Source organism: Paenibacillus sp. P13VS (genome assembly GCF_015143645.1).
In the GTDB taxonomy this organism is placed as follows: domain Bacteria; phylum Bacillota; class Bacilli; order Paenibacillales; family Paenibacillaceae; genus Paenibacillus; species Paenibacillus xylanilyticus_A.
Genome location: NZ_WYEV01000002.1, coordinates 461,371 through 873,987 on the forward strand (window position 1 = coordinate 461,371; position 412,617 = coordinate 873,987).

The window sequence follows — 412,617 nt, forward strand, 5'->3', positions numbered from 1 at the left end:
ATAGTAAGAAAAGAATGGGGCGGAGTCTGTAAAGCCGCAAGTGGAATCTACAATTCCCTACATTAGAACTTGCAAGCGAGGTGAATACCATTGGGGATATGAAATTGTTTCGGATTGGCGAACTTGCCAAGACTGCTGGTGTGAGTGAACGGACGATTGATTACTACACGAAGCTTGGTTTGATCGCTCCTGAAGAGCGGACAGAAAAAAACTATCGTCTATATAGTAATGAAACTTTAACCAGACTCGAACGTATTGTACAGATGAAACAAGAGAAATATAGTCTCGACGAGATTAAGCAATCTCTTGAGAAGTGGAGTCTGGTTAGCACAGAAGAGCAGGTTGCCAGCAAACTGACAACGCTTGAACTCCATGTTCAACAACTTGAGCGAGAGGTCAATGAACTCAAACCGCTGCTTGGCGAGATGAAACCTGTACAAGCACGTAAAATGATGGCAGGCCTACTCACGAAAAGTGCCGGTACGATGGAAGCCTTGAAAATCTTGCTTGAGAACACCATGATGTAGCTTATTATTAGAAAGCGGAGGAATGAATATGAGTTTTAATAACGGTATGTTCGTTTTGATTATTATCGCCTTCTTGCTCTCCTTGTGGGCGCAATTTCGCGTTAAGAGTACATTCAACCGTTGGTCGGGAGTCCAAAACCTGAATGGCATGACGGGGTATGATGCAGCTCGTCATATGCTGGATGCTAACGGTCTGCACGATGTTCCAATTGAACCCGTGCGCGGGGCCCTCTCCGATCACTACGATCCGATAAACCGGGTTGTACGATTGTCCGAACCTGTATATTATGAAAATTCAATATCAGCTGTTTCCGTTGCCTGTCACGAGGTCGGCCATGCCATCCAGCACAAGGAAAGCTATCCGATGCTCGTACTTCGTCACCGGATCTTCCCGATTGTGAACTTTGCATCCGGAATTGCACCTTTTCTACTCATTGCAGGATTCATCTTCAGCGCAATGAACCTTGTTGGTCTCGGTATCATCTTCTTCTCCGTTACCGTTGCGTTCCAGCTCATCACGTTGCCAGTAGAGTTCAATGCCAGCAATCGGGCTCGTGAAATCATGGTTTCTGAAGGTTACATTCGAAATGAAGAAGAAAAAGGCGTGGCCAAGGTTTTGAACGCTGCAGCGTTAACATATGTGGCAGCTGCACTGATCTCCCTGCTTGAATTGATCCGTTACATCGGAATTTTCAACAGCCGCGACTAATCAAACCTAATAGAAACAAAAAAAACAATACCCCACCGTTTACTCGGATGGGGTATTGTTTTGCTGTAAACCGAAATAGTTAAGTAAAAACGAACGAAATGACTGTGCTACAAGGGGCAATTTGTCATCCGCCCGATGGATTAAACCAATGGTCCGTGTTACTTTGGGATGTGAAATGGCCACATGTGCCGGTTGTAGTGGATTGGTCTGGAAAAGTGCCATTTCTGGCAGCAGACTCACTCCCATGCCCGCTGCTACCAACCCGCGGATGGTATCCGTCTCTTCACCTTCAAAAGCAATCTTCGGCGTAAACCCTGCTTCCAGGCAAGCATGCCAGACGATTGGACGCAATGAGTACCCTTTGCTGAACAGAACAAATTTATCATCTTTGAGCTGTTCAAGTGCAATTTCCTCTTCTCCTGCAAGCGGGTGATTCGGAGGAAGAATGGCATGTAATTCTTCGGTTAGCACGATATCACCTGCAACCTGATCATGCTTTTCCGGAAAAGGTGATATGAAAGCCAGATCCACCTCAGCAGACAGCACGTCACGAATGAGTGTCGGGAACATGCCCTGCTTAAATCTGAATTTGACATTGGGATAACGCTGACGAAATGCGGCTACGACCGAAGGAATCAGATGAATACCCAGACTATGAGGAAAACCAATACGAATTTCACCATGTTCCGGATCCAAAAACTCATGAACTTCCCCGACTGCTTTGTCCAGATCCTTTAAAATCCCTTCAACACGCTTGCAGAAGAGCTGACCTACTGCCGTCAACTGCAGATTCCTCCCCTTTTGCATGAAGAGGTCAACACCCAGCTCTTCTTCCAGCTGATGAATCTGACGACTCACTGCTGACTGTGCGACATGCAGCTCTTCGGCTGCTTGGGTCACATGCTCCTTCTGTGCCACTTTCAAAAAGTAATGCAACTGTCTTAATTCCACTCGCCTGACATCTCCATTCTGCTATACCCTTCTTAGACCTGCCTTCATTCCGTCCTCAGATCATTACACCCATACGTGTTTATTGCTTTCTGAATTTCCTCGGCCGCCACAATCGGATAAGAAGTCCGTAAATAAAGAATCCACCCAACAATCCACCCAAATGAGCCATCCAGTTGATGCCCGACATGGCAAATGAGAAAATAATACCGAATGCAAGCAGTGTATACAACGTTTTGCGTGATGCTTCATCCATCATCATCCGCTGGAACAGAGCAACATACAGAAACGCACCATAAATCCCGTAAATAGCTCCTGATGCACCTACAGAGATGGTTGTTTCTCCTGCAGAGTTATACCAGGCAAGCGCCAAAACGTTACCCAAAACCCCGCTGCCCAGATATAATAAGCCATATCTTACCGATCCGAGCAAGCGCTCCATCGGAGGTGCGAATACAACCAGCGCAAAGCTGTTAAAAAGCAAATGACTGAAACCCGCATGAAGAAAAATGGACGAAAAATATCTCCACCATTCTCCCGAGAAAAGCTCATGGTTCGTCAAAGCACCAAATCTTAGCAATGTCATTGTATTCGTCGATCCACCATTGGCAGCAAGTATTATAAACATCACGACATTGGCAACCAACAAAATTGACGTCAGCGGGAAAAATTTCAAATAACTTCTCCAATTTTCATACCGAATAAATATCATACGTTATCCCTTTCACTCCACCCTATTCAGATCTTCCTTCACTTCGTATCCATTATCATAATTGCACGCCCGAATTGGACAATGCCTTTCATAAAAGATTATAATGGATTTTGGCACGGATCACCAATTTAAGGAGGAACATTATTATGGCACAAGAACGCACAGGCGCAGCCACATTCAAAGGCAACCCTATTACATTGATCGGACCCGAATTGAAAGTGGGCGATCAAGCTCCCGATTTTACATTGAGCAAAAATCTGCTTGAAGATGCATCCCTGAAAGACTTCGCAGGCAAAATCAAACTAATCAGCGTCGTTCCTTCACTGGATACTGGAGTATGCGATGCCCAAACTCGCCGCTTCAACGTTGAAGCCGGAGACCTTGGCGACAATGTTGTCGTTTTGACGGTAAGCGTCGACCTTCCATTCGCACAGGAACGCTGGTGCGGAGCTGCCGGTGTAGACCGCGTTGTAACATTGTCCGATTACAAAACACGCTCTTTCGGCGAAAACTACGGTGTTCTGATCAAGGAATTCCAATTGGACATGCGTTCCATCTTCGTAGTGGATACCGAAGACCGGATTACATATGTGGAATATCTGCCTGAGATGACAGAATCCCCTAACTTCGAGCAAGCCATCGCCGCAGTAAAAGCTTTGCTGTAAAAGGACTCCACGTTCAGAACAAAAGCGAGGAAGGTTCACCTTCTCTCGCTTTTTGTTTTACCATCCATCTATTTCAATCGTTTGCCTTATATTTGGCGAGCTTCTTATCGAGCACAGAAAACAGATTCATGATCGTTCGATAATTGGAACCCATATCTCCAAGCGAACCACGTGAAGCTGAATACATATCTACTGCACTTCGAACCGGACTTACCGAAATAACTGAAACCGTAATATCCATGGTCCGCCCAAACGTCGTGCGTTTCTCCAGAATAATCTCTCCGACCGAAGGAACCTCGTGAAGCACCTTATAACCCGGAATCTTTTTCAATGTTGAAGAAACCTCTTCCCAGGCTCTTTCTTTGGATAAATTATAATACCGTGTTTTTAATTTGGGATCCTTGGCTCGATCGCTGGTCCCCTCCATACTGCGGATGATACCGACGAGCGTTCTCTTTAAGGTCAAGACCCTTCCTCCTTTGAATGTAACCGTTCCATTTATGTATTCTAGTGTAACATTGTTCAGGTAGTAACAAAAGGGCGTACCGCGCTTTTAACGCAAATACACTGGTCAAAATATAAAAGTTCAAATAAAAAACACCCTGAGCTTCCTGGATTAGAGGAAAGAGTCAGGGTGCTGTACTTGTAAAATGGAACCCGCCATGCCGTCCGGCTACATTGTCTTATGAACCTGCTTAGCAGGTGGGTGACCGCAATAATGTATTATTTGAAGTCCCCATGTCGTATAGACAGGGCGTTTCAGCAACATTCTGTGTAGATCTCCCGAAGACATCATCATTGGTTCAAAACAACGAATAACCGAAACGTACATCGCAGGATGTACAGTTATTATATCCCTAACCGCGTAAAAAGTAAATGGTGACGCCTCATGTTTTATTTTTGCAGATTTTCGTTTTTCACGTCAGAGGCTTCAAGATCACCGATTTTATCTACTCCATCATCATTTTGCGCCGCTTCTTCCTCTTCCTTCTTCTGCTGCATTTTCTCCATCTGCTCCTGCATTTTCATGAAGGTTGCGTAGAAGTTAAAGAATGCAAACCAGGCAATGATACTGATAATAAAGAAGACAAACAATACCGGATACCGGAATCCAATGTAAAACAATAGTCCGCTTCCGAGCAATGTGGAGAACACACGAAACGGTCTGATCAGAGTCAAAAGTACTGCATTCTTAATAATGAGTCCGATTGACATATGATAGTGTACAACCATCGAAAAAAAGTTAAACAAGGATACAAACAAAAGCAACAGCAGCACAAGCATGATAATTCCCACTAGCTGCATATTGCGGAACTGTGTCATGTATACCGTGTAATCTAGATACATGATGGCAAACAGCACCGTATAAAATATACCTCCGATTAAGCTTTGTTTGTAGTTCTCTTTGTAGCCTACAAAGAATGTACGGAAGATCGGCACATCCGTGTCACCCATATTCCATTTACGAACGACCGTAAACAGGGCCGATGTTGCCGGAAATAGTGTAAGCGGTGCCACAATAGCTATAGCCCAGTTCATTTGCAATGATTCATTTGCGAGGTTCTGCTGCATAACGAGCAGTTTCATAATCAAGAAAAACAAGAACGGAGACGAACAAATAGCCCACAACAGATTGGTTGCGGCCAGTCTCGTAATCCACTCTGTAAGCCGATAGATCCCACCCATAGCTCCTTTAAATTCCAAACATTTCTCCTCCTCCGCAGCCTTGCGTATAACCTGAAGTCTAATATTAATATACCTTATTATTGATAGGAAAAGCCAGTACTTCCCGAAAACAGATCAGCAACCCTGCTTGTTAAGGGTTCTAAAGCTAAAAGGGTTCATACAAATTGAGACATAAAAAAAATGGAGCAGTTGCCTGCCCCATTTCTTAAATCAGTCTTGCATATTATTCAAAAGAAGAATCTTTCGCAGGACGACGTCCTTCGTTGTTGCTTGGACGTGGTTTGCGGTCACGGTTGTAACCACCTTCTCTGCTTCCACCGCCACTGCTGTTGCGATCGCGGTTATATCCGCCGCGTCCGCCACCACTGCTGTTACGATCACGGTTGTAGCCGCCACCGCTGCGGTTGCCGCTGTAGCCGGATGGCTTACGTCCGCCAGAGCGAACATCCGGTTTACGACGTTTTGCACGGATCGGATCTTCTGGAGTCAGATCAACTTGAGCGTCTTTTTTGTCGCCTGTCAGGAGCTTCAGGGAAGCTGACAACAGTTGAACAGAATCATACTGCTCAAGCAATTGGATAGCGATACCTTTGTATTCATTCAGTTCGCCACTTTGTACGATTTCGAGCAAACGCTCAGCTGTCAAACGTTGTTTTCCTTCTACTGCTTCAGCCAGGGTTGGCAGAGGCTTACGAGGGATACGGTGACGTGTTACACGCTCTATAAAGTGCAGGTGGTCGATCTCACGCGGTGTAACGAAAGACCATGCAGCACCCTCTTTACCAGCACGACCTGTACGGCCGATACGGTGAACGTAGCTTTCCGGATCTTGCGGAAGGTCAAAGTTCACAACGTGTGTTACGCCGGATACGTCGAGACCACGTGCAGCCACGTCTGTTGCTACGAGTACATCAATGCTTCCATCACGGAATTTACGCATTACCGTATCACGTTGGTTCTGGGACAGGTCACCATGGAGACCGTCAGCAGAATATCCACGTTTTTGCAGAGCTTCAGCCAATTCGTCAACACGACGTTTTGTACGACCGAATACGATTGCCAGTTCTGGAGATTCCATATCAAGCAAACGGCTAAGCGCTTCGAATTTTTGACGCTCTGGCACTTCAATGTACGCTTGGTCAATCAAAGGTGCGCTAACTTGTTTAGGGATAACGGACACGTGCTCAGGATTAGTCAGGAATTGCTGAGCCAATTTTTGAATGTTAGGAGGCATTGTTGCTGAGAAGAGCATCGTTTGACGATCAGCTGGGACTTGTTTCAGGATGGATTGGATATCCTCCATGAAGCCCATGTCGAGCATTTCATCTGCTTCATCCAATACAACAGTTTGTACATCTTCAAGTTTAATCGTTTTGCGGTTGATGTGATCCAGGAGACGTCCAGGTGTACCGATGATAATCTGTGGTTTTCTTTTCAGTGCACGGATTTGACGAACGATATCTTGTCCTCCGTAAATTGGCAGGGAGCGCAAACCTTTGAAGCGGGTAAGTTTTTCGATCTCTTCGGCAACTTGGATCGCAAGTTCACGTGTAGGTGCCATGATGAGGGCGCGGATTTTTTCGTCACTTTTGGAGATTTTGCTGATCAGCGGGATACCGAATGCAGCTGTTTTACCAGTACCTGTTTGAGCTTGGCCGATCAAATCCTTGCCTTCAAGCGCAATAGGGATCGATTTGGATTGAATTGGCGTCGCCTCTTCAAACCCGAGTTCGGTGATGGCTTGCAGCACCAATGGTTCTAAATTGAAATCTGAGAAATTTGTCAAAATTATTCATACTCCTTCTATAGGGTGGACATGGTGGACAATCCACTTTGTTGTCTGTATTCTTAAGTAGCGTTAATATTTATAGGGTATCCCATCTGCACGAATTATTTTCACCAATGACCATAATTCATGAATGGGTCCCCAACATAAGACTAAAACTACATACATGTGTTTGAAACATTTCAAATTTTATCGTTCCAATTGGAAAAAGTTCCCTACTCAAGAATATCCACAAATCATTATATCACAAAACAATTCAAGATTACCAGCAATCTGGTTTTAAATATAAATGAGGTGATTAAATTGCCCAAAATAATATGGCACTCTTTGGTGATCATATTGGGTGCTGCAGCAATTGCCTGTGGCTTCAACTGGTTTTTGGTTCCCCATCAGCTGTTAAGCGGCGGGGTATCCGGTATTTCCATGCTTCTTGGTTATTTTACAAGCCTGAATCTTAGTATAATGTACTTTGTTCTCAACATTCCTCTGCTAGTCGCAGGTTGGTTTATTCTTGGACGACGATTTATTATATTAAGCATCGTGTCGGTAGCTGCCACATCCTGGTTTATCGGGTTGCTGCCTGTTTTTGTCGTGGCAACAGACCCTCTGCTCAGCTGTGTGTTTGGCGGCGTGCTCGTAGGTCTTGGTACAGGCATCTCCTTCCGTGTTGGCGGTTCTACAGGAGGACTCGACATTGTGGGTTCCATTTTCACGCGTTACCGGGATTTCCCCATCGGTACCGTTATGGCGGGCATGAATGGGGCTATTATTATGCTCGCTGGTTATTTGAACAATGACTGGAATATTGCTCTCGCCTCCATGGTTTCGATCTATATTACCGGTAAGGTGCTTGATCTGATCCATATCAGCCATGTTAAGGTGACATTGTACATTATCACCAACGAGACGGAAGCGATGTTGAAGAAATTGCTGGTTCGTCCCCGTGGTGTCACCAAGATCAAAACTCAGGGAGCATACACCGACATTGAAAAGGACATGTTAATGACAGTGACTACTCGTTATGAGCTGGTTGAGATTAAACGCATCATCAAGGAAACCGATCCAAATGCGTTCGTTAATATCGTTGAGACAGTCGGTGTCATGGGTTCTTTCCGCCGAAGTTGAGACACATGTACGGTTAACAATTTATATAATTGTGGTATAATAATTGTGCACGGCTCCTAAATATGATGTATAGCAGGATCTGCCCTTCACTTTCACAGGCCATATGCTTTTCCGATTCGCGCCGAATGACTTACCATTTTGGAATTCGAGTAGGAAAGGGTGATTATTGTGGATATGGAAACGGTAAAACTGTTTGAAATCGTCAACAGATGGTGCCCGGAAATGCTCCCTTTCTTGAAACCGAATGAGCTCGATTCACTTATTGTTCTCCGGGATGGGCTGGGCATTCTGGAGCAGGGAGACGCAATGGAAATCATTCAGTACAGTATTTGTGAGCATCAGAACGACATCTACATTCAATAATATTTTTTTGATTGATCACGCCGCTTCTTGGGAGGTTATCCTCGCAGGAAGCGGTTTTCATTTTTTCCGAAATGTTTCATCACTTGGTTAATATGGTTAAAAGCCCAGAGGCTTTGTTATATAATTCAATCATGGAATGTACATAAAGGGAGTGGGAATAAAATGAACACGTTTTGGGCTTTACTGGCCATGGCCTTGGGGAGCTTCAGTGGAGCAACGGCAACAGCCGATCAGGGTAACCAGCAGCTTCAATCGTTAACCAATAGTTTTAACACCGCCATTATTCAATCCCAAAAGGACCAAGTCGTCATTGATGCGGATAATCCGCCTGCCAAAATTGACCCTCAGCCGGATGCTCCAGTTGTCAAAGGAATTTATGTTACAGCTTACAGTGCCGGAGGAGCCCGGATGAAGGAGCTGCTCGATCTGATTGACAACACAGAGCTTAACTCCATGGTCATTGATATCAAGGACGACCTCGGATACATAACCTACCCTACTGAGAACCAATCGCTACAGAAAATGGGCAAATCCCAACCGTTTATCCGGGATATTGACGCCTTGATGAAACGACTGCAAAAACATGAGGTCTACCCGATTGCACGGGTCGTTGTATTCAAAGATACGATTCTTGCCAAAAAAAATCCGGAGCTTTCCTTCCGAAACAAGGATGGATCGGTATGGGCCAATGGCAAAGGCGACAGTTTCGTGAATCCTTACAGCAAGGAAGTTTGGGACTATAATATTGAAATCGCCAAGGAAGCCGCCAAGCTTGGATTCAAGGAAATTCAATTTGACTATGTGCGTTTCCCAGAAGGTTTCGAGAACCGTGCGGATATATTAAAATACACCAAAACCGACAAATCACGGGTCGATGTTGTTGCGGAATTTGTTCAATACGCCCGCAAGGAGCTCGCGCCTCTGGGTGTCCGGGTTTCCGTTGATATTTTCGGCTATGCAGCCTCAGTACCCGCTGCAGAAGGAATCGGTCAGGACTTTGTTAAAATCTCCGAAAATGTGGACGTGATCTCACCGATGGTCTATCCAAGTCACTACTCTACCGGATGGTATGGCGTAAAGGATCCTGACAAGGACCCTTACACAACGATCAAAGGCTCCATGGAGGATACACATAAGAAACTCGACCCAACCAAGGATCTCAAGCCGGTAATCCGCCCTTGGATACAGGACTTTACGGCCAGCTGGCTCGGCAGTGGACACTACATCAAATACGGCAAAAAGCAGGTTGAAGACCAGATTCGTGCAATGAAAGACATGGATGTGGATGAGTATCTGCTCTGGAATGCATCCAATCGTTATACTTCAGGTGTGAACTATAAATGAAGCACTCTTCCCCTACCTATCATCTCCCCGTTCCGCTCACGCGGATCGGGGTTTTATTATGTTGCCACGTAATTCCGGCCTTTCCCTGTTCAAATTCAGCAAAATCCACTACAATGAATAGCTGTTGTATATAGTTTGATGATCATTCTTATATGAATAGCGAGGCACTTCAAGTGAACATGACAACCACCCGTTTTTCGCAAAAAGTAAAGCAATTCCTGATCATATTTCTACCGATATTCACAACACAAATTGCGCTGTCTGCCATGTCTTTCTTCGACACCAATATGTCAGGCAAGTTTTCCCCAGCGGATCTGGCTGGTGTAGCTATTGGTACGAGTCTGTGGATGCCGGTACAAACCGGGCTTAGCGGTATTCTAATCGGAATCACCCCCGTGGTATCCCACCTGCTGGGTTCCAAGCGCAATGATCAGATCGGCCACAGTGTGATCCAGGCACTCTATCTGGGCATCGCGGTGAGCCTAGCCGTTTTGGCCATTGGAGCCGTAGTACTTACTCCCATTCTCAATGGGATGCCCCTGGAGCCACGGGTTGCCCGGGTAGCTCTTTATTTCTTGAGCGCACTGGCTTTTGGCATCATTCCACTGTTCGGATATACCGTGCTGCGCAGTTTCATGGATGCACTTGGACAGACACGAATAACCATGTTCATTACGTTAGTGTCTCTTCCGGTTAATATTTTGCTGAATTATCTGCTCATCTTTGGACGTTGGGGCTTCCCCCAGCTCGGAGGTGTGGGTGCAGGGGTTGCTACCGCGTGTACATACTGGATCATTTTTTTGATCAGCATCTTCTTTGTTCACCGGATTGAACCCTTCGCCCAGTATGGCGTGTTCCGCCGTCTCTCCGGCATATCACTGGGCAAATGGAAAGAATTGCTGAAAATTGGGGTACCCATCGGGTTCGCTACTTTTTTTGAAACGTCAATCTTTGCAGCTGTCACATTAATGATGAGCCGATTTGATACCATCACGATTGCTGCGCATCAGGCTGCTCTTAATTTCGCCTCTACGCTGTACATGCTGCCAGTGAGCATATGTATGGCCCTCACCATTCTGGTCGGTTATGAGGCGGGTGCAGGACGTTTGAAAGATGCCAAACAGTACAGCTTGCTCGGCATCGGCGGAGCTATTGTACTCTCGCTGCTCACTGCAGTCGTATTGCTCGTGTTCGGGGAACAAATTGCAGGGCTGTATTCAAACGAGCAAGAGGTCATTGCGTTGACTCAGCATTTCCTGATCTACGCCATCTTCTTTCAAATTTCAGATGCCATTGCAACACCGACTCAGGGTGCTCTTCGGGGATACAAGGACGTTAATCCTGCACTGATCATTACGTTTGTGGCTTATTGGATCATTGGTCTTCCAGTGGGATACATTACAGCTACATATACAGCGCTTGGCGCTTTTGGATACTGGATCGGCTTGATTGCTGGGCTCGCGGTCGGTGCTGCAGCACTTCTATGGAGGCTATTCCTGGTTCAGCGAAAAGCGGCCGTCCGCATGATCGAGCAATCCCGATAAACCGATCGAAAGAACATAAACAGATCATCATGTTGATTCATACAAAAAAAGAGCACAGCCCGTGTAGACGGCGCTGTGCTCTTTGGCTTGTTGTTTATTGAGATAAACGTTGTGCAAGCTCGTAGGTGTTCATATCGAAATCCTTTTTGGTGTTAACGACTTTATCGATGTCTGTCAGAACAAGCTCACCTTTTATAATGCCACATCCCTTGTCGGTCTCTCCCGCGATCAGGCTGCGCACAGCAAAGTCTCCCAGACGGCTGGCAAGGTTACGGTCAAACGGAGTCGGCGTACCACCACGTTGAATGTGACCCAGTACTGTTACACGCGGCTCATATGTCGGGCAGCGTTCCATCAGTTCTTTGGCTACATCTTCACCCTTGCCAACACCTTCGGCAACGATAATGATACTGTGGCGTTTGCCATGTGCGAAGTTGGCTTTCATCCGGTCTGCCACTTCATCCATGTCAAATGGAACCTCAGGCACCAGAATCGTTTCTGCACCCGAAGCCAGTCCGGCATGAAGCGCAATATCACCACAGTGGCGGCCCATAACTTCAACGATGGAAGAACGTTCGTGGGAAGACATGGTATCACGCAGTTTGTTGACTGCATCTACCACCACGCTTACGGCTGTATCGAATCCGATCGTGTAATCCGTAAACGAGATATCGTTGTCGATGGTTCCCGGAAGACCCATTGTATTGATACCGAGTTTACTCAGTTTGTTAGCACCATTGTAAGAGCCGTCCCCACCGATTACAACCAGACCATCGATGCCGCGTGCACGCAGGATGTCAGCTCCCTTTTGCTGACCTTCGGCAGTATAGAACTCTTTGCAACGGGCGGATTGCAGAACTGTTCCGCCGCGCTGAATGATGTCACCTACACTACGCAGATCCATTGGGAATATATCGTTGTTCAACAGACCTTGGTACCCGCGTTGAACACCGTATACTTCGAGACCGTGGAACAATCCGCTGCGAACCACCGCACGAACAGCCGCGTTCATTCCTTGTGAGTCACCACCGCTCGTTAAAACTGCGATTTTTTTTACTGCTGTCATGATGTTTCTTCCTCCTCTAGTTTCACTTCAGGCTTCCGCAACAAAGCGCCTGACTTACATATGCTTGCGAATCCAGCGACTGAAGATAAAGAAAAAAACTCTGGTCATTGGACTCTTCTTCATCAAACGCTTGGATATGGCGCGAACTTCCTGCTGTTCGCTGACTTTGGGATCAGACAGGTAAATGGCAAGCAGTCCTTCGATAATCATCCGGTGAAAAGCACTTCCCGGAATATTCTGCACATCACTGCGGGCCATCTCCACAATAAAAGCAATGCGGTCTAGCATCGTCTCCACATTTTCGTAATAATTGCAGAAGTTGAGATCTCCACCGATACGATCTTCATCCTGATCGATTAAATAATCGAGCATAATGTGCAATGCGCATACATGCGGAAAATAGGCAGTATGGATTGAGGCCGCCTGCTCTTCAGTCAGCTGATCATCACTCGCAGCCAGAAACAGCATGAATACGCCCAGCGTAGAGCCGGTAGCGGCGGCAAATTCGTTCCAACGGAACTGAGGTGTACGGTGGCGATGCTCTGCCCACCACTCAAGCAGTGCCGTTTCTCTCAGTTCCGGTTTGATGTGCTTATATACCTGCAGGTCCGTGTATAGGCCTGCCAGATCCTGAATTTGAGGCTTGGCGGACGCATATCCAGGCAGCTGACGTGTGAGCTCCTGACATGTCGTCACCAGATTCCGTAAGTATCCACCGTCGTCCTGCTCCTCACGGAGCGCATAATAATTGATCGGTGTTGCTTCGGGATCTACCGCATCAAGCATGGATTGATGGAGAAGCCGAAAATCATTCGGGTCCATCGATGTGCTGCGGTCGCACAGATTGTCCAAATAATCACTAATGGTTTGATAAGAAACGATGAGCGGAATCAAGATATGCCTCTGCGGCATATCGGGCAAAGCATAAACCGTTCCACCTTCACAGTGAAACTGTTTGTCATTGAGACTAGCCAGAGCCTGATTGCGCAATTCCTCATTCGGAATTTTCTCAGCTTTAGCTCTCCACTCAGCCAGTTCTTTCCGCGTTTCCGGAATGGTGTACTTGTACACCCTTCTCATCAATTCCAGCGGTCCCCGCGGATATTGATGTCGACTTTGATTAGATTGGCTCAAAATAAATGTGCCTCCACTTGGTTGAATACGTATTAGAGCGATTTTTAACCAATCCCATTATAATATGAACCCCTTAATTGTACAAATGATCTACCGCATAATCACGGGAAAAAATCGCTTCCGCCAACTAGCCTTTGTGATATACTAACAATATTTCATCCATCAAAGGAGTCGTTGACATGATGTCAAGTGAGCCTCTCTCGTGGAGACGGTTATTTGCTTTTTTTGTACCGCTCGGCATATCCGCCTCATTGGTTACCATTTCTCACGTAATTATTAATAGTACACTCGCCAGATCCGCCCATCCGGAGACGGTCATTGCCAGCTACGCTATTGCAGGCAGCCTGCTGACCCTTACGGAACGCCCCTCCACACTGCTGCGGCAAACCTGTTCTGCGCTGGTACGGGACCGCCTGTCCTTTCAGGCCCTCACTTTCGTCACCAAAATATTTCTTGCCTGCGTACTGCTGATCGGATTCCTTATCGTATACTCTCCCATTGGTACAGTGGTTTTCAAATATCTGTTCGGCGTGAGTCCCGATTTATTGTCCAAAGTAATCGATGTCTACGAAATCCTGATGTACGTCAGTATCTTCTCGGTCATTCGCAATATCTATCAAGGCATTATCATTACGAATAATCGGACCAAGTGGCTGACGATAGGCATGTTATTCCGTCTTGGAGGCATGTATGGCCTATCCTTGTATTTCATCTATACAGACAGTATTAACAGTGGTCGTGTAGGCGCTATCATTTTTGCGGCAGGTATGATGATTGAAGCACTCGTCAGTTTTCTTGAGGGAAACAGCATCAAGCGGAGCATGCCAGCCAAGCTGGAGGATCATCCTGTCGAAAACAAAGGAGACGTTTTCCGCTTCTACAAACCGCTGCTGTTATCCAGTTTTGTCGCCTTGTTCATCGGACCTGTCATTAATATCGTCCTTGGCAAAACGACAGGTATTGCGCTGGCCATCTCTTCTTTTGCCGTAGCCAGCAGTTTGATGCAGCTCATGTTAAGCTTTTTCACCTATATCCATCAAATTGTGCTTAATTTCTATGAGATTGATGCCAAACTGGTGAAAAAATTCGCACTGGTAACCGGATTTATTCCGTTTGCCATGACAGCAGCCATAGCCTATACACCTCTAGGTCCATGGGTACTGGAAAATGTAATGAGCGTTCAAGGAAACCTGCTGCAGCAAAGTTTATGGACGCTGCGGGCCTTTGTGCTATTTCCGCTGATTTCGCCTTTTCTTGATTTCAGCAATGGGCTAATCCTGCTGCGGGGACAGACCAAAACGATGTTCCGCTCCCAGTCAGCCAATGCCATCTGTACCGTGATCGTCCTGCTCATTCTGGTTAGTATCTTCCCGGCTTGGAACGGCATGATTGGTGCGGTCGCCCAGTCACTCGGTCTGTTGGCAGAACTGATCATTGTATGGCTTGTCATCCGGCGCACGCAGAAGGAACCTTCGATGTCTGCTCCACCGTCCCGCAAGTCATCTTCACTTAAAGGCTAAATACTGAAATGTAATAAAGAATGGAGTCTCTCAACATGAAATTAAGTCACAACGCTCGCCCGGATCAAAACTGGCTGCGAGCACTTATGTTTACAATCTTCGGTTCGACCGTGCTCGTCGTATCCTATCTCCAGCTCTACTTCAGTCATCTGGGATTCAGCCGGGCCGAGATTGGCTACTTGTACGGTATCGGTCCACTTGTCTCCGTATTCTCCAATATGTTCTGGAGTATGGCCAGTGACCGCTACAAAACGGTTCGCAAAGTCATGATCATTCTGCTCGGCGGACAATTAATTACAGGCGTCATGCTCGCCAATGCAACGTCCTTTGGCCAAGTATTTATCCTGGTGACGTTATTTTACTTTTTCTACTACCCGGTCTACCCGCTTGCCGATACAATGGCGATTACCACTGCAAGCAAATACGGTCGGAATTTCACGTCCATTCGAGTTTTCGGCTCCATTGGCTATGCTTTTTTTGCATTAAGCATTGGTTATTTTCTTGGTTCTTTTGGACCCGGTTGGACGATGTGGGTGTGTGTTACACTTGCGACCATTACACTTCTGATCGGTTTCCGGTTGCAGGATCAGAATGAACCCTCTGGAAGCAGCAGCAAAATGGATCTCTCCGGGCTCTGGGCAATCCTGAAACGCAGAGATGTGCTGAGCTTTTTCGGATGTGTCTTCCTGCTCGCATTAGGGCATCGGATGAACGAAGCTTTTCTCACCATCACGCTGAAGGATCTCGGTGCCAGTGAAGGCCTGATCGGCTGGTCGCTGCTCATCTCTTCCGTGAGCGAGATTCCTATATTCCTGCTGCTCAGCAAGTATGGCAATCGGTATAAGGAGCTTCCGTTACTCACCTTTGCTGCACTTATGTATACCCTTCGTTTATTTCTGATGTCTGTATCGGATACACCAGCGGCTGTTGTCGCCATTCAAACCATGCATAGCGTCACCTTTGGCATTTTCTACGTAACAGCGGTCCGCTATATTACCCGCCTTGTACCCGATGCGTATCGTGCGACAGGTATGGCTATGTTCACCATCGTATGGTCAAGTGCCTCAGGTCTGCTGAGCGGAACCTTTGGCGGGTTGATATTGGATCATGCAGGCAGACAGGTCTTCTACCTTACGGCCATGGCCTTCTCACTCGCTGCACTTCTTGGTTTCATCCTGAAGCTGTTATCCAGTATGACCAAACGTGCATAATGAGCACACCTTGCTCTCTTTTTATAAAATGTTTTTATAAAATAAACACAAAAAAGCACAGTCTCCGTAGGGGGACTGTGCTTGGGTTCTTTATATTCAGCTAGAAGCCAATCATTTATAAGAAATCCGTTGAACGGAAAAATCTTACAATTTAATTACGTTAGCTGCTTGAGGACCACGGTTTCCATCAGTGATTTCGAATTCTACCGCTTGACCTTCTTCCAATGTTTTAAAGCCGTCGCCTTGGATTGCGGAGAAATGTACGAATACGTCCTCGCCGCCTTCAACTGAAATAAAGCCATAGCCTTTTTCTGCGTTAAACCATTTAACTGTACCTTTCAAATGAACAACCTCCTAAAAATATCGCCATCTATGGCGAATACCCTCATTATACTGTATGACTTTCCACTTTGCAATTTATCTTTTCAATAAATGCGGAAAAAATTTGCTTTGAAACGTAGGGTACGGTATCATTTTACCAAAACCGTAAGTTTGGAGACTATCTATGATTAAAAAACATGAAATATACAAAAGAGACAAGTGGAATATGATGACGGTAGAAGTACAAGGCAAATACCTCGTACTCCGTGAAATTTCAGAGGAATGGGGCGAAGAATGCCACACGTTTCTCAGTCGCCCTGCATTGATGCACTGGGCTGAGCGCCGTTTTCCAAAAGCCGATTTCGAGAACCGCGAGGATGAATGGCGTCAGCTGATGGCTGCTTTCAAAGAGGTGTAATGAATGACGCTTGACTCAAGCAATGTTGTCATCTTCATTATCCTTGCCTTTTCACTGGGAGTTGTGCTTATTCTGGGACGCAGTTCCATCCCGGATCGGCTGCGACGGGGAATGGCCCTTATAGCCACGCTGCTGATTTGTTTTGCTTTTTTCCTGATCGTCTATTTCCTAGCCAATATGGGAGCCTAGTGTTCTCAAATATTTCAACAGGCCCAAGGCCATACTATACCGAACTGCTCGTATAGTCAGGAGGAAGGCCGTTGAAATATCGAAAATCACTGTTTGTCATACTAGTACTCAGTCTGATTCCTTCGTCTCTCTCCGCACAAGCGAGCGAGACGAGAGCAGATTGGTCTATACATCAACTTCATCAAAGGAGGATTCCCATGAGTCAATTATTGAAACGTTCCGAGGTGCCAACTGAACATACGTGGAAACTCGAAGATTTGTTCGCCGATCAGAAAGCCTGGGATCAGGAATACGAAGAAGTAACGTCTCTGACCAAGAAAGCCTCCGAGTTTCAAGGTAAGCTGAACAAGCCGGAATCGCTTAAGGCATGTTTTGAACTCGAAGATGAGGTAAGTCTCAAAATTGAACGCCTTTTTGTGTATGCACGTATGCACCAAGATGAAGACACAGCTAATCCTACATACCAAAACCTGTCCCAAAAAGCACAAAAGCTGAGTGTGCGTGTCGGAGAAGCTCTTTCCTTTGTCACACCAGAAATCCTCTCTCTGCCGGATGATCAGCTGGATGCATTCATTGCAGATGAGAAACTGTCTGCATTCAAGTTCACACTGGAAGAGATGAAACGTGAGAAGGCGCATGTCTTGAGCAAAACGGAAGAAGCCCTGCTTGCACAGGTGGGCAACTTGTCCCAAGCGCCGCAAACCATCTTCAGCATGCTGAATAATGCCGATCTCAAGTTCCCGAAAATTAAGGATGAACACGGCAACGATGTGGAGCTTACCCACGGAAGCTACATTCAATTCCTGGAGAACCCTAATCGCGAAGTTCGCGAACGTGCCTTCAAAGCCGTGTATGAAACGTACGCCAAACAGAAGAACACGATTGCTGCAGCCCTGAATGCCAATGTCACCAAAAACATGTTCTATGCGAATGTCCGGAAGTACCCTTCCGTAATGGAAATGTCACTATACGGTGACAACATTCCAACAGAGGTTTACACCAACCTGGTGGACACCATTCATGAAAGCCTCCCGCTGCTGCACCGTTATATGGATCTGCGCAAAAAATTGCTCGGTGTGGATCAATTGCATATGTATGACTTGTTCGCTCCTCTGGTTGATGAGTATAAAATGGACATCACTTATGAGGAAGCAAAACAGACCGTCAAAGATGGCCTGAAGCCGCTGGGCGAGGATTATGCAAATACATTGCAGGCTGGATATGATGACCGCTGGATTGACGTATATGAGAACGAAAACAAACGTTCAGGTGCTTACAGCTGGGGTGCTTACGGCACACACCCATATGTCCTGCTTAACCATAAAGACAATCTGAACAGCATGTTTACACTGGCACATGAAATGGGTCATGCTCTGCATTCCTATTATTCGGATACTACCCTTCCGTATCGGGATGCACAGTACACCATCTTCCTGGCAGAGGTTGCATCCACAACCAATGAGGCATTGCTGATGGATTACCTGCTTAACAAATCCACGGATCCGAAGGAAAAACTGTATCTGTTGACCTATTATGCAGATCAATTCCGTACAACGGTGTTCCGTCAAACGATGTTTGCCGAATTTGAGAAAATCATTCATGAGCGTGCTGAACAGGGCGAGGCCCTTACACCGCAGCTCCTGTCTGAAATTTATTACGACCTTAACGTCCAATACCATGGAAACAGCATGGCTGTGGATAAGGATATTGAGATGGAATGGGCACGTATCCCCCATTTCTACAACAGCTTCTACGTTTATAAATATGCAACGGGCTTCTCTGCTGCAACGAGCTTCTCCAAACAGATTCTCGAAGAAGGTCAGCCTGCGGTAGACCGTTATCTTGGCTTCCTCAAGAGTGGTGGAAGTGACTACTCCATCAATATTCTAAAAAAAGCAGGCGTGGATATGTCTTCTCCACAGCCAATTCGCGAAGCCATGAGTGTCTTCAAAGAATTGATTGAACAGATGGAACAATTGACTAAATAAAGTTGTCTCTCTGTTACACGCAACCTGCATCCCTTGCCCATTTCGGGCAAGGGATTTTATAATCAAGCCAGATGCACAGCGCCTTCTTTGGGGTAATGCATTCGTATTCCTGAATTGTTCAACAAGGAGGCACCACCATGAAAATGCAATGGACCCTCATCGCAGGTCTTGTTTTTGCACTTCTTACCGGAATCTTCGCTGTTATTAATGTGGATTCCGTGCAGGTTAACCTGCTGTTTAACACGGTTCAAATCCCTCTGATTTTGCTGATTCTGGGCTGTACCCTGATTGGCGGAATCATCGTTGGTTCCTATGGCATCTTCCGTCAGTATCGATTGCAGCGTGAGAACAAGCAATTGAAATTGCGTGTAACCGAACTGGAGAACACGGCTTCGAGCTATTCTTCACTAGGTTCCACCGCATCGATGGGAGCCTTCGAATCAACTGAAACGGATCGCATGGCTGAGACGGATTCCATCCAGAGTCAGCAGCGCAAAGGAAATTCTGCAGATTCGTTGTAAGAAGAACAAGCAGCCTGCTGGCATAAGGAATGGATGTCCCATTCGACCAGACAGGCTGTATTCTTGTTCGGGAACACTGATTATGAGGAGGAACTCTATATGAATTTTACAATTAATGAATCCTACGTCCTGGATCTTCTGAAAAGGCTGCTGGATACTCCGAGTCCAAGTGGCTACACACACCACATTATCGAAATGATCCGGGAAGAAGCCCAATCATTGAATATTTCGTTTGAATTAAATAACAAAGGCGGAGCGGTACTCACTTTGCCTGGGCAGGATGCCTCCAAGACCATTGGACTCAGTGCACATGTGGATACGCTTGGAGCGATGGTACGTTCCATCACTTCTTACGGTACACTCAAGCTAACCTCTGTGGGTGGATTCACCATGCACAGTATCGAAAATGAGTATTGCACGATCCACACACGTGATGGCAAAACATATACCGGTACGATTCTCTCCCTGCACCCTTCGGTTCATGTCTACCCTGATGCCCGCACCTTTGAGCGTAAGGAAAGCCATATGGAAGTTCGTATTGATGAAGTAGTTTCATCCAAGGAAGATGTTCTTAAACTCGGTATCGGCGTCGGTGACTTTATTTCATTCGATGCACGTGCAGTGATTACGCCAAGCGGATATATCAAGTCACGTCATCTGGATGACAAAGCCAGTGTGGCTGCCCTTTTCGGCATTCTGGAATCTGCTCATCGGGAAGGCTGGAAGCCTCTACATAACGTCTCTCTGCTTATTTCGAACTACGAAGAAGTTGGACATGGCGCCTCGTATATCCCGTCCGAGATCAGTGAATTGATCGCCGTAGATATGGGGGCAATGGGGGACGATCTCAGCTGTAAAGAAACGGATGTATCCATCTGTGCCAAAGATTCTTCAGGTCCATATGACTATGACATGACGAGTCGTCTGATTGAACTTGCCAAACAAGCCAATCTCGATTATGTCGTTGATATTTATCCACAATACGGATCAGATGGCAGTGCTGCCTTGCGAGGTGGAAACAACATTCGTGCTGCACTGATTGGTCCTGGTGTACATGCGTCCCATTCGATGGAACGCACGCACAAGGATGCCGTTGTGAATACAGCCAGACTGCTCGCTTCATACATCACAACCAAGTAATCACTCTCTGTATACTTCAGGAGTATAGGAAGATGCCAGTAACAGCTCACATCGCTGTCTGGCATCTTTTTTTACCCTATCATGTTCTCCTAACTGGACATCCACCTTAATCAGCCTGCTCCACATACTGACGATATTGCTGCTCGATTTGCGTTACTTGCCTCTCATGATCACGAATTTCATTTTTTAACACATGCAATGTACGACGGACGGTAAGACGGCCCTCTTCCACCTGGGATTCGGCTTTTCGGATTTTGTCCTGCACCATCCAGTCCACGAAGAGATTGTCGAAGAAGTAATCTGCAAAGGATAATAATCCCCCAAGCTCCAGGTCAGCGTGTACCGCCATTTTCACATCTTCAAGCTCCTTCTGGAATCGCTTTAAATGTCTTCCCGCTTCCGTTAAGGCAGATTGAGCGTCATCCATACGACCGCGTTTGATATGAGTGGATATCATACCTCCGCCCATCATATCGTATATTCCCCAATTCCCTGCAGACTTGAGCGCATCCCCTGCACGGCCTAGTGTACTTAGCAGGCGTTCCCCTTCGCGGTCTGCCTCCTTAAGTTCCTTCATTTCTCCGCGTAAATGCTCCAGATCCTCCGCCAATTGCCTAAGTTCATCGTGACTCGCCAGCAGTTGATTTTCCTTTTTACCCCACAGCACCTTGTAATCATTTTCCCAAAATCGATATTTACTTTGCTCATCCAGTTCGCGCTGCACTTCTTTCTTCTGCTCGTGAATGTCTTGTAACATTTGGCATGCGGTATCATACTCAGCCTTACTCTCCATTAATTCGATTTCTTCCTTCTCCAGCTTCTCCTGCTTTTTACCAATCAAGTTATAGAAAAATGCAGATAAGGTCATGCCATTCAGCCGGTCCACATCATTCTGATCCTTCTGGAGATGCTCCAGGCGCCGCTGTACTTTCGCCTTCCACTCAGCTTCTTCCTGGTTCAACTTCTCCAGGCGATTGTTCCATTTCTCGTAAATTCTCCCCTTTTCCTTGAGCACAGCCAGTTGTTCATTCCATTCTTTATACATAAATGTGGTGTTCTCTCCTTTCACTGGAATTATTTCCTTACTACTTACAACGTAATGGATATGGCTAACGTTTCATATAAAAAAAATCGCCACCCTTCAAAACAAGGCGTTAAACCCTATTTTAAACGATGACGATTTGTACTTTTCGATTAGGATTTGCTTTTCTCAATCTGCTCTGCAAGCTCATTCAGGAACGTCCAACGTTCCATCAGTTCTTCCAGATGACGATCTGCTTCAGCCTGCTCTGCCATGAGTTCCTGCAAACGCGCTGAATCACTGAAGGATTCCTCCATCGCCGTGTTGATCCGCGCAAGGTTAGCCTCGGCTTTCTCAATATTCTCGTCGATCTGATCATACTCCCGTTGTTCCTTGAAGCTAAACTTCAGCTTCGGCTTGGCTGTAGATGCAGCAGGCTTAACCTCATCTGTTTTTGCTTTTTTCGCTGCTGACCCAGTATCACTCACCTGAGAAGCTCCAGGTGCATTCTTCAGCATCCATTCGGCATACTCACTGTAGTCGCCAACATGTACCCGGATAGCTCCGTTGCCCTCGAAGGCTAGCACTTTATCCACTGTACGGTCCAGGAAATAGCGATCATGGGAGACAACGAAAACAACACCCGGGAAGTCATCCAGGTAATCTTCGAGTACCGCCAGCGTCTGAATATCCAGATCGTTCGTTGGCTCATCCAGCAGCAATACATTGGGCGCAGCCATCAATATACGCAGCAGATATAGACGACGTTTCTCCCCACCTGACAGACGGGATATTGGCGTCCACTGCGACGCAGGAGTAAAGAGAAACCGTTCCAGCATCTGGGCTGCCGTGATCAGGGATCCATCTGCCGTCCGCACATTCTCGGCCACTTCCTTTATATATTCAATAACACGCAGAGATTCATTCATCTCCTGATGCTCTTGCGTGAAATAGCCCAGATTAACGGTTGGACCGAGAACGACTTCTCCAGCATCCGGTTCCAGTTTACCTGAGATCAGCTGCAGCAGAGTCGATTTACCACTGCCATTCGGACCCACAATACCTACCCGGTCACCAGGCACAGCGATATAGTTCAGGTCCTCAATTAATTTCCGTCCACCTGCAGATTTGGATAAGTGCTCAATCTCAAGAATCTTCTTGCCCAAACGAGTAGAGCCTACCGAAACCTCCAAAGAGCCAGAACGATTCGGCCCCTGTTGATCCTTTAACTGTTCGAAACGGTCAATTCTTGCTTTTTGTTTCGTAGTCCGCGCCTTGGCCCCGCGACGGATCCAGGCAAGCTCTGTACGCAGCAGGTTTTGCCGTTTTTGCTCCGAGGCTGATTCGCGCTCTTCCCGCTCAGCCTTGAGCTCAAGGAAGCGGGTGTAGTTTGCTTCATAACGGAACAAACGTCCATGGTCCAGCTCCAGCATCACATTCGCCACACGATCCAGGAAGTAGCGATCATGCGTAATCATGAGGAGTGCACCGCGACGTTTTTGCAGATATTGCTCCAGCCAAACAACAGAATCATTATCGATATGGTTCGTCGGCTCATCCAGAATAAGAAGCTCACAGGGGTGAATTAGCGCAGACGCTAGAGCCACCCTCTTGCGTTGTCCTCCGGACAAGGTTCCCATTAGTGCGTCAAATTGACGAATACCCAGTTTGGACAGAATGCTTTTGGCTTCACTTTCCATCTGCCAGGTCTGAAGCTGCTCCATCTGTTGATTCAGACGCAACAACCGCTCTTGCAAGGCAGGATCGGATGGATTCAATTCGAGCAGTTCCATCGTCTCCGTGTATTCACGCACTGTTCTCATCTCTGGGCTATCGCCCTCAAATACTTGCTGCAGTACGGTATTGTCAGGGTTAAATTCAGGATTCTGTGCCAAAAACTGAATACGGACATCATTTCCGATAGCAATCTGTCCCTCATCAGCCGGTTCCATGCCTGCAATTACACGCAGAAACGTGGACTTTCCCGTTCCGTTTACGCCAACCACGCCGATCTTATCCTGATCGCCCATGCCAAACGAGGCGTCCTTGAACAATATTTTTTCGCCATAGCTTTTTGAAATTTGCTCTACCGTCATTATGTTCATTGCTCGTTACCCACTTCTCTGTAAATTGAGATTCAAGAGTCTCTTGATTCCATGCTCATGATGAACCTTATACTTGTAAAAAAGAACGACAACCGTCCAGAAATAGTGCCGCTGCAAAAGCAATCCGTTTATTCAGATCTTCCTCATTGAACTCCGGATTCAGCATAATATCCATCTTCAATCGATCCAAAATCCCGATATAAGCTTCTGCCAAAAGCACAGGCTCAGGTACACTTGCACTTTTCAGCACCTCACACACCATGCTCATATACTCATTCATAAAGGCCTTCATGAATTTCATTAGATCCGGATCGTTATTAGGTGCCATAAAAAACAGCTTTGTATGATTGCGCCGCTCGTAATAATAAGTCAGGTGTGTCTTGGCAATTGCGCCAAGCTTCTCACCTGTATTCTTCTGAGATTTCAAGGCGTAATCGAGCCTGCTGATAAAACTGTTACAGTCCCGCTTGGAAACTGCGACGAATAGTTGTTCCTTGCTCTTGAAATATAAATAAATGGTGCCTTTTGCAATGCCAGCTTCTTCAGCAATATCGGACATTTTCGTCTCATAAAATCCTTTTGATCCAAAAATACCATAAGCCGCATCCAAAATAGCCTCCGACTTGTCTCCCTGCACAGTGCTCACTTGCACTCCCTCCCTACAGCGCCAAAATAATACCCAAACCGATAGCCACACATCCGCCGATCACCGAACTCAGCACGTTAACCAGATCGTTGCTCATCCATGTCCAGCCTCGTGCGCGAACGGTCTTGTGACCACAGTGTTCACTGACCTCAACTTCTCGGCCGCATACAGTACAGCGATACATCAACTGGACTGTTGCTCCAAGGTAGGAATCGGCAAATGCTCCAGCCAGTCCACCTACAAGCCCAACACACGTCCAGCTTAGAAATCCGAGCGTTTCAAAGTCTGCGATCCAAGAAAAGATAAATGCCCCTGCTCCAATCAATGCACCGCCTATTGCCGCAGCTGTTGTCCCAAGTAACGACACACCACCGGAAGCGCCTGGGGTCAGCACCTTCCAGCTCACCACGGAACGTGGTGGCTTACGGCTCAGGCTTCCGAGTTCGGTAGCCCAGGTATCAGAGGTTACGGTTGCCATTACACCAATGAAAGCATAGATCCAGGCCGGGTGTGGGAATATCCAGTATACCAAACATAGAAGCATGCCCATTCCGCCGTTGGCAAACACTTGCCCGGCATCCCGATTGCCTGTCTTGGCATACAATTTCTCCAGCTCCTGCTTGCGTTCCTTACGATACTTGGACAACAGGGTTGAAGTTATGAAAAACAACAGCAGTGTGCCAAACCAAAACAGGTTGCCTGCCCCGTAATAGATCGTTCCCATCAACACAGCTGCCAAGCAACCGGACAGGGTTAGCGACTTCTTCGCGTAGGCTGCACCCGCCACAATAAAAGCGCATACGGCGCCGATAATCCAGTCCATAATCTCTCCTGCATGTGGCAGCATCTATGGTCCACATGACGTTTATGTTATTTTTGAAATTCAATTATACCACGGTTTGAGCCCAATGCCGAAACTCCCGTTGCAGGCATGACAAAAACCTGATCCGGCAGCTTAGAAAGCTGCGAACCAGGTCTGCTGGAGGAAATATAATGGATCGAAACTGCCCTTTTACAAAAGTCATCGCGTCGTCCGCTCCGTACAGTGTCAGCCTCGCTTGACCCCGCCAATGACGCCATACCGATACAATACACGGCGACCAAACCAGTTGAACAAACGATCCGTGAGAAAACCCATGAACCCCAAGGAGATGAGACCAACAAAAATCCAGTCCGTCCGGAAAAATAGCCGTGAATTCCAGATCAGATAGCCTACACCTTCATTGGAAGCAATCATCTCTGCACCGATAATGGCCATATAGGAAGTTCCCATCGCCAATCGAATACCTGTGAAAATGTATGGGGTCGTAGCTGGGACAACTACATGCAGTAAAATCTGCCACTCATTCGCGCCCATACTGCGGGCTGAACGAATCTTATCCTCTTCAATGGACAGGACACCCGTCAGTGTATTGAGTACAACAATAAAAAATGTCGCATACATGATTAGAGCAATCTTGGACTGTTCCCCAATGCCGAACCAAACCAGGAACAATGTAATGAAAGCAATCGGCGGGATAAATCGAATAAAATTAAGAAAGGGCTCGGCAAACAGACGGATGATGTGTACCTTGCCGATAAGCAGCCCTACCGGAATGGCAATGACACTTCCCAGCACCCAACCGGCCAGTACACGTGTGAAGCTGATCCCGATATACTGCATGAGTGTGCCGTCCGCAATTAATTCGCGAGCACCCTGCACAGTATCCCATGGACCAGGAATCACGTCCGGCCCGTAGAGCAATGCACCAAGCTGCCATATCAGAATGACTGTAACCCACAATATCGGTACAGACACCCACTTTTTCTCCAACCATTTCATGGTCCAGATCACCTCAGTTATTCTTCAAAATGGCTTTGAATCTGATCGTACAGGCTATTGAATTCAGCCGAAGCAATATTTCTCGGATAAGACTGAACGTTATGGTAAATATTCGTTATGTTCGACGAAGGCCCCACTGACATAATTCCGATCCGTTCACCGAGCAATAGAGCCTCCTGGATGTCATGGGTGACAAAAATAACGGTCTTATGAGTTTCCCTCCAAATATTCACCAGTTCCTTCTGCATGACTCTTCGAGTCATGGCATCCAGCGCACCGAAGGGTTCATCCATGAGCAGAATTGCCGAGTCATTGGCGAGCACCCGTGCCAGTTGGACCCGCTGCTTCATGCCTCCAGACAGCTCCTTCGGATACTTCCCTTCATGTCCTCCCAATCCCACGAGCTGAATGTAACGGTCCGAAATCGTACGGCGTTCAGACTTGGGCACCTTGGACATCCGAAGTCCGAATTCAACATTTTCCCTTACGGTAAGCCACGGAAAGAGTGAGGAATCCGCCTGTTGGAACACCATTGCACGATCCCTTCCGGGTCTGTCAATCTCCTTGTTATTCACTTTAAGCTGCCCGCCCGACTTGGAGATAAAACCCGCGATCATATTAAGTAACGTTGATTTTCCGCAGCCGCTGGGACCAAGCAGAACGAAGAATTCGCCGCCCCTGATCACCAGATCAACATCCTTGATAATGTAATGCACTTCTCCATTGGTTGGAGCGTTGTAGGTCTTTCGAAGCTGTTCAATATGAATCGTGTGACGATCTGCGGGTAAGGACATAAGGACACCTCCAGTACGTTTTGGATTATTCGGTATAAGTAACTTTATCCGGCAATGCCTGTTTCAGAAGTTCCAGATTTAACTTGCCTTTGAGATCAAAATCCTGCTCAATGATTCCGTTATCCACCATGTATTGCTTCTGTCCCGCCAAACTATCATAAGCTTCCTGGGTGAAGCCAACGACCCACGGATTGATGGGAAGATCCTTCAATGTTGCTTCCTTGGGTTGTTTTGTCTCCTTGTACATTAGATCCGCCACCTCATCAGGATGAGCTTGGGCATATGTTGAAGCTTGATCCAGCGCCACAAGAAATCCCTTTACCGTTTCCGGATTCGCTTCAATGAACTCATTGCTTGCAACCAACCCCATGCCAAGCCTTACCGGAGTCTGGGACATATCTGTCAGCTGATGGAAGCCTTCGAGCGTATCGAACTTGTCGGTTAATGCAGATCCGATAACCCAAGTGGCATCCAGTTCCCCTTGCTTCAATGCAATATAGGACTCATCGAAGGCCCCTTGCCCAATCTGCTTCACATCACCAAGCGCAAGCCCCTGATCCTTCAAATACTCATCCCACAGGTAAGGAAGGAATGTTCCGCGAATAAAGCTTACGCTCTTGCCCTTCAAGTCTGCACCCGTCTGGATCTCATCCTTGGCATACAGCTTCCATGCAGCTGCTGCTTCATCCGTTGTCTGACCTGCAGAAGCGATGATCGAATAATCCCCTTTGGCCAGAGCGTTCAACACCGGGAAGTCAGCACCGTAGGCAATGTCGACCTGTTTGATAAACAGTGCATTCACGCCTTCAGCCGGAGAACCAAACGTGATGCTCTCTGCATCAATGCCTTGGCTTCCAAAGAACCCTTTGGCAATGGCTACCCTGAACGTCGGGTTAGTGCTTGTATCCGCTATGCGGATCTTTACCTTGGCGGCACTACCTTCGGAGCCGCCCTTTGCTTCGGACACTGTTCCGTTTGAAGAACATCCGGAGATGATAAAAGTTATGGAAAGGAGCAATAAGAATGCTCCCTTTAAAATGGCTGTTTTTTTCACAACATGCACCCCGTTCAATCAATTTATTCTCGGCTACCGTTAACTGCCTTGTTTTCCCTCATCGGATGTCGCTACGCAAGCGGCCCCTTCAACAAACGGCAGCGTTGTCTCTACATTGACTACCGAGTCAGAGCCTTTGGCTGCTGCTCCCGGCACTCTGTAGACCGATACATCAATGGCTTCGATTGCAACCTCTTCCGGCTTCTCCAGTTGTGGAACCCATTGATATGGAACCCGGTATGAACGGTAAACCATATTGGTATTACGCCCATCCTTGTATGGGGAAATATACTCCCACACCAGCTCATGCTCTGCTGTAACTTCAAACAATCGGCCATTGGACCCTTCGGTGATCAACGTGTTACCGTTAGGCAAGCGTTGGGCTGAGCTTATATATGGGCTGTAGAATTTATACGAATCGGTCGGAACGGAAAAGCCAGCTTCCGCAGAGGTATATTGCCACACAATCTCCAGTGTCAACGGGTCAATCTCAAGCACGCGCGAATGATCACGGACCGCGTGTTTCAAGCCATATGGAGAAGCCGGATTCGGAAGACCATAACCTGCCCATCCTCCATTATCAAACACCAGCAGATTGCCCTCGCCCGGCAGTCCTTGAGGAATGATATGCGCATGATGCTGTCCGATAATGGTGCCGATATGCTTCGCTTCAGGAGAGGAATAATCCGGGCCAAGTTTCCAAACAATTTTGCCGCTCTGTCTGTCCGTAATGGCAATAATGTTGGCTTCTCTGGCATCCCATATAATGTTATCCGGGTTAAAGCGCTCGTCTCCCGCTTCATAGAACCGGTTAGGCCCAACATAGGAAGCCGAGTTAATATGCAGCCAATCACCTACACCCCCGCCAAGGTGACCAAATGAACGCGTATTCGGGTCACGATACAATACATTGCGTGCTGCCTCGTCAAAGCCCAGTTCTTCAAAATGCTCGTTCGGAAGCCATTCCCACAACACATTGCCTTCCCAATCCACTTCAATAATGGCATCATCAAGCAAAGGTTTATCCGAGATTTGCGGATTGCTTACGTTTTTGTGCGCCAGGATCAGTGTCTTGCCACCCTGTGTTTTCGGAGCAAGGCCAGGAGCATAATACCCTACCGGGTTGCCCTCACGCTGATAATCATGGTGCTGGCGGGCGTACCACAATGGTTCGTATCCTGGATCTTCAATATGTTCGTAGCTATTGTATTTCCACACGATGTTGCCATCCCAGTCCACCTGAACCAGGTCCACATTATCCTGAATACCGAACTTTGGATCTCTTCTGCCCGTGCTTCCCAGCACATAACCTCCAGGAAAAATCTTGGCCGGAAATCCGAGCAGTCCTTTCCAGAGGTGAACTTCCTTACCGTTCATATCAATTAATACAACGCCTTCTTCACCTGCCTGGTACACGGTGTAACCACCCCAAGCCTTTTCCGGATTATACAGCGTTGCTCCTGTTGGATAAATTGTTGAGTGTCCCATCGTTCTCATCTCTCCCTTGGATTGTTAGATTTCATTCACTACAGTTCAAGCATTAATAACTGAGATAGTTGTTCTTTCCGGAATTCCCCTTTCGCTTCTGTTCAAGGTCGTTGTCCACAGACGGATCTGTCTCATCTCTCGTGTTGCTCTCGGCAAGCTCCAGCAGTGTATCTGAGAACCCTTCCAGATTCGCGATCACCCGCTCATACAATTGGCTTTGCTGTTCCAGTTCCGCAGTGGTGAATCCCTCAAACAGAAGCGTGATACATCGGGCACCGATATTGCTATTGCGGGCATACATCTCCCGACCTTTGGCAGTTATATCGAGCAGGACGGTACGGCGATCGTCTTCCTTGCGTCTGCGGATCGTTAATCCCTTTTTCTCCAGCTTATCAGTCAGTGCAGTAATGGCACCGGAAGTGAAATCCAATTGATCGGCCAGGTCGCCAAGCCGCTGTTCTCCTTCACGAATGATTTTGTGCAGGATGAGCATACCCGGCAGGCTAATGCCTTCCACCGTTATACGATCCCGCTCCTTGACGAATCGTCTGACCATCTTGCGAAACAGCCAATCCGTTTTCTCCAACGCATCCCAATCTCTCTCGTTCATCTCATTTCCTCCTATCCAGCCGAAACGTTAGCAAGTACGCAAAAAGGCTCCCGAAGACATTCCATATGGAGTAGTCCCGGGAGCCTTTGGTGGTCCAATCAGCTCGCATCCGTATTCAAATTTATTTCACTGTTCATTTAATGAGTGTTAAAATAATTGAGTTCATCATATAACCTACTAACCCAACCTGTCAAGTAAGAATTAAAAGTTATTTATTCTTTTTTGCCTGTTAGAATTTTTTATGCCATTTTAAGTTTCACTTCAGCTTCTCCGGTTAAACTAATCTCAGATCAAAACAACAAGATTAAGCTACGATTCCCTTCGTACTTAAATAGAGAAGCGAGGATGACAGGAATGAATATAAAACGTGTAATGTTTGTGGGTACGATGATTGTGACCATGTCTTTTGCAGGAACCGCCTGGAGCAAATCAGCCATTTCGCCGATCCCGTTAACGGAGTGGTCCATCGTAAGTCTAAATACCAAAGATGATAACAAGGATGAGCTGCTGACTGCACTGAATCACTCCTCCGAGGAAGATCTGTATCAGGATCTGTACGCAGGCAAATCACTCAAAACCATTGCAGACGAAAATGATGGAGACTTCAGTCAGGTCGTGGCTTTGCAGGTCAACCAACTCAGGCAGCAGCTGGATGATCGTCTGGCAAGCGGAAGTATCACCCAAGAGCAATATGAGGCACAACATGCGGAAATCGAACAAATTGTTCTGGATAGCGCCAGTACCTCTTACGAGTGGGCCTAATCGCTTACAGATGGTGTTCCTTTATCTTCTATAATCACGTCAAAAAGGAGCGGTTTCCCGCCCCTGAATGGATGACTGTATAATTATAATTCATACGAAACTTAAAAAATTATTTCGCAGCTGCAATGGTACATTTTCCAACGGATTGACCATCCCAGGCGAGCTCAAGCACATCTCCCTCTACGGTTGGCCCCACACCCTCCGGTGTCCCAGTGAAGATGATATCACCTGCGCCAAGGCCATAGTGATGTCCTACATAATCCACAATGTGTTGAAGATCAAAAATCATGTTGCGTATGTTGCCTCGCTGCACTTCAACACCATTTTTGGTCAGCGTAAAGTCTTTTTCAAGCAAAGCTTCCGTACCGGAAAAGGCCTGAAAACCGCTTACAGGTGCGGAATTTTTGAATCCTTTGGCCGCAGTCCACGGGTGGCCTTTCTTCTTGATGACCGACTGTACATCACGCAGCGTAAAATCGATGCCAAATGCGTACGATTCGATCAAATCCTCTACAGCAACCCCTGGTTCATAATTCTCGCCGATTTGAACGACCAGTTCAGCTTCATAGTGAACCTCCCCACGGGAAGCAGGCAATTCAATTGCCTCTCCGTTCATGGGTACAACCGCATGCGAAGGCTTCATGAAGATCATCGGTTCATCCGGAACTGCGTTACCCAGCTCTTCCGCATGAAGTTTATAATTGCGTCCTACACAGTATACGTTACGAATCGTTGAGAGCATCGAAATACGACCACCTTTATTGGATTAATTAGCGAATATGGACCCTAACCTTTAAGCCCGGTTGCTCGACTTTTGCAATGCCTGATCCCAAGCGTCAGGACGATTCGTGCACAGCATGAGTTCAGGATCAATTGCAGCGAGGCGTTTCATAATGATCTTATCATCTACGGTCCAGGCCATGACCTGAATGCCATCGTTTTTCATTTCTCGCATCAGTGATTTGTCCACGTTGGTATAACCGATCGATAGGAATCCACATTGCAGCTGACGAAGTCTCGCTAATAGATCACCCGGACGAGCATCAATGATGAGACCTGTCGTGATTTCAGGTGCGATTTTTTTAGATTCAGCCAGCGCAGCAGGTTCAAAGGAAGTGAAAACGACTTCGGCCTGCATGTTTCTTTTGCGTACTTCCTCAATAACGGCTGCCGGCAAGCCCGGATACATGTCTCCTTGCGTTTTCAGCTCAATATTCAGACGTACTTTGCCCTTGCAGCTATCCAACACTTCGCTGAGAGCCGGTACGCGTTCCCCCGCATATGCCTTGGACTTCCAGCTCCCTGCATCCAGCTTCTGAATGTCAGACCAGTTCGTCTCCCGTACAAGCCCTTCTCCATTCGTCGTCCGGTTGAACGAAAAGTCATGGATGACTACAGGCACGCCGTCCCGGGACAATTGCACATCCAGTTCGATCCAAGTTACATAAGGCTGCTCCATGGCCAGCTGAAAAGCTGCCATCGTATTCTCAGGTGCTGTGGAAGAAAATCCACGGTGTGCTACACATAGGTTACTCATGTATTCCCACTCCTTAGATGTATTCATTCTTGTATCAGCTTGTTGAAGCTACTCCATTTGTGTCAAACCGAATGCCTGGTGAGAGCTTAGTCATCTGCTCCAATAACAGCTTATTGGCCTCACCTAACATTGGTATGGCTTGACCAAGCCCTGCCTCATATGGAATGACCTTCATGCTGCACTTCGCTTCCGCGCTGCATTCTGCCTGAAAAACAGCTGTTTTCCAGGTTTCTTCCGTCGTTGATTTCGAAAAAATAAAATTGCCTGTGCTATATGCGATCCACTTGCCCTTATAATACTCTACTCCTTGAAGCACGTGAGGATGCCCACCAATGACGAGATCAGCCCCAGCATCCACAAATTCATGTGCCAGTCTGGTCTGATCATCATTGGGTGTACTGACTCGCTCTTCTCCCCAATGTGCTACCACGATTACAAGATCCGCCTTCTGACGAGCTTCTTGAATCGCGTTTACCGCCCCTGTAGAATCATAGGTTTCTGCAACACCGGCGCGATTCCCTTCCGCTTTCCAGGTCGGTTCCGGCACAACCCGGCTGAAGCCAAGCAGTGCGATCTTGATGCCTTTCCGTTCCAGATAGGCAGGCGCATAAGCCTCGTTCCTGTTCATCCCGGCCCCAGTATGCGCAATACCATACTCCTGAAGATAGGTTAGCGTGTCGACGAGCCCTTCAACACCTTGGTCCAAAATGTGATTGTTGGCCAGATTTACTGCGTCAAATCCCGCAGCAGCCATCGCTGCCAATGCTTTTGGCGAAGATTTGTAAACATATGTTTTGTTCTCAGCAGCTGACCCGCCCAGAGTGACGGGTGTCTCCAGGTTGCCTACAGTCAGATCATCATTCTTGAACAGGCTGCCAAGCTTGGCATAAGGGTAATCGTAGCCATTCTTCTCCAGCAGTTCGGCCACCTTGCCAGAGAACTGAATATCACCAACAAAATTAATGGTTACATTCTTCCCTGATCCTGTAGGCTGTGGAACCGTTGTTTGGGCTCCGGAACTTTCATTGCTCTTCGGATTTGATGGTTTGGCTGTTCCCGTCCCTTTTTGCCCTTCTTCGGACCCTTGATCAGACTCCTTACCGCCTGACTCCGTAGTTTCACCGCCGGATGAAACGCTCTCATCTTCAGCAGTTTCTGACTCCGGACTGGTTACTTCCATAGAATCTTGTTCTGCATCCGAATCTGCCCCTGACTCCGCTTCAGGCGAATTCAGCTCATCGCCACCTTTGGCATCCTCCTGATCCTCAGGTTGTTGCTCTTTTACTACAGCTTCATTTGTTGCCGGCTCCGCTTGCTGCTTCTGCACCTCTGCTGCGTAATATATGCCTACCCCTCCGATTGCAGCAATCAGAAACAGATTGATCATCCAGATAATACGTCTGCGTGCACGTTTTTCTTTTTTCTTTTGATTACTTCGATTTGATCTTGGGGGATACATAGGCAGCTCCTCTTCTTCTACAGCAATCCTTTATCATTATATCAGGCATATCCTGGATTTCCATCATTCAATTCACTTGTAAATAAATATCCTGCATGAAAAAAAGCTGCCTCTCCTACAGAATGAATTCATTCCGCAGGAGAGGCAGCCTTATAGTGATTGCATTAATGCACAGCCAGCTTCTGAACTGCCTGAAGCGACATTTCTTTTGCCTGTTTGATACAGTCCGGCAAACCTACGCCTTCATAACCAGCACCTGCAATGTAGACACCCGGCAGCTTACTGCCAAGTTCCTCACGCAGTGCGGCAATATGCTGAAGGTGGCCTACGGGATACTGTGGCATCGATTTGCGTAGGCGGGTAATCTCCGAGAAGATCGGAACGGCCTCTACACCCATCGTTTCCCGCAGATCCTTGAGCACCAGAGCTGTCAGTGCATCATCGGGAAGTTCAACATTTTGCTCGTCACCCGAGCGGCCGACATAACAACGCAGCAGCACTTTGTCATCCGGACTGGTGTGCAGCCATTTGGTCGATGTCCAGGTACAGGCTGTAATATTCCGCCCTTCCTTGCGTGGAACGAGGAAGCCTGAACCATCAAATACATGTTCAATATCCTTTTTCTCAAAAGCAAGAACCACATTGGCTACGGATACGTAATTAATTGCATCCAGCGCAGAGGTGTCCACATGCGGTTTGAGCAGTTCGGATGCCACATACGTCGGGACTGTAACAATCACGTCATCGGCTTCAATACGTTCCCCGTTATTGAGCTGCACACTGTACCTCGTTTGACCACCTTGCTGAACATCCAATGAGAGAACAGACGTATTCAGGCGTTGGTCCACATCCTGCATATCGTGAACCAAGGCATGAACAAGACTCTGAAGTCCTTGGCGAAAATTCAAGAACGCGCTTTTCTTCGTTCCCGTATGTGTCTCCGCAGGTTTACGACCTGTCATCATGCCGCGGATCAGACTACCATAATCCCGTTCCACTTCACCGAATTGCGGGAATGTTGCCTGAAGACTCAGACGACGCATATCCCCGGCATAAATACCGGCAAGCAGTGGCTCGGTCAGGTTTTCAAGCACCTCCGGACCGAGACGCCGTTCAATCATGTAACCGAGGGATTCATCTTCCGCGCTACGGCGCGGTGGAATAAAGAAATCCATCAACGCCCGCAGCTTGCCAGCCGGAGAAACCAGGCCACTTCTCAGAAACGGCTTCAACTCTGTTGGTATTCCGAGCACAAGTCCAGCAGGCATGGGATGAAGCTTGCCCCGCTGCATAATATACGTTTTTTTGGATTCCGGATTCTGGCTTACCAGTTCATGATCCATTTCCAATTCCTTGGCAAGATCAATCATGGCCGTTTTGCGGGCCAGGAATGAATCGGGTCCTTTCTCAATGACAAATCCATCCCGGTGCAGCGTCTCAATCATTCCACCCATGGACGAACTTTTTTCAATCAGTGTAATTTGCGGTTCAATCCCGGCTTCCCGGTAATGCTTCCGAATATAAAATGCCGCGCTGAGGCCGGTCAGGCCTCCACCAACGACAACAACACGACGTTTCTGGTCTTCCATTACACATCCGACCCTTGCTGCCACTGGCTTATGATAACGTCGCTTAACGTTTCCATATAGAGAGGATCGCTGTTGAGCGAATCGATCCGCATTAAGCGCATGTCAATCTCCTTGGCAATCGCTTTGGCCTCAATATCCAGATCATAGAGTACTTCAAGATGATCAGAGACGAATCCAATAGGTGCAACCAGCACATCCTCAACCTGTTCGCGGGACAGTTCCTGCAGTGTGTCCAAAATATCCGGACCAAGCCACGGCTCAGCGGTACGTCCAGCGCTTTGCCATGTAAATTGCCAATTGCTGATACCAACACGTGATGCAATGACTTCGGAGGTTTCAAGCAGTTGCTGCGGATAAGGATCTCCCAGACTTACGATCCGCTCAGGCAAGCTGTGTGCACTGAACAAGACTCGTACATCACCACGCTTCGCACCAGCCTCTTCGAATTCATCCAGCTTGGCACTGACACGGGAAGAGAGAGCCTGGATCAGCTTAGGATGCAGGTGGTAACTCTCAACAAATGTCATTTGAATTCCCAGTTCCTCTGCTTTTTCACGAGCTCGCTTGATGTAGCTGCCCACACTCATTGTGGAATAGTGAGGAGCAAGTACAACACCGATTGCTGTCTGAATTCCGTCCTTCGCCATCTGTTCCACACCATCTTCAATAAATGGATGAGCATGCTTCAGACCTTGATAACAACGGAACTCAACTCCGTTCGTACGTTCATCCTGGCTCAGCGTCTCCTGCAGGGCCTTAACCTGATTATCGGTATTTTCACGAAGCGGGAAAACGCCCCCAACGATAGCCTCATACCGATCCGTCAGTTCCTTCAGTTGTTCCGGCTCAGGCGGACGTCCTCTACGAATATGTGTGTAGTACGCTTCAATACTTTCCATATTTTCAGGTGTGCCATAAGACATCACCAGTACACCTACGGTATTAGTCATTGCTAACCGTCACCCCCGTCTTCAAAACTTCTGCAGAATATTCATGAATATATGCCGTAAGTTCTCTCAATTTCTCAAGAGAAGCTTCCGGGAACAAGCCATGTCCCAGATTAAAAATATAACCTGGCTCCTTGATACCTTCATCAATAATGACTTTTGCCTGCTGCTTAATCAAATCCATCGGTGCTGTCAGCACATAGGGATCCAGATTGCCTTGTACGGCAAATTTGCCACCCAGTCTCTTGCGGCCTTCTGTGATGGAAACTCTCCAGTCCAGACCGATTACATTGGCTTGCAGATCCGTCAGAGTCGGTAGCAGTTCACCGGAGGCCACACCAGGGAAATAGATTTTCGGTACATTCAAATCCGATAATTCGGTAAAGATACGGGTAATCGTCGGCAACACATACGTTTTGAAATCATTTGGAGAAAGGGCTCCAACCCAGCTGTCGAATAGCTGAAAAGCCTTGCCTCCATTAGCAATGTGTGCACGGACATATGTAATTACCATATCACCTAGTTTTTGCATGAGCTTATGCCATACTTCAGGCTCGCTGTACATCATGGTTTTGGTCCGAATGTAGCCCTTGGAAGGACGACCCTCGATCAGATAACTGGCAATGGTAAACGGTGCGCCCGCAAATGTGATGAGGGGAACATCCAATTCCTTGTCCAGAATCCGAATGGTTTCCAAAATATGTGACAGGTCCCCCTCGACATCAATCGGACGCAGACGATCCACATCTGCCGCCGAACGTATAGGGTTATCAATAACGGGACCAATATTTTTTACAATATCAAAATCAATGCCCAAAGACGCAACCGGATTCATAATATCGGAGTACAAAATAGCCGCATCCACACCGAGTTTACGTACCGGCATGAGTGTAACTTCAGCTGCTAGCTCTGGCCTGCGGCAAATTTCGAGCAAAGAGTACTTTTCTTTAATTTTACGATATTCAGGATCATAACGCCCAGCCTGACGCATGTACCACACAGGAACACGGTCTACTTGCTGCTTGAAGCTGGCTCGAATCAAACGATCATTATAGCTCATGTAAGAAGCCTCCAATAGTTTTTGGACTCATAACTCTCATTATGCCCTTTTTGAAGAGCTGTAACAACCACGTGCCGCTCTGTTCCGATGACAATACTATGACATTCCTTACATCGAATCATCCATATGCCAATTATGGTATAATGAAAGAATGGTGTTTTTTCCACGAATTACAGAAAGGAAGTGAAAGCACTTTGAAAACTTGGAAAGTAAACCTCATCGTGCTTTGGTTTGGACAGTTTCTGGTCAATTCGGGCATGACCATGATTACGCCTTTTTTATCCCTATACCTTGCCAAGGATTTAGGCGTCGTCGGTGAGCACGAGATTGGCATATGGGCGGGATTTATATTTGCTGCCAATTTCCTCACTTCATTTTTGTTCCAGCCCTTGTGGGGCAAACTATCCGATAAGTATGGACGTAAAATTATGCTGCTGCGCTCCGGATTCGGGATGGCGATTGTGATCGCGCTCATGGGGTTTGCCCAAAATCCGTGGCAGCTCCTCTTGTTGCGTTTGCTCAACGGTACCATCTCCGGTTTTAATCCGGCAGCCGTTTCCCTGATCTCGGGAACAACGCCCAAGGATCGCATGGGTTTCGCCATGGGGATAAGTCAGTCCGGACAGGTAGCCGGAACGATTCTCGGTCCGCTGATCGGCGGTTTGCTCGCAGATGCCGTTGGCTTCCGGCCCATATTCTACATTACAGGCGGCCTCATCTTTGCTGCATCACTGCTGGCCATGTTCCTTGTTCGGGAAAAATTCGACCGCAAGGAAGCGGCCAAACTGCCGGAACAATCCGTATTGTCCGGACTGAAGGAATTAAACAAGTCACCACAGCTGCCCGCATTGTTTGCTGTAACGTTCCTGCTGCAGTTTGCGATGATTAGTCCCATGTCACTCTTGCCGCTGTATGTACAGAAGCTGCATGCATCGGATGTAAATGTGGCATTCTGGGCCGGTCTTGTCGGTGCTGTCACCGGACTATCCAACATGGCCATGTCTCCCATACTCGGCAAGCTCAGTGATCGTATTGGCGCACATAAGGTACTGACCTTCTCTCTTATAGGCACGGGACTGCTGCTAATACCACAAGCCTTCGTACAATCGGTATGGCAGCTCATTTTGGTACGTTTCGCCATGGGTGTATTTATGGGTGGTTTGCTGCCTAGCGTCAACGCCTTGATTCGAGCCTACACCCCAGATGGCATGATCAGTCGTGCATTCAGTTTCAATACGAGTACGCTCGCTCTCGGGAATATGCTCGGAGCCGTAATCGGCGGTTTTATGGCAGGATTTATCGGCATTGAGGGATTGTTTATCGTATCTGGCGGACTCCTGTTAATCAATATGGTATGGGTTCGATTCAAACTATACAAAAAGCCTGCTCTCGTCAGGGAATCCTGAGCAGGACATCCCTTCACTTGGAACACATCACCAAAAGCCGCATTCATTGCCCTAGGGACAAAGAATGCGGCTTTTTTCGTTATCACTTTGTTAAGACTGCTTAACGTGCTCAAATAGAATAGGGTATTCCTTCACACCAAATACGAACGCACTCTGGATTGGCTGCAGTGTCGTTCCCGGAACAAGCTTGATATCCTGCATCTGCTGCAGCATGGTGTGGAGTACAACTCTCGCCTCCAGACGGGCTAACGGGGCTCCCAGGCAAAAGTGAATGCCAAATCCAAATCCCATGTGCCGGTTCGGTTTGCGATCCTCGACAAATTGTTCTGCATCGCCGAAAACTTCGCTATCCCGATTTGCCGAACCCACCCACGAAATAACCTGAGTTCCCTCCTGAATGGTCTGCCCGTTCAATTCAACCGTTTCTTTGGCTACGCGTCCAATCGCAACAATCGGCGGGTAGTAACGCAGCGTCTCCTCAACAGCTGATGCAACGTGCTCAGGATGTTCACGCAGCCGCTGCTGCAGCTCGGGTTGTTCAGCAAGAATGCGAACCGCATTGGTAATCAGATTGGTCGTTGTTTCATTACCTGCTGCAAGCAGCAAAATGCAAAAACCAACCAGTTCCTCCTCGCTCAGCTTCTTCCCTTCAATCTCTGCTGCCAGCAGCAAAGAGATCAAATCATCCTGCGGCTCTTGCCTGCGTTCTTCCATAATGGCTGTAAAATAGATGGCCAGTTCCTGTTGATTTCGTTTTTTCTCTTCCATAAGCTCCTGGAAAGCTTCATCACTGTCATCGCGTGCCCCCTTAACCAAGGCATCCGACCATACTTTAAACTTCTGCCGGTCTTTTGCAGGGACTCCCAGGAGTTCCGCAATGACGATAACAGGCAGCGGAGTCGCCAGATCATCGACCAGGTTCATTTGACCTTGGGACAACCGGGGAGTGATTAATTCATCGGCAATCTCCTGAATGCGCGGAGCAAGCGCTTCTATGGCCTTCGGTGTGAATGCCTGATTAACCAAGTCCCTTAACTGCTTGTGTTTGGGCGGATCCGTTGTAAGCATACTGGTGTTTGCACGATCACGTGCGGAAGAAAACAACTTGGGATTTTTCAGTACGTACTGCACATCTTCATAACGAAAGATATCCCAGCATTCACGGTGCTCATCGTATCGGACTGGAGTATTCTCACGAAGTTCGGCGTACACCTGGAAGGGAGATAGCTGCTGCTCTACTCCTTCCAGTTCCCGGATCGGAATATAATTGGCATACTTTCTGGGTGCTCGGTTCATCGTCATTCCTCCAATCGCTAATATATATTTATTTACATATGAAACACCATATATTATAGACTTTACTGTAAGGCCATACAAATATTTGGCAATAATTGAGCCTCTTCTCCTAGGGGATGCCATTTATATCCTACGAACCTCATTTTTCAATCAGGATAAAAGTCTTATATGTCATTTTAATTAACATAAAATCCCCTGTTGAGCTTCACCTCTCCTTTCATTTCTACTTTTAGCAGTTTATATTTATTCATTTAACCTTATAAATAGTAGTTTTACTCTGAATATCTGTCGATTTAACCTTATAATCTCTGTTTTTCTACTATTGTCATATTAGTTAACATCAAATACAATCATCTCAATTCATTTACATAGTCTTCTGAACAAACATCACATGTTACTAACCTGAAGGAGAGTGCAAATTATGAGTAAACATTCAAATCTTCGTCCCTGGGCTGTATGGAGTACTGCTGCTCTAACCGCTCTGACCATCTCTTTGTCCCCGGTCGGAACCTATGCCGCTCAAGCAGCTACGGTTGAAGTGAGCGGAACAACAAGTGCGGTGCAGTCCACTTCAACTACTACTCCAGCACGGAATACGTCCATTCCGGCCTTGCCTCAATCCTCCAAACAATCTGCATTACCTAATGTACTTGTCATTGGAACAGGCGGAACGATTGCAGGTCAATCCGAGGATGCGACCAGCTTCCAAAATTACAAGGCAGGCACACTCCCCATTGAAGAAATGGTTGATGCGCTTCCCGACAAACAGAAGATAGCAGATGTTAGCACACTTCAATTCGGCAACTCAGGTTCTGGTTCATATACAATGGCAGATCTATACGATCTATCCCTTACCGTAGATAAGGCGCTTGCGCAGTATGACAGTGTCGTGGTTACGACAGGTACGGATACCATGGAGGAGATCGCTTATTTCCTTGACATGACGGTGCAGAGCGATAAGCCTGTGGTTATTACCGGCTCCATGCGACCATGGACCGTTATCGGTTCAGATGCCCAAGCGAACCTGTACAATGCCATCAAACTTGCGGGCAGCGGCCGTACTACCTCGTTCGGAACGGTATTGATGCTGAACGATACGATTCAGCTTGCACGTGGTGTAACCAAAACGAATGACTATCGTACGGATACATTTGAGACACCAATGCTCGGTGCTGTTGGTTACATCGATGAAGAGAATATCCGAATCTACCGCGCTCCGGCACGTGCACTAAAACCTGAAGGCACAGCCAAGCCGGCATTCGATCTGAGCAAGATTACGAAGGCTGATCTGGCGAAAGTTGAAATTGCCATCTCCTATCAGGAAGCTGGCGGGGAAGCGATCGAAGGTTTCGTACGCGGCGGAGCCAAAGGGATCGTAACCTCCGGTACCGGAGCAGGCGGTATTTCCAGAGCAATGGGACAAGCCCGTACAAAAGCCATTGAAGAGGGCGTCATCTTCGTAACCACGACCCGTACAGGATCAGGAAGCGTATATGGTGGCGGCAACGGCGTCATTGCCGGGGACAACCTCAGCCCTCAACAGGCACGTATTTTGCTCATGCTCGGCCTGTCATTCAGTGATGATTTTGACACCATCAAAAAATGGTTTGAAACATATGGTACACCTGAAGTTTAATAGTTATCATACCGTTATCTAATTTTATAAAATGACAAAAAGAGATGAACCCGGGCCCTGTGATCAGGGATGTGTTCATCTCTTTTTTTGCGTTTTCAGAATGTGTGTATTACTTTTCCACTTTTACTTCACCCAAGCCAGCGCCAAGCCATCATAATCCGGCAGCATGGTGGTGACAAGGCGCGGGTCACTCGCTATCTGCTCATTGAAACGACGCACAGCAAGCACAGCAGGACCCTGCTTGTCCGGATTCAGCGTACGACCACGCAGGAAACAATTATCGCCTACAATGACAGCACCCGGCCGGGCCAGCTTAATGGCATAATCGAGATACACCGGATAATTCTCCTTATCTGCGTCAATAAAGAAGAAATCGAATGTGCGACCTTCCTGTTCCAATTGCTTCAGGCTGTCTGCCGCCGGGCCAATGCGATACTCTACCTTTTCGCCGAAGCCACCCTCCTCCAGATGCCCACGAGCCATCGCTGCGTATTCTTCTTTCAATTCCAGCGACGTCAGAGTTCCCCCTTCCCTCATGCCGCGAGCAAGGCAAATTCCGCTGTAACCGCCCAATACGCCGATTTCCATCACAGCCTCTGCCTTTGATGTCTTGGCGAGAAACGTAAGCAAACGGCCATAAGCCGGTGCAACCGACACCTCCGGCATGTTGTTTGAACGGATGGCCTCTTTTACCTTTAATAACAGCTCATCCTCTTGAAATAATTGATTTACATATTCGTCAGGGGTAAGATTCACCACGTATATCCTCCTTGGACACTTGGACTGCTTTCCTTATGGATGCCAATGTTCTATAATGAATGTTTGTTATCAACACAGGCGGTTAGACTACAGTATCACCTGCTTCTTAGCGAGCTAGCGCTCACCGCATTTCTCATTGTAAGTTTTTTCACGGAATGCGGCAAGGCCGCACCGTTACTATACAGCTGGATGAAGGCATCGCCCTCTTCCGCTTGAAATGGAGTTGAAATGAAACACATGGCTCAATTGCAATTAATTGCGACCTCAGCAATGGGACTTGAGGCTGTTGTAGCTCGGGAATTGAAACAGCTGGGGTATGAGGATGTTACGGTCGAGAACGGCCGGGTTGTATTTACTGGAGATTATATTGATATTTGCCGCTGTAACTTGTGGCTGAGAAGTTCTGACCGTGTCCTTATCAAGATGGGTGAATTCCCAGCAACCACATTTGACGAATTGTTTGAAGGTACCAAGGCACTCCCTTGGGAAGAATGGATCCCTGCGAACGGCGAATTCCCTGTCGAAGGCCGCTCCCACAAATCCCAACTGAGCAGCGTTCCTGCCTCTCAGGGTATCGTGAAAAAAGCGATCGTTGAGAAGCTGAAGCTGACGCATAACACCGAATGGTTCCCCGAGAACGGAGCTCGTTATGTCATTGAAGTGATTTTGCTGAATGACCGCGCCCTGCTTACACTCGACACGACTGGACCAGGACTTCACAAACGGGGTTATCGTAAACTCGTGACTGAGGCTCCGCTGAAAGAAACACTCGCTGCAGCGCTTATCCAGCTCAGCCGTTGGAACGTATCCCGCCCCTTCTATGATCCGTGCTGCGGTTCGGGCACCATGCTGATTGAAGCAGCCATGATCGGGTGGAACATCGCACCGGGACTGCGCCGCTCCTTCAACTCCGAGAATTGGGATGTCATCCCTAAAGAACTGTGGGAACAGGCTCGTGAGGAGGCATTTGATGCGGTTCGTGACGACGTTCCATTGCAGATTTCGGGTAGTGATATTGACCCTGAAGCGATCGAGGTAGCGCAGGCAGCGATCAAGAGTGCGGGATTTGCGAAGGATATTGAAGTCAGCGTACTGCCTGCACACCGGGCAAGACCTCAAGGGCAGTATGGTGTAATTATCACCAATCCGCCATATGGTGAACGCCTGAGCGAAGAGAAGGACGTCTTGAAGCTGATCCGCTCCTTAGGCCGCAGTTATCTCGAGATGCCGACTTGGTCCTTTTTTGCCATCACTTCAACCAAATCCTTCGAAGAAGCTTTTGGCCGTAAAGCGGATAAACGCCGCAAACTGTTTAACGGACGCATTGAGACCCAGTACTATCAGTACTTGGGACCATTACCTCCGCGGAATTCATCACCGAAACAGTAAGGATACGATGTAAAGAGAACGCTCCTGCCTTCATGGCTGGGGCGTTTTTTTGTACGGTTATGCAACCAACGATCTGCATGAAGCACATCTGCTAGGGGCATAGTTGAAATGCCATGAAGGAGAGCTATAATGAATGGAGCCCTGTTTTTACATTCCGTTAACATTAAATGAACAAAACACTGCAACTGGGAGGGAACCTAGATGGTCATCTCACAGCCTACACGCAGCATGACGCCGCGTAGGCTTCTTAATCATCCGCTTACGTTATATCTCATTTTTCTAGTGCTGATGCTGCTGAAACTCATGTGGCTTCATCACAACCTGCATGCCTATAACATCACCATGGGTCTTCTGGATAAAGTCATTGCGATTGGCTCTTTGCTGCTCCTGTCCTTCTGGACCTGGTGGTTGCCTAGACGGGGCATGATCTTATCTCTTGTCGTGCTCAATCTGCTCCTCACAGCGCTGATCTATGCCGATATGGTTTATTATCGATACTTTCAGGACTTTCTAACGATCCCTGTGTTAATGCAGGCCAGACAAGTTGACGCTCTGGGTGACAGCATTGCTACGCTCATACACGCCAGTGACTTGTGGTTCTTCGCAGACTGGCTTGCCATCATTCCGTATGGGGCCATCCTGCTATTCAGCAGGCGAAATCGTATCTCCCATTTGTCTACAACCAGTAACAGGTTGGAGGATTACTCCCATTACCGCGGCAAGAAAAGAGGCATGCGCAGACTCACTGCAGGCGGCATCGCCTTGGTGCTTGGACTATGTCTTGCGGTGGGGCCAATCTATTTTTACAGTAAAACGTGGGCCAAAGGGCTGTTCGACAATAATTGGTGGAACGTCTCCATGTACAACGTGACTGGGCTTCTCGCTTTCCATGGATATGATCTGTACAACTATGCAAAAGACCATATCGGTTCCGGCCCTGAAGCCGATCCTGCAGATGTCGAGCAAGCCAAATCCTTTTTTGCTGACAGACAGAATAACGCTTCTAGTGAAAATGCCCTGTTTGGCAAGTACAAGGATAGTAATCTCATCATCGTTCAAGGAGAAGCCTTCATGAATTTCATGATCGGGCAAAGTATCGGTGGTCAGGAAATCACGCCGCATTTTAACGAACTGATGAAGGAAAGCCAATATTACAGTCATTTTTATCACCAAACAGGTCAGGGCAGAACATCGGATGCCGATTTTGGAGCCAATATCTCACTCCACCCACTGCCTGTAGGATCAGCATTTGTTCGTTACGCTGACCACGCGTATGATTCTTTGCCTTCAATACTGAAGGACAATGGTTACAGCACCAATGTATTTCATGCGTACGAGAGCGGATTTTGGAACCGTTATACGATGTATCAGAACATGAACTATGACAAATTTTACAGCAAAAATGATTTTGAACAGGATGATCCGCTGGGCTGGTCCTTGTCCGATGAGTCTTTTTTCCGACAATCCGTTCAGAAGATGGACAGCGAGGTGACCGAGCCGTTCTATTCCTTCCTCATCACACTCAGCAGTCATCATCCATACGCACTTCCGCAGGATAAACAGCAGCTGGATGTAGGTGAGTTCGAGGGCACGATGTTTGGTGATTATCTGCAATCCGTTCATTATGTAGATTCCGCACTGGGCAGTATGGTGGAGGATCTGAAGAACCGGGGATTATGGGATAAAACCATCTTCATGTTCTATGGGGATCACGATAATTCGATCAAAGAACAAGCCCAGTATGAGCAGTTCCTTGGACGCTCCCTGAATGAACTGGATATGGAACAAATCATGAATGAGGTCCCGCTGCTGGTTCATCTGCCGGACGGAGCCGAGGCAGGAACCATAGACCAACCTGCTGGACAACTGGATATCACTCCATCGGCGCTTCATTTGCTCGGCATCCCAGATGAATATTATCACATGGGGAATGACATCTATGACGGATCAACCCGAACCGTTGTATTGCGAAGCGGTGCATTCACTGACGGTTCTGTATTTTATATCCCTTCAGACGATTATATTTACGAGAACGGTTCATGTTATGATCTGTCCACCCGCAACAAGACAAACATCAGTGCGTGCAATTCAGGACATGATGAAGCTTCGAAGAGATTGCATGTGTCCGATACCGTCATAACGTATGACCTGATCCGGCAATTCCGTGAAGAAAACAGCGCAGAACCTGCTTCCTAGATAAAGCTAATGCCAATGTCGTCGTATCTAGTTTTCAATTAAAGGAGAAACATAAAATCATGACAATTCAATCAGAACCCTTATCCATTGAACAAAAATTATATGATGAAGCAGCGAATTTTGTGAAGCATCGCTACCCTCAGGGTTGGGGTGGCGCAGCAGTAGTTTATACCGCAGCGGGTTCGCTGTTAATCAGCGTTGCTCCAGAAGTGATCAATGATGCCACACACCTGTGCATGGAGACGGGCGCCTACCTCGAAGCACATAAACTAAACGAGAGAGTTACTCACTCCATCTGCGTGGCACGAGATGACGAACATTCGGAATTCAAAGTTCTCACTCCTTGCGGGGTGTGTCAGGAACGTTTATTTTTCTGGGGTGAAGATGTCAAAGCCGCTGTATATGACCCGGATGGAAGGTTAATTTATAAAAGACTGGACGAAATCCAGCCTTACCACTGGTCCCAGGCATACCGGGATAAATAATGATATAGTTCTGCTTCTTTACGTATTTCAAGTATTCAGGTACTTTCGAATCGAAGACTTCAATCATAATTTACTACAAAAGTGTTAAGCGTGCAGCCCACTGCATGTTTAACACTTCTTTTTTGGGACCAGCCCGAGACCTGCCTTGCGTTATTTAGAAAGTCGCTTTATAATTGTAACTAAAATAGTTTCATTTATATGGAGGTTTAAAAAGAATGATTATTGAAATATGGTCCGACTTTATGTGTCCTTTCTGTTATATTGGCAAACGCCGTTTGGAAAATGTATTGGCTCAGTTCCCACACCGTGATGAAGTGAAGCTGCAATTCAAAAGCTTCGAGCTGGATTCTCATGCTGAACTGAACAGCGGCAAAACGAACGCGGAATATCTGGCTGCCAAATACAATATGAGCGTGGAACAGGCAAAGGGCATGAATGCTCAAATGAATGCCAATGCCCGTACGGCCGGATTGGAATATAACATTGATGAGATGATTCCAACCAACTCGTTCTCCGCTCACCGCCTGACCCACTGGGCAGATACACAAGGCAAAATGCTTGAACTCAGCGAGCGTTTGTTCAAGGCCATTTTCATAGAAGGCAAACATGCTGGTGACACGGATGTACTGATTCAACTGGCCGAGGAAGTGGGTCTCGATCGCAGCACCGCTGCCGAGGTGTTGGCCAGCAATCAATTCGCGGAGCAGGTTCGTGCAGATCAGGCTGAAGGCGAGCAATTAGGCATTCGCGGCGTGCCATTCTTCGTATTCGACCGAAAATTCGCGGTATCAGGCGCGCAGCCGGACGACGTGTTCCGGGATGCCATTCAGAAGGCGTGGGATGAACGCTCCCCTTTCACCATGGTTGAATCCAGCACAGCTAACGCAGATGCCGGCGGTGTATGCACTGATGATGGATGCGAAGTACCGCAATCCGATAAACCATCCAAATAACAGAAAAGCAGCAGGAGCAAGGGCAAACCCTTGAACCTGCTGCTTTTTTTCAACTTAAATCCAGTTAATCCTTACGTAAAAATTCATCCATATAAAATAAATAAAAAGTCCGACCTGCCTGACGCAGACCGAACCCTATTTATAACCTCATTTAAAGCAGAAGCCCTACGCACATGATCAGACCGCAGAGCACAGACGATTGCTGGGAAGCTCCCATAAGCGGCAGATACGTCTCGGACGGATTAACTTTGCCCAGTGATTTGTAAACCTTGTACATGGGGATAACGGAAATAATCGCGACAAGACCATAAACGGGCAATGCATGGAACACCACACTTACGATCAAAAGGACATAAGCAAGGATCGTCATCAGCTTGGATAGGCGAAGCGCTCGCTCTTCCCCCCACATGACAACCAGCGTCTTCTTGCCAATTTCACGATCCGCACGCCAGTGCAGAAAATGATGGTTAAACAGCAGCATGGTGGTCAGCATGCCAACCGGCAAGGACAGCAGCAGCGGCGCAAGCGCAAACTCTCCTGTCTGTACATAGTAGGCCCCCAAAACCGGCAGGATACCAAAGGAAACAAATATCCCGATCTCACTATAGCCTTTTCCGCGATAGCCAAATTTAATTGGTGGCGCAACATAGAAATAAGCGATCAAAGCACCGATCAGTGCAATAGCCAGGATCGGCCAACCGCTGACAATCGTTAGAATGAGACCACAAGCCCCAGCCAGCACAAGGAATCCCCAGGTAATAGCCGCAAATTTCTTCTCGGTCATGGTTCCCGAAGTCAAGAACCCGGAGTGCGTCGAAATCGCGCCTTCGGTCTCCGTTGCTTGGGTATCGGTACCGTTCCGATAATCCCATAGATCGTTTACCATATTGGAAAAAATATGAGCGGAAACCGCGCCTACCAGCGTCAGCAAAAACAAAAGAAAACTAAATTCTTTCTGCATGGCGTAGGCGGAGATGGTGCCTAGTATTACTGGAACAACCATTACCGTTACGGAATACAGTCGGGTCATATTTTTAAATAAAGCCCAATTACTCATGATGTATATATGCCTCCTATGATGCTAAATCTTTAACACTTTGTGACGACGTTCACATAATATTAGATTATACACCAAATTGACATTGTTGTGATAGGAAATTTTTGTTCGTTATACCACTGAATCTTCGGTTACTTGCGTTAAAAGCTTTCCTTTATCAGAAGCCTCACTTGGGCAGCATCCTTCGAATCCAAATCGGGCAGCAAGGATGAAAGGGAGAAAAGGCCCTCTCCTTCTTGAAGAGGACCTTTTAGTTTATATCTAGGTGTATGAATCAGATATTCCTTATACCTTCACTCAATCCCAAAAGAGTTGATCCGGATGCGGCCCGGTTCTCTTATCAGAATCCAAGGCATCAATCGATCTAAGTTCATCCGGCGTTAACTCAAAATCAAAAATGTCTGCATTCTCACGAATCCGTTCGGGTGTAACGGACTTCGGTATGGTCACAATCTGATTTTGAATATCCCATCGCAAAATGATCTGTGCCGGTGTCTTTCCATATTTTTGGGCAAGGCCCTTTAACGTGGATTCATTGTTCAGCTTACCTCGCATGATCGGGCTCCAGGCTTCAAGCTGAATTCCCTGTTCCCCGCAGAAATCCTGCAGTTCCTGCTGAATCAGACCTGGATGCAGTTCCACCTGATTGACCGCAGGTACCGTTCCACCTTCATCTATGATTTCGCGCAAATGATGGATTTGGAAATTGCTCACACCAATCGCCCGTACGCTTCCTTCGCTATATAGACGTTCGAATGCTCTCCACGTCTCCTTGTACTGGTCTCTTCCCGGCCAGTGAATTAAGTATAGATCTATGACATTCAATCCCAGTGCCTTCTGACTGGCCTCAAATGCTCTGAGCGTTGAATCAAAACCCTGATCCTCATTCCAGAGCTTGGTGGTCACGAACAGCTCATTGCGGGCAATCCCACTGCTTGCTATGGCTTGTCCCACTTCTTCTTCATTCCCGTAGACAGATGCCGTATCAATACTGCGATATCCTACTTCCAATGCAGTCTCAACCGCTTGCTGCACTTCCTTACCCTTTGCTCTATATGTTCCAAATCCTAGCCAAGGCATCGTTACCCCATTATTCAGAATCGTGCAATCTGTAATATGTTTGGTCATCCTGTACCTCCCGTATGGAATTTGGCTGCTCAAGGTTTATTAACCTTCTGACAGAAATTTAAGCGTTTCCTTCTCTTCCTGTATAGCGACCGATTTCCGGGAGATTCTTGAAAAGGCAGCATGAGAATAAGAACCCGCAACGCTCTATGGCATGCGGGTTCTGTTGTGACAGGAACAGCTATTGATTCCCTTGCCCGTTCTGACTCTGGATGGAGTTCAATCTTCTCTTTTCCTCAGAGAACATCTCTTCTGCCAGCTCAACACCCTGTCCTCCGAGCGAACGTTCAGCCTGAAGCATCGCCTGCTCCGTATGCGCGAGTCGGCGCTCGGCTTGTTCAATGGTCTGCTCTGTTGGATGTGACATGGCCTGAGATACGGCAAAATGAAGTTTGTTCACTGCATTCTGCGCCTGAGATACAGTCGTATTCGCTTGCAAACTGGAATCATAACGCTTCGGCATGAGTATTCCTCCTTGGGATCATGTTCCTGTTACCCCTTTAGGATGGATGATGAGGTCCTGCCTTATTCTTCTTTTGCATAAACAATTTATGAATGTCAGGTCGTGACTCCATTTGAACCTTCATAATCCCTATGGTTGTAACCTTCTCCTAACTCACTGCGTTTATCTTATAGATGACTTTTTAGAAGAAAGAGGTGGTTGTTTGAAAAACCTGAGGATTCCGGTCATCCTGTTGACTTTGTTATTGATAACCAGTGGTTGTGCCTCTGCAACGTATGAAATAACGGGTTATACAAGTTCCTCCATTATTGCCGATATTCCAGTTCCGACGAATGCCAAATCATTAAAAGTCACGACAGATTCAGCAAACCCCAATATCAAAATAAGTGAAATGTATGAATTGAAACATATCGGAGGTGAACAAGGCCTGTATACGCCTGCTGATTATTTTCAGAAATTACACGATGAAGGGTGGGTAGAGTTGGAGGAGAACCGAATGGGACATGTTCATTTCCTCAAAAAAAACGAGACGGTAGTCGCTATCGAAATACGTGAGGATACCTTTGAAATTCATGAAATGAAAAAAGACGCTCCCCTGTAACTCTCCCTACGTGTTCTTGGAACATTGAAAATACCACCAAGTTATCTCTGTGCACAAAAAAAGAGAGGCATCAGCCTCTCTTTTACTTCACGAATTTCGCAACTTTTGCCAGTACTTCTTCTTCTGTCGGCGCACTAATGTACCGACCGTTGATAAACACAAAAGCACGCTTCGCACACGGACCACAGTACGATTTGCACCCAATCTTGATCTCCGTATCCGGAGCCATTTTCTCCAGCTTGGGTACAATCGACTTCAGTCTGATATGATTACACTTTTCGCATACGCGGATATCGTTAGCCATGAGTTCCCCTTCTTCGCGGCCTTAGTGGTCGCCGTGGTTGCCTTTGGAAGGGTTCGTGATGACAAATCCTTCTTGTGGAAGGTACAGGTAGTCAATTTTAACACCATCCAGAAGCGGTTGATCATTCTCAAGAATAACATCGATCTCTTTGTCCGTAGATACTACGGTATCGTTTTCTTTTGGCGTGTCCAGATCAAGACCGTAGTGAGCGTGGTCACCGTGAGCATGCGTGATAACTACACGAAGTTTTTTTCCTTCGTTTTCAGGCTTGTCCAGCTCCAATTTCAATACTTTGGCAGCATTACGAGTAATTTTGCAGTTCATTTCGACTTCATCTCCTATATTGTAATTGCTGGTTCCAACAATTTCAGCATTTCTAAACTCCAGCATCTATTGTAAAGAAAGTTACTCCGCTTCGCAATAACATTGATGCAAAATCAAAGGTAAACCGTATCAATTCACCTTATGACTCCTTTAGGCGCGTGAGGGCAGCACCGGATATTTACGCTCCGCACGGCTGACAAACCAGTTCATCAGCAGCAAAGTAACACCAATATCATCGATAGGCATAAATGGCATGACATCGGGTAGAACCCAATACAGTATGACCGGGATGATGAACAGCAGTTTCTCATGCAAAGGGATCTGCGGAGCCCGCAACAGGCGGGGCAGTCTCTTGAACACTTCAGTCCATCGTTTGAACGACAGCAGTCTTCTCCACTTCATGTGAACCCCTCCATATTCTTCATGAGCCAATGAAGGCACATGATCGTATTCCACTCATTACCCTTTTAAGAATGGTATGATAACCCAAAAAAGACGGGACGCTTTCACAGCGCCCGTATGTTTTATACGAAATAAGATGCTAGAAGTTTCATGACAGGACTTCGGTTCCGGTCTCCCCATCTGACAGCAGCTCAGCCAGCAGCAGACCTACCTCGACGCAGATATCATCAAACTGTTCAACAGGTAATGGGTTAACGCCAAGTCCGACTTCCACCGTGAAGCCCGGCTTCCGAAACTGTTGAATGAACCAGTCCTTGTATCCCGCATCGCTTCCACCTAATTTAACGGCTTTGTAACCCGAGGCCCGTGCCAACCTGCGCGATAACGGCGCACTCTCTCGGGGCTCTAAATCACGGTAATTCCAATAGATCTCTTGCCCCTGACTGTGCAGGGAAACGACAGCAGCGAAGTTGTGTTGTTCTGTCCACTCCGCAAGTGCCTTTGCTTCTGGCTCTGATAACGGTGCCTTGCCCGCATAATCTCGGGGACCTGGTGATGTAATGCCTCTCCGCGCTGCCTCTTCCTCCCAGTGAGCCGGAAATTGATCGTTCAGATCAACCCCTCTAATATTGGCTTTCCAATGGGTAAAATGCGGACGACCGGCATTCCATGCAAGCAGCTGCTTGGCATGTGGATGTCTATTCACTACACCCTCCTGGACGAGCTCCACTCCATCGGGATTGACCATAGGCACGACCCACAACGTCGTTTCCTGCATCCAACGCTCTGTCCTGAATTGTTGCCAAGGCACGCTGTCAGTGTATGCCCCCGCATATTCTTCAACAAAACGCATGATTACCGCACTCGTAAGCCATTCATTGGCATGAACGGACGCATTAACGTGAATATGGCGAGGTCCTTCGCCGATCTTTACGTAAGGTATAGCCTTCCCCATGACGCTTGCACCGATTGTACCTGTGGAAATGAACGGATATTGCTTCTCAAGCAAAGCGACATCCCGGGTCAATTCACGGTAACCGTATTCACCCTGTAACCTGACAATAGTTTTGCCATTTGAATCCGGAATATGAATGCATCGCCCACACCAATCCTCAACGTTCGCAAACTCAGGATTGGCGTCACGCAGCTCTTTTTCATTCAGGCCAAAACGTTCTGCGATCCACCCCACGTTTTCCCCAGGCTGAACAGCATATCTGCGACCGGTTCCCGGCAGGATTCGCAGCATCTGTCCAGCAAGCAAGTAGGGCTGTGCCGCTGCCTCCGGGTTCAGGGCAGCCAGCAACGCCCTCGTCATGTGGTGCGCAGAAGCAATGCGGGATAAGGTATCCCCTGACTGAACAATAATCCACTGAAGCTCCATGGTGTCTCCTTTCCCGGCGGGAGAACGCAGTTCTCCCCGTCCTATGCTCTTATTGTGCTACCCTAATATGTATGCGAACCCGGTTGTCCGTCATGTGACATGAATCACGCGAGCCTTTTCCAAGCGCGGTTCTTCGTATAAATAAAAAACCGGAGCGCAAGGGCTCCGGAATGACTGATGAGTGCAGTGGGTTAAGCTTCAACCTCAACTCCAATATGAATGGGTATTACTGCTATGTTACGTTAATCGGGTGACCTGCCACACGACAGGTGTTTTCGAGATCTGTTCTCCCAACCACTGGCGGGTAATATTCTGGAACATGCGTGGGTCTCCCGTACAGAAAAATTGATGCACCGGTGTCTCATCCCCACTTGCCAGCTTTCGTTTATCATACAAAATCGTACTGATTTCCCTCGCCGTCTCATCTGCCGAACTGATCAATTTCACTTCCTGTCCCATGACTTCCTGGATCGTTTCCATGAGAAATGGATAGTGGGTACAACCCAAAATGAGACAGTCAATTGGCTGTTGTTTGATCTGACCCAACGACTGCTCCACCGCAAGTGTTGTTTGTTCGGAACGGAATTCACCCTGCTCTACCAGAGGCACCAATGCGGGGCAAGCCTGACTGACGACATCAATATAGGGGGACAACTGCTTAAGTGCCGAAGTATATGCACCACTTCCTATCGTTCCCACTGTACCGATTACGCCAATGCGCCCTGTTCGAGTAGCCGTAATGGCAGCACGCGCCCCGGGATGGATAACCCCAATGACAGGCACATTCACCTTCGCCCGAATATAGTCAAGGGCTGCTGCCGTGGCTGTGTTACAGGCGATAACGATAACCTTCGGATCGAACTGGATCAAGAAATCAACGATTTGTTCCGTAAATTGTTTAACTTGTTCGGACGAACGGGGTCCGTACGGTGTCCGGGCAGTATCTCCAAAATAAATGATCTTTTCCCGCGGGAGCTGACGCATCACTTCCTTGGCGACGGTCAATCCCCCTACACCGGAGTCTAATATAGCGATTGCTTGCTGCACGAACACACCGCTTCCTTCTTCATTGAATTGGTTCTGATAACGATTTGGGTTCCAGAGCTTTCTTCCTACCGTATGATTATTCTGGCAAAAAGGTACCTACATCTTACCCGATTTCATCTCAGGGTTCAAATAAAACCCCGCACGCTGCGGCTTCCACAGCATTGTCGCACACAAACAAGCAGGCTCCCCTCATTCTTCGAGGAAAGCCTGCCTATCGCCCAGCAATGCTTCAGATATTATCTTTCGAATCATCTGCAGGCAGCTTTGCAACAACATTAATGCCAGACTCATTTTCATCTTTGTTCTCAGAAGAGTCTACAGACGAATCCGAGTCGGTAATAACAGCAGATACGCGTAATTCCTTTCCTTCAGCGCAGTTCCGCCAGGATTGGATATCCTGAATGACAACGTCTGCCGTTTCTTTTACTTTGGATACGATCTGTGAGCTTTGTTCGCCCACCTTAACGGCCAGTTCCTGACCTTTTTCGGTGACCTGACGCGCACCTTCCGAAATATCCTGACGCAGCTCACGTCCGGATTTTGGCGCCAACAGCAGCGCTGTTACAGAACCCACTACCGAACCGATCAATGCTCCCCACAACAAACTTTTGTTTGAATCCTTCACGTTGCATCTCTCCCTTTACCTTAATGAAGTACCGGATACCAAGCAACAATACATCTTGATGCTTACTGATCCGGGCGAATGCCTACTCTGTTGATGCAGTATAAGCAGCAAGGGCTTGACCTGACACTCCAGATAGCAAAAACTTTTTAAACCACGTATTGCGCATTAGAATGTCAGCATTAATGATGCCGAGATGATTCGAGCGGCTGTGCAGCATGTGCATCTCCCGGATCAAGATCAATGACATAACGGCCAGGCGCAATCAGCGCAGCCTGATGCTCACAGCGCCAGCGTCTTCCTCCAGAAGAGCCCAGTGTCTGTCCGTCCTGCAGAACATCACCCTGATCGAATATGTAATAGGCCGCCCCAAGCAATGTCTGGGCTACCGTATCCGGATCCAGTCCCGTAAAGTGACACTGCACATCGGGAACACCGAGCGCGGACAACCCAACGGTATCCATAACCAGCTCACGCTGTTCTTCCGTTCCACCTGCCTGATACATGCGGACATTCATTGCTCCATAGAGATGTTCTTCCCGCTTCTGTGACTGAATGTAAGCCTCCGGCTCGACCAGCTTGTCACTGCCGTACCAATACATTCCTTCACAAGGCAGAACTTCAATGACTGCCTGGAGCGTATACTGGAACAATTCCAGACGCTGTTTGCGAGACATGGCTGCAGAGAACATATCATGAAGACGGATCGAATACTGCGCTGACTTGACGGCATCTCCTGCTTCCGGCCAGTGCCATGCTTGCTGCACCGCCCCAGCGAAGCGGGAACGATCCTTGATCTCGTTCACAGGAAGCATGCAGGTCTGTGCAGGTATATTCCCTTCCTCAAATGAAACCGGATGATCCATATGATAGAAAACAAGCATATCCAGGTTGTGTACTGAAGGTTCACTTTTCCCGATCTCCGTATCGGTTTCATCCGTCTTATTCTGTGAGGAGCGTTGATCATTGACCTGCTTCACAGCCAGACGGACTTGTCCGGTATAACGGGTAAGTGCATTCTGCAACCGCATCCGATCTATTTTAGGTTGCTCTCGAAATAACAGCTCCACCATATAAACAGGGTGAAATCCTGAAGGAATATCATTCGCTTCATTTTTCTCTATTTCATCTTGCCTTTCATTTGTCATGCTGGTTCCCCTCATTCTTTACTCTGTCCCTCGGTCTGACCTTGCTGAAATGGACCAAGTTCTTTTTCCACATAGATACTAACCTGCTCAGCAAACTGTTCCAGAATAGATGGTACCTCTGTGCTTAACGGGTGCAATTCTCCCCGCTCCCAGCTGAAGTAATCCTGTACCAGCGGCTTGCGCAGCGACACGAGACGCTTCAGCACCTCGTAAGTCGAAACGTCAAATACCTTCTCTTCGTGATTGATTTCAATAATGTCATCATAACTGCTTGCATCCCGCATAATGAAACCATCAATAAGATAACTTCCCACATCCGTTACAATCTCAATAGCCAAATGAAGACAGCGTTCCTGGACCAGACCAAGCATAAGACTGCCATCCCAAGCCTGCGCTGCCCGGCGGAGCCCTTCGGCTACTTCCGGCACAGCAGCAAGCCTGCGGGCAATCTGTTCTCTGTTTACGTAATACAATGCAGTCACTTCCCGTTCAGTGAATTATCGATTCCGTTTTCCTCTTCGCTTAAGCCAGAATAGCATCACCGGACAAGCGATCAAAAACACGATAAAAATATATAAAAACTCCATAACGTCTCTTAAATCGCTCATGCCCAGTCTCCTTTAACAACTGCAGAATGAAATGATTAAATTAGAACTCGTAATCCACTGCAACAGACTGTTCTCTGACCTCGTTCATGTACTTGATGACTTCCTGATGAAGCGGGTGGACCTGGTAGGCCTGCAGATCTTCCAGTGATGCAAATTCGGCTGTCAATGAGATGTCGAAAGATCTGTCAGAGCGAAGCACATCCACGCCAACTTCCAATGAGATCAGGACATCAATTTTGCCTTGCAGGTTGCGAAGAACGTTAGCAGCAGCCTCAATGGTTTCTGGAGAACGATCTTTCATTTTAAAAAGAACAATATGTTTAATCATTGAACAAGCACCCCGTTTGCATATATTAGTGGAAATGAATGAATTTTCGTGTAACCAAAATATATCATAACGTTAGTTATTGCGAAAGGATACTTGTAAACGTTCTCTAAACGATAAAAGAATGCTATGCTGAACTGTTCTTTTTTGTATTATCTTCATCCTGTGCAGGATTTGTCTCTTCTGAAAGGGTTTTCGAATCAGCTTCAGGTGCTTTTACTTGCGGCTTGGCCCACTCCCGATCCGAAAGGTCTTCCTGTTTCTTCAGCACGGCAATGGCTTGTCTGAGCTTATCAGGCAGCGGAAGACCAATTCTGGCATAGTTTTCAGTAATGGAAATTAACTCGTTAACCAAGTAGAAGTAGATGGCTCCTCCCTTGATAATGTCTGTTCCCATAAGCAGATCAATACGGTGAGCAAGAAGGATAACGGTCAGCATTAGCCCCTTGCGGGCAAGTCCCCAGAACCCGATGTTGCTATTTAACCCTGTTCCCGACCTCACCGCTGCAGCGAGACCCGTAACATAATCCACAGCCATCGCAATGACAAGCAGACTCAGCAATTCATCCCAAACGCCAAAAGCAAACGTTACGAACGCTCCGGAAATTGCAGCAAAGGTATTTACGGCTGGACTCACGTTTTCACCCCTCTCTCTGAATTGATCATTATACAAAATATGTTAGAGTTAGAGATTTTGACAGACCAATCGCCCGGTTCAAGTTGCGGATTTTATTTTCGGATTTGTGCACATCATTCCGGGATAATGATTAGTACTGCCCTAATTTTTTGGTGGATTTTAGGTAATAACCCGCATCATATCAACTAAAATCAGAGAAAAGTATAAAAGTCCTATAAATAGTATTTAAGACCTAATTTATTGGTTTCCACGTTCTCTTTGATCCCTGAAATTTAGTGAAACATTGTAATCTAGGAATATACTAGGAAATGAATTGCACATACCCTAGTCCATAATTCCCTCCTTTAACATTCTCATAGGATTGGGCCCAATCCAAACCAGTGCACCCGGCACTTGAAAGTACCCCGGTTCTTATTGTAGTATTTGGTTAAAAAAATCGGAGGAAATATGCCTAATCAACCAGAACAACATTCCATCCAGGCGTGGTCTCTGATCAACCGTAAATACTTGGGAAAAGGCGTCCGTGTTAAACGATTCCGTAAACCGACACGCTGTCAAATCCGAAACCGCGTTCTTCTAGCCGTGCTGATGGCCAATGATATCAAGTTGTCCCAGCTTGCCGAAGATCTATCCATCTCATCACGCAGCGTGAGCGCGTGGGTGTATGAGGGGCGGATACCCGGCAGTACCAATTTGGACAAAGCGTGCCAATTGCTTGGCTACCCGCGTCACATCCTCTTCAATGAAGAAGTTGTACGCAAAAGCCCGGTCATTTGTCAGCCCGAGCCTTCCCGTTTCATGAAGCGTACGGTGACCCGATCTCCGGTTAGCAACCGTATTCTGACAGGCTTGTGTATGGTCCATGATTTGTCGGTGACAGATGTCAGCCACTGGATCGGGGTTCATCCCGGCACTTTCCGCAAATGGCTGCATCAGGGAACGCTGCCTTCTGCCGCGTTTCAGGAACAAGCGGAACAATTTTTCCGCATCCCGAAAACCATCCTGTTCGCAGATGTCATCCTGAAAGACCGACGCAACAACTAAATAAGCGAACAGACAAAAGGCTCTGTTCTTCCCACAAGGGAGGACAGAGCCTTTTTAAATGAAACATACCTCTTGATACACCTGTGACGTACGTCCCCTTCACTTTCGCCCAAGAACTTGTTCGAACTTATAATAAACAACTGTATGATTTGTACGTACAAATCAGAGGAAAATGCAGTGCCATTCCGGATCATTTTATCCGTTGTACAGGTTGGTTTTATTTTAAACGACGTTCAAAGTTTCATTAATATATTTGAGTCCGGTATATCGATCTCTAAGTGTGTGTGCCGTTGCAAATGCATGTTCCACCATATCCGGTGTAACCCCAAGCTGATCTGTTGTGGTCGGCCCCCCAACCTGCTCAAGCCATGCCGTAAGCTGTGACGCATCAGGTAAAGCAGCATACACATCAAAAACAGGTTCTCGGGACAGCCTTGCAAGTTCCTTGTATCGCTCTGTAAGAAGCGCACAAGCTACCCCAACTTTGGCCCCATGCAGAACAGGTTTCCGGCCCGCTGCCATCAATTCCATTTCCCAACGATGAGAAATGTGATGCTCACCGCCGGATGCCGGACGGGAATGATCAATAATTAACATGGAGGCACCTGAGATGATTAGCGCATCCATCAATGCGGTTATACCTTCAGCTCTTCCTTCGGCGATGGCTTGAACATTGTCGATGCAGGCCGTCAGCGCTTCTTCCGTCATCCGGTAAGCAACCGGACAGAACGGCTCTCCGCCCAGATCACGCGATACAATCCAATCTGCCAGAGACGTATATTTGCCTAACATATCACCGAAGCCCGCTGCCGTCATTGCCTGGGGAGCCTGCTGGGTAATGTCAATATCCGCAAAGATCGCTTCGGGCGGAACAGCTTGAAACGTCTGCTTGATGCCGCTTACAATGAGCGGAGCTCCTGCTGAAGTGAACCCATCAACCGATGCCGCTGTTGGGACAGACAGAAATGGCTTGTTCATTTTGGCACACACAAATCGCACCAGATCATGTATGGTCCCCGATCCCACTGCGATGATGGCCTGAGTCATTTGTTTTACACCAAGCAGTACCTGCACAATCGCAGCCTCATCGGCAATGATATCCCCCGCGCTGTTCTCAGGCATCTGGAATTCATCTGCTATGAGCCCCGCATCCTGCAGGCTTTTTACCACCTCATATCCCGCCACCGGACCTGTCCGGCCATCATATACCACAGTAACCTGGTTATAGCTCTGTTCCAACAGGTACCCCGGCAATCTACGAATTGCACCATGCTCCAAAAAGACCTGCATTTGTACCAGCCGATGATCATGTCCACAGGTACACTGCTGTGCTTCTGCATTCCAAGCTGCAATGCGTTCGTTCATATTCATGTGTTCGTAACCTCCCGTTTCTAAGTTCATGCATATTTGCACTGGAAAAGCCACACAATGAGTATAGGAAAAATTTCAATGATTTTCCTGTTCACACTTTACTTCTTGTACCCGCATTTTGCAAATGTTTTGACAAACTATTTGAAGCAGGTGATCCCATGCAGCTCGGCAAAGATACAGGCTTATCTCTCGGTTTTCTTGCAGGAACGACCCTGGGCAGCGGGATTGCGTTTTTGTTCCAATTGCAGGCGTATGAAGTGGTCGGCAGCGTTTCCTTTTTCGGCATCATTGGTGCCTTGTCCGGACTATGGACAGCGATTTTCTTACGCCAGCGCCGGCGTCAACACTAACAACTGAACCAAGAAGACACCTAATCAAAGCTAGTTTTTAGGCATTTCAATTCGTAGAAAAATAAAAAAAGGTTCGAGAGATTGCAAAAGCAATCTTCGAACCTTTTTCTCTTCGATGCGGTCGAGAGGACTCGAACCTCCACGGGGGGTTAGCCCACACGGACCTGAACCGTGCGCGTCTGCCAATTCCGCCACGACCGCATAATATGTATCTTCTCATCCTTGATGAAAAGCAACCGGTTAATCCATTTCTCGTTTCACCGTAATTAAGAGTATACAGGCTCTGGAAGAAGAATGCAATACTTTTTTTATTATATGAAATAGATAGGACATATGTCCTTTTATAGAAATTAAAAACCTCCTATCGTTAGCACCAGATATCATTGAAGAAGGAGAATGGTTATGACTCAAATGAATCTTTGTTTTATCGGTGCCGGATTTCACGCAACGACCAATATCTACCCTTCTGCTGTAGAAGCAGGGGCTACCATCCAGGCCATCTCCACTCGCAGTATCGAACGTTCTCAAGCCGCTTTGCTGCGATACGGCAGCACAGGATCAGCATATGATAACGCAGCTCTCATGCTGCAAAACGAAGACTGTAACAACGTTGTTGTGGTGGCTCAACCTGAGGATCAAACGTCTCTCGCCTTGCAATGCATCAAGGCAGGCAAGAATGTCTATGTTGACAAACCCCTTGGCTGGACTGCCAGAGAAGCTGCAGAAATTGCTGATGCGGCCGAAAAGGCTGGCGTTGTACTAATGGTAGGATTTATGAAACGCTATGCGCCTATATATATGAAATTAAAGGAACTGATTGATGGTGGTTCAATGGGTAGAACGCGTTCGTTTCAGATGAAATTTACGGTTGACAGTACTCCATTTTGCAAGAACGAAGAACAGTTTATGAAGCTCGCTGCCATTCACATGGTCGATCTGATGCGTTTCCTCTTCGGCGAGGTACAGCACGTGACGGGTACCACAGTCAAGGATGGAGAACATATTAATCAGAGCATCTCCCTGAAATTTGATAATGGTATTGTGGGCAGTGCTTACTTCGCAGGCATGAGTGCATGGTCACGCGAAAGCGAAAGCGTACTGGTTACATTCGATCACGGTTTTGCGTCAGCAGAAGAAATGAATACACTTACCGTCCATCACTCTCGCACTTCGGACAGCCTCCCCTGGAAGGCTCTTGAAGAGCAGGATACGGTCTATACGCCTTCCAACTCTCCCATGTCTGGCGCATACCGTGATCTCTACCTTCGTGGATTTGTAGGTGAGATGGCGCATTTCATGTCATGCTGCCACAATCATTCGCTTCCGCATTCGAGCGGCAAGGATAATGTCGGAACGATGGCCCTGTGTGATACCATCTTGTCTTCACTGGTCTAACAACAAAATCTTGCTGTATACCCTGAATCTTACATCAACCCGTTGTTTCGTATAACGAAACCGGGTTTTTTTACTGTACATTTCACCTTTTCATTCATCCGATATCGAGGGTTTATAATCCGAATCAGACATGGTATGCTTTGAAGAGAACATACACACATTTTAAGTACGTAGTGCTTAAATTGATACTATACACATAGCTGACGGAGGTGCAGATCGATGAAAAAAATCTCAACCGAGACATGTCCCAAACCCTATGGCTGCGCCGTAGAAGTTACACTTAGCGTTATTGGAGGCAAATGGAAAGGAGCCATTCTGTATCACTTGTTTTCGGGTTCCTTACGCTTCAATGAACTCCGAAAGTTATTTCCCGACATTACGCAGCGAATGCTCACCTTGCAATTAAGAGAATTGGAAAGCAGCGGGATTGTACACCGGGAAATCTACCCTCAAGTTCCACCCAAAGTGGAATACTCACTTACGCCATTTGGGGAAACGCTCCGTCCGATCATATTCAGCATGCGGGACTGGGGAGAAACCTATACAAATGAAGTCGTCCAAGCCAAGTCACAGGAAGTATAGTGAACGCAATAAAAGCTGATTCCTTCTCATAAGGGATCAGCTTTTTTATCGTGTATTTCATAGGCGATCTTCCCGGCCTGTTTATGACCTATCTACGGTCTGAATGGTCACGGTACGATTGCGCCCTTCTTCCTTCGCCTGATACAGAGCTGTGTCCGCGAGATGGAACAGCTCCGTCGCTGAAGATGAATGCAGCGGATATTCGGCAACCCCTGCCGATATCGTCACGGAGCGATCAATCGGCATGATACTCTCCTCAACCGTGACACGGATAAATTCGGCAATCTGATAGGCGGTCTCAGCTCCGGTGTGCCGCAGCAGCACGACAAACTCTTCCCCGCCGAAGCGGGAACTCACATCCTGCGGCCGAACAGCCAACCTGATCAGACCTGCAATATGCTTCAGGACCTCGTCTCCAGCGTGATGCCCGAACGTATCGTTAATGGATTTGAAGCGGTCGATATCCAGAACAATAATCGAGAATGGCGTCTGTTCATCAATCCATTGCTGGATGACTTCTTCAAATGTCCTGCGATTCGTCATGCCTGTCAGCACATCCGTTCTGGCATCATAGGTAAGCTGGTCGGTTTGCTTGCGAAAATTCATCAATGCACCCAAAACCGTGCGGGTTAGCAAATCGGCCTCCCTGTTCCAATGTGGTTTCATGGTTGGCAGGTCCACTTTACCCTGATCCACCTGATTAACCAGATCGGCCAGATAGACAAATGGACTCGCCAGTTTCCGCGCTACCCGAATGACAATCAGGGTCAGGAGGAGAAACGGAACGGAAGTATACAGCAATAACATGCGAATATGCTCATTCAACTGATCGTACACCGTCTGAGTTGGAGATACGACCACGACGCCCCAATCGGTAGCAGGCACCTTCTGATACCCGGCAAGCGAATCTATGCCAGCCAGATTTTTATACTGCTCCTTACCTGTTTGATCATTCAGCAGCTTTTGTACAACTTCATTTTTACTGATGTCCTCACCAATTCTTTTGGTGTCTGGATGAAATAGAAGCGTGCCCTTGACATCGACAATAAAAAAATATGAACCATTGCTTGTCCTCAGCTGACTTCCAAAAGAGAGGTTCAGGATATTATTCTCCTGCAGATAGATATTACCGCCAATAGTCCCCTTAAATTGTCCAGCTGCATCGAAGATCGGTTCACTGACAAAAACATTTCTGCGCTTCGTCCTTGGGGTCTGATAGGCTTCGGAAATATAGGGCGCCTTAAGCTCCATCGCTTTTTTGGCTGCCTCAGATGAAACATGCGCCCCGACGGATAAACCCGAATACGGCGACATGCTGCGTATCACACCCTTCTCATCCACAAGGGCTACAGAGTTAAAATAATTGCTGCTGCGTTGGATCAATTCCAGCGTCGAATCCAACTTTTCCGTATCTGAATAGTCCATCTGCGGAAAATAGTCTGCAGCATATTTCAAGCTGCTCTGCATGGACTGAAATAGCGAATCCAGTGTCTGACTCATTTGAGCTGCGCTTGAATAATTAAGAGACAAGGTATTGTCAATGAGAGACTGCTTCTGCGTTGTGTAAGACGAAATAAACATGATTGTTAAGGTCATCAGCACCGAAATGGTGACCAGCCCACTGAGCAAGGCGGGAAGGCTAATTTTTTTGTAGGTTCTCGCTTTTCTTCGCCATCTGGATGCTTTGTTCTTTGCGATCATTAGTGCTTTCCCCCGGATTTTCATGAAAAGGCATATTCTCACTATTCTATACGAAAGTTGTTATGAATGTATTAATTTTGTATGAATATTTTACAGTTTCTTCAATTAAAATTGACAACTCCATGACAAGCTTTATAAATCAGGCGTCTGTCTTCTTCTCCAGAATCAAAGCTCGTCCTCGATGATGTATCCTTCCCCAGGCTCCTGTTCCACAAACCCAGCCATAGATCGCGATTGGAAGTCAATAGGAGCATCGCTTCCCACCAGAATTCGATTCTGTATCTCATCCTGCGTTTCCGTAGGCAGTGCAAATGAACGTGTGTAATCAAACTGGACAGCCATCGTTGCATATATCGCGTTTACAAGTCTGTCATTGCCCGCACGCCCAAATACATTCAACAGTATGCTTCCACCAGACTGCAGCTTGCTTTGAGCCATCGTGAAGAAAGATCTGGAGGTAAACTGCTTCGGCGTTCCTTCTGCGGTAAATGCATCGATAATAATATAATCAAATGTTCCAGGCGGTTCCTGCTGCAGCAGCTCCCGGCCATCTCCCACCATGACTTCACTGCCCTTATACCCAAATAGCGTCTTGCTTAATTCAACCACTTCCTCGTCCAGCTCAGCGATCTTCACCTGGCGGTTTGACAGATAAGTCGAGAGCGTACCAATTCCGTGCCCCACTACAAAAACCTTTTCGTATTCAGGCGTGTTCCGCTCCATGAGATGAACCATTGCCCTTGGGTATTCAAGCAGCATTCGTGAAGGCTCATCGAGATCCATGGCTCCCTGAACAGCCTCGTTCGAAAACTCCAAAACCCGGAAATGTCCCTTTTCCCCATAAAGCCTGGTTGTATCATATACGGTTAACGCATGCTGCTCACTCATATTCCGATATAAAACTCTCACGAGCTGTACTCCTCTCAAGTTCCATCCATTACATGCAAATAAACTATTTTTCATTATAACAATTCTGTATCGCCGTACTCCATAAAAATGAGAAAAAAACCGTTCACGGTTACCCGGAAACGGTTTGGAATGGCTTGAGATAAGCCCACAAATTTTTAAATAGTGACCAACCCGAATGCGGGATTGGGCAGGTTCGCACATTTTTAGGAAAATTCCAACCTGTCTGTACAGTCAGGACCCTATGGCCTCATGCAAAGCTTTGACATATTCCACGCCCAGATTGGAAAGAGAGGTGCTTTTGTGGCTGATCCAGCCCACGTTGATCGATTCCTCGCACTCCAGCGGAACAGGAATGATCTCATTTCCGTTCAAATCAGCGCTGAGAACACCTGTTGAAATGGTATACCCATTCAGACCAATCAGTAGGTTAAACAAGGTTGCCCGGTCGTTGACCTGGATGCTCTTGGGATGGGATAACGTACTGAGAATCTCTTCGGAAAAATGAAAAGAGTTGTACTCCCCTTGGTCAAATGACAGGTAAGGATAGTCCTTCAGCTGCTCAATCGCCACGGATGCTTGCTTCGCCAGAGGGTTTTTCACGCTGATGAAGATGTGCGGTTTGGCTACAAAAAGGCTTGTGAACACCAGACCAGCATCCTTTAACAATTTGTTAATGACCTTCGCATTGAACTCGTTCAAATACAGAATCCCTATTTCACTTCGCAGGCTCTTAACATCCTGGATAATTTCATATGTCTTCGTTTCCCGCAGGGCCAGCTCATATTCATCTTGACCATACTGCTGTACCAGACGTACAAAGGCATTCACGGCAAACGCGTAATGCTGGGTGGATACCGAGAAATGCTGTGGAGAAGGCTTGGCATTCAAATATCGATTCTCCAGCAATTCTGCCTGCTCCACGACCTGCCGGGCATAACTCAGAAATTCCACGCCTTCTTTGGACAGCGAGATTCCCTTGTTTGTACGTTCAAAAATGGTAATGCGCATCTCTTGTTCCAAGTCACGAATCGCGTTCGAAAGGCTCGGCTGGGAAATAAATAGCCGTTTGGCCGCTTCATTCATGGAGCCACGCGTGGCAACTTCAATCACATATTTTAATTGCTGCAGAGTCAACGTGTTATTCCTCTTTTCGTATAGTTGGTTCTATTATATACCAAAAGAGTATTCGCCTTAAACGAGAGTTGCTGTTGGTCTGACGACAATTTCGTTGACATCCACCTCAGCAGGTTGGCTAATGGCATACAAGATGCTCTGGGCAATGGCCGATGCTGGGATGGACACACGCCGATAATCCTTCATGAACTCGCGCGCTCCGACATCCGTGATCGTGTCGGCAAGCTCCGATTCGGTTACCCCTGGAGAAACAAGTGTTACCCGAATATCTCCACCCACTTCCAGACGTAAACCCTCCGTGATCGCACGGACTGCATATTTGGTCGCACAATAGACGGATGCTGTCGGTGTTACGGCATAGGCACCAATGGAAGCGATGTTGATAAATTGGCCAGCACCCTGCTTTCTCATGACAGGTAACCCAGCGGCAATCCCGTGTAAAACTCCACGAATATTGACATCAATCATTCGATTCCATTCATCCACTTTTAAGGCTTCAAGAGGAGACAAAGGCATCAAACCTGCATTGTTGACAACGACATCCAGACGACCGTAGCGGGTAAGCGCCAGGTCCACAATGCTCTGCATTTCTTCCAGCTGGGTGACATCAAGTGCCTGAACCTCCACGGAGCCTCCCTCAGAACGAATGGAAGATGCAAGTGCCTGCAAACGCTCGACGCGTCTAGCCCCAATAACCACGTGAGCCCCTTGCTGTGCCAGCAATCGAGCCGTTGCTTCTCCAATTCCGCTGCTAGCCCCTGTAACGACAACGACTTTTCCTTTTACATCAAACATGTGAAATCCTCTCCTTTATTATTGGTTATTGATGTTTGTTTCTCTGTACAAAACCATGCCTGCGTGATATAAGATACCTTCTACAAAGTCTCCATCCGCTGTAAAACCCGTATCATCCACATATTCAATATGATTTCCTTCCACGACATAACGTCCTTGATACGCACTTTCCCTTTGACCTCTGGCTTCATCATATCGACCATTCGTGAGCAGTTCATGCCGGATATAACCATCCTTTGTCACCCACATGCCAACATAAGGGTGTGCATGTTCCTCTCTGTTACGTGATGAATTGTATTCCATTTTCCAACCTCCTTGCTGTTTTTCAAAAGCTCAATTGCATATCCTTATTATGGAGGAGATTATCGCTCACCAGATAGAAGATTCCCCCAACAATCTTGCCTATTCCTCCAGAACCTTCTAGAATAAAATAAACCGATTCGAATAAAGGAGGATGAAACCATGGTTTCATCACTACATATGGATAACGATGTGACTCGTCAGATGCAGGAAATGGCTCAACTTATCAGGCGTTTTATCCCAAGTGACGGAATTCATGCTACGGCTATCCCTTCGCTTTCTTTGATTCGTGCTTCGGAAATATCGCAGCCCATCTATTCTGTTCATCAACCTGCTCTCTGCATTGTCGCTCAAGGATCCAAGTTAGTCGTACTCGGACGAGAGAGTTACACCTACGACCGGACACAATATCTAGTCGCATCAGTAAACTTGCCTATTTCAGGACAGGTGGTTCAAGCTACTGCAGAGAAGCCGTATCTATGTGTGCGACTTGATTTTGACTCTAACCAGATTTTTGATCTGATACAGAGTCCAGCTGCGATGCAATCCAAACCGGACAACTCAACCCAGCGTGGGTTATTTGTCAGTTCTATCAAGGTCCCGCTTCTTGAAGCCATCATCCGACTGGTTCGATTGCTCGACACACCTGAAGATATTCCAATACTCGCTCCCATGTTTATTCGTGAAATCTTATATCGAATTATTCAAGATGAACATGGACACTCGATCAAACAATTTGCTGTTCAAAACAGCCACGCCCAGCACATCGCCAAGGTGATCGAAGTCATCCAATCCGAATATGACAAACCGCTGCGCGTGGATCAGCTTGCCGCCATGGTTAATATGAGTTCCTCATCACTTCACTACCATTTCAAAGCCATCACTGCCATGAGCCCCATACAATTTCAAAAACAAATCCGGCTGCAGGAAGCCAGAAATATGCTCATTGCCGGTTCAACGGATGCTGCCGATGCCGCATTTCAGGTTGGATACGAGAGCCCTTCCCAATTCAGCAGGGAATATGCGCGAATGTATGGCCTGCCACCAAAAAGCGATATCCAACGTCTTCGTCATACACTTCAAATGGAGTATTAATCGCAATCAAAAAGAACCCACGTCTGGACGACGTGGGTTCTCGGGTGTAATGAATGTTATTGGGATGTTGCTCATCAGGAAAACATGTTCTTTTTTTCAAAAGCCGACATCTGATTCTCTCCGGTTATAGGACACTCGTCAGGAAACAAGCTCCGCTTATTCAGCTTCTCATCGATAAAATCAACGACCTGCTGCAGCGAGGCAATCTGCGCTTCTATTTTCGTTCGATGGCTCACCAGCATCTCACGTTCTTCCGGGAATTCATCCAGATTCGAATCCATCGACATGTGCAGGTAAGGCTTCATATCCTCCAGAGACATACCTGTCTTTTTCAGACAAGAAATGAGTTTCATGGTTCGAATATCCTCTTGACGGTATACACGGTGCCTGTTCGCCTTCCGATCTGCCCGCGGCAGAAGCTGAATCTTCTCATAATATCGAATCGTATCTTCCGATAACCCTGCCTTCTCCGCTGTTTCCTTAATGGAATATCGTGCCTCATTACTCATCCGCCTCAGCCTCCTTTGCCCTCATACCTTCATCTTACAACTTGGAGTCAGCTCCAAGTCAAGCCAAATTCAGCCCTGCAACCAATCAACATAAACGTTCAAAATTCATTTGATCCAACTGCTTGACTTGGAGTCGACTCCAAATTATAGAATGAGCGCAGCACACAGATTCGTTCTGTAATTCCCAATATAATGGAGGTAACTATGAATAAACCAAACAAACTACACACCGCGCTGATTACGGGATCAAGCTCAGGAATTGGCCTCGAGCTGACCCGCACGTTATTGGCTGAAGGATGGCAGGTCATCGGCCTCAACCGTTCACCTTTTCCGGCAGAGCAAGACGATATTCAACGTGCATTACGTTCAGGTCAGCTGCAATTGGTTCAGGCTAACCTGACCAACTACGAAAGTCTTAAAATCGCGCTCGATCAGATTAAACTCCAATTGGATACGATTGATGTCCTGTTTAATAACGCAGGGGGCAGTGCGGCAGAGCTTCGTTTTTCTGACCAAGGGCATGAAATGCACTTTGAACTTCAAACCATCGTTCCTTATATCATTTATATGGAGTTATATAACCTTATACGCAGGAGCACCTTCAAGACCGTTGTTAATACTTCAACAAGTGCATTCAGTATGGTCCGACAGTTCAACCTGGACATTTTGGAACGTCCAACTGAATTCAAGAAGCTATTTGGTCCATATGCCACCTCGAAGCTCGGCCTCTCCTTATGGACACGCGAGGCGGCTGAGGCGGCGAAGTCCGATGGCATTCGTCTTCTGAGCGTAGATCCTGGAGGTAACAATACTTTACGCGGCAGCAAAAAATCCGGTTTGCCCTTTTACATCAAGCCTGTCATGAAACTGTTCTTCCCTCCTCCAAGTCACGGTGCTTCGTTACTGTATAGAGCTGCATTCTCACAGACCAATCACGAATCAGGTACGTTCCTGATTAAAAATAAACCGACTGAACTTCGTTTCAAAGAGCAAGGTCCCTTCATTTTGAAGCGGGTACATGAAATTTATGAGCAAGAGTTTCTATGTTCAACCCCTGCAGGAAGTGGAAATCAAAAAAGCGAGTAACAACTGGAAAGACTGTATTTTGGCAAGTAACATTCTCCCCGTGTCACCACGGGGTTCTGAAATGGCACAGGCCAGAAGCATCCTCCTTCATGTCTTAGGACTCTGCGGAACATACAAACCATGGATCCCTTCTATTCCCCCTGTCTTTCATAATATCCAGGCCCTGCTTCATACATGTATGAATGACGACCAGGTCTGCATCAGCATGATCTGAACTGGAGGGATAAGCGAATGACAAAAGGATCACAACCTAACGGTAAACCAACCTTTGTTCCACAACCAATCCGAAGAGACGGGGCAGGCGGGCCTGATTTGGGTCCACGCGATGTCATGAGAGACCTTGAAAATCCGGATATGCTGGTTCCACCTGCAACGGATGCAGGGCTGCTCCCCAATCTGAAAATGTCCTTTTCCGATACACATATGCAGTTAAACCATGGCGGATGGTCACGCGAGATTACCGTACGCGATCTGCCCATAGCCACGACTCTGGCTGGGGTCAACATGAGTTTAACTCCAGGCGGCGTACGGGAACTCCACTGGCACCAGCAATCCGAGTGGGCTTATATGATCTGGGGAACGGCAAGAATCACATCTGTGGATCAGGAGGGCCGAAATTTTATCGCTGATGTCGGACCAGGAGATCTATGGTTCTTTCCCAAAGGTCTGCCCCATTCCATTCAAGGACTGGAAGAGGGCTGTGAGTTTTTGCTTGTTTTTGATGACGGCTCCTTCTCCGATCTCAACACGTTATCCATTTCAGACTGGTTCGCGCACACCCCTGCAGAGGTATTGTCTGTCAATTTCGGAGTACCCGAATCTGCATTTCAGTCCAGGCCGACAGATCAGGTTTATATTTTTCAGGATCAGGTTCCAGGTTCACTCGCGAGTCAGGAGATTCCTTCACCTTATGGTACAGTCCCCTTTTCATTCAAACATCGCCTGCTCGCTCAGGAGCCCCTTATAACGCCTGGAGGAAGTGTACGCATCGTGGATTCCACCAACTTCCCTATCTCCACAACCGTTGCTGCTGCACTGGTCGAGATTAAGCCTGGTGGCATGCGTGAATTACACTGGCATCCGAATGCGGATGAATGGCAGTATTACCTTACGGGACAAGGAAGAATGACGGTGTTCGGCGGCAATGGTACAGCACGCACATTCAACTACAGAGCCGGAGATGTAGGGTATGTTCCTGTGGCCATGGGACACTATGTTCAAAACACGGGCAGCGATACCTTATGGTTTTTGGAAATCTTCCGAAGTGACCGTTTTGAAGATATCTCATTAAACCAATGGATGGCACTTACACCTCGTGAACTTGTCCGCGACAATCTGAACGCGCCAACGGAGCTGCTTGATGCCCTGCGCAAAGTGAAATGGCCTGTCGTTTAATTTCATATGTACCTCTATCAAATGGTCCCAAACGGGGTAATTCTCAGAGAACTACTATACGATAGGAGGAATATGATGATGAGAGCCGTTACTTTTCAAGGGACCAAGGATATTCAGGTAAAGCAGGTTGAAGATCCAAGACTGCAACAAAAGGATGACATTATCGTTCGTATTACTTCTACAGCCATATGTGGATCAGATCTTCATATTTATCAGGGAGCATTACCCGCTGAAAAGGATTATGTCATCGGTCATGAACCGATGGGGATCGTGGAGGAAGTCGGTCCTGAAGTGACACGCGTAAAAAAGGGGGACCGTGTGGTCCTGCCTTTTAACATTTCTTGTGGCGAATGCTTCTATTGCAGCCACGACATGGAAAGCCAATGTGACAATTCCAACGGCAACCCGGATATTCATACCGGTGGTTATTTCGGATTTACGGAACGGTATGGCAATCACCCTGGTGGTCAGGCGGAATTCCTGCGTGTGCCTTACGGTAATTTCATGCCGTTTGTGATTCCGGAATCCTGTGAATTGGAAGACGAAGCCTTGCTGTTTCTATCCGATGTTCTTCCTACCGCATACTGGAGTGTCGAAAATGCCGGCGTTAAACCTGGAGATACGGTAACCGTACTCGGCAGTGGGCCCATTGGCTTGATGACCCAGAAGTTTGCCTGGATGAAAGGCGCGAAGCGGGTTATCGCTGTTGACCGCCTTCCATATCGCCTCGACAAAGCCAAGCGCATGAATGACGTGGAAACCTTCAATTTCGAAAATTATGATGATATGGGCGCACATATCCGCGAGATTACAGGTGGCGGTACCGACGTGGTCATCGACTGTGTCGGCATGGACGGTAAAAAATCCACTTTGGAGGAAATCGGACAGAAGCTGAAGCTTCACGGCGGTGCCCTGAGTGCCATTGAAATTGGCATGAAAGCCGTACGCAAATTCGGTACATTCCAGCTTACAGGTGTGTACGGTTCGTCCTACAACATGTTCCCACTGGGCAGTATGTTTGAACGCAACATCAATCTTAAAATGGGACAGGCTCCTGTCATCCACTATATGCCGGAATTGTTCCGCAAGATTACAGCAGGTGAATTCGATCCGACCGAGATTGTTTCCCATCGCATTGCGCTGGAAAATGCCAGTGAGGCGTATCGAATCTTCAACGATCATGAAGACGAATGTACCAAAGTTGTGCTGAAACCTTAATGTAGGAGAATGAGCACAATAATAAGGCAGATGCCCTTGTACAGGTCATCTGCCTTTTGTGTTGTTTATTCTTATGCCATACTGGATGAAAATAGTTACTTGTTGAATCTATTGAACTATCTCGCTTTTGAGGCCTGAATGAGTACACTCTCTCCCCCGAAGCTTAACAGCTTATTCGGTACTGCCTCTTCAAACCGGAAGAACTTTTTAATGACCGAAGGTGCACAGAGCATGCTTGCTTCAAGTTCCCGTCCATCTGCTTCCGGCAGTCCGGCACGCTTGCACCAATCTTCAAAGAGGAAGGTTTTCTCAAAGGAAACCATCGCTTCCACGCGATATTCCGCCACTTCCATCATTCGAATCCACTCCGACTTGCGCCACGCACGAACATGACTGGGATCGCGGCGCTTCTCAACTTCATTGTAGAATTGATCATATTCATCACGCTCTGGTGCCACGTTATCTATCAGCAGCAGTCTTCCGCCTGGTTTCGTTACCCGGAACGCCTCCGTTAGAAAAGAAAAAACATCGGGAAAATGGTGCGCAGCGATCCGGCAGGTGACGATATCGAAGACATCATCTTCGAAGGGTAAATGCTCCGCATCTCCCGGTACCAAATTCACGTTCTGATGACCGCTCTCCCTAATAAAGCGTTCAGCTACCTGGAGCATCTCCTCTGTCAAATCCAAAGCCGTTACCTGCTTAACAAGAGGGGCCAGTGCACACGCAACGTGCCCTCCTCCCGTTGCTATATCAAGTACATGCATATCAGGACTTGCCCCAGATGAAGCCACGAGCACATCCAAATCCTTGCCTTTGGCATGCAGGGGACTGGTCACATACTTCTCGGCATTTTTGCCGAATTGCTGCTGCACTTTTCCTTTCATTCCGTCATGAGTCATACTGCTTCCTCCTAGCTAATGTTCCAATAGATGAAACATCGTTTCAAAAGTTAAATTATTGTAACTATTTTAGCACAGATCAGGGCCAAGCGAAAATAAAAAGCATTCCCTGAATGAAGCCACTCAGGAAATGCCTTAATATTGTTACATGAGAACACTGCTTATTTTACAACCGTGGGTGACTTTTTCCACAATCCCAATATCAGACCCGAGATTACTGCACCAATCGCAACGGCGAGCAGGAACAACAGAGCATGGTTAGCCAGTGCTGCTACGAAAATTCCTCCGTGCGGAGCCGGTACGTTAATGCTCCAGAGTTGTGTCAGTCCGCCTGCAACGGCCGAACCAATGATACAGGATGTCAGTACACGCAGCGGGTCTGCCGCAGCGAATGGAATGGCACCTTCAGTAATGAAGGACAATCCGAGTACATAGTTCGTTAAGCCGGATTTGCGTTCTTGTTCCGTGAATTTGGACTTAAAGAACGTGGAAGCCAGAGCGATGGCCAGAGGTGGCACCATCCCGCCTGCCATTACGGCAGCCATCCAGGCTCCATCCGTGTTGCCGCTTGATGTGAATACACCAATGGCAAATGTATAAGCTGCTTTGTTGAACGGTCCACCCATATCAATGGACATCATGCCGCCAAGCAGCAATCCAAGCAATACCGCATTTCCTGTTCCGAGATTTCCAAGTGCATCTACAAGCCACGTGTTAAGCGAGCCAAAGATCGGATCGAAGACATAATAACTGATTGCACCAACAATGAGCAGTCCGAGTACAGGATACAGCAGAATGGGTTTCAGACCATCAATGGCTTTTGGCAAGCCTCTGAGCAGCTTACGCAAACCGATAACAACATAACCAGCAAGGAAACCGGCTGCAAGTCCGCCAAGGAAACCGGCATTGGAGTTCACGGCCATCAATCCACCAACCATACCAGGCATCAGGGCTGGACGGTCACCAATACTCATTGCGATAAATCCGGCCAGTACCGGGATGAGGAAGTGGAATGCACCCGTTCCGCCGCCAATCGTCTGCAGCAGCTGGAAGAGAGGATTATCCTCGCCCGCAAGCTGTTCGATCAGGAACGAAATCGCAAGGAGGATTCCTCCACCCACGACAAACGGAAGCATGTGTGAAATCCCGTTCATCAGATCCTTGTAGATCTTGCTGCCTACGCTCATTTTGTTCGCACTCGCTCCGTCTTCCTTCACATTGCCGCCGCCTTCGCTGCGATAGATCGGAGCATCTCCATTCACCGCTTTGCGAATGAGCTCTTCAGACTTACGAATTCCGTCGCTTACCGGTCTTTGCAGTACCGGCTTGCCGTTAAACCGGGCCATCTCCACATTTTTATCTGCCGCGATGATAACCCCTTTGGCACGAGCAATCTCATCTGCGGTCAAAACGTTCTGCGCTCCCTCGGAGCCATTAGTTTCTACGCGGATATTAATGCCCATTTCCTGAGCTTTTTTCTTGAGTGCATCCTCAGCCATGAAGGTATGTGCAATTCCCGTTGGACATGCTGTAACAGCTACGACGAAATCTTCGGAATTCTCATTACCTACAATGGTGCCAGGAGTTTGCTGCGGTGCAGCACCTGCTTCGCTTGCGGCTTTTGCAGCCTTTTCGGCTTTCGCTTTCTCCTTGGCAGCTTCTTTCTCCGCTGCTTCCTCCTGCTTCGCATCAAATAATGCACTTACTTCTGCAGGCGTATCCGCACTCATCAGCTGAGCAATGAAATCGCTATCAATCAGCAGCCTGGAAAGAGCAGCGAGTGTGCGAAGATGAGTATTACCTGCACCTTCAGGAGCAGCAATCATGAAAAAGATATGAGCCGGCTCATCATCAAGCGCTGCAAAATCCAATCCATTTTTGCTTTTTGCAAATACTACGGTTGGTTCGTTCACTGCAGATGTCTTCGCATGGGGCATGGCAATACCGCCGCCAATTCCTGTGCTGGACTCCGCTTCCCTTTTATAGATCATTTCCTTAAACAGAACTGGATCATTAATGCGTCCACTTTTGTTCAGACTTGCAATGAGTTCATCAATTGCTTCATCTTTGGTTGTGGCTTGCAGGTCCATGATCATCGTTTCCTGGATCATCAGGTCTGTTATTCTCATCTGTTACACTCCCCTTGAGTTCAGTCGGCCTGAGCTTGTCAGGCCGACTTTATAAATTACAATTAGCTTGCCTCTGAAATAATGATTTACAATTTGGTGATGGTAACCTCGCCTCGAAGCTGTTCAATGAATTCACGTGTAGCAAGATCATCCGAGAAAGCCGTTGCACTTCCGGAAGCGACTCCTGTACGGAAGGCTTCAAGGATGTCACCATGTAATACATAAGTGCCTACGAATCCTCCGATCATGGAATCTCCAGCCCCAACCGAATTTTTCACCTTGCCTTTTGGCACACTTGCGTGGTACACATCCGATCCCGTAATCAACAGGGCTCCATCTCCAGCCATGGAGATTAATACTTGCTTGGCCCCTGCTTCCAGAAGCTTGCGACCGTACAAGACCAGCTCTTCCCGAGTTTCGATAGTAACCCCGAAAAGTTCAGCGAGCTCGTGATGATTCGGCTTCACCAGCAATGGCTTATGCACAAGAGCTTCCATTAACGCTGGGCCAGTGGTATCAATGACGAACTCTGCACCCGTCTGCTTGCAGACCTGAATGAGACGATCATAAAAATCAGTTCCCAGAGATGGCGGAATGCTACCCGATAGAACGACGATATCTCCCTTTTGCAGCGAGGATAGTTTCTGCAGCAGTTGTGCTGCTTCTTCTTCGCGAATGGCTGGGCCAAGACCGTTAATCTCTGTCTCGTCTCCATGCTTCAACTTGATATTGATCCGCGTATCATCCGCTATGGTCACAAAATCAGTCTGTATCTGATCTTCCTGCAGCTTGTCATTAATGAAACGACCTGTGAATCCGCCAAGGAATCCAATCGCGGTGTTACCTGCTCCCAGCTGATTCAGCACACGTGATACATTGATGCCTTTACCACCTGGAAGCTTCAAATCCCGATTCATGCGATTCAATCCGCCGAGCTTCAGGTCATCCACTTCCACGATGTAATCAATGGAAGGATTAAGTGTTATCGTATATATCATTATTATCCCTCAATTATTTTAGTTTTCTGCTCTATTACGGCTCGCCAGTGCTCTGGCATCTGCTCGGTAATCAGATCTGCCTCCTCCAGCTCAAACAACTTGGCAAACGTAATTTCACCGATCTTGCTGGAATCTGCCAGCACGTAAGATTTCCCGGACAATTGATGCGCCCTTCTCTTAATCAAGGCTTCCTCCGGGTCAGGAGTCGTATACCCCATCTCGGGATCCACACCGTTGGTTCCAAGAAAACATTTATCAAAACGGAAGTTGTCCATATTTTGTAATGCTATACTTCCGATGACGGCTTTGGTATGGATTTTCATCATGCCACCAAGCAAATAACTTCGAATCCGCTTGCTAACGAGCGCTTCCACATGGGATAGACCGTTGGTCACCACGGTTACGTCCTTGGCTTCAATATAGGGAATCATGGCCAGCGTCGTCGTACCTGCATCCAGATAGATACAATCGCCATTTTCGATCTCCTGTGCAGCCAAACGAGCAATCGTCACTTTTTGTTGAATGTTTTTGGATGTTTTCTCTTCTATGCCTGGCTCGAGCGTCTTTTCGTTCATCAGTGCTGCCCCGCCATGAATGCGTTTCAGCATCTGACGGCTCTCCAAGTCAATTAAATCGCGTCTTATCGTTGATTCGGAAGCACCAAGCACGTCGACAAGTTCCTGTAATTTTACTATCCCTTGTTGATGTAAGCGCTCTATAATTGCAGCATATCGTTCTTCAGTCAGCATCTTCATTCCTCCAACTGCTTCTATAGTAACATAAATTCCGCAAAAAACAATCATTTTCGTTCAAAATAATTTATAAACCTTCAGAAACTTGCATCTTTCGACTTTTGCACTCCATTATCTCCCATAATATTAACTAAAACGTTCACAATCATCCAATACCAAAATCCTATATCTGTGTTCCTGTATCTCAGCAGGTCTATCCATTGCCTATTTACATCAAAAAAATCCTGCAGTCGTTCATCGCATGCAGGATCATCTCAGGCATTACTGGTTTATTCCCGGTTTGGGTTTAAGCCATTTTCCTTCTTCATTTATAAACGCACCCTTGAAACGCCCCATTTCGAGCTGTTCAATCAGCTTCTGCTCATCGGTAGCCAGAATCTCAGCGAGCTGTTCAGAGGTGTAATAATCATTGGGGTCATATTCCAACCAGAGTGGAACCGCCGTATCATACAATTCCTTAATCATATTCTCAAACGATTGTCTTCCCAGATCCTCCATATCCTTATAAAACTGCAGAGGATGAGATACCATATTTCGAAAAGACTTGTTCTCCAGGTTCATCCAAAGTGTATTACAAGCCTGTACGCTCATATAATTCTGCTCAACATCGAAGAACTGAATATCTTCAATCTTCATGTATTTCTCCTGAAACGCAACAATCTTGATTATGGGTACACCCCGCTTACGTGAAGCTTTCTTCAAATGAGCTCTAAACTGTTCGTAGGTCATTTCTTTCATCCACTTACACCTGCCCTTTACATGTTCCATTCGACATTTTACAACAAAACCATGCAGAGTGTAAGTTCTCCAATAAAATAAACAAACCGCACAGCAGAAACTCACTGTACGGTTTGTAATGTGGCTAGCATAAGGCTGGTTCAGCTGGGAACGCTGCTTTTTACCCAGGATGCTGTGAACTCCCGCTCATCGTAATCAAAAAATTGCTGTAAGATCGTCTCCCGATCATCCAAGAACAGCTGGTCTGCTATGGCTGACACCAGTTTAGGAACTGCGCTTTTGGTACCCGAGATGGCAGAAGCGGACAGACCACAGCTTGCAAGGGCAGAGTAATTGAAGACAAACAGCCCATGCAGCTGTGACTCGCCTGCTTCACTTCGGCTCGTCATCGCAAATCCGGAAGTAAGGAAGGGATGTGCATCCAGCAGCTCATTGCGCTGCTCAGCCGGCGCTTCATAACAATCCGCCCAACGAGCAATATGACTTTCCACCAGTTTGAGTTCCGGTCGCAATGCGGGATCACTTAGCAGCCCCGTACTAATCACCAGAAAATCAAAAGCAAATTTCCCCTTGGCTGTCGTCACTACGGCTCCATCCTCGTTTGCTTCCACACCGAGCCAGGGGGAATTCAAATGCAGTTCAAAGCCCGGCCAGGCTGCTGCCCGGTTGAAGGTATCATTGGTTGGAGGTTGATTATATTGAAAAAAGTGTGAAATTACCGCGTATTTATCAGCTGCCCCTAATGCATGAAAACGTTCAATCATCCCGGATTGCTCCATCTGGCGTATGGGATTGACACTTGGAAGTTGTGCTCGCCGCACAAACACATGTGCTTCAGCAACTCCTGCAGCAAGCGCAAAACTTGCATTATCAAATGCGGAAGCTCCTCCCCCTAATACGGCAATTCTTTTGCCGCGCAACCGCTCAAAATCAATAGCCTCAGATGTATGAGCATACAGTTCTCTCGGCAGTCGTTCTGCAATCATGGGAGGTACGTGCCATTCTCCCCCTCCCTGTATGCCGGTAGCCAGCACGACCTTTCGCGCCAGCAGCGTGCCGCCATCGACACCGGAACCCTCCACATGAAGTCGGTGAAGCCCCTCAGATGCGGGTTCGATCAATTTTAGCTTTACTTCATTGATTACAGGCAGATTCAGCACGTCTCGATACCACCGCAAATAATTCATCCAATCTCCGCGTGGAATCTTGTCCACCGCTTCCCAGCCTTCCAGTCCAAACTGAGCCTCCCACCAGGAACGAAAGGTTAGGGATGGAATACCCAGATCAATGGAGGTCAGATGTTTAGGGGTACGTAGAGTCGTCATACGGGCATATGTTTCCCATGGGCCTTCCAGTCCGGCTTTATTTTCGTCAATAACCAAAATGTTAGAAATCCGCTCACGCAGCAAGCCAAAAGCAGCTCCCAGGCCGCTCTGTCCTCCTCCTACAATAATCACGTCATATACATGACCCTCAGCATGTTCCGTGGAACGCACCCAATTTGCACCGCCATAGGCCAAATATGCGAGATCTTCTTTTACTCGTTGATTCAAAGCTTCCAGGCTCATGATCCCCAACCCTTTCAAGGTACATAATCGATTTTGATTCAATCCCAGCCATACGTTAAGTTGATGTCATATTAAACTCATTTTTCAGTGCTATCACTACATCTACGACACTTATATTAGCGTTAGTATATGGGTTACCATTACTTTTTTGAATATGACGGAAGCTTTATTGTCATCCAATCTAAAAATAGCTAACATGCTTGTTGACCGTTACGAAATACACCCTCTAATACATGTTGTCCGCTTCTGAAAGTTGGATGTCATCGTTATGACCAAGGCGTACAACTATAAAAAAAGACCCGGATAATGCTTCCGGATCTGTCTGTCATTCATAAGCAGTATTCATTTATCGCTTTTGTTAGTGATCAATCAATAACTAAACATTAAAAAATGCAATTTACTTTTTCTGAAGCTGTGCAATAGTTTCAGCAATTCCTTCTGCGAAAGGCGTCGCCTGCACAGGACCAATGCTGCGTTCATACTTCTGCCTGCTTAAAACGAGAGGCTCCTTGGTTAAGTATAACATCTCTACGACTTCCTTCATGACCGGAACCCCCAGCCCAATCAGGGACAGTCCTATTTTCCCAAGCGCCATGACTGGTTTCGTTACACCCGCCGCCCGCTGTGCGATCCTAACGATCTCTTTGCCTGCAATAATGCCAGCACCAGGTATGTTCCAGTTCTGATTGTATGTGTTCTCCCTGCTTGCCAGTTCCACTACCATAACCGCTGCATCGGGCAGATAGATATATTCCCGTGGTGTTTCCATATTGCCGATGAAAAAAGCCATTTTTCCCTTTGCGATGGATTCAAGTGTTGATCCCAGATAAGAGGCTTCATTCGCGGTCGGGCCATAATAATCAGGCAAACGTACAATCATGACTTGCGCTCTGGACCACCTGCTGCTGAATAACATCTGCTCGTAGGCGAGTCTTGTTTTTCCTTTGCGGGTATGCGGCTGCTTCGGATGTTCTTCCGTTACTTCGTTCATTTGCCTTCTCCCGTAGGGGTAGATCCCATCAATAACCACCACTTTCAGACTCAGCTGTTCAGCTGCCTTCATAACGGATTCACCCAGTGGCAGGAGTCTGCTCTCCATCTCATGGTAAGGCACGTTGGCACAGTGGAACATCACATCCGCATTCCGGGAAGCAGCGACGATTTCATTCGGGTTAAATGCATCACCCACAGCCAGCTGAAGATGACCGGGGAAACCCAGCTTAGCAGCAAGCTGTTCCAATTTCTGCCATGAACGTCCATAGGCAACCGTTGTGATCCCCCGCTTAATCAATTCCTGTGTAATGGCAGCACCCGTTCCGCCTGTTGCACCAATAACAATTGCCTTTTTCATCTTCATACATCCTCTCACTCATTTAGTTATTGATCAATTACTTACAACTCCTGAACTCAATATAACGCATATTTAGTGATTGATCAATAACTAATTTTGAAAAAGGGCATTTACCCTTCCTATCTTTCTTTGAGTTCAGGCATATCCAGTGCTATCGAGACATTGCACAACATGCCGATCGCCAGGAAAACCAACGTTCTTTGCTTCGCTTCGGCAATGCCGGCATGGCTAAAAGCATTCAGAACCATGGTTCTCACTTCGCTAAACCCTTTCTGCATCGCCTGACGAATCACATCCTCCTGAATAGTCTGAGCTTGCATCTGAAGCAGGATTTCGCTATGGTGCGATTCCAGAATTTTCTCGTATGCTTCTATCAATTCGCGCTCCAGTTGATCCGATGCTGCTGTCTCTACAACCTGTCGAAATGAATCAATGACTCGCGCCCATGATACTTCCAGTGCAGATAGCAGCAGGGCTTCCTTCGTTTTGAAAAAACGAAAAATATAAGGCTGGGAAATCTGCGCCCTTTCAGCCACTTGTGCTGTCGTTGCGCGGTAATATCCGATTTCTGCAAATACGTCAATTGCCGCTGAGATAATGTCGTTCCGCCGATTAACTGAAGCCGTTGTATCTTTGGCCATGTCGTTTCACCTCTAACTGTAGTAATTAATTGATCAATAGCTTGAAGTATATAGGATAACACCCGTCTTTGTAAAATATAGCCCTTTTCTACTCAAAAGTTCTTCATTTTTATAGTTGATAGCTATTCTGACTTAAATATAAGCTCAATATTTATGACTATAACAGGACATCCTACTGCATAGCGTGATTACGAAGGACTCCGATTGATGTGCATATTTTTTCATATTATTTTGGGTTGCAAAATAAAAAGAGGCATGATATATTAATTGAGCAGTCAATGATTGACATGTCAATTGTTGAGGCATCCATCATTTTTTTCAACACTGGCATCGTCGTAAAAAGGCCACAATCGGATTGTGTGAACATAAGCCGCTGTTCATGTCCAGATTCACCCGGGAGGTCTAGTCATGACACGTAACGTTTCAAAGGAAGAGCAGATCATCAATCTGCTGAATGCACTTGGCAACAAAGTCAGCCCGAAGTTCGAGCGGTGCACAGGAATCAGTTCATCTCGCTTTGAGATTCTGTATGAATTGGATCAGGTCGATGAGATCAACCAATCGATGCTGCAAAAAATCATCAATATTGACAGTGCTGCCATCACCCGCCATTTGAAGCAGCTCGAAGCAGACGGCATGGTGACCAGACGCAAAAATCCGGAAGACAACCGGGTTACCTTTGTTCGTCTGACCGATGATGGCCGGAAACATATTGAGGGTTACAAAGTAGAAAAGAAAAATTTTATTCATCAGATTCTGCATGATTTCAGTGAAGATGAAATCCAGGATCTTGCAAGTTATCTGGAACGCATGCAGAACAATTTTTGATACCATATATATAGAGGAGAGATCCACTGAATGAGTAGCTTTCAAAGTACATTTCAAAAAACGAACGATTTTAACGAGATCACTTACGGCCGTCGTTCCGTTAAACTGTATGATCCAGAGGTAAAAATCAGCCGTGAAGAGATGACCGAAATTCTGGCCGAAGCTTCTCGTGCCCCATCCTCCATCAACCTGCAGCCTTGGCGCTTCCTGGTTGTGGACACCGCTGAAGGTAAAGAGAAGCTTGCTCCTCTTGCCAGATTCAATCAAAATCAGGTGTTGACTTCTTCTGCAGTTATCGGTGTATTTGTTGACATGAACAACATCGAATATATGGAAGAAATCTTCGGCAAAGCGGTAGAGCTTGGTTATATGCCACAAGAAGTAAAAGATATGCAGCTGGCTAAAGTAATGCCTTATTACAAGGCTATGCCAGAATCTGCTCTTCGCGATGTCAACCTGATTGATGCTGGTCTGGTATCCATGCAATTGATGCTGGTTGCCCGTGCTCACGGTTATGATACAAACCCGATTGGCGGTTACGAAAAAGATCAAATCGCTGAAGCGTTCGGTATGGACAAAGAACGCTATCAACCGGTTATGCTGATCTCCATGGGTAAATCAGCCAAAGAGGGCCATCCATCCTACCGTCTGCCCGTTGATACGATTACAACTTGGGCATAATTGATATATCACACTTTTCATTGAACCGCGTCACTCTTAACTATTGGCAACAATCAAACAATTTATATACATTACGGAGGTAAACACACATGATTATTATTCACGCACACCTGTCCATTAAACCAGATCAAGAGCAAGCATTCCTCGCAGCAGCCAAAGAACTCGTTGCAGCAACTCGCAATGAAGAAGGCAACATCAGCTACAATCTGAACAAAAGCACTGAGCAAGAGCATCAGTATGTCATGATCGAATTGTGGAAAGACGAAGCCGCTACAGCAGCTCACAACACAAGTGCTCATTTCCAAGGATTTGTTCAACAAGCAGCAGCATTCATGGCTGCACCGATGAACGTTGAAGTATTTGCTGGCGAAGCCGTTAAACACTAAAATAAGATTCGCATCGGGTCATTATTTGAGGGTTATCAGCTTAAGCTCCTTTGTGGCCTAACAAACAATAAGAAGCCGTCTCCAAAGTCATTTGATTTTGGGGACGGCTTTTTGTCTTGGAAAAGACGAATGTATGGATCATGCTCCTAAGGTTGCCGTGTACGTATTGATCTGAATTCAGATTGGAATTCATTGCAAAGAAAGGGCAAATGGGACCATGTTCTGGGCAACTTCAAACTCTCTATGTGTTGATCCAATTTTGTTCATATTCGCTTCAAATAACCATACTTTGCATAACGGGTCGATTCCTACATCAATCCCTAATTCACATATTCGTTCCGAGATATTGGCGGCAATACAATCGGCCATTCTCAATCCGATCCGTTGAAGTGTGGCAAACATCGCTTCTTGCTTATCCGGATACTCATGCCGAGAGAGCCAGTCCCAGGTCGTAAACACACGCAGAGATCCCGGATGATTGACTACCTTCTGATCACTTTGTGTGGACAAAAAGGGATTTACGGATAGGAATGACCATGCTCCTTCTCCGTTACGAACAAGATGAAGCCTTAGATGGAAGGGCAGGCCAGTCTGCGTTTCACTTCGGATAAACGTTTGCATAAGGTGACTGTTCTTAGCTGCGATCATCGTGATCAATTCGGTAAATTCCTTCTCACTCATTAGGCGGATATGCTCGTGATCCTTAACGGTGTAACCACCTTCTTCCCGCTGAACAATGAGTATGTCTTCGCCATACGACCCTAAAGAAGGCTTGATGACAGAGGTACCATGCATGTCTATAAAAGCCAGAACCTCGTCGCTAAGTTTCACCTCTTGATAAGGAATAAGATGCTCCGATAGCTCCGGATCCATTTGTATCATTTCATATATGTTTTTCTTGCTGAAGGAACCCCCTTTTCGTTCATCCGTGAAAGGTACATGTCTCAAGGCAGCATAGACGTTATCAAAATTCGCATTCCCACGCTCCTTCAGCCGGTCGTAAACCACATTCGGAAAAGGACAGTACCTTGCTTCCCACTCTCCATTCTGGTAGACGTATCCTTTAATAAACCGCCATTCCGCGTGAACGTCTGTTGGACCAAAATAATAGAACTCTGCATCATTCCACTTCGCTGCGTAAGCGCAGGCCGCTGCGAGCGGTTTGTCTGCAGGGTCAGCTGTCAGCATAGCCACAACGGGATTCGGCACCATCCGTCCTGCTCTGGCTACATATTGGGCATATTCCAGCGCATTTGCGGCGCGCTCTCGTTCATGAAACCTCGTTTGAGGACTTATATTTGCTTCCAGGAACAATAACTTACCACCAGGTTCCACAATAAAATCCATGCCAAGCTCATCAATCAGAAAGGGATACGAATGATTGATTTCCTCTGCCATACGAATCGACAGCTGTTCCATTTCCCGAATCTTCAGATCAGCATCGCCCGAGAGCTGCTGCTGCAGCTCATTTCTTGTATCCCCGGTACGGCCGCCTTTGCTTAAATTGCTAATGACGGAATTCGGAGCCCCGATTCTTGGGTACACCTTGGTTGGCACCCACCCTCCTGTACCATTGCGCTGAATATGTACTCGGAAGTCCACTACCTCCTGCAGTTCATTCATTGAAGGCACGTAGGGCTGCATAATACATGGACCTTGTGCCAGAACATCCTGCTGCACATGCTGCTCCAGAGCAGAATAGTTCAGCTGACGCTCTGTAGCATGCTGACGGCATATGTAATTCTGATCCTCTTTCTTCAAAGTAAAAATGGAATTACCTCTACAGCCCTGATTAGGCTTCACTATAATTTCGCTATGCTCATCCAAAAATGCCAGCAGCCCGTTGAGATCTAGCAGCCGCTCGGTTGGCACCATATGTTCTTGGAAGTGAGTCTCCAGTTTCTGCTGAATCTCGTACTTGCCGTGGATCAGAAATGTCGTAAAGGGAACTCTGCGGCGCAGCCAGTTCTCATTCTCAGGTCTGCTCTCAACCGGATCAGGTGCTTCATTCAAAATAACATCCGGCAGAGGCACCTTTTTCTCCATCCAGGAATCCCCTACCTGAAATTTCCCCTTGATGCTTTCCTGCTCCATATCGATGCTGCTCGCGTCAAAGAAAAATACGTCCACGCCCTGTCTCCAGCCCTCCCCAACGATCGCGCTGGTACGTCTCTCGGGCAGCGTCTGCAGAGGGTCGTTTTTGCCATATACACCGATTAACAACGAACCACCTCATATCCCAAAAATTCTAACGTCGATTATACAGGGCAGAGTTGAACATATTCTGAACATAGAAAAGGCGATCATCCACTTCGGTGAATGATCGCCTTAAATATATATCTTAGAGGTGGCTCCCTCTTCTAAATAGTTGTGCTGTTTCCCTCTGTTTTCCAATTAAATACTCGTTAATAAGGACAACTGTAGGCGCAAACTTTTTTTGTCTACCTTATCCACAGCAGTTCTAGGCAGTGAATCGAGAATGTAGATCCTTGTTGGCCATTTATATCGGGCTAGCCTAGATTTGCAGAACACCCACAATTGTTCCAGCTTAGACTCTCCCCGTCACGTAGAACGATGCAAGCTACAAGTTCCTCCACTTCAATGGGGAGAGGGACTCCGATTACCGCAACCTCCTTAACCTGTGCATGACTCGCTAATACTTGTTCCACTTCAGGACAGAACACATTGGAACCGTTGATAATGACCATATCCTTAAGACGGTCTAAAACATACAGATATCCCTCACCATCAAGACAACCAACATCCCCGGTGTGAATCCATCCATTCTCTTTGATTTCATTTGTGGTCTCTGGTTGACGCCAGTACCCCAACATCGTTTGGGCTCCACGAACTACAATTTCACCAGACTCATTTTCTGCTGCATCTTGTCCATCTTGCGTAACGATCCGTACCTGAAAAGCTTTTCCTCCTTGTGCAGCCAGGTCTTTAGGACGGCCAACTGATCGTATAACCATTAGATTATCCATATGATGTGCAGGTAATAATCGACTAATTGCCATACCACATTCTGCTTGGGAGTAGTTGTTGACGATTAATGCCTCTGTAAAATGTTCAACCGCTTTCTTCAAAGTATCTGGTGATATGACTGATCCGCCACACCCAATGACTTTAAGACTTGGCAAATCCCTACCCGTAGCGATTACCTCATTGATCAGGTCACGCAGCATTTGCCCGACCGTGCTTAGGTGCGAGATTTGTTCTCGATCCACTATATCAACGATATGCTGGATATTCACCGGATACTCATCAAGAAAGACCAGACAGCCACCAGCTGCCATAGTCGCCCATAGTTGGAATTGGCCAACAAGGTGTGAAAGATTAAGTACCAGCACTCGGCGATCTTTATCATATCCAAACCCCTTACTAGGCGTAAATTGGTTCCAAGCAGACATACCACGATGAGAATGCATTACTCCCTTGGGTCTGCCCGTTGTTCCTCCTGTATAAATCAATACAGCGATATCATCCAATTGACGGTCAATAGTTTCAGAAGGAATAGGTGCTAGATCCTGATGTATAATAGCTGTCATCGAATTAGAACACTCTTCAGTAGAATAAAGGATTGGTGGTTTCGAGAGAAGTTTTACAGCGGAATAAGCTGCATCAGCAGAATAATTATCATGAACTAGAAATCTGGGTTCAGCGTCTTCAAGAATTGCTGTAATCTCTGGGACACTTAGTAACGGCGAAATTGCTGTTGGTATCGCACCCACTTCTACGGCTGCATAAATGCATACAACCAGTTGAGGATCTGGATTACCGAGAAAAGCAAGACGATCTCCAGGCCGAAGACCATTCGCGTAGAAGGCACGTCCAAGTTTTTCAACCAGATGATGAAGCTCACCATATGTGATCGTATGACCATGCCGCCTAAGTGCAGGAGCATTAGAAAACAAATGTGCTGCCATAGGTAATCGTTCGTATAGAAACATGATACCTCCATTTAATCGGGTATGAGTACTAGGATTAAGGAAATCATATCATATTTCTGGAAATACTAAACATAACGTTTTTCAATGAGTCTCATCAGCTTACCTGATAATGTTTTAACTCTCACTAGTCTTGTTAATCAATAAAACGGCAACCTGTTGTGGTTACCGTCTATTAGTGTTAGCTGTAATGTAAATTTCAGATATTTTGTTTGATTGTTCAAACGGATTAGAACTCATCTCTAGGTGCAAAACGGAATTTAGTCGCTTGTTCGTAAGCGTAAGCTAATCGAAAAAGGATCGGCTCACTGTAGGCGGTTCCGACAAACGTAATCCCCTGAGGACCTTTGGTCGTATAGCCATCTTCACCAGCAATACCTGTGTCGATGCACTCACCCGGAACGGTAATTACAGGGTACCCCGCGCGTGCAGACACATCGAGTCCTTCTTCATTGCCCAGGAATATCAGCGCATCTAACTGATGCTCACGAATTGCATGGTCGATGCCTTGGTCCCGGGAAAGCAGACGATTATGCCGCAAGCTCTCTGCGTACACCGGTTCAGACAAGGTACCACTTGTTACGTTCGACCAGATTAGCAAATCCTGTCCATATTTAAGTGCAACACTACTATTTTCCTCATTATATGCGATAAGCTCATCTAACGATTTAACATAAGCATCTGGACCCGCTTGAGCTAAATAATCATTTAATACTTTTTTAAATTCATGTCGCATCACATCCCAATCCCACTTCGCGCTTTCGCAAGGTAATGACACCGGGTCAATGATGATCGCTCCCTGTTCTCTGCATACATTGATAGCTCGTTCGATAACAGCTGCTCGCGCTTCATCCAGATGCTGATAGTAGAAGCGCGGTACGCCAATTCTTGCGCCTCGCAGGCCATTCACATCCAGAAAGGACGTATAATCCGTATAGGCTTTCCGTTCATTGTCATGCATCGCCGCATCATTCGGATCCACAGCGATTATTGTACTGAGCAAAATTGCAGCGTCCTTAACGGAACGTGTCATCGGACCCGCTGAATCTTGGCTGGACGTAAGCGGAATAATCCCTGTACGACTGACCAGACCGATGGTTGGTTTAAGGCCGACAAGGCAATTTTGCGAGGCAGGACTAATAATTGAACCCGATGTTTCTGTGCCCAAGGCAGCAGTACACAGATTGGCGGCGACGGCTGCTGCAGAGCCTGAACTTGATCCCCCAACGAACAACTCTCCAGGACCGTAAGGATTCAACGTCTGTCCGCCCCTTGAGCTGTATCCGGACAACATGGTATTCGACATGAAATTTGCCCATTCCGTCATGTTTGCCTTTCCCAGGAATATGGCTCCGGCCGCTCTTAACTGTGCAGCCACCATAGAATCTGACTTTGCAATATGTTCTGCTAACGCAACCGAACCCGCACTGGTATGCATGTGATCTCCTGTATCGATATTATCCTTGAGCAGGATGGGGATACCATGAAGTGGTCCACGAACTCCCTGTTCCCTCCGTTCCGCGTCAAGCGCAATGGCTTGCTCTATCGCGTCCGGATTGACTTCAATTACCGAATTCAGCTTAGGGTCAATTCTCGTGATCCGATCCAAATACCAACGAACGCAGACCTCCGATGATAACGTTCCGGACTCCATCGCCGACTGTAATGAAACGATGTCCGTCTCTAGTAGAAGTTCATCTAATGTTCTATCCATCTAATAGTCTCCCCTTTTGTCCAACTACTACTAATGGTTCGACGAAGCTGGCCGTTGTCCTCTAGCCTCATAGAATAGGAAATGGTTTATTTTCCTAAACTAAATCCTTTTCCATGATAATCCCTCCCCTAATGGATATAAAGTTATGATATATTTTTAAGGAGAAGTTTTTTTAAGGGAGAATGGTTATGGTTAAACTTTCGCTTTTTGCAATTACCAAGACAATTGAGTGCTTACCACCAAGAATTGTCGATCATCTATACATGTATGTATACAAGGAAACGACCAGCACCTCAAAAGAGACGTGGCTGTTTGAGCTGATCAAGGAACTCTTAATCCAGAATTTTGGATTTGATACGCCTCATTTGGAAGATCATGTTGAGATTCGGGATAAAAACTATCGCAAAAGACAACAGAGCAAAAAGTATTGGCTCAAGAAATTTAAAGAGGAACTGGATTCGGTGCCAAACAATCCGGTTCTGATTGAGATTAGCTCTTGGAAACTTGCGCTGGAACAAATGAAAGCATCGAATGCGGGGCTGGATATCGTTGCTGAATCCGAAAGATTGATTGGTGTAAAGGACCTGAATGATTTACCCGCTTTACGCTTGCAACAGATTAGTGAGTGGGCAACCACCAGCTCCACCTACCTCACGGACTATCGTTACTTGTCGAGTAAAAAAACCAATCAGATCAAAAAGGCCATCGACACCGATCTGCACTTTATTGTGGCTGATATTATTGATAAACACGATCTAACCAATGCAGTGGATGTGCAGCCTCATGGCCTGATCGAAGATGTCGTTTTTGCGGAAAAATCAACAAACCTGAAGATCCGAATGGAATTGGACGAAATCACCAACAAACAAACCTATTTTGATGATTATGAGATCAGTGACAATGAGTTCCTGCGCACCATTATCAAGGTTGAGGATGGAGATTTCCTGCTCGCGGATAAGAGCCTTACGAAATCACTGGATGGTACGGATCGGGATATTATTTTCTATGTCCTTTCCCAAAAGGATGAATCCTTTTACACGGATCGGACGATCACGGTTGATATATCCAAGCTGGTCAGCAAAGCTTATAATTCTTCTGGGGTTAAAAACTACGTTGAGATTGAGAAAAGATTGCGTAAAATCAGGTCGTTTGGTTTCCAGGCCGTGATTAAGAAAAAGTCTGAAAAAGCAAGATCGGGTTCTGCCGACTGGTCCATATTTGACTCGGTTGTCATCAACTCCAATCCCAATGGCAGACGTTATGCCGAAATAGTCATTGGTACGTACTTCCACCAGCAATACATTAATCAACAGACCGTCAAAATCTATAGAGACAGCCTCAACTCAATCGAAGGAAACATCTCTAAAATTTTGGTCCATGCATTACAGAAGGAGCGTCTGGAGCGGTATGTACAAGGGAACCAATTCATCGATATCTTCCCGCTCAGCTATTTCTTGCGTAAAGTCCGAATGGACAAAAGAAAAACGGAACAAAACATGAAAAAGATCCAGGACGCACTTGAGGAGTTCAAAAGCCTGAATTTCCTGATTGCCGATTATAAAAGGCTTCATTCCTCTTTTGAGATCTCGTTTATTCCATTAACACACACGGAAATGCATGACTTTTTCGATCAAGCTGAGCCGCCTATTCAGCTAACCTTTCCTATACAGACTGAACTTATTGGAGAATGAACCTCATTCTCCTATTTTTTTTGCTTATATAGGTTTTCCTGCAGCCCCATCTACCCTGATGATTAGAAATGTTAACTTTTTGTAGTGCTGCTTGATTGAATTATTATTACTCATTTCTCGTACTGACATTATATTATTACTTTTTTTTCGTACTTCATTTCGTAATAAAAATAAATATCCCACTGCAGCGCCATTCGTGCGATTCGACTCCATTATTTTATTACGAAAACAACGTACCTGATTTCATTTTCTTACTTTTTATTCGTACTTTAATTGATTATTCACAATATATAAAGCACTGAAAAGACAGTCTCATTTTTATTACGAAAAACTCGTACTTGGATGCGCTGTTTCAAGCTTGACGCTATAGGGTACCGACCTAAATATTAACGCAATTCTCACTTATTTTTCGTACTTTCTAATAATTATTACTCAAAACTCGTACCTTAATAAAATTATTACCAATTCCACGTACTAAAAAGACCAAAAAAAAGTTCTAGTGGTGTCGAGTACAACCTAAATGCAAGCTTGTAGCCCTATTTTTAATTTTCTAACTTTTTTCTCGTACTATATGTATGGTCGTCAAATTACGTTTCGTTCTTCATTTCTATTTTTATTACGCATTTCTCGTACTTTTCATGGTGTTCCCAATTAAATAGACGGATGCTATAATCTATTTATAGTAAATGGAAAGCTAATAAACATCTCTGTTAAAATAAAAAAAAAGAACCCAACGATATCGTTCTAATAAGTGGATAGTTTGGCGACTGGCACTTATTAAAACCACGAAAAGTCGGGGTCTTGGTCTTGCTTCTTTTTTGATGTGTTCATTATAGCATGTCTTCTAAAAAAACAAAAGCCAAAACCCTTATTTTCCATACCCATTTTTACAGTTGGGAGTTAAGGAGAGGCGCAGATGAAACACCATCCTGATCTATTCGATGCACAGACCCTACATCATGATACTCGTTTGCTTTTCAAACTTAAACTCCTGCTGGGTACCGTTTGCGCATATGGCGGAGAAGTTCCTCTTTCTCAGACCGAACTCGCTAAACGAATGGGTACCTCCACTTATCGAATCCGAATTCTTCTCCACAAGTTAGAACACGAGGGCATTATTCACTACAATAACGCTGGTACATTGTTCTTTGACCGTTATATCTTTGTACGTGATCAAGCGGAAGTCTCACAGGAAACGCTCTATGCCAAAAATTTTGCCTTCTTTACATGCGATGAGTTTTTGTCTGAGGACCGAAATGTTCAACGCTTTGTGCTTCATTACGTTGGCAAAGAACTTATCTATATTCCAGGCAATTTCCGCTGGGGTTACATCAATGATCTTTATGGGCCAACTGGACTTCTTAATATACGTACGCCAAAAGAAGCGATCACGATTCTTAAGAAGGCTTCCAAATATCTGAAGATCAAAATACATACGGAAAACTTCCAAGTACTGAACGTTCACTCCAAATGGATTGACATGGGTGAAATCTATTCTGAAGGTGCTGAGCTGTGGGTGACCAAACAGCTGATGAAGCATCGTTTTTGTTGTGACTTTATATCCCGGAAAGCGGTTTGGCAAATAGCAAAAGTCATGGAAGATTACTATGCGAAATTTGGATATGAGTATGCAACTGAGATTTTCGACCATGCCCTCTTTAGCATTCAAAATTATAAAAGACGGTCACAGACCTTCTTTAACATGATCTACAGGGAAGATTCATCCTATATTGTAAATGATGAAAAGAACGAACTGAATGAGATCAGTGCTTATTTTCGGTCCGTTATGGAATCCGCCGAGTTAAACTATGCGGTACAACTATCTGTAGAGCTTGAGCAGATCAAGCAGAAGAAACACATGGCTGAGACCAACCTCTCTGCCAATGATGAGATCTCCATGCTCAATCAAGAACTAATGGAAGCAGCGCATAGCCAACAAGTTAAAGTGTGGGACAAACTTCGTCTCATCCATTCGTGCTGGCTTAATCGTTTCAGACAACATCCGGAATGGTTTATCCAGCATTATTACCGGATCAGAACTCTTCCAGCTCCAATCCTGGAGATCAAAATGGAAATTGAGAAGTATATGAATGGACAAAAAAATACTCGATCTCAAGCGCACATCGTCTAATTACTATAGGGTTAGATTTATTTGTGCATCCATATGATCTATTTCAGTCTAACTTGTGTTGCAGTGGTTCTACGAAAAAGTAGAATGACTGCTATTTGTTTTTTCTACTTTACCGTTATTGTAAGCTTATCGTTGGATTTAGTAAGATTTGCACTTTCAATAGCCGAATAGAAGTCATCTCATAACTTCCTGTGAATCCCAATTTCGCCACTAAAGCTGTGGATAACGTTTTATCTCATGTGGTTTTGTAGCATAGGTAATGTTTATATTGATTTTGTTCATTTGGATGCATAGATCATTTATGGGTATTTCAATTCATGTCGTGTTGGTTGGGCGTTTCCTGATGTGTACCTTACCGTTATCATTTTGCATAAAAATAAGGGCTTTCCATATCTAAATTTATCCAGATACAGAAACCCTTATGGATCAAGCCTTTTGAGACACTTTTGTTGCTTGTAAAAAGGTATTAATGAAAGGTGTTAATCTATGGTTTTAAAAAATGGTGTTGACCTAAGATATTGAACTAAGGTGTTGATGAAGGGTATTGAAAGGCTTTGGAACATCTCCATCTTCAAAATATAGAAAACAACATTGAACAGAGTGAACTCCTCTCGCTCCCCTAACTAGAGTAGAACCTTACTCGATATTATCCGCTGTTATTCCATCCTTCAACGTACTTTCCCACCATATCGATGTATCTCCTCTGACAAGCTGTGGGATTAACTTACGGAAGGGATAAGGCTGCAAATGATGCGCAGACAGCTCATACACAGACGCCCAATAGAATTCAATATGAGACTCGAGAGATACAGGAGGTTGTAACACATCCAGTTCAGGGACTTTCACTCTGAAAACCTGGTTCATTTCGCAATGGAGCTCCTTATTTTTCTCCCACCGATGCTCTACGGAGCCTAAATATCCATCGATGTAACATGACAGCCCCAGTTCCTCTTCGATTTCTCTTTTTAGGGCATCCGGTGCGCTTTCACCAAATTCAATGTGACCTCCTGGCAAGAACGTATTTTGATGACCAATGGCATGGGCGAGCAGAACCTGATCCTGACTGATTATAATTCCTCTAGCCAGATGATGAAATTTCGAAGTTATGACCTTCACCCCCTTATTTAATTGGTATCCAGATTTGTGGCGCATGATGAGGACCTGCATAAACCTCTAATTCGGGTGTCCCGGCATGCTCATAATGATTGGATGGGAACCATTCGGAAACAATCTGTTTCCATAGATTCTGCAAGCTCTCAGGCAGAGGCCCTTTTACTTCAAATACACTCCATTTGGAAGCAGGGATGGTGAGAGAGGACAAACCTTCTGGTATCTCACCATGATAAGCTGTACCAATCCAGTACTCCATTTGCTTCCCCTTGATCTCGGTCTGATCTACACAGACTCCAAGTAATCCTTGAATAGCTCCATTATTCAATGCTATTAAACGATCTTCTGTTCCGTTCGCATAGGCATCTTCCCACATGTTAGGGATTTCCCGTAAATTCTCTCCATCTGCATAAGAGTACGCTTGCTTAATTCCAACTAACGTAAATTCAGCCTGTTCAACAATTTTATAATCCATCGGTTCCGCTCCTTTTAAACTTACTTGAATAGCCAAGCGATTATACGATTTAACTGAGGTGCTGCTTTTTCGTACCTCACTTGGTGCAACCCCATGCTGTCTGCGAAAAGCTTTGGAGAAAGATTCAGGAGTGTCATACCCGTATTTGTAAGCCAGATCAATAATTTTCTGTTCACTCTGTACAAGTTCATGTGCTGCCAGTGTTAATCGTCTCCGCCGTATATACTCGAATACGGTAACATCTGTTAATAGCGTAAACGTACGTTGAAAATAAAAAGGCGAGATATGAGCCTGTGCTGCGATCTGCTCTATTGTTACATTTTCGAGTAGATGTTCTTCGATATACTGTATAGCCTTCTGCAACGATTCAATCCAGTTCATACGGTTGACCACTCCTTGATTTCTATAATAGAGGAATACTTGTTTTGCGGCCTGTCATTATTTGCTTTGATCTGTCCGGTCCGAGTCTTTTATGGTAACTGTTAATCTGTTCAACTCATGAGCAATCAACCATAATGGATTATCTTAGCATGTTCTTTATCGAGAGACAGGATAAAAAAAGTGAATCATTTTCGGCGCTCACTTGTCTATTATATATCCCAACAAGAAAGGAGCAGCGGAAGTGACCGAGCACGAACTCTTCTATTCTTACAACAAAGATGTATATCGTACCTGCTTGTATATGCTCAAAAACATTCAGGATGCCGAGGATGTATGCCATGATGTGTTTGTAACTGTGTTTCGGCAGGACTGGAGAAATGTTACACATCTCAAGGCCTGGATTATGCGAATCGCCATGAATCATTGCCTCAACGTCATTCGTAAGAACAAAGTCAAAAATGACAAACAAGACCATCTGCAGAAGCAGCATGAACACGAGGCTCTTACTAGAGATTCAGTCGATGGGATGGTTGTGGCTAAGTTATCCTTCGCTGAATTGGAACAGCAATTACGCCAATTGCCTGACAAGCTGCGAAGTGTTGTAACCCTGCGGTACATTGGTGAACTATCTGTTGCGGAAATCTCGGAAATCCTCAATATACGTCAGGGTACCGTTCGATCCAGATTGCACAAGGCTCTTAAATTGATGCGAAAGAAACTGGAGTATTACGAGAAGGTTAACATGAGAGGAGAGAACCGTTTTGAATACAGTAGAATCCAAAGTTAAGAATCACATGAAACATTCAGACCACATTGAATATCCGGATTTTGATAAGATGTTTAACAGCATACAGATGGACGAGCTTCGGGTAGCAGATCAGCTCAAGGAAAGATCGCAGCGCGGTAAGACGAAAGTTGCTATTGTCCTCGGTGTATCTGTAGCGGTAATGGCTACCCCGGTATATGCGGCCTTTCAATATGATTGGAGTGATGTCCTCTCCCATAAGTCCGGAATTGAGTCAGCTCTCCAAGCGGGATATGGTCAGTCTATTGAACAAAGCGTCACAGCTCACGGAGTCACCTTAACGGTGCATAACGCTTTTGTGGATGATAACCGAACCGTCCTTCTCTATACGATCAAACCCGGCATGGAAACAGACGGAGCAGAAATCAGATATGATCAGATCGTTTTGAAAGACAGTGAGGGTAAGCCTATTGAAGGACACTATTATCAACAATGGAACGAAGAGCAAGGTGTGTATCAGGGATACTTCGAAACGGACTGGGTGATGTCTGAGAACCAATCCAATCTACAATTCTCCATTACAGGTGTTCGATATTTGCAAGACATTCAGGAGGACATTACACTTGATCCCAAGGACACTAATACTCAGAAAATTAATATACAAAAGGACGGAATCGAAACGGTAGAAGTACAATCCTTCCGGCACACGGAAGATCAAATCATGATTCGTTCCAACGTGACTTTTACAGATACGGCGTTGAAGGAACAGACTTGGGCCAGAATCACAGCTTACGATCCAAATGGGAACATGCTTAAGGAAACCGAAAACCCAGTCTTCGGTACCGAAGGTGCAACCGGAGCATACTCCAGCACGCAAATATTTAACGAACAGCAGTTCAAAGAGAGAGCAGATCATTTCACCTTCACATATACACATGAGAAAGAGCGAACAGATGGAATCTGGAACGTCGAACTCTCCTTGTCTAAACAGCAGATGGAAACAGGTTCAGTTAAGAAAGAGACGGATATTCCACTGCAGTCATTGGATGGAGAGGCTAAAATCAGTGGAGTAGTGGTGACACCAACCCAGATTCGTTTAACTATTGATCACCAAGAAGACTACTACAGACTGCCTTATCGGACGTATCAGTTGGAAGTGGGCGGCAAAGTGTTAGAAGGATACGTTTCTCACGAAGGCACGTTGAATCCCAACCAGACCGAACTGCGATTTGAGCAGTCCGACTCGTCTCTCATGGATGTTAGTTCTGTGGCGAACAAACCGATTACCTTCATTGCGAAGGACCGAGTTGATGAGCACGCTGGTGACCAGACGTCTATTCGTCTAACGAACATTTCGACTCAGCCACAAACGGTAACAAGGGAGTACGAAGGGTTCCTCATCAACTGGACTTATTATCTCAAGGATGGGAACCTGTACGTTGGGTCGTCCAGCCCTGAGTCTACATTTGGCGGGATCAACCAAACGTATTTCCTTGATGCGGGAGAAAAGCAATATCTAACGCCGCTGTATTTCAACGATAGTGATAATAAACATACAGAAGTATTTCAAGATTTTAAGGGTAAAGACATTGATCTTTATGTATCGAACTATACAACGAAGAAGCCGGATGGAGATTTACGAATTCCACTTCATAGCACTAAATAGTAACCAAACCTTAACCAAGATGAAAAACGATTGCGCAGAAAAATGCCCTTGTTCAAGGGCATTTTTCTTATTCCTATTCTAAGCTGGTTAATTTAACAAAAAGGGAATTTCCCTTCAAGTTAAATACCTTGAAAGAAAATCCCCTTTGGTTAGAGCACAATCCATACAAGCTGAACTGAGTGATACATGTACATCGATAACCCTAGAATTTAATCGCTGCCCGGATCAATTTTAATGAGTTTGCGCGGTTCCTGTTCCTTCTCACCATACCAAACCAGTACATCGGCGAACAGATCCATAATGCGAATAAAACTCTCCTTGTCGGCTGTTGAAATTTGGTCAGCATGCTTAAAGATATCGTCAAAGCAAAGCTCACGGACAAATTCAGTGTACTTTGCATATACTTCGCGCCCTTTCGCCGAAGGTTTGACATAAATATCTTTGCGGTTACCGCTTAAATGATATTTTTCGAGCAATCCTTTTTCCGTCAGATTCTTCACATTTTTGGAAAATGTACTGCGGCTAACGCCCAAACGTGCGGCCATCTCTGACATTTTCTCCTCCTTATCCTCTGCTTCCAGAATATATTCCAGGGTCTGGATCTGAGAGGCGGAGAACATCATGTCCGTACCATAGCTTCGCTGCAGCTTATAGGTGTTCGAATATGCATTACCGTACTTGATAATTTTCTCAATCAGCGTCCGATGGTCGCCCATCCAATCTAATTTCATGAGTAATCCCTTTCATATATAGATTCTCTTTCCTTTACTCTACTGAAATTAGATATGTTTTTCAATCCATGTAATAGCTTCTTCTATGACTTCATGTCTAGTCGGTTCATTAAATATTTCATGCATGAGATGTGCATAGATCTTCAATGTTTTGTCAGTGGAGGCAATGTCACCGTAGAATTCACGTGAATCCAGTTCGCTCACCAGCCCATCGTTTGCTCCATGCAGAACGAGCACCGGGTCCACAAACTGCTTGGCATGTTCTTTTAACCATGCTACGCCGTTCCCCAGGCTATTAAAAAGATCCACAGAAATTTGTTTTTCTACCAGTGGGTCACTTGCGTAAGCGGATACAACCTCAGGGTCACTGCATACGCCACTGCCAAGCTCGTTCGGGAAATACGTCCCTGTAGGAAGATCAAGCGGCAGCTCACCAGCAACCTTCGTATTGTAACGGGTAAGTGCTCCTGATAAAACAATACCTTTGACCTTGCCTGGATATTTCGTGCCAAATGATGAGGTTGCAAATCCGCCCATGCTATGTCCAATGACGAATACGGGGAGGTCACTGCTCTCTTGCAAGGCCCTCTCAACTACGACATTCACATCCTCGATGAGTTGGTGAAAATCACTGTAGAATGTACGCTTTCCTTCAGATCTCGCATGACCACGATGGTCGAATCGATATACGTTACAACCTCGTTTGTTTAAATGCATCGTCAACTCATCATAACGCCCGGCATGCTCGCACAACCCATGAACAATGACCACGGCTGCCTTAGCCTCTTCGACTGTATCCTTGCTGAAATAAAGCTCTGTTCCGTCAAATGATTTAATCGTTGTCTCACGGTGGTTCATATTCATCCCATCCTTGTCATGTTGCTCAAGCATCAAGGAGATCACATCATTGAGCTTTGAGCACATTTAGTTAGCTTTGTCATATCCACTATACAATGAAATTTAGTGTCCTATGAAGATTATATTGTTTCTTACAGAAACAATATAACATCAGTCTTGTGTTATTGTCCATCAAATTTTTAAGCGTTTACATAAAAAATGAAAAGGGATTAATGCACTGAGAGGAGCCATTATCAATTTGTCTCCGCCCCGTTTTTTTAATGCCTTTCGACTCAAGTTTAAAATGCGATCATATTTGAAATAAAACAATATGAGCATTTTGGCTACAAACACGGGTAAAAGAAATCCATAAAAAGAAAAAAACCTCTTGGTATCCAAGAGGTTTTCGAGTATGGAGCCTAGGGGGATCGAACCCCTGACCTCATCGCTGCCAGCGATGCGCTCTCCCACGTAGTTCAGAAACACTACCATTACCAGCGTTTGATAGGAACTGTACAATATCAAGTCTAAACTTAATATCAATACCATCGCGCATTACAGTTATCACATCTATTATACTTCTTAACATGGTTTTCTTCTTCTCATCACTCGCCTCTTTGAATATATCTCCCCACATACCAATACTCTCCGACAGTTCCTTTATATCATTTAGTTCCGATTTTTTTGTCTGTAAATCAATTTCGAGTTTCCGTACCTCTGAATCTATGAGTGCTAATTCGTTTTGCTTTTGTTCTATTAATTCATTAAGCATTTCTGGCTTAAAGGCACTCTTTCCTAAGATACTTTTTGAAATCTCAGATTTCAGAGCGTTAATTTCTTCATAGCATGATTCTAGCTCTTTGTTTTTCACACTTACTGCCTGTTTGATATAATCAAATTCTTCTTGATTATAGTCTTTTGCGTATTCTCGATAATCCAATTTTCTTAAGTAGGACAGATAATTTTCCACTTCCTCTAAAACTGTATCCTCAATTTTACTTTGTGCATACATTGTTTGACCTGCGCACTCAACTTTTTTTAATGCCTTCCCACTACATCTGTATACTGCTCTTTTCCACTTTTGAACGTCTCCATTGGCAAGAGTGTATTTTTTACTATTGTATGTAGTTGTTAATGGTGATCCACAATAACCACATCGTATCATTCCAACAAACAACAATGGACTTTTCGTGCTATTAACTCTTGAATAAGAGTGATTCTTAATATTGTCTACTGACCTAGAACTTCTAAAGGTTTGAACATAATCAAAATCATCTTCTGGAATAATGACTAGATGAGTTTGACACTGTTCAGGCAATGTCCACTCGCTTTTATCCTTGGTGACAAAAACACCTCCTTTAGACTTTCTTTTGCCGTATGCGGGGTAACCCTTATATGTAGGATTTCTTAATATGAAATTTAAAGCTCCTGTGTTCCATTTTGATCCGGTTGAAGTTTTGATTCCTCTTTCATTTAAGTACTGTGAAATTCTATTACTTCCGTATCCTTCGTCTTTTACTAGATTAAATATCTGTTTTACAACTACTGCTTGGGTATCATCTATTTCTAGCTTCATCAGTTCTTTGCCTTTTTTGTTTAATAGGCCAGATTTCACTAACTTATAACCGAAAGGAGCTGTGCCTCCTCTAAATACTCCATCCTCAGCCATCTGTGCATGTTTTTCATCCACACGAAGGGAAGTTTTTCTCGATTCATTGTTGGACTGCCAAAATCTCAAAAAGTTAGTAATGTCATGACTCTCATCTTTAAATTCTTGTTGTCCTTCTTTAACTGACCATACTTCTACTCCCTGAGTTGTAAACCATTTGATTAACATAGGCGTTTCGAAAGTTCTTCTACCAAGTCTATCAAACATGAAACACAGTAAAATATCATAATGTCCATTTTCAGCATCGTATTTAGCTCTTTGAATTTCATCACGATCATCATTAGAAGTTTTGTATCCAGAGACACCTTTTTCTACATATTCTTTTACTAGTGTCCAACCTTTTGAGTCAATAAAATCTGTGCATGCTCTTCTTTGCATTGGTATATCATTTCCGTCCAATTGACCCTTCGTTGAGACCCTGTAAAATGTTGCTACGCGTAGACTACCTGCCATAAATGTTTCCTCCCATCACTCTTATGTACACCCACAATTACACAATACTCTTATGGGTGAGTAAACAAATATTGACTCTATTAGCTTGCCGTGATATATTATCTCTTGTGTTAAACAAGGGGCGTTAGTTCAGTGGGAGAACGCTTCGCTGGCAGCGAAGAGGTCAGGGGTTCGACCCCCCTACGCTCCATAAAGTTAAAGACCGGGACTGACCCCATAGAGTGAGACAAATTAAAACACCTTCAAGAGAATGCAGCCATATTGTAAGATATGGAAACAACCTTGGAGGTGTTTTTGCATTGGCAACAAAAGTAAGCAATCCGTTAGAAGTGAAATGAAAGCCATTGAAATGAGATTGGCTGGTATTCCTGTGAAAGAAGTCATGGAGCAATTAACATACGAAATAACACGCAATTGAAAAGTTACCGGATTTACCATGCACCGTGCTTCATAGCGACCAAGCAGCGTGTATACTTCATAAGCGTATCAAGAAACTTTAAAGGGAAAAGGCATTACCATATGCATGTCCCGCAAGGGTACGCCCGCTGATAATGCCCCCATTGAATCGTTTCATTCCACGCTAAATTCTGAAACGTCCTATCTCGGATCGTTAACCAGTACAACGACAGCCCATCGTCGTAAAGGTTGTTCGAGACTACATGACTTACCATAACTCAATTTGCATTCAAACAAAACTAAATAACCAGTCGCCGGTTCATTTCCGGCAACGGGCTACCTTGAAAAGTGTTTTGATCCCTGTCTCACAAACAGGAGTCAGTCCCAATTCTAACGTTAAGCATGTATTTGGTACTTCTTATTGATGAATCTTGGTAGTGTTTCAAGAAAACGTGGTCACCCAGTTGAGCTAAGGCCCCACATTATATATGTACTTCTCCGCTTCAGCGAAATTCCACAGGCGACTCCTATATCATATCTAGAACGCAAAGTGTTTGGAGAAGAACAACCTCTGTACAGACAAGAACACTTATAATTACAAGCCCAGACTGCTCTTCTCCCTTAATCCACTTCTTTAATCGTCGAGATCCTCTTTGGACAACAACGATTTCAGTTCTTTCATAAACATATTGATGTCTTTGAATTGGCGATACACGGAAGCGAACCGCACATAGGCCACTTCATCAACCGGGAACAACTGCTCCATCAACAGCTCGCCAATCTGGCGGCTTTCTACCTCAGCCTCAGCAGTATTGCGCAGTGACTTCTCTACTTCGGAAACCATCATCTCCAGAGTCTCTACAGAAACAGGACGTTTCTCACAAGCCCGGATAAGACCACGGAGAATTTTGTCGCGACTAAACTCTTCACGGCTGCCATCTTTCTTGATGACGATCAGCGGTGTCTCTTCAACCATTTCAAACGTTGTAAAACGGCGACTGCACTGTTCGCACTCACGACGACGGCGGATGGATTTTGATTCATTAGCAGGCCTAGAATCCAGCACTTTTGTACCCAGATAGGCGCAATAAGGACATTTCAACTCAGATCACTTCCCATGTTTTTCTTTTACCATAAATTCCCTGTAACTTCTAGTTATGAAAATCGCATTGGAGACACATAATACTTTTACCAACCGCGAGGAGGTGAACAGCAATGGCCCAAAACAGCAACGGTAACTCCAACAACTTGGTAGTAACTCGCGCTTCCGCAGCACTGGAGCAAATGAAATATGAAGTTGCTCAAGAACTCGGAATCAGCATCCCACAAGACGGATACCAAGGTAACATGACTTCTTACGAGAACGGTTCGATCGGTGGATACATCACGAAACGTCTGGTAACAATTGCAGAACAGCAATTGGCAGGTCAATACCAATAATATCTGCTTTGTAATACGTTAGACAGAGGAGCATGGAGCGACCGGTGAATAACCGGCCTGCTCTGTGCTTCTACTATTAATAAGATATACGATATCAAAATTCAATTTAAACCGATTGACTTTAGACTACGCATAATCCAATATCAGCCATTAGAACGTATTATAGATCTTTACATACTGATTATAATAATAAATGACGCGTTGTACATAGTGCCGGGTTTCACCAAAAGGAATATCCTTGACTGTCTCGAATGAGCCGTCCCAGACACCATCTCTGATCCATCCACTTACTTTGCCTGGTCCGGCATTGTAAGCGGCAATCATGGCCGTCTCATTGCCGTCAAACTGTTCTGAGAGGTTACGCAGGTACCATGTCCCAAGCTGAATGTTCCTGCCCGGTTCATGCTTCAGCTCCTCTAGCGAGGTCCCGGGAATTTTGGCCTGCTCCATGATCCAGTTGGCCGTATCCGGCATCAGCTGCATCAGCCCGATGGCACCTCTTCTGGATTCCTTGCTTGTCTTGAAATTGGTTTCCACCTTGATGATGGAAGCGATAAGGAAAGGGTCCACCTCATAGCTCTGAGACTGCGCACGAATCTCTTCCTTGTAATGAATCGGATAAAACCACGCCATCCAGTTTGTATTCAGGAACAGCACCAATACAAATGATACAAACATCAACAGCAGTACCCGTTTCTTGCGCAATAACTTCATATCAGACCCTTATGATGCAAAAATGAAATAACCTGCTGCTCCGTCTCCGACCATAAGCCGCTGTTGTCAATGACCACGTCAGCACGCTGCTTCTTATGTTCAATATCCATCTGTGCATTAATACGGGCATCAGCTTGTTCCTCTGTCATGCCATCCCGGCTCATCAGCCGCTCCCGCTGCACGGATCTTGGAACGTAAACAACGACAACCTCATCAAATCCTTTTTCCAGACCGGATTCAAACAATAAAGGAATATCCGATACCACAAGCTTGTCCGGATAGGCCTCTTCATATGCAGCAGCACGCTCCCGCATCTCCTGGCGAATAGCCGGATGTGTTATTGCCTCGAGGGCTTTACGCTCATCGGGATTTTGAAACACAATGCTGCCCAGCTTTTTCCGGTCCAGTGTCCCGTCTTCATTTAATATGGCTTGTCCAAACCGCTGAACAGCGGCAGCCAAAACAGGATGCCCGGGCATCATGACCTCCCGGGCAATCACGTCTGCATCAATCAGCAGCGCTCCCTTACTGGCAAGAAGGGCGGAAACACTGCTCTTTCCCGTTGCGATCCCGCCGGTTAAGCCAATATTCATCGTTTCACCTCATAACAGCTTCATTATTCCCATTATCATCAGTAACAACGCAGGAAGTACGGACAGTCTTCTCATCCAGCGCAGCGCTGAAAAGCGTAATCCGACTTTCATGCCTATTAACAGAAATGCGCCACTGAACAGCGCGATGACAAGTGCAGTCCACAATGTGGGGAAACCGAGCAAAGCAGCTCCGAGCCCTGCACCGAAGGCATCCAGTGACAACGCGATTCCAAGCCACATCGCCTCCTGGGTAGATATGCTTCCCGAATTGTCCATATCCGCCTTGGAAGGACTGCGTAATATTTGAATGACAACACCTAATTTCCGCAGTTCCAGTGTAAATACCATGCGTTCCAGCGATCCGCCGGATGCAGATGGTTCAAGATCAAGTGCCAGCACTTGATTTCTGCCTTTGACCGGCGCTGCATCGATTACTTGCCCTTCATCTCCGACTGCTTCCGTTCCCTCTTCCGATTCGAGGCGATCCTTCCCCTGCTTACGGATCAACTGTATTAATGACCACGCACCGATGGCAATCAGAATAACCGCACCAACGAACGAAGCCATATCAGGAGATACAACATGGGATAACAGAACTCCCACCTGCATGGACAACGCAATGACCAACCCCGAACAAATGGAGATGACAGCAATGGATAACAGCGGGATCTTCGTCCTGCGCAGCCCGTATGTAATCCCGACACCAAAACCATCTAAACTAAGCGCCAAAGCAAGCGCCAGCAATGAAATAAAATGATGCAGCACCCCGGATTCCTCCCCTGTGCGGGAACTCGTTTCCACCTACCGTTACAGGTAGGTATTCGCCCGCTTATTTCTGCCATATCAGTATATGGAGGGAGTAATCCATGGGTGCTACGTTTTAATCATTTCGTTCATTCCGGTACAAATTGAAACCGTAAACGTGTAAACGACAATTTCAATTGGTATCTTCTTTGGGTTACTTTAGTGGTTGACATTTCGGACAGTAATGCGTCCCGCGACCGCCAACAACGCTTTTCTCAATCAATGTACCACAAGTTGTACAAGGCTCGGATTTGCGACCATAGATTTTCAGTTGATGCTGAAACATGCCCATCTCACCTTGTCCATTAACATACGATTTGATGGAGGATCCGCCCGCATTCACGGCATCCTGCAGCGTAGCTACAATAGCCTCGTGCAGCACCTTCAATTGGGCTTCAGTCAGCGTCTTGGCAATGGTTTCGGGGTGAATGCCTGCGCGAAAAAGGGCTTCGTCCACATAAATATTCCCGATGCCAACGACATATGCCTGATTTAACAATACAGCCTTGATTTTGGTTGTCCGTTTACCAACCGCCTCACGAAATGCGGCCACGGTAAATGCCGGATCCAGCGGCTCAAGGCCAAGCTTCAACAAAGGTTTGGATACGAGCTCTTCGCCCGCTGCAAACAAATGCATGGTTCCAAACTGACGTACGTCCTTGTATCTCAATTCCGTACCATCCGTGAAGTGAAAGATAACATGGGTATGCTTCTCTACTTCTTCGTGCTGCTCGTATACGCCGTATCGACCTTCCATCCGCAGATGGGAGACCAGTACCAGCCCGTCCAATAAAATTCGTAAAAACTTCCCTCTGCGCTCCACTCCGATGATGGTGTGTCCTGCGAGTTCCAGTGCAAATGCATCTATATCGTCCGGCCGCTGAATGATGCGCGGCAAGTTAACGGTTACGCGTTCAATGGTCTTACCTACAACAAGCTGATTCAATGTTCTTCTGACTGTTTCGACTTCCGGTAATTCCGGCATGATGTTCTCACCTCCCCTATATTATAACGGAAGTTGAGCTTCAGCGGGACCCCTTCTTATGTCGAATCCTTGTGAGGAAATGTTTGTAAATAAACGGAAATACAAACCGTTTGTTATTTGGCTTCGTACCAGTTTTCCCCAAAACTGACTTCTGCCTTGAGTGGTACCGAGAGTTCCAATGCTTTTTCCATAACGGAAGGCACCAATTCCTTCATTAACTCAAGCTCATCCGCAGGGACTTCAAATACAAGTTCGTCATGTACCTGAAGCAGCATGCGGCTCTTCAATTGGCGTTCACGCAGCGCTTCATCCATCTGCACCATGGCAAGCTTGATAATATCAGCGGCTGTCCCCTGGATCGGGGTATTCATTGCTGTACGCTCAGCGAAGGAACGCAGATTAAAATTGCTTGCATTGATCTCAGGCAGGTAGCGGCGGCGTTCCAGCAGCGTTTTGACAAAGCCATCCTGGCGTGCTTCCTTCACAATGTCGTCCATATATCGACGAACGCCCTGGAACACTTCAAAGTATTGATCGATAAACTGGGCTGCCTCTTTACGGGTAATGTTCAGATTCTGGGATAACCCGTAGTCGCTAATGCCATACACGATTCCGAAGTTAACAGCCTTGGCTGAACGACGCATGTCGCTGTCCACCTCTTCAGCCTTCACTCCGAATACGTCAGAAGCTGTTTTGGTATGAATATCCATATCATGAACAAAAGCTTCCTTGAGCCGTTCGTCATCCGAAATATGGGCGAGTACACGCAATTCAATCTGGGAATAGTCGGCCGCCAAAATGGACCAGCCTGGCTCGGAAGGAACAAACACCTTACGGATTTTGCGTCCTTCTTCCAGACGGATCGGAATGTTCTGCAAGTTCGGGAACTGACTGCTGAGACGCCCTGTCGCAGCGATCGTCTGCCGGTAATACGTATGGACCTTGCCGTCCCGATCCGAAATTTCCTTGAGGAGACCCTCTACATAGGTGGACTGCAGCTTCGCAAGCTGACGATATTGAAGGATCAGCTGTACGACGTCATGATACGGAGCCAGCTTCTCCAGTACTTCTGCATCGGTGGAATAACCAGTCTTGGTTTTCTTCACCACAGGAAGGCCGAGCTTGTCGAATAAAATCTCACCGAGCTGTTTGGGGGAATTCAGATTGAATTCCGTACCGGAAAGTCGATAAATCTCCGCCATCAGCCTGCTGATCTGTTCCTCGAACTCACGGCCCAAGGCCTGTAGGTCTGCCGTATTGGCTTTGATCCCCTGTTTCTCCATGTCTGCCAGAATACGTGATAACGGCATCTCCAAATCGTGAAAGAGCGCGTTCATCTCATCATTCTCAAGTGCCTGCTCCTGAAGAGGAATAATGGCAGCCACGGCAGCTGCCTTACGGCACAGGAAATCGCCAAGAATTTCTACATCAGGCACCTTGTATCTTGCACCTTTGCCCATAACCGTGTCGTCTTCAGCCAGGGAGGGCAAGCCATACTTCGAAGTCAAGCCGCTAATGGTCTGATTGGATTCCGTCGGGTCAAGCAAGTAGGCAGCAAGCTGCACATCGAAGGATGCTCCAGCGAATTCAAGGCCATGCGCGTGCAGAGCCAGATCAACGCGGTGCAGATCATAACCACGTTTGGGCTTGTCCGGATTACCAAGCCATTCTCGCACCTTAGCCGCAGCTTCAGCGTTTAATACTTCCGGTGACAGGAAGATATACGTTTCACCAGATCCAATCGCTACCCCAATCAATCTCGCTTGATGCGGATTATCACCATGGGTTTCCACGTGGATTACATCAATGGATTCTAGGGAGCCAAAGAGATCACCAATCGTTTCTTCTGTAGCGATCGTGGATTCCACTTCGGCAGCCGGTACCGCTTCAGCTGCAGAGCCTGCACTCCCACTGAATGACAAGCGTTCAAGCAAGGATTTGAATTCAAGCTTGGCCAGTGCTGGCCCCGCCTGTTCTTCTTTTAACCCGGCGAACTGCATGTCATCCCAGGTTTGCTCCAGTGGCACTTCGCGGTGAATGGTTGCCAGCTGTTTGCTCATCCGGGCATCTTCGGCATGTGCCTCAATCTTCTCTTTCATTTTCCCTTTCAATTCATCTGTGCCGCTCAATACTTCCTCGACAGAACCGAATTGATGCAGAAGTTTCAAGGCGGTCTTCTCTCCAACTCCCGGAATACCCGGAATATTATCCGACGCATCCCCCATCAGGCCTTTGAGATCGATGATTTGGAGTGGCGTCAAACCATACCGTTCCTTAATTTGAGCAGGGTCATACAATTCGATTTCGGTTACCCCTTTGCGCGTGAGACCGATATGTACATGTTCGGAGGCAAGTTGCAGCATATCCTTGTCACCCGATACAACCAGTACCTGTCTTCCAGCCTCGTCTGCGCGTTTGGTTAACGTTCCGATGATATCGTCCGCTTCAAACCCGGCCAGCTCAAACTGGGCAATACCCAGTCCTTGCAGCAATTCTTTGAGTAATGGAAACTGTTCCGACAGCTCAGGTGGTGTTTTTTCGCGGCCACCCTTATACTCCTGATATCCTTCGTGACGGAAAGTGACCTTACCGGCATCAAATGCCACCATAACATGGGTCGGCTTATGCTCTTCGAGCAATCGGAGAAGCATCGTGGTGAAGCCATACACCGCATTGGTATGCAGCCCTTTCGAATTCGTCAGAGGAGGCATTGCAAAAAATGCCCGGTAAATAATGCTATTTCCATCTATGAGAATAAACTTTTCCATTCCAGCACCTCACGTATCGTATGGTCAAACCCTCAAGTACATCTACTCTCATGATAACATACACACCTGTTACTACAAAAAAGATTGGGCATCTTTTTACACATTCCATCCAGCAAAAAAAGAACTCTCTCCACAGACAGCCTGTCGCTCGCAGGCCGCCGGGAGAAAGTCCCTTGTTTTTGCAGCAAATCGTCCCCAATTCCAATGATTTGCTGTTAATGATTATTGGTTCAAATCCGGACGTTTACCTGTTACCAGATAAACCGTACTTTCCCCAATGTTGGTTGCATGATCACCTATGCGTTCAATATACCGTCCTACCAACATGAGCAGCATGGCTTGAGAAGCCTGAGTTGGATGAGAGGTCATGAAACTGTATAGATCGCCAATCATATGACTGTACAGCTGGTCAACCTGGTCATCCGTTTGTGCCATTTTGTAAGCCAGATCCGTATTTTCCTTCAGGAATGACTCGATGGATTCATCAATCATCTCTTTGACGATTTCCGCCATACGCGGGATATCCACCAGTGGCTTAATCAGCTCCTGGCCTTCCATACGAAGCGTAACCTTGGCAACGTCCAAGGCGAGATCGCCCATACGCTCGAGGTCACTTGAGATTTTGAACGCCACAATAATACGGCGCAGATCCTTCGCGACTGGCTGCTGGGTAATAATCAGCTTGGAGCCCAGTTCCATGATTTTGTCTTCCAGCGCATTCAGATTCGCATCATTCTTGATGATGACCTGAGCTTTCTCAGCATCCAATGTCCGTAAACTCTCGATGGCACCATCCAATGCCGTTCCTACATGCTCACCCATTTGCCGAAGCAAAATGCGAAGCTCTTCAAGCTCCTGATCAAATTCTTTTCTGCGAATCATAGGTTTCCATGTCCCCCTTGTCCATCATCTCCGGATACGCCGGGTTCGTTCGAATTCAGCTTGCTTAACCGAACCGTCCGGATATATAATCCTCGGTTCGGGAATCCTGGGGCGTGGAGAACAGCGTTTCTGTATCAGCGGCCTCCACAACTTCACCATTCAGGAAAAATACAGTCTTACCCGATACGCGGGCAGCCTGATGCATGTTATGGGTTACCATGACGATGGTGTACTTGTTGTGCAGTTCCTTGACCAGTTCCTCGATCTTTAATGTCGAGATGGGGTCCAGGGCCGAAGTGGCTTCATCCATCAGCAATACATCAGGCTGTACCGCGAGGGCTCGTGCAATACAGAGACGCTGCTGCTGACCGCCGGACAGACTAAGTGCCGATTTCTTGAGTACATCCTTGACTTCATCCCACAATGCAGCGTGTACAAGACTTTGCTCAACCAGCTGGTCCAGCTCCGCCTTCTGGGTAACGCCGTGCAAACGTGGGCCATATGCGACATTATCATAGATTGATTTTGGAAAAGGATTGGGCTGCTGAAACACCATGCCTACTCGTTTGCGCAGCGTTTCAACTTCGATTTCATTACTGTAGATATCCGATCCATCGAGAAGAACTTGTCCCTCGACACGTACTCCCGGAATCATGTCATTCATCCGGTTTAATGTACGGAGCAACGTGGATTTACCACAACCTGACGGTCCGATGAATGCCGTTACGGTCCGTTCTGGCAGGTCCATTGATATATTTTTAAGCGCATGATGCGTATCATAGTACAAATTAAGTCCTTCAATGTGAATGAGTTCCTTCATGGATGTTCACTTCTCCTTCGCTGGAGGGACAAACCAAGCTCCCTTTACGTTGAGGCCGAGGCCTGATCAATAACTTTCAGTTTCTCGGTCATCCTTAATATCCTACCTTCTCATTGTAAAAAGAGTATCACTTTCATGTTAACGGAATGTAAAAAAGACATCCTTCACAAGCCATGACCTTGCCCGTTACGATCATAGATGGTAAATGATGTCTATCTTTGTTTACAATTCTCCTCCGGAAATCATAGACTCCAGTTTTTTTCGGATATAATCCGCCACTTCTCCAGTCTGCTTGCCTTCCTCTGCAATGTTGGCAGCAATATGCAGCATACCTTGCACGGCGGAGTTTAAACGATTGAAAGCTGCACTTCCCTCGGTAACATGTACGGAGCTGTCGTCAATTTCAGCAGCACTCGCGCGGACCAGTTCAACGGTTTGTCTGGTTAATTCACCGATTCCTTCGAGTAAGGAGGACATATCTCCCGCTACTCCACGTGTTTGTTTGGCTAAGGCCCGAATTTCACTGGCAACAACCTGGAAGCCTTGCCCATACTCGCCAGCGTGAGCTGCCTCAATGGAAGCATTCATCGCAAGCAATGCACTCTGATCGGCCAGAGAACGAATGGAATGTGCCATGCCTGCTCCGGTTTCGATGGAGATCAGCATATCATTCGCATGCTGGCGCTGGCCTCCCATGTGCTGAAGTACGCGGTTATACGAATCCTCAACCTGCATAAGACTGCTTGCGCCCTGTTCAGACAATTGAATTATCTGTTTCGCATCGTCTCCTGTCTTTCCAGCGGATTGAACCAGCTTCGTAATCGACTCATGAATTCGGGATATTTCTTTCTGGCTCTCGGTAATGGTGTGAACGCGCTCTTCTCCAGCTTCGTGCTGCATCCTTCTGGAAAGGGACATGAGATCACGCATGGTTAATACGCCAAGCAGCCTGTTCTCCTCCGTTACAATGATGCAATCATAGAAATGCTCCTCACTTCTTGACAAGGCTACATCAATCACTTCTGGCGCATCAGCTCGTACATCCACGACTACCGGAGATGAATCAGCAACATGTGATATGGACTTGCGATAAAACAAGTCCGGGGCGAAACGCCCATTCAGTATTCGATACAAGGTTTCCCGCATCAATAACCCCAGCGGGCGATTCTCATCATCACCTAATATCACACATGGATATTTCTGTTCCTGACTCAGTATGCTGGCAGCCTCTCCACAGGTGGTATGCAACCCCACCATGGGAACCTGACGGCAGTATTCTCGGATGGATACCTGGTTGTTAAGGGTTACTTCTGTAAGATCATCCTGAGTTAAACGAATCGAGTCATCCTCATGCTTATATGTATCTTCTACGGATAGATCAGGCTTCTCTTCGAGCAACATGGGCATAAATGCGCAATCTCCTTTACGTATGAGCTCTGTCCTGAGATGGGTTATGTAGGTCCTAAGAATCACTCGGACAAGTTCATGCTACTCCCTCTATGTAAAGGAAAATAAAGGTTTATGTAAATTGGACGTAAAATAAAACTCCCCGATCATTACGAACTTGAATGATGGGGAGTTTTTCTTTTTACAACCAGTTTATAACCTACACCTCGAATGGAATCAATGTGTACGGATTCCGGATCCAGCTCCAGCTTTTTACGTAATGAACTGACATGGACGTCAACGGTGCGCTGGCCTCCAATATAATCGAAGCCCCAGACCGCATTCATCAGGTCATCACGGGTAAGTACAACGCCTGGCTTCTTGGCCAAATACAGCAAAACTTCGAATTCTTTGGGACGCAGACTTATCGATTGTCCACCCAGCGTCACTTCATACTTCAGTGGATAGATCTCAAGTTCGCCCAGTACAATTCGTGAACCATCCTTGTCCTCTGGCTGCGGCAGGTCATCACCACTTGAATATCTTCTTAATACGGCGTCCACTCTGGCAAGCAGTTCCGAAACGCCAAAGGGCTTCGTGATATAGTCGTCAGCTCCGGATTTTAGACCCTGTACCACCTCGGCTTCACCGTTCTTCGCCGTAAGGATGATGACAGGTGTAGTTACACCCTGAACTCTTAATTTGTTCAGAATATCCAGACCGTTCATTCCGGGCAGCATCAGATCCAGCAGGATCAAATCAAAGTCCTGCGAAACTGCACGATCGTATCCTGAAGATCCATGATCCTCAGCGGTAACGTCATAACCTTCCTGTGTCAGGTTGTACGTAAGTAATCTCGATAATGTAGGTTCATCTTCAATAACTAGCAAACGCTGTGCCATGATACCCCTTCTCTCCTTATAGGTTGTCTGTTGCCACAACACTTTTATATCATAGCATTTATTTGTTAACTCTGTGTAAAGCAATGTATTCGATTTTACAATTCACTTCTTCAGGCCTAGATTTCTTCATCCTGTATCAGGGGAAGGATTACCTTGAACATTGTACCCATGCCAAGTTCACTCTCAACCGATAACTTGCCGTGGTGCAGCTCAACCAGATGTTTCACAATGGATAACCCAAGCCCCGTACCACCAGAGTTGCGTGATCTTCCTTTGTCTACCCGGTAGAAACGTTCAAAAATTCTCGGCAGGTCCTTCTTCGGAATACCAATTCCGGTGTCCGATACGGCAAATACCACCTGTTCCTCGGCTTCACCATGCTCGACCGTCACCTGTAATTTGACACGTCCACCCTCAGGGGTGTAGTTAATCCCGTTCGAGAGCAGGTTAATGAAGATCTGTTTCATTTTATCCTCGTCGGCCTCGATATACAGCTCCTCAGGCACAAACATCTGCAGTCGAATCTGCTTCTTCTCTGCCACTTTGGATAGTGTACCCAGAACCATCTCGAAGAACGAATGCACATGTACAGGAGAACATTGCAGCGGTGCCCGCTTGGATTCGATCTTGGATAACTCCAGAATATCCCCGATTAACCGATTTAATCGATCGCCTTCGTCATAGATGATCTGCAAGAATGACCGTTCCGTCTCTTTGTCCTGTACTCCCCCGCTGAGCAGCGTCTCAGCAAACCCTTTGACCGCGGCCACAGGAGTCTTCAATTCATGGGAAACATTCGCAACGAACTCACTGCGCATCGACTCCAGTCTGCGTATCGCCGTAACATCCTGCAAAAGGAACAGCATCCCGCGGTATCCGCCATCATCTTCAGTCATCGGAACACCATCAATACGAATCAGGCGTTCCTCGGGGTTAAAAATACTTACCTCCTCATGCATCCGGTCCTGAACAGCTACACTTTCTTCTATCGTCCGCGTTAATTCATAATGTTTCTTCAATTCAATATAGGGTTTACCTGTCACGCGTTCGGATTCAATATCCAGCATACGCTCTGCTTCCCGGTTTACCAGTGCAATCGATTGGGACGCATCAATCATGACAATGCCGCCTGCCATGTTAGCCAGGACACTCTGAAGTAATGCCTCATTATCACGAATCGTCTTAAGCTGTGTCTGTAGGCTGTCAGCCATTCCGTTAATCGCCAGCCCAAGCTGTCCAATTTCGTCTCTTCGTGTTACCTTTACCCGTGCATCATACTCCAGTTTGGTAATCCGATGAGCTACCTTTGTTATGTGTTCGATCGGTGAGGTTAATCCCCGAGCAACCCGGTAACTGACCAGAGCCACAATCAGGAATAACAGTCCCAAGGCTACAAACATGATTAACCAGCCGCGCTGTAACCCCTGGTCCACAGCAGCCAAACTCATCGATAACCGAATGTAACCATCGAATTCTCCGCCTGGCACTTCGACCATGTCACTTTGATCCGAGTTCACGGGCAGAGCGACATATAACATATCTTCTCCCAGCGTCTCACTAAATCGGATGGATTGGCCATAACCATCGCTGACTGCACCCTTAATTTCTTCCCGGTCCAGGTGATTATCCATTGTAACGGGATCACTCTCTGAATCTCCAATGACCGTTCCATCCCGATTAATAAACGTTACCCTGGAGTCGGTAAGCTTCTCCAGCTCGCCTGCCCGATCCGAATAGTACTTTCTTGTTTCTGCCGAGTTTGGATCAGTCGCATCATGGAAAGGGAACGTTGCCTTGAGCAAGTTGATTTCACGAACCATCGTTTGCTCCAGTGCCGTGGTGTGTGTTGTTTTAAAAACTCTGCCCATCGTATACCCAGCCACAATGACGGATACACCGATCAATATCATCATGATGATGGAAAGGCGAACTCGAAACGGTTTCATTAATCTCTTCCTTTTTTAGTTAATCTCAATTATAGGTCAGTTCATTCTATCCGATCGCCACGTGTACCTGGCATTGAAACGACCAGGAACTCTACTTCATTTGCACTTGTATTTTGCATCTGATGAGGCACACCTGGAGGAATCTCCAATCCTTCATGTGGCTCAAGTGTATACTCCACGCCATCTAGCTCCATACACCCCACTCCGCTCAGAATAAAAAAGAATTGGCGGCTTACGTTATGGTAATGACGTATTTCAGCTGTTCCTGCTGGCATGCGCTCATGAATAATGCTTAACCCCTCGTTCTGCACGAGATGCCATCCATCACATTGTGCACCCCATATGTAATGTGCTGCGTTTTGTTTGCTAATCTTCATGTTGTATCCTCCAGGTAGGTATGTTCCGTCTATCATATCACAGTTGCCTTTGGGACAGATTCGTTTCTAATTGAAACCAGAACCGACATGAAGTACGTTTACTGTACGAAGTCCAAGAGAACATGTATCAAGAATATCATGTAACTATCATTTCTGATCCTGACTTTTGTAAACATCGCACAGAAATTTGGGATCATTGTCAAAACAAAAAAGACATACCGCCAGCAGCAGCTGAACGATACGTCTTAGATATGTGATTGAAAATACTAACTCGAACTGAGCTTCAGATTATCCGTTAACGACTTCGCCACCGTTGATGTGGATGACTTGTCCACTCACATAGGAGGAATCATCCGAAGCGAGATATACATATGCAGGAGCCAGCTCATCCGGTTGACCAGGACGTTTCATCGGCTGCGTAGCGCCGAACTCGCTCACCTTTTTCTCATCAAATGTCGATGGAATCAGAGGTGTCCAGATTGGGCCTGGAGCTACCGCATTTACACGAATGCCTTTCTCAATAACATTCATGGACAAGGAACGTGTGAAGGACGTGATCGCTCCTTTGGTGGACGAATAATCGAGCAGAGTCGGGCTACCTCGATAGGCTGTGATCGACGTCGTGTTGATAATTGTGCTGCCTTGCTTCAGATGTGGCAGGGCAGCCTGCGTGATATAAAACATCCCGAAGATGTTGGTGCGGAACGTCCGCTCCAGCTGTTCAGGCGTAATATCCTCCAGATTCTGCTGTGGGTGCTGCTCGGCCGCATTGTTAACCACAATATCCAGCTTGCCCAGCTGCTCCACCGTCTGTTGAACAGCTTTCTTGGCAAAGGAATCATCACCAATGTCTCCGGCAATCAGGATACACTTGCGTCCTTCCTGCTCCACTTGACGTTTGGTTTCTTCTGCATCCTGGTGCTCGCTCAGGTATACGATGGCTACATCCGCGCCCTCTTTGGCATACGTAACGGCAACGGCACGTCCGATTCCACTGTCACCTCCGGTAATAAGGGCAACTTTGTCCAATAATTTGTCAGCCGCCTTATACTGCGGTTTTTCGAACTCCGGCTTAGGGTGCATCTCCGATTCAATTCCGGGACGCTGGTCCTGATGTTGTGCTGGCATCGTTTTTTGCGTTTGTGTATTGGTTGACATTTCACATTCTCCTCTCAAAATGAATGGCTGTAAACTTCTCATTCTGTAGGATGGCATGAACAGTACAGATTATTCCTGCTGCAGCTGACATCATCCAAAACTCACTTCTGCTGTCTCGATACTTACTTACCCTCTCTTTTGGAGGTCAAACAGAAAATAGGATGAATAATAGATTGCACCAAATTTCGTTTATTTTTTGAAAATGACCTGTTTCATGACGCAAATTGTATTCCTATGCCGCTTGGGCTGAGGTACAATGTACAGTATACAAATGTGATTTTAATACCTTATACCCGGTATATATCCTGCGTTCGATCAAGCATCTCAAATAACAGATTCTCAATCTGACATGGAGCCAAATAATGGAATCGCACATTAACGCTTATATATCCCTTGTCACCACTTCAGCCGTCCTGAATGTTTTTTTGTGTGTATACACCTATTTTAGGAGAGCAGAAATTTCAAGAGCCAACGTATTTATGCTCTATACGGCTGCGTTATCCGTTTATACCTTTGGTTATGCCATTGAACTCGCCAGCAATACACTGGAACAAATGAAATTCTGGACGGTAGTGGAGTACATGGGCATGCCTTTCTCCGCCTCCCTCGGCTTGATCCTGATGATCCAGTACACAGGCAAGTCACTATCGAAAAAAGCAACGGCAGCGCTGTTCGTCATTCCGACGATTACGCTCTTCATGGTTGCAACCAATGACTACCACCATTTATTCTACAAAAAGGTATGGCTTCGAACAGATAGTTCTGTTCCCTTAATGGATATTGCCGCTGGCCAATGGTATGTTGTTCACGGAGCATTTACCTTTTCCTGTCTGTTATGTGCATGTCTGATCCTGATTGCGCAATGGAAACACACCAAGAAAATGTATCGACTTCAGCTGCTTACATTGATTACTTCCCAACTGATACCGATGACGGGTGCCTTTCTTTATTTAATGGGACTGACGCCAGGAGGAATGGATCCTGTACCGGTACTCATGTGTGTCACTTCATCCATGTACATCTGGGCAATCCTGTCTTCTCGTCTATTAACGATTGTCCCTATCGCCAAAGACAGCATCTTTGAGAGCATGCGCGAAGGCGTTATTGTTCTGGATAGTTCGAATCGTCTGGTCGATTACAACAAAGCACTGCGCGAGATGCTGCCTGAACTGGAGACAAGCATGGTTGGACAGCCGTTGAATGATATCTGGCTTTCACTGGCCGGCGAGACTTTTCCCGTGGAATACGGAAGGGAAGGCCTGCAGACAGATCTCTATTGGCAGTTACATGGGCAGACAGTCTGTTATCAGGTCAGAACATCATATGTGTATAACAAAAACGGAGAGACCGTTGGAAGCCTGATCATGCTGATTGATATTACGGAGCAGCGATTTCTGCAAGAACAATTGAAGCAGCTCGCTTACTTCGACGGTTTGACCAAAATATACAATCGAACGCAGTTCCTGCACAAAGGCCGTGAAATTCTGAACGAGGCACAGCTTAGCCATCAGCCAGCCTCTTTTATACTATTTGATATCGATCATTTCAAACGGATCAACGACACTTATGGACACGAAGTTGGGGATCAGGCCCTTGTTCATGTCGTCTCGGTTTGTAATCGTTATTTGAACTCTGAGATGGTGTTCGCCAGGTATGGCGGAGAGGAATTTGTCATTGCCCTACCGAATGCTACTCTTCAGGATGGAAAGCAGCTCGCCGAGCAGCTACGTGTCGCTTTGCTGAATGACCCTCTTCATGTGGAAGGAAGTCTTGTGCCTATTACTTCAAGCTTTGGGGTGGCCCAGTATAGCAGTGAAACGGATTCACTTGAATCCTTGCTTCGGGATGCCGATAGTGCATTATACGAGTCTAAACGAAATGGACGCAATGCTGTATTTGCTCATTCAGTCAACCTTGCCTAAATCCAATATAATAAGCAAATAAAAATAGACAGCCCCATGGGTTGTCTATTTTTGATACTAACATGATTACCCTGCCTGCTTGTCTACCCGCATTTAATGCAAGCGTTTTAGATTCTGGCTAACAGGCTGTATTGAACAATAGTCTTGCAGATCACTCGTTAGATGATCGTGCGATCAACCATAAGATAAACCATAATGAGCAAGAGGACAGCCAGTATTGTACTGAACATACGAATCTTGCCCTGCTCCGGGCTCACATCACGGTTGCTTTTCACACCTTCTGCTGCGAGGCGCAGCGGTTTACCCATAATACCACCAATGGCAGCAATGGCAAGCAATAAAACAACAACGACACCCATCCACAGGTGGGAATACTCACCCTTCGTCATCAGGTATCCCCCTGTGAGAAGCTGGATAACCAACCCGTACTGGGCGATGCGGTTCAAGGAACGAACCGATGCAAATGCGCCTTCCTGTGCCGCAGCATTCAGCGTACGGATCTTACCAACAACGAACGGCAAGATTAGATAGAACCCCATGGATAGCGCTCCGACGATATGGAGCAAATACATAATCATTGTCAAAATTTCCATCCTCCTCAACATTTTGAGTGTGCTATACATCACATCTCATTATACTGGGGAACTTATCCAAAGAAAAGAAAACCTCCGGGTTTTCCGGAGGTTTTCTCACTTTTTATGTTCAAGAAGTTTTCAAACTTATATGGTTACGACTGAAATGACGTTTCGAACAGAATCCGCAGATTTGTCGAGTCCTGCCTTTTCTTCAGGTGTGAGCTCGAGTTCAAATACTTTCTCAATCCCGTTACCACCCAGAATGGTTGGCACACCGAGGAACAAGTCATTATAACCATACTCGCCTTCCAAGTAAGCAATCACTGGGATGATCCGTTTTTTGTCCTTCAAAATGGCTTCGGTCATCTGAACCAGTGAAGCTGCCGGGGCATAATAGGCACTTCCGTTACCCAGCAGATTGACAATTTCGCCGCCACCAACACGTGTGCGTTGTACGATGGATTCAATGCGGTCTGCCGGAATCAATGTATCGATTGGAATACCACCAACACTTGAATAACGAACAAGTGGTACCATGTCGTCTCCGTGGCCACCAAGAACGAAACCACGAACATCCTCAACGGATACATTTAGCTCCTGCGCAATGAATGTGCAATAACGCGCTGTATCCAGGACACCGGATTGGCCGATAACTCGGTTTTTAGGAAATCCTAGTGTTTTATATGCAGCATAAGTCATCGCATCTACCGGGTTACTCAGAATAATGACGATGGAATCAGGGCAATATTTTTTCACATTTTCACACACGGACTTCACGATTCCAGCGTTGGTATTGACCAGATCATCACGGCTCATTCCCGGCTTGCGGGCAATACCTGCAGTGATAATTACAATGTCTGAACCTGACGCATCTTCGTAGTTTGAAGTTCCGACGATATTGCTGTCAAAGCCTTGAACAGGGCTCGCTTCCAGCATATCGAGTGCTTTACCTTTAGTCGGGTTTTCCAATTGAGGAATATCAACCAGCACAACGTCTCCAAGCTCTTTTTGGGCAAGCATAAGAGCTGTTGTTGCTCCGGTAAATCCGGCACCGACTACTGTGATTTTCTTGCGCTGAATAGTCATGCCTCTCAACTCCCCTTACAGGTTTTTAATGATTTGATCAGCGAATTCAGAGCATTTAACTTCAGTAGCACCATCCATCAGACGTGCGAAGTCATACGTTACAGTTTTGTTGTTGATGGAAGTTTCCATACCTTTGTAGATCAGGTTTGCTGCTTCTTGCCATCCCAGGTGCTCAAGCAACATAACACCGGACAAGATAACGGAACCAGGGTTCACGACGTCTTTGTCCGCATATTTAGGTGCAGTACCGTGTGTAGCTTCGAAGATCGCATGGCCTGTTACATAGTTGATGTTCGCTCCTGGAGCGATACCGATACCACCAACTTGTGCAGCAAGTGCGTCAGACAGGTAGTCCCCGTTCAGGTTCAATGTAGCAATAACATCAAATTCGCCTGGACGAGTCAATACTTGTTGCAGAGCGATGTCGGCAATCGCATCTTTTACGATGATTTTACCCGCATCTTCAGCTGCTTTTTGAGCTGCATTGGCTGCATCTGTACCTTCTTTTTCCTTGATGATATCGTATTGTGCCCAAGTGAACACTTTATCGCCGAACTCTTCCTCAGCGACTTCATAACCCCAGTTTTTGAAGGCACCTTCAGTAAATTTCATGATGTTACCTTTGTGTACCAATGTCACGCTCTTACGGTTGTGATCAATTGCATATTGAACCGCTGCACGTACCAGACGTTTGGAACCTTCGGAGGAAACTGGCTTGATACCGATACCTGAAGTTTCAGGGAAACGGATTTTGTTAACGCCCATTTCCTGTTGCAGGAACTGAATCACTTTTTTCACTTCATCGGAACCTTCAGCATACTCGATACCTGCGTAGATATCTTCTGTATTTTCACGGAAAATGACCATGTCTACCAGTTCAGGACGTTTAACCGGGGAAGGCACTCCGTCGAAATAGCGTACAGGACGCAGGCAAGTGTACAGGTCAAGCTCTTGACGCAATGCTACGTTCAGGGAGCGAATTCCGCCACCGATTGGCGTCGTCAGAGGTCCTTTGATAGCTACGATATACTCACGAATGGCTTCGAGCGTATCATTCGGCAACCACTCACCGTATGTATTGAATGCTTTCTCACCAGCAAACACTTCATACCATGCAATTTTTTTGCTGCCATCATATGCTTTTTCAACAGCTGCATCCAATACACGCTTGGAAGCTTTCCAGATGTCGCGGCCTGTACCGTCACCTTCGATAAAAGGAATGATCGGGTTATTAGGCACTTGCAGTGTTCCGTTATCAATCTGAATTTTTTCCCCTTCAGTTGGATGAGCGAATTTTTCTAATTTCATAATCATAATTCCTCCTTGAGTGTTGGTATAATTCCGGTATCATGATACCGCTTGTCGTATCGAAGGAAGGGTCTTGATGTCTGACCAGACTTGCTGGCAGTTTTCGGGACCCTTCACCCCATCCAGTTTATTATACTGGTTTTCCGTCTATTAGCGAAGCTCAACTGAAATGTAACGCTGATCCGTTGGACCTGTATATTCTGCACGCGGACGAATAATGCGGTTATCCGCAAGCTGCTCCAGAATATGAGCTGTCCATCCGGATACCCGGCTGATGGCAAAGATCGGCGTGAACAGTTCCTGTTCGATACCCAGCTGGGTATACACGGAAGCGGAATAGAAATCCACGTTCGGTTTCAACCCTTTTTGCCCAGTAACCAGCTCTTCAATCTTCACAGACATCTCATAAAGGCGGGTGTCATTGTTCAAGCTGCCCAGCTCTTTGGACATCTTCTGCAGATGTTTGGCACGTGGATCACCATTTTTGTATACACGGTGTCCGAAGCCCATGATTTTCTCACGATTGTTCAGCTTCTCCTGAATCGCTGCTTCCAGACGATCCGGCGTGCCGATCTCATTCAACATTTTCATAACGGCTTCGTTCGCACCACCATGCAGGGGTCCCTTCAGTGCGCCAATAGCGGAAGTTACGCCTGAATAAATGTCGGAGAGCGTAGCTACGGTTACCCGTGCTGCAAACGTCGAAGCATTCAGTTCATGATCCGCGTGCAGAACCAGAGCCTGATCCAGCGCTTTAACTGCCGTATCGGAAGGTTCTTCACCGGTCATCATGTACAGGAAATTCTCAGCGATGGAAGCGCCTTCTTTAGGAGCCACAGGCTCTTTTCCCTGACGGATGCGGGCGATGGCTGCCACGATGGTTGGCAATTGAGCTTGCAACTTGACCGCTTTATTTTCATTAGCTTCAGCTGTCATCTCGTCAGCCTGCTCATCATACAGTCCCAGAGCGGATACTGCAGAACGCAGTGCTGCCATGGTACTCATGTTTTTCGGATACAATCGGATTTGTGCAATCAACTCGCTCGGAATCGGCGCGTAATCGCTCAGGCTTTTACGAAGGGATTTCAATTCATCCGTATTGGGCAATTTGCCGAACCACAGCAAATAAGCAACTTCTTCAAAGCTTGCATGTTCAGCCAAATCGTCAATATTGTAGCCACGGTATGTAAGTACACCGTCTACAATGGAACTGATCGAAGAGGTTGTTGCAACGATGCCTTCCAGACCTTTGGTAGCTGTCATATTACATCTCTCCTTTAATAAACGAAATCAAGAAACCACAAAGCATGATGAAGCTCTTAGAAAAGCATAATAATTGGTGTTGAAAACATTTACAATTCATTAAATAGTAAAACCGTCAAAATTCGGGTTTCTTATCTGTCAATCGGTATTTCCTTATAACATCATACTGGATTTTGTCGGTTATGTGAACATCACCAAAGGCCATTCGCACATCAAACTTCTTTATCACGCCTATAAATCATTTTTGAAAGCCTTTACAAAAACAAGGTTGACATTTTATCCTATTTCTATAATTCTGTGCGCCTGCGCGATGAATATTGCTATATATCCGTGTGTTCTGGCATACTCTAGGCAAAAGAAAATAAATGCTCTTTGGCAGGCCAAACAAACGTTTCAAAACGCTGCAATTGCTCTATATTAACTAGATAGCTTCTATGCTGATCGAAATTGTTAGAAGGAGACGTGACGTTTGGACAGAATTATTATGAAACGCCTGCTGCGCGGCTTGTGGGTCATTATTGCGACCGTTCTGATCGCCTTTGCCATATACTTGCTGTTCCCGCTTCTATACCCCTTTGTCATCGCATGGATTATTGCTTATGCGATGAATCCGCTGGTGAAGCTGCTTCAGGACAAAGCCCGCTTTCCACGCTGGTTAGCTGTGACCCTTTCATTGATCGTCTATTTCGGGGCAATCGTTGTGATTCTTTCCGCAGCAGTAACCCGGATGGTAAAAGAAGTGATATCACTCACCACGAGTTTTGACCTGCATGTGGACGAGATCAAGGAAACCTTTGTCCGCTGGACCCAAAACGATACGATTCAGAACCTGATCGGACAGATTAATGAATTTTATAAGGAAAATCCTAACTACCAGGAAACGATCAACAGCAATATCAGCAAAACAACCGAAACGGTAGGTACGGCTGTCAGCGATCTGGTTACCGGATTTTTCAATATGATTTTGGGTCTGCTGACCTCGCTTCCCAACATGGGAGCGGTATTAATTGTCGTTCTGCTCTCCACGTTCTTTATTAGCAAAAGCTGGACCCGCCACGGCATTACAGTTTCGGGATGGGTGCCTTCTTCAATACGCAAACCGATTACGGACATATGGAACGACTTAAAGAAAGCATTGTTCGGCTACGCTCGTGCTCAGTTGATCATGATTTCCATAACTGCGGTATTTGTCATGATTGGATTGCTCATCTTACAGGTGAAGTCTGCTTTCACCATTGCATTGCTAATCGGCCTTGTTGATCTACTACCTTATCTTGGCGTTGGATTGGTCATGGTTCCATGGGCAGCATACCTGTTTATGAACGGTGACCTCTATCTGGGGATTGGTATTTCAGTCGTTTATCTGATCGTACTGATTGCGAGACAGATCATTGAGCCAAAGGTGCTGGCAAGCAGTGTAGGTCTGGACCCACTAGCGACACTGGTGGGCATGTTTGTTGGATTGAAGCTCTTTGGCGTACTCGGCCTGATCATCGGTCCAGTCAGCTTGGTCATCCTTGATGCCTTCAATCGTGCGAATGTGCTGCGCGACCTGAGAACGTACATCATCAATGGCCGGGTCCGATAGATTTTGTATATTTTTTAATACATCAAAAAGGCTCCTTCTGCAGGAAAGATCTGCGCGAAGGAGCCTTTAATAATGAATCAACACCATATTAGCGACGGCGGTAGAATGTGATGCTGCCGTTTTTCATTTTTTTCTCAAGCCAACCCAGGAAAAATAAGCGGTACACAGCACGTGTTAACGGAAATACAAGGGTAAATCCGATGATATCCGTAACAAACCCCGGAATCAACAGCAAGAAACCACCCACAAAAATAAAAAGTCCGTCTACCATTTTCCGTCCAGGCACTTTACCGCGTTCCATCTCGGTTTTGGCATCGACGAGTACTTTTCGCCCTTCAAACTGCAGCATCGCTATACCAATCAAGGACGTGAGAATCATGAGAAGCAAGGTCTTCCCGGCTCCGATCCAGTCACTCATCAGAATGAATCCAAACAGTTCAATAACCGGAACGAATAATAATATAGCCCACATCCATTTTCGCATTACCAATTACTCCTTTCCTGAGAGCCACACTTTCTCCAGTGCGCTGTAGAGCTCAGGGGCGGCTTTATCCAGTCTTACCGGCTTCCAATCTCCATTCACCCACACATGCTGGGTAGAGCCTGTTACCAGTCGTTCTCCCGGAAGCGATTCATCAGAAGCCCATACCTGCTCTCCAATGCCGAATTGTACAGCAAGGTCTTCGGTCATGCGTCTAACGTCGTACTCATAATTTAATCGCAGACCACTAAATGCAACAATTCGGGTGAATATCATAACCTCATCATCATACTTTGCAGGCTTATGATACTTCACATCCAGTCCAGTTACGGGAAGCAGTAGCCCCTGTTCCTCCATTTTACGATATGTATACCCCATTTGGCGAATCATCTCGGTTCGACCGATTTCAAACCAATTCAAATAGTTGGCGTGATAGACCACACCCATCTGATCACTCTCTTGATAGCGCACACGCAGACGTGCCGCATACCAGTTTCCATGGTGCTGTTCTTGCATGTTACCCGCCTCCTTGGGTCTACCCTTTATACGTATTTATTCCGTGAAAAGTCTCATAAAGATGGAAAAAAGCAACGGGACAAATGCCCCATTGCTTCATTCCTGTTTTGATCCATCTAAAACTTAATCGTTCAATTAAGCGTTATTTGGAATTTGGCTTACTTTGATCAAGTTGGTAGAACCGGAGCGACCCAGAGGTACACCCGCAGTGATGACAACCAGATCACCTTCTTTGACGATTCCGGATTTCAAACCGCCTTCGATTGCATTTTCAAACAAGGAATCCGTTGAGTCACAACGTCTGCCTTTCACCGGTGTTACACCCCAAGCCAGTGCAAGACGACGGGAAGTTCTATCTTCCGTAGTCACAGCAATGATTGGAGCTTCAGGACGGTATTTGGAAACCATACGAGCCGTATGGCCAGATTCAGTCGAAGTGATGATCGCTTTTGCGTTCAGATCTTGAGCGGACAGCGCAACGGATTGGCTGATTGCCTCTGTAACGGTTGTTTGTTGTGCAACACGTTGTTTCAGATACAGCTCTTGATAAGGCAGAGCGGACTCTGCTTTTTCAGCGATACGGGACATTGTCAGAACGGATTCAACCGGGTATTTACCCGCAGCTGTCTCACCAGACAACATGATTGCATCTGTTCCGTCGAAGATCGCATTCGCAACGTCACTTGCTTCTGCACGAGTTGGACGTGGGTTGCGCTGCATGGAATCCAGCATTTGTGTAGCTGTAATAACCGGTTTGCCTGCAACATTACATTTTTCGATCATGCGTTTTTGTACCAATGGTACTTCTTCCGCAGGAATTTCCACACCAAGGTCACCACGAGCTACCATCAAACCATCAGACACTTCAAGGATCTCATCCAGGTTGTCTACGCCTTGTTGGTTCTCAATTTTGGAGATAATTTGGATATGTCCAGCATTGTGTTTCTCAAGCAGTTCACGAATCTCAAGCACGTCACTTGCTTTACGAACAAAAGAAGCCGCGATGAAATCGATACCTTGCTCGATACCAAATACGATATCGTTCGCATCTTTTTCAGTGATACCCGGCAGAGAAATGGCAACGCCTGGAACGTTAACACCTTTTTTGCTTTTGATCGTTCCGCCGTTCACGATACGGCATTTGATCTCAGTGCCTTGCACTTCCACCACAGTCAGTCCGATCAGACCGTCGTCGATCAGAATTGTAGATCCCGGCTCAACATCATTTGGAAGATCTGCATACGTAATGGAAAGACGTTCTTTGGTTCCCAGAATTTCTTCTGTTGTCAAAGTGATGTACTCGTCCTGAACCAGTTCAATCGGTTCAACTTCGAGTTTACCTGTCCGAATTTCCGGTCCTTTGGTGTCCAGCAGGATTGCTACGGTTTTGTTCAACTCTTCGCATGCTTGGCGAATCGCTTTGATCCGTCCGCCGTGCTCATCGAAATCACCGTGGGAGAAGTTCAGACGGGCCACGTTCATACCGGCCATAATCAGTTTTTTGGTGTTCTCCAGTGATTCACTGGATGGACCGATTGTACATACAATTTTCGTTTTGCGCATTTTGGGTTTCCTCCGATTTTAAAAGGTCTCTCTGTATATGTCTTTTTTCTTTTTCCAACTATTAAATTTACTATACTTTCGTTCTTTTGTATAGGAAATTCGTCACATCATTCTGCATTTCCCGACAAATTATTCACTGCATCCACTCGAACGGGCTCTTCCGGAGCTTCTACTGGGGCCGGTTGCGTTGGAGATTCGAACGTAACCGATCCGATTTTGCGGAATTTCTCGTACCTATCCAGCTTCAGCTGATCCCCGCTCCAGCCTTTCATCTCTTCCAGATGACGAACAAGAGCTTCGCTGATCGCTGCTGCAGCACCTTCATAATCCCGATGCGCACCACCACGTGGTTCAGGAACAATTTCCTCGATAACTTCCATCTCCAGTAGATCTTTGGCTGTGATCTTCATCGCTTCCGCTGCCTGATCTGCCTTGGACGCATCCTTCCACAGGATGGACGCTGCACCATTCGGAGAGATCGCTGAATAAATGGCATGCTCCAGCATGAGTACACGATTGCCTACAGCCAAGGCGAGTGCGCCGCCGCTTCCACCCTCGCCGATAACCACAACAATTACAGGCACCGTGAGCTTCGCCATTTCAATCAGGTTACGGGCGATGGCTTCCGATTGACCTCTCTCTTCTGCAGTATTACCCGGATAGGCTCCTTTAGTATCAACAAATGTAATAATTGGACGGCCAAATTTGTTCGCCTGTTTCATCAGCCGCAGTCCTTTGCGGAAACCTTCCGGATGCGCGCTCCCGAAAAAGCGGGCGATATTATCCTTCGTATCTTTCCCCCGCTGTTGTCCGATGACGGTTACCGTTCTTCCATTCAGTTTCGCAAGGCCGCCAACGACGGCCAGATCGTCGCCAAACATCCGATCACCATGAAGCTCGATAAAATCGGTAAAAATCAGCTGGATCAGGTCAAGTGCAGTTGGACGCTGTTGATGACGCGCCAGATGCATTTTCTGAGCTGCGGTTATGCCGGAATAAATCTCTTCTTCAAGTCTATGATAACGTTCCTCCAGGCGGGCGATTTCATCGGTGAAATCAATGCCCTTCTCCTGTCCAAACTGAACAAGCTCCTCAATCTTTTTGCGCATCTCAACCAGAGGCGCTTCATATGGCAACTCACCCGCCATTTAGACCCCTCCTTTTTCGCTGTGCATATCCAGAAGCTTGGCAAGGGTCGTACGAAGTTCCTTCCGGTGAATCACCAAGTCCAACTGACCATGCTGCATATTAAATTCTGCCGTCTGGAAATCCTCAGGCAGCTTCTGACGAATGGTTTGCTCAATAACAATTCGGCCGGCAAAGCCAAATACGGCACCTGGTTCAGCGATGTTGATATCGCCCAGACTGGCGAAACTCGCTGATACCCCACCTGTGGTCGGGTCCGTGATGACCGAAATATAAAGTCCTCCCTGCTCATCCAAACGAGCCAGTGCCGCACTTGTTTTGGCCATCTGCATCAAGCTGAGGATACTCTCCTGCATCCGCGCTCCACCAGAGGTCGAGAAAATAATCAGGGGCAAGTTTTTCTCCGTTGCGTGCTCTACAGCACGAGTAATTTTCTCCCCTACAACAGAACCCATGCTGCCTGTGAAGAAATCAAAACTCATGACAGCAACAACCACAGGTAAACCTTCAATGGTTCCTTCTCCTGTAATTACAGCTTCCTTCAGTCCTGATTTTAGACGCTGCTGCTCCAGCTTGCTGCTGTATCCCGGAAAACCAAGCGGATCCACGGAAACCATGTCGGCATCCAGCTCAACAAAGCCTTGCTCGTCCAAAACCATGGCAATACGCTCCATGGCATTCAGGCGCATGTGATAGCCGCAAGCAGGACATACTTTCAGGTTTTTCTCCAATTCCTTGCTATATTGAATCGTGCCGCATTTGCTGCACTTGTTCATAAGTCCTTCAGGGATTTCACGCTTTGGACGTTCTACGACTTCCTGGCCTTCGCCACGAACCGCACGCTCGGAAGGTATGGTAGCGTACTTCCGTTTTTTCTGGAATATATCTTTGAACACAACTACACCTCTCCAGCCGTTGATTTGATAGCCGCACCCTGCAGTACATCGCGAAAAGCGACTTCTACAGAGGTACTGCGGTGAACCGTTTACGACCCACACGCTGCAATGGGCCTTGTCCAGGCATTCACAACAAAAAAATCCGCCGGCATAAGGCAAGAATCAGTGGCTTCTATCAGCACGATTGATGTTACCTGTATTACCGAAAGATTGTTGCGCGAAATACTTGAACTTGTCTCGGTAGGGTCTCCGGGAGCAGCCTGGTCAGTCCATAGCCTAACAAAAAAAGAAGGAAGGACAGCAGCATACAATACATGCAAGTCGATTCCTCTCTCCGCTTGCGCGGTCAGCCCCTTATGTACCGATGGTACTTTCTTCTTCGCCAAGGCACCTCTGATGTTGAATCAAATCAGGAATGCAGAATTGAATTCAGCACTTCCTGGACCTCTTCCAATTCCCCAGAAGGGACGCGAATCTCAAATTGCTGCTTGGATAAACTGATGGGACGGGTCTGTACCAGAAAACCTTCTTCCGAAAGCTTGGTCTTAATCTTGTCCGCAACCTTTGCTGTCGGTGCAATGTAAATCACCGTCCACATGCCATGTCCGCCCCCTAAGCTAATGTTCAGAGCCCGTATATTGGACTAATGATACCATACCTCCGTTTTTTTCTGCAAGGAAGGGTTCAGGACCTTAGGGGAGAAAACGGGATCTTGGGGGACATTTGTCCCACTAGGATAACCGATATGCTTAACACTTCGTCTGATATTTTGGCAAGGGATATAAGACGTTCAGGTTCTCCAGGGCAGCGCCTGCCGCCCTGAATGTCCTGCAGCTAGGGAGGAAATGATTAATCGGTAGGGTATTTTTTAGCATTGAGATTTTTGTGGGCAATACGTGCGGAAGCCGCGGCGGCCAGACCGGCGACCAGATCATCCAGGAAGACATGAATGCCTGATCCATCTTCATTCAGATCGTGAATGACGCCTATTTTTTCTTTATCCAGGTAACCAAAACTGGTTAAACCAATCATGCCATATACATGGGTAATGCCAAGGGCCAGAGTCTCGTCCACTCCATACAGGGATTCATCCGCTTCCATAATGGCCTGCAGCGGCTGGGGCAAGAGACGTTTTTCAGCCAGTTCATCCAGAGCAATGCCCGTATACAGCGTATACTGAACCTCTCTTTTTTGCAGTACCGATTTCACACTTGTTACACAATCATCCATCGTCAGTTCCGGGTGGTACCCTTTTTGCAGACGATATACAATTTCAGCGATTGCATCAATCTGTACACCCCGCCGGGCCAGCATAGCTTCTACGATTTCATATGACATATCTCGACCTCCCGCATCGCTCCCCCGAGGACCGCGAGGTCCTTCGGTGTTCTCAAGTGTATGCGGCTACCCAGCAAAACGTTCATAAAAAAACACAAATGGACTTCTATCTGGAGTTAAACAGGGCCCCCAGGCAGCAGTCTCAGTTGGTTTGGATAAACAAAAGAACCCGTCCGGTATAACCAGACAGGTTCCTCCTTGGGCGATGGGCGCAGCCGAGGCCATTACTTGATTTTAACTGTACCCTCGCCCAGCATCTGTTCCATCTCGGAGAACAGTGTAGGGGACGGTTTAATCCGGTAAGCATCGCTTAACGCGAGCAGCTTCTGCTGCTGCTCATAGAAAAGTACCGTTGCAACTGGACCCGGATGCTGCTGGAGCAGCTGCTTCAAACGTGTCAGCAATTCCGGTTTCTCAGACTGTGGAGTGATCTTCACGAACACCCGCTGCTGTGCGGCCTGAGACCGGCGAATCTGCTCGGATCCACTGGCAGAGACGGTGCTGCCAGGCGACGATACAGACGTCCCCTCAGCCTTGCCTGCGCCTTCCTCTCGGTGCGCTGCTGGCAGCCCTCCTCCTGTGCTGCTGCGTACCGCTCCAGCTGCTGATCCAGCCCCCGCACCGGCTGGCTGCCTTGCCTGTGCCGCCGGGCGCGAAGAACTGCCGCTGCCGGGCTTCCCGCGCCGTTCGCGGCTGCGCAGCTGCTGTTCCAGTGCCGCCTGTGTGAGCGGCGCCACTTCCTCAGCCAGCAGCTTAAACCCTTCGTCCTGCTGCTGCACTTTGGCACGCACGACGAGCAGTTCGCCTTTCCCGACATGCTGCTGGCTCCGCCGCCATACTTCGGGAAAGAGAACCACTTCGCATCGTTCAATCTGGTCTTCCAGCTCCATGAACGCCATGGCCTTGCCCTGTTTCGTCGTGATCGACTTCACGGACACCACCATCCCGGCAGCGACGGCCATCGTATCGTCGGCCGCTTCGGTCAGCTCCATAATCCGGTCTGCCCCGCTCGATTCGAGCACATCTTCATAATCATCAAGCGGATGACCGGAGAGATACAGACCCAACAATTCCCGTTCAAGCTCCAGCTGCTGAGTGGCCGAATAAGCAGGGATCTGTGGGTATTCAATCTCCCAGTTTGGTGTCTCAACAAAATCAAACAGCTGAATCTGCAGATCCTCGCGCTCCTTGCGCCACTTCAAAGCAGCTTCCACCGTCTCGTCCAGCATCGCGAGCAGTTGAGCACGGTGTCCCGGCAAAGTGTCAAAGGCCCCCGCCTGAATCAGCGATTCAATGACACGTTTGTTGCAGACACGCAGATCAACACGGCGACAAAAATCGAGCAAACTGTCGAATGGGCGCTCCTTGCGGACAAGCATGATACTCTCCATGGCTTGGGTGCCGACATTCTTCACAGCAGCCAGTCCAAAACGGATAGAGCCGGATGCAAATACCTCAGCTTGATTTTGATCCACTCCGCTGGTCAAACCTGTTTCATCCCGATCTACATGTTTTATCGCCGACGCTTCACTACCGTTTCCAGATAACCCCTCTTGTTTCAGGTCTTCAGGCATCACGGTCGAGGCTTGCCAGCCATATGAATCATCACCTTCTTCGGGCATTGGGCCCGGGTCATCCGGCAATGGTGCATCGCCATATTCTTCCTGACCGGGATGATCATACATTTGATTTTCGGTGTTGTTTCCATTGTCCATTTCGGACCTGTCAGTCAGATTGTTCTCCGGTTTGCCGGGTTCGGCAAAGACTGGAGTAAACAGAATGCCGCTCTCGTTGACGTCAGGCGGCAGGACCTCAATTCCCATGCGACGACATTCCACGACGTATTCTGCAACCTTGCGGTGACTGCCCATTACAGCGGTCAGCATGGAAGCCATAAAATGAACCGGGTAATGAGCCTTCAGATATGCGGTCTGGAACGCCAGTACACCATACGCCGCGGCGTGGGCACGCGGGAAACCATAGTTGGCAAACTTCACGATCATGTCATAGACCAAGTCCGCTTCTTCCTCGCTGTAGCCTTGTTTGAGACTGCCCTGAACGAAATGTCCACGTTCCAGATCGAGCACTTCCCGTTTCTTCTTGGACACGGCTCTGCGCAGCAAGTCTGCTTCCCCCAGCGAGAATCCCGCCATGCGTGAAGCAATCTGCATGATCTGTTCCTGATAGACAATGATGCCATACGTATCCTTAAGAATGGATTCCAGATCGGCATGGGGATAATCGACCTCAATCTGTCCATGCTTGCCCTGAATATACTTGGAGATGAACTCCATTGGACCCGGACGATACAAAGCGAGAACGGAGATGATGTCTTCAAATACCGTCGGCTTCAGATCCTTCAGCACACGGCGCATGCCCGCCGACTCCAGCTGGAATATGCTCATCGTATCGCCACGGCCAAGCATCTCATACGTCTTAGCATCATCATCCGCGATATAGCGGAAATCCGGAACTTGGCCTTCTTCCCCGATCCAACGCAGACAGCGTTCAATAATGGAAAGGGTCCGCAGTCCGAGAAAGTCCATCTTGAGCAGCCCAATTGACTCCAGATTTTCCATCGAGTATTGGGTTAGTGCAGTGCCCTCGCTTCCTTCCTGAAGCGGAACGGCATCGGTCAGGGGATCACGTGATATAACGACCCCGGCAGCATGCGTGGAGGCATGGCGCGGCATGCCTTCCACCTTCATGGCCATGTCCAGCAGTTCACGGGTTTTCGGCTTCGTTTCATATAAAGCCTTCAGTTCAGGCGTTGCTTCCATGGCACGCCGGATGTTGATCCCGAGCTGGGCAGGAATGAGCTTCGCCGCCTTATCCACCTCGCCATAAGGTACATTTAACGCCCGGCCAACGTCCCTTACTGCTGCACGTGCAGCCATTGTACCAAAGGTAATAATCTGTGCCACATGTGCTTTTCCGTATTTGTCTGCGACATAATCAATAACCTCATCCCGCCGCTCATCGCTGAAATCGATATCGATATCGGGCATAGATATACGTTCCGGATTCAGAAAGCGTTCAAAGAGTAGGTTGTATTTCATCGGATCAACATCAGTAATATGCAGTGTATAGGCAACAAGGCTTCCCGCCGAGGAACCCCGCCCTGGGCCAGTAACGATCCCTTGTCTATGGGCATAAGCGATAAAATCCCATACGATTAGGAAGTAATCCGAGAATCCCATACTGTCTATTACCTGAAGTTCATAGTTCAATCGCTGCTCCAAGTCGGAACGAAGGGCCGAATCCGTCCAGCGTTCTGAGCCGGCATATCGCTCCTCCATGCCTTTTTCACAGAGCTCTCTCAGATATTGAGAAGGACTCTGTCCCTCAGGCAGCGGTCTGTATTCAGGCAAGATGGACTTGCCAAATTCCAGCTGCAGTTCACAGGATTCGGCAATACGAACCGTATTCTTCAGCGCTTCTTCCACATGAGGGAACAAGCGGGCCATCTCCTGCTCACTTTTCAAATACAGCTGATTGGTACCAATCCGAAGACGACTCTCATCATCAACGGTTTTCCCGGTTCCGATACATATGAGCACATCCTGAAGTTCAGCGTCCGCTTCGGACAGGTAATGCACATCATTGGTTGCCACAAGCGGAATATCCAGTTCTTCGGCTAGACGAATCAATTGGGGATTGACTCTTTTCTGCTCGGCGAGGCCGTGATCCTGAAGCTCCAGATAGAAATCAGGACCAAAAATATGTTTATAACGAAGCGCAGCCCGCCGGGCCTCTTCTTCCCGTCCATGCAGCAAATGCTGAGGCACTTCTCCACCCAGACAAGCACTCAGGCAGATAATGCCCTCGTGATGAGCAGCCAAACTCTCCATATCAATACGTGGCTTGTAATGAAAACCTTCCAAATGCCCAATAGAGCATAATTTCATCAGGTTGCGGTAACCTGTCATGTTCTTCGCCAGCAAGATCAAGTGGTGAATGGGCTGATCCTTGCGGCTGCCCCGCTCCTTGCGGGACCCTGCGGTCATGTATGCCTCACAACCGATAATCGGCTTAATGCCTCGTTCGATACAGGCTTTATAAAAGGGAACAGCGCCGTACATGACGCCGTGATCGGTCAATGCGAGTGTGGTCATTCCAAGATCTGCGGCCTGGTTCACGAGATCCGGAATACGCGCAGCACCGTCCAGCAAACTATATTCACTATGAACGTGCAAATGCACAAAAGAACTCATGTTCGTTACTTCCTTTCGCCGCGGATAGCTGCAGCATCTGTCTTCAGAGCCCAGCTGCTGCCTATCTTTCTTCTATATGAATACAATAACTGAATAAAATTTCAGCACGTACAACCGTACTTTATTATTCTATTTTATCATATCGTCCGGGGGCACGCCCATACAATAAGAGTACAAGCCGCTCCCCCTGTTTCGGGCCACTGACAGGAGGTGCGCTGCTGGGTCTGAAAGGGGTGTTAGCGGGTGAGCACATTTTTATCCAAAGCCATTCTTGATTTCTTTATTGCGTTTGGCATTGTGCTGGGCGGCGCGATGATCGGAGGAATTGGTGCTGTTATCTCTCTCCAGCCTCCGACTCAGACGATGCTTGATATTTCCGGCAAAATCAAGATATGGGCGCTTGCAGCCGCAGTTGGGGGCACCATCGATCCGATGCGTGTCATTGAGAGCAACGTTCTCGACGGCAATCTGTCGCCAGCGGTGAAGCAAATTTTGTATCTGATCTCGGCCTTTATGGGCGCTCATATGGGAACCGAACTCGTAAAATGGGTATGCGGCGGAGGGCGGGGTTAATATGGCACCGGGACTGAGCCCATGAGGGTTCCGCCTTTTTCACGCTACCGCCCGCTTATGCGCATGACAGCCGTGTTTGTCCTGGGAATGATCGTGGGAAGCGCTGTATACAACGGTGTATTTCACCTGAGTTATAACAAACTCTGGCTAACCAATCAGGAGTTGCAGCTCCAGCTGCATCAGAATGAGGAGGATATCAAAACGCTGAAAAAATACAGTAAACGGCAAACCGTCATTAAGGAAATTAAGGTGCGCGCTGAAGAGTCTGACAAAGGTCCGGACGAAGCATCTCTCAAAATCATGCTGCAGAAGCTGGGGGACGAGCTTGAGGTTCTTCGCGGTCGTGATGTGTTTAATATCGATGAGTACAGCAAAATGACACGCATCATGTTGAATCAGAAAGTATACACGGTAAGGGAAAAACAATATACGGTCCAAGTCAAAACCATGCTCGTTATGGAAGGCGTACTTCAGGTTTGGGTACAAATTCGGATGCACGTTCCGGCTTAACCACTGGGAAGCAGGCTAGAAAAAACTGCCCTTGTCCCTGGCTCGCGTGGTACAATAAGGGCAGTAAATGCTTTCCAGAAAAGGAGCTGCTCATTCGTGTTGATTGATGTTCTCAAGTATGTCCTGATTGCCATTTTCGCTCTAGCCATGGTCTGCTCGGCGCTGAACAGCATTCGTTCGTACCGGGCCGCGAATGCCGCTGACGCTGGCCTTTACCGTTCATGGACCAATATCTGGATGGGTGGCATGCTGATTGTATTGTCCATAATCCTCATGTTTGTCTTCACTGGATCGAGCCTGTCTATTGTTGTGGAAGCGCTCTTTCTAATTATCGGTGCTTACAATCTGTTCGCCGGTTTGCGCAACCGCAGCTACTTTGCCCGTCTACGGGAGCACAGCGGAAATCAGTCAGGCCGTGCGTCCAGGCAATCTGTTTAATGCACGCAGTTATACCTTATCTGCAGCGAAAAGAGGATATTCCACTCATCGATACATGTCTGAATGCCGGCTGTGAACAGCAGTTCGACATGACAATAGTGGGGGATATCCTCTTCGTTATATAAGGGAGCAGTGATTCACTAATCACCTGAACTAGCCATGATCAATGGATTGCAGCGTCATGACCGCTTTGCATACGACATTTCCTTCACGGGTAATGACAATGTCCATTTTGCAGGTTCGGCGGCTCGTCTCCAGAATGACGGGTCGAACCAAAATCTGATCCTCAATCTGCACCGGATGCACAAAATACGTCGTCACATTATCCACGACATAATCGTTACCCGTAACATCCCAGGCAGCCCGGCGTCCTGCCTGCGTCATGACGTTCAGCAGCACCCCTTCAGAGATCGTGCCCAGGTCTGTCGCCATCTGCGGAATAATGAAACCATGAAACATTAACTCATTCTGTTCTCCGCGTTCCTCGGCAAACCCGTTCCAGATCAGATGATCGAAGGTCTCGCCGAGCTGCGGCTGCTTCTGCGCGTCGCGCATGGCCTGCAGTACTTCCTTCCGCGTTATGGAGGCAATCAGCTTCCGATTGCGATCCACAATGGGCAGAAAATCAATGCCTTCCCAAGTCATGATCTGCGCGGCAGAAGCCAGTGAGGTTTGCAGCGAGGCCGTAACCGGACGGCGCACGACGCATTTCTCAATGCTCTGGTCTTCCAGAAGTTCGCTCACATCCTTCAGGCTGACAATGCCGATAACCCGATTCCATTCGTCAACTACCGGGAAGCGATGATCTCCCGTTTCGGCAACCAGCTTGTGGAAATCAGCGGCAGAGCTGGTGACCTTGAGCACTTGAAGACGGGGCTTCTGACCGATAATATCCTCCACAAGCATGATTTTTTTCTTGATCAATCGGTCAAAGATGGCTCGGTTAATCATGGAAGCCACGGTGAATGTATCATGTCTGGAAGAAATAATCGGCAGTCCCAGTTCATCAGCCAGCAATCTGACTTCACGACTTGTGCCGAAACCGCCGGTGATGAGTACACCCGCTCCCTGCTCAAGTGCAAGCGAATGGGCATTATCCCGGTTACCTACAATCAGGAGACTTCCTGCATCTATATAGCGGGCCATGGCCTGCTCTTTCATCGCACCAATGACATACTTATGAAGCGGTTTGGCCAAGCCATCACTGCCTCCGAGCACATGACCTTCCACAATGGTGACCACATCGGCAAAGGTCAGCTGTTCTGACATGCCGCGCGGCCTCTTTTCAATCCGTACCGTTCCAATTCGTTCTTTGGTTACCACCAGCCCGAAGTTCTCTGCTTCCTTGACTGCCCGATAAGCGGTCCCTTCACTTACGCCAAGCTCTCTTGCCAGGCCACGGACCGATATTTTACTGCCGACTTTTAACTGTTCGATATGCTGCAGCAGCTGTTCATGCTTCGTCACGTTCTCTTCCTGCCCGTCCATCTGTACCACCCCCGAAGATGCATCTGTACTATTCTGTATCTATTATAACACGCTCCGAGGAAAATAACCCCATTCCCCCGCACTTCGTTTATCAACGCAAAAAGACCGATTACCCTTCGGATTGAAGGATGATCGGTCTTCGGATTCTGTCCTGATGCCTTGATGCAAGGCTTATACAGATTTGCTCTGCTCCTGCTTGTCCACCAGCTTCATCTCCCACTGCCGCAGCTTGGCCCGGCGAACAGCTTCCAGTGCACGCTTCTTCTCTTCATCTACACCAAGAATGAAATGAAGGTGCGCACCAATGATTAATAGGGAGAACAGCACCCATACGATGCCAAAAATATTAACCCAGTCCATTCCACCAGCGAAGGAAATACGCGGCAGCGCGATAACCAGCATTGACAGAGCGATAAGCAGATAGATCACATGTTTTGCCTTTTTCAACCTTTTCACCATACACAGCTCCTTCGTTCTTGATCGACTCTATATGTCTAGTCTATGAACCGGAACTGTGCAATATGAAAGATTCAGACAAATAACCTGTATAACGTCTTACGCCTCAGCTCCGCCATACAGATGGCCCAGGCTGTCAGCAATAATTTTGTTCACATCTTCAATGATTACGCTCAGACGGCGCTCCGCATCGAATAGGCGACGGATGTTGAGATTCAGGCTCAGTACCTCAAACAGCTTCTCCATTTTCTCCATCTCGTCCGGTGCCGGCATGTCGCCGCTCATCATGCGCTGCTGCAATTCCATTTGTTGATCACGGAAGCTGTCCAGCATGCGTTTCGCCTCCGGATCAGCTTCGATCAGCTTCATCGCGGACGTAATTTCTTCCACCTCGCTGCTTTCTCTCAGTGCTTTGGCCAGATCGTTGGCTCTGTCATAAATATTCACTATTATTCCTCCTCAATTTGGATTGTTCTGCTGCTATTCAATCATTCCCTCATTTTTCTCGTCGCAACGTTCACCCGTGTTTATACACGCATTTCTCTTCTCTCAAACAATGGCTGACCCAGACAGGTCATCGATTCCGATGTCAAATCAATTGCATTTAATCCAAATGGGTCAATCACCAAGGGGTATATGTCCTCATATGATGAAGCACATGCCATGTTCAGATGCCGTTCAACTTCGAGATCAGACATCAAGTTGCCGCCCGGAAGGAGATCCGTGATGTCCACTAAAAAAGTAACGATTCAGGTTACCGGCTCGGGCATCCTGCAGGACGACGTCATCATGCTGGGCGAAGGGGTGCTCAAGGCCCTTAAAATCCCTTCGGGAAGGCCGCTTCAGCTTCAATTCGGCTCTTACCGCCGTGAAGTCACCGTTATTCCGGTTCCGAGATACGACGGCCTTCGCATCAATCAGACGGTAGCCAGCAAGACCGGCCTGGTTCCCCGTTCGGTCCTGAGTGTATCCTATCGTTCAGCCAGCCGTACGCTGCGCCTTGGACCCTTCATCAGTGTGCTGGTAAGCCAGGATTATCCCGATCAGCCCGATCGGCCCTTTGGCTCCATCACGATGTTCTGTCATGAGCTGGTGAAGGCCTGCCGTAAGCAGGGCGCCTATGTATCCTTTTTCACACCAGAGGATATCGGAGCGGTAACGGGTCATATTCAGGGCTGGGTGTATGATGACGGCTGGAAAAAGACGGTTCTGCCCATTGCAGACGTCGTCAATAACAGGCTGACATCCCGTAAGCTTGAGAACAAACCTAGCGTACAGCATTTCATGAAAGAAGTAAAATCTCTCTACGGCACACAAACCTTTAATGAAAAGTTCCTGGACAAAAATGAAGTGTTTGATGCCTTGAAGTCCATTACAACGCTCAAAAGGATCCTGCCGGAGTCTCATTTGCTGAAGTCCTCTGCCACGCTCAAAACGATGTGCACCCGGTATCCGGTTGTATTTCTCAAGCCTGTGCGAGGTTCGCTTGGCAAAGGAATCATCCGGGTCTCCCGTCAAATTGACGGAAGTTTCCTTACACTCGCAACCAGTGTTGGAGGTACCCGCAAACAAACGTATACTTCTCTGGATAAACTCTATGCCAGTCTGTCCGGAAAAATGAAAACGACGCGATACCAGATTCAGCAAGGGCTGTCTCTCATTGATAACAGCGGCAGGCCCGTTGACTTCCGTGCCCTCGTACAAAAAAACAGATCAGGCAAATGGAGTGTTACATCCATCGTAGCCCGCATTGCCGGAGGCAGCCATTATGTATCGAATCTAGCCCGCGGCGGAAGCCTCAGTACCGTTAAGGATGCCGTGGCCAAAACCCAGCTTCCCGCATCAGCCAAAGCCTCAGCTTATGCCAATCTTCATACGGCAGCGCTCGACATTGCCAAGGGAATTGAGCATGCGATTCCGGCCCATTTCGGTGAACTTGGTATTGATCTTGCGATGGATACCACTGGTCGTGTCTGGCTGCTCGAGGTTAATTCAAAACCGTCCAAGAATGACAATACGCCACTGAGCGAGAGTAAAATCCGGCCCTCTGTCAAAGCCATGCTGGAATACTCCACGTATCTGGCCGGATTCTGAAGAGCGATCCATTACAGGAGGTGCATTCCGATGCTATCATCGCCGCAAACATCAACCATAGCCATCCTGGTCCGTGGTGCAGAGGGATCACCACCGTTCTCGGATGAACTCTTTTGCCGTCGTCTCAGTTTGGAGAGTTATCGCTATAACTTGAATATCATCGTGCTGCCCATATCTGCTGATAGAGATAACCCTTTACCAGAAAAAGGATACATTTACCGTAACGGACAATGGAAAACAGCTCCTGTTCACGGGGTACAGCTGCTCATGGATCGGTGCCTGCTGCCACTTCCAAGACGATGGAGACAGCAGCTTCATGAACTTGCTCTATCGGGCAGCGGGCACATCAGACCTTACTGGTCTATTTCCCTCCCGGGTAAATGGAAGGTCCACCGGGCACTGTCTCGGGAAAAACAGCTGAGCAGACTTCTCGTCCCCACCCTACTCCTTCAACCTCATGCTGCATGGGAGCAGTGGCTGAAACGGTGGCCCAAGGGACTTTTCTTCAAGCCTGTTTCAGGAACCCATGGCAAGGAAACATTTCGTCTCACCCAGGAAAATGATACCCCCACATGGGTCATTGAAGGCAGAGATCAGGACAATGAACGTTATCAGCGCAGATTTTATACACGTCATGCGCTCTCAACCTGGCTTGAATCCAAGATTTCCAGTCGCCGGATGATCATGCAGCCATATCTGGACCTGAGTCATCATGGGCATCCATTCGACATCCGTGCCCTGGTGCAAAAAAACAAACACGGCCGCTGGACCCTGACAGGATGCATGGTTCGCGAGGGTGCCGAGGGCTCCCTTACCTCCAATTTGCATGGCGGAGGAAAGGCCTATCCCGCTCACTCTTATCTCATGGATCGATACGGGAGTATGCGTGCCAATACCATTTTAGAAGGGATCGACCATGCTGCTGCTCTAATCCCTCCCTTGCTGGAGGGTCAATTCGGCAGACTTGCTGAATTGGGACTGGATTTTGGAGCAGATTCGACAGGTCGTCTCTGGCTGCTGGAGGTCAATTCGAAGCCAGGGCGCTCTTCATTCGCAGAGGCAGGTGACCGACACATGCAGACACTGACTTACACCCAGCCGCTTGCCTATGCTCGTTATTTGCTGCAACAACATGTTCTCACGGACGTCGTTCGTCCAATGAAAATGCCGAATACATCCAGCACAGCTGGCCTGAAACCCATCCCGATTCAAGGCGGCTAGGCCCGCAGCGCCCGCTTGCCATGGAGCCGAAGGATTTTTTTCAGGATAGGAGGATAAATCATGAGTTTGACCTTTTGCAATCTGCATTTTACGCAGCAACCGGATAAAGTGGTTTATGTATCCAACGCACTAATGAAAAGTCTGAATCTATCCGGCAAAAAAACGATACATCTGCGGTTTGGGCGAGACCGGGTGCCTGCAACCATCAAACCGATCAAGAAGGCAGGGAAACACCTCTATCTCGCCTCGGGCATACGCAATCTGATGAACGTTCCCAAGCGGGGCAGCATCTATCTGCGCAACCTGCAAAATGATGAAGTCCAGCTCGGTCCACTGATTGGCGTATTGTCCGATGGACCTGGAACGAGCTCGAATCCATTTGGCTCCCGCACCGGGTTCATCAAGCAATTGCTCCGGGAAGGCGGCCGCAAATCCTATATCTATGCGTTTACTCCAAGAGATATTAACTGGCAGAATGAAACGGTATCCGGTTTTTTTCTGAACGAAAACGGAAGCTTTGTACGGAAAACGGTCCCTTTGCCAGACGTCGTGTACAACAGGTTACCCAGCCGTCGTTCCGATTTCTCGCCTGCCATCAATCAACTGAGGGAACGGTTTGTCCGTCGTAAGATCCCATTTTTCAACTGGAGCTTTTTCAATAAATCGGACATCTACAAGCTGCTCGAGAATGATCCTGAAGCAGGTAGGTACATTCCAGAATCAATCACCAATCCGACTGTCGAACAAATGAGAGAAATGCTGGAGCGACACCAGTTTGTATATTATAAGCCCACAGCTGGAAGTCTCGGTAACGGAATCTACCGCTTGACCTATTCGCCCAAACGCGGATATTTCGCGCGTTATCGCAAAAAAGGCGGCAATGCCCTGCTTCGCTTCGGCTCCTTCAATGGCCTAATGCGCATGCTTCAGGGCAGACATGGAAAACAGCTGCGAGGCTATGTCGTACAGCAGGGAATCCGGCTCATTGAGATCGATGAGTGTCCGATTGATTTTCGCTTCCACATGCACAAAAACGGGAGCAATCAATGGGTCGTCGTCGGTATCGGTGCCAAAAAGGCTGGTCGGGGCAGCGTGACTACCCACATCAAAAATGGCGGCTCCCTGATGACCCCTGAACAGGCGCTTAGCCGTAACTTCGGCGAACGTGCGGGAGAAGTGCTGCAGCAGGCCAAATCCGTCGCTATTACACTGGCCCAGGCGATTGAAACCCAGCACCAGCATCTGATTGGTGAGATTGGCTTTGATCTGGGCATTGATCAGGAGGAACATGTATGGATGTTCGAAGCGAACGCCAAACCCGGGCGCTCCATCTTCCGTCACCCTTCACTCCGGGTGGAGGGAAAATCATCGGTGGAGCACATTTTGGAACACTGCCTGTATTTGAGCAAATTCCGGAAGAGGGACGGCATTTGATGAGCCTTCATGATGATTTCAAACCTGTCATTGCCGTGTTGACCATGCACGACGACCACCGGGGATTCAGGGGAAACCATCAAAATTTTCTGGACATTATACAGACAGGCGAAAACATGGGTTATCAGGTGTATATCGTAACGGTAAGAGATTTGAACGTGAACGGGCCTACGGTTAAGGGCTATACGTACAACAAAGGGAGCGGAAAGTGGACTTCACAGTCCTTCCCTCTCCCTCATGTGCTGTACAATCGCATTCCCTATCGGGAAGATGAGCGAAAGCCCTCCGTTCAGCGGAAAATTGAGGAATGCATGCAAGCGGGGATCGAGCTGTATAATCCGTTTTTCTTCAATAAATGGGATCTGTTCGAATGGCTGAAGAAGTCCAAATCCACCCAGCATCTGATCCCTCATACACGCCGGATGCGAAGTGCTACTACGCTGGGTACGGTGCTGCGGGCTTTTCCCTATCTCTATCTGAAGCCGGAGAGCGGAAAAGCGGGAAAAGGCATCATGATGCTGAAGTTTCAGGAAAAGGAACGTCTGCCGTTCCGGCTCCGAATACAAAGTTCCCGTAAGAGTACCACGTATAAGGCAGCATCACTTGCGAAGTTATGGTCTCGCATTCGCCGGGAAACCGGGCATACACCTTATATCATGCAGCAAGGAATCGAGCTTGCCTCATCCCGCAAACGCCCCTTCGATCTGCGCGTTCTGGTACAGAAGAATGGCAAAGGACAGTGGAGTGTAACAGGGGTGGGTGCCAGACTGGCGGGTTCGCGAAGCATTACAACCCACGTTCCACGCGGAGGCAGCGTTGAAGATCCCGAGAAGCTCCTTACCGAACTGTTCGGGGAAGAAACAACAACTGCACTAATGAAAAAGGTCAGATCGACATCATTAACGATTGCCCGTCAGGTTGAACGAGGCTCTGGCCATACGCTTGGGGAGATGTCTATGGACCTTGGCATCGATGACCTTGGAGAAATCTGGTTCTTCGAAGCCAATGCGAAACCGATGAAATTTGATGAACCCCAGATTCGTAAAAAGTCATTGGAACGTATTTTCCAATATAGCGCATACCTGGCTCGCCAATCCAAACGATAATGGAAAGGAATAACAGCTAAAGAAGGTGATTGTTTGTGTCCTCACCTGTTCTAGGCATTATGACGTTGTACTTAAACGAACATCGCGCCTTGGAAGAACGGAGCATCTACCGCAGAATGATCCTTGAAGGACGCAAGCGGGGACTCGACATTTACGTGTTCACACCTGCGGATGTACATCCCGGTGGCAAACAGATCGAGGCGATGGTCTTCCATTCGGATAAGGGATGGTCCAGGGAATGGCGTCCATTTCCGGACATGATCTTCGACCGCTGCCGTATACAGCGAAATCGCAGATTCCAGCAGCTGCTCGCCTTTCGCGAGAAATACGGGCACATGCTTTTCCTAAACCGGCCGCTTCGCAATAAATGGACCATACATCAGACCCTCTCGGCAAGATCCGCCTTTCGTGAACATTTGCCGGAGACCGTTCTGTTCCAGGATATGTCTGATGTCAATCGAATGCTTAAAGCTTCTTCGCTAATCTATTTGAAGCCCATAAACGGAACAGGCGGACGTGGAATCCTGCGGATCGAACGCAACAGTAGCGAAGCCAATATGGTCCTGGTCCAGGGACGTGATCAGAAACGGCGTATCATTACCCCGCGTAAAGTCCATTTATCAAGGCTCGGTTCTCTGCTTCAGCATTGGAACATGAAAGATAAATATCTGGTTCAGGAAGGTATTCAGCTCCAGCTTCCCAATGGTCGTGTACACGATTATCGCATGCTCGTACAGAAAAATGGCGAGGGAGAATGGGAGCTGACCGGCTGTGCTGGGCGTATGGGAGCTGAGAAAAGTGTAACATCGAATCTGCATGGCGGCGGTCAGGCCGTTCCCATGAACCGATTGATGAAACAATGGATCACCGATGAGGAGCTGAGGGATGAGATTAATGCCACGGCCGAGAAACTCGGCATTTCAGTGGCCTCATTCCTGGAAGATACGTACGGTGATCTGTGTGAGCTTGCTCTGGACTTGGCGATTGACAAGGATGGCCGCATCTTCCTGCTTGAAGTGAATCCCAAACCGGCACGAGAGGTTTTTGCACGGATTGGTGAGCGGAATATCTATTACAAAGCAATTACTCAGCCACTGGAGTATGCTCTATGGGTGTACCGCAACCGGACAGCTAGTACGCCGAACAAGGTGAAAGTAACCAAACCGGTAACCGGTAAGTCCACCGCAGCCCGAAGGTCCAGGAAATCAAGATTAAAGTAGTTACTTTACTATGGATCTGGGCCTTCAAGCATCTTAAATCGATATTCATGTCATCTCAAAGAGCCTTTATCTCCGCCTCGCCCGTTTAACAGGGCTTCGGAGATAAAGGCTTCTTCCGGTTTCGAACGCTGATATGGTCAGTTCAAGATGTAGTCTTGCTATTCAGCTTCTCTGTATAGACGAGTAAGCTCGGTAAAGTCAGAGATTAATACATCTGATCCAGCAAGTTCTTCGTCACGACCGAAGCCGGCATATGCACAGCCAATGACCGTCTGCCCATTCATTTTTCCTGCTTCAACGTCGGACGAGCGGTCTCCTACCATCCAGGCATCCTGAATCCGGTGTTTTTCAAGCAGTATCTGCACCAGGTTTACCTTGGAAGGTGTCTTATATTGCCCTGCACTGTATACACCTTCGAATAAAGGCATAATCTCGTGTGCAAACGCAACCCCTTTGACATAGTCCTCCAGTCCATTACTCGCAACAAACAAACGAACACCTTGTTCCTTGAGGGCTTGAAGCGTCTCTTTTACATGCGGGTAAAGCTGGGAACTACCCTGGTCAAGACCCTCAATTTCCAATTGAAGCAGCAATTCATCTGCACGACGGTGTGCCGCTTCAGAGGCTTCCGGCATGACCACTTTCCATATATCCTCGAGCAGCATACCCAAGCTTCCCAGCATCCGTTCCTCGGGAGGTGTCTCCCCTTCGAAATGTCCTTCGGCACGCAGTGTATCAAAAAGCTTTTGGTAAGCAGGCAACAGCAAGGTTTCTGTCTGGAACAACGTTCCATCCATATCAAAAATCATCGCTTCCGGTTTTCGCAATACAGTCTCTTTACTCATTTCTAGGATTCGTTCCTTTCGGATTGAAATATGTAATCAGCATCATACCCTTTCCATGATAAACAAAAACGTTTGGCAGTGTAAACCGAACACTGTAAAAGGTTTATTCGGTCATGTCTTATTTATCGATACAAACCATATACAAAATATAAACAAACTATGTATACAAACTTACTTTCATAACGTATAATACTGAAAAATAGTTCTTAAGACTCCTGATCCATAAGTCCTGTAAGTTGCTTTTTTCAAGTTTTTTCGACAAATACATATAACCAAAAGAGAGGAAAAGGAATCATGAAGAAAAAGAGAATTTTCAAAATTTTTTATAAAATCGGGCTGGGTTACCTGCTCGTATTGGCGGTACTGGCTGGAAGCATTCTACTGATTCAGAACAGTATTGGTCAGCTTCAGGAAGAGCTGGATTATCTCGTTGATCATGACATGAAAGTGCATGCCTTGACGTATGAATTGGAGAAAAACATGGTGGATATGGAGACCGGACAGCGTGGTTACGTGATCACTGGACAGGAAAGTTACCTGGATCCATACATAGAGGGAAAAGAAAAGCTAGTCGAGCTCAAGGAGCAGCTAGCGGGCCTTATCTCTGACAACCCGGCTCAATTGACATTATTGCAAGATATACATCGTTCCATGAATGACTGGATTCAAGTGGCCGGAGAGCCGGTTGTCTCCCTGCGTCAGGCTAATGATCTGGATTCCGTCCGTCAGTTTTTTGCAACAGATCCAGGCAAAGCAGATATGGACGAGATCCGCAGTTCCCTGATTACTTTCCGGAACAATGAACTGGCTCTGACAGAATCACGTACAGAGGCATTAAAACAGAAAAACACGATCCTGAACTGGGAACTCTACGGAGCCCTAATCCTTGTTGCCCTTATTTCCATCTTTGCGGCATTGATTTTGTCCCGTGCCATTGTCAAAAACATTCGTACTGTTACCCATGCGCTGAATGACATCGGTTCCTCCAATGGTGACCTGACCCTGCGCATCGCCACCCCGATGAGGGATGAGACAAGAGAACTCGCCGAGTCTGCGAATACGATGCTTTTTGGTTTGCAGCAAATGATGCTGGACATCCAGCGCAACGCAACAGTTCTCAGCACCGCATCGGATCGTATGGATAAAGGTGTGGCGGACAGCCACCTGGCCAGTAAAGAAGTAGCTACAGCCATGGAACGAGTAGCTGAAGGAGCAGATGAGCAGGTTGCTCTTACACAAACGATGGTCGCTGTAATTCAACAATCCCAGACCGGGCTCAGCCGGGTGGCCGCATCTGCTGCAGACGTGGCTGAACGGGCGGTACGCACCGAATCCATCGCCACCGATGGGCAGCAGCGTATTGACAATGCAGTTGGCAAAATGGGAGTTATTGAGCAATCCTTCCTCTCTGTGCAGGAAGCCATTAATGATATTTCCAAGATGTCCGATCAAGTTATCAACATTGCGGATGCCATGTCAGGGATCGCGAGACAAACCAATCTGCTCGCATTAAATGCCGGAATTGAGGCAGCACGTGCAGGAGAAAACGGACGAGGCTTCGCGGTTGTCGCAGCTGAGATTCGCAATCTTGCAGACCAAAGCGCCACATCAGCCAAGGAAATAACAAGCATATTGGAAACCGTGGTCGCAGGTGTTCATAGCACAGTGGATGTTGTGGACGAGAGCACGGCTCATGTTAACGAGGGACTGCGAACCATCGAGGACGCAGGCCATGCCTTCGCCAATATCACACAACATATACATGAACTCAGCGGTCAAATGATGGATGTATCCGCGGTGGTTGAAGAGATCACTTCGGGCAGTGAGGCTGTCATGAATTCCATTAACGAAGTATCGATCGTTGTGGAAGATACTGCATCTGCTACGGAGGAAGTATCCGCCATGACCGAAGAACAGCTTGCCTCCCTGCAGGAAATGAGTGACACTTCCAAACAGCTGAATCAAATGTCCGATGCACTCGACGAACTGGTAAAACGATTCAAGCTGGCTTAACCGTGTAAATACAGCAGCTAAAACAAAAAGAGCAGCTTCCTTAAGGAAGCTGCTTCTTTTTTTATATTTTAATTCTGCAAATTATAAATTAGTTACACTTACTGTTGCTTTCAGCATTTGACTAAGGCAGCAACACAACCAACTAGCGGCTGATCTGGATCGTGTTCCCCTCCGGATTACGCAGAGCTTCCAACACCAATTGGGCACGGTATCCGTCGTTAAAATCATAGATTTTTGCCGGCTGTCCCTGAATACGAGCGATTACATGCTTGAGAACTGGCAGCTCTCCCATCGATTCATCTACCTCTACAGGTGCAAGCGGCTGGCCAACTGGCCCCATCATCAGTTCTTCCCAGTTTTCCAGAGCGATCGTGCCTTCAGTTCCGTAAACGACCATGGATACTCGTTCCTTACCTGCAAAATGAGCAATTCCATTAAGCTGAATACGGATTCCATCCTCCAGCTTCATTACCGCCTGTACCTCATGTTCACATTCTTCGGCATTATCGGGGTACTGGACCTCGCTGCTTACCTCTGTAATTGGGCCAAACACATGCTGTATCATATGGATCCAGTGGATGCCCACCTCAAGGATAAAGCCCCCCTGCTCACGGCTTGAAATCCATGAATTCTGCTGCCATGCACGCGGCCACTGAGGGAATTGCAAAATCAGCTCTATTTTGCGAATCGCACCTATGCTGCGCTGCTCCACCAGTTCCTGCAGCTTCAATACAGAAGGTTCGTGAGGCATGGAGAAATGAATGGCATGGACTACCCCCGCCTGCTCTGCGGCCTCAAGCATTTCTCTCGCCTCTTCTGTACTGTTCGCCAGCGGTTTCTCGCAAAACACATGGATCTTCCGCTTTAAGGCCTCCATGACGACAGGATAATGAAATTTAGGCGGTACAGCAATGTACAATAGGTCAATTTCATGTTCATCCAGCAGCTGCATGTAGTCGCTGTATGCGCTAATTTCCGCATGGGATTCAGCAAAGTTCCTAAGCGATTCATCGTGTGCCTCACATACGGCTGCAAGCTCAATACTTCCATTCAGTTCGGCTTGCTTCGCCTGTTGAATCATATGTAAACCCATCTTTCCTAACCCGATCACAGCCATTTTCAATCGTGTCATTATGTCTCCTCCAATCTGATTTCCATTATAACAGAAGTTAAATGGGGTCCGTTTACTTGCGTTAACATGCAAAGAAAAGCATCTAGCTTCATGCTTATGATCAATTAAAGGTTACGTCTATATCTGACTTCTTCATTTTACATATAATGTAAATCACTCTCATTAGGACATTGGTTGCAGGAATATATAACCATTACATTTTCCTTTATCCTTTAAGCAGTTAAGCGTTACCAACTTAAGAATCAGGTACTTTTGCTTATAAAAATAAGTTGACAAAAAACCACATTAAAAGATAACCTTCGTATTAACAAGGATATATTTCCTTTTACAACCTTAGACAACCACTTGCATTCGAAAAAAATTGGATTATACCCTATGGGTCTTAAAACCTATTTTATGAAGCGAGGTGTCCCGCATGAAAACCGTTGCGGACTATTTGGCAGAAACGCTGCAGAAGCTTGGTGTTACTCATGTCTTTGGTATTATTGGAAAATCGATATGCCCTGCTGTTCTGAAGATGGTGGACCACGGCCTTGAGTTCATTCCAGGTCGCCACGAATCCAGTTCAGGATTCGCAGCAGCTGGTTATGCTCTCCAAACCGGAAGGCTGGGTGTTGCATTCGCCACTTCAGGTCCGGGTGGAACCAATCTTTTAACCGCTGCAGCTCATGCCAAAGCCAATAACCTTCCGGTGTTATTTATTACCGGGCATCAATCCATTCAGGAATTAGGCATTCCACAGTGCCAGGACTCTTCCTCCTATCTGGCCGATCTCGCAGAGATGTTCAAACCCGCTACGTTATTCAGCAAATTGGTGGAGCGTGGCGACCACTTCGGTACATTGCTCAATCATGCCCTCTCCATTGCACTTGGCCCGAACAAAGGTCCGGTTCATCTTTGTCTACCCTTTGACGTTCAGACCGAGCTGCTTGCTGAATGCCGAATTGTCATGCCTGAACCCGAGCCTCTAATTAGCATCTCTAACCTTAATCGAATTCTTCCCCTTCTTCACAAGTCCAGTCACCCATTAATTATCGCAGGCAAAGGCGTCAATCGAGCCAGAGCTCATGATGAGCTATTGCAGTTAGCAGAACAATTCCAAATTCCTGTCATCACGACGCCGGGTGGGAAAGGTGCTATCGCCTGGAACCATCCGTTATATCATGGACCTTGTGGTGTCGGGGGCTTCCCCCATGCCGATGAATTGCTCAACCAGAGTGACCTCTATATCGTACTTGGGTCGCGGCTGAGTGATATGACGATCTGCAATCTCAAACCGGACAATCATCCTGCACATCTCATTCAGTTCGATTCGGATCCTGCCTTTGTCGGCAAAATACTCCACTCACAAACCTTACATATTACTGGCGATCTAAAAGACAATCTGCAGTTTCTGCTTGGTACCCTGACCGAATATGAAGCTCCTAAGAGAGAGTCCACGGCAGTAGACTATACGGTCCCCCTGCCAACGCTACCTAACCTCTCCCTTGCATCCATTTTGGATGAATTGAGCGATATGCTGCCGTATGATCATACCTTATTTGTTGATGACGGAAGTCACGGCTTTCATGCTGTTCAGCGTTATAAAGTGAAAAAACCTGGCAGTTTTGTATTTGACGCATACTTCGCCTGTATGGGGAATGCCATTGGTATGGCGATCGGAGCCAAGGCAGCAGCACCAGACGAGACGATCGTCTGTATTACAGGCGACGGATGCTTCATGATGCTCGGAGCCGAGATCAATGCCGCTGTATGCCACAATCTGCCGGTCATCTTCATCGTAGTGAATAATAAACAGCTGGATATGGCGCTCAAAGGCATGCAAAAAACAACAGGTCGAATCGACGGGACCTTGTTCGAAGTGCCTATGGATGCGTCGAAGTTTGCTGAAGCTCTCGGAGCAGCCGCATTTCGGGCAGAAACACATGGCGAGTTCACCGCTGCAATCAAGGCAGCACAAGAACTGAAACAAGTCGCAGTAATCGAGCTGTTGACGGATCGCGATGAGATTCCGCCTACAGCCCATCGTACCGTGAATTTGTGAACTAGGAGGAGCAAAAATGAGTGAGCAGATTGTTCAAGGGCTGGAGCGTTTCGCGAATCTTTCTGGGGAGTACGGAGCCAAAGCCTTGGCCCCCATCAAGGAACATTTTCCCGAGCTGGCAGAATTCATTATGGGTACAGCTTACGGTGACATTTTCCAACGTACCAGCATTTCGGATCAATGGAAAGAAGTTGCCGTTATATCCTCACTGATTACACAAGGGCAGTTTGAACAACTGGGTGTTCATTATGTTATGGCACTTCGTGTTGGAGTAACTGTGGAGGAGCTCAAAGGAATTCTGCTGCATTTGGCACCTTGTGTAGGGGCGCCGCGTATTATTAGTGCATTTAACGTCCTACTTTCAACGCTAGATGAAATCCAATAATTAACTATTCTACATTTTTATACACGATTCGACTTTATTCTTGATCTCATTACATCTACGCCTTTATAATATGGGTAAATTATCCTCGATCTCAGCTTACATCGTAGAAGCCAGTAACGGTGGCGATAACACCTTGTCCCTGGTAGCAGGATAGCCTAACTCATTTATAAGGAGAGAGACAATTATGGGAAGCTTTATACTCAAGACTGACGTTCCAAACAAGGTGCTTAACATTGAACTGGAGGGATCTTTCTCTCAAGAAGATGGATTGCGTTCCATCTCGGCTTATCAGGATACGATTGCTCCCATTGACCCAACGGAATATGAACTGCGTATCGACTGCAAAAAGCTGAATGTCACCGCTCCGGAAATTGTACCTCTGCTGGAAGGCTGCCTGGCTCTATTCAAAAAGGACGGCTTCAAAAAGGTTGTACTCACACTCGAAAATAATGCCATTTTGAAAATGCAGTTGTCCAGGCTTGGACGTGCTGTCGGACTGGACAACCTCGAAATTGTATCTACCGTTACCACCTAATAAATCAGGCGGACAAGTTGTGGATCCACCCATCCGCTCAAGAGGAGAATGAAGATGGCCGGAATTCGTATTGTGGATATGGATATTTATCATCCAGCACACCAGGTGGACAATGACTTTTACATTGAACATTTTGATGCGAGAGGGGTAGATATTCGGGGATTGTTAAAAGCGCTTGGGCGTGATAAGCGTTACAAAATTAACAACGATGACGAGAACTCACTAAGCATGGCTTATGAGGCAGCCAGTAACCTTTTGGAAAAGACCGGACTGACCGGGGCGGATATCGACCTGATTGCCTATGCAAGTCAAACGCCGGAATACATCTTCCCTACGAATTCCTTGATGATTCATCGTTTAATTAATGGTGCATCCCATACCATCTGTATCGACAGCAACGCCAACTGTGCCGGAATGACGGCAGCCTTTGAACAGGTGAGCCGGCAGATGCTGGGCAATCCCCGAATTCGAAGAGCACTGATTATCGGTTCAGATTATGTAGCCCCGCACGCGAGTCCAGATGATCCTGTCTACTATGCCAATTTTGGCGATGCGGCAGCGGCTGTCATCATCGAACGCGACGAACAGGCCACCGGCTTCATTGATTCCATATACCAAACGGATACCTGTGTGTACGGTAATTCCCTCTTTCCTGCAGAAGGCCTGGCGAAATTGGGTCAGACCGGGGTGGATGCAGGAGCTTTTCATGTCAAATTCACACCGTTCGATGATTCGATCTGCGTTGATGCTGCTTCTGAATCTATTCTCACATTGTTAAGACGCAACGAGATTGCAGCAGATCAGATCAAAGCAGCCTGCTTCTCCCAGTTATCCATCGGTAATATTCGAGCGGTATCAGAGAACATTGGGATCGCAAATGATGTTGCCGTCTACATTGGAGACGAATTCGGCTATACCTCAACCAGCAGTCCCTTCATTGCTCTGCATCGGGCCATAACCTCCGGTCAGGTCGAACGTGGTGATAAAGTGTTGTTCTGGACGGTCGGAGCCGGGTGGCAAAATGTTGCCATGGTGGTCGAATACTAAGCTGGTTTCACTTATACGAAAAGAAGGATGTCCTTTTTCACTTCAAGGGACATCCTTCTTTTACAAGGTAGGTTGCATGATTAGAAGATCTTCTTGGTTTCCCGATCATCCTTCAGGATCTCGACCGCCTCACGGAAACGAAGCGAATGCACAATCTCCCGTTCCCGCAGGAACTTCAGGCTATCCTGGAGATCCACATCATCCGTCAGATCAATTAACCATTGATATGTAGCCCTAGCCTTCTCCTCCGCAGCGATATCTTCATACAGATCTGCAATAGGGTCACCCTTTGCTTGGATGTAGGTTGCAGTGAAAGGTACGCCCGCTGCATTGCTGTAAAAGAGTGCCTTGTCGTGATTCACATAGTGAGCATCCAGGCCTGCCTTCTCCAGCTGTTCAATGGTTGCATCCTTGGTAAGTTTGTAGATCATGGTTGCGATCATCTCCAGATGGGAAAATTCCTCTGTAGCGATGTCATTCAACAGACCGATAATTTTGTCCGGAATGGTATAACGCTGATTCATATACCGAAGGGCTGCAGCCAGTTCCCCGTCTGCTCCACCATACTGTTCCATCAGCAATTTGGCCATATGAGGATCACATTTACTTACCCTAACAGGATATTGCAGCTTTTTCTCGTATACCCACATCTTGCACGATTCCCCCTTCAAAAATACCAAATGAATGTCATCCGATTCGGATCGTTCATACGTTCACTTCCCGGGATCCCGATTCTGGTTTCCGGAAAACCCGGGTACGGCATACTTTCGCAATCAACTCAAACGTTCATTACACCTGCCACGGCCAGGGGGCCTCTAACCACTGCCAAGGATATTTGGAGAACGCATGCCCAAAGTTCATGAGCGGTCCATACAGCTGCTGAAATTCATGGGCTACCCTCATCCGCTCCTGGCTAAACTTGTTATACTGTTCAATACTTTGATAGTCACCCGGGTGAGTATCCAGATACAGATTCAGCTCCACCAACACAAAATCCAAGGCTTGCAGTTCCTCCAGCAACTCATAATATCTGGCGTCACACGCTTTTGCTGCTTCAGGCTCCATCTGCTCCTACCTCCCTCCCTTTTGTTTTTTTGGATGTATAAGGACTGTATAGCGCAGGCCACAATGTTCCGAGTCTCAGCGCTTCTGCCGGACTGTATTGGGGCCAGCCCATCGGCTGGAAAGGAATAAATAACTGCGGAGGAACAAGGTAGGTTTTAATTTCAATCGGTTTACATGGATCAAAAGGCCCCACAAAAGGTGCATATGCGCGAAGCTGTGGATCAATCATTTTCAAACTCCTCCCTTCACTGAATTCGGTCACTCGTCGATAGGCGACTACAACCCTTGCTTTTCCCGTCTATTATCCATATGTCATCATTGTTAAGTTCATCCCAATTCAGCTGAAACAACTCACGGAATTTCTCACGCCTTCTTTTAAACAAAAAAAAGACCCTTGGTTCCTCCCCGCGGGAAGTGTTCCAAAGGTCACATTCATTTCAATATGGTAGTGCATTTCACTACTTGTCCGATTCGGGATCGTCCTGAGCCTCATTCAAAGCAGCAGCCTCTTGTTCAGAGACTGGGCTCCTATACACCTTGACTCGGGTAATTCGTAATCGGGTGGATTCCTCCACTTCAAAAACATAGCCGTTCTGCTCCCGTGTTTTACCTTTGGCTGGGCTGCCTTCAAGCTCTTTGAACAACCAACCGCCAATGGTATCTACTTCTTCGTCATCAATGATGGCCCCGGTCCATTCATGAACCTCTTCAATGAGGGATCGTCCATCTATGGAGAAGGAATCACCGCTGCGTTCCATATGAGGTCGCTCATCCTCGAACTCATCGTATAGATCCCCTACGATCTCCTCCAGAATTTCCTCCGCCGTCAATAATCCGGCGGTGCCGCCGTATTCGTCAACAACAAGGGTCATCTGGGAATGCTTTTTCTGCATCAGTTGAAGGACATGGCTGATTTCCATGGATTCCGGAACGTTCAAGATAGGCCGCACAAGTGAAGCCAGGTCCTGCTGCTGTTCCGGGGCTGCCAATAGCAGATCCGTAATATGGATAAATCCGATAATTTCGTCTTTATCCTCAACGGCAACAGGATAACGGGAATGCTTCGTTGCATTAATAATCTTCAGGTTCTCTTCCAGGGGCAGATGGGTATACAGACAATCCATATCTGTACGTGGTAGCATGACTTCACGAGCAAGCATATCGGAGAAATCAAAGATGTTATCCATCAGTTTGATTTCATCTTTGTCAATGACGCCACTCTTCGCACTCTGCTTCATCAAGATTCGGAGTTCATCTTCAGAATGGGCTTCTCCTTCACTCGCAGGCTCTATCCCTGCCAGTCGCAGCAGTGCATTGGCCGATGCATTGAGAATCCAGATGAATGGAAAAAAGATTTTGTAGAACAGCAGAAGTGGTGCGGACAATAGCAGAGCCACGCCATCAGTTTTTTGAATAGCAAGCGACTTCGGTGCAAGTTCCCCAAGTACAATATGCAGAAACGTAATAATACAGAAACCGACGATAACAGAAACGGTAGAGATCAGCCCTGTATCCGCCACGCCCAGTTTGAACATCAGCGGCTCTACCAGTAATTCGGAAATGGCGGGTTCACCGAGCCAGCCAAGCCCCAGGGATGTCAGGGTAATGCCGAACTGGGTTGCCGACAAGTAAGCGTCCAGTTTTCCATTCACCTTTAAAGCATACCCGGCCAGCCGATTTCCCTCGCTCTGCAATTGAGTCAACCGGGTCTGTCTGACTTTAACCAGAGAAAATTCCGCTGCAACAAATACACCATTCAAGAATACGAGCAGAAAAACGCAAACCAAATTGAACACCAGCTGCCCGAGATGAAATTCGGTATGAATATCCAAGTCGACACTCCCCTTTTTCTATCTATTTCAGGAATATACCTGGAATATCAGCGCCTAATCAGCGCGTAATTGCTTTTCTGGATTTGAAATCCACACCTTTATAATACATGTCCGCCACCAGCAGGTTAGGGCCGCAGCAGGACGCAGCATCACAGTGACAGTTAACGGTCTGATTAAGCGGATGCTCCGCTGACCATTCATGGAACACATCATCCAGCTTCCGATCCCGAATGTTGCCAAAGGCAGGGATGTCAGCAAAATCCGTAACGTACACATTGCCTGTAAACATGTTGACGTTAACGCGATTACGGCCATCCGGATCATTGCGTACGGTCACATTAGGCTCACTGTACAGGCGATTGATCAATTCCCGATCCTGATCGGCCGCACTGCAAGCAAAGAATGGAAGTGTTCCGAACAACATCCACATATCTTTGTCGCGCACATCCAGCAAGCGATGAATAGCTGCTCGCATATGGTCCAGAGACAAGACAGGTAATGTGGAAGCAAAATTTGAGTTATACATCGGATGTACTTCATGACGTACACAGCCCATCTCCCGAATCAGTTGATGGATTCCCTCCAACTTATCATGAGTACGGAAATTAATCATGGATTCAGCCGAGATAAACATGCCTGCTTCACTCAGTTTGCGCGAATTCTCTATCATTTTCTCATACATTTTCACCGCTACTTCACGCTTGACAGGTCTGCCGCTGTTGGCAAAACCGACTTGATGGAAATCATCAGCATTCAGGTAGTTGAATGAGATGTGCATCACATCAAGGTATGGCAGCAGTTTCTCGTAACGACTGAGATCCAGCGTCAGGTTGGAGTTGATCTGTGATCTTATGCCGCGCTCCTTGGCATATTTCAGCAGCGGGATGATCATTTCATCCACTGTCTTTTGACTGAAGCTCGGCTCACCACCTGTCAAACTGATGGTCTGCAGATGCTCCACTTCGTCCAGCCGCTTCAGCATTAGAGGCAGTGGCAGTGCGGGAGCTTCACGCATCGTGAGCATATCCCCTACAGCACAGTGCTCACATCTCATATTGCACAGATGAGTCACGGTCATTTCAACACTGGTTAACACGTGGCGTCCATATGTACGCAAAGAGCCGATCGGATCCCATGGATCATTAGTCGGCGATAAAGGCATCGGTTCAACCGATCCTGAGTTTAGCATGGTCATTGTTCTTCACCTTATTCCTTTTATTAACCTAAAAAGTTTTATTTACATCATACTTTGGCATGATCTTTTTGGAGCTATCTTTTATCATAGCACAATTTTGAACGCTTCGGCATGAAGTGCTCTGTCCATTACATGACAAAAACGCCCATACAACTCCAGGGCCAACCCGGCCCGGATATTGCTATGAGCGCAGTCTCCCTGCTGGCAATAACTTAACAGTGATCAAGAAAATTCATCACAGGAAGGAGTTGGAGGCACGCCCTCATCGCCTTCTACACCAGTAATCATAACCGATAGGGCTGTGGACAGATCTATTTCGTAAGGAGCCTTTAACGTCTGTCCATCCGCATCCTTTAACACCCGAATCCGGGGCCGCTGCGGGATACGTGAATCGATGGATGCAACGACGCCGACTTCCCCCGTGCTCAGCGTCACAGATAGACCTACGGGATAAATTGCCACACAGTCACGGAATTTCTCCAGCATACGCTGTTCATACAACGAGCCAGATCCCGTATATAATACTTCCACTGCCTGGTGAGGGAGCAATGACTTCCGGTATACGCGATTACTCGTCATCGCGTCATACGAGTCAGCCAGTGCAATCCACTTGGCATACTCATGAATTTGAGGACCCTTGAGGCCAAACGGATAGCCACTACCGTCGATTCGCTCATGGTGCTGCAGGGCGCAATGCGCTGCCAGCAGCGGTATGCCTGGTTCATCTTTTAAAATCCGATGTCCATATGTAGTATGCTGCTGAATGATTTTAAATTCCTCATCCGTCAATTTCGCTGGTTTATGCAAAACAACTGGATCAATCTGTGTCTTTCCTATATCATGCAGCAGGGCACCCAGTCCAATTTCCATCAGCTGCTGTCTGGAATACCCTGAGGCGACGCCCAAAACCAGTGTGTACACACATACGTTCAAGGAGTGGTTGTACAGAGCAAGATCACTGGAGTTCATATCCATCAGCATGATCATTGCTTCCTTTTGACCACCGATGTCCTCCAGAATGGTATTCATCAGACCACTCAGCGCTTTGCCAAAATGCGGTATCCGGCTTTTGGTCTTCATACCTGACATACTCTGAAACTGCTGCTTGATTTCTACCAGTGCCCTGCGTCTGGTTTCCTCCTGAAGCATATCGGGAACGATGATATCCTCTGTCGCTGCTTCCTTAATATATACGTAACCTACGCCGAGGTCTTTTAGACGTCCAATCAACCGCTCGGTCAGTTCCACATCTTCACTAAGCAGAACCAAACCCTCTTCGCTATAAATCCGTTTCCCCAGCTTCATGCCAGGCTGCAATAGGTTTATATGTACCAAACGCACAGCCTATCCTCTCCCGCTCCGTAGATGTAATTTCCACTAGCCGCCGCTTCAGCAGAAGGCAAGTACTCGTCAATTTCTTTCATGCCAGCGGGATCGCAGGCTATCATCCAACGCCCCTGGTCTTTTTAATTCGATCTCCAGCAGATCCCGTATAAATTCAGGAAGTCGATATGCGATCTCGGTTCCCCGGGCTAACGAAGGGTATCCCACATTGAATGTGAACATGTCTAATGTCCCGACCACATATTCCTGTTCATCACCCATAGGCTTACCATCGACATATAATGCATTGATCTTTTGATATGGGGGACCCGCAGGATCATACTCCATCTCCATACCATCCACACACAGCGTACCAAGTATCTTCCCGCGAAATCCAAATCCGATGATGGGCTTATCCGCATATTCCTGAAGCAAAGACTGTTCCAGGGCTTCACGAATCTCTCTGCCTTTCAGCCTTATTGTACAAGCATTGATCGGAGAAGGACATAGGGAATGCAGCATTCCCTTGCTGATGTCCCCTTGCGGAAGTTCACCCAGGAGTTGACCAGCGTTAACCAGTGACAGCTCAGCTCCCGTGAAGTGCCTTACTGCCTGCGCGAGCAGCGATGCGAATGGTGATTCCTTCTCATATTTTATCGGAAGAGTTCGGTCAATCATTACAGCTGTCTGTCCAAGAGCACGCTCTGCCTCCGCGCGATGTGCGGCGATAGCCAGTGCAACCTTCTCATCCAGCATCTGATCCTTCAATGGAAAACAGCCACTACTAACCAGTCTGGGCTTGCTTGCATCGCTATCCCGCTCAAGTACAACTTTACCGAGCCACTGACCGAATTTTCCGGCTGCTCCCAGTACTGCATTGCCAATGACCAGAGGTTCCTCGATCACATGGTGTGTGTGTCCGCCAAGAATAACGTCAATGCCCTCAATCTGCTCCGCGAGTTTCCGGTCCGTTGATAGACCCAGATGGGAGAGTATGATGACAATATCCACATTAGGGCGCAGCGCCTCAACTTGCTCACGCAGTGTTTCCACAGGGTCAAGCAGCTTCCATCCCAGCAAATCGTAAAAAGCAGTAAACGGTGCAGTAGCTCCGAGCAAACCTATCCGAAATGGACCTTTGTCCACAATAAGGGATGAGTTCATCCATACTGGAGGCTGACCACTGGCCTCTTCCACAACATTTCCGCACACGACAGGACACAGTAGTCCCGAATAGGATTGTGCAAGCTGTTCCGGTGTAAATGTCAGTCCCTCGTTATTGCCAATCGTTACGGCATCATACCCCGTCAAATTCATCACATCGACGTTGGCTCCCCCAAGTGTGCCCTCTGTCTCTACGGCCATACGATCCATATGATCTCCGATATCCAGAACTAGAACGTTTTCGCTACGTTCTCTCTCTTGTTCAATCATGGCGGCGATAGAGCTCATGGAACCAAAATGACTATGGATGTCATTGGTGTGCAGAATGATTAACGTTTGTTTTTCCTTGGTGCTCATCACACCGCCTCCTCTCGTCCTTGCCTAACGTACATTCCTCTAATAGATAAGCATAACATTTTCCGCGTCGTTATGATATATTGAAAGGGTTTAGAGATAAAAAAGAGGTGACGCATAAGCATGATATTAACCATACAGCTGTTTGCAGGTATTGCTGAACGTCTGGGCACGTCCCTGCTTGAATATGAATATACGGAAAGTCCTTTGACCGCAGCTCTTCTCAAAGAAAGCCTGGCACTCGCCTATCCAGAGGCTGCTTCACAGATTCGAAGTTCCTTTCTGGCGGTGAACCAGGAGTACGCTCCTGCCGATACGATGATTAAGCCCGAAGATGAACTTGCCTTAATTCCCCCCGTTTCAGGAGGTGACGGTACTGGAGGGTCCGAGGATGAGCATAGGTCTTCACTCTCCGAACATCGTACTCCGGACGGTATGTTTATGATTACGAAGTCCCCCCTGTCCGTGGAAGAAACAACAGCTCTGGTCATTACCGCAAACCACGGGGCAGCACTGACTTTTGTAGGTACTACGCGTGAAATGACAGGGGAACAGCGAACGGTCCATCTGGAATATGAAGCTTATGTACCGATGGCGCTTTCTCAGATGGCTAACATCGGAAGTGAAATCTCCGAGCGCTGGCCAGGTGTCAGATGTGCAATCAGCCACCGAATCGGTCAGGTTGACGTTGCAGAGATTAGTGTTATTATTGCCGTCTCCTCGCCTCACCGCAGTGATTGTTATGACGCCAGTCGCTACGCTATTGAAAGACTCAAACAAACGGTCCCGATCTGGAAAAAGGAAATATGGGACGATGGTTCCGAGTGGAAGGGACATCAACTGGGACCCTGGAACCCCTTGGACAATTTATAAATAGTCATTCCACCTCTTGCAAGGCTAATTAAATTAGTAAATAAGTCGTTGTCAACCCATTTTTTTCTTGTTATTATAAGCATATATGTCGATATAAGTCGAGGAAAAGGTGGTTTATACGTGAGAGTGCATGTTACTGATCTTAAACCTGGTGATCTGTTAAAAAATGATGTATACAACAGTTCAGGTCTCCACATGCTGATGAAAGGTTCCTTACTCAGCGAAGACGATATTACCAAATTGCTGCAACATGGAATCGATTACGCAGATGTAGAACATACAACATCCAACCTACACTCTGATACGCAAACCATGCCTTCCGATCAGACCCGTCTGTTAACTACCTTGTTTGACGATACGATCAAAGGTACCGAATCTCTGTTTCAGCAAGCGATGGAGAAAGGGTTTATTGACGAAGCTCAGGTCGATGAAATTTTGATTAACCTGACAACTCAACTGGAGAAACAGAAGGATGTCGTTTCCCTACTACTTATGCTTGACGGCGATAATGATTATACCTACAACCATTCATTGCAAGTGGGAATGCTCGCGTTTTATATTGCTGGCTGGATGGGCTACAATCCTGAAGAATGCCTGACCGTAGCCAAAGCAGGTTATCTGCACGATATTGGAAAATCCAAGATTTCTCCTGAAATGCTACATAAACCGGGAAAACTAACCCCGGAAGAATTCGAAGAAATGAAGAAACATACGTTATACGGATATGAGATTGTTAAAGAGTCCACGCAGGATGAGATTTTGGCTACGGTCGCCCTTCAGCATCATGAGCGGGAAGACGGAAGCGGCTACCCTCATGGACTGAAAGGGAATGACATTCATCCATATGCCCGTATTACGGCCGTAGCTGACGTTTACAGCGCGATGACGACCAACCGGGTATATCAGACCAAGCAGGAGTTAATCTCCGTGCTGTGCGAGCTGTACAGCCTGAGCTTTGGCCAACTCAACGGAGAAGCTACCCAGGAGCTCATCAAACACATGCTGCCCAATTTTATAGGAAAAAGGGTACTGCTCACCTCGGGGGAAACGGGCATTATCGTCATGAATAACCCTGCAGACTATTTCCGTCCGCTTGTTCAGACATCCACAGCCTTTATTGATTTAGCGAAAGAAAGAGATATCGCCATCGTCGAAATTTATATTCAATAGCTCCATGGTTTCGCAGCAGCACGTAGAAAAATGAATAATTACGAAGAATTACAATACAGGAACTTATTTTATGAAAGTAAAAAGGGAAACCGAATTTTCGGCTTCCCTTTTGCTTTATTCAGGTTTGATACGCGTATTACACGCAGAATGCTTTAGTGATGATAACCAACAGAATGAACAATACCAAGATTGCGCCTACCGATGTGAATGGGTTGTATCCACCGATGCCGCCAACATTGCCACCACAGCCATATCCTACCTCGCTCATGTGATTGCCTCCTCTTCATCAGGTATACCCTAACATATGATCTTGCAGAGGAAGCGAACCGGGCGAAATGGCAATATTCGATAAATGGTTTTTTGCCTGCTTCAGGTACGAATCTTCGTTTACAGCACGCTGGCCCTTATTGTTTTCCCGAATCGAGCGAGACCTGAATTCCTTTTTCCTTACGATACATAATAACCAGCAGTCTCCAGAAGTCATAACTGCCTGTGTCCGTCTGGATATAAGGACGATAGTAATGATAAGCTTCAGCTGCCCAAGGCGGACAGGGCATGTTGGATAGATTCTTCTGCTGCGCGATCCAGGACGCCTGAGCTTCCAGTGTCTTTTCCATCGCTTCAAAAGCTTTCTTCTCTTCACTTGTCATCGGCAGAGCCTCCTGCTCTTCAGATGTGAAACCGAATTCCGATTGCAAATATGCTTCCGGCTCAACCACTCCATCTACACTGGCTGTATACCCGTAAGAAGGCGTGCTCGTTTTACGAATTTCATAATGGACATGGGGTCCTGTACTCTGACCTGTACTCCCTTGGTTGCCCAAGAGTTGACCACGCTTCACCCGCTGACCTAAGCTAACCGCAATTCGCGACAGATGGGCGTAACAATGCAGATACCCACGATGATCCTGTACAGCAACTGTAAGCCCATAACCGCCGAATCCGGAGCCCGTAGCTCCTTCTGCGGCAAATCGTACGGTTCCTTCCATAAAGGCGTATACAGGGCCATTCCAGGGTTCTGTGACGAGGTCAATTCCCCGATGGAACGTTTGTCCACCATGAATTGGATGAAGGCGATAACCAAACGAACTTGTAATGCGATATCCTACAAAAGGATTGAAGCTCATAGATTCACCATCCTTTTCTATCAATAGATGCAGCAATCTATGAAATCGCTTGTGCTGTTGAACCTATTTTATGCGAAAAACAGCGATTCAACCATCCGGTTTTCTGCCATACAAGTCTCTTTTTTCATATCAATCGGATTATTTTCGTGCACAAAAAAACAAGGACCGGAGGAAACCTCCGGTCCTTGTGCATGCAGCAATTAACCAATGCTGCCTTCCATTTCGAATTTGATCAATCTGTTCATTTCTACCGCATATTCCATTGGCAATTCTTTCGTGAACGGCTCAATGAAGCCCATGATGATCATTTGTGTTGCTTCAGCTTCGGTCAGACCACGGCTCATCAGATAGAAGAGTTGGTCCTCAGATACTTTCGATACCGTAGCTTCATGCTCCAGCATAATGTTATCATTCATGATTTCATTATAAGGAATGGTATCCGATGTGGACTCATTATCCAGAATGAGCGTATCACATTTGATATTGGACTTGGCACCTTCTGCTTGACGACCAAAGGAAGCCAGACCACGGTAGGTTACTTTACCACCATGCTTACTGATGGATTTGGATACAATCGTTGAAGTCGTGTCTGGAGCCAAGTGGATCATTTTCGCACCTGCATCCTGATGCTGATTTTTACCAGCTACAGCGATGGAAAGTACGGAACCTTTTGCTCCACGGCCTTTCAGTACAACGGCTGGATATTTCATTGTCAGTTTGGATCCGATGTTACCATCAACCCATTCCATTGTTGCGTTCTCTTCAGCAACTGCACGTTTGGTTACCAGGTTGTAGATGTTGGGTGCCCAGTTTTGAATCGTAGTGTAACGAACACGGGCATTTTTCTTACAGATGATCTCAACCACGGCACTGTGGAGTGAGTTCGTGCTGTAAATTGGAGCTGTACAGCCTTCAACATAGTGAACGAAGCTGTCTTCGTCCGCAATGATAAGCGTACGCTCGAATTGTCCCATATTCTCGGAGTTAATCCGGAAATAGGCTTGCAGAGGCACTTCACACTTAACGCCCTTAGGCACATAAATGAAGCTTCCTCCGGACCATACGGCACTGTTCAGTGCTGCGAATTTGTTGTCCGCTGGCGGAATTACCGTAGCGAAGTATTCACGAAGGATTTCCGGGTGCTCTCTAAGAGCCGTATCGGTATCCATGAAGATTACGCCTTGGTCTTCCAGTTCTTTTTGCATGTTGTGGTATACAACCTCAGATTCGTACTGAGCGGATACACCTGCAAGGAACTTTTGCTCGGCTTCAGGAATACCCAGTTTATCAAAGGTTTCCTTGATTTCGGAAGGAACCTCTTCCCATGTTTTACCTTGCTTTTCAGAAGGACGAACATAGTACTGGATATCGTTGAAATCCAGCTCATCGAGATCTCCGCCCCATTTTGGCATTGGCATTTTCTCGAACTGTTTCAGAGCTTTCAAGCGGAACTCGAGCATCCACTCTGGTTCGTTTTTAATCCGGGAAATTTCGGTAACGACTTCTGCAGTCAGACCTTTACCGGTTTGAAAGATGGATTTGTGCTCATCGCGAAAACCATATTTATACTCTTCCATTTCAGGTGCTTTTTTAGCCATCTTGCTCTACCTCCCTATCGTTATTGTACATTGTCCTCTTCGTCAATCCCTTTGCGTAATGCATTCCAGGCCAGAGTGGCACATTTGATGCGTGCAGGGAACTTGTTCACACCGGATAGGGCTTCGAGATCTTCATAATCGTCGAAATCGACTTCTTCCCCTTTCATCAGTGAGGAAAAACGGTCAGCCAGATCGAGCGCCTGTTCCATCGATTTGCCTTTGACAGCATCGGTCATCATGGACGCCGACGACATGCTGATGGAGCAGCCTTCTCCCGTATACTTGGCTTCCTGAACGATTCCGTCTTTCAGTAAAAGCTGCAATGAAATCCGGTCGCCGCACGTAGGATTGTTCAAATTCACCGTGACAGCGTCATTATCAAATGTTCCGCGATTACGCGGGTTTTTGTAATGGTCCATTATAACACGCCGGTACAGATCATCAAGTTGCATCGCCAAAATACTCCTTTGTCTGAATTAAGGCGCTGATAAACCGGTCCACATCTTGTTCATTATTATATAGATAGAAGCTGGCACGAGCTGTTGAGCTGACTTGCAGCCAGCGCATAAGCGGCTGGCAGCAGTGGTGTCCGGCACGAATGGCTACACCACTTGCATCCAGTACAGTTGCCACATCATGTGGATGTACATCCCCCAGGTTGAAGGTGACCACACCAACATGACGCTGCGCTGGACCATAGATGGTCAGCCCGTCAATCTCTGCCATACGTTCTGTTGCATAAGCTGCCAATACACTTTCATGATGGGCAATCTCATCCATGCCAATCTGCTCCAGAAAATCAATGGCTGCACCCAGACCTACCGCACCTGCGATAATAGGGGTTCCGCCTTCGAATTTCCACGGAAGCTCTTTCCAATTGGATTCATAGAGACCAACATCATCAATCATTTCACCGCCGAACTCAACCGGTTCCATGGACTCCAGCAGCGCCTTTTTGCCGTAAAGTGCACCGATTCCGGTTGGTCCGCACATTTTGTGACCAGACAATGCATAGAAATCACAGTCGAGATCCTGTACGTCCACCTTCATATGCGGAGTGCTCTGTGCGCCATCAACAACGATGACAGCGCCATTGCGGTGTGCAATTTCAGCAATTTGTTTTACCGGATGAATTACACCCATGACATTGGATACATAAGCGATTGCTACAATTTTTGTTTTGTTCGTAATCGTCTTCTCCACATCTGCCAAATCGATATTGCCATCCGGCTGAAGCGGAATGTATTTCAATGTTGCGCCTGTCTCCTTGGCAACCTGCTGCCAAGGAATCAGGTTGCTGTGATGTTCCATCGGTGTAATAACGATCTCGTCGCCTTCTTTGCAGACAGACCGGCCGTAGGACGAAGCCACCAAATTGAGGGCTGTTGTTGTCCCACGGGTGAAAATGATCTCCTGTGTACGCCGTGCATTGATAAACTTGGCGACCTTCTCACGTGCACCTTCATAGGCATCCGTAGCCCGGCTTCCAAGTGTATGCACACCGCGATGCACATTGGAGTTCTCAAATTCATAATAATGCTTAATCGCATCGATAACGGCCAGCGGCTTCTGGGAAGTCGCTGCGTTATCTAAATATACGAGCGGGTGTCCGTTAATTTCCTGGTGGAGGATCGGGAACTGCTCGCGGATGGACGGATTCATTGTCCCAATTTCCGTTCAATAAGGGACTGCAATTGGGTACGCAGTGCTTCCAGAGGAATATCCGCCACCACCGGAGCCAGGAAGCCGTAGATAATCAGACGTTCAGCATCCGTACGGTTAATCCCGCGAGACATCAAGTAATGGATCTGTTCAGCATTGACTTGACCTACGGAAGCCGCGTGACCTGCTGTAACATCGTCCTCGTCGATCAGAAGGATTGGGTTGGCATCCCCGCGTGCTTTCGGGCTCAGCATCAGTACTTTCTCTGTTTGCTGACCGTCTGCTTTGGTTGCACCTTTCTCAATCTTCGTGATTCCGTTGATAATGGCAGAAGCTTCTTCACGCATAACTGCGCGAGTAATCATTTGGCTCGGCGTGTTTTTGCCGAAGTGACGAGCTTCTGTAGTGTAGTTGATTTTTTGGGATCCGGAACCAACAGCGATGACTTTCGAATCCGAGCTGGAGCCATTGCCTTTCAGCACGGACATCGTGTTGCTGGCTGTATCGCCGTTGTTCATTTCACCAACGATCCACTCGATTGTTCCATCGTTCTCAACCACTGCACGGCGGAAGGAAACGTCAGTAACATTCGTAGACAGCTGATGAACAGACGCGAAACGTACTTTTGCACCGGATTTTACGAAGACTTCCACGACACCGTTATGGAAAACAGGTGCGGACAGATCGCCGGAAACATAGTTGTCAACGTAAGTTACAGAGCTGTTCGCTTCAGCAACAACGAGGACATGAGGTGCAAATGTAGCAGCTGCATCATCTGTGAGCAAAACAGCTTGGAGCGGAATTTCAATTTCCACATTCTTAGGAACATACAGGAACACTCCACCGTTCCAGAGAGCCGCATGCAGAGCAGCAAGGGAATGCTCATCTGCCTTCACAGCTGTGTTCAGGTAAGGTTTTACCAGATCACCATGCTCGCGAACCGCAGTAGCCAGATCCGTGAAAATAACGCCTTTGGCTGCCAGATCAGCAGATACCTTGGAGTATACTGTGCTGGAATTGCGCTGGATAACCAGACTGCCTTCAGCTTGATCCTGAACGAGATCTTTAATCGAAGCAGGTACTTCTTCCAGAGAAGAAATAGCTTCACTTGCTTTATATGTGCCATATTCGCTGACATTCCAGCGTTCGATTTTCTGTTTTTCCAGTTTCGGAAGCGCAAGACCACTTGCAAGCTTAAGGGCTTCAAGCCGCTGCTCGGTCAACCAGCCGGGTTCGTTGTTACTTTCCGACAAGGCGCGAAGCGCTTCAGATTCAACCGGAAGAATTGTTTGTGTAGTCATTGATTATCCTCCTCCGTTTTGTCTTTACGCTTCTTGGCCTACAGTTTCATCCGTGATTCCCAGCTCTTCCTTAACCCAGTCATATCCTTCTGCTTCCAGACGGTGAGCCAGTTCAGGTCCGCCAGATTTCACGATACGACCTTGCATCATAACGTGCACATAATCAGGTGTGATGTAGTTCAACAAACGCTGATAGTGAGTGATGATAAGGAATCCGCGATCTTCGCTCTTCATTGCATTTACACCATTTGCTACAATTTTCAGAGCGTCGATATCCAGACCGGAGTCGATCTCATCAAGAACTACGATTTTTGGATCAAGCAGCATCATTTGCAGAATCTCGTTACGTTTTTTCTCACCACCGGAGAAACCTTCGTTCAGGTAACGGTGTGCAAACTCTGGATTCATGTCGAGCTCTTTCATTTTGCCTTCCATTTGACGAATGAACTTGATCAGGGAGATCTCGTTACCTTCGCCGCGACGTGCGTTAATTGCACTGCGCAGGAAGTCGGAGTTCGTTACGCCTGCGATTTCGCTCGGATATTGCATAGCTAGGAATAGACCTGCACGCGCACGCTCATCTACTGCCATGTCCAGTACATCTTCACCATCAAGGGTTACTGTACCGTCTGTTACTTCATATTTAGGGTGACCCATCAGAGCCGAAGCCAATGTGGATTTACCTGTTCCGTTCGGACCCATGATTGCGTGGATTTCTCCACCTTTCATTTCCAGGTTAATGCCTTTCAGGATTTCTTTACCTTCGATCGTCGCTTTCAGACCTTCAATGACGAAATTCGTAGCCATGTGTATTGTTTCCCTCCATTGATTAAATTGATGTTTGCTGTCGAAAACGAAAAAGCGCCTATTAAATATCTGAACAGGGCTTCCCCTGAATTTCTACAAGTACCGCAATTTCCAAAGCAATAATCACTTTAGAATAATTCTAAACTGATTCTCATTGATTATCAAGTCATTTCCGAGAACACTTGTCCTCTCAGGAAACATGATTCTACCTGATTCTATAATAAAAGCGGGTTTGAATCAAATGAGAAACCGTTATTTCTTCCAACTCACAGTGAGAAAAATCACTGTAATTCATTATTTCATTCCATATTAATCTGCCAAAAAGGGCTTATCCATAATCTGGACAAGCCCTTTCTTATTTCATTTTATATTTTGGGCACATCGTTAATCTTCTGTACCTGTTCGTCAAAATCCGCAACATCCACCACCGGCGTCATTTCGCGCGGCACCGGACCATTCGGAATGGAAATCCAGGAACGGCACCCATTATATTCGGGCAGCACCGGTATTTCCATCGGTTCATTCAAACGGTACACACGGAGTATCAATACATGTAACGGATCTTTCCGTTTCCACTTCAAGCGGTCTTCGGCAAAATCCGATGTCCACATATGAAAGTCATGAAGTCGATCCAGCATTTCCTGATCTCGGATCTCCAAATCCTGTATCACTTCGGCATAGGCAGTGATGCGGATTGTCGAAGCTTCGGGCACCCATTCGGCCAGTGATTCTTCAACATACGAATGATCAGAGGACTTAATCAGTTCTTTACGCTGATGTTCATAAGTCGGATACAGATAAAATGCCGGACTTTTCAGCTCAAAATGTCTGGTTTCCTCCACAATACCGCCTTTGCGCATCACCAGAATCTGGCGACCGTTTTCCAGCGCTTTAATTGCGGAAGCCCACTCTTTTAATGCCGGTATCGTTGTGCCTAACATGCGGATCTCCTCCCGTAATCTGTCTTGTCAGCAGTATAGACGCTTTGTCTGTTCCTGACAACAGCTTAAGATCAAGGGTTTGGGAAGTGCTCCTTATAGAAGACATTAACTGTATTACGCGGCTCTATAGCTGTGGCTTAACCCAAGAAGGAACGCAGCATCCACATGTGTTTCTCCAGATCGGCTTTGAAACCGGTCAGCATGTCGGATGTCGGCTGGTCTTCTGCAGCTTCCGCTACTTCGATACCTTCCTGGTACTCATTGGATAGCGTAGCAAAGTCCTCAATCAGGTTTTGCACCATTGTTTTTGCATCTTCGCCACCTGCAGCTTCCTGGATGGAAGCGAGCTCCAGATACTCTTTCATGGTAGCAGCAGGGCTGCCTTTCAGCGTAAGAATACGCTCAGCGATTTCATCCATTTGTACAGTAACTTCATTATAGAACTCTTCAAATTTCACATGCAGCGTGAAAAAGTTTGGTCCTTTTACATACCAGTGATAGTTATGGATTTTGACGTACAGGACGTTCAGGTTAGCTACCTGACGATTAAGTACTTGTTCTACTGATTTCGCTTGATCTGTTTTGTTTTTTGTAGCCATGTGAATCCCATCCTTTATTATAAAATTAGTCCATTATGTAGGATTGACAGTTGAATCTGTCTTACATAACAGAGAGTTAAACAGTTCGTCACCGCTGCTTAGCGGCTGGCCTGTAGGCGGTAATTTGTGAACCGTCCGGCCTATTTGTTTTTACCCTGGCACACCAGCTTCGAAACAAGTCCAACAAGGCTTGCCTTAAAAAAAGGGTACAAAAAACGGGTTAATTCCGATATACTGACTTATACCAAGCAAAGAAGTGGGTTTTCCTGTTTCTTCATATATATGGAGGTGGCATCCTTGTCTCAATATCACCCGTTAACCCCCCAAGAAGCAATCGAACTGGCCAAAACCTTACCGGGTCCTTTTACGGCAGATGCAAATCTGGAATGCCGTGAGATCGGAGACGGTAATCTGAATTTGGTTTTCCATATCACGGATCAGAACTCCGATAAAAGTATCATTATCAAACAGGCCCTTCCTTATGCGAAAGTCGTTGGCGAATCTTGGCCTCTTTCCCTGGTTCGTGCCCGCATTGAACGCGAAATTCTCCAGGAAGAGTATCGTCTCTGCCCAGGGATGGTGCCAGAAGTGTACCACTATGATGATGATCTCGCGTTAACGGTTATGGAAGATCTCAGTGATCATGTAATTATGCGCAAAGGCCTCATTGAAGGTGTCACATACCCTCTCTTCGCACAGCATATCGGAGAATTCATGGCAAGAACGCTTTTCTTCACATCCGATCTCGGCATGAATCAACAGCTGAAGAAGGAAAAGCAGGGTCGATTCGTGAATCCGGATCAGTGTAAAATCACGGAGGATCTGATCTTTGACGAACCATACCGGATCGCTGAGAAAAACAATTATGAAGCTTCCATTGAGGACGAGGCTGAAGCCCTTCGCACAGATGGAGCATTGCATCTGGAAGTGGCCCTGCTTCGGGAAAAATTCCTCACCCATGGACAAGCTCTGCTTCATGGTGACCTTCATACAGGAAGTATTTTTGTCACACCGGAATCGACCAAAGTTATTGATCCCGAGTTTGCCTATTATGGTCCGATGGGATTCGACGTGGGTGCCGTACTCGCCAACCTGCTTCTGAACTATGCTTCTCTGCCAGGATGGATCCAGGATGAAAACGCACTGCGTGACCGTGAAACGCTGCTGCTTGATATGGTCCGTGATGTATGGAATGAATTTGAGACCCGCTTCCGTGCTTTATGGGAGTCTGATCTCGTCGATCCAATGGCGAAAGCCCCGGGATATCAAGACCTTTATGTTCAACAATTGTTCAGGGATTCCATTGGCTTCGCGGGTGCGAAAATGGTACGCCGCATCGTCGGCCTTGCCCACGTGGCAGATATTGATACGATTCAGGATGCTACAGAACGTGAACGTGCTCAGCGTAAAGCACTTGCTATTGGTAAAACGTTAATCAAGAACAATCGCCGACTAAACACCATTGGTGAAGTGCTGGACCTTGTGTCCACAGCCATCTCCTCAATCAAAGTTTAAACTTAGGAACGGAGGAACATCCATGACAACCCCTGAACATCAGCCTCTGTCCTCCCTCAACTGGAAACAGGACAAGCTTGAAATGCTTGATCAACGCCTTTTGCCCGAAACGATTCTGATGCTTAAGCTATACACGCCTGAAGAAGTGTGGGAAGCCATTCACTCCATGAAAGTCCGCGGTGCTCCAGCTATTGGAATCGCTGCTGCCTTCGGTGTCGTATTGGGGGCTAAAGCTTACGATGGACTTTTCATTCAAGGCTGGCTTGATCATGTAAAATCCACTTGTGCCCATCTGGCCACTTCACGCCCAACAGCGGTGAATCTGTTCTGGGCACTCGATCGAATGATGCAAAAGGCAAGTGATCTGGCCGAAGCTGGAACAAGCATCGAAGACAGCAATGCTGCACTCGAAGCAGAAGCACTCTTAATTCAAAAAGAAGATGAAGAGGTTTGCCGGATGATCGGAGAACATGCCCTTCCACTCTTCGAAGATGGTATGGGTGTGCTCACGCACTGCAACGCCGGTGGACTTGCCACAGCCAAATACGGCACGGCAACGGCGCCAATGTATCTCGCTCAGGAACGTGGCATTCAACTGAAAGTATTTGCTGACGAAACTCGTCCTGTCCTCCAAGGCGCACGTTTGACGGCTTTCGAACTGCAGCAAGCGGGTATCGATGTTACCCTTCTGTGTGACAATATGGCAGGTATGGTGATGTCCAAAGGTTGGATACAAGCCGTTATCGTTGGTACAGACCGCGTCGCGGCAAACGGTGATGTGGCGAATAAAATCGGAACATACAGCGTAGCGGTACTTGCCAAAGCGCACAATATTCCGTTTTATGTGGCCAGCCCGCTGTCCACCATTGACTTGTCCACACCTTCCGGGGATCTCATCCCAATTGAGGAGCGTTCTGCCGAGGAAGTAACCGAAGGCTTTGGCAAGCGTACAGCACCACAAGGGGTGAAAGTATTTAACCCTGCATTTGATGTAACGCCTAATGAGTATGTAACAGCAATTATTACGGAAAAAGGTGTCGTGCGTGCTCCGTTCAAAGAAAACCTGGCTGCCTTGTTTGCCAAGGAAGAAGTATAAAGTCGCATCTGACTTAGATGCTGGTGATGCGCATAAAAAAAGGGGCCATAGAGCCCCTTTTTACTTTTTCTTATAAAACATTGCATAACTCAGTCCTGTCGCATCAGCACTGTTTCGAAGCTACCTCAGCTGCTCACTTCATTTCATCGGACGTTGTCCCGAATCAGATCATCTTCAGCAATGCCTCTACACCTGTCATCCCAACCGTTATGCCCATCGCTTCAGCTTCGGTTGTGACGGACTCCATTGGCGCGTGCAGCAGCTGATCCAGCGTTCTCACACCAACCGCTCGAGCTGCAATAATCTTGCGATCCCCAAGCTTTTCGTTAAGTAATCCGACATCAAGTGCTCCACACATGATATATCCTTTGGATGTGTTGATTGTCAATAACGTTGTTTTGGGTAACTTCACTTCCACCCCAACCAGCACATGCTCTCCAACTACAATCGGCTCCATGCTCACCATAATCTCACGATCCACCTCCTATTCCCGCAGGTCAGGATAATTGTATGCCCCATTCCGATTCTCGGTGTGGACACCTGCGGAAAACAAACTAAAAGGCTTAAAATTGTCCCTTCAAATTTAAATTGGGTTATTTAGGATTCATACTAAATTTCTCACCACATCCCATAAAATTAAATAGATGCAGAATATGTATCCAGCCATATGAAAACTGTTTCAGCCCCGCAGTATTGCTTGTTATTTTCTGCGCCTCTAGTACTATGATTATTGCCACATTAATGATATAGTGATGAAGCGTATTTATCGACTGACATATCTACAAACGGGGCTGGGATGAATGAAGGAAACCTTATCCAACGGAGAAGAAGTTGGCTTTTTATTTAATGTCGACATTCTTATCAAAAGCCGCTCGAATGCCTTGGCGCTACAGTCCCTGTTGGAGCTCATGAACAAAGAGGAACAAATTGCGGACTTTCGCATTCAATCTGGCTTAGAGCTTGGCAAGATTATTGAAGCAACGATCCAGTCCAGAAAAGATTCGATCACCTCCCTTCACCACGAACGGAAAAAATCTCAATTGAGCGGACTGAAAACAGCTCCATCGAATCAATTAACTAATTCATCAAACTCGGCAAAACCACAAGACCAAAAGGAAACGGTTTCTTCTCAGAATTCAGCTGCACCAGAGTCGGCCAGTTCTTCTCTGGGAAATTCCTTTGATGAATGGATTGATACCCTCATTAAGGAAAACCGGCTTACACGAATTGTGGTCAACAACAAGAACGGCAAACATCAGAGTATTCCATGCCGCATTTTGAATTTTGATCGGGATAACAGCATTGTAAGTGTCTACCATGTAGATGAAAAACAGGTCTACTCATTCCGAACGAATGAAATTGACGAGTTTTTGTAGATCCATTACGAACACAAACCAAAAAAGCAGCTTACGTGGAAATTTCACATCATTCCTCGTAAGCTGCTTTTTCCATTCTCACGTAAGCCGAATCCTACTTCTCGCGGACAATTGACCAGTTTGGTAATCACCCAAGTTAGGAGCGCTCTTTCCCTCGTTGCCACACATCTAAGGCAAATAACAGCCATCCAGCAATAAAAGCAACTCCACCAATAGGTGTAATGGCACCTAAAACTTTGATGCCCGTAATACTAAGTACATATAAGCTGCCGGAGAACACAATAATACCGATAAACAATAGACGCGCTGCCCATTTTAGCTTGGAGGACACCCCAAGTTGACCAGCTGTTAACCCAACAATCAACAGGGCCACCGCATGAATCATGTGATACTGCACTCCGGTTTCATATACGGCAATGGCATCTGCGCCGATTTTTTCCTTAAGCATATGGGCACCGAACGCACCAATCGCTACAGACAGCATTGTCATTACGGCTCCAACGGTCATCCATACTCGTTGCATTTTCACTTCTCTCCCCTTATGTCATGTCACACTAATGTTTATTTTAGCGAATCTCTGAGCTGTTTACCAGTTCAGTGGGATGTTATGAGCTTCCGTACATATGGCGTTGAGATGTGGAACGAAAGGTTGGTCTGATGGGGCATAAAGTAAAGAGAAACCTTGATTTTTGTCGGTAGTTGTGGAAAAGTAAAAGGGTCTGTACTCCTGTAACCATCAGGAGAATCACCATGCTTAAATAAGGTTAATAACAATCAATAACGAGTAGGGAGGGATATGATATTCATGGAACATCAAAATACGTATGAACAAGCCGGCAGCAATGATCCTTTTGCGACCAATCCGGCAGATCCAGCAGATCCCGTACTGAACAGAACGAAACATTCAGGTCCGGGTATCGCAAGTTTTGTCATTGGACTGGTAGCACTCTTGGGGTTTATTTTGACCTTCTTCCTCGCCACCATTGCACTCAGCAGTGCTCTTGGTACGATAACACAACCTGTGCAGGTTGAGGAAATTGCTTTGCATCCAGCTGTATTGATGGCATCCCTGTTTATCCTGGTATGCCTTGTTCTAAATCTGGCCGGTCTTATTCTCGGAGTCATTGGCCTTGTGCTTAAAAATCGTAAAAAGGTATTTCCCATTATCGGTACAATCCTTAACGGTATCATGATCCTTACATTTGCAGGACTCATTCTGGCAGGCATTTATATGACGTAAAACAACCAGACCACAACCATTTAGCCAAATTCTCGTATCCAAAGGAGATCGACATGTCAAGAATCAAAATTTTTGCAGATAGCACGAGTGATCTGAATCCAGACTGGATTAAGACTCACGATATTGGGATTATTCCGTTGTACGTTGTATTCGGTGATGAATCCCTGAAGGATGGTGTTGAGATCACACCTGAACGGCTGTATGAGCGGGTTAGCAAAGACGGACGACTGCCCAAAACAGCTGCTCCATCCCCTGCTGATTTCATGACGGCTTTTCAACCATACATAGAACAAGGGGACGACATCTTGTATATCAGTTTGTCATCTGAGCTTTCATCCACTTATCAAAACGCACTGCTGGCAAGTTCAGAGTTTCCCGAAGGCCGTATCTCTGTTGTGGACTCACTTAATCTTTCCTCCGGCATTGGACTGCTTGTGATGAAGGCAGTGTATGCTGCGCAGAAAGGTCAGAGCCTGAAAGAAATCACTCATTTGGTTGAAGCAGTGAAGCCCAATGTACGGACCGAATTTGTCATTGATACTTTGGAGTATCTGCACAAGGGTGGACGCTGTTCAGGCATGCAAAACCTGATCGGAAGCCTTCTCAAGATTCGCCCCGTCATTCGCGTAACAGATGGCAAGATGTCACCAGCCTACAAAGTCCGTGGAAAAAGGGAAAAGGCGCTGGATCAAATGCTGCAAAATACACTCAACGAAAAGCACCAGATTGACACAGACCTCATCATTGTTGTACATACCATGGCTGAAGAGGATGCACTCGAGCTGCAGAAATCCCTGCAGGAACAAACGGGTGGACGGGTAGAATTAACGACAGCAGGATGTGTAATCTGCAGCCATTGCGGACCCAAAACAACAGGTATCATCTATAACACGGTTTTGTAAAAAACAATACACGTTGACGTTGGTTAAACAACGATAACCAGCGCATAAAGGGCATCCTGGCTGCACACAGCCAAGGATGCCCTTTTACATTACTCTTATACTAATAACTTTTTGTTTTCAAGTCATTCAAGCTCTTGAATGCATATCCTTGTTTCCGTGCTTCATCTATGATCGAGCCCAGTGCCTCTGTGTTATCTTTGGAGACGGAATGCAGGAGAATAACAGCCCCAGGATGTAACTGTTTGAGCACCTGTTGTCGTGCATAGTCAGCTCCGCGCTGTACATTGACATCCCAGTCCTTGTAAGCCAGTGACCAGAATACATTGATATACCCCTGAGCATGGCTCTCCGCCAGCGTACGGTTATTGAAAATACCACGAGGCGGACGCAAAAAAGTGGCTTGCTGGCCGGTTAAACGATTCACTTCGGCCTTCACCTGTTCAAGCTCTGTTTTCAGCTTTTCGTTGGATACCCGAGTCATATCCGGATGGCTCCAGGAATGGTTGCCCACAATATGTCCCTCAGCAGCCATGCGCTTAACCAGTTCCGGCTGATCCTTCAGATAATGACCAGTGACGAAAAATGCAGCAGGAACTTTCTTATCACGCAGCACATCCAGAATGGCAGGTGTAAATCCGTTCTCATATCCGTTATCAAACGTAAGATACAACTCTTTTTGTTTGGTATCCCCCAAAAAGATCGCTTCGTTGTTTTCCAGGATCGACTTAAAACCTTCCTGGTCAATAGAGGGCAGCTGCCCGTTTTGGCTTCTCTTGAAGCCAAAGTGATATGCTCCGGTAACGGGCGATGCTTCGGTGTGCACCGGAAAAATGCTGAACGCCGATAAGGCAGTCAACAGCATATATAAAACCAGTCGCTTCATTTTCAACCGCTCCTGTTCCTGAATAATGGGTTGTCGCTTCCTATCACGAGCCCCTTCAGGTAATATGCCACAGAAACAGCGAATGTATGTACCTTTTCCATGACACATGCCATGACCGCATTAGAATCGTTTGTTGCTTTGTTCGGGTTGATGCAGCAGCTCAATTAATGTTTGCGGCTTACCGCTGGAGGACAACCATTCCCTGACCGTTTCGATCGCCTTCGTTTGTCCGTCACCACGATCACGCCAGGTCAGCAGTTCGATCACCTTAATAATAAGTGCTGACATGCTGTCGTAATCCATCTCTGACCGATCTGCACGCATCTTATGATATAACGCCTCTTGCTCCCAATCGAGCAATATTTCTTCACCAATCGTTGGTTTCATCAAGGTGTAAGCCCTATTACACCCGGAGCATCGTACGGTCGTTACCTGTTGTGAAGCAAAACTCACATGGATGTCATGCTCACAGTCCGCACATTGAAAGCTGACCTGTATGTTCTGTATTTTTTCGTTCATAGTGCTCTTCCTCCTGCTATGGGTGTACTACTTCTATACCCGAAAATGATGAAGTTCACGCTAAACCTCAGATCATTAAAAATAGTGCTATATTCTTGTAAATATGTTAAAATATATTACATATCATGCGTTGGAGAGGCGGATTTTCCATGTCGAAGGAAGAGCGCAATATTACTTGGCAGCAATCGAGTTTAAGCAGGCATGCACGGGAATTACATAACGGCCATCGCAGCCGTGCGTTGTGGTTTACCGGATTATCCGGTGCTGGTAAATCCTCACTTGCATTTGCCTTAGAACAGCATCTGCATGTTCGAGGTGTTCGCTGTTATGTACTTGATGGAGACAATGTGCGTCATGGACTCAATCGCGATCTTGGTTTTACATCGGAAGATCGACAAGAGAATTTACGCCGCATTGGTGAAGTGGCCAAATTGATGGTAGACGCCGGATTACTCGTTCTTTCAGCCTTTATTTCTCCTCATGCACAGGATCGGGAAATGGTCAGACAATTATTTGAGCCTGAAGATTTTATTGAAATTTATGTGCAGTGTTCCATCGAAGAATGTGAAAGGCGCGATCCAAAAGGGTTGTACAAAAAAGCTCGCAGCGGGGATATCCCTCATTTTACCGGAATCTCGGCACCATATGATGTTCCAGAGGATCCTTCACTGATTATTGATACGGAACAACTGCCTTTGGACGAAGCCGTTCAAAAGATTGTGCAGTACCTGGAATTGACAGGTGCACTTCAGCTTCCCCTCGCTCCCACTACCAGTCAAATTTAATCCGAATACGTATAGGTTCAGGTTATGGACCCGTTATAAACAAAAGGCACAGTGATGATCCTGTGCCTTTTTTGGAATGTGCGTGAGTATGATCTTTTCCATCTTTTACTGGCCTACAACACCGGCCTGCATATTCAACAACTTGCTGAATGTTCCTACCGGGTCAGTGGATAATTGTTGGTACCCTCCCTGCTGGATCACCCGGCCTTCCTCCAGTACAATCACCCGATCCGCGGTGCGAATCGTGGACAATCGATGGGCAATGACAATAATGGTAACATGTCCTTTGAGTCGTTCAAGCGCCTCATGGATGTGCTGCTCATTCTCACTATCCAGCGCACTTGTGGCCTCATCCAATATGAGTACAGACGGATTGCGCAGCATCGCTCTTGCCAGTACCAGACGCTGACGTTCCCCTCCGGATAAACGAATCCCACGATCTCCAATCATTGTATCCAATCCGTGAGGAAGTTTGCGGACAAATGCTGCAGAGGAGGAAAACTGCAAGGCTTGCCACATCTGTTCCTCACTTGCATCTGGGTCAACCAGTCGCAGATTCTCACGAATGCTGGTATGGAACAGAAATGGATCCTGGGACACATATCCGATTGAACTTCTCCACGCCAATAACTGCTCCTCAGACAGTGGAACACCATCGATGAGAATTTGCCCACTTTCTGGACGGACCAGCCCCATAATCAGATCAATTAAGGTACTCTTTCCAGCACCTGATTTACCCACAATAGCTGTCATCCCCTTCGCAGGAATGGATGCAGTAACATGTTCGAGCGAATAAGTTGAACTGCCCTCATAGCGGTAATTGACATTTATACATTCGATGGATCGCATCAGTTCAAGTGGCTGAATCGCATGATTGTCTTTTTCGATATTCCGGTTTGGAGCCTCTGTATCTGTGGTGGAACGACTAATTTCACGACTTAAATTGGTTTCGGCCTGCAGCTTTCTGACGAGCTGAAAGGCGGGCAGCATTGAGCTAATATATTCCAGATTGGACTGAATGGATGTAAACCTGGGCCACAGCCGGGAGAAAATGAGAATGATCAGCAGTAAACTCGCCGGAGGTACAGCAAGAACATGCAGTGACAGGTAGATGAAGGCGGCAATAATAACAGCAGAGGATACGCGATGAATGAGCTGTGTTCCACTGTTCAACTGGCTGAATTGAATGACATTTCGCTCGATGCGTTTGCATATTTTTTCAAACCATCCGATATGCGACTCCTCAAGCATGTTGCTCTTGATATCCTTGATCCCGTTAAAATGCTCTGTAATACCATTATAATAGTGCTGGGATAGCTCGGATGTCTGATCACCGATCTGTTTGGCCCGCTGCACGAACTTCTTGAGCACGAAGAACAACAGAAGTCCAAAGACCAGTACAATCGCAGTTAACTTCGCGGATAGCCAAAAAGCGAGCCCAATCTGAATTGCTGTAAAAATCAAGGACGCCGCCATTTGCAGGATCAGATTCGTGCCTTGACTGACTCGGGCAAGTTCTGTCGTTAATATATGGTTAAAATCGGATTTTCGTTTTTGGAGAAAAAAAGACCATTTGGCCATAATGATGGCCCGGTACGTTTCCTGTCGCAAAGTTCTTATAAATTGCTGTTGAATTCGGGTATTTCGAATAGTTTGCATACGTTGGAGCCAGGCCTGTCCGGAGAGGATAACCACGAAAATGCTCAATATCAATACTAATTGACTGTTGTCGGAAAGCCGACCTAACCATTCGGACAGCCAGGATAACTGTAAACCGGTGGTACCCATCTCAAAAATACCGATCAAACTTAACATCGGGACAAGCATATAAATGCCAATTCCCTCCATCAAACTAATGCAGATCATGCCTAGTAAGTTCCAATAGAGAACGGGTCCTGTTACCTCACGAAGCTTGCGCATATAAAATCGAAGTTCTGAAATCATTCGTTAACCCCTTTCCGTCATCGCGTTCCTTTTCATTCGCCGCCAGAACCAGAGGAAAGGACGTAACGGAAAATACAAAAAGTGCAAAGAGCGTGGAAGCGGCATTTGTTCCACATCCCAGGTACTTGGATATAATCGTTCAATGAAGAAAAACATCTTCTGTCTGGTACTTCTCAGTGCAAACAGATAGGAGCGGTAACTACGTAAATTCGCCGGCGTGTCCAGCATATCATTCATAAATAAAACCCCATGCTTAGCCAGCCGTTCTCCTGCTCGTTCTTGAGAGAACATTAAGCTGCGATAATCAGCATCCAGTGGTGTGTTCATCAGCACGGATACAAGGCGAAGCGCTTGTGCACCAATAACGAGCCGCCCTTCAGCTTTCAGGCGTCTGGTTAACAGGTTTACATCTATAGGCATGCTGCGAATCATCTGATCGATGTCCATGAGCCAGCGCAGTCTGAACCAGCCATGTCGGGCGCCGTGAGTTACCAGATATGCCCATAAGTCTTCTCTTTCCAGCATGCGGATCGGGGTTTGCGTGTACGTACTGAATCGACTGCGCTGCCACAGCAGCTCAAAGTCCGTTTCTTTTCCGGAATCCGGATTAAGGCGCCAGTGGATTTCCACTTGCGTTTTCTTGAGAGGATGCTTGTAACAGATATGATGCTCCCGCCACTTCCAGCTCTGCACCGTAGGGCGCCGTTTGCCTTCCTTGGATACATAACCGAGCCTTTCCAGAATCTGTTCGGCAGAATCCACATCATCAAAAGGAATAAGAATGTCCAAATCCTTGGATGTTCTTAAGGATACATCTCCGTAGAGATCGTGGGCGAGTGCTGGTCCTTTTAACGTAATACTTCGAATTCCCTGTTCATTAAAAGCTCCGCAGACCTGTTCCATCTCCGCGGTCAGATGCAGCATGCGAAACGTATTCGCCGTATATTCCTGCCTTAAACTCTCCACAACAGACACAGGAATGAAAGGAGATTCTAATGTTTTGAGTTTCATATATAGGACCGAATACAATCTGTGATGATAGACAAGTCTTAGAAAGAGCTTCCAGTCTATTCCTTCGGTTATAGCTTTGATTGCTTCCGGAGCAAGTGCGTGCAGCTCATCTCTCATGATTATCAAAATGAGCTTGAGCTCCTGTGGAAACCCTTTTGTATAGTCATCAAATTCAGGATTCATAGACAATTTCTCCAGTTCCCTTCTCCGGACAACGCTTGCCAAACACGCCGACAACCGTATATTGGTCCATAGTATCTGCTCCGGTTACGATAATCTTCCCACTTCGCAGCCAGGCATGAGCCATCATTTGTCCTTGCTTATTACGTGCAGTTCCCATGTACAGCGTACTCTCTATTTTGCGGCGTTCCAGCATCTTCATTGCAGCGATCGCCATGACTAGACAGCGGCTTTCCCATAATGTGTACTTGCTCGCCAGCAAAATGGCCTTGGAAACATGTCTAATCGCTATAATCTGATTTCGATTCAATCCGTTCATCGAGGTTTCATATTGTGCTGTTCCGAGCCCAGGGGCAATTTTGGCAAAAGGTCTGGCTTTGAGGATTCGTGCCCACCCCAAATGAATATAAGCCTCCCATACCATAAGCCTGACTTCACGGGGCAATGAACGATAAGCTTTGATTTTGCGTAACATCGTCTTAATCCTCGTGAACAACGTCGATTAATCCCTCACGGGACATGTGCTCAAGAAACGGAATGACTTGCGCATGACAAGTATCTGCATCAATCTCGTATTCTGAAGCAAGAACATCAACCAAGCCCGCGATTGTCCGTTCCTGAGACAGCAGTTCCCAGATGCGCCCGCCAGTACTGCCCAGATTGTAGTACTTTCCACTTTGGATACTCATCATGACCTTTTCTCCGCCCATATCACTGACAAGATTGCCTTCCTTCTGCTTCACACGATCTTTCCAATCGAATTGTTTTGTACTTTTCATTGTTCTGTGTGCACCCCTTTACGTACATGATCTGTGATCCGTTCAACCATCTCAAATGCAGTAAAATCAGAACCGGACCTCGTCAATCTACCAATTTCTACGCTCGCTGATAATCTGGAAACAGTCTCGAACAGCCACTGTGCAAGGCCTTGCCTTGCGACAAGAGTACTTCGGAAGGTATGTGTACACAGCAGGTGAAGTCTTTCCAATCCGTGAACCTGCGTCAATTGAATAGGCTTCCTTACGTCATCCGGTTTGGGATTCAGCTCGAAAATGCCGGCAAGCGGGACAGATCTCTCATGAAAATAATGCTGAACCGGTATCGCATACTTCGTTATCTCGGCATGCACGGTGGCATAATTCTCTTCTTTCATGCCAAACCCATCCAGGCTGGGCTGCCACAGCTTCTGCTGCGGATACCCTGGAGATACAATAGCTCTTCCTCCGGCATCCCAGGTTAGTGCAACGACGTCATCGGTCAAAAGCGGATACCCCCGTGAAGCCAGAGCCGCTGATAAAGTGGATTTCCCAGCACCTGAGTGCCCCACAAATGCATAAGCCCAGCCATCAATAACTACAGCACTTCCGTGTAGTGGAAGGATGCCCCGCTGCATCATGATGACGGCCATGCAAGTACCTAGAATAAACAATCGGACCTTTTTTTCATCAGCGTCCTGCTTAGGGTTAACGATAATTCTGCGTCCTTGCTCAATCAGGAAGATGCCTGCATCTTCAATTCGAAAAAAAAGACTGCCGTCACGAGATACGAAATTTTCATTCCCCACATCCCACGCTTCCCAAAGCGTGGTTAAATCGGCAGACTGGATATGTACGTCAATATCACCAGCATCCTGACTACTGTTCTGCACGATCTGGAGTTCTGGCATTTGAAATTGGCTTAGCCAACGCAATCCATATGCTTCATACTGCACAGGCAACAATGAATGACTCCTCCTTAGCAATGCTGAATGTAAAAAAGCCCTTATATTCATAGGAATCAAATATAAGGGCGGAGGCGAAAAGATAATCTTGTCTTTCCGCCCTTTAAGTATGATAGCTCTTCGTAAAACTTAATAACTTAGGAAGTTGGATCGTAGAGATCAGCATCGTGATCGGAGATCCAGTCGATTTGTCTGAATCCAGTTCCAGCCATAGTTTGGTTTACTTCCAACACTTCCAGTGCAGGTGCTTGCCATTCTTTCTTTTCCATTGTTGTCACCTCCTTTCAAGAGTTTACAATGCTGCCTAGTATGTAAATCTAACGTTCAAAATTTGCGGATGAAGCGATATACGATCAGGCTGTGCATCATCAAACGCATATCGGGGTGAGAAGCAAGTTCAGGCCGCGGCTGCGGAATGTTTTTAAGCGCCAATTGTATCCGGTCGGTGTTTAATATGCCGGCTACACGACTATCAGAACATAGCGTCTGCACTTCTGCGGTAAAAGCACCCCAATCAGGGATCATCCGGTGCAGCCAATCCGCGGGCTGTATGCCGCGAACACGTTGGTTGAGTCTCACCTTATCAGGCAATTCAGGTGAAGTTGCACGCCGGATCAGGGAGCGATCTGTTCCCTTGCTGACATACTGTTCGATGGGCACCGACAGGCAAAACTGTATGACGCGGGCATCACTGGTGGGGTCACGCTCCCATGCCCGGTAACGCAAGGAACATTTGGTAGCTACTGCTCCATTCTTGTTTGCTATGGCCAGATTGTTGAATTTCTCGGCTCTTACTTTCAGCGCATCTGCTCTAGCGCCTCCCTGAAGCTTAACCAGTGATCCGAGTCGCTCCAGCACCCCGGTTCTGCTCGCAAATTCCGGATGTATAAGTTGGCTCGTCGCGACATTGGCAGCCCCCTTCGAGGCAGTATGGAAACGTTCCGGGTAGGCTTTTTGTGCGGTAATACGAGCAATTCTGGAAAATTTCATGCCGGTTCGCTGGGAATATTGCCTCATCTCCTGCAGCATGCGTAGCCAGCGGCCGCGTTTCATCAGACTGGCGTAATAGTCCAGTGCAGGCCCCCAGGAAATGGTGAAATTCCCCCTGGCTCCTGTAAGGAGCACACCTGCATCCTGCTGGCTTGCCTTTTCGTAAAACCCTCGGATCCAGAACGAATTTTCGAAATACTTATAAGGCATTTCCATCATGTCCAGCCAGGTATCGATCTCACTAAAAGGACTTCTGCCCTCAAAATCAAGATAGTTCTCCGATATATTCCCGATATGATCCACTGTGGAGCGAATGAAAGGTCGTTCATCAGCCAGCAGCGTTTTGGAAGTATAATCCGTGAAATCAGACACAGGCACGTAACTGTACGCATTCAGCCTCTTCCCCTGACTGCGCAGGGAGCCAGAAGCAAAGCCGACAACAGCACCGGAATCCAACCCACCGCTTAATGCAGCTGCTACCTGCCGATGGGTTCGTAAGCGGGCACTGACCGCCTGAGTGAATACATCGCGGAATGCTTCAACGTATTCCCCATCGGATTTGAGAAGCAGCGGCTCTACTTCGTCCCAGCGATGATACTGCTTCAGTTCCACTTGGAGATTGGCTGCTCGGAAGACCAGGGTATGAGCGGGAGGTAACTGGTTCACTCCACAATAAGCCGTCATGTGAATATCTGCCGAGCCATGCATTTCGGGGATGGCCAGAAATTCGGATAACCAGGTCTCATTCAAATCCTTGGTGACTCCGTCCAGATCAAGCAAAGGGCCAATCAGTGTGCAAAATGAGAAACGTTTGCCGTCATGCCGATAATACAACGTCCTCATGCCCGTGATATCCCTCGCTGCAAACAATGTCCGCTTACGGTCATCCCAGATTGCAAAAGCAAAGTCACCAATCAGCTTGCTGGCTGCCTGTTCACCCCATTGCTGATAGGCTCGCAAGATCAGTTCACTGTCCGAGAGGACGGACAACTGGCTTCTGGAGATGAATAACTGATCAGCGAGTTGCTCCCGGTTATCCAAAATAGCATCCGCGGTTATCGTGAGACCACTGACCTCATCAACCAAAGGCAGCTTCTCATGGACTGACTCGGGTGTGATCCACTGAGCATGACAACTCAGGAATGCCTGGTTCCCTTTCCAAACCCCGGTTGTATCTGCCGGAATATGTCCCAGGCTCGCGTACAGACGCCAGCTATCTTCCCAAAACGCTTCCTGACCATCGGTATGAACAATTCCCGCTATGGCACTCATGACTTTCCTCCCCGAAGGATCTTGCGCTGGGATGCCCACGCACTGATTTGATGACCAAATGGAATCCAGGATTTAATTCGCTGAAGCTTGCTATGAGCAGATGCCAGCTGCCTCTTCAATCGTTCCTGCTCACTGTATCCTCGCTCCAAGCGGTTATCTGCTGCACGAAGTGCTGCTTCCAATTGTCTGATTGTGGCAAGCGCAGCCAAGGTTGGATCTGTATCGGATTCCGTACGGTGGGCTGCTCCGTGCATCTCATCACTCGCCGTACTTATGGATGGGGATCCCTGTATGCTGTAATGCGGTTGCCATCTGCAACCCGTTGCTTCCATAAACTGATGGCCAAGTCGTTCAATGACTTCCTGATCCGGGGCTGCTTCATAACGAACTCCTGTCCATTGTTCCGCCTCTTGCAGCTGTTCAGAGTAACCCATACGATGGAACACGTCTGCCCCCAGAACACGGCAATATGTTTCGACTTCAGTTGTGTTTAGTATACTTTTCCAGTTGTTAACAGAATTTTTGTGTGCTTCTTGATGCGTGGACAAGAACGGGTCTCCGACCCCCATACTGTAGAACATGTTGGATTTCGAACTGTTTACATGAAGTCCATATTGCTCCATGCCCTCTTCATATCCAACGCCGAGAAACTCACACAACTTTTCAACTTCTTCTTTAGGCTTGGAGACCAGCTGTTCATAACGAAGCTCATGTGCATTTGCATGCTTTACTGCAAAATAATCATTTAAGCGAAGCAAGCCGAGCGTAAGATCAACGGCTTTCATATTCAGATGCGGGCTTTTTAGACTGCTGACCAGATCAAACCCTTCTCCTTGGTTACGATTAACTTTCTTGTAGGAAGCAGCGATGGAGAGTGGATTACGCTGAAGGTGGATACGCTTGGACTCTGGAAAAAGTCGATCCAGCCATTCGAGCATATAGTAATAACGCGGAGATTTATCGACAACGAAATCTGCTGCATTCCCCTGCAGAAATCCGTTATATATTTCAAGGGCAAAGCTCCTGCATGCCTTTTCATATACATCATCTGAGACCATGGAACTATAAAATTGACGAATAATGGGGCTTCCTCCGTAAGGACGAGCATCTGCTTTCGACAGATCCACCAGATTCATCAGAAACCACATTTCCTGGGTTGCAAATATGCGGCTGTGGTTCTGCAGCATGACGGTGGATAGTGAGCTTCCACTACGAGGGACACAGAGCAATAAGACAAGTCCGTTACCTTGAACATCTACCACCGGCATCCCCTCCTCTGTCCGAATATAATGAGCATGCAGTTGGTCATCGAATTCTCATCCTTTTTTCTGAAGAAACAGAAGATGTACAAATCCAATTCTATGATGTTTCGACATCTTTCAGATACGTTGTGTATTCATAGTTTTACTCTATGATACAAAATGTATCATGTCAATCTTTTATTTTCACTTTTTCATAATTTCCTTTTCCGTTCACTCTTCACCCTCCACCGACAACCCAGCACTCCATACTTATTCCACTGTCCCTACGAAATATGACTGTGCACAAACATGAAAAAACTCCGAATCTGTTTCTGATAAACAGTTCCGGAGCAGCTATTTTTTTATTATTTCTTTTCAAAAAAAGGTTCTGTTTTATTGATCCACTATGCCTTAGCGTTCACTCCAGGAGAAGGGGCAATGGATTCCAAAATACGGTTGTCTTCCCGATCTGCCTCAAGTGCGTCGTTCATGCCTTGCTTCACCTTAACTGTCATTAGAACAGCCATGCCTGCAAGGAAGAAAAAGAGCAGGGAAAGAATGCCCCACCTGCTTGAACCTGTAATCTGGCCCACCCAGCCAAAAACAAACGGACCAAAAATGGATGAAAATTTGCCGGTGATGTTAACAAAGCCAAAATACTCCCCTGTTCTGCCTGAGGGCATCAGGTTGCTAAACAATGAACGGGCAGTCGATTGACTGATACCTTGCACTACACCAACGAGACCGGCAAGCAAGTAGAAATGGATGGCTTCTGTCATGAAATATCCCAGGATGACAATAAACACATAGATGGACAGACTCAACATCAATATCTGCTTCGCTCCCCATCGCTGTGCCCATGCGCCAAGCAGCAAGGTGCATGGGAAACCGATAAATTGGGTGAGCAGCAGCGCAAGCATCAGATCCGCTGTCCCGATGCCAATACTTGTGCCATAGATCGTCGCCATTAGAATGATCGTATTGATCCCGTCATTAAAAAACCAAAAAGCCACCAGCATTCGAATCAGCTGGGGAAAACGAAGCATTTGGCGAAAGGTTTGGCGCAATCTTCGTATTCCTACTTCTGCGTACCCCTTCCACGATCCAGGCATATCCGGTGCCGCAGGGCGGCGGGGAGCATGACGAAATAGCGGAATGGAGAATAACAGCCACCAGAGCGCTACAGAGATAAAGGCAAGTCGGGTACCTGCCAGCGTACTTCCCATCCCGAACCAACCAGGCTGCTGAATCATGAGCATGTTGACTGCCAGCAGTAATCCACCGCCAATGTAACCATACGCATACCCTTTGGATGAAATCATATCCCTGCGTTCCGCAGACACCAGATCAGGCAGCATTGCATCATAGAAAGTATTCCCGCCAGCAAATCCAATGGTCGAGATCACAAGCAAGGCGGAGGCCAGCAGCCAGTCCCCTTCTCCAACCGTACTGAAGCCAAGTGTTGCAATCATGCCCGTGATAGCAAAGACGCGTAGAAAATCCCCTTTGCGGCCAGACAGATCCGACAACGCTCCCAGCAGCGGGGTTAACAAGGCCACACATAACATCCCGATCGAGTGCGTATAGGCCAGATATGATGCTGCTGTGCCTTCATCCAGTGTTGCCGCAGCTACCGAAGCATAGAAGACCGGAAGAACGGCGGCCAGTACTGTGGTCGCGTATGCAGAATTGGCCCAGTCGTACATAATCCAAGCTTTAACGGCCCGTTTATCCAAGTAGAATCCTTCCTTTTCATGCATTCCTGAGAGAATGCCAATTCAATGCCTGTCCCTATTTTAAAGGAAGTTTGTCATACTTGTTCATCGTTTCTGTAAAAAGTTCGAGCTGCATCAGGCATTTTGAGCGGTGTTCCAAATTGCGGTCGCGTAAATTGTATCATTTTATCTCCACTCGCATCACATATCGTCACCGCCGGTGAATATACTTAATTACCGACAGGCCAAACTGTGCCGCGTAATCAATGGGGGGTGCCTACATGTCAAATTCACACCAGCCTTACTCGTTCGTCGTATCCCGGGAAGATTGGTCGCTTCACCGCAAAGGGTACCAGGACCAGCAGCGCCATCAGCAAAAGGTTAAGGATGTCATTAAGCAAAATCTGCCGGATCTGATTACGGAAGAAAACATTATCATGTCCGATGGACAACAAATCATCAAGGTACCGATCCGCAGTCTGGATGAGTACCGTTTTGTGTATAACTACCAAAAGCAAAAACATGTCGGTCAAGGCGACGGTGACAGTCAGGTCGGAGATGTCATCGGTCGTGATCCTGCCTCACAAAAACCGGGCAAAGGCGAAAAAGCCGGAGATCAGCCTGGTCATGATATCGTAGAAGCCGAAGTCAGCATCGAAGAATTGGAAGATATGCTGTTCTCTGAACTTGAGCTTCCGGATCTGAAGCAGAAAGACAAGGATCAGATTGAAACACATACCGTGGTATTCAATGATATCCGCAAAAAAGGCATGCAGTCCAACATTGACAAGAAACGGACCATTCTTGAAAACCTCCGGCGCAATGCCACAACCGGGAATCCGGGTATTCATCATATCAGTCCGGATGATCTGCGTTACAAGACATGGGAAGACAAAATTATTCCGCAGTCCAACGCCGTCATCATTGCCATGATGGATACTTCCGGGTCCATGGGTTCTTTTGAAAAGTACTGCGCTCGCAGCTTCTTCTTCTGGATGACCCGTTTTCTTCGCCGCCAGTACGAGAAGGTTGAAATTGTATTTCTGGCCCATCACACCGAAGCCAAAGAAGTAACGGAAGAAGAATTTTTCACACGCGGCGAGAGCGGAGGAACGATCTGCTCCTCTGTATATATGAAGGCTCTTGATATTATCGATCGGCGTTACCCTCCTTCCAGCTACAACATCTATCCGTTTCATTTCTCAGATGGGGATAACCTCACCTCGGATAACGAACGCTGCGTGAAACTGATTGGTGAGCTAATGAAGCGCAGCAACATGTTTGGATATGGAGAGGTCAATCAATATAACCGCAGCAGTACATTAATGTCGGCTTATCGACATATTAAGATGGATCAGTTTATGTACTATGTGATCAAAGAAAAAGGCGAAGTGTACAAAGCTTTGCGCAGCTTTTTCCAGAAACGGGAAGGAGGCAGCGTAAGATGACAGATGAAATCCGCGACCTAGAATACGCCATTGCCGAGATTATGGAGATTGCCGATGGATTCGGCCTGGATTATTATCCGATGCGTTATGAGATCTGCCCGTCAGACATCATCTATACCTTCGGAGCCTACGGGATGCCAACCCGGTTCAGTCACTGGAGCTTTGGGAAAACCTTTCACAAAATGAAGATGCAGTATGATTTTGGCCTCAGTAAAATTTATGAGCTTGTCATTAACTCCAACCCTTGCTATGCCTTCCTGCTGGATGGCAATTCCCTGATTCAGAACAAATTGATCGTGGCCCACGTGCTCGCACACTGTGATTTCTTCAAAAACAATGCCCGTTTCTCCAAATCGAACCGCAATATGGTCGAAAGCATGGCCGCCACGGCGGACCGGATCAGCAACTACGAAATGGAGTACGGAACCGAAGCTGTTGAGTCATTCATCGATGCCGTGATCGCCATTCAGGAACATGTAGATCCTCAACTCATCAAACCCCGTCATTTGGACAAACAACGTTATATGGAGATGAAAATGCGGGAGCAGCGTGGTGAAAAGGCCCCACGTCCAGAAGGACGATATGACGACTTATGGTCGCTTGATGATATGCAGAAAGAGGAAGCCCCATCCGAAGGAATTCAGGTTCATCACTTCCCGCCCGAGCCGGAAAAGGACATCATGTGGTTTATTCAGGAGTTCTCGGAAGTGCTGACGGATTGGCAGCGGGATATCATGAGTATGATGCGTGAAGAGATGCTGTACTTCTGGCCTCAGATGGAAACCAAGATCATGAACGAAGGCTGGGCTTCCTACTGGCATCAACGCATTGTACGCGAGCTCGACCTGAGTAGTGAAGACACGATCGAATTTGCCAAGCTGAATTCTTCCGTGGTTCAGCCCTCCAAACAAAGTTTGAATCCGTATTATCTGGGGCTGAAAATCTTTGAAGATATTGAACGCCGCTGGGATCACCCCTCCAGGGAAGAGCAGGAGCGCTTTGGCCGCAAACCCGGTCAGGGCCGTGCCAAAATGTTTGAGGTTCGCGAATTCGATTCCGACACCTCCTTCATCCGAAATTACATGACGAAGCAGCTGACTGAAGATCTGGATCTCTATGTATTCGAGAAAAAAGGCCCGGACTGGAAAATCACCGACAAGTCCTGGGAAAACATACGCGATCAACTTGTATTCTCTCGTATTAACGGAGGCTCTCCGTATCTGGTCGTTCAGGATGCCGATTACCTGCGGACTGGTGAACTTGTGCTGAAGCATCAGTATGAAGGGATTGAGCTGGACCTGAAGTATATGGAGCGCACCCTCCCTTATCTGTACCGGCTCTGGGGGCGAACGGTCCATCTGGAAACCCGGGTTGAGGATAAACCGATCTGGTTTACCTATGACGGCAAGAAGCACCATAGGAAATTTATGTAAGTTTCTTCTATATAAATGCGTACCCAAAAAAAGCGGCAAGTCCCTGGCAGATGGCGGGGACTTGCCGCTTGGCATGTCTGAACAAATTTACTTATCCAAGAACGATGGGATTTCCCGGCAGGCGCAGCGGAACAAAGAAATCATGCTCCACTTCACTTGCTGGCAGAGGACGGCTGAAGTAGTATCCCTGAATTTCCCGGCAGTCATTCTGCATCAGGATATCGAGTTGTCCTTTGGTCTCAATGCCTTCGGCAATAACGTCCATCTTCAGATTCTGTGCCATGGTGATAATCGTCGCTACAATGGCCTGGTCACTCTGATTCTCGGTGATGTCTGTAACAAACGAACGGTCAATCTTCAGCTTATGAATCGGAAAATGCTTCAGGTAACTCAGCGAGCTGTATCCTGTACCGAAATCATCCAGGCTTATCTTGACTCCGAGGGAAGTAAGCTGATTCAGTATGCCCGTTGAGACTGAAGCATCCATCATCATGCTTTCCGTAATTTCAAGTTCCAGGTAGCGAGCTTCCAGCCCTGTTTCCTCCAGAGCAAGCTGAACCTGCTCCACGAGGTTGGACTGATGAAATTGCTGGCTGGACAGGTTTACCGATACCGGAATCAACGGACCGCCGCTAGCATGCCATTCTTTCATCTGCCTGCAAGCTTCCCGCAGCGTCCAGTTCCCAATGTCATAAATGATACCCGTTTCCTCTGCAATGGGAATGAACACGTTTGGTGACAAAATCCCCTTGTGTGGATGCTTCCAGCGAATCAGGGCTTCCACACCGATCATCCGGCTATCTGCTGTGCGAATCTGCGGCTGGTAATACAGGAGCAATTCATTGCGTTCGAGCGCTTTGCGCAGGTATCCCTCCAGCTCAATACGCTCATACAATTCCGAATCAAGTTGTGTAGTATAAAACTGAAATCCGTTTTTGCCATTTTTTTTGACTTCATACATGGCTGTGTCCGCATGCTTCAACAGGGTATCCACTTCCGTTCCATGCTCCGGGTACATGGCAATACCGATACTTGCTGTAACGTAAAAATCATTCTCTTTTAACCGGTACGGCAATTGGATGGCTTCAACAATTTGTTCCGCCAGGCTCGTTACACGCTCCTCATTCCCCTGTTCATTCATGACGACCAGTGTGAATTCGTCACCACCCATTCGGGCCAGCATCACGTTACCCATCCCTTTAGGATCGGATGCACGGATTGCCTTAAGAATTCGGTCGCTGACTTCCCTAAGAAAAACATCTCCAATGGAATGGCCCAGCGAATCATTGATCATTTTGAAACGGTCAATATCCATCACCATCACGGCAAACGCATGATTGGATATTTCGGAAGCTGCAATTGTTTCAGCCAGCACCTCATCCAGTTTACGTCTGTTCGGCAGGCCAGTAAGCGGATCATGTGTGGCCTGATGACGAATCATCTCCTGAGCCTGCTTCTCCTCGGTAATATCCTTGATTAGAATATGGCTGCCAACATCGGTACCTTCGATCAAAACAGGTACAACGCTAATGCTTAAATCCAGATGCTGCCCATCCATCCCTTTCATACTTGCCGTATAATAACGCTGTTCAAGGCTTGCACCCGATAAATCCACACTTTGAAGCTCATCGGAACTCCAGTGGATATCAATATGCTTCGATATTTCATCCAGAGAGCGATGAATGACTAATCGCTCCGGATATCCAGTAATCCGCGTAACTGCAGCATTTAATCCTTTGACAATTCCCTCATTGTTTACCGATATAATGGCGTCTGAATGGTTCTCATACAGAGCTTGATACCACTGCTCATTTTCACGAATTCGTTGATCCTTTATGGACATTCGTTGATTGATATATATGCCAAAGAGTGTCAGTCCAAGGGTAAGGAACGTACCTGCTGCAACCAGGTATGCCAGTAGCCCCGGTTCAATCTGCATCATGGAATTTACCATCTGGGCATGCGAATGCTGATGAAATTGCGCAGCGGACATCCCTGTGTAATGCATACCTGTGATTCCCAGCCCCATAATGAGCCCACTGCCCAATTTGTAAACCCAAGTGAACCGTGTCCGGTGCTGGCTCAAATAAAACATAAGCCATAGTGCTGCAAAGGAGGCACCTGCTGCGATGAGTACAGAAGCAAGCACGATATCTGCCTCATAACTGATTGGAACCGACATGGCAGCCATACCCACATAATGCATACTGGTGATACCAGCAGTCATGAGCAGACCGGCAGCAACAATCTGGCGCACATTGCCCGATTTCCGGCCTGCAATGTGTAACGCAATCCCTGATGCAGCAACTGCGAGCAGAACGGACAGAACAACTTTGTCCATGGAATAGGAGACATGCATGGGAAGAACAAAAGCCAGCATGCCCACAAAATGCATGGACCAGATGCCAAGTCCCATGGACATGGCACCGCTGGCAAGCCATACCCTTCTGGATATTCCTTTCGCCAAGCTTACCCGGCCAGCAAGGTCAAGTGCAGCATATGATGCTAGAGCAGCAATAATGTAAGATAAAACAACCAGTTCCAAGTTATACGTTCCATGTAGATGTTCCACTCTGTCTTTCCTTTCAACCGGGAAGTATCTTGTATGTAGGCATAATGTAAAAAAGAAGGCAGTGCACTGTCCGGGTGACAGGCACTCCCTTCGTTTCATTTAGACTCGTGACCACCAGCTTCCACAGCACAGCAGCCATACATCAGAAACCCGTTAATAGTGATGTATATAGTCTAAACGTCCTAGTGACGAAAATCAACACTTATTTCCAGTATTAAGGAACATGAATATACGTTGTTAAACTTTAAAAAATGAAGCGATTTTAACATGAAGATTCCTTACGGCATCTATGTATTCTGCTCTCGTTTTACATGCCCAATAAGCACAGCCATCAGCTGTGCTTAATTCGTGGAGTGTTACCCTTTTGCAGGTGCAGTGGTCTGCCGGACAACCAGATTGGAAGGCTCCGTAATTACCGGCGGTGAATAATCGGGATTTTCAATCATTGCAATCAGATACTCAATCGACTTGATGCCGATCGAATAGATGTTTTGATTAATCGTGGTTAACCCCGGCTTAAATACCTGAGCGTAATACGTATTGTCAAAGCCAACGACTGAAATGTCTTCAGGTACGCTTAGACCGTGTTTCTCAATCTCATGAATCGCACCGAATGCGGCCATGTCTGAAGCGCAGACGATCCCTGTTGGTTGATCCTTCAATGCCAGCAATCGCCGTGCAGCCTTACCCCCCTCTTCAAAGGAGTAATCACATACTTCCAGATACACGGTTGAATACGGAATACCGCACTCACGTAATCCTTCACGGTAGCCTTCCAACCGAAGATTGGCTACGGCGGGGCCAAGTGTACCCGAGATATAGGCAATCTTGCGATGACCCAACTCATGCAGATGCTTAACACTCATTGCAATCGCATTGGAGTTATCCGTAGTAATATATCCGGCACGTTTGCCAAACAAATCCGTGTCAATAAACATGGTCGGAATCTCGGCTTGAACCAATTCCTCGATACTTTTGTTGTCTCTTCCTTCTCCGAACACAACAACGCCATCCACATTTCGGCTGCGGCAATGTTTGATAAACGAGTATCCCGGATCGTCGAACCGTGTGGACAAACGGACCAGATCATAACCGCTATTCTCCAGTGCTGTCTTGATCCCTTCCAGCAATTCCGAAACAAATGGATTGGTAAAAGGAACTGTGAGCAGCACCCCTACCGTCCATGAACGGCGTTTTACAAGTCCGCGTGCCACTACATTCGGTTGATATTTCAATAGTTCAATGGCTATATTGACTTTTTTGCGAGTTTTGTCACTTACATCGGGATAATCGTTCAGCACTTTGGAAACGGTTGCAACAGATACGCCCGCTTCTTTGGCCACATCATGGATAGAAGCCACCTGATCACCTCAACCTCTTTCAAATCCCCTGTCTCCGGCTGCATTTACTATGACATTCGGCAGGTTTGTCTACCCATTATAGCTTAAAACAGCCAGAAACGGTATCGCAGGATCTTGGGTTGCTAACAGCCTATTCTTGCCTGTCCAGTTTTCTCAGATCCAGTGCGAGTTTTTCCATCGTGGTTGCAAATACCGCAAGTTCCTCCGAACGTGAAGCTTGGCGTCTCGCTCCTTGAGATGTGTGCTGCGACTCTTGCTGTACACTTCCAAGCTTCCTCATAATCTGTTCAAGATTGGCCTGGATCTTTCCCTGCGCCTCACGGGAATTGGCGGCAAGCTTCCGGACTTCACTTGCAACAACCTCGAACCCCCGGCCAAATTCACCTGCATGTGCAGCTTCAATGGCTGCATTCAAGCCGACCAGATGACTTTGCTCCGAAATTTCACGAATGAGTTCTCCCATCTTGCCGATCTGATGGATCTCATCTGTTAAGGCCTCCAGCAATTCATGGGCTTGATCCTGCGAGGCAGCGGTTTCTCTCGCGACGTCCGAAATAGCCTGGGCATTCTCGTTCAATTCACAGATCATTCCCGTAAGTTGCTGAGTAATCTGCGTAATGGCCGTCAAAGTATGCTCTTGTTCTGCAGCAAGCTGGTGCAGCTTTTCCTTTTCCTTCTTCTCATAAGCTTCAAGGACAAGCTGGGCGTCGAGATTAAACATTTTGCTCAGCGCCTGAATCACACGATGCCAGGAATCAGGGATGACTTGCTGAAAGATGCTTGTTGCAATATCGAGATAAACCATATATGTCCCCAGATAATAATCTTCAGATAACCCAATGCGTGAATGTACCAATCCAATCGCAATACGTTGTTCAATATATGCCTCATCTACTATGCCATCCGTCATGGACAGCCAGTACATTTGCTGCGTTTCTTTCAGCCGTTCAATGGAAGAAAACCGTGTAATCATCTCTGCGAGTTCAGGATAACCTCCGACATGATTATAGAAGTGATCCACCACGTCATGTACAACCTTCTGAAATACCGGCCTGTGGTCGGCAAGCAATTGCAGATCCCCTCTGGTGAGTCCAATATAATCGAGTTGCTTTTGTCTTGCTGCAGTAATACTCATAACTAGTTCCGTCAACTCCTTAATAACTACTAAAAAACACCAATTTGTAAAATTACTGTACCGATTATAGACTAAATGACCTAAATTTACATATACCATTAGAACTAATTTGTCATGAATTTGACTTCTGGTGTCAGTTTTTTCGTAAATTCCATCCACTGTTCATGCAAAAAGACTCCTTCACCTGCCGTGAAGGAGCCTCACAGCAGGCATCAGGAGCCTGATCCGGAATGGTGTTGAACCTGTTAGCGATTCAGGAGACTGCCTACATAACGCAGCAATTCATTTGCGCTGGCTGCCGTATATCCATGTTCTTCAATTAGGCGTTTGATAACCTCGTTCATCCGTTTCAATTGTGTAGCATCTGGTGTTTTGGTTGAAGTTGTAATCTTGACGATGTCTTTCAGGTCTGCGAACAGCTTCTTCTCAATCGCTTCCCGCAGTCGGTCGTGGCTGCTGTATTCAAACTTGCGCTCTTTGCGGGAATATGCTGAAATTCGGATCAGAATCTCTTCCCGGAATGCTTTTTTCGCATTTTCGGATATGCCGATCTGCTCCTCAATCGAACGCATTAAGCGCTCATCCGGATCCATCTCCTCATCGGTTAACGGATCACGGATTTTGGACCAGTTGCAGAAGGCCTCGATGTTATCGAGGTAATTTTCGAACAGCGTTTTGGCAGACTCTTCAAACGAATACACAAATGCTTTTTGCACTTCCTTTTTGGCCAGTTCATCATATTCTTTACGCGCCAGGGCAATAAAGTTCAGGTAGCGCTCGCGTTCTTCTTTGGTAATGGAAGCATGCTGATCCAGACCGTCCTTGATTGCCCGCAAAATATCCAACGCGTTAATGCACTGAAGGTTTTGCTTAATCAAAGCACTGGATATCCGGTTGATGACATAACGTGGGTCGATGCCGGACATACCCTCATCCAGATACTCATTTTGCATTTCACGCAGATCGGCTTCCTTGTAACCCTCCACTTCCTCACCATCATACATCCGCATCTTTTTGACGAGATCCATGCCTTGTTTTTTCGTTTCCTTCAGGCGGGTAAGTATGGAGAAAATGGCTGCAGTCCGCAGCGCGTGCGGTGCAATATGAACATGTTTCATGTCACTTTGCTGAATGAGCTTTCCATAAATCTTCTCTTCTTCGGAGACCTTCAGATTATATGGAATAGGCATCACGATCATCCGGGATTGCAGGGCTTCATTCTTTTTATTCGAAATAAACGATTTGTACTCAGACTCATTGGTATGAGCAACGATCATCTCATCGGCACTGATCAAGGCAAACCGGCCTGCTTTGAAATTGCCCTCCTGCGTGAGCGATAAGAGGTTCCACAGAAACTTTTCATCACATTTCAACATCTCCTGGAACTCCATCAATCCACGATTCGCCTTGTTTAACTCCCCGTCAAAACGATACGCACGCGGGTCGGATTCGGAACCAAACTCGGTAATGGTCGAGAAGTCGATACTGCCCGTGAGATCTGCGATATCCTGGGACTTCGGATCGGACGGACTGAATGTCCCGATCCCTATTCGGTTGTCCTCGGAGATGATAACCCGTTCAACCTTGACGCGGCTGATATCCCCGCCATATTCGGTGCGAAGTCTCATTTGGCAGGAAGGGCACAGGTTGCCCTCAATACGGACACCAATCTCTTTTTCCACTTCGGGACGAAGCTCCAGAGGGATTAAGTGCAGGGGTTCCTCATGCATCGGGCATCCTTCAATGGCGTAAACGGCACCCTTTTCCGTCCGCGAGAACTGTTCAAGACCGCGCTTCAGCAAAGTGACGAGTGTCGACTTCCCTCCACTTACCGGACCCATAAGGAGCAAGATCCGCTTCCGTACATCCAGACGGCGTGCTGCTGAATGGAAATATTCCTCAACCAGCTTCTCAATGGAGCGATCCAGTCCAAAAATCTCCTGTTCAAAAAACTTATACCGTTTATGCCCCCCGACTTCCTCCACGCCAAACGATTCAATCATCTGATACACTCGTGCGTGAGCCGTCATTGCCGGAGTCGGGTCCTCTCTCAGCAGAGCAATATAATCTTCAAATGTTCCATTCCAAGACAAACGGTCACTCTCTGCCCGATATTCCGCAACGCGTTCAAAAATATTCATGCTTGGTACCTCCCATGGCTCCTTTAGTGTGATTGTCAACCATTCCGAATGGTATGAAGAAATCAATAGAATTGCAGCTCCTGCTTGAATACCAATCTGCGGTCCGGATTAGTCCCGCCACCCTCTGTCCAAACGTCTTGTATTGTTGTGAAAAGTGTATTACATACCTATGCGGCAAATCGGATAAGTTGACCTCTTTTTTTCAATTCATAATTCATAATTTCAGCTTTTCCCTGTTCTATCAGACATCTTGTGCCCTCAGAAAAAAATGCACGGTTATGATATAATTAAGGTTCTAAATTCAGGAAACCGGACAACGTCCCGCCATGGACAACTTCTTGGGAAAGGAGGAGGAATGATGGCAGTACAATACGAGACCGAGTTATATTCGCCACTCAAAGCCTTTTTTGAAAAACAGGGATTCCTGATCAAGGCTGAAGTCAGACATTGCGACCTCGTCGGAGTCAGATCTGATCAAGACGAGCCCCTTATTGTGGAGATGAAAAAAACCTTCAATCTTTCGCTGCTGCTTCAGGGGATGCAGAGGCTAAAACTCAGTCCATTCGTTTATCTGGCTGTAGAGCGCAATCGGAGCAAGCGCGGGGCTGTTAACCAGCGCTGGAGCGAACTCACAGCACTGTGCCACCAGCTTGGGCTTGGCCTGATTACGGTGACGTTCTATAAGACCAAGTCACCATTCATTGATGTGCTGTGTGAGCCTGCGGCATTGAACCGTACAAACCGGATTCCTTCCCGTAAAGGTGGGGTAAGACGTCAACGGCTGCTGAGGGAATTCGAAGAACGCAGCGGAGACTATAACACGGGCGGCAGTACCCGCAGGCAGCTGGTAACCGCATACCGGGAGAAGGCGCTGCGTGTCGCCTCTGCCCTGCGAACCCAAGGTGAAGCTTCTCCTGCCGTACTCGCAAGAGAAACCGGAGTCGGATCGGCTGCAGCCATTTTGCAGAAAAATTACTATGGGTGGTTCGAACGATTGTCTCGCGGTAAATACGTACTTACGATCAAAGGGGCACAAGCCCTGACCGAGCATTCTCATATGCTGGAAGACCATGATACGTTGGAGCATGATTTAATGGTGCCAGGGAGTCTGGACTCCTCCGAGGATTTTATTGTGGAAGAGCTAGGAAAAATTGCGGAGGCAACTCAGCAGTATCGGGTACTCCAAGACGCAGCTTCTGGCCAATTGTCCAAAAATAAATAAACAGTTAAATAAATCAAGATCAATGTTTCAGCAATCATGATGCATACAAAAGAGCCTGTCATCTCGGAGGAGATGACAGGCTCTTTCTAAATAATTCTATATCATAGCGATTAGAAGCTTGCTGCTACTTCAGTTGCCAATTTCAGGCCAGCATCCACGATCTCTTGGGAACGATCAGGTGAAGCGTTGTGACCTTCAACGATAACGAGCTCAGGGTTTTGGATACCCCAGAAGTTCAGTACGTTTGTTACATATTTTACGGACATTTCAGCAGATGCCATTGGCTCAACGGAGTAAACGCCGCCACGTGCATTCAGCAATGCCACTTTTTTGTCGCCAACCAAACCTACAGGGCCTTCAGCTGTGTATTTGAACATTTTGCCAGCTTGGCTCAGGTAGGAAATGTAGTTTACCAGTGGTGCAGGAACAGTGAAGTTCCACAGTGGGAATGCAAATACTACTTTGTCAGCTGCCAGGAATTGATCTTGCAATTGTGCTGCGAGTGCAGCAGCTTGCTGCTCTTCAGCAGTTGCTTCGATACCGTTAGCTGCTTTATATCCACCTGTAATTACAGTGTTACCGTAGTAAGGGATATCTGTATTGTAGAGATCCAACTCAGTGATGGTGTCACCTGGGTGAGATTCTTTGTATGCGCTCAAAAATGCATCGTACAATTTTACGCTGACTGCTTGATCCGCAGGACGGTCGTTTGCTTTTACAAATAGAATGTTGGACATGTTCGTTCCCCCGTTAATTAAAATATATGAGTGTTTCTCCTGAAATCGCGTTGAATACAACATATATAAAGAAAACAACAACTCATTAATACATATTATATATAAAAATGTTAGTGGATGCAATAAGGTAATTACTTTGGGTTATGAACTCTTTTTATTTGTTCAACAAAATTTCATCTATTTACTTAGGAATTGCAGATCTCACTTTCTTTTGAAGAAAGCCCACTCTCGCTCTCTGTATCATGCTGCTAATTGCGAGCAGTGAATTCTGAGATGGCTTCACTGATCAGGTTCATGCCCAGCAGCAGCTCGTCGCGTCCAGGATGACTGAAATTCAATCGAATGTGGCGGTGATCCTGGACACCCGTGGAGCAGAGAGAACCTGGCAGAAAGGACACACCTTTGGAAAGTGCCACTTTGAGCAGTGCTCCGCTATCCAACCCCTCGGGAAGTTGAATCCACAGATACATGCCTCCTTTGGGAATGGTATATTGAACCCCTTTCCATCCAGGCCTTTTGAGCAGCTCAAGCATCAGCTTAAGTCTGATTTTGTACTCCCGGTTTAGCATGGAGAGATGGTCACTCCATTTAAATGGAGACTGGGCGAGCAGCTGATATAATAACCGCTGATTCATTGGACTGGACTGTCCATCTGCAATCCGCTTGACTGAAGCCATGGCTTGTATCAAGGCAGGATGTCCTGCGGCCCAGCCCGTGCGCAGTGCAGGTGCAACCGTTTTGCTGAACGAACCAATATATAGTACATGCCCGCCTTGATCAGCAGTATCTAGCGCAAATAACGAAGGAAACCTGCGATAGAAGTCTGCCGTCTCCAGACCGTCGAAGTGGAGCTCTCCATACGAGTCATCCTCAACAAGCAAAACCCCGTAACGAGAGCACAGATCAAGCACAGCCTCTCTCCGTTCCATGGACCACAGCACGCCCGTCGGATTCGAGAAGCTTGGCGCAGCAAAAAGCAGCTTCGGTCTAAGCTGCTGCATGTGGTGCTCCAATAGATCTGGCAATATGCCGTCTGAATCGCCAAGGACAGGCACAATTTTGGCCCCTTGCATTTCCAAAACTTCAAGACAACCCGGAGAGGTAGGGTGTTCTACCAATACGGAATCCCCTGGCTCCAGCAGCAGACGCATCACCAAATCAATTGCCTGCTGGGTTCCTGTGGTTAATAAAATCTGTTCTGGCACTGTACGTATGTCTTTTCGGATATTCCAGTCGGTGTCCAGCCACTCTCTCAGAGGCCTGTAGCCTGCTGGCTCACCATACTGAAGAGCAGATGGCCCAGAACTGAATACAGATACGGCTGCTTCTTCCAGCAGCTTGAACGGAAATAATTCCTCTGCAGGTAACTCTTCGGCCAGCGAAATGAAATAATCCCGGCCAGACATTTCACGAATATCCCGGAGTGGTGAAGACAACAGCCTGTTTGTACGGGAGGCGAAGAAATATTTCATCGGTCCGTTCCCCTTTCATCAATTCCGAACTGTGCTCGCAGTCCACAACCACTTCAACCTATTCCTGCTGAGCGCCGAATATGACGATTGGACCCGCCTCCTGATTCAAATCCTGCACCTTTATAAATGAAGAACGGTTATCAGGATAGCGTCTTGGCCTGTCTCGCATATAAGGCATAGCGTTCAATAGCTTGTGCGCGGCTGCTTACATCCAGCTTCACATAGATTTTGCGCAGATAGTTATCAATGGAACGTCGGCTGACGTTAATCTCACTGGCTATTTTATCATAGGTTACGCCCTGAACAATTCTTTCCATGATAAAAGTTTCGGTTTCTGTCAGTTCCACCAGAAATTCTTCTCCCGGAGAGTCAGTCGGCTGAGCCCATTCCGTGCTTGTAAGCCAGGAAATTGGAATGGATACGCATCCCTCCCGCAGCCCGGAGATAAGGTGAATCAGCTGGCTAGGGGAAGCCTGCTTCGACAGCATGCCGCTTGCACCAAGACCCATAAGATGACGAAACAACTTCACATTGTCTTCATCAGTCAAAATAATAACATGACTATGCACGGATGCATTCTTCATCTGAGTAATATATGGATCTGCTTGCCCTTCAGGAAGCCGATAGTCCATCAAAATAAGATCGGGTTGATGTATCTTCACCAATTCTAGTCCTTCTGTACCTGTTGAGGTCATTCCCCGTACAAGTAAATCCTGCTGCTCTTCCAATATCAATTTGGTACCCAGCATGCTGGTGGGGTGGATATCTACGATGACCACCTGCCATACTTTTTTCATGATTGTTCCCCCTGGTTATGTATTGGACAAATACTTTTCTACTTTTTTGCCTTGATTCTATCACCATACTTGCGACAGTCCACGTATAGAAGAAGCAAAGTCGAATGATGTCGAAATATGATGAATAAATGGATGAACAGCCATACAACTGCTTTATTTCACCAAAACTGCATCATGACATTGCAATATATATGCCTCACTCATGCAAAATATAGTATAATTTTCCTGTATCTCTAGCTAAAAAGGTCGAAAACCCTGCCCAAAGTTCCTACTTATTGCATCTATAAGAAATTGTATCCTAGGACTTCCATCCGATGCAATCTCTTTTTATCCTATTACTTAAAGAATTTCATTTTTGCGTAATCAATAGTGGCATGATAGAATGAGGATTGGTATTTTTTAAACTATTTATAACCAGGAGTGATGATATGAAACCTTCTGCTCAACCTTCTGACATCCATCACACCCGGAGCGCCAAAGGCAAGGCCGGATCTTCAGTCAAGCTTTTTCTGGTCATGTGGATTGTTCTCATTGCACTGGGAGTTGTGGGAACCTACTACTATAGTAACCATCTTCAGAAGCAGATGCTTAGTCAGATTCAGGCCCATAATCAGCAGCAGATTGCCGCGCTAAAAGCGGACTATGAAAATCAGCTAACAACGATATCGAAGGAAGTAGCCGACCTGCAGGGACAAGTTCAATCCTTCAACGAGCTGCTGACGTTTACTAAGGATAATGCAAGCGACAAAACGGATAACAGCAATAAATTGTACACCCAGCTGAGCGAAGTCAAAAAGCAACTGGAAACCCTCCAGAAAAAGATGGACCTGCTCAAATGATTACACCCGTAAAACAGGTTAATCGTTTTTTTATGCTTGCACTTGCTCCTTTTATTGGATTGATCATCTGTTTGCTGCTGTTTCGCCCCCCGCTTGAACCCGGGGATTTGATTCATTCCGGACTGTCAGAGGAAACGATTACTCCCCAGACCCAGGCTATACGCCAGGAGCTTGCTGGGGCCAAGGAAGCTGCCGTTCAAACTTCTTCTTCTATTAAAAGAACGACAGAGCTGTATAATCGTACGACCAGTACGATGTCTACCATTGTTCAATCGGCGTCGGTACAAGCCGCACGTCCAGAAACGATATACAACCAGCGTATTTCGTCCAAGCTCGGCGTTCCCATTGAACGGGTTAACAGTGACCGGCTTACGATTGAACTCTATCGAGTGAACCCTGGCACATATAAGGGTTACGCAATGAAAGTTAAACTGAAGGACCCTACGGCCATGAAAATGGCCATGAGCAGTGAACCTGGAAAGGCCGAGACAACCATGCAGGCCGTTAAGCGAAATGGCGCAATCGCCGGAATTAATGCAGGCGGATTCGCGGATAGCGGTGGCAAACGATACCCGCTCAGCACAACGGTCATGGACGGTAAATATGTGAACGGCTTCCAAGCCAGTTTCAAGGATCTGTTTTTTGTAGGACTTAACGATACGGGCAAACTGGTAGGCGGCAAATTTTTTGATAAAAACTCCCTGGACCGCCTCAAACCACAGTTCGGTGCAACTTTTGTACCTGTCCTGCTTCAGAATGGCAAGAAAACAGCCATTCCTGCTAAGTGGAAGGTTTCGCCCAAGAGGGCTCCACGTACCGTAATTGGCAATTACAAGGATGATCAGCTGCTTATTATCGTCGTGGATGGATATAACGAAAGCGGAAGCTCTGGTGCGACTCTAGAAGAGCTTCAGGGTCGTCTATACAAACTTGGCGTAGTGGATGCCTACAATCTGGATGGCGGCGGCTCCTCCTCGCTAATCCTGAACAATCGGGTTGTGAACAATCCATCAGACGGCAATCTCAGACCTGTACCTACTCACTTTTTATTTTACAAATGATTCTGTATAGGCATTCCTTTTCTTCCTTTATTGGTTATAATAGAAGAAAGTGCTAAATGTACAGGAGGTGGCAAGTGTATGTCGTTCTCATTGACATTCTGGATTATTGCAATTGTACTTGCTTTGTTCATGACAGGCATTTTCACTGCAGCCTACAACAACGACAAAACCAAGGGCCTTTAATGGCCAAGCCTCTCCTTGTGAGAGGCTTTTTTATTGTGTTCATATACCAAGAGACAAGGCTTAAAAGAATGCTGTAATTCTTCTAAGCCTTGTCTCTCGGGGTACAGCACTGACATCGTTGAAGCTATTTGTGATGATACAACTGACGTAGTCATCCTCTCGCATCAAGAGCTAACCACCCGTTCATGGCGAATAGGCAATGGGATATCTTGTGGAACCTGTCTGCAAACTGAACCACCCTCCACCAATGTAACGTAGATTCGTTCATGATCCACCGGTTCTCCGGCAATAATTTTGATTAACTGCTCCGCTGCAAGGGAACCCCATTTCCTTTTGGAATAGTCAATGGTGACCAGCCTTGGTTGAACATATTTGCTCAGTTCAATGTTGTCAAAACCGATGACATCAATATCCCGGCCAATCTGCAGCTCACTTTCGGCCAAGCGATTACACAGACCAATAGCCATCTCGTCATTGAGACAGAATACCGCAGCCGGTCTCGTATACTCTTGAATAATTAACTCAGCGGCCTGCTCTCCGCCACTTTTCTCAAAGTCTCCTACAATCTCGATCCATTCCACATTTGCTTCCCGCTCGGTTACTTGTCTTACCGCTTTCATCCGTTGTGCCGAGTCAAATGAACCCTCCGGACCAGTTACGACATATATCTTCGTATGTCCCTGCTCGATCAGATGTTCCATCGCCAGTGTAGCTCCTGCCTTGTTATCCAGCAGTACCTGATTGATATTCGGATGATGAAGCTCTCGGTCCAGAACGACAATTTTATGTCCCCGATCGGCATATTGCAGCAGCTCCTCGCTGGCAAACGTATGATCGAGTATAACCGCCCCATCAATCATTCGCTCCGGAAGCATCCGGTGGGACTGTTTGCCACTGCAGACAATCAAGTCATAGCCCTGAGCGTTGCAAACTGTCTTCATTCCACTAAGCAAATCCCCGTATACATCTCCGCTAAAGTCTGTCAGAAATACACCGAGAATTTTGGACTCCCTTTTCTTCAACGTACGAGCGGCAGCGTTCGGAACATAGTTCAGCTCTTTGGCAATGGCCAAAATTTTGGAGCTGGTCTCATCTGTCACTTTATTGCTGCCATTCAGCGCATAAGACACGGTGGAGATTGAAACCCCCGCCTTTTTGGCGATATCCTTGATACTGACCACAATCTTCGCTCCCCTGTTATTTCATCAGGCCCTCCGGGCTGGAGGACCTGACTTCTTGAATAGTTGGTAAACGGACTAACCCTTATCTGATACACTCCGGTTACAGAATCATCTTTCGATCCCTGTTACCCCAGTGTTCTTCTACCATTTTTAGCTGTAAATCTCGATCACGTTACCTTCGGCCAGACCTTGCTCAAGGGTTGTACGCGAAATACGCAGTCCCCCCTGACGATAAGGCTGCTGCAGTCTCGTCGTCTCCAGTTCCTTGCCGTTCAGCAGCACACGTTGTACCGTTTCTCCACCAAGATGATAGACAAAGGTCACATTCTTTCCGTTATATTGGAAATCAAAGTGCAGGCCGTCCAGACTTGCCGGAAGGATGGGATCAATGACGAGATCCTCTTCCTCTTGACGAATGCCCAGTGCGTTCGAGATCAGTTGGTTCATGTAAATCCCTGGTCCGCTGGAATAGATTCTCCAGCCGCCTTTTACCTGAACCTCACCTGTGCGAAGCTTATCGAACTGCTCCTGCGCATCGTAGCGGTTGTTAAATTTACCATCAGAACTGCTGAAGTAAGCATTGCTCTGGCGGAGATCCGCATTAGGCACGACTTGCTGAATACCCACAGGATTGATGATGCCAAGGCCGTTCCATACTTCCTCGGGATTACCAAGTTTCGCCATGGCTTCAATGTAGCGAATATGTGCATGCACATATTGCAGACCAACTTCACGACCGAAGTTGGACGCCTGTTCAGCACGTTTGAAATGAGTGCTTACCCCTCCATCGTATTGGGCTGGGCGGTTCATAAGCCGCACGCCGTCCGGGCAGAACAATTTTTCCTTAATCAAACGATAGTGAGACGCTGCTTGTTCTGGCTCCAGAAGCTCCGCAATCATGCTGCGTGTCATCGGCAGCAGACGGTACTGAATGCCAGTCTCGCTGTCATCCGGATGCAGCATCCGCTTGGCTTGCTCTGGATCTTCCATATATACGAAACCAGGAATAACGTCGGTATCCAGCATATATTTGTTGAAGTCCTTTTTCACCCCTGCAGCCATGCTGCTTAATTCTGCCGCTAGTTCCGGCTTCACAGGCACAAGTGCTCTGGATAGCTGGCTCAGTGTTTGATACGTAAGGGCAACGGTCCAGCTGCTGACCATATACTGTTTCAGTTGGGCATTCGCGGGTTGAAGTGTATCATCCCAGTCTCCATCACCATACGAGGAAAGGAATGTATCGTGCAGGAAGTGGCTGCGGATATATTCGAGCTCTTTCTGCGCATGTTCCAGCACCGATGCTTTCTCTTCACTAAAATGGAAACCATGTTTAACGGTGTAAGGAACCTCTTCATCCAGAATGGAGTAATCCTTGGTTGCAATCAGGTAGTCACTCAGTACTTTAAGCGGCCATACAATGATATCCCCATGGCTCTCTTCCTGCTGAATTTTGAAGTAACGGTCAAACATGAACCATTGCGGCCAGTTGCCGTCATCCTCATACTGGTGCGAATACACCATTTTCAAAATATCGCGGACCTGTTCATATTTCTGCGTAGCCATAAAGTATTCGACCGGCCCCTGACATACATCCCGTGTACCCCAAGCTGCGCCGCCATATTGCTCCAAACCGTGCGGAACGGAGTAATGGACCAGCATATTATGGGTATACCACCATGCAAGCGCATTGACCTTGAACAGCTCTTCTGCATTCGGCTTCCCAGGACGCGACAGATGGAACCCATTCATGACTTTCGCATAAAAGGCACGATAAGCATCGACTTCCTCCTCGAAGCTGCGTGTAGACAACACCACACTCTCTCCTTCAAGCAGGCCTTGAATGGTCATTGTCCATTCAGCCGTACTCCCCAGCTGCAAGGTGAAAATGGATCCGTCACCCGAATTCACACCACTCGCCAGTCGGGTCTCATCGCCAACTTTGACTCCTGCTCCGCTCACAGACATGCGATATTCCAGATTCGGGTATTCCTTAGCGCTGAGGCTGTCCGTATTCGCCTTAATGCGAAGTTCACCGTTCTGTTCGGTGACACGGGCAGGCAATTCATACTCATTCACATTCATGGTGATCTGATTGGTGATCAGGTAGCGATAAGCGATTCCTTTTTCCGATTTCACATGCAAACGTATTTCAGGAGTATCCAGTGTTGTATAGTTCGTGACAATCAGCGTGTCCTGATCCGTTTTGTAATACCAGCGCACATAGTTGAAGCCCATCTCGAAGAGAGACGGCATGGTGAGCAGATGGAAGATTCCGTCCATCTCTACGTAGATCCGCTGACCGGAGGATTTCGCGATATTCAGCGCACTGCGGGCATTGCTCATCATTTTGTTAAAGTTCGTATTGCCCACAACGATGTGTGAGTTAAAAATACCGTACATGTAGGAAGTCGTCGTAATTACATTCTCGCCCAGTTTCACATTGTTTCCGCTCATCAAAATATGACCATGCGGACGCTCCACGCGCATTTCCTTTTCCTTGAGGACGATATGCTCATAAGTGTCTGTGAAAAATGCCAACAGTTCGCCATTGGCACGTTCTTCCTGTTGTCTGGTTGAAGCCGGGAAAAGGGCATTCACTTCGTCATCAGACATAGCCAAAGTACGAAGCGGCTCACCCAGAGTCGGGTTCAAGGAAACTTTAGGCAAAGCGTTGGCAGAGCTAGCTTCAGCAGCTCCGTTCCCTGTACTTTTCGCTTCATATTCGTTCCAGGCTTGCTCCACAACATCCTTATACTCCAGTTCCTTAATGGCTGCCGCATGATTCGCCTGGAACAGGCCATAGAATACAAAGCGGGCTTCGCCATTCAAAACCACAGTTTCTGACTGAAGGGCTGTATATGCAAATTCATATTGATATACTTCATTTGCGAGCGAGGGTTTAAGCAGGCTTTCCGGAATATTCGTTTCCTTGTAGCTTAAGCCAAAGAATTGGAATCCATCGGTTGAATACCCCGTAGCACGAGTTAGAGATCCCTGCTGCACATAAGGAAATACCCCGCCCTGCGGTTGATTTTGCCTGGATGCTACGACATACCCCCATTTGTCATCCTCAAATACGGCATGATCGATATATTGCGAAAGATAGGCTTCATTGCTTCGTACCGCTCCGGGGTCAGCTATGCCAATGTCTTGGCCGTAGATGACATCCACTTTTTCCCCGTGGCCGTTAACCGTTACATCCCAGAACCAGACTCCCCGAGCTGACGGTGCAAAAACAACCTGATAAGTCACACCTTCTGCATTTCCTGCCCACACCAGTCGGTCTCCGTCGTGATGAACCTGGCTCTCGGAATGGATGCCGAGCATTGGGACATAACGAATACTGGATTCGTCATGAAAACGCAAATAGAGATTATTCATGGACCCGTCTACCGGGCTTGTCATTAATTGATTGATCATGGCCTGTCCACTTACTGCCTGGAACAGATCACCGCTCTCCCAGAATGTGAAGTTCAGCTCGCCAGCTTGAATGTTGATTTGCGATCTAGTCATCGTATTCATGTATCTATCCATATCCTCCTATCCTGCCTTCTTCCCCTGCCAAGCAGCATGAAGAAGGCAGTGCAGCTTCACTGCATTTTTATGCTAAAATCCAATCACTCACTTGCCATAACTCGCATTCATTAAACCAACTTGAACGTGCTTTCCAGCGTATCGCGGCTGTTAGGACCGACAAAAATCTGGAATGTGCCTTTGTCACTGCGATAAGACAGATCGGAATGATGATAGCGAAGTTGTTCCTCATTTAACGTAAATGTAGCCGTACCACTCTCGCCAGGCTCAAGTGCGAGTTTCGTATAGCCCTTCAGCTCACGCATTGGACGTACTACCTCACCTGTTACATCACGCACATAGAGCTGAACCGTCTCCACACCTGCGCGCTGTCCGGTATTCGTTACACGAATCTGGATGCTGATCGGTTGATCAGCAGTCATCTCCTGGCTGGACACTTCCAGATCACCATATTCGAATGTGGTATATGACAAGCCATAACCAAATGGAAGCAGTGGATCGTTCGGGCTATCAATGTACTTGGAAACATAACGTTCTTCCGTTTTCTCCGGGTTCAGAGGGCGTCCTGTATTGAAGTGGTTATAATACACCGGGATCTGACCGACGGACTGCGGGAATGACATCGTCAAACGTGCCGATGGATTCACTACGCCTGTGAGAACATCTGCAATTGCTGCTCCGCCTTCACTACCAGGGAACCACGCTTCAAGAACGGCATCAGATTCTTCAAACACACCGTGCAGATCCAAAGGACGACCATTAAAAATCACGCTAGCTATCGGTTTACCTGTCGTCTTCAACTGTTTGATGAGTTCAAGCTGAGCTGCTGGCAGACGAATATCGGTACGCGAACCACCTTCACCGCTCATTTCAGAATCTTCACCCAGAGCCAGAACGATAAGGTCTGCTTTGCTCGCCGTTTCCATGGCTTCAGCGATTTGTTCGGAGGTAATCGTATGAACGCCACTTCCTTGGGCCATGTGAACCTGTCCATGCTGCAGACGGTCCTGCAGTGCCGTTCCCAGCTTGACAGCATCCGCCTTCACGCCTTCACAAGACCACCAGCCGAGAATGTCTTCACTCTGGGCAAAAGGCCCGATCAATGCGATATTCGCTTCCGGCTGAAGCGGAAGTACACTGTTATCATTTTTCAGCAAAACAGCCGATTTGGTTGCCAGCTCGTAGGATACCTGACGATGTTCCTTCGAGAATACAATCTCACTCTCGCGTTCCGGGTCAGCGGCACGGAGTGGATTGTCGAACAATCCCAGTTTTTCTTTGAGCTGCAGAATACGGAGTACAGCTTCATCGATAAGCTTCTCTTCCACTTCACCGCTCTGGATCAGCTCAGGCAGATGATTAACATAACAAGGGGTCATCATCTCGATATCCACGCCTGCGCGAATGGCACGGTATGCCGCTTCACGATCATCTTCAGCTGCACCATGCGCAATCATCTCGCGGATGGAAGCCCAATCTGAGATCAATACACCATCGAAGCCCCATTCGTCACGTAAAATGTCACGCATCAACTTTTCATTACCGCTTGCTGGGATGCCATCGACTGTATTGAACGAAGCCATCACCATTTCGACACCTGCATCCAGGGCTGCTTTGTATGCTGGCAAATAATACTCACGCAGATTGCGCTCGGACATATCTACCGTGTTATAGTCACGTCCGCCTTCAGCAGCACCATATGCTGCAAAGTGTTTAACGCAAGCAGCGAGACGATCTGGCTCATCTTTCAAACTGTCGCCCTGATACCCACGTACAAAAGCAGCCGAGAACAGGCTGTTGAGGTACGGATCTTCGCCTGTCGTTTCCATCACGCGGCCCCAGCGTGGGTCACGTACCAGATCCACCATTGGTGAAAATGTTACATGCAAGCCGGATACTGCGGATTCGCGGGCTGCAATCTCTGCACTTTTCTCAGCCAAATCCGTATCCCATGAACACCCAATCGCCAATGGAATCGGGAAAATCGTTTTAAAACCATGCACGACATCCGCCATAAACAACAGTGGAATACCGAGACGGCTTTTTTTCAGATAGGCTTGTTGTACATCAATAATGGCCTGTGCGCCTGACAAGCCCAGGATGGAGCCACTGGCAACGACAGATTGCTCTGTAATCCCCATTTCTTCCATCGGTCCAGTAATCTGGCCTTGGGCATCTGTCCCTTCGTAAAAATTGGCGGTCAATTGAAGAAGCTGCGCCGTTTTCTCCTCCAGCGTCATCTGTTTGACCAGGTCAAGCAACTGCTCATTATTCATATCCGTTATCCTCCACTACATACTGTTGAAATAAAGAACCCGGCTGCGTTCGGGGAGAGACCGCGCACCGGGTTCAGAATGTTACTTCAGATTGTTCAGCTCATCCAGAACTGGTTGAACCAGTGACATTTTGCTGTTCACCCATTCTTTCCAGTTGGCTTCCAGATCGCCACTTTTCAGAATCAGGTTGGCATACTCGTTTTGGTATTCAAATGTAGCCTGGTTTTTCGCTTTGGAATCATACAATTGAACATCCCAATCGTAGGTAGCGAGTGCACCGCCCTCAGTTCCGAGTTTCGCTTTATCTTGGAAGTGTTTAACCGCTCTGTCACGATATTCTTGCTTGATCGCCGGGTTAATCATGCTGAAATCATCACCCAGCAGGTACAAACCTTCGAAACGGCTTGGATATTTATCTTCCAGCGTAGTACCTTCAGGCAACAGGCTTACCAATTCGTTGTTCTCGCCATATTTCCAGTCTTTGTCTTTGAAGCCCATGTTCAGAAGCAGTTGTCCTTCTTCACTGATGGAGTAGTCCATCAGATCCATGATACGCTCGAATTTCTCATCGCTGATATCCGGGGAGAAGATCGTCGCGGACCAGTAGTTTACTTGCTCCAGGTTACGATACTTGCCATCGTCGCCTACAACGATCGCTGTGTGAACCAGCTCATCGCTATCAACACCGAGGTTTTTCTTCATTTGAGTATCCATATCTTGTCTGTAAGATGCCAGACCGCCAAGGCTTGTCACAGCAGCTACACCGTTAACTCTGAAATTGTCGCTGCCTTCGCTGTTTTTCCAAGTATAGAACTCAGGGTTAAGCAGGCCTTTTTGATAAGCTTCTTGCATCAGTTTCAAACCTGTAAGCGTTTCAGGATCTGCAGGACCCCAGTGATATTTGCCATCTTCACCTTTGTAGAAAGCAGATTCCACACGAGCATGCTCGCTGTTGGCAACAACGATGTTTGTCAATGCATCATCAGCGTTGTAGGACAAAGGAACAAGTTTGTTTCCAACTTTACCTGGATCCTTGTCTTTAACCAGTTGTGCGTACTCCATCAGTTCGGAAGTTGTATAAGCATCTTTCAATTCGAACCCAACGGCTTCTGCCCAGTCTTTACGCAGTGCAATGACACCAATTTGGTTCACCAGCGGATCTGCCGGTTTGTTTTCAAAATATACAGGTCTAGGCAGAATGTACGTACCGCCTTTCAATTCTTCCAGCTTCTCTCCAAGGCCAGTCAGCTTGTAAGCTGCCGCCACGTTAGGCCAGCGCTCTTTCCAGTCATCCGGGAATTTGTAGAGCAAACCTTGGTCGATGTAGTTCATGGCATCGCCGTGAACATAGTTCCAGCTGGCTACGTCAGGAAGGTCACCGGAGTTGATCCACAGACGAAGCTTCTCGCCCCATGAATCCCACTCTACGAAGTTGTAATCCCAAGAGATATTGAATTTGTCCATCCAGTATTTGTGGAACTCATTATCCATTTGGCCATCTTTCAGTTGAATCGTACTTGCTACGGAAATATCCAGCTTATCTTTGTAGTTTCCGTTTTCGTCTTTCTCGTTACTTCCCGAAGCACCTTCGCTTGAACAAGCGGTCACCATCAGCATGACTACACTAAGGGTGATGGCAAAGAGTGATCGTACAGATAGCTTCTTCTTCGTTTTCATGTTTTACCCCCATGGTTTTGTTAGAATTTTTGACTCAAAATCCTATGTGTATAATCAGGTCTTGATAGCCCCTGTTAATACCCCTTTGGCAAAATGCTTTTGCAGCATCGGGAAGAAGCACATAATTGGAACCATTGTGACAAATACGGCTGCCATCTTCATCCCTGTGGAGAATTTGGATGCGGCTCCGGCTGCATCCACGCTGGATGCGTTGGAAGCATTCGTCTGAGATTCGACGATAATGGTCCGCAGTACGTTTTGCAGTGGTAACTGATCCGCCTTTCGCAGGAAGATCATTGCATCATACCAGCTGTTCCAATATGCCACGCCGTAGAACAGCGTGATGGTAGCAATGATTGGTGTAGCCAGCGGAAGAACGACGGAGAACAGTATTCTCCACTCCCCTGCACCATCCAGTCGAGCTGACTCCATTAAGGATTCCGGCAGTGTGTAGAAGTAGTTCATCATCAGGATCATGTTAAATGCACTGAAGCTTCCCGCCAGAATAACGGACCATAGCGATCCCGTCAGATGAAGAGATTTCATGATCAGGTAGAGTGGTACGATACCACCATTGAAGATCATGGTGAACAGCACTAGGAAAAAGATAAATTTCTTAAATGGAAATTTGCTGCGACTTAGTCCATACGCCATGCTCGTAGTCAGGAACATACTGAGAGGCAAGCCAATCACCAGCAGGATCAATGTATTTTTGTACCCCGTCAGGATGCTTCCGTCAGCGAACAGCGCCTTATAGGAATCAAAGGTGAATTCTTTTGGGAACATTAGCATTGGATTGTCCGCATACTCTTTTTGAGTGGCGAACGAGATCATGATGACATTCCAGAACGGAATCAGAATCATCAGGGCAAGCACAAGTAAGATGGCGAAGATAACGTAATCCAGAAGCGTCATTCGTTCTGTACCAATCTTCGATTTTTTGTTAGCTTTCTTGCTCATTACATTTTTCCTCCTTTCTTATCGGAACAATCCATCTCCGCCAAGCAGCTTCGCAAATCTGTCAGCAAGGAGCAGCAAGACCATATTCACGAGGGAACGGAACAAGCTGACCGCAGTCGAGAACGAGAAGTCGGTTGATGATTGGAACGTAATCCGATAAATATACACATCGAGTACTTCCGATACATTTTTGGTTGCGGCATTCGCCAAGTTGAAGATCTGATCGAAACCGGATGACATCAATCCACCGACAGACAGGATAAACATAACGGTGATAGTCGGCAGGATGTTCGGCAGCGTAATGCGGAACATTTGCTGTAACCGTGAAGCTCCATCGATCTGTGCGGATTCGTATTGATCCTGATCGATACCCGAGATCGCAGCGAGGAAGATGATGGCACTCCATCCGCTTGATTTCCAGATATCTGTTAACAGAAGCATCGGTACAAAGTTGGATTCGGAACCCAGGAAGTTAATCGTTGGCAATCCAAGCAATGCTAGCGTGCTATTCACCAATCCGTCATACGCCAGCACATTGATGACAACCCCGGATACGATAATCCATGAAAGGAAGTGAGGGAACGTAAGAATCGTTTGGAACCACTTTTTCCCTCTACGCATCCGCAGTTCGTTCAGTAACAGGGCCAATATAATCGGGAATGGGAATTGAATAATCAGCTTCAAAATGTTGATATACAATGTCCGCCATACCGCGTCAATAAACGTTGGATCCCGGAACACGTATTTGAAGTTCTCAAATCCGCTCCAAGGACTTCCCCAGATCCCCAGGTTCGCCTTGTAATCCTTAAATGCCAGTGACAGGCCGCCCATTGGCAGATAGGCGAATAAGATTAGCCAGACAAGCCCCGGGATAAGCAGGGTGTACGTCATTCTGTGCTTCCAGATTTCACTCCAGAGCGAATTTCCTCTCAGGTTTCCCTTCAGCTTTTTGCTAGGTCCTTCGGCTGCAGGTTTCAATTTGCATCTCCTCACTCTACTTTGGTCTTGTCGTTATACAGAAAATCAAACATGGTTCTCAGGTGCTGCTCCCAAAATCTCCATTCATGAGCTCCCGGAGATTCAACGTACCGGAAATGATAGGCAGTTCCCTGCATGTACTCGGCGAATCTGCGGTTCATTTCGATAAATGGGTCACTTTCACCGCAGCAGCTCAGCACATCCGGCAAAGGTCTGCCCTCTTCCAACAATTTGGCTGACAGCGCGTAAATGTCCTGATCGGGCTTTACCTGTAACCGTTCTCCAAAAACCGCTTTCATTTCCTTGATCATACCTGGTGGCATATTGGGATCATGAAGCCTGGTCTGAATGTCGGTTACTCCGGATAAAGAAACCACTTTGCGATAACGTTCGGGATAAGTCAGCGCACACTTCAGAGCCCCATATCCTCCCATGGACAATCCCGCAATGTAAGTCTTCTGGGGATCCGTGTTCAGGTTGAGCTGACGTCTGCAAAACTCGGGCAGCTCCTGAGTAATGTAATGGAAGTAATTCAGGCCGTACTCCATATCGGTGTAGTAGCTTCGGTTCGCTTCTGGCATAATGACCGTACAGCCATATTGTGCAGCGTACATCTCGATTGTAGTCAATCGCTGCCAGGTACTCGCATTATCGCCTGCCCCATGCAGCAGATATAGCGTACCGCCTGAAGTCTCTCCGGAGTCACTGGACACTACGTGTATGCTTGTGTTCATGCATAACGTAGGCGATCCGGTTTCGATCGTGATGTGTGCCATATGGAACCCCTTTCATCATCAGCTGTTGCCTGTACTTTCTCTACTCTTGCTTTTCCGCTGTGACTTCTTCCCATTCCCCCGTAATCTACTAGGTTATCGAAACGATTTTCTCGAATCGTTTCAAAACATAGCTAACGTTGATTCACATGGACTTAAAAACAGCATTTCTTACTTGGAAGCGATTTCTTCGAATCGTTTCGAATAAATCATAATCCCGATGAGTAAATCCTGTCAATAACCTTTTTACAAATTTCGCGTTATTTTCTCAAAAAACTTCTTATTCAAGTGTAAATTTGCGTCAAAAGGCACTTTATTTGTGATAATATACCCTTTTGGTAACCGTTTGCACATCTTTCATTGACATCACCTTCGGATTGTACTAACATAATTTCTGATTTTGGTTCCAGATTACGGAAACGTTTCACCAGCCCTAAAATGTCGTCTTTTTTAATGAAAGGATGTTATTATGTCCAGCATTGTTCAACGCTTTGTTCAACATATTGAGGCTCAGCAATTAAACGTACTTTCAGTTCGTGTGCTGCAGCATGGAGAAACACGTGGAATGTGGGATCGGACTGAGGATAAGCGGCGCTTACAGCATTCGATCAGTAAGTCGTTTACCTGCATGGCTGTAGGATTGGCACTCGAAGAAGGCATATTTACGCTCGAATCCAAACTGGGAGAATACTTCACATGGCCAACACCAGCGCCGGACCAAACAGCATTCTCTCCTGCGGATCTCACACTGTATGATCTGCTGCGGATGTCTTCAGGGCATGATGTGCCTGTGCTCTGGGCGGAGGAACGGGCCACGCTTGCGGAGAAAGATTGGGCTAAATATTACATGTCACTTCCAATCGACAGAGTCCCTGGCGAGGCATTTACATACAGCAGTGCCGATACTTTTATGATCTCGGAAATGTTTCAGGCAGCCTCGGGCCAGACCGTAAAAGATTATCTGATTCCCAGACTGTTTGATCCGCTGGAGATTTATAACGTCGAATGGGAAACCTCTCCACTGGGCATTACATTAGGCTGTGCGGGCTTAAAGCTTACAAATGAGGAATTAGGCCGGTTCGGACAGTTCTTGCTTCAGAAGGGCTATTGGAACGGCAGTCAGCTGGTTCCTGCGGAATGGATAGACCAAGCAACAACTCGCCAGATAACAACGCCGGGTGAAGGGGATTGGGGACAAGGATACGGATATCAATTTTGGCTATGTTCTCATAATGCATACCGTGCTGATGGCGCTTATGGTCAACTATGCGTGGTCCTGCCCGAACTGGACGCTGTAGTTGCCGTTAGTAGTGACGAATTGAACATGCAGGGGATTTTGGACCTGATCTGGTCTGATATCCTTCCCCATCTTGAAAGTAACCATCAAGCAACTCCATAGCATAATAAATTATTGTAGTTTTTCAAAACTTTTTGAAAAAAACAAAAGAAGTATCATGCCTTTATCGGTCATGATACTTCTTTATTTTACTTACCCGTGCTGTGGAAGCTGGGTCATTTCATCTAGACATTGTGCGCATATGTAACGCTCTTTGAACTCATTGACTTCTTCCATTGATCCGCAGAAAATACATTTTGGACGGTATCTCTCCAGAATGATATGGTCCCCTTGTACTAAGATCTCTACAGGATCTCCCTCATTCATTTGATACCTTTTACGCAAAGATTTAGGCAATACGATCCTACCCAATTGGTCAACTTTGCGAACTACTCCAGCTGGCTTCATAGCTACGGCACACCTCTCCTATCTTACTCTAAATTTCTAGGTACAATTGTACTATGTTTAAAGATTCGCCAAGATTTTGTCGAATCCTGCTGGAAATAAACATTTTTTGTCCTTTTTTTTGAAAAATGTTTTTTTAGCGAATTCTAACAAGCACCTGAACGCGAATTTGGATCAATCCAAGCCCGGGAAATTCAATTGTCGCAATGCTTCATATACGATAATTGCCGCCGAATTGGACAAGTTTAATGAACGTACATCACCTGTCATGGGCATTCTCATGCAAGTTTCCGGATTGGCAGCAATTAATTCAGGAGGTAGTCCTTTGGTCTCTTTGCCAAAAACCAAAAAATCTTCATCCTGGAACGTAAAATCGCTATAGTTGTTCTTCGCCTTCGTGGTTGCGTAGAAAAAGCGACCCTCCGGATACTTTTCCTGAACCTCTGCGAATGAATCATGATATTCAATGTGAACTGCATGCCAGTAATCCAGACCAGCCCGCTTCAAGGTTGCATCATCCGTCCGAAACCCGAGTGGGCGAACCAGGTGCAGATGGGTTCCCGTAGCCGCGCAGGTGCGAGAAATATTGCCGGTATTCGCGGGAATCTCCGGTTCAACCAGAACGATATGCAAAGCCATATGTGTTCAATCTCCTTTAAGTTCATGTTTCTGTTGCAATCCTCTAATTCTAAAGAAAAGCCTCCCACACGTCAATGTGGAAGGCTCTGGAAGGGCTAGATTGGAAGGCTAAGGCCTCTCATCCTTTCCCCTAAGATTTATCCATTTGTCTTCTGAAAGTGGCTCATAAAGTCTGTCAGTTCCTTAACACTCTCATAAGGCGCTGCATTGTAGATGGATGCACGAAGGCCTCCAACACTGCGGTGTCCTTTTAATCCAACGAACCCTTCCTGTTCGGAAGCCTTAATGAATTGTTTCTCCAATTCTTCCGAAGCAAGGCGGAATGTCACATTCATCAGGGAACGGTCTGCAGCATCAACACAGCCGCGATAGAAGTCGCCTGAGGAATCTATTGTATTATAGAGCAATTCCGCTTTCTTGATGTTCTTTTGTTCGATCCCTTTCAGTCCACCTTGTTCTTCAATCCATTTCAGAACTTCATTGACCATGTAAACAGAGAAAGAAGGCGGGGTATTATATAGGGAATTGTTTTCGGTATGTGTGCTGTAACGAAGCATCGTTGGAATCGTTTTTGGCGATTCGCTTACCAGCTCCTCCCGAGCAATTACCACTGTAATCCCGGATGGTCCAAGGTTTTTCTGTGCACCCGCATAAATCATGCCAAACTGATTAAGATCGAATGGTTTACAGAAAATATCACTCGACATGTCAGCAATTAAAGGTACAGATCCCGTGTCCGGGAAAGACTTGAACTGTGTACCCTCGATCGTTTCATTGGATGTCAGATGTACATAAGCTGTGCGGTCAGGCAAACTCAGGTTCGATACATCAGGCAATTTCATGTATTTATCAGCCTCGGAAGAAGCTGCAATGTGGGTTTCACCAACCAGCTTTGCTTCAGACAACGCTTTTTTCGCCCAACTGCCTGTCATGACATAGCTTGCAGTTTGGCCTGCCCCGAGAAGGTTCATCGGCAGCATCGCGAACTGGGTGCTCGCTCCGCCCTGAAGAAATAGTACCTTGTACCCCTTCGGATTGCCTAAGAGCGACAGCAAACGCTCCTGAGCTTCATTATGTACGGACTCGTACACTGCCCCACGGTGAGACATCTCCATAATCGACATGCCTGTGTTACGAAAATCAACAAATTCTGCTTGCGCACGCTCCAAAACCTCCAGTGGCAGTGCCGCTGGTCCTGCATTAAAATTATACGCTCTCTTTGTCATTTTTCCCCCGTCCTTTCCATCCGTAGCTTACATATGAAGTAAATATTATCGCTATGATATCAGTATTCCCTATCCGCATCAAGGGCAATAAGCACTGAAGCGGGCAATTAGGGTCATCAAAATACTTTATCACCCTGCAAAGTTAACGTACTACATCATCCATTCATGGAAAAGCCTCCGAGAGCGAGTCCCGGAGGCTTAAATTGTAGGTACACTTGTTTCGATCGGATTAGCAATCGAAGTAAAGGCTGTACTCGTGCGGATGAATGCGAATAGCTACAGCTTTTGCTTCATCACGTTTGAGGTTGATGTAGTTCTCGATGAATTCTTTCGTGAATACGCCGCCTTCAGTCAAGAACTCGTTGTCTGCTGCCAGAGCATCAAGCGCCTCTTCCAGGGAAGCTGGAACGCTGCGGATGTTTTCTTTGTCAGCATCCGACAAGTCATAGATGTTTTTGTCGAGTGGACCGTAACCAAGCTCAGTTGGGTTGATTTTGCGTTTGATTCCGTCCAGACCCGCCATCAGCATTGCGGAGAATGCCAGGTAAGGGTTAGCAGTAGAGTCAGGCGTACGGAACTCGATACGACAACCTTTAGGTGTCACAGCTGCAACCGGGATACGTACTGCTGCAGAGCGGTTACCTTTGGAGTAAACCAGGTTTACCGGTGCTTCGTAACCAGGTACAAGACGTTTGAATGAGTTTGTACTTGGGTTAGTCAACGCGATCAGAGCTGGTGCATGGTACAGAATTCCTCCGATGTAGTGCAGAGCCATTTCGCTCAGGTTTGCATATCCCGCTTTGTCGTAGAACAATGGGGAATCGCCATCGAAGATGGATTGGTGAACGTGCATTCCGCTACCATTATCACCGAACAATGGTTTCGGCATGAATGTAGCTACTTTGCCATATTGACGTGCTGTGTTATGCACGATGTATTTGTATACAAGCAGGTTATCTGCTGTTTTCTTCAACGTATCAAAACGGAAGTTGATTTCGGCTTGACCAGCGGTTGCCACTTCGTGGTGATGACGCTCGATCGACAGGCCAGCTTCTTCCAACAGACGACACATTTCACTACGGATATCTTGTTGAGTATCCACTGGTGCTACTGGTACATATCCGCCTTTAGTACGAACTTTGAAGCCCAGGTTGCCGCCTTCTTCCTTGCGGTTCGTGTTCCAAGAAGCTTCTTCGGAATCAACGTAGTAGGAAGAGCTGTTTGTACCACTCTCATAACGTACATCGTCGAAGATGAAGAATTCGGACTCAGGTGCGAAGAATGCCGCTGTACCTACACCGCTCTCTTTCAGGAAAGCTTCAGCTTTAACAGCGATGCTGCGTGGGTCGCGCTCATAGCGCTCGCCATCTGGTGTGAAGATATCACACATAACATTCAATGTAGGGTGTGCAGTGAACGGATCGACATAAGTCGCTTCAGGATCTGGCATCATAACCATATCGGACTCTTCGATTCCACGGAAACCTTGGATAGAAGAACCGTCAAAAGCTACTCCATTTACGAATGTGTCTGCATCAACAGCCGAAGCTGGCAACGAGATGTGATGTGCACGACCAGCTAAATCTACAAAACGAAAATCTACCCACTCGATGTTGTTCTCTTGAATTGATTTCAATACGTTTTCAACCGACATGTATTCGTCCTCCCAAATATTCCGAACAATAAACAACCCCACGAAAGAAAATGTCCATATTCGAATTTTTTTCTGTCGTCATTATAATTTCTTAAACATGACATCGTCAATACTTATGTAAGGTATTTTTTGCGACTATGTTAGCTATACTTACATTTTATAAATCCAATAAATTCACTTAACAACGTATTTAATATACATTTAACCGAGTTAATGCGGTAAAGTAAGCGTAATAACATCCTAAAACATGGGAAAAACATTACATCATAAATGTTTCTTATCACTATTGATTAATAAATGTATTCAATGCCTACTTGATATGAAAAACCGGACATCCCCCTCCTTCATTCTCAAGAATGAAATGAGGGGAAATGCCCGATTGTATTTTGGCTAACTATAAGATTAGACGCCCACTCTTGCCGGGAAAAACTCGGCAGGTTGTTTGGCTGTATTAAACGTTTTGCCCACGATTGGAGCGAGTTTCTCCAGATCCTGAAGCAAGTTGGCGAATTGGTCAGGGAACAGGGATTGTACTCCGTCGCCTGTCATGGAGTTGTCTGGATCTGTGTGCATCTCGATGATCAGTCCATTGACACCAGCAGCAACAGAAGCTTTCGTCATCGGTTCTACCAGTTCACGGCGTCCTGTACCATGGCTAGGATCGGAAATGACAGGCAGATGGCTAAGAGACTGCAGCACAGGAATCGCCGACAGATCGAGCGTATTGCGAGTATAGGACTCAAACGTACGAATGCCGCGCTCGCAGAGCATTACATTAGGGTTGCCGCCGGCAAGGATGTACTCAGCTGCGTTCAGAAGCTCATCGTAAGTCGCACTGAAGCCGCGTTTCAGCAATACGGGTTTGCCGCATTCGCCCAGCTTGCGCAGCAAATCGAAGTTTTGCATATTCCGAGTACCGACTTGCAGAATATCCGCGTACTCCGCACAAATATCCACGTATTCCGGAGTCATGACTTCCGTGATGGTCAGCAGATCATGTTTCTTGCCAGCTTCAGCCATCATGATGAGCCCTTCTACACCTGTTCCCTGGAAGCTGTAAGGACCGGTACGAGGTTTAAATGCACCACCGCGCAGGACCTGGCCACCAGCAGCTTTCACGAGACCGGCAATTTCATCAATTTGGGCAGCAGATTCAACCGCACATGGTCCACCCATAACGACGAGTTCTTTTCCGCCGATATCCACTCCCTTAATAGAGATGACTGTGTCTTCAGGGTGGAAGTCACGGCTGGCCAACTTGTAGGACTTCGAGATTCTTACAACATTCTCTACACCCTTCATTTGACGAAGATGTTCCTGCATTTTAGGTTCCACTTTGCCAATCAAGCCGATAATGGTACGATCCTCTCCGCGGGAGATATGCACCTGAAGCCCTTCCTTCTCAATCACAGCGACGATATCCTGAATCTGTTCCTCCGGTGTTGCCTTACCTGCAATAACGATCATAATTAATTCCCATCCTTCCTTGTATGAGAGCACCCAACTGTTTCAATGTGCATCTGATTATAATTAAAAGTTCTGTCGCGCTTAAACGCTTGTTCGCTTTTAAGCTTTTATCTACTAAAGTAAATATATCATAGTCAGCCATTCTCGTCAAGATGACTACGGGTGTGCTTAATACAAAAAAATCCTGTGCCGCATGCCCAGATTCAGGACTGCAGCACAGGATTCTTCGAGTTTTGTTACGTTGTGCGGGTCTTCTCCCGCACTGGGGGCAGCAGTTTGCTCATGTTAACGGTACGCTTGATTTCCCACGTCTCCGGTTGATCATGCTCATATTGCTCCAGATAACTGATAACTTCCTTCGTAATCGGAGTCGGCGTCGAAGCACCTGAAGTTACGGCTACCTTGTTTACCCCTTTCAGCCATTCCTGCTTGATCTCGGACACATCCGATACCCGGTAGGCCGTTACACCCGCAATCTCTTCCGAGACTTGTGCAAGCCGGTTCGAGTTGTTACTGCGCGGGTCACCCACAACGATAACCAGATCAGACTGACCGGCCTGCTCAGCCACAGCTTCCTGACGAACTTGTGTAGCCAGACAGATCTCGTTATGAATTTCAGCGCCCGGGAATTTCTCCAGAAGGCGGCTCATGATGTGTTTGATATCCCATTGGCTCATCGTCGTCTGATTGGTAATGAGAATCTTGCCAGCCGGCACATTCAGTGCATCAATCTCTTCTTCCTTCTCAATCAAATGCACCTGGTCAGGCGCAACTCCTATAGCCCCTTCGGGTTCAGGGTGATTCTTTTTGCCGATATAGATGATCTGATAACCTTCAGCCGTTTTCTCCCGGATCAGGTCATGCGTCTTGGTTACATCCGGACATGTAGCGTCTACTGTAGTGAGCCCTTTATCCCGTGCCATCTTGCGCACCTCAGGAGATACACCGTGGGCCGTAAAGATGACCGTACCGCTCTCTACCTGACTCAGGATTTCCATCCGGTTCGGACCATCCAGTGTAATGATGCCCTCATCTTCAAAGGAATCCGTCACATGTTTGTTATGCACAATCATACCCAATATATATATAGGCCGTGGTAAATCAAGATTACGTGCTGCCTGACGTGCCAATACCATGGCATCCACAACTCCGTAACAATACCCTCGCGGCGAAATTCGCAGTACTTCCACTTGGTTGCCACCCGCTTTCTTTTTCAGCATCACTGCCGATGTAATTGCAGTCCAGTCTATTATACCTTTATTCGATAGGTGGAGCAAAGACAACTGGCATCCAGATGATGAAAGTCGTTCCTTCACCGCGTCTGGTCACGACCTCAACAGAGCCCATATGCTCCTCAATAATCCATTTAGCGATGGATAACCCAAGTCCAATGCCCGGTGTAGCGCCGCGGGATTCATCCGCACGATAGAAACGATCGAAGATAAACGGCACCTCATCCTTATCCATACCGATTCCCGTATCACTGATCCGGAGACCAACCTGCCCTTTGTATAGGATGGCGTCAAGCGTTACCGATCCGTCCGGAGTGTATTTGAACGCATTTTCTATGAAAATAAAGAGCATCTGCTGTAGATAGTCTTTGCTGCCGTTCACATAAATTCCATTTAAAATCGATAAATCGCCAACCCGCCATTCCGCGTGGTGATCCAGAAAATGTGCTCTGCGAGCTACTTCTTGCACCAAAATTTGCAGCGGAATCGGATTCAGTTCTATTTTCTGTCCAGTATCGGCCCTTGCCAGTGACAGCATGTCACTAATCAACCTGCTCATGCGTTTGCCTTCATCCGCCATGTCTTCAATCGCTTCAAGCGACATCTCCTTGACGGTTTCCTCGTCCAGATTCGGTCGGTCATTCCCTTCCTGATCCCATAGCTTTTTCAGGAAATCAACATTCCCTCGAATGGTGGTCAGCGGTGTACGCAGCTCATGAGAGGCATCGGACACAAATCTGCGCTGAGCAGCATTGGTCTCCTCCAGGCCTCGGAAGGACAGTTCTGTCCGTTCGAGCATGTTATTCACCGTTTCAATCAGGCGGCCGATTTCATCCTTGGGACCTGTATATTGTATCCGGACACTCAGATCGTCACCAGATTGAATCTGATTGGCTGCATCAATGACGTTGACGAGAGGGCGCATCGATTTGCGGGCAAGAATGAGACCTGAAGTAATGGCCAGTGCCATGGCCACAAGCCAGCCAAAGATCAGAATGTTAAGCAGTGCCTCCAGCAATCGTTCCTGTGAACTTACATTGGCACCGACCTGAAGAAGCCCCCTAATTTCATTGGTTCCCTGGAGAGACAAGGGCTGCTGATTGACCAGGAATGGTGTACCATTCACATATATCTTGGATATCCCGCGTTTTTCAAGGATTTCATTCGTTTTCAAAACCGGGAATTGGATGCGAACCTTCTCCATGTTGCCGGAGATTTTGCCAGACTGACTTTGGTAATCCCAGAGTTGAATATAAATTTGGGCTTCCTGCAGCTGACTCTCGGTAAATGGGTCCAGATCAAGCGTCTGAGATAACGGGTTAACTCCGATCTGGTCCGTAATTCGCGCACTCTTCGACTTTAACTGCTGTTCGACTTCCTGATACGTATTGAAATAAACAAAGGCATAGATTACGACACCCCAAAAAATAAGCACAGCTGCCAAGATGCCAGAATACCATGCGGTTAGTTTTAACCGAATGGACATGTCAGGAGTCACCTCTCAGAATATAACCCGCTCCACGAATCGTTTGGATTAAGCGTTTGCCTCCATACTCTTCCGTTTTTTGCCGGAGCATCGCAATATATACTTCCAGTACGTTTGACTCACCGCTATAATCATAGCCCCAGATCTTATCCATGATCAGATCACGGGAGAGCACTCTTTTCGGATTTTGCATAAACAAGTTCAATAGTTCGAATTCCTTCGCTGTCAGCTCAAGACGTTTCCCGTCACGCAGCACTTCGCGTGAATCATTATCCAATATAATATCTTCGTAGACGAGCCGGTTATCCGGCGTTTCTGCGATATCCGATCTACGACGCAGCAGGGCGCGGACACGGGCCAGTAATTCTTCCAGTGCGAATGGCTTCACCAGATAATCATCGGCTCCGGTATCCAAGCCAGTCACCCGGCTCTGAACCTCGTCCTTCGCGGTTAACATGAGCACAGGTACTTTGCTTCCGGCTTCCCTTAATCGGCGACATACTTCGAAACCGTCGATCTGAGGCATCATCACATCCAGCACCACTACATCCGGTTCCTTATCCATCAATTTACTGAGACCCTCAGCCCCATTGGAAGCAGTCTGTACCTCATAACCTTCAAACGCCAGCCCCCGGCGGAGCATGGACACGATTTTTTCATCATCATCCACAATCAAAATAGTTGAGCGCATGGTCTTTCTCCTTTATTCTCACATTTTAATCTCATTGTAACAGCCAGAAGCCCAGTCTGCATCTTGGCCGCATTTTTCGCTTCTTCAAGCTCTTGCTTGGAATCTGTAATCATGTCTTCATTAGGACAAAAAAAGCGAAAGGGCCCTCAAACCCTTCCGCTCTTCTCTTCTGAATCTCGAACTACCATTTAATTATGGTTGTGTTTGCTGCTGTTGATCCGATGTTTGTGAAGTATCATAGTCATTTTTGTTGCCGATTTTGATTTTGATATCCATCTTCTTGCCATCGCGTACCACATTCAATGTAACTTCACTGCCGATTTCCTGAGTTTTGATAAAATCAATCAGGTCTTGGCTTGTGCTGTACGCCGTTCCATTGGCACCCGTGATGATATCATAGGCACGCAGATCGGCTTGGTAAGCCGGAGACTGATAGATGGTGCTGGCTACGACAGAACCTTCAGTAATATCGGTTCCCATTTGTTTCGCCACTTCAGGCGTCAGCGCCATCAGGGACGCACCGATGAACGGTACCGGCTCTTTTGGAACTTCTTTGTTTTCTTTTAGATATTTCACGGCATCCGAGATGACGCTTGAAGGGATGGCAAATCCAATACCTTGCGCATCAGCACTAACAGCTACGTTCATACCAATGACTTCACCATTAAGGTTAAGCAGCGGACCACCAGAGTTACCTGGGTTAATCGACGCATCGGTTTGCAGCAGATGACTGTATTCGCGGGTTTTACCTGTTTCTTCATCCGGAATGCTGATTGTACGTTCTTTGGCACTCAGTACACCTGCAGTTACAGTATGCTCGAACCCTTCTGGGTTACCAATGGCAACAAGCCATTCACCAACCTGTGTGCTGTTTGAGTCGCCAAGCGGAGCAACAGGGAAATCATCGTCACCGCTATTTTTCTCGATTTTCAATACAGCAAGGTCAAGATCGAAGCTGCTTCCTAGCAGTTTGGCTTCGTAAGGTTTGCTGTTGTTCTCCAGTGTAACCTGAATGACATCTGCACCTTGAATAACGTGCTGGTTCGTCAAGATATAGCCTTCTTTGTCAAAAATAAATCCGGAACCAATGCCGAGCGGAACAAGCTGATTGCTTCCCTGCTGCTGCTGTTGGCCTTGGTTGCTATCCGTTCCACCGCTTCCGTTGCCTCCGTTACCGAAGAAGTATTGATATAACGGATCACTCATCGTGGATCCACCTTGGCTTCCACTGCGTGTGGACTGCTTAGCCAATGTTTCAATTTTTACAACCGCAGGACTTGTGCTCGTCACTACAGAAGAGACATCCTCTTTACCTGTTGGCAGAAGAGATGCAGTTACATTATTGCTGCTGCTGCCCGTATTCGTAGAAGTCGATTCCTGACTCGTGCTTTGCTTCTCTGCACTTGTTAAGGCTTCTTGCGGAGTAAACATGTTCGTGCGGTCAGCCGTGTACATCAGTACTGTAATGACCAGCATACCTGCTATAAAGGAAAACAATAATGATCTGACCGAGGAGCGAGGTTTACGGTTGTTGTAGTTCCAGTTTCCATTTCCGTTTTTGCCACCGCCGCCACCATCTCCACCGTTTCCGGAACCGCTGCCTCCGTTGCCACGGCCCGCCTGTTCGGAAGAGCCATTATTGTAATACATCGGAAGTGGCTTGACAGGATCAGGTCTTGTGATCTGAACATTGCCCTCTTCACGATTGCTATGACTCACATGACTGCTTGCTGTATCTTCATTATTCACAGACTGAAAAGGTCCATAAGAATAATAGTAAGAGGATTCGTCCGTTCCGGATGTATTGCGGTTATCCGCCTGCTTTGTTTGGTCTTCCTCGTCTTGACGGTTCGGTCTATAATTACGTTCGTCCATGCTTTCTACCTCCCAATCTCTTTTTCACAAGAGATATTCTTTAACTGTCCTTATTTTGTACTTTAAACCTTAACCGTACCTTAAAAACAATTAAAAAGGAGATAAAAGCACGCAATAATAGAACATTTTTCCCGTTAAATCAGCATTTTAGTCCTTGTTCTTCACCCAACCCTGACGATGAGCGTAAATGGCCAGTTGTGTACGATCATCCATTTCACACTTCATTAGCAGGTTGCTTACATGTGTTTTGACGGTTTTGATACTAATATGTAGTTCTTCTCCAATATCTTTGTTGGTTTTGCCTTCTGCTATGAGCAAAAGAACTTCCTTCTCCCGTTCAGTCAGACCGGATTCGTTCTCTCTCGCCGTACGCTGCCTGATTCCCCGGGTTAACGCTTGAGACACATCTCCCGTCATGACAGGCATTCCCCGATAGGCTCCCTGAAGCGCATAGATTAATTCTTCTGCAGATACAGTCTTCAGGACGTAGCTGACGGCTCCCGCCTCAATGGCCTGCACCACCAGATCATCTTCGAGAAAACTGGTAAGCATAACTATTTTGGAGCTCGGAAATTCACTCATGATGGCTTGCGTTGCCTCGGCCCCGTTCATGACAGGCATCATCAGGTCCATCAATATAAGATCAGGCATCTCACTCGGATCCAGCTTGCGGAGCTGGTTAAGCGCATCCTGTCCATTTCCCGCTTCTCCCATGACATGGAATGTTGGCTCAAGCATAAGGTACGTTTTCAAGCCCATTCTCACCATATCATGATCGTCTACAATCATTACATTCACTTTTCCGGTCATTCCGTTTCCCCCTCTGGTTCATCCGGGAATTTCGGGATAAGCACCCGTACTGTCGTTCCCGCTCCCGGTTTTGAAATAATCTGGACATCCCCGCCAAGCTTTTCTGCCCGTTCACGCATGGTGGACAATCCATAGGACCCTGGCCGCTCCACTTGCTGCATGAAGCCCTGACCGTCATCGCTTATGCTCATGCTGATCTGATGCTCGCTCTCCCGTATGGACAGACTAACAAGGCCAGCCTCCGCATGCTTCACTACATTGGCAACGGCCTCCTGAATAACAAGAAACAGCTGGTGCTCGATGGCATCCGAGACGCCGCCATCCAGTTCCAGCTCTTTCACTCCCTTTAATCCGTTCTGTCTGCAATAATCCGGGAACCATCGATCCAGTGCCTCCGCCAAGTCCCTTCCCTCAAGTTCCACCGGACGAAGCTGCGCAATAAGACCACGCATCTGACGTTGTGCAATATGCGACATTTGGATTAATTGGTCGAGTACTTTGTTTCCGTGCTCCGGATTCATCTCCAGCAGTTTGGGCAGGGAAGACGCTGACATATGAATGGCGAACAGTTGCTGGCTGACCGTATCATGCAGATCCCTCGCCATCCGTCTGCGTTCTTCAAGCACCGCTCGTTCGGAAGCCTGTTCTTTCTCGATCACTTCCTGCTCGCCCAGACGCTGGAGCAGTCTCATTTTTTTCTCAATCGAATCCATCATGACGTTAAACTCCTGATATACCCGGCCGAAAGAGGCATCATCTGCCTCAGGCATGCGAACGGCCAAGTTACCCTTGGATACTTTCAGCATATTCAGATCGAGCAGGTCGATTTTGCGCTGAAGCCGCAGTGCAGCAATATATCCGGTAACTATAGTCGCCAGCACAACGACAGCCACATACGTCCATGCGCGCTGTCGTCCTGTTCCCATTAACACCTCTCCGTACAGCAAGTAGAACCCGCCCAGTGTAATCAGCCCGGTCAGGACAAAATACATCATCAGTTCCCACTTGTTGGCCCTGAGAATCGTTCGAATCATGCGTTAACCCACCTTATTTACTTTGACGTCTCCGATAAATACACTTACTACGATCCGAACCTTTTTTCCTGCTTCCCGGTAATGGGATGTTTCCGCCTGGGCACTGCTGAGGAATCCACCCCGTTTTTGGTTCAACAGCGACATGTCTCCTATAAAGGAGTTCGTGGTGACAGTGACTCCCAGATCCATGTCTTCCGGCACAAATACCTTTACATCCCCAATAAATGAGGAAATGTTGATTTTGGTTTCGCCATAAGGGATTTGGGCTTTCGTCAAGTCGATGACCGTATCACCGATAAACGCCGAGATATTCATTGGTTTAAGGGAGAACACTTCCTGTCCCATGTAGAGGTCACCGATAAATGCTGATTTGTTAACGGTGTCTCTGTTGCCGTAATCTCCATATTCACTTCCGGCTCCGCCCTCACCATAGTGGCTTCCATACCCGTTTCCATCTGGACCGTGTGAATGAGTATGGATATGGGAATGAGAATGATGCTTTTTCTTATGCTGCTGTCCCTGATGCAATTCATCTTCAGCCGCATTGGCGTATGGATCATAATGGTAGTTTTTAGGCTCCTGTTTGGGTTTCCCAAATGTCTTTTCGAATTGCTCATCAAAAGAAGAAGGCATTTCCAGGTCCTCGGAAGACAAGGGCTGATAAGGTTCAGGCGGCGGTGGTGGCTGCATTTTGTCCTGATGTTTGCGATCCCGGCGACGAGGCCCAATCAGAACAAACAGCCCTCCTCCAATTAACATGATTGGAATGAGATAACGAATGAACTCACCCATGGAATAATCAATCCAGCCGAGATTTCGTGACAGGAAGTATCCGCCTATAGCTAGTACAATGACGGGTCCAATCATGGCATAACCGCCATTGCGACGAATTTCAGTCACTCCTTTTACGCCCCACCAGATTAGAAACAGCGGCCAATATGTTCTAAATATATATCCTATATCAATGTCATAACCTAATTGCCGAAACAAAATGATTGCACCAACGGCAATCAACGGTATGCCAACCCACCAGCGGTCTCGCATAGATCGTTTCATCGCTCATGTCTCCTTCGTCTGTATTCTGTACCCAGTGTACCTCAGACAAGGGTTCGATAACAGCGGCGGCAGATGGAATTCGTCTCGGTCTCCAGACGGAGGACTGAGGATATTAATGTAAAATTTATCAAAAACTAAAAACACCCCGGAGCGTTTGCTCCAGGGTGCCTGAATCTTTATTTATTTTTGAAATTTGCCTGCACGGCCTACTTGGCCTGTTTGTCCAGTGTTTTCTACACCGAACTCTGCATTGTATTTTTCATCAGGTGTTTGGAAATTTTCTTGTACTTTGTTTTGCTGGGATTGCTTCACTTTGCTTGCCGCAGTTTCTTGTCCAAACTCTTCATTGTACTTCTCGTTTGGCGTTTGGTACCCTTGTCCTTGTGTTCTTTTAGCCACAACGAATCACCTCTCTCTTCATATTTACGCTGCACTGCTGCTGCGCGGGGTTCGTCCCCAGTCAATATTATGTGAAGAGAGCACTTCAGTTATTCATCCTTAACATCCCAGATTAAACAGCCTTGTCTAACCATGAATCCGGCACGGATTTATACACATCGATCGCTTCAGACAACTCGTCCAGCATCTTTTCCGTGCATTTTCCGTCGCCTTGTTTAATCACCTGTACCTCGACGTCCTTTTTGCCCCATTCCTTATACACTTGCTTCGTGGTCGGAAAATAAAGGTCAATTTTATTACCTTTGATGGCTGAACCTGTGTCCGCCACGATACCGTAACCATATCCGGGAATATAGAGAATGGAACCAAGCGGGAATAATTTGGGGTCAGCAGCAATGGTTGACACCGTCTCTTTGTCTCTTCGTACCTTCACTCCGGAGTAAGTAATACCATACTGAGGATGTTTCGGTCCTTTACCGGTTGACTCTATACCTGCCGTGTAACCCGTTGCGGTCACTTTTTGAGTTCCCAGTACCTGTTCTGAGCGCGGTGCCATTACAGGCATGGATGGGTCGAGTACAAGCTGCTTGCCTGGGACATCCGGTTTAGGAATGACAATGGGCTGTGGAGACCACAATAAAGCCATATAGACCATCGTCGTGACCTGTACCTGATCACTGTATTCATAATCATGGATCGATACCTCGGACTGACTTTCTACATGGCGCGTTGCAGCTTGATTCTCCCGTTTGATTACATGCATTACTTCATTTTCCTCTTCAAATGTATACGCCTCTGCCTGATTCCAGGACAATATCAACCCAATGGAGATGACCATCATTGAAATCAGAACCCGTAATTGTTTTGTTGTCATTGCGTTTTGCTTTTTCATTTTAAAACCTCCCCCTTACTGCAAAGGTTTTCCAAAAAGCAAAATGCTTATACATTTTCTACTCCACTAGGTTCCAGCACGTAAATAATAGCAAAAAAACCGTCCAGGAGCATGGATTAGGCCATGCCCTGACGGTTTTTCTCTAATGCATATATTTATATTGATCTTGTGCTGATTTCTTCTTTCAGTTGAGCTACGATTTCATCCACAGGTTTCATGCCGAGATCGCCTTCTCCGCGTTTACGCACAGACACAGATTCAGCACTGCGCTCATTCTCCCCAACAACAAACATATAAGGCATTTTCTCCAGTTGTGCCTCACGGATTTTGTATCCAAGCTTCTCGTTGCGCAAATCAGCCTCAGCAGAAATTCCCGCGCGCTTCAGTTTCGCTTCCACTTCACGTGCATAATCGTCGAAGTTTCCAGATACCGGAATGACTTTTGCTTGAACAGGAGACAGCCACAGTGGGAATGCTCCCGCAAAGTTCTCCAGCAAGAATGCAGTGAAACGTTCCATTGTACTGATTACGCCGCGGTGAATAACGACCGGCCGATGTTTCTGACCGTCATCTCCGACATATTCCAGTTCGAATCGTTCTGGAAGCAGGAAGTCCAGCTGTACGGTGGACAATGTTTCTTCCTTGCCCAGCGCTGTTTTGATCTGCACGTCGAGTTTCGGACCATAGAATGCAGCTTCACCCTCTGCTTCATAGAAAGGTAAGTCGAGTTCTTCCACAACTTCACGCAGCATGCGTTGGGACATTTCCCACATTTCATCGTTTTGGAAATATTTCTCGGTATCCTGCGGATCACGGTAAGACAGGCGGAAGCGATATTCATGAATACCAAAATCCTTGTAAACCGTTTGGATCAATTCAATAACACGAGCGAATTCTTCCTTGATCTGATCTGGACGACAGAAAATGTGTGAATCGTTCAAGGTCATCGCACGAACGCGGTGCAAGCCAGTCAGTGCACCAGACATCTCGTACCGGTGCATCATGCCGAGCTCGGCAATCCGGATCGGCAGGTCACGGTAGCTGTGCATGCTGGACTTGTACACCATCATATGGTGCGGGCAGTTCATTGGACGGAGTACGAGTTCTTCGTTATCCATTACCATTTTAGGGAACATGTCCTCTTGGTAGTGCTCCCAGTGTCCGGACGTTTTGTACAATTCCACATTACCGAGAACCGGTGTATATACGTGCTGGTATCCAAGACTTTCTTCCAGATCCACAATGTAACGCTCCAGTGTACGACGCAGTTTGGCGCCGTTTGGCAGCCAGATTGGCAGACCTTGTCCGACCAATTGGGAGAACGTGAACATTTCAAGCTCTTTACCCAGCTTGCGGTGGTCGCGTTTACGTGCTTCCTCCAGGAAGTGCAGATGCTCATCCAGCTGAGCCTTTTTCACAAAAGCAGTACCGTAGATACGCTGCAGCATTTTGTTTTTGCTGTCACCACGCCAGTATGCACCAGCGACATTCATCAATTTGAACACTTTGATCTTGCCTGTGGAAGGTACGTGAGGTCCACGGCACAGATCGAAAAACTCGCCCTGCTCATAAATGGTAATTACGCTGTCTTCCGGAAGATCACGAATCAATTCGAGCTTGTAAGGATCGCCCACTTCTTCAAACGTTTTGATTGCTTCATCACGGCTGACTTCCTTACGTACAATTGGCAGGTTTTCACTTACGATACGTTCCATTTCCTTCTCGATCTTTTGCAGATCCTCCGGGTTAAGCGGGTGTTCCAGGTCCATATCATAGTAAAATCCGTCTTCGATGACAGGTCCAACGCCAAGGTGAACCTCTTTGCTGCCATATAGGCGCTTCACAGCTTGAGCGAGCAAGTGAGCTGTACTATGACGCATCACTTCAAGTCCGTCTGGTGAATCAAAAGTTACGATCTCTACCAAAGCTCCCTCATGAAGTTTGGTCGACAAGTCCACCACAATCCCATCCAGTTTCCCTGCTACGGCGTTTTTGCGCAATCCGCTGCTAATCGATGCTGCTACGTCCTCAATACTGCTGCCATCGGCGTACTCACGTACGGAACCATCCGGTAGTTTAATGTTAACTGCCATTTGTCTCATTCCTCCTGTAAATGTAACCTTGTCCATCAACATCATGGACTGATGATCTATTGCTATTCCTGCTGATTGGCAAAGAACGCAAAAAACACCCGTCCCGGTAAAGGGACGAGTGTTGTATACTCGTGGTTCCACCCTAATTCAGCTGCTTCATTCTTAATTGAAAATACAGCCCTCATTGGCATGACGGTAACGGGCATGACCCGGCATATCCTTACTCACGGAACATTTACATTCATCTCCGTTTTCAAAACTGCAGCTACAAAGGGGTAAACCAAACGTGGCATCCGGAGGAAATTTCAGCCTGGTTCCCTCTCTCTGCACCGACCGTGCGTATGGTCCTTGTCTTTGTCAACGCTTTTGCTTATTTAGTAAAAGTTGATCCATAAAACATGTACATTAATTCATTGATCAACAGTTATTATAATTGCCGAGATCACTTGCGTCAAGGCCTGACAGCAGGCCGGAACGAAGCACTTCACACTCCGGGCAATGATGGCATAATTGAACCTTGTCCTCGAAGATCTGGCGAATCGTCGAAATAATCGGCAGATCGGGTGTGTTTGTATGAAGCATCACTTTTTCGGGAGATATCGAGATAAGTGTGCTTACAATCATGTCTTCAATATCCATTTCCAGTTCAAGACCAGGCATCTCCACGACGACTTGCTCATCTTTTTGGACAGGGAGCTGGTTAAACCCTGCATCCAGAACCTGAAATTCATGCGAGCCTTTGTGCACCAGATGGACCAAAGGAACTTTGGCTTCCTGAAAGAATACAAAATATTTTAACAATCCCATGAATTCTTCGTATTGACGATCCATCCAGAATTCATCCAGTGCATACTCCACCAGTTCGTGCAGTTCCTGTTTGTATTGCTTCATTCGAAAATGAAGAATGCCTTCCAGGTGAAAGAAATGAACCTCCTCCAGATCATGTCTAAGACCATTTGCGAGGGTTAAGCGCCGTTTCTCTCGAAGCCCTGGCTGATCCAGATCACCGTTAAATAACAAGGGCATGCAGATCCGGTGTACCTTCTCCACCTCATATTCATCCATAACGGAACAGGCCTTGGAAATCATGTTTTCTACAATGGAGCGCTCCCGGGTATCCATAATGAAATCAGCCAGTCCTTTGGCAAGCAAGTCACTGATCTGAGGCAGCCACTGCTGAAAATCCACGTGATTTTCATTCCCTCTGCAGACCCAGGCTGCTTTGCCGTCATTATGTTTGAAAGTGAGCCGGAAACCTCTTTTGCTTATATGTAAACCTTTGGTTTTTTCTTTGATGCAGCGATAAAATTGATCTGCTTCCTCTTGCCCTGACACATCGGTCCATACGGCGAACAGCTCCACAAGAATCACTCCTTTCCTTCCTGTTCAAAGTATATGGCAAGGCCGAGGGGGATATACGAAGCGGATTGATGGAAAGCGTGTCATCATTTCTCAGTATATTTGTAAAGAGGTTTGGAGTTCAGACAAAAATGTGTTATTATTTTGATAACAGTATGTTTCACGGAAAAGGGGGGAAGCCAAAATGAGACAACAACCTAGAATGCTCCGCAGTGCTTTTATCATCATTTTGTGTTTGTTCCAAGCGTTGTGCTTCCCTATTCCGATGCAGACAGAATCCGCTGTTGGCGTATCCGTTGATGCCACTTCCAATAAGGAAGTGTTATTGCAAATACCCGAAACTCAGCAAAAACCTGCTATCCGCAAATACTCGCAAGTCATGGTCAAGCTGATTGCAGTGACGAATAACAAGCCTGTATTTTTGGTGCTTGCCTTATTGCTGATGCTGCGAATTCCTACTCCGCGTCTGCCCTTTAAACCGTTGATTTGTCTGTTTAAGCGCAGATTATTTCTGCTACCCATTAAATTCACCAGTATGTATTTGTCCCTCGCCCCTCATGCACCAAGATACGTAAACGCCCTTCACTAGGCGTTGCACCGTATGTTCGGTTGCCATGCATAGAGACATCTCTGTCCAATAGACGGTGTACTTGTGCATAACTTATAACCCTTTAAGCAAACGTTAGTTAACGACAAGGTTAACAGTGTATCACGATGTTGTATTTGTTATATCCATTTTTACTCAAAATTCAATGTATACGGCTGTGTGTCAGGAGTACCTGGCTCTGTTTGCCCGCATCATTTAATGTTTCTTCCAAATACAGATCATTCTATTTTCGGGAAATAAGCCTGTCTTCTGTGGCCAGCCCTCAATTTAAGGAGGCATATTATCCATGGATGTACGTGAAACAGATTTGCCGGGAATCGGCAAGAAGTTCCAGATTGAAACGAGCAGTGGAGATAAAATTGTGATCATTATTCATGATGACGGACGGCGTGAAATGTACCATTTTGAATACGACGATCCGGATCAAAGCATCTCCATGATTACGCTCGATGATTATGAAGCCAGACAAATTGCCGCTATCGTTGGCGGATTGACCTATAAGCCAAAACAGCTTGAAAATATTGAAGTTACTTTTGACGATCTGATTATCGAATGGTACAAAGTCGAAGCCTCCTATGGATGCATCGGCAAGTCCATCGGTGAACTGGACGTACGTCAAAACTCTGGGGCAACGGTTATTGCCGTTGTAGAGAAAAACCACAAAAAACATATCAGCCCCGGTCCTGAGGTCGTGATTACTGCTGAGTCTACCGTTGTTGCCGTTGGCGAGCGCAACCAACAGAAACTCTTCAAATCCCTCCTCCTGACCGGAAGGGGGTGAGTCGATGGATCATCTGATTTTTGAAGTAGGTCTGGCGCTCGTTCTCATTGCTGCCGCTGGCCTTTTATCCGCCAAATTGCGTTTTTCGGTCGTCCCGTTTTACATTCTGATCGGAATGGCGGTTGGTCCACATGCCATGAAAATATGGCATCTGGACTTCCGTTTTATTGAAAGTCAGCCTTTCATCGAATTTATGGGCCGGATTGGTATCCTGTTCCTGCTCTTCTATCTTGGATTGGAATTCTCGGTAGGACGTCTGATCAAATCCGGTAAATCCATTGCCGTCGGCGGTTCCATTTATATCGGAATTAACTTTACACTTGGATTAGTTTTCGGATTTGCATCCAATTTCCCACCTGCTGAGGCACTTGTTATTGCTGGGATTACCACCATATCTTCCAGTGCCATCGTGGCCAAGGTGTTAGTCGATCTGAAACGTACAGCCAACCCGGAAACGGAAATGATTCTTGGAATTATCATGTTCGAAGATGTGTTCCTGGCTGTGTACATCTCCATCCTATCCGGATTGGTGCTCAGTGACTCATCCTCGATCGGAGGCGTCATCGTATCCGCGCTTATCGCGCTTGGATTCATGCTTATTGTCATCATACTGGGGCGGAAAGCGACTCCGCTGCTCAACAAACTGCTTAAAATACGCTCCAATGAATTGTTCTCACTTGTGATTTTTGGTGCATTGTTCCTGGTAGCCGGATTCTCCGAAACCATTCACGTGGCCGAGGCCATCGGTGCGTTACTTGTTGGTCTGGTCCTTGCAGAGACAGAACATGCCAAACGAATTGAGCATCTGATCCTGCCGTTCCGTGACTTCTTCGGAGCCATCTTCTTCTTCAGCTTCGGATTGTCCATTGACCCTCTGTCCCTTGGCGGAGAAGCCGTATGGCTGGCTTTGATTGCTGTTGTGATTACGCTATTCGGTAACTTCCTGGCAGGCATGCTGGCTGGACGCAGTGCGGGACTGTCTCCAAAAGCTTCTGCTAATATTGGTTTAACCATTGTATCCCGCGGTGAATTTTCGATCATCATGGCCAACATGGGTAAAGCCGGTGGACTCTTGCCGCTTCTCCAGCCGTTTGCCGCACTGTACGTACTGATTCTGGCCATTCTTGGACCGTTATTAACCAAAGAGTCCAAACATGTGTTTAGAATTTTGGATAAAATATTCAAGTTCAAAGATCCTCGGAAGAAGAAAGAAGAACCGAAGGTTTTACAGAAAGAAGGATAAAATCTGTACCTGTTCAGAACAGGCACAGGATCGTAACTGCGGCTCCTCGCCGATCTTCTGTGATCAACCCAGGGAGAATGGCTCGCCAGCCGCACAAAGGAGGATGACGTATGAAAGCACCTCTGATATCGGCTAATCCGGTGCCACAAACCGCTAAGACCGGAATATCATCCACGCGCCGCTTCCTGAATCTTTTGCTGGTGATCGCCGGTGGGATTCTGGCTTCCGTGGGACTTGAATTATTCCTGCATCCTAATAAGATTATTATTGGAGGCATTACAGGCATATCTTCTCTGTTCGCCCATTGGACTGAAATGAGAATTGGATTGTTCCTGTTCTTATTCAATGTTCCGTTTATATTTTTATCCTACAGGCTGGTGCAAAAGAAATTTGTACTCGTTACTGTACTGGGTCTGGTTGTCTTTTCGATTGGTGCCATCGTGCTTCATCCCATGCCGCCTCTGGTTGAACATCCGCTGGCTGCCGCCATGTTCGGCGGATTATGTCTCGGTGTTGGAATCGGACTTGTGGTGCGGTATGGCGGGACACTGGATACGCTGGAAATCGGTGATCCGTCCTCCCGGCCACCTGAACGGGTATTTAGCGGGAAACGGATGCTTATCGAAAAAATAATCATGCTGCTCAACTTGCTGATTCTGACAGCCGCTGGTGTTGTCTTTGGTTGGGATCAAGCGATGTACTCTGTTATTGCCTATCTTATTGCATATGAAACGGTCTATATCGCGTTCCGCGGATTTACGACCACTCGCAAATTGTACATTCTGACTACCCAAAGCACGCAGGTTGAAAAAGCCGTTCGCAAACGTCTGCGACGGGAACCCGGATCTCCTGCACCCTCTTCAGAATCTGCTTCCTTATTGCCTGCTGATGGATGGATTCATCACATTCCGGGGGCATTGTACTATGAAGTTCACTTTCTGGAGATGATCTGGTTGAAATCCATTGTGCGCCATATTGATCCGCACGCTGGGATTATCACCCATCCGGAGAAATGACCCAACGATTTGAACCCCAAAAACCTCTCTCTGACCCTGTGACAGAATATCACTTCAGGTTAGAGAGAGGTTTTTTATTCCTGCTTTTTATTCCTTATTCTTCATTTTCGGTATCCTTCACATTTACAATTCAACTATAGCTTTTACCACATGTGTATCTGGTAGCAACCACTTGTCCATAGCGGAAGGGAGCTCAGTTAAAGGCTCTCGGTGCGTAATGTAGCCATCCATGCTGAGCTTTTTCTGCCGCAAAGTCGATATCACTTGCTCAAAATCCGCACGCGTTGCATTACGGCTGCCCAGTATACTCATCTCTCGCTTATGAAACTCAGGATCATGAAATGTAATATCGGCTTTGACCAATCCCACATAGATCAATTGTCCACCATGAGATACATACCGAATGGCCTCAATCATGGACTGTGTATTGCCTGTTGCATCAAATACAGCGGTAGCGTAATCCCCTTCTGTCACTTCAGCAACCTTCTCGACCACTTGATCTGTTGCCTGTATTACAACATCTACCCCGGCCCAGGTGCGGCTTAGTTCCAATCGGTCCAGGTTCCGATCAATGGCGATTACTCGGGCACCTGCCTGTTTCGCAAAAGCCATGACACCAAGTCCGATCGGGCCTGCCCCGATTACTATAATCTGTTCTCCAGGCTGCACACCTGCTCTTCTTACGGCATGAGCACCGATACTGAGCGGTTCAACCATCGCTGTTTCATCCAAGGTAAGTCCTTCCGCCTTAATCAAATGGGAAACAGGCACGCTGATTCTTTCGCGCATCCCTCCGTCCACATGTACTCCCATGACCTGCATAGATGCACAGCAATTGGTTTTCCCTGTTCGACAGGCAATACAGTGACCACAGTGAAGATAGGGAATAATGCTTACCTGATCTCCAACTTGAAGGCCAGCAGTATTCGGTCCAATCTCATCAATGATGCCTGACAGTTCATGTCCCAGAATACGAGGATAGGTAAAATAGGGCTGGTTACCTTTATACGCATGCAGATCCGTCCCGCAGATGCCAATCCGCTTGATGGATACAATGGCCTCATGTTCAGCTCGAATGGGTTCGTCGGTTTCCTGTATTGTCAAACGATTGATCTCTTCACACACAACAGCCTTCATCCCTGTTCCCCCTTCCCTGCTTTCTGTTGTGGTTCGTTATACTCGGGACGACCACTAGTCCACGTTATGTTATGAACGGGTGCAAGAATGTGCAGTACCTCTGCCAAAAGCTCTTCATCGAGCGGTTCATCTACCCATTCCGCATTATTACGGATGTTATTCTCACTTGCGCTGCTCACCAGTGTGGTTGGGATCTGTTCATTGGCCGTAGCAAACTGCACAGCCAGCTTGGCAATATTCACACCTTGCTCTGCACAGAACTGCGCAGCTTCAAGACAGACTTGTTTGACGCGTTCATCTGCCGGATGCCAGGCGGGTGTGCCTCTTGTACCTAATAAGCCCATCGACAGAGGCGAAGCATTGACGAGGCCAACTCCCTCTTTTTCCAATAACGGCAGCAGGGACAATAGTGAGGTATCATTCAATGCATAATGACAATACGAGATGATGGCATCGGCATCAATCTGCGGCAGCACTTTCTCGAACAAGGGCAGGGGCAGACCACAAACTCCCGCATGACGAATGACACCCTGCTCTTTCAGTTCCAGCAAGGCTGGATAGGCTTCTTCAATAATGATCTCTGCTGGTGCAAACTCAATATCATGCAGGAACAGAATATCAATATAATCGGTGTGCAATCGGTCCAGACTTTCCTTGACACTATCCTGAATGCGCTTACGGGAAAAATCAAACTCATTCTCACCGTATCGTCCCGCCTTGGTTGATAAAATATATGAACTGCGCGGCTGGCTTCGTATCGCTTCTCCCAGTACCGTTTCTGCCTTGGTTAGACCATAATAGGGTGACACATCTATATAGTTCATTCCAGCATCCAAAGCTGCATGTACCGTACGAATACCTTCCTCGCGGTCAATATCGCGAAATACCGAACCGAGGGAAGACGCCCCAAAACTCAACACAGGTACATCGAGACCGGTCCTGCCAAGCATCCTTCTCTTCATTCACTTGCTCCTCTCCAGCATGTATGTTGCTCCCTTTCTTTCATTTTAACAGTTCAATATCATTATAAAATATCGCCATATGCGTAATATGTACTCTTTCATGACCTCGGAATAGCCCCTTATGGCAAGCATCCAACAAAAAAACACGGATTACCCATTCAATGGGTAACCCGTGGTCTTCATTTTATTACCTAGATTTAGATAAATTCTCTTATTAGTTCTGCATGACAAAATCTTGCTGCACCGAATTCTCTTCTTCATCAAACATGCGCAGAATATCGTATCTTGTATTACGCTGTGCTGGAATATAACCCGCCTCACGAATAAGCTGAAGAATCGAGCCAATATTGACTTTGTATGTAGCACCCGCTGCGGATACGACATTCTCTTCAATCATCGTGCTGCCGAAATCATTACAGCCAAATTCAAGTGATTTTTTACCGATTTCAGGACCCATGGTTACCCATGAAGATTGAATGTTTTTGATATTATCAAGTACAAGTCGGCTGATCGCTACCGTCTTCAGGTATTCTTCCGGAGTTTGGCGCTCCAGTTTCAGATTCGTATTATCCGGCTGGAATGTCCAAGGAATGAATGCCAGGAAGCCTTCCGAGTCATATTTGTTCGCAATACACTCATCCTGTGCTTCACGTACCCGAAGCAGGTGAAGTGCACGCTCTTCCATCGATTCGCCCAAACCGATCACCATTGTTGCAGTTGTGTTCATCCCGATCCGGTGAGCTGTCTGCATAACGTCCATCCAGTCGCGCCATGAACCTTTCAGACGGCTGATTTTGCGGCGTGTACGGTCATCCAGAATCTCAGCGCCTCCACCTGGCAAGGAATCCAGTCCAGCTTCGTGAATGGCACGTACGACCTCTTCCAGCGTAAGACCATCTGACACTTCTACCATTTTCATAATCTCCGCTGGAGAGAAGGAGTGCATGGTAATGTTCGGAAAACGTTCTTTGATTGCTTTTAACAGATCCGTGTAATAGCTGAAAGGCAGGTTGGGATTCGTTCCGCCTTGCATCAGAATCTCAGTACCGTTCACATCTTGGGTTTCCTGAATTTTCTGGAAGATCACTTCGTCCGGCAATACATATCCTTCATCTGATCCAGGTCTGCGATAAAAAGCACAAAAACGGCAGTACACATCACACACGTTGGTGTAGTTGACGTTACGCCCAATGACAAATGTTCTGTATGGCTCAGGGTGCATACGCTTCATAATAACATTGGCAGCTGCCCCGATTTTGTCGACTTCATTTGATTCAAATAGCTGAATGGTGTCTTCCAGGTCTAATCGTTCGCCCCGAAGAGCTTTATCTAAGATACGGTCTACCGTACTCATCGTAAAAAGCCTCCCTCATGAAGAGAAAATATGTTCACGATCCGTCCCGACTTGTATATATGCCAGTCTTGTGCATGATTGGTTGGTTCCAAAGGATTGCGCAGAAATAGAAATTCTAGATGGATTGGAACCTTTCGATCCATTCTGGGTTATTGAAAAAACGGCTCATTGGGAATCTATGCATAAGACGCATCGCTTGCAAGTGCTGGTGGCAACATCGCATTTCTGTACTCTGTCTATCGTAACACAGGTTACATGTGAAAAAAAGCACCTTATGGAAAGGTGCCCTAAATTTAAGTAAAAATATTGACATATTCATTCTATTATAATTCCAGCTTTTTTAGACTTATTTATTGATAGCTCTATTAGCTCAAAATGATGATTATGATTCCTGAAGCGCCTGATCCAGATCAGCAATCAGATCGTCGATATCTTCCAGCCCGACTGAGAAGCGCAGCAGTCCATCGGTAATTCCCCGTTCAAGTCGAACCTCAGCAGGCATCGCTGCATGAGACATCATCGCCGGATAGGACAGAATACTCTCCACAGCACCCAGACTGACAGCCACAATTGGCAGTTTCACCCGGTTAAGAACAGCTTTGGCACGGTCACCCGAGCCTACGTCAAATGAGACAACCGCTCCATAACCCGTGGACTGGCGCTCGTGAGCTTCACGACCCGGATGCTCCAGCAGTCCTGGATAGTATACTGCGGTAATATCGCTGCGTCCGCTAAGCCAGGCGGCCAGCTTCGCCGTGCTTTGTTCACTGTGTGCCATACGAGCTCCAAGTGTTTTCATGCCGCGCATCAGAAGCCAGGATTCTTGAGCACCGAGTACGGTACCAAGCCCATTTTGAAGCTGTTTGAGCTGTCTCCCCAGCTCTTCGGTACGGGCAACGGCAAGTCCTGCAAGTACGTCACTATGTCCACCAAGAAACTTGGTTGCACTATGTACAACAATGTCCACACCGAGCTCAATCGGGCGCTGATAATATGGCGTCATGAATGTGTTATCGAGAATAGTGATCAGTTCATGTTCCTGTGCCCAGGATGTGACGGCAGCAATATCCGTGATCCGCAGGGTTGGGTTGGAAGGTGTCTCCATATAGACAGCCTTCGTATTCGGCTTAATGGCCGCCTTCACCTCTTCAATATTGGTCATATCCACAAACGTCGTCTCAATTTGCATTCTGCTAAGAATGGATGTGAGCAGTCGGTATGTTCCTCCATACACATCTTCTGTTACGATCATATGGTCGCCTGCCGAGAACATCAGGAACACACTGGAGATTGCAGCCATTCCTGAAGAGTAGGCGAATCCTCGAGCTCCACCTTCAAGCAGTGTGATGTAATCCTCCAACGCTTGACGTGTCGGATTACCCGAACGGCTGTAATCATGCTGTGGTGGATTAAAGATATCAAAATGATGGAATGTGGATGCCTGGTAGATCGGTACGCTGGAGGCTCCTGTTGTTTTATCCACTTCATCACCAAAATGCAGCAGCTTCGTATCAAACTTCAATTCGGATTGCTTGTTGTTCTGCTCACTCATGATGCACGCCTCCTTCAACCTCACGCTGCGCAGCTTCCAGGGCATTCCCCAAATCCGCAATCAGATCTTCTGCATGCTCAATTCCTACGGAGAAGCGCAGCAAGCGGTCATCGACACCTATGGCGTCGCGTATTTCGAGCGGGATATCTGCATGTGTCTGTACCGCAGGATACGTCATCAATGATTCAACGCCGCCAAGACTCTCGGCAAAAGCAATTAACTTGATATGGCGCAGCAGTGGTTCAACGAAACGGGCATCTTTAACTTTGAAAGAGAAGATGCCTGTGTTTCCTCTAGATTGTTTCTTCTGCACTTCGTATCCCGGGTGATCTGACAAACCAGGGTGGTATACTTCCCCCACAGATGGATGTTCCAGCAAATACTTGGCAATGGTAAGTGAATTATACTCATGTCGCTCCATACGAAGCGCGAGTGTCTTCATGCCTTTCATCAACTGATAGGAATCACTTGGAGATAGTACTGCACCAATGGAGTTATGCAGAAATGCCATTTCAGCTGACAATTCCTCGCCCTTGGTGATGATCAATCCGGCAAGCACATCGTTGTGTCCACCCAGGTATTTGGTTGCGCTATGAACAACGATATCTGCTCCGAGCTCGATCGGACGTTGGAAGAATGGCGTCAGCAGTGTATTGTCCACAATCGTCAACAGGTTATGGCTTTTCGCCCAGGAGCTGACCGCTTCAATATCCGTAATCATCATAAGGGGATTGGTTGGCGTCTCGATAAATACAGCTTTGGTGTTCGGCTGACGAATGTCTTCCATGGCCACCAGATCATTCGTGTCCACGTAGCTTGCCGTTACGCCAAAACGGGACAGGATACGCTCTAGAAGACGATACGTTCCCCCATACAGATCCAGCGAGACAATCAGATGATCGCCCTGTCCAAACATGGCGAAGATCGTTTGCAGCGCTGCCATGCCCGAGCTACAGGCAAAACCGGCATCACCGGATTCGAGTGCAGCTGCAGCTTCTTCCAGTACCTTACGTGTTGGATTGGTCGTACGAATGTAGTCAAAGCCTGTGCTCTGCCCGAGCTTTGGATGGCGGAACGCCGTTGATTGATAGATGGGGAAATTCACGGCACCAGTTCCCGGCTCATTGACGGATCCGATTTGAGCCAAGCGGCTTTCGATTTTTAACTTATTGTCTTCCATTGCAGTATCCTCCTGTAATCTCGATTAGATTTGCGGGCCAATATCGTAAGGCGTCTCCTGATACACATAGTAATTGAGCCAATTAGAGAATAATAAGTTTGCATGTGCCCGCCAGGTTGCCGGAGGAACACGGGATGGATCGTCATTTGGAAAATAGTTTTTTGGCAGTGCGATATCCAATCCCTTGGATGCATCGCGGTCATATTCCCATTTCAAGGACAATGGATCATACTCCGCATGCCCTGTCACAAAAATTTGTTTGCCGTCTTTGGTGGCAACGAGGAAAATGCCAGCTTCCTCCGATTCGGCCAAAATTTCGAGGTTATCGTTTTTCTCAATATCCTCGCGCCGAACTTCGGTATGACGGGAATGTGGAACATTGAACACTTCATCAAATCCGCGAAGCAGCTGTACGTGAGATTTGTTAATCGTATGTGGAAATACGCCAAAACACTTCTCTTCCAGCGCTACCTTAGGTACACCGAAATGATGATACAGACCAGCCTGAGAAGCCCAACAGATGTGCATGGTCGATGTAACGTTGGTTTTGGTCCAATCGAAGATCTCCTGGATTTCCTTCCAATAATTCACGTCTTCGAAATCCATCTGCTCAACAGGGGCACCTGTAATGATCATTCCGTCAAAACGGCGGTGTTCAATCTCATCAAAGGTTTTGTAGAACAGATTCAGATACTCCTGTGACGTGTTCTTCGATGTGTGGGACTTGGGATGAACCAGAACGATATCGACCTGTATAGGGGTGTTCCCAACCAAACGAAGCAATTGGGTTTCTGTTGTTTCCTTGGTAGGCATCAGGTTTAATATAGCAATGCGTAGTGGACGAATATCCTGCTGGTAAGCATGTGTCTCGTCCATTACGAAGATGTTCTCACCTGCGAGGACTTCCTTGGCAGGCAGTGCGTCTGGAATTTTAATTGGCATGATGTACAACTCCTCCTTGTGCATAGATAGATGCAGTCATCACAGACTTGATGTGTAACACATCAAAATCGTTCTAGACTGCCATGAGCTTGTCTATAGGTGGAGAATTGCAAAAAGCGCAACGCTCTAACCTGACAAACTCAAGTTCCATAGCGAAAATCAGTGCTGAGAAGTCGGTGCATATAACAAAGACCTTCCTCGGATTCCGAGAAAGGTCATATGTAAATAGATATGCGCCTCTCTCATCTCTCAGTTACAACAGTGCCTCAATGGACACTTAGTCGCTGCAAGAATTAGCACCGTGCGGTATACCGCCGGTTGCCGGGTTTCATCGGGCCAGTCCCTCCACCTACTCTTGATAAGATTTCGCCTTATTCGATTGTGTAATTAGTGTACTTCACCGTCTACTTTAAAACATTAATCCTCTCACGTCAAGCATGTAGTTTTATGTCTGTTCATGTAGGCCGGAACCGTTTGTCTATCGCTGTCATACACTGCTTCAGGGCGCGAAATAGACACATTTTTGCGCTTGAAAGCACCATGTACCAGCGGTATACTAAACAAGTGTTGCAAACCCTTATGTGAGAGGTGACATATTCAATGGATGGCGACCCGAGGCCTGACTGTCAGCCGTATTCCGACAAACTGCATAGAGAATTGACATCAGCATGCCGGCAGCGGGACGTTATTTCCGTTTGTTTATAGAGCGAACGCAGTCCTGACTTCCAGGCTCCGCTGCCGACCGGCTGATCTGTTCTTTTTGCGCCCATATTGATGAAAATCCGCCTGTTTGGCGGGTGCAGAAGGAGTGGATGAACGATGAAAATCCGGTTGGTAAACAACGGTGTATTTATCCCGGTGGACGATATTGAGCAGGCGCTAACGCCACCAGCTGAGGGATTTTACTGGATCGATGCAGACGTTGATGATCTGGCGGTACTTCAGCCGCTGTTCATGATGCATGATCTGGCTGTAGAGGACTGTTTGAGTGATGAAGAGCAGCGTCCTAAGATTGAAATTTATGAGAGCCATTATTTTATTGTTGTAAACAGCATTCGATTTGATGACGAAGAGATCTTTTTGCGTGCGGTTAACCTGTTTCTGGGGAGACATTATATCATTAGTGTTACGAAGCAGAAAGTCAGCGAACTGCGGACCTTGAAGCCTATTCTGTGGGAACAGGAAGTCAGCACTCCCGATCGTCTTCTGTATCTGTTGGTCGACTTGATTGTGGATAACTACTTTACCGTCGGCGACCGGATCGAAGCACGCATTGAGAAATTGGAAGAAGATATTTTGATGCATACGAAAAAGTCCCATTTGAATGAAATTATCGGGCTGCGCAGTGAGATTCTGTGGCTCAAGAAAGTGCTTGGACCTCAAAAAGAGGTCATCAATACGCTCAACAAAAAGGATTTGCGTCTCATCGATGACCAGCTGCAGAAGTACTTCAGTGACATCTATGAGAATGCTGTGAAAATATCCGAGACGTTCGAGACTTATCGAGACCTAATGGGAAACTTGCGAGAAGCCTACCAATCCAGTATCGCCAACCGGGCGAACGAAATCATGCGCGTGTTTACCGCCATTACAACGGTGTTCATGCCCCTGACGGTCATTACCGGCATCTATGGGATGAACTTCAACAACATGCCTGAGCTGGACTGGAAGTATGGATATTTTGTAGTCATTGGCCTGATGGTGACCCTTGGCCTGAGCATGTTCTTTATTTTCCGCAAAAAAGATTGGATCTGAACGTATTCATTCAAAAAGACGAAGCACTCCATTCAGGGAGAAACAGCTTCGTCTTTTTTTCTGTACTCAAAAACTTCTCTCGAAACGATATGGGCTGCCTAGCCCGCGTTCCGCTCTGTTTCTACATGTCTTCGGAATCGAATGCGGATCATGCGCAGTCTCTCGTACACTTGCTCCAGATTGCCGCTAACCGGCTTATCCCCGCCGTATACTCTATGTAATACAGGTTTCAGGAAACTGTCTCCCAGCTCCTCGTATGCACTCCAGACCGCCTCCTGCTCCTGCTCAGGCATGACTGCAAGCTCTGCATCCAGGAGGCTATCCGTATCATAACCTTCCGTATCGAGTGTCTCCAGCAGTTCAATCAGCTCTCTGCGGGATAGTCCGGAGCGATTCACAATCTCTTCCAGCGTATACCCTTCCTTCATACCCTCAAGCACCTGCTTGCGAGTGGTGAACTTGTCCAGCTCCTGCTTATATTTCTGTTCTTTTTGCTTGTACAACCAGCTCTCATATTCATCTTCGGACAATACCGTTTGCACCCAATCAAGTGGAAAAGCCGTAGAACGCTCTACTCCGCTTGTTAGCTCCATCCACTCCTGACCGTATTCATTTGCTTTGCTCTCCCCAACACCTGGTAACTGCATCAGTTCCTCCATGGTTTGTGGTACGAATGCACTGATCATGCGCAGCAAACGATTCGTTGCAATAAAGTATGGGGCCTTCCGGTCAGACGCTGCCCTTCTTCTCCGCCATGTGCATAGATCAGCATATAACTCTTCATTGCCGTAGCGTTCACTATAACAATGAAGACGCTGTCCACCATAACTGCGTAATTTCAGATCATCCGTCTCATGAAACAGTCCCTGAATCAATGGCCGGTAACCTTCACTCATTCGAATCGCCAACTGGTGACGATAAATATGGAGCAGTTCTTCCCAGGAGCTCCCCTCATACCAGATGCTGTCTTCGCGATCTCCTTCCTCATAATGGCTCCACCCGAGATGCCAGGCACCTTCCTCCTCACCAATCCACAGCTGAGCGTGTTCCTCATGTTGACCTGACAATTTGGACAATCTGTTCATGAAAATGACTTCCATCGATTTCCCCTCCTTAATATTGCAGCCTATTCACAGTTAGATGAGCCGCCTCCAGGCAACAAAAAAAGCACCTCTCCTGCAAATTCATTGCAAGAGAGGTGCTTCCTCATTAACCGTAGTATGCTGTTGCTCATATCTTACCACAATGGAAAAATTCGTCAACCACTTGTGATCAATTGAATTATTTGTTCAAAGCCAATTTGGCCAAGGCCAGCGATCCGCACAAACCGGCATTGTCACCAAGGCCTGGCGGAACGACATACTCGTCGATTCCCGAGTGAAGGGCCGGATGCTGAACATATCCATTTAACAGCTCCTGCAATTTGCTGCGCACCATGGGGAACAGATGCTCCTGCTTCATGACCCCTCCACCCATCACAATTTTTTCCGGAGTGAGAATCAGTACATAATTCATGAGTGCGTGCGCCAGATAATGTGCCTCAATCTCCCAGGCTTTGTGATCTGCTGGCAGCTCATACGCCGGTTGGTCCCAACGTTTATTGATAGCTGGTCCCGCTGCGAGTCCTTCCAGACAGTCCCCGTGGTATGGACAAAAGCCTTCATATGTATCCTCAGGGTGTCTGCGTACAATAATATGTCCCATCTCTGGATGAGATAAACCGTGAACCATTTTACCGCCTACGACTGCTCCGGCACCAATACCTGTTCCGACAGTGATATACAGACAGCTCTCCAGCCCTTGTGCTGCTCCCCAGGTCGCTTCTCCAAGCGCAGCTCCGTTTACATCCGTATCAAACGTCATCGGCACATCAAAATGTTCCTTGAGTTTGCCAATAATATCATACTGACCCCAATGAGGCTTCGGTGTAGTTGTAATATATCCGTACGTAGGACTTCCTTCAATCGGGTCAATCGGTCCAAAAGAACCTACGCCCAAAGCTTCAATCCCTTTGCCTTCAAAGAAAGCGATAACCTGCGCCATCGTTTCTTCCGGTGTGGTTGTAGGAAAACTTACCCGTTCAAGCACCTCACCATTTTCAGTTCCAATCCCACATACAAATTTGGTTCCCCCAGCTTCAATTGCGCCTAAAATCGTCAAGTTAGTCACACTCCCAAGTTAGTTTAAAGTGAAATTCATCTTTGGTTCTGGACGATGATATGTTGTGAACCTACTGCCCGCTCTCCAGCTTATCCAAACGTTTCAACAACGTTTGCCTCCAACTATCCGAAAGCGATGGAATAGCCAGTAATGCATGCATGCCGGCTGCATCCTTCTTCCCTTGATGCATGACCCGGTTGGCCTCGAGAACGGTCATGGATGCAGGGTCTGTGCGGATACGCCTGAACGGAGAGTCAGGAGCGACTTCTCCCTCCTCCAGTACGCGAAAATAGAAACCGGTATAGCCGCTTTCCTGAAAATACACAGGCAGCTCTTTGAAATCATACCGGGCAGCGAGTTTGAAGCAGGGTTGTCTTGGCTGGCTAACCTGAACCAAAGCTCCGCCCAGTTCATACATATCACCAATCCGGACTTGATCCTCAGAGCAGCCTTCCACCGTTAAATTCTCACCACAAGCTCCCCAGTCCAGCTTGCGCTCCATCAGTTGTTCCAGTGCGGAATATCGACTGTAATCGTATACACATACAGCCTTATCCGGTCCGCCGTGATTCTCCAGGTCCGCCTGGCCATCTCCTGTCATTCCAGTGAATGACAGGAAAACCGGGCCGGATACGGGAAGTTTGACAATGCCGCTTAGCACTTCACGCTTCTGGCCAGGCAATGGCTGAGGCTGGCCCACATTAATGGCAAGAACAGCTGTATTACGTTCTGCTGACTGTTGATCAGGTGTGAGTGTCATGTGCTTGTTACCTCCCATAAAATTAGTACTTTAACGGACTGAGCTGCCAAAAACGAGTGTATTACTTAACAACCGCCCTGGTGAAGTCAACATCTTGCCACCTGCATACAAGCCCGAGGAAGCTCCGCCATCCAGGTTCATGGCCTGCTTGGCACCAAGCTTCTGCATGACTGCCGCCCATTCCTTAATGGTGGCTCCCGACACAGTTGCAAGCATTACTGAACCGTCACCCATGATGGCAATCCCGCTTCTGGCACCAGAGGCATTCAGAATCTTGGTATCCTTGAATCCTTCGCTGGTTGGGTTCACGGCGACTTTACCGTCTTTCACAAGACGAGGACCAGCACCAACAGCAGTTACTACGTCTTCCCAAGGAATCTCTTTGCCTGATGCATTGGTATATTTGTAGTTCATTTCTACAGTCGAACCCACAGAGAAGCGATCTGCAGTAGATTTCTGATTGCCCGTAAAGACCAATACCGATCCATTCTTCGGAATCGCTACATTGTTATTGGCTACTTTTTTGGTGACAATCCCTTTCTCCATCACAACTGCAGTACCACCCTTGAATCCAACTTTGGGGCCGCGCTCCGGAGTATAGAGCATTGATATGCTCGCATTCGCAGAAGGTGTACGGTTAATGAATGTTGCGTACCAGCTGCGTGACTTACCTGCTGAATCGGTAACTTTACCTGTAAGACTTACCTGAAGTGAATCCATCATTGCTGTTCCATCTTCCTTGAAACCTATCGTTGTTCCGTATCGTCCAATATGTATGACTTTTCCATTTGCTATTAACATGCCATAAGGATCTGGTGCTCCGTTATACGCTTCAAAAAATGCCCCGTTAATGGCTGCTTGAGCACCATATGATTTTACAATGGACGGCAATGTTGCCGTTTGTCCTACCTGTTTCTTGGCTAATCCTACAGTCACCGGTGTTCCTTTGGGAATGCTTACCGTTTGTACGGTGAAATTTCGTCCTGCTGCTTTTACTTTCTGTACTTTGGTGCTTATTGCCGCTTTTGCATCAGCTATTTGCGGAGCGCTTACTGCGCCTGATAGTAATACCGGCAAAGCCAGGACGAGGGCCATAGCCCCTGTCCACCACTTTCTACCGGCACGTTTGGTCTGCATGTTGCTCACCCTATTGCCACTCCCATCCAAGAGCCCAGGCTCTTCATCTCAAGTTGTTCGAACTTGTCCATCACCGTATCCGGATCAAGACGCAATTCACATACATCCAGTGCGCAGGCTACCGGAACAGCGCAGTGAATCTCTGCCAGTTTACGGGACAGATGCAGCATGTCGAGATCATTCTCGATTTTTTTACGTACCGATGGCGTGAGTTTATCCAAATTATCCAGAATACCCTCAATGGTGCCATATTCCTGTACGAGTTTTAGAGCTGTTTTCTCACCGATTCCACGTACTCCAGGGTAATTGTCACTTGCATCTCCCATCAGACCTTTCATATCAATGATTTGACGAGGAGTCAACTGCTTCTCTGCCATGAGAGATTCAGGCGTATACACCATGTAGTTGCCGTGGCCTTTTTTCATAATAATAATGCTTGTCCGGTCATTAATCAGCTGCAGCATATCATGGTCGCCGGTCAGCACCATCACGTTCATATCCGTCTGCTCCGTATAATACTTGGCCAGTGTACCGATGCAGTCATCGGCTTCATACCCTTCCGCTCCAATATTCGGAATACCCAGGCTGTCCATGACTTCACGGATCAATGCAAACTGGGGAATCAGATCATTCGGTGCTTCAGGACGATTGCCTTTGTATGCCGCGTACTCTTCACCGCGAAACGTCTTGCCACCCATATCCCAGCAGCATACCACATGACTTGGTCCGAAAGTCTGAACCGCATCCCAGAAATAACGGATAAATCCGTATACCGCGTTGGTTGGCAAGCCTGCCTTTGTCCGTCTGATATATCCGCTTGCAGATGTCGCATAAAATGCACGGAACAACACCGCCATACCGTCTACCAGCAACAAAGTAGGTTCATTACGTTGATTCACTTGATTTTGTTCTCTCCTATCTGTATATAGCAAATAAAATATCGAAACTAATTCTATCATTATAGCATAGTTCCGCCAAGGATCGTTCAGCCAAAAAAGCCCTGAATGTTGAACATTTCAGGGCTACTAATCGGCTTCATTTATGAATGGACAGACACGTTACTCAGCCTATTGCTAAACGTTGTTCCATTGCTGTTCATACGTCTCTTCCTTGAATCCTACGGTCACCTGCTCCCCATCTGTCACGATGGGACGCTTAATCAGACGGCCATTGGAGGCAAGCAGACGAATCTGTTCTTCAGCAGACATGCCAGGCAGCTTGTCCTTCAACTGCTGCTCCTTGTACACTTCTCCACTTGTATTGAAAAACTTCTTCACTTCAAGTCCGCTCTTCTGAATGAGCTCGGTTAATTCGGCCTCAGTTGGGGGTGTGTCAAAAATGGGGATTAACTCCAGCTCATGGCCTTGAGCTTCAAGCCATTTTACTGCTTTGCGGCAAGTTCCGCATTTTGCATACTGGTATACTTTCAGTTTACTCATGACAATTTCCTCCTAAAATGCTCCGGTTTTGATTTATCTCTTCCCTTGGTTTGCTTCGCAAATCCAAAAGTCGAGCTAAATCAATACCATCGCCATAAGTTTAAATCGATTTCAAAAAAACATGGAACAAGGAGTGTCTGCTCCTCGGATCACAGCTGCACCTTAATTGGATTCACAAAGGGTAATTCGGGCCCCTACAGCTCTTCCCTTGGCTTCGCCTCGTTATCTAAACGTTTCTCCAGCTCAGCCATATCTGAAGGAAGGGGTGCATGGAACGTCATGCGTTCCTGTGTAAGTGGGTGAACAAACGATAGCTCACAGGCATGCAATGCCTGGCGATCGATCCACAAATCCCGTTCTTCCCGCAAGACAGCTGTCTGTTCGTCAATCTCGTCCTCAGGTAGTGTCTTATACATTCGGTCCCCGATCAACGGACATCCGATAGAAGTCATATGTACACGAATCTGATGAGTTCTGCCACTCTCCAGCTTCAGGCTGACTGCACTAGCAGTTCCTCCGTCCCACCGGGTTACCGTGCTGTACAACGTTCTTGCTGCATAGCCGTCAGGTGTAACAATACGGCGATGAGGCTCCTCCGGATCACGATCAATAGCGCCATCAACGGACCCCTGTTCAGGGGAAGGACTCCCATGCACAAACGCAATGTATTTTTTATCTACGGTTCCTGCGATCATTTGTTCAGACACATGCTGATGCACATATGGATTTTTGGCAATAGCCAGCACCCCGGAAGTTTCCTGATCCAGACGATGAATAGGTCTAAACCGGAAAAGCTCTCCCTTGGACTTCCAGTAATGAACAACACCATTCGCCAACGTTCCTGTATAGTGTCCATGTGTCGGATGCACAATTATGCCGGCATCCTTGTTAACAATAAGCAAATGTTCATCTTCATACAAAATGGAAAAAGGAATGGATTCCGGCAAAATGTCATCCGATTCCTCCTGTTCCATCCGAATCTCCACGATATCTCCAGCCGATACCTTCACGCTGATATACACGCGTTCTCCATTTAACATAATTCCCTGCTCCGTGATCTTCAGCCTGGACAAGAGCTTGCGCGATACCTGCAGCCGCCGCTGAAGCACGGTTTTCAGCAGCCAGCCATCTTCATGTTCGGGAACGGTGTAGACAATCGGCGAATAATAGCCGCTCATTCTTTGCGGCGGAACACTTTTTTGCTCCGTACATATTCAATATCCGACACCTGCTGTCTGGCATTGGCGGTCCGTGCTACAACGAAGAAATAATCAGACAGACGGTTCAAGTAACGGCGTACCGAAGGATTAATATCTGTATGCTGTCCCAATGTTACCGTGCGGCGCTCTGCACGGCGGCATACCGTACGGCACACATGAAGCGCTGAAGACAGCGGGCTGCCTCCCGGGATAATGAACCGTTCCACTTTCGGGTTCTCCGCGTCATACTGATCAATCCATTGTTCAAGCCGGGTGACCATGTCATCCCGCACTTTGTATTTGGTTTCGCTGATTTTCACAAACGCCAGGTCCGACCCACAATCAAACAATTCTTGCTGAACCTCCAGCAAATGTTCGCGCAAATCCTCGAATTTCCCCTCTGTATCATCGATCTGACTGATTGCCTGGCCGACAAAACAATTCAGCTCATCGATGGTACCGTAAGCTTCAACGCGGTCGTCATCTTTGATCACCCGTCCTCCGATGACCGAAGTTTGCCCTTCATCACCTGTTCGTGTATAGATGCCCATTTGCAATCCCTCCAAATGTTTAATTTCATTCACATGGCAAAACATCGGTTAATACTTAATATGCCTGCCCTTCTAATCTCAACTTAACCAGTATACTTGACCTCTGCTTGATACGGAAATGCATTTTTTTCAGAAACCGCTTGTACCCTTTGCACGTATATATGAATTGGCGTGCTCTGCCCGAGTATACGTCAAATTCAGGTAAATCAAAAGTAGAGGAGACGATTATGCAAAACTGGATAACCGATTTCATGGAACAATACGGCTACATAGGGATCGCACTCATTATTGCGCTCGAAAACGTATTTCCTCCCATTCCTTCGGAGATTATTTTGCCTTTTGGCGGATTTATGACGACGTACACCAGCCTCACTCTTCCAGGTGTTATCATTGCGGCTACCATCGGTTCTGTGCTGGGTGCAGTGATTCTCTATGGAATCGGATTGCTGATTGATGTAGAGCGTCTGGAGAAAATTGTAGATCGCTGGGGACATATTCTGCGAATCAAAAAAGAAGATATCCACCGTGTTGATGCATGGTTTGACAAATATGGAATGTGGACGGTACTATTCTGCCGCATGGTGCCACTTGTTCGCAGTCTCATCTCCATTCCAGCAGGCATGTCCAATATGAAATTCGGTTTGTTCGTCCTCTTCACCACCATCGGGACACTCGCCTGGAACATTATTTTGGTCTTGGTTGGGGCTGCGCTTGGCGCTTCTTGGGAAAATATTTTGCACTTTATGGACGTCTATTCACTGGTGGTATATGCGCTGCTCGCCATTATCGTGGTTGGTTGCGTGATCTGGTGGATCAGACGTATGAAAAAAAGCAAATAGAAATCGCGTCTTATGCAACTGAATTGTAATCATAATCATATATTACTCCATATAAATAAGCCTCCGTACCACAGGTTGTGGTTATGGAGGCTTTTGTTTACCTGGCTTCTTGACCTACTATACTCAGGAATCGTGGTACCGCACTTCTCGCTTCTTCAGATCAATGGCTAGTCCCGATACCACCATGTACATGCGTTCCGAGTGAGACTGCAGTGCACGATTCACCGAAGCCATCCTTGCGGCAAAAATACGCTCCTCTTCCGATGGATACAGGGAACCCTGCATTTCATTGGTAACGACCAGCAACTTGCCCTGATAAGATAGTAAGGCATCAAGCAGCTGTTGTGTATGTACGCGTTGTTGATCAAGATCATCCGTTGCTCTAAATCCGGCAGCCATCCACGAAGTCAGACTGTCCACTATGACAATTCGCTGATCAGCCAGAAACAGATTCGATTCCCGATTGATCTGATGAATGACTTCCGTCAGGTGATGGCCATTTCCGGCTGAAATGGCTCGATAATGAGCGGATGGCAGTTCCGGAATCACCGGATCATGATCGCCTGTGGATAAATAGATTCCTTCCCGGCTGATTTGAGCTGCATAACCTAGGGCAAACCGGGTTTTACCACTCCCTATCCCGCCAGTGACCGTAATCAGCAATCCGCTCCCCTCCTTCAGTTACCATACTTATACGCTATTCTGTCAGCGCCTTCAGCACTTTTTTGGATTCTTCAACATTGGCAGCCGATAGCGGAATGGTAGCAAACAGATTTTGGGCGGCATATTCCACATCCTTAAACATCTGCATATCTTCGAGTGGGATGCCATAGAGATGGGTTTCTTGCTTCATATCGGTGCCATCGTCTCCCTGACCATCCTCAACTAACACTCCGCCCTCAAATACACCACGCTTATATTTCTCAGGATCAAATGTATCATCCAGCGGAATATTGGAACCATTGCTTCCGTATTGTTTCATATCTGCCTCGGGCAGAATGAAAATATCATGACTGCCTGCAGCGTATTCTACCATAATCTTCTGTACATCATACATGGCGCTTGTAATGACTTCCACTTTAGGTTCCTCACCCAGTTTCTGCTGCAGATTGGCCTGTAACTGTTCTCCGATTACGGATGGATTACCTTGATTATCAATGATAAAAATGGTAAATCCGTCTTTACCACCACATCCAGCGAGCAGAAAAATCAATGATACGAGTGCGGTTAGCCCCCAAAATCTCTTCATTCCAGTTCCCCCTTTAGTCTCCTTAGTACAATATATCACAATTGTTCCACGCAAAAAAATAGCCCTTACAAATAAGAGATTTCTTAACCCATCAAAAAAGAAGACCCCTAAGGGCCTCCTTTAACATAAATATGGGTAACGTTTTCGTAAGTATCAATTTACCTGCCTTTTATCGGGTTAGCTTTCATATATTCATTGATCTTCAGATCCAATAAACTGCTGATTTCAATCACAATCTCTGAAGTAAAGGATTTCTCCTCCATAAAAATCTGTTCCATCTTGCGACGAAGCATGTGGATCTCATCTTCCAAGGAAATGTCATGCAAAGATTCGTGATCTGGTCTCACCGACCATCGGTCGCCTTGATCGCCTTCAGCCAGGTACTGCCCACGATTAGTCGGTAAATCATATTCTACACAAAACAATGCTAACCCCTCCTTGGAAAATTAGTTTCCAAATATATGAAAAACATATTTCAAATTGAAATTATATCACAATATTTAGTAAAAGAAAGTTATTTTTTTCTAAGTTGCAAAATGTCCACATTTTCGAAAACACCCTACTTCTTATTAACCCTCTTTTTGCAGTTTGTAAACAAAATTTCCGATTCGTTCCAAAGCTTCATTCAATTGGGTCACTGAAGTGGCGTAAGAACAGCGCAAGAAGCCTTCTCCCTGTGGGCCAAACACGTTACCAGGAACAGCAGCAACTTTATTTTCGGTCAGGAGACGTTCGGCAAAAAGATCAGAGTTCAGGCCCGTACTTTGAATACTCGGGAATGCATAGAAGGCTCCCTGAGGTTCATGGCAATCCAGGCCGATGTCACGGAATCCCTGTACGATAAGACGTCTGCGCTGATTATAGGATTCGACCATGCGGTCTTTCTCTCCCAGTCCATTCGTTAACGCCTCAAGTGCTGCGACCTGTCCCATCGCTGGAGCACACATTACGGTATACTGGTGGATTTTCAACATGGCTGCGATAAGTTCCGGATGACCGCACATGTAACCAATCCGCCAACCCGTCATGGCAAAAGCTTTGGAGAAGCCGCTCACAAGAATCGTGCGCTCCTTCATATCCGGGATCGAAGCGAAGCTGACATGTTTTTGAGTATACGTCAGTTCTGCATAGATTTCGTCAGCAATGACGATCAGGTCATGCTTTTTGATGACTTCTGCAATAGGCAACCAGTCTTCGTACGTCATAATCGCACCGGTCGGATTGCTTGGATAACACAAAATCACCACTTTGGACTTCGGTGTGATCGATGCTTCCAGTGACTCCGCAGTCAATTTGAATTGGTCCTTGGCATACGTTTCGACACCCACAGGAACCCCTCCGCCAATTGAAGCAATTGGTGAATAGGCTACATACGAAGGCTCCGGAATGAGAATCTCATCTCCTGGTACAATTAATGCACGTAGAGCAAGGTCAATCGCCTCACTACCGCCAACCGTAACGATAATTTCATCCTTGGGATCGTACTTGGTATCAAATTGAGTATCCAGATAATGACTGATGGCTTCTCTCAATTTGGGCATTCCCGCATTGGATGTATAACTTGTCATACCTCTCTCGAGGGAGTATACGCAAGCTTCACGCATATGCCAAGGCGTTACAAAGTCAGGTTCTCCGACACCGAGAGTAATGATATCCTTGTTGTCACCAACCAGGTCGAAAAACTTCCGAATCCCGGATGGGGGTATCTGCTGAACCAGAGGTGCCAGATACGAGGTCATCTTCTTGTTGTTCCCTGTTGTCTGTTCATTCACTATCATGACACATCTTCCTTTACGGCGAGATCATGAGACGGTTATCTTCCTGATGGTCTTCAAAAATGATCCCGTCCTGTTTATATTTTTTAAGAATAAAATTGGTTTTGGTCGAAAGCACAGAATCAATTGGAGACAGCTTCTCTGATACAAAGTTAGCGACTTCACGCAGGTTGCCACCTTCTACTTCTACGAGCAGATCGTATGCACCTGACATGAGATAGACGGATTTCACTTGTGGATACAAATAAATGCGTTCGGCGATACCCTCAAAACCACGACCGCGTTCCGGTGTGATCTGTACTTCAATCAGGGCTGTCACTTTCTCATCGTCGATTTTGCTCCAGTTAACCACCGTGGCATACTTTACAATAACGTGGTCCTGTTCGAGCTGGGCCACAGCGTTCTTGATCTTGTCTTCAGACTCCCCAAGCAGTGTAGACAGCAGCGCCGGAGTCCTTCTTGCGTCTTCCTTCAGCAGATCCAGAACTTTTAATTGCAGATCGTTCAAATCTTTCATGACTTTCCCTCCAGCGTCATCCAGGTTCCTGAAAATGAATTAATACTTATATTACATGAATTTAACGTCTGTGCAAAGCTAAAAACCGCCTGCCCTCAATTCAGGCAAGCGGTGGTATGGTCTGGACAATCTATGCTTCAATCCTTATTCCTAAGGTTGTGCTTCAACCTGTTCGCAAAAAGGTTACATGTAATAAGGGTTACCGTAATTCGGTTGATGCTGAGGCACATTAGGCGCCTGGCTATATGGACTGGAAAGGGTATTCTTTTCCTGAATGAACTGATGACATTTCTGCTGCGTTTGTTGTGCAGATTGGATCGATTTGTCCAGCTCGCTCCGAGAGGCTTTGGAAGAAGCAGAATACATGTTGTTCTGCTGCATCAGGTTAAACAGCTCTCCTTGCAATCTAAGGGTATCGTTCGTCAGATCTGTAAACATTCTGCGGGTAACAGGGCAGGAAGATTCAGTCGTTGCTGTAGTATATTCACGGGAAGTTCGTCTTAAATCTGCAAGAATCGACTTCAGCAGATCCTGCTCCTGCATAAAATTTCCACCAGATGACAAAGATTGAGAGTACACGCGGTTTCCTCCTATACATTTAAAATATCTTGGACTACCTAAGACTGTGTTGGTGCAAGGGACTGATGCTGCTGAAGGGCATGGACGAGTGTGTTCAGATGCTGTTCATGTGAGCGTACATACTGATTCAGAGCTTGCTGGATTTGCGGGTTATGTGTGATGGAAGCTGTTGCTGCACACTGTTTGATCAGCATTTCTTCATTGGAGATCGAATCCGCAATGTAGTTCAGTTCCTTGGGGCTAAGCGCCTGCATCTGCGTATTTTGCATGTGCTTTTTTCCTCCTTAACCTAAAGTTTATGCGAATTTATTGTTACCTTGTCCTGCAAAAGTATACTTATTTAACAATCCAAACCGAGGTGATTCATAATGGAACTTATTAATGGCAATACATTCTGGCCAACTACATTCACATCCTCATACAGTTATCCTGTTCTAGAAGGCGAGATCTCCTGTGACTGTCTCATTATCGGTGGTGGTATGGGAGGAGCATTGTCCGCCAAACTATTAACCGAGAGAGGTGTGCGTACAGTCGTTATTGATAAAAGAGAAATCGGTCATGGGAGCAGTATGGCAAACACCGGACTACTTCAATATTCCAACGACAAAACGCTTACCTCCTGTATCAATACCTTTGGTGAACAACGTGGGGTACGCTTTTATGAACTGTGCCGTACTGCCATGAAGAAATTAGAAGAGACGGCTTCGAGTCTAGATCTTGATCCATGGTATATTCCTCGTAACAGTTTGTACTGTGCAAGCCTTGAAGAAGATGTCGCTCTTCTGGAAGAAGAATACCATACGCTCAAAACCCATGGCTTCGATGTTGAGCTGTGGAACCGGGACAAAATTAGTGCGAACTTCCCATTCAGCAAACCGATGGCACTGTATACCCATGGAGATGCCGAAGTTAACCCTTATAGGCTGGTACACGGCCTGCTGCAGTCTGCTTCAAAAGAAGGAGCCCAAGTGTATGAACGGACGGAGATGATCCATTGTGAATATGGTGAAGAAGGCGTCCTCTGTTACACTCCGAACGGGACAATTCGTGCCAAGCAGGTTATCTTCTCTACCGGTTACGAGACTCAGGAGATCAAAAATGACCGTGGCGCTTATCTGAAGAGCACCTATGCAATTGCAACCAAGCCACTGAAAGATCTTAGCAGCTGGTACAATCACAGCATGATATGGGAAACAGCTCGTCCATATTTATACATGCGCACCACCCCGGATGGCAGAATTATTGCGGGAGGTCTCGATGAGGAAATTCCGCGAGAAGACCAGCGTGCGATTCGGGCCGAGCATAGAGGTGAGGATTTACTTAAAAAGGTATCTAGCTATTTCCCACTTCCGGATCTGGAAATAGACTATGCCTGGGAAGCGGTATTCGGCAGCACCCATGATGGACTTCCGCTGATTGGTCCTCATCCTGAATACCCGAACTGTTACTTTATCGAAGGATATGGGGGCAACGGGACCGTATATAGCATGATTGCTGCATCTCTTATTGCGGATGTGATTACTGGGAGCCATAACGAAGACATGGAACTGTTCTCTCTGACCAGAACCACTAAACCTTCCCCCGTGTAAAATAGAAAAAGGTGCAGATCAGGAGTGGGTTTCCTGATTCTGCACCTTTTTTTTGGTTGTGACCAAACGGATCAGGACGATGGCTTCCCCTGCTCCGTCCCTACTAACATTTTACGCATAAAGAACCAGCCGACCAATGGGAAAACTCCCAAAACCACGATGAGCCAGGTTAACGTACGAAGCGAAGGGCCATTGATTACAATAATGATAAACACGGCAAGACCAGCCAGGCGGCCTGTCATCAGACAGAGCTCCCTTAAAACGACAAGTTCAACCCTTTTCTCCACATTTTCGCCGCTCATGCCCATCAAGTCGAATCCTGCCGCAATCATGGGGAGCATGTATAACGGCATGGCCAGCGCTGAGCCAACCCCCATAATTAAAAGCGTGCCATAGCTTACCTTCCAGATGAGAGGCAGAAGAACGAGAAATAAGATAATTGCCCCCGTCAACATACCTTTTGATCTATAATGTGGTTTAAACCACTTGCCCGCCATCCAATAACTGACCAAAGCTACGGCGGATGTAATTAATGAGAATTGACCCAGCTTATACTCCTGTTCCGTAGCTACATAAACGAGCAATGCAATTAGAAAGGCGAATACACCCTCCCTTACACCTTGAGCAGCCAATCCTAGCCCCAGCGGTCTCCACTCGCTGCCTGATCTTGATAATTGCTGCCAGGGTTCCGACCAGCGGTAGGTGCCGCTTACTTTTCTCTTTTTCAAAAAAAAGCTGAAGACAACGGCAATCACGTATATCACAAGTGACACGGTAAAAATGAGCCGATAACCCGAATTATCCGCCATCTTCGAGATAATCAATCCCGAGAACCAGGGACCAATGATTCCTGTCATGGAGCCCAACAACCCGACCCATCCATTGAACAGGTCCCGGTTCTCCCGGTCTGTTACTTCAAAGTACACCACATTAAAAGCGATCCAGAACAGACCCAGAGCACATCCAAGCAATATGCCGAGTGGCCATATCCAATCTACCGCTCTTGGTCCAGCCCACAGAACAAGCATATAAAAAATGCCAGACAATGCCGTGCCTAGACGCAGCGCACTCATTTTATTATGTTCTTTGACCCATTTACCGGCTAACCAGAATGTCAATCCAAGTGCAAGCTGTTGGCTTACCGTAAACCATCCCAGCATCGCATAGTCCGGACGACTCTTCCATAGATATACATTCAGAAACGTCCCCGACAAAGCTCCGGCTAACACAAACAATCCATTCACGCCCAGAAGCAGAATGGATTGTCGGCCCAGAGATATCTTCATCTGCTCCCTCCTCATTCCGCTTGAAGCCAGCGCATCGCGGCAAGTCTAAGGGTTAACGTACCCCAAGCAGAGGAAAAACATGACGAATCTCAGGAATATTTCATTTTCAGTGAATGGGAATTACTTCTTGGCGCTCAGATTTTGAATCAGGCGCAGACGGTCATCTTCAGACAAACTATATTGAACTTGGAAACAGCCGGAGCAGACATACATTTGAACTGTAAATGGTGCATCCAGCAGGGAATCGGTTCTTGAAACCGCGTTAGCTACAGGAGTAAATGTGTCCTTCGTGGACGTTTGTGTACCTGCGAGAATCATGAATTCACGGCAATGTGGACATTCCGGTACTTCTTCCTGCAGATCCAGCTGTTTCTCCACACCTTCTTCATACAGAATCAGATCATTCCCATCGTCCGCGTATTTGGTTAGTGTTCGCAGCTCAGGCAATTTCAGTTCAACTTCATCTCCCCACAATGCCGCGAGGTCAGTGGTTTGATCGTTGTCCTGAGCATCATCCACATCGTAAATATCACTGACTTCATCTTCATCCTCTTCTTCACCAATGTTGATGTTCAGCGTACGGTAACCCTTCAGTTCATTGTGACAGTACGGACACTCTTCTTCAGGGCCCAATTCCTCATCCCATACAATCTCGGTGTGACACCACGGACATACTGTTGTTTCCAATTGAATCAACCTTTCTTTTATACAATCTTATTGTCAGGTGTTCATGACGTATATGACACCAATAGCAAAAAACACAATGGAAGCCGCAAACAAAATTCGGATCAATATCTTCATGCCAGGTCCCCCTACATGATGCTCGCGCCGATGACAAATGACAACGAGACAGAAATAATCATGGATATCAAGCCTACCGCCCGGTTATCCCGCTCAATTTCCTTGTCAATGGAGAATACCGGTGTCAGAAACTCGAACAAAAAATAAGCAATAAGCAGTAGAGCAAAGCCTACAAACGACCATGTCATGGCTTCATAGACAGAAGATTTGGCCTGTATGCAGAATCGAAGCACATTACAGATCCCGAAAATCTTGCCCCCGGTAGCCATGGCAACAGCCACATTGCCCTTCTTGATCTCATCCCAACATTTGTATTTGGTTACAAGTTCAAAACAAGCCAGAAACACAAGCAGCTCCATTATGGCTACCGAGAAAAAACCGAGTACCATCCCCAAGGGATGAGACAGCAATTGGTCAATCGTCCCTTTCACTCACTGTTCCCCTTCCCTGTTCCACTGCCCCTCTCACCACGCAGTGGAACACCGTTGTTTCAAGGTCCGGCTATTCCAATTCTGCAACCGTTACGCCGTTTCCGCCTTCTCCGTAATTGCCCAGCCGGTAACTTTTAATATGTTTATGCTTACGCAGATAATCCTGAATACCGGAACGCAAAATTCCCGTCCCTTTACCATGAATAATATAGATCTGACCCAAGTTCGCCAGGAAGGCTTCATCGATAAAACGGTCCGTCTCCATCAATGCTTCCTCCAGATTGGTTCCTCGCAGATCCAGTTCACTCTTCACGTTGTCATCACGTGTACGCTTCATGCCAGTAACCGGTTTCTGCTTCGGCTTGGCTTCGGGTGCAGATTGCTTCAGTTCCAGATCATCCAGGGATACTTTCATTTTCATAATCCCCAGCTGTACTACTGCTTCTTTGCTGCCCGATAATTCCACGACATGCCCTTTTTGGTTCAAGCTGTATACGTGCACTTCATCTCCTGGGCCGATCGCCCGGGTTTTAGGTGCTGATCCCGTACGCTTCACTGTCTTTTTACGTCTTTCCGGTTCAGCTTCATCCAGCTGTTTGCGGGCAGCAATCAGCTTATGCTCTTTCACGGATGCGCCTTCCTCCATCGCAAGCTGACGCAGGTCCGCAATAATTTTCTCAGCTTCGGCTCTCGCCTTGTCCACGATGTTACGGGCATCTTCCTCTGCTTTTTCAATCCGGCGCTCACGCTGCTGTTCCAGCTTCTCAAGTTCGGATTGGTGACGGCTCCGCAATTTCTCCATATCCTGACGGAGACGCTCCGCATTTTCCCGTTCCTGCTCGGCTGTAAGCCGGTTTTCTTCCAGGGAAGCAATCATGTGTTCCACACGCTGATCCTCTTCCTTCACTTCGCCACGAGCGTAATCGAGAATGTATCCTGGCAAACCAAGGCGCTCAGCGATCGCAAATGCGTTGCTTCGTCCCGGAACACCGACCAGTAAACGGTAGGTAGGACTTAGCGTATTCACATCAAACTCCATGCTGGCGTTAATGACACCTTTGCGTTCATAAGCATAAGCTTTCAGCTCACTGTAGTGTGTTGTCGCGACCATGCGGCATCCTGTCTGATGCATATGTTCCAGAATGGAGATTGCCAGTGCCGATCCTTCGGCAGGATCCGTTCCTGCACCAAGCTCGTCAAGCAGCACCAGACTTTTGGTAGTCATATTTTTCAGAATCCGGATAATGTTCGTCATATGACTGGAGAACGTACTTAGGTTCTGCTCAATGCTCTGTTCGTCCCCAATATCGGCATATATTGCGTCAAATACACAGAGCTGACTACCATCCTCAGCAGGAACAAACAAGCCGGACATCGCCATGAGGCTTAGTAATCCAATGGTTTTGAGTGTTACGGTTTTACCACCCGTATTCGGCCCTGTCACAATAATGGATGTATAGTCATTGCCCAGTTCAATGTCGGTCGGCACCACATTTTCAATCGCAATCAGCGGGTGACGCCCTTTTTTGAGCTTAATAAACCCACGATCATTCATGCGCGGCAAGGTGGCTTTTAATTCACGGGCATGCCGTGCTTTGGCGAAGATAAAGTCCAGGGAGCCCAGCAAATCGACATCATACAACAGCCACTCACCCTGCTCACTGACAAGTGCTGTCAATTTCTGCAAAATCACTTCAATTTCGCGTTCTTCCCGGATTCGGGTCTCACGCAATTTATTGTTCATCGCTACGATAGACTCTGGTTCAATAAACAGTGTGGCTCCTGAACCGGACTGATCGTGTACAATCCCGCCGAAGTAAGAGCGGTATTCCGCTTTTACCGGGATAACGAATCGGTCTCCACGAATGGTGATCAGTTGATCCTGAAGCATTTTGGATACGGTGGAGGAACGGATCATGGAGTCCAGTTTCTCACGGATTCTGGCTTCTCCCCCGCGCAGTTCACGCCGGATTTGGGCCAAAGTTACACTGGCGCTATCCGCCACTTCTGCATTGTCATCAATACAGACGCGAATCGCGTCTTCCAGTGCTTTTTGCTCCGACAGCTGATCGCTGATAAAGAACAGGGACTCAATCTTCTCATCTTCGTGAAGAGCGGCAATCTGGCGTTTCAGGCGGCGAGCAGCCAAGGTTGTATTGGAAATCCCGAGAAGTTCATGCGGATTCAGGGTTCCTCCAATTTCGGCCCGTTTGACGGATGCCGTGATGTCCACAATGCCTCCAAAAGAAGGTGCCCCTTTCAGACGATCAAAAGTGAAGGCTTCATCGGTTTGCTGGAGCAACCGTTTTACTTCTTCCAATTCACTGATGGGTTCCAGTTGTTCCGCTTTCTTCTTACCCATGGTTGTTTGGGCATAGCTTTGCAATGTATTTAAAATTTTGCGGTATTCCAGTGTGTGTAAAATTTTCGTGTCCAAGTGTACAACTCCTTCCAAACTATATCTGTATTATAACGAAAGAAACTTTACTGCGCTATTTAACGAATCCTTCCACACATAAGTTTTGACATCATGCCGCAAACTACAGGTGTCAGGATTTTGCAACCTCTTCATGTGTGATGGTTCCGTATGCATAATCCGATCTGAACTTAAAGGAGGTAAACACGTTGAACTTCTTGGGACATGTTGTACGTTTTATCATCGCTGCAATCGTATTGATGGTTGTCAGCTGGATCGTTCCCGGATTTGCTGTAGGTGGTTTCTGGAGCGCTCTGCTGCTCGCTCTGGTTATTGCACTGCTCGGTTGGATCATTGAAGGCGTCTTTGGCAAAAGGGTCACTCCTTTTGGCCGTGGAATCGTCGGCTTCATTGTCAGTGCATTGGTGATCTGGCTTGGTCAATATATTGTTGACCATGTCGAAGTTAGTTTGCTTGGCGCTATTCTTGCTGCGTTGGTGATTGGGATTATCGATTTGTTCATTCCGGTATCCACACCTTTTGAAGCAGGACGAAGCTCCAAGAATAACAACTAAGAAGCAGCTAACTAATGCAACTGCATAGCACCTGCGATTCTTCCTTCAACCTCTGATGGCCATATGCCAGATGAGGTTTTTTCATTTCCATAACCGCTCAGCCTTCCTCAAGATTAGAGAGAAAGTCTTACTGGCTATTCTTCAAAAAAACGACATAGCCTTCATGTACAGGCCTTACCATTTTGCGGTATGATGACTTGAGAAATGATTAAAATTTCATCTATATCATGCTTAAGGAGGCTCATGATGAAAAAGACTATGGCTTGGCTTGCAGCCTGCATGTTAATCCTGGTTCTCGCCGCTTGCGGAGCAAGCAAACAATCAGCAGGTTCGGACAGCAGCGGTGAATCCGATGCAGGCGTAACCGCTAGCGAAGAACTCGTCATTAAAGCGAGCAACTATGAATTTGATCAACCGGAATATCATCTTAAAAAAGGGGTCCCCGTTAACATTGTTTACGAAAACGTCAATGGTAATCATGGCATTCTCGTTCCGGAGCTGAATCTTCAGCTGGACACCAGAAACAGCTCTAAAGTTATTACCCCTGACAAGGTTGGAGAATTCGAGATGTCCTGCTCCGTGTTTTGTGGAAGTGGACATAGCAGCATGATCTCCAAAATTATTGTCGAAGAATAAGTCCCAAGACAATGAGCCCCCGTAACGACGGGAGCTCTTTCTGTATTATAACAAATTGTACAATCGTACGATGCCCATGATTTAAGTTATGATCTGATGCCCTTAGGTCTGATCCTGTTCAATCAATTCGATCCATTCGTTATATTCCGTCTGCAACTTCGTATATTCATCCAGCAGCTGGCGATACTCCATGTTCAGCTGCTCTGCCTTCTCCTGCTCCATTTCGCGTTCAACCTGCAGCAGTCGAAGCTGATTCGCAGCGAGTTCGTAGCGCTCACCAATCTCCAGCAGTTCATTTTCCATCGTTTGTTTCTCTTCTATAGCTTCGTTACGGAGCTTATCAAGCTGCTCACGCTCCTGTTCTAGCGCCTCTACCTTTTCAACACTGGCGGCACTTTCCTTCTGCCAGGCATTCAATTCATTCTCAAGCTGGTTCCAGCGTTCCTGCCAGGATTGCTCCTGTACGGCCCATTCATCTGCACGACGCTGCCAAACCTGGTCCTGCTGCTCGGCTTGTTCCACACGAGAGAGTAACCGGGTTTCCCGCTCCTTTAACTCATCCAGTTGTGATATAAGCTCTGCCTGTTTTGCAGACAATTCTTCATGCTTAATCTGCCATTCAAGTGCTTCTTCCTCTGTCTGTGCAAGCAGGTTTCTTTGTTCTGAGATTTGCTCAGTTAGCTTGGCAGCATGCTCGCCGGATGTTGCAATTGCTTGTTCCAGTGCCTGCTTTTCCTGATCCAGTTCAGCAAGCTTGCGCGTGTGATTTTCCTCCCGCTGTAATGCATCCCCATAATCGTTGCGGATTTGTGTATAGGATTCCTGAAGTTGGTTTAGCTCTTCACGGATCCGGTTCAGCTCATCTTCAAGCTGTTCGCGCTCCTGCTGCACACGACTTGCCTGTTCGTTATAGCGATTCGCTTCTTCTCTGTACCCGCGAGCTTCTTCCTTAACCACGGTTAATTCATCATGAAGGGACTGTACACCAGACTCCAGTGTTTCATTCTGTTCTGCTGCCTCAAGCACCTGAGTCTCCAGCTCTCCCATTTCGACAAGGCGCTGTTCAGCGAGGTCTTTCCAGGATTTTTCGCTTTCGGTAAGCGTGCTGATTTCATTTTGCAGTGTTCGTACGGCAGCATGAGCCTGCTCCAGAACTTTCTGCAATCTACGCTGCTCATTCTCGGATTTCTCTTCGGCTTCACGAAGCTTCTGGATTTCTTTTTCAAGCAGTCCATGCTGCTCCTGAACTTTCCGAAGCTGTGCTGCAAGAGAAGTTTCTCTCTCCACCGTCTCGTTGTATTGTCGTTTCCATTCCTGCTCCGTTTCACGAGACTTTTGCAAAGCGATTTCCGTTTCACGCAGCTGCTCCTGGAGCTGGGTACTGTCTTCCTTCAGCTGCCCCAACTGCTGTTCAAGTTCCGTTATGCGCCGAGCCTGAACTTCCTGAGCCTGTTTGCGCTGCGCTTGTTCCTTGAGCAATGCATCCTGCTCAGCGCGTTCCTGCTGGAGCTGCTGTTCCTGATCAGCAGCCACTTCCTGGGCCTCTTCAAGCTGCTTGCGTATATCCTTAAGCTGGGTCTCAATTTCCGCTACACGACCCTCGGCTTGTGTGCGCTCGGTTTTCAACTGCTGCAGCAGTTTCCCACGTTCTTCCTGCAGTTTGGCCTCAGCATTAGCTGCGGCTTCTGTGAACTGAGAAGCTGCCTCGGCTCTTACTTGTTGTAATTGCTCCTCATAGGCTGCTTCTTTTTCCATCCATTCCAATTCGGCCTGCTCTGAGGATTCGTGGAAATCGGCTTTTAGCTTTTCGATCTCTGTTAAGTGTTCCTCTTTCGTTTGTTGCAGCTGTGATGCCTGATCTTCCTGGACCTTGCCAAGCTGGAGTCTTAATTGCTCTTCTGCCTGCTGCTTCGCCTCTTGCAAGCGCTGATCCGTTTGGGATTGAAGTTCACGGTATTGAAGCTCGGCCTCTTCCTGAACCTTCTTCAATTGACTCTCGGCCTGTTCCAATTCGGACAAAATCGCTGCCTCGGCTTCCTCTTTGGCTGACTGCACCTGCTGTGCCGCCTTTGCCTCGATTCTCTGGCGTTCTGCGACAGCACGACTCTCCGCTTCCTTAATCTGTGCTGCTGTTTTATCCTGAAGTTCCTTGTACTGTCCTGCTGCCTTCGCCTGGCTCTGCTGCAACTCAGCAGCAGCCCGTGCTTGTACTTCTTTTAGTTGGGCTGCTGTCTTATCCTGCAGTTCTTTGTATTGTCCTTCTGCCTTTGCCTGGCTCTGCTGCAATTCGGCTGCAGCCCGTGCCTGTACTTCCTTCAGCTCCGCAGCTGCCTGAGCCTGAGCCTGCTTAAGCTGGTTGGCCGCCTTCTCTTCAGCTTCTTTCAGTCGCAATTTCATCTTCTCTTCGGCTTCCTTCAGCTGCGCAGCAGTCTGTGACTGCAACTTTTGTTCACGAGCTGCAGCCTGACTTCGTTCCTGTTCAAGCAATGATTGCAGCTTGTTTACTTCATCCTGCTTCTCAGATTGCAGCTTCGCCATGGCCTGTTCTGCCTCAGTCTTCTGCTTGGTCGCCTCAGCCAGCGCCTGGTCACGACGCTCCAGCTCCTTCTGATGTTCACTTTGAATTGCATTCAGCCTGTTCAATTCATTTCGAAGTTCTGTCCGTTCACCAGTCAGCATTTTCAGTTCATTACGGATCTCCTGGGTCTGAAGAGACTGTTCAGCCATATGTACAGCCGCCAGTACCGCAATACGCGGGGTATCCAGACGGGAATGGTTCTTGGAAATTGCGCTCATGCGCTCATCCACCAGATTAGCTACTTGTTTCATATAGTCGGCACTGCTGCCAACCAGTTTATAGGAAGTCCCGTAGATCTCTACGGTGACGCGTGTACGATCAGGTGTAGTCACAGTTGTGCCCTCCTTCAAGTCTGTATGTTGATTCTAAGCTGTAATGACAAAAAAGTCACATCGATCCTCTAATGCTAAGGATTCGATGTGACTTCAAGCAATTCCTGCTAATTGTAGTTCAAAAAATTGGCTTCGGTTCTATTTGCGCAATTCTGCTCCGAATTGCTCCTCCAGACGGGCAACCACACGAGCATGAACCTCGGTGATTTCCTCGTCCGTCAGCGTACGCTCGCGGTTGCGATACACAAGCGCCATCGCCACGCTCTTCTTGTTTTCACCCAGTTTGCTGCCTATGAACACATCGAATACCTGTACGGTTTGCAGCAGCTCTCCTGCAGCCTCACGAATCGAGCTCAGCATGGCTCCTGCTTCAATGTCTTTACTTACGACTACGGCAATATCGCGTTCAACAGCCGGGAAACGCGGAAGCTCACGGTAACGGATATCCACGTCTGCTTCACTATAGATTGCCTCAAGAGCAATCTCTGCGATATACACATCGTTCAGATCATATTGTTGTTGCAGTTCAGGATGCAATTGACCCATGGTACCGATCAATTTACCTTCACCGCCGTCCTTCCCTTCCAAATATACGGAGGCAGAACGTCCCGGATGGAACCCTTCCGGACTGTTTGCAACAAGACGAATGCGTTGTTCCAATCCAACATAGGAGAACAGGTTCTCAAGCGTACCTTTCAGATCGAAGAAGTCCACTTTTTCTACCCCTACATTCCACTGCTGAGCGGCACGGTTACCTGTAAGCAGCAAGCTCAGGACCGGAATTTCATGCGGCTGCTTCGTCAGCCTTTCTTCTTCAGTGAAGAACACGCTGCCCACTTCGAATACAGCAAGTGAATCCTGCTTCCGGTTCATGTTGTACACTGCTGCATCCAGCATTTGCGGCAGAACGCTTGTGCGAAGCACGCTGCGATCCTCACTCATAGGCATAGCCAGCTTTACCGCCTTGCTTCCTGCAGTCAATGCCGGGAACAAGGACGCTTTATCCGGATGTACAAAGGAGTAGCTGATCATTTCCTGCCACCCGCTGCCTGCGAGCAATCCACGAATGGTACGGCGCATAGCCTGTGAGCGTGTGTAGGCTCCTGGTGTTGTCGGTCCTTCAATCAATGTAGTTGGAATGTTGTCGTATCCGTACAAACGGGCAATTTCTTCAAAGAGATCTACGTCGCGGGTAATATCGCCTCTGCGCGTTGGTACTTCCACATCAAGCAATCCCTGTTCCGCATCGCCGCATGCAAAGTGCAGACGAGCAAAAATGGTTTTCACCTCAAGCAGTGAAAGGTCGGTTCCCAGATAACGGTTCAGTCTGTCCAGTGACAGCTGGATAACAACCTTCTCTGCCACCTCTGCTCCGGCTTCCACAATTCCCTGGTGCACTTGGCCTTCAGCATAGCGCTGAATCAATTCAGCCGCACGGTCCAATGCCGTGATAACAGCCCCCGGGTCAACTTCCTTCTCAAAACGCATGCTAGCTTCGGAACGCAGCCCCAATTGGCGCGACGTTTTCCGAACCGTTCCGCCGTCGAACTTGGCGGACTCGAGCAGCAGATTGACTGTGCCTTCCGATACCTCGGAATTCTCGCCACCCATTACACCCGCAATGGCTACCGGTTTCACGCCATCGGTAATCAGCAGCATATGCGGTTCCAGCTTACGCTCCTGACCATCCAGGGTCACGATCGTTTCGCCTTCCTTAGCCATGCGTACTTCAATATGACCTTTTTCCAGTTTATCTGCATCAAAGGCGTGCAGCGGTTGACCGTACTCCAGCATGACATAGTTCGTGATATCCACGATGTTGTTAATTGGACGAACACCAGCAGCCATCAAACGGTTCTGCATCCAGAGCGGAGAAGGCCCTAGTTTGATGCCTGTTACATAACGTGCAGCATAGTGACTGCATTGTTCCTGAGCTGCAATCTCAACGGAGATATGATCGGCAGCAGCATCACCGACTTCAACCAGCTGTTCTTTCGGATTAGGCAGCTTCACTTCACGACCCAGAATGGCGCCAACCTCATAAGCTGCACCACGCATGCTCAGGCAGTCGGAACGGTTTGGTGTCAGATCCAGTTCAAGCACATGATCGTCCAGACCAAGCACTTGGCTGATTGGTGTCCCGATTTCCGTTTGCTCCGGCAGAACAAGAATACCTTCCTGCTGATCTTTAGGAAGCAGCTTGTCGTTCATGCCGAGCTCTTTTGCAGAGCAGATCATACCAAGTGAAACGACGCCGCGCAGCTTGGCTTTTTTGATATCCAAACCGCCAGGGAGCTTCGCTCCAACCAGGGCTACGGCTACCTTTTGACCCGCATCCACATTTTTCGCTCCACATACGATCTGAAGATCCTCTTCCTGACCGGCGTCAATGATGCATACGTTCAATTTGTCCGCATCCGGATGCTTCTCCTTGCTCTTCACATACCCTACAACCACTTTGTTTACGCCCTGGTTGCGGTTCTCCACTACATCGATTTCGATCCCTGCACGTGTAATTTTCTCTGCCAGTTCCTGTGGCGTCACACCTTCAAGGGCAATATAATCAGACAGCCAATCTGTCGATACTCTCATGGACGTTCACTTCCTTAATCTATAAATTGGTTTAGCTAAATTTCCTTTAGCGCTTGCTTATCGTAAAGTCTACAGCCGTCCGAATTGCTTCAGGAATGCCAGATCACTGTTATAGAAATGACGAATGTCGTCGATACCGTACTTCAGCATCGCGATACGTTCTACCCCCATACCAAAGGCGAAACCGCTGTACTTCTCAGGATCATAACCACCCATTTCCAGCACCTTCGGATGAACCATACCGCCGCCCAGAATTTCAAGCCATCCGGTTTGTTTACATACTCGGCAGCCGCTGCCGCCGCATTGTACACAGGTTACATCCACTTCAGCACTCGGCTCGGTGAACGGGAAGAAGCTTGGACGCAGACGAATTTCAGTGTGAGCACCGAACATTTCACGCACAAATTGCAGCAGAGTACCCTTCAAGTCGCTCATACGAATGTTTTCGCTAATGACCAACCCTTCAACCTGATTGAACTGGAAGGAATGCGTAGCATCGTCATCATCACGGCGGTATACTTTACCCGGGCAGATGACCTTGACAGGTACTTCCCCTTTCATGCTTTGCATGGTGCGTACTTGCACCGGAGACGTATGGGTACGCATCAGCAGGTCATCTGTTACATAGAAGGAATCCTGCATATCGCGAGCCGGGTGATTCTTCGGCAGATTCAGTGCTTCAAAGTTGTAGTAATCCATCTCCACCTCAGGACCTTCCGCTACGCGATATCCCATGCCGATGAAAATATCTTCGATTTCCTGTACCACTTTGGTTAGTGGATGCAGACCGCCTTGACGTCCACGACGTCCTGGCAGGGTAACATCAATGGTCTCGGACTGAAGGCGCTTCGCTGTCTCTTCCTTCTGGAACTGCTCCTGCTTGCTGTCGATGACTTCCTCAATGGCACCACGAACATCGTTGGCCACCTGCCCGATTACGGGACGTTCCTCTGCACTAAGTGCACCCATGCCACGCAGAATTTCGGTCAATGCACCCTTTTTCCCCAAATACTTCACACGCAGATCACCAAGCGTCTGCGGATCGTTCACGCCGGACAATTGTTCCAGCGCTTCAATCTTCAATGCTTCTAAACGTTCTTTCATGTGTAATTGCCCCCTTTATGTGGTGTTATTTTTCAACAAAAAAAGGCCTTTTCTCCCCAAAAGGGACGAAAAGACCGTGGTACCACCCTTGTTAGACATCCGGTGCTGACTGGCCCTTCCGGCCTGCAACACGTCTGTCTCACTCTGTACGGAATAACGACCGTTAACCGTTTGCCCCTACTGCTGAGCCTCAGCAATTGCTGCCAAGTCAAGTTCAGGGAACCGCTTCGGAGTGAATTTCGGCAGCCTTGTTCTACAGAAACGCTCTCAATCTACGGCGCTTCCTCCCTGTCCAGAGGCACTGCTTACTTGTCTCCATCATCACGTTTGTTAATGAATTAAACCTATATCGACGTATTTATCGATGATCGTTCATAATTATATGCAAATTCAATCGAAATAGCAAGCCAGTCAATCATCTATTTTTTGCTCGTATCCTTCCGCCGAAGCTGAATTAACCGCTCTTGAATGTCACGGATCTCAGCGGCTTCCGCAGCTCGTTCTTCAGCAGCTTCCGGATGGGCAAGGATATCTATGCCTGCATTGCTCATGGGAGATAGCAGTTCGGACAGTCGCATTTCCAGGCGTATTCGTTCATCATCCGATTCCCGCTGGCCAAGTGAAGCATCTCGGAGCTTTCTCGACTCTTCCCAATCCAGAACTCCTCCTTCAAAGACTGTAACCTTCCCTCCTGGCTCCAGATCAAGCAAGCGATTTGCCAGCATTTTGGTCAGCATTCGATCATGAGACACAAGGACCAGAGCACCCGAAGCCTGTTTTAATACATTCTCCATCACTTCCTGGGTATCAATATCCAGATAGTTTGTCGGCTCATCCAGAACCAGCAAGTTTGCACCGCCAAAGTATAATCTCAAAAAGGCAACCCTGCATTTCTCTCCCATACTCAGGTTCCCGATGCGCTTGAATACATCCTCTCTGGTAAATAGAAAACATCCCAGAATGGTTCGGGCAGCACTCTGAGTCATGGATGGGAGACTGAGCAAGCTGTCCAGCAGCGTCTGATTCTCGGGAAGTCCCTCAAGCTCTTGAGAAAAGTAACCGATCTTCAGCTGTGGATGTCTTCTCACCACCCCCTGCTCTGGTTCAAGTTCACCAATCATCAGCTTCAGCAGGGTCGTTTTCCCCGTACCATTCGGTCCACGTACGGCAAGCCGATCCCCTCGCCCGACGGCAATTCCCAGATTGTGAAATAACGGCTGTCCCCCCGGATATGCGAAGCAGACGTCTCTCATCTCAAGCAGCTGGCGTGCAGCTAACGTGTCAACTTGCAATTCCATGTTTAGCTTGACTGCATCGCGAGGTTTCTCTACCCGCTCATTCTCCAGCCGTTCCAACTGCTTCTGTTTTGCATGGTAACGTGAAATGTTTTTGTTGGCTTTGGCTTTGTAAAAGCTCTGAGTGATCTTAACCTCCACGTCCGTTGCTGAATTGTGGGCCTTATGGAACCACTCCTGATAATTGCGAATGGTCTCTTCAAGCGCTTTGCGCTCCAGTTCCTGTTTGCGGTATAGGGTTTCCTGTTCTCGTCGTTCCCTCTCCTTATGAACTTTGTAGTCAGAATATCCACCTTTATATTTGGTCAGCGCTTGCGGACTAAACTCAATGACACCTGTTGCTACCTGATCAATAAAGGTCCGGTCATGTGAAACAAAGAGCAGCGTGCCGCTGTAATTGGATAGCCATTCTTCGAGCCATCGCATGCTATCTTCATCCAAATGATTCGTCGGTTCATCCAAAATAAGAAATTTGGGCTTGCTGACCAGCAGTCCTGCCAGCCTTGCCTTGGTTTTTTGTCCACCACTCAAGGAGTGATAGGATCTGTTCCAGTGCTCCGAGCTTAACCCCAGACGGGTCAACACCTTTTCCACCTCGGTCTCCCACATGTAGCCGTTCAGCTGCTCATATTGCTCCATGGCTACGGTATAGGCTTCAAGCAGCCGCTGCTCATCTTCACTCCCGCTCATGCCCATACGCCTTTCCAGTTCTTCCAACTCACATTTCACTTCATAGATCCGGCCGCTTTCCTTCCGAACTGCATCCAGCACCTTCATACCGGGGTCAATTAGAGAGCGTTGACGCATGAATCCCCACTCCTTCTGGGGGACGTGGCGCTCAATGTGTCCGCCTCCCTCCTCTTCCCCTAAAATGATGCGTAACAATGTGGTTTTACCGCATCCATTGCGACCGAGAATCGCAAGCCGCTCACCTTCGTTAATTTCCAGATTTAATCCTGCAAACAATTCCATCCCGTTCCATTCTTTTGATACTTCATGTAGGCGTACCAATGTCATCATAAGACTTCATCCTTCCTGCGTTAAAAATCAAATTCATCCCGAGCTTCTTCGAGATGATATCGTTAATCTCGATCACGCAGAGCTGCCTCGGCCCGCAGGAAACCTTAGACATCATTTCCTGAACAAAAAAAACCGCTGGCATGCGCCGGCGGTCTGGCAATTCAGGTTTGGATAAAGCGTCAAAAAACAAGCATAAGGTACACCCAGGTATGACAAATAAACACCCAAGAAGGGTACACAAACCCCAATTCTCGGCTAGCACACACACCTGATCCCATAGCTGAATTTGGACACACGAATCCCCTCATTGCTCAGCCGCTTCGGCTGACTGCGTCATACTTCTTCTGCAGTTACTGGGGTTCAATTCATGTGTCTTACTTCATGGGACGTGTGGTTACCTCTCATTCATGTATAGTATCAATTTCTCCGTTATTGTACCAGAAGCTGGGATAATTGCAAAGCTTAGAATGAATGTTAGAAAGAAAATACTGCGCTTTCATCACTTTGAGTAAAAAAAGAAAACCCTCTTGTCATGAACAAGAAGGTTTTCTAAGTTAAGCGGGTGATGGGAATCGAACCCACGCTACCAGCTTGGAAGGCTGGAGTTCTACCATTGAACTACACCCGCGCGATTGACGATCGGGACGACACGATTTGAACATGCGACCCCCTGGTCCCAAACCAGGTGCTCTACCAAGCTGAGCTACGTCCCGTTAAGTTCCTAAGAATCTTAACACGGTTTTTACAAAAACTAATATAACATGTTCATCCGGTCCTTGCAACTTTTAATTCCCATTTTTTGCTGCTGGGTCCCAAACGAAAAAGACAGAAGCGATTCCCGCTCCTGTCTGATGGCTATCCTGTAGGTTTATCCACATCTCGTAAAAAACGCTTTTCAAAATCTGCCGCCACAATGGGTTTACTAAAAAAGTATCCCTGTGCTTCATGGCAGTGCTGATCCCGAAGGAACACCAGCTGCGACTCGTTCTCCACTCCTTCGGCAGTCACCTTCAATTGCAGATGATGAGCCATGGACGTAATGGTGGAGACGATCGCTGCATTATTGCGATTCTCCATGACTTCGTTCACGAATGAACGGTCAATTTTGAGCCGATCAATCGGCAGATCCTTCAGGTAATGCAGTGAACTGTATCCTGTTCCAAAATCATCAATACTGATTTGCACACCAATCTCTTTAATTTTGCGAAGTTGTTCAAACGCACGATCTTTGTCAAATGTCATACTTTCGGTAATCTCCAGTTCCAGCCAATCCGGCTCCAATCCAGTTTCCCTCAGTATGCCGTTGATGTTATCCAGCAGATGGGAATGTCTGAACTGTCTCATCGAGAGATTGACAGACACACACAGTTTGCGGTATCCAGCTTCCTGCCATAGCTTGTTCTGTGCACATGCCTCCCGAAGGACCCACTCGCCCAGCGGTACAATTAGTCCGCTCTCTTCTGCCAACGGGATAAACTCTGCAGGTGAAATTGCCCCGCGCTGTGGATGCTCCCAGCGTACCAGAGCCTCCATACCAACGATTAAACCACTTGCGATATTGATCTGAGGTTGATATACAAGATAAAACTGACCTCGATCCAGCGCTTTGCGCAGATCATTCTCCAGCTGCAGTCGTTCCTGCGCCTTCATCTGCATTGCATGGGCATATCGGTTCAATTCGATCCCCTGTTCCTTGGCGTTATGAAGCGCAGTATCCGCATTTTGAATGATTTCCTCGGGTGATCCCCCGTCATGGGGATATATGGCCATGCCAATTCCAAGCGTTATATGATAGTCGTTGCCATCAACCATGACCGGCTTTTCAAACAGCTGCAAAATCGATCTTGTTCTGCGCAGAGCATTTTCTGTATTCCAGAAGTCTGTCATCGTGACCACAAACTCGTCCCGGCCAAGACCATACACTTCTTCGCCAGGCAGAGACGATTGCTTCAGACGCTGCCCCACTTGACGAAGAACACGGTTAGCAGCCTGCTGACCGAGGGAGTCGTTAATCGTTTTGAACCGGTTGATATTCAAAACGAGTACACCGACGAGCTCGTCCTGCTTCACGGCTTCATCCATCAATCTTTTGAGTCTCTGGGAAAGGCGGCGGCGATTTGGCAGACCCGTTACATCGTCATGATGAGCAATATAGTTCATCTTGGCTTCAGCAGCCTGCTGCTTCAAAAACGGTGTATCCACTACCGTTGTATATAGTCCTTTTTGTACAAAGAAATATCCCAGACAATTCATCCACAATGCAAATAACAGATTCAAGTCGCTGATCTGCGTTGCAGAAATCAAGTAACACTCTCCGTAGAAGAAGCACAGGGCCCCACACAGAATAGAAGGCAAATCTCCCTCTTTACCCTTCTTCCACTTCAAAAACAACACAAATGCGGTGATCCCGTAAAGAAGACCGACCAAGAAGTGAATTTTCATAAACGTTTCACTTAACACTTCTTGCTGGGTTAATTTCGGCAGCCAGCTCCATTCCTGAACACTAGCTGTGTACAACAGGACAAACGTACCCAGCGTTCCGCTAAATAGTAAGAACTTACGCGGTAATGCAATCTCTTTTTCTCTCACTGCATAAATAAGCAATAAACCCACTGCACAGACCACAGAGCCCAGCGTCATCAATTTGAGGGAAAATTCGGATTCCATCATGGCGCCACTTGGCATCTCTTCCGCGTATGAAACGATATGAATTAATTCAAACAGGCCAATCAACAAAAAGAGTGTTGTAATCATGATTCTGCGCAGGGTTAACTTTTGGGTCTGGAACAACCAGCTTTGGTTGTAAATCCCGATACAGGCTGCAGCTGCAACGAATCCGCCGAGTAGCGTCAGCACAGGGTATCCGGATATGATTAGATCAGAGCTTACAGAGGAACGATACCATTGACTTACGAGGAAACATAATAAGCCGCCTAGTGCGACCAAGCTTACTTTTCTCTGATCTTGCGAATTTGCCTTCATGCCTTGTTTATCCTTCCCGGGATCACCTATCCTGAATAACCTTTAGCCCTCGCCTGTGACGTTCAGGTTTGAAAACTTTCATTATTACACCATTCGACAATAAATATTTACCAACGTTCAATTCACATGCCAGTACATGCTATCTGGTACATAATAACATTTAATTCTACGGACGTGAACTAAAAAATAGTTGAAAATAGGAATATGTATTCATATCCACGTAGAAAAACAAGGCATTAAGAACTAAAAAAACATGAATCTCCCATTGGAGTCCATGTCCCTTTAGTTTGCAACAGCATATCAGACTATTTTCCATACCAAGTGCATTGCGGGGAATCTGATACATGACCGTTGCTTTTATGATGTTTACCGAAAAAATTATTTATCAAAATTCACTTCAGGCGTTGTCAATTTATCATAGAAATCCACAACGTTATCCTTCTCGGCTGACGAACGCAAGGCCATTGCCGAACGCGGATGCTCGTCGAGTGCTCCTGTGATCATATATGGCAGGATGTAGCCCCATTCTTCTTTTTCGCGAAGAGGAACCATCAATTGTTCCAATACGCCAAGTACCGGACGCAAGTTATATTTCGTACCCTTCAGATGCGCCACAAGAAGTTCAGTCGGGCAGTTACCTGCTGCACGGCCCATACCATATACGGAAGCATCCAGCAGCTCAACGCCAAGCTCTGCAGCTACAAGCGTATTAGAGAATGCAAGCTGCATGTTATTGTGAGTGTGAACACCGAGACGTTTGTTTGGCAGATGGGTTTTGAACTTTTCAACGAGGTACTTCACGTCGTTATGGTCAAGGCTTCCATAAGAGTCAACGATGTACACAACGTCTACGGAGCTCTCTTTGATCAATTCAAAAGCTTCGAGCAGTTCGTTCTCCATGACATTGGACAAAGCCATAATGTTCAGGGTTGTTTCATAGCCACGATCATGGAATGTTTGAACAAGGGCCAAAGCCTTGTCCACATCTTTGCTGTAGCAGGCTACACGGATCAGATCCAGCATGCTCTCACTGCGCGGCAAAATATCATTCTCGTCCACACGTCCGACGTCAACCAGAGCAGACAATTTGGTATTTCCTTTTTGCGGGATCACTTTGCGCAGGAAGTCATCATTCAGGAAACGCCATGGTCCTGCTTCTTCGGCACCTTTCAGCAGTTTCGGCGAGTTTTTATAACCGATTTCCATATAATCAACGCCTGCCTCATTCAATCCAGCATATAGCTGTTGAACGAAGTCCACGCTAAAGTCCCAATTATTTACCAATCCGCCATCACGAATGGTGCAATCTACAATTTTGCAATGATTTGTCTTCATTTGTCTGCTCCTTTTCTGACCAACTTGTGTATTCCTCTCATGATACTTGAACGTGACAAGAAAAGTAAAGGGATAAACACGTTATTGGGTCTAATGGTTCTATCGAGACTTCCAGTTCCGATCAATCTCGGACATTTCGGAAGGGTTAGGAGCTTTTCTGCCATAACGAACCGCGTTATATGTCCTTGTTAACATGTCGGAAAATCTCTGCGTATCTTGCTTGTCTGAAGATGACTTATGAAGCAGGATCTTCTCTGCTGCTTCCAGCGGAGTCTGTGCAGCTTCAATTTCCACGCCTTGCTGCCTGGCTTGATCTATCCATTTTCTGTAGTAGTAACGTACCCGCTCCGCCTCCTGTGAGGGGGGTGTTTCTTTTTTACGGAACCAGGGTTTGCGTGGTCTCACGGGTGTTTCCAACGTTTCACTAATATCGATGTATTCGGTCCGCGGCTCGGCCCTCCGCTCCCTGGGTTCCATCATCCCCCTCAATCGGTCCATAAGAAGGTTTATAGTCTTTCGTCCCAATCTGAAGATAAGCCATAGAATCAGCGCAGCCGAAGCACCTAGAACGAACCATCCCAGCATGTCCCAGAAAACAGATGGTTCTGACTGCTCTGTCACTCTGCCTGGAAGCTTAGATGGGTCAATACCAGAGTCTGGTGTCATGGGCAGCTGCGGATCGGAAGATGGGCCTATTAATCCTCTGATCCATGCGAGCAGACGATCCCGCAGTGGAGCGAGCCAGGCAGCTAGACTGGGAAATGCTCCGATACCTGCAATGATTAACAACATCCATATCAACCGCTGATGATTGGCTCTATTGAATTCCCGAAGCACAATCTTTCTCTTGCCATCATTTAATACGGCTCTATCCAGCTGTGCACTGTAGACATTAAGGAGACAAGCAACAAAACTGATGAAGCCTGCTGCATATAATGCTCCTCCATAGGTCTGCAATGGGAATAAGGGCTCGACCCAATGCGAGAAAATGCCTCCTATAATAGACCCGACAACGCCGAAGATCTGCCATCTCCACATCAAGGTGGAGCGAAGCGATGGTTCTGGTGCCAGGCCCACAAAGGCTGATAACGCCCCCCACAGAAGAGCTGTGATTAATTCCGGTCCTGTAAATCCGGTTATCCAAGCCACGATAAGGGAGACAACCACCCCCAGGAGCAGAGCTCCAACTAGCCGAAGCCACATACGGGTTCCTAATCCTTGAAACCTGTGGCCTAGCAGCACGCCAATGCCGCTTGTCAGAGCATAGATGATCAGCAGAATATAAGGAAAATGGCCGTATGCGTAGAATGAAGTAAGGGTCAACAAGGGAAACACATAAACGCCAATCAGCAGCGTCGCGAGCAGAGACATCCCTATTCTTGATTTACTTTCCCAGGTCGAATCACTCATGCACTCACCGCCTTGCTACTCTTCGTACCACTGTGATTTGGCTCCACAGGCAGAATGGTTACTCGGTGTCCCTGTTCATGCAGGCGAGCAATCTCATGCTCCATAGCAGTAGAAACGTAAGATGTAATCAAAAGATAGCTTCGTGCTTGATGAGCTTCCTCATTGCGCTTCACTTCATCATTCAGGAACTGTTCCATGGGAACCATGCATTTCAGCTCGGTTTCAGCCATTGCCTCCAAAAGCAGCTCCAGATGCGGGCTGCCATAATCGGGTTCGATTCGAAGCGGATCACGCCCGCCATTTACCCGATAGCCGTTGTGAGCAAATCCGGCAGGGAGCCCTCTGCCAATCGCATCGGCAGCAGCTGTTGCCGCATAGCTCAGCGCACGCTCAATTGGCTCAGGTCGGGTTACTACACTCCACATATCCTCCGACTCCTGAATATTTACAATAATCCAGGACTGCGGATCAGCTGTCCAGCCTTGCTTGTATACCTGCAGCTCACCTGTACGTGCGCTTGCTTTCCAATGAATTCGGTTCATGGGATCGCCTGCTCCGTAAGGACGTACGCCAAGAATAAGAAATGGATCCTCCACGATCCAGCGGGATACCTCTACCTCCCCCTGCCACACCTGGTAAATGGCAGGCAGATCTTCAGCAGCGACCAGCGAAGGATATACGATCATGGACAGATGAACAGGGATCGGTTGGGTACTGCGCCAGACGCCAAACAGATCTCCACCTGTCATGGTCACCGTATTCAACGTGTAGATACCACGTTTACTGCATATAATCGGATGCTTGCGTGTAATTCTCGTAAATGGTTTCAAGGTAAATATACTTTTGTGATTCTGGTAAATATCTCCCTGGCTAATATCCATGCCTGAACCACTGCGAAATACAAAAGATCCGGGCATCATTGCCTCTAGTCTCAGCCAGGGTACTGTGACCCGCTTCTCATTCGCTATTGTTTCCACCATCTCAAGCTCATCGCCTGCGTAACAGCGCAGTTTGCTGAATTCACGTGTATACTTCAGTCTTCGTAATGCCGGGCGTCCAAACCATACACCTTGTAGGCCAATGATAATGCCCCCTACAATGACTAGCCATAATAGTGCCATAATTACCGTCCACTGCCGGTGCCAATGCTCTCCGTTGGCACCTCTGCCTGGGTCAGAATCTCATGAATGATCCGCTCCGCAGCGCCTTCCTGTTGCCTCACCCTATTACGGAATACAAGTCGGTGAGCCAGTACAGGTTCAGCCAGAACCTTGATATCATCTGGTAGAACGTAATCCCTGCCATGCAATGCGGCCCATGCCTGACACGCCTTCAGTAAAGCTTGCGCTCCCCTTGGACTAACACCAAGCGAAAGCTCAGGATGTCTGCGTGTCTCTTCTGTAAGACGAACCATGTATTTAAGCAGGTCTTCTTCAACCTGGACGGACTGGTATGTACGCTGCGCCTCAAGAAGCTGCTCACGACTTAATATGGATGTAAGATCGTTAACCGAACGACCGGCTACAGTCCTTCTCAGAATCTCTACACTTTCATCACTGCTTGGGTAACCCATGCGAATTTTCATCATGAATCGGTCCATTTGAGCCTCAGGCAGCGGGAAGGTCCCCTGATTATCAATCGGGTTCTGGGTTGCTATTACGATGAATGGACGTTCAAGCTGTCTCGTTGAGCCATCAATACTGATCTGTCGCTCTTCCATACATTCCAGTAAGCTCGATTGGGTTCGCGGTGTAGCCCGATTGATCTCGTCGGCCAGCACAAGGTTCGCGAACAACGGACCTGCTCTGAATTCGAAGTCACCAGACTTTTGATTGTAGAAGTGAATCCCCGTCAGATCAGACGGCAGCAGGTCAGGGGTGAATTGTATACGTTGAAACGTACAATCCAAAGACGAAGCTACCGATTTGGCCAGCATTGTTTTTCCTGTACCCGGTACGTCCTCAAGCAATACATGTCCTGAAGCGATAACTGCGGTCATGATTAGTTCTATGGTTCGCTCCTTGCCTACAATAACCTGTCCCACATGCTTCGTCAGATGTTTATTCATCTGTTCCATTTCCTGAATATTCATCATGCACCTTCCTTTCGCAAGCTATGAGTATGTATCCGCATTCATTCTAACTATAACCCATAATGCTTCCAAAAAAAAACAAAAGGAACCGGCCAACATGCCGATTCCTGCTCATCCTGCGGTATTACACTAATGGGAGCATAATTATAAACCGGGTCCCTTCACCCTTTTTACTGTCAACCGAGATTGTGCCTCCATGGTTTTTGATGATGCGATAACTTACCGAAAGACCTAGTCCTGTCCCGCTCTCTTTAGTCGTGAAAAATGGATCGAACAGACGTACAAGCGTGTTGTGGTCCATACCCTGACCGTTATCCGTAATAGAAATCTGCACATACCTGTTCTCGGTTTCAGTGGAGATTCGTATGAGACCTGTATGCTCCTCGCCTACGCCCTCGATGGCATCCATTGCATTTTTCACCATATTCAGAATAACCTGCTTAATCTGTTTAACATCAATGGAGACGTTCATCGGCGCGTCTGCTTCATCTAGGGTAATCTCGCACCCTTTCATCAAGCCTTCGCTCTCCGTTAGTAAGACCACCTCTTTGAGTAAGGAATCCACCGACATAATGGTCTTCTGCGGTGCTGACGGTTTGGAGGAATTCAGGAATTCGTAAATAATATCGTTCGCCCTGTCAATCTCCGTCAATATGATCCTGGCGTATTCATCTTTCCCCAATTGCAGCAAATGTGGGCGCAGCAGCTGTATAAACCCGCGGATCGCTGTCAAAGGATTGCGTATTTCATGCGCGATGGATGCTGATATGCGTCCCAGCATAGCGAGCTTGTCATTCTGATAAGCAGTCTGTTCTATTTGTTTATAATCCGATACGTCCTTGACACTGAACAAAAAATCTCCATCCATTTGATCTCCGTAGGTTACCGTGACCAGCCAGTGTCTGCCATACTCATCAATCAGTTCATGATAGCGCTTACGGTGGAAGATGGTCTCCCGGTAGATCCGTAAAATTTTCTTTTTCTTGAATCGGCTCATCTGTGGATGATGCAGCATTTGCATCAGGGTGCAGCCGCTCAACAGACTTCGGGGAAGCTCCAACAATTTTGCCATTTGAACGTTAATAAACGTCAATACACCGTTGCTGTCAAACAACATAATACCGCTATCCAAATGCTCCAGAACATTTTCATATTTGTTGTAATCCAGATGTACAGGCGGGAAACTGTTCGTTGGGTGAGGCACTGTATCCTGAAATTCACTAATCATGACAGGTTCCTCCTTTTCACGTAAATGATAAACTTGCCATTCGGACATCATATCATCACAGAAACAGGAAGGGCCGATTTATTTTTCATTACCGGTGCCCTTTCGTTGGGGGGCTGAGCCGAAAATATGGATGGCACGTCCGGAACCTTAGCTGGTCTATTCCCGGTAACCAACAATTGATCCGGAAAATAATATATGTGGTTTGTTCCATTCAAAACCTTCTCCTATTCCCAAACACGAACATTTTATTTGCTCCGCCTCTTTTGCAAGTCTGTTTTTATCATAGACAAGTTTATAGAAGAGAGTCAATCAGAGAAAGTGTCGAATGGTAATTATTTTAAGAAAAACCTCGAAATACCCGTTTTTCAAAACACAAAAACGAAGCCTTTTCGCAAATATCGCGAATCAGCTTCGTTCATATCCAAATGATTACATAACATTTTATAGCATAGCATTCAAATTAATCTATAGTCCGCTTTTATTGTGCTGAATTTTAAGTCTGCGCTGGCTCATTACCGCTAATCGGCGTTTGAGTTCGCTCTCCCACTTCTCATCCTTCATTTCCTTGGCCAGTCTTAAGAGGTCAAGTGACATGTCAATCTGTCGCTGAACAATGACCATTGCATCCTCGCTCTCGCGGTTGACGCAATTTTCGAAGATTGCATCCTCATCCTCTGTCACGTAGTCCTGAAAATCAATCTCGGAAGCTCCGTCGCCATGCGCATATTCAGCCAAAATTTCATATTCATTTTCCACTTTGTAATGCACTTCCACCCGGTGGCATACCGGACAAAACAGCAGGGGAACATTATGAACCTGGGTGCGGTAATGCTTCAGCGTGCCCTTTGTTCCCACCATACTTGCCCCACAACAGTAACTCATTTTTGTTCACCCTCCTTATTACGTGCCGGGACCTTATATTTAGAAATGGTCTCCGTAGCACCTGCAGCTTTTCTGAAAAAGAAGTTGTTCCATCAGTGTATCTCATTCATTACCATATTATCATGGTGATGGCCCGAAAATATTTACGGGGTTTCCATACCCTATTCGCCTCAAAGGCCTTCAATTCCTCTTTCAGGAGATGTAAAAACCTCTCATTCCTATAATACTTCATTAACACGTTTCTTGCCCTGTCTAAACACCCTAATCCAACTTCCAAATTATATTTGGGAAAAAGGGTGCAAAAAGCCCTCAATCCCGAGTGGGATGAGGGCTTGAACCACAAACGTTCAAGTTAATCAGGCTTACAGGTTGCTGTCGCCTGGTTTCCAGTTCATTGCACACAATCCGCCGGATTGCAGTGCTTGCAGTACGCGAAGTGTTTCTTCAACACTGCGGCCTACATCGTTGTGGTTAACTACTTGGTATTTCAATTCGCCTTCTGGATCGATGATGAACAGACCGCGCAGTGCTACGCCTTCTTCTTCGATCAGAACGCCGTAATCTTTAGCCACTTGCTTCGTGATGTCGGAAGCCAGTGGGAAGTTCAATTGACCCAAGCCATTGCTGTCTTTAGGTGTGTTGATCCAAGCTTTGTGGCTGTGTACGGAGTCAACGCTCACGCCAAGAATTTCAGTATCCAAAGCTTTGAATTGCTCGGAAGCATCGCTCAAAGCTGTAATTTCAGTTGGGCACACAAATGTGAAGTCCAAAGGATAAAAGAAGAATACGAGCCATTTGCCACGGTAATCGGACAATTTAACGGAACCAAAATCTTGTCCGTCTCCCGATACTGTTTCCATTGCGAAATCTGGTGCTGGTCTACCAACCAAACGTTCTGCCATAACTAAAAATTCCTCCTTTGGGATTATGTAAGCATCCATATGGATTGCTCATCATCAAGAAAAGCGCTGACGCTTTTCCTGTTATTAAAATGGTTTGATACTTGATAACAAGTACAAGTAAAATGTTATCATCCGGACTTCTCAAAGTCAAGATTATAAACGTTATTTTTTTATAATAATTATAAATAAGAAATTTTCGTGCCAAAAATCTAAAGCCCAACATATAAAGGAACAGCCCTCAATCTCTCCTATTGGAAAGCTAAGGGCTGCCCGATCATGATGTCTGAATTATGCCTGTTTACGGATCGCTGCAACGATCAGATCGCCCATTTCCGTAGTACTGATGGCTTTGCTCTTATCTACAGCAATATCACTTGTACGGTGTCCTGCATTCAGCACTTCAGCTACAGCAGCTTCAATGGCATCCGCACCTTCAGCGTAACCAAAGGTTGTACGGAACATAAGTGCAACCGACAGAATCGTTGCGATTGGATTGGCCAATCCTTGACCAGCGATATCTGGCGCCGAACCGTGAACCGGCTCGTACAGACCGAAGCTGCCTTCGCCCAGTGATGCAGAGGCCAGCATACCGATTGAACCTGTCAGCATTGCTGCTTCATCACTCAAGATATCTCCGAACATATTTTCCGTTACGATGACGTCGAAGCTGGCTGGACGACGCAGCAGCTGCATCGCACAGTTGTCAACGAGAACGTGCTCCACTTCAACATCCGGATATTCCGGAGCTACCCGGTTTACCACTTCACGCCATAGTCTGGATGTCTCTAGTACATTGGCTTTATCCACAGATGCGAGTTTTTTGCGGCGTCCTTGAGCAATTTCGAATGCTTGACGAACAATTCGCTCCACTTCCGTTACATTATATACACAGGTATCCACAGCTTCTTGCCCCTGGGAGCCTTCACGTCTGAATTTTTCACCAAAGTAAATGCCTCCTGTCAGCTCCCGAACCACCATCAGGTCCGTGCCTTCCAGTACTTCAGGTTTCAATGTGGATGCATCCTTCAGGCAGTCAAACACAACTGCCGGGCGCAAGTTGGAGAACAATCCGAGCGCTTTGCGAATTCCCAGCAAACCCGTTTCCGGACGGAGTTCCTTGCTGTTGTTGTCCCATTTTGGACCGCCAACGGCTCCGAGCAACACGGCATCCGCACTTTTACATACGGTAAGTGTTTCCTCTGGAAGAGGTGTGCCTTTTTCATCGATCGCAATTCCGCCAAACAGTGCGTGCTCGGTTTCAAAACGATAACCGAAAACTTCCTCCGTGCGTTTAAGTACTCTCTCTGCTTCCGCTACAACTTCCGGACCGATACCGTCACCTGCGATGACTGCAATTTTTTTTACGTCTGTCATGGGTTGTCCAACTCCTTCATTCATTCTCAATCGAACGTGTCATATTTAACTCTCTCTTTTGTATCATATTCAGTGGTCATTTGACCAAGATATACAATCTATGACTTTAATAGATTTTACCTATAAGAGATTTCAGGTCTGTTGTTCTGCTCGTCAGACTGGAGTAAAATAATACGTGAAGTCAAATTCAGGTAACTCAGGAGGGATTGCAAATCATGCAATACACGTACTTGGGAAAATCAGGTCTTAAAGTAAGCCGGATTTGTCTCGGCACCATGAATTTTGGGCCTGCTACAGACGAAAAAGAAGCATTCCGTATCATGGATGCAGCACTCGATGCTGGCGTTAACTTTTTTGATACCGCTAACGTTTATGGTTGGGGTGAAAATTCCGGCCTTACCGAGGAAATTATCGGTCGCTGGTTCAGTCAGGGTGGCGGCAGACGTGAAAAAGTGGTGCTTGCGACCAAGGTGTATGGTTCCATGCATGATGAAACAGACGGTCCCAACAACGATGCCGGACTCTCTGCCTATAAGATCAGACGTCATCTGGAAGGTTCCCTTCGCCGCTTGCAGACAGACCATGTAGAGCTATATCAAATGCATCACGTGGACCCGGCGGTTTCCTGGGACGAGCTATGGGGGGCTTTCGAAAATGCTGTCCATCAAGGCAAAATTGGTTATGTCGGATCAAGCAACTTCGCTGCATGGCAGATTGCCATTGCTCAAAGCGAAGCCAAAAACCGCCATTTCCTCGGTTTGGTGTCCGAGCAGCATAAATACAGTCTTAACTGTCGTTTGCCTGAACTCGAAGTGCTGCCTGCAGCCAAAGAGCTGGGCCTCGGCGTGATTCCGTGGAGCCCACTGGATGGTGGCTTGCTGGGCCGCAATGCACTTCAGAAGCTGGAAGGCACACGCAGCGGCGGCATCGCGGAACGCATTGAACATCATAAAACCCAGCTTGAAGAATTTGCAGCACTGTGCCGCGATCTTGGTGAACCCCAGGATACAATTGCTTTGGCTTGGGTTGCAGCCAATCCGGCAGTGACCGCACCAATCATCGGTCCTCGTACGCTGGAGCAGTTCGAAACTGCGCTTAAATGTCTTGAAGTCACATTGGATGAAGCGGTACTTAAACGTCTTGATGAGATATTCCCGGGTCCGGGTGGACACGCCCCTAACGCATATGCGTGGTAATCTGCTCTAATTGCAATTTTCTATATCCGTCCTAATTGATAAAATAAATATCTTTCAAGCTATAGCAAAAAGTCTGACCTAAGATCTATACCTAGGGTCAGACTTTTTTAGCTTGCTCTTCAAACAAGCAGTGCAGTTCGAGTGCATTGGATGCCTGCTGCGACTGTTTACAGATTCACGTTGACACGATTGGTGTATGTTTTACGTTTCTCAATCAGCTGGTTAAGGCCATCCACATAAGCACGTGCACTTGCACCCAGAATATCAGTGCTTACACCGCGCCCCTGAACGGAAACCTGGTTCTGTGTCAATACAACATGCACTTCACCGAGTGCATCTTTACCATGTGTAACCGACTTGATGGAGTAATCGGACAGTGTAACCTCTTCCCCGCTCACCTTGTCAATCGCATTGTAAATGGCATCAACGGAACCATTACCTTCCGCTTGCTGTTCAACGGTGTTACCGTCAAGCATAGCGATACGGACTTTGGCTGTCGGAGTCGATTCATCCCCATATGTCACGAAGATGGACTCCAGTTTGTAAATCTCAGGAGCATCCTGCAGCTTCTCTTCGATCACCGCGAGCAAGTCCTCATCCGTGACTTCTTTTTTCTTGTCTGCCAGATCTTTGAATTGGGCAAAAGCACGATTCAGTGCTTCTTCATCCAGTTCATAACCCAGCTCAATCAAGCGCTCACGGAACGCGTGGCGTCCAGAGTGTTTACCCAGTACGAGCTTGCTTTCCTTCAGACCGATTGTCTCTGGCGTCATGATCTCGTAAGTTGTTTTTTCTTTCAGCATGCCATCCTGATGAATACCGGATTCATGTGCGAAGGCGTTCGCACCAACAATGGCTTTGTTTCCTGGAACAACCATTCCTGTCAAACGGCTAACGAGCCGGCTGGTACGTGCAATTTCCGAAAGCTGCAGAGAAGTTTTGGCCTGGAAGAATTCCTGACGTGTCTCCAGTGCCATGGCAATCTCTTCGATTGCCGTATTTCCGGCACGCTCACCGATTCCGTTAATCGTACCTTCGATCTGATCTGCACCGTTCAAAATGGCGGCAAGTGTATTAGCGGTTGCCATACCCAGGTCATTGTGACAATGTGCACTCAGCTGCACTTTTTCAATACCATGAACATTCTCTTTGAGATGCTTGAAAATGTTACCGTACTCATAAGGACTCAGATACCCTACTGTATCCGGAATGTTAACTACCGATGCGCCTTCCTCAACAGCCATGTTCACCATTTCAACAAGGAAGTCATACTCCGTACGGCCTGCATCTTCAAGAGAGAACTCAATTTTGGAAAATGACTTCTTCGCATAACGAATAGCAGAACGAGCCGTATCCAGCACCTGCGCTTTGTCCATGCGCAATTTATGCTGGCGGTGAATCGGTGAAGTTGCCAAAAATACGTGAATGCACGGGTCCTGTGCACCTTTCAGCGCTTCTCTAACCGCGTCAATATCCTGCTCTCTGGAGCGGGACAAGCCGATAACCGTAATATTTTTAACCGCTTTCGCTACTGCATTTACCGCTGCCAGATCGCCTGGAGATGCTGCCGGAAAACCAGCTTCCATCCGGTCAATCCCAAGCCGCTCGAGCTGATGGGCAATTTCCACCTTTTCACGAGTGTTCAAATTGACTCCCGGGGATTGTTCTCCATCACGCAGCGTTGTGTCGAATACATAGATTTTACGCACGCCTCGCACCTCCTAGACTGTAATGTATGTTTGCCTCTAAACCAGCAATAGCGGCACACGCATAAGCACGGCCGCTATTTCCGGTTAAAGCTGTAAAATTGCTATACTTATAAGTGCATGTTCTTATTTCTTGATCCAGTGCATCATTTCACGCAATTGTCCGCCAACCACTTCGATTGGGTGTTCAGCTTCGTTGCGACGAGTTGCTGTCAGGAACGCACGACCGGATTGGTTTTCCAGGATGAAGTCACGTGCGAATTTACCTTGTTGGATATCGGAAAGGACTTCTTTCATCGCTTTCTTCGTATCTTCAGTTACAACGCGAGGTCCAGTTACATAGTCACCGTACTCGGCTGTGTTACTGATGGAATCACGCATGCTTGCAAGTCCGCCTTCATACATCAGGTCAACGATCAGTTTCAATTCGTGCAGACACTCGAAGTACGCCATTTCAGGAGCATAACCAGCTTCAGTCAACGTTTCGAAACCAGCTTTTACCAGGGCACTTACACCGCCACACAGAACCGCTTGCTCACCGAACAGGTCTGTTTCTGTTTCTTCGCGGAAGGATGTTTCGATAACGCCTGCACGTGTGCAGCCAATACCTTTTGCATATGCAAGACCGATGTCTTTTGCTTTACCTGTTGCATCTTGCTCGATCGCGATCAGGCCCGGTACACCGAATCCTTCCACGTAGGTACGACGTACCATGTGGCCAGGGGACTTAGGAGCTACCAGCAGAACATCGCTGTCTTTTGGAGCAACGATTTGACCGAAATGAACGTTGAAACCGTGGGAGAAGAGCAATGCTGCGCCTTTTTTCAGGTTAGGTTCGATTTCGTTTTTGTATACAGAAGCTTGCGTTTCGTCAGGGAGCAAGATTTGAACCACATCTGCACGGCTAGTTGCTTCAGCTGGAGACAATACTTCAAATCCGTCATTTTTTGCAGTGTCAAACGATTTACCTTCACGAAGTCCGATGACTACATTCAAACCGCTATCACGCAAGTTTTGTGCTTGGGCGTGGCCCTGGCTACCGTAACCAATTACGGCAATCGTTTTTCCTTTCAATACGCTAAGCTCTGCATCCTGTTCATAATAAGTAGTTACTGGCATGTTTATAAGTCCTCCTTTGTATTGTAAAGAACCCTTCATTAATGAGCGGGTGTCTCAATGGACCGGCATGCTGGCTGTTCCAGCAACTCTGGTCTGATCCGATCCGTTCAGACACCCGCCCTTTAATGCGGGGGTGTAGCTCTCTTTTCAAGCGTTACATCACTAAAATGTTGAATTGCAGCAGATGCAGGATCACGATGTCATTCAAGGATCACCTGCAGTCTGTTGTACTGCTTCTTCTCGTATCCTTCGTTGCTTACCCGATATGCATATTAGACCATAGATTTAGATCTATTGGCAATTATACGTTTCCACGTACCAGTGCAGTTACTCCAGTCCGCGAGAGTTCGCGAATGCCATACGGCTTAAGCAGCTCGATCATGGCGTCGATTTTGTCGGTATCTCCAACAACCTGAACCATTAGACTACTTGGACCAATATCGACAACCGACGCACGGAACGTTTCAACCACTCCCATGATTTCAGGGCGTTCGGAAGGTTCTGCTTTTACTTTAATCAAAGCGAGTTCACGGGCAACCATCGGCTTGAGACTGAAATCCACCACTTTGATTACGTCAATGATTTTATAGAGCTGTTTCTCAATCTGCTCCAGCGTTTTGTCGTCACCAATCGTGACAATGACCATACGGGACAAGCCCGCTTCTTCGGACTGACCTACCGTAATGCTCTCAATGTTGAATCCACGTCGACCGAACAACCCAGATACCCGCTGCAGGACGCCAGGCTGATCGTTGACCAAAATCGAAATTGTATGTCTAATCATTCCTCAGCATCCCCCATCAGCATTTGATCAATTGTTGCTCCTTGCGGAACCATTGGATATACATTTTCTTCTTTGCGAACAACAAATTCTACAACGACTGGTCCAGGTGTATCCAGCGCTTCCTGCCATGCCCGTTCAGCTTCTTCCTTGTTCGTGGCACGCAGTCCTTTTACACCATATGCTTCAGCCAGTTTTACAAAATCCGGGCTTCCTGCGAGATCGATGTGACTGTAACGGTTCTCGTAGATGATTTCCTGCCACTGGCGAACCATTCCAAGCACCTGGTTGTTGATGATGACAATCTTAACCGGGATATTGTTGATCGCGCAGATTGCCAGTTCTTGTGAACACATCTGCATTCCGCCATCGCCATTAATGGAGATGACCAGTCTGTCCGGATTCGCCATCTGTGCACCAATTGCCGAAGGGAATCCAAAGCCCATTGTTCCGAGTCCGCCGGAGGTTACCCATGAGCGAGGTTGATTGAACTTGTAGTATTGCGCCGCCCACATCTGATGCTGACCAACGTCAGTAGTCACGATCGCCTCACCTTTGGTTGTATCATTCAACAACTCAACTACCCATTGTGGTTTTAACTCGTCTTCGGAATCCGTGTAGCTGTAAGGCTTCTCTTGCTTCCATTGCTTGATCTGGTCTCTCCAGGCATCCGCACGGTCGGCACGCTGCACTTCCTTGTTGGCTATTTCGAGTACCGTCTTCACATCCCCAACGATCGGGATATCCGTCGCAATGTTTTTGCCAATTTCTGCTGGATCGATATCGATGTGCACAATTTTGGCATGTGGTGCAAAACCGTCGAGTTTACCTGTAACCCGGTCATCAAAGCGAGCTCCGATGTTGATCAGCAGATCCGCTTGTTGAATCGCCTGGTTGGACGTGTATGTTCCGTGCATACCCGGCATTCCGGTCCAAAGTTCATGTCCGCTTGGGAAAGCACCCAGTCCAAGAAGTGTCGTTGTAATTGGAATACCTGTTTTCTCAACAAATTCGAACAGTGCTTCGTGTCCACCGGAGTAAACGACTCCGCCACCTGCAAGGATCATCGGACGCTCTGCTTCCTGAATGGCCTGAGCCAGTCGATCAACCTGAAGTTTGTTTGGCACCGTCCGAGGGTTGTAGCCTCTCAGTGTCACTGGTTCAGTAATTGGCTCAAACAAGGTTTTGTTGGCAGAAACATCCTTCGGAATGTCGATTAACACCGGACCTTTACGTCCTGTATTGGCAATATGGAATGCCTCATGAATGACACGCGGCAGATCTTTAACGTCTTTTACCAGATAGCTGTGTTTGGTAATTGGCATTGTAATACCCGTGATATCCGCTTCCTGGAAAGCATCCGAACCAATCAGGCTGGAAATGACGTTCCCCGTAATGACAACGAGCGGTACGGAATCCATATATGCCGTTGCAATTCCGGTTACAAGATTTGTTGCTCCCGGACCGGAGGTTGCGATACAAACACCAACTTTACCGCTTGCACGTGCATATCCGTCTGCTGCGTGAATCGCACCTTGTTCATGCCGAGTCAGTACATGCTTGAAGTCCTCGAAACCGTACATCGCGTCGTAAATGTACAACACCGCTCCGCCCGGATAACCGAATACGCACTCGACACCTTCCAGCAACAAGCTTCTTAGCAGAATCTCAGAACCGCTAATGACCTCCGGCTTCATCCATTTTTCACGTAATTCATCTGTTGATCGTACTTCTGGAATTTGAGCTCCCATCAGTCATCCTCCTCTCGGAATTTACATCATTCTGACATTTGAAGTTACAAAAAAAACCTTCCATCCCTGCAAACAAGTTAATGCTTGCGAGGGACGAAAGGTTGTTGCTTCCGTGGTACCACCCAACTTTGTCCGAAATTTCGCAATAACGGACCTTACCAGGTACAAAAAACGATAGGTCAAACGGACATAGCCGTCTTCCATACCTGTTGTCTGTAACGCAGACATACGATTTTCCCTAATACGCGAATGGAGTGACATCCAATGCTTTTCAGGAAAACAGCTCCGAGGTGAGCTCGTATATAAGGGATTATGGTGGTGGTTTCAGCAGATCCAGCCACTCTCTGAGCAAAAGAGCCCTTAAAACTTCGTCCTCTTCATAGCCGATTAAATATTCTCGTTAAATGTTAGGAACATTATATGATTCCTCCAACCGATAAGTCAATACCTGATTTGGATAATTTTTTTAAACGCCCTTTATCTCGCTACTCCGCTACTTAACGTTACCCTATTCCCTTCACTTCATTCAGTCACCTTTTATCTTGCTCCAGGCATAGGATATACGAGCAGCACGACTAGTCTTGAAAGGAGGATCAGCATGGTGATTCGGCAACGCAATTCGAGGCTGGATGATGGCGCCATCATGAGTTTAATTGACTCGCAACTTGTTCCTCTATCCCATATGAGTACCAATGAAATCAACAAAATACGCAAAGACATACCCCTGCGTATGAACAGGGGCATGACCTTTGTTGTCTCACCGGACCCGAACAAAGAAGCTGTAGCATTTATACATTTTCTTATGCACGGCGAGTTGTTATATGTCGATATGATGGCCGTTGATACAAAGGAACAGCGAAAAAGGTACGGTCAGACTTTGCTGCAAAAAGCTGAAAACTTCGCCGCATCACGAGGCTGTAAAAGATCCAAAGTAATGGTCGACGAAGGCAATACAAAAGGGCTGCAGTTTTATCAAAAAAATGGATATAGTACCGTTCGTTATATTATGATAAGCCGCTGTTACGAAATGGAAAAGAATATTTAGGTTCTCCTAGAAAAATCCTGGTGGACGTGGTCCATACGGTCCGAAACCGGGTCCCGGACCATAGCCTGGACCATATCCGGGGCCGGGTTTTGGTCCAGGTCCGTAGCCTGGTCCATACCCAGGACCTCCATAGCCAGGACCCCCATAGCCCGGTCCCGGGCCGTAAGCGTAAGGCAATGTGGCGATTGCAAGCAAGTCAAACAAAACCAGTGGAAGAATGGCTTTTGTGCGCACTTTTTTGCCATTTACACGCTTTAGCACTAATTTATTGCCGGATACTTTCAACAGCTTCCCCGTAACCCGAGTGCCGTCTTTTTTCACCGCAACGATATTTTTTCCCACCAATTTCAACGCTTCACAACGCGTAACATGTTGTTTCATACTTTCCCCTCCTCCTCGGATCATTCAAAACAGTGTATTCGTCCATCACTCGCTTCGCCTGTTTCTTTGTCCCTAATTGAAAATATGGGTCTCTACCCTGACACCATGGAAATGTATGAATTGCTATTTGCACAACAAAAAAAGCCCGCACGAAGCGGACTCTTTCTCTGATAAAAATCATTATATCGTTTAATGAATTGCTTACGTCTACCTTTTCCCCGGATCGTACGGTTCACCGAGTGCAGACGGAGCTGACGAACGTCCGACTGCCGCGATAAGAACAATAATCGTGAGCAGGTATGGCAGCATATAAATAATTTCCTGGGGAATACTTTGAGACCATTCGAACAGCTGCACATAGTTTCGAATTGCTTGTGAGAAACCGAAAAATACAGCAGCACCAAATGCGCCAATTGGATTCCATTTACCAAAGATCATCGCAGCGATCGCAATGTATCCTTGACCAGAAACCGTATTATGCGAGAACGTACCTGTTGTTGTCAGTGTGATAGCAGCTCCACCGATCGCAGCCAGTGCACCACTGATCATTACACCAACATAACGATAGCGACGAACTTTGACACCTACAGTATCAGCCGCGCTTGGGTGTTCACCCACGGAGCGCAAACGAAGGCCGAATGGCGTCTTGAAGAGAATGTAATACGTCAGGAATACAAGAATGATCGCCAGATATGTTGTCGGGTAAACGTTCTTGAACAACGCTTCCCCGAGCAAAGGAATATCCTTGAGAAGTGGCACATCAAATTTGCTGAAGCCCTGCACCAAAGGTGAGTCCCCTGATCCTTCAAACAACAATTTAACCAAATATAGTGTACTTCCTGCTGCCAGGAAGTTAATGACGATACCACTGATAACCTGGTCAGCCTTAAACGTAATCGATGCAACAGCGTGAATAAGAGATACGAGGACACCTAATGCAATAGCAACCAGTACCCCCATCCAGGCTGAGGAAGTTCCACCCATCCCTGCCTCTTGGGCATAGTGGGCCCCAATTCCGGCTGCAAACGCACCAAAGACCATAAAACCTTCAAGTCCCAGGTTAGTTACACCGGATTTTTCAGAGAATATTCCACCAAGGGAAGCAAAAATCAATGCCGTGGCAAAGACAAGCGTCGTATTGATAATTTGCCCAATTGTCAACAAGTCCATCTACAACACCTTCTCTTTCTTGCGCTTGGAGTAGAACGGTTTAAGTACCCAGCGCACGATGCCTTGTGCCGCAATGAAGAAGATAATCGAACCAATTACAATCCGAATAATCTCTGGCGGTACATCCGCAGCAAAGCTCATACCAGCAGATCCATAGGTAAGCGTACCAAACAGCAACGCCCCCAGGAGCACACCAAACGGATGGTTCAAACCAATCAAGGCAACGGCAATGCCGTCAAAACCTGTTCCTGGAGATCCAGACATAACTGTCTGATACTGGAATACACCAAGTACCTGGAAAGCTCCACCAAGACCCGCAAGCATACCACTGATAAACATGGCTTTTACGATATTGCGATTCACATGCATACCTGCATATTCAGCCGCATTCGGGTTGTGGCCTACAGCGCGGATTTCATACCCTTGCTTCGTTTTCCACATATAGATATAAAAGAGAACCGCCATAACCAAGGCTATCAATGTACCCAGGTGAACACGGGAGTTGCCCATTAGTTCAGACAACCAAGTCAAGCTGATTGAAGCTGATTCACTAATATCTACCGAACGGTTTTCCCCTTGAAGCAGCAAAAATTGCCGTACAATCAGGTTGGCCAGATACAGACCAATCCAGTTCAGCATGATACTGCTGATAACTTCGTTCACGCCGCGAGCGGCCTTGAGGTAACCTGCAATGGCTGCCCACAGACCGCCAAATACTGCACCAGCAATCAAAGCCAGCGGAGCATGAATATAAATCGGGAGACCTGTAAACTTAACTCCTACAAACGTGGCTGCAGTCATACCGACAAGAAACTGACCTTCTCCACCGATATTAAACAGTCCCGCACGGGCTGCAAATGCAAAGGCAAGACCTGTCATGATCAAAGGTGTCATTTCACGCACTGCTTCTCCGAAGTTGTACATGTCACCAAAGACTTTCTTGAACAATGCGCCATATGCATCAATTGGGTTGTATCCTCCAATAAGCATAACGATACCGCCCAGAATTAACCCCATAAGGATTGCAACGATAGGCAAAATAAAGGAATCACGGGTAAACCATTTCAATACTTTACTCATGTACAGTACCTCTCTTTTGGGTGCTGCCCGCCATCATCAAGCCGAGCTCCCTGTCATTCGTTTCTTCCGGCAGCACCTCACCGACAATCTTGCCCTCATAAATGACAGCAATGCGGTCCGAAACGTTAATTATTTCATCGAGCTCGAAGGAAATCAGCAATACCGCTTTTCCTTGGTCACGCTGAGCAATCAACTGTTTCTGGACAAACTCAATAGCACCTACGTCCAAGCCACGTGTTGGCTGAGCTGCGATAAGCAGTTCCGGGTTCTTATCGACTTCCCGTGCAATGATCGCCTTCTGCTGGTTACCCCCAGAAAGGGATCGTGCTTTGGTTTCAATGCTAGGTGTCCGCACGTCAAATGCCTCAACAAGACGTTTTGCCTGCTTTTTGATCGCATCGAAATTCAGGAATCCTTTCCGTGTATAAGGAGACTTGTAGTAAGATTCCAAAACAATATTTTCACTGACTGAGAAATCCAAAACCAATCCGTGCTTATGTCGGTCTTCCGGAATATGACCTACGCCCGATTCCGAAATGTGGCGCGGGGAACGGTTGGACAATTCTTTTCCTTGCAAAAGAATCGATCCGCTATCCACTTTGCGCAATCCAGTCAGAGCTTCAATCAACTCGCTCTGTCCATTGCCATCCACACCTGCAATCCCCAGAATTTCTCCTGCACGAACATTCAGATTCAGTTCATTCAGAACAGAAATTCCCTCTTTGTTTTTACTGGTCAATTTGCTGACTTCAAGGACGTTTGCACCAGGCGTTGCCGGCTTTTTATCCACTTTAAATGTGACATTACGGCCAACCATCTTTTCAGCAAGCTCGTAGGGATTGGTTTCCGATGTCTTTACAGAGTCGATGACTTTCCCTCGGCGAATAATCGTGACCGTATCCGAGATCTCCATAATTTCTTTTAACTTATGTGTGATCAGGATAATGGATTTGCCTTCTGCCACGAGCTTTTTCATGATGACCATCAGTTCCTTGATCTCCTGAGGAGTCAGAACTGCCGTTGGTTCATCAAAGATCAGGATATCAGCGCCGCGGTACAATGTTTTTACGATTTCAACGCGCTGCTGCATACCGACTGAAATGTCATGAATTTTGGCATGCGGATTCACTTTGAGTCCATATTGTTCGGATAAACGCTGCACTTCAGCAGCCGCTTTTTTATAGTTAATATTGAGACCTTTTGTTGGTTCAGATCCCAAAATAATGTTCTCTGTTACCGTGAACGGCTGAACAAGCTTAAAGTGCTGATGCACCATGCCGATCCCAAGCTCGATTGCTTTGTTCGGGCTATCGATCATGACAGGCTTGCCATTCACTTCAATGGAACCTTCATCTGGCTGATAGAGACCAAATACAATATTCATCAACGTTGACTTACCAGCGCCGTTTTCGCCCAGTAGAGCATGGATCTCGCCTTTACGAAGCTGAAGGCTGATAGCGTCGTTGGCAACAATGCCTGGAAAACGCTTCGTGATTTGTTTTAACTCAACGACGGGGGTTGCTGCACCCATGTAATCACCCTTATAACTGATATAGTGTGGTTCCGCAAACGTAAGAAAAACGTCTATCGACGTATGTTCAAGGGAAAAAACCGCTTTTGTTGCGGTCACTTTCCTTCTCCTGAGATTATCGAATCCATCCAGCACAGCTGAAATGTATACATTCCATAATCTTAAGAAAAGCTCCTTACGGAGCGATATTCCTAAAACATTGATTCTGCATTTGGAAGGATTCCAGCAGCAGCTTGTTAACTAGGTACAAATGTTATGATGGCTTGAGCAAATTTTCCTGTCTTGACAATCATAAGGCCGGTCAAGACCGGCCTCGTGATTATTCAATTCGCGGGCTAAGCAATTACTCTGTAGGTACTTTGATTTCGCCGCTGATGATTTTTTCTTTGTATTCGTCAACTTTAGCAAGGATGTCAGCAGATACATTTTTTGTAGAAGTATCAGCAATACCTACACCGTTCTCTTTCAGAGTCAGGTTTTCAGAACCGCCAGCAAATGTGCCGTCGATAACTTCTTGGTTTACTTTCTTAACTGCTTCGTCAACTTTTTTGATCATGGAAGTCAGTGTAACATCATCACCGAACTCCAGAGATTGGTCTTTATCCACACCGATTACCCAAACATCTTGTCCTTGTTTTTTGCGGGCAATGGCTTCGTTGAACACACCGTTACCTGTAGCACCGGAAGAGTGGAAAATGATATCCGCGCCTTGGTTGTAGATTGTAGCTGCAGCTGCTTTACCAAGGTCTGGTTTGTCAAATGCGCCTGTATAGTTGGAGATCAATTCAGCATCAGGGTTAACTGCTTTAACCCCTTCTCTGAAACCAACTTCAAATTTCTTGATCAGTGGGCTGTCCATACCGCCAACAAAACCGATTTTGTTCGTTTTTGTAGTCAGACCGGCAACAACGCCAACCAGGAAGGAACCTTGCTCTTCAGCAAATGTAACGGATTTAACGTTAGGAGAATCTACAACACTGTCGATGATCGCCAGTTTGGAGTCAGGGTTTTGGTCAGCAACCGTTTTGATTGCGTCAGCCAATTGGAAACCGATACCCCAAGTCAGGTCATATCCACCTTTAACGAATTCGTTCAGGTTAGGAATGTACTCTTCATCGGATTTACTTTGCAGGTATTTAACTGCTGTACCTGTTTCAGTTTCAGTTGCTTGCAGGGCTTCCCAAGCGGATTGGTTAAAGGATTTGTCGTTAACGCCACCTACGTCAGTAACCATACCGATCTGCAAATCGGATTTTGCTTCAGTGGATTCGCCACCTGTTGTTCCACCGGCATTTGTTTCTTCCTTCGGTTTGCTTCCGCAACCTGCGAGCATTACCGATACTGCCAGCAACATGACCAAAGACAAGCTGAGCATCTTTTTCATTTCTCTTGTTCCCCCTTAATGATATATACCTAATTCCTACCCAGGTCGATATTGAACGATGGACAGATGTCTGAGATGACTTTTATGCGGAATGTATGGTTTCTTCAACATAAAGAGCACATTCACACCTTATCTTTACCGGATCATCTGCCGAAAAACCGAACAATAGGACTAGGAGAGAAAAGTTTAGGACTAGCCTACTAGAGGTGATTATACATTTAACCAGTGTTAAAATCCAGATGTTTCATGACTAAAAATCACATATTTTTAGACTTTTATTGTTGAAAACGCTTAAAATTTTAGCAGTTTAACACGCTAACGTTACAACGATGTGATGTTATATAACAAAAATATACCATCATTATCACCATTAGCCAGTAACTCCTAGTTTTCATTTGCATTATATGAACGTTCGGTTTTTATGTATCTGCCAGAGGGCTGATAGCTGTCAACCGCATCCAATCTAAGTTTGTCCGGACCCCGGTGTATTCGTCCACACTTTCTGGCGTGAAAAAAGCCGCCATAAGGTACGGCGGCTTGCATGTTACAATTTAAGCGTTGATTTTGCCTTTAGCTACAGTAGCCAAAGAGTTGAACGCATTGATGTCGTTAACGGCCAGATCAGCCAACATTTTGCGGTTCATGTCCACTCCAGCAAGTTTCAATCCATGAATCAGTTTGTTGTAAGACAAACCGTTTTGACGTGCTGCTGCATTGATACGAACGATCCACAGTCTGCGGAAGTTACGTTTCGTGTTGCGACGGTCACGGTATGCGTAAACCAGGGATTTCATTACTTGCTCGTTAGCTGTTTTAAAAATGCGGTGTTTGGAACCGAAATAACCTCTTGCCAGTTTCAAAACCTTTTTATGACGACGACGTACTACAAAACCGCCTTTTACTCTTGCCATATTAAAGAACCTCCCAAATAAATATTAAATGTATCCGTGGTATGTGTACGGCCGTAGCCGATCCCCCATACGGAATGTACTAATTAGAATTAGCCTTTCAGGTTAGCCAAACCTTGTTTCAAACGTCTTACGTCCCCGGCTGCCATTACTGGGTTACCGTTCAGTACGCGCTTAGCACGTTTGGATTTGTGGGAAAGCAAGTGGTTTTTGTGTGCTTTGTAACGAAGGACTTTACCGGAACCGGTAATTTTAAAGCGTCCTTTCAAACTGCTGTGTGTTTTCATTTTAGGCATTTTGTGTTTCCTCCTTCAATGTTATCAGGCTTTTGGAGCCAGAATCATGATCATACTGCGGCCTTCCAATTTCGGTTGACGCTCGATAGTGCAGAGTTCTGCAACTTCCGTCTTCACGCGCTCCAAAATCCGTTGACCAATGGCGGCATGCGCAATTTCACGTCCGCGGTAACGAACGGAACATTTCACCTTGTCGCCTTCTTTCAAAAACTTAACTACATTACGAAGCTTCGTTTGATAATCGTGCTCCTCAATATTGGAACGGAACCATACTTCTTTAATGTCAACAATTTTCTGGTTCTTACGGGCTTCTTTTTCTTTCTTCTGTTGCTCATAGCGGAACTTGCCATAGTCCATGATGCGACACACCGGCGGCTTAGCCTGTGGTGCCACATTGACCAGATCCAAGTTCAGATCAATCGCCATTTGCAGTGCTTCCCGAATGGGCTTGATCCCAATTTGTTCTCCTTCAGCTCCGACAAGGCGTACTTCCTTCGCCCGAATCTCATCATTAATCATGTGATCTTTACTAATAACCGTCCACCTCCAGGTCATTTTGAATACTGTTAAACAAAAATAAAAGGGATGCCGGTCAAGCTACCGACATCCCTGTAATCAACACAATTCTTCATGAGTATACACTTCATAAATTATTGGGATCGTTGACCAGCCAACGTCAATGTTGGTCAGGTGAGAAGTCGGACTTCTGCTTGTGATTCCATTGCTATTCATTTAACGCACTTGAATACTATAACATCTCCATCAACTATAGTCAATATAATTTCAGAATATTTTCTATAATCTTTGGTGTGAAGCTGTTTATCCTTACCCTTGCTTGCTCTGCACCTCATCCAAACGTACAACACGCGTATGCTGGGTGTGGCTCCATTGTTTGTTGTTCTGCGTGAAGAACGCATAGAACGTAATCGGATACCACGATAGCAGATAGATCGGGAATACAATCAGATACAGGTACACTTTCGCAAAAGTGACCTTCTCCAGTGCCATTGACAAGAGGAATGTCAAAATGTTCAAACCAATGGCTACGAAGCCTACCCATAATGGGAAGTATCCGTAGATGTTAGCAATATGCGGTCCGCTGAATATGGCTGTATCCACCCACATGACAGCAGTCATCAGGAATGTCAGTAATACAACGTATACGTTGGCACCATATACGGCAAGGTCGAATTTGACCAGGCTTCTTTCCTTAATACTTTGCCACAACAGCGGGAAGAAATATCTCCGTGCTACCGTAAAGTGACCTTGCATCCAGCGTAGACGTTGTCTTGCTGAAGCTTTGAATGTCAAAGGCTTCTCATCAAATACTTTTGCATCATAGTTAAACACGGGATACACATTACGCTGCACACTGCGCATCGTAAACTCCAAGTCCTCGACAAGGCTAGTCGCACCCCAGCCGATTTCCTTCAGCAAATTCGTTTCAAAGCACATTCCTGTACCGCCAAGGAAGTTGGCCATGTTCAGGTTATGACGGGACAACTGCCACAAACGGTTAATGTACCAGTACGATACCCCGTAAGCTGCAGTAATCCAGGAATCTTCCGGATTTTTCGTATCGATATAACCTTGAATAACACGCGAACCGTTACACAAGTCGTTATTCATCTCAAGCAAGAAATTGCGATCAACCAGGTTGTCAGCATCAAACATAACAACGGCGTCATACTGACGCGGCAATTTCCACAGATATTTGAGCATCCACTCAATGGCGTAACCTTTACCTCTGAGATCGGCGTTTGTACGCACACATGCGTTCAAGCCATGTTCTCTGACGATTTGAGCTGTACCATCCGTACAGTTATCACAGATAACGAACACATCGTACAGATCCTCCGGATAATCGAGTTGTTTCAGGTTCTCCATCAACGCTCCGATGACCTGCTCTTCATTGTGTGCTGCCACGAGTACAGCGAAAGATTTTGTAGCAGGATAATGTTTCTTCTTCTTTTTCTTATACAGACCGAACAGCGAAAACGTGAATTGGTACACGGCTAGCAGTGCCAGAATGACCTGCATCGTGACGAATATAGCGTCCAACATCGTTCTCTGTTACCCCCTTTTTTTCAAACCCTGTTTACTTTAGCGTTTCTCTACCTGATTCTGCATCTTTGTTTTTTTGTAATGTGCAGAATATGACCCTGGTCTTTTGTTTACTACGCAAGTATTTCAAGCATGGTTGCTTCCAATTTGGCTGCTTTATCGATTTTGGATGCTTTTCAGCTATTTGTCAAAACCGCAATTTCACTTCCTAAAGCAGAAATGTGAACATTAAACGCTGAATTGGCAGTTCGTGATACTGCGCCCTCGCATTCATGCCTGTTATATCTTATTTTCAGCCGATTGCTTGATTTTTATTTCTAAAGTCCCTGCTTTTTTCATTACCCAGTACTGTCCAACCAGAGGCTATATAAAAAATAACGCAAACGGACACCAAAAAGTTCAATATTAAACTCACATTTTTTTAACCTCATTTCAGCCATGTTGAATCATTGTATCTTTTTTAGCTCGTCCGAGTCAAAAAGTTAAGTTGGATGATTAACCACTCTTTAACATGAATTTTACGTTGTTCACATGTCTTCTTCTTGAAAAGGACAACATTTAAAAATATGATAAACATATACCTGAAATAACCTGAACTTCACGAAAAACGGTTATATAGTAATCAGGACAACACCGGACACAGGAAACATACCGGAAATACTGCCGCCAATTCGGGCGGCCTGACTGGCAGGAGGCCAATATGAGCCGTTTATTCGTTAAGTTTCAAGCGTACGATCGCAATGTGTTTATGTGGATTAATGGTCGACTTCATAATCGATTTATGAATTTTTGGCTGTACTATCTCACCCATCTGGGCGGAGCGACATTTTCTATTGCCGTATCCTTATTGGTATGGCTGCTTGCTCCAGCCCCTTGGAATACGACAGGCCTACAGGCATGTATCGCTCTGGCTGTGAGCCATATTCCCGTAGCAATCGCCAAACGGTTGTATCCTCGCATCCGGCCATATCTGGCCATGCCGGAGACGATCACCTTCCGCAATCCCCTGACGGACCACTCATTTCCTTCAGGGCATACAACCGCTGTCTTCTCGGTAACCGTTCCGTTTATGACTATGGAACCTATTTTGCTGGCGACGCTGCTGCCGGTTGCACTGATTGTCGGATTCTCTCGGATTTACTTGGGTTTGCACTATCCTTCGGACGTGCTTGCAGGTGCCACAATCGGTACTTTAGTCGCACTTGCGACAGTTGCATTATGGTCCTAAAGCAGATATGTTAGACTAAGGAAAACCTAGCAGGAACAGGTGAAGCAAGCGTGGAGAAAAAACGAGTTTTACTACTTTCCGAAGGCTTTGGAGCCGGTCATACACAAGCCGCTTATGCACTGTCCAGCAGTTTGAGAAAGCTCTCTCCGGAAGTACAGACCAAAGTGCTCGAACTGGGTAGTTTCCTTAACCCCAGGGTCGCACCACTTATTATTACGGCATACAAAAAAACGGTAACCAACCAGCCCAAACTTGTCGGATATGTATACAGGCATCAATATAAAAAGTCTTTAAACCGATTGACTACACTCGCATTGCACAAGCTGTTTTACACACATACACGTAGTGTCGTACGACAGCTTCGTCCAAATGCCATTGTATGTACGCATCCTATTCCAAGTGCCGTCATATCAAGATTAAAACGCCTCGGTGTGCAAGTGCCACTCTGCACGGTCATTACCGATTACGATGCGCATGGCACGTGGATCAGTCCCGAGGTGGACTTGTATCTGGTATCTACTGAAGAGGTCAAGTCCAAATTGATGCTGCGCGGAGTTTCCGCGGACAAGATACGAGTTACCGGCATTCCGGTACACCCCAACTTTTGGGAGCATCCCGGCCGGGATGAGATTCGTGCCAAGTTTAATCTGAGAGATATGCCCACCGTTCTTGTTATGGGCGGCGGCTGGGGAATGCTCAGCGATGAAGTGGTCAATAAGCTTCTGACTCGCTGGCATAATAACATTCAGATCATCTTCTGTCTCGGACGCAATGACAAAATCCGGATTAGCATGGAACAGAACCCGGAGTATAGGAAAGAAAATATTCACATTATCGGATACACCAAAGAAGTGGATAAGCTTATGGAAGTATCCGACCTGCTAATAACCAAGCCTGGTGGAATGACATGCACCGAAGGACTCGCCAAAGGTATACCGATGTTATTCCATAATCCCATTCCGGGTCAGGAAGAAGAGAACGTTCAATATTTTACCGCTAGAGGACTGGGCGAACCGATCACTTCGCTTGATGTCGTGGTTAAATGGATGAATAAATTGTTACATAAATATCCCGACATCGTCCGTAAACGCAAACGCCATTTGGAACAGATTGCCAAATATCGTCCGATGGAAAGTGCACAAAGCATCATTGATCTTCTGGACCTGCGGCCGTTCCAGGCTGATCAGGCCAGATTATGATCAAAAGTTCGATAAACAAGCCACATACACTTATACAAAGAAAAAGGTGCCTTCCATCTGAAGGCACCTTTTTCATGTCTAGTAAAAAAAGAAATAAATACAAACTACTGAATGCCCGCCGATTTCAAATATTCCTGCCATTGTTTGGTATACTCTGCTTGTATTTTCTCTAGCCCCGCCTGCTTAGCTTTTTCCATAAATGTGTTCAGGCCTGCTTCAACGTCTGCAACCAAACCAACGTTCAGTGGATACAGATACTGTTTCTCCACTTGCTCAAGCGCAGCCTTCTCCGCCTGAAACGGTGTCCAATCCTCCGCAAATCCGGTAAAGATATCCGGCTTCTTAATTTTATCGAGCTCCTCGAACATGGCGAGTACGTCGTCGAACGTTTTATCATAGAGCATGAAGTCCGGATTCCGCCAAGCCCAGCCATTCATGCCCTCGCGCGGGAAGCCATTGGTTTGAGCATCGCCCACCATTTTGTAGTACCCATCCTGCACTTCAAAGTTCTTGCCTTCTACACCGTATTCCGTAAGCCAGTTGTAACGTTTGTCTGTTACCAGCTTCTCATAAAAAGCGAGTGCCTTTTCCGGATTTTTGCTGCTTCGCGGTATGGCGAATCCATTGTGAATCGGATGAACCGGCTGTGCAAAACCTTTGGCATTTGGATAAGCAAAGTATCCCAGCTTCCAATCAGGATGCGTAGATTGGACTTTGATCACATCCGCATTAAACTTGTTCGGGTTCTCGCCCGATAGAACAACAGCCGCCTTGCCATTTTGCAGCAGTGAATTCGATGTGTCCTTTACGTTCAGCACGTTTTTCGGAAAAAACCCTTTATCCATCCAGCGTTTGTACGTTTTCAGATCCTCCAGATGCTGGGCTGATCCCCAATAGGATGTGATGGTTGACGGTGAATCGTACATAATATCAAGTCCGTAAGGGAGCTGACCAGCCGTATTCACCAATTTGGAGGTCAACTGACGGATGCCGTGAGTGTGATTGGAATTGTTGTCCGCGATCGGAATCATGCTCGGTTCATTGGCTTTGATTCCTTCAAGATAAGCTTCAAGCGTCTCCAGAGATTCTGGTTTGGGCAAATTATACTTTTCACGCAGGTCCTCACGGTAAGCAATTCCTTCTGTCACATATTCGATCCAGGTCGAAGGTACGGTATAGATTTTTTCATTGATTTTAACAGCGTTCCACATGTCATCGGGTACGTGGGATTGCAATGTTGGTGCAGCCTTCGGCAGCAGCTCGTCGAGCGGCAGGAATGCTCCTTTTTTGGCATACGATTGATAAAATGTCCAGTCCGCAGTGAAAATTAGGTCAATCGGCTGGCCAGAAGACAGAAGCAGTTTATATTTTTGATCCCAATCCGTCCAGGAAGTGTAGTTGAATTTTACGTTGACGTTCAGATCAGCCTCAGCGAGTTTGTTAATCTCGGACTCAATGACAGGCAAGTCTTTGGGCGCGTCCCCAAGCATATAAAACTGAAGGGTGACCTTCTCGCCTTTGTCTGTTGGTGAAGTGCCCTCCTTGCCCCCTTGTACTGATCCCCCAGATCCGTTATTACACGCGGCTAATACCCCGGCAAACATCATCAGGGCCAGCACCAGAGACAGGTGCCGAATTATTTTGTTGCGCATATGCATCCTCCCTTTTGTAGGAAACCTTATATGTTAGCGTAAACTGCCAGGACGCGAGCAGTAGTAAACGAATAACTGGCGGACGCCCCGAGCATTTTTACGTTCTAACCTTTTACCGCACCAATCGTAAGACCTTTGACAAAATAGCGCTGTACAAACGGATAGAGGAACAATATCGGACCCGTCACCACAATCGCCATGGCCATCTTGGTTGATTCCGTAGGTACATCCTGGCTGAGCGTAATTCCTGTGCCGATGGCCATCTGATCAATGAAAGTAATCGTATTCATCGTGTTATACAGGTAAAACTGCAGCTGGTACATATCCGGGTTGTTAATGAACAGGGACGAAGTAAACCAGTCATTCCAGTACCCCAGAGCTAAAAACAAACCTACGGTTGCAATGCCAGGCATCGCCAGTTTCAATACAATGCTGAAGTAAATGCGGAAATCATTCGCGCCATCCATTTTGGCGGATTCAACCAGCTCATCCGGAACGGCGGAACGGATAAAGTTTTTCATCAAAATGATGAGAAATGGCGTCATCAATCCAGGGAAAATCAATACGGTATACGTATCCGTCAGATTGAAGTAATTTGCCAGCATAATGTACCAAGGCACCAACCCACCGCCAAAGAGCGTGGTGAAGTAGATGAAGAAAGAGAAGGTATTGCGGTATTTAAAATCTTTGCGCTGCAGTACGAAGCCCGCCATCGTAATGAGGAACAGTCCGAGCGCGGTCCCCACAATGGTTGTAAAGACAGTCACTCCGTATGCTTTCAGCACTTGAGTAGGGAACTTGAACACCATTTGATAGCCTTCCAGGGAAAAGTCTGTTGGAAAGAGATGATATCCATCTCTTACAATCGATTCATTGCTGCTGAACGAACCGGATAGGATTAGAAGAAAAGGCAGCAGGCACATGATGGACAAAATCAGAATGACGCCATAAGCGATGATCTGAAACAGCAAGGTAAATTCCGAATCTCTGGCACGGGTAGTATGCATGATGGTTCTCCCTTCTGCCCGGTGGGCGGTTTAGAACAAGGCGTAATCCTCATTTACTTTTCGGATGATATAGTTCACGGTCATGATCAGAATGAAGCCGAATAGAGACTGGTACAGGCCTGCTGCGGTAGCCATTCCGATATCAAAGGTCACTTTCAGGGAGCGATACACGTACGTATCAATGATGTCTGTGGCGTTATACAGCACACCGTTATTGCCAATAAGCTGATAAAAGAGATCAAATTGTCCCTTCATAATGCTCCCCAGAGAGAACAGAAGCAGAATGACAAAGGTCGGTTTCAGCATCGGAACGGTGATATACCAGATCCGCTGAAAAATATTTGCTCCATCAATGCGGGCAGCCTCATAATACTCGTCACTGATCCCGGTAATAGCCGCCAGATAGATCACCATACTGTAGCCAAGATTCTTCCATAGATAAAAGATAATGATCAGGAACACCCATATCCAGGGTGTGTTATAAATATCAATCGGGCCTGCTTCAAAGCGTTTCAGCACCGTGTTTACAAAACCAGATTCGTAGTTGAACATGTTGTAAGCGATTACACTGAGTAGTACAAATGAGATGAAATACGGTAGGAACATCACGGATTGCGTAATTTTCTTAAAGAGCTTGCCACGGACTTCACTTAACATAATGGCACAGAAAATGGCGAGTCCGTTCCCCAGTATAATGAAAGCCAGGTTATAACCCACCGTGTTGGTCGTAAGCTTCAGCAGCATGCCGGACTGCCAGAGAAACTTGAAGTTTTCCAGCCCTACGAAGGGACTGCCGAATAATCCGCCTTCAAAGTCGTACCGGGTAAACGCATAATAGATACCCACCATCGGAAAATACGAGTTAATGAGAAAAAAGATCAGTGTAGGCAGCAGCATCAGAAACATGATTTTGTTTTTGTTCAATTCTTTGAGCATGGCTCGATCCCTCCCGGATTTCTTGCAGCGCAGATGCGCCATGGAGCTCTGTTTTTAGTCTAGACGCCCTTCCCGCTCCCGGATACTGAAGCTTCCCGCCGGAAAATGAACGATATTGCCAAACCGGGTATGAACAATGTGAACCAACACTGAAAAGAACTCCAGTACGTTCACAAATGTTGATATCGTGCATAACCTGGGCATCGTGAACAATTCAGCGAAAGTTGAACGATATATACTGAAACAACCTTTTAAACCTTGTACAACATTGATGTAAACGCATACATGATATATAATTTGAAGGGCTACCCTCATCCAAAGCGACCTGCTGTGAAACAGAGCGTAACGCTGTGAAATAAGTTTTTCTCACCCAAAATGCACATGTTCAGGGGGAACTGATTGATGCGCAAACGTTCGGAGGACAGTCAAAACGTATTTTCTCGGATACTGATTGGCATCATTGTCAGTACCGTTGCTACCCTGCTCGTCGCTTCTGCCATTCTCTACGTCAACTACAATCGCATCGCTCTCCGCCAGGTCTATCATACCGATATGAACAGTCTCACACAGACCAGCCGGGAAGTATCCAAAATGACCGAAACGGCCAAATCCTTGTCTTATCAGATTTATCAGGACTACAGCATCTCTGCACTTCTCCTGTACTCTAAACCAAGCATTTATGAAGTCACTCCAGCCATGGAGCAGCTCGATAACTACCGCATGTCCCTTCCCTTTATCGAATCCATCTATGTATACAACTCCAAAAGCAACGAATTCTTTATCAGCTCAGAAACACGTAATGGTCAGCAAACCCTAGCCGAATTAGACGACCAGGGGATTAAGGATATCCTCCAGCGATTTCATGAATACAAACCCTTTGTCCCGATCCCGCGTACGTACCAGGTTGGTTCTACAGAGGAAGTTGAAGTGAATAGTTACACCTATCTCTGCTATGACACCATCAATGATAATGCCGAATTAAACTACGCTGTCGTCGTCAATATCAAGGACGATTGGTTAAGTCCCAACATCAATGCAGCGGATCAGCCGGGCAAAACATTTATTATTAACGAAAACGGACAGCTGCTGTCCGATTTTGGAGATCGGACCTTAATGCAGGATCTCTCCAAGGAAGCTTTCATGCGCCCCATTCTGCAAAATACGGAGCAATCTGCCTACTTAACCGCTGACGTTGACGGAGAAAAATCACTTATCACCTATACTGCACCTGATAATTTGGGATGGCGTTATGTACGAATTACACCTGATCATCTGATCACTGCTGATATTCGCAGCATGCGCACACACACCGTCCTGTTTTGTCTGGGCTTGCTGATTGCTGGATTGCTGCTCTCTTACCTGGTTTCTCGGAAGTTATATCACCCCATCGATAAAGTCATTGTTCGCATGCGAGTTATGGAAGCCGAGCGTCGTGGCAGTCTGCACATCTTGCGTCAAGATTATTTGCGCGGTGCTCTACAGGGGCGAGAGACAGTCTCCGGGGGGATTTTGGAAGAGCGCATGAAGTTTTATGGTTCGTCTGTCCAGGTTCATCGTCCGTCCAGGCTGGTATTACTGCGTATTGATCGTTTTTCTGATTTTTGCGAAACCTACCGGGACGATATCAAGCTGGTAAAATATGCGATGATGAACATTTGCATGGAATCGGCGGAATTTCGCTACCACACGGAAACCGTCGATATGGGCGGGGACATGATTAGCCTTCTTTTCAATCACAAAAATTCGGATCAGCACAACGCACAGGATGCAGAGGAAGATATGGAGGAACTACTGCGTATGCTGCAGGATGCGGTAATGCTGCATCTGAAATGCTCCGTTTCGTTCACCGTCGGGCCTGAGGAAGACTCTTTCGAAGATGCGATCGCCGGTTACCCCCACTCAGCGGAGGCTTCCCTGCACCGATTATTCAGCGGTCCGGGCTGCCTGCTGTACACAACTGACATCATGGCGTATCAGGCCAAGGAATATGCATTTCCGGCAAGTAAGGAGCGGCAGCTCATTGATTGCCTCATGACAGGAAAAACATGCGAAGCCAAACAAATCTATACGGATATTGTAGATGAAACAGCAGCATACCCTTTTACCGTATTCCAGTTGGCTCTATCCCATCTGACGATGACACTGAACCACGTACGCAATACGCTTAAGAAAAATAACCAGCTTACACTGAACACGATCTCGGACGCTGCAATGCTACCTCTCCATGAAGCGGAGGAGCTCCGTGAAGTCCATGCCCATTTCTATCGTCTATTCGATGAGTTGGGATTAAAAGTGGAAGAGAAGCGAACGCTGAGGCATGAAGAGCTCCTACGCCGAATTAACAGCATTATTGAACGGGACTATGCCGACACCAATCTCTGCCTCACCTCCATTGCTGAGGAACTCACCATGTCGCCCATCTATATCAGCAGGCTGTATAAACAACTCACGTTAAAAGGACTAACGGATGTGATCAACGAGACACGAATCACCAAAGCCCAGCATCTGCTGATTGAGACCGAGAATTCCGTTGCAGATATTGCAGAGAAAACAGGATTCACCAACAGCTCCTACTTTTATCGCATGTTCAAAAAGTTCAATGGAGTGACCCCCAATGATTATCGTCGCAAGGAACTGCGCTCCGAGCAAATGTAATGATATTGATATCTCCTAAAGAAGAACATGAAAAAAAATCAAAAAAAGCGGCACACGAGGTGTTGAGTCTCTCCTCCATGTGCCGCTTATGCATTTTACTCTTGGTCTTCTCCGGAATCATCCGAAGCTTCACGTACTTTGTACTTATCCAGACGCATCTGCTGATACTCACGCAGCGCTTCTTCACCCACAATGACTTCCACACGGTGAATGTTCATGCCTTTGCCCATGAATTTCTGCTCGTATTCTGTCATGACATGCTCTTCATTCAATCCATCACGGTGAAGGTTCAGGGACAGATTAGTCATCTGCAGACCGTAGTCGGCAATCGCGTTAAGCGAGAACTCGAACAAGGTCTCCGAATCGGTTTTGAAATGAATTTGGCCCTTGGCGTTAAGCAGCTCCGTGTATTTCTTCAAAAACCGTGGATGAGTCAAACGACGGCGTGCATGCTTGGCTTTTGGCCATGGGTCACTGAAGTTCAGATAGATTCGTTCCAGTTCAGCCACTTCGAACACTTCCTCAATCTGTTCAATGTTCGCCAGGACAAGCTTCACATTGGGCGGAGTTTCTACATCAGCTTCACTCCACGCATTACGGGCCTTCTCACTAGCCCGGCGCACCAATTCATCATACATATCGATACCGATAAAATTGTATTGCGGATATTTATAACTCATTTGGCTGATAAATTGACCTTTACCCATACCAAATTCAACAAAGATCGGATGGTCATTGCCAAACAGTTCAGACCATTTCCCCTTGTACTGTTTGGGTTCCAGAACAACAAGATCCACTTGCTCCTCCAGATTTTCCCGAATCCCTTTTCTGCCACGTAAACGCATTTTATTCCTCCGTTTGTCCATACTTGTCTCAGACTCATTTTGCCGAAGAACCGGCCAATTGTAAAGAGCAATGAAAAAGGAATCTTCGGATCTGCCACTTGGGGCAAATCTCAAAGATTCCCTCTTCGATTTATTTGGAATTGGGGTCCAACTACTTTAATAGTTCATAGTCTACCTTATCTTGGTGTGAAAAATCAAATGTCTTTTCGAAAGCTGTGCGAACTTTTTGTCTTGCAGCCGCTTCCACTTTCGGATTTCCATTAAAACGAACACCTGTCAAAGCCAGTGCTTCTTCTGCCGTCAGTTCTACTGATACATGATGAAGGTTATTGTTTTTAACTTGGGAATTCATTCATATCACCTCACGGTTTAGTATGGTCCATGACGTCAATTTTGATTCAAATGCTATGATGAATAGTACCCATTGGATGCTGTCTGACGTTAAGTTAAATATAACACAAGGTGTAAACTATAGCAAGCGAAAAACCTTGATAAACCAGTCTATTTTTGAGTTCGAATTCCCCTTTTTTTGCGTTTTTTGATACAATGGTTAAAGTCCATGGAGACACGGATTATTACAACCCGTTCTAGTGAATAGATAAACATCTGTCTCTCCCGAGAGGGAATGCGGCAGCCAAAGGAGCACCCTGAAGATGAATGCACCTGCAATACAACCTCCTCTTTCCTGGGGAGATAAGCGATTCCACACCTGGAATTATGAAATGCGAAATGAGTTCAACAATAAAGTGTTCAAAGTTATGCTTGACGCAGGATTCACCTGCCCAAACCGTGACGGTTCAATTGCCAAAGGCGGATGTACCTTCTGCAGTGCACGGGGATCAGGAGATTTTGCCGGCAGCCGGCGGGATGATCTGGTTACCCAATTTAATACGATTCGGGATAAACAGCACCTCAAATGGCCTACGGCCCAGTACATCGGCTATTTCCAGGCATATACGAACACGTATGCTCCTGTGGAGCAGCTCCGTGAGTATTTTGAAGTGATTTTACAACAGCCCGGTGTCGTTGGTCTGTCCATCGCCACTCGCCCCGATTGTCTGCCTGACGATGTTGTGGATTACCTGGCCGAACTGAATGAACGTACCTACCTGTGGGTTGAAATGGGACTCCAAACCATCCACGAGTCGACCTCAACGCTCATCAACCGCGCGCATGATACGAAATGTTATGAAGAGGCCGTAGAGAAACTGCGGAAACGGAATATACGTGTGTGTACACATATCATCTATGGCTTGCCTCAGGAAACGCATGAAATGATGCTGGATACCGGACGCGCAGTAGCCAATATGGATGTGCAAGGCATTAAGATCCATCTGCTGCACCTCATGCGCAAGACGCCAATGGTCAAACAGTATGAAGCCGGGCTTCTTCGATTCCTGGAGCAAGACGAGTACATCAAACTGATTGTCGATACACTCGAGATGCTTCCACCGGAAATGATTGTGCACCGTCTCACCGGTGATGCTCCGCGTGATCTATTGATTGGACCGATGTGGTCCATGAAAAAGTGGGAAGTGCTGAATTCCATTGACCGCGAATTACGTTTACGTGATTCATGGCAGGGTAAATATTGGAGGGGAGCATAAGATGGGCTTTCTCTCGGTTCTTAGCTGCGCCCATCAATGGGTATCCTCCCGTTTGCAGCCCGGGGATTTTGCGATTGATGCTACAGTAGGCACAGGTGCGGATACCCTGTTTCTCGCACAGCAGGTTGGGAAACGCGGCCAAGTCATCGGTTTCGATATCCAAAATGAAGCGCTGACTCTTGCACAAGCCCGAATTCGTAAACAGGAAGACGGCTCAAAGCTCGGTTCCATCTCCCTAATGGAGTTAAGTCATGACCGCATGGCTGAAGCTGTTCCCGAGCAATGGCAGGGCCAAGTTGGCGCAGTCATGTTCAACCTGGGATACCTGCCGGCCGAAGGTGCGGATGCTTCTGTTATTACTCAAACGGACAGCACGATTGGGGCATTGACAGCAGCACTGAGCCTATTGCGACCACGCGGCATAATTACAGCTGTATTGTATCCGGGCCATGAGGGTGGTGCACAGGAGGCAGATGCAGTACTGGCCTGGTGTTCGGCGTTGCCTGTAGACCAGGCACAAGTTGTGATGTACCGCCAGCTGCAGCGTGCAGCCTCTCCATTTCTGATTGGCATTGAGAAAAAGTAATTTCCTTTACTCTCCAAATGCCATAAAATAAACACATTAAACAGCACGACATCACTGTGTATAAATATGGGCCAAGCTCTAATCTTGGCTCGTTTACTATGACGATGCGTGCTTTACATATTTGGCTGCTGCAACCGTATACAATCCGGGATGCACAGGCATGGATTTGATTAAAGCGATTCACCACTTCATATACTAGAGGAGAGATTACGATGTCTAAGCCATACCCACTACAATTTCAACCCGAGTTTAAGGAACGTGTATGGGGCGGTCGAGCGCTGGAGCAATTCGGTCTGACACCACCCGAAGGACATATTGGAGAAGGATGGATGATTGCAGATCATCCTAACGGTACAACCAAAGTCATTAATGGCGAACTTGCAGGTAAAGGTCTGGATGAAGTGCGGGAACAGCTGGGCACTTCGTGGCTCGGAACAAAAGGTGTATCCGAAAAAGGCGGACGCTTCCCCCTCCTGATCAAACTGCTGGACTGCAATGATGATCTATCCGTACAGGTTCATCCGACAGATGATTATGAAGCCCTTCCTCCAGGTGAACTTGGCAAAACAGAAATGTGGTATGTGCTGGATGCGAAACCGGGAGCGCACATCATCTATGGTCTAAACGAAGGAGTCGATCGTGCGGTACTGAAGGAAGCATTGGAGAATGGCACGGTAATGGATACGCTCCGTCAAGTACCGGTTGAAGCGGGAGATACGTTCTTCATCCCTGCCGGAACGGTACATGCTCTGTGCGCAGGAGTAGTCGTTGCCGAGATCCAGCAAAATTCGGATACCACTTATCGGATCTACGATTATAATCGTCCAGGACTGGATGGAAAACCACGCGAGCTGCATGTTGAGGATTCCTTGAATGTGACTGCCTATGAGGGCGCTGGTGCTACCACAATGAAAACGAATAACGCGACACCAGGCGAATGGCTGAAGCTTGCGGAATGCCCTTATTTTGTTGTAGAAAAAGGAATTGTTACGGATCGGTGGGAACTCTCTACTCATGCTGACAGCTTCACCATTCTCGTCGTTTGTGAAGGGAACGGAACCTTGGAATGGGACAATGATACCCAAGAAAAAATTGAATTGAGCGCTGGACAATGCTACCTGCTGCCTGCCAATCTTGGAGCTTATACGCTGGATGGCAATACGACAGTTCTTCGTTCTTATTTACCTTAATCAAACCAGTGAAGGAGGGGTTACACGATGCAGGAATCTACGTTTGCCCTTGTGGGTAATGAAGGTACCCGCATTCATGTCTACCGCTGGCTTCCCGATCCGGAATGCGATATCAGAGGCGTTGTACAGATTGCGCACGGCATGGCCGAGACCGCAGCACGATACGTTGAATTCGCCAAGTGTCTTACCAGTCACGGGTATGCTGTCTACGCCAATGACCACCGAGGACATGGGAAATCTGTCGAGAATCCGAAACTGCTTGGCAATGCCGGAGCAGACGCTTTTCGCTGGATGGCAAGTGATATGATCAATCTCGGTGAGGTTGCATCCAAGGAACATCCGGGGGTCCCTTTGTTTCTGATGGGACATAGTATGGGGTCGTTCCTGGTGCAGCATCTGATGTATGCCGGACATGAACGTTACCATGCATTTATTTTGTCGGGAACCAATGGGAAGCGTGGTCTTCTCCGATTTGGTGAAAAACTCGCACTCATGCAATGTGGTATCCAGGGTGCGGCACATCCGAGCATGCTGCTCAACGCCATTGTGTTTGGCGGCTTTAACCGTTCCTTCCGTCCGGCAAACACGCCTTTTGATTGGCTATCGCGTGATGCGGACGAAGTTAAACGATTTATCGACGATCCATTGTGCGGGGCCATCTGTACCGCCGGATTCTTTCGTGATTTTTTCAAACTGTTGTTGGAAATCCATACGCCTGAAAACATGAAGCGGATTCCAAAGGATAAAGCAGTGTATCTGTTCTCCGGAGAACTGGACCCTGTGGGACTGAATGGTAAAGGTGTGTATAACCTGGTCTCCCAGTACAGACAGCTACAGATTCAGGATGTAGAATATCGCCTGTACCCCGAAGGACGGCACGAGATGCTGCACGAGACCAATCGTGAGGAAGTATGCTTGCATGTGGTCAACTGGCTAGAGCGTCACACGCCGGGCTCCAAGCAAGACCGCACGAATGAGATTCGTGATACACTCGCTGATACGGTCTGACTTTCCTTACAAAGCTATAGCAATACGAAAGCCCCTACCGAGGGACACAGTTTGCACTGTGCACCAGGTAGGGGCTTTCTGCTAGGTGAACCTATAATGATTGCTAATGTTGTTTCGGTCCGTGTTACCCTTCGATCAGCAAGGATTCTGGATCTTCCAGCAGTTCCTTCACCGTAACGAGGAAGCGTACTGCCTCGCTACCATCGATAATACGGTGATCGTAAGACAATGCGATATACATCATTGGACGATTTTCCATACGTTCTGCATCGATCGCCACCGGACGAAGCTGAATCTTATGCATACCGAGAATACCCACTTGAGGTGTATTCAGGATCGGTGTAGACAACAGGGAACCAAATGTTCCGCCATTGGTAATCGTAAACGTACCGCCTTGCAGGTCGGAGAGCGCAAGAGAGTTGGAGCGAGCTTTGGAAGCGAGGTCCGCAATACTCTTCTCAATCTCAGCGAAGCCCAGTCGGTCTGCATCGCGAACGACAGGAACAACAAGACCTTCTTTGGCAGACACTGCGATTCCGATGTCGTAATATTTTTTGAGTACAACATCTTCCCCATCAATCTCAGCATTGATGGTTGGGAATTTTTTCAGTGCTCCAACCACGGCTTTGGTAAAGAAAGACATGAATCCCAAGCCGATATCGTGCTTCTCTTTGAACTTGTCCTTACGACGTTTACGAACATCCATGATTGCAGTCATGTCTACTTCGTTAAAGGTTGTCAGCATTGCTGCCGTTTGCTGCGCTTCTACCAGACGCTTCGCAATGGTAGCCCGGCGACGGGACATGCGTTGGCGTTCAACCGGCTTAGCATAAGTAGAGCCTCCAGCTGCCGGAGCACTTGCTGGTGCTGCTGGAGCTTTGCTTGCAGGAGCTGGTGTTGAAGCCGATGCCTGCGTGTTATGACTTTTTACGTCTTCCTGATATACACGTCCAATCGGATCTTTGCTCTGAACCTGATCCAGCTCAATGCCACGCTCGCGAGCAAGCTTGCGTGCAGCTGGCGAAGCTGTTTTGGTTCCATTCTCAGAAGATTCCGGAGCTGCAGCTGCAGGTGGAGTTGCTACTGCTACTGCCACTGCTTCTGGAGCTGGGGCCGCAGCCTGCTGCTGTTCTGCAGCCGGCTGGGAAGCGGATGCTCCGCTTCCTCCTCCTGTTCCTGCTCCCAGCGTACCAATCGTTTCTCCGATTTCGACAGTCTCGCCTTCCTGACGAATAATTTTCTCGAGTACTCCGCTCTCTTCGGCACTGATTTCGATATTTACCTTATCGGTTTCCAGCTCCAGAAGAACGTCACCCTGATTTACGGTTTCGCCTTCTTTGACAAGCCATCTGGAAACCGTTCCTTCAGTAATCGATTCACCCATTGCAGGTACTTTAATTTCACTCACAGCTGTTACCTCCCCAGTGGAATATTATTCTTCGTCGTTTGCTTCAACGCGGATGTAATAATCTGTTGCTGCTCCATGCTATGCACACTTTGATAACCGCTGGAAGGACTCGCGTGTTCCGGACGGCCTTCGTATCTCACGGTTGTTCCTTCCGGTGCAATAGCGCGCAAGCGAGGTTCCATGTATGTCCAGGCTCCCATGTTTTTGTTCTCTTCCTGAACCCAAACCAGTTCTTTCAGCTTGCTGAAACGTGCAAGTACGCGCTTGATTTCTTCCGCCGGGAACGGATACAGCTGTTCAACACGAATGATGTGAAGCCAGGACCAGTCGGCTTTGTCTTTCTCAAAAGCATCCTCGAGATCGATGGCGATCTTACCACTGCACAGAATGATACGTTCTACGCGATCCGGTTTGGTTCCAAGCCCTGCTTGTTCAAGTACAGGCTCAAACTTGCCTTCACTGAACGCTGCAGCTGGTGATGCAACACGCGGATTACGAATAAGACTCTTCGGCGACATCAAGACCAAAGGACGTGCATCTTCTGTTTCAGTCAACGAAGCCTGACGGCGCAGCAGATGGAAATACTGGGATGCACTCGTCAAGTTCGCAACCGTCATATTATCTTCAGCACAGAGCTGCAGGAAACGTTCGAGACGGGCACTTGTATGCTCAGGTCCCTGCCCTTCATTGGCATGAGGAAGCAGCATGACCAGACTCGACTTCTGAGACCATTTGGCACGGCCAGCGGATACGAATTGGTCAAAAATAACCTGTGCACAGTTGGCGAAGTCACCAAATTGAGCTTCCCAGATGACAAGCGTATCCGGGGAATACACGTTATATCCATACTCGAATCCAAGTACCGACTCTTCCGACAGCGGGCTGTTGTAAATGGCAAACGCTGCACGTGCTTGTGGCAGATGATGCAGGGGGCAGAATGTTGTCCCGTTCTCCGAATCATGCAATACCAGATTCCGGTGAGCGAAGGTTGCACGTTCTGCATCCTGTCCGCTGATCCGAATTGGCTTGCCGTCAGCCAGAATTGTGGCAAATGCCAGTGTCTCGGCAAGACTCCAGTCCACTTTTTCACCCTCGTTCAGGGAAGTGCTGCGACGCTGCAGAATACGCTGCAACTTCGGATATACATTGAAGTTCTCTGGCCATTTCAACAGATCGGCATTAATGCTGCGCAGATTCTCCAGCGGCACCGCTGTTGGAATAAGCGACACTGCCTCAGGTTGAGTGGCTTTCAGTTGTGACTGCTCATGAACTTCGTTTTTCTTCATTAGTTCATAAGCTTCTTTCAGTCGATTCGTTACGGCATCACGAATGCTGCTAATGGATGCATCATCAACAACCGCTTCCTGCTTGAGCTGGTCCTGATACAGATGACTCACTGTAGGGTGGTTCTTCACTTTTTCATAGACCTTCGGTTGGGTTGTCTCCGGATCGTCCGTTTCATTGTGACCATAGCGGCGGTAACCGATCAGATCAATCAGGAAATCCTTTTTGAACTTGTTGCGGTACTCTGCTGCCATGCGAATCGCCGCGATACATGCTTCCGGATTATCTGCATTCACATGCACAATCGGAATCTCGTAACCTTTGGCAAGGTCACTCGCGTAATAAGTAGAGCGGGAATCGCTGCTATCGGTTGTAAATCCGAGACGGTTGTTCACGATAATATGAATCGTTCCGCCGTTTTGATAGCCAGGGAGTGCTTTGAAATTGAGCGTTTCCGCCACAATGCCTTCACCAGGGAAGGCTGCATCGCCATGCATCAGAATTGTCGCTGCTTTTGTAACGTCCTGTTTCGGATATCCCGGATCACGCCGATCATCCTGCGCCGCACGTGCAAAGCCTTGAACGACAGGGTTAACGTACTCCAGATGACTCGGATTGTTAGCCAGTGTCAGACGAGCCTGCACTGCTTCGCCATCTTTTACAAAGCGGTTCGCACCAAGGTGGTATTTGACATCCCCTGTCCAGCCGTAATTGATTCCTGTCGATCCTTCAGACGGAACCAGATCCTTGTTCGGGGAATGATGGAATTCAGAGAAAATTTTGCTGTATGGTTTACCAAGGACATGAGCGAGCACGTTCAGGCGACCCCGGTGAGCCATCCCCATCAAAATGTGGCTTGAGCCCGAGTGTGCCATAATGCGTACTGCTTCATCCAGCATCGGTACGAGCACGTCGTTTCCTTCAATCGAGAAGCGTTTTTGTCCCACAAACGTTTTGTGAAGGAAATCCTCGAACTGCTCCACCTCAACCAGACGTTCAAGCAGTGCCTTCCGTTCATCCTGATTCAGTGGTGCCGGGGAAGTCCGGGATTCAGCACGGCGGTTAAGCCACTCGCGTTCATGAACTTCATGAACATGGCTGAATTCATAAGCAATCGGACCTGTATAGATCTGGCGCAGACGCTGAATGGCATCCCAGCCGTTGGTCGTCTGTCCATCTGCACCTTCCCAGATCAGGGATGCGGGCAGTGCTTTCAAATCTTCTTCATTCAATTCAAAATGCTTCGGTTCCAATAAAGATGTATCTGAATCCTCACTTATGCCAAGCGGATCAATATCCGCGGCAAGGTGACCATAAGTTCGAATATTCCAAACCAGTTTCCCGGCTGTAACCGCTTTCTGTAATAATTGAATATCCACGCTCCCGGAAGCTGTTTGGGCGTTGCCGGAATAAGTGGCTGTATGTGCATCTCTGCCGGGCATCGGCGGAGCACCCCATTGTTCAAACAATTCCCGATATGCGGGTGTAACCGATTCAGGGTCTTGAGAGAATAATTCATATTGTTCTTGTACGTATCCCAAATTGGGTCCATAGTAACTTTCCCAGGGCTTCTTGTTGCCTTCCTCGATCGTCATCGACGTTCCCTCCGTCTTGATTTAGTCGTGTTTTTTGACGGAAATCATTGACTAAGCCGTAATTTGCGTTCGTTCAACATTTTAAGCGAAATTTTTCATGAAGTCCAATCATCGTGATGTTGGGGGTAAATAACGTTGTTCCGACGCTCCCGTCAAGGTTTGTCTGCGTTTTCAAAAACATAATAAACAATAATTGGATATGCCTCCGACACAGATGTCGAATCGTGTCCGGATCTGCTCGAGGGTTCCATCTAGCTCAATGTAAATCGAATTCGTTTTCTAATGTCTATTCTATAAACTTTTACGCTCAGGAGCATTTCCTATTTTTAGTTCAATTGATGCATAAATTAGATGAATCAGATAAATGAAGCATAAACTCAGCATATCGCAGATAAATCTGTTCCCATGTTTCCGCATTAACCCCCTTTAATATGAATTGTAGTCCATAACCAGCCAAAACAAACCGTCCAGTTAAACATTAACCATTTGAGAACAGATTCAACAAAAAAAGACCGTGAATCGACAGATTCACAGCCTTCGCTTCGGTGTGCCGTTTCGAATCGGAGTAGCGGGATTTGAACCCACGACCTCACCCACCCCAAGGGTGCGCGCTACCAGGCTGCGCTATACCCCGATAAATCGCAAATTGAATTCGCGAATTATAGTGTAGTTCTTTTTCATATTCCAAATCGCTACATCCCATTGCGGGATCCCAATCAACATATATCCAAATTATACCGTACGCTCGCTTCACCTGGCAATATATAACATTGGGTAAACCTATGGGTTTCTTTTAAAACGCTACCGTACCAATTACATGGATCCCGATATCCAATCCTGGCTCTTAACTACGTTCAAAAATCATATGTGAGGCAAATGGGGTTAAGGAGAGCTGGTGAATCTGCTCCATTGCAAACCAAGCCGCACCCAATGAATCTTCCCCATCCGGTCCTTCCCTGATCTCACTTGCCTGCTTGTCCGACTTCAACTGCACATCATACAAAATACCGATATGATAAAGCTCCTCAGGCATTCCCTGATACACCCAATGCACAACAGTGGATTCCGCAGTCCGAATAGTCACCTGCACATCTGTAAGTCCCGTTTCTTCTTCAATTTCGCGGTGCAGGGCAGTCTCCGGCTGTTCTCCGAATTCCAGCCTGCCACCAGGCAGATCCCAATGACCTTTATATGCCCCTCTTGCTTTATGAATTAACAATATCTTGTCGCCCCATCGAATAAGACCGTATACCCCCAGATGTGTATGTTGATTCATGAATGATTTCTTCTTTCATCCGTGAGGTATCTGACCTGTTCCTCCAATTGTCGTATCCGCTTATTCATCTGATAAAACGATGGAGTGAAGATTAACCCCGTTATAATGACGACCACCCAGAGCATACTCAAGGCTTCACCTCCCCCTTTTCAGATTCATTTAGCATGCAAGGACAAACGAATATCCAGCTCACTTCCTTCGATCAACATAGCTGTTAACCCATGCACCGAACCGGAACGATGGTTCTCACCGTCCATCCAGAATGCGGCTTCTCCAGCTTGGATAACTGCACGTTCCCCCGTTTCACCTTCAACCCAGCCTTCGCCTTCAAGTACCAGAAACACCTGCTCCCCTACAGCCGGATGAAGACCCAATTCTCCGCCGCCAGTGAGTTTGAGATAAGACACATGGCAACCCGAGGTGTTTCGAAGTATTGGCGTAATTTCTGCTCCGCTACTTCCAAAAGCCGTAACGATTCGCGCATTTTCAGGTACTACACGATAAATTCTCACTTGTTTTTTTCCTCCGCTAGAGTATCCAAGTCCACCGCCAGGCGGATCATATCCACGCAGCGAATACCGTCCTCGATAATCTCTTCATCGTAATGTCTCACAAAATAGTCTCGATCAACTCCAATAATGCGAAAACCGCAGCGCTGATACAGCTTCAACTGATGAAAACTGGAATTGCCAGTTCCGATCTCGACAGTACGACAGCCCAGCCTGCCCGCTGCTTCAATCGCTTCCTTAATCATGTGCTTGCCGACGCCTTGTCCCTGTAATTCTTCCTGAACGGCAATATTAACAATCTCAACAGTCTCCGGCCGGGTCTTAAGCAAAACAAACTCGCCTACCATCTCGCCTTCATATTCGGCGATAAAACATAGACCACGACTTAAATATTCGTCTACTTTGGCTTTGGAGGGATCAGCCATTAGTAAAAGTTCATAGGGCTTCTCCTCTTCCCAATCCAGTATTCGGAACGTTAGTCTCATGCGGATCTCCACCTTTTCATCGTACAATATTCATTTGCGGCCCGTTTGCAGAAGCCTATGTATCAGCTTAAACACTAAGTTTGGATGATTCTCGTCACACGTTGGTATTAGATTAATAGCAAAATACATCTTGCCCTCTCTATTAATCCGGTTGGATCGAAGTCGTATCGAAACATCTTATAACTCTATTTACTATAAGTACGCTGCTCCATTCTGATTGGAATAATGGCGAACCATCATGCCGCTGGCTCTGCGCATTCCCTGCTTCTCATAGAAAGGCTGCGTTTCGGTATCACATAACAGATCGATCATGTACAAACCCTGGAGCCTCTTCAGCATCCTCTCTGTTAGCGCCGTCCCAATCCCCTTACCTTGGAACTCCGGCACCACTTCCAGCAATGGAATGTATGCACTAAGCACCCCATCTGAAATAGCTTGAATAAAGCCTATGACCTTCCCTGTCTCATCATCCACTGCAAGCTCGGCTGCATACGACTGCTCTAACAGTCTCAAAAAAGTCGTCTTCGACGGTGGATTGGGCCAGCCATCAAAAAAATGTTCGCTCAGTTGTTCCACGCCAATTCCGTCCAAATTCGATCGGTACGAGATTCTCATTGCTCACCTCTCCCTCCAAAAAAAGCAAACCTCATTATATCACAATATATGGATACGGATACATAGAAATGGATGATACATTCTGTTCTAGTCCCTAGTACGTTCTTAACCCTACCGCATTCATGATTTCTTTTGTGAGGTTTTACCGTTTTTCCCCTGCGCTTAGATGCTCATGAATTAACTTCCATTCTCCATCCGGCCCAGTAGCAAACACATTCGTCGCTCGACCGTTCCCGGAAGCCGGCTTCCCTTGGTAAACACCTTCCCAATGATAGGTGTAAATGCAGACAGCTTGTGTCTCACTCACCGCAATCCAGGAGAGATCTTCTGCTGTATATACTTCTTCTTTCACCATGTCCCAAGCCTGTTCAAAATAGGAACGAATGGCTTCCTTTGTGGTGCAGGAGGTGCCTGTAAACCAATACACCGCATCTGCCGAAACCCATTTGCTCACCTCATCAAAATCATGTGTATTCGTTGCTGCGATGTATCCCTCAAGCGCTTCTTGGTATCCCATTATTTCATCTCCCTATGGCACTCCTTATCATTTTTACTGCTTACTATCTCAATACCGCATCGGTATACATCATAAACGTTTCTTTTAGCGTAAGGTTCGTCGACTTTTCCCAAATCACGCTTCGTTCGAAAGTACCTTCTTGAAAGAAGCGCGGGAATCGTTCTGCAAACCAATCCTGCATAGGCAGTTCAAGCGCCTGTTCCACCGGGACCCACAGCAATTCACCTTCAGGCGGATCCTGCAATAATTCACCTTCAAAAGAAGTGGCCAAATAATTAAAAACCATATAGCGCAGTCCCTGCTCGGGATCACAAAACTCATCCAACCCTTTGTATGTAATCTCACGGACCTCAAGTCCCGTTTCTTCCTTCACTTCCCTCACGGCTCCGTCCACAATGCTTTCCGGGAAATCTACCTTGCCCCCCGGCGCAATATATCCTGGAAACCCCTTACGATCAGGTCTGTTCATCAACAAAACCTTGCCATTGTGCTTGTCCCACACCATACACATCGTAAATATGTCAATTCTGGTACTCATCATTATCCTCCTGCCGCTGTTCTCCCTTGGTTGTACATTAACATTTCTGGTCATCCCTTGAATTTTCCTGCCTCTTCACCAGGATAAAAAAACAAAAGCAAAACAGACCTCGAATTTATCTTCGAGGCCTGCTATTAATCCTGAATGATTCAGTCCATACTTGTAATCAATACTCTGCGTTCTTTCCACTCGGCACGACGATAAGCCTGAAGCAGGCCAAATTTGCGAATACTTGCTTTGGGCACCGACTTGTAAGGCAGACCAACTGTGAATTCGTGGGTAAATGGAAAGTAAGAGAGTCCTACTTTATCACCTGAGATCCATTCAGCCCGAATCGGTTCTCTTCCACAGGCATCGAAGGTGCAGCTTAGTCCCTCTGCAAAAAAATCATAGCGCGATGCGGGGGTTCCCGGCTCCTCCATACAGAGAAAAAGGCTTAGCTGATCACAGAATAACATGATCTCCAGGTCGCCTTGCAATCTGCGCTTGAGTTCATCTCCGTCGCCGAGCTGCTGCTGCCAATCTTCCTGAAAACGTTGTTCTTTCTTCAGATAATCCCTGATATCATCATCATCGATAGGGTTAGCGCCCAAGGTGTTCTGAAATAGCTCCGTGTACATCATGCTGCACAATAGCCCGGCATACAGACTTTTTTCACGGACTTCTTCAATTCCTTTTTGGTAAAATACAAAACGCGGACGTAACGGGAAATCCCGAAACGAATACGGGGACTGGCTGTAATCATTCCAAAAAGGGGCGGAATCCAGCTCAATCCAGCCACGGTCATGTTCTCTTGCTGCAAGGATAAGCTCCTCCCGGTGAAGGGAATCAGCAAGCAGCTCATCTTTCCAGTGGGAAGCCATCACGCCGGCTACTTGTCCATGCTCATGCTGTGCGGTCAAAACAAAATCATGCTCTCTCTCATATACGATCATTTGCTGTCACCCTTCCGCATGGTATACTTCAACTTTTACATATACTGGTACAAATTGTCCCGTTATCACTTCACTTTTTCTTCTTCGCCCGGACGGCATAACAAATTTGCAAATGTAAAGGTGTTGTCAGTTGCCTGAAATTTGGTACACTAAAGATTGTGTCACTGATTACATTACATACAGAAAGCGGGATCTCATGAATTTATACTCTCCTTACATCGAGTTTAACCGCAAGGAATGGGCTGAACTGAAAGAACATCAGACCACCCTTCCACTGACGGAAGCCGAATTGGAACAACTAAAGGGATTGAATGAAGAAGTATCCATTCAGGAAGTGGAGGATATTTATTTACCACTTACCCACTTTATTGACTTATATGCAAGAGTTTCACGTGAATTGAATCGATTAACGGCTTCTTTTTTAAAAAAGGAACAATCTCCCGCTCCCTACATCATCGGAATTGGGGGCAGTGTTGCCGTAGGCAAAAGCACAACAGCCCGTTTGCTCCAGGCCATGCTCGCCAGAGGTAAAAACAAACCCAAGGTTGACCTCGTTACGACCGACGGTTTTCTATATCCCAATGCCATACTGGAAGAGAAAGGCATCATGAACCGGAAGGGATTCCCCGAAAGTTATGATATCAAATCTCTTATTCAGTTCATGGGCGATGTAAAATCGGGTAAACCTGAAGTGAAGGCTCCAGTGTATTCCCACCTTGCGTATGATGTCATTCAAGGAGAAGAGCAAACGATCTGCCAACCGGACATCCTGATTATTGAAGGCATTAATGTACTGCAGGTAAAAAAGGAAACACCGCTGCTTGTCAGCGATTTTTTTGACTTTTCCATCTATATTGATGCAGAAGAGGAGCACATCCGTCATTGGTACATTGAACGTTTCAAGCTGCTGCGCAGCACTGCATTCCAGAATGCAGATTCCTTCTTCCATGACCGCTTTGCCAACATTGGTGAAGAGGAAGCTGTACTGACGGCCAGTCAGATCTGGCAGGACATTAACGCCAAGAATCTGCACGAGAACATTTTGCCAACCAAGGGACGTGCCAGACTGATTCTAAGAAAAGAAGCCGACCACTCGATTCAGCACATTAAACTGCGCAAACTGTAATTGCTGTCAGCAAGCTGTACCGAAGATCCAACTACCCCTCTACTAAAGGAGACAATAGCCTATGCAAACCTTGGTTGTACTCGGTAGTATCATGATGTTTCTCGCCGTAGCTCTCGGAGCGTTCGGTGCTCACGCGCTCAAGCGAAAATTATCTGCAGATATGATCAAAATATACGAAACCGGAGTTCAGTATCACATTGCCCACGGTCTCGGATTGATCCTTCTGGGCCTGATTGCGGACCGCCTGGAACAGTCTTCGCTCATTATGGCAGCCGGATGGCTGCTGTTCGCAGGCATCCTTCTATTTTCGGGCAGTCTCTATGCACTGAGCATAACGGGTGTCCGCAAACTTGGTGCAATTACTCCGCTTGGCGGAGTCGCATTCCTTGCCGGATGGGTCATGGTCATCATTGCCGTTCTGTAATACCGAACGGATTGTAAACGAAAAAGAGTGTTCTAGCCGATGTAGATGATCGCTGGAGCACTCTTTGTTGTTTAATCTGTCCATATTCTGCGAATGGATGGTTGCCCCTGCTCTCCTCGCTGCCGTTCCAGCACATACACATCGGGATTGGTTAGCAGCCTCCACTCTTCGTAACCAAAGGATCTTTGATAATGGCGAAGGAGCAGAGATAGCATGTTGCCATGAGTAATAACAGCCGCAGATTGCTCCGGGCGACCCCAGCATTCCTCCAGCACTTCCATCCCACGTGCGGTCGCGATGCGTGACGACTCTCCGCCTTCTTCTGCGAAGTTCTCATCCGTATATGTCCGTTCCAGCATTTCCATCCAGTTCTCCAGATGGCGAGTGCTGAGCACTCTTTCCTGAAGACGCTCATCGGTATGTATATGTTGAGATGCAGCTCTGGCGAGCGGTGCTGCCGTCTGGAGCGCTCTTTTCCACGGACTGGAGACAATGTAAGCTATGGAATGAACAGCAAGTTTCTCCGCCAAACGCTCTGCCTGACGAAGACCATCATCTGTAAGTTCGGCATTCGGCTCCTGTCCTGCTGCCTTGGCGTGACGAATGAGGTAGATCGATTGCAGGATTCTCTCCTCCTCTGGTACAGCTCATCTGGACATCGCGTCAAGATAACGAAGAGCAGCCTTCATTTTCTCCTGATCCTCCAATTGTCCTCCTGAACTCAAAAATGTAACCTGTTCCTCCGGTCTCTTCCCATGTTGTTCCGTCAACTCAAGCAATTGCTTCAGACGGTTGACCGTGCCTGTACTGCCATCAATAATCTGTACATGATCCGGAAGTACAGTCCGGAGAATATCTGAATAGAACGGATAATGTGTACAACCAAGTACAACCGTACCGTATGAATCCAAATCCAGATCAGCCAGTTTCCGGCGAAAATACGCAGCACTTTTTTCCGGATCAAAATCCAACTGTTCACACCATTCCACGATTTCAGGCAGTGGCATGGAATCCACACTGTGATGGTCATCCACACGGGAAACGAGTTCGTTATATTTGCTCTGACTCAAGGTTAGTGCCGTTGCAAATACAAGAACTCTTCTCCCGCTTTCACGATTCATCTCTACGGCCGGCTTCACCGCAGGCTCCATTCCGATGACCGGGATATCATACCTGGCACGCAAATCCTTTACCGCCAGACTTGTCGCCGTGTTGCAGGCAACCACGATTGCTTTTACATGTTCCCGCACGATCGCTTCCGCGCAATCAAAGACATGCCCTCTTACTTCATCGGCCGATTTGGTTCCGTAGGGGACATGAAGCGTATCTGCATAATACAAAAACTGTTCTTCAGGCAGCTGCTGCAAAGCTTCATGCAGGACGGTTAAACCGCCGATGCCCGAGTCAAAAAATGCAATTTTCTTCTTCAAGGGTTTCACCTCTATAACGTATTCTTTTGGGTACCAGGTCAAGGAACCTGTATTTCCTGCTCATGATGACTGGAGGTGAGGATTGTTGTTGAGAATTACTATTCTTCACTCATTTTATACTGTCTAAGCCAGTCTTTGCCACTGTTCCACTCGTTCACGGAATTCCGCTCCCCGAGCAGCTCCGTACTTGCCTGAGCCATAATCCATTCCCTTAGGCCGTTATCGGAGCTGGACTCAAGTTTCTGTAAAAGAACATTCAGCCCTTCCTCACCGGTGTTCAGGATTAAACCGTATGCCTCCGGACTGCCTGCAATATAATCGTTAGGATTACTGCTGCTCATGATCACAGATTCATTAACCATTTCCTGCAGGCTGTGCTCAATCACCCCTGATATACTCTGTTCCTCGGGCTGAACCGAGCACGCTCCCACCATAAATACAATACTCAGGGATACCAGGCTGCGTACCAAATGTTTACGTATCATCGGAACACGCCTTTCAACAAAAGTCTAACCGAATAGGGAACTGCCATCCATTTCCCAGTACCGCTGCTCCTCTGGCACAAGGTCCAAGAAAACCACATAGGATCCAATCCAGTCTTGAGGCATGTAATGTTCAAAAGACGCCGGCTCGGGAAACATGGAGCAAAACTGCCTTCGGTCGAAATCCACAAGGAATGACGGTACAAACTTCAACCACTCGTCACCTTCTGGATGCTGCTTCCTAAATTGATAGAGACAGTCTCGCAGCTCTGCGGCTGCTACTCGCTCGTCCTGAATGGCCTGCAGGAATACTGCAGCGGTTTCCTCATTCAGTATCTCGATGCCGAACCGTTCCTCCATCTCCACATTCAAAAACCAGTACTCCCGCTCAGTTACATACCAGCAAAACGTTCCACGAAACCAGACTCCCGTAATGGTATTCTGCGCATATTCAGGTTCTGTCTTCATAATTATACTCCTCCCGGTAAATACGGATATGAGCTTCAATGACATGTTGCAGATCCTTTTGTACATATGTCCGAATCACCGGGTTCACCCTCTATGACGAAGTCGTAATGCTGAAATCCATGCCGTATTGGTATAGTCCCAGTTTGCGGGCCACCTGCTGCGAGGAAAGATTGTCCCAGGATGTACTGTAGAGAGGAATGCGTCCGCTCTCATGCACGTGGTACTGCCAGCATTTGACCGTCTCCACCCCATATCCATGTCCTCGGTACGCAGGAACTGTATGCAGACTCGCTTCTGCGCCCAGCTCCGAAGTTCGAGCAGAGCAGCATACGGCTACGGCGGAATCTCCAATAACATAAGCGACTACAGGTGCTTTTGCATGCAATCGCCCGATGAGATCGGGAAAATGCTCTTCCAGCAAAAACGTATGATGGCGCTCAATAAGCTGCACACGTGAGTGCCACTTATCCCATTTCTCCCGGAAGACAAATGCAGGCCCCATCCATAGATGCTTGACGGGTTTATATGCCTCGATCGTCCCTAGCACCTTCGGAATGTCAAGCGGAAGCTTCGCTTCAGTCGCCAGCTGATCCATAAGGTTTGGCGGCAGGTGCTCATTGTAATAAGCTAGATGGCCCCTGGAAGTCATGCCAATAAACAAGGCAGGCGCATGCCCGCCTTCCGGTTCGTTAATGCCAGTCAGACGCTGCTGCGTGTTCATCGTATATAAGGTCTGTGCCTGTATTTTCATCAAGTCAGACGGTTCAATATTGATTAGGCGATCCATATTATTTAACCAGCCTTAGTAATAACCGCTCGCCTTCACTTCGTTTATGAACGGACTTTTCCAGAAACTCGGGCAGTTGCCGCAATTCAGCCGGACGATATCCGGGCCCGCAGCCACAACTATGGTAGGTGAATCCGTGGCGATAAAGAATCGCTACCTTCTTCCATTGTTTCAGATCGCTTTGCTTCGGTGCTCTAAAATCTTGTCCCATGCTAACCATGGGTGCCGCACACTGCGGGCATTTAAATTCAAGCCTTTCATACACTTCAGGAGCGAGATCATGTCTCGATATTTGCTTAAATGATTTGCGGCAGTCGAAACAGGCATATGTGTCTTTGTATGGTCCTGACATGGCATATCTGCACAAAGAGCTGCACCTCCCTCATTAATTTCCATTATACGGTATATTCCAGGGAGATACGAATGCAAACTGGTCATTCCTAATGGGGAATATACTGAACTGAATTTTTTGATCCATCATTCACCAGTAATACATTCATCCTGTCTTACCGCCAGCTTCCAGGCTTCACCGAGTTCCATCACGGATGCAAAGCGACGGGCTCGATCAGGATCTACTGCTCGAATTACAACCTGATATAAGGCTTCTCCAGCATTCCACTTGGCATATGAGCGATCCTTCTCTCCACCAAGCAGTACGAATGCCGCGGCACCCATGTTGAATACATTAGTTACTCCATCAATGGGAGCACCGAGCTCAAACTCCTCAGGAGACATGAAGCGGGATGAGCCCCACATGCGTCCCATGGTATTGGTAAGTGAACCCTTCTGATACAGGTCGATATCACAAATTTTGATCCTATTTTGTTCAAAATCATAGATCAGACTGCCATCGTAGAAATCAACAGCCACATACCCTTTTCGTTCCACCTCAATATGAAAATTCAAGATCTGCTCCATCGCCTGAATCTGTATCTTAATAGGGAGTTGCCTGAAACGATAATACGGTGAACGCGGATCTTCATATTTCGCTGGAGCCGGAAAATACCATTGGGAATGCAGACATTCTCCATCCACCCAATCAAATACACAGACATAACCCCGTTCCGTTGCAAAATGGTCTCTTAGTCGAATCAGGGCGTCATGCTTCAAATCCTCGTAGACTGAAACAGAAGACATCAAACTTCGGATGGCTTCCTGCGGACTATTGAGTGTATTCGCATGAATGGTACGTGCTCCCGCATATTTTACAAAGAGCCTTGTTCCGTCCTCCTGTATGATACCAAAGGACAGATTCCCGGAATCCTGCTGATCAAATACGCGAAATACCTTGCCCAGTGGCCGTAACCATTCGAAAGAATGGGACTCTTGTAATACGAAGGCATACCCGTCTACTTCCAGATGAACCGCCTCGGTCATATGGAACTCACAGTTGGATAAACGTATGTCATATGGGCTTCATCATAACCTTGTCCCCCAACTTCAAGAGCATAATTCTCTATGCCATACGTTTCGAATCCGTACTTTTCGTATAACCGTCTGGCTGATTCATTTATCGTAACCACGCTTAGATTAATTTGCCTGATGCCCTCCAATGTCTCTCCCCGTTTCAATACTTCTCGAAGTAACCTTGAAGCAAGTCCATATCCCCGATATTGCGGAGCCACGTATACACCCCAGATGAATCCTTTGTGCCTGAGTTTGAGGCCGTATTCTCTCTTGAAACCCATCATTCCAACCAGTGTTCCTTCTGCGGTATAAGCTCCAAGGATGTAATCATCGGGTTCATTATGTATGCGATCCTGCACTTCATTCATGGGAAGCTGAACGGACAACTCGTATGATGCTCCGAAGGACTCCGGATGATTTTTCAGTGCCTCCAGACGCAAAGACCAGTATTGATCGGCTTCATCACGCCGAATATTGCGAATATTGAACATGCTCTGCTTGAAATCATCACTCATACTTCGATCACTCCTTGCATCACGTAAGGATAGTCAATCTGCCGCTTCACATTCTCGGCTGCCTCCTGTCCGGCAAGCAATCCCAGTACATAAATTCCGAGATCAATCGACGTGGCAACACCACCGGCCGTAATGACATTTCCGTCCTTTACAATCCGGGTCTGGATGACCTCGTCTGCGTACGGCTGAAGTAGATCATACACATTAGGATGCGTCGTTGCCTTTTTGCCGGAGAGAAAACCTGCCGCACCGAGCAGCAAAGAGCCCGTACATACCGACACCTTCATCGGGACCTTCTCTGCCTGTTTCAGCCATCCCACGAAAGCTTCATCAAACCGAAGTTTGCGCGTACCCATACCACCAGGAACAAAAACCATATCGTACTCACCCAAGTCCGGCTTCACTCGATCCACTTGGAGCGTTAATCCGGACTCGTCCGTAACCTGATCGGTCATCGCACAAGTTTCCCATGTACTGCCCTTGGTTGGTTCAAAGAAATTCAGCCGGTTGATCACATCATAAAATCCTGCAAAATCAAGAAAAGTTAAACCATCAAACAAAACAAAAGCAATTTTCAATGTGAAAACCTCCCATGTTTTTTATTTCGACGCGTCTCGCTCCATCGCTTCCTTCACCCAATCACGTTCAGGGAGCTTGCTGTTGATCCGGAATAACAGTCCTACAACGGCTAAAAGCAATACAATCACGATGACTTCAAACAAGTTCAAGCCCTCCTGACTAGAATTAATAAGGTCTGCCCTATTTCAGACCACGCGCAATAATCCACTCCAACCACTTCCACGGAAGCAGCGTTTTGCCAATAATGAGCACACGAGATCCTTTGCCGAGTGCATAGCGGAGCCGTGGTGCACGCATGCGTGCAATGCGGGCGATCAGGTCAGCCACTTCCTGCGGATCGGGCGCAGTCTGGCCCGCATGTGCAGAGTAACGAAGCACCGCATCCAGCTTTTCTTTATAAGGGGAGTCATCATTGCGGTGAATTTCACCCAGTCCTTTATTCCAAATGGGTGTGCGATACGCTCCCGGCTCAACCAAGACTACCTTTACGCCAAACGAAGCCATCTCATGCCGAAGACTTTCGGTGAAACCTTCCACGGCAAATTTGGAAGCAGCATAGGGCGCATAGCCCGGGAATCCCGACAAACCGCTGACGCTGGAGAGATTGATGATGAGTCCCCGCTTCTGTTCACGCATGACAGGAAGCACCGCACGCGTCATTGCAATGAGACCGAAGAGATTCGTCTCCATTTGCCGCCGCCAATCGTCCATCGTTACTTCCTCAATGAAACCACCAATCGCAAACCCTGCATTGTTCACCAGCATATCAATTCGCCCATACATCTGAAGCACAGCCGCAACAGCAGCCTGTAGCGAATCCGAATCCGTCACATCCAGACGTATATAATGCAATCGATCTGCAACGCCTGCTTGTTCGGCCAGCTGGACTAATTGTTCATTCCTGCTCAGATCGCGCATGGTTGCGGCAACCCGGTATCCCTGCTTGGCAAGTGTAATCGCAGTAAGCATGCCGAACCCACTCGAGGTGCCTGTAATTAACGCTACAGGTGCAGTCTCTCCCTTAATGTTCTGTACCATCTCCCCGTCCACCTTCCTCCAATGAATCGATTAGCTTCTCCCTTTCTATCATCACATGACTGAACATAGCTAAGTATCCGCTTCGCTTAAGTCCAAGTTCAACCACGTTGTCTCTCCACTCTGCGCAGCTTGGTCATTCCCGGTTCGAATGTATAGGGAACGTAATCCGTCTGTGGCACAGTACACTCAAGCCGCTCCCCCAGTTTCAGCAGTTGACGCTGCACCTCGCTCTTCACCCACTCGAGATCATCACAATCCTCCCCAAGTCGAAGAGCGATTTCCAGTGATCCATCCCTACGCTGAACGACCCGGTAGTGCTCCAGATCCGAAGAAGCGGCAATGACCGCACGGGTGATAAAGTCCGGAAATACAGGTACCTCCTCGCCGGTATGTCGATGTAAAAAATAAAGCGTATCATCACAGCGGCCTTCGATCCGCTCAATGGCGGTAAAGGGAGAGCCGCAGTCACATGGGGCGGCTGCCTCGGTTAGAATGTCATTCAGCCGATACCGGATTATCGGCTGTGATGTCCTGGAGAAATCCGTAATAATGGGAACAAATCGCCGGGAAGCAGGATCAATAAACTCTTTTTCAATATGGACAATATCTTCATTCAAATGCAATGTGCCAAGACTGCAGGTCGCACCCAGAAACCCCTCTGTACATTGGTAGACTTGATGAATGGTTTGACCAAAGACGCGCTCCAGCACCTTGCGATCAAGCGGATCCAGGACTTCGGCCACAGAGATGATTTTCTCGGGTGTCACGGTCAGTGAAGCCGCTTGATATGCATCGGCCAGCATTCTCAGCATGGATGGTGGGGCTACCCACACGGTGGGACGATACTCTTCCATACGCTCGACCAAGGTATGCACGGGTTCCAGCAGATCAAAATATTGAAATTGCAGCTTGCCCCGCTGCACCGACTCATATAGATTACTGTTAGCCCGCAGGAAAAAGGCAATCTTGGCAGGCTTCCACAGCCCACCAGGCAGCAGTTTGGCCAGCACTGTCCCCGTCCAGGCGTCCTGCTCCCGCTCACTCACAAGAAATAATCCCCGGTTCCCCGATGTCCCGGAGGAAAGACCGACCGTAATGCCTTGAACGGACGGCTTAAAATCACGTGTGTCCTCACTTTCACCTGCGAGGGTCATGGCTTCGTTCTTCGAAATCCCGACCGTGTTGAGCTGATCGAAATGCTGCATCATGATCGTTTTATCGATTATTGGAAAGCTTCTCCAGGCGGATGTTTCAGCATCTCCCCACCACTCTCGGTAAAATGGAGACTGTACACGAACTCGCCCGATATGCCGAAGGATCTGACGTTCCTGCCAGTGTTCGAGCTCCTTACGTGATTTCCATTTTCGCAGTCCGCGTGCCAAGGCATAATGATAGACTATACGCATGGTGCTCATATGTAATTCCCTCCCGTACCCCACGCATTCAGCGCTTCCAGGCAGTGACTGGGTACAATCCGAATCTCGGGAAACTGCTGGTGCAGCCGAACGAGCTTGTCGAAATTCATTCTGTATTCGGAGCGATCTGACATGATGATACCTGCCAGTGCATGCGGTCTGCGCTGTTCACGAAAAGCCCGGCTGGACCAAACTGCATCGGCACACAGGAAGTAGTTCTGTTCCCCCGTCCTGAGCAGGACACCCATCATGCCTTCTGCATGACCGGATACCTCCACACCAAGCAGGCTGCCATCACCGAAAAGATCGTATACGTCAGAAAAGGGGAAGTCGTCTCCCGCCTTCGTCCATCGTTCAGATTGTCTCATCACGGGCAAAGAACGGTCTGCAAAATCTTCCGGCAAAAGTCCGGATAGAAACCCGGCTTTCACTGCAGCAACCGGACCGAGTGATCGCACCGCCTCATACGCCTGGGGCAGATAGATGAACTGCGCCTCCGGGAAGTCACGCACCCCTGCGATATGATCGCCATGAAAATGGGAGAGAATGATATATCGAATATCCGACGCTTTTAACCCTAACCTTGCAAGGAATTGTACCGCACTGTCCTCTTCACGATACACCACAGGCGTAATATGGCGATACAGCGCATTGGGCAGATATGCCGTTTCCTTGAAGAAACGGGAGCTGTATCCCGTGTCCAGCAGCATCGGACCATGCACGGGATGAATAATACAGGCAAAGCCCGCAGGAAAGGGCACTGGTCGTAAACTTCCGCCCCGAATGGTCAGAAACTCCGGATGGGTACAGAAGCCTGCCGCCCCCAGATGAAGTTCTACCTTCGTTGTTGTCAGCATGATTCTGCCCTCCACCAATCTGCAAACTGCTGCAGGCCTTCTTCAATGGTTACTCGCGGTATATATCCTATTCGCTCTCGGGCGTCATGAATATTCAGCGTTTGCGGGATGGCTAACGAACCCACGGTGTATCTGGTCAGCTGCGGTTCGCCAAGCATAGGCAGGAGACGATGCACACCCTCCAGCAGCGATGCTGCTCCATAAGCTGCCCTGTAAGGAATAGTTCGGCGATGCAGCGGCATCTCAAGCAATTCAAACAGATGACTCACCAGTTCGTGGAACGGCCTCGGGTCGCCATTGGAAATATTGTAGGCCCTCCCTAGTGCCTCAGACGGCGCACTCCAGCATAAGAGCAGCGCATCCACGACATTATCCACACAGGTGAGATCAATGACAGCGTGGCCGCCCCCAATCATGGGCACTCCTGATTTACGGTTAGCTGCGACGATTCTGGGGAATAGCGTCTGATCATACGGACCGAAGATGGCTCTCGGGCGAATTATGATGGAAGGAAGTCCGTTTGCATGGGCCCGAAGCACCACTTGCTCCGCCATTCTTTTGGTCGCTGCATAATGATTCACTGATTTGGCTGGCATGGGATCATCCTCATGAATGTCATATCGGGGTCTATAATTAAAATACACACTGGGCGTTGATACGTGGATGAATCGCTGTACATCCGCTCGCCTGCAACCGTCGACCAGATGCTGTGTCGCTTCCACATTGCTGCTGTAAAAGTCCTGGTATTTGCCCCAAGGCGACGATAGCGCCGCACAGTGAAAGACGGCATCCTGATTGGCACATGCCTCAGCTGCTACGGACTTGTCACGCAGGTCACCTTGATAAAATTGGATTCCTTTGGCTTCCAGCTGAATACCGTATTCCTTTTTTCGGCCCATGCCCGTCACTCTCCAGCCCTGTTCTGCGAGTCTTAGCGCCAGATGTCTGCCCAAACAACCTGTTGCTCCTGTAACCAATGCTCTATTCATGGTTGTTCACCGTTCCATTCTATGTCGTGAGTCAATGCTTCAGTCAGAGATAGCTTGTGCTTGCGTGCAAGACGCCAGGCGGACAGCACCACGGCCGCTTGTTCCAGCATGGGGCGTCTATCATTCTGCAGGTGCACGACATCTCTAGTACCTCGCCAGGCTCTCATCCATGCTCGCCACTGATCCGGTCGTCCCATCTGCTGCAATCCGCTGCCCAGCATCGGCAGCATGAGCATGGCCCTGCTGTGCTGCCTGGGAGTTACCAGGATACCTTCCTTCACCAGCGACTCAGGCGTAGTAATGGCACGTACCAATTCATCCCCAGGATAGAAGAGATGGATTCCACTCGTAGCCCTGGGATTACACTCAATGGCAACCACCCGACCCTCCGGTCCTTCAATAAAATCAAAACCAATCTGACCGCTAAATCCGGTAGCCTCTACAAATTGCTGAACCCACTCATATGTACCCTCGTGCTCCACGTGTTCGAAATAGACACTGGCTCCCACGCTGCCTGTGCGATAGCGGCTGTCATACGTACTATGAGCCACCATGTTCCCTTCATGAGCAACGCTGTATGTGCACAATGCTCGCCCAGAAACGTAAGCCTGAGCTACCCAAGGGAGGGCTGATGATATTTCTGCCTCACCTGGAGGAACGTTCCGTGAGCCAGGCATGCGAACTCTGGCGGCAAATCGGGAATACACCGGCTTCCATACCCACTTCCCTTCCGTTTCCAGAACAGATTGGGTCTGAATCCATTCTTCCCGGCTGGTAATCAAACGTGTATCCGGTACAGCAAGGCCCATGGATTGTGCAAGCTGGATAAAATGAAACTTGTGATGCAGCTTATGCAGCTGCTCCAATGGAGAAACAAGAACATGGCAATACGGGCGCAATCTCTCTGCTCCCTGCGCAATATAGAACACTTCTTCACACATTGGAAGCAGCAGGTCGATCTGCGATGCTTGAATAATCCGTTCGAGCTCAGACAGATATGCCGCTGTTTCATGACGCGGGGATGGTACAACATAGCATTGCTCCACTGCACCGGACAATCTGCATAGATGACGTGATGCACTCTCCGCAACATACACACGATAACCTGCGCGCTTGAGCATGCGTGCCAGATCTAGTGTAACGGGAGCACGCCCCCCAGTGAGTAATACACTTCGGATTGCAGCAGCATGATTCGACTCTCTCAATCTAGTAATCAAAAATAAGTCCTCCCAATGACAATCCAGCGGCCGTTCCGATCAGGAGCACCCGATCACCTCGCCGAATACGCTGCTGCTTGATCGCCTCATGCAGTCCCATGGGAATGGATGCGGCAATGGTATTCCCATGGTTTCGTGTAATGTCCATAAAGCGGTCTTCGGGAATATTTAATTTTTTGCGGATCAATCTCATGGCCATGGCACTTCCCTGATGCGGAATGACCAGCTTAAAATCTTCCATCCGGTTTCCGGAGGCCTTCAGCATATCGTCCATGAATCCGGGAAGAAGCCTGGAAGCCATCCGGAAGATCGCCTGCCCATCCATGTGAAAAAGGTAAGGCTCCGGCTGATCGGCCACATAATTGGAGGCATGCAGCCGTGTACCCCCACCGGCAATTTCCGAGAATCTCGCCCCCCGGCTGTACGTCCTCAGGGAAGCATGCACAATTCGGGAAGATTGCTCTTCTTCGGAACGTTCGATAATGACCGCGGCGGCTCCATCGCCAAAGAGGGCCGCACTCTCCTTATCCGACCAATTCAAACCTGCAGAAGCGATCTCTGTTGCTACGAGCAGTACCCGGCGATAACGACCCGCATCCACCATATAGGAAATGACGTCCAGGCCGTTTAGAAAGCTCAGACAGGTTGCATCCATATCAAATGCCGGTATGCCTGATTCCTGTTCTCCCATGGCTTGTTGGATGAATACCGCTGTACTTGGCAAAGGCTGCTCCTTCGTTCCGCTGGTGCACACCAGACAGTCGATATCGGCAAATTGCAGTCCTGCGTCGGCAAGCGCAGCTTCTGCAGCTCTCGCCCCCATGAACGAAGATGTTTCCTGACCGGAAGCATAATGGCGAACACCTACGCCCGTGGCTTTGGACACCCAGCCTGCCGGCACATTCAAGCGGATATCCAGCTCCTCGTCCGTTACTTTTCGCTCCGGCAGATACTTGCCCGTTCCGGCAATTCTCACTCTTCTAAGTTGCATTTCCCCAACCTCTTTCTGTTTCATCTGACTGATTCAAATGACTTTTACACTGCACCAGAGATGCCGAAACGTCAGCGGACCCAAATCTCCAGAACATACAGCAGAAGGGCAGATCATCTGCCCTTCCGAATGAAACATTGTATTCAATATAGTTGTTCAGTAATTCACACTATTTCAGAATCTCATCTAGTGCGGTGTCGAGCGTATCGTATATAAACGTGAATCCTTCCTGCTCTATCCGCTCCGGGATAACCCAGCGGCTTTTGAGGACCAGCTCCGTTTCGGTCCGAATAAATCGCGCTCCTACTTCAAGCATCCAGCGAGGAGAAGGAAGCCCAATGCGGACGCCCATATGACGTCTCAGGCTCTCCATCAGTTGGCGATTGGTAACCGGATGCGGAGACGAAGCATTAAACACCCCTTCAAGTTCCGGATGCTGCTGTAGATAAAGGACCATGCGAAATAAATCTTCGATATGAATCCAGCTGAACTGCTGTGTTCCGGGACCCTGTGACCCACCCAAGCCAAAACGAACCAAATTCGTGAGCGGCTCCATGACGCCGCCTTTGCCCAGTACAATCGCAATTCGCAAGGCAATCTGGCGGGTAGAAGGCAGACTGAATTCGAAGAAAGCCTGTTCCCATGCCTTAGCTACATCCACCGAGAATCCGGAGCCAATCTCACCTTCTTTTTCGGTCATGGGGCGGTCTTCTGCATGTCTGTAGATCGTGGCCGTACTTGAATTGATCCATAGTTCAGGTGGAAGGTCACATTCAAGAATAGACTCGCCAAGAATACGTGTCGTGCTGGTCCTGGACTCTAGGATAATCCTGCGATTCTCGTTGGTGTAACGACAGTTTACAGATTTTCCGGCCAGATTAATCAACATCTCAGCACCTTCAAGGGCTTGCCTGATACCATCGGAGTCCTCCCAGGCAATATGACCTGGCTGACGTGAGATGATGAGCACCTCATATCCAAGTTTCTTGAACCTTTGTGCAAAATCCTGACCGACAAATCCCGTACCTCCGGCCAATACAACCTTCTTCACGTGATCCCCTCATTTCCATAAGCGATAAGACAATCTCTCCTATATGGATAAACACGGTTACTGCACGTTTCGTTCGATGTTATTTGGCACCCATGGCTGCATACAGCCGATCCCGCTCTTGAATCGCCCAGGTGTTTGACGGATTCTGCTCCAGCTGATAACGGAGTTCATCATAAAAATCATGAATCATGAATCCTTCAGGCAGTGTCCCAAGCATGCTTGCAAAATCATACTCCGGCAGGGCCTTCTGTCCGTCCCCAACCTGCTTCAGCCAGTTCATCCACGAGGCAAGATCAAGCACTTCTTCCTGCCACAGTTCTGCCTGTAACCCCAGAGCATCCTGAAGCTGTTCATAGGAAGCCGGATCAGGGAACTGCCGACAGGCCTTAACAGCCAGATCATACAGCTCCATTAGAGCAGGCCGAACTTCATGCTTGATTTCCATGTCCAAACCTTCCGTAAAATCCTCAGCCCGGATGCTTGAGCCGTCATCATATAATAAGGGTGCTTGTGCAAGCAGACGTACAAATTCTTCCATGTCGTTCGTTGAAATCTTCTTTTGCTCATAGAGAGCAGGTAACATATACGTGGTAATCGTCATTCACTCCTACATCGTTCTTCTATTAATGACGTATATTATAACATGATTTGGCTGAGTATCCTTGAATTCACTTGAACAACGACAAAAAGCAGTCAAGCCAGAATCCATTCTGCTCAACTGCTTTTTGCACATGTTCTGAGATTCAGCACCTCGTGAAACTTTTGAATGTGAATAGAGAAGATAACTCTACATAAAAGCCTTGACCACTGCAAAATACTCACGGATCATGTTGATCGGTTTCAGGTATCCCGGAGACGGGGCCGAAATGCCGTATTCGGCAGCGTAGCCATTTTTGGCAGCCAAGTACTTGGAGCGGAACATATGGTAGTCACTGGTTACAATCATGATCTCGGGGTGCTCCAGCCCCGCTTCGTCTATAATTTTTTTGGAAAAGGCCATATTCTCCTGCGTGCTCGTTGACTTGTCTTCCATAATAACCTGGGCTGGCGTTATTCCCTGGTCCACAAGATAGTTTTTCATGGCGAGTGCTTCAGGGATCGACTCCCCTGGCCCCTGACCTCCGGATACAATAACCGGCGTCTGCGGATGGTTGCGGATATAGTCCAGACTGGCATCCAGTCTCTGCTTCAGCGTCAGTGATAACTCTGTGCCTCTGATGCCTGACCCCAGGATAATGACATAATCCGCCTGCTCCGGATCGTTCGCATTCAGCTGTGTAAATACCAGTGCTTCAATAATGACAAAGGAAACCGCGCCAATACCGAACACCGTCAACAAAATGCGCTTAAGCACCACATGCTTCTGGTAGTCAATCCGTCGAAGTATGATAAAAGCGACCGTAAGCAGCCCAAACAACATCACCGCGAAATTTCGGCCCCAGAATATCAGAAAAACGACAAAACAGGCTACCAGAAAAAGATCAATGATCAGGCCTTTATCTTGAATAAACTTTTTCATTAACCGGGTAACACTCCTTCTTAAACCTGCACCGCTTGCTCTCTACGGATCCCACAATCAGGCTGTTGTATACCAAATAAACAAATGATATGAATGTTCGTTACGACCCAAATTTGCCACCAGGCTCCATGGATCGTATGTAAGCAGGTTCAACGGGAGGTCCATTACGGCCTTTGAAACTCATCCCTTCACAATTGTGAGCTTCGGCCATTGCTCCTGCCAGCGCTTCTTCTCTACACGTCGGTTGTACTCCAAGATATTCTCGTATAACGGACTGCGGCGAACAGTTAAGGCATACAGGTCATCCAATCCATACGGGGCACAGAACCTGATCTGGTCCTGTTCATCCAGCTGAACGCCTATAGCGGTTACGATCTCGGGCCAGTATCGCAGGGCATCTTCTGTAGACTGATAAGGCACGGTGCCATTGCGCAGATGCATTCTCGCCTGGTTTTTCACGGACCACTTGGGATTGCCTGTCGCCTCCCGCAGCTGCAGCTCCAGTTGGACATCACGGTCTTCATTCAGATCTTTGGGATCGAAGTATACTACATCAATATCGCTGTGCAGTTCGCGCTGAGTATAGCCATGGAGAAGATCCCAGATATAATTACGAATATACCCCGCACCGATGTAACACTCAGGCAGCCCCAGGCTCCGAACCTGCCGCAAATCATGCATTAATTTCTCATGTGCCTTAATGGACTGGATGAATCTCTCCTCAAGCAGCACCTGATCCTCTCCTTACTTTTTTGCTCGTTAGGCCCTATTCTATGACTCTACCTCATTGAACTCCTCTGACTCCAATATACCATGCTTGCGTACCTTCGATAAAATAGACAAAACCCCTCAGTCATACCTGGAAGATCATCTTGGACAGATGCTCCTTAAGGTATGTCTCCACTGAGGGGATCTTAAAGGAAGATTTATTGGGAAGCTTCATTGGGAAGCTTCAGAAGCCAGAAACAGCAGCAAGGGCATACACCATGTATCCAAAACCTGGAGTTAAAATCATCCCCACATGCCGATCAGCAGGATTCCACCAAAAATGACGATGGAGCAGAGTATCCGCTTTTTCCCCTGCTGCTCTTTTAACAATAAAATGCCGAGGAACGCCGCGAATACCGTTCCCACCTCACGCAAAGGGCCCAATCTCGCCATGGGAGCCTGCTCTAGAGCAAACAGGAATAACAGGTACGAACCTGGGTTCAATAGTGCCCCAAGCATAATGGTGGATCGGTTCACTTTCCACTCCTGGCGTAATTGCCGGGAAGCCAGAAGCGCCGGAGTCAGTCCGGCAACGAATCCAATATTCGTCACCTCAAGCAGCGATAAGGGCGAGATATGCTGCAGGTTTAATTTGTCCACAAATACATAACTGGTCGTGCATAGTCCTACGCATAAAGCCATAAGGACCGGCTTCAATCCCTGTTTTCGTGAGCCCTGCTTGGCATCTTTGCCTCCTACCCCGCTAAGTACCAGAAATCCACCGAGCATGCAGGCAATCCCGATCCATCCGAACGAAGACAGGGTTTCTCCCAGGAAAAAGACACCGATCAGAGGCACCAGCAAGGTACTCGTTCCCCGCATAATCGGATAAATCTGAGACAAGTCACCAAGCTCGTAGGTTTGAGATAACAGCCAGGAATATAAAGCCTGCAGAGCCATCGACAAAACCAACAGGGCATAAGCCGGCATGGTTAAGGGTTCACGTACCAGCTCCACAATGAGTACAGGCAGCAGGATGACGGTAGGAATCATCATAATGGACCACAGAAACACACTTTTATTCAAACTTCGTTTGGTGAACATGCTCCAGACGGCGTGAGCCATTCCGGATGCAAGCACCAGAAATATCGGTAAAATCATACGTTATTAATTCCTCTCTAATCGCCTTGCTCTATTGAACTCTATTTCGCTGAAAAGCTCTCAGGTTGATGTTCCGGCTGCTCCATGACGAGTGCTCCGTCTTCGAGACGAATCCAGGTATCGAAGCTGCGCTGACCTGCCTTAAGCTGAATGACCCTTCCTCCGCGCAGCATACCTTCTCTTCCATAGGTATTGTGCCCGCTTGAGCGCCCGTAACAGAGACGAATGCCGTGAAGTTCGCCGTGAAAATCATTCACGTGATCATGTCCGCAGAACGTACCCATCACATCTCCCATCTCCAGCAGCGCCGAGAACAGACCCGAGTTGACTTGCGCAGCACAGACCGGTTCGTGCTTGCTGCCGTAACATGTCTGAGTGTCCCACATCACTTGATATTCCGGAACCGGGATATGGAAAAACGCCAAGGCTGGAAGCTTCTCCCCGCGGCTGCGGCCGGGATTCACGCGTGTGGATTCAGACATCAGCCACTGGATCTGATTAGGCTGAATCCAGCCATAACCGGGGATCTCCGGGAATAACGAATAGCTTCCCGAATCAAGAAAATACAACACGGCTGCCGGAGTGCCATCCGCTCCTGCAATCTCAAGTGTGTAATTGCCCAGGCCTGCAATTTCTCCGGGACCCGGTTCCGTTAACGTATGGTGATGCTCCTGAATGACATCCATCAAACCTGCCGGTGTAATCCGATTTTCGGTATCATGATTACCGTACACAAATGCCCACGGAATCCCACATTCCTCCACAACAGATACGGCTTCGCGGAAAGCCTGTTCTGGATGCTCGCACGCCTTTTTCCCCGGATCAACGGGACCTGTGTAGATTACATCTCCCGTCAATACGACCAGGTTCGGCTGCTCTGTTTCAATGACCGTTTTCATCAGCTGACGGGTACGCAAGTCTTCAGGCCGACCATCTTTCCAATGCAGATCCGTAAACTGAACAATTTTGAACGTGTCATCCGCTTGAAATGCAAGCTGACGTCTCATATTGGTTCCCCCTAATGGTTCGTTATGTACATACAACACATGTTTGTGGTTTCATGTGGTTTCATGTTGTTTATTTGATCCGATCTTATCTCTACCTCTTCATCCTGTCAATACATTTATTCCGGTCATGCAGCAAGCATACTGTAGCTAGAAGTATAAAAATTAACGTAGAATAGAAAAAAGTACGAAATGGATAACGGGAGGATATTGTATGTCATTAACCTACGAAGAACGAAGACAGACCATTCTGGCTCAATTGGCCACCCAGGGAAAAGTTCAGGTGCAGCTGCTGGCTGACCACTTTCAGGTATCAACGGAGACCATCCGGCGCGATTTGGACCGGCTTGAAAAAGAAGGTGAATTGCGTAAAGTTTATGGCGGTGCAGTACGTGTGCGCTCAGGAATGATTGAAGACCCTTTTCAGAAGCGTTCATTACTGCAAATGACCGAAAAACAACGTATCGGCGCTGCTGCAGCATCTCTGATTGAGGATGGGGAAACCGTAATGCTGGACAATGGGACAACGACGCTTGAAATCATGCGCCAGCTGAAAAATCGGTCGCAGATCACGGTTATTACTAACTCTGTGCCCATTCTTGCCTGTGCGCTGGAGGATTTCGCAGGTAAGATCATTTTTGCCGGAGGCGATATCAATCCAGCGGTACAAGCCTCGACGGGTCATCTAGCTCATGAATTGTTGAATCAATTCAAAGTCAATAAAGCCTTCATCTCTGCCGGCGGTATATCGTTAACGGATGGCATCACAGATTATATGCTGGAGGAAGCCCTGATCTCCCGTAAGATGATGGAACGGGCGGAGGAATCCATTCTTGTAGCGGACCACACCAAATTTGGACGCTCCACCTTTGCCCAGATTGCACCCCTGGATCAGATCTCCATGGTCATCACGGACGATGGATGTCCCGCAGAGTGGGTAGACACGCTGCACGGAATGGAGATTGAAATGGTTCACAGAATTTGACAACCGAATTTGAATTGTTATAATTTGGGGTATAATGATCGTTCTATCTGATCCTAAAGGGAGAGATTGCAGCTATGAGCAGCAAAAAGGAAATGCTGTTGAACGTGGCAGAAAATTTATTCTATCATCATGGATTTCACTCCATTGGCCTGAAGCGGATTATCACGGATGCAGATATTGCCATCATGACCTTATATAATCACTTTGATTCCAAGGATGACCTCATCGTGGAGGTTCTTCTTCGTAGAGAACAGCGATATCTGGAACAGCTGAGACAATATGCCGATAACAAGGCACAGCCCCTGTTTCTGAATTTAGCTGAGGGGCATGCTCGCTGGCTGATGGAGCACGAGTCCCGAGGTTGTATGTTCTTGCGTGCCAAGGAAGAGTTTGGCGGCGATCCGGAACATGTGATTGTTCAAGCCGTGCATGCGCACAAAAAACATGTGATGACCCTGATAAAAAAATTGGATGCGTCCATTACGGATCGGGATATGATCCGATTTTCCCTACTCTTGGAGGGCTCCACCGCGCTCGCAGAGACTCAAGATGTAAGTATTGTCTGCCGGGAGCTGCTTGACATGACTCGAAACAGTTTCAAGTTGTCCCACACCGGGTGAGTTATAGTTCAACTCACTTTTTTTATTTCAGCAGAAATATAATGATCGTTCTATCTAAAAAGGCGGTGGATATGTTGAAACGAATTATTTTTCCCGGGATCGCACTTATTTCGGTATGTTATGCGTTCGGGAGATTCAGTTATGGTCTGTTTATGCCGGAAATTTCGCAAACGCTGCAGTTGAATGATACCCAGTCAGGTGCAATCAATTCAGCTACTTACATTGCCTATTGTCTCTCTTTGATCATTGCACCTTTAATTATTAATCGCATCGGTCACTACCCGGTTATTCATATGGCAGGCATAAGCGCCATACTTGGTTTACTTGGCATCGCCCTTTCTCCAAATGCCTTGGTCCTAACCATAGCCGTATTTCTCGCGGGACTGAGCACAGGCCTGGCTTCTCCTGCCTTGGGTAACACCGTCTATGCGGAACTTCAGCCGGAGCAGCAGGCCCGTGGTAACAGCTGGATTAACACGGGAACGGGCTTCGGCATTATCGTTTCCGGCCCAATTTATCTATTGTTCAGTGAATACTGGCGCTGGTCCTATATTTTTTTCGCCGTTCTTGGTGTTTTGGTTCTGCTGTGGAACAGACGCGCTCTATCGCCACGCAAAACCGAACCTTGCACCAAATCACTCTGGGCATGCATGAAACCCACCAGACCTGGTGTAGCTCTGCTTATGGCTTCCCTATTGACAGGCTTCAGTTCTGCGATCTATTGGACGTTCGCGCGAAGCTTCCTGACGGACGAAAAAGGGGCCTCCGATTCGGAAGCCGTATTGTTCTGGATTGTGATGGGGGTTTTGGGGATTTTGGGCGGTTGTGCCGGGCGAATTATTGAACGAATCGGTATCGGGCGTTCCTATCATGTTGGTATTCTGCTGCTCGCCATTTCCCTCGGTGTTATTATTCTGCCATCCATGACTGCCAGTCTGACGTCTGCCGTTTTGTTCGGAAGCACCTACATCTTCCTGACCAGCGTGTTTATTGTGTGGGCAACCAGACTATTTCGTCCAAATACGTCGATCGGGATCAGTCTTGCCTTTCTTGCACTGGGTGCAGGACAGTTCTTCGGCTCTTCCATTGCGGGTTACACGATTGATGCATTCTCCAATACGACAGCATTTATCGCGTTTGCCATACTGGGACTGTTTGGATTGCTGATTCGGGTCAAAGTAGAAGATTGACGTCTATGCAGCTATACGGTCAACACATCCACTGGGCACATCGGAAACCGATGTGCCCAGTGGATGTATCTGGTGTTTTGGCATGGGTAGGAACCATCTGTTAATACGTGGACGCCGTATCCATCACACACTGTGATGTGATGTAATCTGATTGAATCTGATTGTGATGATGGATCAGCAGATGGCACATCAAGCTCACTGAAAGCTTTATTTTTCATTGCAGCTGATGATGTCATTTTCCCTTCTATTGATCACCTCTGCTTGCAGCACGGCAGCAGGATGATATGCTTTGGCGAAGCTGATCACGCAGCTGAAACATCTCCTTCCGCAGGATTATGGCCTAGTCCCTATTGTACACAGCAGGGCGAATATTCGGATACGGAGGTTCTGACATGCCATCGCCCAGATAATAATCTGTCAGGAGGGATTGCATATATCCTTTTACAGCCAGGCCATTGCGATATGCCGGATTATGCGGCAGCGTGTAGATGCGGACATCCGACGGTATCGTTGTTGTATACAGACGCAGTTCCTTAAAGTCATTTGTTTCATATAGAACCTCTTCTCTCCAGTCTCCAAGCAGATCACCATACAGGACAGGTGCATTTCTGGAATTCACACGAACATCATCCGCGGTAAACAGACGTGTCGCTTCATTCTGCTCCCAGTCCCACTTTTCCACAAAATTTTTGTCCAGCAGTTCACCGAGCACGTCCCCGTCCCACCAAATTCTGAAATTGGTCGAAGGCTGGACCGAACTGATCACTTCGCCGTCCACGTTGTAGATGCTGCCTGAGCTCGACCACATCTCAAGCCCGCTGTGCCGGGGATCAATATCGGCCAGTGTCCCCCGTGCCACGTCCTGCGGAGATTCTCCTGTGCGAATAATCTCGCCCGTTGCAGCATCGGCATAAAACCAAGGAAATTGATTAACGTTCCCGTTCTCGGCCTGCTGGATACCGAATTGTTCCAACCCCGGCCGATTCGGATCGATATCTGTGATATGGAACCGATCACCATGGACTACACCAGGTAGACTATATAACGTTTCCCCGTTATCATCGAGTGCCCAGCCGCCAAATGAAACCTCGTCTTTCCCATCCTCATCGAGATCTAATATGCGAATCTGATGGAAAAACTCGCCGTCCGCTCCAGTGTGTCTCCAACGCTCATTCAATGCTCCACCTGCATAGTCGTAAGCTGACGTCACATACTGAAAATTGCGGCTGAGTGCACGATTCTTAAGTGCTGTAATCAGGCTGGGATGCTCCCCGTCCAGGTAGGCAATGCCGAAGTGGCCGCTGAGCGGACCATCGGCTGCATAATCATTGGTGATGGTTGTGCGTGCTGCCTCTATACCGGTCAGTCCATCCACAACAGACACATATTGCGCACGCTCGGCTGAAGCAGGGATAATCTTGCCATCGGCAAAGGTCACACCTTCAAAGGTACGCAGCAGCACTTCGGCCTTCCCGTCACTATCGAGGTCAAACACGGTAATATTGTCGTTATCCCGCCACCCCCCAAGTCCTGCAACCCCGAATTCGCTGACGGAAGCAGGCGGTGCGTTATAGGTATCAATGGTTGTCACACTGTAGGGACCGAGATCAATCCGCCAGAGAAAACCTTCCGTCGGGCTGTACGCCTCCACATATTTGTTGCCCCCGTTGACAGGGATTCGGGTCACCACAAATTCGTATTCTCCATCACCATCCAGATCACCTGGCCAGCCATGCTGCACAAAATAATCGGATGGATTGGACGTTATGTCTTGCAATGGAATACGGAAGTAATCTCGAATCTCAGGGTCGGCTGCAAGCTCCACTTCGGCAATTTCCCCCTGCAAAGTCCCACTCACGTAAGATTTCACAATATACGTATGACTCTGGGTTACATCCACATTCTCATCTGTGTAGTTCGTTCCTTGGGCAAGCGGCTGATCATTCAGCTTGATCTCCTCGGACCCTGTACGGCGATAAATATCAAATGTAACCTGCTGTGGTTCGGTACCCAGCAGACGCCAGCTAAGATATACCTTGTTATCACCCAGATATACGGCAGTAAGCCCTCTTCCCAGATCTTCAACCAGGCGCGGCGCAGACCCTCCTGCAGCATGTGCTCGAAGTATACTGCCTTCCGGTGAAGTTATACCAGACAACACTATCAATCCGCCCAAAAGCCAGGTTAACCATACTTTATTTTTTCTTACTGCAGTCGTTATAGATTTCATCAACGGTTTCCCTCCATTATTTGGATTAACCTAACACTATGCATATCAAAAAAGGCAAAGCCTGTTATCTCCGCCCCATGAACCAGTCGGTGAGATCGACTGATCTGGTTTAGTGATAATCAACTTTGCCTCCGGCTGCCCGGTCAACAGCTATTTCTATCCAACCTGTTCTTACGTGGACAATGGTATGAGTTTTCATTAGGAAATGTCAGTGAGTATTAGAGCAGCGATTGCTCTCACGACTCTAACGGCTTGGTTCCTCCCCGATCGTAGAAAAACGGGCCCTTCGCCCAGCTAACCGCCAGATGCATCAGCAGCTCCGTCTTCAACTGCTCCCTGATGCTGGCATGCCGCTGTTCCTCATACAGATTCGTCCATTCATGCGGATCAGCAGTCAGATGATACAATTCGCCTCTGGTTTCATGCACTCGGGAAGCAGACTCCGCGACAGAACCTTCAATGTACAGAATAAGTTTCCACTCTGCTGTCCGCCACATATAGGCTGGCGCTGAATGGAGCGCGGTTACACCTTTGCCATGAAACTCGCAAAATGTTCCGCAGTGCCGGAGATTGCCCAGTAAATCCACCCCGGGTAACATCGGATTGGCGTCAAGTCCGGCTGCACGCGTTAACGTCGGTACCAGGTCCACCAGCTCCGCGGGCCTCCGGTCCATTGTTCCCCGCTTGTCAGGCGGAATATAGGTACCCGCCAGGATGAGCGGCACTCTTACGCTGCTGTCATACAGATTATATTTGGTGAAGCGATACTGCCTTTCCCCCAGCATTTCTCCATGATCCGATACAAATACAATCAGTGCATGGTCCAGCCTTCCCCGTTTCTTCAGCTTCTCAAGAGCTTGTCCAAAATAATGGTCTAGCCAGGAGCAATTCGCCCAATACCTTAGTGTGGTCCTTCGCCGCTCTTCCGGACTTCGCTTCTCCCACACACTCTTCTTGTCGAGGTACGCAGCACGACTATTGCTGTTCAGCTCATCCGAAGCTGCCAGATGTGTTGAAGCTTCCTCTTCCCATGGCGGCTGAGGAATGTCCGGAATATCTTCCAGTTTGTAGAGTTCTTCAAACTCCCGAGGTACATTAAATCCGGCATGCGGCTTCAGGAAGGACAGATAAAAAAACAACGGCCTCTCCGGATCTATTCCCTCATCCAAAAACTGCAGTGCTTGCTCGGCTACCCATCCGTCTCGATGCTGATTCATGGGAATCTGGCTCGTAAGACCCGTGTAGCCGTTAACGTTTTCCTCTCCACCGCCAAAGTCCTTCGTCTCCTGATGGTATGCTTCAAGCGCTTCAGGATGAGAATCCCCCATCATGGTAGCCCCTTGCTCGTAATGACCGCTCTGCCGGGAGAGACCGATGGACCTCACTTCGAACCCGCGCGTAGAAGGTTCATCCACGCCATCGCCATGATTCCAATGGGTTTTCCCGAATCCGGCAGTTTGATAACCTGCACGCTGCATTAATGCTGGCAGGGGCTCGGACGGTAGTTTGTCTTCCTCAAAGAGACCGCCGTAATTCGTGCGAACTCCAAGCTGTGATGGATAATATCCCATCATCATCGAACTACGGCTTGGTACACACATGGGGGATTGGCATACCGCTTCACGGAACGTAATCCCTTCGGAAGCAAGTCGGTCCAGATTCGGCGTGTGAATATGCTCGTTAAATGTTCCAATGCAGTCCCATCGCTGTTGATCCGTCATTAGAAAAATAATGTCGGGTTTGGTCTGTGACACGTTACATTCCACTCTCCTTCGTCGGAAGATTAGACAGAGCAGTTGCCCCGAGTATGCTCACTCTGCTTACGAACGTCCTCCCGGTATCGACTGGGTGTCGTTCCCTCGCTTTTCTTGAACAATCGGTTAAAATAACTGGGCTGATATCCAACCTGCTCTGCAATTTCATTGATTTTGACGTCTGTGGATTCGAGCAGTACCTTTGCCCGACCTAGTCTCACCTCTGTCAGATAGTCCACAAAGTTCTGTCCGAATGCCTGCTTGAATGCCCGGCTTAACGTGTAGGAGTGGATTCCGTGAATGTCTGCGAGTTCATCCAGCGATAACGCTTCCGCATATTGTTGTTCGGCATGCTCCTTGATCTGATGTACAGCCATCTGTATCTGCTTCTCCTCCTTGCCAGTGAATTCCTCCACACATACATGCACGATTCGTTCCTTGAACCATGAGAATAACTCATCCAGGTCACGCAGCTGCAGCACCTCTTCATACACCGCCAAACCGAATAGTTGTACCGGATCTTCGCCTAACTGCCACAGGGTGTGCTGGATCCGGGCGAGCAGTTGAAAAACAGCCTGTCTGGCCTGATTCTCTGCCGCTTCTACATGGGCGTAGCTGCCAATGAACAATCGGAAGCGCTCCATGGCTGTTCCCTGATCGCCGTTACGTAAGGCCGAGATGATGTCCTGTTCCAATTCAAGCGGATACGTTCCCTGTTCCTTCCGATCTTGTTCTGCCTTTTCATTCATATCGATGATGCCTGCACCTGAAGAAAACTGCCTTTGCCTCAAAACCGCTCTCGACTCTCTGACCAGCTGCGGTATATGAGAGGCATCGGATGTGACCTTGCTGATCGAGATCGTCATACGTACATCCAATTCGGACTGCACGATCTCCAGCCATCGCTGCCCTATTTCAATGAGTTGTTCCCGGGATGCAGGAGCCCCCGGTTGGTCATCTGGCGAGATGGCGATCAGCAGAGCGATCGACATGTCGTGATAGTTGAGTATTTCTGTGGGGTAAGGGAAATCTTCGAGCTGTGTTCCCAAAATCTCGGCTGCCGCCAAGCTGATCCATTCTGGTGATTCACTCCGATTGAGGTAGCCGCCCTCTTGAAGGGTAACTGGACCCGGACGTATATGAGCCAGCATAATCATGAACTGCTCGTCGTGGAGATTCCATCCCACTTGGGACAGACGTTCCCGCCATTCATGGTCACTGGGTAACAGCAAATGACCTAGCGTCAGCTGGATCAGCAGACTCTCCCTCGCGAGTGGCAGATGTTCCTCCAGCCGCCGCTGGAGGGATTCACGTTCCCGATTCACGCCAATCCAGTGCTGTTCGATATGCTTGATTTCATCCAGCTGCACGGCCGAGCTAGATGCTGCTGCTCCATTTGGCCATGAAGTCCGAGCAGGAACAGCAGCCTCTTCGTCCACACCGTTTGCAGTAAATATTCGCAGCAATCTCGTGAATGGCTTGTAGAGCTGTAGCGAACCAATCCAAGACAGGAGCAGTGCCAGTAACAATCCACCTCCGTTAATGAGTAGAACGATTCGGGGTACTGACACAATCGGAGCTACAATTTCATTCAACGGAGCCGCAGATACGTAAGTCCAATCCGTACCCAATCTGCGAAAAGTGCCGGACTGAATCGAATAGGTCATACCCTCGTGTTCCATCAGGAAGGAGCTGGGCTTCTCTTCAAGCTTGAGCACATGTTCACGGACAGCTTGCTGTAATTCACCCAGATTTTGATCCTGAGGAAGCAAAGGTACTCCCTTTTCATTCAGCAAAAAGGTCGTCCCGCCCTCATACGGAGACAAGGTCTGCAGCATGCTGGTAAGCTGTTTGTTATCCAAAGTAATGGTTAACGCACCCAGAGCATCATCACTTCCACTCGGAAGCCGGTTCACCATCATCATGGAGGCGCCATCCATGGAACGGGACCAATAGGTGGCCCGCGGCTGTTCAGTCAGGCTGTGGTACACCTCAATTTCTTTAGGGTCGCTCATAAAATCATACCGCTCCGAATCCATCTTCACCGCTCTGGGTTCTTCCAGATACAGTTGAACCTTGCCAATCAGCGTATTGGAATTCTGAATCATCAGCAGCAATCGATAAAGCTCATGAACCTGCTTGTACTTGTAGACAAAATCGAGATCCTTCAAACGGTTATCGAACACCGGATCGAAGGCCCATTGTGAGAAAGTCAGTTCAAGCGCATCCAATTGTTCGCCGACCCAAGCGGTGCGTTGTTCAAATTGCCGCAAATGCGTTTGCTGCAAAATATGCTCCATTTTGACCGTAATCCATCCATAAAGGAGCACTCCCGTAATAACCCCCGGAATGCAGGCGATCAGCAGAATCATCATCAGACTGCGCCTGAAATAACGCCCTTTGGGCATATTATCTCGTGTACGCTTGAACAACATCTCTCTGTACCTCCTTTCCGGGAATCCCCGCCTGAATGCAGATTTATCCTTTCACTGAGCCAACCATAGCTCCTTTTGCAAAATGCTTCTGAATAAACGGGTATACCACCACCACTGGCAGAATGGCTATAATGATGGCAGCCATCTTCAACATCTCTGTCGGTGGTGTCTCTACCTGCTGTCCAGGTGCGACCAGATCAATATTGGACGCGTTCAACAGCATGTTTTGCAGCAGCACCTGAATCGGCCACTTCGCAGAATCATTCAAATACAAAAGTGCCGCGAAAAATTGGTTCCAGTATCCTACCGCAAAGAACAAGCCAAATGCCGCAAGTGCAGGCATCGACAAGGGGAGTACAATCGTGTACCAGGTCCGGATCGCACTGCAACCATCGATGGAGGCCGCTTCACTGATCTCCGCAGGCAGGCTGTCGAAGAAATTTTTCATGAGCAGCACCGTCCAGCCATTGGCAAGCGCAGGCAGAATTAATGCCCAGATGTTATTGATAAGCCTGAGCTCCCGGACCAGCAAGTAGTTCGGAATAATTCCCGGACTGAACAAAATGGTCAGTACGATCAGGAACATCAGTACTTTTCGGAAATAAAACCTCTTCTGGGACAAGGCATAGGCCAGGGAAGAGGATACGGCCAGACTGCACACAGTACCTACAGTTGCTAGAAAGGCACTGTTCCCCAGCGAGCGTGCGAAGGCAGGCGTGGACAGCAGATAGGTATAAGCATCCGCAGACCAGCGCTGCGGGAAGAGTACGATTTTCTTTAGCAGATACTCTCCCGGATCGGTGAACGAAACGACAAAAACATAGTACAGCGGAAAAAACATCGCCACCGCCAGCAGCCCAAGAACGATTGCATTCAGAGACTGACCAATCCTCTCACTCCATTTCAAACGATGCATCTCAAGACCTCCTTCCTCCCACTAGTTCTTATAGACACGGACCGGAATCACAGGCACTAATAGACCCCTTCTTGACCCATGCGCTTCACCAAACGATTTGCAATCACGACGAGCACCAGTCCAACCACTGATTTGAATAATCCAACCGCCGTACTGTAGCTGAAGTCTCCCTGCTCAATTCCTGTACGATATACATAAGTGTCAAACACTTCAGCCACTTCTGATACCGCACCGTTGTACATCAGGAAGATCTGTTCAAATCCTACCTCCATGATGTCCCCCAGTCTTAAAATGAGAAGCACGACGATGACACTCCGGATGGCAGGAAGCGTAATGTGCCAGATCTGACGGAGCCGTCCCGCCCCATCCATTCGTGCTGCCTCATACAGCTGGGTATCCACACTTGCCATGGCAGCGAGAAAAACGATCGTTCCCCAGCCGGCTTCCTTCCACATCGCCTGTAAGGTGACCATGATCCAGAAGCTGTCCGGGTTCGTCAGAAAGTCCACCCTCGGCCAGCCCCATAAGGCAAACAGCTCGTTGATTAGTCCCGTCCCCTTGGCGAACAGCAGGAGCGTCAGTCCCGCAATGATGACCCAGGAGAGGAAATGCGGCATATAGATCACCGTCTGAATCAATCGCTTGTACGTCATGTTACGCAGCTCATTGAGCCCCAGCGAGATCAGAATCGGGAATGGAAAAAACAAGATCAGATTCAGCAGGCTGATTGCCAGTGTATTTCGAAACAGCAAGGCAAAGTCTGGATTGGCAAACAAGGTGGTAAAGTGCTGTAGCCCAACCCACTCACTGCCCAGAATTCCTCGGAAGGGGGAATAGTCCTGGAACGCAATGACGATGCCCCACATCGGGATATATTTGAAAATGAGAAAGAACAGGATCCCCGGTAGAGCAAGCAAATATAATGATCGATCGCGCCGCAGCGCGGAGAGCCATTTCGTGCGTCTGTTTCTTTTGGATGAAGTCTGCCTTCCCTTGTGTGTGCTAAAGTGCTGCTCGGTTACGCTCATGGGCTGCAGCTCCTTCCCTCAGATTCATTGTCCGTTTCTTTTCTTGTAAGCCTCCGTCATCTCATCACTCATGGCCTGGACATTTGGATCATTCCGCAACGATTCCACAAAGGTATCCCATGCTTCAATGGGCTCCCGGCCCAGAATGATTTTGGCCTTGAGATCCTGTATTTTCTTGTTTAATTCGGGCAGAATCTTCTGTCCAGTCTCCGATTGAAGACCCGCAGACAGATCGGCTACACTCGTTTTGTCTCGTTCGGCCTCCACTTTTTTGAATAGTTCATTCGCCTGGGTCTCTTCTTCTGTCTCACCCGTGGTATCCCAGGGAAGATCAATAACGTTAACGATATGATTAAAATCCGAGGCGTTGTCCGCCGTTAATTTCTCGGTACTTGCTACTTTTTTGCCATCGACCACTTCATAATGGGTACCTTCAATCCCAAACTGCTGAATTTCAAACACTTCCGGGTTCATCCAGGTATCGACGAGTTGGAGAATTCGTTTCATCTTCTCTTCCGGTACACTTGCAGGAATCGCCAGAATGCCGTTGTAACCCGAGCCTTTTGGGTTGTAGCCATTCAGATTGGTCAGAGGGTAGAAGTCCGTGTACTTAAAGGAAGGATCGACTTTCTTCAGATCATCGGCATAGATTTTGCGCATCGTGCCTGTCTTGTCCACAATAATGCCTGCCTGATTGCGCTTGAACAATTCCCTTGCCTGTGTCAGCTTCAGCGACAGAAGATCCTCGGGCATCATGCCGCTGCTGTAGGCTTTCGTCAGATATTGAAGGGATTCCCTGACCTCGGGAAGCAGCTCCCTGTATACCAGTTTCCCCTCGGTTTCATCCCACTTCCAACTGCTGTTGCTTCCGATAAAAGAGTTCTCAATGGCACCCAGTACCGGGCCGAGATTGCCATTCCAACCGAGATCATCCGGACTGACATAAGCAGCAAGCGCTGTGGTATCCGGTTGTCCGTTGCCATCAGGATCCTGTTCCACGAATGCCTTCATAACATCGAATAATTCATCTGTTGTCTCAGGCACCTGCAGGTTTAATTTGTCGAGCCAGTCCTTCCGGATAATGAAAAAGGAATCTCCCGTCACCGGCCTAGGGCGTGGTATGCCATAATTGTTGCCGTCTGCTGCCTTGGTTGTTTCCCAGGCAATATCGGGAATGCCCTTGCTCAGGTTCGGATATTCCTGGATATATGGCGTGATATCCCAGAACGCTCCTTGCTTGACCATCTTGGTAAAGGTGCTTCCAAACGGATCGTTAATCATGATGAGATCAGGAATATCGCCAGAAGCAAGCGTCAAGTTCAGCTTGTCGCTGTAAATATTGTTCGAAACCCACTGAATACTCATCTTGGAGTTCGTCGCTTTTTCGATCGCCCGTTTGATTACATTGTCATCAGCTGCAGGAACCGCACTGGGGGTAATGGTCATGATGCTAACCTCCAGTGGATCATTCGCATTGCCGCTGCTGCCGCTACTTTTACTCGTTTGCCCCGCTTCTTGACTTCCGCATGCACTAAGCACGACAGACATGACCAACACAACGGATATAATCCAGTTCAATTTACGGGTATTACGTTTCCCCACATTTAGCATAGGCTTTCCCATCCTCCTTAGTCTCTTAAACCTATCGTATTAATCGGATTAACGATTAAAAAAGGGGCTTTGACTGACCCTGGAATGAGGTTGTTCCTGGTCACCTCAAAGCTTTCACTCACTATAACGAACACCCGTATTTCCTGCAATTGCACTTTTTTGCACCGATATTCAAGTCAGTAAGTAGACCTTAAATGCCGTGGTACGGTTGGATGATCAGCTCATCCCACACCTGAACTTCAATATAACGTTCCGGGCCCCTTTCACCATTCCGATTCCATTCCTGAGGCCACCCATAGAACTGAACGACCTGCAGAATTTCATCTTTGGTGTACTCCTGCTTACGATACGGCTTATCATCTGAATAACGCATGGTTGGGAAGAGGTCTGATATGCGTTCAGGTCTGTCATACAGATCACGCCTTTGTCAGCGATATACATACACACTCTTCTATTAAAACTGGCGTTATTTATGCCTCGTGCAGTCTGGCCTTCTGGATGACGGATTGAATAAAAGAAGCCTTAGCTGCGGTGTATCCCACACGGTCATGTCTGAACTGCTGTTCCAGCTTTTTCTTCAACGCGTAGTACTCTTGCATAACCTCCAAGTCTCTTCTGAGAACATCGCGAAACAGCAAGTTATCCGTCCATTCCAGGCTCCTATACTTGTAGACGTGGAGATGATGCGTACCTGCTCTCCATTGTCCTTTTCGAAAAAACAAACGTTCCGGGAAATCCGACTTGGGTACATAATCGTACCCCAGTTCTCCCAGTACTTCTATATGTATTGCCTTCACATCGTTCAACTCATGTACTCCTGCCATCATATCGATTAATGGTTTCGCCCCAAGTCCCGGCACAGACGTACTCCCAATATGTTCAAAATCCACGCAGATTTCTGCCAGCACTTTCATGATGTTATTGCGTTCTACGTGATATTCCTCAACCCATCTTGGGTCATATTCGGATACGACCACTTCTTCTCTCATAGCGATTTAGACCTTTCTGTCCCTTACATTTATTAGTCATAGTGTACATCATGTGAACATTGATGGAAATAACTGTTGTACATCATTTCGGTTTAGCAGCCATGGTTTATTTAACATATTTCGCTATTAACGAGGAAATATTAACCATTTAATGATAAACTAATCAAAAGGTGGTTCGCCTTTACTCATGACTGATTAGGAGGACATACGATGTTAGGTGTAAAAGTAGAGCAAGAACATGATCAGCTGATTATTCGCTGGCAGTTTTCTAAGATTAGCATTCCGATCCCAGACATCCAATCCGTTACGCTTGATGAAACCTATGGTGGAAGTGAGCCTTCAGCCATTCGAATCGGTGCAGCGTATGGGGCTTCTGAAACCATCCTAATCCGCACAACCCATCAATCCTACGTTCTGTTCACTTCCAATGAGACTTTATTTCCGAAAATTAATGCTCTGATATCCAGCACAGCGAGTAACCCTTACATTTGATCCACATCAGTATCTATAAAAATCACAACGAAAAAAGCGCTGGCATCCACATAATTACTTATGCCATGCTAACGCTTTTTAGGTTCACGATGCGCTGAACGCCTTGAACGACTATTTCCAGCTCCACTCAGGCAACTGATCCAGAGTTATGACATAGTCGCTGTTGTACACTTCTCTTAAGAAATCCACAGTATTATGCTGGCCACCCCTCAGAAATTCACCTGTCCAGGTACAGAACCAGCTCCAATGAATGCCCTGCTCCTCCATCTGCTGCGGATCAGGAATGGAGCCGTTTTCCGCGAGTGCTATCATTTTGCTGTCACTCACCAAATTCCGTAAGTTCTCGTAACGTTCTGCAAGTGGATCATGGTCCCCTGCTTTCGGATATACATCCACGCTCAAAATGTCCACAACATCATCGCCCGGATACCATTCCGGCTGTTCCGAGTTCCACACCCAGATAAGATTATTTAGCTCATGTTGGTTAACTAATCGATCATACAGCAGACGATATAACTGTTTGGCAGGTTCAGGTCCTTTTGCTCCCCACCAGAACCACCCTCCTTCAGCTTCATGAAGTGGGCGGAATAACACGGGTACACCTACATCCTTAAGCTCTTGCAGATGCCCGGCGATCACATCGATATCCCGGATCAACAAGGCATACTCATCCGATTCGGGGTGAGCCAGCGTGGAGGCGAGATCGAACGTTGTAGCCTCCGTATAAAATCCCCGCCACCACTCTTTGCCAGGTTCATCGATAAGGTGAGACGGGGCATTCCAGTGCCAACACAAGGTCACGATCCCGCCTTGCTGATGCCATGCAATCATATCTCGTATTTCCTCGGAGGTCGCCCCTCGCTCTGTCCTTGAAGGTGAGTATTCCATTAGATCAAACCCAATCACAGCCGGTTTCCGTCCCGTATTCTCATTAATCCAGTTCAGGTTGCTGTATTCCTGCTGACCCGAAAGTACTGCTGACCGATAACTCTTCACCAAGTACCTCATCAATTCCCTGGCCTCGGAAGTCGCATCTTGATTCACCAAGGTACTGCTTATCTTATTTTCCGTCATTGGTAATCCTCCATTCCAAGACAGGGTACATAGCGACCCAAATATTAAAATCAACCGAATTACGTATCCCATATGAGTACACCAAGCCCGCTTAACCAACAACGCCAGAACGCTCAATACTTTCCACGAAATAACGCTGTACAAACAGATACAAAATAATCAGCGGCGCAATCGCCAGCAAAATGCCTGTATCCACGATCATCGCAACATAGTTTGGATCGGCCTTCATGCCGGAACTCGAACCAAACCCCATCAGCTGAGGAATCAACTGATTCGCTTGAGCGGGTAATGAAGCGACCTTCAGCGAGATCAGTGAACTTTCACTCATGAACAGCGCCGAATAGAACGTATCATTGTACTGCCACACAAAAGAAAACAGGATAACCGTGATCAGTGGTGAAATGGCATTGGGCAGCATAATTCGGGCAAATGTACGGAATCCGCCCGCGCCATCAATCAGTGCGGCTTCTTCGATTTCTTTGGGCATACCCTTGAAGAACTGTCGAAAAATATAAATGAACAGCCCTGCCTTCAGCCCTCCGGCCGTCGCTGCAGTAATTATGGAAGGCCAATAGGTGTTTAACAGATTGACCCCCTCCCTGCCCGTAAACAGCTGTATGATGCCCAGAAAGTCGAAGCTGCGGAAATGCAGATACATCGGCACCATCAACGTGCTTGTCGGCACCAGAATAGTGAGAATCACCAACACAAAGAGCACATTGCTGCCTGGAAAAGTAAAGCGGGCAAATCCATATCCGGCAAGCGCACAGGATATTGCCGTCAACAGCGTCGTTATGGTAACAAACAGCAAGGTGTTCGCGAGCAAGGGCAGGTAATCCATTACCTGTGCCGCCAGCCTGATATTGTCCAGCGTGAAATGCTGGGGAATCATATAAATGGTTGGATTATAAATGTCTTGTTTATCCTTAAATGCAACCGAGATTTTAAGAAATAACGGATACAGAATAATAAATGAAATGCCGATGATCAATGCATATCTGAATATGGAATACAGGAGGTCCGATGTTTTATTTCGAACTCGCTGCAGTTGATAATTCTGCTTCGGAACCACTACCATGCGATCCGTTCCCGACACAGCCATAGTCTAGTAGCCCTCCTTTTACATGATCCGTCAGTTGTAATGCACCCGCCGTGACAATACCCAGCCAACAATGAGCAGCACAAGCCCGATCACCAGTGTATAGAGCCAGGACATCGCCGAGCTCAGGCCAAAATTCTGGGTCTTAAATGCAGTTTGGTAGATAGCTTGTGTGACCGGACTTCCAGCAAATGAATCAATAATCGTATAAATGACATTTGTCAGTATCAACGGACTGACCATTGGAAATGTAATTTTCCAAAATGATTCATAGGCGGTTGCCCCTTCGATTTTGGCTACTTCATACATGGAACCGGGTACGGACTGCAGGGCGGCGAGAAAGATCAGAATCTGAACACCTGAGCGGCTAATAATCTCGTAAATTCGCATGATCGCTTCCACGATATAATCCACATAGGCCAGCGGGAGTCCAACATCGGCCAGCATCCGCACGATCGAAACCACGTTAAACGAAGCTCCTCCATCAGCCGTCGATTCAGCGGCGCTGGCGTCGCCCATCAGATTGATCAGACCTGCGGATTCGGCTGCCGCCACCGCACTCGAGGCTAGGATAACGGGCAGGAAGAAGATTGCCCGCGCCATGGTTCTGCCCTTGAACTTCTGATTCAGCAGGGTCGCCGTAAACAGACTGAAAAACAATATCATGGGCACATTTAGCAGCATGGCACCAACCGAATCAATCAGGATCCGGTTAAAGGTAGCATCCACGAGAAGTGCATCCTTAAAATTTTTCAGTCCGACAAAGTCAAGAACGTATCCTCCGGGAGCCACCGACAAGTTGCTGAAGCTGAACCGAATCGATTGCAGAAGCGGTGTGGCAAAAAGGAAGATGAAACCAAGCAGCCACGGCGAGATAAATGCCAGACCGAGCAGTGCTCTCCGTGATTTCAATGATAAACGCAGAGTTCTCATTGGCTCACTCCTTCCACGGCATAGTCCATTTTGCCAACTGACACTCCGTCTACAGTTACCCGATCGTCAGTGTAGTTTACAAGGATAGTCGTACCGCCGCTGTACGTGACCCGGACCACGCCTTCCTGAATTCGTTCATGCCCGGTCATCTGCTGATTCCCCAACCCTTTCAACACCTCATTTGCTTCCTTGTACAGAACAACCGCGTCATTTATCCAATCTTCGTACGCAGTAGCATAAGCCGAATCATAATTCGTTAACTTCAGCCTGGATGATGGTTCATGAGTCCATTGGAAATGCGGAGCTGCACCAAGCTCAAGACTTCGCAGCAGCTGCTTGCGCAGATCCTGATCTCCTGTTGTATTCATGGGAGATGCTGCGTAGTTCATATAACCGTGAATGACCATTTCATAAAAAGGAACTTGCTCATCGGTAATGTTGAACCAACTGGAGCTTTGAGGCACATCCACTACATGCTCCGCATATCCCCATGCATAGGCATTAGCCGATGATAACATCATGCTCGGATATTCCTGCTGCAGCTTGCCAAGCTGCTCCTTCACAATGTTCTTGGCCGTCTCGCGGTGAATGACACGGCTATCCCGATAATCGGAAGCTAGAACCTGCCCGAGATCACGGAGTGACAATCCGCTGAGTTCCAGTTTTGAAATGGTCTCGGCAAATTCGCCAACCACATAAGGAAGCTTCGCAGCCGAGAGCAGATAATAGCTATCCTTGCTCTGATCCATTCGGTTGAGAGCAGGACTGTAAGGATACAATTCCGCGGTCTCCTTGGTTACAAACCGGGCCGCATCGGAAGACGGCGCAAAACGCGAGTCATCATGATAGATCCGCTGGAATGCCACATCAGGGAATAACGTTCCCCCAGACTGCTGCAACTGGGCAGACAGCTCCTGCAGCTCAGAACGACTGCCTATCTCACGATCCAGCTTCACTTGGGTCGGTGTATGGTGGCTGAACCCGCCACCGAACCAGCCCTGATACCTCATCTGCACACGGCTCACACCTTCCTGCTGTAACTTTGCTGCCATGCGGGCAGCCTGTTCATACGTCGTCATGGCTAGTGTGGTTCGATAAGGCACACCCAGAAAAGAGGCTTTTTGGTCCACAGCACCGAGTACACTCACATAGAACGGCAGCTCCGTCTGTTCTTCCAGCGGCTTCAGCACACCCCCATCCACCAACTGCTGCTGATATAGGCGAGCCATACCGGAATAACTGGCATCTTCTCCATGCAGGAAATGATATCGGACCTGGATATCTCCGCGATAAGGCTCTTCACTCAGCAGTTGAATCTCCTGCATTTTCTGCGAGGTATACATCTCCAGTTCATCCTCCCCACGCAGGGAGAAGGTTGCATATACATGGTTGTAACTGTTCTGCCTGCCTCCGATATCGGCAGAGATGCTGGCCATTCCGTCTCCTTTTTCAATCACGGCAAACCAGGCATTTTTCCCGTTCTTGAGACCAAATACAGGCATATGGGCTGATTCGCTGACCTGGGGACGACTGAGCGAATTGTCGTTAGGGTCTGCACCGTATACACGCTGTACATACTGCTCTTCCTTTACCTTTCCGTTATTCAGATGGATCAGGCTGCCTGACCCGTCCGGCACGAACATATACCCTTCGCCCTCGGTATCCGCTGCACCGAAGTAAGCGAGCAAATCCATGTTACGAATACGATATTGACCACTCTCTTCCACTTGACTCAGAGGTACGGTCACCACCAGCGAGCCTTGATCCAGCCGATATTCCACCGGGATGACGAAGCTGGGCTTATCCGATGCCCCGCCACCTTCAACCCCATTTTCCTGATTGTCATAAGCAAGATCGTCTGCGGTGTAACCCGCTGTCTCAAAGGCATCCAGCATCTTGTTCAGGACGAGCTGCTTCGAAATCTGTCCGTCCAGCCTTTCCAGAACATTCGGGTTGTCCTTGGTTGGATAGTAACGGGCAGAAGCATACCTTGCAGCGGTAGCATCTAGTTTCGATAGAACCTTTTCCTCCAGGCGCTGTTTGCTAATCAATCTGGGCAATGCATCGATACCGAGCGAGGTATCTCCAAGGGTGTAGGTAATCCGGATTCCCCCATCCACATTGGCAGCAACAAATTGTTTGTTGGTAATACTGGTGCTGAAATTCGGAAAGTTCTCCAGTGTACCTATCGCATCCCGGAAGGAGATGTTGAGTTGGGACGATAGAACTTCTTTCTCATAAGCCGAGGCCAGACCATCTTGGGTGCGTTCTTTCGGATTGCTGTACCAGATCTCTCCGCTAGCTCCGTCACGCACGGCGATCTCGGTTGTCTCCTCGTTATAATAAAGCGCCAAACCCTGGTCCTCAGCGACCAACTGCATGCCTGGCACCCCCTGCGAGGTATCCGCTAGATACTTCAGTGTCTCCGTTTCAGCTGGTATCGCTTCGGTTGTTGCTTCCAGATAAGCTGCTACTTCTACAGCGGGTAATCCCCTGTTGTTCATATACAGCAGTCCGGCTGTCATCAGAATCACAGCTGTGCCGCTGGCCAGCACCGTATATAATCGTTGCCTTTTGATCACGGATGCCGCCTCCTTTAGGTCCGAAAAATCAACTCGCGGTATATGTTATAACCGAATTCATATAATTGCTGCAGCATACTGAACACGAGCGCTCCGAGGAAAACGATAATCCCCATCACAATAAGGGTCAGCAGCATCGTGATGATCGTTTTGAAGACCGTATATTGGTGCACCGTCATCGTGCCTATGAACAGGAGCAGCAGAAACCAGAAGAAGGCGATGCTGTTAAACAGATAATAAAAAGCAGTCTCCTCCTGCACCATGAACCGGCTGATCACAATCATCGGGGCATAAATCAAAATAACCGGAATGAGCGAGTATCCTGTCGCCAGAAAGATTTCCCTGAACCTGCCTTCCCCTTCCATCAGCGTCGTCACCGACCAGTTGGCAATGCACCATAGAAAGAACGGCACCGCAACCGTCGCGATCTCCACAATACTGTTGATGGTGCGAGGATCCGTAAAATTGACGAGAAATCCCGCGTACTGCTTTTGCAAAGTCATCATGATGATGGTGAGCGCGAGTGCCAAAAAGGCAACAAGCATCCGTCCCCGGTTATCCGACTTGAGGTCCCAGTATGCATCGATAGGGTGAAAAATGAGATGCAGCGGAAACTTAATGTAATCCTGCTTCACGGTCAATCTGCCTCCTCCGTCTCCATTTAACCGCCACCCGGGCCAGGATCAGAATGAAAATCAGGGCAATACCTGCAGTCAAGAACGTGCCGAAATGTTCCTTCATCATCTCCCTCCGGTATCTTTTGAACGCCACCGAATAACTCTTGCGGTCCATCCCAAGCTCAAAGTAACCGAGAGCCTCCTTATTTTTCTTCTCCATGAGCAAGGATTTGCCGATACCGATATAGGCAATATCATAATTGGCATTCAGCTTCAGTACTTCTTGCCAGATATGCACAGCTTCCGTATCCTCACCCTGATAATGAAGGGCAACCGCCTCATTCACATGGGTTCCAAACCGAGTCGGCTCATAGATCACCAGATTGCTCTTTCCCCGGTCAAGAACCAGTTGGTGATCGCCGGATTGCTCAATGGCAACGGGTGTTTTGAGCGTGCCCACCTGATTTCCTTTGCCACCGTAGATATAGAGCAGATGACCCTCGTCATCGTAAGTGAACACCCGATTCTGTGTCGCATCGAGTACACTGTACATGCCGTTGCCCAGCACTTTCACATCAATGAGCTTGGATGGCCCTGTGTTGTTGCGGAACCGGATGTCTCCCTTGACGTCAAAATAACCAAACCGCTTCAGCACATCTTCTCCGGACGGATTGAGTCGTTTGATCGGCTCATTCGAACCAGGATCGATATTGGTTGCGTAGACAAACCCTTTATGGTCGATATCCACGCTCGAAAACTCGGTCGGTACAAACAGGACCATCTGTGCCCGCTGGGCCTTGGTGGAGAACATGCGCCAGATATATTCGCCGTAGTCCCGCTCCACCTTATTGGTGCCGACGTAACCGATGAACTTCCCCGTCTCGTCAAACTGCATGATTCCTTCGTAAACGCCTTGAGCTACCACATAAACCCGGCCCACATGGTCAACCGTCAACTTCAGCGGCTGGAACTGAAAGTCCGTCGCCAGAACATCCGACTCGGGAGCATTGATAATCCGATCCAATTGTCCGTCCGCATTCAGGATCACGACTCGACTGTTTCCGGTATCTGCGACATAGATTCGCTCCTCTTCATCCACAAACAGTCCACCGGGAGCGTTGAATGTTTCCTTGCTGCCTTCTCTCGTGAACCCGTCCATGACCCGAAGAAGCTTATACTCTGCGTCCAATATGACAATCCGGCTGTTGCCGCTATCCAAAATATAGATCTGACCGGATGAAGATACATTCACATCACTGGGATCCTTGAATTCCCCAATGCCCAAATCGCTGCCCGAGATGGTTCGTTTGGGCAGATACGCATCCGGGGAAGGAACGGCTTCTCTCCAGGAGTTGTAGTTATAACTCTCATACGGCGCCGAAGAAGCTGCCGCAGGCACGGCATTCGCCAGCAGCAGGGACACTGCCGCCAGGAGAACAAGCCATCTTTTCACTGTGCGTGCCATATCGCTCCCCCTCAATCCTTCATGCCCGAGCTCGCCATCGTCTCAATAATGCGGCTCTGCGAGAAAATAAACAGTGTAATCGGCACACTCATCAGAATAAGTGCCACCGCAGCACCTGCTCCTGCCCGGGATATTCCGCCTTGAATAATCTGGCCTGCTGCGTAATGCAGTGTCTTGAGCTGCTCGCTGTAAATGTAGCCATTGCCGTCACTGCCCCATAACATCTGGAACAGCAGAATGATCAAGGTCAGCCAGGCTGGCTTCACATTCGGCATGACGATCGACCAGAAGATCCGGTATTCACTCGCACCATCAATCTTCGCCGCTTCCAGCAGCGCATCCGGAATCTGCTCCATGAACTGCTTCATCAGATACAGGCCAAGTGAATAGGCAAATGCCGGAATGATAACGGCCCAATAGGTGTCGATCCAGCCAAGCCAAGACATGATCATATAATTGGGAATCGCCGTTACCGCAGGGGTGAACATGAGCGATAGCACAACGACCTGGAACATGAATACTTTGCCCGGAAATTTATGCTTGGCAAGTGGATAGGCCGCTGCAGAAGCCAAGAGCACATGACCCACAATACCGATGCCCGTTATAAATACGGTATTGAATATATATCGTGAGAAGGGCACCCACGAGTCGCTCAGCAGATTCAGCAGATCCGTAAAATTGCTGAACGTTGGATTTTTGACAAACAACGTCGGTGGAAAAGTAAAAATCTCATCCAGCGGTTTGAATGCATTGTTGATCGCATAGATCAGCGGCAGTACCATAAAGGCGCCAAATACTAGCAGAAGGGCAAACAGGGAGAGACTGCCGGATAACGAGCGATTCACCCGCTTTTTGCCTGTCGCAATTGCAGCCATAGCTATTCTCCCACCCTTCGCAGCAATTTCTGTACCAGCAGGTTAGTGCCCACCATAATCATGAAGAGTACGGTTGCAATCGCCGAAGCGTAACCCATCTCAAACCGTGTTGTACCAAAGTCGATCAGGTGCGTGACCACCGTCTCAGCCGCATAGTTCACGCTTGGAAACCCAGCCAGTGCGATGGAGACGTCTGCCACGGCAAACGAGGTGGTGAGTTGAATGACTGCACCGAACATCAGCTGCGGCCGCATGGAAGGCAATGTAATATACCAGAGCTCCTGCCAGCGATTTTTGACCCCGTCAACCGCACCTGCTTCATATAACGTCCGGTCAACCGTCTGCAACCCGGCGATGAATGCCAGAAACCCTGTACCCAAGCTCAGCCACAGCTGCACAAGTATAAGGATAGGCATGATGTACGCCTCCGTCTTCAGCCACTGAATCGGCTCCAGCAGGAAGCCCCATCGGATCAATAATCCATTGGCAATACCGTAGCGATCGCCCGAGAAGATCATCAACCAGATAAAGTAGACATTCCCTGAAATGGATGGCGCGTAGAAGATCAACGTCATGAATGCCCTCCATTTGGGTGTCAATTCATTAATGATCCAGGCAAACACAAAGCAGGCAATATAACTGATGGGTCCGGTAATAATGGCAAACAGCAGCGTATTCTTGATGGCAATCAGGAATACGTCATCCTCCAAAAACAACCGAGTGTAGTTCTGCCAGCCAATAAAACGCGGAAACTCCAGCATGTTGAAATAGGTGAAGCTGAGAATGATAGAGATAACAACCGGGATCACGGTAAACATGGTGAACAGAATCATGTAGGGAGCCAGCAGGACATAGGAATGCTTGCTGGCTTTCATCTCCTGGAGCTTCCAGCTCCACCATGATTTCATGCCCATCCTTGAAGCCTTCTCAGGAGGACTGTGTTGACCGTCTCGGAGTGATATTTGTGACACTGTTAACCCTCCCTCTGCTTACGGAAGACCAAATTCATTACGTTTGATCCGAATCTCGTCCTGAATATACTGGGTGTAGTCCATGATGGATTCTCTGGCTTCCACTTGACCAACCACCGTCTTGTAAAAGGCATTGAACAGATGGCGCCCGGTAAAATAACCGCCTGGCATTTCGGGAATGCCCTTCACCGTTTCGAATTGTGCCTTAAGATTGGCATAATCCTCAGCTGGCCACGGCAATGAATCAAGCGCCTTGATGTTGGCCGTTGGATAACGCGCAGCAGCGCCCATCAGTCCTTCCATCTCCCGGCCGAATTCAGCCTGTACCGGTGTGCTGGTCCACCATTTCATGAACTCCCACGCGGCTTCCTTATCCTTGGCGCTCTCCAGCATCATGACCGCGCTGCCTCCGCCCGGCACATCCCGATTCAATGTGCCATCCGCCTGTACCGTACCCGGGACAGGAACGAAGCCCCATAGTCCGCGAATCTCCGGTGCAAATACGGATAGCTGGTTATACATCGTGTAATCCGTCAAGCCGATCGGCATCTGCCCTGTTCTGAAGCGGTTGGCAAAGTCGTATTCCCGCTCCAGCTTGTAATCGGTATATAACTCTGTCCACTGCTTGAATGTCTCGATCCCGATACGTGAATCCAGATCGGATTCCTTGCCATCGTTGCGGTAGAAGGATCCTCCATTCTGTAGAAGCATCGTTGCGTATTGCGAGTTGGGCGGAATGTTGACACCCTGCATATTGGCCTGAGTCACAACCGGCATGCCGAATTCCATATGGTTTTTGCTCAGAATAGCCAGCAGACTCTCGACGTCTTCCCACGTTTGAGGGACTTCAAGCCCCAGTTCTGCGAGCACGTCTTTTCGGTAAAAGAGCATATTAAAGGTCTGTGTTTCCGGCAGGGCATACACACCCGAATCATAGACATAGGGGACGATCGCACTTTCTCTGAACTCCTGTTCCACTGAGGTATAGTCATCGAACTTGGTCAGATCCACTGCCGAGTTCCTCATAGCAAAGTTTACCGGCAGGTCATTGCCGATCTGCATCGCTACATCCGGTCCTTCACCTGACAACGTAGCCGGCAATAACGTCCCCATATTCACCAGCTTCAAATTGACATTAATGCCGCTCTCCGGCGTAAAGGTCTCATCAATCATCGCCTTCATCGTATTGGCCTGGTCACGTCCACTACCGATCCAAACTGTCACCGTACGCTGGTCTTCCGAAGTGGCAACATTGCCAATTTGGTTATAGTCAATGAAGAACGAATGATAGAATGTCTTCGCTTCATGGCCGACCTTCGCCAGCGCTCCCATCCCTTTATGAGGGATACTGGTGTCAATGGACGTGACATACAGGGCATCAATTTCAAGCGGCTGCTCCCGTGCCTGCTGCACCCATGTTCCGAGCCCACCTGTATTCGTTTTGTAGGCTGCCAGCCGTCTTGGTATGGTATCCGGCTTGTCAATCATCTCGTCCAGCTGCTGTGCCATCGTCTTGATCAACGCTTCCTGATCACTGGACTGGCCAGATAGAAGGCGAAGCTGCGCTGCCACGTCCTTGAGTCGTTTACTCTCCCCGGCAAATACCTCCAGCAGATTGGGAATTTGCTTCTCCACCCGGTAATCCCGGAATTCATCAGGCTTGGTGCCAGTGATCATCAGAATTCGCCGATACATGGAGTTCAGGTTATACAGACTATCCTCTACATTGCGGATCAACGGTGCGAAGTCACCCAGGCTGTTCTCCAGCCGTATGACATGTTTGCCTTTTTCCAGCTGAAACTTGTAGGGTTCCTTCCCGCCCAGCACATCCACGCGATAGTCGCTTTGGTAGCGGAAAGGTGCTTTTGCCATCTCGGCAAATGGGACTTCACCATCAATGGTCAGTTTGCGTGTGGAATAGATGCCTTTGACGAAATTCTGCTGTGCAGTTAAGCCGATATGATATAGTCCACTCTCCGGCACATCGACCTCCCACTCAATCCACTGTCCCGGCAGACGCCAGTTGTAACCACCAATCGTATTGACGCGCACCTGGGAAGCACTATACGGGAATACCGCTGAACTTGATCTCTCGCTGGTCGGGTACAACGTTGGTGAGGATTTGGCAATCGCCGCTTCTCCTTCAATCCGAATGAGTACATCTTTTGGCTGTCCGGAAGAATCCGTCTGCTGTGCCCCTGCGGTTTCCGCATAAGGAAGGGCATTCTTCTCATTGAAGAGCCGCAAGGATCGAATGACCATCGGTTCACGCGTAGATTTCAGCGTTAGGGTGTGTTCCCCTTTTTCAAGAAAGAACTTGAATGGTGCCTGCTCGTATCCATCTGAATCCTGGAACGTCTCTTCCAGCCAGCGGGGTTTCTCCACCTGCTTCGGACGAAGATCATTCCCCTGATTTTCCTGTTCAATTGCTTCTTTCTCACTGCTCCATACCCGGTCAAATTGCAAATAAGCCGCTTCCGCAAATGGAAGTTCACCGTCAATATAGAGTGCACGCTCAATCGCGGAACTTTTGCCTTCTACGGGAAAATAAACTGCAGAGAGATTGTACATTCCGGTTTCCGGCACATCGACAACCCAATCGACCTCTCCTGTCTCGCCTGTATACAAGGAAACCCCTTCCTTGCCTTCATAATCGATCAGTTTGCGGACCTCGTCACCCTCAGCTCGTATGTAGTCCCCCACTTCAATGGTGATATCCACCTTTGGCCGCAATGCTTCACCTGCTTGGATTACATATTGTTCGTATCCCTTCTTCTGCCTCGTCTGCTGCAAGATTGCATCCACCTCAATAGTTGGCAGACTGCCAGGCGGGACATCCGCACTCTCCACATCCGTACCGGAAGCGAAAAACAGCAAAATGCCGGCTGCAGCCGCTACGAGTACAGTAGGCAGGATCCATCGGTTTCGTTGTAGAATTCCAGCCATTCTACGAGTCCTCCTCATCAAGGCTGATGCCAGCAACACCCTGGTTGGAATTCAGAAAAACGGGGTTTCGTGCATGATTACAGGCACTGGAAACCCCCTCTCTGAATCACTTGCTGGTGTTATTGCTTGCCAAGTTTATCAACTGCAGCTTGTGCCTGAGCCTTATATTTCTCAGCTGTCGCTGTAACGGACGCATTGTTTTTGATGATGTCGTTCACATAATCTCCGATGGGATACCCTGCGTAGGCATCATCGAGCAGGATACGTCCCGTACCGGCAATATGCTCACGAATCATGGCAATGTCCTTCTCGTCGGTATAACGGCTCTCGAGGTAATCCTGACCCGGATACTCTTCAATCTGCGGGATATCATAGGTCTCTTCATAAATCTGGTAGACAATCTTAGGATCCTCTACACCTTTGGGAATGAATTTCGCTGAGGCTGCGTTATTGGCGTAGGTTATATCCTTGCTGCCCTGAGGTCCGTTCGGAATGGGAACTACACCAGCGGCAAAGGTGATATCGCCCAGCTGCCATTCAGCGGCAGTGAATAAGGCAACGTCTCCGTCCTTGAATGTATTGCTTTCCTCCCAGTTGGTTTTGTCGCCCGTTTTAACCTTCACGACATTCTCCACGTTATACAGGCGTTTAACGAATTCGGCTGCTTCAATGGTTTTGGGATCGGACAATCCTTCTTTTGCATTTTCGTCATCTACGATCGTGCCGCCATTGGCAGCGGTAAAGTGACGAAGCACGTCAATCGGCCAGCCGGAGAATCCATATACGTCAATTTTGCCGTCGTTATCCGTATCTTTCGTTGCCTGTTTGGCCAGTTCCATGAATTTGTCCCAATTCCACTCACCCTGGTTATAGAGCTCCTGTGGATCAGGCAGCGACATTTTTTTGAACAGGTCACGGTTATAGTGAAGTCCCAGACCAATGCTGATTGGATTATCGAATGAGTAGTACTCACCGGCGATGGCCGGATATTTGGTAATCAAATTGGCTTCTTGATTGATGTTGTTCTCGGCTGTGGTGAATTCGGAGATTGGCAGCAGCTGCCCTTTGAGGATTGCGGGAAGAGCGGACTTGTATTCCATCTGGACGATGTCTGCGAATGGCTCGCCAGCCAGCGCAGTCGTGGTGAATTTATTCATATATTCTTCAAATGGGACATTAACAAACTCGATTTTCACGTTATATTTCTTTTCGACTTCAGCAATCTTATCGAGACGGGCCTTATCCGATGCTGTCTCCCCCGCTGGCGTCAGATCCCACCAGGCAGCAACCTTGATGACACGTCCACCGAGATCCGGTACATTCGCTGCCACCTCTTCTGTCTCGCCTTCTGTCTCTGTTCCGGCGGTTTCGGTCGTGGTGCCCGAATTGGGAGTCCCCTCTGGATTCGTGCCATTCTGCGCTGTCCCACCTCCACTGCAAGCGGATACAAAAAGCATCACGGCCAGTAACATTAACGGCAGAACGTTCCATTTTCTAATCATGTTTTTTACAACCTCCCCGAATGTGTATGCCTGAAATGGTCATATCAAATCACTAGCATTCACTCACCTAATAAAATCAGCACACCACCACCATTTGTTATTTTAACGTTTGGTTTGAACAAACAAAATTTAACATAGCCAAATGTAAGCGTCAACATTTTATTGTTAACATTTTCTATTTTATCTGATATTATGCTGATATAACCCATAAAGACGCTGATGATAAGCAATCCAGAAAGACTTTTTTATCCTAAATTTTGATTCGCTATCTCTATTTCTTTAAAATTTTGTTATTTCATAAAAATAACAAAAAGATAATAACGAGTGACATATTCCGATCTTTTCTCTCACCAAACTTCATCATTCCAGTTTCTTGTCCAACTTCGAACGATTGAAACACTAACATTTTTCATTCTGTATCCGTTATTAGATTAGAGGAAATATATCATGATATACTGGAATCAGTTTCATGCTACATGGTCAAGAATACGGCAGAACTAAGAATGTAAGGATGGTATGATGAAGACGAAGGTAACAATTCAGGAAATTGCACATTTTACGGGTCTGTCAAAATTTGCGGTTTCACGTGCGCTCTCGGGTAAATCCGGTGTGAGCGACCAGACACGTGATATCATCCTCAAGGCCGCTGGCAAACTTGGATATTTCAAAGATAACAGCCTGTTATCTGGCGATATGAACAACAGCAATGAACTTCACGACCCTCAAAACATACGGTGGAGCGGAACGATTCTCATTCTGTTTCCCAATGTCCGTTATCAGAACCAGGAATCCGTCTATTGGGGTCCTATCTTTAACGGGATATCATCCAGACTGAACCAGAAAGGGTTTAACATCCTCACTCTGACGGAGCCTTCTACAGATCAATTATTTACACTGCTGAATCCCGATGCCATTCGGGGCATTATTACAGTCGGTTCAATAACGACACCCATTTTGCTAGAAATCAAACGTCTGGGAATACCTGTTGTTATGGTGGATCATCTCGATCCAGTCTTCCACAGTGACAGCATTTTTACGGATAACTTTGCTTCCATGCGTGAAATTATGCTATATCTCCTTCGTAAGGGCTTCAAAAGCTTTCAATTTGTTGGAAACACCAGTGACGCCCACAGCTTTTATGAACGTTGGATTGCTTACAGTTCTGTGCTTATGGGTAACGGAATAGAGATGAATCAGATACCTGAATTGTGCAGTCCTGCGGTTGATGATTTCCGGCAAACATTTACCTCTGTGATCCATGAAGCGAACTTGCCAGAAGTGTTTGTATGTGCCAATGACTTCTTCGCCCTATACACCATTGAAGCACTGGAGAGCATGGGGATTAGCGTACCTGAACAATGTGTTGTCACCGGTTTTGATAACACGTACGACAATATTCCCGTGCTTGCCACGGTCAATGTAAACAAGGAATTAATTGGTGCACGTGCAGTGGACCAGATGCTGTGGCGCATTATAAACCCGGAAAGTAATGTGGAGAAAAAACTGATCATGGCTGATGTCCTCATTCGGGAGCAATATGGCCGGCATAGCGGATAAACCACGCTAACGACAAAAAATCCCCCACGCCAGTGTTTTTACTGGCTGGGGGATTTTAAAGTCATGCCTACTTATCAAAGTCCGCTATACCTATTACGTATCTGTCCGCACATCATCCCATTCCTGATCCATATAACAGATCAGCCAATTCAATGCCCGGTGGCGTTCGTAAGCCACGCCTCCATTCAATCCCGCGGGAGGTGTTTGCTCATTAATCCGGCTGTTCACACATACCCAGTTGTAGCGATAGATCAGGTCGGCCGCATCGAGAATTTCACTTTTGCTGCGCAGAGATGCACCCGCGAGGAAGTCCTCAAAGCTGTCCTTTTGCTGCAAATAACCTACGGCCTGTCCAACGTTACATAGCTCTACTGGAGCTCCCAGTTCATCGACGTAACCAAGCGCCCACAACATGACGTGGTAAGCCTCGTATCCCCACGAAAAGGTGATGACTTCCTGCTGCTGCGCACCATACTGCAGAATAAATCTTTTCTCCGCAGGGGAGAAAAATGAGGCAGCATCGTACTTGTCGATGACTTCCTGAACGAGTGCTGCTGTGTCTTCTGGACTTTCTCCTGCACCGAGGCATTCACCCTTGAGTGCTGCGAGACATAAGGCTACCGCTCGTTGTGCCACTTCTTCCACACTTCGGATCGTTGTATGCTCATCTCCAGCCCTTGCGGGTAAGTGCACATTGAATGGAATTCCCTGCGCTGCCATAATCGACTCGGAATTTTCCTTGCGGCGAGTGCCTGACTCGGACGGTGGTCTGACATCATCCAAAAGACTCGTGTGCGCTGTCACTTGGTAATCCTCTACCTCGGATTCCCCATTCACGTCCAGCAGCAGCTGTCCTTGTGCGTCCAGCAGGGAGCCGCCTCCCCAAAAAATAACCGCATCGAGCCCTTGAGCAAGCTTCAATAATTCTTGGAAGAACTCTTCCGATATATCCTCATCAGTCTCAACGCCAATGACCATGTTCAGGGTCGAGCATTTGATCAGCACTTTTTCCTGTACTGCCGGGTTACGTCCTTCAATCTGACTCATGAACCCCATCATGCCATTCATCATCGAAGCGAATTCTTCAGGATGTGTCTGACTTGTCATGATGTTGAAACCCTTGGTTTTCTTACTGAGCCACTTCTTGCGGATAACCTGAATATGCGTCTTGTCTTCCTTGCGTATGATCTTATCCTGTGGATAGATGGATTGAATCAGTTCAAACAGCTGGTCCAGGTCAAACTGGGAGCTGTATAATGCGCAGTTTCTCATGGTGCTCACCTTTTTCTATTAAGTTCATATCATTCATAATTAAACAAGGACTCCCGGACAGAACCTAGCTCACTAGTCCTTATATGGATCAAATTCATTGCCACCAGCCATGGCAACGCCAACAGGGCGCAGCACATGATTAATTTTCAGAGTGTCTGCATGAGCATTCAGAACATCCGGCAGCTTTTTATACACAAACGGGCTTTCGTCCGTGCCTGCGCCCCTCAGTTCCACGCCATAGGCACGAATGGCCGCATGCATCTGTTCTTCACTGATCTCGCCGCCCATGCGAGTGCGCAGCTTGTAGTTCATTTTCCCGGCAGCCTGGGTACGACTCATGATCCGTCCAGCCCCATGCACCGTGCTGCGGTAGGATTCCGCGTTCTCCTCGCTGTGGATGCCCTCCACAATCACTGAGATATCTCCCATGCTGCCTCCGACAAAACCTAGCTGTCCAGGTGCCAGCGGGGTGGCTCCTTTCCGCACAACGACCACGTCTTCGCCCATATGCTGTTCTTTCCAGGCAAAGTTATGATGGTTATGCACCGAGTACTCCGCACTCGCTCCAAGAATACCAAGCACCTGTTCTATAACATAATCTCGTCCTGCATAGGCATACCGGCCTGCGAGTGTCATTCCATCCCAATACATTTCGCCCATTTCGCTGTTCAAGTCAAACAACGTTGGTGGCTGATCCATGGATTCTCCAGGCGCTTTACCGCTGAACTCACGACCTACAGCCAGATTGAGGAAACCGCTCGCGACTTTATGACCAAACCCCCGACTGCCGAAATGATTCGCACCCCATACTTTACCCGTTGATTCCTCTACGAAAATATCCACAAAGTGATTGCCGCTGCCTACCGTACCAAGCTGGTTGCGTGCGAGCGTTTTTAATTTGTGCTGCAGCCCAGGTTCAATCGAATCGAACAGCTTCCAACTCGCATCATCAAACAGCTCATGATCAACCGGAGTTGGATTATTGCGACCCACGCCGAACGATACGTTTGCATTGATATCATCCATAATGACCGCAATCTGATCCTTGATATCCTCCCACATGAGATTCGTGCGTACTGCCTTGTTTCCGCAGGCAATATCGTATCCAACGCCAGAAGGACTAATCATGTTACGGTAGGCGACAACACCTCCGATCGGTTGCGAGTACCCTTTGTGATGGTCAGCCATCAGTGCAACGCCAAGCACATCTCCATGCTGTGAACACGTCACTGCCTGACTCACTGCATTCTCCAGCGGCTCCCCCCATACCTTGATGTTATCCACGATTCTCATGTTATGTATGACCTCCAGTCTTATCAAACGCTTTGTATATATTACCAAAAACCATACCAAATGGGCAGTACATCAATCCCTATTGGATGAACAAATTGCTGCTCTGATGGCAGCACCTTCTAATGATCGCTGTATGGTATCCGAACAATTTCAGGTTTCCATCCCCACCACATGCATCCTATATTAAACAAAATGACATATATATATTGCAAAAAGACTCAAATAATATTATCATAAGGCCAATAGGAAATATTCTCCACATTTTCAATTCCTACAAAGGAGAGGTCAATCATGAAATGGTTCAACAAAAAGGGCAACCAGGATGAGCGTATCGTCAATCTCAAAAACAAGGTGTACAAGGAAGCTTACATATTAATTATGTATCTATGCGGCATCTCCATCTTGGTCAAAAGTTTTTTCCAATGGGAAACGTATTCCATGTTGACGGAATTGATCGTCATTCTCGCAGGAAGTATTTATTTCGGAGTTCGATCCGTCATGCTGGGCATTTATTCGGATGAAGTTGAGGTCCACGACCAGACAAGCAAAATTTCGTACAGCCAGCGAAACGTAATTACGGGTCTCATTATCGGTATTTCGATGGCCTTGTTCCTGAGCATAAGAAGCTCGGTTATGTTTGCCGATACGGCGCATGAGAAGTGGTGGTATTTCTTCCTCGTGTTCATATTCTCTCTGCTGCTTTACATTCCGCTCTTTGCGGGGTTTAATGTCATCGTTCATCACTTTGCAAACAAGGCGAGTCAAAAGGCCGCAAGTAAAGATCAGTGTGATTCATAGAAAGGATACAAGGGTGAATGGGCATGAAAAATATACGATTGAAAGTCGCCAGGGTAGAAAAGGATCTATCACAGGATGATCTGGCACGGATCGTCGGTGTATCGAGGCAAACCATTGGTCTCATAGAACTGGGCAAGTATAATCCGTCTCTCAGCTTATGTATCGCCATATGCAAGGCACTCTCCAGAACACTGAATGATCTGTTCTGGGACGATGAGCAGACATAAGCCGGAACGTTCAATACGGAATCATTATGTTAATTCATAGATGAAGGAGGCGTTATTTTGAGCTATTTCAGCAAACGAAAAATGGGTGCAGTGCTTGCACTGTCTACAGTCATGCTGGTGAATCTGCTCTACCCAACCGGATATGCAGGTGCAGCTTCATCAACCGCTGTGGAGACTATTCATGGACAGGTAACCCAGGTGGAAACTGCGAAAACATCGGAGGAGAAGATTGCAGAATGGAACAAGTGGGCTAGAGACCACGCATATCGACTGGAGAGCATCCAGCCTGCGAAGACAGGTCAGGAGACCGATTCCTTCTCGGACCTCGAGATGTTGAGACCCCTGCTCCATGACAAGCGAATTGTATTCCTTGGTGAAAGCTCTCATGGGGTTGCCGAGTTTAATCTGGCGAAGACCCGGCTGATCCAGTTTTTGCATCAGGAAATGGGATACAATGTTCTGGCATTTGAGAGCGGTCTCTCCAACACGACGCTGGCTAATGCCACGGCCAACCAGCAGCATGCGGAACAAACAATGAAAAACGCCATTTTCGGCGTCTGGTGGTCCAAGGAAATGATGCCCTTATTCAATTACCTCAAAACAAGTACAAAAACCGAACAGCCCCTCATTCTAACCGGTTTCGACATGCAGCTGCAATTCCCGTTGTTGGATGGTAAGTGGCTGAAAGATAAAGAACTTGCGAATCGTCTTGCACAAACGGAACAAGAATTGGCCAGTTTCTCTGCCGGTACGGATCTGAAAGCCTATCGAGCTGAGAAAAATAAATTCATCCAGGTATACCAAGACGTTCTTCAATCCCTGAGATCCGAACTGAACCAGGCCTATCTGCAAAAAGAATACCCGGATCAGCCCAAGCTTTCCATGCTGCTAGAGCGAAGCCTCAGTGATCGAATTCGCGTCGCGAGGGAATATGTCGATCTTTCCATCCGGGCTACAAGTGAAATGAATGAGGGCAAATATGAGACATTTCTAGATACCATGGAGTGGCGCGATCAGGCGATGCATGACAATCTCATGTGGCTTGCAACCGAAGTTTATCCAAACGAAAAATTTATAGTATGGGGACATAATGATCACATCAGAAAGGCGCAGAGCGAAGTCATGGGCTCGCCCTATCCCATAACCATGATGGGAGAGAAACTTTCGGAAGAAATGAAAAAATACAGTTATGTTTTGGGATTGTATGCATCAAGCGGTCAAACAGCCGATAACACCGGAGGACTTCATGCCGTTGAGCCAGCAGCACCCGGTTCCATTGAAGGTATTATGTCTGCGACGAACACACCTTATAGCTTCCTGGATCTTCGGTACCAGAACAGAGAGACCGGGAACTCCTGGATGTTCGAACCACGATTTTCATACAGCTGGGGCATGATTCCCGAGAGCCTTGTCCCGCGTGATCAGTATGACGGCATTTTGATGATTGACGACGTACATCCGCCGCAATATATCCGCTCCTCCTCATCAGATTCTCAAGAACAAAACAAGGAATAAATACAAAAAGAGAGCTGTCAGCTCTCTTTTTCCTTGCGGTTTTATACGTTCTCACTTCTTGCTGATTTTGAATTTGAACTCCCATGTGGCAGTGTTACCCGAATATCGGCCTCTGTTCTCCTTTACAACAACGGAAAGAGTCTTATTCGTTGATTTGGAGAATGAAGATACTTTGACATTCGCGCTCTTGCTTCCAATATCCGGAATCTTATCCTGTTCTTCGGCTTCCGCTTTTAATTTCAGCGTATCGGTTGATTTCAGATTTAATGTAACCGATGAACCCTCCTTCAGGTTTTTACCGTTCACGCTTGCGCCTATCGCCCATTCGTTGCCGACGGAGTTGTTCTCTACCAGTTCGGCGCTGACCAGCGTCACCGTTACCTTGAGCGTTTTGGCAGCGGCGTAGGATGTTGGGGAACATACGGCGAAGATCAAACTCACAATCATCAAGACATTAGCCCATTTTTTGAACACGAGAGTGCCTCCCTCAGATTCATGAAGTTTTCATATTGACTATGCCTTATTCGCCTTGCTCCTTAAGTAATCCTTCAGGTCAGTTAAAATGCTTCCGGTACCCTTGAACCTTCTCATCCTTGAATCCAAGCTTTTCATAGAAAAGATGTGCTTCCTTGCGTTGATCTCCAGATACCAGAATCATGTATTCGCACCCGAGGTCTCTCGCAATCCGTTCAATCTGGAGCATCAGCTTCTGACCGATTCCCTGTCTTCGTACCTGATCGGATACGATCACATTCTCCACAACCATGAAGGGCATGCATTGTCCCACGAGATCCATGCATTCGATTCCCATAACAGATCCCGCGAGTTCGCCATTGTAAAATGCACCAAGCACATGATAATGACCATTTTGCTGTATGTACTTAAACATTTTCTGCATCTGCTCCTCATTGGTGGGGGTCCCCATCAACTCATTGTACAATTGGCTTAAGGCCGGCAAATCCTGAAGTTCAATGGCTTTGATTGTAACCATAGATCGATCCTCCTAAATTCCTATCATGTTGTTCCGTACTCTATATCTTACCCTACGTCAGATCCTTCTTAAAGTAATAATGACGATGTCCAGTTGGCGCGTTCTCAAGGGTTGTCATCAATTGGTATCCATGCTTCTTGTAGAAGCCCGGTGCCTGGAACGAAAATGTATTCAGCATAATAAAATCACAGCTTTTCTCACGTGCAATACGTTCAATCTCGAGCAGCAATTGGGAACCGTAGCCTTGGTGCCGCTGCTTCTCATCCACCCAGAGAATATCGAGTTCCAACCAGTTCCAGCACAGCGTGCTGAGGACGCCGGCAACGATTTCCCCTGCCTCATTTTTGATATTAAAATTCAATTCCTCATACCGATGCTTCAGATCCTCGCTCAGATGTGCGGCATTAAATGCAATCAGTTGATTACGCACATAGGCTGATTCTTCCGCATTACTTGGATTCAACGTACCTTCGGACATTGTTCATTCTCCTTCCTGTCACTCTCGCCGTTATAAACGGAATCATTCCTATACATTCCTTGAATATTCTAACATTATTGGACTGCATCCAGCATAAAAAAACGCACCTCCAGAGGAGATGCGCAGCACCTGATATTGTCTGATTGCTTGAATTGATAAGCCACTAATTTTAAAGCAATTCTTCTCTCGTTTTAAGCATGACCTCTACGTATCCTGTGTCCATTCTGCCCAGCACGTCTCTAGCCTGCACGTGGATTTGAATCGGGGTTTCACTTGATGCAAGAGCTCTGACGTAGAGCTTCTGTCCTTCCACTCTAACTTCAGCTAGCTGCGAGTCAGGTGACTCTGCTGTGAGAATCAGTGTTGAACGGTCATCATCTTCATCTTCAAACATGTATGCCAGATCGATCTCGGTCTCTTCGTCACCAACATAAACGGTGTTCCCAGCGGGGGCCTCCACCAGAACTGGAGCAGCATCATCGAAATCGTACATCGGTAAACGTTCAATCAGACCCATATGCAAAGTAAAGTCAGGCTCGTCTCTGAGCATAATGGAATTGTAACGGATATTTAAGTTTTGCAGTAAAGGCAGGTCAGCAACTCCGATAGGGATATGATTCAGTTGGTTATCGCCAACGTCCAACACTTGAAGGGAATTCAGGCCACTTACATCAAGTGATGTCAACTGATTGTAGGACAATTCCAGCTCCTCAAGATTTGAAAGTCCTGACACATGGACCTCTGTAAGTTGATTGCTGAATAAATCCAGCTTCTTCAAATGCGTAAAACCTTCAGCATTCACAAGGCTGATGTTATTCCCGGATAGGTCAATTTCCGTAACGTTCATGCCTTTGAAAATTTCGTATCCTGTCAGATCAGAGATGCCCGCATCTCGCGCATACAGTCCTCCGTCCGTCTGTACCAGTGCATCCACCAGTTCCTGCTTGGTTAACGGATCATCCACATCCTTCTCAAGCCAATAGGCAACAGCTCGCGCTAAATTAGGATCAGGGAATTGCCTGCTGATCGTATTCGCAAGGACCGTGATCTTGAGCTGTGCAGTAACACTGGCACCCTGGTTATCGACAGCCTTGACTGTAAGTACAGCTTCTCCTTCTGCCACTGCTGTGAGCTTGATTGTCTGACCATCTACCGCAGTAGAAACAACCGTTTCATCTCCATCTATAATACTAAATTGCAGGCCTTCCCCATCTGGATCACTGAAGTAAGAGGAAGCCTGAAACTCCAGAGACGCATGATCCAGAATAAGTTCCTGATCGGGCAACCCATCGTTAATCACCACTGGGGTTTGATTTTCAGGTTCAGGGTTGGAAGGAGTTTCTGGATTGGTTGGATTGGTTGGATTGGTTGGATTGGTTGGATTGGTTGGATTGGTTGGATTGGTTGGATTCGTTGGCGTTGATCCGCTGCCTCCTCCTGTATTTCCACTTCCACTGCCGGAATTGTTTCCACTCCCATTCGTTGCGTTTCCACCAGAATTACCTGTAACTCCACTACCTGTAGTCGTCCCTTCAACTTCCGTCACTTGATCTGGCTTATCCGAATCAGAACCTGAAGCAGCATCATCCAGTTCTGATGGTTGTTCAAGCGTCTTGATCGCGTCGCTTCCACGCAAAGCAATCACAGCCATTTCTTGTCTTGTTGTAGCACGTTTCGGAGCAAACTGGCCGTTCTCGCCCTTTAACAAGCCCAGTTTAACTGTCTGCTTCACGCTGTCTGCAGCCCATGGACTGATACTGGAAGCATCCTTGAAAGATAGCATGGGGTTCGTACCCCCTGCTTCAGTAAATCCTCTAAACTGAATCAAACGCATCAGAGTCACTGCGAGTTGTTCCCTGGTGACCAATCCGTCCGGACGAAATGTGCCATCAGGATAGCCTTTCATGATTCCTGCAGAGTTTATCAATTCAATAAAAGCAAGGTGATCCGTCTCTGAATTCAGATCCTTGAAAGCTTCGGATGAATTCTGAACTCCAGACTCCTGATTCAAATCCGCCATGCGAACCAAAATATACGCCAGATCACCGCGTGTAAGACTCCCTCCCGGATGAAACAATCCATCCTGCGTACCTGGGAACATCTGTTGTTCTGTAACAATCTCAATGGCCTGTTTCGCCCAAGACGAGGCTTGCTGTAAGTCATTTGTGCTCCCGGTTCCCGTAGCCGCCCCTACGGTACCAGGAACAGTAAGTGATGAGACGGACAATAGAACTGCCAGATAAGGTAAGATTCTGTTGCTTTTGTTTCGTGTTTTTCCTTTGGATAGATGTGTTGACATGGTTAAGCTTTACCTCCCACATGACTCTAACCATGCTTCTTCTTAAAAAGCAAAGTTATTAATTGTCTTTATTGTAGGAGAGACTTCCATGAGAAAATAGTCTACAAAACGATAGACAGCTTGCTGCACATTCACAGCCAGCCCTGCTGTTCGGCAATCTGTACCGCATGCGCACGACTACTCGCGCCTAGCTTCGCAAACACCCGCCTGATATGCGTATTAACCGTTCCTGCCGAAATCCCAAACTCAGCTGCGATTTGTTTGCTGGTTAACCCTTCAGCAATGTATCCAAATACTCGTTGCTCCATGGGACTAAGTCGCACGGAGGGAATACCACCCCGATTTTCTTTTGAAAATGCAGATAGCAGCTCCTTTACATAGGCCAATTTAATGCCCGAATCTGGTATGGAATGCGTACGACGCAAATGCAGGTAGTGCTGCAAAAGGCTTTTGACGGGTTCCCCTTCGTTTATAAAAGAACGAATGTAGCCCTCGGAACTGCCAATCGCTATAGCGCGCAGCAGCGGAGCCATACACTCCTCCTGACGCCCTTGGCGTTGAAGAATCTGAGCCTCAAGCAGTCCGCATTCGACTTGTTCCGTTAACCAGTTCCGTTCTTCAGCAAGCGTACGTATGCGTTTCAGCTCATTCAAGGACTCTTCCTCATCCCCTAACAGGAGTTTAGCCCGCACACGGACAAGCGAGCTGAATACCTGATCACAGCTGATCTCAGGGTTCACGATTTCGATAATGGAGTCATCAACCACGAGCTGTGCTGTTTCAATAGGTTGAATCTCGAGTTGCAATCGGTATTGATGTGCCTGAATGATCGGCTGCCAGTATTCCAGATCCTTAACAGATAACAGAACGCAGAGCTGCTGCAGCAGCTTCATCCCTTCATTCGGTCTGCCTTGAGCCATTTCTATTCTTGCTTTGAGAACGTAGGTAGGGACCAGAAGTGCAGCGACTTTGATCTGGAGTGCAATTTCAAGCGTACGATTCGCATAATGAATCGCTTCGGACAAGCGGTTTTGCTCCAGCTTTATTTCCGCATAGCCAGTACCATAATAGGAGGTCACATAAGAACTCTCGGCAAACCAACGATTCGTAATTGCACCGAAGCATTGTTCGCCTCGTTGCAGGGAACCGTTCACACCGTGGAAGCTGCGCAGACGCATGCTTTCCCTCCGGTCATAATCCATATACTGAAACGCAATATCATCCGGATAACCTTGATCAATATAGGAGATCAGATGGTCAGACAGCCCTTGTAAATCCCTGTTTAGATAAGCCATATAAGCCCTCATCACACAAACGACCTGCAGCAAGTAACTGCTTATCTCAGGTGGCAATTGGCCCTGTAAATGCACCTGAATCATGTGCTCCAGTCCATCAAGCTCTTTCATCATCTCACCATATGGCCGTTCACGAGCAATAAGAAATAAATAGGACATATACAATTTTGGGCGAGCCTTCACTACCTCCTGTGGCAGAACATCGAAGTACCTTCGAAGTGTCCACCATTCACCCATAATAAAATGTGCAAATAACTCCTCCAGCAGTCGGGCTGCATCCTGCACATGCTGTCCATGAATATAATGATCCAGTGCTTCAGCTGCATATCCTTGCTGTTCGTACCAACGTGCAGCCTTCGCATGAAGTGCGTTCACCTGTTCCGTTCCAGAACGAGCAAGCTCGCGCCGCAAAAAGGATGAGAACATATGATGATAACGGAACCAGTACGCTCCCCGATCCATTGTAATTAGAAACAGATGCTCCTTCTCCAGATGTCTGAGCAATTGAGGAGCTTCCCCTATATCGGTCAGTGCTGTGCATAGATCTCCATTCATCCGCTGTACGACAGATGTGCTGAGCAAGAAATGCTGCATTTCCGGGGATTGCCGATGAAACACTTCCTCCAGCAAATATTCGGAAACTGACCGATCACCGTAGTGATGCTGATCATTCTGAGAAGTTGGAGCCAGTCGATCGGCACTGCGCGATCTTACTTGTTCTGTGCTATCGGTATAAGACAGAGCGAGCAGCTTAAGCCCGGCCACCCACCCTTCCGTCTGCTGCACCCAGTTATGGACATCGGAACTGGTAACGTTGAGCTTCAGGGCATCCTGACAGAACTTTACTCCTTCTTCGGCGGTGAACGCCAGATCCTGAAGCATAACCTGCCTAAGCTCACCGCGAAGCTTCAGCTTCTCCAGCTTTAACGGCGGAGATGTCCGACTCGATAATACGAGATGAACGGATGGAGGCATATTCTCAACAAAATACTCCATTTGTTCATGAATCTCTGCTTGAGTTACAGCATGGTAATCATCCAAAAAAAGTAACACCGGTTGATCTGCCAAGGCAAGGTGATTCATTAACAACACCAGTGCTGATCGCGGGTTCATGCTGTATCCTCGCAAAAAATGCGCTAGAATTTCTCGGCAGAAATCCGGCTTAACCCGATCAAGCGCGTGAATAACATACAACCAAAATTGAAGCGAATCCTGATCTTTGTCATCCAGACAAACACAGGCTGCTTGCTCGTGCTGCACCCAGCTGCCTAACAATGTGGATTTCCCGGAACCCGCAGGAGCAGTAAGCAGCGTGACTTTAAACTTGTATAATTGTTCTCTGGTTGAACTGAGCCTTGGACGATCCAACGTATTTGCAGGCAAGGGAGGCAGTTCCAGTTTGGTCTTTAATATCATGAATTGAATCCAGTTTTCCTCTAGACCCGCGGTATGCTCTTGATGCATTAAAATCCTCCTGAATCAGCACACTTGTGCCATTTTCCGATATGTATCATGTGGTTTCAGCTACTACTACAAGTATACTCGGGAACGCTGCTAAGGCCCTATATTTTTTTGATTGCTGTTGTATCATAGAAAAACGGAACCTGCATTGTTCATGCCTGCTCCGTTCTATGGTGTAAACTATTCGGGTAACTCTAATACCCATTTACGCAATGCATTAATTTCTATAAATAGGTCTTTACGGTCATCTTTCGGTCTTGATATATCAAGACCACTTGGTGGATGGTACTCATGCAACATCTTGAACCATAGGAATTCAATAGATCTCAAAATTTCCAACAGAAACGTCCGGGCATGTATGGTGAATTGTGTGAGTATACGGTGGGGAACTAGCTCCAAACGTATAGCAAACCTTAATTGTCCGTATGCATACTGCTCCATTTCAAGCAAGAGCGGATCAATGCCGTAACTTACACAGACTTTGCCCTGCTCCATCAACATACGAATCGCTCTCAGATAATCGTGCCAAATATTCAAGCCACTTGGGACTTCATATCCGATTAAAGGTTGTCCGCGATCATCAAATACGTGAATAACCATCTGAAGAGCGTCAAGACCAAACTTTCTACTCATCATTAATCGTTCTACCTGGTTACGATCATTTACATCGGCATACTGTACCTCCGGCCGTTGTGTCACAGCCATCAGCCAGTTATCTACCCCCGTTTCCTCCTCTATCAATGAACCTGGTTTGACTAGCAAAATTTTAGCTTCAATCAATGCTCTCAACCTCCTTCATCTGACAGGTAAACCGTGGTTCACTAATCTATTTTCCTAATTGGAGCATCTTATAGTTCACCCGTATGTAATTCATCCCGGATAAGAGTGTAATGCCTGCTGCCATCCACAGTAGAGCCATGTCCACTCGGATATCCGTCAGCAGGTGGAATGGGTAATTGCCCAGCAGTATTGCTATGATTGCAGCAACCTGCAGCACCATTTTAAGTTTGCCATACTGATCTGCTGCGAGAGCAATGCCCTGTTCGGTTGCGACCATTCTTATTGCCGTAATCAAAATCTCACGTCCAATAATGATAACCGCGATCCATGAACCGATCATATTTTCTTGTACCATGACGAGCAGAGCCACGGAAATCAACAGTTTATCGGCAAGTGGATCCAGCATGATTAGCCCAATTCATCATATCTCCCCCTTCCATGATAACTCATCCGAAAGTTCTCTTACTTCTAATGATTTCGTCCAACAACCAATTATCACCTGTTTTTCCAAAGGGTATATTTTGATTGTGAAATCTAAAACTAGACAAGAAACTAGCCAGCATACGATATGGAAATGCAAAACATTTTTATATTGACAGGTTCAACACAGAGTCGGATTTCCTTGTTTATAGAATGGAGCAACTGCTTGATATAGCGGAATCAATCCCTTTTTCCTGATAACAAAAAGGCCAGGCTGCAGAGAGACAGCCTGACCTTTTTACGTGATATTTTGCCACATCATTCATTTGAATCTACAACGCTTCCTTAATAACCCGCTTGTAATACCACACCGATAACAGTCCAAAGATGGAATACAGCAGTGTATACAGAATCATGACAATGATTGTTGGTGTCACCAGCTCCGTACCGAAGAAGAACCACCCGGATTTCACCGCAAAATAGCTATGACTCAATCCCACCACCAGCGGAATCCCGAAATTGAAGACCTGCTTGAGTTGAATGCCGTGCAGTAGATTGCCCTGGGTGAATCCAAGTTTGCGCAGGATGGTATAGCTCGGTTTTTCTTCTTCACTTTCATTCATTTGTTTAAAGTATAAGATACATCCAGAAGTAATCAGGAAGGTCAGACCAAGGAATCCGACAATGAACATAATCAGGCCCATACTGGTGCGTTGGTTATTTCTGAACTCGATCTGGGAGAAGCTTGGGGTCGTAAGCTGCTGTTCTTGGAAAACGCCATAAGCCTCTTCTGCTTGTTTCTCATTCACAATGCGGACACCATAGTAATCCGTCGGCTCGCCTTCTTGCAATGAAGGATCAAGATCCTTCTGAAGCTGCTGATAGACCGTGTCATCCACCACAGCTACGGGTGTGCCCTTGGTATAGTATACGGGCAGGACTCCCTGTTTGGTTGTACCTACCAACTGTTGATCGATGGTTTCCTTCAAGCCATGCAGAACGATTGAACCCTTTTCCTGAATGGAAATCATCTGCTTAATAGCATTACCGTACCCCATAAAGATCACTTCACCAGGCTTCAGATTCATATCATCGACCATGCTGTCGCTGACCACGCTGCTGAACAGAAGCTCTCCTTTCAATGATTCATCCACTACTTTGCTGGCATCGATTTCAATATAGATGGGCTGTCTGTGCTTCACCTCATATGGAATCTTTTTCTCCTCAAGCTCTGCTACAAAGCGATTTTTTACACTCGCCTGAGCAAAAGAGAAATCTTCCGGCAAGCTCTCTTTGGCTTGCGCTTCAGCCGAATAGTATGAAATGTAACTCAGTGACAGCATGCCGATGGCAAGCGCGGACACCGTCGTAATAATCGTAAGCAGCAGCGCATTCGACTTCATACGGAACATGATCGAGGATAGCGACAAGACTTCATGGATGGAAAGGTAGCCGTTTTTGCTTTTGCGAATCAGATTAAATATAAAACTGACTGAACCCTTGTAGAACAGATACGTCCCCAGGATGACCGAAAACAGGATCAGGAGCATCATATACATCAGCTGCTGCATATCCAGTGCATGGCCGCTGAACATTCTTGCGGATAATACGTATCCGAACACAATCAGGACAATACCCAGGATGCCGATGATAATCTGTGCGATAGACATCTTCTGTACCTGCTGCTCAGCCTTGGCCGTTACCCGAAAGAGCGAGAGAATACTCTGTGCCTTGATAAAGGTATAATTCATCAGCATGATGAGCAAGTACAGCACCGCAAACACAATCAGGGTCTGGACCAAAGCCATCGGAGAGAAATACAGTTTCGTCATCGCATCAATGCCAAGAATCTTGAACAAAATCATCAGCACCAGCTTGGAACCAAGGAAACCGATCAGAACACCGAGCGCCATGGAGCCGAAATAGAGAACAAAATTTTCTGTACTCAGAATGCCAAAGATTTTTCCTTTCGTCAGCCCAATCAACTGAAATAAACCAATCTCCTTACTCCGTCTCTTAATAAAGATAGTGTTGGCGTAAAGCAGGAAAATGCCCACAATGGCGATCAATAATACGGAAGACGTACCAATCGCCGCCGCTCCTTTGGTCGAGGCCGCCACTTCATCCATGGAAGGATCATACTGCAGCGTCACAAATGAAAAATATAAAGCCACGCTAAAAATAAGCGCAAATACATATAAATAATAACTCTTCAGGTTCTTTCTCAGATTACGGAAGATGATGTAACGCAAGCTCATTGCTGCACACCACCCAACACGCCTTGGGTTTTGATAATGTCGTTGAAGAAGGACTGACGGGACTCGTCTCCTTTATTCAATTGAGTATAGATCTGCCCGTCCCGGATGAAAATTACCCTGCTGCAATAACTCGCGGCAACCGGATCGTGAGTGACCATCACAATGGTAGCCTGATGCTTGACATTCATTTCGCTTAATTTGCCAAGCAGATCCGAAGCTGATTTGGAGTCCAGTGCACCTGTCGGCTCATCGGCAAATATGATACTCGGATCATGAACAAAGGCTCGCGCAGCCGAGGTCCGCTGTTTCTGACCACCCGAAATTTCGGATGGGTATTTGTCTTTTAGTTCATAGATGCCCAGTTCACGGGCAATTTGTTCGAACTTCCGATGTGCTTCCTGCTTCGGCACGCTCGTGATGGAAAGCGGCAGCATCACATTTTCCTTCACGGTGAGTGTATCCAGCAAATTATATTCCTGAAAAATAAAACCAAGATGATGTTTGCGAAATTCAGCAAGCTGCTTCTCCTTCATCCCGGTGAACTCCTTGCCTTCGATCTCAATGGATCCCTGACTTACCCGGTCTATCGAAGAGAGCACATTAAGTAATGTCGTTTTCCCTGAACCCGACGGTCCCATGATGCCTACAAATTCTCCTCTGCCAACCCCGAGATCTATCCCTTTCAGCACTTCCTGCTTATTCAGTTTGTTGCCATATACTTTGCTAATTTTTTTGGCTTCCAGTATCCACATATCCCACACACTCTCCTTTGGTATGTCTCTATCATAGGCGGGATCTGCCAACTTATCGTGCGATTTACCGAACAAAACGAAAAAGCATGTGACATTGTTGTCACACGCCCGTAAGATGCACCATGTCGTTTTTCCGGGGGAAGGTTAGTTTGACGGTTGTGCCTTCTCCGGGAGCAGACTCGACGTGAATGTCCATATGAAGCGTCTGTGCCACCTGCCGGGTCAGGTACAGCCCCATTCCGGTGGCCGCACCTTCCAGCCTGCCTCGGGTTGAGGTGAAACCTTTATCGAAGATACGGGGTAAATCCTGCGCTTCAATCCCTCGCCCGTGATCCTGAATCGAAAGAACGTGATGTCCTTCCTGCTCACAGCTTTCGATGATAATATCCGAGGATTCACTGTATTTCACCGCATTGCTCAGCAGCTGCCTTATCATAAAACTCAGCCATTTACTGTCGGTCAGAACACGCGTAACCTCTAAAGACACATCGAAACCGATTCCTTTGGAAATGCACCAGGATTTCAAGGATCGAATCTCCGCATTCAAAATCGGTTCAAGCTCCGCCTCTTCGATATACAGATCGTTATGCATAAATGGAATTCGCTTCTGATGCAGCTGCTGATCGAGCAGTTGATGAATTCGCAGCCACTCGTACGTCATCTGATTCCGCAGTTTCTCATCCGGTGTACGTTCGATCATTAGCTGCAGCGCCGTGAGCGGTGTCTTCACCTCATGGATCCAGGATAACATCTGGTCCTTCTCCTGCTCGAGCAGAATCAGACTGGATGACGATTCCTTCCGATAGCGCTCGGTCTGAGAGGTTACGGCATCCTGCACGATAAGCTCGTAGGGACTTTCGGCTGTATCCAGATCTGCTAGATCATAGGTATAATCCCAGGTCGTTAGTTTTTTGTAAAAACGGGTTTCCCTCGGATATCTCGCCCAGATAAACACAATGCAAGTCACCACATTCAAGATAACAACGTATGCCAAGGATTGAAGAGGTATGGAAGAATCAATATAGGCAACAAACAAAATGATGAACTGCATGGCTACCAGCAGCAAGATCCAGCTGAGCTTTTCTCTGATGTATTTGCCGATCATGCTTCGGCCTCTTCCGTTGCCATATATCCCTGTCCCACTTTGGTTTCGATATATCCATCCAGCCCAAGTGGCTCGAGCTTCTTCCGAAGCCGATTGACGTTGACCGTCAGCGTGTTATCACTCACAAAGTGTTCATGATCCCACAAGCTTCGAATCATTTCCTCACGGGTGACAATCTGATTTTTGTGCTCTACCAACACTTTGAGAATAAACATCTCGTTTTTGGTCAAAATAACAGCTTCTGCACCCAGCGTAAGTGTATTTTTCACATATTCTATCGCAGCCCCGCGCCAGGTTCGGAGTTCGATGCGTTCCGTATTGTAGTTATATACCCTCCGCAATGTGGCCTGGATTTTCGCGATCAAGACGTCGAAATGGAAGGGCTTCTGGATAAAATCATCCGCGCCCAGGTGCATGGACATGACCATATCCGTAGGATGATCCCGTGAGGACAAAAAGATAATGGGCACGTTCGAGTGAGCTCGAATCATCCGGCACCAGTGAAAACCGTCATACTTGGGCAATTGTATATCAATAATGACCAGCTGCGGCTGAACGTCACTATACTCCTGCATGACTTTGCCGAAATCCTGTATGCCATATATGTCATAAGACCATTGGGATAGCCTTTCCTTGATCTCGCTGAATAAAGATTCATCGTCTTCAATGAGCATAATTTTAAACAAGGTCCTTCACCACATTTCCGTTCTTCTAAGGCTGGAATAAGTTAATTACAAATGAACTAATTCCACCTCATTATGTTGTCAGTTTACAGCGAAGTTGAAGTTAGATCAAAGGGATCTTAACATGGAGCAGTAAAATTGAGAAAGCGTACTGGATAATGCTAGCTCTCCATGGTATGAATGACTTTGTTTGTATCACTGATCTCTTCGATCCGTTCAATGAGCTGCTCGGCTACCTCCCGTGGCGATCTTAATTGCTTTGCTTCATATACTTGATTAAAAAAACCAGATAGCATAAATTCATCTGCACTCTTGCCTCTTGCCACAGCCTGTAATTCTGTATCTACCATGCCAGGATCGAACGCTATGACCTCTACAGGGTTCATCCTCTCAGACTGCTCCATCGCCAGACAAGCCGAAAACATGTTAATTCCAGCTTTTGAAGAACAGTATGCAGCCATGGAGGGTGCCGGATAACTACCTGAACCCGAGGTCAGATTCACAATTTTCCGTCGTGCAGCAAGATGATTAGTTTGCCGTATAAAAGAAGAACTCAACATCATCGGGGCTCCCAAACTAATATTCAAATTTTTGCTTATCTCTTCTGCACTGCACTGATCTATCGGTTTCAAGGGTTCCAGCATTGCTGCATTATTAATAAGTCCTATGAACTCGGTTTCCTGTAAAGGTATATGCTCCAGTATTCGTGTCACCAGCATCTCTATACCCAGCAGATCACTCAGATCATACTTAAAATGCTTATACAAGTCATGGCCATGCAGAAGCTCAGCAGTCTCCCGTGAAACGCCATAGACCCGATCTCCCTGTTCCAGTAACAACTGAGCCAGTTGCAGGCCAATCCCCTTGGACGTACCAGTAACAATAAACCCCCTGTTTCCCATACCTAGTCCCCCTTTTTTCCTCAAGCCAATGGTTTTCTCCATAAGGTCACCCACAGGATCGGCAGGCCGAAACGATGATCTTCCTTACCCATTGCCTGCATCGGGCGCAGCTCCACGCATTCAAACGGATCTTCCAGCAAATAACGAAGCTTCTCCTCTGTAAAAGCCAGTCCACCCTTCATGGATCGCTCTTGATACACTTCCCAGTCGTTCATCACGGTCTCAGGTCCGCCGAGCCCTCCAAAACCGGGAGCAAAACATGTCATGCCAAAATAACCCCCAGGCTTGAGTGCATCAGTAATCATCTGAATGTACGGGATACGCTGGTGTGGCAGCAAGTGGTGCAAGCAGCCGGAATCATAGACAAGGTCATACTCCTGCTGCGGTTCTAGTTCAAATACGGATCGGCATTCAAAGTTCACATCCAACTGCATTTCGGCAGCTCGTTCCTTGGCCCATGCAATCGCTGTTTCGGAAAGGTCATAGGCATCGACGCTGTACCCTACCTGTGTCAAATAGAGTGCATTCCGCCCGGGTCCGCACCCAAGCTCCATTGCTTTTCCGCCCGTAAGTAAGCCCGAATTCACTTGCTCAACCAGATTCTCATCAGGCTTGTTAGGGAAAAAGGGAATCGGACGATCCCGATCTTCATAGAATGGCTCCCAGAATTGCTTCGCTGATCTAAACTCTGCATCCAGCATATCATACAGATCCTGTACATTTTTAATCGTCTTCTCCAACGCAATACCCCTCCTTAAATTCCGCCAAAAAGGTGCTCCTGCCTAATCTCTCTTATGTATGAAACTAATCGTTAGTTATCCAGGCAAACCCCATGATATCTAGCCGTTTCAACTCATCATATTGCTTCAAAACCATGCACTATATTATACCATTTTTGCCGAATATATCTCTATCTTTCTTGTGCATTATCATAGGTAGAGCTTTGATAATATGAGTAAAAAAACAGGACTTCTCGCAGGAGATTTATCTCTGCTCAAGCCCTGTTTTTACTGCCACGTTCAAATGTATATTATTAATTTTAAACCTTCCTCAATTTCTTCGTTAAATAAAGAACGACGTCATCATCAATGATGGTTTCATCCCCTGGCATAAGGTAGCGATCATGCTTGTGAATTCCCCTACCATCCGGGATATATCCGCGGCGCGCATACAGAATTTGGGCTTTGCCATAATCGGTGAATACGCCAACCCCAATCCCTGCAGTATCCGTACGTTCTTGAATCAATTCCTCCGCGCGATCCATTAATCGTGAACCTATGCCTTGACGCTGATATTGGATCAGCACATTGAAATCATTAATTTCAGGGATTCCTTGCTCCTTGAACGATGGGTATGGTGAATTCCATAGGACATTGACGTATCCCGCAAATGCTCCTTCCAGCTCGGCGACCAATGTGACGCGTTCACCCTTTTCCTGTTCTGCCAGGTAGTGAAGGTACTGTTCCACAGGTTTGACCCAGCCTTGTTCCTGAAATGCCCTAGAGATTAAGACTGGATCATGCACATTCAACATTCGGATATGTATGTTCATTTTGTCTCTCCCTTACAACATCGTTTAGATTTTAGTAACGCACCCGTTAAATCCATATCATACTGGATAGTTCCCTTGGAGGGATACGCTGTCCATTGCTCCAAAAAAGTATAGAACATTTCTCCAAAGCTCATGCCCGAAGGCAAGGCATCTACCAATTTAAGCCCTCCAATTTCATGATTCGGAAGCTCAAAAGACATAGAGTTGAACTCGTCAACAGAGGCATAATAAACCATACCGAGGTTTCCATTCATTTTGTAAATACCAAAAGGCTCAAGATTGAACCTTATTGCTCCTGTCTCTTCGTAGAGTTCCCTGCCTGCAGCGTTCAGCGGAGTTTCACCTGGTTCACAAGTGCCCCCCGGAAACTCCCATCCTTTGCGTTTATTGTTATAAACAACGACGTATTTCTCCTGAAACTGTGTAACCATAATCACGAATGCAATTCCTCGTTCAGGCTGCTCCATTTCATTCAAATAAAACCATTTCGGCTCTTTCACAATAGCAACACCTCTCTGTTAGATCCCCAGCCTTTTTCTGAGCGAAGTGATATGGGCAACATGGTGTCTGCCATGCCAGGAGTAAACCCCCAGGTTGTAATCCAGTCTCGTCGTTTCCTGCGAACCCGGATGATAGAATTGTTTAGCATAATCCTCATCGGATAATGTATGCAGCAGTGCAACCCAGCGTCGATGGAGCGCATCCAGTATTTGCAGGGAGAACTCAATATCCAAATCCCTTGAATCGTTTAGCTCTGCCCAACGCTCTTCATAATAAGGTCTTATCGTTGGTGTGTCCTCGGTGAGAGCCAATTTGAAACGGATCATGCTGTTCATGTGACTGTCTGCCATATGGTGTATAACCTGCTTGAGCATCCATCCACCTTCCCGGTAGGGCAAACTTAGTTGCTCGTCACTTAATCCTTTTACAGCCTCTCTCGCACGTTCTGGAAGCTCGGCAATATCCTGAATCCACTGCTCCCTCTGGGGGGCTGTAATTTCGCCGGTATGTTCGAATATGCCTATCGGGTAACGCAAATCCATTCTCCATTCCTCCTTGTCATATTCCATCAACCAACAGTCTCTCATCTGGCCTTCGTGCAGCTCATGTTCCCTCAACAGCCTGATTTTTCTGAACCCGCATTTCTCATAACAAGCGATGGCCCGTACGTTCCATGTCTGGGGATCCATGACCACTTTCTGAATCAGCTTCACATCTGTTAAATAGGCTACCATAGATTGCACAAGTTTTGTGCCCATACCTGTATTCCAATACGCTGTATCGCCTATGAATTGATCAGTTCCATAGATCGTCACATCCGTATCTCCATAGCCATATTCATTTCGTTCATCTTCTTCAAGCTCATAGAATTGAATATAGCCTATAGGCTTACCATCTACCTCAATCAGACAACGACTCGTGGCATCCTCCTGTCTGTAAAAATGTTCTCTTACCCGCTCCAGATCATGCGGCTGATCTCGTCCCTCGTAATATTGCAGTACTGCCGGGTCAGACAGCCACTGAACCAGATGAACTTCGTCTGCTTTTTCCAACAATCGTACAGTCATCTCATTGGATCGGTATATTGACTTCACTCCACACTCTCCTTAATCATCACCATGTGCTCTTTCTTGACCCAATTTAGATTTTTTCCGAGAACCTTCTCTTGATGCACATAATAGATCTGGGGATCATTTATTGAATGAACATTTTCACTCAAAGGAGAGATCGTGAAGCGCACTCTATAAGTACCTGCTTCATCAGGTATGGAGAATCCCGCAAAATCCCCATTTTCGTTACTCGTATTAATATCCTTATCCTGCAATGCTTGATGAACGAGCTGTTCCAATTCGCCTGATGTACCCACAGAAGAAGGCCTGAAATATGAATCGTCCAGTTTCTCATTGAATGACAGATTGCCCCAACCGAAAATCACGGGGTATACCATGTGAATTCCATTGTCTTCTTTGGTACGAGTGATCTGCATATCCACCTCATACTTATCCGTATCGACCTGACGAATGGTGCCTTTCATGCTGACATCCTGCTCCTTCAGACTGGGGACCAAGTTATTGTAGGTAAGCAGGACCAGAACAACTACAATAGCGATCCCCGTGATCCAGAATATGGTTTGTTTTCGCATTGGTCCACCCCCTGACTGCTTAGCTACCTTTTTGCAAGATTTCATACTCCGATAAGGACTGTGTCAACCGATCCAATTGGGGAGATGCCGTCCAGTCACTTGCGGTGTTGATCCCGTATTTGATGGTATGTATTACACTGCCCGCAGACATGTACAGATTGTGATGAACCCCCGGTTGGACAACAATGTGTTGTCCTTCTGTAACAATCCGAAGATGTAAAATGGATTGGCCTTCATATGATGCGTAAGCAATCCAACCAGCTTGAACCAGATAATGCTCGGTCACATGCAGATGAAGATGGCTGTTCTGCCATGCTCCTTCGCGAGAGGCAACCGTTCTACAATAATAGCTCCCGTCATCTGCTATCATTTTATATTTACATTCTCCATTGTCCATCTGCTCGTAAAATACTTTAACATCGTCTTCAAGCTGCAGTTCCTTCGTTTTGTTTCGATTCATATCATTGCACCTCAAACTGATAAATTGTTATCATATGGCGGTTTTCACCGCCTTCCAGATGTACTTGTGCTCTCGCACAGCAATTTTTCCGTTCATGTGATGCTCCTGGATTTTCACCTGTAATTGTTCCCGATACTCGGGCAGTGTGTAATCTGGATTGCCTGGAACATCGGAGAGAAAAAGTGCAAACTCCTGTTCATTCGGGAAAATCATGAACGCCTCATTAAACTCCTCAATCTCGATCTGCTCGTATCGGTTGCGCAGCAATCGTTCCTTCACCTTGCTTATGTCTGTATGTATGCCGAAGATCATGCCGCCACTTCGCAACACTCTTCCATGTTCAATGATGGAAGTAGGCCCTCTGCGGTCATAGATCAGATCAAACTGTCCATTTTCAAAAGGGACTTCGGTCTTCGTTGTGGCATATACAAACTCAACATTATTCACTTCGCTTGCCTCTTCAAGTGCAGCTTGCGCGATATGAAGCAGCTCCTTAGAGTTATCAAAACCCGTAATATGACGGGTATGTGCAGACATTTTCAGTGTAAAATCCCCATCACCACAGCCCGCATCGAGCACGGATTGATGCTGAGAGAGCAACCGGATCAACCGTTCTTCAAAAATGTCCTCTGCCGATTGACCTTCCCAGGTATATGTAGACCTTCCTTTATACCCTCCGTTTCGCAGGGCGATCATATCGTACCAATCCATTCCCATCGTTACAGCTCCTTCCAGAAGGAAATTCTTAATTAAACAATATTCGACATCTGGAGTTCGTTTCTCCTGTCTTTTCACTATATTATTTTTGGACTAAGCGAGTGCTTTGTTCGTTCTGAACAACCATTCACAACAAATTTGAAACGACTATCTCATCGATTCCGTATTAAGGTCGAAGTCATATTATTTTCCATGTATAAACCATTATGATCTGGAGGTTGAACGGATGTCTTTTTTCAAGAAAATGTTAGCCAGTGTAGGTGTGGGAGCAGCAAAGGTCAACACGGAACTCGATACACCAGAGGTCGAGCCAGGAGGAGTCCTTTCGGGAACCGTATATATTCAAGCTGGAGATGTGGAACAAAACGTGGACCGGATCTATCTGACCATCAACACGCATTACATAAGAGAACGTGATGATCGCAAAGTAAGGGAAACAGCCGTGGTGGCCAAATATCTGCTGACCGAAGGATTTACACTTCAACCTGGGACGAAGCTTGAGAAGAAGTTCTCGTTCGACCTGCCAGAAAACCTTCCAATCACGCTCCATAGCGCAGAGGTCTGGGTAGAGACCGGCCTGGATATATCAAGTGCCGTTGACCCTTCAGATCGGGACAGACTTCGCGTTGTGCCCACTCAAAATATGCGTACCGTGCTGGATGCCATCGACATTCTTGGTTTCCGGCTGCGGGAAGTAACCAATGACTATGCTCCAAGACTTGGCGGCAATCTGCCATTTGTACAGGAGTTTGAGTTTGTGCCTACAAACAAGTTCAGAGGATACCTGGATGAACTGGAAGTGCTGTTCTATCCGATGGGCGATTCCATGGAATTGCTGCTGCAGATCGACCGAAGAGCACGTGGTCTTGGCGGTATTTTTGCAGAAGCGATGGGTACGGATGAAAGCTTCGTACGTTTGCATCTGTATGACAGGCATTTGGAGCGAGGAGCTCATTCTGTAGCCCAAGGTCTTGAAGAAGTCATTTCCAAGCATCTGTAAATTCAATTCTTGTCGTAAATCAACAGCTCTCAGGCTGCATTTCATGCGTTCAGAGGGCTGTTTTTTATTTGTTGATAAATTAATTGCCTCTTACGGGATCTTCTTAACCAGCTTGTCTGCTGGAAATAATGGGTATATTAAATAAAAACAGAGGAGGCGAATTTCACTTGAGTGCACAACGTGAGAATCAGGAAAAGAACGAAGATTCAACGATTATCATTGGCGCAGGCCTGGCAGGTTTAAGCTGTGCCTTTGAACTTGCGGACCACGGAAAGCCCGTACTGATCCTCGAAGCAGCCCCATATGTTGGGGGACGCACAGCCAATTGGGAAGAGCGCGGGATGGAAGTGGAATCGGGATTTCATAAATTCATTGGATATTATAAAGAATTGCCAAAATTACTTGAACGGGCAGGCATAGATTTGGATCAGATGCTGGCGTGGGAAACAACCATGCAAGTCCGCCATCCTGATGCAGCGGACTACGGTGATTTTGGACTGGACATTATCCATGCTCCTCTTAAAACATTATCAGGCGTACTAGGCAACAATGATTTTATTACACCTGGCGATAAGGCCTCCCTTGTCCCGTTTCTGACTGCAGGGTTCAAGGACTGCGTCTCCCGCCCTGAAGAACTGGATGAGATCTCGCTGCTTGATTATGCAAAACAGCATGGAGTAAACGAGCAGGCGCTGGAGCGCATCGTTGAACCGTTATCTTCCGGCATTTTCTTCTTGCCTCTTGAGCAATATTCGGCATACGCCTTCTTCGGCCTCTTTCTTCCGGGCATCCCGCGAATTCATAAAATGCGGATTGGCGCCTTCACCGGGGGCATGACGGATGTGATGTGCGCTCCTCTTGCAGCAGCAATCGAGCAAAAAGGAGGGCAAATTCGCACCAACGCCCCTGTCACCCGATTGTTAGTTGGAGCGAATGGTTTGGAAGGTGTGGAATTAAAAGATGGCGAACAAATTAAAGCGAAGCGAATCGTCGTGGCCGCCAATATCCGTCGTTCCCAGCAATTGCTTGAGGAGCATTTCAGTGAGCATGAATGGTTCCAACCTTTCCTGACCCTGGAAGCGATGCCGCATGTTACGGTACAATTCGAATCGGCACTTCCTCTTCTGCCCGAAGACCGGACAACCTTTGGACCCGGTACTGATGTTGGTTCGTTCGGAGAACAATCCCGCACTACGTTTCGTGGACGACCTGGGAGAGCTTCTATCATTATGGTTAACCCGGATAAGTTGATTGATCTGCCAGATGAGGAAATCTGGCATCGGGCTCGGAAAGGCCTAGCTGCCATCGGACTTCATGAAGGGGTCTCATCCGTAACCGAGTATCGTATTGTACGAGGAAATGAAAACTTTTATCGAATCGCCCCAGGCAATGAACGCAAGCGTCCCGAACAGGTGACTCCAATCCGTGGACTCTATCTTGCTGGTGATTATACCAAACAGCCCATGTTTACCACGATGGAAGGCGCCGTGTTATCTGGGAAGAAGGCAGCAGCTGGCATTCTGAAGGAAGCGACTGAATAGTCATCTGACCTGCTAATACCGATACAGCAAAATGAGCAGCCTTCGCCGTCATGACCTGACGAGCCGGGCTGCCCTTGGTGTATAGAAAAAATAAGATCTCATAAACTCTAAGAACGTTGCTTTCTCTTCATGAGGCCTGACCGGATTCCATAATAAGCGGCGGCAAACAGGATAAAACCAGCTCCATAGAGAAGAATCAAGCTCGCATCCCATCGAACGATAGCTCCAAAGGCAACTTGGGTTTGCAAGTTAGTAGCCGATGAATAGCTATCTGACATATCAGGTACGTAAGTCGCTGTCATCCACATACCTTGAACCATCTTCCAACCGATCAAACCCAAAATCATGAACAGTGTAACCAGCAATGATTCAACGCACAAACGTTTATTGATCCTCATCCGTTGGCCCCCTTATACACGGTGTGTTCATCCATCAGTCTGGATAAAATATGATCCACTACATCACCTGTCGTTTATGGTAGCTCTCCCCGTGAACTGAATTTAATTCTTCAAGATGTGCTCGATTTCCTGTCTTAAGCTGTCTTTGTTATTGTCCACATATTGATACAGAAGATCAAAAACTTCTTCATTATCTTCCTGCATGCTCAAGCTTCCGGCTTGCAATTCTACCCGCTGCAAGACTGCATGAATGTGCGGCCCATGCGTTTTCAGCGACGTGGCTACATCGTGCTCAGACAATGCATTCACATTCTGCCTCAGTTGCTCGGAAGTGACGCCACTCCCGGATAATTCGTGCTGGATACTCTTCAGGATCTCGGCATCAGCCTCGTTCCCGATCCGCTGCATCGCGGTTATCGTTTCCTGCAGGAATCCTCCGCTTGCATTTTCCAAAAATCCAGTCATGCCGTTCATCGACAGCTCGGTATCCAGATCAATAATCAGGATCACGTCACGCAGAACTTGCGGAAGTTCAGGCCCACATTCACGAATGGTTGCAAACTCCGCACGGTATAGATCCATGGCCACACTCCCCACCACTTCTTCCCCAGACATGGCTTCAAGCTGATCCAAAGGCAATAATTGTTGTAATTCTTCCTGTAAGGTATTCATCCATTTCCTCCTATATACACTAGACCCATTTGCGGTCCAAACAACCTCTCAGTCGCTTGAACTTTTATATCATAGCAGAATAACCTATTTTAATTGAATACATTCATCATTTCTCCTGGACAGGCTATCTTCAAATTTACATAGAGTGTCTTGAAGTTAACCTTCATTTGACCTGCGGAAAACGATCCATTGTTATGATCTTCACATCAAGAGTCATGGGAGGGGTAATGATGCGCCTGGCCTTGTTTACCGACACCTACATTCCCGAAACCAATGGTGTTGCCGGTACGCTGCACCGCCTAAGTAATCACATGAACCGCAGAGGTATCGAACATCTGCTGTTTACTCCGATGTCTGTCATTGATGGCAGCGGCTCCGCTTCGGTACGAGCGGTCGCCAATATCCCCTTTTTTCTGTATCCGGAATGTCGGATCGCCTTACCTAACCGGACCTCCATCCATCAACAGCTGCAAGCTTTTGAGCCAGATCTGCTGCACATCGCCACACCTTTCAATATGGGACTTCTCGGTCTCAAGTATGCACTCAAGCATCAACGGCCTCATGTGGTCTCCTATCATACCAACTTCGATCGCTACCTCGAATATTACCGATTGAAAAGCATGATTCCTCTCTATTGGAAGTACATCAAATGGTTTCATCGATCCGCCGATGCCACCCTGGCACCGTCCTTGGAAACTTTAAACACACTCCAGTCGCAAGGTATTCAGCGTCTCAAGCTCTGGTCACGCGGCATTGACTGCGATCTATATGCACCAGATAAACGAAGAGATGCGATTCGTACTCGCTACAATATAACAGCCCCTCTTATTTTACTCTACGTTGGACGAATTGCCCCAGAAAAGGATATCGCTACGCTCACATCTGCCATGCAGCATCTGCCTGAACACATGCAATCCCGTGTACATTGGCTCATTGTTGGGGACGGACCCCTGCTTCCCAAAATGCGTTCGCAATGCCCGCCGAATGTGACATTTACCGGTTATGTGCATGGCGAAGAGCTTGCTGCTATGTATGCTTCTTCGGATTGGTTTGTGTTTCCTTCCTGTACAGAAACTTTTGGAAATGTGGTGCTGGAAGCGATGGCTTCCGGACTGCCTGTTCTTGCTGCAAATGCGGGAGGGGTGAAGGATCTGGTGATGCATCACCGCAGTGGTGTTTTGTTTGAGCCGGGCAATTCCGAGGCCCTGATTCGTGAGATATGTCTCTGGGGCGATCACTTGGATCAGCTTCAGTTAATGGGTCTGGAAGGCAGGAAGCTGGCTCTCCAGCGATCCTGGGAGCATATTTTTGACGGATTGATCAGGGACTACGAAGAAGCTATTGAGAACCGCAGCACACGCTCGAAGTCTCGAATCATAACAGCCTGAACCTTGTTAGATAGACAATGCTTGAATTTGAAGTCGGTAATGCTAAAAAAAGTGGGGATGCAGCCAGCATCCTCGCTCTTTCAACTATTCCTTTCTTATAGCAAGGGCAGCAATTCACGCAGATGCGTGATGGAATGCAGAGGACGAGCCGTGATGCTATCCTGCCAAGGCTGGTTGACTTTCATCCAGATGGTGTTCATGCCTACATTGGCAGCTCCCTCAACATCGTTCGTCGGATGATCTCCTATGTAAATGCACTGCTCGGGAGACAGACCGAAATGATCGAGTGCTAGTCGAAATATCTGCGGATCGGGCTTTTTCACGCCAGCTTCTTCCGAAACAATAATCAGGTCAAAATCATCTCGAATTCCAAGCTGATCGATTTTGCCATACTGTATATCTGTTTTGCCATTGGTGATTAATCCGGTTTGATATTTGCTTCGGAGCTGCTGCACGACTTCCCGCGCCTCTTCCATCAGCACTGCGCTTCTTACATACTCCTTGCCATAGAACTCCATAAGCTCATCATGCGGCGGGTATACGGACCAAGGCAGCTCCTGCAGCAATTCATGGAATAGAAGTGGTTTATCCTTATAACCATCCTGATCAAGTTCAATAATTCGTTGACTGATGTTATCGGTAGTCTCCAGATGGCTGAAGTATGTCTTCAACAGGCTTTGAGTAAATCCCTCGAAAGTTCGCGTTCTGTTCAAAATGGTATTGTCCAAGTCAAAAATAATGGCTTTAATCTGGTCCATTGTACTTCACCCCCCTTAGCTTTGCCTTAAATTACGTAAATCGTCCCTCGCTAGGAGTCTTTCTCCAGAAATTGCTCCAGCTTCTGATTTATTCGGGCTTGCTCCTGCATTATTTTTTTGGTTTTCACTTCGATGCTAAGTAATGTGACTGTCATGATCAAGATACACACAAAAAAAATAAATTCTTCGATCTCCATCACCTCTTTATCTACCATTTTATATTAAAATCCATATTAAGGATATATTTTACATTAAATCCTTGTTGCTCATATCAGCCTAAACTTCTTCAATGCATGGGTGACCCCGTCCTCACTCGCCTTTAGAGTAACGTAATCTGCGCTTTGTTTCAGACGTTCTCCCCCGTTTCCCATTGCGATCCCGAGGCCTACAAACTCTAGCAGATCAATATCATTCTCCCCATCACCGAAGGCCATGGCTTCCTCTCTGGTCAGATGGAGATAGTCAAGGACTCTCGCAGCAGCTGCAGATTTGGATACTTCGTTTTCTTCCAGCACATTAGACACATACGGATGAAATCTCACAAAGCGTAATGAAGAAAATCTGTCCTGAAATTTCTCTGCCTCTGTCTCATCCGCATATAAGCACATGCAAACCACTTCCTGCTCCAAAGAATCCATCTTCTGCGGAGAATGTGTTACGCCAAGGGTTTCCTGCAAGGCTCCTAAGACGCGGACATCCGTGGCACATACATCATTCATTGCAAACGACTCTGTAAAATAGGAAATGCTGTGATTGTTCAATTCGGCAAATTCACTTAATTCCCGGACCATCTGTCCAGAGAGCACGGACTTATGTATAATTTCATCCCCCATTTTGATCAATGCCCCATTGGCTGAAATAATGGTATCAATCCCCAAATCAATGAACTCCTCACACAAACTGTAGGGCCTGCCTGTGACAAGCACCACCCGCATGCCTTTATGTATCAATTCGCGAATGGAATCCGCCGTAGCTGATGATAAACCACGGTCTGTTTCGCTCAACAATGTACCATCTACATCGAAGAATACAATTCGAATCAAACGTTCTTCCCCCTCTTCTGCGTAAGTTGGATTGAATATACTAGAAAGACAACACCTTAGCAGAGAGACCCCTCACATTTTGAATGTCTCACGTAGTAAAATAGATGACCCCTGTGCAGTCCAGGCTGTCATCTCTTTTGGGCTTCTAATTTGCTGCAAAATCCTCTACATTGCATAACCACACCATATGGTCCGTTCCCTCGCCCCAGTAGTTGTGTGCCACGGTGTAGGGTTCTCCAAACTTTCGCTTCCACTTCTTCTGCGCGGTCCGGTAACCGCTATCCAGGCAAAATTGCTTAATCCCTTGCTTCTGGAGTTCAGTTGCGAGCGCCCGAATGAGCATCGAGCCCAGTCCCTGACCTTGAAATTCCGGCAGTATGTATAAGCTACCCAATTCTCCGATATGATTCAGTCGATTCTCACTGAGAATTCGGATCTCCTCACCGCAGGGCGCATATGAAATCGTTCCAACGACGTTATTTCCGCGTTTAGCCAGCAGAAAAAAAGATTCGGTATCAATAGACTCACTAGACTTGTCCGGATGTAATGTTGATTGAAGCAACGACTTTTTGTGTTCAATTTCATCCTTCATATCATCTTGAAGCGAACCCAGTCCCTCTTGATTAAACGCCTGCGTAATGGAACGTTCAAACACCAGGTAGGCACCCTCCATATCTGTTGAATTTAAGGGTTGAATAATAATCGGTTGTTCCATATATAACGTTCTCTCTCCATTTCATGAAGTGTGTTTAATGGGTATGTTTCTCAATTATTGCCCTTAGTTGATTGGAATCCTCTAGCGATATGCTATATCCCGTGGTGGTGTCTATCCCGTCTACCAACAGGGCCTTCATTTTAGAATCAGTACCTATTGAAAAATCATATATGGCGACGGATTGATCCGTATTTATTATACTCATCTTGTATTCCGCGGCATAATTAAGATTTCCGGGTAAAAGTTCCGCGTTTTCTATCGCATTCATGATCACACGAACTTCGCTATCCTGATCGAACTGAATATCTTGGCAAGGTTCAAATGTGTAATCGGGGTTACAGGTTAAGGTGATAAGCGAGGGAAGATTTTCACCTTAACCAGAAGTATCGGTATGTGTGCAGCTCGCAAAGATAACAGCGAACAAACATAAGAGCAGTGCTCCTTTTTTCATCTGCAAACACCCCCTCGTTATCTTCCCATATCCACATTCATATGCTGCAGCTCAGGGTCCCAAGATTGGAATAACAAGATCAACCGCTGCACCGTATCTGTCACAAACGCCTGTACCATATCATCAGTCAAGTATGTGGGCACGATTCCCGGCTCATTGGCCTGCTCGTTAAAAAATGAAATTGTACGATCCCTCCAGTGCAGAATCTCTTCTGCGGTTAAACGACCCTCGACATCATAACTCTGTGTACTCTTAAGCATATGCCATACGTCCCCACTCCAAATGGCATGATAGTAGAGGTTAAAATCAATCTGATCCGTCTCCTGGTAGTACAAACGGCCAAGTTCATCCTTGGTTCACTTCACATCGTTGGTTTCATCCGTGCTGTTGACTCGTTCCACGAATTCAGGATACACACTCCGAAACCAGTAATAGTCCGTCATGACATGCATGAAATAACCGCGTATAAACCACTTCCAGCCTTCATCTGAACGTTGTTGAATATAGACGGAGTATAGCTCTTGTAAACGTTCGATGTATTTCTCATCATTCTTGGGGTTGAAGTGAGTGTATTCCTTGTCCTCCCTCGTTGTACCCTCACGCATATGAATGGAATCCGGTGCGATATTCCCAAGATAGAATGAACCTTGTTCAACACGTTCTGGAGTGGCATCAGCAAATAGCACAGCGACATGTAAGTGAACCATAGGCAATGGCATGGAATATTCTCCTTTACACAAGAGTCTGCTGCTCATAGAACCGATAAGAAACATTACTTAACAGCATTTAGCCGAGAAAAAGAAAGTTCATCCCTGAACTCGTTCCACCAGAACTGTATTAAACAACTGTTCCAAATCTGTATGAAGAGCCGGCTGTTCGCGAACCAACAGACTGATGTACTCCGATCCACACTCATAGAAAACCAGACGATTATAAGGGGCTGCATCCCCCATATGATTCAGTTCCAACCCGAATTTTTCCCGTATAAGGTTCTCGATATATCGCGCATAGCCTTCGTTCCACTCCAGCCAGTTCCAGTACTCTCCTTGTTCCTCTGTTAAAGAGCTGAATAACGCTTTTCTTGCTGATTGTACCTCGACTACATCCCCGCTCTTTAAGGCAATCAACAGTGAATTGATCCGCTGGATCACATTCTCATCCTCATAAGGGAATTCGTAATCCAGCTCCCATGTCACACGTTTAATCTTCTCCATCCTATGTTTAATGGGAAGACGATTTCCGATCTCCCCATAGTACTCATAGATATAACAATGAACATACTCGTGAAACAGAAACACTTTCTGCTCAAAATTTTGGAAGGCTGAGTCTGTCACAATGGCACACATTCGTTCGTTCATATGATGCACTGGCATGGCTGCCAGACACTCGTCAGGAATGTTAAGATCATCCGGAACAGTTTTCACCCATTCATACTGCCCTTTCTCTACTGAGTAATCATACATATATAATAGGGCTTCAAATGCAACAACCACAGGATAATGCTCTGCAAATAAAGGATGTATGCTGACCAAGTCTTTTTGAAGCTCGTTCAACTCGTTGATTTGTTCTAAGAAAGTATCCACCATGTCATTTGCCCTCTCTTTACTTAATTGATGTGTTAATCATACTAAACTAGTAGAAATAAAACACTGAGAGAAAAATGATAATCTTGTGGTTGGTTGATTCATGAGAGAATTAGAAACGTCCCCCACGTTTCTCGCTTAGATAGATATCCAGTGCTTGGATTCCACGTTGAGCGAGTTTTATAAACAGGATAAGAGCATAGAGACCCAATCCGTATAATACCAAGTTAAATATAATAGCAAAGGATGACACTATTGAAAACAATACTTCTCCCTCCTAATCCACCTGATCAAAGCAGAAATGTCTAAACTACAGGCATGTTATTTTTTAATTATCATTCCTATTCTAGCATATTTTCCCTTAAATTACTTTCAAGAGGATTAATGAGTAACACTACTCCAGTACATGCTCGCGTACAACCGACTAATGTATAGCAAACTAACATTACGTTTTCCAGTAGTTCAATAATCGCAGTTCTTCCGGCTGCCCGTAGAAATACATATTTATGCAGTCATTAATATTTTTCAAACCCTCGATGGTCTTCACATGTGGGGACTTCAATATCGTCTCGTATACTTGGCTTAGTATTACTCTTCTTTATAGTTACATGCCATTGAGCCTGAGAATACACGAAAAAACCCTTGAGTTTTCCTCAAGGGTTTCTTATATTCAGCAGACTCCGTCGGTAGTGTAGTTTACTCTCAGCTAAACTAACCATGGTCCATTTTGATAATTTTAGAAGTTACACGCCGGATGAATGATCCCCCGACACGCTGATAGAAAAAATGAGCCATGAAGGGCTCGAACCTTCGACACCCTGATTAAAAGTCAGGTGCTCTACCAACTGAGCTAATGGCTCATAATAAAATGGCAGGGGCAGCAGGAATTGAACCCACACCAACGGTTTTGGAGACCGTTGTTCTACCTTTAAACTATGCCCCTATAATGGTGGAGGCTGAGGGGCTCGAACCCCCGACCCTCTGCTTGTAAGGCAGATGCTCTCCCAGCTGAGCTAAGCCTCCATATCTATGACCCGTAGGGGATACTCTCACTTCGCTCGAGACTGCGCAGCAGTTGCTAACGATGATGATCCTCCGACGAACCTTTGGGATTCTCATCCCCTTGTTGCTTTAAGAAGTAAAGTTATGACCCGTAGGGGATTCGAACCCCTGTTACCTCCGTGAAAGGGAGGTGTCTTAACCCCTTGACCAACGGGCCTTAATAGCTCTCAACAAACAAGAAGCTGTAAAGTTTACCAACTGGGCTTTTGGATCCTATGAGCCAAAAAAAATACCCCGGTGGGGTTTCGCTTGGCAGCGTCCTACTCTCCCAGGACCCTTCGGTCCAAGTACCATCGGCGCTAGAGGGCTTAACGGTCGTGTTCGGGATGGGTACGTGTGGAACCCCTCCGCCATCGCCACCAAACGAGCATTTGTGTAACAAATGCGTTCGCGTTCCATTCGGCCCTACACATCGGTGTGGATGAATGGTTCAGCGTCTGTGGAACTGAAAATCATACACACATTGGAGTGTTGTACCGATTTTCATTTCAGAGATCATTCTCTGAAAACTAGATCCGAAACGAAAACTGCGACTTAAAACCTGCAATTTGGATAAGCCCTCGACCGATTAGTACTGGTCAGCTCCATGCATTACTGCACTTCCACCCCCAGCCTATCTACCTCGTCGTCTTCAAGGGGTCTTACATACTGGGAAAT

General features: G+C 47.2%; 382 protein-coding genes, 10 tRNA genes, 2 rRNA genes, 1 other RNA gene, 3 pseudogenes and 1 riboswitch. Of the genes and pseudogenes, 100 read left to right on the plus strand and 298 right to left on the minus strand.

The features are described from left to right. The first annotated feature begins 98 nt into the window (after positions 1-98). Both GUA98_RS03130 and GUA98_RS03135 read left to right on the plus strand, forming a co-directional pair. Positions 99-527 carry a MerR family transcriptional regulator gene (locus GUA98_RS03130; RefSeq protein ID WP_095288009.1) on the plus strand — a complete coding sequence of 143 codons (429 nt, stop codon included), beginning with the start codon at positions 99-101 and terminating at the stop codon, positions 525-527. 28 nt (positions 528-555) lie between these two features. After that, positions 556-1,236 (plus strand): zinc metallopeptidase, encoded by a 681-nt coding sequence (locus GUA98_RS03135; protein ID WP_095358851.1) that lies wholly within the window; start codon positions 556-558, stop codon positions 1,234-1,236. Positions 1,237-1,275: 39 nt separating this feature from the next. On the opposite strand, the gene GUA98_RS03140 is transcribed toward GUA98_RS03135, so the two are convergent. After that, positions 1,276-2,187 carry a LysR family transcriptional regulator gene (locus tag GUA98_RS03140; protein ID WP_095288011.1) on the minus strand — a complete coding sequence of 304 codons (912 nt, stop codon included), beginning with the start codon at positions 2,185-2,187 and terminating at the stop codon, positions 1,276-1,278. Between the two features lie 79 nt (positions 2,188-2,266). Further along, positions 2,267-2,896, minus strand: coding sequence for a rhomboid family intramembrane serine protease (locus GUA98_RS03145; RefSeq protein ID WP_193722037.1), 630 nt, complete (start codon positions 2,894-2,896; stop codon positions 2,267-2,269). A 146-nt stretch (positions 2,897-3,042) separates the two neighbouring features. Between GUA98_RS03145 and tpx the strand changes: the two genes are divergently transcribed. Beyond that, a complete protein-coding gene (tpx, locus tag GUA98_RS03150; protein WP_095288013.1) occupies positions 3,043-3,561 on the plus strand; it encodes a thiol peroxidase in 519 nt (172 codons plus the stop codon). Between the two features lie 73 nt (positions 3,562-3,634). Here the strand turns inward: tpx and GUA98_RS03155 are convergent, their stop codons facing one another. The 4 genes from GUA98_RS03155 to GUA98_RS03170 form a co-directional block, all read right to left on the minus strand. Then, the gene (locus GUA98_RS03155) at positions 3,635-4,027 is read right to left on the minus strand and encodes a DUF1499 domain-containing protein (RefSeq protein WP_193722038.1); all 393 of its coding nucleotides are present in this window, start codon (positions 4,025-4,027) and stop codon (positions 3,635-3,637) included. Positions 4,028-4,211: 184 nt separating this feature from the next. Continuing rightward, positions 4,212-4,404: non-coding RNA, 6S RNA (gene ssrS, locus GUA98_RS03160), on the minus strand. A 51-nt stretch (positions 4,405-4,455) separates the two neighbouring features. Next, entirely contained in the window at positions 4,456-5,265 is an 810-nt protein-coding gene (locus GUA98_RS03165; protein WP_095288015.1) for a YesL family protein, read from the minus strand. A gap of 205 nt (positions 5,266-5,470) precedes the next feature. Next, entirely contained in the window at positions 5,471-7,033 is a 1,563-nt protein-coding gene (locus tag GUA98_RS03170) for a DEAD/DEAH box helicase (RefSeq protein WP_193722039.1), read from the minus strand. Positions 7,034-7,336: 303 nt separating this feature from the next. Here GUA98_RS03170 and GUA98_RS03175 point away from each other — a divergent pair, with 303 nt between their 5' ends. The 4 genes from GUA98_RS03175 to GUA98_RS03190 all read left to right on the plus strand — a co-directional run bounded on the left by GUA98_RS03175 (position 7,337) and on the right by GUA98_RS03190 (position 11,409). After that, positions 7,337-8,158 (plus strand): YitT family protein, encoded by an 822-nt coding sequence (locus GUA98_RS03175; RefSeq protein ID WP_095288017.1) that lies wholly within the window; start codon positions 7,337-7,339, stop codon positions 8,156-8,158. A 174-nt stretch (positions 8,159-8,332) separates the two neighbouring features. Further along, positions 8,333-8,521, plus strand: a complete 189-nt coding sequence (locus tag GUA98_RS03180) for a hypothetical protein (RefSeq protein ID WP_170948057.1) — start codon at positions 8,333-8,335, stop codon at positions 8,519-8,521. A 162-nt stretch (positions 8,522-8,683) separates the two neighbouring features. Then, a complete protein-coding gene (locus tag GUA98_RS03185) occupies positions 8,684-9,865 on the plus strand; it encodes a putative glycoside hydrolase (protein WP_095288019.1) in 1,182 nt (393 codons plus the stop codon). Between the two features lie 179 nt (positions 9,866-10,044). Next, positions 10,045-11,409, plus strand: a complete 1,365-nt coding sequence (locus GUA98_RS03190; protein WP_193722243.1) for an MATE family efflux transporter — start codon at positions 10,045-10,047, stop codon at positions 11,407-11,409. A 94-nt stretch (positions 11,410-11,503) separates the two neighbouring features. Here GUA98_RS03190 and pfkA read toward each other — a convergent pair whose 3' ends face one another. Together pfkA and GUA98_RS03200 are read right to left on the minus strand one after the other, a co-directional pair. Next, on the minus strand, positions 11,504-12,475 hold the full coding sequence (gene pfkA / locus GUA98_RS03195) for a 6-phosphofructokinase (protein ID WP_127536449.1): 972 nt from the start codon (positions 12,473-12,475) through the stop codon (positions 11,504-11,506). Between the two features lie 54 nt (positions 12,476-12,529). Beyond that, the gene (locus GUA98_RS03200; RefSeq protein WP_415752994.1) at positions 12,530-13,555 is read right to left on the minus strand and encodes a tetraprenyl-beta-curcumene synthase family protein; all 1,026 of its coding nucleotides are present in this window, start codon (positions 13,553-13,555) and stop codon (positions 12,530-12,532) included. Positions 13,556-13,788: 233 nt separating this feature from the next. Here GUA98_RS03200 and GUA98_RS03205 point away from each other — a divergent pair, with 233 nt between their 5' ends. Together GUA98_RS03205 and GUA98_RS03210 are read left to right on the plus strand one after the other, a co-directional pair. Continuing rightward, positions 13,789-15,129, plus strand: a complete 1,341-nt coding sequence (locus GUA98_RS03205; protein WP_193722041.1) for a multi antimicrobial extrusion protein MatE — start codon at positions 13,789-13,791, stop codon at positions 15,127-15,129. A 35-nt stretch (positions 15,130-15,164) separates the two neighbouring features. Then, positions 15,165-16,340, plus strand: coding sequence for an MFS transporter (locus GUA98_RS03210; RefSeq protein ID WP_193722042.1), 1,176 nt, complete (start codon positions 15,165-15,167; stop codon positions 16,338-16,340). Positions 16,341-16,484: 144 nt separating this feature from the next. Here the strand turns inward: GUA98_RS03210 and GUA98_RS03215 are convergent, their stop codons facing one another. Beyond that, on the minus strand, positions 16,485-16,682 hold the full coding sequence (locus GUA98_RS03215) for a cold shock domain-containing protein (RefSeq protein WP_095288023.1): 198 nt from the start codon (positions 16,680-16,682) through the stop codon (positions 16,485-16,487). Positions 16,683-16,845: 163 nt separating this feature from the next. Here GUA98_RS03215 and GUA98_RS03220 point away from each other — a divergent pair, with 163 nt between their 5' ends. From GUA98_RS03220 to GUA98_RS03240, 5 genes are all read left to right on the plus strand, one after another. Then, entirely contained in the window at positions 16,846-17,079 is a 234-nt protein-coding gene (locus GUA98_RS03220; protein ID WP_095288024.1) for a hypothetical protein, read from the plus strand. A 3-nt stretch (positions 17,080-17,082) separates the two neighbouring features. Then, positions 17,083-17,268, plus strand: coding sequence for a hypothetical protein (locus GUA98_RS03225; protein ID WP_095288025.1), 186 nt, complete (start codon positions 17,083-17,085; stop codon positions 17,266-17,268). A gap of 197 nt (positions 17,269-17,465) precedes the next feature. Continuing rightward, positions 17,466-19,256: an oligoendopeptidase F gene (gene pepF, locus GUA98_RS03230; RefSeq protein WP_183521124.1), complete on the plus strand. Its 1,791-nt coding sequence runs from the start codon at positions 17,466-17,468 to the stop codon at positions 19,254-19,256. Between the two features lie 137 nt (positions 19,257-19,393). Further along, a complete protein-coding gene (locus tag GUA98_RS03235; protein ID WP_193722043.1) occupies positions 19,394-19,777 on the plus strand; it encodes a lipopolysaccharide assembly LapA domain-containing protein in 384 nt (127 codons plus the stop codon). A gap of 99 nt (positions 19,778-19,876) precedes the next feature. Next, complete coding sequence (locus tag GUA98_RS03240; RefSeq protein WP_193722044.1) at positions 19,877-20,917, plus strand: M42 family metallopeptidase; 1,041 nt, start codon at positions 19,877-19,879, stop codon at positions 20,915-20,917. 106 nt (positions 20,918-21,023) lie between these two features. On the opposite strand, the gene GUA98_RS03245 is transcribed toward GUA98_RS03240, so the two are convergent. From GUA98_RS03245 to GUA98_RS03285, 9 genes are all read right to left on the minus strand, one after another. Beyond that, entirely contained in the window at positions 21,024-21,962 is a 939-nt protein-coding gene (locus tag GUA98_RS03245) for a hypothetical protein (RefSeq protein ID WP_193722045.1), read from the minus strand. Positions 21,963-22,111: 149 nt separating this feature from the next. Next, positions 22,112-24,043, minus strand: a complete 1,932-nt coding sequence (locus GUA98_RS03250) for an ABC-F family ATP-binding cassette domain-containing protein (RefSeq protein WP_193722046.1) — start codon at positions 24,041-24,043, stop codon at positions 22,112-22,114. Between the two features lie 67 nt (positions 24,044-24,110). Then, positions 24,111-24,689 (minus strand): TetR/AcrR family transcriptional regulator, encoded by a 579-nt coding sequence (locus tag GUA98_RS03255; protein ID WP_153977844.1) that lies wholly within the window; start codon positions 24,687-24,689, stop codon positions 24,111-24,113. Positions 24,690-24,702: 13 nt separating this feature from the next. Then, entirely contained in the window at positions 24,703-25,512 is an 810-nt protein-coding gene (locus GUA98_RS03260) for a DUF92 domain-containing protein (protein ID WP_193722244.1), read from the minus strand. 225 nt (positions 25,513-25,737) lie between these two features. Next, positions 25,738-26,511, minus strand: coding sequence for an ABC transporter permease (locus GUA98_RS03265; protein ID WP_095288032.1), 774 nt, complete (start codon positions 26,509-26,511; stop codon positions 25,738-25,740). Between the two features lie 17 nt (positions 26,512-26,528). Beyond that, a complete protein-coding gene (locus GUA98_RS03270; RefSeq protein ID WP_193722047.1) occupies positions 26,529-27,305 on the minus strand; it encodes an ABC transporter ATP-binding protein in 777 nt (258 codons plus the stop codon). Between the two features lie 25 nt (positions 27,306-27,330). Further along, positions 27,331-28,272 (minus strand): ABC transporter substrate-binding protein, encoded by a 942-nt coding sequence (locus GUA98_RS03275; protein WP_321573829.1) that lies wholly within the window; start codon positions 28,270-28,272, stop codon positions 27,331-27,333. 126 nt (positions 28,273-28,398) lie between these two features. Then, complete coding sequence (locus GUA98_RS03280; protein ID WP_193722049.1) at positions 28,399-29,847, minus strand: aryl-sulfate sulfotransferase; 1,449 nt, start codon at positions 29,845-29,847, stop codon at positions 28,399-28,401. A 52-nt stretch (positions 29,848-29,899) separates the two neighbouring features. Next, positions 29,900-30,457, minus strand: a complete 558-nt coding sequence (locus tag GUA98_RS03285; protein WP_153977840.1) for a MarR family winged helix-turn-helix transcriptional regulator — start codon at positions 30,455-30,457, stop codon at positions 29,900-29,902. Positions 30,458-30,811: 354 nt separating this feature from the next. Here GUA98_RS03285 and GUA98_RS03290 point away from each other — a divergent pair, with 354 nt between their 5' ends. Beyond that, positions 30,812-31,219 carry an SHOCT domain-containing protein gene (locus tag GUA98_RS03290; protein ID WP_193722050.1) on the plus strand — a complete coding sequence of 136 codons (408 nt, stop codon included), beginning with the start codon at positions 30,812-30,814 and terminating at the stop codon, positions 31,217-31,219. A gap of 109 nt (positions 31,220-31,328) precedes the next feature. On the opposite strand, the gene GUA98_RS03295 is transcribed toward GUA98_RS03290, so the two are convergent. The 6 genes from GUA98_RS03295 to hemE form a co-directional block, all read right to left on the minus strand. After that, entirely contained in the window at positions 31,329-31,961 is a 633-nt protein-coding gene (locus GUA98_RS03295) for a fumarylacetoacetate hydrolase family protein (RefSeq protein WP_153977838.1), read from the minus strand. 51 nt (positions 31,962-32,012) lie between these two features. After that, a complete protein-coding gene (locus GUA98_RS03300; protein WP_153977837.1) occupies positions 32,013-32,756 on the minus strand; it encodes a glycerophosphodiester phosphodiesterase in 744 nt (247 codons plus the stop codon). Positions 32,757-32,790: 34 nt separating this feature from the next. Beyond that, positions 32,791-34,215 (minus strand): CapA family protein, encoded by a 1,425-nt coding sequence (locus GUA98_RS03305; protein ID WP_193722051.1) that lies wholly within the window; start codon positions 34,213-34,215, stop codon positions 32,791-32,793. Positions 34,216-34,379: 164 nt separating this feature from the next. Next, positions 34,380-35,804 carry a protoporphyrinogen oxidase gene (gene hemY / locus GUA98_RS03310; protein WP_193722052.1) on the minus strand — a complete coding sequence of 475 codons (1,425 nt, stop codon included), beginning with the start codon at positions 35,802-35,804 and terminating at the stop codon, positions 34,380-34,382. Next, the gene (gene hemH / locus GUA98_RS03315) at positions 35,804-36,754 is read right to left on the minus strand and encodes a ferrochelatase (RefSeq protein WP_193722053.1); all 951 of its coding nucleotides are present in this window, start codon (positions 36,752-36,754) and stop codon (positions 35,804-35,806) included. Before hemH ends, hemY begins: the two co-directional genes overlap by 1 nt. After that, positions 36,747-37,811: a uroporphyrinogen decarboxylase gene (gene hemE / locus GUA98_RS03320; protein WP_153977833.1), complete on the minus strand. Its 1,065-nt coding sequence runs from the start codon at positions 37,809-37,811 to the stop codon at positions 36,747-36,749. The genes hemH and hemE overlap by 8 nt, the downstream gene beginning before the upstream one ends. Positions 37,812-38,005: 194 nt before the next feature. Between hemE and GUA98_RS03325 the strand changes: the two genes are divergently transcribed. Then, positions 38,006-39,217: an MFS transporter gene (locus GUA98_RS03325; RefSeq protein WP_127536468.1), complete on the plus strand. Its 1,212-nt coding sequence runs from the start codon at positions 38,006-38,008 to the stop codon at positions 39,215-39,217. Positions 39,218-39,307: 90 nt separating this feature from the next. Here the strand turns inward: GUA98_RS03325 and GUA98_RS03330 are convergent, their stop codons facing one another. After that, on the minus strand, positions 39,308-40,513 hold the full coding sequence (locus GUA98_RS03330) for a cytochrome P450 (protein WP_193722054.1): 1,206 nt from the start codon (positions 40,511-40,513) through the stop codon (positions 39,308-39,310). A gap of 421 nt (positions 40,514-40,934) precedes the next feature. On the opposite strand from GUA98_RS03330, the gene GUA98_RS03335 reads away from it, so the two are divergent. After that, positions 40,935-42,149, plus strand: a complete 1,215-nt coding sequence (locus GUA98_RS03335; protein WP_193722055.1) for an asparaginase — start codon at positions 40,935-40,937, stop codon at positions 42,147-42,149. Between the two features lie 123 nt (positions 42,150-42,272). Here the strand turns inward: GUA98_RS03335 and GUA98_RS03340 are convergent, their stop codons facing one another. Then, on the minus strand, positions 42,273-42,905 hold the full coding sequence (locus GUA98_RS03340; RefSeq protein ID WP_193722245.1) for an O-methyltransferase: 633 nt from the start codon (positions 42,903-42,905) through the stop codon (positions 42,273-42,275). Between the two features lie 240 nt (positions 42,906-43,145). On the opposite strand from GUA98_RS03340, the gene GUA98_RS03345 reads away from it, so the two are divergent. The 4 genes from GUA98_RS03345 to GUA98_RS03360 all read left to right on the plus strand — a co-directional run bounded on the left by GUA98_RS03345 (position 43,146) and on the right by GUA98_RS03360 (position 47,931). After that, positions 43,146-44,297 (plus strand): THUMP domain-containing class I SAM-dependent RNA methyltransferase, encoded by a 1,152-nt coding sequence (locus GUA98_RS03345; RefSeq protein ID WP_095358946.1) that lies wholly within the window; start codon positions 43,146-43,148, stop codon positions 44,295-44,297. Between the two features lie 201 nt (positions 44,298-44,498). Next, a complete protein-coding gene (locus GUA98_RS03350) occupies positions 44,499-46,493 on the plus strand; it encodes an LTA synthase family protein (RefSeq protein ID WP_193722056.1) in 1,995 nt (664 codons plus the stop codon). A 59-nt stretch (positions 46,494-46,552) separates the two neighbouring features. Continuing rightward, positions 46,553-46,978 carry a cytidine deaminase gene (locus GUA98_RS03355; protein WP_153977829.1) on the plus strand — a complete coding sequence of 142 codons (426 nt, stop codon included), beginning with the start codon at positions 46,553-46,555 and terminating at the stop codon, positions 46,976-46,978. 215 nt (positions 46,979-47,193) lie between these two features. After that, positions 47,194-47,931, plus strand: coding sequence for a DsbA family protein (locus tag GUA98_RS03360; RefSeq protein ID WP_153977828.1), 738 nt, complete (start codon positions 47,194-47,196; stop codon positions 47,929-47,931). A gap of 151 nt (positions 47,932-48,082) precedes the next feature. Here the strand turns inward: GUA98_RS03360 and GUA98_RS03365 are convergent, their stop codons facing one another. The 3 genes from GUA98_RS03365 to GUA98_RS03375 form a co-directional block, all read right to left on the minus strand. Continuing rightward, on the minus strand, positions 48,083-48,988 hold the full coding sequence (locus GUA98_RS03365; protein WP_153977827.1) for a prenyltransferase: 906 nt from the start codon (positions 48,986-48,988) through the stop codon (positions 48,083-48,085). A 297-nt stretch (positions 48,989-49,285) separates the two neighbouring features. After that, positions 49,286-50,116: an aldo/keto reductase gene (locus GUA98_RS03370; RefSeq protein ID WP_095288052.1), complete on the minus strand. Its 831-nt coding sequence runs from the start codon at positions 50,114-50,116 to the stop codon at positions 49,286-49,288. Positions 50,117-50,294: 178 nt separating this feature from the next. Next, complete coding sequence (locus GUA98_RS03375) at positions 50,295-50,576, minus strand: hypothetical protein (protein WP_095358951.1); 282 nt, start codon at positions 50,574-50,576, stop codon at positions 50,295-50,297. Positions 50,577-50,778: 202 nt separating this feature from the next. Between GUA98_RS03375 and GUA98_RS03380 the strand changes: the two genes are divergently transcribed. Then, on the plus strand, positions 50,779-51,177 hold the full coding sequence (locus GUA98_RS03380) for a hypothetical protein (RefSeq protein WP_153977826.1): 399 nt from the start codon (positions 50,779-50,781) through the stop codon (positions 51,175-51,177). An 82-nt stretch (positions 51,178-51,259) separates the two neighbouring features. On the opposite strand, the gene GUA98_RS03385 is transcribed toward GUA98_RS03380, so the two are convergent. The 10 genes and pseudogenes from GUA98_RS03385 to GUA98_RS03430 form a co-directional block, all read right to left on the minus strand. Further along, positions 51,260-51,481: a DUF1450 domain-containing protein gene (locus GUA98_RS03385; protein ID WP_095288055.1), complete on the minus strand. Its 222-nt coding sequence runs from the start codon at positions 51,479-51,481 to the stop codon at positions 51,260-51,262. A gap of 21 nt (positions 51,482-51,502) precedes the next feature. Beyond that, positions 51,503-51,805 (minus strand): heme biosynthesis protein HemY, encoded by a 303-nt coding sequence (locus tag GUA98_RS03390; RefSeq protein WP_095288056.1) that lies wholly within the window; start codon positions 51,803-51,805, stop codon positions 51,503-51,505. Between the two features lie 150 nt (positions 51,806-51,955). After that, on the minus strand, positions 51,956-52,207 hold the full coding sequence (locus GUA98_RS03395) for a hypothetical protein (RefSeq protein ID WP_095288057.1): 252 nt from the start codon (positions 52,205-52,207) through the stop codon (positions 51,956-51,958). Positions 52,208-52,355: 148 nt separating this feature from the next. Next, positions 52,356-53,588 (minus strand): M14 family metallopeptidase, encoded by a 1,233-nt coding sequence (locus tag GUA98_RS03400; protein ID WP_193722057.1) that lies wholly within the window; start codon positions 53,586-53,588, stop codon positions 52,356-52,358. A 237-nt stretch (positions 53,589-53,825) separates the two neighbouring features. Next, entirely contained in the window at positions 53,826-54,635 is an 810-nt protein-coding gene (gene racE / locus GUA98_RS03405) for a glutamate racemase (protein WP_095288100.1), read from the minus strand. Positions 54,636-54,864: 229 nt separating this feature from the next. After that, positions 54,865-55,260, minus strand: coding sequence for a YtxH domain-containing protein (locus GUA98_RS03410; protein ID WP_095288059.1), 396 nt, complete (start codon positions 55,258-55,260; stop codon positions 54,865-54,867). Positions 55,261-55,439: 179 nt separating this feature from the next. Continuing rightward, positions 55,440-56,405 carry a DUF4261 domain-containing protein gene (locus GUA98_RS03415; RefSeq protein ID WP_193722058.1) on the minus strand — a complete coding sequence of 322 codons (966 nt, stop codon included), beginning with the start codon at positions 56,403-56,405 and terminating at the stop codon, positions 55,440-55,442. Between the two features lie 11 nt (positions 56,406-56,416). Continuing rightward, entirely contained in the window at positions 56,417-56,878 is a 462-nt protein-coding gene (locus tag GUA98_RS03420; protein ID WP_153977823.1) for a DUF86 domain-containing protein, read from the minus strand. A gap of 175 nt (positions 56,879-57,053) precedes the next feature. After that, positions 57,054-57,341, minus strand: a complete 288-nt coding sequence (locus tag GUA98_RS03425; RefSeq protein ID WP_193722059.1) for a Dabb family protein — start codon at positions 57,339-57,341, stop codon at positions 57,054-57,056. Between the two features lie 250 nt (positions 57,342-57,591). Then, positions 57,592-57,975: pseudogene (locus GUA98_RS03430) on the minus strand (holin family protein); the annotation flags it as partial. A 447-nt stretch (positions 57,976-58,422) separates the two neighbouring features. Here GUA98_RS03430 and GUA98_RS03435 point away from each other — a divergent pair. Further along, complete coding sequence (locus tag GUA98_RS03435; protein ID WP_095288064.1) at positions 58,423-59,019, plus strand: helix-turn-helix domain-containing protein; 597 nt, start codon at positions 58,423-58,425, stop codon at positions 59,017-59,019. A gap of 222 nt (positions 59,020-59,241) precedes the next feature. Here the strand turns inward: GUA98_RS03435 and GUA98_RS03440 are convergent, their stop codons facing one another. After that, positions 59,242-60,390, minus strand: a complete 1,149-nt coding sequence (locus GUA98_RS03440; protein ID WP_193722061.1) for a sn-glycerol-1-phosphate dehydrogenase — start codon at positions 60,388-60,390, stop codon at positions 59,242-59,244. A gap of 158 nt (positions 60,391-60,548) precedes the next feature. On the opposite strand from GUA98_RS03440, the gene GUA98_RS03445 reads away from it, so the two are divergent. Then, positions 60,549-60,740, plus strand: a complete 192-nt coding sequence (locus GUA98_RS03445; protein ID WP_193722062.1) for a hypothetical protein — start codon at positions 60,549-60,551, stop codon at positions 60,738-60,740. Positions 60,741-60,856: 116 nt separating this feature from the next. Here the strand turns inward: GUA98_RS03445 and GUA98_RS03450 are convergent. Next, positions 60,857-60,941: transfer RNA gene (locus GUA98_RS03450), tRNA-Leu, on the minus strand. Between the two features lie 201 nt (positions 60,942-61,142). Here GUA98_RS03450 and GUA98_RS03455 point away from each other — a divergent pair. Continuing rightward, positions 61,143-62,135: a Gfo/Idh/MocA family protein gene (locus GUA98_RS03455; protein WP_193722063.1), complete on the plus strand. Its 993-nt coding sequence runs from the start codon at positions 61,143-61,145 to the stop codon at positions 62,133-62,135. Positions 62,136-62,354: 219 nt separating this feature from the next. Beyond that, positions 62,355-62,717: a winged helix-turn-helix transcriptional regulator gene (locus GUA98_RS03460; protein ID WP_095288069.1), complete on the plus strand. Its 363-nt coding sequence runs from the start codon at positions 62,355-62,357 to the stop codon at positions 62,715-62,717. 81 nt (positions 62,718-62,798) lie between these two features. Here the strand turns inward: GUA98_RS03460 and GUA98_RS03465 are convergent, their stop codons facing one another. From GUA98_RS03465 to GUA98_RS03485, 5 genes are all read right to left on the minus strand, one after another. Then, a complete protein-coding gene (locus GUA98_RS03465) occupies positions 62,799-64,418 on the minus strand; it encodes a sensor domain-containing diguanylate cyclase (RefSeq protein WP_193722064.1) in 1,620 nt (539 codons plus the stop codon). Positions 64,419-64,583: 165 nt separating this feature from the next. Continuing rightward, a complete protein-coding gene (locus GUA98_RS03470) occupies positions 64,584-65,327 on the minus strand; it encodes a fused MFS/spermidine synthase (RefSeq protein ID WP_321573830.1) in 744 nt (247 codons plus the stop codon). 231 nt (positions 65,328-65,558) lie between these two features. After that, positions 65,559-66,461 (minus strand): LysR family transcriptional regulator, encoded by a 903-nt coding sequence (locus GUA98_RS03475; protein WP_153977815.1) that lies wholly within the window; start codon positions 66,459-66,461, stop codon positions 65,559-65,561. A 57-nt stretch (positions 66,462-66,518) separates the two neighbouring features. After that, a complete protein-coding gene (locus GUA98_RS03480; RefSeq protein ID WP_153977814.1) occupies positions 66,519-67,256 on the minus strand; it encodes an SDR family oxidoreductase in 738 nt (245 codons plus the stop codon). 18 nt (positions 67,257-67,274) lie between these two features. Beyond that, on the minus strand, positions 67,275-67,559 hold the full coding sequence (locus tag GUA98_RS03485) for an Atu4866 domain-containing protein (RefSeq protein WP_193722066.1): 285 nt from the start codon (positions 67,557-67,559) through the stop codon (positions 67,275-67,277). A gap of 159 nt (positions 67,560-67,718) precedes the next feature. On the opposite strand from GUA98_RS03485, the gene GUA98_RS03490 reads away from it, so the two are divergent. Further along, positions 67,719-68,651 carry an AraC family transcriptional regulator gene (locus tag GUA98_RS03490; RefSeq protein WP_193722067.1) on the plus strand — a complete coding sequence of 311 codons (933 nt, stop codon included), beginning with the start codon at positions 67,719-67,721 and terminating at the stop codon, positions 68,649-68,651. A gap of 74 nt (positions 68,652-68,725) precedes the next feature. On the opposite strand, the gene GUA98_RS03495 is transcribed toward GUA98_RS03490, so the two are convergent. Next, on the minus strand, positions 68,726-69,160 hold the full coding sequence (locus GUA98_RS03495; protein ID WP_193722068.1) for a MerR family transcriptional regulator: 435 nt from the start codon (positions 69,158-69,160) through the stop codon (positions 68,726-68,728). A gap of 204 nt (positions 69,161-69,364) precedes the next feature. Here GUA98_RS03495 and GUA98_RS03500 point away from each other — a divergent pair, with 204 nt between their 5' ends. The 3 genes from GUA98_RS03500 (at position 69,365) to GUA98_RS03510 (ending at position 72,859) form a co-directional block, all read left to right on the plus strand. Further along, positions 69,365-70,246, plus strand: coding sequence for an SDR family NAD(P)-dependent oxidoreductase (locus tag GUA98_RS03500; RefSeq protein WP_193722069.1), 882 nt, complete (start codon positions 69,365-69,367; stop codon positions 70,244-70,246). Positions 70,247-70,477: 231 nt separating this feature from the next. Then, positions 70,478-71,641: an oxalate decarboxylase family bicupin gene (locus GUA98_RS03505; protein ID WP_153977807.1), complete on the plus strand. Its 1,164-nt coding sequence runs from the start codon at positions 70,478-70,480 to the stop codon at positions 71,639-71,641. 78 nt (positions 71,642-71,719) lie between these two features. Next, positions 71,720-72,859, plus strand: coding sequence for a zinc-dependent alcohol dehydrogenase (locus GUA98_RS03510; RefSeq protein ID WP_153980634.1), 1,140 nt, complete (start codon positions 71,720-71,722; stop codon positions 72,857-72,859). Positions 72,860-72,975: 116 nt separating this feature from the next. Here GUA98_RS03510 and GUA98_RS03515 read toward each other — a convergent pair whose 3' ends face one another. The 8 genes from GUA98_RS03515 to GUA98_RS03550 form a co-directional block, all read right to left on the minus strand. Then, positions 72,976-73,761 carry a class I SAM-dependent methyltransferase gene (locus GUA98_RS03515; RefSeq protein WP_153977806.1) on the minus strand — a complete coding sequence of 262 codons (786 nt, stop codon included), beginning with the start codon at positions 73,759-73,761 and terminating at the stop codon, positions 72,976-72,978. 161 nt (positions 73,762-73,922) lie between these two features. Beyond that, positions 73,923-75,890, minus strand: a complete 1,968-nt coding sequence (locus tag GUA98_RS03520; protein WP_153977805.1) for a fructose-specific PTS transporter subunit EIIC — start codon at positions 75,888-75,890, stop codon at positions 73,923-73,925. A gap of 86 nt (positions 75,891-75,976) precedes the next feature. After that, positions 75,977-76,888, minus strand: coding sequence for a 1-phosphofructokinase (gene pfkB, locus GUA98_RS03525; RefSeq protein ID WP_153977804.1), 912 nt, complete (start codon positions 76,886-76,888; stop codon positions 75,977-75,979). 2 nt (positions 76,889-76,890) lie between these two features. Next, entirely contained in the window at positions 76,891-77,637 is a 747-nt protein-coding gene (locus tag GUA98_RS03530) for a DeoR/GlpR family DNA-binding transcription regulator (protein ID WP_153977803.1), read from the minus strand. 264 nt (positions 77,638-77,901) lie between these two features. After that, positions 77,902-78,378 carry a hypothetical protein gene (locus GUA98_RS03535; protein WP_183521173.1) on the minus strand — a complete coding sequence of 159 codons (477 nt, stop codon included), beginning with the start codon at positions 78,376-78,378 and terminating at the stop codon, positions 77,902-77,904. A gap of 140 nt (positions 78,379-78,518) precedes the next feature. Continuing rightward, positions 78,519-79,946 (minus strand): NAD(P)-binding domain-containing protein, encoded by a 1,428-nt coding sequence (locus GUA98_RS03540; RefSeq protein ID WP_193722070.1) that lies wholly within the window; start codon positions 79,944-79,946, stop codon positions 78,519-78,521. Positions 79,947-80,343: 397 nt separating this feature from the next. Continuing rightward, positions 80,344-81,297 (minus strand): SDR family NAD(P)-dependent oxidoreductase, encoded by a 954-nt coding sequence (locus tag GUA98_RS03545; protein WP_193722071.1) that lies wholly within the window; start codon positions 81,295-81,297, stop codon positions 80,344-80,346. Between the two features lie 119 nt (positions 81,298-81,416). After that, entirely contained in the window at positions 81,417-81,938 is a 522-nt protein-coding gene (locus tag GUA98_RS03550) for a TetR/AcrR family transcriptional regulator (RefSeq protein ID WP_153977800.1), read from the minus strand. A 408-nt stretch (positions 81,939-82,346) separates the two neighbouring features. Here GUA98_RS03550 and GUA98_RS03555 point away from each other — a divergent pair, with 408 nt between their 5' ends. The 3 genes from GUA98_RS03555 to GUA98_RS03565 all read left to right on the plus strand — a co-directional run bounded on the left by GUA98_RS03555 (position 82,347) and on the right by GUA98_RS03565 (position 83,833). Further along, entirely contained in the window at positions 82,347-82,766 is a 420-nt protein-coding gene (locus GUA98_RS03555; RefSeq protein ID WP_193722072.1) for a MarR family winged helix-turn-helix transcriptional regulator, read from the plus strand. Positions 82,767-82,796: 30 nt separating this feature from the next. After that, positions 82,797-83,447, plus strand: a complete 651-nt coding sequence (locus GUA98_RS03560) for a nitroreductase family protein (RefSeq protein WP_153977799.1) — start codon at positions 82,797-82,799, stop codon at positions 83,445-83,447. An 89-nt stretch (positions 83,448-83,536) separates the two neighbouring features. Continuing rightward, a complete protein-coding gene (locus tag GUA98_RS03565; protein WP_153977798.1) occupies positions 83,537-83,833 on the plus strand; it encodes a putative quinol monooxygenase in 297 nt (98 codons plus the stop codon). 189 nt (positions 83,834-84,022) lie between these two features. Here GUA98_RS03565 and GUA98_RS03570 read toward each other — a convergent pair whose 3' ends face one another. The 3 genes from GUA98_RS03570 to GUA98_RS03580 all read right to left on the minus strand — a co-directional run bounded on the left by GUA98_RS03570 (position 84,023) and on the right by GUA98_RS03580 (position 89,497). Continuing rightward, positions 84,023-86,056 carry a YheC/YheD family protein gene (locus tag GUA98_RS03570; protein WP_193722073.1) on the minus strand — a complete coding sequence of 678 codons (2,034 nt, stop codon included), beginning with the start codon at positions 86,054-86,056 and terminating at the stop codon, positions 84,023-84,025. 287 nt (positions 86,057-86,343) lie between these two features. After that, positions 86,344-87,762, minus strand: coding sequence for a class I adenylate-forming enzyme family protein (locus tag GUA98_RS03575; protein WP_227779364.1), 1,419 nt, complete (start codon positions 87,760-87,762; stop codon positions 86,344-86,346). 250 nt (positions 87,763-88,012) lie between these two features. Next, positions 88,013-89,497, minus strand: coding sequence for an amidase family protein (locus tag GUA98_RS03580; RefSeq protein ID WP_193722075.1), 1,485 nt, complete (start codon positions 89,495-89,497; stop codon positions 88,013-88,015). Between the two features lie 188 nt (positions 89,498-89,685). On the opposite strand from GUA98_RS03580, the gene GUA98_RS03585 reads away from it, so the two are divergent. Further along, entirely contained in the window at positions 89,686-91,188 is a 1,503-nt protein-coding gene (locus tag GUA98_RS03585) for a hypothetical protein (protein WP_095288093.1), read from the plus strand. A gap of 916 nt (positions 91,189-92,104) precedes the next feature. Then, entirely contained in the window at positions 92,105-93,319 is a 1,215-nt protein-coding gene (locus tag GUA98_RS03590; protein WP_193722076.1) for a helix-turn-helix domain-containing protein, read from the plus strand. Between the two features lie 636 nt (positions 93,320-93,955). Here GUA98_RS03590 and GUA98_RS03595 read toward each other — a convergent pair. After that, positions 93,956-94,471, minus strand: coding sequence for an NUDIX domain-containing protein (locus GUA98_RS03595; RefSeq protein WP_193722077.1), 516 nt, complete (start codon positions 94,469-94,471; stop codon positions 93,956-93,958). After that, positions 94,440-95,285, minus strand: coding sequence for an AraC family transcriptional regulator (locus GUA98_RS03600; RefSeq protein ID WP_193722078.1), 846 nt, complete (start codon positions 95,283-95,285; stop codon positions 94,440-94,442). The genes GUA98_RS03595 and GUA98_RS03600 overlap by 32 nt, the downstream gene beginning before the upstream one ends. A 241-nt stretch (positions 95,286-95,526) precedes the next feature. Here GUA98_RS03600 and GUA98_RS03605 point away from each other — a divergent pair, with 241 nt between their 5' ends. Then, a complete protein-coding gene (locus tag GUA98_RS03605) occupies positions 95,527-96,072 on the plus strand; it encodes an RNA polymerase sigma factor (protein ID WP_193722079.1) in 546 nt (181 codons plus the stop codon). Beyond that, positions 96,047-97,696: a DUF4179 domain-containing protein gene (locus GUA98_RS03610; RefSeq protein ID WP_193722080.1), complete on the plus strand. Its 1,650-nt coding sequence runs from the start codon at positions 96,047-96,049 to the stop codon at positions 97,694-97,696. Before GUA98_RS03605 ends, GUA98_RS03610 begins: the two co-directional genes overlap by 26 nt. Positions 97,697-97,905: 209 nt before the next feature. Here GUA98_RS03610 and GUA98_RS03615 read toward each other — a convergent pair whose 3' ends face one another. The 4 genes from GUA98_RS03615 to GUA98_RS30235 all read right to left on the minus strand — a co-directional run bounded on the left by GUA98_RS03615 (position 97,906) and on the right by GUA98_RS30235 (position 101,386). Then, positions 97,906-98,427 carry a MarR family winged helix-turn-helix transcriptional regulator gene (locus GUA98_RS03615; RefSeq protein ID WP_095288105.1) on the minus strand — a complete coding sequence of 174 codons (522 nt, stop codon included), beginning with the start codon at positions 98,425-98,427 and terminating at the stop codon, positions 97,906-97,908. A gap of 48 nt (positions 98,428-98,475) precedes the next feature. Further along, positions 98,476-99,285 (minus strand): alpha/beta hydrolase, encoded by an 810-nt coding sequence (locus GUA98_RS03620; RefSeq protein ID WP_193722081.1) that lies wholly within the window; start codon positions 99,283-99,285, stop codon positions 98,476-98,478. A 392-nt stretch (positions 99,286-99,677) separates the two neighbouring features. Beyond that, positions 99,678-99,753 (minus strand) — tRNA-Ala (locus GUA98_RS03625). Further along, positions 99,707-101,386, minus strand: a complete 1,680-nt coding sequence (locus GUA98_RS30235) for a recombinase family protein (RefSeq protein ID WP_227779410.1) — start codon at positions 101,384-101,386, stop codon at positions 99,707-99,709. Before GUA98_RS30235 ends, GUA98_RS03625 begins: the two co-directional genes overlap by 47 nt. Before the next feature lie 118 nt (positions 101,387-101,504). Here GUA98_RS30235 and GUA98_RS03645 point away from each other — a divergent pair. Continuing rightward, a tRNA-Ala gene (locus tag GUA98_RS03645) sits at positions 101,505-101,576 on the plus strand. Positions 101,577-101,799: 223 nt separating this feature from the next. After that, a pseudogene (locus tag GUA98_RS29335) lies at positions 101,800-102,120 on the plus strand (transposase); the annotation flags it as partial. Between the two features lie 296 nt (positions 102,121-102,416). On the opposite strand, the gene nrdR reads toward GUA98_RS29335, so the two are convergent. Then, positions 102,417-102,884 (minus strand): transcriptional regulator NrdR, encoded by a 468-nt coding sequence (gene nrdR, locus GUA98_RS03650; RefSeq protein WP_095288107.1) that lies wholly within the window; start codon positions 102,882-102,884, stop codon positions 102,417-102,419. 113 nt (positions 102,885-102,997) lie between these two features. On the opposite strand from nrdR, the gene GUA98_RS03655 reads away from it, so the two are divergent. Then, on the plus strand, positions 102,998-103,222 hold the full coding sequence (locus GUA98_RS03655; protein WP_193722082.1) for an alpha/beta-type small acid-soluble spore protein: 225 nt from the start codon (positions 102,998-103,000) through the stop codon (positions 103,220-103,222). 150 nt (positions 103,223-103,372) lie between these two features. Here GUA98_RS03655 and GUA98_RS03660 read toward each other — a convergent pair whose 3' ends face one another. The 12 genes from GUA98_RS03660 to GUA98_RS03715 all read right to left on the minus strand — a co-directional run bounded on the left by GUA98_RS03660 (position 103,373) and on the right by GUA98_RS03715 (position 116,557). Next, positions 103,373-103,936 carry a lytic transglycosylase domain-containing protein gene (locus GUA98_RS03660; protein ID WP_095358995.1) on the minus strand — a complete coding sequence of 188 codons (564 nt, stop codon included), beginning with the start codon at positions 103,934-103,936 and terminating at the stop codon, positions 103,373-103,375. Continuing rightward, on the minus strand, positions 103,933-104,529 hold the full coding sequence (coaE, locus tag GUA98_RS03665) for a dephospho-CoA kinase (RefSeq protein WP_153977786.1): 597 nt from the start codon (positions 104,527-104,529) through the stop codon (positions 103,933-103,935). Before coaE ends, GUA98_RS03660 begins: the two co-directional genes overlap by 4 nt. Positions 104,530-104,538: 9 nt before the next feature. Beyond that, positions 104,539-105,294 (minus strand): manganese efflux pump, encoded by a 756-nt coding sequence (locus tag GUA98_RS03670; RefSeq protein WP_193722083.1) that lies wholly within the window; start codon positions 105,292-105,294, stop codon positions 104,539-104,541. A gap of 193 nt (positions 105,295-105,487) precedes the next feature. Further along, positions 105,488-106,318, minus strand: coding sequence for a DNA-formamidopyrimidine glycosylase (gene mutM, locus GUA98_RS03675; protein ID WP_193722084.1), 831 nt, complete (start codon positions 106,316-106,318; stop codon positions 105,488-105,490). A gap of 113 nt (positions 106,319-106,431) precedes the next feature. Next, a complete protein-coding gene (gene polA, locus GUA98_RS03680) occupies positions 106,432-109,086 on the minus strand; it encodes a DNA polymerase I (RefSeq protein WP_193722085.1) in 2,655 nt (884 codons plus the stop codon). A 222-nt stretch (positions 109,087-109,308) separates the two neighbouring features. Continuing rightward, on the minus strand, positions 109,309-109,968 hold the full coding sequence (gene phoU, locus GUA98_RS03685) for a phosphate signaling complex protein PhoU (RefSeq protein WP_095288114.1): 660 nt from the start codon (positions 109,966-109,968) through the stop codon (positions 109,309-109,311). A 64-nt stretch (positions 109,969-110,032) separates the two neighbouring features. Next, positions 110,033-110,788, minus strand: a complete 756-nt coding sequence (gene pstB / locus GUA98_RS03690) for a phosphate ABC transporter ATP-binding protein PstB (protein WP_095288115.1) — start codon at positions 110,786-110,788, stop codon at positions 110,033-110,035. A 222-nt stretch (positions 110,789-111,010) separates the two neighbouring features. Then, positions 111,011-112,195, minus strand: a complete 1,185-nt coding sequence (locus tag GUA98_RS03695) for a methyl-accepting chemotaxis protein (protein WP_193722086.1) — start codon at positions 112,193-112,195, stop codon at positions 111,011-111,013. Positions 112,196-112,344: 149 nt separating this feature from the next. Next, positions 112,345-113,076, minus strand: a complete 732-nt coding sequence (locus GUA98_RS03700) for a response regulator transcription factor (RefSeq protein ID WP_193722087.1) — start codon at positions 113,074-113,076, stop codon at positions 112,345-112,347. A gap of 116 nt (positions 113,077-113,192) precedes the next feature. Then, the gene (pnpS, locus tag GUA98_RS03705; RefSeq protein WP_193722088.1) at positions 113,193-115,022 is read right to left on the minus strand and encodes a two-component system histidine kinase PnpS; all 1,830 of its coding nucleotides are present in this window, start codon (positions 115,020-115,022) and stop codon (positions 113,193-113,195) included. A 41-nt stretch (positions 115,023-115,063) separates the two neighbouring features. After that, positions 115,064-115,399: a cupin domain-containing protein gene (locus GUA98_RS03710; RefSeq protein WP_193722089.1), complete on the minus strand. Its 336-nt coding sequence runs from the start codon at positions 115,397-115,399 to the stop codon at positions 115,064-115,066. 288 nt (positions 115,400-115,687) lie between these two features. Beyond that, complete coding sequence (locus GUA98_RS03715) at positions 115,688-116,557, minus strand: SDR family oxidoreductase (protein WP_193722090.1); 870 nt, start codon at positions 116,555-116,557, stop codon at positions 115,688-115,690. A gap of 362 nt (positions 116,558-116,919) precedes the next feature. Here GUA98_RS03715 and GUA98_RS03720 point away from each other — a divergent pair, with 362 nt between their 5' ends. Next, complete coding sequence (locus GUA98_RS03720) at positions 116,920-118,479, plus strand: histidine kinase N-terminal 7TM domain-containing protein (RefSeq protein WP_193722091.1); 1,560 nt, start codon at positions 116,920-116,922, stop codon at positions 118,477-118,479. A 158-nt stretch (positions 118,480-118,637) separates the two neighbouring features. Here the strand turns inward: GUA98_RS03720 and GUA98_RS03725 are convergent, their stop codons facing one another. The 4 genes from GUA98_RS03725 to citZ all read right to left on the minus strand — a co-directional run bounded on the left by GUA98_RS03725 (position 118,638) and on the right by citZ (position 122,711). Further along, positions 118,638-119,063: a hypothetical protein gene (locus tag GUA98_RS03725; protein WP_193722092.1), complete on the minus strand. Its 426-nt coding sequence runs from the start codon at positions 119,061-119,063 to the stop codon at positions 118,638-118,640. A gap of 135 nt (positions 119,064-119,198) precedes the next feature. Further along, positions 119,199-120,140, minus strand: a complete 942-nt coding sequence (gene mdh, locus GUA98_RS03730; protein WP_193722093.1) for a malate dehydrogenase — start codon at positions 120,138-120,140, stop codon at positions 119,199-119,201. A 15-nt stretch (positions 120,141-120,155) separates the two neighbouring features. Then, positions 120,156-121,448, minus strand: coding sequence for an NADP-dependent isocitrate dehydrogenase (icd, locus tag GUA98_RS03735; RefSeq protein ID WP_095288123.1), 1,293 nt, complete (start codon positions 121,446-121,448; stop codon positions 120,156-120,158). A gap of 150 nt (positions 121,449-121,598) precedes the next feature. Next, complete coding sequence (gene citZ / locus GUA98_RS03740) at positions 121,599-122,711, minus strand: citrate synthase (protein WP_193722094.1); 1,113 nt, start codon at positions 122,709-122,711, stop codon at positions 121,599-121,601. A gap of 469 nt (positions 122,712-123,180) precedes the next feature. On the opposite strand from citZ, the gene ytvI reads away from it, so the two are divergent. Next, a complete protein-coding gene (gene ytvI / locus GUA98_RS03745; protein WP_127536527.1) occupies positions 123,181-124,299 on the plus strand; it encodes a sporulation integral membrane protein YtvI in 1,119 nt (372 codons plus the stop codon). 88 nt (positions 124,300-124,387) lie between these two features. Here the strand turns inward: ytvI and GUA98_RS03750 are convergent, their stop codons facing one another. The 8 genes from GUA98_RS03750 to GUA98_RS03785 form a co-directional block, all read right to left on the minus strand. Further along, a complete protein-coding gene (locus GUA98_RS03750; RefSeq protein WP_153977774.1) occupies positions 124,388-124,789 on the minus strand; it encodes an FxsA family protein in 402 nt (133 codons plus the stop codon). After that, a complete protein-coding gene (locus GUA98_RS03755; protein ID WP_193722095.1) occupies positions 124,790-125,296 on the minus strand; it encodes an acyl-CoA thioesterase in 507 nt (168 codons plus the stop codon). Between the two features lie 135 nt (positions 125,297-125,431). After that, positions 125,432-126,859 (minus strand): pyruvate kinase, encoded by a 1,428-nt coding sequence (pyk, locus tag GUA98_RS03760; protein WP_095288128.1) that lies wholly within the window; start codon positions 126,857-126,859, stop codon positions 125,432-125,434. A gap of 107 nt (positions 126,860-126,966) precedes the next feature. After that, positions 126,967-128,007 (minus strand): acetyl-CoA carboxylase carboxyltransferase subunit alpha, encoded by a 1,041-nt coding sequence (locus GUA98_RS03765; protein WP_193722096.1) that lies wholly within the window; start codon positions 128,005-128,007, stop codon positions 126,967-126,969. Continuing rightward, positions 128,008-128,901 carry an acetyl-CoA carboxylase, carboxyltransferase subunit beta gene (accD, locus tag GUA98_RS03770; protein WP_095288130.1) on the minus strand — a complete coding sequence of 298 codons (894 nt, stop codon included), beginning with the start codon at positions 128,899-128,901 and terminating at the stop codon, positions 128,008-128,010. It lies immediately after the preceding gene. A gap of 409 nt (positions 128,902-129,310) precedes the next feature. After that, a complete protein-coding gene (locus tag GUA98_RS03775) occupies positions 129,311-129,499 on the minus strand; it encodes a hypothetical protein (RefSeq protein ID WP_017689496.1) in 189 nt (62 codons plus the stop codon). Between the two features lie 251 nt (positions 129,500-129,750). Continuing rightward, on the minus strand, positions 129,751-130,239 hold the full coding sequence (locus GUA98_RS03780) for a phosphatidylglycerophosphatase A (protein WP_095288131.1): 489 nt from the start codon (positions 130,237-130,239) through the stop codon (positions 129,751-129,753). Positions 130,240-130,463: 224 nt separating this feature from the next. After that, on the minus strand, positions 130,464-134,453 hold the full coding sequence (locus GUA98_RS03785) for a DNA polymerase III subunit alpha (protein WP_193722097.1): 3,990 nt from the start codon (positions 134,451-134,453) through the stop codon (positions 130,464-130,466). A 243-nt stretch (positions 134,454-134,696) separates the two neighbouring features. On the opposite strand from GUA98_RS03785, the gene GUA98_RS03790 reads away from it, so the two are divergent. From GUA98_RS03790 to GUA98_RS03800, 3 genes are all read left to right on the plus strand, one after another. Beyond that, positions 134,697-135,026: a YtrH family sporulation protein gene (locus GUA98_RS03790; protein WP_095288133.1), complete on the plus strand. Its 330-nt coding sequence runs from the start codon at positions 134,697-134,699 to the stop codon at positions 135,024-135,026. A gap of 21 nt (positions 135,027-135,047) precedes the next feature. Beyond that, positions 135,048-135,536, plus strand: a complete 489-nt coding sequence (locus GUA98_RS03795) for a hypothetical protein (RefSeq protein WP_193722098.1) — start codon at positions 135,048-135,050, stop codon at positions 135,534-135,536. A gap of 96 nt (positions 135,537-135,632) precedes the next feature. Then, positions 135,633-135,974 carry a YtpI family protein gene (locus tag GUA98_RS03800; protein WP_153977770.1) on the plus strand — a complete coding sequence of 114 codons (342 nt, stop codon included), beginning with the start codon at positions 135,633-135,635 and terminating at the stop codon, positions 135,972-135,974. Between the two features lie 153 nt (positions 135,975-136,127). Here the strand turns inward: GUA98_RS03800 and GUA98_RS03805 are convergent, their stop codons facing one another. The 3 genes from GUA98_RS03805 to GUA98_RS03815 all read right to left on the minus strand — a co-directional run bounded on the left by GUA98_RS03805 (position 136,128) and on the right by GUA98_RS03815 (position 138,365). After that, complete coding sequence (locus GUA98_RS03805; protein ID WP_153977769.1) at positions 136,128-137,462, minus strand: DRTGG domain-containing protein; 1,335 nt, start codon at positions 137,460-137,462, stop codon at positions 136,128-136,130. Positions 137,463-137,633: 171 nt separating this feature from the next. After that, complete coding sequence (locus GUA98_RS03810; protein WP_076289792.1) at positions 137,634-137,921, minus strand: hypothetical protein; 288 nt, start codon at positions 137,919-137,921, stop codon at positions 137,634-137,636. 96 nt (positions 137,922-138,017) lie between these two features. Further along, positions 138,018-138,365: a YlbF family regulator gene (locus GUA98_RS03815; protein WP_193722099.1), complete on the minus strand. Its 348-nt coding sequence runs from the start codon at positions 138,363-138,365 to the stop codon at positions 138,018-138,020. A 279-nt stretch (positions 138,366-138,644) separates the two neighbouring features. Here GUA98_RS03815 and GUA98_RS03820 point away from each other — a divergent pair, with 279 nt between their 5' ends. Genes GUA98_RS03820 through GUA98_RS03840 form a run of 5 tightly spaced genes read left to right on the plus strand, consistent with a single transcriptional unit; the run spans position 138,645 to position 144,993 of the window. Continuing rightward, positions 138,645-140,012, plus strand: coding sequence for a YheC/YheD family protein (locus tag GUA98_RS03820; protein ID WP_193722100.1), 1,368 nt, complete (start codon positions 138,645-138,647; stop codon positions 140,010-140,012). Positions 140,013-140,042: 30 nt separating this feature from the next. Then, positions 140,043-141,233 carry a YheC/YheD family protein gene (locus GUA98_RS03825; RefSeq protein WP_193722101.1) on the plus strand — a complete coding sequence of 397 codons (1,191 nt, stop codon included), beginning with the start codon at positions 140,043-140,045 and terminating at the stop codon, positions 141,231-141,233. Positions 141,234-141,293: 60 nt separating this feature from the next. Next, a complete protein-coding gene (locus GUA98_RS03830; RefSeq protein ID WP_153977766.1) occupies positions 141,294-142,667 on the plus strand; it encodes a YheC/YheD family protein in 1,374 nt (457 codons plus the stop codon). Beyond that, the gene (locus GUA98_RS03835; RefSeq protein ID WP_153980631.1) at positions 142,667-143,773 is read left to right on the plus strand and encodes a YheC/YheD family protein; all 1,107 of its coding nucleotides are present in this window, start codon (positions 142,667-142,669) and stop codon (positions 143,771-143,773) included. The genes GUA98_RS03830 and GUA98_RS03835 overlap by 1 nt, the downstream gene beginning before the upstream one ends. Positions 143,774-143,808: 35 nt before the next feature. Next, a complete protein-coding gene (locus GUA98_RS03840; protein WP_153977765.1) occupies positions 143,809-144,993 on the plus strand; it encodes a YheC/YheD family protein in 1,185 nt (394 codons plus the stop codon). Positions 144,994-145,151: 158 nt separating this feature from the next. On the opposite strand, the gene GUA98_RS03845 is transcribed toward GUA98_RS03840, so the two are convergent. Then, complete coding sequence (locus tag GUA98_RS03845; RefSeq protein ID WP_095359022.1) at positions 145,152-145,838, minus strand: HAD hydrolase-like protein; 687 nt, start codon at positions 145,836-145,838, stop codon at positions 145,152-145,154. Between the two features lie 294 nt (positions 145,839-146,132). Here GUA98_RS03845 and GUA98_RS03850 point away from each other — a divergent pair, with 294 nt between their 5' ends. Continuing rightward, positions 146,133-147,851 (plus strand): methyl-accepting chemotaxis protein, encoded by a 1,719-nt coding sequence (locus tag GUA98_RS03850; protein ID WP_193722102.1) that lies wholly within the window; start codon positions 146,133-146,135, stop codon positions 147,849-147,851. Between the two features lie 142 nt (positions 147,852-147,993). On the opposite strand, the gene GUA98_RS03855 is transcribed toward GUA98_RS03850, so the two are convergent. After that, a complete protein-coding gene (locus tag GUA98_RS03855; RefSeq protein WP_153977763.1) occupies positions 147,994-148,983 on the minus strand; it encodes a Gfo/Idh/MocA family protein in 990 nt (329 codons plus the stop codon). 415 nt (positions 148,984-149,398) lie between these two features. On the opposite strand from GUA98_RS03855, the gene GUA98_RS03860 reads away from it, so the two are divergent. The 4 genes from GUA98_RS03860 (at position 149,399) to GUA98_RS03875 (ending at position 152,994) form a co-directional block, all read left to right on the plus strand. Next, positions 149,399-151,027: a thiamine pyrophosphate-binding protein gene (locus tag GUA98_RS03860; protein WP_153977762.1), complete on the plus strand. Its 1,629-nt coding sequence runs from the start codon at positions 149,399-149,401 to the stop codon at positions 151,025-151,027. Between the two features lie 16 nt (positions 151,028-151,043). Then, positions 151,044-151,412: a carboxymuconolactone decarboxylase family protein gene (locus GUA98_RS03865; protein ID WP_153977761.1), complete on the plus strand. Its 369-nt coding sequence runs from the start codon at positions 151,044-151,046 to the stop codon at positions 151,410-151,412. Between the two features lie 184 nt (positions 151,413-151,596). Further along, entirely contained in the window at positions 151,597-151,947 is a 351-nt protein-coding gene (locus GUA98_RS03870) for a hypothetical protein (protein ID WP_153977760.1), read from the plus strand. A 54-nt stretch (positions 151,948-152,001) separates the two neighbouring features. Further along, positions 152,002-152,994, plus strand: a complete 993-nt coding sequence (locus GUA98_RS03875; RefSeq protein WP_153977759.1) for a 3-oxoacyl-[acyl-carrier-protein] synthase III C-terminal domain-containing protein — start codon at positions 152,002-152,004, stop codon at positions 152,992-152,994. Positions 152,995-153,074: 80 nt separating this feature from the next. Here GUA98_RS03875 and GUA98_RS03880 read toward each other — a convergent pair whose 3' ends face one another. The 7 genes from GUA98_RS03880 to GUA98_RS03910 all read right to left on the minus strand — a co-directional run bounded on the left by GUA98_RS03880 (position 153,075) and on the right by GUA98_RS03910 (position 159,930). Continuing rightward, entirely contained in the window at positions 153,075-153,644 is a 570-nt protein-coding gene (locus GUA98_RS03880) for a manganese catalase family protein (RefSeq protein ID WP_153977758.1), read from the minus strand. A 139-nt stretch (positions 153,645-153,783) separates the two neighbouring features. Continuing rightward, the gene (locus GUA98_RS03885) at positions 153,784-154,059 is read right to left on the minus strand and encodes a spore coat protein CotJB (protein ID WP_153977757.1); all 276 of its coding nucleotides are present in this window, start codon (positions 154,057-154,059) and stop codon (positions 153,784-153,786) included. Beyond that, positions 154,049-154,288, minus strand: a complete 240-nt coding sequence (locus GUA98_RS03890) for a spore coat associated protein CotJA (protein ID WP_095359029.1) — start codon at positions 154,286-154,288, stop codon at positions 154,049-154,051. Before GUA98_RS03890 ends, GUA98_RS03885 begins: the two co-directional genes overlap by 11 nt. Before the next feature lie 229 nt (positions 154,289-154,517). Further along, entirely contained in the window at positions 154,518-155,891 is a 1,374-nt protein-coding gene (locus tag GUA98_RS03895; protein ID WP_193722103.1) for a hemolysin family protein, read from the minus strand. A gap of 58 nt (positions 155,892-155,949) precedes the next feature. Then, entirely contained in the window at positions 155,950-157,086 is a 1,137-nt protein-coding gene (yfkAB, locus tag GUA98_RS03900; protein WP_095359031.1) for a radical SAM/CxCxxxxC motif protein YfkAB, read from the minus strand. A gap of 222 nt (positions 157,087-157,308) precedes the next feature. Further along, positions 157,309-158,427: an HD-GYP domain-containing protein gene (locus GUA98_RS03905; RefSeq protein ID WP_321573831.1), complete on the minus strand. Its 1,119-nt coding sequence runs from the start codon at positions 158,425-158,427 to the stop codon at positions 157,309-157,311. 69 nt (positions 158,428-158,496) lie between these two features. Beyond that, complete coding sequence (locus tag GUA98_RS03910; protein ID WP_193722104.1) at positions 158,497-159,930, minus strand: bifunctional metallophosphatase/5'-nucleotidase; 1,434 nt, start codon at positions 159,928-159,930, stop codon at positions 158,497-158,499. A gap of 120 nt (positions 159,931-160,050) precedes the next feature. On the opposite strand from GUA98_RS03910, the gene GUA98_RS03915 reads away from it, so the two are divergent. Then, positions 160,051-160,800, plus strand: coding sequence for a molybdenum cofactor biosynthesis protein (locus tag GUA98_RS03915; protein WP_193722105.1), 750 nt, complete (start codon positions 160,051-160,053; stop codon positions 160,798-160,800). Between the two features lie 120 nt (positions 160,801-160,920). Next, positions 160,921-161,970, plus strand: a complete 1,050-nt coding sequence (locus GUA98_RS03920) for an HD-GYP domain-containing protein (protein ID WP_095359034.1) — start codon at positions 160,921-160,923, stop codon at positions 161,968-161,970. Positions 161,971-162,106: 136 nt separating this feature from the next. On the opposite strand, the gene GUA98_RS29340 is transcribed toward GUA98_RS03920, so the two are convergent. The 9 genes from GUA98_RS29340 to GUA98_RS03960 form a co-directional block, all read right to left on the minus strand. Then, positions 162,107-162,238 (minus strand): YjcZ family sporulation protein, encoded by a 132-nt coding sequence (locus GUA98_RS29340; protein ID WP_218029803.1) that lies wholly within the window; start codon positions 162,236-162,238, stop codon positions 162,107-162,109. A 136-nt stretch (positions 162,239-162,374) separates the two neighbouring features. Further along, positions 162,375-163,097, minus strand: coding sequence for a M23 family metallopeptidase (locus GUA98_RS03925; protein ID WP_193722106.1), 723 nt, complete (start codon positions 163,095-163,097; stop codon positions 162,375-162,377). A gap of 200 nt (positions 163,098-163,297) precedes the next feature. Further along, complete coding sequence (sufB, locus tag GUA98_RS03930) at positions 163,298-164,695, minus strand: Fe-S cluster assembly protein SufB (protein ID WP_095288223.1); 1,398 nt, start codon at positions 164,693-164,695, stop codon at positions 163,298-163,300. 20 nt (positions 164,696-164,715) lie between these two features. Continuing rightward, positions 164,716-165,147 (minus strand): Fe-S cluster assembly sulfur transfer protein SufU, encoded by a 432-nt coding sequence (sufU, locus tag GUA98_RS03935; protein WP_095359036.1) that lies wholly within the window; start codon positions 165,145-165,147, stop codon positions 164,716-164,718. Beyond that, positions 165,137-166,357, minus strand: coding sequence for a cysteine desulfurase (locus GUA98_RS03940; RefSeq protein ID WP_193722107.1), 1,221 nt, complete (start codon positions 166,355-166,357; stop codon positions 165,137-165,139). Before GUA98_RS03940 ends, sufU begins: the two co-directional genes overlap by 11 nt. Further along, entirely contained in the window at positions 166,354-167,658 is a 1,305-nt protein-coding gene (gene sufD / locus GUA98_RS03945) for a Fe-S cluster assembly protein SufD (RefSeq protein ID WP_193722108.1), read from the minus strand. The genes GUA98_RS03940 and sufD overlap by 4 nt, the downstream gene beginning before the upstream one ends. A 24-nt stretch (positions 167,659-167,682) precedes the next feature. Then, positions 167,683-168,465, minus strand: coding sequence for a Fe-S cluster assembly ATPase SufC (sufC, locus tag GUA98_RS03950; RefSeq protein ID WP_095288227.1), 783 nt, complete (start codon positions 168,463-168,465; stop codon positions 167,683-167,685). Positions 168,466-168,830: 365 nt separating this feature from the next. Then, positions 168,831-169,406: a DUF1802 family protein gene (locus tag GUA98_RS03955; protein ID WP_193722109.1), complete on the minus strand. Its 576-nt coding sequence runs from the start codon at positions 169,404-169,406 to the stop codon at positions 168,831-168,833. A gap of 137 nt (positions 169,407-169,543) precedes the next feature. After that, positions 169,544-170,005: a Dps family protein gene (locus GUA98_RS03960; protein WP_095288229.1), complete on the minus strand. Its 462-nt coding sequence runs from the start codon at positions 170,003-170,005 to the stop codon at positions 169,544-169,546. Positions 170,006-170,302: 297 nt separating this feature from the next. On the opposite strand from GUA98_RS03960, the gene mtnK reads away from it, so the two are divergent. Next, positions 170,303-171,520 carry an S-methyl-5-thioribose kinase gene (gene mtnK, locus GUA98_RS03965; RefSeq protein ID WP_193722110.1) on the plus strand — a complete coding sequence of 406 codons (1,218 nt, stop codon included), beginning with the start codon at positions 170,303-170,305 and terminating at the stop codon, positions 171,518-171,520. Positions 171,521-171,542: 22 nt separating this feature from the next. Next, positions 171,543-172,616 (plus strand): S-methyl-5-thioribose-1-phosphate isomerase, encoded by a 1,074-nt coding sequence (gene mtnA, locus GUA98_RS03970; protein ID WP_095359043.1) that lies wholly within the window; start codon positions 171,543-171,545, stop codon positions 172,614-172,616. Between the two features lie 163 nt (positions 172,617-172,779). On the opposite strand, the gene GUA98_RS03975 is transcribed toward mtnA, so the two are convergent. After that, complete coding sequence (locus GUA98_RS03975; protein WP_095359044.1) at positions 172,780-173,082, minus strand: YunC family protein; 303 nt, start codon at positions 173,080-173,082, stop codon at positions 172,780-172,782. A 334-nt stretch (positions 173,083-173,416) separates the two neighbouring features. Here GUA98_RS03975 and GUA98_RS03980 point away from each other — a divergent pair, with 334 nt between their 5' ends. Further along, positions 173,417-173,992, plus strand: coding sequence for a hypothetical protein (locus GUA98_RS03980; protein WP_153977746.1), 576 nt, complete (start codon positions 173,417-173,419; stop codon positions 173,990-173,992). Between the two features lie 136 nt (positions 173,993-174,128). Here the strand turns inward: GUA98_RS03980 and GUA98_RS03985 are convergent, their stop codons facing one another. After that, entirely contained in the window at positions 174,129-174,515 is a 387-nt protein-coding gene (locus GUA98_RS03985) for a DUF423 domain-containing protein (RefSeq protein WP_153977745.1), read from the minus strand. 282 nt (positions 174,516-174,797) lie between these two features. Between GUA98_RS03985 and GUA98_RS03990 the strand changes: the two genes are divergently transcribed. Together GUA98_RS03990 and GUA98_RS03995 are read left to right on the plus strand one after the other, a co-directional pair. Further along, the gene (locus GUA98_RS03990) at positions 174,798-175,232 is read left to right on the plus strand and encodes a hypothetical protein (RefSeq protein WP_193722111.1); all 435 of its coding nucleotides are present in this window, start codon (positions 174,798-174,800) and stop codon (positions 175,230-175,232) included. A 53-nt stretch (positions 175,233-175,285) separates the two neighbouring features. Next, positions 175,286-176,134 carry a DegV family protein gene (locus GUA98_RS03995; protein WP_193722112.1) on the plus strand — a complete coding sequence of 283 codons (849 nt, stop codon included), beginning with the start codon at positions 175,286-175,288 and terminating at the stop codon, positions 176,132-176,134. 100 nt (positions 176,135-176,234) lie between these two features. Here the strand turns inward: GUA98_RS03995 and pdaA are convergent, their stop codons facing one another. Next, a complete protein-coding gene (pdaA, locus tag GUA98_RS04000; protein ID WP_095359049.1) occupies positions 176,235-177,017 on the minus strand; it encodes a delta-lactam-biosynthetic de-N-acetylase in 783 nt (260 codons plus the stop codon). 120 nt (positions 177,018-177,137) lie between these two features. Next, positions 177,138-177,536 (minus strand): hypothetical protein, encoded by a 399-nt coding sequence (locus GUA98_RS04005; protein ID WP_153977743.1) that lies wholly within the window; start codon positions 177,534-177,536, stop codon positions 177,138-177,140. A 149-nt stretch (positions 177,537-177,685) separates the two neighbouring features. On the opposite strand from GUA98_RS04005, the gene cysC reads away from it, so the two are divergent. Beyond that, positions 177,686-178,321 (plus strand): adenylyl-sulfate kinase, encoded by a 636-nt coding sequence (cysC, locus tag GUA98_RS04010; protein ID WP_153977742.1) that lies wholly within the window; start codon positions 177,686-177,688, stop codon positions 178,319-178,321. A gap of 105 nt (positions 178,322-178,426) precedes the next feature. On the opposite strand, the gene GUA98_RS04015 is transcribed toward cysC, so the two are convergent. The 9 genes from GUA98_RS04015 to GUA98_RS04055 form a co-directional block, all read right to left on the minus strand. Next, entirely contained in the window at positions 178,427-180,265 is a 1,839-nt protein-coding gene (locus GUA98_RS04015) for an ABC transporter ATP-binding protein (RefSeq protein ID WP_153977741.1), read from the minus strand. A gap of 3 nt (positions 180,266-180,268) precedes the next feature. Further along, positions 180,269-181,459 carry a nucleotidyltransferase family protein gene (locus GUA98_RS04020; RefSeq protein ID WP_153977740.1) on the minus strand — a complete coding sequence of 397 codons (1,191 nt, stop codon included), beginning with the start codon at positions 181,457-181,459 and terminating at the stop codon, positions 180,269-180,271. Further along, positions 181,449-181,931 (minus strand): lasso peptide biosynthesis B2 protein, encoded by a 483-nt coding sequence (locus tag GUA98_RS04025; RefSeq protein WP_095288242.1) that lies wholly within the window; start codon positions 181,929-181,931, stop codon positions 181,449-181,451. The genes GUA98_RS04020 and GUA98_RS04025 overlap by 11 nt, the downstream gene beginning before the upstream one ends. A gap of 4 nt (positions 181,932-181,935) precedes the next feature. After that, positions 181,936-182,235: a lasso peptide biosynthesis PqqD family chaperone gene (locus GUA98_RS04030; RefSeq protein ID WP_193722113.1), complete on the minus strand. Its 300-nt coding sequence runs from the start codon at positions 182,233-182,235 to the stop codon at positions 181,936-181,938. Next, positions 182,232-183,176 carry an aldolase gene (locus tag GUA98_RS04035; protein WP_153977738.1) on the minus strand — a complete coding sequence of 315 codons (945 nt, stop codon included), beginning with the start codon at positions 183,174-183,176 and terminating at the stop codon, positions 182,232-182,234. Before GUA98_RS04035 ends, GUA98_RS04030 begins: the two co-directional genes overlap by 4 nt. A 137-nt stretch (positions 183,177-183,313) precedes the next feature. Beyond that, positions 183,314-183,445 (minus strand): paeninodin family lasso peptide, encoded by a 132-nt coding sequence (locus GUA98_RS04040; RefSeq protein WP_110821067.1) that lies wholly within the window; start codon positions 183,443-183,445, stop codon positions 183,314-183,316. 55 nt (positions 183,446-183,500) lie between these two features. Beyond that, complete coding sequence (locus tag GUA98_RS04045; RefSeq protein ID WP_193722114.1) at positions 183,501-185,438, minus strand: asparagine synthase-related protein; 1,938 nt, start codon at positions 185,436-185,438, stop codon at positions 183,501-183,503. Further along, the gene (locus tag GUA98_RS04050; RefSeq protein ID WP_227779366.1) at positions 185,435-186,706 is read right to left on the minus strand and encodes a sulfotransferase family protein; all 1,272 of its coding nucleotides are present in this window, start codon (positions 186,704-186,706) and stop codon (positions 185,435-185,437) included. Before GUA98_RS04050 ends, GUA98_RS04045 begins: the two co-directional genes overlap by 4 nt. 377 nt (positions 186,707-187,083) lie before the next feature. Continuing rightward, positions 187,084-188,415 (minus strand): MFS transporter, encoded by a 1,332-nt coding sequence (locus tag GUA98_RS04055; RefSeq protein ID WP_193722116.1) that lies wholly within the window; start codon positions 188,413-188,415, stop codon positions 187,084-187,086. Positions 188,416-188,675: 260 nt separating this feature from the next. Between GUA98_RS04055 and yhbH the strand changes: the two genes are divergently transcribed. Next, the gene (gene yhbH / locus GUA98_RS04060; protein ID WP_095288248.1) at positions 188,676-189,842 is read left to right on the plus strand and encodes a sporulation protein YhbH; all 1,167 of its coding nucleotides are present in this window, start codon (positions 188,676-188,678) and stop codon (positions 189,840-189,842) included. Continuing rightward, entirely contained in the window at positions 189,839-191,275 is a 1,437-nt protein-coding gene (locus tag GUA98_RS04065; protein ID WP_153977734.1) for a SpoVR family protein, read from the plus strand. The genes yhbH and GUA98_RS04065 overlap by 4 nt, the downstream gene beginning before the upstream one ends. Before the next feature lie 91 nt (positions 191,276-191,366). Here GUA98_RS04065 and GUA98_RS04070 read toward each other — a convergent pair whose 3' ends face one another. The 4 genes from GUA98_RS04070 to GUA98_RS04085 form a co-directional block, all read right to left on the minus strand. Next, positions 191,367-193,847 carry an EAL domain-containing protein gene (locus GUA98_RS04070; protein WP_193722117.1) on the minus strand — a complete coding sequence of 827 codons (2,481 nt, stop codon included), beginning with the start codon at positions 193,845-193,847 and terminating at the stop codon, positions 191,367-191,369. Positions 193,848-194,203: 356 nt separating this feature from the next. Continuing rightward, a complete protein-coding gene (locus GUA98_RS04075; RefSeq protein WP_193722118.1) occupies positions 194,204-195,208 on the minus strand; it encodes a LacI family DNA-binding transcriptional regulator in 1,005 nt (334 codons plus the stop codon). Between the two features lie 130 nt (positions 195,209-195,338). Next, on the minus strand, positions 195,339-196,343 hold the full coding sequence (locus tag GUA98_RS04080) for a globin-coupled sensor protein (protein WP_193722119.1): 1,005 nt from the start codon (positions 196,341-196,343) through the stop codon (positions 195,339-195,341). A 245-nt stretch (positions 196,344-196,588) separates the two neighbouring features. Beyond that, positions 196,589-198,484, minus strand: coding sequence for a PrkA family serine protein kinase (locus GUA98_RS04085; RefSeq protein WP_095288253.1), 1,896 nt, complete (start codon positions 198,482-198,484; stop codon positions 196,589-196,591). A gap of 358 nt (positions 198,485-198,842) precedes the next feature. Here GUA98_RS04085 and GUA98_RS04090 point away from each other — a divergent pair, with 358 nt between their 5' ends. Further along, on the plus strand, positions 198,843-199,706 hold the full coding sequence (locus tag GUA98_RS04090; protein ID WP_193722120.1) for a DUF2161 domain-containing phosphodiesterase: 864 nt from the start codon (positions 198,843-198,845) through the stop codon (positions 199,704-199,706). A gap of 110 nt (positions 199,707-199,816) precedes the next feature. Here the strand turns inward: GUA98_RS04090 and GUA98_RS04095 are convergent, their stop codons facing one another. From GUA98_RS04095 to GUA98_RS04105, 3 genes are all read right to left on the minus strand, one after another. After that, positions 199,817-200,506 (minus strand): FMN-dependent NADH-azoreductase, encoded by a 690-nt coding sequence (locus GUA98_RS04095; protein WP_397332082.1) that lies wholly within the window; start codon positions 200,504-200,506, stop codon positions 199,817-199,819. 185 nt (positions 200,507-200,691) lie between these two features. Then, a complete protein-coding gene (locus GUA98_RS04100; protein ID WP_193722121.1) occupies positions 200,692-201,915 on the minus strand; it encodes a PLP-dependent aminotransferase family protein in 1,224 nt (407 codons plus the stop codon). 140 nt (positions 201,916-202,055) lie between these two features. Next, the gene (locus GUA98_RS04105) at positions 202,056-202,712 is read right to left on the minus strand and encodes a response regulator transcription factor (protein WP_153977729.1); all 657 of its coding nucleotides are present in this window, start codon (positions 202,710-202,712) and stop codon (positions 202,056-202,058) included. Between the two features lie 428 nt (positions 202,713-203,140). Here GUA98_RS04105 and GUA98_RS04110 point away from each other — a divergent pair, with 428 nt between their 5' ends. Together GUA98_RS04110 and GUA98_RS04115 are read left to right on the plus strand one after the other, a co-directional pair. Beyond that, positions 203,141-203,551 carry a uroporphyrinogen-III C-methyltransferase gene (locus tag GUA98_RS04110; RefSeq protein WP_095359067.1) on the plus strand — a complete coding sequence of 137 codons (411 nt, stop codon included), beginning with the start codon at positions 203,141-203,143 and terminating at the stop codon, positions 203,549-203,551. Then, positions 203,548-204,612 carry a phosphodiester glycosidase family protein gene (locus GUA98_RS04115; RefSeq protein WP_193722122.1) on the plus strand — a complete coding sequence of 355 codons (1,065 nt, stop codon included), beginning with the start codon at positions 203,548-203,550 and terminating at the stop codon, positions 204,610-204,612. The genes GUA98_RS04110 and GUA98_RS04115 overlap by 4 nt, the downstream gene beginning before the upstream one ends. 347 nt (positions 204,613-204,959) lie before the next feature. On the opposite strand, the gene GUA98_RS04120 is transcribed toward GUA98_RS04115, so the two are convergent. From GUA98_RS04120 to GUA98_RS04150, 7 genes are all read right to left on the minus strand, one after another. Further along, a complete protein-coding gene (locus tag GUA98_RS04120) occupies positions 204,960-205,976 on the minus strand; it encodes a LacI family DNA-binding transcriptional regulator (RefSeq protein ID WP_095359069.1) in 1,017 nt (338 codons plus the stop codon). A 150-nt stretch (positions 205,977-206,126) separates the two neighbouring features. After that, positions 206,127-209,498: a GH36-type glycosyl hydrolase domain-containing protein gene (locus GUA98_RS04125; protein ID WP_153977726.1), complete on the minus strand. Its 3,372-nt coding sequence runs from the start codon at positions 209,496-209,498 to the stop codon at positions 206,127-206,129. A 122-nt stretch (positions 209,499-209,620) separates the two neighbouring features. Then, the gene (gene bglX / locus GUA98_RS04130; protein ID WP_193722123.1) at positions 209,621-211,786 is read right to left on the minus strand and encodes a beta-glucosidase BglX; all 2,166 of its coding nucleotides are present in this window, start codon (positions 211,784-211,786) and stop codon (positions 209,621-209,623) included. A gap of 81 nt (positions 211,787-211,867) precedes the next feature. Next, the gene (locus tag GUA98_RS04135) at positions 211,868-213,463 is read right to left on the minus strand and encodes an extracellular solute-binding protein (protein WP_153977724.1); all 1,596 of its coding nucleotides are present in this window, start codon (positions 213,461-213,463) and stop codon (positions 211,868-211,870) included. A gap of 54 nt (positions 213,464-213,517) precedes the next feature. Further along, entirely contained in the window at positions 213,518-214,423 is a 906-nt protein-coding gene (locus GUA98_RS04140) for a carbohydrate ABC transporter permease (protein WP_153977723.1), read from the minus strand. A gap of 18 nt (positions 214,424-214,441) precedes the next feature. Then, positions 214,442-215,401, minus strand: a complete 960-nt coding sequence (locus GUA98_RS04145) for an ABC transporter permease (RefSeq protein WP_153977722.1) — start codon at positions 215,399-215,401, stop codon at positions 214,442-214,444. An 11-nt stretch (positions 215,402-215,412) separates the two neighbouring features. Continuing rightward, entirely contained in the window at positions 215,413-216,177 is a 765-nt protein-coding gene (locus GUA98_RS04150; RefSeq protein ID WP_153977721.1) for an alpha/beta hydrolase, read from the minus strand. Between the two features lie 466 nt (positions 216,178-216,643). Between GUA98_RS04150 and GUA98_RS04155 the strand changes: the two genes are divergently transcribed. Further along, the gene (locus GUA98_RS04155; protein ID WP_193722124.1) at positions 216,644-217,573 is read left to right on the plus strand and encodes a serine hydrolase domain-containing protein; all 930 of its coding nucleotides are present in this window, start codon (positions 216,644-216,646) and stop codon (positions 217,571-217,573) included. 90 nt (positions 217,574-217,663) lie between these two features. On the opposite strand, the gene GUA98_RS04160 is transcribed toward GUA98_RS04155, so the two are convergent. From GUA98_RS04160 to GUA98_RS04235, 16 genes are all read right to left on the minus strand, one after another. After that, entirely contained in the window at positions 217,664-217,918 is a 255-nt protein-coding gene (locus GUA98_RS04160) for an AbrB/MazE/SpoVT family DNA-binding domain-containing protein (protein WP_024629045.1), read from the minus strand. A 171-nt stretch (positions 217,919-218,089) separates the two neighbouring features. Then, entirely contained in the window at positions 218,090-218,554 is a 465-nt protein-coding gene (gene trmL / locus GUA98_RS04165) for a tRNA (uridine(34)/cytosine(34)/5-carboxymethylaminomethyluridine(34)-2'-O)-methyltransferase TrmL (protein ID WP_095288268.1), read from the minus strand. A gap of 137 nt (positions 218,555-218,691) precedes the next feature. Continuing rightward, entirely contained in the window at positions 218,692-219,780 is a 1,089-nt protein-coding gene (gene serC / locus GUA98_RS04170) for a 3-phosphoserine/phosphohydroxythreonine transaminase (RefSeq protein ID WP_193722125.1), read from the minus strand. A gap of 229 nt (positions 219,781-220,009) precedes the next feature. Further along, entirely contained in the window at positions 220,010-221,434 is a 1,425-nt protein-coding gene (gene glnA, locus GUA98_RS04175) for a type I glutamate--ammonia ligase (RefSeq protein WP_095288270.1), read from the minus strand. Positions 221,435-221,836: 402 nt separating this feature from the next. Continuing rightward, positions 221,837-222,901: a 3-deoxy-7-phosphoheptulonate synthase gene (gene aroF / locus GUA98_RS04180; RefSeq protein ID WP_193722126.1), complete on the minus strand. Its 1,065-nt coding sequence runs from the start codon at positions 222,899-222,901 to the stop codon at positions 221,837-221,839. 236 nt (positions 222,902-223,137) lie between these two features. Then, positions 223,138-224,091, minus strand: a complete 954-nt coding sequence (locus tag GUA98_RS04185; protein ID WP_153977718.1) for a 4-hydroxy-3-methylbut-2-enyl diphosphate reductase — start codon at positions 224,089-224,091, stop codon at positions 223,138-223,140. Positions 224,092-224,158: 67 nt separating this feature from the next. Beyond that, on the minus strand, positions 224,159-225,619 hold the full coding sequence (locus GUA98_RS04190) for a sensor histidine kinase (RefSeq protein WP_095359077.1): 1,461 nt from the start codon (positions 225,617-225,619) through the stop codon (positions 224,159-224,161). Position 225,620: 1 nt separating this feature from the next. Continuing rightward, on the minus strand, positions 225,621-226,310 hold the full coding sequence (locus GUA98_RS04195; protein ID WP_193722127.1) for a response regulator transcription factor: 690 nt from the start codon (positions 226,308-226,310) through the stop codon (positions 225,621-225,623). Positions 226,311-226,502: 192 nt separating this feature from the next. Continuing rightward, positions 226,503-228,185 carry a S1C family serine protease gene (locus GUA98_RS04200; RefSeq protein WP_193722128.1) on the minus strand — a complete coding sequence of 561 codons (1,683 nt, stop codon included), beginning with the start codon at positions 228,183-228,185 and terminating at the stop codon, positions 226,503-226,505. 147 nt (positions 228,186-228,332) lie between these two features. Then, the gene (locus GUA98_RS04205; protein WP_193722129.1) at positions 228,333-228,995 is read right to left on the minus strand and encodes a response regulator; all 663 of its coding nucleotides are present in this window, start codon (positions 228,993-228,995) and stop codon (positions 228,333-228,335) included. Then, positions 228,992-230,029 (minus strand): HAMP domain-containing sensor histidine kinase, encoded by a 1,038-nt coding sequence (locus GUA98_RS04210; protein ID WP_193722130.1) that lies wholly within the window; start codon positions 230,027-230,029, stop codon positions 228,992-228,994. Before GUA98_RS04210 ends, GUA98_RS04205 begins: the two co-directional genes overlap by 4 nt. 3 nt (positions 230,030-230,032) lie before the next feature. Then, the gene (gene liaF / locus GUA98_RS04215) at positions 230,033-231,085 is read right to left on the minus strand and encodes a cell wall-active antibiotics response protein LiaF (protein WP_193722131.1); all 1,053 of its coding nucleotides are present in this window, start codon (positions 231,083-231,085) and stop codon (positions 230,033-230,035) included. Positions 231,086-231,265: 180 nt separating this feature from the next. Further along, positions 231,266-231,484 carry a hypothetical protein gene (locus GUA98_RS04220; RefSeq protein WP_153977714.1) on the minus strand — a complete coding sequence of 73 codons (219 nt, stop codon included), beginning with the start codon at positions 231,482-231,484 and terminating at the stop codon, positions 231,266-231,268. Between the two features lie 112 nt (positions 231,485-231,596). Next, positions 231,597-232,247: a 3D domain-containing protein gene (locus GUA98_RS30130; protein ID WP_153980627.1), complete on the minus strand. Its 651-nt coding sequence runs from the start codon at positions 232,245-232,247 to the stop codon at positions 231,597-231,599. Positions 232,248-232,531: 284 nt separating this feature from the next. Then, entirely contained in the window at positions 232,532-234,469 is a 1,938-nt protein-coding gene (gene thrS, locus GUA98_RS04230; protein WP_153977713.1) for a threonine--tRNA ligase, read from the minus strand. A gap of 417 nt (positions 234,470-234,886) precedes the next feature. Next, on the minus strand, positions 234,887-235,840 hold the full coding sequence (locus tag GUA98_RS04235) for a putative sporulation protein YtxC (protein ID WP_153977712.1): 954 nt from the start codon (positions 235,838-235,840) through the stop codon (positions 234,887-234,889). 172 nt (positions 235,841-236,012) lie between these two features. Here GUA98_RS04235 and GUA98_RS04240 point away from each other — a divergent pair, with 172 nt between their 5' ends. From GUA98_RS04240 to GUA98_RS04255, 4 genes are all read left to right on the plus strand, one after another. After that, a complete protein-coding gene (locus tag GUA98_RS04240) occupies positions 236,013-236,417 on the plus strand; it encodes a hypothetical protein (RefSeq protein WP_095359083.1) in 405 nt (134 codons plus the stop codon). Positions 236,418-236,721: 304 nt separating this feature from the next. Then, a complete protein-coding gene (locus GUA98_RS04245) occupies positions 236,722-237,216 on the plus strand; it encodes a cation:proton antiporter regulatory subunit (RefSeq protein ID WP_153977711.1) in 495 nt (164 codons plus the stop codon). Positions 237,217-237,220: 4 nt separating this feature from the next. Then, on the plus strand, positions 237,221-238,459 hold the full coding sequence (locus tag GUA98_RS04250; protein WP_193722132.1) for a cation:proton antiporter: 1,239 nt from the start codon (positions 237,221-237,223) through the stop codon (positions 238,457-238,459). 110 nt (positions 238,460-238,569) lie between these two features. Next, complete coding sequence (locus tag GUA98_RS04255) at positions 238,570-239,475, plus strand: YitT family protein (RefSeq protein ID WP_193722133.1); 906 nt, start codon at positions 238,570-238,572, stop codon at positions 239,473-239,475. A 123-nt stretch (positions 239,476-239,598) separates the two neighbouring features. Here GUA98_RS04255 and GUA98_RS04260 read toward each other — a convergent pair whose 3' ends face one another. From GUA98_RS04260 to GUA98_RS04290, 7 genes are all read right to left on the minus strand, one after another. Continuing rightward, positions 239,599-240,612: a zinc-binding alcohol dehydrogenase family protein gene (locus GUA98_RS04260; RefSeq protein ID WP_193722134.1), complete on the minus strand. Its 1,014-nt coding sequence runs from the start codon at positions 240,610-240,612 to the stop codon at positions 239,599-239,601. After that, complete coding sequence (locus tag GUA98_RS04265; protein WP_193722135.1) at positions 240,609-241,574, minus strand: aldo/keto reductase; 966 nt, start codon at positions 241,572-241,574, stop codon at positions 240,609-240,611. The genes GUA98_RS04260 and GUA98_RS04265 overlap by 4 nt, the downstream gene beginning before the upstream one ends. 214 nt (positions 241,575-241,788) lie before the next feature. Continuing rightward, complete coding sequence (gene mqnC, locus GUA98_RS04270; protein ID WP_095288286.1) at positions 241,789-242,928, minus strand: cyclic dehypoxanthinyl futalosine synthase; 1,140 nt, start codon at positions 242,926-242,928, stop codon at positions 241,789-241,791. Between the two features lie 382 nt (positions 242,929-243,310). Further along, positions 243,311-244,480, minus strand: a complete 1,170-nt coding sequence (locus GUA98_RS04275; RefSeq protein ID WP_095359089.1) for a trans-sulfuration enzyme family protein — start codon at positions 244,478-244,480, stop codon at positions 243,311-243,313. Beyond that, positions 244,473-245,660: a PLP-dependent transferase gene (locus GUA98_RS04280; protein WP_193722136.1), complete on the minus strand. Its 1,188-nt coding sequence runs from the start codon at positions 245,658-245,660 to the stop codon at positions 244,473-244,475. The genes GUA98_RS04275 and GUA98_RS04280 overlap by 8 nt, the downstream gene beginning before the upstream one ends. Before the next feature lie 24 nt (positions 245,661-245,684). Next, entirely contained in the window at positions 245,685-246,602 is a 918-nt protein-coding gene (gene metA, locus GUA98_RS04285) for a homoserine O-acetyltransferase MetA (RefSeq protein ID WP_153977704.1), read from the minus strand. Between the two features lie 239 nt (positions 246,603-246,841). Continuing rightward, positions 246,842-246,967: riboswitch (SAM riboswitch) on the minus strand. A gap of 261 nt (positions 246,968-247,228) precedes the next feature. Further along, entirely contained in the window at positions 247,229-247,372 is a 144-nt protein-coding gene (locus GUA98_RS04290; RefSeq protein ID WP_170948080.1) for a hypothetical protein, read from the minus strand. Between the two features lie 49 nt (positions 247,373-247,421). On the opposite strand from GUA98_RS04290, the gene corA reads away from it, so the two are divergent. After that, a complete protein-coding gene (gene corA, locus GUA98_RS04295; protein ID WP_095288290.1) occupies positions 247,422-248,357 on the plus strand; it encodes a magnesium/cobalt transporter CorA in 936 nt (311 codons plus the stop codon). Positions 248,358-248,455: 98 nt separating this feature from the next. On the opposite strand, the gene GUA98_RS04300 is transcribed toward corA, so the two are convergent. From GUA98_RS04300 to GUA98_RS04335, 8 genes are all read right to left on the minus strand, one after another. Then, positions 248,456-249,457, minus strand: a complete 1,002-nt coding sequence (locus tag GUA98_RS04300) for an HRDC domain-containing protein (RefSeq protein WP_153977702.1) — start codon at positions 249,455-249,457, stop codon at positions 248,456-248,458. Between the two features lie 181 nt (positions 249,458-249,638). Beyond that, positions 249,639-250,517, minus strand: coding sequence for an ROK family protein (locus GUA98_RS04305; protein WP_095359093.1), 879 nt, complete (start codon positions 250,515-250,517; stop codon positions 249,639-249,641). Between the two features lie 70 nt (positions 250,518-250,587). Further along, positions 250,588-251,277 carry an MOSC domain-containing protein gene (locus GUA98_RS04310; RefSeq protein ID WP_153977701.1) on the minus strand — a complete coding sequence of 230 codons (690 nt, stop codon included), beginning with the start codon at positions 251,275-251,277 and terminating at the stop codon, positions 250,588-250,590. A gap of 30 nt (positions 251,278-251,307) precedes the next feature. After that, the gene (locus GUA98_RS04315; protein WP_227779417.1) at positions 251,308-252,414 is read right to left on the minus strand and encodes a phosphodiester glycosidase family protein; all 1,107 of its coding nucleotides are present in this window, start codon (positions 252,412-252,414) and stop codon (positions 251,308-251,310) included. Positions 252,415-252,419: 5 nt separating this feature from the next. Beyond that, complete coding sequence (locus GUA98_RS04320; RefSeq protein ID WP_153977699.1) at positions 252,420-253,313, minus strand: 5'-3' exonuclease; 894 nt, start codon at positions 253,311-253,313, stop codon at positions 252,420-252,422. A 174-nt stretch (positions 253,314-253,487) separates the two neighbouring features. Beyond that, positions 253,488-253,853 carry an arsenate reductase family protein gene (locus GUA98_RS04325; protein WP_153977698.1) on the minus strand — a complete coding sequence of 122 codons (366 nt, stop codon included), beginning with the start codon at positions 253,851-253,853 and terminating at the stop codon, positions 253,488-253,490. Positions 253,854-254,047: 194 nt separating this feature from the next. Beyond that, entirely contained in the window at positions 254,048-255,031 is a 984-nt protein-coding gene (locus tag GUA98_RS04330; RefSeq protein WP_153977697.1) for an RluA family pseudouridine synthase, read from the minus strand. Continuing rightward, complete coding sequence (locus GUA98_RS04335; RefSeq protein WP_153977696.1) at positions 255,028-255,603, minus strand: cob(I)yrinic acid a,c-diamide adenosyltransferase; 576 nt, start codon at positions 255,601-255,603, stop codon at positions 255,028-255,030. The genes GUA98_RS04330 and GUA98_RS04335 overlap by 4 nt, the downstream gene beginning before the upstream one ends. 227 nt (positions 255,604-255,830) lie before the next feature. Between GUA98_RS04335 and GUA98_RS04340 the strand changes: the two genes are divergently transcribed. Then, positions 255,831-256,442 carry a DedA family protein gene (locus GUA98_RS04340; protein WP_153977695.1) on the plus strand — a complete coding sequence of 204 codons (612 nt, stop codon included), beginning with the start codon at positions 255,831-255,833 and terminating at the stop codon, positions 256,440-256,442. Between the two features lie 123 nt (positions 256,443-256,565). Here GUA98_RS04340 and GUA98_RS04345 read toward each other — a convergent pair whose 3' ends face one another. From GUA98_RS04345 to GUA98_RS04375, 7 genes are all read right to left on the minus strand, one after another. Then, entirely contained in the window at positions 256,566-257,105 is a 540-nt protein-coding gene (locus tag GUA98_RS04345; RefSeq protein ID WP_162009919.1) for a bifunctional adenosylcobinamide kinase/adenosylcobinamide-phosphate guanylyltransferase, read from the minus strand. Positions 257,106-257,139: 34 nt separating this feature from the next. After that, entirely contained in the window at positions 257,140-257,691 is a 552-nt protein-coding gene (locus GUA98_RS04350) for a hypothetical protein (protein WP_153977693.1), read from the minus strand. A gap of 158 nt (positions 257,692-257,849) precedes the next feature. Next, complete coding sequence (locus GUA98_RS04355) at positions 257,850-258,071, minus strand: aspartyl-phosphate phosphatase Spo0E family protein (RefSeq protein ID WP_307721001.1); 222 nt, start codon at positions 258,069-258,071, stop codon at positions 257,850-257,852. Positions 258,072-258,260: 189 nt separating this feature from the next. Then, a complete protein-coding gene (locus tag GUA98_RS04360; protein ID WP_153977692.1) occupies positions 258,261-259,469 on the minus strand; it encodes an aminotransferase class I/II-fold pyridoxal phosphate-dependent enzyme in 1,209 nt (402 codons plus the stop codon). A 13-nt stretch (positions 259,470-259,482) separates the two neighbouring features. Further along, positions 259,483-259,983 carry an Lrp/AsnC family transcriptional regulator gene (locus GUA98_RS04365; RefSeq protein ID WP_024628343.1) on the minus strand — a complete coding sequence of 167 codons (501 nt, stop codon included), beginning with the start codon at positions 259,981-259,983 and terminating at the stop codon, positions 259,483-259,485. Positions 259,984-260,166: 183 nt separating this feature from the next. Next, on the minus strand, positions 260,167-260,562 hold the full coding sequence (locus tag GUA98_RS04370; protein WP_095359105.1) for a spore coat protein: 396 nt from the start codon (positions 260,560-260,562) through the stop codon (positions 260,167-260,169). A 38-nt stretch (positions 260,563-260,600) separates the two neighbouring features. Then, complete coding sequence (locus GUA98_RS04375) at positions 260,601-260,831, minus strand: hypothetical protein (RefSeq protein WP_153977691.1); 231 nt, start codon at positions 260,829-260,831, stop codon at positions 260,601-260,603. Positions 260,832-260,930: 99 nt separating this feature from the next. On the opposite strand from GUA98_RS04375, the gene GUA98_RS04380 reads away from it, so the two are divergent. After that, a complete protein-coding gene (locus GUA98_RS04380) occupies positions 260,931-262,151 on the plus strand; it encodes an NAD(P)/FAD-dependent oxidoreductase (protein WP_153977690.1) in 1,221 nt (406 codons plus the stop codon). A gap of 71 nt (positions 262,152-262,222) precedes the next feature. Here the strand turns inward: GUA98_RS04380 and GUA98_RS04385 are convergent, their stop codons facing one another. The 4 genes from GUA98_RS04385 to GUA98_RS04400 form a co-directional block, all read right to left on the minus strand. Then, positions 262,223-263,437: an MFS transporter gene (locus tag GUA98_RS04385; RefSeq protein WP_153977689.1), complete on the minus strand. Its 1,215-nt coding sequence runs from the start codon at positions 263,435-263,437 to the stop codon at positions 262,223-262,225. Positions 263,438-263,557: 120 nt separating this feature from the next. Beyond that, a complete protein-coding gene (locus tag GUA98_RS04390) occupies positions 263,558-264,124 on the minus strand; it encodes a hypothetical protein (protein WP_153977688.1) in 567 nt (188 codons plus the stop codon). A 125-nt stretch (positions 264,125-264,249) separates the two neighbouring features. Beyond that, complete coding sequence (locus GUA98_RS04395) at positions 264,250-264,627, minus strand: DUF350 domain-containing protein (protein WP_095359229.1); 378 nt, start codon at positions 264,625-264,627, stop codon at positions 264,250-264,252. Between the two features lie 112 nt (positions 264,628-264,739). Further along, positions 264,740-267,106 (minus strand): endonuclease MutS2, encoded by a 2,367-nt coding sequence (locus GUA98_RS04400; protein ID WP_193722137.1) that lies wholly within the window; start codon positions 267,104-267,106, stop codon positions 264,740-264,742. Between the two features lie 188 nt (positions 267,107-267,294). On the opposite strand from GUA98_RS04400, the gene GUA98_RS04405 reads away from it, so the two are divergent. Both GUA98_RS04405 and GUA98_RS04410 read left to right on the plus strand, forming a co-directional pair. Next, positions 267,295-267,660 carry a phage holin family protein gene (locus GUA98_RS04405; RefSeq protein ID WP_095288311.1) on the plus strand — a complete coding sequence of 122 codons (366 nt, stop codon included), beginning with the start codon at positions 267,295-267,297 and terminating at the stop codon, positions 267,658-267,660. A gap of 246 nt (positions 267,661-267,906) precedes the next feature. Further along, the gene (locus tag GUA98_RS04410; RefSeq protein WP_193722138.1) at positions 267,907-268,296 is read left to right on the plus strand and encodes a cytochrome C oxidase subunit II; all 390 of its coding nucleotides are present in this window, start codon (positions 267,907-267,909) and stop codon (positions 268,294-268,296) included. Positions 268,297-268,398: 102 nt separating this feature from the next. On the opposite strand, the gene GUA98_RS04415 is transcribed toward GUA98_RS04410, so the two are convergent. The 15 genes from GUA98_RS04415 to leuB all read right to left on the minus strand — a co-directional run bounded on the left by GUA98_RS04415 (position 268,399) and on the right by leuB (position 289,422). Continuing rightward, positions 268,399-271,206 (minus strand): hypothetical protein, encoded by a 2,808-nt coding sequence (locus GUA98_RS04415; RefSeq protein ID WP_193722139.1) that lies wholly within the window; start codon positions 271,204-271,206, stop codon positions 268,399-268,401. 138 nt (positions 271,207-271,344) lie between these two features. Then, on the minus strand, positions 271,345-273,798 hold the full coding sequence (pheT, locus tag GUA98_RS04420; protein ID WP_193722140.1) for a phenylalanine--tRNA ligase subunit beta: 2,454 nt from the start codon (positions 273,796-273,798) through the stop codon (positions 271,345-271,347). A 69-nt stretch (positions 273,799-273,867) separates the two neighbouring features. After that, a complete protein-coding gene (gene pheS / locus GUA98_RS04425; RefSeq protein ID WP_193722141.1) occupies positions 273,868-274,902 on the minus strand; it encodes a phenylalanine--tRNA ligase subunit alpha in 1,035 nt (344 codons plus the stop codon). A 419-nt stretch (positions 274,903-275,321) separates the two neighbouring features. Further along, positions 275,322-277,217: a ribosomal protection-like ABC-F family protein gene (gene abc-f / locus GUA98_RS04430; protein WP_193722142.1), complete on the minus strand. Its 1,896-nt coding sequence runs from the start codon at positions 277,215-277,217 to the stop codon at positions 275,322-275,324. Between the two features lie 557 nt (positions 277,218-277,774). Next, positions 277,775-277,845: transfer RNA gene (locus tag GUA98_RS04435), tRNA-Gly, on the minus strand. A gap of 11 nt (positions 277,846-277,856) precedes the next feature. Then, positions 277,857-277,930 (minus strand) — tRNA-Pro (locus GUA98_RS04440). 142 nt (positions 277,931-278,072) lie between these two features. Further along, the gene (locus tag GUA98_RS04445; RefSeq protein ID WP_193722143.1) at positions 278,073-280,199 is read right to left on the minus strand and encodes an EAL domain-containing protein; all 2,127 of its coding nucleotides are present in this window, start codon (positions 280,197-280,199) and stop codon (positions 278,073-278,075) included. Between the two features lie 378 nt (positions 280,200-280,577). Beyond that, positions 280,578-281,534 carry an aldolase catalytic domain-containing protein gene (locus tag GUA98_RS04450; RefSeq protein ID WP_095288318.1) on the minus strand — a complete coding sequence of 319 codons (957 nt, stop codon included), beginning with the start codon at positions 281,532-281,534 and terminating at the stop codon, positions 280,578-280,580. A gap of 99 nt (positions 281,535-281,633) precedes the next feature. Next, positions 281,634-282,944, minus strand: a complete 1,311-nt coding sequence (locus tag GUA98_RS04455; protein WP_193722144.1) for a DUF4129 domain-containing protein — start codon at positions 282,942-282,944, stop codon at positions 281,634-281,636. Beyond that, positions 282,941-284,065 (minus strand): DUF58 domain-containing protein, encoded by a 1,125-nt coding sequence (locus GUA98_RS04460; RefSeq protein ID WP_193722145.1) that lies wholly within the window; start codon positions 284,063-284,065, stop codon positions 282,941-282,943. Before GUA98_RS04460 ends, GUA98_RS04455 begins: the two co-directional genes overlap by 4 nt. Positions 284,066-284,067: 2 nt before the next feature. After that, positions 284,068-285,036 carry an AAA family ATPase gene (locus GUA98_RS04465; protein ID WP_153980625.1) on the minus strand — a complete coding sequence of 323 codons (969 nt, stop codon included), beginning with the start codon at positions 285,034-285,036 and terminating at the stop codon, positions 284,068-284,070. Between the two features lie 124 nt (positions 285,037-285,160). After that, positions 285,161-286,264 (minus strand): ATP-binding protein, encoded by a 1,104-nt coding sequence (locus GUA98_RS04470; protein ID WP_153977679.1) that lies wholly within the window; start codon positions 286,262-286,264, stop codon positions 285,161-285,163. Between the two features lie 465 nt (positions 286,265-286,729). Further along, on the minus strand, positions 286,730-287,146 hold the full coding sequence (locus tag GUA98_RS04475; RefSeq protein WP_024628323.1) for a hypothetical protein: 417 nt from the start codon (positions 287,144-287,146) through the stop codon (positions 286,730-286,732). Between the two features lie 362 nt (positions 287,147-287,508). Further along, entirely contained in the window at positions 287,509-288,048 is a 540-nt protein-coding gene (locus GUA98_RS04480; RefSeq protein ID WP_062320195.1) for a peroxiredoxin, read from the minus strand. A 288-nt stretch (positions 288,049-288,336) separates the two neighbouring features. Then, a complete protein-coding gene (leuB, locus tag GUA98_RS04485; RefSeq protein ID WP_095288324.1) occupies positions 288,337-289,422 on the minus strand; it encodes a 3-isopropylmalate dehydrogenase in 1,086 nt (361 codons plus the stop codon). Positions 289,423-289,637: 215 nt separating this feature from the next. Here leuB and GUA98_RS04490 point away from each other — a divergent pair, with 215 nt between their 5' ends. Further along, positions 289,638-290,618 (plus strand): aldo/keto reductase, encoded by a 981-nt coding sequence (locus tag GUA98_RS04490; RefSeq protein WP_193722146.1) that lies wholly within the window; start codon positions 289,638-289,640, stop codon positions 290,616-290,618. A 167-nt stretch (positions 290,619-290,785) separates the two neighbouring features. On the opposite strand, the gene GUA98_RS04495 is transcribed toward GUA98_RS04490, so the two are convergent. From GUA98_RS04495 to ilvB, 4 genes are all read right to left on the minus strand, one after another. Then, a complete protein-coding gene (locus tag GUA98_RS04495; protein ID WP_153977677.1) occupies positions 290,786-292,327 on the minus strand; it encodes a 2-isopropylmalate synthase in 1,542 nt (513 codons plus the stop codon). 123 nt (positions 292,328-292,450) lie between these two features. Further along, positions 292,451-293,443, minus strand: coding sequence for a ketol-acid reductoisomerase (gene ilvC, locus GUA98_RS04500; RefSeq protein WP_095288327.1), 993 nt, complete (start codon positions 293,441-293,443; stop codon positions 292,451-292,453). A gap of 301 nt (positions 293,444-293,744) precedes the next feature. Beyond that, positions 293,745-294,227 (minus strand): acetolactate synthase small subunit, encoded by a 483-nt coding sequence (ilvN, locus tag GUA98_RS04505; RefSeq protein ID WP_095288328.1) that lies wholly within the window; start codon positions 294,225-294,227, stop codon positions 293,745-293,747. Then, positions 294,224-295,975 (minus strand): biosynthetic-type acetolactate synthase large subunit, encoded by a 1,752-nt coding sequence (gene ilvB / locus GUA98_RS04510; protein ID WP_153977676.1) that lies wholly within the window; start codon positions 295,973-295,975, stop codon positions 294,224-294,226. Before ilvB ends, ilvN begins: the two co-directional genes overlap by 4 nt. 601 nt (positions 295,976-296,576) lie before the next feature. Here ilvB and GUA98_RS04515 point away from each other — a divergent pair. Continuing rightward, positions 296,577-297,020: a GNAT family N-acetyltransferase gene (locus GUA98_RS04515; protein ID WP_415752995.1), complete on the plus strand. Its 444-nt coding sequence runs from the start codon at positions 296,577-296,579 to the stop codon at positions 297,018-297,020. Between the two features lie 6 nt (positions 297,021-297,026). On the opposite strand, the gene GUA98_RS04520 is transcribed toward GUA98_RS04515, so the two are convergent. The 9 genes from GUA98_RS04520 to GUA98_RS04560 form a co-directional block, all read right to left on the minus strand. After that, positions 297,027-297,401, minus strand: coding sequence for a hypothetical protein (locus GUA98_RS04520; RefSeq protein WP_193722147.1), 375 nt, complete (start codon positions 297,399-297,401; stop codon positions 297,027-297,029). Between the two features lie 207 nt (positions 297,402-297,608). Beyond that, a complete protein-coding gene (locus GUA98_RS04525) occupies positions 297,609-298,571 on the minus strand; it encodes an ABC transporter permease (protein WP_153977674.1) in 963 nt (320 codons plus the stop codon). After that, a complete protein-coding gene (locus tag GUA98_RS04530) occupies positions 298,572-299,651 on the minus strand; it encodes an ABC transporter permease (protein WP_153977673.1) in 1,080 nt (359 codons plus the stop codon). Further along, on the minus strand, positions 299,644-301,182 hold the full coding sequence (locus tag GUA98_RS04535) for an ABC transporter ATP-binding protein (protein ID WP_193722248.1): 1,539 nt from the start codon (positions 301,180-301,182) through the stop codon (positions 299,644-299,646). The genes GUA98_RS04530 and GUA98_RS04535 overlap by 8 nt, the downstream gene beginning before the upstream one ends. Before the next feature lie 343 nt (positions 301,183-301,525). Beyond that, the gene (locus GUA98_RS04540; RefSeq protein WP_193722148.1) at positions 301,526-302,566 is read right to left on the minus strand and encodes a BMP family lipoprotein; all 1,041 of its coding nucleotides are present in this window, start codon (positions 302,564-302,566) and stop codon (positions 301,526-301,528) included. A 551-nt stretch (positions 302,567-303,117) separates the two neighbouring features. Continuing rightward, positions 303,118-303,477 (minus strand): 50S ribosomal protein L20, encoded by a 360-nt coding sequence (gene rplT / locus GUA98_RS04545; RefSeq protein ID WP_095288335.1) that lies wholly within the window; start codon positions 303,475-303,477, stop codon positions 303,118-303,120. Between the two features lie 89 nt (positions 303,478-303,566). Continuing rightward, positions 303,567-303,770, minus strand: coding sequence for a 50S ribosomal protein L35 (rpmI, locus tag GUA98_RS04550; protein WP_017689665.1), 204 nt, complete (start codon positions 303,768-303,770; stop codon positions 303,567-303,569). A gap of 24 nt (positions 303,771-303,794) precedes the next feature. Further along, positions 303,795-304,289, minus strand: a complete 495-nt coding sequence (gene infC, locus GUA98_RS04555; RefSeq protein WP_153980623.1) for a translation initiation factor IF-3 — start codon at positions 304,287-304,289, stop codon at positions 303,795-303,797. A 306-nt stretch (positions 304,290-304,595) separates the two neighbouring features. Further along, the gene (locus tag GUA98_RS04560; RefSeq protein ID WP_193722149.1) at positions 304,596-305,834 is read right to left on the minus strand and encodes a glycosyltransferase family 2 protein; all 1,239 of its coding nucleotides are present in this window, start codon (positions 305,832-305,834) and stop codon (positions 304,596-304,598) included. Between the two features lie 700 nt (positions 305,835-306,534). On the opposite strand from GUA98_RS04560, the gene GUA98_RS04565 reads away from it, so the two are divergent. Both GUA98_RS04565 and GUA98_RS04570 read left to right on the plus strand, forming a co-directional pair. After that, positions 306,535-307,062, plus strand: a complete 528-nt coding sequence (locus GUA98_RS04565; RefSeq protein ID WP_193722150.1) for a phosphatase PAP2 family protein — start codon at positions 306,535-306,537, stop codon at positions 307,060-307,062. Between the two features lie 50 nt (positions 307,063-307,112). Further along, the gene (locus GUA98_RS04570; protein ID WP_153977670.1) at positions 307,113-308,261 is read left to right on the plus strand and encodes an MGDG synthase family glycosyltransferase; all 1,149 of its coding nucleotides are present in this window, start codon (positions 307,113-307,115) and stop codon (positions 308,259-308,261) included. A 104-nt stretch (positions 308,262-308,365) separates the two neighbouring features. Here the strand turns inward: GUA98_RS04570 and GUA98_RS04575 are convergent, their stop codons facing one another. From GUA98_RS04575 to GUA98_RS04585, 3 genes are all read right to left on the minus strand, one after another. Continuing rightward, positions 308,366-309,919, minus strand: coding sequence for an ABC transporter substrate-binding protein (locus GUA98_RS04575; RefSeq protein ID WP_415752989.1), 1,554 nt, complete (start codon positions 309,917-309,919; stop codon positions 308,366-308,368). Between the two features lie 98 nt (positions 309,920-310,017). Next, positions 310,018-310,920: a carbohydrate ABC transporter permease gene (locus GUA98_RS04580; protein WP_193722151.1), complete on the minus strand. Its 903-nt coding sequence runs from the start codon at positions 310,918-310,920 to the stop codon at positions 310,018-310,020. Between the two features lie 30 nt (positions 310,921-310,950). Continuing rightward, positions 310,951-311,856 carry an ABC transporter permease gene (locus GUA98_RS04585; protein ID WP_095359132.1) on the minus strand — a complete coding sequence of 302 codons (906 nt, stop codon included), beginning with the start codon at positions 311,854-311,856 and terminating at the stop codon, positions 310,951-310,953. Positions 311,857-312,258: 402 nt separating this feature from the next. On the opposite strand from GUA98_RS04585, the gene GUA98_RS04590 reads away from it, so the two are divergent. Further along, the gene (locus tag GUA98_RS04590; RefSeq protein ID WP_193722152.1) at positions 312,259-314,511 is read left to right on the plus strand and encodes an AraC family transcriptional regulator; all 2,253 of its coding nucleotides are present in this window, start codon (positions 312,259-312,261) and stop codon (positions 314,509-314,511) included. Positions 314,512-314,606: 95 nt separating this feature from the next. Here GUA98_RS04590 and trmB read toward each other — a convergent pair whose 3' ends face one another. After that, positions 314,607-315,356: a tRNA (guanosine(46)-N7)-methyltransferase TrmB gene (trmB, locus tag GUA98_RS04595; RefSeq protein ID WP_095359134.1), complete on the minus strand. Its 750-nt coding sequence runs from the start codon at positions 315,354-315,356 to the stop codon at positions 314,607-314,609. Between the two features lie 151 nt (positions 315,357-315,507). After that, positions 315,508-315,708 (minus strand): hypothetical protein, encoded by a 201-nt coding sequence (locus tag GUA98_RS04600; RefSeq protein WP_095288345.1) that lies wholly within the window; start codon positions 315,706-315,708, stop codon positions 315,508-315,510. Between the two features lie 301 nt (positions 315,709-316,009). Here GUA98_RS04600 and GUA98_RS04605 point away from each other — a divergent pair, with 301 nt between their 5' ends. The 4 genes from GUA98_RS04605 (at position 316,010) to GUA98_RS04620 (ending at position 319,747) form a co-directional block, all read left to right on the plus strand. After that, a complete protein-coding gene (locus tag GUA98_RS04605; RefSeq protein WP_127539338.1) occupies positions 316,010-316,963 on the plus strand; it encodes a TIGR01212 family radical SAM protein in 954 nt (317 codons plus the stop codon). 1 nt (position 316,964) lies between these two features. Then, complete coding sequence (locus tag GUA98_RS04610; protein WP_193722153.1) at positions 316,965-317,549, plus strand: class I SAM-dependent methyltransferase; 585 nt, start codon at positions 316,965-316,967, stop codon at positions 317,547-317,549. A 212-nt stretch (positions 317,550-317,761) separates the two neighbouring features. Then, complete coding sequence (locus GUA98_RS04615) at positions 317,762-318,739, plus strand: type I phosphomannose isomerase catalytic subunit (protein ID WP_095288348.1); 978 nt, start codon at positions 317,762-317,764, stop codon at positions 318,737-318,739. A 27-nt stretch (positions 318,740-318,766) separates the two neighbouring features. Continuing rightward, positions 318,767-319,747, plus strand: a complete 981-nt coding sequence (locus GUA98_RS04620) for an alpha/beta fold hydrolase (RefSeq protein WP_193722154.1) — start codon at positions 318,767-318,769, stop codon at positions 319,745-319,747. 124 nt (positions 319,748-319,871) lie between these two features. On the opposite strand, the gene odhB is transcribed toward GUA98_RS04620, so the two are convergent. The 10 genes from odhB to GUA98_RS04670 form a co-directional block, all read right to left on the minus strand. After that, positions 319,872-321,155 (minus strand): 2-oxoglutarate dehydrogenase complex dihydrolipoyllysine-residue succinyltransferase, encoded by a 1,284-nt coding sequence (odhB, locus tag GUA98_RS04625; RefSeq protein WP_193722155.1) that lies wholly within the window; start codon positions 321,153-321,155, stop codon positions 319,872-319,874. Between the two features lie 5 nt (positions 321,156-321,160). After that, positions 321,161-324,034, minus strand: coding sequence for a 2-oxoglutarate dehydrogenase E1 component (locus tag GUA98_RS04630; RefSeq protein WP_193722156.1), 2,874 nt, complete (start codon positions 324,032-324,034; stop codon positions 321,161-321,163). 560 nt (positions 324,035-324,594) lie between these two features. Beyond that, positions 324,595-324,668 (minus strand) — tRNA-Pro (locus GUA98_RS04635). Positions 324,669-324,878: 210 nt separating this feature from the next. After that, a complete protein-coding gene (locus GUA98_RS04640) occupies positions 324,879-325,310 on the minus strand; it encodes an NUDIX domain-containing protein (protein ID WP_193722157.1) in 432 nt (143 codons plus the stop codon). 155 nt (positions 325,311-325,465) lie between these two features. Next, positions 325,466-325,822, minus strand: a complete 357-nt coding sequence (locus GUA98_RS04645) for a cupin domain-containing protein (protein ID WP_193722158.1) — start codon at positions 325,820-325,822, stop codon at positions 325,466-325,468. Next, positions 325,819-326,304 (minus strand): GNAT family N-acetyltransferase, encoded by a 486-nt coding sequence (locus GUA98_RS04650; RefSeq protein WP_193722159.1) that lies wholly within the window; start codon positions 326,302-326,304, stop codon positions 325,819-325,821. Before GUA98_RS04650 ends, GUA98_RS04645 begins: the two co-directional genes overlap by 4 nt. Positions 326,305-326,496: 192 nt before the next feature. After that, positions 326,497-326,919 (minus strand): GNAT family N-acetyltransferase, encoded by a 423-nt coding sequence (locus GUA98_RS04655; RefSeq protein ID WP_193722160.1) that lies wholly within the window; start codon positions 326,917-326,919, stop codon positions 326,497-326,499. A gap of 142 nt (positions 326,920-327,061) precedes the next feature. Further along, positions 327,062-327,436 (minus strand): YybH family protein, encoded by a 375-nt coding sequence (locus GUA98_RS04660; RefSeq protein WP_193722161.1) that lies wholly within the window; start codon positions 327,434-327,436, stop codon positions 327,062-327,064. A gap of 43 nt (positions 327,437-327,479) precedes the next feature. Then, on the minus strand, positions 327,480-327,974 hold the full coding sequence (locus tag GUA98_RS04665; protein WP_193722162.1) for an 8-oxo-dGTP diphosphatase: 495 nt from the start codon (positions 327,972-327,974) through the stop codon (positions 327,480-327,482). A gap of 149 nt (positions 327,975-328,123) precedes the next feature. Beyond that, positions 328,124-328,909, minus strand: a complete 786-nt coding sequence (locus GUA98_RS04670) for a DUF3891 family protein (RefSeq protein ID WP_193722163.1) — start codon at positions 328,907-328,909, stop codon at positions 328,124-328,126. 196 nt (positions 328,910-329,105) lie between these two features. Between GUA98_RS04670 and coaA the strand changes: the two genes are divergently transcribed. Both coaA and GUA98_RS04680 read left to right on the plus strand, forming a co-directional pair. Then, on the plus strand, positions 329,106-330,035 hold the full coding sequence (gene coaA / locus GUA98_RS04675; RefSeq protein WP_095359147.1) for a type I pantothenate kinase: 930 nt from the start codon (positions 329,106-329,108) through the stop codon (positions 330,033-330,035). A 61-nt stretch (positions 330,036-330,096) separates the two neighbouring features. Further along, complete coding sequence (locus GUA98_RS04680) at positions 330,097-330,459, plus strand: DUF423 domain-containing protein (protein ID WP_110821130.1); 363 nt, start codon at positions 330,097-330,099, stop codon at positions 330,457-330,459. A 71-nt stretch (positions 330,460-330,530) separates the two neighbouring features. Here GUA98_RS04680 and GUA98_RS04685 read toward each other — a convergent pair whose 3' ends face one another. From GUA98_RS04685 to GUA98_RS04780, 22 genes are all read right to left on the minus strand, one after another. After that, the gene (locus GUA98_RS04685; RefSeq protein ID WP_321573835.1) at positions 330,531-331,085 is read right to left on the minus strand and encodes a histidine phosphatase family protein; all 555 of its coding nucleotides are present in this window, start codon (positions 331,083-331,085) and stop codon (positions 330,531-330,533) included. 21 nt (positions 331,086-331,106) lie between these two features. After that, entirely contained in the window at positions 331,107-331,889 is a 783-nt protein-coding gene (gene murI, locus GUA98_RS04690; protein ID WP_193722164.1) for a glutamate racemase, read from the minus strand. Positions 331,890-331,987: 98 nt separating this feature from the next. Next, a complete protein-coding gene (locus tag GUA98_RS04695) occupies positions 331,988-332,374 on the minus strand; it encodes a hypothetical protein (protein ID WP_193722165.1) in 387 nt (128 codons plus the stop codon). A gap of 24 nt (positions 332,375-332,398) precedes the next feature. Next, complete coding sequence (locus GUA98_RS04700; protein ID WP_193722166.1) at positions 332,399-332,839, minus strand: hypothetical protein; 441 nt, start codon at positions 332,837-332,839, stop codon at positions 332,399-332,401. 91 nt (positions 332,840-332,930) lie between these two features. Further along, positions 332,931-333,626: a GNAT family N-acetyltransferase gene (locus GUA98_RS04705; RefSeq protein WP_193722167.1), complete on the minus strand. Its 696-nt coding sequence runs from the start codon at positions 333,624-333,626 to the stop codon at positions 332,931-332,933. Position 333,627: 1 nt separating this feature from the next. Further along, on the minus strand, positions 333,628-333,993 hold the full coding sequence (locus GUA98_RS29350; RefSeq protein ID WP_095359154.1) for a hypothetical protein: 366 nt from the start codon (positions 333,991-333,993) through the stop codon (positions 333,628-333,630). A gap of 110 nt (positions 333,994-334,103) precedes the next feature. After that, positions 334,104-335,003, minus strand: a complete 900-nt coding sequence (locus GUA98_RS04710; RefSeq protein WP_193722168.1) for a serine/threonine-protein kinase — start codon at positions 335,001-335,003, stop codon at positions 334,104-334,106. Beyond that, the gene (locus GUA98_RS04715) at positions 335,000-335,548 is read right to left on the minus strand and encodes a GNAT family N-acetyltransferase (protein WP_227779370.1); all 549 of its coding nucleotides are present in this window, start codon (positions 335,546-335,548) and stop codon (positions 335,000-335,002) included. Before GUA98_RS04715 ends, GUA98_RS04710 begins: the two co-directional genes overlap by 4 nt. After that, the gene (locus GUA98_RS04720; protein ID WP_193722169.1) at positions 335,545-336,126 is read right to left on the minus strand and encodes a DJ-1/PfpI family protein; all 582 of its coding nucleotides are present in this window, start codon (positions 336,124-336,126) and stop codon (positions 335,545-335,547) included. Before GUA98_RS04720 ends, GUA98_RS04715 begins: the two co-directional genes overlap by 4 nt. Positions 336,127-336,147: 21 nt before the next feature. Continuing rightward, entirely contained in the window at positions 336,148-336,270 is a 123-nt protein-coding gene (locus tag GUA98_RS29925) for a hypothetical protein (RefSeq protein WP_261780056.1), read from the minus strand. 37 nt (positions 336,271-336,307) lie between these two features. Further along, entirely contained in the window at positions 336,308-337,165 is an 858-nt protein-coding gene (locus GUA98_RS04725; RefSeq protein WP_193722170.1) for an SDR family oxidoreductase, read from the minus strand. Positions 337,166-337,263: 98 nt separating this feature from the next. Continuing rightward, positions 337,264-338,580, minus strand: coding sequence for a F390 synthetase-related protein (locus GUA98_RS04730; protein WP_193722171.1), 1,317 nt, complete (start codon positions 338,578-338,580; stop codon positions 337,264-337,266). Next, complete coding sequence (locus GUA98_RS04735; RefSeq protein WP_193722172.1) at positions 338,577-339,437, minus strand: MBL fold metallo-hydrolase; 861 nt, start codon at positions 339,435-339,437, stop codon at positions 338,577-338,579. Before GUA98_RS04735 ends, GUA98_RS04730 begins: the two co-directional genes overlap by 4 nt. Beyond that, positions 339,431-340,426, minus strand: a complete 996-nt coding sequence (locus tag GUA98_RS04740) for an NAD-dependent epimerase/dehydratase family protein (protein ID WP_193722173.1) — start codon at positions 340,424-340,426, stop codon at positions 339,431-339,433. The genes GUA98_RS04735 and GUA98_RS04740 overlap by 7 nt, the downstream gene beginning before the upstream one ends. Further along, positions 340,423-341,643: an ATP-grasp domain-containing protein gene (locus GUA98_RS04745; RefSeq protein ID WP_193722174.1), complete on the minus strand. Its 1,221-nt coding sequence runs from the start codon at positions 341,641-341,643 to the stop codon at positions 340,423-340,425. Before GUA98_RS04745 ends, GUA98_RS04740 begins: the two co-directional genes overlap by 4 nt. Beyond that, positions 341,633-342,634 carry a beta-ketoacyl-ACP synthase III gene (locus tag GUA98_RS04750; protein ID WP_153977642.1) on the minus strand — a complete coding sequence of 334 codons (1,002 nt, stop codon included), beginning with the start codon at positions 342,632-342,634 and terminating at the stop codon, positions 341,633-341,635. The genes GUA98_RS04745 and GUA98_RS04750 overlap by 11 nt, the downstream gene beginning before the upstream one ends. Before the next feature lie 169 nt (positions 342,635-342,803). Further along, a complete protein-coding gene (locus GUA98_RS04755; RefSeq protein WP_193722175.1) occupies positions 342,804-343,685 on the minus strand; it encodes a TIGR01777 family oxidoreductase in 882 nt (293 codons plus the stop codon). A gap of 79 nt (positions 343,686-343,764) precedes the next feature. Further along, positions 343,765-344,286 (minus strand): hypothetical protein, encoded by a 522-nt coding sequence (locus GUA98_RS04760; protein WP_193722176.1) that lies wholly within the window; start codon positions 344,284-344,286, stop codon positions 343,765-343,767. 186 nt (positions 344,287-344,472) lie between these two features. Continuing rightward, positions 344,473-345,204 carry a YdcF family protein gene (locus GUA98_RS04765; protein WP_153977639.1) on the minus strand — a complete coding sequence of 244 codons (732 nt, stop codon included), beginning with the start codon at positions 345,202-345,204 and terminating at the stop codon, positions 344,473-344,475. Positions 345,205-345,384: 180 nt separating this feature from the next. Further along, positions 345,385-345,936, minus strand: coding sequence for a nucleotidyltransferase family protein (locus tag GUA98_RS04770; RefSeq protein WP_321573833.1), 552 nt, complete (start codon positions 345,934-345,936; stop codon positions 345,385-345,387). Between the two features lie 279 nt (positions 345,937-346,215). Beyond that, a complete protein-coding gene (locus GUA98_RS04775) occupies positions 346,216-347,073 on the minus strand; it encodes a DMT family transporter (protein ID WP_193722177.1) in 858 nt (285 codons plus the stop codon). Between the two features lie 41 nt (positions 347,074-347,114). Continuing rightward, positions 347,115-348,080 (minus strand): metallophosphoesterase family protein, encoded by a 966-nt coding sequence (locus tag GUA98_RS04780; protein WP_193722178.1) that lies wholly within the window; start codon positions 348,078-348,080, stop codon positions 347,115-347,117. Between the two features lie 211 nt (positions 348,081-348,291). On the opposite strand from GUA98_RS04780, the gene GUA98_RS04785 reads away from it, so the two are divergent. The 3 genes from GUA98_RS04785 to GUA98_RS04795 all read left to right on the plus strand — a co-directional run bounded on the left by GUA98_RS04785 (position 348,292) and on the right by GUA98_RS04795 (position 350,872). After that, on the plus strand, positions 348,292-349,062 hold the full coding sequence (locus GUA98_RS04785) for a DeoR/GlpR family DNA-binding transcription regulator (RefSeq protein WP_095359165.1): 771 nt from the start codon (positions 348,292-348,294) through the stop codon (positions 349,060-349,062). 74 nt (positions 349,063-349,136) lie between these two features. Then, positions 349,137-349,682 carry a TetR/AcrR family transcriptional regulator gene (locus GUA98_RS04790; protein ID WP_095288380.1) on the plus strand — a complete coding sequence of 182 codons (546 nt, stop codon included), beginning with the start codon at positions 349,137-349,139 and terminating at the stop codon, positions 349,680-349,682. Between the two features lie 74 nt (positions 349,683-349,756). Then, positions 349,757-350,872: an MFS transporter gene (locus GUA98_RS04795; RefSeq protein WP_193722252.1), complete on the plus strand. Its 1,116-nt coding sequence runs from the start codon at positions 349,757-349,759 to the stop codon at positions 350,870-350,872. 340 nt (positions 350,873-351,212) lie between these two features. Here GUA98_RS04795 and GUA98_RS04800 read toward each other — a convergent pair whose 3' ends face one another. The 8 genes from GUA98_RS04800 to GUA98_RS04835 all read right to left on the minus strand — a co-directional run bounded on the left by GUA98_RS04800 (position 351,213) and on the right by GUA98_RS04835 (position 361,835). Next, on the minus strand, positions 351,213-353,102 hold the full coding sequence (locus tag GUA98_RS04800; RefSeq protein ID WP_193722179.1) for a hypothetical protein: 1,890 nt from the start codon (positions 353,100-353,102) through the stop codon (positions 351,213-351,215). 236 nt (positions 353,103-353,338) lie between these two features. Then, positions 353,339-354,856 (minus strand): sulfatase, encoded by a 1,518-nt coding sequence (locus GUA98_RS04805; RefSeq protein ID WP_193722180.1) that lies wholly within the window; start codon positions 354,854-354,856, stop codon positions 353,339-353,341. A gap of 29 nt (positions 354,857-354,885) precedes the next feature. After that, positions 354,886-357,291 (minus strand): AraC family transcriptional regulator, encoded by a 2,406-nt coding sequence (locus GUA98_RS04810; RefSeq protein ID WP_193722181.1) that lies wholly within the window; start codon positions 357,289-357,291, stop codon positions 354,886-354,888. Positions 357,292-357,334: 43 nt separating this feature from the next. After that, on the minus strand, positions 357,335-358,207 hold the full coding sequence (locus tag GUA98_RS04815; protein ID WP_193722182.1) for a carbohydrate ABC transporter permease: 873 nt from the start codon (positions 358,205-358,207) through the stop codon (positions 357,335-357,337). 56 nt (positions 358,208-358,263) lie between these two features. After that, positions 358,264-359,235: an ABC transporter permease gene (locus GUA98_RS04820; RefSeq protein WP_193722183.1), complete on the minus strand. Its 972-nt coding sequence runs from the start codon at positions 359,233-359,235 to the stop codon at positions 358,264-358,266. A 24-nt stretch (positions 359,236-359,259) separates the two neighbouring features. After that, positions 359,260-360,858, minus strand: a complete 1,599-nt coding sequence (locus tag GUA98_RS04825; RefSeq protein ID WP_193722184.1) for an extracellular solute-binding protein — start codon at positions 360,856-360,858, stop codon at positions 359,260-359,262. Positions 360,859-361,036: 178 nt separating this feature from the next. Further along, positions 361,037-361,219, minus strand: a complete 183-nt coding sequence (locus GUA98_RS04830; protein WP_193722185.1) for a hypothetical protein — start codon at positions 361,217-361,219, stop codon at positions 361,037-361,039. A gap of 97 nt (positions 361,220-361,316) precedes the next feature. After that, positions 361,317-361,835, minus strand: a complete 519-nt coding sequence (locus tag GUA98_RS04835) for a GrpB family protein (RefSeq protein ID WP_193722186.1) — start codon at positions 361,833-361,835, stop codon at positions 361,317-361,319. Positions 361,836-362,045: 210 nt separating this feature from the next. Here GUA98_RS04835 and GUA98_RS04840 point away from each other — a divergent pair, with 210 nt between their 5' ends. Continuing rightward, a complete protein-coding gene (locus tag GUA98_RS04840) occupies positions 362,046-362,327 on the plus strand; it encodes a hypothetical protein (protein WP_193722187.1) in 282 nt (93 codons plus the stop codon). A gap of 111 nt (positions 362,328-362,438) precedes the next feature. On the opposite strand, the gene GUA98_RS04845 is transcribed toward GUA98_RS04840, so the two are convergent. From GUA98_RS04845 to GUA98_RS04890, 10 genes are all read right to left on the minus strand, one after another. After that, on the minus strand, positions 362,439-363,401 hold the full coding sequence (locus GUA98_RS04845; RefSeq protein WP_227779371.1) for a glycosyl hydrolase: 963 nt from the start codon (positions 363,399-363,401) through the stop codon (positions 362,439-362,441). A 91-nt stretch (positions 363,402-363,492) separates the two neighbouring features. Further along, the gene (locus GUA98_RS04850; RefSeq protein ID WP_193722189.1) at positions 363,493-364,503 is read right to left on the minus strand and encodes a carbohydrate ABC transporter permease; all 1,011 of its coding nucleotides are present in this window, start codon (positions 364,501-364,503) and stop codon (positions 363,493-363,495) included. Positions 364,504-364,533: 30 nt separating this feature from the next. Then, on the minus strand, positions 364,534-365,433 hold the full coding sequence (locus GUA98_RS04855) for a carbohydrate ABC transporter permease (RefSeq protein ID WP_193722190.1): 900 nt from the start codon (positions 365,431-365,433) through the stop codon (positions 364,534-364,536). After that, the gene (locus GUA98_RS04860; protein ID WP_193722191.1) at positions 365,430-368,015 is read right to left on the minus strand and encodes a DUF5696 domain-containing protein; all 2,586 of its coding nucleotides are present in this window, start codon (positions 368,013-368,015) and stop codon (positions 365,430-365,432) included. Before GUA98_RS04860 ends, GUA98_RS04855 begins: the two co-directional genes overlap by 4 nt. A gap of 14 nt (positions 368,016-368,029) precedes the next feature. Next, complete coding sequence (locus GUA98_RS04865; RefSeq protein ID WP_193722192.1) at positions 368,030-368,650, minus strand: YIP1 family protein; 621 nt, start codon at positions 368,648-368,650, stop codon at positions 368,030-368,032. Beyond that, positions 368,631-370,097 carry an NHL repeat-containing protein gene (locus GUA98_RS04870; RefSeq protein WP_193722193.1) on the minus strand — a complete coding sequence of 489 codons (1,467 nt, stop codon included), beginning with the start codon at positions 370,095-370,097 and terminating at the stop codon, positions 368,631-368,633. The genes GUA98_RS04865 and GUA98_RS04870 overlap by 20 nt, the downstream gene beginning before the upstream one ends. Before the next feature lie 11 nt (positions 370,098-370,108). After that, positions 370,109-370,972: a carbohydrate ABC transporter permease gene (locus GUA98_RS04875; RefSeq protein ID WP_017689719.1), complete on the minus strand. Its 864-nt coding sequence runs from the start codon at positions 370,970-370,972 to the stop codon at positions 370,109-370,111. 2 nt (positions 370,973-370,974) lie between these two features. Beyond that, positions 370,975-371,886 carry a carbohydrate ABC transporter permease gene (locus tag GUA98_RS04880; protein WP_095288390.1) on the minus strand — a complete coding sequence of 304 codons (912 nt, stop codon included), beginning with the start codon at positions 371,884-371,886 and terminating at the stop codon, positions 370,975-370,977. Between the two features lie 75 nt (positions 371,887-371,961). Continuing rightward, a complete protein-coding gene (locus tag GUA98_RS04885; RefSeq protein ID WP_193722194.1) occupies positions 371,962-374,889 on the minus strand; it encodes an extracellular solute-binding protein in 2,928 nt (975 codons plus the stop codon). Positions 374,890-375,008: 119 nt separating this feature from the next. Further along, the gene (locus GUA98_RS04890) at positions 375,009-376,391 is read right to left on the minus strand and encodes an ABC transporter substrate-binding protein (protein WP_227779373.1); all 1,383 of its coding nucleotides are present in this window, start codon (positions 376,389-376,391) and stop codon (positions 375,009-375,011) included. Between the two features lie 519 nt (positions 376,392-376,910). Here GUA98_RS04890 and GUA98_RS04895 point away from each other — a divergent pair. Further along, positions 376,911-377,948, plus strand: a complete 1,038-nt coding sequence (locus tag GUA98_RS04895; RefSeq protein WP_193722195.1) for a LacI family DNA-binding transcriptional regulator — start codon at positions 376,911-376,913, stop codon at positions 377,946-377,948. 93 nt (positions 377,949-378,041) lie between these two features. Here the strand turns inward: GUA98_RS04895 and GUA98_RS04900 are convergent, their stop codons facing one another. Both GUA98_RS04900 and GUA98_RS04905 read right to left on the minus strand, forming a co-directional pair. Next, positions 378,042-379,220, minus strand: coding sequence for a DUF4272 domain-containing protein (locus tag GUA98_RS04900; protein WP_193722196.1), 1,179 nt, complete (start codon positions 379,218-379,220; stop codon positions 378,042-378,044). A gap of 72 nt (positions 379,221-379,292) precedes the next feature. After that, positions 379,293-380,513, minus strand: coding sequence for an RtcB family protein (locus GUA98_RS04905; protein ID WP_193722197.1), 1,221 nt, complete (start codon positions 380,511-380,513; stop codon positions 379,293-379,295). Positions 380,514-380,804: 291 nt separating this feature from the next. Between GUA98_RS04905 and GUA98_RS04910 the strand changes: the two genes are divergently transcribed. Genes GUA98_RS04910 through GUA98_RS04920 form a run of 3 tightly spaced genes read left to right on the plus strand, consistent with a single transcriptional unit; the run spans position 380,805 to position 383,053 of the window. Continuing rightward, positions 380,805-381,311, plus strand: coding sequence for a DUF6773 family protein (locus tag GUA98_RS04910; protein WP_193722198.1), 507 nt, complete (start codon positions 380,805-380,807; stop codon positions 381,309-381,311). A 23-nt stretch (positions 381,312-381,334) separates the two neighbouring features. Next, positions 381,335-381,538, plus strand: coding sequence for a helix-turn-helix transcriptional regulator (locus GUA98_RS04915; RefSeq protein ID WP_095288443.1), 204 nt, complete (start codon positions 381,335-381,337; stop codon positions 381,536-381,538). 57 nt (positions 381,539-381,595) lie between these two features. Continuing rightward, positions 381,596-383,053, plus strand: a complete 1,458-nt coding sequence (locus tag GUA98_RS04920) for an erythromycin esterase family protein (protein ID WP_321573834.1) — start codon at positions 381,596-381,598, stop codon at positions 383,051-383,053. Positions 383,054-383,104: 51 nt separating this feature from the next. On the opposite strand, the gene GUA98_RS04925 is transcribed toward GUA98_RS04920, so the two are convergent. The 20 genes and pseudogenes from GUA98_RS04925 to GUA98_RS05020 all read right to left on the minus strand — a co-directional run bounded on the left by GUA98_RS04925 (position 383,105) and on the right by GUA98_RS05020 (position 401,349). Then, positions 383,105-383,527 carry a hypothetical protein gene (locus GUA98_RS04925; protein WP_236146724.1) on the minus strand — a complete coding sequence of 141 codons (423 nt, stop codon included), beginning with the start codon at positions 383,525-383,527 and terminating at the stop codon, positions 383,105-383,107. Positions 383,528-383,606: 79 nt separating this feature from the next. Next, positions 383,607-384,044, minus strand: coding sequence for a GNAT family N-acetyltransferase (locus tag GUA98_RS04930; protein ID WP_193722199.1), 438 nt, complete (start codon positions 384,042-384,044; stop codon positions 383,607-383,609). A 52-nt stretch (positions 384,045-384,096) separates the two neighbouring features. Continuing rightward, the gene (locus GUA98_RS04935; protein ID WP_193722200.1) at positions 384,097-384,522 is read right to left on the minus strand and encodes a GNAT family N-acetyltransferase; all 426 of its coding nucleotides are present in this window, start codon (positions 384,520-384,522) and stop codon (positions 384,097-384,099) included. A gap of 169 nt (positions 384,523-384,691) precedes the next feature. Continuing rightward, positions 384,692-386,821, minus strand: coding sequence for an S-layer homology domain-containing protein (locus GUA98_RS04940; RefSeq protein ID WP_193722201.1), 2,130 nt, complete (start codon positions 386,819-386,821; stop codon positions 384,692-384,694). A 131-nt stretch (positions 386,822-386,952) separates the two neighbouring features. Further along, on the minus strand, positions 386,953-389,580 hold the full coding sequence (locus GUA98_RS04945) for a LuxR C-terminal-related transcriptional regulator (RefSeq protein ID WP_193722202.1): 2,628 nt from the start codon (positions 389,578-389,580) through the stop codon (positions 386,953-386,955). A gap of 177 nt (positions 389,581-389,757) precedes the next feature. After that, a complete protein-coding gene (locus GUA98_RS04950; RefSeq protein WP_193722203.1) occupies positions 389,758-390,357 on the minus strand; it encodes a hypothetical protein in 600 nt (199 codons plus the stop codon). Between the two features lie 46 nt (positions 390,358-390,403). Further along, positions 390,404-390,763 (minus strand): CDP-alcohol phosphatidyltransferase family protein, encoded by a 360-nt coding sequence (locus GUA98_RS04955; protein WP_193722204.1) that lies wholly within the window; start codon positions 390,761-390,763, stop codon positions 390,404-390,406. 346 nt (positions 390,764-391,109) lie between these two features. Then, the gene (locus GUA98_RS04960; RefSeq protein WP_193722205.1) at positions 391,110-393,035 is read right to left on the minus strand and encodes an FtsX-like permease family protein; all 1,926 of its coding nucleotides are present in this window, start codon (positions 393,033-393,035) and stop codon (positions 391,110-391,112) included. Then, positions 393,032-393,787: an ABC transporter ATP-binding protein gene (locus tag GUA98_RS04965; RefSeq protein ID WP_193722206.1), complete on the minus strand. Its 756-nt coding sequence runs from the start codon at positions 393,785-393,787 to the stop codon at positions 393,032-393,034. Before GUA98_RS04965 ends, GUA98_RS04960 begins: the two co-directional genes overlap by 4 nt. A gap of 100 nt (positions 393,788-393,887) precedes the next feature. Beyond that, positions 393,888-394,892: a sensor histidine kinase gene (locus GUA98_RS04970; protein ID WP_193722207.1), complete on the minus strand. Its 1,005-nt coding sequence runs from the start codon at positions 394,890-394,892 to the stop codon at positions 393,888-393,890. After that, on the minus strand, positions 394,889-395,578 hold the full coding sequence (locus GUA98_RS04975; RefSeq protein ID WP_193722208.1) for a response regulator transcription factor: 690 nt from the start codon (positions 395,576-395,578) through the stop codon (positions 394,889-394,891). Before GUA98_RS04975 ends, GUA98_RS04970 begins: the two co-directional genes overlap by 4 nt. A 158-nt stretch (positions 395,579-395,736) precedes the next feature. Beyond that, complete coding sequence (locus tag GUA98_RS04980) at positions 395,737-396,477, minus strand: SDR family NAD(P)-dependent oxidoreductase (RefSeq protein ID WP_193722209.1); 741 nt, start codon at positions 396,475-396,477, stop codon at positions 395,737-395,739. A gap of 20 nt (positions 396,478-396,497) precedes the next feature. Beyond that, a complete protein-coding gene (locus GUA98_RS04985) occupies positions 396,498-397,217 on the minus strand; it encodes a class I SAM-dependent methyltransferase (protein WP_193722210.1) in 720 nt (239 codons plus the stop codon). A gap of 299 nt (positions 397,218-397,516) precedes the next feature. Then, on the minus strand, positions 397,517-398,029 hold the full coding sequence (locus GUA98_RS04990; RefSeq protein ID WP_193722211.1) for a GNAT family N-acetyltransferase: 513 nt from the start codon (positions 398,027-398,029) through the stop codon (positions 397,517-397,519). Then, positions 398,026-398,529, minus strand: coding sequence for an NUDIX domain-containing protein (locus GUA98_RS04995; protein ID WP_153977606.1), 504 nt, complete (start codon positions 398,527-398,529; stop codon positions 398,026-398,028). Before GUA98_RS04995 ends, GUA98_RS04990 begins: the two co-directional genes overlap by 4 nt. An 18-nt stretch (positions 398,530-398,547) precedes the next feature. Then, a complete protein-coding gene (locus GUA98_RS05000; RefSeq protein ID WP_193722255.1) occupies positions 398,548-399,072 on the minus strand; it encodes a YfiT family bacillithiol transferase in 525 nt (174 codons plus the stop codon). A 90-nt stretch (positions 399,073-399,162) separates the two neighbouring features. Then, a pseudogene (locus GUA98_RS05005) lies at positions 399,163-399,597 on the minus strand (GNAT family N-acetyltransferase); the annotation flags it as partial. Between the two features lie 23 nt (positions 399,598-399,620). Beyond that, on the minus strand, positions 399,621-400,172 hold the full coding sequence (locus tag GUA98_RS05010) for a hypothetical protein (protein WP_193722212.1): 552 nt from the start codon (positions 400,170-400,172) through the stop codon (positions 399,621-399,623). A gap of 19 nt (positions 400,173-400,191) precedes the next feature. Further along, positions 400,192-400,632 (minus strand): hypothetical protein, encoded by a 441-nt coding sequence (locus GUA98_RS05015; protein ID WP_193722213.1) that lies wholly within the window; start codon positions 400,630-400,632, stop codon positions 400,192-400,194. A gap of 30 nt (positions 400,633-400,662) precedes the next feature. Further along, on the minus strand, positions 400,663-401,349 hold the full coding sequence (locus tag GUA98_RS05020; RefSeq protein ID WP_193722214.1) for a class I SAM-dependent methyltransferase: 687 nt from the start codon (positions 401,347-401,349) through the stop codon (positions 400,663-400,665). Between the two features lie 226 nt (positions 401,350-401,575). Between GUA98_RS05020 and GUA98_RS05025 the strand changes: the two genes are divergently transcribed. Together GUA98_RS05025 and GUA98_RS05030 are read left to right on the plus strand one after the other, a co-directional pair. Then, positions 401,576-402,349, plus strand: a complete 774-nt coding sequence (locus tag GUA98_RS05025) for a sporulation protein (protein WP_193722215.1) — start codon at positions 401,576-401,578, stop codon at positions 402,347-402,349. A 167-nt stretch (positions 402,350-402,516) separates the two neighbouring features. Further along, positions 402,517-403,890 (plus strand): FAD-dependent oxidoreductase, encoded by a 1,374-nt coding sequence (locus GUA98_RS05030; protein ID WP_227779374.1) that lies wholly within the window; start codon positions 402,517-402,519, stop codon positions 403,888-403,890. A 107-nt stretch (positions 403,891-403,997) separates the two neighbouring features. On the opposite strand, the gene GUA98_RS05035 is transcribed toward GUA98_RS05030, so the two are convergent. Next, positions 403,998-404,288: a hypothetical protein gene (locus GUA98_RS05035; RefSeq protein ID WP_193722217.1), complete on the minus strand. Its 291-nt coding sequence runs from the start codon at positions 404,286-404,288 to the stop codon at positions 403,998-404,000. Positions 404,289-404,390: 102 nt separating this feature from the next. Beyond that, positions 404,391-404,960: a DUF4375 domain-containing protein gene (locus GUA98_RS05040; RefSeq protein ID WP_193722218.1), complete on the minus strand. Its 570-nt coding sequence runs from the start codon at positions 404,958-404,960 to the stop codon at positions 404,391-404,393. A gap of 230 nt (positions 404,961-405,190) precedes the next feature. On the opposite strand from GUA98_RS05040, the gene GUA98_RS05045 reads away from it, so the two are divergent. Then, positions 405,191-406,348, plus strand: coding sequence for a glycosyltransferase family 4 protein (locus GUA98_RS05045; protein WP_193722219.1), 1,158 nt, complete (start codon positions 405,191-405,193; stop codon positions 406,346-406,348). A 95-nt stretch (positions 406,349-406,443) separates the two neighbouring features. On the opposite strand, the gene GUA98_RS05050 is transcribed toward GUA98_RS05045, so the two are convergent. The 12 genes from GUA98_RS05050 to GUA98_RS05105 all read right to left on the minus strand — a co-directional run. Continuing rightward, the gene (locus GUA98_RS05050; protein WP_193722220.1) at positions 406,444-407,106 is read right to left on the minus strand and encodes an HAD family hydrolase; all 663 of its coding nucleotides are present in this window, start codon (positions 407,104-407,106) and stop codon (positions 406,444-406,446) included. Positions 407,107-407,372: 266 nt separating this feature from the next. Continuing rightward, positions 407,373-408,149 carry a Cof-type HAD-IIB family hydrolase gene (locus GUA98_RS05055; RefSeq protein ID WP_193722221.1) on the minus strand — a complete coding sequence of 259 codons (777 nt, stop codon included), beginning with the start codon at positions 408,147-408,149 and terminating at the stop codon, positions 407,373-407,375. 145 nt (positions 408,150-408,294) lie between these two features. After that, positions 408,295-408,864: a GNAT family N-acetyltransferase gene (locus GUA98_RS05060; RefSeq protein ID WP_193722222.1), complete on the minus strand. Its 570-nt coding sequence runs from the start codon at positions 408,862-408,864 to the stop codon at positions 408,295-408,297. A 468-nt stretch (positions 408,865-409,332) separates the two neighbouring features. Then, the gene (locus GUA98_RS05065; protein ID WP_193722223.1) at positions 409,333-409,650 is read right to left on the minus strand and encodes a hypothetical protein; all 318 of its coding nucleotides are present in this window, start codon (positions 409,648-409,650) and stop codon (positions 409,333-409,335) included. A 21-nt stretch (positions 409,651-409,671) separates the two neighbouring features. Beyond that, positions 409,672-410,034 carry a hypothetical protein gene (locus GUA98_RS05070; RefSeq protein ID WP_193722224.1) on the minus strand — a complete coding sequence of 121 codons (363 nt, stop codon included), beginning with the start codon at positions 410,032-410,034 and terminating at the stop codon, positions 409,672-409,674. Between the two features lie 87 nt (positions 410,035-410,121). Next, positions 410,122-410,901 carry a hypothetical protein gene (locus GUA98_RS05075; protein ID WP_193722225.1) on the minus strand — a complete coding sequence of 260 codons (780 nt, stop codon included), beginning with the start codon at positions 410,899-410,901 and terminating at the stop codon, positions 410,122-410,124. A gap of 784 nt (positions 410,902-411,685) precedes the next feature. Next, positions 411,686-411,758 (minus strand) — tRNA-Lys (locus GUA98_RS05080). 9 nt (positions 411,759-411,767) lie between these two features. After that, positions 411,768-411,841: transfer RNA gene (locus GUA98_RS05085), tRNA-Trp, on the minus strand. Positions 411,842-411,845: 4 nt separating this feature from the next. Continuing rightward, positions 411,846-411,921 (minus strand) — tRNA-Val (locus GUA98_RS05090). Positions 411,922-412,045: 124 nt separating this feature from the next. Next, a tRNA-Glu gene (locus GUA98_RS05095) sits at positions 412,046-412,117 on the minus strand. 90 nt (positions 412,118-412,207) lie between these two features. Beyond that, positions 412,208-412,324 (minus strand): 5S ribosomal RNA (gene rrf, locus GUA98_RS05100). Between the two features lie 184 nt (positions 412,325-412,508). After that, positions 412,509-412,617, minus strand: a 23S ribosomal RNA gene (locus tag GUA98_RS05105); the annotation flags it as partial.

Coding starts and splice junctions, on each gene's coding strand:
- GUA98_RS03130 (WP_095288009.1), top strand. CDS start 99: ATGAAATTGTTTCGGATTGGCGAACTTGCCAAGACTGCTGGTGTGAGT.
- GUA98_RS03135 (WP_095358851.1), top strand. CDS start 556: ATGAGTTTTAATAACGGTATGTTCGTTTTGATTATTATCGCCTTCTTG.
- GUA98_RS03145 (WP_193722037.1), bottom strand. CDS start 2,896: ATGATATTTATTCGGTATGAAAATTGGAGAAGTTATTTGAAATTTTTC.
- tpx (WP_095288013.1), top strand. CDS start 3,043: ATGGCACAAGAACGCACAGGCGCAGCCACATTCAAAGGCAACCCTATT.
- GUA98_RS03180 (WP_170948057.1), top strand. CDS start 8,333: ATGGAAACGGTAAAACTGTTTGAAATCGTCAACAGATGGTGCCCGGAA.
- GUA98_RS03185 (WP_095288019.1), top strand. CDS start 8,684: ATGAACACGTTTTGGGCTTTACTGGCCATGGCCTTGGGGAGCTTCAGT.
- GUA98_RS03190 (WP_193722243.1), top strand. CDS start 10,045: ATGACAACCACCCGTTTTTCGCAAAAAGTAAAGCAATTCCTGATCATA.
- pfkA (WP_127536449.1), bottom strand. CDS start 12,475: ATGACAGCAGTAAAAAAAATCGCAGTTTTAACGAGCGGTGGTGACTCA.
- GUA98_RS03200 (WP_415752994.1), bottom strand. CDS start 13,555: ATGAGAAGGGTGTACAAGTACACCATTCCGGAAACGCGGAAAGAACTG.
- GUA98_RS03205 (WP_193722041.1), top strand. CDS start 13,789: ATGATGTCAAGTGAGCCTCTCTCGTGGAGACGGTTATTTGCTTTTTTT.
- GUA98_RS03210 (WP_193722042.1), top strand. CDS start 15,165: ATGAAATTAAGTCACAACGCTCGCCCGGATCAAAACTGGCTGCGAGCA.
- GUA98_RS03220 (WP_095288024.1), top strand. CDS start 16,846: ATGATTAAAAAACATGAAATATACAAAAGAGACAAGTGGAATATGATG.
- GUA98_RS03225 (WP_095288025.1), top strand. CDS start 17,083: ATGACGCTTGACTCAAGCAATGTTGTCATCTTCATTATCCTTGCCTTT.
- pepF (WP_183521124.1), top strand. CDS start 17,466: ATGAGTCAATTATTGAAACGTTCCGAGGTGCCAACTGAACATACGTGG.
- GUA98_RS03235 (WP_193722043.1), top strand. CDS start 19,394: ATGAAAATGCAATGGACCCTCATCGCAGGTCTTGTTTTTGCACTTCTT.
- GUA98_RS03240 (WP_193722044.1), top strand. CDS start 19,877: ATGAATTTTACAATTAATGAATCCTACGTCCTGGATCTTCTGAAAAGG.
- GUA98_RS03245 (WP_193722045.1), bottom strand. CDS start 21,962: ATGTATAAAGAATGGAATGAACAACTGGCTGTGCTCAAGGAAAAGGGG.
- GUA98_RS03250 (WP_193722046.1), bottom strand. CDS start 24,043: ATGAACATAATGACGGTAGAGCAAATTTCAAAAAGCTATGGCGAAAAA.
- GUA98_RS03260 (WP_193722244.1), bottom strand. CDS start 25,512: ATGGACTGGATTATCGGCGCCGTATGCGCTTTTATTGTGGCGGGTGCA.
- GUA98_RS03265 (WP_095288032.1), bottom strand. CDS start 26,511: ATGAAATGGTTGGAGAAAAAGTGGGTGTCTGTACCGATATTGTGGGTT.
- GUA98_RS03270 (WP_193722047.1), bottom strand. CDS start 27,305: ATGTCCTTACCCGCAGATCGTCACACGATTCATATTGAACAGCTTCGA.
- GUA98_RS03280 (WP_193722049.1), bottom strand. CDS start 29,847: ATGGGACACTCAACAATTTATCCAACAGGAGCAACGCTGTATAATCCG.
- GUA98_RS03285 (WP_153977840.1), bottom strand. CDS start 30,457: ATGAACGAGAGAGATTGGGATGCGTTGGAGAAAACGGATTGGCTGTTT.
- GUA98_RS03290 (WP_193722050.1), top strand. CDS start 30,812: ATGAATATAAAACGTGTAATGTTTGTGGGTACGATGATTGTGACCATG.
- GUA98_RS03295 (WP_153977838.1), bottom strand. CDS start 31,961: ATGCTCTCAACGATTCGTAACGTATACTGTGTAGGACGCAATTATAAA.
- GUA98_RS03300 (WP_153977837.1), bottom strand. CDS start 32,756: ATGAGTAACCTATGTGTAGCACACCGTGGATTTTCTTCCACAGCACCT.
- GUA98_RS03305 (WP_193722051.1), bottom strand. CDS start 34,215: ATGTATCCCCCAAGATCAAATCGAAGTAATCAAAAGAAAAAAGAAAAA.
- hemY (WP_193722052.1), bottom strand. CDS start 35,804: ATGGAAGACCAGAAACGTCGTGTTGTTGTCGTTGGTGGAGGCCTGACC.
- hemH (WP_193722053.1), bottom strand. CDS start 36,754: ATGACTAATACCGTAGGTGTACTGGTGATGTCTTATGGCACACCTGAA.
- hemE (WP_153977833.1), bottom strand. CDS start 37,811: ATGAGCTATAATGATCGTTTGATTCGAGCCAGCTTCAAGCAGCAAGTA.
- GUA98_RS03330 (WP_193722054.1), bottom strand. CDS start 40,513: ATGAACCGAGCACCCAGAAAGTATGCCAATTATATTCCGATCCGGGAA.
- GUA98_RS03335 (WP_193722055.1), top strand. CDS start 40,935: ATGAGTAAACATTCAAATCTTCGTCCCTGGGCTGTATGGAGTACTGCT.
- GUA98_RS03345 (WP_095358946.1), top strand. CDS start 43,146: ATGGCTCAATTGCAATTAATTGCGACCTCAGCAATGGGACTTGAGGCT.
- GUA98_RS03350 (WP_193722056.1), top strand. CDS start 44,499: ATGGTCATCTCACAGCCTACACGCAGCATGACGCCGCGTAGGCTTCTT.
- GUA98_RS03355 (WP_153977829.1), top strand. CDS start 46,553: ATGACAATTCAATCAGAACCCTTATCCATTGAACAAAAATTATATGAT.
- GUA98_RS03360 (WP_153977828.1), top strand. CDS start 47,194: ATGATTATTGAAATATGGTCCGACTTTATGTGTCCTTTCTGTTATATT.
- GUA98_RS03365 (WP_153977827.1), bottom strand. CDS start 48,988: ATGAGTAATTGGGCTTTATTTAAAAATATGACCCGACTGTATTCCGTA.
- GUA98_RS03370 (WP_095288052.1), bottom strand. CDS start 50,116: ATGACCAAACATATTACAGATTGCACGATTCTGAATAATGGGGTAACG.
- GUA98_RS03375 (WP_095358951.1), bottom strand. CDS start 50,576: ATGCCGAAGCGTTATGATTCCAGTTTGCAAGCGAATACGACTGTATCT.
- GUA98_RS03385 (WP_095288055.1), bottom strand. CDS start 51,481: ATGGCTAACGATATCCGCGTATGCGAAAAGTGTAATCATATCAGACTG.
- GUA98_RS03390 (WP_095288056.1), bottom strand. CDS start 51,805: ATGAACTGCAAAATTACTCGTAATGCTGCCAAAGTATTGAAATTGGAG.
- GUA98_RS03395 (WP_095288057.1), bottom strand. CDS start 52,207: ATGAAGTGGAGAAGACTGCTGTCGTTCAAACGATGGACTGAAGTGTTC.
- GUA98_RS03400 (WP_193722057.1), bottom strand. CDS start 53,588: ATGGAGCTTCAGTGGATTATTGTTCAGTCAGGGGATACCTTATCCCGC.
- GUA98_RS03415 (WP_193722058.1), bottom strand. CDS start 56,405: ATGACAAATGAAAGGCAAGATGAAATAGAGAAAAATGAAGCGAATGAT.
- GUA98_RS03425 (WP_193722059.1), bottom strand. CDS start 57,341: ATGATTAAACATATTGTTCTTTTTAAAATGAAAGATCGTTCTCCAGAA.
- GUA98_RS03435 (WP_095288064.1), top strand. CDS start 58,423: ATGCCTAATCAACCAGAACAACATTCCATCCAGGCGTGGTCTCTGATC.
- GUA98_RS03440 (WP_193722061.1), bottom strand. CDS start 60,390: ATGAATATGAACGAACGCATTGCAGCTTGGAATGCAGAAGCACAGCAG.
- GUA98_RS03445 (WP_193722062.1), top strand. CDS start 60,549: ATGCAGCTCGGCAAAGATACAGGCTTATCTCTCGGTTTTCTTGCAGGA.
- GUA98_RS03455 (WP_193722063.1), top strand. CDS start 61,143: ATGACTCAAATGAATCTTTGTTTTATCGGTGCCGGATTTCACGCAACG.
- GUA98_RS03460 (WP_095288069.1), top strand. CDS start 62,355: ATGAAAAAAATCTCAACCGAGACATGTCCCAAACCCTATGGCTGCGCC.
- GUA98_RS03465 (WP_193722064.1), bottom strand. CDS start 64,418: ATGATCGCAAAGAACAAAGCATCCAGATGGCGAAGAAAAGCGAGAACC.
- GUA98_RS03480 (WP_153977814.1), bottom strand. CDS start 67,256: ATGTTTGATGTAAAAGGAAAAGTCGTTGTCGTTACAGGGGCTAGCAGC.
- GUA98_RS03485 (WP_193722066.1), bottom strand. CDS start 67,559: ATGGAATACAATTCATCACGTAACAGAGAGGAACATGCACACCCTTAT.
- GUA98_RS03490 (WP_193722067.1), top strand. CDS start 67,719: ATGGTTTCATCACTACATATGGATAACGATGTGACTCGTCAGATGCAG.
- GUA98_RS03495 (WP_193722068.1), bottom strand. CDS start 69,160: ATGAGTAATGAGGCACGATATTCCATTAAGGAAACAGCGGAGAAGGCA.
- GUA98_RS03500 (WP_193722069.1), top strand. CDS start 69,365: ATGAATAAACCAAACAAACTACACACCGCGCTGATTACGGGATCAAGC.
- GUA98_RS03505 (WP_153977807.1), top strand. CDS start 70,478: ATGACAAAAGGATCACAACCTAACGGTAAACCAACCTTTGTTCCACAA.
- GUA98_RS03510 (WP_153980634.1), top strand. CDS start 71,720: ATGAGAGCCGTTACTTTTCAAGGGACCAAGGATATTCAGGTAAAGCAG.
- GUA98_RS03515 (WP_153977806.1), bottom strand. CDS start 73,761: ATGACTCATGACGGAATGAAAGGAAAAGTGCAGCAGCAATTCGGCAAA.
- GUA98_RS03520 (WP_153977805.1), bottom strand. CDS start 75,890: ATGAGAATAACAGACCTGATGATCCAGGAAACGATGATCATGGACCTG.
- pfkB (WP_153977804.1), bottom strand. CDS start 76,888: ATGATATATACGATAACACTTAATCCTTCCATTGATTACATCGTGGAA.
- GUA98_RS03530 (WP_153977803.1), bottom strand. CDS start 77,637: ATGCTGACTGAAGAACGATATGCTGCAATTATAGAGCGCTTACATCAA.
- GUA98_RS03535 (WP_183521173.1), bottom strand. CDS start 78,378: ATGAAAGAAATGACCTACGAACAGTTTAGAGCTCATTTGAAGAAAGCT.
- GUA98_RS03540 (WP_193722070.1), bottom strand. CDS start 79,946: ATGAGCCTGGAAGCTTTGAATCAACGAGTAAAAGAAGATCTCGCATAT.
- GUA98_RS03545 (WP_193722071.1), bottom strand. CDS start 81,297: ATGAAAAAGGCAATTGTTATTGGTGCAACAGGCGGAACGGGTGCTGCC.
- GUA98_RS03550 (WP_153977800.1), bottom strand. CDS start 81,938: ATGGCCAAAGATACAACGGCTTCAGTTAATCGGCGGAACGACATTATC.
- GUA98_RS03555 (WP_193722072.1), top strand. CDS start 82,347: ATGACACGTAACGTTTCAAAGGAAGAGCAGATCATCAATCTGCTGAAT.
- GUA98_RS03560 (WP_153977799.1), top strand. CDS start 82,797: ATGAGTAGCTTTCAAAGTACATTTCAAAAAACGAACGATTTTAACGAG.
- GUA98_RS03565 (WP_153977798.1), top strand. CDS start 83,537: ATGATTATTATTCACGCACACCTGTCCATTAAACCAGATCAAGAGCAA.
- GUA98_RS03575 (WP_227779364.1), bottom strand. CDS start 87,762: ATGGCAGCACATTTGTTTTCTAATGCTCCTGCACTTAGGCGGCATGGT.
- GUA98_RS03580 (WP_193722075.1), bottom strand. CDS start 89,497: ATGGATAGAACATTAGATGAACTTCTACTAGAGACGGACATCGTTTCA.
- GUA98_RS03585 (WP_095288093.1), top strand. CDS start 89,686: ATGGTTAAACTTTCGCTTTTTGCAATTACCAAGACAATTGAGTGCTTA.
- GUA98_RS03590 (WP_193722076.1), top strand. CDS start 92,105: ATGAAACACCATCCTGATCTATTCGATGCACAGACCCTACATCATGAT.
- GUA98_RS03595 (WP_193722077.1), bottom strand. CDS start 94,471: ATGCGCCACAAATCTGGATACCAATTAAATAAGGGGGTGAAGGTCATA.
- GUA98_RS03600 (WP_193722078.1), bottom strand. CDS start 95,285: ATGAACTGGATTGAATCGTTGCAGAAGGCTATACAGTATATCGAAGAA.
- GUA98_RS03615 (WP_095288105.1), bottom strand. CDS start 98,427: ATGAAATTAGATTGGATGGGCGACCATCGGACGCTGATTGAGAAAATT.
- GUA98_RS03620 (WP_193722081.1), bottom strand. CDS start 99,285: ATGAACCACCGTGAGACAACGATTAAATCATTTGACGGAACAGAGCTT.
- GUA98_RS30235 (WP_227779410.1), bottom strand. CDS start 101,386: ATGGCAGGTAGTCTACGCGTAGCAACATTTTACAGGGTCTCAACGAAG.
- GUA98_RS03655 (WP_193722082.1), top strand. CDS start 102,998: ATGGCCCAAAACAGCAACGGTAACTCCAACAACTTGGTAGTAACTCGC.
- GUA98_RS03660 (WP_095358995.1), bottom strand. CDS start 103,936: ATGAAGTTATTGCGCAAGAAACGGGTACTGCTGTTGATGTTTGTATCA.
- coaE (WP_153977786.1), bottom strand. CDS start 104,529: ATGAATATTGGCTTAACCGGCGGGATCGCAACGGGAAAGAGCAGTGTT.
- mutM (WP_193722084.1), bottom strand. CDS start 106,318: ATGCCGGAATTACCGGAAGTCGAAACAGTCAGAAGAACATTGAATCAG.
- polA (WP_193722085.1), bottom strand. CDS start 109,086: ATGGAAAAGTTTATTCTCATAGATGGAAATAGCATTATTTACCGGGCA.
- phoU (WP_095288114.1), bottom strand. CDS start 109,968: ATGATTCGCAGAAAAGAATTTGATCAGGAGCTTGAAGAGCTTCGCATT.
- pstB (WP_095288115.1), bottom strand. CDS start 110,788: ATGAAGGAACTCATTCACATTGAAGGACTTAATTTGTACTATGATACG.
- GUA98_RS03695 (WP_193722086.1), bottom strand. CDS start 112,195: ATGCCCATGTTGCTCGAAGAGAAGCCTGATCTATCCGTAGAAGATACA.
- GUA98_RS03700 (WP_193722087.1), bottom strand. CDS start 113,076: ATGGCACAGCGTTTGCTAGTTATTGAAGATGAACCTACATTATCGAGA.
- pnpS (WP_193722088.1), bottom strand. CDS start 115,022: ATGAAACCGTTTCGAGTTCGCCTTTCCATCATCATGATGATATTGATC.
- GUA98_RS03710 (WP_193722089.1), bottom strand. CDS start 115,399: ATGAAGATTAGCAAACAAAACGCAGCACATTACATATGGGGTGCACAA.
- GUA98_RS03715 (WP_193722090.1), bottom strand. CDS start 116,557: ATGTCAACCAATACACAAACGCAAAAAACGATGCCAGCACAACATCAG.
- GUA98_RS03720 (WP_193722091.1), top strand. CDS start 116,920: ATGGAATCGCACATTAACGCTTATATATCCCTTGTCACCACTTCAGCC.
- mdh (WP_193722093.1), bottom strand. CDS start 120,140: ATGACTATTCAGCGCAAGAAAATCACAGTAGTCGGTGCCGGATTTACC.
- icd (WP_095288123.1), bottom strand. CDS start 121,448: ATGAAATTAGAAAAATTCGCTCATCCAACTGAAGGGGAAAAAATTCAG.
- citZ (WP_193722094.1), bottom strand. CDS start 122,711: ATGACAGCTACCAAAGGTCTGGAAGGCATCGTTGCAACAACCTCTTCG.
- GUA98_RS03755 (WP_193722095.1), bottom strand. CDS start 125,296: ATGCAAGAACAGCACCATGGAAACTGGTATGCGGCACGTCTGCGTGTG.
- pyk (WP_095288128.1), bottom strand. CDS start 126,859: ATGCGCAAAACGAAAATTGTATGTACAATCGGTCCATCCAGTGAATCA.
- GUA98_RS03765 (WP_193722096.1), bottom strand. CDS start 128,007: ATGGCGGGTGAGTTGCCATATGAAGCGCCTCTGGTTGAGATGCGCAAA.
- GUA98_RS03775 (WP_017689496.1), bottom strand. CDS start 129,499: ATGTGGACGGTGATTTACATTGCACCGACAGCAAAGGTTGCGGACAAG.
- GUA98_RS03780 (WP_095288131.1), bottom strand. CDS start 130,239: ATGTCATATGAAATCGTAGAAGCTATGCTGGCCCGGCGGGGTGTACAG.
- GUA98_RS03785 (WP_193722097.1), bottom strand. CDS start 134,453: ATGAGTTCTTTTGTGCATTTGCACGTTCATAGTGAATATAGTTTGCTG.
- GUA98_RS03795 (WP_193722098.1), top strand. CDS start 135,048: ATGAGGGTTCCGCCTTTTTCACGCTACCGCCCGCTTATGCGCATGACA.
- GUA98_RS03805 (WP_153977769.1), bottom strand. CDS start 137,462: ATGGACGGGCAGGAAGAGAACGTGACGAAGCATGAACAGCTGCTGCAG.
- GUA98_RS03810 (WP_076289792.1), bottom strand. CDS start 137,921: ATGGTGAAAAGGTTGAAAAAGGCAAAACATGTGATCTATCTGCTTATC.
- GUA98_RS03820 (WP_193722100.1), top strand. CDS start 138,645: ATGTCCACTAAAAAAGTAACGATTCAGGTTACCGGCTCGGGCATCCTG.
- GUA98_RS03825 (WP_193722101.1), top strand. CDS start 140,043: ATGCTATCATCGCCGCAAACATCAACCATAGCCATCCTGGTCCGTGGT.
- GUA98_RS03830 (WP_153977766.1), top strand. CDS start 141,294: ATGAGTTTGACCTTTTGCAATCTGCATTTTACGCAGCAACCGGATAAA.
- GUA98_RS03835 (WP_153980631.1), top strand. CDS start 142,667: ATGAGCCTTCATGATGATTTCAAACCTGTCATTGCCGTGTTGACCATG.
- GUA98_RS03845 (WP_095359022.1), bottom strand. CDS start 145,838: ATGAGTAAAGAGACTGTATTGCGAAAACCGGAAGCGATGATTTTTGAT.
- GUA98_RS03850 (WP_193722102.1), top strand. CDS start 146,133: ATGAAGAAAAAGAGAATTTTCAAAATTTTTTATAAAATCGGGCTGGGT.
- GUA98_RS03855 (WP_153977763.1), bottom strand. CDS start 148,983: ATGACACGATTGAAAATGGCTGTGATCGGGTTAGGAAAGATGGGTTTA.
- GUA98_RS03860 (WP_153977762.1), top strand. CDS start 149,399: ATGAAAACCGTTGCGGACTATTTGGCAGAAACGCTGCAGAAGCTTGGT.
- GUA98_RS03865 (WP_153977761.1), top strand. CDS start 151,044: ATGAGTGAGCAGATTGTTCAAGGGCTGGAGCGTTTCGCGAATCTTTCT.
- GUA98_RS03870 (WP_153977760.1), top strand. CDS start 151,597: ATGGGAAGCTTTATACTCAAGACTGACGTTCCAAACAAGGTGCTTAAC.
- GUA98_RS03875 (WP_153977759.1), top strand. CDS start 152,002: ATGGCCGGAATTCGTATTGTGGATATGGATATTTATCATCCAGCACAC.
- GUA98_RS03880 (WP_153977758.1), bottom strand. CDS start 153,644: ATGTGGGTATACGAGAAAAAGCTGCAATATCCTGTTAGGGTAAGTAAA.
- GUA98_RS03885 (WP_153977757.1), bottom strand. CDS start 154,059: ATGGAGCCTGAAGCAGCAAAAGCGTGTGACGCCAGATATTATGAGTTG.
- GUA98_RS03890 (WP_095359029.1), bottom strand. CDS start 154,288: ATGATTGATCCACAGCTTCGCGCATATGCACCTTTTGTGGGGCCTTTT.
- yfkAB (WP_095359031.1), bottom strand. CDS start 157,086: ATGACCATGCTAAACTCAGGATCGGTTGAACCGATGCCTTTATCGCCG.
- GUA98_RS03910 (WP_193722104.1), bottom strand. CDS start 159,930: ATGAGCACCAAGGAAAAACAAACGTTAATCATTCTGCACACCAATGAC.
- GUA98_RS03915 (WP_193722105.1), top strand. CDS start 160,051: ATGATATTAACCATACAGCTGTTTGCAGGTATTGCTGAACGTCTGGGC.
- GUA98_RS29340 (WP_218029803.1), bottom strand. CDS start 162,238: ATGAGCGAGGTAGGATATGGCTGTGGTGGCAATGTTGGCGGCATCGGT.
- GUA98_RS03925 (WP_193722106.1), bottom strand. CDS start 163,097: ATGAGCTTCAATCCTTTTGTAGGATATCGCATTACAAGTTCGTTTGGT.
- sufB (WP_095288223.1), bottom strand. CDS start 164,695: ATGGCTAAAAAAGCACCTGAAATGGAAGAGTATAAATATGGTTTTCGC.
- sufU (WP_095359036.1), bottom strand. CDS start 165,147: ATGCAACTTGATGATCTGTACCGGCGTGTTATAATGGACCATTACAAA.
- GUA98_RS03940 (WP_193722107.1), bottom strand. CDS start 166,357: ATGAATCCGTCCATCCGCGAGCAGTTCCCGATCCTCCACCAGGAAATT.
- sufD (WP_193722108.1), bottom strand. CDS start 167,658: ATGACTACACAAACAATTCTTCCGGTTGAATCTGAAGCGCTTCGCGCC.
- sufC (WP_095288227.1), bottom strand. CDS start 168,465: ATGGCTACGAATTTCGTCATTGAAGGTCTGAAAGCGACGATCGAAGGT.
- GUA98_RS03955 (WP_193722109.1), bottom strand. CDS start 169,406: ATGTTAGGCACAACGATACCGGCATTAAAAGAGTGGGCTTCCGCAATT.
- GUA98_RS03960 (WP_095288229.1), bottom strand. CDS start 170,005: ATGGCTACAAAAAACAAAACAGATCAAGCGAAATCAGTAGAACAAGTA.
- mtnA (WP_095359043.1), top strand. CDS start 171,543: ATGACAACCCCTGAACATCAGCCTCTGTCCTCCCTCAACTGGAAACAG.
- GUA98_RS03975 (WP_095359044.1), bottom strand. CDS start 173,082: ATGGTGAGCATGGAGCCGATTGTAGTTGGAGAGCATGTGCTGGTTGGG.
- GUA98_RS03980 (WP_153977746.1), top strand. CDS start 173,417: ATGAAGGAAACCTTATCCAACGGAGAAGAAGTTGGCTTTTTATTTAAT.
- GUA98_RS03985 (WP_153977745.1), bottom strand. CDS start 174,515: ATGCAACGAGTATGGATGACCGTTGGAGCCGTAATGACAATGCTGTCT.
- GUA98_RS03990 (WP_193722111.1), top strand. CDS start 174,798: ATGGAACATCAAAATACGTATGAACAAGCCGGCAGCAATGATCCTTTT.
- GUA98_RS03995 (WP_193722112.1), top strand. CDS start 175,286: ATGTCAAGAATCAAAATTTTTGCAGATAGCACGAGTGATCTGAATCCA.
- pdaA (WP_095359049.1), bottom strand. CDS start 177,017: ATGAAGCGACTGGTTTTATATATGCTGTTGACTGCCTTATCGGCGTTC.
- GUA98_RS04005 (WP_153977743.1), bottom strand. CDS start 177,536: ATGAACGAAAAAATACAGAACATACAGGTCAGCTTTCAATGTGCGGAC.
- cysC (WP_153977742.1), top strand. CDS start 177,686: ATGTCGAAGGAAGAGCGCAATATTACTTGGCAGCAATCGAGTTTAAGC.
- GUA98_RS04015 (WP_153977741.1), bottom strand. CDS start 180,265: ATGATTTCAGAACTTCGATTTTATATGCGCAAGCTTCGTGAGGTAACA.
- GUA98_RS04020 (WP_153977740.1), bottom strand. CDS start 181,459: ATGAATCCTGAATTTGATGACTATACAAAAGGGTTTCCACAGGAGCTC.
- GUA98_RS04025 (WP_095288242.1), bottom strand. CDS start 181,931: ATGTTACGCAAAATCAAAGCTTATCGTTCATTGCCCCGTGAAGTCAGG.
- GUA98_RS04030 (WP_193722113.1), bottom strand. CDS start 182,235: ATGAAAAGTACAAAACAATTCGATTGGAAAGATCGTGTGAAGCAGAAG.
- GUA98_RS04040 (WP_110821067.1), bottom strand. CDS start 183,445: ATGGAAAAGAAAGAATGGCAAGCACCTGCACTGGAAGTGTTGGAAGTA.
- GUA98_RS04045 (WP_193722114.1), bottom strand. CDS start 185,438: ATGAGTGCCATAGCGGGAATTGTTCATACCGATGGTCAGGAAGCGTTT.
- GUA98_RS04050 (WP_227779366.1), bottom strand. CDS start 186,706: ATGCCGGTGGTAGATGTTCAAGGTAACGGACTTGTCTTATTGCTCTGT.
- yhbH (WP_095288248.1), top strand. CDS start 188,676: ATGTCAAATTCACACCAGCCTTACTCGTTCGTCGTATCCCGGGAAGAT.
- GUA98_RS04065 (WP_153977734.1), top strand. CDS start 189,839: ATGACAGATGAAATCCGCGACCTAGAATACGCCATTGCCGAGATTATG.
- GUA98_RS04080 (WP_193722119.1), bottom strand. CDS start 196,343: ATGAGTATTACTGCAGCAAGACAAAAGCAACTCGATTATATTGGACTC.
- GUA98_RS04085 (WP_095288253.1), bottom strand. CDS start 198,484: ATGAATATTTTTGAACGCGTTGCGGAATATCGGGCAGAGAGTGACCGT.
- GUA98_RS04090 (WP_193722120.1), top strand. CDS start 198,843: ATGGCAGTACAATACGAGACCGAGTTATATTCGCCACTCAAAGCCTTT.
- GUA98_RS04095 (WP_397332082.1), bottom strand. CDS start 200,506: ATGTTGTATTCAACGCGATTTCAGGAGAAACACTCATATATTTTAATT.
- GUA98_RS04100 (WP_193722121.1), bottom strand. CDS start 201,915: ATGAAATATTTCTTCGCCTCCCGTACAAACAGGCTGTTGTCTTCACCA.
- GUA98_RS04105 (WP_153977729.1), bottom strand. CDS start 202,712: ATGAAAAAAGTATGGCAGGTGGTCATCGTAGATATCCACCCCACCAGC.
- GUA98_RS04110 (WP_095359067.1), top strand. CDS start 203,141: ATGAAACCTTCTGCTCAACCTTCTGACATCCATCACACCCGGAGCGCC.
- GUA98_RS04115 (WP_193722122.1), top strand. CDS start 203,548: ATGATTACACCCGTAAAACAGGTTAATCGTTTTTTTATGCTTGCACTT.
- GUA98_RS04125 (WP_153977726.1), bottom strand. CDS start 209,498: ATGAATACGATGACTAGATCGCAAATCAACATTCAAGCTGGCGAGCTG.
- bglX (WP_193722123.1), bottom strand. CDS start 211,786: ATGAATAATGAGCAGTTGCTTGACCTGGTCAAACAGATGACGCTGGAG.
- GUA98_RS04135 (WP_153977724.1), bottom strand. CDS start 213,463: ATGAAAACGAAGAAGAAGCTATCTGTACGATCACTCTTTGCCATCACC.
- GUA98_RS04140 (WP_153977723.1), bottom strand. CDS start 214,423: ATGAGCAAGAAAGCTAACAAAAAATCGAAGATTGGTACAGAACGAATG.
- GUA98_RS04150 (WP_153977721.1), bottom strand. CDS start 216,177: ATGGCACACATCACGATCGAAACCGGATCGCCTACGTTATGCATGAAC.
- GUA98_RS04155 (WP_193722124.1), top strand. CDS start 216,644: ATGTCCAGCATTGTTCAACGCTTTGTTCAACATATTGAGGCTCAGCAA.
- GUA98_RS04160 (WP_024629045.1), bottom strand. CDS start 217,918: ATGAAGCCAGCTGGAGTAGTTCGCAAAGTTGACCAATTGGGTAGGATC.
- trmL (WP_095288268.1), bottom strand. CDS start 218,554: ATGGCTTTGCATATCGTTCTGGTTGAACCGGAGATTCCCGCGAATACC.
- serC (WP_193722125.1), bottom strand. CDS start 219,780: ATGACAAAGAGAGCGTATAATTTTAATGCAGGACCAGCGGCACTGCCA.
- glnA (WP_095288270.1), bottom strand. CDS start 221,434: ATGTCGGTTGAAAACGTATTGAAATCAATTCAAGAGAACAACATCGAG.
- aroF (WP_193722126.1), bottom strand. CDS start 222,901: ATGATCGTTATTGCAGGTAAGGCAACACCGGAGGAACAGATTCAGGAT.
- GUA98_RS04190 (WP_095359077.1), bottom strand. CDS start 225,619: ATGTCCATTCGGTTAAAACTAACCGCATGGTATTCTGGCATCTTGGCA.
- GUA98_RS04195 (WP_193722127.1), bottom strand. CDS start 226,310: ATGCGCTCAACTATTTTGATTGTGGATGATGATGAAAAAATCGTGTCC.
- GUA98_RS04200 (WP_193722128.1), bottom strand. CDS start 228,185: ATGGACGAACGTAATTATAGACCGAACCGTCAAGACGAGGAAGACCAA.
- GUA98_RS04205 (WP_193722129.1), bottom strand. CDS start 228,995: ATGACCGGAAAAGTGAATGTAATGATTGTAGACGATCATGATATGGTG.
- GUA98_RS04210 (WP_193722130.1), bottom strand. CDS start 230,029: ATGATTCGAACGATTCTCAGGGCCAACAAGTGGGAACTGATGATGTAT.
- liaF (WP_193722131.1), bottom strand. CDS start 231,085: ATGAAACGATCTATGCGAGACCGCTGGTGGGTTGGCATACCGTTGATT.
- GUA98_RS30130 (WP_153980627.1), bottom strand. CDS start 232,247: ATGCATGTAATCAAACGGGAGAATCAAGCTGCAACGCGCCATGTAGAA.
- thrS (WP_153977713.1), bottom strand. CDS start 234,469: ATGGCAGTTAACATTAAACTACCGGATGGTTCCGTACGTGAGTACGCC.
- GUA98_RS04240 (WP_095359083.1), top strand. CDS start 236,013: ATGAGACAACAACCTAGAATGCTCCGCAGTGCTTTTATCATCATTTTG.
- GUA98_RS04245 (WP_153977711.1), top strand. CDS start 236,722: ATGGATGTACGTGAAACAGATTTGCCGGGAATCGGCAAGAAGTTCCAG.
- GUA98_RS04250 (WP_193722132.1), top strand. CDS start 237,221: ATGGATCATCTGATTTTTGAAGTAGGTCTGGCGCTCGTTCTCATTGCT.
- GUA98_RS04255 (WP_193722133.1), top strand. CDS start 238,570: ATGAAAGCACCTCTGATATCGGCTAATCCGGTGCCACAAACCGCTAAG.
- GUA98_RS04260 (WP_193722134.1), bottom strand. CDS start 240,612: ATGAAGGCTGTTGTGTGTGAAGAGATCAATCGTTTGACAATACAGGAA.
- GUA98_RS04265 (WP_193722135.1), bottom strand. CDS start 241,574: ATGAAGAGAAGGATGCTTGGCAGGACCGGTCTCGATGTACCTGTGTTG.
- mqnC (WP_095288286.1), bottom strand. CDS start 242,928: ATGAGTACGGTAGACCGTATCTTAGATAAAGCTCTTCGGGGCGAACGA.
- GUA98_RS04275 (WP_095359089.1), bottom strand. CDS start 244,480: ATGAGTGAGCAGAACAACAAGCAATCCGAATTGAAGTTTGATACGAAG.
- GUA98_RS04280 (WP_193722136.1), bottom strand. CDS start 245,660: ATGGAAGACAATAAGTTAAAAATCGAAAGCCGCTTGGCTCAAATCGGA.
- metA (WP_153977704.1), bottom strand. CDS start 246,602: ATGCCAATTAAAATTCCAGACGCACTGCCTGCCAAGGAAGTCCTCGCA.
- GUA98_RS04290 (WP_170948080.1), bottom strand. CDS start 247,372: ATGGGCGCAAAAAGAACAGATCAGCCGGTCGGCAGCGGAGCCTGGAAG.
- corA (WP_095288290.1), top strand. CDS start 247,422: ATGAAAATCCGGTTGGTAAACAACGGTGTATTTATCCCGGTGGACGAT.
- GUA98_RS04300 (WP_153977702.1), bottom strand. CDS start 249,457: ATGGAAGTCATTTTCATGAACAGATTGTCCAAATTGTCAGGTCAACAT.
- GUA98_RS04310 (WP_153977701.1), bottom strand. CDS start 251,277: ATGACACTCACACCTGATCAACAGTCAGCAGAACGTAATACAGCTGTT.
- GUA98_RS04315 (WP_227779417.1), bottom strand. CDS start 252,414: ATGCAGACCAAACGTGCCGGTAGAAAGTGGTGGACAGGGGCTATGGCC.
- GUA98_RS04325 (WP_153977698.1), bottom strand. CDS start 253,853: ATGAGTAAACTGAAAGTATACCAGTATGCAAAATGCGGAACTTGCCGC.
- GUA98_RS04330 (WP_153977697.1), bottom strand. CDS start 255,031: ATGAGCGGCTATTATTCGCCGATTGTCTACACCGTTCCCGAACATGAA.
- GUA98_RS04335 (WP_153977696.1), bottom strand. CDS start 255,603: ATGGGCATCTATACACGAACAGGTGATGAAGGGCAAACTTCGGTCATC.
- GUA98_RS04340 (WP_153977695.1), top strand. CDS start 255,831: ATGCAAAACTGGATAACCGATTTCATGGAACAATACGGCTACATAGGG.
- GUA98_RS04350 (WP_153977693.1), bottom strand. CDS start 257,691: ATGAAGAGATTTTGGGGGCTAACCGCACTCGTATCATTGATTTTTCTG.
- GUA98_RS04360 (WP_153977692.1), bottom strand. CDS start 259,469: ATGATAGTGAATGAACAGACAACAGGGAACAACAAGAAGATGACCTCG.
- GUA98_RS04365 (WP_024628343.1), bottom strand. CDS start 259,983: ATGAAAGATTTGAACGATCTGCAATTAAAAGTTCTGGATCTGCTGAAG.
- GUA98_RS04375 (WP_153977691.1), bottom strand. CDS start 260,831: ATGCAAAATACGCAGATGCAGGCGCTTAGCCCCAAGGAACTGAACTAC.
- GUA98_RS04380 (WP_153977690.1), top strand. CDS start 260,931: ATGGAACTTATTAATGGCAATACATTCTGGCCAACTACATTCACATCC.
- GUA98_RS04385 (WP_153977689.1), bottom strand. CDS start 263,437: ATGAAGATATCTCTGGGCCGACAATCCATTCTGCTTCTGGGCGTGAAT.
- GUA98_RS04395 (WP_095359229.1), bottom strand. CDS start 264,627: ATGGTACTCGGTTTTTTCTCGGTAGCCATAATGGAGCTGCTTGTGTTT.
- GUA98_RS04410 (WP_193722138.1), top strand. CDS start 267,907: ATGAAAAAGACTATGGCTTGGCTTGCAGCCTGCATGTTAATCCTGGTT.
- pheT (WP_193722140.1), bottom strand. CDS start 273,798: ATGAGAGTATCGACAGATTGGCTGTCTGATTATATTGCCCTTGAAGGT.
- pheS (WP_193722141.1), bottom strand. CDS start 274,902: ATGAAAGAACGTTTAGAAGCATTGAAGATTGAAGCGCTGGAACAATTG.
- abc-f (WP_193722142.1), bottom strand. CDS start 277,217: ATGATGACATTGGTACGCCTACATGAAGTATCAAAAGAATGGAACGGG.
- GUA98_RS04445 (WP_193722143.1), bottom strand. CDS start 280,199: ATGAAGGCAAATTCGCAAGATCAGAGAAAAGTAAGCTTGGTCGCACTA.
- GUA98_RS04450 (WP_095288318.1), bottom strand. CDS start 281,534: ATGAAGACAAATCATTGCAAAATTGTAGATTGCACCATTCGTGATGGC.
- GUA98_RS04455 (WP_193722144.1), bottom strand. CDS start 282,944: ATGAGTGATTCGACCTGGGAAAGTAAATCAAGAATAGGGATGTCTCTG.
- GUA98_RS04460 (WP_193722145.1), bottom strand. CDS start 284,065: ATGGCACTATTATGGCTAGTCATTGTAGGGGGCATTATCATTGGCCTA.
- GUA98_RS04465 (WP_153980625.1), bottom strand. CDS start 285,036: ATGAATATTCAGGAAATGGAACAGATGAATAAACATCTGACGAAGCAT.
- GUA98_RS04470 (WP_153977679.1), bottom strand. CDS start 286,264: ATGATTAGTGAATTTCAGGATACAGTGCCTCACCCAACGAACAGTTTC.
- GUA98_RS04475 (WP_024628323.1), bottom strand. CDS start 287,146: ATGAGTTACTGTTGTGGGGCAAGTATGGTGGGAACAAAGGGCACGCTG.
- GUA98_RS04480 (WP_062320195.1), bottom strand. CDS start 288,048: ATGGCAGAACGTTTGGTTGGTAGACCAGCACCAGATTTCGCAATGGAA.
- leuB (WP_095288324.1), bottom strand. CDS start 289,422: ATGACAGACGTAAAAAAAATTGCAGTCATCGCAGGTGACGGTATCGGT.
- GUA98_RS04490 (WP_193722146.1), top strand. CDS start 289,638: ATGCAATACACGTACTTGGGAAAATCAGGTCTTAAAGTAAGCCGGATT.
- ilvC (WP_095288327.1), bottom strand. CDS start 293,443: ATGCCAGTAACTACTTATTATGAACAGGATGCAGAGCTTAGCGTATTG.
- ilvN (WP_095288328.1), bottom strand. CDS start 294,227: ATGATTAGACATACAATTTCGATTTTGGTCAACGATCAGCCTGGCGTC.
- ilvB (WP_153977676.1), bottom strand. CDS start 295,975: ATGGGAGCTCAAATTCCAGAAGTACGATCAACAGATGAATTACGTGAA.
- GUA98_RS04520 (WP_193722147.1), bottom strand. CDS start 297,401: ATGAAACAACATGTTACGCGTTGTGAAGCGTTGAAATTGGTGGGAAAA.
- GUA98_RS04525 (WP_153977674.1), bottom strand. CDS start 298,571: ATGGACTTGTTGACAATTGGGCAAATTATCAATACGACGCTTGTCTTT.
- GUA98_RS04530 (WP_153977673.1), bottom strand. CDS start 299,651: ATGAGTAAAGTATTGAAATGGTTTACCCGTGATTCCTTTATTTTGCCT.
- GUA98_RS04535 (WP_193722248.1), bottom strand. CDS start 301,182: ATGGGTGCAGCAACCCCCGTCGTTGAGTTAAAACAAATCACGAAGCGT.
- GUA98_RS04540 (WP_193722148.1), bottom strand. CDS start 302,566: ATGAAAAAGATGCTCAGCTTGTCTTTGGTCATGTTGCTGGCAGTATCG.
- rplT (WP_095288335.1), bottom strand. CDS start 303,477: ATGGCAAGAGTAAAAGGCGGTTTTGTAGTACGTCGTCGTCATAAAAAG.
- rpmI (WP_017689665.1), bottom strand. CDS start 303,770: ATGCCTAAAATGAAAACACACAGCAGTTTGAAAGGACGCTTTAAAATT.
- infC (WP_153980623.1), bottom strand. CDS start 304,289: ATGATTAATGATGAGATTCGGGCGAAGGAAGTACGCCTTGTCGGAGCT.
- GUA98_RS04560 (WP_193722149.1), bottom strand. CDS start 305,834: ATGTTGGACGCTATATTCGTCACGATGCAGGTCATTCTGGCACTGCTA.
- GUA98_RS04565 (WP_193722150.1), top strand. CDS start 306,535: ATGAGCCGTTTATTCGTTAAGTTTCAAGCGTACGATCGCAATGTGTTT.
- GUA98_RS04575 (WP_415752989.1), bottom strand. CDS start 309,919: ATGCATATGCGCAACAAAATAATTCGGCACCTGTCTCTGGTGCTGGCC.
- GUA98_RS04580 (WP_193722151.1), bottom strand. CDS start 310,920: ATGCATACTACCCGTGCCAGAGATTCGGAATTTACCTTGCTGTTTCAG.
- GUA98_RS04585 (WP_095359132.1), bottom strand. CDS start 311,856: ATGCTCAAAGAATTGAACAAAAACAAAATCATGTTTCTGATGCTGCTG.
- GUA98_RS04590 (WP_193722152.1), top strand. CDS start 312,259: ATGCGCAAACGTTCGGAGGACAGTCAAAACGTATTTTCTCGGATACTG.
- trmB (WP_095359134.1), bottom strand. CDS start 315,356: ATGCGTTTACGTGGCAGAAAAGGGATTCGGGAAAATCTGGAGGAGCAA.
- GUA98_RS04600 (WP_095288345.1), bottom strand. CDS start 315,708: ATGAATTCCCAAGTTAAAAACAATAACCTTCATCATGTATCAGTAGAA.
- GUA98_RS04605 (WP_127539338.1), top strand. CDS start 316,010: ATGAATGCACCTGCAATACAACCTCCTCTTTCCTGGGGAGATAAGCGA.
- GUA98_RS04610 (WP_193722153.1), top strand. CDS start 316,965: ATGGGCTTTCTCTCGGTTCTTAGCTGCGCCCATCAATGGGTATCCTCC.
- GUA98_RS04615 (WP_095288348.1), top strand. CDS start 317,762: ATGTCTAAGCCATACCCACTACAATTTCAACCCGAGTTTAAGGAACGT.
- GUA98_RS04620 (WP_193722154.1), top strand. CDS start 318,767: ATGCAGGAATCTACGTTTGCCCTTGTGGGTAATGAAGGTACCCGCATT.
- GUA98_RS04630 (WP_193722156.1), bottom strand. CDS start 324,034: ATGACGATCGAGGAAGGCAACAAGAAGCCCTGGGAAAGTTACTATGGA.
- GUA98_RS04640 (WP_193722157.1), bottom strand. CDS start 325,310: ATGAATCAACATACACATCTGGGGGTATACGGTCTTATTCGATGGGGC.
- GUA98_RS04650 (WP_193722159.1), bottom strand. CDS start 326,304: ATGAGACTAACGTTCCGAATACTGGATTGGGAAGAGGAGAAGCCCTAT.
- GUA98_RS04655 (WP_193722160.1), bottom strand. CDS start 326,919: ATGAGAATCTCGTACCGATCGAATTTGGACGGAATTGGCGTGGAACAA.
- GUA98_RS04660 (WP_193722161.1), bottom strand. CDS start 327,436: ATGGGATACCAAGAAGCGCTTGAGGGATACATCGCAGCAACGAATACA.
- GUA98_RS04665 (WP_193722162.1), bottom strand. CDS start 327,974: ATGAGTACCAGAATTGACATATTTACGATGTGTATGGTGTGGGACAAG.
- GUA98_RS04670 (WP_193722163.1), bottom strand. CDS start 328,909: ATGATCGTATATGAGAGAGAGCATGATTTTGTTTTGACCGCACAGCAT.
- coaA (WP_095359147.1), top strand. CDS start 329,106: ATGAATTTATACTCTCCTTACATCGAGTTTAACCGCAAGGAATGGGCT.
- GUA98_RS04680 (WP_110821130.1), top strand. CDS start 330,097: ATGCAAACCTTGGTTGTACTCGGTAGTATCATGATGTTTCTCGCCGTA.
- GUA98_RS04695 (WP_193722165.1), bottom strand. CDS start 332,374: ATGATACGTAAACATTTGGTACGCAGCCTGGTATCCCTGAGTATTGTA.
- GUA98_RS04700 (WP_193722166.1), bottom strand. CDS start 332,839: ATGAAGACAGAACCTGAATATGCGCAGAATACCATTACGGGAGTCTGG.
- GUA98_RS04705 (WP_193722167.1), bottom strand. CDS start 333,626: ATGGATCGCCTAATCAATATTGAACCGTCTGACTTGATGAAAATACAG.
- GUA98_RS04710 (WP_193722168.1), bottom strand. CDS start 335,003: ATGACCGAGGCGGTTCATCTGGAAGTAGACGGGTATGCCTTCGTATTA.
- GUA98_RS04715 (WP_227779370.1), bottom strand. CDS start 335,548: ATGAGTGATGATTTCAAGCAGAGCATGTTCAATATTCGCAATATTCGG.
- GUA98_RS04725 (WP_193722170.1), bottom strand. CDS start 337,165: ATGGTACAGAACATTAAGGGAGAGACTGCACCTGTAGCGTTAATTACA.
- GUA98_RS04730 (WP_193722171.1), bottom strand. CDS start 338,580: ATGAGCACCATGCGTATAGTCTATCATTATGCCTTGGCACGCGGACTG.
- GUA98_RS04735 (WP_193722172.1), bottom strand. CDS start 339,437: ATGCTGACAACAACGAAGGTAGAACTTCATCTGGGGGCGGCAGGCTTC.
- GUA98_RS04740 (WP_193722173.1), bottom strand. CDS start 340,426: ATGAATAGAGCATTGGTTACAGGAGCAACAGGTTGTTTGGGCAGACAT.
- GUA98_RS04750 (WP_153977642.1), bottom strand. CDS start 342,634: ATGCAACTTAGAAGAGTGAGAATTGCCGGAACGGGCAAGTATCTGCCG.
- GUA98_RS04760 (WP_193722176.1), bottom strand. CDS start 344,286: ATGACGATTACCACGTATATGTTACCTGCTCTCTATGAGCAAAAGAAG.
- GUA98_RS04765 (WP_153977639.1), bottom strand. CDS start 345,204: ATGAAAAAGTTTATTCAAGATAAAGGCCTGATCATTGATCTTTTTCTG.
- GUA98_RS04775 (WP_193722177.1), bottom strand. CDS start 347,073: ATGATTTTACCGATATTTCTGGTGCTTGCATCCGGAATGGCTCACGCC.
- GUA98_RS04780 (WP_193722178.1), bottom strand. CDS start 348,080: ATGAGACGTCAGCTTGCATTTCAAGCGGATGACACGTTCAAAATTGTT.
- GUA98_RS04785 (WP_095359165.1), top strand. CDS start 348,292: ATGTCATTAACCTACGAAGAACGAAGACAGACCATTCTGGCTCAATTG.
- GUA98_RS04790 (WP_095288380.1), top strand. CDS start 349,137: ATGAGCAGCAAAAAGGAAATGCTGTTGAACGTGGCAGAAAATTTATTC.
- GUA98_RS04800 (WP_193722179.1), bottom strand. CDS start 353,102: ATGAAATCTATAACGACTGCAGTAAGAAAAAATAAAGTATGGTTAACC.
- GUA98_RS04810 (WP_193722181.1), bottom strand. CDS start 357,291: ATGTTGTTCAAGCGTACACGAGATAATATGCCCAAAGGGCGTTATTTC.
- GUA98_RS04815 (WP_193722182.1), bottom strand. CDS start 358,207: ATGCATCGTTTGAAATGGAGTGAGAGGATTGGTCAGTCTCTGAATGCA.
- GUA98_RS04820 (WP_193722183.1), bottom strand. CDS start 359,235: ATGAGCGTAACCGAGCAGCACTTTAGCACACACAAGGGAAGGCAGACT.
- GUA98_RS04825 (WP_193722184.1), bottom strand. CDS start 360,858: ATGGGAAAGCCTATGCTAAATGTGGGGAAACGTAATACCCGTAAATTG.
- GUA98_RS04830 (WP_193722185.1), bottom strand. CDS start 361,219: ATGCGTTATTCAGATGATAAGCCGTATCGTAAGCAGGAGTACACCAAA.
- GUA98_RS04835 (WP_193722186.1), bottom strand. CDS start 361,835: ATGAGAGAAGAAGTGGTCGTATCCGAATATGACCCAAGATGGGTTGAG.
- GUA98_RS04840 (WP_193722187.1), top strand. CDS start 362,046: ATGTTAGGTGTAAAAGTAGAGCAAGAACATGATCAGCTGATTATTCGC.
- GUA98_RS04845 (WP_227779371.1), bottom strand. CDS start 363,401: ATGACGGAAAATAAGATAAGCAGTACCTTGGTGAATCAAGATGCGACT.
- GUA98_RS04850 (WP_193722189.1), bottom strand. CDS start 364,503: ATGGCTGTGTCGGGAACGGATCGCATGGTAGTGGTTCCGAAGCAGAAT.
- GUA98_RS04855 (WP_193722190.1), bottom strand. CDS start 365,433: ATGAGAACTCTGCGTTTATCATTGAAATCACGGAGAGCACTGCTCGGT.
- GUA98_RS04870 (WP_193722193.1), bottom strand. CDS start 370,097: ATGGCACGCACAGTGAAAAGATGGCTTGTTCTCCTGGCGGCAGTGTCC.
- GUA98_RS04875 (WP_017689719.1), bottom strand. CDS start 370,972: ATGGCTGCAATTGCGACAGGCAAAAAGCGGGTGAATCGCTCGTTATCC.
- GUA98_RS04880 (WP_095288390.1), bottom strand. CDS start 371,886: ATGGGCATGAAATCATGGTGGAGCTGGAAGCTCCAGGAGATGAAAGCC.
- GUA98_RS04885 (WP_193722194.1), bottom strand. CDS start 374,889: ATGGCTGGAATTCTACAACGAAACCGATGGATCCTGCCTACTGTACTC.
- GUA98_RS04890 (WP_227779373.1), bottom strand. CDS start 376,391: ATGATTAGAAAATGGAACGTTCTGCCGTTAATGTTACTGGCCGTGATG.
- GUA98_RS04895 (WP_193722195.1), top strand. CDS start 376,911: ATGAAGACGAAGGTAACAATTCAGGAAATTGCACATTTTACGGGTCTG.
- GUA98_RS04900 (WP_193722196.1), bottom strand. CDS start 379,220: ATGAGAAACTGCGCATTATACAGCTCCCAGTTTGACCTGGACCAGCTG.
- GUA98_RS04905 (WP_193722197.1), bottom strand. CDS start 380,513: ATGAGAATCGTGGATAACATCAAGGTATGGGGGGAGCCGCTGGAGAAT.
- GUA98_RS04910 (WP_193722198.1), top strand. CDS start 380,805: ATGAAATGGTTCAACAAAAAGGGCAACCAGGATGAGCGTATCGTCAAT.
- GUA98_RS04915 (WP_095288443.1), top strand. CDS start 381,335: ATGAAAAATATACGATTGAAAGTCGCCAGGGTAGAAAAGGATCTATCA.
- GUA98_RS04930 (WP_193722199.1), bottom strand. CDS start 384,044: ATGGTTACAATCAAAGCCATTGAACTTCAGGATTTGCCGGCCTTAAGC.
- GUA98_RS04935 (WP_193722200.1), bottom strand. CDS start 384,522: ATGTCCGAAGGTACGTTGAATCCAAGTAATGCGGAAGAATCAGCCTAT.
- GUA98_RS04940 (WP_193722201.1), bottom strand. CDS start 386,821: ATGTCAACACATCTATCCAAAGGAAAAACACGAAACAAAAGCAACAGA.
- GUA98_RS04945 (WP_193722202.1), bottom strand. CDS start 389,580: ATGCATCAAGAGCATACCGCGGGTCTAGAGGAAAACTGGATTCAATTC.
- GUA98_RS04955 (WP_193722204.1), bottom strand. CDS start 390,763: ATGCTGGATCCACTTGCCGATAAACTGTTGATTTCCGTGGCTCTGCTC.
- GUA98_RS04960 (WP_193722205.1), bottom strand. CDS start 393,035: ATGAGCTTGCGTTACATCATCTTCCGTAATCTGAGAAAGAACCTGAAG.
- GUA98_RS04965 (WP_193722206.1), bottom strand. CDS start 393,787: ATGTGGATACTGGAAGCCAAAAAAATTAGCAAAGTATATGGCAACAAA.
- GUA98_RS04970 (WP_193722207.1), bottom strand. CDS start 394,892: ATGATCGGCAAATACATCAGAGAAAAGCTCAGCTGGATCTTGCTGCTG.
- GUA98_RS04980 (WP_193722209.1), bottom strand. CDS start 396,477: ATGGGAAACAGGGGGTTTATTGTTACTGGTACGTCCAAGGGGATTGGC.
- GUA98_RS04990 (WP_193722211.1), bottom strand. CDS start 398,029: ATGAACATACATATCCGAATGTTGAATGTGCATGATCCAGTCTTAATC.
- GUA98_RS05000 (WP_193722255.1), bottom strand. CDS start 399,072: ATGGATTTGCGTTACCCGATAGGCATATTCGAACATACCGGCGAAATT.
- GUA98_RS05010 (WP_193722212.1), bottom strand. CDS start 400,172: ATGCGAAAACAAACCATATTCTGGATCACGGGGATCGCTATTGTAGTT.
- GUA98_RS05015 (WP_193722213.1), bottom strand. CDS start 400,632: ATGAATCGAAACAAAACGAAGGAACTGCAGCTTGAAGACGATGTTAAA.
- GUA98_RS05020 (WP_193722214.1), bottom strand. CDS start 401,349: ATGGGAATGGATTGGTACGATATGATCGCCCTGCGAAACGGAGGGTAT.
- GUA98_RS05025 (WP_193722215.1), top strand. CDS start 401,576: ATGTCTTTTTTCAAGAAAATGTTAGCCAGTGTAGGTGTGGGAGCAGCA.
- GUA98_RS05035 (WP_193722217.1), bottom strand. CDS start 404,288: ATGAGGATCAATAAACGTTTGTGCGTTGAATCATTGCTGGTTACACTG.
- GUA98_RS05040 (WP_193722218.1), bottom strand. CDS start 404,960: ATGAATACCTTACAGGAAGAATTACAACAATTATTGCCTTTGGATCAG.
- GUA98_RS05045 (WP_193722219.1), top strand. CDS start 405,191: ATGCGCCTGGCCTTGTTTACCGACACCTACATTCCCGAAACCAATGGT.
- GUA98_RS05050 (WP_193722220.1), bottom strand. CDS start 407,106: ATGGACCAGATTAAAGCCATTATTTTTGACTTGGACAATACCATTTTG.
- GUA98_RS05060 (WP_193722222.1), bottom strand. CDS start 408,864: ATGGAACAACCGATTATTATTCAACCCTTAAATTCAACAGATATGGAG.
- GUA98_RS05070 (WP_193722224.1), bottom strand. CDS start 410,034: ATGCCATTGCCTATGGTTCACTTACATGTCGCTGTGCTATTTGCTGAT.
- GUA98_RS05075 (WP_193722225.1), bottom strand. CDS start 410,901: ATGGTGGATACTTTCTTAGAACAAATCAACGAGTTGAACGAGCTTCAA.